Source organism: Robertmurraya sp. GLU-23 (assembly GCF_052983275.1).
This window is the reverse complement of sequence record NZ_JBRKCV010000002.1, coordinates 288,358-641,593: the sequence shown is the minus strand read 5'-3', so window position 1 is coordinate 641,593 and position 353,236 is coordinate 288,358. Positions and strand designations below refer to the sequence as shown.

334 protein-coding genes, 2 tRNA genes, 4 pseudogenes and 1 riboswitch (1 of these 341 cut by a window edge) are annotated in these 353,236 nt (G+C 37.6%); of the genes and pseudogenes, 55 read left to right on the top strand and 285 right to left on the bottom strand.

Annotation, left to right across the window (positions count from 1 at the left end):
* Nucleotides 1-320: 320 nt before the first annotated feature.
* On the top strand, nucleotides 321-1,742 hold the full coding sequence (locus ACVBAX_RS07500) for a sigma-54 interaction domain-containing protein (protein WP_447116481.1): 1,422 nt from the start codon (nucleotides 321-323) through the stop codon (nucleotides 1,740-1,742).
* Between the two features lie 113 nt (nucleotides 1,743-1,855).
* Here ACVBAX_RS07500 and ACVBAX_RS07495 read toward each other — a convergent pair whose 3' ends face one another.
* The 13 genes and pseudogenes from ACVBAX_RS07495 to ACVBAX_RS07435 all read right to left on the bottom strand — a co-directional run bounded on the left by ACVBAX_RS07495 (nucleotide 1,856) and on the right by ACVBAX_RS07435 (nucleotide 12,362).
* Nucleotides 1,856-2,542, bottom strand: coding sequence for a hypothetical protein (locus tag ACVBAX_RS07495; RefSeq protein ID WP_447116480.1), 687 nt, complete (start codon nucleotides 2,540-2,542; stop codon nucleotides 1,856-1,858).
* A 171-nt stretch (nucleotides 2,543-2,713) separates the two neighbouring features.
* Nucleotides 2,714-2,856: pseudogene (locus ACVBAX_RS07490) on the bottom strand (VOC family protein); the annotation flags it as partial.
* Nucleotides 2,857-2,869: 13 nt separating this feature from the next.
* Entirely contained in the window at nucleotides 2,870-4,090 is a 1,221-nt protein-coding gene (locus ACVBAX_RS07485; RefSeq protein ID WP_447116479.1) for an MFS transporter, read from the bottom strand.
* A gap of 24 nt (nucleotides 4,091-4,114) precedes the next feature.
* Nucleotides 4,115-5,134, bottom strand: coding sequence for an ROK family protein (locus tag ACVBAX_RS07480; RefSeq protein ID WP_447116478.1), 1,020 nt, complete (start codon nucleotides 5,132-5,134; stop codon nucleotides 4,115-4,117).
* A 155-nt stretch (nucleotides 5,135-5,289) separates the two neighbouring features.
* Nucleotides 5,290-5,367, bottom strand: a complete 78-nt coding sequence (locus tag ACVBAX_RS07475; RefSeq protein ID WP_447116504.1) for a YjcZ family sporulation protein — start codon at nucleotides 5,365-5,367, stop codon at nucleotides 5,290-5,292.
* A gap of 95 nt (nucleotides 5,368-5,462) precedes the next feature.
* Complete coding sequence (locus ACVBAX_RS07470; RefSeq protein ID WP_447116477.1) at nucleotides 5,463-5,903, bottom strand: SRPBCC family protein; 441 nt, start codon at nucleotides 5,901-5,903, stop codon at nucleotides 5,463-5,465.
* A 31-nt stretch (nucleotides 5,904-5,934) separates the two neighbouring features.
* A complete protein-coding gene (locus tag ACVBAX_RS07465) occupies nucleotides 5,935-6,732 on the bottom strand; it encodes an SRPBCC domain-containing protein (protein WP_447116476.1) in 798 nt (265 codons plus the stop codon).
* A gap of 370 nt (nucleotides 6,733-7,102) precedes the next feature.
* Nucleotides 7,103-7,666, bottom strand: coding sequence for a histidine phosphatase family protein (locus tag ACVBAX_RS07460; RefSeq protein ID WP_447116475.1), 564 nt, complete (start codon nucleotides 7,664-7,666; stop codon nucleotides 7,103-7,105).
* Nucleotides 7,667-7,769: 103 nt separating this feature from the next.
* Complete coding sequence (locus tag ACVBAX_RS07455; RefSeq protein WP_447116474.1) at nucleotides 7,770-8,600, bottom strand: pentapeptide repeat-containing protein; 831 nt, start codon at nucleotides 8,598-8,600, stop codon at nucleotides 7,770-7,772.
* Nucleotides 8,601-8,736: 136 nt separating this feature from the next.
* Nucleotides 8,737-9,030 (bottom strand): antibiotic biosynthesis monooxygenase family protein, encoded by a 294-nt coding sequence (locus tag ACVBAX_RS07450; protein WP_447116473.1) that lies wholly within the window; start codon nucleotides 9,028-9,030, stop codon nucleotides 8,737-8,739.
* A gap of 19 nt (nucleotides 9,031-9,049) precedes the next feature.
* A complete protein-coding gene (locus tag ACVBAX_RS07445; RefSeq protein WP_447116472.1) occupies nucleotides 9,050-9,502 on the bottom strand; it encodes a GNAT family N-acetyltransferase in 453 nt (150 codons plus the stop codon).
* Nucleotides 9,503-9,556: 54 nt separating this feature from the next.
* Nucleotides 9,557-10,837 carry a histidine--tRNA ligase gene (locus ACVBAX_RS07440; protein WP_447116471.1) on the bottom strand — a complete coding sequence of 427 codons (1,281 nt, stop codon included), beginning with the start codon at nucleotides 10,835-10,837 and terminating at the stop codon, nucleotides 9,557-9,559.
* 358 nt (nucleotides 10,838-11,195) lie between these two features.
* Entirely contained in the window at nucleotides 11,196-12,362 is a 1,167-nt protein-coding gene (locus ACVBAX_RS07435; RefSeq protein WP_447116470.1) for a TraB/GumN family protein, read from the bottom strand.
* A gap of 206 nt (nucleotides 12,363-12,568) precedes the next feature.
* Here ACVBAX_RS07435 and ACVBAX_RS07430 point away from each other — a divergent pair, with 206 nt between their 5' ends.
* Complete coding sequence (locus tag ACVBAX_RS07430) at nucleotides 12,569-14,170, top strand: ATP-binding protein (RefSeq protein ID WP_447116469.1); 1,602 nt, start codon at nucleotides 12,569-12,571, stop codon at nucleotides 14,168-14,170.
* An 87-nt stretch (nucleotides 14,171-14,257) separates the two neighbouring features.
* On the opposite strand, the gene ACVBAX_RS07425 is transcribed toward ACVBAX_RS07430, so the two are convergent.
* From ACVBAX_RS07425 to ACVBAX_RS07395, 7 genes are all read right to left on the bottom strand, one after another.
* Nucleotides 14,258-15,439 carry an acetyl-CoA C-acetyltransferase gene (locus ACVBAX_RS07425; RefSeq protein WP_447116468.1) on the bottom strand — a complete coding sequence of 394 codons (1,182 nt, stop codon included), beginning with the start codon at nucleotides 15,437-15,439 and terminating at the stop codon, nucleotides 14,258-14,260.
* Between the two features lie 287 nt (nucleotides 15,440-15,726).
* Complete coding sequence (locus ACVBAX_RS07420; RefSeq protein ID WP_447116503.1) at nucleotides 15,727-16,545, bottom strand: Cof-type HAD-IIB family hydrolase; 819 nt, start codon at nucleotides 16,543-16,545, stop codon at nucleotides 15,727-15,729.
* Between the two features lie 214 nt (nucleotides 16,546-16,759).
* Nucleotides 16,760-17,272, bottom strand: a complete 513-nt coding sequence (locus ACVBAX_RS07415) for a MarR family transcriptional regulator (protein ID WP_447116502.1) — start codon at nucleotides 17,270-17,272, stop codon at nucleotides 16,760-16,762.
* Between the two features lie 74 nt (nucleotides 17,273-17,346).
* Entirely contained in the window at nucleotides 17,347-17,673 is a 327-nt protein-coding gene (locus ACVBAX_RS07410) for an MGMT family protein (protein WP_447116467.1), read from the bottom strand.
* 337 nt (nucleotides 17,674-18,010) lie between these two features.
* Nucleotides 18,011-18,742, bottom strand: a complete 732-nt coding sequence (locus ACVBAX_RS07405) for a hypothetical protein (protein WP_447116466.1) — start codon at nucleotides 18,740-18,742, stop codon at nucleotides 18,011-18,013.
* Between the two features lie 219 nt (nucleotides 18,743-18,961).
* Nucleotides 18,962-19,279 carry a putative quinol monooxygenase gene (locus tag ACVBAX_RS07400; RefSeq protein WP_447116465.1) on the bottom strand — a complete coding sequence of 106 codons (318 nt, stop codon included), beginning with the start codon at nucleotides 19,277-19,279 and terminating at the stop codon, nucleotides 18,962-18,964.
* A 114-nt stretch (nucleotides 19,280-19,393) separates the two neighbouring features.
* Nucleotides 19,394-19,600: a hypothetical protein gene (locus ACVBAX_RS07395; RefSeq protein WP_119707862.1), complete on the bottom strand. Its 207-nt coding sequence runs from the start codon at nucleotides 19,598-19,600 to the stop codon at nucleotides 19,394-19,396.
* Nucleotides 19,601-19,706: 106 nt separating this feature from the next.
* Between ACVBAX_RS07395 and ACVBAX_RS07390 the strand changes: the two genes are divergently transcribed.
* Both ACVBAX_RS07390 and ACVBAX_RS07385 read left to right on the top strand, forming a co-directional pair.
* Nucleotides 19,707-19,898: a DUF5370 family protein gene (locus tag ACVBAX_RS07390; RefSeq protein ID WP_447116464.1), complete on the top strand. Its 192-nt coding sequence runs from the start codon at nucleotides 19,707-19,709 to the stop codon at nucleotides 19,896-19,898.
* 80 nt (nucleotides 19,899-19,978) lie between these two features.
* Complete coding sequence (locus tag ACVBAX_RS07385) at nucleotides 19,979-20,653, top strand: hypothetical protein (protein ID WP_447116463.1); 675 nt, start codon at nucleotides 19,979-19,981, stop codon at nucleotides 20,651-20,653.
* 65 nt (nucleotides 20,654-20,718) lie between these two features.
* Here the strand turns inward: ACVBAX_RS07385 and ACVBAX_RS07380 are convergent, their stop codons facing one another.
* The 5 genes and pseudogenes from ACVBAX_RS07380 to ACVBAX_RS07360 form a co-directional block, all read right to left on the bottom strand.
* Nucleotides 20,719-21,051 (bottom strand): PTS sugar transporter subunit IIB, encoded by a 333-nt coding sequence (locus tag ACVBAX_RS07380; protein ID WP_447116462.1) that lies wholly within the window; start codon nucleotides 21,049-21,051, stop codon nucleotides 20,719-20,721.
* 46 nt (nucleotides 21,052-21,097) lie between these two features.
* A complete protein-coding gene (locus tag ACVBAX_RS07375) occupies nucleotides 21,098-22,717 on the bottom strand; it encodes an ABC1 kinase family protein (protein WP_447116461.1) in 1,620 nt (539 codons plus the stop codon).
* Nucleotides 22,718-22,831: 114 nt separating this feature from the next.
* Nucleotides 22,832-24,052, bottom strand: coding sequence for a putative bifunctional diguanylate cyclase/phosphodiesterase (locus tag ACVBAX_RS07370; RefSeq protein WP_447116501.1), 1,221 nt, complete (start codon nucleotides 24,050-24,052; stop codon nucleotides 22,832-22,834).
* A 181-nt stretch (nucleotides 24,053-24,233) separates the two neighbouring features.
* Entirely contained in the window at nucleotides 24,234-24,710 is a 477-nt protein-coding gene (locus ACVBAX_RS07365; RefSeq protein ID WP_447116460.1) for a GNAT family N-acetyltransferase, read from the bottom strand.
* A pseudogene (locus ACVBAX_RS07360) lies at nucleotides 24,710-25,029 on the bottom strand (GNAT family N-acetyltransferase). Before ACVBAX_RS07360 ends, ACVBAX_RS07365 begins: the two are co-directional and overlap by 1 nt.
* A gap of 204 nt (nucleotides 25,030-25,233) precedes the next feature.
* Here ACVBAX_RS07360 and ACVBAX_RS07355 point away from each other — a divergent pair.
* A complete protein-coding gene (locus tag ACVBAX_RS07355) occupies nucleotides 25,234-25,770 on the top strand; it encodes a GNAT family N-acetyltransferase (protein ID WP_430775422.1) in 537 nt (178 codons plus the stop codon).
* Nucleotides 25,771-25,816: 46 nt separating this feature from the next.
* On the opposite strand, the gene ACVBAX_RS07350 is transcribed toward ACVBAX_RS07355, so the two are convergent.
* The 8 genes from ACVBAX_RS07350 to ACVBAX_RS07315 all read right to left on the bottom strand — a co-directional run bounded on the left by ACVBAX_RS07350 (nucleotide 25,817) and on the right by ACVBAX_RS07315 (nucleotide 33,012).
* Nucleotides 25,817-26,452 carry an FMN-dependent NADH-azoreductase gene (locus ACVBAX_RS07350; protein ID WP_430775513.1) on the bottom strand — a complete coding sequence of 212 codons (636 nt, stop codon included), beginning with the start codon at nucleotides 26,450-26,452 and terminating at the stop codon, nucleotides 25,817-25,819.
* A gap of 128 nt (nucleotides 26,453-26,580) precedes the next feature.
* Entirely contained in the window at nucleotides 26,581-26,721 is a 141-nt protein-coding gene (locus tag ACVBAX_RS07345; RefSeq protein WP_447116459.1) for a hypothetical protein, read from the bottom strand.
* Nucleotides 26,722-26,825: 104 nt separating this feature from the next.
* A complete protein-coding gene (locus ACVBAX_RS07340; protein ID WP_447116458.1) occupies nucleotides 26,826-28,298 on the bottom strand; it encodes a DUF4153 domain-containing protein in 1,473 nt (490 codons plus the stop codon).
* 65 nt (nucleotides 28,299-28,363) lie between these two features.
* Complete coding sequence (locus ACVBAX_RS07335; protein ID WP_430775418.1) at nucleotides 28,364-28,999, bottom strand: HAAS signaling domain-containing protein; 636 nt, start codon at nucleotides 28,997-28,999, stop codon at nucleotides 28,364-28,366.
* Nucleotides 28,980-29,327: a PadR family transcriptional regulator gene (locus ACVBAX_RS07330; protein ID WP_430775417.1), complete on the bottom strand. Its 348-nt coding sequence runs from the start codon at nucleotides 29,325-29,327 to the stop codon at nucleotides 28,980-28,982. The genes ACVBAX_RS07335 and ACVBAX_RS07330 overlap by 20 nt, the downstream gene beginning before the upstream one ends.
* Before the next feature lie 179 nt (nucleotides 29,328-29,506).
* Nucleotides 29,507-30,997 (bottom strand): glycoside hydrolase family 32 protein, encoded by a 1,491-nt coding sequence (locus ACVBAX_RS07325; protein ID WP_447116500.1) that lies wholly within the window; start codon nucleotides 30,995-30,997, stop codon nucleotides 29,507-29,509.
* Between the two features lie 260 nt (nucleotides 30,998-31,257).
* Entirely contained in the window at nucleotides 31,258-32,307 is a 1,050-nt protein-coding gene (locus ACVBAX_RS07320; protein ID WP_447116457.1) for an NAD(P)/FAD-dependent oxidoreductase, read from the bottom strand.
* Between the two features lie 141 nt (nucleotides 32,308-32,448).
* Nucleotides 32,449-33,012 (bottom strand): FAD-dependent oxidoreductase, encoded by a 564-nt coding sequence (locus ACVBAX_RS07315; RefSeq protein ID WP_430775414.1) that lies wholly within the window; start codon nucleotides 33,010-33,012, stop codon nucleotides 32,449-32,451.
* 361 nt (nucleotides 33,013-33,373) lie between these two features.
* On the opposite strand from ACVBAX_RS07315, the gene ACVBAX_RS07310 reads away from it, so the two are divergent.
* Nucleotides 33,374-33,964: a guanylate kinase gene (locus ACVBAX_RS07310; protein ID WP_447116456.1), complete on the top strand. Its 591-nt coding sequence runs from the start codon at nucleotides 33,374-33,376 to the stop codon at nucleotides 33,962-33,964.
* 53 nt (nucleotides 33,965-34,017) lie between these two features.
* Here ACVBAX_RS07310 and ACVBAX_RS07305 read toward each other — a convergent pair whose 3' ends face one another.
* The 7 genes from ACVBAX_RS07305 to ACVBAX_RS07275 all read right to left on the bottom strand — a co-directional run bounded on the left by ACVBAX_RS07305 (nucleotide 34,018) and on the right by ACVBAX_RS07275 (nucleotide 39,974).
* On the bottom strand, nucleotides 34,018-34,764 hold the full coding sequence (locus tag ACVBAX_RS07305) for a GTP pyrophosphokinase (RefSeq protein ID WP_447116455.1): 747 nt from the start codon (nucleotides 34,762-34,764) through the stop codon (nucleotides 34,018-34,020).
* 107 nt (nucleotides 34,765-34,871) lie between these two features.
* Nucleotides 34,872-35,507: a pyridoxamine 5'-phosphate oxidase family protein gene (locus ACVBAX_RS07300; protein WP_447116454.1), complete on the bottom strand. Its 636-nt coding sequence runs from the start codon at nucleotides 35,505-35,507 to the stop codon at nucleotides 34,872-34,874.
* Between the two features lie 97 nt (nucleotides 35,508-35,604).
* Nucleotides 35,605-36,159 (bottom strand): DUF2179 domain-containing protein, encoded by a 555-nt coding sequence (locus ACVBAX_RS07295; RefSeq protein WP_430775407.1) that lies wholly within the window; start codon nucleotides 36,157-36,159, stop codon nucleotides 35,605-35,607.
* Nucleotides 36,160-36,325: 166 nt separating this feature from the next.
* A complete protein-coding gene (locus tag ACVBAX_RS07290; RefSeq protein WP_447116453.1) occupies nucleotides 36,326-37,879 on the bottom strand; it encodes a sensor domain-containing diguanylate cyclase in 1,554 nt (517 codons plus the stop codon).
* 98 nt (nucleotides 37,880-37,977) lie between these two features.
* The gene (locus ACVBAX_RS07285) at nucleotides 37,978-38,505 is read right to left on the bottom strand and encodes a CBO0543 family protein (protein WP_447116452.1); all 528 of its coding nucleotides are present in this window, start codon (nucleotides 38,503-38,505) and stop codon (nucleotides 37,978-37,980) included.
* Between the two features lie 112 nt (nucleotides 38,506-38,617).
* On the bottom strand, nucleotides 38,618-39,478 hold the full coding sequence (locus tag ACVBAX_RS07280; protein ID WP_447116451.1) for a hypothetical protein: 861 nt from the start codon (nucleotides 39,476-39,478) through the stop codon (nucleotides 38,618-38,620).
* A gap of 100 nt (nucleotides 39,479-39,578) precedes the next feature.
* On the bottom strand, nucleotides 39,579-39,974 hold the full coding sequence (locus tag ACVBAX_RS07275) for a GNAT family N-acetyltransferase (RefSeq protein WP_447116499.1): 396 nt from the start codon (nucleotides 39,972-39,974) through the stop codon (nucleotides 39,579-39,581).
* A gap of 103 nt (nucleotides 39,975-40,077) precedes the next feature.
* Between ACVBAX_RS07275 and pdxR the strand changes: the two genes are divergently transcribed.
* Nucleotides 40,078-41,496 (top strand): MocR-like pyridoxine biosynthesis transcription factor PdxR, encoded by a 1,419-nt coding sequence (gene pdxR, locus ACVBAX_RS07270; protein ID WP_447116498.1) that lies wholly within the window; start codon nucleotides 40,078-40,080, stop codon nucleotides 41,494-41,496.
* Here pdxR and ACVBAX_RS07265 read toward each other — a convergent pair.
* Both ACVBAX_RS07265 and ACVBAX_RS07260 read right to left on the bottom strand, forming a co-directional pair.
* Nucleotides 41,488-42,108 carry an NUDIX hydrolase gene (locus tag ACVBAX_RS07265; protein ID WP_447116450.1) on the bottom strand — a complete coding sequence of 207 codons (621 nt, stop codon included), beginning with the start codon at nucleotides 42,106-42,108 and terminating at the stop codon, nucleotides 41,488-41,490. The genes pdxR and ACVBAX_RS07265 overlap by 9 nt on opposite strands.
* A gap of 75 nt (nucleotides 42,109-42,183) precedes the next feature.
* Nucleotides 42,184-43,332: an acyl-CoA dehydrogenase family protein gene (locus ACVBAX_RS07260; RefSeq protein ID WP_447116449.1), complete on the bottom strand. Its 1,149-nt coding sequence runs from the start codon at nucleotides 43,330-43,332 to the stop codon at nucleotides 42,184-42,186.
* A 140-nt stretch (nucleotides 43,333-43,472) separates the two neighbouring features.
* Between ACVBAX_RS07260 and ACVBAX_RS07255 the strand changes: the two genes are divergently transcribed.
* On the top strand, nucleotides 43,473-44,552 hold the full coding sequence (locus ACVBAX_RS07255; RefSeq protein ID WP_447116448.1) for a thermonuclease family protein: 1,080 nt from the start codon (nucleotides 43,473-43,475) through the stop codon (nucleotides 44,550-44,552).
* A 25-nt stretch (nucleotides 44,553-44,577) separates the two neighbouring features.
* Here ACVBAX_RS07255 and ACVBAX_RS07250 read toward each other — a convergent pair whose 3' ends face one another.
* The 7 genes from ACVBAX_RS07250 to ACVBAX_RS07220 all read right to left on the bottom strand — a co-directional run bounded on the left by ACVBAX_RS07250 (nucleotide 44,578) and on the right by ACVBAX_RS07220 (nucleotide 51,011).
* Entirely contained in the window at nucleotides 44,578-45,528 is a 951-nt protein-coding gene (locus ACVBAX_RS07250) for an ABC transporter permease (RefSeq protein ID WP_447116447.1), read from the bottom strand.
* The gene (locus ACVBAX_RS07245) at nucleotides 45,521-46,441 is read right to left on the bottom strand and encodes an ABC transporter ATP-binding protein (protein WP_447116446.1); all 921 of its coding nucleotides are present in this window, start codon (nucleotides 46,439-46,441) and stop codon (nucleotides 45,521-45,523) included. The genes ACVBAX_RS07250 and ACVBAX_RS07245 overlap by 8 nt, the downstream gene beginning before the upstream one ends.
* Nucleotides 46,442-46,617: 176 nt before the next feature.
* Entirely contained in the window at nucleotides 46,618-47,073 is a 456-nt protein-coding gene (locus ACVBAX_RS07240) for a DUF523 domain-containing protein (RefSeq protein ID WP_447116445.1), read from the bottom strand.
* 57 nt (nucleotides 47,074-47,130) lie between these two features.
* Entirely contained in the window at nucleotides 47,131-48,369 is a 1,239-nt protein-coding gene (locus tag ACVBAX_RS07235; RefSeq protein ID WP_447116444.1) for an ATP-binding protein, read from the bottom strand.
* Nucleotides 48,370-48,477: 108 nt separating this feature from the next.
* On the bottom strand, nucleotides 48,478-48,681 hold the full coding sequence (locus tag ACVBAX_RS07230) for a DNA-binding protein (RefSeq protein ID WP_447116443.1): 204 nt from the start codon (nucleotides 48,679-48,681) through the stop codon (nucleotides 48,478-48,480).
* Between the two features lie 173 nt (nucleotides 48,682-48,854).
* The gene (locus ACVBAX_RS07225) at nucleotides 48,855-49,724 is read right to left on the bottom strand and encodes a cation diffusion facilitator family transporter (protein ID WP_447116442.1); all 870 of its coding nucleotides are present in this window, start codon (nucleotides 49,722-49,724) and stop codon (nucleotides 48,855-48,857) included.
* Between the two features lie 204 nt (nucleotides 49,725-49,928).
* Complete coding sequence (locus ACVBAX_RS07220; protein ID WP_447116497.1) at nucleotides 49,929-51,011, bottom strand: GGDEF domain-containing protein; 1,083 nt, start codon at nucleotides 51,009-51,011, stop codon at nucleotides 49,929-49,931.
* A gap of 293 nt (nucleotides 51,012-51,304) precedes the next feature.
* Between ACVBAX_RS07220 and ACVBAX_RS07215 the strand changes: the two genes are divergently transcribed.
* Entirely contained in the window at nucleotides 51,305-51,445 is a 141-nt protein-coding gene (locus ACVBAX_RS07215) for a hypothetical protein (protein WP_447116441.1), read from the top strand.
* A gap of 134 nt (nucleotides 51,446-51,579) precedes the next feature.
* Here ACVBAX_RS07215 and ACVBAX_RS07210 read toward each other — a convergent pair whose 3' ends face one another.
* The gene (locus ACVBAX_RS07210; RefSeq protein WP_447116440.1) at nucleotides 51,580-52,542 is read right to left on the bottom strand and encodes a LacI family DNA-binding transcriptional regulator; all 963 of its coding nucleotides are present in this window, start codon (nucleotides 52,540-52,542) and stop codon (nucleotides 51,580-51,582) included.
* A 165-nt stretch (nucleotides 52,543-52,707) separates the two neighbouring features.
* Between ACVBAX_RS07210 and ACVBAX_RS07205 the strand changes: the two genes are divergently transcribed.
* Together ACVBAX_RS07205 and ACVBAX_RS07200 are read left to right on the top strand one after the other, a co-directional pair.
* Complete coding sequence (locus tag ACVBAX_RS07205) at nucleotides 52,708-52,863, top strand: hypothetical protein (RefSeq protein WP_447116439.1); 156 nt, start codon at nucleotides 52,708-52,710, stop codon at nucleotides 52,861-52,863.
* Nucleotides 52,860-53,237: a hypothetical protein gene (locus ACVBAX_RS07200; protein WP_447116438.1), complete on the top strand. Its 378-nt coding sequence runs from the start codon at nucleotides 52,860-52,862 to the stop codon at nucleotides 53,235-53,237. Before ACVBAX_RS07205 ends, ACVBAX_RS07200 begins: the two co-directional genes overlap by 4 nt.
* Before the next feature lie 48 nt (nucleotides 53,238-53,285).
* Here the strand turns inward: ACVBAX_RS07200 and ACVBAX_RS07195 are convergent, their stop codons facing one another.
* From ACVBAX_RS07195 to ACVBAX_RS07150, 10 genes are all read right to left on the bottom strand, one after another.
* Entirely contained in the window at nucleotides 53,286-54,884 is a 1,599-nt protein-coding gene (locus tag ACVBAX_RS07195) for an aspartate:alanine exchanger family transporter (RefSeq protein ID WP_447116437.1), read from the bottom strand.
* 404 nt (nucleotides 54,885-55,288) lie between these two features.
* On the bottom strand, nucleotides 55,289-55,735 hold the full coding sequence (locus ACVBAX_RS07190) for a DUF6376 family protein (RefSeq protein ID WP_447116436.1): 447 nt from the start codon (nucleotides 55,733-55,735) through the stop codon (nucleotides 55,289-55,291).
* Between the two features lie 253 nt (nucleotides 55,736-55,988).
* Nucleotides 55,989-57,047: an LLM class flavin-dependent oxidoreductase gene (locus ACVBAX_RS07185; protein ID WP_447116435.1), complete on the bottom strand. Its 1,059-nt coding sequence runs from the start codon at nucleotides 57,045-57,047 to the stop codon at nucleotides 55,989-55,991.
* A gap of 181 nt (nucleotides 57,048-57,228) precedes the next feature.
* Nucleotides 57,229-59,577, bottom strand: a complete 2,349-nt coding sequence (locus ACVBAX_RS07180; RefSeq protein WP_447116434.1) for a putative bifunctional diguanylate cyclase/phosphodiesterase — start codon at nucleotides 59,575-59,577, stop codon at nucleotides 57,229-57,231.
* A 12-nt stretch (nucleotides 59,578-59,589) separates the two neighbouring features.
* Nucleotides 59,590-60,156, bottom strand: coding sequence for a hypothetical protein (locus ACVBAX_RS07175; protein ID WP_447116433.1), 567 nt, complete (start codon nucleotides 60,154-60,156; stop codon nucleotides 59,590-59,592).
* Between the two features lie 616 nt (nucleotides 60,157-60,772).
* The gene (locus ACVBAX_RS07170) at nucleotides 60,773-61,444 is read right to left on the bottom strand and encodes a YdcF family protein (RefSeq protein WP_447116432.1); all 672 of its coding nucleotides are present in this window, start codon (nucleotides 61,442-61,444) and stop codon (nucleotides 60,773-60,775) included.
* 127 nt (nucleotides 61,445-61,571) lie between these two features.
* A complete protein-coding gene (locus ACVBAX_RS07165) occupies nucleotides 61,572-62,594 on the bottom strand; it encodes a zinc-binding alcohol dehydrogenase family protein (protein ID WP_447116431.1) in 1,023 nt (340 codons plus the stop codon).
* Nucleotides 62,595-62,693: 99 nt separating this feature from the next.
* Complete coding sequence (locus tag ACVBAX_RS07160; protein ID WP_447116430.1) at nucleotides 62,694-63,017, bottom strand: DUF3231 family protein; 324 nt, start codon at nucleotides 63,015-63,017, stop codon at nucleotides 62,694-62,696.
* A 50-nt stretch (nucleotides 63,018-63,067) separates the two neighbouring features.
* The gene (locus tag ACVBAX_RS07155) at nucleotides 63,068-63,703 is read right to left on the bottom strand and encodes a DUF3231 family protein (protein WP_447116429.1); all 636 of its coding nucleotides are present in this window, start codon (nucleotides 63,701-63,703) and stop codon (nucleotides 63,068-63,070) included.
* Nucleotides 63,704-63,756: 53 nt separating this feature from the next.
* Nucleotides 63,757-65,691 (bottom strand): endonuclease MutS2, encoded by a 1,935-nt coding sequence (locus ACVBAX_RS07150; RefSeq protein ID WP_447116428.1) that lies wholly within the window; start codon nucleotides 65,689-65,691, stop codon nucleotides 63,757-63,759.
* A 448-nt stretch (nucleotides 65,692-66,139) separates the two neighbouring features.
* Between ACVBAX_RS07150 and ACVBAX_RS07145 the strand changes: the two genes are divergently transcribed.
* Nucleotides 66,140-66,523, top strand: coding sequence for a GtrA family protein (locus ACVBAX_RS07145; protein ID WP_447116427.1), 384 nt, complete (start codon nucleotides 66,140-66,142; stop codon nucleotides 66,521-66,523).
* A gap of 67 nt (nucleotides 66,524-66,590) precedes the next feature.
* Here the strand turns inward: ACVBAX_RS07145 and ACVBAX_RS07140 are convergent.
* Nucleotides 66,591-66,746 (bottom strand): annotated as a pseudogene (locus ACVBAX_RS07140) (GNAT family N-acetyltransferase); the annotation flags it as partial.
* Nucleotides 66,747-66,860: 114 nt separating this feature from the next.
* Here ACVBAX_RS07140 and ACVBAX_RS07135 point away from each other — a divergent pair.
* Both ACVBAX_RS07135 and ACVBAX_RS07130 read left to right on the top strand, forming a co-directional pair.
* Nucleotides 66,861-67,325 carry a hypothetical protein gene (locus ACVBAX_RS07135; RefSeq protein WP_447116426.1) on the top strand — a complete coding sequence of 155 codons (465 nt, stop codon included), beginning with the start codon at nucleotides 66,861-66,863 and terminating at the stop codon, nucleotides 67,323-67,325.
* A gap of 112 nt (nucleotides 67,326-67,437) precedes the next feature.
* Nucleotides 67,438-68,259: a DUF2935 domain-containing protein gene (locus ACVBAX_RS07130; protein WP_447116425.1), complete on the top strand. Its 822-nt coding sequence runs from the start codon at nucleotides 67,438-67,440 to the stop codon at nucleotides 68,257-68,259.
* A 51-nt stretch (nucleotides 68,260-68,310) separates the two neighbouring features.
* Here ACVBAX_RS07130 and ACVBAX_RS07125 read toward each other — a convergent pair whose 3' ends face one another.
* The 5 genes from ACVBAX_RS07125 to ACVBAX_RS07105 all read right to left on the bottom strand — a co-directional run bounded on the left by ACVBAX_RS07125 (nucleotide 68,311) and on the right by ACVBAX_RS07105 (nucleotide 73,784).
* The gene (locus ACVBAX_RS07125) at nucleotides 68,311-69,147 is read right to left on the bottom strand and encodes a class I SAM-dependent methyltransferase (RefSeq protein WP_447116424.1); all 837 of its coding nucleotides are present in this window, start codon (nucleotides 69,145-69,147) and stop codon (nucleotides 68,311-68,313) included.
* Between the two features lie 215 nt (nucleotides 69,148-69,362).
* Nucleotides 69,363-70,271, bottom strand: coding sequence for a permease (locus tag ACVBAX_RS07120; protein WP_447116423.1), 909 nt, complete (start codon nucleotides 70,269-70,271; stop codon nucleotides 69,363-69,365).
* Nucleotides 70,272-70,301: 30 nt separating this feature from the next.
* The gene (locus tag ACVBAX_RS07115; RefSeq protein ID WP_447116422.1) at nucleotides 70,302-70,748 is read right to left on the bottom strand and encodes a MarR family winged helix-turn-helix transcriptional regulator; all 447 of its coding nucleotides are present in this window, start codon (nucleotides 70,746-70,748) and stop codon (nucleotides 70,302-70,304) included.
* A 125-nt stretch (nucleotides 70,749-70,873) separates the two neighbouring features.
* Complete coding sequence (locus ACVBAX_RS07110) at nucleotides 70,874-73,114, bottom strand: histidine kinase dimerization/phospho-acceptor domain-containing protein (protein ID WP_447116421.1); 2,241 nt, start codon at nucleotides 73,112-73,114, stop codon at nucleotides 70,874-70,876.
* Nucleotides 73,092-73,784 (bottom strand): response regulator transcription factor, encoded by a 693-nt coding sequence (locus ACVBAX_RS07105; protein ID WP_447116420.1) that lies wholly within the window; start codon nucleotides 73,782-73,784, stop codon nucleotides 73,092-73,094. Before ACVBAX_RS07105 ends, ACVBAX_RS07110 begins: the two co-directional genes overlap by 23 nt.
* A 225-nt stretch (nucleotides 73,785-74,009) precedes the next feature.
* On the opposite strand from ACVBAX_RS07105, the gene ACVBAX_RS07100 reads away from it, so the two are divergent.
* The 3 genes from ACVBAX_RS07100 (at nucleotide 74,010) to ACVBAX_RS07090 (ending at nucleotide 75,318) form a co-directional block, all read left to right on the top strand.
* Nucleotides 74,010-74,426, top strand: coding sequence for an SRPBCC family protein (locus ACVBAX_RS07100; protein WP_447116419.1), 417 nt, complete (start codon nucleotides 74,010-74,012; stop codon nucleotides 74,424-74,426).
* Nucleotides 74,426-74,749, top strand: a complete 324-nt coding sequence (locus ACVBAX_RS07095) for an ArsR/SmtB family transcription factor (protein WP_447116418.1) — start codon at nucleotides 74,426-74,428, stop codon at nucleotides 74,747-74,749. Before ACVBAX_RS07100 ends, ACVBAX_RS07095 begins: the two co-directional genes overlap by 1 nt.
* Nucleotides 74,750-74,913: 164 nt before the next feature.
* Entirely contained in the window at nucleotides 74,914-75,318 is a 405-nt protein-coding gene (locus tag ACVBAX_RS07090) for a hypothetical protein (RefSeq protein WP_447116417.1), read from the top strand.
* 42 nt (nucleotides 75,319-75,360) lie between these two features.
* On the opposite strand, the gene ACVBAX_RS07085 is transcribed toward ACVBAX_RS07090, so the two are convergent.
* From ACVBAX_RS07085 to ACVBAX_RS07075, 3 genes are read right to left on the bottom strand one after another with little or no spacing between them, the layout of a single operon-like run.
* The gene (locus ACVBAX_RS07085; RefSeq protein ID WP_447116416.1) at nucleotides 75,361-76,044 is read right to left on the bottom strand and encodes a glycosyltransferase; all 684 of its coding nucleotides are present in this window, start codon (nucleotides 76,042-76,044) and stop codon (nucleotides 75,361-75,363) included.
* 40 nt (nucleotides 76,045-76,084) lie between these two features.
* Nucleotides 76,085-76,888 (bottom strand): glycosyltransferase family 2 protein, encoded by an 804-nt coding sequence (locus tag ACVBAX_RS07080; RefSeq protein WP_447116415.1) that lies wholly within the window; start codon nucleotides 76,886-76,888, stop codon nucleotides 76,085-76,087.
* 49 nt (nucleotides 76,889-76,937) lie between these two features.
* On the bottom strand, nucleotides 76,938-77,726 hold the full coding sequence (locus ACVBAX_RS07075; protein ID WP_447116414.1) for a glycosyltransferase family 2 protein: 789 nt from the start codon (nucleotides 77,724-77,726) through the stop codon (nucleotides 76,938-76,940).
* A gap of 281 nt (nucleotides 77,727-78,007) precedes the next feature.
* Between ACVBAX_RS07075 and ACVBAX_RS07070 the strand changes: the two genes are divergently transcribed.
* The 7 genes from ACVBAX_RS07070 (at nucleotide 78,008) to ACVBAX_RS07040 (ending at nucleotide 85,133) form a co-directional block, all read left to right on the top strand.
* On the top strand, nucleotides 78,008-79,363 hold the full coding sequence (locus tag ACVBAX_RS07070; RefSeq protein WP_447116413.1) for a glycosyltransferase family 4 protein: 1,356 nt from the start codon (nucleotides 78,008-78,010) through the stop codon (nucleotides 79,361-79,363).
* 20 nt (nucleotides 79,364-79,383) lie between these two features.
* Entirely contained in the window at nucleotides 79,384-80,118 is a 735-nt protein-coding gene (locus ACVBAX_RS07065; RefSeq protein ID WP_447116412.1) for a GT-D fold domain-containing protein, read from the top strand.
* A gap of 87 nt (nucleotides 80,119-80,205) precedes the next feature.
* Nucleotides 80,206-80,979 carry a GT-D fold domain-containing glycosyltransferase gene (locus tag ACVBAX_RS07060; RefSeq protein WP_447116411.1) on the top strand — a complete coding sequence of 258 codons (774 nt, stop codon included), beginning with the start codon at nucleotides 80,206-80,208 and terminating at the stop codon, nucleotides 80,977-80,979.
* Between the two features lie 138 nt (nucleotides 80,980-81,117).
* Nucleotides 81,118-82,413 (top strand): nucleotide sugar dehydrogenase, encoded by a 1,296-nt coding sequence (locus ACVBAX_RS07055; protein WP_447116410.1) that lies wholly within the window; start codon nucleotides 81,118-81,120, stop codon nucleotides 82,411-82,413.
* The gene (locus tag ACVBAX_RS07050; RefSeq protein WP_447116409.1) at nucleotides 82,410-83,387 is read left to right on the top strand and encodes an NAD-dependent epimerase/dehydratase family protein; all 978 of its coding nucleotides are present in this window, start codon (nucleotides 82,410-82,412) and stop codon (nucleotides 83,385-83,387) included. The genes ACVBAX_RS07055 and ACVBAX_RS07050 overlap by 4 nt, the downstream gene beginning before the upstream one ends.
* Nucleotides 83,384-84,307 (top strand): NAD-dependent epimerase/dehydratase family protein, encoded by a 924-nt coding sequence (locus ACVBAX_RS07045; protein WP_447116408.1) that lies wholly within the window; start codon nucleotides 83,384-83,386, stop codon nucleotides 84,305-84,307. Before ACVBAX_RS07050 ends, ACVBAX_RS07045 begins: the two co-directional genes overlap by 4 nt.
* Nucleotides 84,308-84,359: 52 nt before the next feature.
* Complete coding sequence (locus tag ACVBAX_RS07040; protein WP_447116496.1) at nucleotides 84,360-85,133, top strand: glycosyltransferase family 2 protein; 774 nt, start codon at nucleotides 84,360-84,362, stop codon at nucleotides 85,131-85,133.
* A 23-nt stretch (nucleotides 85,134-85,156) separates the two neighbouring features.
* Here the strand turns inward: ACVBAX_RS07040 and ACVBAX_RS07035 are convergent, their stop codons facing one another.
* The 5 genes from ACVBAX_RS07035 to ACVBAX_RS07015 all read right to left on the bottom strand — a co-directional run bounded on the left by ACVBAX_RS07035 (nucleotide 85,157) and on the right by ACVBAX_RS07015 (nucleotide 89,181).
* Nucleotides 85,157-86,230: a glycosyltransferase family 61 protein gene (locus ACVBAX_RS07035; protein WP_447116407.1), complete on the bottom strand. Its 1,074-nt coding sequence runs from the start codon at nucleotides 86,228-86,230 to the stop codon at nucleotides 85,157-85,159.
* Nucleotides 86,231-86,303: 73 nt separating this feature from the next.
* The gene (locus tag ACVBAX_RS07030) at nucleotides 86,304-86,852 is read right to left on the bottom strand and encodes a topology modulation protein (RefSeq protein ID WP_447116406.1); all 549 of its coding nucleotides are present in this window, start codon (nucleotides 86,850-86,852) and stop codon (nucleotides 86,304-86,306) included.
* A 136-nt stretch (nucleotides 86,853-86,988) separates the two neighbouring features.
* A complete protein-coding gene (locus tag ACVBAX_RS07025; protein ID WP_447116405.1) occupies nucleotides 86,989-87,666 on the bottom strand; it encodes an NAD(P)H-dependent oxidoreductase in 678 nt (225 codons plus the stop codon).
* A 73-nt stretch (nucleotides 87,667-87,739) separates the two neighbouring features.
* Nucleotides 87,740-87,922 (bottom strand): YetF domain-containing protein, encoded by a 183-nt coding sequence (locus ACVBAX_RS07020; RefSeq protein ID WP_447116495.1) that lies wholly within the window; start codon nucleotides 87,920-87,922, stop codon nucleotides 87,740-87,742.
* 116 nt (nucleotides 87,923-88,038) lie between these two features.
* Complete coding sequence (locus tag ACVBAX_RS07015; protein WP_447116494.1) at nucleotides 88,039-89,181, bottom strand: MFS transporter; 1,143 nt, start codon at nucleotides 89,179-89,181, stop codon at nucleotides 88,039-88,041.
* Nucleotides 89,182-89,484: 303 nt separating this feature from the next.
* Between ACVBAX_RS07015 and ACVBAX_RS07010 the strand changes: the two genes are divergently transcribed.
* Nucleotides 89,485-90,240, top strand: a complete 756-nt coding sequence (locus ACVBAX_RS07010) for a MerR family transcriptional regulator (protein WP_430775347.1) — start codon at nucleotides 89,485-89,487, stop codon at nucleotides 90,238-90,240.
* Between the two features lie 43 nt (nucleotides 90,241-90,283).
* Here ACVBAX_RS07010 and ACVBAX_RS07005 read toward each other — a convergent pair whose 3' ends face one another.
* From ACVBAX_RS07005 to ACVBAX_RS06995, 3 genes are all read right to left on the bottom strand, one after another.
* Nucleotides 90,284-90,796: a GNAT family N-acetyltransferase gene (locus tag ACVBAX_RS07005; protein WP_447116404.1), complete on the bottom strand. Its 513-nt coding sequence runs from the start codon at nucleotides 90,794-90,796 to the stop codon at nucleotides 90,284-90,286.
* Nucleotides 90,797-90,874: 78 nt separating this feature from the next.
* Nucleotides 90,875-91,027 carry a hypothetical protein gene (locus ACVBAX_RS07000; RefSeq protein ID WP_447116505.1) on the bottom strand — a complete coding sequence of 51 codons (153 nt, stop codon included), beginning with the start codon at nucleotides 91,025-91,027 and terminating at the stop codon, nucleotides 90,875-90,877.
* 117 nt (nucleotides 91,028-91,144) lie between these two features.
* On the bottom strand, nucleotides 91,145-92,068 hold the full coding sequence (locus tag ACVBAX_RS06995) for a GNAT family N-acetyltransferase (RefSeq protein ID WP_447116403.1): 924 nt from the start codon (nucleotides 92,066-92,068) through the stop codon (nucleotides 91,145-91,147).
* Nucleotides 92,069-92,333: 265 nt separating this feature from the next.
* Here ACVBAX_RS06995 and ACVBAX_RS06990 point away from each other — a divergent pair, with 265 nt between their 5' ends.
* From ACVBAX_RS06990 to ACVBAX_RS06980, 3 genes are all read left to right on the top strand, one after another.
* Nucleotides 92,334-93,179: an ABC transporter ATP-binding protein gene (locus ACVBAX_RS06990; protein WP_447116402.1), complete on the top strand. Its 846-nt coding sequence runs from the start codon at nucleotides 92,334-92,336 to the stop codon at nucleotides 93,177-93,179.
* Between the two features lie 124 nt (nucleotides 93,180-93,303).
* On the top strand, nucleotides 93,304-94,311 hold the full coding sequence (locus ACVBAX_RS06985) for a FecCD family ABC transporter permease (RefSeq protein ID WP_447116401.1): 1,008 nt from the start codon (nucleotides 93,304-93,306) through the stop codon (nucleotides 94,309-94,311).
* On the top strand, nucleotides 94,308-95,315 hold the full coding sequence (locus ACVBAX_RS06980) for a FecCD family ABC transporter permease (protein WP_447116400.1): 1,008 nt from the start codon (nucleotides 94,308-94,310) through the stop codon (nucleotides 95,313-95,315). The genes ACVBAX_RS06985 and ACVBAX_RS06980 overlap by 4 nt, the downstream gene beginning before the upstream one ends.
* Nucleotides 95,316-95,358: 43 nt before the next feature.
* Here ACVBAX_RS06980 and ACVBAX_RS06975 read toward each other — a convergent pair whose 3' ends face one another.
* Together ACVBAX_RS06975 and ACVBAX_RS06970 are read right to left on the bottom strand one after the other, a co-directional pair.
* Entirely contained in the window at nucleotides 95,359-96,813 is a 1,455-nt protein-coding gene (locus ACVBAX_RS06975; RefSeq protein WP_447116399.1) for a PAS domain S-box protein, read from the bottom strand.
* A gap of 2 nt (nucleotides 96,814-96,815) precedes the next feature.
* The gene (locus tag ACVBAX_RS06970) at nucleotides 96,816-97,226 is read right to left on the bottom strand and encodes an ATP-binding protein (RefSeq protein ID WP_447116398.1); all 411 of its coding nucleotides are present in this window, start codon (nucleotides 97,224-97,226) and stop codon (nucleotides 96,816-96,818) included.
* A gap of 245 nt (nucleotides 97,227-97,471) precedes the next feature.
* On the opposite strand from ACVBAX_RS06970, the gene ACVBAX_RS06965 reads away from it, so the two are divergent.
* Together ACVBAX_RS06965 and ACVBAX_RS06960 are read left to right on the top strand one after the other, a co-directional pair.
* The gene (locus tag ACVBAX_RS06965; protein ID WP_447116397.1) at nucleotides 97,472-97,828 is read left to right on the top strand and encodes a hypothetical protein; all 357 of its coding nucleotides are present in this window, start codon (nucleotides 97,472-97,474) and stop codon (nucleotides 97,826-97,828) included.
* Between the two features lie 59 nt (nucleotides 97,829-97,887).
* Nucleotides 97,888-98,031: a hypothetical protein gene (locus ACVBAX_RS06960; protein WP_162927721.1), complete on the top strand. Its 144-nt coding sequence runs from the start codon at nucleotides 97,888-97,890 to the stop codon at nucleotides 98,029-98,031.
* A 53-nt stretch (nucleotides 98,032-98,084) separates the two neighbouring features.
* On the opposite strand, the gene ACVBAX_RS06955 is transcribed toward ACVBAX_RS06960, so the two are convergent.
* Together ACVBAX_RS06955 and ACVBAX_RS06950 are read right to left on the bottom strand one after the other, a co-directional pair.
* Nucleotides 98,085-98,534, bottom strand: a complete 450-nt coding sequence (locus ACVBAX_RS06955) for an NUDIX hydrolase (RefSeq protein ID WP_447116396.1) — start codon at nucleotides 98,532-98,534, stop codon at nucleotides 98,085-98,087.
* 9 nt (nucleotides 98,535-98,543) lie between these two features.
* Nucleotides 98,544-98,972, bottom strand: coding sequence for a DUF1801 domain-containing protein (locus tag ACVBAX_RS06950; RefSeq protein WP_447116395.1), 429 nt, complete (start codon nucleotides 98,970-98,972; stop codon nucleotides 98,544-98,546).
* Between the two features lie 134 nt (nucleotides 98,973-99,106).
* On the opposite strand from ACVBAX_RS06950, the gene ACVBAX_RS06945 reads away from it, so the two are divergent.
* Nucleotides 99,107-100,084, top strand: coding sequence for a DMT family transporter (locus ACVBAX_RS06945; protein ID WP_447116394.1), 978 nt, complete (start codon nucleotides 99,107-99,109; stop codon nucleotides 100,082-100,084).
* A 53-nt stretch (nucleotides 100,085-100,137) separates the two neighbouring features.
* Here the strand turns inward: ACVBAX_RS06945 and ACVBAX_RS06940 are convergent, their stop codons facing one another.
* The 3 genes from ACVBAX_RS06940 to ACVBAX_RS06930 form a co-directional block, all read right to left on the bottom strand.
* Nucleotides 100,138-100,614: a GNAT family N-acetyltransferase gene (locus ACVBAX_RS06940; RefSeq protein WP_447116393.1), complete on the bottom strand. Its 477-nt coding sequence runs from the start codon at nucleotides 100,612-100,614 to the stop codon at nucleotides 100,138-100,140.
* A complete protein-coding gene (locus tag ACVBAX_RS06935; protein WP_447116392.1) occupies nucleotides 100,614-101,177 on the bottom strand; it encodes a DNA topology modulation protein FlaR in 564 nt (187 codons plus the stop codon). Before ACVBAX_RS06935 ends, ACVBAX_RS06940 begins: the two co-directional genes overlap by 1 nt.
* A gap of 96 nt (nucleotides 101,178-101,273) precedes the next feature.
* Nucleotides 101,274-101,777, bottom strand: a complete 504-nt coding sequence (locus ACVBAX_RS06930; RefSeq protein WP_430775330.1) for a GNAT family N-acetyltransferase — start codon at nucleotides 101,775-101,777, stop codon at nucleotides 101,274-101,276.
* Between the two features lie 277 nt (nucleotides 101,778-102,054).
* Between ACVBAX_RS06930 and ACVBAX_RS06925 the strand changes: the two genes are divergently transcribed.
* A complete protein-coding gene (locus ACVBAX_RS06925) occupies nucleotides 102,055-102,669 on the top strand; it encodes an acetate uptake transporter (RefSeq protein ID WP_447116391.1) in 615 nt (204 codons plus the stop codon).
* A gap of 39 nt (nucleotides 102,670-102,708) precedes the next feature.
* On the opposite strand, the gene ACVBAX_RS06920 is transcribed toward ACVBAX_RS06925, so the two are convergent.
* Complete coding sequence (locus ACVBAX_RS06920) at nucleotides 102,709-103,206, bottom strand: hypothetical protein (RefSeq protein ID WP_447116390.1); 498 nt, start codon at nucleotides 103,204-103,206, stop codon at nucleotides 102,709-102,711.
* Complete coding sequence (locus ACVBAX_RS06915; RefSeq protein WP_447116389.1) at nucleotides 103,203-103,703, bottom strand: hypothetical protein; 501 nt, start codon at nucleotides 103,701-103,703, stop codon at nucleotides 103,203-103,205. The genes ACVBAX_RS06920 and ACVBAX_RS06915 overlap by 4 nt, the downstream gene beginning before the upstream one ends.
* 130 nt (nucleotides 103,704-103,833) lie before the next feature.
* Here ACVBAX_RS06915 and ACVBAX_RS06910 point away from each other — a divergent pair, with 130 nt between their 5' ends.
* Nucleotides 103,834-105,501, top strand: a complete 1,668-nt coding sequence (locus tag ACVBAX_RS06910) for a ribonuclease J (protein ID WP_447116388.1) — start codon at nucleotides 103,834-103,836, stop codon at nucleotides 105,499-105,501.
* Nucleotides 105,502-105,551: 50 nt separating this feature from the next.
* On the opposite strand, the gene ACVBAX_RS06905 is transcribed toward ACVBAX_RS06910, so the two are convergent.
* Nucleotides 105,552-105,899 (bottom strand): DUF805 domain-containing protein, encoded by a 348-nt coding sequence (locus tag ACVBAX_RS06905; RefSeq protein WP_447116387.1) that lies wholly within the window; start codon nucleotides 105,897-105,899, stop codon nucleotides 105,552-105,554.
* 169 nt (nucleotides 105,900-106,068) lie between these two features.
* Here ACVBAX_RS06905 and ACVBAX_RS06900 point away from each other — a divergent pair, with 169 nt between their 5' ends.
* Complete coding sequence (locus tag ACVBAX_RS06900; RefSeq protein WP_447116386.1) at nucleotides 106,069-106,386, top strand: hypothetical protein; 318 nt, start codon at nucleotides 106,069-106,071, stop codon at nucleotides 106,384-106,386.
* Nucleotides 106,387-106,443: 57 nt separating this feature from the next.
* On the opposite strand, the gene ACVBAX_RS06895 is transcribed toward ACVBAX_RS06900, so the two are convergent.
* Nucleotides 106,444-107,877, bottom strand: a complete 1,434-nt coding sequence (locus ACVBAX_RS06895) for a 6-phospho-beta-glucosidase (RefSeq protein ID WP_447116385.1) — start codon at nucleotides 107,875-107,877, stop codon at nucleotides 106,444-106,446.
* Nucleotides 107,878-108,105: 228 nt separating this feature from the next.
* On the opposite strand from ACVBAX_RS06895, the gene ACVBAX_RS06890 reads away from it, so the two are divergent.
* Nucleotides 108,106-108,984 (top strand): MurR/RpiR family transcriptional regulator, encoded by an 879-nt coding sequence (locus ACVBAX_RS06890; RefSeq protein WP_430775319.1) that lies wholly within the window; start codon nucleotides 108,106-108,108, stop codon nucleotides 108,982-108,984.
* A 43-nt stretch (nucleotides 108,985-109,027) separates the two neighbouring features.
* Here ACVBAX_RS06890 and ACVBAX_RS06885 read toward each other — a convergent pair whose 3' ends face one another.
* The 11 genes from ACVBAX_RS06885 to ACVBAX_RS06835 form a co-directional block, all read right to left on the bottom strand.
* Nucleotides 109,028-110,521 carry a UxaA family hydrolase gene (locus ACVBAX_RS06885; RefSeq protein WP_447116384.1) on the bottom strand — a complete coding sequence of 498 codons (1,494 nt, stop codon included), beginning with the start codon at nucleotides 110,519-110,521 and terminating at the stop codon, nucleotides 109,028-109,030.
* Between the two features lie 12 nt (nucleotides 110,522-110,533).
* Nucleotides 110,534-112,000 carry a tagaturonate reductase gene (locus ACVBAX_RS06880; RefSeq protein ID WP_447116383.1) on the bottom strand — a complete coding sequence of 489 codons (1,467 nt, stop codon included), beginning with the start codon at nucleotides 111,998-112,000 and terminating at the stop codon, nucleotides 110,534-110,536.
* A gap of 59 nt (nucleotides 112,001-112,059) precedes the next feature.
* A complete protein-coding gene (locus ACVBAX_RS06875) occupies nucleotides 112,060-113,058 on the bottom strand; it encodes a LacI family DNA-binding transcriptional regulator (RefSeq protein WP_447116382.1) in 999 nt (332 codons plus the stop codon).
* A 22-nt stretch (nucleotides 113,059-113,080) separates the two neighbouring features.
* The gene (gene uxaC / locus ACVBAX_RS06870; protein WP_447116381.1) at nucleotides 113,081-114,505 is read right to left on the bottom strand and encodes a glucuronate isomerase; all 1,425 of its coding nucleotides are present in this window, start codon (nucleotides 114,503-114,505) and stop codon (nucleotides 113,081-113,083) included.
* A 136-nt stretch (nucleotides 114,506-114,641) separates the two neighbouring features.
* On the bottom strand, nucleotides 114,642-115,811 hold the full coding sequence (ilvA, locus tag ACVBAX_RS06865; protein ID WP_447116493.1) for a threonine ammonia-lyase: 1,170 nt from the start codon (nucleotides 115,809-115,811) through the stop codon (nucleotides 114,642-114,644).
* A 640-nt stretch (nucleotides 115,812-116,451) separates the two neighbouring features.
* A complete protein-coding gene (locus ACVBAX_RS06860) occupies nucleotides 116,452-117,954 on the bottom strand; it encodes a malate:quinone oxidoreductase (protein ID WP_447116380.1) in 1,503 nt (500 codons plus the stop codon).
* A gap of 359 nt (nucleotides 117,955-118,313) precedes the next feature.
* The gene (locus ACVBAX_RS06855; RefSeq protein WP_447116379.1) at nucleotides 118,314-119,477 is read right to left on the bottom strand and encodes an FAD-dependent oxidoreductase; all 1,164 of its coding nucleotides are present in this window, start codon (nucleotides 119,475-119,477) and stop codon (nucleotides 118,314-118,316) included.
* A 45-nt stretch (nucleotides 119,478-119,522) separates the two neighbouring features.
* The gene (locus ACVBAX_RS06850) at nucleotides 119,523-120,287 is read right to left on the bottom strand and encodes a cyclase family protein (protein ID WP_447116378.1); all 765 of its coding nucleotides are present in this window, start codon (nucleotides 120,285-120,287) and stop codon (nucleotides 119,523-119,525) included.
* Nucleotides 120,288-120,306: 19 nt separating this feature from the next.
* Entirely contained in the window at nucleotides 120,307-121,215 is a 909-nt protein-coding gene (locus ACVBAX_RS06845) for a fumarylacetoacetate hydrolase family protein (protein ID WP_447116377.1), read from the bottom strand.
* 15 nt (nucleotides 121,216-121,230) lie between these two features.
* The gene (locus ACVBAX_RS06840; RefSeq protein WP_447116376.1) at nucleotides 121,231-122,337 is read right to left on the bottom strand and encodes an alpha/beta hydrolase family protein; all 1,107 of its coding nucleotides are present in this window, start codon (nucleotides 122,335-122,337) and stop codon (nucleotides 121,231-121,233) included.
* A 27-nt stretch (nucleotides 122,338-122,364) separates the two neighbouring features.
* Nucleotides 122,365-123,312: a VOC family protein gene (locus tag ACVBAX_RS06835; protein ID WP_447116375.1), complete on the bottom strand. Its 948-nt coding sequence runs from the start codon at nucleotides 123,310-123,312 to the stop codon at nucleotides 122,365-122,367.
* A gap of 312 nt (nucleotides 123,313-123,624) precedes the next feature.
* On the opposite strand from ACVBAX_RS06835, the gene ACVBAX_RS06830 reads away from it, so the two are divergent.
* Both ACVBAX_RS06830 and ACVBAX_RS06825 read left to right on the top strand, forming a co-directional pair.
* Complete coding sequence (locus tag ACVBAX_RS06830; RefSeq protein WP_447116374.1) at nucleotides 123,625-124,188, top strand: CBO0543 family protein; 564 nt, start codon at nucleotides 123,625-123,627, stop codon at nucleotides 124,186-124,188.
* 38 nt (nucleotides 124,189-124,226) lie between these two features.
* Entirely contained in the window at nucleotides 124,227-124,565 is a 339-nt protein-coding gene (locus ACVBAX_RS06825) for a DUF3889 domain-containing protein (RefSeq protein ID WP_447116373.1), read from the top strand.
* Nucleotides 124,566-124,639: 74 nt separating this feature from the next.
* On the opposite strand, the gene ACVBAX_RS06820 is transcribed toward ACVBAX_RS06825, so the two are convergent.
* From ACVBAX_RS06820 to ACVBAX_RS06800, 5 genes are all read right to left on the bottom strand, one after another.
* Entirely contained in the window at nucleotides 124,640-125,197 is a 558-nt protein-coding gene (locus ACVBAX_RS06820; protein WP_447116372.1) for a hypothetical protein, read from the bottom strand.
* Entirely contained in the window at nucleotides 125,194-125,829 is a 636-nt protein-coding gene (locus ACVBAX_RS06815; RefSeq protein WP_447116371.1) for an SCO family protein, read from the bottom strand. Before ACVBAX_RS06815 ends, ACVBAX_RS06820 begins: the two co-directional genes overlap by 4 nt.
* 75 nt (nucleotides 125,830-125,904) lie before the next feature.
* Nucleotides 125,905-127,599, bottom strand: coding sequence for a cbb3-type cytochrome c oxidase subunit I (locus ACVBAX_RS06810; protein WP_447116370.1), 1,695 nt, complete (start codon nucleotides 127,597-127,599; stop codon nucleotides 125,905-125,907).
* A 19-nt stretch (nucleotides 127,600-127,618) separates the two neighbouring features.
* The gene (locus ACVBAX_RS06805) at nucleotides 127,619-128,080 is read right to left on the bottom strand and encodes a cytochrome c oxidase subunit II (protein WP_447116369.1); all 462 of its coding nucleotides are present in this window, start codon (nucleotides 128,078-128,080) and stop codon (nucleotides 127,619-127,621) included.
* Nucleotides 128,081-128,092: 12 nt separating this feature from the next.
* Complete coding sequence (locus ACVBAX_RS06800) at nucleotides 128,093-128,233, bottom strand: hypothetical protein (RefSeq protein WP_447116368.1); 141 nt, start codon at nucleotides 128,231-128,233, stop codon at nucleotides 128,093-128,095.
* Nucleotides 128,234-128,446: 213 nt separating this feature from the next.
* Here ACVBAX_RS06800 and ACVBAX_RS06795 point away from each other — a divergent pair, with 213 nt between their 5' ends.
* A complete protein-coding gene (locus ACVBAX_RS06795) occupies nucleotides 128,447-128,932 on the top strand; it encodes a hypothetical protein (protein ID WP_447116367.1) in 486 nt (161 codons plus the stop codon).
* A gap of 96 nt (nucleotides 128,933-129,028) precedes the next feature.
* Here ACVBAX_RS06795 and ACVBAX_RS06790 read toward each other — a convergent pair whose 3' ends face one another.
* From ACVBAX_RS06790 to ACVBAX_RS06640, 31 genes are all read right to left on the bottom strand, one after another.
* On the bottom strand, nucleotides 129,029-129,826 hold the full coding sequence (locus ACVBAX_RS06790; RefSeq protein ID WP_447116366.1) for an ABC transporter ATP-binding protein: 798 nt from the start codon (nucleotides 129,824-129,826) through the stop codon (nucleotides 129,029-129,031).
* Nucleotides 129,827-129,943: 117 nt separating this feature from the next.
* Nucleotides 129,944-132,751 carry a M14 family metallopeptidase gene (locus tag ACVBAX_RS06785; RefSeq protein WP_447116365.1) on the bottom strand — a complete coding sequence of 936 codons (2,808 nt, stop codon included), beginning with the start codon at nucleotides 132,749-132,751 and terminating at the stop codon, nucleotides 129,944-129,946.
* Between the two features lie 216 nt (nucleotides 132,752-132,967).
* Complete coding sequence (locus ACVBAX_RS06780; RefSeq protein ID WP_447116364.1) at nucleotides 132,968-133,675, bottom strand: response regulator; 708 nt, start codon at nucleotides 133,673-133,675, stop codon at nucleotides 132,968-132,970.
* A complete protein-coding gene (locus ACVBAX_RS06775) occupies nucleotides 133,672-135,264 on the bottom strand; it encodes an ATP-binding protein (RefSeq protein WP_447116363.1) in 1,593 nt (530 codons plus the stop codon). The genes ACVBAX_RS06780 and ACVBAX_RS06775 overlap by 4 nt, the downstream gene beginning before the upstream one ends.
* Nucleotides 135,265-135,336: 72 nt before the next feature.
* Complete coding sequence (locus ACVBAX_RS06770) at nucleotides 135,337-136,863, bottom strand: tripartite tricarboxylate transporter permease (RefSeq protein WP_447116362.1); 1,527 nt, start codon at nucleotides 136,861-136,863, stop codon at nucleotides 135,337-135,339.
* Between the two features lie 33 nt (nucleotides 136,864-136,896).
* Nucleotides 136,897-137,349 carry a tripartite tricarboxylate transporter TctB family protein gene (locus ACVBAX_RS06765; RefSeq protein WP_447116361.1) on the bottom strand — a complete coding sequence of 151 codons (453 nt, stop codon included), beginning with the start codon at nucleotides 137,347-137,349 and terminating at the stop codon, nucleotides 136,897-136,899.
* Between the two features lie 57 nt (nucleotides 137,350-137,406).
* Complete coding sequence (locus ACVBAX_RS06760) at nucleotides 137,407-138,438, bottom strand: Bug family tripartite tricarboxylate transporter substrate binding protein (RefSeq protein ID WP_447116360.1); 1,032 nt, start codon at nucleotides 138,436-138,438, stop codon at nucleotides 137,407-137,409.
* Between the two features lie 166 nt (nucleotides 138,439-138,604).
* Complete coding sequence (locus tag ACVBAX_RS06755) at nucleotides 138,605-138,859, bottom strand: hypothetical protein (RefSeq protein WP_430775293.1); 255 nt, start codon at nucleotides 138,857-138,859, stop codon at nucleotides 138,605-138,607.
* Between the two features lie 27 nt (nucleotides 138,860-138,886).
* Entirely contained in the window at nucleotides 138,887-139,777 is an 891-nt protein-coding gene (locus ACVBAX_RS06750) for an acyl-ACP desaturase (RefSeq protein ID WP_447116359.1), read from the bottom strand.
* A 129-nt stretch (nucleotides 139,778-139,906) separates the two neighbouring features.
* Complete coding sequence (locus ACVBAX_RS06745) at nucleotides 139,907-140,920, bottom strand: SIS domain-containing protein (RefSeq protein WP_447116358.1); 1,014 nt, start codon at nucleotides 140,918-140,920, stop codon at nucleotides 139,907-139,909.
* 12 nt (nucleotides 140,921-140,932) lie between these two features.
* Entirely contained in the window at nucleotides 140,933-141,946 is a 1,014-nt protein-coding gene (locus ACVBAX_RS06740) for an SIS domain-containing protein (RefSeq protein ID WP_430775290.1), read from the bottom strand.
* A gap of 26 nt (nucleotides 141,947-141,972) precedes the next feature.
* Nucleotides 141,973-142,800 (bottom strand): sugar phosphate isomerase/epimerase family protein, encoded by an 828-nt coding sequence (locus tag ACVBAX_RS06735; RefSeq protein WP_447116357.1) that lies wholly within the window; start codon nucleotides 142,798-142,800, stop codon nucleotides 141,973-141,975.
* Between the two features lie 78 nt (nucleotides 142,801-142,878).
* A complete protein-coding gene (locus ACVBAX_RS06730) occupies nucleotides 142,879-143,709 on the bottom strand; it encodes a carbohydrate ABC transporter permease (protein WP_430775288.1) in 831 nt (276 codons plus the stop codon).
* A 4-nt stretch (nucleotides 143,710-143,713) separates the two neighbouring features.
* Nucleotides 143,714-144,604 (bottom strand): carbohydrate ABC transporter permease, encoded by an 891-nt coding sequence (locus ACVBAX_RS06725; RefSeq protein ID WP_447116356.1) that lies wholly within the window; start codon nucleotides 144,602-144,604, stop codon nucleotides 143,714-143,716.
* Between the two features lie 57 nt (nucleotides 144,605-144,661).
* Nucleotides 144,662-145,951 (bottom strand): ABC transporter substrate-binding protein, encoded by a 1,290-nt coding sequence (locus ACVBAX_RS06720; RefSeq protein ID WP_447116355.1) that lies wholly within the window; start codon nucleotides 145,949-145,951, stop codon nucleotides 144,662-144,664.
* Nucleotides 145,952-146,065: 114 nt separating this feature from the next.
* Entirely contained in the window at nucleotides 146,066-146,902 is an 837-nt protein-coding gene (locus ACVBAX_RS06715) for a fructoselysine 6-kinase (RefSeq protein ID WP_447116354.1), read from the bottom strand.
* 60 nt (nucleotides 146,903-146,962) lie between these two features.
* Nucleotides 146,963-147,691 (bottom strand): GntR family transcriptional regulator, encoded by a 729-nt coding sequence (locus tag ACVBAX_RS06710; RefSeq protein ID WP_447116353.1) that lies wholly within the window; start codon nucleotides 147,689-147,691, stop codon nucleotides 146,963-146,965.
* Nucleotides 147,692-148,053: 362 nt separating this feature from the next.
* Nucleotides 148,054-149,313: an MFS transporter gene (locus tag ACVBAX_RS06705; RefSeq protein WP_447116352.1), complete on the bottom strand. Its 1,260-nt coding sequence runs from the start codon at nucleotides 149,311-149,313 to the stop codon at nucleotides 148,054-148,056.
* A 69-nt stretch (nucleotides 149,314-149,382) separates the two neighbouring features.
* Nucleotides 149,383-150,600, bottom strand: coding sequence for a 4-hydroxybenzoate 3-monooxygenase (gene pobA / locus ACVBAX_RS06700; RefSeq protein ID WP_447116351.1), 1,218 nt, complete (start codon nucleotides 150,598-150,600; stop codon nucleotides 149,383-149,385).
* Nucleotides 150,601-150,654: 54 nt separating this feature from the next.
* A complete protein-coding gene (locus ACVBAX_RS06695; protein WP_447116350.1) occupies nucleotides 150,655-151,506 on the bottom strand; it encodes a DODA-type extradiol aromatic ring-opening family dioxygenase in 852 nt (283 codons plus the stop codon).
* A 22-nt stretch (nucleotides 151,507-151,528) separates the two neighbouring features.
* Entirely contained in the window at nucleotides 151,529-151,714 is a 186-nt protein-coding gene (locus tag ACVBAX_RS06690) for a 4-oxalocrotonate tautomerase (protein ID WP_119707733.1), read from the bottom strand.
* A gap of 28 nt (nucleotides 151,715-151,742) precedes the next feature.
* On the bottom strand, nucleotides 151,743-152,531 hold the full coding sequence (locus tag ACVBAX_RS06685) for a 2-keto-4-pentenoate hydratase (RefSeq protein WP_447116349.1): 789 nt from the start codon (nucleotides 152,529-152,531) through the stop codon (nucleotides 151,743-151,745).
* Nucleotides 152,532-152,543: 12 nt separating this feature from the next.
* Entirely contained in the window at nucleotides 152,544-153,569 is a 1,026-nt protein-coding gene (gene dmpG, locus ACVBAX_RS06680; protein WP_447116348.1) for a 4-hydroxy-2-oxovalerate aldolase, read from the bottom strand.
* Nucleotides 153,570-153,587: 18 nt separating this feature from the next.
* Nucleotides 153,588-154,472 (bottom strand): acetaldehyde dehydrogenase (acetylating), encoded by an 885-nt coding sequence (locus ACVBAX_RS06675; protein WP_447116347.1) that lies wholly within the window; start codon nucleotides 154,470-154,472, stop codon nucleotides 153,588-153,590.
* Between the two features lie 18 nt (nucleotides 154,473-154,490).
* Complete coding sequence (locus ACVBAX_RS06670; protein WP_447116346.1) at nucleotides 154,491-155,276, bottom strand: 2-keto-4-pentenoate hydratase; 786 nt, start codon at nucleotides 155,274-155,276, stop codon at nucleotides 154,491-154,493.
* Nucleotides 155,277-155,294: 18 nt separating this feature from the next.
* A complete protein-coding gene (locus tag ACVBAX_RS06665) occupies nucleotides 155,295-156,758 on the bottom strand; it encodes an aldehyde dehydrogenase (protein WP_430775275.1) in 1,464 nt (487 codons plus the stop codon).
* A gap of 169 nt (nucleotides 156,759-156,927) precedes the next feature.
* Entirely contained in the window at nucleotides 156,928-157,452 is a 525-nt protein-coding gene (locus ACVBAX_RS06660; RefSeq protein WP_447116345.1) for a 3-phenylpropionate/cinnamic acid dioxygenase subunit beta, read from the bottom strand.
* Complete coding sequence (locus ACVBAX_RS06655; RefSeq protein WP_430775274.1) at nucleotides 157,449-158,798, bottom strand: aromatic ring-hydroxylating oxygenase subunit alpha; 1,350 nt, start codon at nucleotides 158,796-158,798, stop codon at nucleotides 157,449-157,451. The genes ACVBAX_RS06660 and ACVBAX_RS06655 overlap by 4 nt, the downstream gene beginning before the upstream one ends.
* Nucleotides 158,799-158,824: 26 nt before the next feature.
* Nucleotides 158,825-160,129 carry a TRAP transporter large permease gene (locus ACVBAX_RS06650; protein ID WP_447116344.1) on the bottom strand — a complete coding sequence of 435 codons (1,305 nt, stop codon included), beginning with the start codon at nucleotides 160,127-160,129 and terminating at the stop codon, nucleotides 158,825-158,827.
* Nucleotides 160,126-160,689 carry a TRAP transporter small permease gene (locus ACVBAX_RS06645; protein ID WP_447116343.1) on the bottom strand — a complete coding sequence of 188 codons (564 nt, stop codon included), beginning with the start codon at nucleotides 160,687-160,689 and terminating at the stop codon, nucleotides 160,126-160,128. Before ACVBAX_RS06645 ends, ACVBAX_RS06650 begins: the two co-directional genes overlap by 4 nt.
* Nucleotides 160,690-160,716: 27 nt before the next feature.
* Nucleotides 160,717-161,775, bottom strand: a complete 1,059-nt coding sequence (locus tag ACVBAX_RS06640; RefSeq protein ID WP_430775271.1) for a TRAP transporter substrate-binding protein — start codon at nucleotides 161,773-161,775, stop codon at nucleotides 160,717-160,719.
* A gap of 299 nt (nucleotides 161,776-162,074) precedes the next feature.
* Here ACVBAX_RS06640 and ACVBAX_RS06635 point away from each other — a divergent pair, with 299 nt between their 5' ends.
* Nucleotides 162,075-162,848, top strand: a complete 774-nt coding sequence (locus ACVBAX_RS06635; protein ID WP_447116342.1) for an IclR family transcriptional regulator — start codon at nucleotides 162,075-162,077, stop codon at nucleotides 162,846-162,848.
* A 34-nt stretch (nucleotides 162,849-162,882) separates the two neighbouring features.
* Entirely contained in the window at nucleotides 162,883-163,815 is a 933-nt protein-coding gene (locus ACVBAX_RS06630; RefSeq protein ID WP_447116341.1) for an amidohydrolase family protein, read from the top strand.
* A 51-nt stretch (nucleotides 163,816-163,866) separates the two neighbouring features.
* Here the strand turns inward: ACVBAX_RS06630 and ACVBAX_RS06625 are convergent, their stop codons facing one another.
* From ACVBAX_RS06625 to ACVBAX_RS06600, 6 genes are all read right to left on the bottom strand, one after another.
* Nucleotides 163,867-164,313 carry a pyridoxamine 5'-phosphate oxidase gene (locus ACVBAX_RS06625; protein ID WP_447116340.1) on the bottom strand — a complete coding sequence of 149 codons (447 nt, stop codon included), beginning with the start codon at nucleotides 164,311-164,313 and terminating at the stop codon, nucleotides 163,867-163,869.
* Between the two features lie 16 nt (nucleotides 164,314-164,329).
* Nucleotides 164,330-165,514 carry an acyl-CoA dehydrogenase family protein gene (locus ACVBAX_RS06620; protein WP_447116339.1) on the bottom strand — a complete coding sequence of 395 codons (1,185 nt, stop codon included), beginning with the start codon at nucleotides 165,512-165,514 and terminating at the stop codon, nucleotides 164,330-164,332.
* Nucleotides 165,515-165,518: 4 nt separating this feature from the next.
* Nucleotides 165,519-166,493 (bottom strand): VOC family protein, encoded by a 975-nt coding sequence (locus ACVBAX_RS06615; RefSeq protein WP_447116338.1) that lies wholly within the window; start codon nucleotides 166,491-166,493, stop codon nucleotides 165,519-165,521.
* Nucleotides 166,490-167,428: a fumarylacetoacetate hydrolase family protein gene (locus tag ACVBAX_RS06610; protein WP_447116337.1), complete on the bottom strand. Its 939-nt coding sequence runs from the start codon at nucleotides 167,426-167,428 to the stop codon at nucleotides 166,490-166,492. Before ACVBAX_RS06610 ends, ACVBAX_RS06615 begins: the two co-directional genes overlap by 4 nt.
* Before the next feature lie 163 nt (nucleotides 167,429-167,591).
* Nucleotides 167,592-168,539 (bottom strand): alpha/beta hydrolase fold domain-containing protein, encoded by a 948-nt coding sequence (locus ACVBAX_RS06605; RefSeq protein WP_447116336.1) that lies wholly within the window; start codon nucleotides 168,537-168,539, stop codon nucleotides 167,592-167,594.
* Between the two features lie 2 nt (nucleotides 168,540-168,541).
* A complete protein-coding gene (locus ACVBAX_RS06600; protein ID WP_447116335.1) occupies nucleotides 168,542-169,588 on the bottom strand; it encodes a quercetin 2,3-dioxygenase in 1,047 nt (348 codons plus the stop codon).
* A gap of 236 nt (nucleotides 169,589-169,824) precedes the next feature.
* Here ACVBAX_RS06600 and ACVBAX_RS06595 point away from each other — a divergent pair, with 236 nt between their 5' ends.
* Nucleotides 169,825-170,715: a LysR family transcriptional regulator gene (locus tag ACVBAX_RS06595; RefSeq protein WP_447116334.1), complete on the top strand. Its 891-nt coding sequence runs from the start codon at nucleotides 169,825-169,827 to the stop codon at nucleotides 170,713-170,715.
* 46 nt (nucleotides 170,716-170,761) lie between these two features.
* Here ACVBAX_RS06595 and ACVBAX_RS06590 read toward each other — a convergent pair whose 3' ends face one another.
* Complete coding sequence (locus ACVBAX_RS06590; RefSeq protein ID WP_447116333.1) at nucleotides 170,762-171,190, bottom strand: Rrf2 family transcriptional regulator; 429 nt, start codon at nucleotides 171,188-171,190, stop codon at nucleotides 170,762-170,764.
* 194 nt (nucleotides 171,191-171,384) lie between these two features.
* Here ACVBAX_RS06590 and hmpA point away from each other — a divergent pair, with 194 nt between their 5' ends.
* Nucleotides 171,385-172,623: an NO-inducible flavohemoprotein gene (gene hmpA / locus ACVBAX_RS06585; RefSeq protein ID WP_447116332.1), complete on the top strand. Its 1,239-nt coding sequence runs from the start codon at nucleotides 171,385-171,387 to the stop codon at nucleotides 172,621-172,623.
* A 54-nt stretch (nucleotides 172,624-172,677) separates the two neighbouring features.
* On the opposite strand, the gene ACVBAX_RS06580 is transcribed toward hmpA, so the two are convergent.
* Nucleotides 172,678-173,745 (bottom strand): NAD(P)H-dependent flavin oxidoreductase, encoded by a 1,068-nt coding sequence (locus ACVBAX_RS06580; protein WP_447116331.1) that lies wholly within the window; start codon nucleotides 173,743-173,745, stop codon nucleotides 172,678-172,680.
* A 214-nt stretch (nucleotides 173,746-173,959) separates the two neighbouring features.
* Between ACVBAX_RS06580 and brnQ the strand changes: the two genes are divergently transcribed.
* The gene (brnQ, locus tag ACVBAX_RS06575; RefSeq protein ID WP_447116330.1) at nucleotides 173,960-175,297 is read left to right on the top strand and encodes a branched-chain amino acid transport system II carrier protein; all 1,338 of its coding nucleotides are present in this window, start codon (nucleotides 173,960-173,962) and stop codon (nucleotides 175,295-175,297) included.
* A gap of 97 nt (nucleotides 175,298-175,394) precedes the next feature.
* Here the strand turns inward: brnQ and ACVBAX_RS06570 are convergent, their stop codons facing one another.
* The 19 genes from ACVBAX_RS06570 to ACVBAX_RS06480 form a co-directional block, all read right to left on the bottom strand.
* The gene (locus tag ACVBAX_RS06570) at nucleotides 175,395-177,254 is read right to left on the bottom strand and encodes a sigma-54-dependent Fis family transcriptional regulator (RefSeq protein ID WP_447116329.1); all 1,860 of its coding nucleotides are present in this window, start codon (nucleotides 177,252-177,254) and stop codon (nucleotides 175,395-175,397) included.
* A gap of 167 nt (nucleotides 177,255-177,421) precedes the next feature.
* Nucleotides 177,422-178,480, bottom strand: a complete 1,059-nt coding sequence (locus tag ACVBAX_RS06565; RefSeq protein WP_447116328.1) for a 2,3-butanediol dehydrogenase — start codon at nucleotides 178,478-178,480, stop codon at nucleotides 177,422-177,424.
* Between the two features lie 19 nt (nucleotides 178,481-178,499).
* On the bottom strand, nucleotides 178,500-179,879 hold the full coding sequence (gene lpdA / locus ACVBAX_RS06560) for a dihydrolipoyl dehydrogenase (RefSeq protein WP_447116327.1): 1,380 nt from the start codon (nucleotides 179,877-179,879) through the stop codon (nucleotides 178,500-178,502).
* A 16-nt stretch (nucleotides 179,880-179,895) separates the two neighbouring features.
* A complete protein-coding gene (locus tag ACVBAX_RS06555; protein ID WP_447116326.1) occupies nucleotides 179,896-181,128 on the bottom strand; it encodes a dihydrolipoamide acetyltransferase family protein in 1,233 nt (410 codons plus the stop codon).
* Nucleotides 181,129-181,154: 26 nt separating this feature from the next.
* A complete protein-coding gene (locus tag ACVBAX_RS06550; protein ID WP_447116325.1) occupies nucleotides 181,155-182,183 on the bottom strand; it encodes an alpha-ketoacid dehydrogenase subunit beta in 1,029 nt (342 codons plus the stop codon).
* Nucleotides 182,184-182,216: 33 nt separating this feature from the next.
* Entirely contained in the window at nucleotides 182,217-183,209 is a 993-nt protein-coding gene (locus tag ACVBAX_RS06545; protein ID WP_447116324.1) for a thiamine pyrophosphate-dependent dehydrogenase E1 component subunit alpha, read from the bottom strand.
* Nucleotides 183,210-183,441: 232 nt separating this feature from the next.
* Entirely contained in the window at nucleotides 183,442-184,617 is a 1,176-nt protein-coding gene (locus tag ACVBAX_RS06540; RefSeq protein WP_447116323.1) for an acetyl-CoA C-acetyltransferase, read from the bottom strand.
* 43 nt (nucleotides 184,618-184,660) lie between these two features.
* Entirely contained in the window at nucleotides 184,661-186,364 is a 1,704-nt protein-coding gene (locus ACVBAX_RS06535) for an acyl-CoA dehydrogenase family protein (protein ID WP_447116322.1), read from the bottom strand.
* A 4-nt stretch (nucleotides 186,365-186,368) separates the two neighbouring features.
* On the bottom strand, nucleotides 186,369-186,788 hold the full coding sequence (locus ACVBAX_RS06530) for an acyl-CoA thioesterase (RefSeq protein ID WP_447116321.1): 420 nt from the start codon (nucleotides 186,786-186,788) through the stop codon (nucleotides 186,369-186,371).
* A gap of 14 nt (nucleotides 186,789-186,802) precedes the next feature.
* Nucleotides 186,803-188,371: a class I adenylate-forming enzyme family protein gene (locus ACVBAX_RS06525; protein WP_447116320.1), complete on the bottom strand. Its 1,569-nt coding sequence runs from the start codon at nucleotides 188,369-188,371 to the stop codon at nucleotides 186,803-186,805.
* A gap of 77 nt (nucleotides 188,372-188,448) precedes the next feature.
* Nucleotides 188,449-189,228: an enoyl-CoA hydratase-related protein gene (locus ACVBAX_RS06520; protein ID WP_160545488.1), complete on the bottom strand. Its 780-nt coding sequence runs from the start codon at nucleotides 189,226-189,228 to the stop codon at nucleotides 188,449-188,451.
* An 18-nt stretch (nucleotides 189,229-189,246) separates the two neighbouring features.
* A complete protein-coding gene (locus ACVBAX_RS06515; RefSeq protein ID WP_447116319.1) occupies nucleotides 189,247-190,101 on the bottom strand; it encodes a 3-hydroxyacyl-CoA dehydrogenase family protein in 855 nt (284 codons plus the stop codon).
* Between the two features lie 187 nt (nucleotides 190,102-190,288).
* Nucleotides 190,289-192,520, bottom strand: coding sequence for a helix-turn-helix domain-containing protein (locus tag ACVBAX_RS06510; RefSeq protein ID WP_447116318.1), 2,232 nt, complete (start codon nucleotides 192,518-192,520; stop codon nucleotides 190,289-190,291).
* A gap of 173 nt (nucleotides 192,521-192,693) precedes the next feature.
* Complete coding sequence (locus tag ACVBAX_RS06505) at nucleotides 192,694-193,422, bottom strand: ABC transporter ATP-binding protein (RefSeq protein WP_447116317.1); 729 nt, start codon at nucleotides 193,420-193,422, stop codon at nucleotides 192,694-192,696.
* The gene (locus ACVBAX_RS06500) at nucleotides 193,422-194,189 is read right to left on the bottom strand and encodes an ABC transporter ATP-binding protein (protein WP_447116316.1); all 768 of its coding nucleotides are present in this window, start codon (nucleotides 194,187-194,189) and stop codon (nucleotides 193,422-193,424) included. Before ACVBAX_RS06500 ends, ACVBAX_RS06505 begins: the two co-directional genes overlap by 1 nt.
* Nucleotides 194,190-194,195: 6 nt before the next feature.
* Nucleotides 194,196-195,233 (bottom strand): branched-chain amino acid ABC transporter permease, encoded by a 1,038-nt coding sequence (locus ACVBAX_RS06495; RefSeq protein WP_447116315.1) that lies wholly within the window; start codon nucleotides 195,231-195,233, stop codon nucleotides 194,196-194,198.
* 14 nt (nucleotides 195,234-195,247) lie between these two features.
* Entirely contained in the window at nucleotides 195,248-196,120 is an 873-nt protein-coding gene (locus ACVBAX_RS06490) for a branched-chain amino acid ABC transporter permease (RefSeq protein WP_447116314.1), read from the bottom strand.
* Between the two features lie 108 nt (nucleotides 196,121-196,228).
* Nucleotides 196,229-197,401, bottom strand: a complete 1,173-nt coding sequence (locus tag ACVBAX_RS06485; protein ID WP_447116313.1) for an ABC transporter substrate-binding protein — start codon at nucleotides 197,399-197,401, stop codon at nucleotides 196,229-196,231.
* A gap of 581 nt (nucleotides 197,402-197,982) precedes the next feature.
* Entirely contained in the window at nucleotides 197,983-198,324 is a 342-nt protein-coding gene (locus ACVBAX_RS06480) for a hypothetical protein (RefSeq protein WP_447116312.1), read from the bottom strand.
* Nucleotides 198,325-198,617: 293 nt separating this feature from the next.
* Here ACVBAX_RS06480 and sstT point away from each other — a divergent pair, with 293 nt between their 5' ends.
* Nucleotides 198,618-199,850, top strand: a complete 1,233-nt coding sequence (sstT, locus tag ACVBAX_RS06475) for a serine/threonine transporter SstT (RefSeq protein ID WP_447116311.1) — start codon at nucleotides 198,618-198,620, stop codon at nucleotides 199,848-199,850.
* Nucleotides 199,851-200,349: 499 nt separating this feature from the next.
* Here the strand turns inward: sstT and ACVBAX_RS06470 are convergent, their stop codons facing one another.
* The 3 genes from ACVBAX_RS06470 to ACVBAX_RS06460 form a co-directional block, all read right to left on the bottom strand.
* A complete protein-coding gene (locus tag ACVBAX_RS06470; protein WP_447116492.1) occupies nucleotides 200,350-201,327 on the bottom strand; it encodes an ABC transporter permease in 978 nt (325 codons plus the stop codon).
* Nucleotides 201,327-202,883, bottom strand: coding sequence for a sugar ABC transporter ATP-binding protein (locus tag ACVBAX_RS06465; RefSeq protein ID WP_447116310.1), 1,557 nt, complete (start codon nucleotides 202,881-202,883; stop codon nucleotides 201,327-201,329). The genes ACVBAX_RS06470 and ACVBAX_RS06465 overlap by 1 nt, the downstream gene beginning before the upstream one ends.
* 88 nt (nucleotides 202,884-202,971) lie before the next feature.
* Nucleotides 202,972-203,943, bottom strand: coding sequence for an ABC transporter substrate-binding protein (locus ACVBAX_RS06460; protein WP_447116309.1), 972 nt, complete (start codon nucleotides 203,941-203,943; stop codon nucleotides 202,972-202,974).
* 515 nt (nucleotides 203,944-204,458) lie between these two features.
* Nucleotides 204,459-204,536, top strand: a riboswitch (glycine riboswitch).
* A 92-nt stretch (nucleotides 204,537-204,628) separates the two neighbouring features.
* Between ACVBAX_RS06460 and ACVBAX_RS06455 the strand changes: the two genes are divergently transcribed.
* Both ACVBAX_RS06455 and ACVBAX_RS06450 read left to right on the top strand, forming a co-directional pair.
* Nucleotides 204,629-204,904 (top strand): ACT domain-containing protein, encoded by a 276-nt coding sequence (locus tag ACVBAX_RS06455; RefSeq protein ID WP_447116308.1) that lies wholly within the window; start codon nucleotides 204,629-204,631, stop codon nucleotides 204,902-204,904.
* 17 nt (nucleotides 204,905-204,921) lie between these two features.
* Nucleotides 204,922-206,283, top strand: coding sequence for a DUF711 family protein (locus tag ACVBAX_RS06450; protein WP_447116307.1), 1,362 nt, complete (start codon nucleotides 204,922-204,924; stop codon nucleotides 206,281-206,283).
* Nucleotides 206,284-206,339: 56 nt separating this feature from the next.
* Here ACVBAX_RS06450 and ACVBAX_RS06445 read toward each other — a convergent pair whose 3' ends face one another.
* The 31 genes from ACVBAX_RS06445 to ACVBAX_RS06295 all read right to left on the bottom strand — a co-directional run bounded on the left by ACVBAX_RS06445 (nucleotide 206,340) and on the right by ACVBAX_RS06295 (nucleotide 249,478).
* The gene (locus ACVBAX_RS06445) at nucleotides 206,340-207,212 is read right to left on the bottom strand and encodes a glycoside hydrolase family 43 protein (protein WP_447116306.1); all 873 of its coding nucleotides are present in this window, start codon (nucleotides 207,210-207,212) and stop codon (nucleotides 206,340-206,342) included.
* A gap of 37 nt (nucleotides 207,213-207,249) precedes the next feature.
* The gene (locus ACVBAX_RS06440; protein WP_447116305.1) at nucleotides 207,250-208,050 is read right to left on the bottom strand and encodes an alpha/beta hydrolase; all 801 of its coding nucleotides are present in this window, start codon (nucleotides 208,048-208,050) and stop codon (nucleotides 207,250-207,252) included.
* Between the two features lie 73 nt (nucleotides 208,051-208,123).
* Entirely contained in the window at nucleotides 208,124-208,762 is a 639-nt protein-coding gene (locus ACVBAX_RS06435) for a YesL family protein (protein ID WP_447116304.1), read from the bottom strand.
* A gap of 130 nt (nucleotides 208,763-208,892) precedes the next feature.
* A complete protein-coding gene (locus ACVBAX_RS06430; protein ID WP_119707679.1) occupies nucleotides 208,893-209,738 on the bottom strand; it encodes a carbohydrate ABC transporter permease in 846 nt (281 codons plus the stop codon).
* A 2-nt stretch (nucleotides 209,739-209,740) separates the two neighbouring features.
* Nucleotides 209,741-210,700, bottom strand: coding sequence for a carbohydrate ABC transporter permease (locus tag ACVBAX_RS06425; RefSeq protein ID WP_447116303.1), 960 nt, complete (start codon nucleotides 210,698-210,700; stop codon nucleotides 209,741-209,743).
* A 90-nt stretch (nucleotides 210,701-210,790) separates the two neighbouring features.
* Nucleotides 210,791-212,092, bottom strand: a complete 1,302-nt coding sequence (locus ACVBAX_RS06420; RefSeq protein ID WP_447116302.1) for an ABC transporter substrate-binding protein — start codon at nucleotides 212,090-212,092, stop codon at nucleotides 210,791-210,793.
* A gap of 193 nt (nucleotides 212,093-212,285) precedes the next feature.
* The gene (locus ACVBAX_RS06415; RefSeq protein ID WP_447116301.1) at nucleotides 212,286-213,581 is read right to left on the bottom strand and encodes an ABC transporter substrate-binding protein; all 1,296 of its coding nucleotides are present in this window, start codon (nucleotides 213,579-213,581) and stop codon (nucleotides 212,286-212,288) included.
* A gap of 25 nt (nucleotides 213,582-213,606) precedes the next feature.
* On the bottom strand, nucleotides 213,607-215,166 hold the full coding sequence (locus ACVBAX_RS06410) for a response regulator transcription factor (protein ID WP_447116300.1): 1,560 nt from the start codon (nucleotides 215,164-215,166) through the stop codon (nucleotides 213,607-213,609).
* Nucleotides 215,159-216,925, bottom strand: a complete 1,767-nt coding sequence (locus ACVBAX_RS06405) for a cache domain-containing sensor histidine kinase (protein WP_447116299.1) — start codon at nucleotides 216,923-216,925, stop codon at nucleotides 215,159-215,161. The genes ACVBAX_RS06410 and ACVBAX_RS06405 overlap by 8 nt, the downstream gene beginning before the upstream one ends.
* A gap of 244 nt (nucleotides 216,926-217,169) precedes the next feature.
* Complete coding sequence (locus tag ACVBAX_RS06400) at nucleotides 217,170-218,951, bottom strand: ABC transporter ATP-binding protein (protein ID WP_447116298.1); 1,782 nt, start codon at nucleotides 218,949-218,951, stop codon at nucleotides 217,170-217,172.
* Between the two features lies 1 nt (nucleotide 218,952).
* Nucleotides 218,953-220,704 carry an ABC transporter ATP-binding protein gene (locus ACVBAX_RS06395; protein ID WP_447116297.1) on the bottom strand — a complete coding sequence of 584 codons (1,752 nt, stop codon included), beginning with the start codon at nucleotides 220,702-220,704 and terminating at the stop codon, nucleotides 218,953-218,955.
* 101 nt (nucleotides 220,705-220,805) lie between these two features.
* Complete coding sequence (rhaM, locus tag ACVBAX_RS06390) at nucleotides 220,806-221,120, bottom strand: L-rhamnose mutarotase (RefSeq protein WP_447116296.1); 315 nt, start codon at nucleotides 221,118-221,120, stop codon at nucleotides 220,806-220,808.
* Between the two features lie 2 nt (nucleotides 221,121-221,122).
* Nucleotides 221,123-223,114, bottom strand: coding sequence for a beta-galactosidase (locus ACVBAX_RS06385; RefSeq protein WP_447116295.1), 1,992 nt, complete (start codon nucleotides 223,112-223,114; stop codon nucleotides 221,123-221,125).
* 35 nt (nucleotides 223,115-223,149) lie between these two features.
* On the bottom strand, nucleotides 223,150-223,839 hold the full coding sequence (locus tag ACVBAX_RS06380; protein WP_447116294.1) for a rhamnogalacturonan acetylesterase: 690 nt from the start codon (nucleotides 223,837-223,839) through the stop codon (nucleotides 223,150-223,152).
* Nucleotides 223,836-225,923: a glycosyl hydrolase 115 family protein gene (locus ACVBAX_RS06375; RefSeq protein WP_447116293.1), complete on the bottom strand. Its 2,088-nt coding sequence runs from the start codon at nucleotides 225,921-225,923 to the stop codon at nucleotides 223,836-223,838. Before ACVBAX_RS06375 ends, ACVBAX_RS06380 begins: the two co-directional genes overlap by 4 nt.
* Nucleotides 225,924-226,007: 84 nt before the next feature.
* Nucleotides 226,008-227,039 carry a glycoside hydrolase family 88/105 protein gene (locus tag ACVBAX_RS06370; protein WP_447116292.1) on the bottom strand — a complete coding sequence of 344 codons (1,032 nt, stop codon included), beginning with the start codon at nucleotides 227,037-227,039 and terminating at the stop codon, nucleotides 226,008-226,010.
* A gap of 24 nt (nucleotides 227,040-227,063) precedes the next feature.
* A complete protein-coding gene (locus tag ACVBAX_RS06365; protein WP_447116291.1) occupies nucleotides 227,064-228,374 on the bottom strand; it encodes a Gfo/Idh/MocA family protein in 1,311 nt (436 codons plus the stop codon).
* Between the two features lie 106 nt (nucleotides 228,375-228,480).
* The gene (locus ACVBAX_RS06360; protein WP_447116290.1) at nucleotides 228,481-229,317 is read right to left on the bottom strand and encodes a sugar phosphate isomerase/epimerase family protein; all 837 of its coding nucleotides are present in this window, start codon (nucleotides 229,315-229,317) and stop codon (nucleotides 228,481-228,483) included.
* Between the two features lie 37 nt (nucleotides 229,318-229,354).
* Nucleotides 229,355-230,440, bottom strand: a complete 1,086-nt coding sequence (bglB, locus tag ACVBAX_RS06355) for a beta-galactosidase BglB (RefSeq protein WP_447116289.1) — start codon at nucleotides 230,438-230,440, stop codon at nucleotides 229,355-229,357.
* A gap of 394 nt (nucleotides 230,441-230,834) precedes the next feature.
* The gene (locus tag ACVBAX_RS06350; protein WP_447116288.1) at nucleotides 230,835-235,298 is read right to left on the bottom strand and encodes a hypothetical protein; all 4,464 of its coding nucleotides are present in this window, start codon (nucleotides 235,296-235,298) and stop codon (nucleotides 230,835-230,837) included.
* On the bottom strand, nucleotides 235,276-236,022 hold the full coding sequence (locus tag ACVBAX_RS06345; RefSeq protein WP_447116287.1) for a DUF6063 family protein: 747 nt from the start codon (nucleotides 236,020-236,022) through the stop codon (nucleotides 235,276-235,278). Before ACVBAX_RS06345 ends, ACVBAX_RS06350 begins: the two co-directional genes overlap by 23 nt.
* Nucleotides 236,019-237,533: a hypothetical protein gene (locus tag ACVBAX_RS06340; RefSeq protein ID WP_447116286.1), complete on the bottom strand. Its 1,515-nt coding sequence runs from the start codon at nucleotides 237,531-237,533 to the stop codon at nucleotides 236,019-236,021. The genes ACVBAX_RS06345 and ACVBAX_RS06340 overlap by 4 nt, the downstream gene beginning before the upstream one ends.
* Nucleotides 237,524-238,597, bottom strand: coding sequence for a Wadjet anti-phage system protein JetD domain-containing protein (locus ACVBAX_RS06335; RefSeq protein WP_447116285.1), 1,074 nt, complete (start codon nucleotides 238,595-238,597; stop codon nucleotides 237,524-237,526). Before ACVBAX_RS06335 ends, ACVBAX_RS06340 begins: the two co-directional genes overlap by 10 nt.
* Before the next feature lie 485 nt (nucleotides 238,598-239,082).
* Complete coding sequence (gene istB, locus ACVBAX_RS06330; protein ID WP_098798734.1) at nucleotides 239,083-239,802, bottom strand: IS21-like element helper ATPase IstB; 720 nt, start codon at nucleotides 239,800-239,802, stop codon at nucleotides 239,083-239,085.
* Nucleotides 239,799-241,304 carry an IS21 family transposase gene (gene istA / locus ACVBAX_RS06325; protein ID WP_098798736.1) on the bottom strand — a complete coding sequence of 502 codons (1,506 nt, stop codon included), beginning with the start codon at nucleotides 241,302-241,304 and terminating at the stop codon, nucleotides 239,799-239,801. Before istA ends, istB begins: the two co-directional genes overlap by 4 nt.
* A 599-nt stretch (nucleotides 241,305-241,903) precedes the next feature.
* Nucleotides 241,904-242,000, bottom strand: a tRNA-Sec gene (locus ACVBAX_RS06320).
* Nucleotides 242,001-242,194: 194 nt separating this feature from the next.
* The gene (locus ACVBAX_RS06315) at nucleotides 242,195-245,305 is read right to left on the bottom strand and encodes an AAA family ATPase (protein ID WP_447116284.1); all 3,111 of its coding nucleotides are present in this window, start codon (nucleotides 245,303-245,305) and stop codon (nucleotides 242,195-242,197) included.
* Nucleotides 245,295-245,846, bottom strand: coding sequence for an ABC-three component system middle component 1 (locus ACVBAX_RS06310; protein WP_447116283.1), 552 nt, complete (start codon nucleotides 245,844-245,846; stop codon nucleotides 245,295-245,297). The genes ACVBAX_RS06315 and ACVBAX_RS06310 overlap by 11 nt, the downstream gene beginning before the upstream one ends.
* A complete protein-coding gene (locus ACVBAX_RS06305; protein WP_447116282.1) occupies nucleotides 245,836-247,167 on the bottom strand; it encodes an ABC-three component system protein in 1,332 nt (443 codons plus the stop codon). The genes ACVBAX_RS06310 and ACVBAX_RS06305 overlap by 11 nt, the downstream gene beginning before the upstream one ends.
* 2 nt (nucleotides 247,168-247,169) lie before the next feature.
* Nucleotides 247,170-248,231, bottom strand: coding sequence for a ComEC/Rec2 family competence protein (locus ACVBAX_RS06300; RefSeq protein ID WP_447116281.1), 1,062 nt, complete (start codon nucleotides 248,229-248,231; stop codon nucleotides 247,170-247,172).
* A gap of 683 nt (nucleotides 248,232-248,914) precedes the next feature.
* Nucleotides 248,915-249,478 (bottom strand): tyrosine-type recombinase/integrase, encoded by a 564-nt coding sequence (locus ACVBAX_RS06295; protein WP_447116280.1) that lies wholly within the window; start codon nucleotides 249,476-249,478, stop codon nucleotides 248,915-248,917.
* A 627-nt stretch (nucleotides 249,479-250,105) separates the two neighbouring features.
* On the opposite strand from ACVBAX_RS06295, the gene ACVBAX_RS06290 reads away from it, so the two are divergent.
* Together ACVBAX_RS06290 and ACVBAX_RS06285 are read left to right on the top strand one after the other, a co-directional pair.
* Nucleotides 250,106-250,990, top strand: a complete 885-nt coding sequence (locus tag ACVBAX_RS06290; protein WP_447116279.1) for a hypothetical protein — start codon at nucleotides 250,106-250,108, stop codon at nucleotides 250,988-250,990.
* A 454-nt stretch (nucleotides 250,991-251,444) separates the two neighbouring features.
* On the top strand, nucleotides 251,445-251,693 hold the full coding sequence (locus ACVBAX_RS06285; RefSeq protein WP_447116278.1) for a helix-turn-helix domain-containing protein: 249 nt from the start codon (nucleotides 251,445-251,447) through the stop codon (nucleotides 251,691-251,693).
* 326 nt (nucleotides 251,694-252,019) lie between these two features.
* Here ACVBAX_RS06285 and ACVBAX_RS06280 read toward each other — a convergent pair whose 3' ends face one another.
* Together ACVBAX_RS06280 and ACVBAX_RS06275 are read right to left on the bottom strand one after the other, a co-directional pair.
* Complete coding sequence (locus ACVBAX_RS06280; RefSeq protein ID WP_447116277.1) at nucleotides 252,020-252,781, bottom strand: hypothetical protein; 762 nt, start codon at nucleotides 252,779-252,781, stop codon at nucleotides 252,020-252,022.
* 361 nt (nucleotides 252,782-253,142) lie between these two features.
* A pseudogene (locus ACVBAX_RS06275) lies at nucleotides 253,143-253,572 on the bottom strand (recombinase family protein).
* A 619-nt stretch (nucleotides 253,573-254,191) separates the two neighbouring features.
* Between ACVBAX_RS06275 and ACVBAX_RS06270 the strand changes: the two are divergent.
* Nucleotides 254,192-255,406, top strand: a complete 1,215-nt coding sequence (locus tag ACVBAX_RS06270; RefSeq protein WP_447116276.1) for a hypothetical protein — start codon at nucleotides 254,192-254,194, stop codon at nucleotides 255,404-255,406.
* A gap of 170 nt (nucleotides 255,407-255,576) precedes the next feature.
* Complete coding sequence (locus ACVBAX_RS06265; RefSeq protein WP_447116275.1) at nucleotides 255,577-255,858, top strand: hypothetical protein; 282 nt, start codon at nucleotides 255,577-255,579, stop codon at nucleotides 255,856-255,858.
* 302 nt (nucleotides 255,859-256,160) lie between these two features.
* Here the strand turns inward: ACVBAX_RS06265 and ACVBAX_RS06260 are convergent, their stop codons facing one another.
* Both ACVBAX_RS06260 and ACVBAX_RS06255 read right to left on the bottom strand, forming a co-directional pair.
* Nucleotides 256,161-256,589, bottom strand: coding sequence for a hypothetical protein (locus ACVBAX_RS06260; RefSeq protein WP_447116274.1), 429 nt, complete (start codon nucleotides 256,587-256,589; stop codon nucleotides 256,161-256,163).
* Nucleotides 256,590-256,737: 148 nt separating this feature from the next.
* The gene (locus tag ACVBAX_RS06255) at nucleotides 256,738-257,460 is read right to left on the bottom strand and encodes a DUF4145 domain-containing protein (RefSeq protein ID WP_447116273.1); all 723 of its coding nucleotides are present in this window, start codon (nucleotides 257,458-257,460) and stop codon (nucleotides 256,738-256,740) included.
* Between the two features lie 252 nt (nucleotides 257,461-257,712).
* Here ACVBAX_RS06255 and ACVBAX_RS06250 point away from each other — a divergent pair, with 252 nt between their 5' ends.
* On the top strand, nucleotides 257,713-257,943 hold the full coding sequence (locus tag ACVBAX_RS06250) for a hypothetical protein (protein WP_447116272.1): 231 nt from the start codon (nucleotides 257,713-257,715) through the stop codon (nucleotides 257,941-257,943).
* A 637-nt stretch (nucleotides 257,944-258,580) separates the two neighbouring features.
* Here the strand turns inward: ACVBAX_RS06250 and ACVBAX_RS06245 are convergent.
* The 3 genes from ACVBAX_RS06245 to ACVBAX_RS06235 all read right to left on the bottom strand — a co-directional run bounded on the left by ACVBAX_RS06245 (nucleotide 258,581) and on the right by ACVBAX_RS06235 (nucleotide 260,718).
* Complete coding sequence (locus ACVBAX_RS06245) at nucleotides 258,581-259,552, bottom strand: tyrosine-type recombinase/integrase (protein WP_447116271.1); 972 nt, start codon at nucleotides 259,550-259,552, stop codon at nucleotides 258,581-258,583.
* 145 nt (nucleotides 259,553-259,697) lie between these two features.
* Nucleotides 259,698-259,794: transfer RNA gene (locus ACVBAX_RS06240), tRNA-Sec, on the bottom strand.
* 117 nt (nucleotides 259,795-259,911) lie between these two features.
* Nucleotides 259,912-260,718: a hypothetical protein gene (locus tag ACVBAX_RS06235; RefSeq protein ID WP_447116270.1), complete on the bottom strand. Its 807-nt coding sequence runs from the start codon at nucleotides 260,716-260,718 to the stop codon at nucleotides 259,912-259,914.
* A 109-nt stretch (nucleotides 260,719-260,827) separates the two neighbouring features.
* Here ACVBAX_RS06235 and ACVBAX_RS06230 point away from each other — a divergent pair, with 109 nt between their 5' ends.
* Complete coding sequence (locus ACVBAX_RS06230; protein ID WP_447116269.1) at nucleotides 260,828-261,253, top strand: DUF2621 domain-containing protein; 426 nt, start codon at nucleotides 260,828-260,830, stop codon at nucleotides 261,251-261,253.
* A gap of 76 nt (nucleotides 261,254-261,329) precedes the next feature.
* On the opposite strand, the gene ACVBAX_RS06225 is transcribed toward ACVBAX_RS06230, so the two are convergent.
* The 3 genes from ACVBAX_RS06225 to ACVBAX_RS06215 form a co-directional block, all read right to left on the bottom strand.
* Nucleotides 261,330-261,803 carry a CcdC family protein gene (locus ACVBAX_RS06225; RefSeq protein ID WP_447116268.1) on the bottom strand — a complete coding sequence of 158 codons (474 nt, stop codon included), beginning with the start codon at nucleotides 261,801-261,803 and terminating at the stop codon, nucleotides 261,330-261,332.
* Nucleotides 261,804-261,998: 195 nt separating this feature from the next.
* A complete protein-coding gene (locus ACVBAX_RS06220; RefSeq protein ID WP_447116267.1) occupies nucleotides 261,999-262,358 on the bottom strand; it encodes a response regulator in 360 nt (119 codons plus the stop codon).
* Nucleotides 262,359-262,531: 173 nt separating this feature from the next.
* A complete protein-coding gene (locus tag ACVBAX_RS06215) occupies nucleotides 262,532-263,239 on the bottom strand; it encodes a cytochrome c biogenesis CcdA family protein (RefSeq protein ID WP_447116266.1) in 708 nt (235 codons plus the stop codon).
* Between the two features lie 279 nt (nucleotides 263,240-263,518).
* Here ACVBAX_RS06215 and ACVBAX_RS06210 point away from each other — a divergent pair, with 279 nt between their 5' ends.
* Entirely contained in the window at nucleotides 263,519-263,689 is a 171-nt protein-coding gene (locus ACVBAX_RS06210) for an aspartyl-phosphate phosphatase Spo0E family protein (RefSeq protein WP_119707638.1), read from the top strand.
* A gap of 40 nt (nucleotides 263,690-263,729) precedes the next feature.
* On the opposite strand, the gene ACVBAX_RS06205 is transcribed toward ACVBAX_RS06210, so the two are convergent.
* The 9 genes from ACVBAX_RS06205 to yneA all read right to left on the bottom strand — a co-directional run bounded on the left by ACVBAX_RS06205 (nucleotide 263,730) and on the right by yneA (nucleotide 272,922).
* The gene (locus tag ACVBAX_RS06205) at nucleotides 263,730-265,520 is read right to left on the bottom strand and encodes an ABC transporter ATP-binding protein (RefSeq protein ID WP_447116265.1); all 1,791 of its coding nucleotides are present in this window, start codon (nucleotides 265,518-265,520) and stop codon (nucleotides 263,730-263,732) included.
* 3 nt (nucleotides 265,521-265,523) lie between these two features.
* Complete coding sequence (locus ACVBAX_RS06200; protein WP_447116264.1) at nucleotides 265,524-267,272, bottom strand: ABC transporter transmembrane domain-containing protein; 1,749 nt, start codon at nucleotides 267,270-267,272, stop codon at nucleotides 265,524-265,526.
* 491 nt (nucleotides 267,273-267,763) lie between these two features.
* On the bottom strand, nucleotides 267,764-267,931 hold the full coding sequence (locus tag ACVBAX_RS06195; protein WP_447116263.1) for a hypothetical protein: 168 nt from the start codon (nucleotides 267,929-267,931) through the stop codon (nucleotides 267,764-267,766).
* Between the two features lie 565 nt (nucleotides 267,932-268,496).
* Entirely contained in the window at nucleotides 268,497-268,712 is a 216-nt protein-coding gene (locus tag ACVBAX_RS06190; RefSeq protein WP_119707634.1) for a YneF family protein, read from the bottom strand.
* A gap of 87 nt (nucleotides 268,713-268,799) precedes the next feature.
* Nucleotides 268,800-269,237 carry a sporulation inhibitor of replication protein SirA gene (gene sirA / locus ACVBAX_RS06185; RefSeq protein WP_391558897.1) on the bottom strand — a complete coding sequence of 146 codons (438 nt, stop codon included), beginning with the start codon at nucleotides 269,235-269,237 and terminating at the stop codon, nucleotides 268,800-268,802.
* A 170-nt stretch (nucleotides 269,238-269,407) separates the two neighbouring features.
* Nucleotides 269,408-271,408 (bottom strand): transketolase, encoded by a 2,001-nt coding sequence (gene tkt / locus ACVBAX_RS06180; protein WP_447116262.1) that lies wholly within the window; start codon nucleotides 271,406-271,408, stop codon nucleotides 269,408-269,410.
* 162 nt (nucleotides 271,409-271,570) lie between these two features.
* Nucleotides 271,571-271,804, bottom strand: a complete 234-nt coding sequence (locus ACVBAX_RS06175; RefSeq protein WP_447116261.1) for a DUF896 domain-containing protein — start codon at nucleotides 271,802-271,804, stop codon at nucleotides 271,571-271,573.
* A gap of 114 nt (nucleotides 271,805-271,918) precedes the next feature.
* Nucleotides 271,919-272,599: a YneB family resolvase-like protein gene (locus ACVBAX_RS06170; protein ID WP_447116260.1), complete on the bottom strand. Its 681-nt coding sequence runs from the start codon at nucleotides 272,597-272,599 to the stop codon at nucleotides 271,919-271,921.
* Nucleotides 272,600-272,607: 8 nt separating this feature from the next.
* On the bottom strand, nucleotides 272,608-272,922 hold the full coding sequence (yneA, locus tag ACVBAX_RS06165; RefSeq protein WP_447116259.1) for a cell division suppressor protein YneA: 315 nt from the start codon (nucleotides 272,920-272,922) through the stop codon (nucleotides 272,608-272,610).
* Nucleotides 272,923-273,076: 154 nt separating this feature from the next.
* Here yneA and lexA point away from each other — a divergent pair, with 154 nt between their 5' ends.
* Entirely contained in the window at nucleotides 273,077-273,703 is a 627-nt protein-coding gene (gene lexA, locus ACVBAX_RS06160; RefSeq protein ID WP_119707628.1) for a transcriptional repressor LexA, read from the top strand.
* Nucleotides 273,704-273,745: 42 nt separating this feature from the next.
* Here lexA and ACVBAX_RS06155 read toward each other — a convergent pair whose 3' ends face one another.
* The 8 genes from ACVBAX_RS06155 to miaA form a co-directional block, all read right to left on the bottom strand.
* Nucleotides 273,746-274,300, bottom strand: a complete 555-nt coding sequence (locus ACVBAX_RS06155; protein WP_447116258.1) for a CBO0543 family protein — start codon at nucleotides 274,298-274,300, stop codon at nucleotides 273,746-273,748.
* 178 nt (nucleotides 274,301-274,478) lie between these two features.
* Nucleotides 274,479-275,813, bottom strand: a complete 1,335-nt coding sequence (gene glnA, locus ACVBAX_RS06150; RefSeq protein ID WP_119707627.1) for a type I glutamate--ammonia ligase — start codon at nucleotides 275,811-275,813, stop codon at nucleotides 274,479-274,481.
* 35 nt (nucleotides 275,814-275,848) lie between these two features.
* Nucleotides 275,849-276,256, bottom strand: a complete 408-nt coding sequence (locus ACVBAX_RS06145) for a MerR family transcriptional regulator (RefSeq protein ID WP_251515549.1) — start codon at nucleotides 276,254-276,256, stop codon at nucleotides 275,849-275,851.
* A 138-nt stretch (nucleotides 276,257-276,394) separates the two neighbouring features.
* Nucleotides 276,395-277,666, bottom strand: a complete 1,272-nt coding sequence (locus tag ACVBAX_RS06140) for a methionine gamma-lyase family protein (RefSeq protein WP_447116257.1) — start codon at nucleotides 277,664-277,666, stop codon at nucleotides 276,395-276,397.
* 13 nt (nucleotides 277,667-277,679) lie between these two features.
* Nucleotides 277,680-278,936 (bottom strand): GTPase HflX, encoded by a 1,257-nt coding sequence (gene hflX, locus ACVBAX_RS06135; protein WP_447116256.1) that lies wholly within the window; start codon nucleotides 278,934-278,936, stop codon nucleotides 277,680-277,682.
* A gap of 102 nt (nucleotides 278,937-279,038) precedes the next feature.
* Complete coding sequence (gene spoVK, locus ACVBAX_RS06130; RefSeq protein ID WP_447116255.1) at nucleotides 279,039-279,980, bottom strand: stage V sporulation protein K; 942 nt, start codon at nucleotides 279,978-279,980, stop codon at nucleotides 279,039-279,041.
* A gap of 206 nt (nucleotides 279,981-280,186) precedes the next feature.
* Nucleotides 280,187-280,426, bottom strand: coding sequence for an RNA chaperone Hfq (hfq, locus tag ACVBAX_RS06125; RefSeq protein WP_430773982.1), 240 nt, complete (start codon nucleotides 280,424-280,426; stop codon nucleotides 280,187-280,189).
* Nucleotides 280,427-280,448: 22 nt separating this feature from the next.
* Nucleotides 280,449-281,420: a tRNA (adenosine(37)-N6)-dimethylallyltransferase MiaA gene (gene miaA / locus ACVBAX_RS06120; protein WP_447116254.1), complete on the bottom strand. Its 972-nt coding sequence runs from the start codon at nucleotides 281,418-281,420 to the stop codon at nucleotides 280,449-280,451.
* Between the two features lie 259 nt (nucleotides 281,421-281,679).
* On the opposite strand from miaA, the gene mreBH reads away from it, so the two are divergent.
* Nucleotides 281,680-282,687: a rod-share determining protein MreBH gene (gene mreBH, locus ACVBAX_RS06115; RefSeq protein WP_447116253.1), complete on the top strand. Its 1,008-nt coding sequence runs from the start codon at nucleotides 281,680-281,682 to the stop codon at nucleotides 282,685-282,687.
* Nucleotides 282,688-282,748: 61 nt separating this feature from the next.
* Here mreBH and ACVBAX_RS06110 read toward each other — a convergent pair whose 3' ends face one another.
* The 62 genes from ACVBAX_RS06110 to ACVBAX_RS05805 form a co-directional block, all read right to left on the bottom strand.
* Nucleotides 282,749-283,162 (bottom strand): hypothetical protein, encoded by a 414-nt coding sequence (locus tag ACVBAX_RS06110; protein ID WP_447116252.1) that lies wholly within the window; start codon nucleotides 283,160-283,162, stop codon nucleotides 282,749-282,751.
* 114 nt (nucleotides 283,163-283,276) lie between these two features.
* Nucleotides 283,277-283,723: a hypothetical protein gene (locus ACVBAX_RS06105; protein WP_447116251.1), complete on the bottom strand. Its 447-nt coding sequence runs from the start codon at nucleotides 283,721-283,723 to the stop codon at nucleotides 283,277-283,279.
* 150 nt (nucleotides 283,724-283,873) lie between these two features.
* Nucleotides 283,874-285,730 (bottom strand): DNA mismatch repair endonuclease MutL, encoded by a 1,857-nt coding sequence (gene mutL, locus ACVBAX_RS06100; RefSeq protein ID WP_447116250.1) that lies wholly within the window; start codon nucleotides 285,728-285,730, stop codon nucleotides 283,874-283,876.
* Between the two features lie 21 nt (nucleotides 285,731-285,751).
* The gene (mutS, locus tag ACVBAX_RS06095) at nucleotides 285,752-288,346 is read right to left on the bottom strand and encodes a DNA mismatch repair protein MutS (protein ID WP_447116249.1); all 2,595 of its coding nucleotides are present in this window, start codon (nucleotides 288,344-288,346) and stop codon (nucleotides 285,752-285,754) included.
* A 137-nt stretch (nucleotides 288,347-288,483) separates the two neighbouring features.
* Entirely contained in the window at nucleotides 288,484-289,023 is a 540-nt protein-coding gene (locus tag ACVBAX_RS06090) for an outer spore coat protein CotE (protein ID WP_119707616.1), read from the bottom strand.
* A 225-nt stretch (nucleotides 289,024-289,248) separates the two neighbouring features.
* A complete protein-coding gene (locus ACVBAX_RS06085; RefSeq protein ID WP_430773975.1) occupies nucleotides 289,249-289,683 on the bottom strand; it encodes a RicAFT regulatory complex protein RicA family protein in 435 nt (144 codons plus the stop codon).
* A complete protein-coding gene (gene miaB, locus ACVBAX_RS06080) occupies nucleotides 289,684-291,231 on the bottom strand; it encodes a tRNA (N6-isopentenyl adenosine(37)-C2)-methylthiotransferase MiaB (RefSeq protein ID WP_447116248.1) in 1,548 nt (515 codons plus the stop codon). It lies immediately after the preceding gene.
* A 297-nt stretch (nucleotides 291,232-291,528) separates the two neighbouring features.
* Entirely contained in the window at nucleotides 291,529-292,395 is an 867-nt protein-coding gene (locus ACVBAX_RS06075) for a 2-oxoacid:ferredoxin oxidoreductase subunit beta (protein ID WP_430773973.1), read from the bottom strand.
* Between the two features lie 3 nt (nucleotides 292,396-292,398).
* Nucleotides 292,399-294,129 (bottom strand): 2-oxoacid:acceptor oxidoreductase subunit alpha, encoded by a 1,731-nt coding sequence (locus tag ACVBAX_RS06070; protein ID WP_447116247.1) that lies wholly within the window; start codon nucleotides 294,127-294,129, stop codon nucleotides 292,399-292,401.
* 304 nt (nucleotides 294,130-294,433) lie between these two features.
* Nucleotides 294,434-295,360, bottom strand: coding sequence for a dipeptidase (locus tag ACVBAX_RS06065; protein WP_447116246.1), 927 nt, complete (start codon nucleotides 295,358-295,360; stop codon nucleotides 294,434-294,436).
* A 101-nt stretch (nucleotides 295,361-295,461) separates the two neighbouring features.
* Nucleotides 295,462-295,722: a stage V sporulation protein SpoVS gene (gene spoVS, locus ACVBAX_RS06060; protein ID WP_029281188.1), complete on the bottom strand. Its 261-nt coding sequence runs from the start codon at nucleotides 295,720-295,722 to the stop codon at nucleotides 295,462-295,464.
* 231 nt (nucleotides 295,723-295,953) lie between these two features.
* On the bottom strand, nucleotides 295,954-296,751 hold the full coding sequence (locus tag ACVBAX_RS06055; protein WP_447116491.1) for a TIGR00282 family metallophosphoesterase: 798 nt from the start codon (nucleotides 296,749-296,751) through the stop codon (nucleotides 295,954-295,956).
* 83 nt (nucleotides 296,752-296,834) lie between these two features.
* Nucleotides 296,835-298,397: a ribonuclease Y gene (gene rny, locus ACVBAX_RS06050; RefSeq protein ID WP_119707609.1), complete on the bottom strand. Its 1,563-nt coding sequence runs from the start codon at nucleotides 298,395-298,397 to the stop codon at nucleotides 296,835-296,837.
* Between the two features lie 341 nt (nucleotides 298,398-298,738).
* A complete protein-coding gene (gene recA, locus ACVBAX_RS06045; protein ID WP_430773969.1) occupies nucleotides 298,739-299,788 on the bottom strand; it encodes a recombinase RecA in 1,050 nt (349 codons plus the stop codon).
* Nucleotides 299,789-300,060: 272 nt separating this feature from the next.
* Nucleotides 300,061-301,299: a competence/damage-inducible protein A gene (locus ACVBAX_RS06040; RefSeq protein ID WP_447116245.1), complete on the bottom strand. Its 1,239-nt coding sequence runs from the start codon at nucleotides 301,297-301,299 to the stop codon at nucleotides 300,061-300,063.
* A 23-nt stretch (nucleotides 301,300-301,322) separates the two neighbouring features.
* Nucleotides 301,323-301,901 carry a CDP-diacylglycerol--glycerol-3-phosphate 3-phosphatidyltransferase gene (gene pgsA, locus ACVBAX_RS06035; RefSeq protein ID WP_160545539.1) on the bottom strand — a complete coding sequence of 193 codons (579 nt, stop codon included), beginning with the start codon at nucleotides 301,899-301,901 and terminating at the stop codon, nucleotides 301,323-301,325.
* Between the two features lie 118 nt (nucleotides 301,902-302,019).
* A complete protein-coding gene (locus ACVBAX_RS06030) occupies nucleotides 302,020-302,940 on the bottom strand; it encodes a RodZ domain-containing protein (RefSeq protein ID WP_447116244.1) in 921 nt (306 codons plus the stop codon).
* A gap of 73 nt (nucleotides 302,941-303,013) precedes the next feature.
* On the bottom strand, nucleotides 303,014-303,802 hold the full coding sequence (locus tag ACVBAX_RS06025; RefSeq protein ID WP_119710531.1) for a DUF3388 domain-containing protein: 789 nt from the start codon (nucleotides 303,800-303,802) through the stop codon (nucleotides 303,014-303,016).
* A gap of 201 nt (nucleotides 303,803-304,003) precedes the next feature.
* A complete protein-coding gene (locus ACVBAX_RS06020; RefSeq protein WP_430773966.1) occupies nucleotides 304,004-304,261 on the bottom strand; it encodes a DUF3243 domain-containing protein in 258 nt (85 codons plus the stop codon).
* An 87-nt stretch (nucleotides 304,262-304,348) separates the two neighbouring features.
* On the bottom strand, nucleotides 304,349-305,071 hold the full coding sequence (gene ymfI, locus ACVBAX_RS06015) for an elongation factor P 5-aminopentanone reductase (protein ID WP_447116243.1): 723 nt from the start codon (nucleotides 305,069-305,071) through the stop codon (nucleotides 304,349-304,351).
* Nucleotides 305,072-305,124: 53 nt separating this feature from the next.
* Nucleotides 305,125-306,414: an EF-P 5-aminopentanol modification-associated protein YfmH gene (gene yfmH, locus ACVBAX_RS06010; protein WP_447116242.1), complete on the bottom strand. Its 1,290-nt coding sequence runs from the start codon at nucleotides 306,412-306,414 to the stop codon at nucleotides 305,125-305,127.
* Nucleotides 306,414-307,691: an EF-P 5-aminopentanol modification-associated protein YfmF gene (gene yfmF, locus ACVBAX_RS06005; protein WP_447116241.1), complete on the bottom strand. Its 1,278-nt coding sequence runs from the start codon at nucleotides 307,689-307,691 to the stop codon at nucleotides 306,414-306,416. The genes yfmH and yfmF overlap by 1 nt, the downstream gene beginning before the upstream one ends.
* 155 nt (nucleotides 307,692-307,846) lie before the next feature.
* Nucleotides 307,847-308,932, bottom strand: coding sequence for a GGDEF domain-containing protein (locus tag ACVBAX_RS06000; protein WP_447116240.1), 1,086 nt, complete (start codon nucleotides 308,930-308,932; stop codon nucleotides 307,847-307,849).
* Between the two features lie 143 nt (nucleotides 308,933-309,075).
* Nucleotides 309,076-310,035 (bottom strand): ABC transporter permease, encoded by a 960-nt coding sequence (locus ACVBAX_RS05995; RefSeq protein WP_447116239.1) that lies wholly within the window; start codon nucleotides 310,033-310,035, stop codon nucleotides 309,076-309,078.
* On the bottom strand, nucleotides 310,036-311,082 hold the full coding sequence (locus tag ACVBAX_RS05990) for an ABC transporter permease (protein ID WP_430774057.1): 1,047 nt from the start codon (nucleotides 311,080-311,082) through the stop codon (nucleotides 310,036-310,038).
* The gene (locus tag ACVBAX_RS05985) at nucleotides 311,075-312,610 is read right to left on the bottom strand and encodes an ABC transporter ATP-binding protein (protein ID WP_447116238.1); all 1,536 of its coding nucleotides are present in this window, start codon (nucleotides 312,608-312,610) and stop codon (nucleotides 311,075-311,077) included. The genes ACVBAX_RS05990 and ACVBAX_RS05985 overlap by 8 nt, the downstream gene beginning before the upstream one ends.
* 251 nt (nucleotides 312,611-312,861) lie before the next feature.
* Nucleotides 312,862-313,974 carry a BMP family lipoprotein gene (locus ACVBAX_RS05980; RefSeq protein WP_447116237.1) on the bottom strand — a complete coding sequence of 371 codons (1,113 nt, stop codon included), beginning with the start codon at nucleotides 313,972-313,974 and terminating at the stop codon, nucleotides 312,862-312,864.
* 89 nt (nucleotides 313,975-314,063) lie between these two features.
* Nucleotides 314,064-314,789, bottom strand: coding sequence for a GntR family transcriptional regulator (locus tag ACVBAX_RS05975; protein WP_251515624.1), 726 nt, complete (start codon nucleotides 314,787-314,789; stop codon nucleotides 314,064-314,066).
* 246 nt (nucleotides 314,790-315,035) lie between these two features.
* Nucleotides 315,036-317,375 (bottom strand): DNA translocase FtsK, encoded by a 2,340-nt coding sequence (locus tag ACVBAX_RS05970; protein WP_447116236.1) that lies wholly within the window; start codon nucleotides 317,373-317,375, stop codon nucleotides 315,036-315,038.
* A 151-nt stretch (nucleotides 317,376-317,526) separates the two neighbouring features.
* Nucleotides 317,527-317,739 carry a YlzJ-like family protein gene (locus ACVBAX_RS05965; protein WP_447116235.1) on the bottom strand — a complete coding sequence of 71 codons (213 nt, stop codon included), beginning with the start codon at nucleotides 317,737-317,739 and terminating at the stop codon, nucleotides 317,527-317,529.
* Nucleotides 317,736-318,491 (bottom strand): ClpP family protease, encoded by a 756-nt coding sequence (locus ACVBAX_RS05960; protein WP_447116234.1) that lies wholly within the window; start codon nucleotides 318,489-318,491, stop codon nucleotides 317,736-317,738. Before ACVBAX_RS05960 ends, ACVBAX_RS05965 begins: the two co-directional genes overlap by 4 nt.
* A gap of 563 nt (nucleotides 318,492-319,054) precedes the next feature.
* Nucleotides 319,055-320,722: a ribonuclease J gene (locus tag ACVBAX_RS05955; protein ID WP_447116233.1), complete on the bottom strand. Its 1,668-nt coding sequence runs from the start codon at nucleotides 320,720-320,722 to the stop codon at nucleotides 319,055-319,057.
* 212 nt (nucleotides 320,723-320,934) lie between these two features.
* On the bottom strand, nucleotides 320,935-321,801 hold the full coding sequence (gene dapA, locus ACVBAX_RS05950; protein ID WP_447116232.1) for a 4-hydroxy-tetrahydrodipicolinate synthase: 867 nt from the start codon (nucleotides 321,799-321,801) through the stop codon (nucleotides 320,935-320,937).
* Between the two features lie 40 nt (nucleotides 321,802-321,841).
* Entirely contained in the window at nucleotides 321,842-323,062 is a 1,221-nt protein-coding gene (gene dapG, locus ACVBAX_RS05945; protein WP_447116231.1) for an aspartate kinase, read from the bottom strand.
* Between the two features lie 32 nt (nucleotides 323,063-323,094).
* Nucleotides 323,095-324,147 (bottom strand): aspartate-semialdehyde dehydrogenase, encoded by a 1,053-nt coding sequence (gene asd, locus ACVBAX_RS05940; protein ID WP_447116230.1) that lies wholly within the window; start codon nucleotides 324,145-324,147, stop codon nucleotides 323,095-323,097.
* A gap of 264 nt (nucleotides 324,148-324,411) precedes the next feature.
* A complete protein-coding gene (gene dpaB / locus ACVBAX_RS05935; RefSeq protein WP_447116229.1) occupies nucleotides 324,412-325,011 on the bottom strand; it encodes a dipicolinate synthase subunit B in 600 nt (199 codons plus the stop codon).
* Between the two features lies 1 nt (nucleotide 325,012).
* Nucleotides 325,013-325,909 carry a dipicolinic acid synthetase subunit A gene (dpaA, locus tag ACVBAX_RS05930; RefSeq protein ID WP_447116228.1) on the bottom strand — a complete coding sequence of 299 codons (897 nt, stop codon included), beginning with the start codon at nucleotides 325,907-325,909 and terminating at the stop codon, nucleotides 325,013-325,015.
* Between the two features lie 143 nt (nucleotides 325,910-326,052).
* Complete coding sequence (locus tag ACVBAX_RS05925; protein ID WP_066053414.1) at nucleotides 326,053-326,292, bottom strand: YlmC/YmxH family sporulation protein; 240 nt, start codon at nucleotides 326,290-326,292, stop codon at nucleotides 326,053-326,055.
* Nucleotides 326,293-326,411: 119 nt separating this feature from the next.
* Nucleotides 326,412-327,647, bottom strand: coding sequence for a M16 family metallopeptidase (locus ACVBAX_RS05920; RefSeq protein WP_447116227.1), 1,236 nt, complete (start codon nucleotides 327,645-327,647; stop codon nucleotides 326,412-326,414).
* Between the two features lie 68 nt (nucleotides 327,648-327,715).
* Nucleotides 327,716-328,684 carry a polysaccharide deacetylase family protein gene (locus ACVBAX_RS05915; protein WP_447116226.1) on the bottom strand — a complete coding sequence of 323 codons (969 nt, stop codon included), beginning with the start codon at nucleotides 328,682-328,684 and terminating at the stop codon, nucleotides 327,716-327,718.
* Between the two features lie 155 nt (nucleotides 328,685-328,839).
* Nucleotides 328,840-330,966: a polyribonucleotide nucleotidyltransferase gene (pnp, locus tag ACVBAX_RS05910; RefSeq protein WP_447116225.1), complete on the bottom strand. Its 2,127-nt coding sequence runs from the start codon at nucleotides 330,964-330,966 to the stop codon at nucleotides 328,840-328,842.
* A gap of 201 nt (nucleotides 330,967-331,167) precedes the next feature.
* Nucleotides 331,168-331,437 carry a 30S ribosomal protein S15 gene (rpsO, locus tag ACVBAX_RS05905; protein ID WP_160545560.1) on the bottom strand — a complete coding sequence of 90 codons (270 nt, stop codon included), beginning with the start codon at nucleotides 331,435-331,437 and terminating at the stop codon, nucleotides 331,168-331,170.
* Between the two features lie 104 nt (nucleotides 331,438-331,541).
* Nucleotides 331,542-332,507: a bifunctional riboflavin kinase/FAD synthetase gene (ribF, locus tag ACVBAX_RS05900; RefSeq protein ID WP_447116224.1), complete on the bottom strand. Its 966-nt coding sequence runs from the start codon at nucleotides 332,505-332,507 to the stop codon at nucleotides 331,542-331,544.
* Nucleotides 332,508-332,532: 25 nt separating this feature from the next.
* On the bottom strand, nucleotides 332,533-333,450 hold the full coding sequence (truB, locus tag ACVBAX_RS05895; RefSeq protein WP_447116223.1) for a tRNA pseudouridine(55) synthase TruB: 918 nt from the start codon (nucleotides 333,448-333,450) through the stop codon (nucleotides 332,533-332,535).
* A 62-nt stretch (nucleotides 333,451-333,512) separates the two neighbouring features.
* On the bottom strand, nucleotides 333,513-333,884 hold the full coding sequence (rbfA, locus tag ACVBAX_RS05890) for a 30S ribosome-binding factor RbfA (protein WP_119707580.1): 372 nt from the start codon (nucleotides 333,882-333,884) through the stop codon (nucleotides 333,513-333,515).
* A 135-nt stretch (nucleotides 333,885-334,019) separates the two neighbouring features.
* Nucleotides 334,020-334,301, bottom strand: coding sequence for a DUF503 domain-containing protein (locus tag ACVBAX_RS05885; RefSeq protein WP_119707579.1), 282 nt, complete (start codon nucleotides 334,299-334,301; stop codon nucleotides 334,020-334,022).
* Nucleotides 334,298-336,508, bottom strand: a complete 2,211-nt coding sequence (infB, locus tag ACVBAX_RS05880) for a translation initiation factor IF-2 (RefSeq protein ID WP_447116222.1) — start codon at nucleotides 336,506-336,508, stop codon at nucleotides 334,298-334,300. The genes ACVBAX_RS05885 and infB overlap by 4 nt, the downstream gene beginning before the upstream one ends.
* A gap of 19 nt (nucleotides 336,509-336,527) precedes the next feature.
* Nucleotides 336,528-336,830 carry a YlxQ family RNA-binding protein gene (locus tag ACVBAX_RS05875; RefSeq protein WP_119707577.1) on the bottom strand — a complete coding sequence of 101 codons (303 nt, stop codon included), beginning with the start codon at nucleotides 336,828-336,830 and terminating at the stop codon, nucleotides 336,528-336,530.
* An 8-nt stretch (nucleotides 336,831-336,838) separates the two neighbouring features.
* Nucleotides 336,839-337,117 carry an RNase P modulator RnpM gene (rnpM, locus tag ACVBAX_RS05870; protein WP_430773941.1) on the bottom strand — a complete coding sequence of 93 codons (279 nt, stop codon included), beginning with the start codon at nucleotides 337,115-337,117 and terminating at the stop codon, nucleotides 336,839-336,841.
* Between the two features lie 11 nt (nucleotides 337,118-337,128).
* Nucleotides 337,129-338,271 (bottom strand): transcription termination factor NusA, encoded by a 1,143-nt coding sequence (gene nusA, locus ACVBAX_RS05865; protein WP_447116221.1) that lies wholly within the window; start codon nucleotides 338,269-338,271, stop codon nucleotides 337,129-337,131.
* Nucleotides 338,272-338,327: 56 nt separating this feature from the next.
* On the bottom strand, nucleotides 338,328-338,798 hold the full coding sequence (rimP, locus tag ACVBAX_RS05860; RefSeq protein ID WP_430773939.1) for a ribosome maturation factor RimP: 471 nt from the start codon (nucleotides 338,796-338,798) through the stop codon (nucleotides 338,328-338,330).
* Between the two features lie 194 nt (nucleotides 338,799-338,992).
* Nucleotides 338,993-343,309 (bottom strand): PolC-type DNA polymerase III, encoded by a 4,317-nt coding sequence (locus ACVBAX_RS05855; RefSeq protein WP_447116220.1) that lies wholly within the window; start codon nucleotides 343,307-343,309, stop codon nucleotides 338,993-338,995.
* A gap of 142 nt (nucleotides 343,310-343,451) precedes the next feature.
* Entirely contained in the window at nucleotides 343,452-345,149 is a 1,698-nt protein-coding gene (locus tag ACVBAX_RS05850; protein WP_447116219.1) for a proline--tRNA ligase, read from the bottom strand.
* Nucleotides 345,150-345,249: 100 nt separating this feature from the next.
* The gene (gene rseP / locus ACVBAX_RS05845) at nucleotides 345,250-346,509 is read right to left on the bottom strand and encodes an RIP metalloprotease RseP (RefSeq protein ID WP_430773936.1); all 1,260 of its coding nucleotides are present in this window, start codon (nucleotides 346,507-346,509) and stop codon (nucleotides 345,250-345,252) included.
* 16 nt (nucleotides 346,510-346,525) lie between these two features.
* Complete coding sequence (dxr, locus tag ACVBAX_RS05840; RefSeq protein WP_447116218.1) at nucleotides 346,526-347,668, bottom strand: 1-deoxy-D-xylulose-5-phosphate reductoisomerase; 1,143 nt, start codon at nucleotides 347,666-347,668, stop codon at nucleotides 346,526-346,528.
* Nucleotides 347,669-347,724: 56 nt separating this feature from the next.
* Entirely contained in the window at nucleotides 347,725-348,516 is a 792-nt protein-coding gene (locus tag ACVBAX_RS05835; protein ID WP_447116217.1) for a phosphatidate cytidylyltransferase, read from the bottom strand.
* Between the two features lie 21 nt (nucleotides 348,517-348,537).
* On the bottom strand, nucleotides 348,538-349,311 hold the full coding sequence (locus ACVBAX_RS05830) for an isoprenyl transferase (protein ID WP_447116216.1): 774 nt from the start codon (nucleotides 349,309-349,311) through the stop codon (nucleotides 348,538-348,540).
* A gap of 282 nt (nucleotides 349,312-349,593) precedes the next feature.
* Nucleotides 349,594-350,151: a ribosome recycling factor gene (frr, locus tag ACVBAX_RS05825; protein ID WP_447116215.1), complete on the bottom strand. Its 558-nt coding sequence runs from the start codon at nucleotides 350,149-350,151 to the stop codon at nucleotides 349,594-349,596.
* Complete coding sequence (pyrH, locus tag ACVBAX_RS05820; protein WP_251515674.1) at nucleotides 350,151-350,876, bottom strand: UMP kinase; 726 nt, start codon at nucleotides 350,874-350,876, stop codon at nucleotides 350,151-350,153. Before pyrH ends, frr begins: the two co-directional genes overlap by 1 nt.
* A gap of 80 nt (nucleotides 350,877-350,956) precedes the next feature.
* Complete coding sequence (gene tsf / locus ACVBAX_RS05815) at nucleotides 350,957-351,841, bottom strand: translation elongation factor Ts (protein ID WP_447116214.1); 885 nt, start codon at nucleotides 351,839-351,841, stop codon at nucleotides 350,957-350,959.
* Nucleotides 351,842-351,991: 150 nt separating this feature from the next.
* A complete protein-coding gene (gene rpsB, locus ACVBAX_RS05810) occupies nucleotides 351,992-352,690 on the bottom strand; it encodes a 30S ribosomal protein S2 (RefSeq protein WP_430773930.1) in 699 nt (232 codons plus the stop codon).
* A 146-nt stretch (nucleotides 352,691-352,836) separates the two neighbouring features.
* On the bottom strand, nucleotides 352,837-353,236 hold the 3' portion of the coding sequence (locus ACVBAX_RS05805; protein ID WP_447116213.1) for a DUF6115 domain-containing protein. It continues 215 nt past the right edge of the window; 400 of the gene's 615 nt are visible here — the last part of the coding sequence; its start codon lies beyond the right edge, outside the window; it ends in the stop codon at nucleotides 352,837-352,839.

Genomic DNA, 353,236 nt, shown 5'->3' with positions numbered 1-353,236 from the left:
GCCCTTGTTAAACAATCCTCAAACCATTGGCGTGTTTGTCAAGAGCGATTGCGGCGGATTTCCACTCAATAAATGGGAACGGAACTAACCCTTTAGGTAGTTTTCATAAAACTTTTGACACTACCGATTCTTCCACATGTTTAGTGCAAGTTTCGTGCCAACTCTTATTTTTGCGTCACATTAATGTTTCTCTTTAAAAAGGCGCAATATTTTTTTGCACTATTTTCGATTTTTTGTCACAAATTCAAAAAATATTTTGCGTTATGAAGTTTATTTTGATTAAATAGTTGGTAATGAGACTAAATCAAGGGAGAACGTTCATGGAGAATTCAAAGAAATCATTATCGTATCTTCAATATGTAAATAAATTATATGAGAGAATTTTAGACGAGGTAGAGGTTGGGGTTCATGCCGTGGATGAAACCGGAAAAACCATTATCTATAACAAAAAAATGATGCAGATGGAATCAATGGATTTACACGATGTAATTGATAAAAATCTACTAGATGTGTTTATGTTTAAAGACGATCAATCTAGTACTCTTGTACAAGCACTTCAAGAAGGCAAAGAGACCACGAATGTCAAACAAACGTACTTCAACAATAAAGGTCGAGAAATTACAACGATCAACAATACCTTCCCTATTTTTAAAGATGGTGAAATTCAAGGAGCCGTTGAAATTGCTAATGATGTCACCAAACTAGAACGCCTTATCAAAGGAAATATGAATACAAAAGGGACAACTCGGTTTACATTTGATCATATAATCGGCAATAGCCCTGCGATTAAAGAAGTAATTGAATTTGCAAAACGTGCTGCAAGAACCTCTTCGTATGTGTTAATTGTTGGTGAAACCGGAACGGGAAAGGAGCTGTTTGCGCAGAGTATTCATAATGCTAGCAGCCGGTTTTCGGCTCCTTTTATTTCACAAAACTGTGCAGCCCTACCAGATAATTTAATAGAAAGTCTTTTATTTGGAACAAAGCGTGGAGCATTTACAGGTGCTGTTGACTCACCAGGGTTATTTGAACAAGCAAATGGCGGAACATTATTACTGGATGAAATCAACTCCTTAAATCTAAATCTTCAAGCCAAATTATTAAGAGTTCTACAAGAAAAAATGATTCGTCGTGTAGGTGATACAAAGGATACAACAGTAGATGTAAGAGTCATTGCCAATATTAATGAGGACCCAATTGATGCGATTGCAAATGATCATTTACGAAAAGACTTGTATTATCGACTGGGAGTTGTCACTCTCTTTGTTCCACCGTTAAGGGATCGAAAGGAAGATATCCCCCAACTTGTTCAACATTTTATTGAAAAGTATAATGAACGTTTTCAAATGAATGTGAAAGGTTTATCTGAAGAAGTGACCAGATCCTTTATGGAATATGATTGGCTCGGAAATGTTCGAGAACTTGAACATATCATTGAGGCTGCCATGAACATTATTATGGATGAAGAAGAGATTCAATACTCTCATTTACCATTTCAATATCGAAGCAAAATGCAAATGAAAGAAAGGATGATCCCTTTATCAACAGTGGACCATTTTATTAAAGAGAGCTATGATGTAACCGTCCCGCTAAAGGATCAAATGGAGTTGTTTGAACGATCATATATTGAACATATCCTAAAGAAAAATGACTTTAACATTTCTAAGTCAGCCAACTTACTTGGACTCAGTCGACAAAGTCTACAGTACCGTATGAAAAAGTTAAATATAGAATCTAATTGATTAGTGAATCGGAATCTTGAGATGGTTCCGATTTTTTATATTTTAGAAATTTTATAGGACCATCAATTTTATACAATAAAAGGACTACTAATTAGTAGCCCTTCTCAATTTCATTATCCAGTGATTCTAGCACTCCAATTTCCTCCACCTTGGTCACATGTAACATTTCCGGTTGCTCTTCGTCCTTCGATTCTACCTGTGTAGGTACAGTTGTTTCCATCGCTGCTATTTCGACGTTCGATTCGAACCTGGTTTCCTTGTTGTTGCATTCGTAAGATAGCTGTAATTGGCGTTGCACCTTGTCTAGTCCATCTACCATCAAATACATTACTATTTCCTCGTCGTGTCCAAATTCCTCTCCAGCCACCTTCTTCTACTTCCCATCTTGTACCTAAATCTGGTTCTGCTGGTCCTCTTAAGATCGTACCGCTCCAAGACCCGCCACCTCTGTTACACACATTGCTACCTACTACTCTGTTTCCTTCAATTCTGCCTACGTACTGACAATTATTTCCATCACTACTATTTCTTCTTGCAATACAGACGAAATTGCCGTCCACAGTCATTCTCAATACTGCGGTAATTGGCGTTTGTCCAGCTCTCGTCCATCTGCCATCAAACACATTGCTGTTTCCTCGTCTTGTCCAAACGGCTCTCCAGCCACCTTCTTCCACTTCCCATCTTGTACCTAAATCGACTGGTTGTCTTACTGTAGAAACAGATGGATCTTCATAATAATAATACGGTTGGACGGGTTGATAATTGTAAGCATAGTAATATGGGTTGCCGTAGTTGTACATAGATACAACCTCCTACTCATGTTATCTATTTATTAATTGACCATTTCATCATATGCCTAATTGGAAAAAATGTTTATGGATTCCAAAAATGGTTAGATCCTGTTCTGATAAAAGAAAGCTAGATCACTAAAAATAAAAAAGCCACCCTGAAAGGTAGCCTTTACTTATGTTTTATACGGTTAGTTCAATAAGATTCCCTTCAGGGTCTTTTATAACACTTTCATAATAACCATCCCCCGTTAGACGAGGCCCATCAACAAGAACAAACCCATCTTTTTGCAATTTTCCGTAAGTTCATTAACTTTCTCTCTACTCCTCCCTTTTGGGTTACATAGCAGTTGATTCAGTATTTCTTTTCAATAAGATCTTCCTTTCGACTATGATTCTATTTAACCTTTCAGAAGCCAAAAACATCCCAATTGCAAAGAGTACGATCACATAGGGGAAAATACCAATCGTTGTTTGAGCAGCCACCAATCCTAGTAATGGTGGTAAAAAGGTACTTCCCGTATACGCAAGCGCCATTTGATAACCCATGATTGTCTGAGAATGTTCTTTTCCAAAGCGTGTTGGAGTTTCGTGTAACATGCATGGAAAAATGGGTGCCAAACCTAAGCCAATTAATATTAAACCTACAAGTGAAAAGATCGTAGGTAGAGGTAATAGCAAAAGGATCGTACCAGCAAGCGCTGTAAGCTGACCTGAGCGAATTAACGTTTTGTTATCCACCCTTAGCGTAATAAATCCGGTCAAGAACCTGCCTATCGTAATGCCTCCATAATACAAAGAAACCCACTGAGCAGCCACTCCAACTGACAAATCCTTTACGTTTACCAAATAACTACTTCCCCAAAGACCTATGCCCGCTTCAGCACCACAATAAAATAAAAAAGTAGCCATGGCTAACTTTACTCCCTTAATTTGAAGAGGCTTTTCATTTTTTGTAGACTGACTGTTAGAAGAATCTATTTCTGTGTTTAGTTTGTTGTTCGATTTACTAGCTACCTTTTCCCATAACGGCAAGGTTAAGAAAAGAATAATGACTAATCCAAATTGAAGACCAGCTATAGTAAAATATCCATTTCTCCACGATTGATCTCCCGTAAGAAACGAAGACATAATAATTGGCCCAAGCGTAGCCCCCACTCCCCAAAAACAGTGAAGCCAACTCATGTGGTGTGCCTTATAGTGGGCAGCCACATAATTGTTTAAAGCAGCATCCACGCAACCTGCTCCTAATCCAAGTGGGATTGCACAAATAAACAACCAAATGATTGAAGGTGCAAAATTAAATCCAAGTATGGCTACAGCCGTCAAGAGACAGCTGATAAAAGTCACCTTACCAGTACCGAACCTTTTAAGAACTTTCCCTGTAAATAGACTTGAAACAATCGTGGCACCTGCAATCATCATAAATAACCAGCCAGCCATTTCCATTGGTGCCTCGTATTCTGATCGCATTAATGGCCATGTAACCCCTAATAAAGAATCTGGTAAACCTAAGCTAATAAAAGCCAAATAAATGATCACTAAGAAAAAGGTTGCCATTAGCAGTACTCCTCTATTGTCTATTTATATATTTGTTTTCGTGATCATGAGCTCCAGCCCTAAATTCTGTAATCCTAACAAATAGTCTTGCTTCCAGTTACTTTCGGTTAGTTCAGGAAGATGCTCACTCGGAACATAGATCGAACTTTGTTTTTTTATCTGTTCAAGAACCTTTTCATTCACTTCACCATGACAAAAAATAACCATATGAGGGTTTATTATTGCAACAAATGTAGCTACTAATCTACTCACCGCATCCAATGTATGATCATCAAGAAATGCCGTTCGGTTTTCCAAGGCTTGAAAAAAGTTTTGTTCTTCGTACTGAGGAACAAAGGATACCTCACCTGAGAAAAAGGAACTTCCACGCACCACATCTCCATTAATTAAAACACCAGCACCTGGACCATTATGGCCAAAATACAAGTATACGAGAGACTGATTGTCCTTATTCCCGAGCGATTTAAAATAGCCAAGTACCGCTGCATTCATATCGTTTTCGATTACGACAGGGATAGAGAAAAGATTTTCATAATACCCTTTTAAATCAAAATTCTGCAAATGGTCATAATCAGGTATGTAAAATATACGACCATTATCGACAGACCCAGGTACGCCAATCGCAATGGAAGATATTCCTGGATACTCCGTAATGATCTCCTGAATACATTTTGTTAACAGACTTAAATCGTTATTCTTTAATACGCTTGATGTGTTCCCTTGCTTCTTTACCTCACCCAAACAATTAAAAACGGTATAGTGAGTTTCATTACTTTCTAAAAATATTGCCAAGCCCAGCATATACTCGGGATTGTATGAGTAGCGTTTAGCCCTTCTTCCTCCACTCGAATCATCAAGGCCAACGACCAACAGTTCTCCATCCTTTTCCATTTGCATGAGAAACTTGCTAATCGTAGGAAAACTAATTCCTAATTTATTACTTAATTCAACTTTTGTTGCACTCCCGAGTTCAAGTAAACCAGTTCGAATACCCTTTAAGATGACGTTTTTCATTGATTTCGGAGTTGCAATTAAATCACTCATCAATTCACCACCGTTTCAAGACACTTATTAAACATCTTTAATAAGTTACAAAAATACAATAGCACACTAAAATCGTGCATACAATAACAAAATTTTATGAAAGTCAAGAAGAGTCAACCAGTTAAGGCTGACTCTTCTACATATTCACTATGCCATTAGGCAAAAAATGCAGTACCAACAATAATTAACAAGATGAATAGTACAACGATTAACGCAAAACTATTGTTATACATTCATTAACACCTCCCTCAGCGTTACAATACTATCCTATGCTGATAGAAAGAAATCGGAAGGGCGAATGCCTACTCATCGATATTGGAAAACATTCCTATCTTTGGTCCTCCAGGATGGTTTTTATCTTTTTCAAATCCTTTATATTTGCTTTCTTCATCATTGTGGACATAAAAGGAGAGAAAAGTTTAGAGAAGCCAGTGGGAATTCCCCTATTTCGTAGAGTCATACGAGTAACATCCCTTTCAATTGACTCCCATGTATAGATGGTCTCCATTGGAAACGGACCTGATGAAGTCTTCATAACTAACTTCTCCCCTGGTTGGAATACAGTAATCTCGTATACATAAGCAAGTTCTCTTCCAAGAAAATTCGCCTTAAATGCAATTTGAGATCCTTTCTGTACAGTTTTTTCAGTTTTCCATTCCGCCGACTGTATATTCACATACCATTCTGGAGCATTTTCCGGATTGGATGCGTACGTTGATACTTTTTCTAACGGATGGTTTATGATGATTTCAGTAAACACGTCTACCATGATTATGTTCCTCCAGTTGAGATTGGATCATCTATTGCTCTTTATTATTTTCTTCAACATATTTTTTTAATAACGTGCCAAGAAGTTGTTTCCATCCATGAGTATGTGATTCCTCCCATTCTTCTTCAATAACGCCTGAAGCTGTATGGGATAATCGAAGAGTTGTAACACCATCTTTTTCATTCAATCGATAGGTATACGCACTATTAACTGCCCCTTGCATGCCTAAATGACCATGTAGTCGAATTTCCTCTGGAGCATTTACATAATACACATTTCCCCATACCGCTCCATCATTATCTCCCCATTTTTCAATAAATTGTCCTCCTGGTACTGCATCAAAAGAAAAGGTTGACCTCACACCTTTTGGAGCTAAGCGAAACTCCCACCAGTCTTCTGCCTTCTCTGTCAAAGCTTTAAAAACCTCTTCACGTGGTGCGTTAATGACTACTTCTTGCTCAATTCGAAATACTTTTGCTTGTTTTGAATGTTCCATTTCTAATTCCCCTCCTGTTTGTTCAGCTAATGATTTTAAATTCAGAAGTGATCGGGCATCCTTCTTCATATATTTCCCTACCCATCTTTCGTTCATTTCCTCCAAAGGTATGACATTTAAATAATTAAACCTGTATTTCCCCTCGCGTCGAACAATAACAAGATTGCCTTCTTGCAATGCTGATAAATGCTTCATAATCGCATATCTTGAGACTTCGGGAAAAAAATCATTTAGTTCTCCCGTCGTTTTGGGGGATTCCTTCAATATATCAAGAATGCGTCTTCGGGTCGGGTGGCCCAGTGCTTTAAAAAGAGCTGAAAGTTCATCTTCCATTCACAATGATCCTTTCCAGATTGGTGTTAAATATAACATGTTACCTTTTAGTCACTTATTATATGTGACTATATAGTAACATGTTGAATAAAAAAAAGGAAGAGCTTAATATCAATTCGGCTTATCCTTTATTTAATAATATTCCCCATGAAGGTAACCATTATATAAATATCCTTTTATCATATTTGTTATATTATGCAACGATCAATGATTGTACTAATTTGTTCTCTACTATGCAGACCACGCATCGTATTGATCAGCTCCCCATCCTTGAATACTAATAGAGTTGGCAAAATGGAGAGTCCTAAATCCAAATAAAACTTGATCGTATGGACTTGGTCAACCGTTTGATTAACTCCTCCAATAAAATTCATTTAGTATATGTAGTAATCTGCCAATGCTTCGCGCCAGGTCTTTTTGCACCTGTCCATCCCATTTGTAAAAGTTCTTTCGCTATTAGGATATTAAAAAACCCATGTCCGACCAATACCACAGATTGAGATTTTTCAGCCGAACGGATTAGTTCCTCTGCAGCTTGTTTGGCTCGATTTTTTGCATCCGCAAAGGATTCACATTTTCTAGAGTAACCCGCAACCCACAAACACCTCATCAAGACTGCCCATCCGCTTGGCTGCAATTTTATTTTCGAGAAAGGTTCTGGTAATGTAGGTAACTCTGTTTCTCTAAACATCGGATCGGAAACAATGTCCACTGTGGGAATTAGTAATTTTGCAGACTCCCTAGACCTATATAAATCACTTGTATAAACCATGGTGGCTGTTTCCAATTTCTTTTGCGTTTCCACTGGGTAAGTTTCTTCAGCATAAACCCCATGATCATCATATCTAGTTAACCAGTTTTCAAATTGTTCAGATGTAATCCAATCATTTTGTACCCATTTTGATCTTCCATGTCTAATTAATGAAATCTCCATAAATATATCTCCCAGATGAAAATAAATAAAAAGCAATGTACATGAAATCTACACTGCGACTCTGATATAAATCATTGTCCATTCCCCTATGGAAAATCTTAACCTATGTTAACCAATGTTGTGGTACTCTTAAGTGAGGTGGTAATTTAGTATGTTTGTCGCCTTCCGCGGCATTTACTTGTGCTTGTGTAAGAAAGATACTGCCTTGTAAATTTGCGCCATGTAAATTGGCATCTCTCAAATCGGAACCAATAAAGTCACAATAACGTAAATCACTTTCCCGAAGGTCCGCAGCAATTAGAAATGCGCCCCTCCAACACATACCTTTTAAGTTTGCACCTTTTAACTTGGCACCAATTAAATCCATGCCTTTGCCAACTTTTTTCAGATGATTTTTGTCTTTTTTCACCTTATGACGAACAAGCTCACTTGATTTTATAAGGTATTCATTTACGACCTGACGATGATTTGATACATTAAGATCCATTAATGAATTCGGATTAAGTTTCGTAAGGGCTTCCGTCTCCTCTAGCACCTTTTGTATCTCATTACGAATGGAACGAGTTTCTGCTAGAATAAGTGCTTCCTGTAAGTAATACAACATCTCGTGAAGCTGCTGCATGATTGGAAAAACATGAAACATTTCCTTTGCAGCATTCTTGTCTTCCCGCCAGTCTCTACCTTTATAAGTAAATTGAGAAACTTTTTGTCCAGCTCCAAAGCATTCATACACGGTACAGCCTTTATATCCCTTCGCCCGTAAACCCTCATGAATTCCGCAACGATAATCATCCTGAAGGTTTTTACATGGTACCCCTCCATCTTTATCCTCAGCAAAATCAGCTGATTTGATAAAAGGCAAAGCGACACAGCACAAGCCAAAACACTTTTCACAATCAGCTTTATAGTTTATAAAAGGGACTTTATTTGTCATAGTTTGAAACAACCTGTACACACCTCTTCCAAATATAAACAACTAACATATTTCTATACATCCCCCTTATCGTGTAACGGACATTTTCATGTTAAATAGGAAACTAAAGTGAGAAGTAAACTTGCACCTGAATTAGTTAATTTACAACCTTACTAAAATGCTCTACTGTCGGAAATGGGTCATAGAAATGGTGTAATAAAAGTTTCCACTCCTGGTATTCTGCTGACCCACGAAATCCAATTGTGTGATCCTCTAATGTGTCCCACTTCACAAGTAACAAATACTTTCCCTTCACTTCCAAACAGCGCTGTAACTCATGTGACTGATAGCCTCTCATACTAGAAATAATGCTGGATGCTTGTCGAAATGCGTCCTCGTATTCCTCTTCAAGCCCCTCTCTAACCTGAAGCATTACCGCTTCTAAAATCATAAAAACTCCCCCTGTCTTCTTACAAATCTCTTGCTAGTCGAATCATATCTCTACAATGGATACCATTTTCGTAGATTTCCTCTGGGTAATTCTTGCTAAAAAAGTCGATGTCTACACCCACAATTCGAAATCCACATTTTTGATAAAGTGCCAGCTGTCCAATACTTGAATTACCCGTACCTATTTCAATTCGGTGAAATCCATGATCTATAGCTATCTGGATAGCGTGCAAAACAAGCTTTTTGCCAAGCCCTTTCTCTTGTTCACTCTCTAAAACGGAAAGATTCACTAGCTCAACGGTTCCAGGTCTAGTAGTGAGTAGAACGTAAACACCAACTACTGTGTTTGAGTCTTCAGCTATATAGCAATCTCCCCTTCTGATATACTCTTCTACTATTTTTCGAGACGGATCAGCTTCAAGCAACAAATCAAATGGAACTGAGTCCCCTGTATTAATCTTTCGTATTTTCATATATAATTCTCACCTACTGTCATGGTACTTTCCATTATACACCATTTTTATTTGTTAAAATGGAAAGAATTCTGTTCTTTCCTGTCCCGATTTCATCTCTTTTATTTTTATTTGATTCAATTTTACTTCCTCTTCTCCTATGATAATGACATTTGGAAAACCTTCTTTGTTGGCTTTTTCCATCAACTTCCCAAGTTTCTTTTTTCCTAGTTCCATTTCTACGTTATAACCCCTTTCCCTAAGCCGCCTCGCCACTTTTAAAGTCTCTTTTTCCGTGTTAATCGGAATAATATAATAATCTATCCTAGATTCCTCCTGGTTCATCTTCTTGTTTGAGCTAATCGCCGTATAAATTACATCCAAACCAAAAGAAATTCCTACGGTTGAAAACTTCTGATCTGTGTCAATCAGTCCACCAATTGCGTTATCGTATCTTCCACCACTACCAATGCTAGATTTAATAGACTCATCTTTTAAAAAAATTTCGTAAATACTACCCGTATAGATTTCTAACCCTCTCGCTAAAAATGGATTAAAAGTACATTCTGTTTTCATACCAAGATCCTCCAAATAGCCTTCTAGCTCCATTAGTTCATCTAATCCCTTTTGGACAAGAGCGTTTTGATTGGTAAAAAACTCAAAATAACTATATTCTGTATTGTTATTTGAGTTTAGAAATTGTTTGATGTTATTAATAACTGTTGACTCTAACCCAAGCTCAGTTAGTGCATTAACAACTCCAACCGTCCCTATTTTTTCAAGCTTATCAAGGATTAACACTACTTTGTTCATTTTTTCGCGCGGAGTTTGAAAGACCTCTAATAACCCTGTTAAAAGTTTTCTATTGTTATATTGAATGGTTATTTCTAATTCAAGTTTTCTGAACACATCCAGTGCCATCATCATTAATTCCGCTTCAGCTATTTGTGAATCCACACCTACTATATCCACATCACACTGAGTAAACTCTCGAAACCTTCCTGTTTTTATAGGACCATCACGAAACACTTTACCAATTTCGTATCTTTTAAAGGGCATTCTAACGGTTGGGTTCATGGCTATGACTTTAGCAAACGGAATGGTCAAATCGTAGCGCAAGGCTAATTCTCTTTTTCCCCGATCAGAAAGTGTATACATTTCTTCAAGAATCTCAGCTCCACCCCCATATTTAGATGCGAGCAACTCTGTGTAGTTTAAGATTGGTGTCTCTAGAGGTTTACAACCATATTGAATAAAAACATCTTCCAATGTTCTTCTAACTCTTCTTCTCACCGCCTCGGCCTCCGGTAAAAAGTCCTGCGTTCCTCTTACATTTTGATAATCCATTTTCTTCATGTTCTGTCAGCCTCCTACTTTTAGTTAAATAAAAAAACCGCACTCGTTAAGTTAGAAACTTAAGCAAATACGGTTCATGAGAAATAGCCTTCCTATGTACGATTTTTTAATCGAATAGCAAGACTACTAATTATGATGATGAAATTGTGATGTATAGGTAGTTATGTACTGCATTTTTCGTCACCTCTAATTTCCATATAATGTATCATATTTGATTAGGGAAATCCAATAGGTTTTGAATATGAAATATGTTTATACATTCCACTAATTTCTGGATATCCAAGGAACCAAACCCTTCAATAGCTCCGCCCAAAATAATAAAAGATGAAGACCCTCTTTGGATCTTCATCTTCCTACATTATAAATTCTCGAAAAATACTCGTATGACGTCTGCTCCGCCAATCACAGTTCCTAGTGTACTTCCAAGATTTGATAATACTACAATTAGCAAGATTCGGCTAACTTTGTTTTTCCAGAATCCTTTTACACTAAACACATCTTCGGATAACGTTTCAAAATCCTTAACACTTGGGCGTCTGACATAAGCTTGGGCTAGTCCGGCAAACCAGCCTGATGCGAGAACTGGGTTTAAAGATGTAATCGGTGCTGCCAAAAACGCTGTTAACACCGTCAATGGATGCCCGAGTGCAATTGCTGCACCTAAAGCCGATAACCCACCATGCCACAAAATCCAACTGAATGTTTGGGATAACCCTGCTTGTGGGTTCGCAACAAACGTATACGCAATAATTGCTAAGATCATCACTGGGATACTCCAGCCAATGATTTTTGGCCATTTTGATTTAGGGGGGACCGATGTTAGCTTTGTTAAATCCTGTTCTTTTTTAATTTCTTCCTTGATTCCTGGAACATGTGCTGCACCCAGTACGGCAATAATTTTCTGCCCTGGAGCCTCTTTTATTTTTTGTGCAAGATATTGATCTCTTTCATCAATGAGAGGTTTCTTTAATCGTGGAAAAGTTTCCGTGAATTCATTAAGAATCGCTTGAAGAGTATCCTGACTTTTCATTTTTTCCAATTCTTCTTCCGTAATACTTTCCTTGCTAAAAATACCTGCGATCACTTGGCTTAGAAGAAGCGCTTTTCCTTTAAGGCCAATTCCACCCCAAATTCTCGCAAAGGTGATTTGAATATTCCGATCGGCGAGTACAAGTGTAGCACCTGTTTCTTTCGCTGATTCAATTCCTTGTATCATTTCCTGCCCTGCTTTTATGCCAAATTGATCGGCCATCCGATTTTGAAAGGAAGAAATGGCTAAATTCATTAATAATAAGGAAGCTTTCTTTTCCTTAATCACTTGTATGATATCCATTTCCTTCCACTTGTTTCCATCCGTAATCGATTGGTATCTTTGCTTATCCAACTCTACACAGACAGCATCAGGTTTCTCAGCTTCAATAACCTCCTTCACCTGCTCTGCACTATGCTTTGACACATGGGCGGTCCCAATAAGTATGTATTCTTTTCCGTCTAGATGAATTCTTGTAATGTTATCTTCTACCATAGATACCTTCCTTTAATAACCATCACGTGATTTGTCTACTAACCTAATAATGATGTCCATGTTTTTTGTCCATTATAACATGAAAGCACCACCAATTGTGCCTTTTACTCTAGCTATCTTTATCTACGAACGCTATCCATGGGACCAAAGATACATCATTCATGTTATAATACAATTTGCATTTATTATTTTTGAGGTGCTATACCATGAGCGAAAAGGAACCAAGTTATATCACACTTTCAAAGCGGAAGTGTAAAGAAACCGGGATGAATCCAAATGAGATCGTTCGTCCTAGAGTAAATTTATCTAAATTAGAAGTTCAAAAGAGACAAGGAGAATACAGAGAAATACTGTCTGTAGTTCGTTTTTTTTCAGAAAAACTAATACTTACATTAAAAGAAACGCCAATTTTCATCACTATTTCGGATTCAGAAGGTTACCTATTAGACCTGGCCGGTGACGAACTCATTAAGTCTACTATTGATCAATTCGGAATTAAATTGGGAAGTTTATTTAGACAAGAAGATACAGGTACGAGTGTAGTTAGTTTGGCATTAGAACATCAGCATCCCGTTCAGTTAGTAGGAACGGACCATTACCACACCTTTCTCCATGAAATGGCGTGTTATGGCGCTCCTTTTCATTACACGGATGAGAACCATCTATTAGGTAGCGTAAGTATCATGGTCCCTATTGCATTTCACAATCCCTTATTTATGCCAATGCTTACCCAATTAGTGGATTCCATTGAGCGAGAATTGCTTTTAAGAAAACAAAATCGTAAGCTTAATATCTTTAATCAAGTATTGCTAAATGGAGCTAGAAATGGAATCATTATCACCAATGCAGAAGGGATGATTTTAGAGTTTACTGACTTTGCTAAGGAGATCTTTCAACATCCATTTAGAAGTATTTATGAACTTCCAATTATAGGAGACTACTTTAATAATGTCCTTACAATGAAGGAAATTTATGATAGTAAAGAAGTCATTTTTTATAGTACTTTAGCAAACCCCATTATTTGTCTTTTTGATGCACAACCGATTTATGAAGGAGACAAGGTCATTGGTGCCTATGGACAATTACGAGATATGACAGATCGCTTTTTTATGGAGGAAAAGATAAAGACGACTGAAAAACAAGTACTTGCAGGACGAATTGCGGCTGGTATCGCGCATGAAATAAGGAATCCTCTAACAACTGTACGCGGGTATCTTCAATTTCTTGAAAAAGAGGTGGCGAGTGATACCGGTCAATTATTTTCCAATCTACTCATTCCGGAAATCGATCGAGCGAATAAAATTATTACAGATTTTCTAAGTATTGCAAAGCCTTCAGAAAGAGTGTTTGAACGCATGCAGGTTAAGCATTTCTTTACAAGCTACTTATGGAATTTTCTTAAAAGTGAAGCTTTGCTGCACAATGTAAATCTGGATTTTTATATCACACCACATACAGAGAATCTTTTCATGTTATGTAATCGCGAAGAGTTGCTTCAGGTATTTATTAATCTATTTCAAAATTCTATACAGGCAGAAGGCGACACTCCATTAGCCGTAAGAATCTGTACCGATATAAAAGATGAATATATCCAAATTATTTACAGTGATAATGGGAAAGGTATTCCAGCCTCCATTGTGGCGAATATTTTCGAACCGTTCTTTTCAACAAAGGATATCGGGACAGGATTAGGCCTATCAGTCTCGCTAAAAATAATTGAGAATCACAATGGTCAAATGTCTGCCAAAAGCAAGGAAAATTCAGGTACTACCTTTATAATAGAACTCCCTCTTCATAAGGAAACATAATAAAATAGTAGCTTCCACTATTCATGGAAGCTGCTGTTTATTTTATTATTACACGCTATAATTTTGAAGCCCTACTGCCTTCTTTCATTATCCATGCTCTATTACCATTGCAATCCCTTGGCCCCCACCAATACACAAGCTAACAACAGCAAACTGGCCATTTCTCCTTCTTAGTTCATAAGCGGCAGAAAGTAAAACTCTTGCTCCACTTGCTCCGACAGGATGACCTAGCGCAATCGCTCCTCCATTCACATTTGTTTTCTCTCGGTTTATTTGCAGTGCTTTTTCCACAGCTAAATACTGAGCCGCAAATGCTTCGTTCACTTCGATTAGATCCATGTCATCAATAGTAAGGTTGGCTCGTTGAAGTGCTTGGGTAATTGCGGGCACAGGACCAATGCCCATAATCGTTGGATCTACTCCTGCCACAGCCCAGGCTACTATTCTTGCAACAGGTTTTAGATGATTTTCTTGAATGAATTTTTTACTAGCAATAACAAGAGATACTGCACCGTCATTAATTCCTGAGGCATTTCCAGCTGTAACGGTTCCATCTATTTTAAAAGCAGATTTAAGAACTTGAAGTGCCTCTATATTTGCATCAGGCTTAATATGTTCATCTGTCTTAACAATCTGAATACCCTTTCTTGTTTTCACCTCAACAGGTACAATTTCTTCATCTAAGATTCCCTTACTGGCAGATTTGGCCGCTCGCTGATGTGATGCTACAGCAAATTGATCCTGCTCTTCTCTCGTAATCTGATAGATTTGGGCCAGCTTTTCAGCAGTCATCCCCATTCCACTTCCTGTATATTGGTCGGTCAATGTTTCTAGCAGCATGTCGTCAAATTGGAGATTCCCCATTTTAGATCCGCTAAACCGCTGTGAGAAATTAGAGTAGGGGGATTGCGACATATTTTCTGCTCCTCCTGCAAGAACGATGTTTGCATCACCTACTAAAATATGCTGTGCAGCCGTTACAACGGATTGAAGTCCCGAACCACATAATCGATTTAAGGTGAGAGCTGGAACCTCTTGTGGAATTCCACTGTACAATCCAATATGTCTTGATAAATAGGATGCATTTTTACCTGTATGAATCACATTTCCATAAATTACATGATCTATCTGAACTGGCTCCACCTTCGAACGGCGAAGTGCTTCAATGGCACTCGCTGTCCCTAGCTCCGTAGCACCCATTTGTGAAAACACACCACCAAATTTCGTAAAAGCCGTACGTGCACCATCCACGATATATACATCTGTCATATTTGTTTTTACCCTCCCTTATTTTCATGTTCCCTTTTTATTTGTACTAATGTCATTAATCCACAGTAAACGCTTACAACTTATATTCTTTTTTTACATTATCTTATTTCTTGCACCGGTGTAGTATTCTGAATATTCACTACATAATTACTGTACTAAAGGTCTATCTACTATATCAACCCAAACAATCACAAAAAAGAAACGGAAGTAGCTTCCACTACTTCCGATACACACTTTTTTCTTGAATCCGCATGAATAAAGCTACCAGTACGGTAGCTGACAATGTTTTATATTAATTGATATTTTTTAAAACTATTATAAATCCCGTCGTTATCATGCGTATCTGTGATATCATCGGCTGCTTCTTTTAATGCTTCTTTCGCATTACCCATTGCAATTCCAAATTTTACAAACTTCAGCATCTCTAAATCGTTCATCCCATCACCATACGCGTATGTGTGCTCACGGTCCACTTGTAAATGCTCAAGTAATTTCTCAATTGCGACCGCTTTATGAATTCCTGGTACAGATAATTCTCCACTATTCTCTCCAAATAGCGGAACTGTGCTTGGAATTACAGTGAATTTTGAAGAGAATTCCTGCTTGATTTTTTCAATGGAAACGTTAGAGCCTAAAAAAGAAATTTTATTAATATCATCACGAATTAAATCCTCTCCGTCGATTAAACAATCATGAAAAGGCTGAATTCCCTTTTTGACCTCTTCTTCAGCATGTGGATTTTCTGCTAAGAAATTATTAATAATCCCTTGTATATGCTTCTTACAATTCCTACTCGCAAATAAGCCTCCATTTGATTCAAGATAAAAATCTATTTGATGCTTATTAAAAAAATCAACCAAATGTATAACATCTTCCGTAGAAACTCGCTCATGAACCAAGACCTTTTCATCTACTTCAATGTAACCCCCAGCGGCACCAATTATCCCATCAAATCCAATTTCCATGATATCATGAAATAACTCTGCCTTTGAGCGGCCGGTACATATAAATACTTGATGTCCATTTTTTCTCGCCTGTTGGATAGCATTTTTTGCTGATACAGGAACTACTCCGTGTTCATTTACCAGTGTTCCATCAATATCCATGAAGATTACTTTTTTCAATTTGATCACCTTTACTTGTTTAATTGTATTTGGATGAATTTCCGTTTACCGACTTAACGGATCGCCCGTTCTTTGCTTGGCAAAGACAGCACAAGGAATGTATTTCATGTTATCTTTGTGTCGATTCACACCAACCACCGACTCTCTGTTACAGGGAGATAACTACTACTTGGTTTCCGTCATTACTTTTACGATATTAAAATTTATTTTCCTTTATAACTCTTCTCAATAGAGAAGAAATACTTTGTTGCTCAGCTTCAGATAAACTTGAGACTATATCTACTTCTCCAACATGAAATCGTGGATAAAGCTCTTCCATTACTTTTTTTCCCTTTTCTGTTAAAGCAACGTACGTAATTCTACGGTCTCTTTTATCAACTTTTCGGTAGCAGAGCTCTTTTCTTTCTAACGTATTCGTAATATTGCTTATCGTTGCCTTCGATACTCCAGCTGACTCAGCTAGTTTCTTTGTCTCAACAGATTCCCAAATCCACAAATCATAAAGAATCGAAAACGATGTCCACGATAATCCATATTCCGATAAGACTTCTCGTTCCATCTTATTTCTTAAGCCCTGTTCCATACGATATATATTAGTCACTACTGCAATTGCTTCTAAGTTTAGTGAATGAATGGGCAATTTTGTAAGGAGATTAATGGTATCAATCTCTTCTGGAAGTAAATTACCTTTTTCATTAAATGAGTGAATATTTCCCACCTCTTAATTTTCTTAATCGTTAGCTACGAAACGATATTATCAAAATAAGAGAGAATTAGCAACAACTAGTTGCTAATCTCTATCCCTTCTGGATGCCACTGATATTCATCTAAACAAACCATCCCCGTTTCGCTTACTTTCACTCCTTCGTTCTGCAAGGATAAGACTTGATCATGATAAGAAGAATCATCCTGAATAGAGATTTGCCCTTTAGCATTTATTACACGATGCCAAGGTAAACAATGCTTTTTACTCATCGAATGAAGAATGCGAACAACTTGGCGAGCAGCTCTTGGACTACCGGCAAGTCTGGCAATTTGACCATACGTCATTACTGTTCCTTCAGGGATATTTTTTATTATCATTACTACTTGCTTTGTAAAAGGCTGCATGTGATAGATCCTTTCTTTCCATCTATTCTCAAATAATAAAAGCTTAGGGCATAATTACTGAAGGATACCATTTTGAGGTGCTTTACTGAAAATACGTACCGAATAAGCGGAGATTTTTCCGTTAGTTGCAGAATGGAGCTCGTTTCGGGGGGAATAAGGGGAGAATTTCCGCTAATTCAAAGCAAAATCTCCCCTTTTCGAAATTTCCGAGCCAATAGGAGGAATTTCTCCGTCTATTGTAAGCTATTTTTGATTATAATTATTAATTAAGCGGAATTTCTCCGTCTATCAAGTCGAGTGCTTACCCTTCTCCCCCAACCGATAAGTGCGGACCCTGTTATTCTCTTATACCACCCTCATACAATACTTCAAAATAACGATTGACAGCATTCCCATAATCATTGGTAGCTGTTATTCTATAAAAATTATAGGCTGGACTATTCTCATTGAATACAAGGGTCTTTTCAAATGAACTAGTTAAGGTCTCCGTCACTTCCTCCCCAGATCCAGAAGCGCCGTATAATAAGAAATCAGCATCTGAACGACCTTTAAAGGTGATGGTATGATCCCCTTCAGGTAGATGTGTTACCAAATCAACAGGACTCTCGATTGTTAACTTAGGTAGAGTAGTATTTGGTGCTTCTTTGAACGAAAGACCTTTAAGCGTAAATTCGTAAGTAAGAAGTGAGAGGTCTTCCGGTAATTCGGCAGGATTGGAAGTGACAACAAACATATAGTCACCTGCTGGTAATACATCTCCATTACCATACATAGCTCCCCAAATTTGATCAGTAATGATAAAATCCGAACCAACTGTATTCGATCCCCAAATTACATTTATCGTGCCTTTTTTAGTCGTAGAAAAAAGATAATAATGTGTTTCAAGGTCTCGATATATATTTCCATTCCATTCAACACTTGTAATCTTCTTTTTTTCTTTTACTTCTTTTGCCTTTGCAGATAGATCCAATACCGGGACAGCTTTTGCAGGTAAGAAACTTGGTGTTAGAAAAAGCAACACCATAAAGAGTCCGATCCCAATAAGTAAAAATAATCTAGTTTTTAACATTCCGCCTTGCACCCTTTCCTAACAATAAATGGGTGGTTTATCCAATGCTACGTTGTTTGCTGTATCTGTTTTCACTATTAAAGTAGACGGGTTTTTTTTGTTAATGTTACATATTTTTTACAAAAACACAATATATAGATTTGTTTTTATATTACAATAAAAAAAGACCTTGCTAAATAGAAGATCTTTTGATTAAATATTTAGTTCTGAATGAGAATTTTACGACTTCATTTGAGAGGATTTTCCACCCATAGGCATTAATGTACTTATTCTTTCCATACCCGTAATAATTGGCTTCGCTTGTTTGATTAAGGATTGTGTTGATTCAAGCGCTAAAGAGGCTTGGTGAGCATCTTCATTTTTCCACTCTTCGTACACAAAAACTGAATTTGGCTCTGTATCAGATGTACTGACTAAGTAGACCTCACATTCGTCTAACTCATTCATTGACTGAGCTGCTTCTAGCAAAATTCTTACCATTGAGTCACGTTCCCCTTCTTTGACTGTAAACTTGCCAAACAAACCATACTTACTCATAAAACCAGCTCCTTTTTATGGAAATTCCATATAATACATTCTTGAAAGGCTTGTAATTGTCCTTCTTTATAGGAAAAAACACTTCTCCCTATTCGGAAGAAGTGTTTGTGTACATTACTTTTTCTCTTCAAAGTAGTCTCTAAATTCCTTCGTATCTGTTTGGTCTTTATTTTTATAATAAGGATTATCTACTGTAGAATCCTCTGGATCTAAATTTGTTTTAATGACTAACATGGGCGCTTCTGTATGTTTGGCGATTACACGATCATCCAATTGTTCAAAATCAGGTAGTTTATCGCTTCCAGGTTTTCTTGGTTCCACGTTCACACACCTCCTAATGATAGGATGCTTTAAAGAATCAGAACTATGTACGAAAATCTTTTATTAGGTAAATACTATTGTTAAAAGGCATAGGAGGGAATAAAGTTTGGGAGCTATTCAAAGAAATAGCTGGACATTTGAGACCGAATTTAGTGTGATTAAACAAAAGGGATCGATTCAAGTGTATCATCATGGTGATTTTAAAGAAGAAATTACCTTTGATTTTCACGGAAATTTTCCGAACCACAATGAAATAGAAAAGATCGTCGATATCTATTGTGAGAGTCACCAAATTTAATATTGGTTTTTTATGGTACGTACCTTAATGAAAAAGCAGGAAATAATATGAACGATAACCTTGAAAGGGAGGGATTTTCTATGTCTTTAGAGTGGTTTGACCGAGTTAGTGGTGAATTGCAAGATCATCTAGAGTCTATCTGTGATAAGTATGATCAAGTGGGGCATATGTCTGTTGATCGTGGGGCAAAACATCCACGAATGGAGTTTTACGTAGAAACAGAGGACGATGATCGCGAGTATTTTTGTACCCTTTATTTCGATCCACATAACGAAGAGTTCTATATTGATTCCATTGATGTAGAGCTGGGGCAAACGTCAAAAACAATCCTTGCTGATATTGAGGACATAATAGATGCGGTTCATGAAAGTTTGCATGACTTTATGAATGATGATGATTTCGATGATGAAGAATACTACGAAGTGGACGACGATGACGATGTTGAAGTTGATTATGTTCTCATGGACGATGAGGATGAAAGCGATGATATACTAAAACAGGTTGATGTCGAGTGGGAAACGCCAGAAGTGACGGCCTTTATGTACGAAGATGAAATTGAAGTTTCCTACCAATTCGGTATTGTCCAAGAAACAGGGGACGGTGTTCTTCGCAGAGTCAACCGAATTTGGACAGATGACGACGATTTAATTAAAGATGAAACCAATTTTATCTTCTCTAAAGAGGAAGCAAGTACGATTATCGCCATGATCGCGAGCCATATGGATTCTTTAAGCGACTTTAACTATGACCGGTAATCAGCAGCTAGATCACTCGATTTGAGTGATCTATTTTTTTAACTCAGCCGGTTCTTTACTTATAATTATTTTTTATTATTTATTAATTCATCTGCAAATGTTAAAACGGCTTCACCATTACAAGTTCCGTAATGCATGGGTTGAATCATATCTATCGGTAACTGCAATCCCTCTTTTTTTGCTAATTTTTGAAAGTCAGGAAGTAAATAACGTACCTGTGGAGCTACGAGTAACACATCTGCTTTTCGTAAATGTTCTAAATGTCGCTCAACTTCTCCTACACCAATTGCCCAAATATGATAGGCATCCTCTCCGTATTGCTTCGCTTCTTCCTGGATTTTTGTTACTAATAAACTTGAGGAGAATCCCCCTGCACAGCATAAAAGGATATGTTTCATTGTTAATAAGCCTCTTTTCTATTAATAATATTAATTGAGAAAATACTCATCCCCGCTTCCTCTCCGGCATGTATTTCATCCATTTTTTCTGCTTATAACTCGCCACCCAATAGCCTAGAAAGGAAACTGCCGATAAACCCACTCCTATTTTCCAAATGAAAGGGTGCATTACATACAACCCAAACCCTACACCCATTATTCCAACTAACAAAAGCTGAAACATTTGCTTTTTATGATTTTCTTGAGTAATAAATAGGAACTTTCGTCTTTGTTCTGTTTCCTTTAGTTGCTCGAGCTTTTGCGGTGCTTGAAGAAATTCATTGGCTGAATGAAGCACTTTAAAGATCGGTTGTGATTGAATCCACTGCCAGATAAAAGCCCATTTATTGCTTTGGTTCCTAAGCCATTCCATGAACACAGGTTTGCCAAGATCGAGTGGTTCTTCTTCTGGAGCCACGCTTCGTAGAATTCCCTCTATCGTCCCAACAGACCGTGCTAAAAACACGAATCTTGTTGGTACCTGTATAGGAAGGGCTTGAATCATGTCATTCATTTCAAATTTTAAAGCAAGCAGGTCCATATTTTTCAATTCGCCTTTTTGAAAAGACAAGAGCTCAGATAAAAGTCTCTCCATTGTTCGAGGATCCGCATCTGGAAGCAGGAACCCTAATTGCGCCAAACACTCTACTGCCTTTTTGTAATTCTTGGCTAAGAAAGCCTCAATAAGTGATTGAAAATAGGAGGCATCTTTTTTACTGATTTGTCCTACCATTCCAAAATCTAATAAAATAATTCTTCCTTCTTGACTAACCATGACATTTCCTGGATGGGGATCGGCATGAAAATAACCTGGTTCTAGCCATTGGGGCAGGAAGAGTTCAATAAGTTCTTGAGCGATATCTTTTCGACTGATTTCTACTTGTTCTAATCCTTCGACATCTGTTAGCTTTATTCCTTCTACCCATTCCATGACAAGCACCTTGTTCGTACAAAGCCCTGGAAAAGCATTAGGTATTTTAACAATATCACGACCCTTGAATCGACTATTAAATGATTGCAGGGCCTCCAACTCTTTTGCAAAGTCTAGTTCCCTTTCAATCACTTCTTTTAATTCCTTATATAACATCTGAAAATTAATAAATCCTTTTGGTACTGGGACAAAATGGTCAGCAAACCAAATGATGATTCCTAGTGTCCGAAAATCTATCTGAACAATAGATTGAATGTTTGGACGCTGAACTTTTACAGCTACTTTTGTTCCATTTTTTAATAACGCTTGGTACACTTCACCGATAGAGGCAGATGCGATCGCCTGTTTTTCTATATATTCTATATGCTGGTATATAGAGCCTCCCCATTCTTTTTCAAGAATGTGCTCTATTTCCTCCCATTTTGACGGCGGCACATGATCAGTCAGGTCCTCCATCTGTTTGATAAAAGCATGTGGAAGTAGATCTGAACGAATGCTTAATATTTGACCAATTTTAATCAATAACCCTTCTAATTCGAACAGAGTTTTCCGAAATCTCTCACCGATCTTCCCCCACAGCTTTTCCCACTCTGACTCAGGCTTTCTTCGTAACTTGTACCAGTAGATTTGCAGAAAAATAGTAAAGGCTAGATACAAGACCTTTGTCATACGAATGAACTTACTTTGAACTTTCATTCCGAATCCTCTCGTTTCCCTTTTACTTGTGGTACATGTAATACGGAACAACTGCTACGCTGGTTTCATTTTTTCTAATCAAAAAAACACGCGATTTTCCTTTTTAATCGCGTGTTAGTCTATATTTAAGTATTTATCAAGATAAGCGGTAAACTCAGAGTAAGGTAAAGGCTTTGCAAAATAATAACCCTGCACTTCATCACACTCAATTGTCTTTAGAAAATTCACTTGCTCTATCGTTTCTGCCCCCTCTGCCAGTACCTTTAGGTTCAGGTTATGACCCAGGGTAACGATCGATGTCATGAGGGTATCTTCTTCTTTCGGTATATTTAATAGAAATATCCGATCGATTTTTAGACGATGAATACTTAATTTCTTTAGATAACTTAGTGAGCTATATCCCGCTCCGAAATCATCTAAGCTAATATGAATCCCTAAATTTTTAATTTCTTCAAGTATCTGACTTGATTTTTCAAAATTAAACAGGCTTCCTTCCGTGATTTCTAAGTCTAATAACCTCGGTTCCAATCCCGTTTCTTTAAGTATTTCTTTAATATCCTGCAAAAGTCGAGGATGCTGAAGTTGTACCGAGGATAAGTTCACAGACACCCGTAAATCAAGGCCAAACAACTCATTTATCTCTACCGTTTGCGTACAAGCCTTTTTCAATACCCATAACCCAATTTGATTAATTAAATGTAATTCCTCCGCGAGCTGTATGAACTTCAATGGAGAAATAATCCCTTTCGTTGGGTGATTCCATCGAATGAGAGCTTCCATTCCAATAGGTTTCCCAGAAATTAAGGACAGCTGAGGTTGATAAAACACCTCGAATTGCTCTGCAATTACAGCGTGATGAAGCTCCAGCTCAATGTCTCTCTTTTCATTGGATTCTGTAAGAAGTTGGCTATTATATACCATGACTCTTTTGTCATCTTCAGGAGGAACATGTATTTTGGCTAAATTTGCATTTTTCACAAGTGCGTTCCAATCGGACCCATCATTTGGATAAAAGCAAATTCCAAACTTCGGAGAGATATAAAAATCTCTACTTCCCGCATGAACAGGGGTTAAAAATTGTTTGACCGTCGATTCTGCAAGACTTAGAATCTCCTCTTCAGAAACGTAGTCCTTTACAATAATTAAATGCTCCCTTTCACTCCATCTAACTAGCATCATATGGTCTTTTATACTAGCTTGGATTCTTCTTATTGAAGCTACATACACATTATCGCATTTTGAATTCCCAAGTAGATCATCTATGGCATCCAATCCTTCAAACCCGAAGAGTAACACTGCAACTGCTTTCTCTTCCCCCCACTCAACTAAAGGAATAATATTGTGGTATATGGATATTAAAGTCTAATTCTAGGGAGGTCATACTATTTTCCTACTTTCACTACCTTACTAATACTCTTAATATCGGTTGACCACCCAATTTATTAAGTAATAAAACAGAAAAATCCCCTCCATATAAAATAGAGCTACCCAATCAGCAGCTCTAGGTAAGGAAAACTTATATACGTAGAGTCATAACAAACTGTTCCCCAAGCGAACCAATCACTCTTCTTCCCGTATCTTGAAATCCTACTCGTACATACAGATTTTGCGCTGGGACATTTTGATGATTAACCCCTAGAACGATTTCGTCACAGCTTGGAAACTGATTTTGTATATATTTCTTGAGCAACAGTAATCCGAGTTTTGCATAACCCTTCCCCTGTTTTGAATAATCAATGGAGAATGCCGTTAAAAGCATAGCATTTGGGTTAGTGGAATATTCCTTCACACGTGAAGTCGAATGCAAAATAAAAAAACCAACAGGAACGTCATCTTCTACAATCACAATCGGAAATTGTCCCTCTTGCACTTCGAGCACATGTCTAGGCAAGGCAGTAAACTTCACTTGATCGCTAGGAAGTTCAAATGTAAGTAAACTCTCCTTATATTTTAGTTCGAATAGATCTAGACTAATATTTTTTGGTTGGCTCATTATTTTCTCCACTCTTCCTCAAGGATGGCATAGTAATACTCATCCCACCATCCATCATCAGTAGGAATACATTTTTTAAAATATCCTTCCCGTCTCATCCCGATTTTTTCCATTACACGGTAGGAACCAATATTTTCAGGCTGACATGTAGAACCTTCTCCCCCATATTTTTCACTATAAACTGCTTAGCATCTTCCTTAGTGAAAACCCCTTCTGGAATGTATCTCATCCCATCAGGATTTGATGTATATTCGTAAACTGCATGGTAGTCGTTTTTATCAAAACCTCTGATAATTAACCGTTCTGTTTCTATAAACATCGTTGCCACTCCTATAAAACAAAATGTGAATCTCCTAGACTAAACATTCGATATAGATGGAAATATTTCCTTCTTTCTAAAATATTAGATTGCTGAATGGAAAAAAGAACATTAAGATTAAGTTATCTAGATTTTAGGAGGCAAGATTTTATTGCGTAGCATGATGTGATTCCTTCATATAAATACAAAAAAAGGGAGAACAATATGACGAATTTATTTAAGGGGAAATTAATAAAACTTACTACTGTCCGAGCAGAGGACGCAGCCATTATGGCATCTTGGGAGGAAAACTCAGACTATTTACGTAATCTTGATACGGATATCGCCTACCCGCATTCGATTACGGAACTTGAAGAGGATAAAGAACGAAGCCATAATTCAGCGTATTTTCGTTTACGAACGATAGAGGATGACACTTTAATCGGTTTTGTTGTCATCCACTCTATTGAATGGAATAATCGGGTCGGTTCTTTAGCCATTGGAATAGGAGATACAAACTATCAAAATAAAGGCTATGGTAGTGAAGCATTACAATTAATTCTTCGTTATGCATTTCATGAGTTAAATCTACATCGAGTTGGTTTGGACGTCATTGGCTATAACAGTCGGGCGATCCGCGCATATGAAAAAGCAGGTTTTATTGAAGAAGGAAGACTTCGTTCCGCTATTTATCGTGACGGGCGTTATTCCGATCGTATTATGATGGGGATTTTAAGAACAGAATGGGAACAACAATTCTAAAGCAATAGATCAAAAGAGCCAACGAGTTTTTCGTTGGCTCTTTTGCTTAAAATGTATGGGCTAAATCCTTGGCTCTTGCAATTGCATTTTCTTTGATTTCTTGTGCTTTATCTGGCATAGCATTATGACCTTCAACAAATAATCCTTCAAACGAAGGTACTCCATAAAATTGCATTATAACACTTAAATAACGGTGTCCCATTTCGAGGTCTGCAGCAGGTCCCTCGGAGTAAATCCCACCACGCGCTTGAATATGTAGCGCTTTTTTATCTGTTAATAATCCTACTGGGCCTTCGGCAGTGTATCTAAATGTTTTCCCAGCAACAGAAACGGCATCAAGATACGCCTTCATCACAGGAGGAAATGAGAAATTCCAAAGCGGAGTAACAAATACATACTTGTCAAAAGAGATAAATTGATCACATAGTTCTCCAAGGCGCGCCACCTTCGCCTTTTCCTCTGAAGAAAGCTCGTCAAAACCTTTTCCTGACTGTAATTTCCCCCAGCCACTGAACACGTCTACATCAATTTGAGGTATATCCTCTTTGTAGAGATCTAAGTGTAAGACTTCATGATCTGAATTCTTTTGTTTGTACGAGTCAATAAATGCTTTTCCTACAGCCATACTATAAGACTGTGTGTCATCGTGTGGATGAGCAGTAATGTATAAAACTTTTGTCATATTCTCATCTTTCCCTTCTTTCATTGTTGTGCATTCTAGTTTGTGAGAAAATGACTTTTGTATGCATCTAACTGAAATTTTCCACATGAAAAAGGGAGCTCCTTTGAATGCCCCCTTTCCTTCCATTTTTAGTTCTCAGTTGTAAAAGGATTTCCACTAATGTTTGCTCTCATTTCATCAGTGAGCTTAAAAGGCTCTTGCTCTTTCACTTCCCCTTCTGCTGGGGCTCCATGCAAACTTCCATCATAGTGCATCGGTTTTCCATCCATATGTATTCACCTCCATCAAAAGATAGTATATACAATATCTTACTATTTATTTCGAATCGAAGACATATTATTTAAAATATTCTAACTTTTTTGTACTAATGTGATTATTTATTTTCCTCTAAAAAATTTAACTTTCCTAGCTCTTTATTTGTCTTCGTTCGCGTTAAGTTGTAGGACTGCCAAGAGGTATTTTTTAAATAAAACCGTTCTGCTTTCCTTTGCTTAAGCAACTCTTCTAATCCGGGTATATTGGCTCCACTTTGATAAAGATCAATAAGCCCAAGTGTTCCTGTGTCTGAAAGATTATTTAAATAATAAATGTCAATTTTCCCAGTTTTTTCGTACCTCTTAATATTTTGTTCGACAACAAATTGATCAATATTTTCAACATTGATACCAACATAATAGACGAGGGCCGCAATGAAGTAAAAATGAAACAAAGATAGTTTCTCAAGCCAAATTTTCACCAGTGTATAAGCAAATATTACCGTTAAAAAAATCATAAACGAATGAGCAAGTACTCTTGTAAAAGTAAAGCCATACGCCTCTTCGTACATCATCATACGCATAAACGCCGAGATCAGAAGAATAACACTTGAAAGAACTAAAACAGACAAAGCTATACGAATGAACTTCTTTAAGTTACCGTATACTGTTCGCGAGAGTTGAATAGAACCTGTTGTAACAGATAGGTTGATCATGGTTACAAAGAGCAATTCAAAAAAGCCGCGCCGTGCATATTCGGCATACGTATATCCTTCCTCCAATGAGCCACTAAAAAAATACGTAAATTGAACCGCCACAAAAGCGATATACACAAAATCTAACAAAAGTAATACGGTCAGTGTAACGACTCCGTCCATCGATAAGGGCTTTATTGGTCCTTCTTTTTGTATGATTTTATGGTTCTTAATAAATAGTGATTGCATAAACCCGAAGAAGCCAAATGTATAAATAAGTACAATGATGGTTCTAATAAGTAACTCCACATTAATGCTAAATATATACGGAATCTCCATAATCAATCGTTCAAACTGGGCATCTGCAGAGATCAGAAGATTTAAAACAATGAACAAAACGGGAACGGATAGGGTCATACCCAGTATTATTTTTTTCCATATTGCAAAATTCCTTTGGTTCCCTTTCTTTGATTGGTTTGTAATGTATTTGGTAAAGAACACATGATAGCGCAAGCCGTCAATTACACGTAGAAGCGTGTAAAAGAAGAAATAGAAATTATGCCAAACTCTATTTTTAGAGGATGTTACTAGCGACAACTGCAAGATCACAAGAGCTGGGATGACAACTATATTTAACGCATAAAAAAGCTGTGTGTCATAGAGATAGTATCCGGCAGTTAGTAACCAAATACAGATTAATACGAAATATCCAACCCTTTGGTGTGAAAACGGAAACTTACGAAATCTCCAGAAAAATACCGTGTAAAACAAAATGATAAAAACAAAATAGGATATACCAATTTGATCCTTAAAAAATGCCTCTTCCCCAACGATTCCTAAAATGAAACATAGAGCCAAAAAGATCCAATCGTTTTTCAACATTTTTTCATTCATCATAGTTCCTCCTTTTATATCGTTTTTCTATATACATAGTTTTACTATGTACTATGACAAAAAAAAGCTCAGATTGACGCTTTTTTCCCCCAGCGATAGCTGATGATGCAAACTGGATAAAGTAGAAGTGTTAAAAAAATACAGACACCGATAAAGGTTTCAGTTAATAGTGGATGAAACCATTCACGCGGAATAAGATGGAAGACTGTTAATACCATTAAAGTTACATTCGGTATTAAAGCTAAAATAAAGGTCTTTTTCATAACCCTTTTCCCTTTATGACCAAAGCCCCTCCCAATCTCATATCCTAGAAGTGCCCAAAAAAACATATAAATGAAAGCAATAATGATAGGAAAGGACGTAAGATTAGACCATAAATTTGTCAGCCACTCCCAGTCAAGAAGATTGTGAGCAAGTGTGAGTACGGCCCCACCAGTAAAGAAAAGAATATTCACAGCAATAAACAACCACTTCATATTGCTTGGTGAAAAGGAAAGCTCTTCTTTCCATATCGCAGCTATCTCTTCTGGTGTACCAAATCTTGAGTACACTTCTTCCCGAATTTCGTCATACTCCATTTTGTATAAACTTAATAAAAGCTCATCCAGATGCATTTCATATTCAGCTAGTATGGATTCCTTTTCTTTGTGGTTTCCGAGGCTTTCTTTCAGGCTTTCTAAAAATTCACTCTTCAGCCGTTCCATGTTTCTTTCTCCCCATCATCCTGTTCATTACCGAAACAAAATCATTCCACTCACGTGTTTTTTCCAGCAGCATCGCTTTTCCCGCTTCTGTAATTTTGTAATATTTACGAGCTGGACCTTTCTCCTGCTCTTTCCAGTAGCACTCAATATATTCCTGCTTTTCAAGCTTATGTAGTGCCGGATATAAAGTGCCCTCTTTCACCGAAAACTCATTTCCGCTTCTGTTTTCAAGTTCTTTTACAAGCTCGTAACCATACATATCCCGCTCTTCTAAAAGCTGAAGTAACAAAAGCGAAGTACTACCTTTAACCAATTCACGATTAAACATCTTCTCACCTACCTAGTTTTTTTAGGTATATAGAAATTCTACCTCTTAGTTTTCTTCCTGTAAAGGATTCTTGATAAAAAAAGAAATATTTTACAAGCATTATCAGTTTTAATCCCTTATACAACAAAACCCACACCTTTACTTCCTGAAAGGTCGTGGGTTTCGCAGGATAATATCATCTAGGCAAAAAGATCACTCATTGGGTGAATAGATTTTTTCAAGTCCCATTTTCTTATGTTAACAATGCTTATCTCTTCATCAGAGAAAAAGCTGATACCCGTAGAGTTTTCACCTGGATAAACTCTTGCTGACATAACTTTTTCTCCCTCGTTAATAAATACTTCTACCGAAGAGTGATCAACAAATATGCGGAGATGGAGAAGATTTTCTTTTAGTATTACTGGTGCTTTTCGTATTCCTTTTGGACCTTTTCCAGACCGCTCCCGGTCTAAGATCACCTTTCCTTCTAGTCGGTTATAAGAGATAACTGTTTCCTCATTCTCACTCACTCGAACCTTCACACCAAACTGTTCGACGGATTTTGCATCAATTGTTACCTCAAGCTCATAACTATCCCCCATAAGTTCAGGAACAACCTTCTCTTCTTTTACCGTCACATGTTCAAGCTGAACCATATTCCCACGAAGTTCCTGTAACTCGGGAACAGGTTTGCTGAAAATTTCTCCTTCTACCCATTCAAGCTGTCGAGGAATCGTCATAGCTCCTGCCCAATTGTATTCTTGCTCAGGCATGTGACTCTCCCACATCGCCATCCAGGCAATCATAATACGTCTTCCATTCGGATCTTCCATCGTTTGCGGAGCATAAAAATCAAACCCATAATCCAATAAATGAAAATCGCCATGTGAAAGTACACCTGTTTGATAATCTAATTCCCCTACTACATAGCCTGCTTGATGGAGATTAAGATACAAATCTCCTTTCGGCTTAACCCCTTGTGGTGACATCATGAGTACATCATGACCTTCCAAACGAAACACATCAGGGCACTCCCACATATACCCTAAATCCCCGTCACTTTTAGCCATAACACTTATGAATTCCCAATGTACTATATCACTAGAACGATACAGTAACACTTGTCCATGATGTTCCTTCGTTCTTGAACCTAACACACAATAATAGTCATTATCCTGTTTCCACACTTTTGGATCACGAATATGATAGGGATGAATATCACCTATAGGAGCTTCAGCTATAACTGGATTTTCTTTTAGCTTTGTAAAATGAACACCATCTTCACTTACCGCTAGGCATTGCACTTGTAATAAATCTTTATCATGGTCATCCCCTGTCCATGTATTCCCCGTATACATCACATACATGTTACCGTCTTTTTCAATGGCGCTTCCTGAAAAGCAACCATCCTGGTCATATTCTTCCGTTGGTGCAAGCGCGATCGGCAAATGTTCCCAGTGAACAAGATCTTTACTTTTTACATGCCCCCAATACATGGGACCCCATTCAGGTGAATACGGGTGATGTTGATAGAACAGATGATATTCTCCATTAAAAAAACTAAACCCATTTGGATCGTTCATCCAATAGGCAGGAGTGGTTACATGATAATTCAATCTCCAATGATTTTTGTTTACGGTTGGTTGTTCTTTTATAATTGAGTCTATTGCAGTATGTAATTTAGTCACCATCATACCTCCATAAGAAAACGCTTTAGCATTCTTAGACTTCATTGTATCCATCCAAAAGAATTTATGTCAACGTGATTTTTCACTAAAACACACCAGTTTTTTTACTAATAAAAAACTTAAACAGACATCCGATGCTAAACGAAACAATTGAGTTCGAACGTATATAAATACATATGTCTGAACCTTGAGATATTGCTTTTTCAGATCGATAGGGATAAAAAAAGAAGATTAACGATTGCGTTAACCTTCTTGACAGATATCTATTTTACCAATTGTTTCACTAACTCCCGATTGCGCTTCTTGAACACATCATTATGTGATGAAACCATTGCTGCTTGATGAGCATCTGGTTCAATAAATTTCTTTGCTTTATTCACAGCGTTGGCTGCGTCTTGGAAAGCTCCAGCAATTAAGTTCAATTTCCCATCGAACTTAAGAATATCACCGGCCGCAAATAATCCTGGAACCGAGGTTTCACTATAAGAGTTCCCCTCAATATAAAAATCCTCGAGCATATTGATATGTAAATCGCTGTTTTTCAAAAGACCTGCATCCTGTTCATATCCGTGATTAATTACTACCTCATCAACCGATAACAGAGTTGCCTCCCCAGTTACGTTATTAGTAATCTCTACCTTTTCAATCAATTCCTGATCATTAGTAGCTATTAACTTCGTAATGGACGAAGTACTTAAACAAGTCACTGAGCTATTTTGTAATTGTGACACTTGTGCTTCATGACCAGACATTTTGTCTTTTCGGTACGTAATGTAGACTTTTTTTGCAACAGGCTCAAGCTCATTTGCCCAATCCAACGCAGAATTTCCACCACCTGAAATGATTACGGTTTTATCCTTAAATTGCTTTAATGATTTCACGGTATAGTTCAGATTAGATACCTCAAACCGTTCGGCTCCTTCGATGTTCAGTTTTTGCGGCTTCAGAATTCCACTACCAACGGCAACAATCACTGTTTTTGAAAAATGATATTCACCTGAGGAACTTTCAAGAACAAAAATACCGTCTGCGTTTCGTGCGATAGAAACTACCTTTTCATTAAGTACCACTGTTGGGTTAAAGGTAAGTCCTTGTTCAACCAGTTGCTCGATAAGTTTTGCTCCAGGAACTGGTGTCATCCCTCCAACATCCCAAATCATTTTTTCTGGATACACATGAATCTTTCCACCTAATTGAGGCTGAAATTCAATTAATTTCGTCTTCATTTCTCTTAAGCCACTATAAAAAGTAGAGTACAGCCCTGCCGGCCCGCCTCCGATGATTGTTACATCAAAAAGATCTATTTTCTCCATTGTCACACTCTCCTATAACCAATTGTTATTGATTATCATTCTCATTAACTATAACTATACGATCTTTTTACCATTATGACAATCAAAATATTCAAAAAAAGGGCAGAAAGTGTTAATACACACTTTTCTGCCCTCTTTGTATTATGCTTTTAATACATCGTGATCCACATAGCGTTCTCCGTTGATTTCGCTAATCACATTAATGGCTACTCTTGCTCCGTCACCAGCTGTAATAATGGTATGAACACTTACTCCAGCAATCGTTCCTGCAGCCCAAACTCCTTCGATTTCAGTTTTACCATTCGCATCCACCGCCACATTTTTAGGAATTCTTGGCTCTGTTCCTGGTTTTGTTGTTAGTCCCATTTTTTCTGCCAAATCGGCTAATACCCCTGTCGCTAAAATGACATGCTTTGCTTCAAAAGTTTGTTCTTCTGTTTGAACAGTAAATCTATTTTCTCCTTTTTCAATATGGACTACAGGAAGATTAATAATTTCAGCTCCAAATTTTGCTGCTTGTTTCTTTCCTGTTTCCACTAAGTCTGGGCCAGTCATTTCAGACACACCATAATGATTTTCAACCCAAGCACGCTTCGTGATACTTTTATCATGGTCAAGTAATAATGTTTTTTTTCCAGCCTTTGCTGTAAATATGGCGGCACTCGCTCCTGCTGGACCTGCACCAATTATGGCAATATCATACATAAAAAAACCTCCGCAATTTTTGAAATTATAAGTTAATTTTATTAAATAATGGTATATGTGTCAAAGACTGTGCTCATCTCAATCAATACTGTTAATTTATCTTACAAAAAAACAGGTTAATTTCTTGCGTTTTTCTCTTAAATTTGGCATTCTTATATTAAGTTATCAGAATATTTTACATAATCATTATATATGATGATACCAAATGCCTCCTAGATTCGCCTTCTACTGTATCTCTGCAAATATTTGTTATCAGATTTATATGGCACTTTCTGCTATAATAGGATGATATAGATATTTATTTGTTTTCACCTTTCACTTTGTTTGAAACATTTTAAATATATTTTTCAGGAGGTAATCTATGTACGAAATAAAAGATAAACAAAAATTATTTATTTACACAGGTCCTGATGGGTCTGGAAGAAAAACGATTGCTAAAATGGTTGCTACTGCTTTTGACATGGAGACAGTTCTTTCTTATACCACTCGTTCAGCACGTCATTACGAACAAAATGGAGAAGATTATTATTTTATTGATGAAACTACATTCAAGAAAATGGAGGACAATGGAGAATTTCTTGAGAGTGTAGAAATTGATGGTTTCCATTACGGTATACGTGAAGAAGATATTGTTAAAGCCTTTGAATCCCATAATCTTGTATATTTGACACTCAATCCTGAAGGTACTGAAAAATTGAAGGAAATGTATGGGGACCGTGTTATGCGTTTCTTCATTTATGCCGATCGTGATACGGTAGTCTCCCGTCAAAAGGAACGTCAGGACAACGAGGAAGTTATTAACCGCCATATGTCTCATTATGACGAAACTATGGCATATAAAAATAGCTGTGAGCATGTATTTGAAAACTATGATTCACCACAAACGTCTTTCCGCATCAGTGAAGTAATTGAAGCATTCCTTGATAGAGACTTCTTTGTAACAGATTATTAAGATAAGGAAAGGACGATTGAAATATTTTCAATCGTCCTCTTTCATTGTCTCTGCTACTCTTTATCCTTAGACAAGCTCTCTAGAAGTGCCATCGGTATATTTAGTTTTTGTCCGCTAGCATTCAAAAGGTTCAGCTCATTTTCTATGTCATCTTCCTTATCCAGGTTACGTATTTCTTCATGTAAAACTTCCATTTTTTTGTCTAGCATCGCTACAGTGTCTGCAGCGTTTTTCAGTTCTTTCGATAAATAAGCGGGAACTTCGTTCTCAAATTTATAATAAATCTTATGTTCAAGACTTGCCCAGAAATCCATCCCAATGGTACGGATTTGTACTTCCACATAAACATTTTCAATTCCATTTGACATAAACACTGGGATTTTCACAATTAAATGCAAGCTTTGATAGCCATTTGGTTTCGGATGATTAATATAATCCTTCTTTTCTACTACTTCGATATCGCTTTGGTTCTCCAGCATTCTACTTATCTCAAAAATATCAGAAATAAAGGAGCAGGTAATCCGAATTCCCGCAATATCTTTAATGTTTTCCTTTATGCTTGGCAATGATAAATCTAGATTTTTTCTTTGTACTTTTTTAAGAATACTTTCTGGTGATTTGATTCTAGATTTTACATGTTCAATAGGGCTGTAATCATGAATATATTGAAATTCCTGCTTTAAAATATCAATTTTCGTATTTAACTCATCAATACCAAATTGATATAGCATCATAAATCTTGTTAGTTCGTTTTTAAACTTTTTTAATAGCTTTAAGTCTAGTGCTTGATTGGAACTCATCTGTACTATTTCACCCTTTAAAAAAGAAGTATTTAACCCGAGTTAAATGTACACCTCCTCAAAAACATTGTCAATTTAAAACATAAGGACGAATTTCAAACACACCATTAATAAAGTCTTTCCTTGTAGCTTTCTTTCAGTCCTTCTTCTACCGTCCTAGCAGTCGTATTCGGTAAATTCACATGTTCAGATATGATAGTAGCCACTGAAGGCAATAGTCCTCTCTCCGGCCATGAAGAAGGATCCCATAAACCTGATCGAATAAATGCTTTTGCACAATGAATAAAACACTCTTCCACATCAACAGCAATTCCTACTAACGGCGACTTCCCCTTTACCGCCATACACTCCAGTATTTCCGGATCTTTTATGAGGGTAGCCTGTCCGTTTACCCGCAAAGTTTCGCCCAGACCAGGAATGAAAAAGATCAAGCCGACTCGTGGGTTAGATAAAATATTCCGCATAGAGTCCATCCGCTTGTTCCCAGGCCTTTCAGGGATGACTAACTGGTTTTCATTTAACACGTGTACAAATCCAGGTAGATCTCCCCTCGGTGACACATCACAATACCCTTCCTTATCAGACGTGGATAATACTAGAAATGGTGACTTCGAAATAAAATTTCTACAATGGTTATCAATAATAGAAATGGTCTTGTTTTTGACGAGCTCACTTGGAAATCCCATCATCGATCGAAGTTCATCCTCTGTACGAATTGTATCTTTATAATTTATTTTTTTCACGTATTATCCCCCCTTTTATCTATAGTGTAATTGTATAATTTGCAATTGTAAAAAAATACCCTTACATTTGAAAATGCAAGGGTTTAACTATGAGTACCTAAGCGTGGTTTTCCTCTATCTGTTTTTTCATTTTCTTCCTTTTCTTCATTGCCTTTAGCAAGAAACCACCTTTAAATGTTTTCGGTTCATAGGCAATTATAAATGCATTCGGTTCATATTGCTGAATCATGTCGTATAAACCTTCTTCTTGGTTTCTCTTTGTTAATACCTCTAACTTATATCGAATGGCTTCGATTCCCTCACCTTCGTAAACAGTCACGCCATAACCATCTTTACGAAGCTGCTCAACCAGATTCATATTTTTATTGGTTAAAATCACTTGAATCGTTGTATATCCAATTGCTAATGCTTCTTCAATCATGGATCCAATGATGATACCTAATCCAAATCCAATGGCATACACAATCATCACAACTACATTTTGCTCCCCATTAAATACAATCGATAGTCCGAATATGTATATGAGTGCCTCAAGTAACCCTAGAAATGCTGCCTGCATTCTCAACCCTTTTACTAGGAAAATGGTTCTCAGTGTAAAGGTTGGAACGTAAATTAACTGAAGAACTAGTACAAGAATAATATCTTTAACCATACATATTCCTCCTTTCATTGTCACTCTGCACAGTCTAACGAAAAAATGGGTTTCTGTAAATCCCCAAATTTGTTTTCTGTAATCTCTACCTGTTCCCTAATAAAAGTAGGAAGCCTACAACAAGGAAGCTTGTCCCTTATATGAGACAAGCGTTACTTTTAATCATTTATTTTACTTCGTCCGCCGTCACTGTTTGATTTCTTCCATTTCCTTTTGCTCGATATAAAGCTTGGTCAATTAAATTAAATAACTCATTGTGATGGCTGGCAGTGTTTGGCATATTTCCGACACCAACCGAAATCGTGACTGCCTTACCAATGGGACTGCTTGTTTCTTCTGTTGTTTTCCTTATTCGTTCAGCAATTTGGTAAGCTTCTTCTATATTAGTATTCGGTAAGAGAATCAAAAACTCTTCTCCACCGTAACGGAAACTAATGTCACATTCTCTTGTTTGCTTCCGAATAAGTTCTGATAAGAATCTTAAAACATCATCCCCCATTAAATGCCCATAGGTATCATTGACCATTTTAAAATGATCAATATCGAACAGAATGATTGAATACTCCTTAAATTCATGAATACGCTTTTGTAGAGTGCGACGATTTAACAATCCAGTTAATGGATCAAGTGTAGCTTCATTTTCAAACATTTGAATTTGTGTTCGATAGTGGTCTACCATTAAAAACATCGTGTGCTTTAACTCATTCACTTCGAAATAGCCTTCAGGAATATCTGGCCTTGTAATCGTTGTTTTTTCCGCCACTTGATGAGCATACTGTGCTAACTCTCGAAGTGGATGTACAAATTTCCTCAATAGATAAATAGAAATGACCAAAACTAATATTACGAACGGAAGAGTAAACTTTCCAACCTGCTTTATTAACTCGATAGAAGGTTGAATATAAGAATTTTTAGGAGTCTGGCTCACAATTCCCCAATTACTTGTTTTTACATGTGCATAGCCTGCCAGCATTCTAATTCCTTTCGAGTTTGTTATTTCAATCTTACCAACTTTGCCCTCTACAACACGTCTAACGGCACCATTTTCTATAACATTATCACCAATCCGATTTCTCTCTGGATGATAGATGATATTTCCTTCTGAATCCACTACATACACATAAGAATCGACTGCATGTTTCGGATGAAGACTTAAAGTATCTTTGATGCTATTGTCTTCACTTAAGTAAATCGTTCCACCTAGAAATCCGAAGTACGCTCCTTTATCATCGAATACCGGTATAGAGATGAGAATTATTAGTTTTTTCGTCACCTCGCTGATATATGGCTGGGAGATCAGCGGCATTTTCTTGTTAATCGCATCGCTAACACCAATAGTATCAATCTTTACTCCTTCTAAATCAAGATGTGGAGCAGAGTGGACAATTTCTCCTTCTTTATCGACTAAAAAAACTGAATTAAAAAAGTTGGTTGAGGTTAGTACTTGATTTAACTCTCCATATAGTTGATCACCATCCTGAGTAAACGGGTAAATCGAACCGGCACTCACCTCAAGCGTTTGCAACATATTTCGAAAAAGTAAGTCTGTTGTGTCTGCCAGCTTTTCTGCGTACACCTGATTTTCACTTAAATAACCTTTTTCTCTATTTTCTTTACTAACGATGATACTCGAAATCATCACTCCAAGATACGTTCCGAGCATTGCAAAGGCTATTAATAATACTATGATTAATTGTAAAGTGATTTTTCTTTTATTCATCTGTTTCTCCGCATAGATGTAATATTTTCTGTGTCAGTTTCTATATCGGACAAAATTCGACAATTTTCATGTTTAACCTGTGAAATCTTAAGTATTTTTTACCGGAAAACCTTGGATGGTACATCAAAGATTTGCCACAATGAGAGGATGAATAATATAGAAATAGCCCATGCTAAAATTGGTCTACGATGATGGACCCATAATATAGTAAACATCATCATATTGAATGCAATAGACCACTTGATACTCCAACCATTAGAGTATTGAATGAGACCTGTTTTATAATCGATCCCTTCGTTGATCATGTACAAAGATGTCCATCCTAATATGTAAAGAATCTGTTTGCTACGTGAACCCGGGAATTTGGATAAATAGATGAGTGCTGTGGCTGGATATTTAATTATCATGATGGAAAATGAAATATGTGTATTCGTGAGTCCTGCTTGTTTGTCGATTTCAGGTGGATGGTACCGCCACATAGGATAGAGATCTGACAATAGGTACAAATAGAGAAAATCCCCTATGATAAAAAAAAGAATGGTTGGGTAGTATTTTTGCCAATTTTTCCAATCTCCCCATTTCCACATCGCAAAAATCCAAACGGACGCATAGAGTACATTTACCATGACCGAGCATCTCCTATTTGCATACATTTTTAGGAGGTTACCCCCATATTTCGAGTTTATCCATAATAAGGGATTTTCACACGGCAAATAGCACAGTTGCCTCACTGTGCTATTATTCGGATATAAATTCGGTGTGCTTCCCCAATATCTTACTGATCTTTTCTGCTAAAATTAAAACTGCTGCAGGGAATGTTATATAAAGATATGGGTCCCACCACGCAAAAATGTGTAGGATACCGGTAAACAACAAGACACGGGTAATAAAAAACAGGCTGATTATTAAAAAGAAAAATTTAAACCATCTATACCTTATCTTCCATTTTGCTAAGGCCGTAATAGTTAGACCTGAACATATATAGTAAATAGCTGCAAATGCATTAGTATCCTGAAACACATTTTCATACCAACCCAAATCATAATAACGATTGGATAAAAACATAAGGGGAAGCATGTGAATCGTTCCTAAAATCGGACTAACAATTAAAAACAATAATAAAAAGTGGCGAATTCCCTCATGTTTAACCAATAACCACCGGTACAATAATTTGATAAATGGAAAGTAAACTAATAATAACCCGAAAAAGGTATACTCATTTCTCCACCAATTATGTTTATAGATAGAAAGCTCTTCGAACAACCACTCAATACCTATGAGAAATAACGAAAAGAACAGTGACCATTTCCAATTCTTTCTGAAGGTTGCTAGAAAAACTGCGATAACGGGTAAGACAAATGCATTAGAAGCAATAGCTCCAAGATTACTATCATACGTCGGATTTCTAGGAATAAAACGTGGGTAATACTCGTAACTTTGCAGAAAGTTATAAATAACTCCCTCAATGATATAACCAAACCCAATAGCCGCTAACAATAATAAGAAAACTGGCTCATCCCTTTTTTTATAGTAAGTATACAAGAAAAGCAAGCTACTTGCGGCCACTAACGCAATATACCAGACGGAATGATAATTCATAAGTGACCACTCCTTCTCTATTCTCTTACTATATAGTATTCCAAATTTCGACAAAAATCTTCATGGAATCATACAAATTTCCCATTAAATTTGTTTTTTTCTATTTTCTTGGGATGATATAGCCGTTTTGGATTTTTTGAAATCCAATTTTCGAATAATAATCCATGGCTATCGGTGATGCTAAAAGGATTAAAGATATTTCTTCTCCTAACCGTTCGTGAACGCGTCTCACAAGTTCTTTTCCAATCCCTTGATTCTGGTAATCTCTATCAACGGCTAAATCTGATAAATAGCAGCAGTAACTAAAATCGGTAATGGCTCTTGCAATACCAACAAGCCTCCTTCCGTCCCATGCTGTCACAGTAATATCTGCTTGGTTGATCATTTTTTGTAGCCGAGGCAGATCCTCAATAGGTCTTTTTATGCCAGATTGGCTAAAAACCTCTGCCAGGTCCTCTGCAGTAATTTTTTTATTTTCTTCATAGTTTATTGTAATCATGTTTACATCCTCCTTTTTTATTATATTACTCATCAACTGACCACTCCTAAAGTGTCAGATATGTTATAATTAACCATGCCAGATTGAATAGAAAGAGGAGATAAATATTCTTGAAATTACAGTTCCTTTAGATCCAGATCATGCGGAGCCACTTTACTTACAGCTTTATTCTTTTTTTAAAAAAGAAATGGTTGAAGGGAGACTCACTCCAGACACAAAATTGCCTTCAAAAAGAAAACTCTCTATACATTTGGGAATCAGCCAAACAACCGTTGAGACAGCTTATCAACAGTTAATCGCGGAAGGGTATGTCAAAAGTGAACCGCGAAAGGGATTATTTGTCACTGAACTGGAAATGGATATGTTATCAATTGAAAAAGAACATGCCTCAGAGAGCGACAACCTTCGTAAGGTACCTCAAGCAAATCACATAAAAGTGGATTTTGGCCACGGAAACATTGCATTAAATGAGTTTCCGTTTACTACTTGGCGTAAATTGACTGTACAAAGCCTTTATGAAGATGAGAGCCATCTCTTATTAAGTGGCGATCGGCAAGGGGACTTCCCTCTCCGCATCGAAATCGCCAAGTATTTATACCAATCGCGTGGAGTCAGATGTGAACCTGAACAAATCATTATTGGTGCTGGCACACAATATATGGTTACCTTTTTAACGATGCTCATTGGACGAGAAAGAGTCTATGCAATGGAGAATCCGGGCTTTCACCGCTCACGGGAAGCATTTAAGGACCAAGGTGTCAAACTTCTCGGGATTAATTTAGATCAAAATGGTATTAAAATGGAAGATTTGAGAGACAGTGAGGCAACCGTAGCGTATGTGACCCCCTCGCATCAGTTTCCATTGGGAATGGTGATGCCAATCTCACGAAGAATGGAACTTTTAAAATGGGCCAAGGAAACGGAGAGTTATATTATTGAGGATGATTACGACGGGGAATTTCGTCATACAGGAAGACCTATTCCTTCGTTACAAGGTCTTGATCATCAGGGACGGGTTATCTATCTTGGTACCTTTTCAAAATCATTGATTCCTTCTTTAAGAATTAGCTTTATGGTACTTCCATCTACCCTTCTTTCAAGATATCAAAATCGTTTTTCCATTTATAAGCAGACCGTATCAAGACTGCATCAACAAACTTTGTATCTGTTTATGAAAGAAGGTCACTGGAGTCGTCATTTACAGAAAATGCGCACTACCTATAGAAGAAAACAAACCACCTTGCTCTATCTTATTACAGAGAAATTTGGAAAACACGTAACAGTGATTGGAGTTGATTCTGGATTACATATTTTACTCGAGATACATAACAACATGACCGAAAGCGAATTAATTAGCAATGCTGAAAAAGTCGGCGTTAGGGTGTATCCTACTTCTGTTTATTATGATAGCAATAGCCTGCCGCTTACGCCAAAGGTATTGGTCGGATATGGTGGAGTAACAGAAAGCGAAATTCATACCGGGATTAACCTACTACAAACAGCTTGGGAGCTATTTTAGCTCCTGCTGGATTTTGTTAATTATAGCCTGATAGAACGATTGATCATGAGGGACAAATTGTTGCTTGCCAACAGATTTTTCATAAAAATATTTCTCTCCATTTTCCACTTTAAAGCCCTGCATTGGAATGTGCTGGATTTCATCTCTCCAAAGAGCAGAAAAATCCGTAAACTTCATTCGGTATATACCTGCGACCTCTTCTTCTTGTAGAACAAACGAATCGAATGGGACATTTTTTCTATGTAAAAATACATGAGCCAACTCATTATCTAGTAAGGGCTCCATTTTAACAGAATACTTCAGGATTCCTAGTGACACCAACTCCTCCATATGGACAGTCAACCCTATTTCCTCTTTCACCTCTCGAATTCCATCTTCAACTGTTTCATTGGCAAGTAAATGGCCGGCGGCAGTAATATCTAAAAGGTGCGGATAATCTTTTTTCTTTGGACTTCGAAGCTGAAGAAATATATAATCCATCCCTTGTTCCTTCTCCATCAACCAATAATGAAACGTCTCGTGCCAATATCCTTTTTCATGTATTTCAGCCCGTGTGGCAACTCCAATTGGCTCATGGTCTTCATTAAAGATTCGTAACAATTCTGTCTCCATAACAACTCTCCTCTTGAGTGAAATCATATTTTCATATTATCACAAAAAAAGCTTAAGGATTTCCTCAAGCCTCTACTATAGCTTTAGCTGTTTGGCGATGATATTCTTCATAATCTCCGTGGAACCAGCGTAAATACTGGCAACAGGAATGTCACGATATCGCCTAGCAATCTCGTATTCTTCCATATATCCATATCCGCCGTGAAGCTGCAAACATTCAGCTGCCACGCGCTTGGCCATTTCACTAATCCACCACTTGGCCATCGACACTTCTTTAACAATCGAATCTCCATTCACATGGCGTTCGATCAGCTGATTCACATATACTCTTCCTAGATCAATTTCCGTGGCCATTTCTGCAATTTTGAACTGAGTATTCTGAAATTTACTTATCGATTGACCAAATACTTGGCGATTTTTTACATAGTTGATGGTTAATTCAAGCATTACTTCTGCTTCAATCTGGCATTGTAGAGCGACAACTAAGCGCTCCTGCTGGAGATTTTCCATTAAATAATAAAAGCCTTTTCCTTCCTCACCAAGTAAATTACTAACTGGGACTTTGGCATCCTCAAAAATTAGCTCACCAGTATCTCCACTATGGATACCAATTTTATCTAGTTTCTTACCTCTTTTAAAACCAGGTGTCCCCTCTTCCACGACAAGTAAGCTAATCCCTTTATGAGCAGGTGAAGCTTTCGGGTCTGTCTTACACACAATCACCACAAGGTCTGCTTCTGTTCCATTCGTAATAAATGTTTTTTCTCCATTAACGATGAAAAAGTCTCCGTCCCTTGTCGCCGTCGTTCGTATGGCAGCTAAATCTGAACCTGCACCTGGCTCTGTCATTGCAATGGCTGATATTATTCGTCCACTGATAAAGCCAGGTAACCATTTTTCCTTTTGCTCTTCCGTTCCTAATTGCTCAATGTAAGGGCTTACGATTTCAGAGTGTAAACATATACCGCTAGCAACTCCCTGTCCTACCTTTTCTAACTCTTCAATTAAGATCATTGCATATGAAAAATCCAAGCCTAAGCCACTATATTTCTCATCAATACACGGACACAAAAAACCATTTTCACCAAGCTTGAGCCAAAATTCCTTTGGTATGTGGCGTTTGTCCTCCCATAGTTTAAAATATGGATAGGCTTCCTTTTCAAGCATTTTGCGTAGAGCCTTTCTAAACATATCATGATCATTTGTTAAAAAAGAAGCTTTCATTGAAATGCAGCCCCCTTTCATTAATGAAACCTTGAAGTCAATTCATTCTTATTACCTCCGCTTCAGGTTTATTACTATTTCAGCATTTCTTTCATTATGATATATTAGCAGTTAGCAACTAGATTTAGGAGGAAACGTTATTGACTAGAAAGACCCCGATTATTACCATCATGATTACCCTTGTACTTATGTCCATCCTTCCTTTCCAAGCGTTGGCGCATAACGGGTCAAGAGATGAGCTTGGAGGACATTTCCGAAGAGCAGATTGCGTGTACTTATTACATGAGCCAACGGAGCTTGCTAAAAACGCTACAAATATGTCAGAGCTCATCACATTAATTAAAAAGTATAATAGTAACTCATGTGCGAATGGATTAACCGAAAGCAAAGTAGACCTTGAAGGATATGCTTTTGCAAAAAGTGATGTTGCTTCCACATCATCTTCAACAAATAATCCATTAGAATTAGGAAAGACATACGAGGCAACATTAGAAAAATGCACAGATGGGGACACCGCGATCTTTTTTATTAACGGATTGTCTTATAAAACCAGATTTTTATACATCGATACACCAGAAAGCACAAACCAACAGGAACCCTATGGAAATGAAGCAAGCGACTATTCGTGTTCCCTGTTACAAAATGGACAAATAACCATTGAAACCGACGGGCCTTCTCTTTTTGACAAATATGACCGTTTGTTAGCATGGGTGTTTGTTGATGAAAAACTTCATCAAGAGGAAATTACGAGAGCTGGCTTAGTCGAGGACTTTTACGATTATGGTACCTATAAGTACGAAACCCGCATTGAAGAAGCAATGTTAGAAGCCAAAGCCAATGGTATTGGATTGTACTCCGTAAATAAGGAATCAGAGAATATTCAAGAGAATACTTCTAAGGAAGTAGTGGCAACAACCAGTTCGGAAAAAAAGGAGGCTTCCACCGAGGAGAATTCGGAGCAAGCACAACCGCTTGGTAGAGAGCAAAGCAGTGGTTCCACAGGAATAGGGGTCTTTGCTTTAGCAACAGTATTTCTCTTTTTTATGTTTCCACGTTTCAGCAGGAAAAGAGGAATTGAACCCCTTCTTATTCATAAAATGTGGACAAAAAACCTTTGGGTCAATGCCTTGTTGCTATTCCCCATATATACTGCTTTATTTTTCTTAGTGCTAGTTATCCTAATCGTTGAAGTAATTCGATTTATTAAGATAAGAAAATGACCAACCAAAATGGTGGTCATTTTCTCTATGCAGCCACGTCTCTTTTCTTGAAAACGAAAAAGGCTAAACTATGGAAAAGGACAAAATAAACGACAAGCATAAGAACAGAAAAAGTTAATGTCATCCCATCTACTAATGGCGTTCCTTCAAAATACTGCATAAGATCTGTGTTCGCAAACAAAATATACTTTGCCCACTCAAACTTCATGGCAATTAAATTCGTAAATTGAGCCCCGGTAAACATAAGGAAGATCGATAATCCGATAGCAAGTGAGCTGTTTCTGAATACTGCAGAAATCATAAATGCCATGGTCGAAAGCATAATCATGCTAATTGAGTTTAATCCATAAAATTTAATCAGGTGAAAAATCATCGATTCTTCAGCTACTTTGCCATCAAAGTAATTTAAATAAGGTGTTTCCTGTTCTGGCATCCCAAATGCGATCCATCCGATTAGAGTGGAAAAGGCAAATAGTAAAGTCAGCATGAGTAGTGCAAAAGAAATTACAGTTGTATATTTAGCCAAAAGGATTTTTGCCCGGCTGGTTGGTCGAATTAGCAGCAATTTGATTGTACCCCAGTTAAATTCAGACGCCACGATTCCTGCTGCAACAATAATTGTAAATAATCCTGCTAGTTGGATTAAACTTGATGCATCTTGAACAAAGCTCCATATAGCATATTCCCCATCCGGAGCGAGATTATGATCCAAACGATATTCATTAATGGCAATAATTTTCTCCAAATATTTTCTTTGCCCTTGTGCGGCATTTTCTATCTGTGCTAGATTTTGCTTCTGTTCATCAATAGTTGTTTGGATTTCCTGCTGCCAGTTCGGATTTGGCTTCACATCTTGATTCTCATATTTAATGATTCCACCCATAAGGACAATGGTTACTAATAAAAGACCCATCATCACAAATGTTCCTGGACGTTTAAAAATTTTCATCCACTCATTTTGTAATAACTTAAGCATGTAGGGATACCTCTCTTTCTTCTGTTACTTCAAGGAAACGTTCCTCTAATGATTTAGTTACTTCCTTTATTCCAAATATGTCTATATTTTCTCTGGTTAAACTATTTACAACGGAAGGAATTTCCTCTTTCTTAATACTGCAGGTAAAACCTATCTCACCTCTTCGAACCGGAATACCCATTGTTTGAAAAGTGGCTAGAGCTTTTTCAATTGGAGCAACGTCAAATTGAATCTCCTGGTCAATACCCTTTTTAAAATCTTGAATGGTTTGTACGTCAACAAGCTTCCCCTTTTGAAGGATTGCAATTCGATCACACATCATCTCCATCTCAGAAAGCAAGTGACTAGAAACGATTACGGCTAATCCCCTTTCTCTTGTTAGCATTTTAAGATGGTCTCTCATTTCGCGAATTCCTGCAGGATCAAGTCCATTTGTTGGTTCATCAAGTATTAAAACTTCTGGTTCATGTAAAAGCGCCTGTGCAACTCCTAATCTTTGACGCATCCCAAGTGAATAATTCTTAACTTTGTCATGGATTCGATCGGATAAGTTAACGAGCTTAACAACCTCATCTATCTTCGCTTTATTAACTTGATTGGACAATCTTGCAAAATGGATAAGATTTTCATAGCCTGTTAAAAATTTGTACATCTCTGGATTCTCAACAATTGCACCTACTTGACTTACCGCTTGCTCAAAATTAGATTGAATGCTATGGCCTCCGATTTTTATATCACCTGAGGTCATCCCGATTAACCCAACCATCATACGGATTGTGGTCGTTTTACCCGCACCGTTTGGTCCAAGAAAACCAAACACCTCCCCTTTATTGACTTCAAAACTTAGAGAGTCAATAATTGTTTTCCCTTTAATAGTCTTCGTCACATTTTGTAACTGAACGATACCTGTCATCTACGTAACACCTTCCATCTCATATGATCTTCTTTTATCATACTTGGAAAAAGAAGGAGAGCACACGAGCCCCCGCAGTAGATTTAACTAAGACTTTAGACGTAATAAAGAGAAGATCTTGGTTTTTAACATTCAATATAAATAGCGCAGGGGGTAACCCTGCGCTTCTTCATCCTCTAATATTCTTTTAGAAATTGCCTCTCCGAAATGACTCGTACTCCGTTTCTGATCAACAAAGCTGCTGTTACACCGTGCCCTTCGACTTTTTCACCTGTAAAGGTACCATCATAGACTTTCCCGCTTCCACACGATGGACTGTTCTCCTTCAATACGACTATTGTTGCTTGGATTTTTCTGATAACATCAAGTGTTTCATTGGCCCCTCTTATAAAAGAGTCTGTCACGTCCGTTCCCTTGCAATCTATGACCTTAGCCTTTCCATCCAGCACATCTTCTCCAGTACCACCTACAATTTCAGCTGGCTCCCTAGGAGTTTCAAGTCCGCCTAGCAATTCAGGGCATGCAGTGATGGCTTTCTTTTCTCTTACTAGTTTATGTATTTTTTTATCTAAGGAGCTAAGCCCATTATATCGAACTGGCAATCCCGCTAAACACGCACTAACGACAATCATATTCCACCCCAAGACTTTATTTTTTTATATGACAGGTTATAACGTTATCTTGAACATTTAAAAGCTTGTGCCTGTTTCTTTTAATACATCACTTGCAGAAGGTAAGAAAATTTGAACTGTAGTCCCTTGATTTACTTCACTTTCAATTTGAAGTTGACCTTTGTGGTTCTCTATAATCTTATAACAAGTCATTAAACCTAGCCCTGTCCCCTTTTCCTTTGTTGTGTAAAAAGGTTCACCGAGCGTCGGAATTCGTTCTTTCGGTATACCCACCCCTTGATCAGCGATTTGAATGAGTACTCCTTTTGCTTTATCCTTTTTAACCTTTAACTCAATGGTTCCTCCATTAGGCATCGCCTCAGTAGCATTCTTAAGTATATTTAGAAATACTTGCTTTAACTGATTTTCATCACAATAAACATATGGGAGATTACTTTCATATTCCATACCTATTTGGATATTACTAAGGATTGTTTGAGTTTGAATTAATGTTACAACATCACTTAACAGCTTCCTGACGTCACGCTCCTGCATCGCTGTTGTGGTAGGTTTCGAGAGAAATAAAAACTCTCCTACAATACCATTGATCCGATCTAATTCAGATAGAACGATATCATAATACATATTTTGATTTTGATCCCCTTTAAACAGTTGAACGAACCCACGAATAGAAGTTAAAGGATTTCTAATTTCATGAGCAATTCCCGCTGCCATTTGTCCCAAAAGGGCAAGTTTTTCTGATTTTTGTAGTAATTGATCTGTCTGCTCATTCTTCTCCGTAATATCCTTACCTATAGAAAGAACAGCCTCTACACCTTCAAAAATAATTTTTAGTGACGAAACCTCAAAATCCATCGTCGTTCCATCTTGTCGTTTCAACTTGTATTCAATGCTTTTCAAAGGTTTATTTCCACTTGATGCAGCTTTTGTCCTCTTTTTCAGTTGATCTGCATACTTAGGAGTAACAAGTTCTAAAGTTGGTTTTCCAATTAACGCTTCCCGATTAGGAGCACGAAACATGGTGACCGCCAGATCATTTACGTAAATGACCTGCTGATCTTTATGTATAATAATCGTGCTCGGCAGAGAATCTAATAAATTCTTATAACTCTTCTCACTTAATCTAGCAATCTTTTCATAATACTTCGCCTTGTCGTACTGCCTTCCAAGGAACCATGCTAGTGCTCCATAGAAGAGGAGCTCACTGGTGAAGACGGTCTTTCCATGAGAGAAATTATGGTAAGTGGTAATTCCTAATGTGAATAATACAAATATGATTTGACCCCAGATTTTCATAAGCTAGCCTCTATAAATGGATTTTACTGTTATCATATCATAGAAATTATTTGGGAAAATTAAATTCCTTGAAAATATTTTAATGGTAATACACTCCATTATATATGTCTATTTTTCCCTAAACTTCCACCCTTTTTCTAATAGGACCAATCGAAGCTGTTCAATTGCTTTCGGGCCCATTCCATGTAGCTTAACAAGTTCTTCTTCTTCAACCTCAGTCAATTGTTCTAATCCGTAAAAACCTGCACCTTCTAATGCCCTAATAGCCGGTTTGGCAAGTTTAGGAAACTCAGTCTTTGTACCACTCATCATTTTGTCCTCCTATTTCTCTCATTTTTTGTCATCGGCTATACCACATTTCTTCACTTGCTTCCTGCTTATTTTGCCCTATTTTTATTTATAGTGGGAATCATATGTTCAAAAGACTTTTTATGTAAAAAAGAAGGGTGTTCCTAATTCACACATGGGACGCCCTTTTCCTTTACTTAGCTTGGCTCAACGTGAACGTGCACATTATAAACATCATATTCACTAATTAGTTTTTCTTCTACTTTACTTGAGATATCATGTGCTGTTCGAATACTTAAGTCTTCGTTTACTTCAATAATAATATCAACAACTGTGTTATTTCCATAATTTCTTGCGCGAATATCCTTAATGCTAGTTACACCTGTAGTTTTTAATATACTTTCCTTATATTCTTCAATTAACTGTTCATCAAATCCATCTGTTAATTGATGAGAGGAATCGTAAAAAATATCATAGGCAGTTTTACATATTAATATCCCGACAATAATTGCAGCTAGCGGATCAAGCCAAGGCAGATGAAATTGTGAACCTATAATCCCAACCGCTGCTCCAATACTCACCCACGCATCTGATAGATTATCCTTCGCTGCCGCTAATACAGATTGGCTTTTTACTTTTTTCGAAAGCGCTTTATTATACCGATAGACAAAATACATAACCACAGCACATAGAAGACCAGTCCACGCGGCTAGCATGTCTGGAACCACTTTTTCATCTGAGAAAATTGAAACAACGGCTTTATGTAATACACTTAAACCTACTGCCACCATAATAAAAGAAGCAACCAATGACGCAATATTTTCCGCCTTCCAATGGCCATAAGGATGATCTTCATCTGGTGGTTTTTGTGACATTCTTAATCCTATCCATACAGCGATTGAAGCGATGATATCAGTCAAATTATTAAACCCATCCGCCTTTAACGCCTCCGACTGGGCAGAAAATCCAATCAGTAATTTAATTATAGAAAGGCAAATATAAGCAGCAATACTGATCATTGCTCCACGCTCGCCTAGCCTTAACTGTTCATATCTTTCTTTGTCCATATTCACACCTCCGAGCCCAAAACCTCCTTTAATAGAATAACAATCGAAAGTTGGGTGGGTCTACAGCAACCTTTTTTCATCTCTTTATATAAATGTTGAATATCCAAAATTGTTTCTCATGGTAAAATTCCTGGTACTACATAAGAAGAAGTAAATTTTAACATAAAATAGGCCCGAGACAAACTTGTCCCGAGCTCAAATTATTTAATCTATTGAATTATGGCAACAAACTTTGTTCCGTCCAGTTTTTTTCGCTACATACAAAGCTTTATCTGCATCCTCTATAAGCATACTTGGGTTTTCTGTAGTATCTTTATAAGAGGCGACCCCAACGGATACCGTTACCTTTATCACTCCACCGCCTGATAAGGAAAACTCCGTATTTTCAACCGTTTTTCTGATATGCTCCGCAATATCCATTGCTCTTGCGACAGAAGTATCCGGTAGCAGGATGGTAAACTCCTCTCCTCCATTCCGGCTAACGATGTCAAAGTTTCTCGTACTTACGGTTAATAACGTTCCTAATCGCTTTAAAACCAGGTCCCCTTCCGAGTGACCATACGTATCATTAATTTTTTTAAAGAAATCAATATCGATATAAAGAAGAGACAAACTTTGAATACTTTTATTCAGTTCATTAAGCAGGGAATTAAATACTTCATCAAATTTCCTAACATTATTTAACCCCGTTAATCCATCTGTTGTAGACTCCGATTTATATTTTTCCAATAAAAACTGACTCTTCCTAATAAAATCTAGAATATAGAAGGAAAGGAAACCTGCTATATATGAAATGATCCAATAAAGAGGGATCAATTTGACTAGTAAAGAAAGGTCATTTACTAAATAAATGATCACAAAGGTAAAAATAATATTGGAAAACGTAAGCATCCATATTACCTTGTTTTTCTTGGATATCCTTTGTGAAGAGACCAAAATAGAAAATAAAGTAATAAGAACCATAAGAATGACAGATGCATACGCAGAGGTATTCACGCCAATAAAAAAACGACCTATAATGACTAATACCATTCCAATGAATGCCGGCAAATAACCACCAAAAAACGCGAGCAAAATAATTGGAATATGTCTTAGATCAACGATTGTTGTATCTATTCGAATGCCGTATTGCATGAGAATATTAGAAAACACCCCACCAACTACACCCAACAAAATTTTTCTCATAAAGGTAGAGTCTTTGGTTAGAGGGCTCGTCGAAAAGATATGTGAGTATAGGAATAGTAAAGAAACAACAATAGCTAAATTCGTAAACAAATCTTTAATCATCAACAATTTTATCACCATAAAGTAACATACCATATTTTTCAACAATGCAAAATAAGAAACACTACTTTTCTACCATAAAGATGAAAATCGCTTAAGGTGTCTGTCACCTTTCGTGGACAGTTCGGGGTGTTTTGTCCGTCTCAGGCAGACAGTGTTCCTTGTTTTATGAGCTACATCCAAAGTTTGGCTGTGTACCAGCAAGTTTGATTCCACTTTTGATTATAAAAATTATTTGTATATTGAATAGAATCCTTCGCCTTTTTGGATAGTAAAGAGGATGGAGGTGAAAAATCATGACTGAAAAAGATAACCCAAATGTTAAACTAGGTGGAAAGATTGCCAAAGAAAAGGGTAACGGCGGAGACCAAATTCATGGGCATGAAAAAGAAAACAAAAATGGAAAATTCAATACAAACCCTAAATCTGACTTGTAAAACAAACCCCACACCCTTCTGTATCTAGGTAGGTGTGGGGTGATTTCTCTTTTCAAACCATTTTTCTATACTTTGGAGCCAAAGCCACCAAACAATAACAAGCGCGCCCATTTCGATTCTCTAGTCTATATGAACTACACTGTTAATCGCTCGATTAACTTCACTTCAATCTCCTCCTGAAAGATCGTTGGGTAGTGCATCGCTTGAATAAATAATTTTCTTCCAACCTCAACTAGTGGAATTTCAAGTGTGGTGATATTCATAATTTTGGCAATTGGTTGATTATCAAAACCCATAATCGCTAACTCATTAGGAACAAGTATACCTAGTTCTCTCGCACATGTAATAATTCCTGCTGCTACTTGATCACTTGTTACTAATAAAGCAGTTGGGGGAGAGATCATTTCTTTTAAACGGGCGACGATCCCCTCCCCATCTTCAAAACGAAAGCTATCATAAAAAATATAATCCTGTAAAAATGGATGCCCATGTTCCACTAGAAAATTCTTATAAGCGGCCTCTCGCATTTCACTATTCGTTCCTGACTTTCTCCCTATGCAATAACCGATTCGATGATGTCCCTTTTTATGTAAGTAATCCAAAGCAATTAAAAAGCTTTTATAATGATCAATATAAGTAGAAGATACGATTTTGTCTTCCACTTCTTCACTTAAAATAATCGGCCCATATGTTTTATATTCAGCAATTACATCCCAGCTACTAATTCTTGAACAAATGATTAAGGCATCGATCTGTTTTTGCTTAAGCATATTTAATGCTTCTATTTCTCTATTCAACTCATAGTTTGTTTGAAAAAGAACAAGCTTGTAATTATTTTTAACGGCTTCGTTTGCTATTCCCTCTACTAAAAATCCGAAATAAGGAGAATTTGAGAAAGGAATAACCACCCCTATCAAATACGTCTTCCCTTTACTTAAGTGAACAGCATTGATATTACGCTGATAATCCACTTCCACCATCGCTTGTTGTACAGCTGCCTTTTTTTCTTCACTCACATATGGGTGATCATTTAGTACACGGGAGACAGTTGTAACAGAAACGCCAGCCATTTTTGCTATTTCTCGAATATTTGCCATACACTCACCCTTCAAAAAACTTTTTCTTGCTCTGAAACGCGTTTCACCATTTAAGCTAAAAATGTATTAAACAGGGAGAAATGGTTTTTCTATTTAATGGTATTTCTTACTAGTAATCTTATCATCTTTTACCTTTTCTCCATACACAAAAAAGGGGGAAGTACAATGTTTGGGCTAATTGCACTATGCTTCACCATTTATTTTTTCGCTTTTTTAACGATTAAGGCTGAAGGAACACCCATTCGTGTAGTGCCGATTCGTACATTCGATGATCATTTTATTGACTATAGCAGAAAACAGTTGGGGGATAGAGAAGAATGAGTGATTACAACAATAAATTATTCATATGTACAACCATTGACGCTACACCATTTTTCCCTAGTGAAACGATTTTTTCATTTAATCAATACGACCGTCTCATTCGTGCGAGTATTAAAGGGGAAAACATAAAAATAGGAGAGTTAGTCGGGTTAATTAATCATCAGGGTGTCTTAGAATATTCCCTTAATTATCAACTATTCGATCACCAATTCTATGGTGGCGTTGGTACACTCAAATCATCTGATAAAACGGGAACTAGTTATAAAGGAATTTATTCTGCTTCGAACGTACAAGAAACACTTGAGTGTTCATTTATACTAAAAAAAGTCTCACTTCAGAATCAGATAGCATGGAGAAAAAAGAAGTCATGTTAAAATAAAACAAAGCTTAGGTCTCATATCCTAAGCTTTGTTCCTGTTAAATTAAAGGAAGAAAATGAGTACTTGCGAAATAACTGCAACAAAGATAAGGGCAAAAGGATATGCAGCAGCATAAGCAATCGATGCATCATCTGAATTGATTTGTTGATTCACCGCCCCTAAACCAGGTGTACTTGTCATGCCCCCACATAATGCTCCAAGAGAATGGATAACACTCATCTTAAATAGCTTTCTTGATAAAAAGAAGCCAACCATCATCGGAATTACTGTGATTAATGCTCCACCAAACACCAGGCGGAACCCTTCTTCTTGAATTACCTCAACTAACCCTTGACCAGCTGTTGTTCCGGCACCAGCTAAAAATAAAACAAGTCCAATATCACGAATTACTTGATTAGAGGGTTGGAAAAAACGAGCTCGAATAGGGCCAATTTTCCCAAAATGACCAATAAATAATGCAATAAATAGTGGCCCCCCTGCAACACCTAGTGTGATGGTACCTAGCCCTGGAAGATGAATAGGAATCATTCCTACTGCAATTCCTATCAATAAAATTAAGCTTAGAGATAGAATATGGATGTTCGTTACTACTAAAGTCCTTCTAGTAAATAGCTTTTCCGCATCGTTTAAACGGTCTTCACTACTAACCAATGTTAAAATATCTCCTCTTTCGAGCGGCCATCTTGCACTTTGGTTATACTCGAATCCACCTCGTTCAATTCTTGTAACCGTTACTCCATATTTCCTTCTTAGCTCTAGTTCTTTTATATTTTTCCCAATAATCTCTTCCGAATCAACCGTTATTTTACGGATCTTTACATGGTCATGGTTCTTTAAATTCGTAGAAACCTCTTTTCCTACCTCTTTAATAATTCGATTTAAATCTTCCCTTAAGCCAACTGCCACCAATCGATCTCCATTCAAGATAACTGTATCATTTAAAGCAATAATATTTCTGTCTCCACGAATCACTCGACTGATAACTACAGAACCATATTGGTTAAAACGTAACTCTTTTAACGTTTTTTTATTTATATTTGGATCCATAACCTCTATAGTTGTCACTTCAGGAGACTCTTCATTTCTAACAGGACCACTCGATTCATTCAGGTCCTTTTCCATATCCACTTTTAGTATCTTAGGCAATAATTGTACAAAAAGCACCACTGCTAGTACACCAAAAGGGTAAGCAATCCCATATCCAACCGAAGCGAGCGGATCATTTGTAGCATGTAAAGCAGCCGCAAGACCAGGAGTACTCGTCAATGCTCCTGTCATAATTCCTATACTAAGTGCAGGAGATAAATCAAATACCTTTGCAACCACTACGGTTGTAATCGCTGCGACAAATACAATAATTAACCCAATAAACCCAAAAATCATTCCACTTGATTTCATCATCCTGAAAAAGCGTGGTCCAGCCTGGAGACCAATCGCCACAATAAATAAGCTTAATCCGAGATTCTGAACAGTATGGGGAATATCATAGCCCCAATGGCCAAAAAACATGGCAACAAGAAGAACACCTGAAGATCCTAAACTTAATCCTCTAATTTCCATTTGACCGAGAACGGATCCTAAAAATAAGATAACAAATAATAATAGCAATGGTTCTTTTAATAACGCCACAACCCAATCCACAACACATTCCTCCATGAGTGACAGCAACATTTTTCTCCATTATATTCTTTTCCAATTCAAAAAAAAGTGCTTACTTCATTAATTCACGAGATTGCCTTAATGAATACGCTTAAATTATTAAAGCAAACTAATAACGTGTTGAAAACAACACAATTCAATGTGGAGGGTGATACTTTGAATATGCTAATTCGCTCCTTTATGATCATGTTAAAGATATTATATAGGCTAGAAAAACTCAGCTTTATGTTAGTATCAGCCATAAGGATGCCTGCCTTTAGTAAAGCATAAGCAGTATCTATTATCCCATTGAGAAAAAAGGTAAGCGGACATCGCTTACCTTTTCTTTTACAATTCTTCTTGAGCCTTAATACCACGCCTCCTCATTCTTCAGTTGTTCGACTTTATTATTCACCAAGCTGCTGAATTTGGTTAGAAAGTTCCGTTAGTTCTTGTATGGTTTTAATTAATTCAGTATTTTCCAAAAAAGTAGGATCTAGTTCACCGTTTTCAATATTTGATAAAAATACATTTATCTCTTCCAATGCATTGTCGTTCTGCTCAATAACTTGTTGGTGAAGCTCCTCCGCAATGCTCGGAGCTTCGATTTTACTAAATGCTTCAATCTCTTGTTTCATCTCTAGTAACCTTGTTTCTAATTCTGCCAATGCTTGTGTATCTGAAATTGCTTGCTCAGCCATAGCTGGTACTTCGTTAGCAAAATCCGACGCTTCATTGACATATTCTGTTGCTTGTTTTACATAGTTAAGTGTTCCGTTCACTTCTTCTAATAACGAACAACCACTTAATGTTATAGCCGCCGTTAATGTTACTGCCATCCACTTTCTCTTCATTCTTCATTCCTCCATACTTCTTATATTGAAAAATAAAAAAGACCACTACCTCTGTGGTAATGATCTTACGAAAAGGGGCAGACCTTTACCAAAACTTTGGCAAAGGTCTCGCTAGCAACAAAGATTGCCCAACAAAGCCGGAAATTTCATCTCGTAGTGACGACTTTACTGTTATAGCTACTCCCCTTTGGTATTTAATTATCTTCCTAATTATCATACGCGTAAGCAAGCCAAGAAGTCAAATGATTGGGCATTACCCGTTACCCAAAGACGCTTCCCACTTTGCTACTTCTGCCTTTACAATAGGAGCCACTTCCTTGCCAAGTAATTCAATTGCCTTCATCACATCCACATGAGGCATAGACCCAACTGGTACGTGAAGCATAAAACGTGTAATCCCTACATTTTTTCGTAAATGAATGATTTTTTCTGCCACTGTCTTTGAATCTCCTACGTACAAAGCACCTTCAAAGCTACGTGCCGCATCAAAGCTAGCACGACCATAATGCCCCCAACCGCGCTCCCGCCCAAGTACATTCATGACCTGTTGGGTTGATGGGAAAAACTTATCTGCAGCTAGTTCCGTTTCTTCTGCAATAAATCCATGAGAGTGAGAAGCTACCGTTAGCTTTGATACATCATGACCAGCATGAGTAGCAGCCTTCTTATAAAGCTCTACAAGTGGAGCAAATTGTACGGGTCTTCCTCCAATAATCGCTAATACGAGTGGAAGGCCAAGAATTCCAGCACGGATGACCGATTCGGAATTCCCCCCACTTCCAATCCATACTGGAAGTGGATGTTGGACCGGACGTGGATACACTCCTTTTTGATGGATGGCCGGTCTATGTTTACCTGACCAAGAAACAACCTCAGACTCCCTAATCTTCAATAATAAATCCAACTTCTCTTCAAACAATTCATCATAATCCGCTAAATCGTACCCGAACAATGGAAATGACTCAATAAATGATCCTCGGCCTGCCATAATTTCAGCTCGACCATTTGAAATCGCATCAAGGGTTGCAAAATCTTGAAACACGCGTACGGGATCAACAGACGATAGAACGGTAACCGCACTCGTAAGACGAATATACTTTGTTTGTGAAGCTGCTGCTGCTAAAATGACCGCTGGAGAAGAAGCAGCAAAATCCTCTCTATGATGCTCCCCTACCCCAAACACATCTAAACCAACTTGATCAGCTAGAACGATTTCTTCTACCACTTCCCGGATCCGTTGTGCATGACTAGCTACCTCACCCGTCACTATATCCGGTGTTGTTTCTACAAATGTACTTACACCTATTTCCAAAGTGAATCCTCCTATATCTTATGTAGTTATATATGTATACATTAGACAACCTATACCACTTGGATATATAACATTATCTTAATCATTATAATTAAAAATTGCTACTTTCATCACTTCTCAAAAATAAGTTATTATGCACTACAAAAAAAAGCATTTCTTTATGAAGAAATGCTCCACTTTTTTATTTATTGGTAAGTTGCTGCTGCAAAAGCACCTCTGTATCTAGCTTGTTTAATGGAGGACTGAACAGATAACCTTGATATTCGTCGCATTTAATGGATTGTAAGAATAGCTTTTGACTATCGTCTTCTACTCCCTCAGCAATCACCTTGTAATTTAATCCTTTAGCCATCAAAACAATCAATTTAACAATGGCAACATTTTTCTCACTTGTATTCAGTGAAGAAATAAAAGATCGATCAATCTTCAAGTGGTCAATAGGATACTGGTTCAAGTATTGCAAGGAAGAATAGCCTGTACCAAAGTCATCCATAGCAATATGGAAGCCCATTTCCTTTAAAGAGTGAAGTTTAGAAAGTGTTTCTTCTATAGAACCCATAGCCACACTTTCCGTTATTTCAAGTTCAATATCCTCTGGATTTGCTTTAGTTTCGAATAAAGTCTCGGTTACCTTTTCAATAAAGTTATTTTGTTGAAATTGAATGGCTGATATATTAACAGCAATTCTAATCGGTAAAAGACCCTGTTTTTCCCATTTCACAGATTGCAAACAAGCTTCTTTCAATACCCATTCTCCTAAAGGAAGAATAAGTCCAGTTTCCTCTGCAAGAGGGATAAATTCGCAGGGTGGAACCACCCCTTGACCAGGTCTAATCCACCGCAACAGCGCCTCTACACCAACAATATTATTGTTTTCAAGAGAAACCTGAGGCTGGTAGTATAGCTCTAGTTCATTCCGCTCAATCCCTTTTCGTAACGCGTTTTCCATTGTTACTTGAGGCTCTATGTCCATTTCAGCATGATATATTTTGTAGTGGTTTTTTCCGGCTTCCTTTACTTTATACATTGCTGTGTCAGCCTTCATTAATAGGGACTCAAAATCGTTACCATGTTCTGGGTATATCGACACCCCTATACTAGGTGTTACATAGAGTTCTTCCCCTCTAATATCGTAAGTTTTACGAAGGACGGTAAGAATTTTTTCTGCAGTCTTCTCGATTTGTATTACATTCGTATTTTCGAGTAATATCCCGTATTCGTCTCCACCGATACGGCACACTAGCTCATTTGGTTTAAGGCACGAACATAATCTATCTCCAACCTCTTTTAATAATAAATCCCCGTATGAATGACCCAGACTATCGTTTATATGCTTAAAACGGTCTAAATCAAGTAATAAGAAAGCAACCTTCTTTTTACTCCGTACATTATGGTTACAAATTGCTCTTGAAAGCCGCTTTTCAATAAATCTTCTATTGGGTAAGCCCGTCACAACATCATGATAGGCTAAATACTCCATCTGATTAATCGTTTCAACTAAACGGTCGGTCCGCTCTTTCACCTTTTCCTCGAGTTGTTCATTTAAATCATTCAATTCAGAAACCAATTTATCATTTTCCAACAATGTAAATAGTTGTCTTAAAACCACTAATAAAATCGTTAAAAATAATCCAACAACAACTGGAGCAGTATGGTAAATTTGAGATATCACATACAATGATAGCAACACAACTCCCACATAAGGTAAGCTATGCTTAATGAAGAATTTGTTCCTGCTATCAGATTCGTATCTGTACTCGCGTTTCACATTGGATGGAGCATCATGATAAAGTCCAGCAAGAGCAAGAATAAATAATGATAGAATCCATAATGGCTCTGATATACTTCCAACCGTGTACAAATTTTTTACGGTTAGAAACGAAAAAATAGTATCAGCCATGATTTGCACTAATAAACCTACTACTAATAAATATAAAGTCTTTTTATTGAAAACGGAGTTTGAAGCGATAAAAAGACTGATGACTCCTCCTAAAACCCCAAGATCTAATATCGGGTACATGAGTTCAACGAGATGAAATGGATTTCCCTCCATTTTTAATAACGGTGCGATAATGAACACCCAATTAAATGTAGTTGCAACAGCCATGATGATCAACATATCAAAGGAAAATCGTATGGTAAGTAACTTACTTTTCACAACGTTCATCATGTATAAAAGGGCAATAAAATAAAACCCGTTCTGTCCAATCCAAAAGATTTTTGGCAACAGAAGAGTATCTCCATAAACACCTAAGATAAACTCGTAAAACACCCAAATAAGAATCCCTATAATATAACTTAAGATTCCTAGTCCTAAATACAGCCAAAACTTCTTGGCCTTTCCGTTGTCATTTTTATATGTTGCAAAAAGCCAGCCAAAAGATGTTAAGCAGGCAATGGTTTGGAATGTAACTCCACCCCAGTCCAAAAAAGCTTGCTTATGCTGAAAGAAGTAATTCCATAAGAAGTTCGTAAGGATAAAAAAAGCTATAAAAAGATAAGCAAACTTTTTGTTTTTCAGGGCGAACATTATTTTCTCCTTTTAAGTATAAATCGGTTTCCTTTCGAACGCTTGATTAGAAGGAATTATCCATGGATAGCCTTCCTTCTTTGTATACACTTCATGGGAGTGAATAATTGCTGGTACCACGTAATCACCTTTGTAATACATTTGGTCTCCAACAGGTTCGATCGGTATTTTGTATACATTTCTTAATGCTCTATAGAATACTCTCTCCAAAAGAACCACGCAATAGTTCATTTGGTAGAATTCTGTGTAATGAACAAACAGGGATAATAATCTTTCGAGATTTTTCCCCCTATATTCCTTTAGAATAGATACCTTATCTATTTCAATAACCTTCATGGGATTTGTTTCTAGCATCTGTATCTCGTGAAAGGGGAAAACAGTGTTAATGTAATTTTGCACCGTTGGGAAGTAAGATTTGAACTCAATTGTACCTATTTCTCGATTCTCTTGTTCAAGAATAATAAATCGATCTGTCTCATCAAAGGTTGGATCTAGCATATAACCCTTCTCGATCCAACACTCCATCCAGATTTCATTAAATGTATTAAGATCTGCCAATGTCTCAACTTTTTTATACATCTTATCCTCCACTAGTTCGAATAATTGTGTGGTCCAGAATTGTTGCTATGACATTTGAATTACTTTTAACCTATATTATACTACTACAATAGTATCATGAGGAAGTGGTAAAGTTGAGATTACTGTATTAATTATTGTTCCTAGAATTTGATAATATTTGCAATATTTTATTAGAATAACAATTATTAGGATAACTTGTTAGGTTTATAGCTAGAACAATGGAGTCACCTTTAAATTATGTTTTATTTAGAACATTTTTATTATTCTGTTTTAATTCAAGGAATAACTGCACTTTCCACTCATTTTCGGAAAATAGACAAAAAAATCAATTACCAACGTTTCATATAGTCAAAACTTGGTGATTGATTTTTTAGATTGCTACTTATTTTTTTTTGGGGATTTACTTTTCCTATTTCTTTTTTTTACCTTTCTTTTTTTTCTTTTTATCCTTTGTTTTTTCTGCTTTAGCAGCTTCTTTATACCTTTTGTTAAACTTCTCCATAAACAAAGACATTCTGTCACTCCTCCCTTCAAACTAATACACATAATATTGTATTTAAGGATGAAAAGATTGGTACAGGACATACATCCAATTCCATTAAAAATCAGATGAAACTCATAAAATGAAATCCTTAATCACACCAAAATACTCACGAATGTAATAATTGACTTTCACAAAAAATGGGGAATTTCCACCAAGCCCATAAGGAGTTAAACCGTATTCTTCTGCTAAAGCCTTTGCTCGAAACAAGTGATAATCACTCGTAATGATAAGAATCTTCGGTTTTTCCAAACCAAGTTGGGCCATCATCTCACTAGAAAACTTCAGATTTTCGTTCGTGTCAGTGGATAGACTTTCATAATACACTCGTCCCTTTTCAACGCCATTCTCCACCAAAAATGCCCCCATTGCCTCAGCTTCTGTAATTGTCTCCCCAGGACCTTGACCACCCGACACGATGACTGGGATCTCTCGATTATCTAACAAATATTCCAAGCCAGCATCCAATCTTCCTTGCAACGTTTTTGAAGGTTCTTCTCCTCGTAGACCAGCTCCGAGGATAACAACAAAATCTATTTCTTTGTTATTATATTTTTCCTTTGAATAAGCCTCTTTTAAAATTAGCCCCTCAACACTAATAAATGAGAGTAAAAATAACACATAACCCAAAAAAATTAATTTTCGAACAAAAACAAAAGAACGGGACAGTTGTTTATTTTTTAATAACCAACTAATAATGACAACAGCTAAAACATTTCCAATGATAAATAGAACACCAAAGCTCACTTTTCTAGCTCCTAATCTAACGATAAATTTTATAAAATATCTTCCCTGACCGTGGTATGATAATTTCAAACCTAATGGGATGGTTCAAATGGCAAAGCAACTATCTTCTTAAAGCAGCTGCTGTCTTTTATTCAAATGATTCTAATACAATTTTTCCGATTGTCCTTCCAGACTCCAGCATTTCATGAGCCTTTCGTAAGTTCTTAGCATGTATCGGTGATAGTGTTTTCTTAAGGGTTGTTTTTAAGCTTCCTTCATCAATCAATTCACTTACTTTATTTAGAATGTGATGCTGTGAAATCATATCCTCAGTTGCAAACATCGTCTTAGTAAACATAAATTCCCAAACAAAGGTGACGCTTTTACTTTTTAATGTATTTAATTCAATGGGGTATTTATTGTCAACGATGGAACAAATCTTCCCAAGTGGCTTAATAACCTCCCCCATCGCTTTCCAATGCTGGTCCGTATCGTTTAAGCATAAAATATAATCAACCTCTATTATTTGCAAATTTACCAATTGATCCTTTAGGGAACGGTAATGGTTAATGACAAAATCAGCACCACAATCCTTGGCCCACATCACTGTTTCTGCCCGAGAGGCCGTAGCAACCACTTGTAATCCTGCCCATTTTGCTAATTGAATGGCAATGGACCCTACTCCACCAGCACCACCTATCATCAGGACGGTTTTAGAACGATTTTCGTTTTTGTTTGTTGAATCAATTCCGAGACGTTCAAATAACGCTTCCCATGCGGTTAGAGCCGTTAAAGGCATTGCAGCAGATTCAGCAAAGTTAAGTGTTTTTGGCTTTTTCCCGACAATTCTTTCATCAACCAAATGATACTCGCTATACGTACCTGGCCTATTCAAACTTCCCGAATAAAAAACCTCTTCTCCAGGTTGAAACAATGTGCATTCTTCACCAACTTCAACCACCATTCCACATGCATCCCAACCAAGGATTTTCGGTTCTAATTCCACCACGTCCTTCGGCGAACGCACCTTGGTATCAACAGGATTAACAGCTATAGCCTTTATTTCTACAAGGAGATCCCTCCCTTTAGGTGAAGGTTTTTTTATATTAATATCTATAAGGCTTTCTTCATGCTCGATTGGTAAGTATTTATATAAACCTACTGCTTTCATTAAATATTACTCCTCCTGTTTTTAGATCTATATATTAATTCGATAAATGCTTCCCTTTTCCTCCCAAAAAGAAAAGAGCTGCTATAAAAGCAACTCCTTCTATTTTACGTTCTTTAATTTATTTCTGTCTGGAGCTCCTGGTGGTTGTTCGAGCCATCCATTGTCAATGAGTAACTGTGCACCATCCTCTGCAAGTAACCCTATTTCAGTTATCATTCTTACATAACTACCAGATAAATCTCTTCTTTGACTTATCGACAAGGCTTCCCCATAATACCCTATCGCCGCTGAAAGCAGCGTGGTTATATGATACATCATAAGCTTTTCTGAAAATGGTGCAACAGTTGTATCGGTGACTTCTTGTTCATATGATCTTGGCGCATGTAGATTATCGTCAGTTAGCATTTTAGATAAAATATCCATATGCCTCTTACAAAGTTTTTCGGCTCGCGTCATAAATTGTTCAACTTCTTTTACCTAGTTACCTGTCTGAAGCCCATTTCCAATACAACTTTTACTACATTCTTATGCATATTAATATACGTTCCACTGATTTCAATCGAATTAATAGGGCGACGATCTCCAAACCACCCGGTCAAAAAGCTTTGTTTTGTTACATAATCTACGGTATGCTTGTTTGTCATAGTAGGAGGTTTACTGATGATTCCCTTGTCTAAAACTACTTCCGTAGCTGAATCATATAATTCCGTAGTTTCAGCACTACACTGAATAAAATACCTCCTTACATCTTCTCTTACACTTGTTCCGATTGCACCTGCATATCTTGTCAAACCATGTATGGACATTGTATGAATGTATACGATCATAAACGTATCGGTGAACAAAGGTGGTGCGTCCACCAACACATCTTCATCTGTAAAACCTATCGGGATTGGAAGCTCTTCTATCGTAAAAAACTCTTTTATTTTCTCGAGATGAGTTTCTGATAAGCTAAGGGCATAACGAAGCACTTTTTCAATTGCTTCATCTTTTACATGATAAATAAAATGTCGAAGAACACATTTGGACAAACTGTCACTGATATACTGCATCCACAAGCTCCCCACCTCTGGAGCAGTTAATTTTACATTGTGATAGGTATGTTCCATGATTTCTCCCTTCCTGACTCTCTTTCTCTGTATTGTAACCAAATCAGGAATAATCATGTTTCACTTTCATGATTAATACTAAGTCCTTCCATATGTCTCTTTGATAACATTTTATCTACCTTTCGATTTTCCTTGGTTTCAAAAATAATATCGAAATCATAATCTGGTGGATACAACTCACTTGCCTCAATATGAAGGGTTAAACGCTTATGGTTATATGATCCCTTTTTCCCTTTTATTTGAACAATGTAGTTCCCTTTCTCGTCTGGTCCTTTGTACACTATTCCAAACACATCCTCAGGAGAGACGATGACATTATCACCTTGATTAAATTTTGGAACAGAGAGAGATGATATCTTCACTCCTTTTTCTCTAGTTTGATATTTATTGATGATGATTTGCTTTTCGAGTTCTCTTTTTTCCTGAAGTGAAACATGTGGTTCTGGATATACCTTTTCTTCTTTATAGGTAATTTGATGAGCTCGTTCAATGATTTTCGGGTGAATACCTAGCTTTAACGCAATCGCAAACGCTTGGCTTTCTCCACCCTTTCCTATAATTAAACGATAAGTTGGACGAAGAGTGTCCAAATCAAATTCCATTGATCCGTTAATGAATCCTTCCTGGTGATCCGCAAACTCTTTGATTTCACTGTAATGAGTGGTTGCTAATAATGTCGATCCCTTCTTATAAAGTTGCTCCAAGATTGCTGTTGCAAGCCCCATTCCTTCAGCAGGATCGGTTCCTGAACCTAATTCATCCAATAATACCAACGTACGATCATTGGCTTCTCTTAAAATGTCAATAATATTTACGATGCGTGAACTAAAGGTACTTAGGTTTTCTAAAATACTCTGTCCATCCCCTATATCCACTAAGATATTTTGAAAAATACTGACAGAACTACCTTCTGCAACCGGTAAGTGTAAACCCGCTTGGGCCATCAGTGTTAAAAGTCCAACCGTTTTAATAACGACGGTTTTTCCACCCGTATTAGGACCTGTAATGACTAGCGCATGTTCAGGTGAACCCAGCTTAAAGTATAGTGGTACAACATTCTTACCTAATAAAGGATGTCTTGCTTCAATTAATTCAATATAGTGTGATTCGTTTATGGATACACTTCTCCCATCGATTGCTCGACTAAACTTTGCCTTGGCAAACAGAAAATCATAGTGAACCATTGTTTCCACTGCCAAACGAATTTGCTGGTCTTTTTCTTCAACTAACCCGGTAAGATACATTAAAATCTTTTGAGTTTCTGCTTCTTCATCCATCCTTATCCAGGTAAGTTGATCTTGGAATGTGGTAATTTCTTCAGGTTCAATAAATAAGGTAGACCCTGAAGCAGAAGTATCTAGAACCGCCCCTTTTACTTTTTGACGATATTCCTTTTTCACTGGTATCACGTATCTTCCATCTCTTTGACTGATAACACTTTCCTGCAAATAGGTTTTTAGTTTGGATGATCGGACGATTTGTTGGAGTTTTTCTTTTAATCGCTCTTCTTGTATTGCCAATTGTTTTCTAATTTTAAGTAATTCCTTACTTGCGTAATCGTCCACAACGCCGTTTCGGATACAGCGATTAATTTCCTCAGCTAATCCAGGCAATTCATCAATGGAGTAAATATAGCTTGAGACTCGAGGCGCCATATACTCCTTATCTTTCATAAAGCGTCTCATTTTCCCACAGCAATCTAAAAAATCATGAAACTTCACTAATATATCAGGACGAAGGGCAACCCCTTTATTGATACTATTTAGTAAAGTATCAATTCCTTCTAGTCCGTGTACTGGTACACTTGAACTCTTTTTCATGATCTCTACAGCTTCAGTTACCTCATCCATCCATGATTGGATTTGTTTAATATGAAAGGAAGGTGCGAGTTGCAACACCTTTTCTTTTCCTTGGCTGGTTAACGCATAATGGGCAATTTCCTCTTTAATCACTTCAAATTGCAATGTTTCAAACGTATGATTGTTCAACTTTTTTTCCTCCTAAAAATAAAAATAGCCGCGTTGAACGAGTCAACGCGGCAAGAAAACAGAATCCTATTAAAAAGCATTCTGTTCAGACTATTTAACCAAAATAAAAAGCTGTTACACAGTGGTACACAGCTACACTCTCGGCTAAGGATAGTATGCTTGTTTTTGACCATTGTTCTTAACTACATTCGCGGTCATAGATAAATAAGCTTCCTAAAACCTTGAAATTTTCAAAGTTAGAAAACAAACCGGAATGCTCGTATCCAATTGATTGGATTAGTTAAGAACGACACCTAACATAGTACATACTCCCTTATCAAAATATATGGGTTACTTTTCCATTGTATAGTATATCCAATTACTATGTAAATGTTTATAGAAAAAATATTTTCATTACGCATCGTACATGTTATAAAAGAACTAACAGCCATTTAGAAAGGATGCCTATATGCTTGTTAGGAAACCCATTGTTCAAAAATTTATGATGTATAGCTTAGTTGGCTGCATCTGCACTTGTATCTATTTTCTTTCAATGTTTATATTGGTAGAGCGAATAGGTAATGAGCCTATAATCTCTTCCATTATTTCTTTTGTTATCATGACACTTTTTTCTTTCATTCTTAATATGAAGTTTACTTTTGGCGGTGAGTTTTCAAATCAGAAATTAATGCGTTTCTTCATTGTAGTCTCTATCGGATTCACATTAAATTTTGTCATCATGTATACACTCGTCCAGGTACTCTCCTTGCATTATTTAATCGGAGAAATAGCTACCACTCTGACGATTCCACTCGTAAACTTTTTCTTGAATCATTATTGGACTTTTAAATAGTTCTTCACTATCACAGTTATATCAATCCCCTGTCAGCACACATAACCGACAGGGGTTTATAATCCACTCAATCCAGTGGGTTTATAATCGCTAATACTTGATGGTCTTTCCATTTTCCGTTGATTCTTACATTTTTCCGAGCGATCCCTTCTTTTTCAAAGCCCACTTTTTCCAACACTCGGATGGAGGCGATATTATGCGGCATGACTCCCGCTTCTATGCGTCACTATACCATTTTTTGCATATTATTTTTCAAATTTTTTCTAAAAGAAATACATACGTTTCCATTTCTTGTGCCACACTAAATTATTATAAGTAAAGAAGGAAGCTGATGGCTTTGAAGAAATTTAATTTGTATATAGCTCTTCTTTTTATACTACCTTGGTTGTCAGTCCCTTTGATTGGCGGAAAGACAGTAAAAAGGTTTCTTCCGGGTGCCAGTTTTATCTCACTTTATCTCATAATCGAAGGAATGGTTGCACAGCGAAGAAAATGGTGGTGGTTTCCATCTAATCTCAAACCCAATGTACTTAATGAATTGCCACTCATTCTCGGACCATTTTTCGTTGGTTCCATTTGGATATTAAAATATACTTTCGGGAAATTCAAACTGTACTTAATTGTTAATATCATTGTTGATTCATTGTTTACTTATGGAATGATGCGAGGGTTTCGAAAAATGGGATATGTTACTCTTGTACGATTAAATAGACTACAACTATCCATTATTTTCTTACTTAAGACATTGGCAATGTACGGTTTTCAAGTCATATACGAAAAATATGTAACACGTTATAGATAGGTCCAACCCGGGTGTTTTCCCGGGTTATTTCATTTGGGTATTAATCGTTCTTACCCATTCTTGTTACTCATAAACTGTAATACTTGAGTTTATTTTTGCAGGGGGTATGAACATGAGCTATGAACCCATTTCAGTTTTTGACGAACACGCTTTTTGGCTTGAGGTATTAGAAGATCACGCCCACTTTATTCACGATTTCTTATCTCCTAGTGAAGTCGAGTATGTAACCACAGCAAAGCAATATATTCAATTATTTCGTGGCTTGCTTTCAAAACTATCTAGCCTCCCTGCGTCAGGATCAGTTTCATCCTCTGAAATGATCACATTCGCAAGAGAGATCTATCCGATTGCCAATGGATATTTTCATTTTGAGGGTCATCTTCAGCGCCTACGCATTGAAAATAAAGTGAACCTGAATTTAACTCCAACCTATTTAAATGGTACACTAGGCGAAAATCAAGAATATTTACGAATGCTAAGGTTTTATGTAAACGGGCAAACCCCTTCCATCCTTCCACTTGTCGACTTAATGGATTTATGGCTTGAAGACCAAGCGGGGCATGCGGCCTTACTTGCTCGAGCACTTGATGGAGTTGAACTGGCACTAGTTACACAAACAAGAGAATACATGCAAATATTCCAGTCGTTCATTGTGAAAAACGAGGCTATTAAAGGATATTTACGATTTACGCCAGAAGGCTTTCCGATACAACTCCAATTTGCAAGAGATGTCGTGATCGCTGTTATCGGATTTACCAGTTTAGTAGAAAAAATGGTCCAGTTATATAAGGGTGAGGAAGTATTAAATCAGTCCACTTTACGTTTTCTTGAACACCACTTTCCGGAAGCTTGTTATTTCTTAAAAAAGCTATCGTACTATGTACCTGATATTACTTATCCTACTTGCTCGCTATCAAAACCATCCTTTCGATAGTAAAAATGTCAGCTCCTATTCAACCAATTGAAAAGGAGCTGACTTTTAATTTTACTCTCCCACCAACGCAAACACATTCAATGGTTTGATTTTTCTCCCCTTTACAGCCTCCTCCAATAAAGAAATTTCTGTACGAAGTAGAGAATTCATTTTTCTTGGCATTTTCAAAGAATCGAATTCCATTTCAAAGGCATGTAAGGTTTGTTGAACCTCCCATTCAGCATCCTGGAGATTCGGGGAATAGATCGAGACCTCGTCCATCACATCCCAACCTCCCTCTTTAAAAGCATGTTCGATATCCTTTCGGGAAAGCAGTGTACGAATGTTACTTATGCTAACTTCTTTAAAACACTCGTACTGCGCCTGAATCAAAGCGGCTAAAAAATGTGGTACTTGTTCGGCTTGCTCCACTCTCGTATCCCATTCTGCAAAGCACAGCTTTTTCCCCCAAGGTCTAACCTTTTTCAATATATCAATCAATATATCAGGCGAGCTCATGTACCAGCTACAATGGGAAATAACAATAGCATCAAATTCTTCAACTTTAAAGTTTGCAGATAATATATTGAACTCAAAATCTACTTTTACTTGCTTGCCTAATTTTGATTTTTTTAAATACGCCATGGAGTCACCTAGCGTGATCGGTTCACCATAACTTGGTGAGGCTAGATCAACTCCATGAACCTGACCCTTCTCACCTACCATATACGCTAATACGGCCGTTGTGTCTCCTTGACCACAACCAATTTCAAGAACACGATCCCCTTCTTTAATCCTCCAAATTTCAGCTAATTTCAGACGATGTTCTGTTTGTATTTTTTGTATTTCCTTGTAAAGAGTGCTTGTTGCCATGCAAGAAACGATAAAGTCTATGGAATGTTCACTCATGTTATTTCCCTCCTTGATTAGTATTCTACCGATATTCTAGGTGCATAAAGATAAGTCCTTTATTTAATACCAAGAAAAAACCTCCTATAATCTAGGAGGCATAAAGTTCTTATTTTTCTCTTCACTTCTTTCTTTTTCTTCTTTACAACATGACTCAACTTGTTTGATCCTTTTTACCAAATAAGCTTTTTAATACGATCATCTTTATACTCACCCTAAATTAAATAAAATAAAAAACCAGATAAAGTGGACATCAACATTACGGATGCGATAAACGCCGCAACAAGCTTTTTTCGAAAAATACTATTCAGTAGGGTCAATTCTGGCAAGCTTGCACCAGCTGAGCTAATCATTAATGCCATGACAGGGCCAAGTGCCATCCCCTTCAATATCATGACTTGTGAAATAGGAATCATAGTAGAAAGTCGGATATATAAAGGAATTCCAATGATCGCAGCGATCGGTACTAACCACCAGTCGTCAGCCCCCATGTAAGCGGTGATCCATTCAGTCGGTACAAGCCCGTGAATAACTGCACCAAGAGCAGCACCAATTAGCAAGAATGGATAAACCGTCTTCATGAGCTGAAGGGTTTCTAATAGCGCCCCTTTCCAGTCTAGTTTTTTATTCGGATCTTTAAATCCAGTCATAATGACATTTTTCACCTGATTCTCAAAACCAAGTTTTTCTAGGCTGAAGCCAATCGCTACTGATAAAATGCTTGTTAACAATGTGTAAACAATGGCTACCTTCCAACCGAGTGTAGCTGTCATTAACGTCAAAATTGTTGGATCTAATACGGGAGATGCAAATAAAAAGATCATGACCGTACCAAAGCGCACCTTTTTATTTAATAAATTCACCACAACCGGAATGGTCGAGCAAGAGCAAAAAGGAGTGACGAAGGCAAACACAAGGGCAATCAATGCACTAACTAGCGGGTGGCTACGCTCCATCATTTTCTCCATTTTTTCATAAGGGATATAGCCTTGTAGGACGTTAATTAAAAAAGAAATCCCTACAAATAAAACGGTTAATTCTAGTGCAATACTTAAAAAACTCTTTACTAATTCTTCCACAATTCCCCACCTCGTTTTTATTTGTAAAATGCAACTATATTTCATTGAAAAATATAAGCAAGATTGTTGACCTGCTTATATGTATGGCTTACAACATACCGAGGATTTAGACATGGCCTCATTTAATAATTTAATGGATCGAATCACTGTGTCTTTTTCAAATTCATTCATATGAGAAAATATTTCTTGTAAGTATTCGTTCATTTCCGAATCAATTGAGGTAGAAACAAACTTTCCTTCTGTTGTTAGGGATAACACATATACTCTTTTGTCTTCAGGCAACTGTTGCTTTTTTACTAATCCCATCTTTGTTAAGTTCTGTACCTGCCGACTAAATGTTGTCACATCGATCCCTAGTGAGTCAGCGACTTGCTGAACACTCGGATTGTTTTGCTTGTCAATTTCGTGGATGATATGACTCTGGACTAGGGAAATTTCCATTCCTCCTACTAAGCAACAGTTTTTATTTAACATACCAAATCGTCTCGTTAACAACTGGAATAAATCACGTAAATTTTCCAATATTTTCACCTCTCTTTATTTATATCATATTATTTGTAAAATGCAAATATTTATTTTAAAAAGAACTTCTTAAACAGAAGTTCTTCCACCCTTATTATTCACACAAATAAATGGGCTGTTCTAGATCATAAAGACAATTTTTCTTTAGGCAGAGAAATAGTTACTTTAAATAAGTCTCCGTCCACGTCAATCGAAAGTCTTCCTCCATGAAGATCAACAATTGATTGGGCGATCGCTAATCCAAGGCCAGTTCCTTCTGTATGACGTGATGTATCACCTCGCTTAAAACGCTCAAAAAGTTCTTCACTATTATCACTCAGTTCATATTTAGATACATTTTTAAATGTAATGATCGCTTCATACCCCTTGGTATCCACGGATATATATGCACGTGATTGCTCTAATGAATATTTGAGAATATTTCCGATTAGGTTGTCAAACACTCTCCACAGCTTTTGACCATCAACATGTGCTAGCACTGGTGTAGGTGAATTTGTGATCCGAAATTGTAAGGTAGACCCTCTGATTTCTGTATCGTATTCAGCTAATGCTTGTTGAAGTAGCTGAACAATATCTACCTCTTCTTTTTGTAATTCCATGTTCCCACTCGCCATCTTAGAAACCTCAAACAAATCATCAATTAACACTTTCAATCGTTTTGATTTTTTATCAATAATATCAATATAAGATTTTTGTTCCTCCAAAGATACCTCGGTGTTTTTTAATAGCACAGTGTAATTAATGATAGAAGTTAAAGGCGTTCTCAAATCGTGACTAACATTTGTAATGAGTTCTGTCTTTAACCTCTCGCTTTTGGCTTGTTCATTTTGAGAGGTTTGTACCCCATTCTTTAATTGATTGATATTGCGTGCAAGGTCAGATAATACTGATTTGCCTGATGTTTTTAAATCTGCCCCTAACCTTCCCGCTGCTAATTCATTGGTTGTCTCTACAATCGAATTAAAGTAGGCGATTTTATTTATAATGCTCATAATGATTGGATATCCAATGGCAGCTAGCAGGACCAGATAAACTAGAAAAAACGCAGGATGTAATGTAATGATAATTACCGCTAACCCGAGTCCAAATAGAATGAACAAGATGAAAAAAATTTGAGTTGCAGTACTACGGTCATGAAAGGCTTCTTTAAGATTTCCAGCTGTGTCTTGATATACTCTTTGTAGAATCACATACCCTTTATATAAAAGTGATTTTTCCCACTCCATTTTCACCGTTTCCCAATTTTTCAATTCTACAGCTAAAAAAAGAGCTTGAATAAAAGCTAGTCCCGACAGGATTCCGCCAATGACTATGAATAAAACCATTTCAATGGCATCGTAGTAACTCCCATTTACTGCATATTGATATCCGTCTATTATGATAAAAAGATTTGCAAAAGAAGATGTAATCGCTATAAGAAAGAATAAGACTCTAACATCTATTGGTAGCTTATTATAAAATGGTTGAATTCTCTTGACTTCCTCACGTATGCCCTTTGATTTTTTCCCGATTAACAACGATAGCAAAAGAGACAATCCGCTTAAAGCAATATTAATATAGAATATTAGACGTTTTTGCTTAAAGTTTTCAGCAGCCACAACATATTTGTTTGATGCAGGCAAAGACTTTGCAAGGCCTATTTCCCCTTCATACATCGCAACTGTAGTTGGAGTAACAGAATCTAACAACTCTGTATACTCATAATCATAAACACCATAGTGAACAGCATAATCTCTTGTGACAGTCAGGTTTGTAACATAGCGAAAATCCTCACTATCCATTTCATTCCAATTAACATTCTCAAATACCTTTTTATTATCTGAACTTGTTAAAGAATAGGAAAACGATTGTTTATACTCCTCAAAATAAGGACGTTGTTTCTCCAACTCTTTATAAAGCACTTCTAACTTCTGTTCTTTTTCCTTTAATATTTTATCTTTTACGTATTCATCACTTTCAAAGTTTTTCGTAATATCGACTATTTTTGCATCTCTTTCTGCGATGAAATTTTGGAGTGCATCTTCGTCTTCCGTCTCTCTTGCCCCTTGAATTCTTTCTTCGTATTGGGCATTAATATTATCGATTTGTTCGGTTAGACTTCCATATCGATACTTATGTTCCTCAATTTCCTCTTCTGATACCGTGAGTGCATTCTTTGCTTCCTCAATCGGGATAGAGTAAAGGTCGAATAAGCCTAAATAACTCGCAAACTCATCAAAAGCTCCTCGGAATTCAGGAGAGTGATAATAGTCTTTGTACACATAATTGTTGCCATGAACCATTAATGTGAAAACTCCACTAACTCCATAACTAAATAGAGCGAAGCAAATAAAAAGAACGATTTTATTTTTCCATCTTGTACCCAATACCCCACACCACCTTCAAAAACCTTGGATTTTTCGGATCAATTTCGATCTTCTCTCTAATTTTTCTTATATGTACAGCCACCGTGTTTTCAGCGTTATATCCAGGCTCCTTCCAAACAAGCTCATAGATTTCATTGATTGAGAACACTCGTCCTGCATGAATCATGAGCAACTCTACAATTTTATATTCAATCGGTGTGAGTTTTACTTTTTCACCATTAACCGTCACTTCCTTTGAATCTTGATCCAGCATTAATCCATGTAAATCAATGTTTTTCTTCACACCTTCAAACGTACCTAATGATACGTACCTTCTAAGTTGCGATTTTACTCGAGCAACAAGCTCCATGGGATTAAATGGTTTCGTCACATAATCGTCTGCTCCCACTTGTAAGCCTAATATCTTATCTGTATCCTCGCTTTTGGCGCTTAACATTATGATGGGAATATTTTTTATTTCTCGTATTCTGTATGTAGCAGAGATTCCGTCTAGGTTGGGCATCATAATATCTAAAATAATGAGGTGAATTTCTTGTCTTTTCAAAATTTGTAGTGCTTCCATCCCATCACAAGCTTTAATAACTATTACCTCTTCATTCTTCAAATAAATTTCTATAGCATCACGTATTTCTTTCTCATCGTCCACCACAAGTACATTGTATGAATTCATTCTCCCCCTACTTTCTAGCAGCTTTCTTCTCTTTTTATAGTAAACAGTAAATCTTAACATTCGGCCATTAAAAATCTTAAGAATTTCTTAACTCTTTCTTTATTTTAAACGATTTGGAAATAATAAGGGTACTTAATAAAAGATAGTTGACATGCAACCAAAAGGTTTCGTATAATCACAATAAGAAACCTTTTGGTTACATATCATTTAAAAGGATGGGGAAAAATGAAAGTTCAAGATATTCGAAAAACAACAGTGTTTCAGGCACCAATTCAAAAAGTATGGAATGCAGTTGCAACTGCAGATGGAATTTCTTCTTGGTTTATGCCGAATGACTTTCAACAGGTAGTTGGGAGTGAGTTTACCATTCAGTCACCATTTGGTCCAAGTCCTTGCAAAGTGTTAGAACTAGAACCGCCACACCGCCTCGTTTTTTCTTGGGGGACAGATGGATGGGTGGTTACATTTGAGTTAAAAGAGTTGGACGAAAACACTGAGTTTACCCTTGTTCATTCTGGCTGGGGAGACACAGAGGAAGTTATTCCATTAGCTAATGAAACGCATCAAGTTATTCGTGATCGTATGAATGGCGGATGGGGACCTCTTGTTGATGTGAAACTGCGCGGGGTTGTTGAGGCGTAATGTCCGCTGTCAAAAATCACGATGTGTTTCAGGCAATTGCTGACCCTACAAGAAGAAAAATATTAATGCTTCTCGCCAAGCAAGATTTATCAGTAACTGCGATCAGCGAAGAATTTCCGATCACTCGAACAGCGGTATCTAAACATCTCCGAATATTATCCGAATCCAATCTTGTCGGTATGACCAAGACAGGACGAGAAAAAATTTACAAGCTTCACCCAGAAACCTTTACAGAAATCAAAGATTGGTTAAGCTATTTTGATCATTTTTGGGATAATAAGCTTTCAATGCTTAAATATCTTATTGAAGAACAGGAAAAGTAGCAAAAAAGAGTACATACACATGTACTCTTTTTTGTGTTCTAAGATTTGTTAAATGAATAATCATTCGATAGTTCCCAGGTTTAACCTATTTCTGGGGAGTAGCCCTGACATTTTTGATTTTGTATGAATATAGTACAAATATAATAGTGAGGAAGGTGAAAAATATGGGTTTCAAAAAGAAAAAACCTTATAAAGTTGATGTTGATTTTGATATGAAAAAATGTCATGAGGATCATAAAGATAAACCTTGTAAATTAGAAATCGAGGTTGAAGTGGAAGTTGATATAAAAGATCATAGCCATAAACATAAAGATAAATGTAAAGATAAACATGATTGCGACTGTAAAGACGATTGCTTATGTAATCTTTTAAAGAAGTTTGAAGGCCAAGAAGTTTCAATAAAAACAAAATCGGGGGATTTTATTGAAGGAATATTAAAAGAAGTAAAAGATTGCTGCGTAAAAATTATTGAGCCGGGTATGCTATCTCCAAAAGTTAATGAAAGACTAACTGTTATTCGTTGTAAAGACATTGAAAGCTTCACAGTTGAGTTGTTAACTGATAAATAAAAGCAAAAGTTAGGCTCATGTTAATGGGCCTAACTTTTGCTTTTATGAAGGACTAATTTGAGAGAGTACATTTTTAAAATAACTGCCTTTCGAAACTAGTCGACTTCTTTTTTTTAGCAAGTAATCTTTTACGTCTGAACTATGATAATGAGAATATGGGTAGCGAATGTATGCAAAATGATGTCTCGAAGTAGAATACATTGAAATATCATTTTTTAAACATTCTTGTTGGAAATTGGAATCTTCTCCTAGATTCAGGCTAGGAAATGTAACGTGTTTGAATACGTCTTTGTTAATTACAAGTGATGCTCCGGCTAAGAAATCCTTTGTGGAGTAATGTTTATGTGGATTGATAAAACGTTGTTCGTTATTACAATTATATAAGTATAAGCTCTTTTCTTGTTGAAAATAAATATAGAACGTAGACTTACCTACAACCATCGCTTTTGTGTTTTCGATTACATTCATAGCCTCATTAATATAATATGGACCATAAAAATCATCATCATCGAATTTGGCTATTGTTTTATACTTTGAACATTCAACACCATAATTCAAACAATCTCCTAAGCTAGTATATTGAGGTAGCTGAACAATCTTAATGTTTCTGTCTAAAACCGCTCGTCTTTTCCATTTATCAACATCCATACTATCTTTGTTTAATATAATAATTAATTCTTTTTCTTTGTAATCTTGTTTTTGATAATTTTTAAATACATTGTCCATACATTCATCTCTTACTGTACAAGTAATAATTGAAACCACTCTATTTTTCCCCGTTTTTATCTTTTAATCGCTCTACGACAATCCAACCATCGTCAATGGTTTTAAAAATAGGCTCATATCTATCTCCCCATCGTTTTAACGCCTGTCTAATTACCCATTTCATTTTATCTGCAACAATTTCAATATTTGTGGTGGACATTTCTGTATGCTGTCGATAGTAGTACAATGTTTTATCCATATAATGAAATCGATATTTTTCTATAAGATGTAACATGACTGGCAAATCCTCAATATATCTTCCCTCATAAGGATCATTCGTAGGCCATCCACCTATTTCTTTTACAGTAGAGGTTCGATAAAACCGTGGACAAATAAATGTATCTGGATATTCAAGTACAAAATGATATCTGTCTTTAATTGGTTGCCCCTTCTTTATAACCTCCTTTAAAATAGTACCTTTTTTATCTTGAAACACTGCCGTAATATTTCCATGTACCACTGCGAAAGTATCTGGTAAACTCCTTGCCTCATTCACGAAAATATTTAACGCGTCCGGATGCAGCCAATCATCACTATCTAATGTCATAACAAATGGTGTATCGACTAAATCCAACCCCTTATTTAAACTTTTTGATTGACCTTCGTTTTTATGAGATTTGATAAGAGTTATTCTCGAATCATTCAAAAAAGGAGCGACACTTTGAACAGATTGATCCGTTGAACCATCATCGATTAAAATCATTTTCCAATTTTGATAAGTTTGCTTACAAACACTTTCTAATGCATAACACAGATACTGTTCTCGATTATAGAATGGTACTAATACCGTGACTTCAGGTACCATCGGAAACACCTCCATGAGATGAATAAACATACTTTTAACATCCATTTTTTTAAATTAGATCAACAAGATAATTCCATCCATCTTCATCATAATAAAAGACAGGCTCGAGTTCATATCCCCACCTATCCAGCGCATCTCTTATTGCCCACTCACGAATTTCAGCAGTTCTTTTTCGTTGTTTATTTGACAAATTATTTTCATGCTCTCGACATTTATACAGACATTGATCGATCCAATGGAATCGGTACCGATCGATTAATCTTAACAACAAACGTAAATCATCAATTCCATGGCAGCCCTCATATGGATCATCAATTGGCCAACCACCTATTTCCTTTAACGCAGTTGTACGACAAAATCGGGGCCATACTACCTGATTAGCAAAAAGAAATTCAATTTTGTCAGAAAAGGCTTTCCCTTTCCTTTCAATAACCCTTTTAATTCGTCCTTGTCTATCTTCCACAACCATCTGTAAATTCCCGCTAACAACAGCCACTTCATTAGGCTGATTTTCAAACTCTTCTATTAATGTCTGAAGCGTGTTAGGAAATAACCAATCATCACTATCCAATTCTAGTATATATGGTGTATCAACAAGCGATAATGCTTTATTTAAGCTTTTTGATTTACCCAGATTTTTATGATTACTTATAATTTGAATTCTCGGATCACTTAAAAGATCTTTAATCGTTTCTATACTCTTATCCGTTGAACCATCATCAATCAAAATTAACTTCCAATCTTTATACGTTTGAGCAAACACAGTTTCTAATGTTTCCCTTAAATAATCCTGCCGATTATAAAAAGGAACTAAAATAGTGGCTTGACTATCGGTCATTCAAACCCCTCCTAAGGTAGTTACTCATATTTTATTGAAAACAAGATAAACTTGTGAGTGTTTAGAAGCAAGATTAAAAATAAAAAGTCTTAAAAACGAACGAATGTCTAGTTCCCTCCAATTTCAAACTACATAGAATAAAAAGACTACGCTTGAAAAAATATTAGATATCGGTAAAATCAACGGTTAATTGATTTCTAATATCAATTATCGACCCAGCTATTAGAGGCAACATTATTCGTAACAGTCTAAGAAAATAGTGAAAAGAAAGGTACTGACATATGAAAATATTATTGGCATACGGATCATATTTACCATTAACAGGAGGAGTATGGACCTATGTTAAGCAACTTGCAAATGGCTTAGAAGGTCAAGGTCATCATGTTGATATTTTAGCTCTCCATCCTGATGATAACTATTACTATCTTCTTAAAAAAGGAACATTCTTCAATAAGAATCAATTAGAAAGAACAATATATAAGAAACTAAAAGAATATTTCGAAAAAAACACCTTAGAGATAGATGATTGGATTATTAGAAAAGAAAGCAAGCGTCATAGTCTAGAGATAGCTGCTTTTCAGCTCGGTATAAGTTCTTATGATCTTATTCACGCACAAGATGTTGTGACAGCTCATGCCCTATCCCGTGTTAAAGCAATCAATACACCATTGGTTTGTACCATTCATTCGTCACTGACTCAAGAAATTTTTCTAGCTGAAATGAAAAAGAATCCTCAAATTACAAACAGTCAACGATGGAAATATATATCACAATTAGAATCGCTGGGCCCAAATGCATCTGATCATTCCATTCTCCCCTCACACTGGTTGAAGGATCAGATGACACATTTCTCCATACAGTCAGAGATGATGGTTATTCCATATGGCATCGATATTTTAGAATTCCAAAACCAGCAAACAATACTTACAGACATAAATGTTCCAAAGGATAAAAAAATAATCGCATGCTCAGCAAGGCTTATTTTTGAAAAGGGACAATATTCATTACTGCAGGCTTTGGAAAAACTAAAGAAAATTCGTAACGACTGGATTTGCTTATTTATTGGAGACTCATATAAATGGGATGACTTTGGGGACTTTCTTAAGACTGAAGTTAAAAGAAAAAACCTAACAAATAATGTGATCTTTTTAGGAAAAAGAGACGATGTTCCTGCGTTATTAACGAAAGTAGATGTTTTTGTACTCCCTAGTTTGCTTGAAAATTTGCCATTTGTAATTATTGAAGCACAGATTGCTGGGAAACCAATCGTTGCTTCAGACGCTGGTGGGATTCCTGAAATGATAGAACATGGAGAAACAGGTTTGCTTTACCCTCGAGATAACAGTGAAGAACTATGCAATCGTTTAGAAAAAATCCTTTCAGATGATAAATTACGAGATTATTTAGCCAATAATGCAAAAACCTACGGCTTAACTGCTTGGCATCATATGAAAATGCTCGATTCAACTCTTGAGGTTTATAACAAAGTAAGTACCTTCTATAACTCTCATAAATCCATAGAACAAATTCCATTAGTGAAAGATAACCTTGGAATATTAAAAAAATATTCACTAAACATGCCTAGAAATTACCAAATTCCTGATTCTGCCACTATAAACCCACTTTTCAATAAATAGATATCCTTTGGAGTGATTACATGGAATCAACTAAACATGAGTTTGAACAACGCTTTTTGAGTTTACAAGATGTGTTACAGATGATGAAAGATGCTATCCATAATAAGAAACCTTTTTCGTTAGCACGATTTGGTCATGCTGAAATTTATTATTCTTTATGGCCAACCTCAACTGCTTTCCAAGAAGGACTAGATTATTGCGCACAATACAATGGTGCAACTGCTGAACCAGAAAAGATTAAGGAGTTAGTGATTAGAGCACTTCTATCTACAAAAATTGTTGGACTTCTTTCAAAGGAAGAACATGAGTTCTTTCACAGTGAAACAATTAGGCTTTTAACATCATTAGATTACGAACCAAAGTACGTCTGTTCCCCCTTTATCACACATCCTATGTCAAAGGATATGGGTTTTTGGAACATATTACGTCCTTTAAAAGTTGTATTGGTTGGAAGAAGGTCTCTTGAAGCAAAGCCTCTGTTTGAAAAAATGGGAGTGAAAATTGTAGGTACGAAACAACTAGAAGGAATCAATCAGATAAGGTCACTACAAAACGAACTAGTCAATAAAAAGGACGAATGGGATGTTGCAATTTTAGCTGCTGGAGTACCTGCAACGATATTGACTAATCAGCTCGCCAAAGCTACAAATAATGTCGTTATTGATTTTGGTCATGCGCTAGATGTCATGATTGACGGAGAAGCTTTTGATTTTGATAAACTTGTTGAGGAATATCGGGATAACATGATTGAATAAAGACACTTTATTACGTTATTAAACTAACAAACATACAAAACATGTTTTTTAAGTTGATTCAAACAATTTTGAGAGAGGGAGGTAAAAATGGGCAATTCTATTCAACTAACCAGTAGTGAACTTTTGGATAAAATCATTGATGCCTTAAACAGGAATCAACCACTATCAGTTGTATCTGTAGGTTATACAGAATCATTTGTCATGGCACAATATGCGATTTTATCTGAAGAAGAAATTATGGATGATCCAGAAACAATTGCAGCCAATTCAAATTACAACTTAGACAGAGGACATTTTCACCGAGGACTAATTTTCCCTAATATACAAGCTCGTGATTTGACTGTCGAAGCCGTTAAAAAGGCTAACATTATTGGTTTAAACTTAAATATTCCTACAGCCGGAAACCTAACAAAAAGGGTTTTTGATTATTATAAGATTTCTCCTGACTATGTTTTTGAGGCATATATTAGACGTGTTATCATGTTCTCCCAACATAGTAAATTCCACCAAATGCTTGCGGGAAGGAAAATCTTAATCATCTGTAATTACGCTGATGAAGTTAAAAGATCACTTGAAAAAAACTTAATGAAAAAGTTAGGTTTCGATATTGTAGGAACCATAAAAATAAAACAATTTTCTGATATACCTGAAGTAAAAAAAGAAATTGATTCCTATGATTTTGATCTTTGCCTGCTTGCAGCTGGTACAAACGCACTTATTCTAAGTTCATATATCGCTACTGAAAGAGGAAAGGTTGCACTTGACCTTGGTCAAGGAATGGAGTCATTAATAACAGGTGAAATCGAAGGTGAATATTGGCTTGATGAAGAAATAGGGCTTAAGAAGTTAATGGATATGTAACTCATAATCAATCAAAATGATATAAATCTATAATTTTAAGCAATTTTAAAAGAAGATAAGATATGTGCCTAAAGCAGTAGCTTAACTTCAACATATGATACATCGTATGATTATAAGAATAGAAAGGACTGTGTATGTTTGCAAGATTTTGAAGTTAATCAACCTACTGTTACTATTATCGGACTTGGTTTTGTTGGCCTCCCATTAGCAATAAAATTAGTTGAAAAAAACCTGAATGTAATGGGAATCGATGTAGATAAAAGAAAAATATCCCAATTATTAAATGGCGAGAGCTATATACCTGATATATCTAGTTCTCAGCTTCAGGATGCATTAAAAAGTAATAAATTTTATGTATCAAGCGATTATAGCGATATTACCACTTCAAATGCAGTCATTATCTGTGTTCCTACACCTCTTACTGCCCATCAAACCCCTGATTTAAGTTATGTAACTGCCGCAGCTAACTCTATTACTCCATATTTACAAGAAGATCAACTTGTCGTTTTAGAAAGTTCTACTTACCCTGGGACAACACGAGAAGTAATTTTACCTATACTTGAGAAAAGCGGTAAAAAAGTAGGTAAAGATGTGTATTTAGGCTACTCGCCAGAGCGTATTGATCCAGGTAACAAAACCATGCCAATCGATGAGGTTCCTAAGATAGTTAGCGGTATTACAAGTGGTTGCTTAGAAAAAATGTTACACCTTTATAAATTGATTTATAGAAATGTAGTATCTGTTTCCTCTCCAGAAACAGCAGAAATAACAAAACTTTTAGAGAACACCTATCGATTTATCAATATCTCTTTTATCAATGAATTTGCAACCATCTGTGATAATCTCGGTGTAGATGTTTGGGAGGTAATTGATGCAGCAAAAACAAAGCCATATGGATTTACAGCCTTTTATCCTGGTCCTGGAATCGGTGGTCATTGTATTCCTGTTGATCCATTTTACCTACAATGGAAAATCTCTAATTATGAAATGTCGAGTTTATTTATAACTGCTGCTAGTACTGTTAACAAAACCATTCTGCAACATATTAAAGCAAAAATAAAAGAGAACCTTCAAAAGCCAATGAATGAATCTTCTATTTTACTATATGGGATGACTTATAAAAAAGATATTAGTGATATTCGAGATTCACAATCAGTTGAACTATTTAAGTGCCTTCTTGATACAAACAAAAGTGTACTTTATCACGACCCTTATGTTCCTACGTTAAAAATTGATGGTAAAACTTACAATAGCACTGCTTTAACACAAGAAACACTTGGACAAGTGGATTGTGTCGTTATCCTAACAGACCACTCAGAAATACCATTAGATACTATTCTTGAACACTCTTCCTTAGTTTTTGATACAAGAAATGTTGTCAAGGATCGAACAGGAAATGCAACAATTATTAAACTTGGTGGTGGTCGTCCATGAAAATTCTAGTTACTGGTGGTGCTGGTTTTATAGGTTCTCATCTTTGTGAACGGTTAACAAATATGGGTCATCATCTTACAGTGATTGATAACTTATCAAATGGGAGAAAGTCTTTCCTTGCAACCCTTCCACCTTCAAAGATCCAATTTATTGAAGGTTCTGTAATGGATCGTTCCCTATTAGAGAAGACACTGAAAGATTGTGATTTAGTCTTTCATCTTGCTGCAACACTTGGCGTAAAAAACACGGTTGAAGATCCATTAAAAATTATTCATGGAAATATCGATGGAACCCGAAATGTACTTGAACTAGCCTTTGAAAATAAAATAAAAGTCGTATTTGCTTCTACTTCTGAAGTGTATGGGAAAAATCCGAATTTACCGTTTACTGAGGATTCTGAACGAATACTTGGTTCAGCACAAACAAGTAGATGGTGTTATGCTACTGCAAAAGCACTAGACGAACATATGTGTTTTGCATATGGAATGAAAGGGTTACCTATATCGATCGTTAGATACTTTAATGCTTACGGACCAAGACAAACCTCTTCTCAATATGGAGGAGTAATCCCTAAATTCATTGTAGCTGCACTTAAAAATGAACCTATTACTGTTTTTGGTGACGGTAATCAAACAAGATGCTTCACCTTTATTAGTGATATGATCGATGGAACCGTTGAATGTATGTACCCAAAAGCAAATAACGAAGCCTTTAATATCGGAACGACTGAACAAATCACGATAAATTCATTAGCCCATATGATTAAGGACTTAACAAATTCAAACTCAGATATTATTCATATCCCATACGAACGTGCATATGGATTAGGATATGAAGATACACCCGATCGGTTACCCGATATAAGCAAAGCAGCTAGTACACTTGGTTTCAATCCAAAAGTTTCTTTAGAAAATGGACTTAAACAAACGATTTCCTATTATCAAACCGTATTGGGGATAAGTGATTCCGTATGAAAGTTCTTGTAACTGGTGGTTGTGGATTTATTGGGTCACATACCGTTGAGGAATTAATTAAAAAGAACTATGAGGTCATTGTTATTGACAATTTAAGTACTGGAAATAAAACGTGGCTTTCAAAAAACATTAAACTATATGAAACTGACATATTATCTACAAAGATACTAGAGATTTTCCAATGTGAACAACCCGATTTTGTGATTCATCTTGCAGCAAATGTAGATATAGCAACATCGATGGAGAATCCATTAATGGATGCTACCAACAACATCCTTTCTACGATTAAACTATTACAATGTTGTAAACAATTCGGAGTTAAAAAATTCATTTACGCTTCTTCTTGTGCAGTCTATGGGGAATCTGGAGATTGTAGCATTCACGAAGATTTCCCAATAAGGCCTTTATCATATTACGGCATTTCCAAATACACTCCTGAGTTATATATAAAGCAATTCTCAGACCATAATGACTTATCCTATACAATCTTACGATATGCAAATGTATATGGTCCTAGGCAAACTCCTAAGGGTGAAGGCGGAGTCATATCAATTTTTTACTCTAAGCTTTTTCAACATCAAAGACCTACGATTTATGGAGATGGAAATCAAACGAGAGACTTCATTTTTGTAAAAGATGTGGCAAATGCAAATGTTATAGCACTCACACGTGGAAATAATGAAATAATTAACATCAGCTGTAATAGTAAAACAAGTATCAATACCCTATATAAATACATTACAGAAATCATACCCATGGATATCGAGCCTCTATACTCTCCTGTACGATCGGGAGATATTCTTTATAGCCAACTAGATAATCAAAAAGCCATATCATTATTATCCTGGTTTCCCCAGACTAATTTAAAAGATGGATTAGAAATAACTTCTAGTTACTATAATAACTTGTTTACAGATTAAGGTGTCAGGCATAGCGCCTGACACCTAAAAGAAGGTGAAAGATTTGAGCAAAGTGACAGTAATAATTCCGTTTTTTAACCCCGGAAATTACTTAAAAGATGCAATAGAATCTATTCTTTTGCAAACTTTTGATAAATGGAACCTACTTTTAATCAATGATGCATCTACTGATAATAGTTTATCATTCATTCAATCCTATTTAGTTAACGAAAAAATAAACCTTTTACATAATCAAAAAAATCTCGGACAATCCAAATCACTAAATATTGGACTAAGCTTCGTAAATACTCCTTTTATTATTACGTTAGATGCAGATGATTGGTTTCCCCAAAATACTCTTGAAGTTTTAGTTGGTAAGATGGAAAACATCTCAAGTAAAGTAGCTGTCATGGGAGGTAATATTAATATAGTGACACAAAGGAGAAACCGTGTTAAAACTAGAATTATTAAAGGCAGGGATTTTTCAGATCAATATGATTTTCTCTTATCAAACCAATCTGTTTGGCCAAGATTTTATCGGACGACTGCACTAAAAGATGTTGGAGGATGGCCAGTAGATGATCCCTGGGACGGTCGTCATGCGGAAGATATCCGAATTCTCTCTCGTCTGCTAGAAAATAATTACCAAATTGGCTGGGTTAATGACACTTTATTGAATCATAGAAGACATCAACAGAACCAAACTAATAATCTATCTTTATACAGTGAGGTATATGAATGGATTGTTCGAGACAACTTAAATCGCTGGGGAAATAAATTTAAACCAGACTTTATTGAGTATGAAAACGGATGGAAGCATCTTAAACAATTAATTCCTATAAAATAAGGCCCCTTACTTTGAAAGGAGCCTTATTTTATAATTTGTTCAATTTTATCTGAAAACTTCTTAATATTTAAAAATATATTATCAAATCTAGGAGCCTCTAGTTTTTGTCTTTCCCCAATAATATGATAATAATCAGCTTTAACAAAATTACTTATGAGCCAATATAGTGGGTTTAGATATTCAGCTGGGAATATTTCAATTACCTTTGTTCCCTGTTCACAAAAAGCAAGGTTAGTTAGACCAGCACCGTGAGCTCCTATAATAATTTTCGCTGACGAAAACAAAGTTATTTGTTCCTGAACAGACAAATTCTCTAATAAAATTCTTTTGAAATTATACTTTTCTAAAACCTTCATTAAATCATTTTCATTTACAATGACTCTTCGTCCCATTCTACTTATATAGATTCTTTCATATTCCTCATTCTTTTTTTGATCTACACCGTTTAATAGTTTATCCCTTAAATAAGCACAAGACCAACTACTTGCGTAATCCGGTATCGAAGGTACAACTAATCTACTAGCTTGAATGTGAGTATCTTTCTTAACTTGGATTATTTTGTTCTTTGGTATATTTAATCGTTTCAGTGTTTCTATCTGAAATGGTAGAAGAGTATAATTTAAAATATATTTATCTATACTTATCCCTGATCTTTGAATTAATTGAATTCTAGGTAATACCTCAAACATCCAATGAAAATAGTTAAAACTATCAAGATGTGTTAAAACAGCACAGGTTTCATCTACCTTGATTGGACTAGGTAATCCATCTTCAAAAAAAATTGAATGTTCACTTGGTTCTGTAAACCACTCAAATGAAACATCCCATAATAACTTATTGTCGGGCGTTATAACAATTCCATTTTCTCCATAAACACGACCATTTGGCATTAACGACACAGATGCCCCACCTGACCAAACTGGTCTAATAGTTGGATTGGGCTGAAATACCAACTCATCAAATAGCTCAACTTCATATTCTAATTCTTTATATAAAGTGTTTACCCTTCCAAATATTTCTGTATAAGCTCGATACCATTCCTTAGTTGTCTTATAAAAACCGTTAGGTGCCGGAAATTTCCCGTTTAAATATTCCATCTAACCCCTTTTGTCCCCTTTATTAATAAAATCTAATAATTACTACATTCTATGCATGTCCCCTCTATTTGTGTCATAATTGGTCATTAGATAGTGAATCACCCTGAGGTGCTCCAGCTAATTGAAAATAGGAGCGAATTTCTTCCTTAGTTTTTAAAACAATTACTTTTTTCCCCATTGACTCGTACTGTTTCAGTCTCCCTTTCATCTTTTCCTTCCTAGCAAAATAGGTGGAAATAATAAATTTGATAAATTTCCAATCTAGTTTCTCTGTACAACCAATCGTCATATCAGGTCTCGTGTTACCGATGTTGGTAAGGAAGCGCTTTACCACACGGTAAAGACAAGTACGTAAGGGGAGTTCTAAATAAATTACTGTATCGAAGCTGGATTCTCTGATATGTATTGTTTTTGTGTAATTTCCTTCAATGATCCACTTTTCTTTCTCCACAAGCTTTCTTTGAGCTTCAGAAAATTCTTCATTTGATGCCTCGATCCAACCAGATTTCCAGAAGTAGGTATCTAGATGATACACGGGGATATGTAACATCTGCCCAAGCTTTCTAGCAAACGTCGATTTCCCAACACCAGCTGATACCCCAATCACCATAATTCGATTCATTCTTCTATTCACCTTCTCATATGTCATATTTTTCTATTTTCTCATAATAAACTGTTCTCCACTAATATAATCTTATTACAACATAAAAATGGAGAAAGAACACAAGAGTTCTTTCCCCACTTCAAAATTACACATCCTACTCAATCCACTGAACGATATCCTTCAAGTCTTTTCTAACTTTTGGTCGAGGTTCTTTCTCCCTGTATCCAAACGCTACCATAACAGAAACAGCCAAATGTCCATCCTCAAGTAAGTCTTCCTCTTCCAAAATCTTTTGTACCTGGTCAAAACTGAATCCTTCAATCGGACAAGAATCAATTCCAATTAAAGCTGCTGCTGCCATCATATTTGCTAATGCAATATACGTTTGCTTTCCGGCCCAGTCCAACATCGTTCGTTCATTATCCAATAAGTGAAGATCGTCTTCCTGAAAGGTCTTATACCTTTCTAATATTTTCCCAAAAAGCTCTTCAGGAAATTTTTTCACTTCTAACATTTGATGTCTAACATAGGCAGAATCATACTTCGTATCTTTTATGGTTCTTGCCAAAATTACAACAAAATGACTTGCTGTGGGGAGCTGTCCTTGTGCTCCCCATGACACTTCCCTTAATTTTTCTCTTAACTCGGCATTCTGAACAACTACAAATTTCCATGGCTCATATCCAACAGAACTTGGCGATAATCTCGCCGCTTCAAGAATGTACTGAAAGTCCTCATCGCTGATTTTTTTGGAAGTGTCGAAGGATTTTGTCGCATGTCTAAATCGAAAAGCCTTTAGAACTTCTTCTCTTTTGTTCGAATGATCAGTCATATGTATCGTCTCCTAAAAGTTTGTGATATATTGATCATAGTATATCTCTAACGTGATGGGAAGTAAAATGCTCCTAATGGTTTATGTAGTTTGGCTGATTTTGATTATGTAGAGATATATGTAGTGCAAGATTCTCATTTATGGAAGCGAGGAATACGTCACTTAACTTTACTTGCATTTTCGAGAGTTCCTCTTTTAGCCATATCTCATCTTTATTTAAGTGTTCAAGAGTCGTTGTATCAATTTTCCCTTCAATAATCTACCTCTTTCTAGGATAAGTTCCCCTTTAGCGTAACCATTAAAGGCCATTGCTATTTTAAACAAAAAGAAAAACCTGATTCCATTACTTTGGAAACAGGTTTTATGTAAAATTTATGTTAATTCAATTTGTTTTGTCTCTTTTCCTAAGAACGCTAATACTACTACACCCACTACAATACTAATACAGAATATCGTAAAAATAAAGCCGATAGTATAGCCTGCAGCAACAAGTGATCCAACTAATAATGGACCAAGGATTCCACCCACACGACCAATCGAAGCGGCCATCCCAGAGCCTGTCCCACGAATCACAGCTGGATACTGTTCTGGAGTGTAAGCATATAATGCTCCCCATGCACCAAGATTAAAGAACGATAATAGGATCCCTGCTGTCATTAAGACGGCAGTCGTTTCAGCATTTCCGAACACTAGCGCCGAAGCTGCTGTACCTAATAAATAAGTAACTAATACAAATTTACGACCTAGTTTTTCAATTAACCATGCAGCTGTATAGTAGCCTGGTAATTGGGCTAACGTCATGATTAGTACGTATTCAAAGCTTTTGATCATGCTGAAGCCCTTCATCACCATCACACTTGGTAACCATAAAAACATACCGTAATAAGAGAATACAACTGTAAACCAAACAACCCATAATACCAAGGTCGAACGTTTATAATCTTTTGACCATACGTCTTGGATATTTTGAATCACGGTTCTTTTTTCTACCTTCTTTTTTGAGAATGCTGGTGAATCCGGTAATTTTAGTCGCAAATAAAGAGCATAAAGCGCTGGAATTGCGCTAATAATCAAGGCAATTTTCCAACCGTAGGAAGGTATAACAAAATAAGAAATAAGTGCAGATAAAAGCCATCCAAATGCCCAAAAACTTTCAAGCAGGACAACGACACGTCCACGATCTTTAGCAGGTACACTTTCAGATACAAGTGTTGAGGCTACAGGCAATTCTCCCCCCAGCCCCATTCCTACAAAGAATCGTAAAACGAGAAATGCTGCTAAAGTGGTAGTAAAGGCTGAAGCTCCGCTCGCTAATGAGAATAATAGAAGTGTAATGATAAAAATATTCTTTCTTCCAATTCGATCAGCCCAAATACCAAATACAAGTGCCCCAACAGCCATCCCTATCGAGTTCACGCTTCCAATCCAACCCATTTGTTCAGGTGTTAATCCCCAATCAGCATTTAGAGCTGCGATAATGAAAGAAAGCATCCCGACATCCATCGCATCAAACATCCAACCAAGACCTGCGATGCCGAGTAATTTCTTTTGTGAAATTTTTTTATTTTCCAACTATGTAACCCTCCTCTTGTCTTGACATCTGTCATTACTAGATAACTATAGTCCTGGTAATAAAAAAAAACAAGTACATTTAATTACATATTGGATCATACTTTTATTATTTTTAACGATACTTACTTTTTTATACGGTTTTGATTGAAGGCTTAAGAATGCCCATTTTTTTGATTTTTTTTCATTTTCCTATATACATTAACGTTACGTAAAGGTTTATAGTGATTTTATCAGGAGGTGAAAAATATGGAGTACACGGTTCAAAAGCTCGGCCAATTGGCAGGAGTTAGTACGAGAACATTACGGTATTACGACCAAATTGGGCTTCTGCAGCCATGTAGAGTAAATTCGAATGGCTATCGAATTTATGGGCAATCAGAGGTGAATCGTCTTCAGCAAATTCTTTTTTATAAAGAGCTTGGAGTTAGCTTGGATACGATTAAAGAAATACTCTCCTCCTCTACGTTTGACGGAGAAGCGGCGCTAAGAGAACACCGTTTAAAACTAATAGAAAAACGGCAACAAATAGAAACATTAATTTGTAATGTAGAAAAGACCATTGCAGCATCTGAAGGGAGAATAACCATGACAAATAAAGAGAAATTTGAAGGATTTAAACAAAACTTACTTGCTGAAAATGAAAAGAAATACGGAAAAGAAATTCGTGATAAATACGGAAAAGAAACCGTTGAACAATCCAATGCCAAGCTCATGAACCTATCTGAGGAGGACTATCAAAAGGTGACAGCTTTAGAGCAACACATAAGAGACGTTTTGTCCCAAGCTTTGACAAGTGGTGATCCTTCAGGTCCGCTTGCGCAACAAGCAGCTGAGCTGCATAAGGAATGGCTTTGTTATTTTTGGCCCAAATACAGTAAAGAAGCACATGCTGGCCTTGCCCAAATGTACGTAGATGATGAAAGATTCACTGCCTACTACGATAAAGAACAACCTGGTACAGCTGAGTTTTTACGTGATGCGATTGCCATTTATACGAAATAAGAGGAGGAGTAAATTGCTCCTCCTTGTTTTTAAAAGCAGGGGCTTACCTCTCTATTATTAATTCAATCAACCAGCAATCACGATACTCTCCCTCATGAAATTCATGCTTCGGGAGTAATCTCACTTTTTCAAATCCACAATTCTCGTAACATCGTAATGCCCTTTCATTACTTGCCTGTGGATCCATTATGATTTTTGCAGTGCCCTTATGAGTAACTAAGTAATTAACCATAGTATGTATAAGAAGGGTTCCTATTCCTTTATTCCAGTAATCCGTCTCTCCAATAAATTGATCCATACCAAACGTCTTCTGTTTCTCGTCTTCCACTGTATAAGTTTGTATATATCCTATTGGCTTTTCTTCAAAAGAAAAAATATATCGGGATAATCCTTCCTCTTCTAGAAAAAAAGTCTCCATCACTTTCTCTACTGTAAAAGGTTGATCTCTACCTTCGTAGTATTCTAGTACAGTTGGGTTTGAAAGCCATTTTGATAGATGACCCACATCTTCTTTCCCGAGGGGACGAATTGTTAGTTTCCCATTTTTAATTTCCATCTTTTCTCCTCTCTCTACAATCCATATATTACCATTTAAAAAACCAAATCTGGCTTAATAGATTTGGTTTTTGTTTTCTTAGCTATTCTTTTTAGATACTTGGGCCGGTTTCGGCATATCGCCTTCTGTCATTCCTGTTAATGTCGTTCGATTCATATTACTAGTGTCTTTTCCGGCACTAGGTAATGTATTTGCCATTGGTAATTGCTCTAGTTCTTTTCCTCTTGGCAAGTTTACCACCTCCCTTATCATTTATTAACATGCACCCTTTCTCTTTGAATACACAGGAAAAGACATAATTTTTCTTGTGACATATCCATAAAAAAAACAACCTCCATCAGGCCGATTCTACAGGTCATATCCAAACTCAATAATGGTATAAAACATACGATATCCAAGGGATTGATATAATGAAATCGCATTTCGATTATCTCCAAATACTCCTAATGTTGCTTCTGTTTTCCCTTTTTCCTTTAAAAAAGTTAATGCTTCCGAAATTAATGCCTTCGCTATTCCCTTTCGTCTCCAATCAGGTAATACAAAGATATTTTCAGTGGCACTTCTCTCTTCTCCGAGTCCCCATGTCATAACACTGCCTACTACATTATTTCCGTCAAATGCGGTAAAAGTATCCCATTCTGCACCAGACTTTGTCCACCTTAAATGATTCAAGCTCCAACAAATCCCGTTTGGATCTCCAGCAGCCTCTGCACGCAAATATATTTCCTGTTCTTCTTGAGTCTCCATTTTCCAATTCATTATCTTAATATTTTCTGGTGGAGGAAATGGAGGAATAGGTTCCGTTAGATCTCTTTTCATCACTAAATGATTATGTTTCGCTATAAATCCTTTTGATAAATAAAAATCCATCTCCTCTAAATCATCAGCAGCAATCGTATGTCGAAGAGTGATTTTTTTATTGGGGTATTGGTTTCGAATCGTTTTAGCCCTGATCATTACAGCATCTGTTAAATCATCCACTGCTTCTTGTGGAACCTTAGTGTTCTCATTTATCGCTAAATCCATCTGTAGCTTAAATTCAAAGTCCGAAGGTTTGTTCGGATCTTCGATTAGACTCCAAGATTGGTCAGGAGCAATATGTGCAGAAGCGAGAACTTCTCCCGTTTCACTAACGGCACAGAATATATTATCTGAAGTATAATCCCCATTGTATCGATACGCTAACATGGAAATAAAATCAAACTTGGCAATTTGATTGGCATCCTGTTCCTCATAATTTCTAATTAAATATGGTTTCTTCTCTCTCTCCATACGTACATCCTTTCATTCCAATCTTTATCAAAAAATTATTCGCCATATTTAGAATAAATTCCTCTATTTGTCAATCTGTCACCAAGTGTCCACTCCACACGGACAGAAACCCCCATTCTGTCCACGAAGGGTGTCTGTCACCGCATTCGTCATCGCATTAGGTGAAAGATTTTATTGACAAGCGGATGAATGCGTTTTATATTTAATATATACGATACTGATAATCATTATCAATTAATAAATTATTTACATAAGGAGGTTTCCAATGGTTCGCTTATATACTGACCAACTATCCGTTGCTTATGGAGATCGAACGATAGTGAAAAACCTCAGCATCCATATACCAGATAATAAAATCACGACCATTCTTGGTTCAAATGGCTGTGGAAAATCAACGTTGCTTAAAGCCATTACACGAATAATTGCTCAACAAGCTGGGACAGTCCTATTAGATGGAGAGGATATTGCTAAGCAACATACAAAGGAACTAGCTAGAAAAATGGCCATACTCCCTCAGTCACCTGAAAGTGTTGGTGGACTTACAGTAGGAGAGCTTGTCAGTTATGGAAGGTTTCCATACCAAAAAGGGTTTGGACGCTTAACAAAACGAGATTTTGAAGTCATTGACTGGGCTCTTGAAGCAACAGGAACAATGGATTTTAAATTCCGGCCTGTTGATGCCCTTTCTGGTGGACAAAGACAAAGGGTATGGATCGCCATGGCACTTGCTCAGGAAACCGATATTATTTTCCTGGATGAACCTACCACGTATTTGGATATGGCTCATCAGCTTGAGGTTCTAGAGCTGTTGCAAGATTTAAATCAAAATGAGGGAAGAACGATTGTCATGGTTCTACATGACTTAAATCAAGCCGCTCGATTTGCCGATCATTTGATCGCCTTAAAAGCAGGGGAAATTGTAAAAGCTGGAACTTGCGAAGAAGTGATTCAACGTGAGGTGTTACAAGAAGTGTTTCAAATCGATGCAGAAATTGGCAGAGATCCGCGGACGAATAAGCCAATGTGTATTACCTATAACCTTCTTAAAGGGAATTCCATACAAGGAAAACATATGGTTTCCACTCTTACTCCTGTCAGTGTAAATTACTAACGCTACGCCTATTAAATAGAGTTCTTTACTAAGAGTTTTCTTGAAAAATAGTTTACTTACGTAGAGGAATTCATCAACGAATTCCTCTCTTTCTTTTGAAAATGTATTAAGTGAGGTGACTAGATTGCTACATAATAACAAACCTATACCGTTTTTTTTCAAATGCATCATTGCACTTCTTTTATTTATACTAACGTTTAGCATGGCCATGGTTTTCGGGGCTGCCGATACCACTTTCAAGGATGTTTGGCTGGCGTTATTATCCAATCAGACAAGTGAAAAAATATTAATCTTACAAGAAATTCGATTGCCAAGGGAAATTGCTGCGATTGTTGTTGGTGCAGCCCTGGCCGTATCTGGGGCAATCATGCAAGGAATGACACGAAATCCGCTTGCTGACCCAGGTTTATTAGGTCTTACTGCTGGTGCGAATGCAGGACTAGCAATTATCATTGCCCTGCTTCCATCAGCAAATTACTACGGAATCATGCTTGCTTGTTTTATTGGTGCGGCTATTGGAGCTCTGCTTGTCTTCGGCATAAGTGCAGTAAAAAAAGGGGGATTCTCTCCTTTCCGTATCGTGCTAGCAGGATCAGCAATATCTGCCTTTCTTTTTGCCATTTCAGAAGGTATTGCAATCTTCTTTAAAATCTCAAAGGATGTATCGATGTGGACAGCTGGAGGTGTGATTGGAACCACCTGGGGCCAACTTCAAATTGTAGTCCCATTCATTAGTATCGGAATCATTCTTTCCATTTTTCTATCAAGGCAACTAACCATTCTAAGTTTAAATGAAGAAGTGGCGGTAGGCTTGGGACAGAATACGACTCGTGTAAAAGGCTTTTTATTTGTGATTGTCATTGTTCTTGCAGGGTCGGCTGTAGCTTTAGCTGGGAATCTAGCTTTTGTTGGTTTACTGGTGCCCCATATCGTGCGGGCAATTGTCGGAACGGACTACCGCTTTATTCTTCCGATGTCGACCATTTTTGGTGGAACCTTTATGCTCCTCGCTGATACGATTGGGCGTACATTAAATTCACCTTACGAAACACCAGTTGCGGCCATCGTCGCCATGATAGGGCTCCCCTTCTTTTTATTTATCATTCGTAAAGGAGGGAAAGAATTCTCATGATTCTTCAAAGCCTTATAAAAAAACAAAGAGCCATAGTGGTTGCTCTGCTCGTACTTATCCTTGGAACTATGATCGTGAGTTTAAGTCTTGGTTATTCTTCTGTTAGCTATGACCGAATAATACCAACCTTATTAGGGAATGGATCCTTTAAAGAAGAATTTATTCTCTTTGACATCCGTCTGCCCCGCATTGTCATTACCTTGTTAGCAGGAATGGCTCTCGCATTATCCGGTGCCATTCTTCAAGGAATTACACGGAATGATTTAGCTGACCCAGGCATTATCGGAATTAATTCTGGCGCTGGTGTGGCAATAACAGTCTTTTTTCTATTTGCACCAATCGACGCAGCAACATTTGCTTACGCCATTCCGATCCTTGCATTTTTCGGAGCTATCCTTACATCAGCACTTATTTATATCTTTTCTTATAAAAAAAGTGTTGGCCTTCAGCCTGTACGATTGGTATTAGTTGGGGTCGGTTTCTCGATGGCACTTTCCGGTGCAATGATCGTTCTTATTTCATCTGCAGAACGAGCCAAGGTAGACTTTATTGCAAAGTGGTTGGCAGGAAATATATGGGGAACTGATTGGCCATTTGTATGGGCCATTCTTCCCTGGCTACTTGTGTTGATTCCCTTTACTTTATACAAGGCGAATCGATTAAATATTTTAGCCTTAGGTGAGTCCATTTCTATCGGAGTTGGGATTTCGATTGAGAAGGAAAGAATCACTTTATTAATTACAGCTGTTGCATTGGCAGCGTCTGCCGTTTCCGTAACAGGTGGAATAAGCTTCATTGGTTTAATGGCGCCACATATGGCGAAAGCGATGGTTGGACCGAGAAATCAATTGTTTATTCCTGTTGCACTTCTTGTAGGAGGATGGCTTTTATTATTTGCTGATACCATTGGGCGTAATATTATTGAACCTGAAGGGATTGCTGCTGGTATCATGGTGGCCCTTATTGGAGCACCTTATTTCTTATATCTTCTATTAAAAAAATAAAACAGTGACCCTCTTTTTTATGAAAGAGGGTCTTGTGCTTACTCTAAAATAATTTCATCTGAATAAAACATACATCATCTTGAAGTTGTTTTGTTTTCAATTCCTTGGACAAATGGTGAAAGAGATTTTTATCCTTTTCTTTTTTCTTCGTTAATTCCGCCAATGAGATATTCAAATACTCTAAGAGGCCGTCAGTGTAAAGAAACAACTCTGACATATCTTTATAATAGAGAGTTTCCGCTTGAAATTGATGATTTGGAAGAAAACCTACAGGTATTTCATTGGATGAGATTTCTCTTAGCCTCTCCCCTTCCTCAAGGATAAAAGATGGATGTCCCGAATTAATGTAATCTATGCTTTTGTTTTTCATATCAATCAAGAGCACAATACAAGTAAAATACATTCTTGTCATTCTCTCATTTTCGGCTTCCGAGAATAACTCAAGCATATGTTGATTAAGTCTATTTAAAATATAAGAAGGATGGCATGTATCATATTTTAAAATTGATGTAAGCTCTGCATTAATCGACATCGTTAGCAAAGAAGAAGCAATTCCGTGCCCCATCACATCCATAATCATAACAAAATACAGATCATCATCTATTTTCTGCCATTTATAAAAATCCCCACCCAGTTCATGAGACGGAAAATAAGAACCACAGATCGAAATTGATTGATCATCAATATCCTTGCTTAAGATTAATTGTTGAATGGCACGAGATAAAGAAAAATCTCTCATTAAATCAAGTTCTAAAAGCTTCTTCTTCGTTACATCCATTTGAATTCCAATAAAATGACTTACCTCTCCTTGTTCAGTAAGAACAGGATTTATACAGACCTCATTCCAGAAAGTAGATTCATCTTTCCGATAATTTAATATCTCTACCTTAACTTCTTCCTGATTCGCCACTTTTTCTCTAATGACCCTTTTTGTATCCTTACTGGTTAATGGGCCTTGTAGAAACCTACAATTTTTCCCCAAAATCTCATCTGAACTATATCCAGTTAGACTTTCGAATCCTTTATTGTGGTAAATAATAGGATTATCCTCTTGATGTGGATCAGTGATAGTAATTCCTATTCCGGTATGGTCAAGAACGTCTGCCAATAGCTTATTCATTTCTGTTAATTCACTTTTTTGTTGCTTTAATTTTTGTTCCTCTGTAATATCGCGTAAAACAATTTGTAAAAATCCTTCTTCTTTTATAAGAGTGTACTTTACATTAAATGTTAATGGGTACCCTGCTTTATGATATATTTTCACTTGAAATTCATCTGTTTTTTCTCCAGAAAATACGGAAGTGAAAATTGATAGCGTATATTCTAACGAGTTCGGGTCAAGTGAAATCACCTTTGAAAAATGCTTACCTAATATTTCTTCCCGCTTGTACCCAAGCACCTTCTCATAGGATGTATTCACATAGACACAAATACCTTCTGTATCTAATACTGAAATTAAATCTGGGGAACCTTCAATTAATGACTGATAAAAGTTCATATTCATTTTTCCAACTCGAATAGTAATGTTAGTTTTCTTCCACCTTCAGAGTAGGAGATATGCTTTGCACACTTTTTCATAATGGCAATACCTCTTCCCCTCGTGCTTAATAATGATTCTATAAAATATTGATCTGGATCTTTAACCGACATGATCTTTTCTTCGTGATTGAATCCATCTCCGTTATGTTCAACTTCTATAAGAATTTCACTATCTCTTATTTGTGTTGTAACCGTAATAACCAATGAAGAATTGCTTTTTATGCCGTGTTCAAACGCATTATTTACCGCTTCTCGAATAGAGTACATTACCAAATGTAATTTTTCCGCTGTGTAGTTTCCTATATAATCTTCCAATTCCTGTTCAAGTGCCTCGTATTCTTCATAAGTTGATATCTGTATTGTTTTTTGCATGTTCTTCTCTTTCACTTCCCTTAATACATACAATATAATACCTTCCCCTATTATGAACCAACTATAACCTTTGTTAGTCAATCATTCTGCAAATATAAAAAAGAGAACTTCTATAAAAAGTTCTCCCTATCCCAATTAACTATTCTGATGTAAAATAACTCAACTTACAAAGTCTAACAGCTTGGTCTATTTATAACAACTTTGCATATAGTTTAATAGATATTGTGTGAAGGAGTTATTCATTTATGAAAAAATATATGTATTTACTAAGCATAATTGCTCTCATAGCGCTTGTAGCTTATTTGGAATCACCAAACTCTACATTCACTCATCCAAATGAAGGAACAAATATGTATTCTTCGATTCCTTCTATTGAGGAAGCCGACATTTCTGAAACAACAGAAGCAAATTCTGATGTAGAGAACGAAGAGGAAGAGGCTGTTATCGCATCATTAGAACTAAAGCTAGAAAAAACTGAACTCGTGGATGGTTATATCATTGAAACTTACAGGGAATACGAGATCTATAATAATGAAGCTGGTGAAGTAATTAAATCTGTACCAACAGATCATTACGAGTACTTAAAGTACTTAGATGAATAACTTTAAAAGTCATGTATCTAAACATACCTAATCACCCACCCTACTAATGGGAGGTGAAGATGATGGCAGATGAAAGACCAATAGAATATAGTGGAAAAGTTCTTGACGAAAGAAACACATTAACAGGACCTGATAAGGGGAAAAACGGCTTTCCAAAAACACCAAAAAATGTTCCCATTCGCAATAATCAAAAACAAAGCTAATAATAAACAAAGCGGAGAAGACTGTTAAATGCAGTCTTTTTCTCTTACCTTCTCTAAATCCCTAATTTCACAAACGCCTGCTTCACTCCCCACACTTGATGCTCATGAAACAATAAGTTTTCAACTTCGGATATATGCACCCAAATAGGTTCTTCATCAATTTCAACAGGTTCTTGCGTCTTTTCACCAAGTGTAGCCATGTAAAAATGTGCATGATTCAAGGTTGGATTTTTCCCCATAGCCAGGTGGTATTTTTTCGCTTGACCAAGATACTCACCCATAAAAACCTGAAACCCAGTTTCTTCGAGCATTTCCCTTAATAAGCATTCCTCGTGATTTTCTTTTTCCTCCAAACCTCCACCAGGTAAAAAATACCCTCCTCGAGTCGTCCGAATCACCAATATTTGATCTCTTTTTTTATTGAAGATGATGCTATACACACCAATTCTCGTCGTATACTGAAGATTTTCATCCTTGTTCCCAAAGACCAAAGTTCCCTTCATAATCCTTCTCTACTCCTCGTTATTAGGGTATGTAGCTTGTAAAAAGTCAATCGACTGCACAATTAATTGTTTTAATACCTCAACATTCACATCATCAAGTTTATTGATATAGACACAACCCTTTCCTTGCGTATGTTTTCCAAAGCTTTCAAGAAGCTGTTGTCGATTGGAATCACCAGGTGCAAAATACAAGCTTATTTTTGCTTTTCTAGGAGAATAACCGACAAGTGGTGCTTCTCCCTCATGACCTGACTCATATTTGTAATGGTATTTCCCAAAACCAATAATACTTGGTCCCCACATCTTTGCTTCGTACCCGCTCGTAGTCGTAAAAATGTCTAACAATTTATAGGCATCCTCCTTTTTTCTTGGTTGTTCCACTTGTTCAATAAACTCAAGCACACTGCGGTCTGTTTCCTTTGTCTTTTGTTCGTACATCTTAAAAACCCCTTTCTTTAAAAAATTTACCATTATTTCTTAGGAAAAGCGAATTCTCCAAAAATTTGGAATCTTATGGTATTGTATAAGAATTATATATTATAATGTTGTTATGTTTGAGAGGATGTGCTCATATGAGAGAAATTACATTAGGAATTTTAGCTTCTTTGTTTTTTGCTGTTACCTTTATTTTGAATCGTTCAATGGAGCTATCAGGAGGCAGTTGGCTTTGGAGTTCCTCGTTACGTTACATTTTTATGGTACCCTTTTTATTTATGATCGTCATGTATAGAAAGAATCTAAAACATATGTGGATAGAAATGCGTTCCAATCCACTTCCTTGGCTTTTATGGAGCTTTGTAGGATTTGTTTTGTTTTATGCACCAATAACCTTTGCCGCTGCATTCGGACCAGGCTGGCTCGTCGCTGGTACTTGGCCACTTACCATTGTAGCAGGTGTACTTCTAGGGCCACTTTTTTATAAAACGGTGGAATCAAAAAATGGGCCGATCAAGGTTCGGCAGCAAATCCCGTTCCAAGCCTTATTCATTTCGTTTTTCATTCTAATAGGTGTTGTATTGATTCAATGGCAGCACGCTCAAAGTTTAACCTTCGAAATCGTGATAGCAAGCACTTTTCCTGTCCTTGTGGCGGCATTTTGCTACCCGCTTGGAAATAGAAAAATGATGGAGATTTGTGGGGGAAAATTGGATACTTTTCAACGAGTACTTGGTATGACCCTTGCTAGCCTCCCTTTTTGGCTACTACTCGCTGGAGTTGGATTTGTTCAGGTGGGTCCACCCTCGGCTGAGCAAATAACCCAGTCATTTATCGTCGCGATTTCCTCTGGGGTGATTGCCACAACATTATTCTTCATCGCTACAGATCGTGTTAGAGATAACCACGATAAACTAGCAGCCGTTGAAGCAACACAGTCGACTCAAGTCATTTTTGTCATTGTGGGAGAAGTCCTCCTTTTATCCACCCCATTACCGAGTACACTCGCTACAATAGGACTATTTATCGTTATGTTCGGCATGCTATTGCATAGTTTTTCATCGAAAATGGGGAAAAAACCAAGCATCAGTGTTAAAAAAGAGAAATTTTCTTAAAGAAACTCAATTTAACTTTTACTAACTCAACCAACTCTGCCAGGTAGAAAAAGCTACCTGGCAATCTTTTTTTCAAAACAAGTAAGTGACAATTGCTCATTCACTTGTACCAGCTTCTCAATAGTAAATCCCCTATTTAAATAAAAATCGACAGCTGGTTTATTTTCAGATCCAGTAGATACTATGAGTTTCTCAATGCCCTCCACTTGCTCTTCTATAAAGCGTAAAAGTTGATTGGCAATTCCTTTTCGAAAATGATTGGGGTTTACTGTCAGTCGGTGTATATCCAAAGTCTTTCCTTCCACTTTAAAGGATATAGAACCACAAAGCTCATTCCCTATAAAGTAACCAAAAAATTCCTCACCACAATTCTGAAGCGTTTCCACCGTATCCTTAAGCGGAGGAATGTCATAAAAATCGATCAACTTTGCCTCCACCATATAGGAGGGGGTTTGTAACTGGAGTATGATTTCAGCTACTTCTTTATCCGTTACATTCAAAGATCTTATTTGTGATACTCTTGATTCCACTATAGCTTCTCCTCTACACCTATTTTGACAATCCCGCCATACTTTTCCCCATCTTCCTTCTGTCTTAAATATGTTACTAGCTCGTTGTTGTCACGGATGATAATAACTTTATCATCGAATTCTTTTAACAGCTGTATAATCTCTCGTTTACTTACTTTTTCAAAATATGTATTCCAACGAAACATTCGCATAAACATTGAAAAAGTAGATTTGTAATTGCTTTTTTCTAAACCTAGTTGCTGGAAAAAATATCTCTTAATGATTCTGTATGTTCGCTTAGAAAAGCGTGTATCTAAAAATATAATTAGTTCAGCATTGACAAAGCTCTCTGTCACCCACTGATAATGAATACCTTCGTTGATCCACGCATCACTATTTACAATATTTCTCAAAAATGCATCTCTTTCCTTTTCTGATCTTCTAATATCACCTGTTTGAAACCTTTTCCATACAACATTATCTAATTCATAATGCGGAATGTTAAGATCATTTGAAAGTTTTTTAGCAAGAGTTGTTTTGCCACTCCCGACAGAACCGATTATATGTATTTTCTTAACCTGCATGTTGATCACTCCGCTATCCCTGTGTGAAAATTACTGACCCTAGTCACATTATACGATGAAAAGAAAATGGTTAATAGAAAAAGTTACCTCACATTCCTACTTGAAGTAGAGAGCCATCATATCTTCTCCGATATAAGTATTGTCTATTTTCATGGAGCGAGGATCACTTCCGATCAGTTCAAAACCAATAGATTCGTACAATTTTTTTGCAGCTGTATTATTAGATGAGACCGTTAAATATAGCTGCTCCACTCCACCGATTTCTTTTGCCTTCTTTATCGCTGCATTCATTAATCGTTTCCCTATCCCATGCCTTCTAACTTGAGGTGAGACATACATTGCAAAAATATCAGAGCGATGTTTGAGCTTCCTTTTGATTTCAGTAACAAGGGTAACTACACCAACAAGTTTGTCTTCTTCAAAAGCACCAAATGTATATGCGTTGACTGCACGAAGTCTAGAAGCATGAACTTCTATTGAATACTCCAATTCTTCTTCCACACTCGAACTAAACGCCTCTGGGTGATTTTGTAGTGCTTCTATTCTTTTTTCTTTGTATTCTACTGCATCATTTTCATTAAGTAAGCGAATCTTAATCATTTTTAATCTCCCTCACCTTTTTCTTATCACTCATATTATACATGGAAATAAATGTTTGCGATATGAGATATAAAGTTACTACCATTACTGGCTATAGAGAAGAAAAAAGGGCAAAAATAATGGTATGGTGGAGGAACGAAAAAAGGTTCCTCCACCATGTTTTCACTTGTAAGTCAAGATGAAAACTTCGCTTACATCTATTTTTTTTCATTGAAGTGTCTCATTAATTTTTGTATCTTATGTAAGTATGTTTGTAAATTAGGAGGAACATTTCAACATGAATCAAAATCAAACACAAAAAATCCAAGTTGTTACGGCTGATCCCTCGGCCCTAGGTTTATTTGGACTTGCTATGGTAACCTTGGTTGCATCATCACAAAAACTTGGCTGGACAGATGGAGTTTCCTTTGTTCTCCCTTGGGCCATTTTCCTTGGTGGTTTTGCACAACTATTCGCTGCGATCAATGATGCGAAACATAATAATACATTCGGCACAACCGCATTTGGTGCATTTGCCCTTTTCTGGTTCGGTGTAGGTGCTTCATGGTTAATCACCCTTGGTGTGTTTGGAGAAAATGCGGCACTTGCTGTTGATCCAAAGCAGTTAGGGATTGCGTTTATTGGCTATTTATTGTTTAGCTTATACATGACGATTGGTGCGATGGAAACACATAAAGTATTATTTATTATCTTTGTTCTTATTGATTTCTTATTTATCGGTCTTTCTTTATCCACTCTAGGTGTAGCACCTGAATTTTTCCATGAGGTAGCAGCGATCTCCGAATTGCTTATTGCTATTATGTCTTTTTACGGATCAGCCGCTGCTGTACTAAACAATCATTTTGGAAAAGTGTTCATTCCGGTCGGAAAACCATTTGGGATTTTCAAATAAATCGTGCGAAAGGGAAGCAGCATAACCACTGCTTCCCTTTTATTTTCTTTTAAATAGATAATGGTATAACCAGATTTGTGATGCTTGAACAAATAAGTAGATAGGATAGGAATAAGTGATTTTATATCCATTTTTGTAGTGGAAAATACCTGTAAGAATTCCTATGTATTCCACACCAATCCCAACAGCAGACCAGAAAAGAATATATAAGATCAGCCAATATTTTTTTACAGGTAATTGTAATTGTTCATATAAATAAATATATAGGTACCCCACCGGTGCATACATCGTATAGGAAAAGAGATCAAATAACTGGTATTTGGATTGATCTCCCACATCGTAAAAGTCAATCGGTTCAATTGCTATTGTATGATCAAATATAAGTCCAATGACTACCCCATATAACAGGTGCACAACTGTAACAGAAGATGAAAATTTTTTAGGAAGAATAAAAAAAAGGGTAAATCCTAAACTGATAATGATTAACACAGTCCACTCATTCCAATTAAATGCGTCATCATATATAATATTAGTCATGTTGTTTTTCCACCATCAAGTCTTGTCGTTATATGAGCAGTTAAAAGGGTTATTCCTATTAATGATCCTATACAAAGTATCTCATAGTAAATGGTCCAACCTGTGTATTGAATAATATTTAATGCTCGTAACACCTGCGAACCAGCCAATAGTAGGAAAAATGTAAGAATGGTTATTCCCCATTTCCCCCTCTTTTCCTTTCTTGTGTAATAGACATTAACAAAAATTAATAAAATTACACTCATCGTTATATCTCGATACACGACCAACGCTAACCAATGGCTATAAGAAATAATTGGCTTAATTAGACTAAACGTTGACATGTTTAACGTCAGCTTATTAATATCTACAATAGAAGTAACAATAAATACAATCACATTCGTCACTCTGTTTACTTTTTGTGGGAGTAGAGCAAAAAATAGAATCGTCAACCATGCACTAATGGTTATATAAACAAGACTCAGATAGACCCTCTCCTTTTGTCTGATACCTATCATTATTTTCCTCAAATATCACTCAGTTATGTAAGAGACACTCACTCGCGAACTTCTTCTTGAATGGTAATAATAACCCACCTATATATGGGAACACTATTCCTAAACTATATTGGTAAAAGGAGGTTTTCATATGAATCAAAATAAACTATCCATTTTTGCTCTTGGTGGAGTAAATGAAATTGGTAAGAATATGTATGTAGTTCAATATGGAGATGACATGATCGTCATTGATTGTGGAGGGAAATTCCCTGATGAAAGTTTATTAGGAATTGACTTAATCATCCCTGATACATCTTATTTAGAGGAAAACAAAGAAAAAATCCGCGCCCTAATTGTTACACACGGGCATGAAGATCATATTGGTGGAATTCCTTATTTTCTCAAAAAACTTAATGTTCCTATTTACGCAACACGTTTTACGTTAGGGTTAATTGAATTGAAGTTAGACGAACACCGTTTAACTGGTGATACCAAACTTGTCGAGGTCCACGCGGAATCAGAGCTTACTTTTGGAGAAGTCGGAGTTTCCTTTTTTAAAGTTAGTCATAGTATTCCCGATTGTCTTGGAATTGTTCTCCATACTCCTGAGGGAAATGTGGTACATACTGGTGACTTCAAATTCGATTTAACTCCTGCCAACCACCAGCATTCTGACATACACAAAATGGCCGAGATCGGTAAAAAAGGTGTACTCGTATTAATTTCCGAAAGTACTAATGCTGAGCGAAAAGGATTAACTCCTTCTGAAGAAATGGTAGGAAATCATATGGACGAGGCTTTTCTGCGTGCAGATGGAAAAATCTTCGTCTCTACCTTCGCCTCCAATGTAAATCGTGTTCAACAAGTGGTGGATGCAGCTATTAAAACGAATCGAAAACTCGCCTTAGTTGGACGCAGTATGATAAATGTCGTACAAGTAGCAATGGAACGGGGCTATGTTAATATTCCTGAAGGTATGATTATTGACGCAAGATCGGCAAACGAATTGGCTCCGGAAAAAGTAGCTGTTCTTTGTACCGGTAGCCAAGGTGAACCAATGGCTGCCCTCTCCCGATTATCTACTGGAAATTACAGAGATATGGTGATCTATCCTGGGGATACAGTTATATTAGCTGCTTCTCCCATTCCAGGTAACGAAAAGGATGTCTCGCGTATTATTGATAATCTGTTCCAACTCGGTGCTAAGGTGATTTATGGGTCTGGAAGCACAACCGGTATGCACGTTTCAGGACATGGTTATCAAGAGGACCTTAAACTCATGCTTACATTAATGAAGCCTACTTATTTTGTCCCTATCCATGGAGAATACCGAATGCTCCACCATCATCGATTATTAGCAGAGTCTGTTGGTGTAGAAAAAGGAAACACCTTTATTATTAAAAATGGTGATGTTGTTGATGTTGAAAATGGAATGGCTGTTCAAACTCGTAGCATCCCTAACGGGGACACATATGTCGATGGAGTCAGTGTGGGAGATGTAGGAGAAATTGTCCTAAGAGATCGAAGACAACTGTCTGAGGACGGAATGGTCGTTATTGTCATTACCCTAAGTAAAGCGGATCGAAAAATTATCCAAGGTCCGGATACGATCACAAGAGGTTTTGTATATGTGAAGGATTCCGAAGATTTAATTAGAGAAATTAATCGGTTGACAAAAAAGACGGTTAATGATTTACATGCAGAAAACGTTCGACAGTGGAATGTTATGAAACAAAATATCAAAAAATCAGTTGGTCATTACTTGTTTACTCAAACAAAGAGAAAACCGATGATTTTGCCGGTTATTATAGAAATTTAATATTAGAAAATAAAAACTAACCACCTATTTAATATAGGTGGTTACACTTGTTAGTAGCCCTTTGGATTGGGTCCATATTTATTTTCACCTGGTTGGCTGTCAAATACTGCAAATACTAGAATCACAATTAATCCGATTAGAGGGATAAAGGAGAGCAACATCCACCACCCTGTCCTTCCTATATCATGCAGGCGGCGTACACTAACCGCTAGTGAAGGTAGCAAAACAGCTAATCCGTATAACCCGGAAAGTATTCCTCCCATACCGAGCATCATTTCAATCATTGAGAACAACATGGTAAAGAGAAAATTAAACAGGAAAAACATCCAGTACTCCTTTCTCCTAGCTCTTCCTTGAAACCCAACGTAATTTTTTAAAACTTTCATATACCATTGCATTTTTTTGACCCTCCAAGAATGAAGTGTGCTGAACAGGTATAGATTATATTGCACAATCTTAATTAGAGTTATTCACCCTTGCATTTACAGGAATGTTAGACTATTCAAAAACCTTCTTCCATAAATCTGAATATATATATCCTAAGGGGAAATTCAGGGAGGGATAAAGGTGGATGTTCGGTATTTAAGCGCTTTAGGCTTTGGAATAGGTGGGTTAATTGTAGGACTGTCAGGTGACTATTTCATCTTTGCGATCTTTTTTATGGGGTTAATCGGTAGTGCTATGCTAAGCTTTCCCACACAGAGTTTCAAATTTACGATTCTTACTTCCTTATTAGGAGCCTTTGGTTTTGTTATAGGATTTACCAATATTTCGAGACCCATTTTCGAGAATATCCCAACTGCACTTATTACTCTTATCGCTGCTGCTGTCACTGGAATTCTGTTAGGTCACGCAGCATTGTTATCAAGAAGAATCAGAAAGTAAATTTCTATTTTAACTAAAAAAACTGACCTTGGCATAAACCAAAGTCAGTTTTCTCATTTATTTTAGCTCTTTACCGTTCGTTGCAATGACATTTTTATACCAGTCAAAAGATTTCTTCTTGGATCTTTCTAGAGTTCCGTTCCCTTCGTTGTCTTTGTCAACATAGATAAATCCGTAGCGCTTTTTCATTTCACCTGTTGTAAAAGATACACAATCAATACAACCCCATGGAGTGTAACCCATTAACTCAACTCCATCTAATTCGATGGCTTTCTCCATTTCTTCTATATGTGATCGTAGGTAGTCAATACGATAGTCATCATTTACACTTCCATCTTCTTCCTTCACATCAATAGCACCGAAGCCATTTTCAACGATAAATAATGGAAGTTCGTATCTTTCCCATAATTGATTTAGAGAATATCTTAAACCAACTGGGTCAATTTGCCATCCCCAATCAGATGCTTTAACAAATGGATTCTTCACACTTGAGCTAGAGCCGACTACATTAATTTCATCCACTTGATTGACTCCGCTTTTTACTGCGTCAGACATGTAGTAGCTAAATCCAATATAATCAACAGTACCTTCTGCTAGGATTTGGGCATCTTCAGGTTCCATCTTAATGCTGTACCCTTTTCTTTGCCACTCTTTTAATGCGTACGTACCGTAATGGCCTCTTGCATGAACATCGGCAAAGAACCAGCGATCATGCATGGATTCTACTTGAAGCATCATATCATCTGGGTGGCAAGAATATGGATAAATCGGTACCATAGCAATCATACAACCAATTTGAAAGTCTGGATTAATTTTGCGACCTTCTTTTACAACTAATGCACTAGCCACGAGCTCATGATGGACCGCTTGGTACATGACTTCTTCTCTACTCTCGCCTTCCTTAAATTGAAGACCGGAACATGTCCAAGCGAACAATGGATTTGCTGTATTTTTTTGGTTATTGATTTCGTTAAAGGTCATCCAGTACTTCACTTTGTTTTTGTAACGTTTCATCACTGTTTTCGAATAGTGTACAAAGAATTCAATCACTTTACGGTTACGCCAACCACCATATTCCTTCACTAGATGATAAGGCATTTCAAAGTGACTTAACGTAATGACAGGTTCAATGCCATGTTTTAATAACTCATCAAACATATCATCATAAAATTGTAAGCCTTCTTCGTTTGGCTCTACTTCGTCACCTTTAGGAAATATACGTGTCCAAGCAATACTTGTTCGGAAGCATTTGAAACCCATTTCTGCAAATAGAGCAATATCTTCTTTATAATTGCCGTGGAAATCAATGGCTTCATGGTTAGGATAAAACTTTCCTTCTAAAACTCCATCCGTAATTTGTCTAGGGACACCGTGTGCACCTGCAGTCATTACGTCAGCCACACTCGGACCTTTTCCACCTTTATTCCAGCCACCTTCTACTTGATGTGCAGCAACTGCCCCGCCCCATAAAAAGTTCTCTTGAAATGCCATGATCTGTTCCTCCGTTTACTATTAAAATCACTCCACTTATCATGCCCGAACCTAAACAGCCTATAAGCTTTATGTTTATTTCATTCACTAACTTATAGTGATATAGTATAGGAAGAATATTGATAGTGAAAGACTTTCCATGCAGATTAGAATGGCATTCTATTTTTATCTACCTTTTTTAATCAAATAATGAAATACCTTTTTAAAAAGGAGTAAAGTAATTACATTATGATCATCTCAAATAAGCTTGAATCAATGGACTCTTTATCAAAGTCCGAAGAAGTCCTGGCGACATATATATTAAAAGAAAAGGAAAATATCCAGCATTTGTCAACAAAGGATTTAGCTCAAGCTACCTTTACTTCCCCTTCCACTGTCGTTCGTTTGTCACAAAAATTAGGATTTAGCGGCTGGAATGAGTTAAAAGAGAAATATCTTGAGGAAATCCACTATTTAAACCAGCATTTTTCAAATATTGATCCAAATTTCCCTTTTGAACCAGAAGATAGCTTTATGAGCATCGCTTCAAAAATTGGTCATTTAGCAACCGAAACGATTGACGATACTTTGGCACTTTTAAAAAATGAGGAATTACGGAAAGCGACAGAGCTTCTAGCTAAAGCTGACATCATTAATATATATGGAATAAGCAATTCCCTGTTAGTGGCATATGACTTCAAGCACAAAATGCTTCGTATTAATCGTCATGTGGAATTAATGAATGTTCCTGAAGAGCAAATATTTGTAGCAAACAATTCTACCCCTAGAAACACAGCGATTTTAATCTCGTATTCTGGTGAATCGGACGAGGTTATTAAAATTGCAAAGGTATTGAAGGACAGAAAAACACCTATTATTTCATTAACGAGTCTTAGCGAAAACAGTCTAAAAAACTATTCAGATTGTACGTTATACATTTCTACCCGTGAAAAGCTGTATTCAAAAATTGGCTACTATTCAACCAATAACTCCATTCACTTGATTTTGGATATCCTTTATTCTTGTATTTTCAAAATGAACTATCACGAAAATCTAGAATACAAAACGAAAATTGCCAAGAATACAGAAGAAAGAGTGGTTAGCAGTATCGTTTTAGAAGAAAATTAAAAAGCCTGCTTTAGTGAACATCCATTAAAGCAGGCCCCTATATTTACAAAGTAACTCCACTTTTAAAAATGGAAATCTCCCTGAAATCATTCTTCTCGTTATTAACCCATTCCCCACTAGCCACTTCGATCATATAGCTAACAAAATCTTGTAGTACCTGTTCAGCTGCTAGGTCTTCCTCTAGAAGTATTCCTGCATTAAAGTCGATCCAGTGGGGTTTGGTTTCATAGATTTGAGAATTCGTAGATATTTTCATTGTTGGAACAAAGGTACCAAATGGAGTCCCTCTTCCAGTTGTAAATAAAACCATATGACAGCCTGCAGCAGCTAATGCTGTTGAAGCAATCAAATCATTTCCAGGTGCACTTAGAAGATTTAACCCATTAACTCTAAGTACCTCCCCATACTTCAATACATCAACAACTGTAGAGGTTCCTGCTTTCTGCGTACAACCAAGAGATTTATCCTCAAGTGTCGTGATGCCACCCGCCTTATTCCCTGGGGAAGGATTTTCATAAACCGGTTGATTATGGGCAAGAAAATATTCTTTAAAATCGTTGATTAAATGAACAACCTTATGAAAAACGTCTTCATTTACAGCTCGTTCCATTAATATTTTCTCTGCACCGAACATTTCTGGCACTTCGGTTAATACGGTTGTACCTCCTTGTGCGATAAGATAATCAGATAACCTTCCTAAAAGTGGGTTTGCGGTAATACCAGAGAATCCATCAGAACCTCCGCATTTTAAGCCAATTTTCAATTCTGATAGCGGTACATCAACTCTATGATCCTGTCTTGCAGCTTCATAGATTTCCATAACGAGCTTTAACCCTTCTTCAATTTCATCCGTCACAGCCTGTGAAACGAGAAATTTCACCCGATGTTCATTAATTTCTCCAAGTGATTTTTTAAATTTAGGAAGCTCATTATTTTCACAACCAAGCCCTAATACAAGGATTCCCCCTGCATTTGGATGATTAACTGCATTTAAAAGGATACGTTTAGTATTTTCGTGATCATCTCCAAGCTGTGAACATCCATAGCTATGCTTTAAAACTAGTACATGATCAAATGGATTTTCCGTACCAACTTGTTTTTCAAAACGCTTGATAATCTTTTCAGCAATTCCATTTACACATCCTACGGTCGGCACAATCCAAAGCTCATTACGAATCCCAACTGTTCCGTTCTCTCTTTTATACCCTTTAAAGGTACGGTTTTCGTTCCCATACGGATTTACCGTCTGATTCGGAACATACTCGTAGTCCTCTGTCCCTAATAAATTGGTTCGAGTATTATGGGTATGAACAAGTTCACCCTTGCAAATGGGTGACAGAGCATGACCGATTGGGTAACCATATTTAACGATATTCTCTTGTTCTTGGATATCTCTAAGAGCGATTTTATGTCCTCGATAAATCTCTTCTTTTACAGTAATTGATATCTCATCTACTAAAAGCTCTTCACCAGCTTTTATGTTTTGTAAAGCTAGTATGATATTGTCGTTCTCATGTATTTTCAACACTTTCTTCATTGATTCCCCTCCTCACTTACATACTTTTTCATTCAACACTCTTAACGTGTTCAGTACTCCGTTTTCTTCTATTTGCAAAAGGTGATTAGCTACCACCTGGGCAAGATTCGGAAATACAGCTAGATTCCTTCCCCATAATTGATCATTACACAACACTTCTTCTGTCAGTTGATGTAAGGTGACTATCTTCTCCTCATACCGTTTCCAGACCTCATAAAAAAATTGCAGTGTCTCTGACTGGTCGTGAAGGTCAATATTTTCCATTCCCCTTTTCCCTCGATAAAAGTAAATGAGCGTACTTAATGAAAACACCATCCTTTTTGGCAATTCATGTTGATGATTCATATAATCTAGTAATGTTGGAATATTTCTTGTATGAAACTTTGAAATGGAGTTTAAAGAAATACTCATCAGATAATGCTTAATATAGGGATTGGCAAATCGGCTGAGTACTTCCTCAGCATACAATGAAAGCTCTTTTTCCTCGCCTTCAAGAGTAGGGATAATTTCCTCGGTAATCATTTCTTTCAAAAATACACCAACCTCAGGATCATTGACAGCATCTTCAACCGTTTCGAGATGAGATAAATAAGCAACAGGTGTCATGGCCGTATGCGCACCGTTTAGTATTCTTACCTTTCTTGTGCGATATGGTGTCAAATCATCCACGACTATAGTATTCAAACCTGTATCCTTTACCGGCAGCTCATCATAAAGAGATTGCGGACCCTCAATGACCCAAAGATGATACTGCTCACCAACAACCATTAATTCATCAATAAACCCAAGTTCCTTTGTTTTCTCTTCAATGGTGTCACTTGGATATCCTGGTACAATTCGGTCAACAAGACTTGAGTAAAACGTATTTGCTTGGTGAATCCACTGAATAAACTCATCATTCAAATTCCAAAGCTTAGCATATTTCAAGACTAATTCTTTCAAAACCTTTCCATTATTTTCAATCAGTTCACAAGGGATAATGATGCATCCTCGGTTTACATCACCTGAAAACGCTTTGAAACGATAGTATAAAAACGACGTCAATTTCGCAGGAAGACTTTTCTGTGGTCGATCGTACAACCGATCTTCCGGCTGAAAAGCAACCCCAGCCTCGGTTGTGTTGCTCACAATAAATCGAAGCTCTTCGCTAGCTGCTAATTTGAGGTACTCATTATAATCAGTAAACAGATTAATCCCTCTACTGATGGAATCTATCACCTGAAATTCATTTACAGGACGTCCCTCTTTCATGCCCTGTAAATATAAAGTGTATACTCCATCCTGACGATTTAGTTTCTCAATTTTATCGAACCCTCTCGGTTGTATAACGACTGCACTTCCATTAAACTCACCCTTCTCGTTTAAAACTTGAATTTGCCAGTCTACGAATCCTCTTAGAAAATTTCCTTCACCAAATTGAAGAACTCTTTCTGGATATGATTTGGACTCAGGATAGCTGCTTCGATTTAACCTTTGCAATAAAACTCCCTCCTTTTATCAATGCACACGTTAACATTTTTTCTTAAAACTACCGGATGCTATAACAGCATCCTAACGGAGTCCCTAACAATTAGCTCTGTTTTCATAAAGGTTCTCTCAACTTCCTCCTCTTTTCTCCCAATAAGTGAAAGAAGTCTCTCAACACCAACCCTACTAATCTCTTCTACCGGCCGCTTCACTGTGGTCAACCGTGGCGTTGTATATTGAGAAAAACCACTATCATCAAAGCCTACAATGGATATGTTGTTCGGTACACTTAACCCTCGAGCAAAAACCGTATTCATAGCACCAATAGCCATATCGTCATTCGAACAAAACACAGCAGTGGGCGGAGATGTAAGGGAAAGCAATTGTTCCATCGCTTGAGATCCACTTTCCATATCATAATTCCCTGATATACTGTATTCCTTTTTAATCGGTATCCCAGCTTCCATTAACGCTTGAAGATAGCCTTCCTTCCGCATGTGTGAAGATTTAAAACTTGGTGTTCCCTCAATAATGGCAATGTCGTGATGGCCATTTGTGATTAAGTACTCCACAGCCATACGAGCTCCTTCTGTGTCATTACTTAACACATTGGGTATACTAGTCTCTTCTACTTCTCTGTTAAGAACCACTAAAGGAATTTTTTTTTGCAGCACATGATAGATAAAGGAATTGTCTGAAACACTCTGACTCATCAAAATAATGCCGTCAAATCTTTGTGAATTGATACTTGTATAGTCTTCGTAATCATCAATTCCTCGTATGAATAAATTGTACTCATTCGTTATCATACTGTTAACGCCCTTGATCGTATCAGCAAGAAAGCTAGACGACGTTCCGTTACTAATGCTTGTTAAAAACAGACCAATCGTATGTGATTTTTGCATGACTAAACTTTTCGCATTCACGTTGGGTGAGTAGTTGAGCTGGGAGGCAATTTCAAGTATCTTTCGTTTCGTTGGCTCTTTAATTAATGGACTATTATTCAATGCTCTCGAAACAGTTGTATGCGATACGTTCGCCAATCTAGCAATATCTTTAATCGTAATCATATTGACCTTCCTTTTTGTATCATTAAAAAGCTTTCACTTCTACCTCCTGAAAAGCAAAGTAAGCTTCTGCATTGTTGTAGCAGATTCCTTGCACAATTCCTCCTAATAATTCCATGTCACGGGGAATCTCTCCGTTTTCGACCCACTCACCAATTAAATTACAGACGAGTCTTCGGAAGTATTCATGCCTTGTATAGGATAGAAAACTTCTCGAATCTGTTAGCATCCCGATAAAACGACTAAATAACCCCATATTAGATAAAGCCTTCATTTGATCCAGCATACCATCCTTTGTATCATTGAACCACCACGCCGTCCCAAATTGAATTTTCCCAGGTATCTTTCCATCTTGAAAACTGTTTATGATACTTGCAATTACATGATTATCGCCAGGATTTAAAGAGTAAAGAATGGTTTTCGGTAGCTTATGATGACGATCTAATTCATCTAGGATTTTCACTAATGGCTTAGCAATTTGATCGTCGTTAATGGAATCATAACCTGTATCCGGTCCAAGCGAACCCATCATTCTCGTGTTATTATTACGGTTTGCATTGATATGAAACTGCATGGCCCAATCTAGGTCTGCATAAAGTTTCCCTAAAAACAGGAGCGTAAAGGTTTTGAATTTCTTTTCCTCTTCCAAAGAGATCTGACTTCCTGCTACTCTTTTGGCAAAAACCTGGGCGACCTCTTCAAAAGTAGCTTCCTCATATACCATAGAATCTAACGCATGGTCGGACACTCTACATCCCACTGTTTGAAACAACTGAACTCTAGACTCAAGTGCAGCTAGATAATCCTCATAGCTTTCAATATCAATACTAGAAACTTCAGAAAGCTTAGCCACCCAATCTAAAAAACCTTCTCGCTGAATTTCCAAGCCCTTGTCAGGACGGAATCCCGGAACGACACTCACAGGAAAATCCTTTTCTTCCTTTAACAAAACATGATATTCTAACGTATCGACTGGATCATCTGTCGTACAAATCACTCTTACCTTAGACTTAACGATTAACTCTCTAACACGATAATCTTCTTTGTTCAGCAATGTGTTTACTTTTTCCCATATAAAAGTTGCACTCTGCTCATTTAAAATGTCATAAATTCCGAAAAATCGTTGAAGCTCTAAATGAGTCCAATTATATAACGGATTCCCGATCGTCATGGGTACAGTTTTTGCCCACGCTAGAAATTTCTCATAGTCCGATTTATCACCGGTTATATACTCCTCAGCTATTCCATTGGCCCTCATTGCTCTCCACTTATAATGATCACCGTACAGCCAAGCTTCAGTAATATTTTTGAACTGCTTATTTTCATAGATTTCCTTTGGATTTAAGTGACAATGGTAGTCGATGATTGGCATCTCTTTGGCATAATCATGAAATAACGTAACAGCTGTATCATTTTTCAATAAAAAATTACTTCCCATAAACTTTTCCATAGGTTCACATCCTCTTTTTGTTAACGTTAACATTTTCTGGTGACCAATTCAATAACAAAATCAACACCATTGTTTACTTTCTTTAGAATCCAATAAAAAACCAACCAAATAATTGGCTGGTAACCTAAAAACATTCCTAAGATTCCATCGTTACTTGAATCTCTTTCTCTTTTAAAACACTAAACAGCTCTTTGATATGCTCATTATTTTTTGTTTCAACCGATAGATCGAGTTGTGCGTAGCCAGGATAGATATTCTTCCCCATATGATGGAGATGAACATCTTGAATATTGGCATCTAATTCCGTTATCGAGCTGACGACCCGTTGAAGCTCTCCAGGCTTATCCTTTAAAATGATAGATAGGTTCGCGTACCTTCCTGACTCAACAAGTCCACGTTCAATGATCCTAGATATAAAATGAACATTGACATTACCGCCACTTAAAACAGATGCCACCTTCTTATTTGTTATATTTATTTTTTTATACAATAATGCGGCAAGAGAACTAGCCCCTGACCCCTCAACAAGTAATTTATTTCTTTCTAAAAGCATGAGCATCGTCCGTGCAATTTCCATTTCATCTACACAGACAATATCGTCTACATATTTTTTCACAATTTCGAAATTGCTCTCTCCCGGTTTTTGTACAGCAATTCCATCTGCCATTGTTGGTGCAGATTTTACGGCAACGGGCTTCTGTTCCATTAATGATTGTTTCATACTAGGACATGCTATCGTTTGAACACCATATACAGCAATGTTTGGATTTTTTTCCTTCACAGCCATAGCGACACCAGCAATAAGCCCCCCACCGCCAACTGGACAAATAACCGCCTCTACTTCAGGAAGTTGATCAAGAATCTCTAATCCCACTGTTCCTTGACCTGTGATTATTGACTCATCATCAAAGGCGTGAATAAATGTCGCACCTCTTTTTTTGTTCAGCTCTAAAGCGTGAGCAAGGGCTTCATCAAACACATCTCCCTCTAATATTACCTCTGCTCCGTATTGCCTTGTTGCAAGAACTTTACTGAGCGGTGCCCCCTTTGGCATTACAATCGTACATCGAATCCCAAGCATTTGACTTGAATAGGCAACACCTTGAGCGTGGTTACCAGCAGAAGCTGCTACTACTCCTTTTTTTAATTCTTCTACAGATAAAGAGATTAGCTTATTGTAAGAGCCCCTCACCTTAAAGGATCCAGTCTTTTGAAGATTCTCTAACTTTAAGTACACTTCGTTTTGAGCAAGGTCACTAAACGTTTTGGAATAATCCAAAGGAGTTTCATGTACAACGCCTTTCATCTTCTCCCGGGCAATAATGATGTTATCTAGGTTCACTACAACTCCTCCTAGGTCCTATTATTTATTAGTAGGATGTGCATCATTATTGGAAATATGTAGTGACTACCAGCTCATTAAACTTCCTTCACATATTCTTATTAGAAAGTATTAGATTATATTATAATTAATTTATTTTTCACTAAAATTAGTCTATAATAAGGGTAGATCATCCAGATATTAAAAATAAGCATGTGCTTTGAACACACGCTTACCTTTAACAATGCATAATCGCAGAATGTGCGATTGGCGATCAAAATACGGTTCTTTACAAGGTAAAGCCCACCTGTTCCGGCCAAAGATACAGGGTGGGTTTTACTTTTTTATTTTATCAATTAAAAGTACGATTAGAGTTACCAATGCTAATACAAACATTGCTGAATCCAAATCCACGCTTGTCACCTCCCATAAGGAAGGCTCAACCGCCCCACCCTGCAACTATGCTATTGTCTTCTCTATTATACCATACCGAACATATGTTTTCTTTCTGTGTTGTAAAATTTTTGTAGGTCCATTTATTCAAATTAATAAAAGATATCTACCTTCCACTATTAAAAAAAGAACCCCCAATCAAGAATAGATTAGAGGTTCAGTATATTTTTTATTAACTAAAAACTGGTTCTTTCTCGGTTAGACCTAGAGTTTCTGCTGTTGAGTGATGAATTCTTCTTAATAGGTCTGGGTTTTCCATTAGTGACAGGCCATAAGAAGGGATCATTTCTTTAATTTTCGGTTCCCAGTCATTTATATGTTGTGGGAAGCACTTTTTGAGGATCTCTAGCATGACATGAACGGCCGTTGAGGCACCCGGAGAAGCTCCAAGTAATGCTGCAATGGAACCATCTTCTGCAGTAATCACTTCTGTACCAAATTGGAGTGTACCTTTGCCTCCATCTTCTGTGTCCTTTATCACTTGCACACGTTGGCCTGCTACTACTAAATCCCAATCTTCGCTCTTAGCATTCGGGATAAACTCACGTAACTCTTCCATACGTTGTTCCTTTGATAACATCACTTGTTGAATCAGGTACTTTGTCAAAGACATTTCTTTTGCCCCTGCAGCCAACATCGTTAAGAGATTATCCGGCTTTACAGAAGTTACTAAATCAAATACAGAACCTGTTTTTAAAAACTTAGGTGAGAAGCCAGCAAACGGACCAAATAATAGGGATTTTTTATTGTCAATAAATCTAGTATCTAAATGCGGTACAGACATTGGCGGAGCCCCAACCTTCGCTTTTCCATACACTTTTGCATGATGTTTCTCTACAACAGTTGGATTATTACAGACCATAAAAATTCCACTTACAGGAAAACCTCCAATATGTTTTCCTTCAGGAATGCCGGATTTCTGCAATAAATGGAGGCTTCCTCCTCCGCCTCCAATAAAGACGAATTTGGCTGTATGGTGTTCAATCGTGCCACTTTCGATATTCCGCACTTTCAATTGCCACAATCCATCGTTAGTACGTTTTATATCAAGCACACTATGGTTATGGTTTATTTGCACATCTTTGCTCTCTAAATGGGCAAACAGCAAGCGTGTTAACGCGCCAAAGTTGACATCCGTTCCAGAGTCGATTTTTGTAGCCGCTATAGGGTCATTGGTTGAGCGGGCTTGCATGATAAGAGGAATCCATTCCATTAGTTTTTTTGGATCCTCGGAAAACTCCATTCCTTGGAATAATGGATTATTTACCAGCGCATCAAATCGCTTCTTTAAAAACTCTATATTTTGTTCTCCTTGAACTAAACTCATATGAGGCAGTGGCATAATAAAATCCTGTGGATTATGTATCAGCCTGCTGTTTACAAGGTAGGACCAAAACTGCATAGAAATTTGAAACTGTTCATTAATTTTTATCGCTTTACTAATATCTATAGATCCATCCGGTTTTTCAACCGTATAGTTCAGCTCGCACAGTGCGGCATGTCCTGTACCCGCATTATTCCATTCATTCGAGCTTTCCTCTCCTGTTTTCGAGAGCTTTTCAAACACTGTAATTTTCCATTCTGGTACTAATTCTTTCAGAAGTGTTCCCAACGTAGCGCTCATGATTCCGGCACCAATTAAGAAAACGTCTGATGTAGTTTCTCTTTTTCTCATTTTTACCTTCCTTATCTATATCCTAAATTCGCAGAAAGGATGTGAGCGCTACTTATGAACACACCTATTCTGTCTAATTTCTAATCCTATTATAGTCTATTATAATGAATTATAGATTAAAATATCTAGTATTATCTGATAATTATAAATTATCCCAAGCAAAAAAATTGAGAATGCACTCCCCTAAAGCCTTTCATCCCGCAACAATTCAACTTGATTTAGCTTCTTTTAATATAGCTAATTCGCATACTTATACAGTAAAGAAATAGTTTACGTTTGAACATATCATTATTTTAGGATACTGGTAAAATCGACAACCACAAAAAAATAAGCCTTTGCACATAGCAAAGGCTTATTCGTTAACTAATTGGACGATTTACTTCTGTTAAGAATGGTTCATTCATCTTCATCAAGGTTTCGTTAACGAAGGCACCAATTCTTCCCCCGTCATTCATTTTTCCACTCCAGGTAAGTAATTCCCACTCCACCAATTGATTGGAATGATCAACAATTAATTTACATCTGTCATAACGTTTTTCCATAAAGACTCTTAAGGTCTCTTCAATATCTAAGTCATGCTTTAAAATATCTGCTAACACAATCACATCTTCAATCGCAATAGAAGCTCCCTGTCCAAGATGCGGAGCTGTCCCATGTGCGGCATCTCCAACAAGTACAACGTTTCCTTTATACCATGGCCCTTCAACAAAGTGACTAAAAATAGGACGGTAAACTACAAGTGATGGATCAACTATCATGTTTCTTGCTTCAGCTATAACCCCACCAAATTCATTAAGTCTTTCCTGAAGCAGTACATGTAATTGGTCGTTCGGAAATCTTGGATTATCGGGTTCATGAGTCGTGACTAGAAGATACATTTCATCATCAGACATGGGAACCAAACCTGCTTTAGCTTTTTGACCATAATAAAATAACCCTTTGTCTACTTCTTTAGGTCTAGGAAGTGTATATCTCCAAACTCCCTGACCACTGTATTGCTGAGTTATTTCTCCAAACAACAATTGCCGGACCTTCGAGTTACTTCCATCCGAACCTATTACCAGATCATAGGTTGCCGTTATTCCATTGCTCAATTCAACTGCAACACCTTCTGCCTGGTTGTCCAGATGACTAACCGTAGTTCCCATATAAATTTTTGTTCCAATTTCTTGAACAGCTTCAATCAACATATGATGTAATTTTTTTCTAGAAATCCCGTTAACTCCAGGATATCCCTCAATGGTTGGCGATGGTCCATAGAACATGAAGTGCCCTGAACCAGTATAGTAATCAAACCCAGAGTAAGACGTTCCTTGTTCCATGCAAGCTTCTGCTAATCCAATTTCATTCAGCGCCCTTAGAGCATTGGGCGGTTGAATAATTCCAACTCCGTATATATCCCACTCTAACTGTTTTTCAGCTATTTCAGCCTCAATACCAATTTTATGAAGCGCAATGGCAGCGGCTAACCCGCTTATTCCACCACCAACTATAAGTACTTTTTTTACATATTGATTTGTCATAGCTAAGGACCTCCTCAATATTTATTTAGTAACTTTTTTTCACCTTCATTTCGTTTCATCAATGATCGCTACCGCCCTAGTCCACCCAGCACTAGCTCCTTTAATTTTCACAGGGAAAACTGACACTTTAAAACCAAAGGATGGGAGCTGATCTAAATTTGCTAGTTTTTCAATTTGACAATATTCTTTTTCCTTACCTGCGAAATGGGCTGCCCATAACACCCCAGGGCGTGGGTTGTTCAGATAATCAGAAGCCTGAATGGATAAAGGAGTGTCCCAACCCCATCCGTCTGTCCCCATTACTTTTATGCCTTGTTCAATCAACCAAAGTGTGGCCTCAGCCGTTACCCCAACATGAATTTCGCTGTAGGAAGGTTCATATCTTTTTTTATCTGCATCACAACGAATCATTACAATATCATAAGCCTTTAACTGATAGTCTATTTCCTTAAGCTTTTCTTGTAAATCTGCAACCGTTACTGCATATCCAGCTGGTTTATCTGTGAAGTTAAGGACCACTCCATCATTAAAAAACCATTCAAGTGGCATTTCATCAATGGTACGGGCCGGTTTCCCTTCTGAAGTGGGCCAGTAATGCCAAGGGGCATCCACATGAGTACCAGCATGACTTGTTAGAGAAAGGAACTCCCCAGCCAATCCCATTCTCTCAGGAAAATCCTCTGGAGTAACACCCACTAGTTTGGCACCGAACTCTGCTCCTTCCTCATGTGTTTCGTATCGAATGGAAAAAGGAAGAGGATCCTTTAAATCCTCTTCAATTGATACACTCAGGTCCACTATTCTCCTCATAAGCTCCCCCTTACCATATTCAAATGATTTTATTTGTAAGAGAACCAAGGCCAGTAATTGCGAGTTCTACCTCATCGCCAGGTTCTAACCAGCGATGGACCTCTGTACCTAGCTCCAACAGGCATCCAAACCCAACTGTGCCTGAACCAATAATATCTCCAGGGTAAAGAGTCACATCCTCGGAAGCTCGCTCAATCATATCGCCAAAGCTATAATAAATATCTTTAAAATTTCCTTTAGAAAGAACTTCCCCATTCACCTTTGCCGTCATCTCTAAATCAAAACGTTGCCCCACTCGGTATGGTTCAAGTTCGTCTGTTGTTACAATGTAGGGACCAATGGATGTGGCAAAGTCCTTCCCTTTTGCAGGTCCTAATAACACTTTCATTTCTTTCATTTGAATATCTCTTGCAGACCAGTCATTTAAAATGGTATAGCCAAAAATATAATCTTCCGCCTCGCTCGCTTTTATATTTTTCCCTTCTTTACCAATCACACAAGCAAGCTCAAGTTCATAGTCGAGACGGACACATTTTGAAGGTCGTTTCACTTCTTCCTTTGGACCCTTCATTGCATTTGGATTAGAAAAGTAGAAGATCGGCATTTCATACCATTCCGTTGCCACCGTATTACCCGAACGCTTGGTTGCATTCTTCACATGTGTTTCAAAGGCAACAAAGTCTCGAAAACTAGTTGGATTTGGAAGTGGTGCTTTTAGCTGTATATTTTTCAGATTAATAGAAGGGAGATCTTTTGTCTCTAGTAATGATTGAACAACCGGCATATATTTGGAATGATTTTTAAGGAAATCCGCCATGGTTTCTGGAAGTTCACCATTAGAGGCAAGATGAAGATCAATCACAGAGTCATTCATCATAATGCCTGCCCTTTGTTGTTGTTCTGTATTGGTAAATGTGACAAATTTCATTCCTTTCCCTCCTAACTATTTTGCTAGTTGCTCCTTCAGCCAGTCATACATTTCGTACGTTTCTGTAACATTGTCCACCTGACAATGGGATGAGCCTGTACTACTTGCTGGAATGATTTTTAACCAGCGAGGGCATGTTAGATCATTAAATACATTATGAGCATTATCAACGGTATTTTGTCGATCATCCTCCCCGTGCACGATATATGTTGGCATCTGAATTTTCTCGGCTACTCCCCTTAGGTTGTAGTGTTGCAGCTTTGCTCTTGCGGCAGGCATATCTTCTACGCCAAATATGTGTTGTAGAATTTTCGCTAATGGGTGATGATCTGGTCGTTTTTCCCAGACATCATTATAGTCATACACCGCTCCCCAAATCGCGCATGCTTTAAATCTCGGTTCAAACGCTGCACATCTCGCGGCCATGTAACCTCCCATAGAGACCGCCATAATGCCAATTCGATTGGGGTCTACATCCAGGTTTTCCACGGCCCATTCATATGCTGCGGTTCCTGCAAGATTATAGTCATGTCGAGAATGAATATGGTGAAGACGAAGTGCTCCTCCTTGCCCAGGTCCATCTACTGCTAACAGGGAAATTCCTCTTTCATTCAAAAATTGAGCTGGTCCATAATAGAGCTCTTCAGCGGTTGAATCCAGCCCCCCGAACATAATCATTAATGGGCCTTTTTTCTGTCCAGGTGCTTCGAAAAAATATCCTGGAAGTACAGCATGTTCAAATGGAATATTAATCGCTTTTGGGGGATTTGGTAATAACTCCCCTCCTTTTCGGAATGAATCGACGGCTTTTAAATAGGTTGGAAGTTTTCTATTATCATCCGGCTGCAGAAAAAATTCAGAACAACGATAATAGTTTGCTGCACGCAAATAACCTGATCGAGCTGTTTCCTTATATCCTTTATCCATGGCGTCATTTGCTGTTGTTAATGACTTATTTCCCAGTCTCAACCATTCTTGATGGAAGCTTTCAAAATCTCCTACCTTCATTCGGCTAGCGGCTTCAAGTATTTCATTTACCTCTCCGCCACCAAAATAGGATTGGCTAATCATTCTTACCACTTGGTAAGACCACATATAATTATCAGGAAAAAAGTGCCACATTATTAAATCATCCCCTTACTTTAGCTATTACTTAATAATTTTCCCCGTTGCATCCCACGGCATTTCTCTTCCCCAAGCATCGTTTGGGTTCTCTGAAAGACTCCATCTATATGGACCAAAATCAGGCGCAAACACGAGATGTGCTCCTGCATATAATTCAAATCTGTTACCACCCGGCTCATCAACATAAAAGAAAAAACCTTCTGCAAGTGCATGTCGAGTTGGTCCACCCATCGCTAGTTTGTATCCGCTTTCAATAATATGATCTGCAGCTAATAATACCTCTTCTCTACTTTCTACCGCATAACAAACATGATTAAATCCACCTGGTTCTCCCGTATGAGATTTCAAGAATGCTATATCATGAGAAAGATTAGTAACAGAAAGCCATGCACCAATCTCTGGACTTGCAGGTTCATTTGCATCCAAGAAAATCCCTTCATTATAACGAAATCCAAGATTTTGATAAAATTCACGATCCTTTGTAACATCATTGCTATGCAAAGTGATATGATCGATACGACGTGGTGAAATTCCTCGACCGGGATTCTTTTGTGGGCGATTTTTCCACTTACTTTTTAATACCGTAGGTACTTCGTATATCTCCACATCCCAAAAAATCTCTTCTAAATGTCCATCTGGAGAAGTGAATTGGTAGGCTCGACCATGACCAAGATCTCCCTCAATCCACCCTTTTCCAAGTCCCATCTTCTCAATATGAGCCGCCGCTTCCTCAAGAGCGGCAGGACTATCAGCACGCCATCCGATATGTCCTAATCCAGGTTCTTCACCTGCTGTAATTTTTAAACTGTGGTGATAATGTTCTCCCCATGCCCGGAAATACACGGAGGATTCCGTCCGGTCAGATACCTCTAGACCAATAATATTTTTAAAGAAATCAGCTGACTCCTCTAGTTTCGGACTAATTAATTCAACATGAGCCAAATGTGAAAAATAATGTGGATTTTTGTACATAACTTCCCCTCCAAAAAAAGTAATAGTTTTTTCAATCCACTAAGTAGTGGGTTATTTATCCTTATTATAGAGGGGTTCATTTTTGAAAACGTTTACTTTTTTATCTTAATTTATATGATTTTTTGTCTTTTTCAAAAAATTCATATAAATAACTTTTTATACTATCACAATAGTTAGAGGTCAAGGATCATAATCAATTTAATGAGTTCGTCATAATAGGAAAGAATTAAATGGTCACGTAAATACCCCCTACATAATTTACTACAGAATGAAAAATAATATATTATTACTTCTTTCGGGAGATGTTAAGAAATGGAATTTAAGAATGGGCTCGTTCAATCAGAAAAAGCTTATAACGAGTTGACTGAGATCAGTTCTTTATTTGTAAAAATAGTATCGGAAGAATTTGTCACTACTTGGCAATGGTGGCTTGGTATCACCCTATTTATTATTCCATGGATTGCTTGGTTTGCTTTCAGGAAGAAAGATAGTACTGGCCGCCTGCTTTTAGGTGGTTTGATGACGATCATATTGTCACTAACAATTGATCTTGCTGCTTTATCTTTAGGCCTCTGGTCATATCCGATGGTCATCGTCCCATTAGCACCTTTTTTATTCTTACCCTACCACTTCTCTTTAGCGCCTGTTGGGGTTATGTTTGCACTACAAATAAAACCAAAAATGAATCCACTATTAAAGGGAGTTCTTTTCTCATCCCTTGCTGCTTTTGGAGGAATGAATTTCTTTGATGCAATTGATTTTTATAACCCTAAAAGTTGGTCGACTTTGTATGATTTTATTATTTTTATCACACTTTACTTTACGGCTTTTTGGCTTACAAAGATGGATAGCTATAATAAATTAGAAAATGAATGAAAATTTCAACATCTTGCATAACAAAGGAGGTTTTGGTCATGAAATTTATACTATCCGTTCATTTGCTATTTGGCTTATTCTGGTTTGGAGAATATCCACTCCTTGAAACTAATGATGTGACATTTGCAGAACAACAAGCTCCTCCTTATGCCAAATGGGGTCAGATAGCTATGAAGAAAACAAAAGAAAAATACCCCGAAGCTAATATTATTGATTATCTTCACATCGGCAGAGAAAAAGGTACAAAATACTCAACAGAAAAATTTAAACTTTGGTTAAAAACAGACAGTAAAGAATTCGGAGTGTTTGTTGATATCACTTTCGATAATAAAACCGAACAAATTAAAAATATTAAATATAGGGAAACAACTAGGTAATTTTACTATTTGAACGTATGTAACAGTAACTAAGCCCAACAAATCATTGTTGGGCATTTTAGTATTTTTGCGGTTTACTCATAGTCAGAAGGGTCAATCATAAACACATAAATTAGATAGAATAACAGGCAAAGAGCAGTGGTTATAAATCCCCATCCGAGGGTGAGTTGGTCAATTAATAGATAGTTGTTACACAATTGACTTGGCCACAAAATATAGAGGGCTCCCATCCCAAAGTATTTAATCATAAAAATGACTATTACCACATTCCTTCCAAAGGAGCTAATTTTGTTCCAGCTGTCTCTTAGTGGAATTCCTGCTAGAAATGGCAAACTAATAAATTTGAACACTTCAACACTTTGTACGGTTAGTGCTTCGTCCATCGTTCGAGGGATCGTCCAATAGATAATTATGATCAAAAATAAGGTGATTCCAGGGATGCCATTGCTATTCCATTTTTCAAAGAAAAGCGGAAATCTTTGTTGAAAGAGTTTACCCATTAAGAAGCCAGCTATAACAAGGAAAGGCATTTGCATGTGCATATGTGTAATCATTATGGATTCTACTAAGTTAGCTACCGGAGGAATCATGAGAAAACTATATAACAACAAGCCATATATGAAGGATGTCATTTCTTATTCTCCTTTTCACCTTCAATCAAGGTGGCAATTTGATCAGCAGCTTCCTCAATTTTTGTATAATCCATTACCTCACTTAATTTCCCTGTTTTATCTACTAAATAGAAGGCGGAATTATGTGTAAAGTTTCCGTTTCCGTCTGGTATAACAATGACACCAAATCGCTTCAGCAACAAATCTAATTCGTTCATATTCACGATTCTTGCCATTCTCCACGTGTCGCCATCACTACCAAAAGCCTTTCGATATGTTTCCAATCTATCTGGGTCATCTCTAGTGGGATCAAAACTAATACTCAGAAATAAGATGTCTTTTCCTATATATTGAGGAAGTCTCTCATAGAGTTCAGCCATATTTTTTTCTAACTGAGGACAAACAGTTCCACAGGAGGTATACAGAAAGGTAATTAATACATATTTATTTTCGAATTCGGAAAGGGAATACGTTCGCCCTTTGCTGTCTTCTAATGTTACTTGTGGAAAGAGAGGCTTTTCCTCCTTTAGCTTATTTAATCTGGCAGTTTCTGCAGTAAATGCTTTAAATCCATCTGTTCCGACGTAAAACAAAACCAATCCAAATAAAATTACCACGATATATGAAATAGTAGTATGTCGGTTTTTTAGCACGGAGATCACATCCATATCCTAAGCTGAGCTTAAATAGATAGCTCACACCTTCGAGCTATCTATTTATCAAAATTGTTACCATGTTTTAAATGGTGGAGATCCTGGTGGTGCATTAACGATCATATCTGTTAACGGCAATACATAGGCCATAGCAACAACGATTAGCATGATAATCACCCAAACACCCCAGCGCTCGGTTAAATATGGTGTTGGAGATTCTCCTGCTTCAACCTCGGCTATAGGGAACTCTGTTTCCCCTTTTGGAGCAAAGAACATCATATTAAATATGGCGTATACTTGAATGATGACAGCAATCAATAAAAACGTTGCCCCAATTCCAATCATCATCATATACGGGTCCCAAGCTTGGGCTGCAGCATGTTCACCATATGTGGTATATGATGTTCTTCGTGGAGATCCTAACAACCCAACAATATGCATAGATGTAGCCATGATAACCATTCCAATCGTCCAAATAATGGTTTGTACCACTCCAATTCTATTCATTTGTGGAGTCAAAACACGTTTTGAAACGAAAGGAACTAACCAATAGCTAATACCGAAAAATGTCATCACTACTGTCATTCCAAGAGTTAAATGAAAGTGACCTACGATCCACATCGTATTATGAACAACTTGATTTAATTGGTTCGTGCTTTGAACGATCCCTCCTGCTCCAGCAGGGGCGAACGCTGCCATGGCAATGAAAGGAGAAAGAAAGCGCACATCGCCCCAAGGCAGTTTCTTCAACCAACCTAATGCTCCCTTTCCGCCTATTCTTCTACCGGTCCGTTCGAAAACTCTAAACATCGCATACGCTGTCATTAAAGAAGGAAAACCAATAGCCAAACTCATAAATACGTGCATGAATTTAATCGGGAGCGAAATGCCTGGGTCTATAATTTGATGGTGAAATCCACCGGTGATATTCATAATAACCAAGGCAATTACTACTACTCGTGTTAAATAATCATTAAATCGGGTACCTCCGATAATCTTTGGAACAATGACATACCATGCAGAAACGGCTGTTAAATACCAAATATTTACCGCCGTATGGCCAAAAGCCCAGAACAGTGTACGTGCCACCATTACATTAATCGTATCCACCCATCCTAGTGACCATGGAATTATCATAAAAAGTACTTCGACCGCAACAAACGCCGTTGCACCAACTAATAAAACAAATACACCTGTAGCAAAGAAAGCAAGAATAGGAAGATGCTGTCCTTTATGAGACTTTCTCCAGTGGGAAACATTCACAAAAGCCCCTGCTGCTAGCATCCATACCCCAAGTACAATAAAAACGAGTCCAAAATAAAACATGGGGTGAGCGGCCATAGGTGGATAGAATGTATACATAACAGACGCTTCATTCATTAAAATAGGAATAACCACTAAGACAAAACCAAACATTTTCATCCAAAAACCAATCCAAGCCATTTTTCTCACTTTAGGAAGTAGTCCTCCTAATGTATGTGATAATCCTGCATAGAAATAGCCGATTGTAAAAAAGGCCGAAAGCACCACTACCAGTAGTAGACCATGTGCTGTTAGGATTTGATAATAATTTAGCCATACAGGTAGTTCCAACACACCTGCACGGTTCAGTCCTTGTAATAAACCGAGGAATCCGCCAAGTAGTAATGCGATAAAAGCAACCAACAGATATGATTTCGTGATTCTTGCATCCTCTAAATGAACTCCAAGCACTTGATTAGCTTTATTAAAAACCGCCACTTTTTCCTTTGATGGTATTACTGTTTCCAATGTACGTCCCTCCTTTTGATTATTTCACGTTAATGGTCAAGGTCATCATTTGATGGCCAGCCCCACAATATTCATTACATAACACTAAATACTCTCCTGGTTGATCAAAAGTCTGAGTAATTTTCTGTATATGCCCTGGCATAACCATGGCATTGATATTTGTGTTTGCTACCTCAAATCCATGTACGACATCCTTTGAAGTTAGAATAAAGTGAACCTTGGAACCTGCAGGAACTTCAATCGAATTCGGAGTAAAGCTAAATATTTGCAACGTCATGACCACTTCATATTCGTTCTCACCGATTTTCTTTATTCCTGGTTCATTAAAAGGTACTGTTTGATCTACCTTCTGGGGATCGATCGTTTCCTGATGGCTTGGTGGGCCCATCTCAAGTGCAAAGGTCTGGTAACCTGTGATTAACATAAATATCATAATCATGCCGAAACTTAGTGTCAGCCAAATTTTTTCATCCAGATGCATGTCTTTTCCCCCCTATACTCGACTCATATAAAGTCCAAATAAAATAAAATAAGAAACAAGTATTACACCTGCAACCATCCCTACTGAAATCCATGTTCCAACCTTTGATGTTGAGAAATTTTCCACTTGATTTCCAACCTTGTCCTTGCTCATATTGATTCCCCCTTAGTTTTCTTACTTCCATGATAATTTGAGAATGATAATCACTGTAGTGAACCAAATCACAGTTATGAAAAAATCTTTAACAACTTTTGTTCATGTAACTAAAAAAAGTCGCCTTCTTGGAAAGCAACCTTTCTTGGATTTCTAGTATATAAAAATTGCCATGAGAAAAAATAAGTCTAACTTTAATAAGGAGTATATAAAATGCAGAAAATCATCGAGAATTTAGATTTTGGCGCAAAGGGCTTATGGTTTCCGGTAATTATAAGCATTTTATTAACCGTAACAGCCCTTTTGGTACGTAAAAAAAATATTTCTTGGAGGGAAATCTATATTACTTTTGGAGTTGTAGGGTTTGCTACTTGGTTTAGCGACGGCATGATTGCTAGGGTCATTGATGTTTTTGATATTGGTCACCCAAAAAAGGCTGGCATTGGAGATATTCTCAGTTATACCTTTATACCAACCTCACTTTCCATTCTTTACTTAAATTACCTAACAAAGAAAAATAAGTGGAAATTGACAATTAGTTTTACTTTTCTATCACTTTTAATAGAATTTGGGATGATCCATTCTGGATATATGAAATACAAAGGATGGCATTGGTCTATTTCCATTTTCGTTTTCCTTCTAACTTTTGGTTTTCTATTACCCAAGCATATGTCGATAATTAGGAATGATGGCAAGTGATGTTTTTATCACTAACAAAGGGGACATTAATCTGTAAAATTTATATCTATGAAATTGATCCCCTTTTTCACTTGACTTTCTAAATCATAAGAAGGCTCAGGAGAAATTTTTACTTGCTGTACGTTTAGAAACCAATGGTCTACCGTTCTTCCAAATCACTTCTACATCCATAGTAAGGAAGTGAGACAATTTAGCGCTTGAAATCATTTCGTTTGTATCTCCTACCGAAAAAACATGTCCTTCTTTTAATAGCAATGTTTTATTAAAAATAGGCAAAATTTCTTCTACATGGTGAGTTACATAAACCATTGTTGGTGCATGTTCTCTTTTAGCAATTTCCTCAATTGTTTCTAAAAATTCTTCTCGCGCGATGAAGTCTAAGCCATTCGTAGGTTCATCCAGGATAAGTAGAGACGGATTTGTCATTAAAGAACGCGCGATAAGAACTCTTTGCTTTTCTCCTTGTGAGAGATTCTCATAGTTACGATTCACATAATGGATACAGCCAAGCTCATTTAATAAAGTGATGGCTTTTTCTCTAACTTCATCTGAGGGTGTTTCGTAAAGACCAATGGAAGCATAAGCACCACTTAATACGACCTCAAAGGCATTATCCCCAGGATGGAATTTTTGTTGTAAAGAAGAAGATACAAACCCAATATGCTTTCGGAGTTCACCCCCAATAGGATCTCTCCCGAACTTTCTTCCTAGCACGCTGACTTTCCCTTTTGTTGGATAATAATAGCCATTTACTATATTGAGCAAAGCGGTTTTTCCAGCACCATTTAAACCAAACAGAACCCAGTTGTCCCCTTTATGAATGCTCCAATTAATATGCTGTAATATCCACTTTTCCCCTTTTATTAACGAAACATCTTCCATATGTAATACCATCTTGTTTCTCCCTTCAATCCCTCAGGTTACCGTTATATTATCACATTATTGCAAATTTTTATTAATAAAAAACAGAAGGTTCTCAACCTGAGATTGAGAACCTTCCTGTTTGTTTTTCTACTCTCTATCTCTTCCTTTTTCAAAGAAGGACGGTTCAACTTGGTTGTTGTTCTTAATGACTTTATCCTTCACAGAGCCTTTGCCCTTCTTCACTACTTCAGATCCAACCGAAGCAAAAATGCTGTTAGCTAATAGACGATAGCTATACTGCGTATGTGCTCTAAATGCTAAGTCATTAGCAAATAAAGTAATGTTGGTGTCTTCAAGATTTTGAGTAAAGGCAAGTATTTGACCCTTTGCCTCTTCGTGTCCTGGCCACCAGCCAGCAACATAGAAGTCATCACTGCTACTTACGGTTGCAAGTACCTCTGCCTCCTTAGGAACGGATTTAATCCATGCGCCATTGGTTGTATACAGAAGCTCATCGGCCTGATAGCCAGAAGTTAGTAGATGATCATTTACTTTTGCTTTTAACAGCCCTTCGTGACCTACACTAGTGTAATCCCACTCATATCCTGGTAGCAAACCACTATTTTTCACAGCATTAAGCGCATAAACACCCATACCAACATATGATTTCCCTGAAAGACCACTAGCATTAAAGGTACCGTTATCACTTATAATTACATCTGCTTCCGCTTGGCTCACTAGTTCGAAACCTAATTCCTTCAACGAGAAAATTAATTGGGATGACCCCGTTACAGCCACTTTAGGAAGAGTTAATTTTTCTGTTTTTACATTTTGCGTCGTACCAACTGGTGAAGCTTCGTAATAAAAATCAGCATAACCAGCTAAATCTTTTGTATTTACAATGTAATCACCTTTATTCACCTTGCCCTTTGTTTCCACTGCTTTTTCAACGACTTTACCGTCTCTTAATAGCTCATTTACTAGTTTCACTGTGTCATTATTAGTGTTTGATAATACTTGTTTTGGTGTTTTACCAACCACTTTACCTGTAGGTAATGTAATATTTTCTACGTCTGTCGTTTTGTTTTCAAAAGCATTGGATACACGAACTTCATCAATATCAAACCCTCTTAAAGCAGGGAAGTTAACAACGATCGGATCGTACATGGCTCCCCAGTCCGATACATCGTCACCTTTGTAAAGCATCGCATTGGCCAATCCACGTTTAGCTTGGTCCATTGGAACTACATATGTTCCTTTTGGATAAGTGACACCATTTACTTCTGTATTTGTTGTCGTTTGTTCTACCTTTACACCGTTACGAAGTAAATACTCTATCATTTTCGTTGCTTCAAGAGTATTTTTTTGCCCCGCCACATCAGCTGTTATCACATAATATTCAGGGAAGAAGTTTTCATTGTCTCCTCTTACACGACCAATTGATTCTCCGTTAGCATTAACAAAGTATTCATCAACGGCACGATTATCTTCCCCATTTACACCACGCTTAAAAATTTCAAGCTGATTTTTGTAAAGTTCATCTTTGTTTTCAGTAACATAAAGTGTTGCACCAAGACCCGTACCATACATAGCATCATATCCATTTTGACTTAATGCTGGTGTTTCAATGGTATGGCCAAGTGACCCATGCAACATCGCATACATCGCTGTATAGGCGGGAGTCATATCATCCCAACCATCCCCATAATCTAAGGCTGGAATTTCATAAGAGTTATAAGCAGAATTACTAATCCCTGCTTTCCCCATCGCATGAGCTTGGTCAATCATATTGCTGTAAAGTAAATCATACTCAAAGTTCGGGTTATGCGGAGGAGTAGTTGGTTCAATTAAGAACCCATTTACATATCCATGCATATCAAGGAAGGAAAGTGGCGTCCACTTTGCAATCTCTTGAGTGACTTCCTGTGTTTCGATTTGAGTTTGATAGTGATTATCACGGTTCAAGTCAAATCCATTAGCATTTGCTCTTGTGTTAAGAACTCTACCATCAGGGTTATTCGTAAACATATAAAGGAAGATGACATCATCAAGAACTTCATCCACATTCAATGTCACAGGTTTTTCCTGATCGTCAACAACCGTATTAAAAGTGACTTCCTCTTCAAGGGCAAATTTCTTAAATAACTCAACTTGTGCATCCACACCCTCTACTTCATCAGGGTGAATATTGTTAATCCACACGGGAACTTGATAATCTCCCATTGTTCCATTTTCAAGCTTTGCTAATAAACTTTCAGGATTTTCTAATGCGGTAGGTAAAGTTTCGTTCAAATACTTATCAACTGCGGCTTGATCTCTTGCTAAAATAACAAAATGCAGGTCTCGACCTTGTACAGTTTTACCAAGACTTTGGTACTCAAGATAACGGTCATTTGCCGCATTTGCTTCCTCGAATACTTGATCAATGGTTGGCTTTAATTCTTCATAGAAATGAAATTGATCATACACATTAAGTTTGACCGTTTTGGCTGCCTTTGTTTGGCTTGCAGGATTTATTAACGCTAGCTCATAGTCTCCAATGTATTGTTGATATTGCGTTCGAATCGTACGGTTTGAGAGATTGTCTCTATTATATGGAAGACCAAACTCTAATGTTGCCTTGATGGTTGTTGTGCCATCAACAAAATGTGGCTCTTCGATCACCTTAATAAAAGGTTCACCATTATAATTTGTCCCACTTGTCCACTTTTTCCATTCGGAGAGGCTCTTTCCTCCAAATAGAAACTCTAGTTGACTCAAATCAACCTTATCCCCAAAATCCGCTTGAACTTCTACTGTTCTAGCCTCTGTTAATGAGAATAAAGACCTACTAGTCTCTAACTCTATCACATCATACGCTTCAACTGTTTCAGTAGCTAAAACAGGAAATGCTGCTTGTGTAAATAGGGATAGAACTAGTAAGAATCCTAGTAAAGCCGTAAATCGCTTCTTCATAAAATCATCCCTTCTATGTACATAATAGACTACCAAGTTAACGTAACAGAATATTCGGAAAACAAACAGGGAGTTTAGTTCGATATACGAAGGGAATTGTTCGACAAATTCCGGCATTTACCTTGGATATATTGCTAACTACTAGTTCATAATGCTCAAACTGCCCATAAAAAACCTCTTCCTATATTAGGAAGAGGTTCATAGGTTCATATCAACCTATCTATCTACAATATACACACGTTCAGGACGACCCACTGTCCCGTATGCTAAATCAGCTTCAATTTTTTCTACCGATACTAGATGCTCTAAATAACGGCGGGCTGTTGTTCTACTAACTCCAATTTCCTTTGCCACGCTCTCTGCCGTTAACCCCACTCCTACTTTTCCTAGTACTTCGAGCACTTTTTCAAGGGTTAATGGGTCAATTCCCTTTGGTAAATATGAGCGATCATTGTTACTAGGTACTTCTACTTCTTTACGTAAAAGACTGTCAACCTCTTGCTGTGTAATAAGCGTATTTTCTTTTCCTAATAATTGTAGTTTCTTATGGAAATCTTGATATCGTTGCAATGCTTGCTTAAAACGATCAAAGACAACAGGTTTAATCATATAATCGAACACACCGATACTGATTGCCTCTTGGACTTTATCTAACTCTTTTGTAGCTGTAATCATGATCACATCTGTATGCTTTTCAAGCTGTTTCGTTTCTTTCAGTAAGTCCAATCCATTCATATCCGGAAAATAAACATCTAATAGGAGCAAATCTGGCTTCAAGATATCAATCAATGTTCTCGCCTCTAGATAACTAGCCGCAATCCCAACAACTTGAAACCCTTGTATTTGCTCTATATACCGCTGTTGTATCTCAGCAATTCTGAGATCATCTTCGACAATTAACACTTCGATCTCACGGTTCTTCATTGTTTACTCCCCCTATTTTTCGGTATCGCTACAGTAAAAATCGTACCCTCCCCTGATCTTGTTGAAAAGGTAATAGTCCCACCAAGAGCTTCAATTTCCTTATGAACGAGACTTAGTCCAATACCCGCATTACTCTTTTTGTTCTTGGTTGAATACCCTTCGCGAAAAATCAAATCACTTTTGCTACTTTCGATACCATTTCCGTTATCTTCGACCTCAATAATTAGATCTTTCCCGAGATCGGTTAGAAATAGGTTTACCATTTTTTCTTCTTTTTCATTGTCCCTTACTGCTTCAAAAGCATTGTTGACTAAGTTCCCAATTATCGTGACTAGCGAGTCTCTATTCATCTCATCAGGAATATCTTTAAAACTACTCTCTCTATCTACAAGGAAATTCACTTTCCATTCACTCGCCAAGCTAGTCTTTCCTAGGACAAATCCAGCAATTATAGGATCAGGAATTTCTTTCATCAGAAATTGAATGAACCCTTGCGCAACATCCACTTCATGAGATATAAAATCAATTGCTTCTTTATATGACCCTAATTGAATTAAACCTAATAAAGTATAAAGACGGTTGGAGTACTCATGTGTTTGTGCTCGTAATCCCTCTGCATAAGCCTTTACATGGGATAATTCCTGTAGTAAATGTGCTAGCTCAGATTTATTCCTTAAACTTGCAACCGCTCCAATTACGTTCCCTTTCGTATTATGAATAGGAATTCGATTAGCCAAATAGACCGAACCAAAAATCATCATTTCTTGGTCATATTCCGCCATTCCTGTCCGAACCACACTTAGGAGTTTTGTGTTCTCTAACACCTCTTCAACTTTCTTACCCCGGAGTAGGACCTCATTGGGTACACGTAAAATTTTATGAGCGGTTTCATTTACAACTGTGATCCTACCATCTGTGTCTATTGCAATAATTCCTTCATGAATTGATTCTAAAATGGCATGTTTCTCCTGATACATCCAGGCAATTTCTTTTGGTTCTAATCCAAACATGGCTTTTTTAATATTTAAAGAGATTAAAAGAGCCGCTAGTAGGCCACCTATTAAAATCAGGAAAGTAACCACAAATATCTTTTTTTGTATTTTTGCCACCTTCATCTCTATATCCGTCTGGAGATACCCAACTGATACCACACCAATGACTTCTCCATTATGAAAAATAGGTGTTTTCCCCCTGAGTGAAGGTCCTAATGTCCCCGTTGACTCTGAGATAATCGATTCCCCTTTAAAAACTCGACTATTATCTCCCCCAACCATCTTCTGTCCTAATCGAATAGGATTCGGATGGGAATATCTAACCTCAGCTAAGTTCCCAATAACAATAAATTCTGCACCTACTTGATTTCGGATTTTTTCTGCAATGGGTTGAATAATAGCAGCCGGATCTTCTGTCTGAAAAGCTTCTTGTATTTCCGGTATATTTGCGACAGATTGGGCCACAGATAACGCTTTTAAACCAATTTCATTTTTCAAATTTGATTCCATGATTTGTTTAAAGGTGTACCCAAATAAGCCTCCAATCACAACTATGACAATAAAAATTCCAAGCATTAACTTTGTATGTAACCGCATCCAAACACCTCTCTTCTCATTATAGTAAAAAAACTCCTTATTAAAAGGAGTTTTCGAACTATTTCAAATAATTTATCCTTCTACATTAATAATGACTTCTTTCCCTCTTCTTTTCATTAGGAGAGGAATGATTAGCCAAAGGAGTGTAATGAGTAGAAAAGCTAGGGAAATTGGTCTTGTCAAAAACACACTGAAATCTCCGTTAGAAATGGTTAACGCTCTTCGTAGATTATTTTCAACCATTGGTCCTAACACCAACCCTAGTACTAGTGGTGCGATCGGATAATCGTTCTTGTTCAAAAAGTACCCAAGAATCCCACATCCTAATAACAGCAATAAATCGTATGTGGAAACTTGAACGGCATACACACCAAAAATGGAGATAGCGATAATAATTGGTATTAAGAATTGCTTTGGTGTTTGAATAATTTTTGCAAACACTTTTACCAATGGAAGATTTAAGATTAATAGCATGATATTCCCGATAAACATACTAGCAATTAGTCCCCAGGCTACCTGTGGGTGGTCTTCAAATAATAGCGGTCCAGGTTGGACGTTATACATCATCAGTGCTCCCATTAATATTGCAGTGGTACCTGAGCCAGGAATACCAAGCGTTAATAGCGGGATCATTGCACCACCCGATGCTGCATTATTTGCAGACTCCGGCGCTGCAACCCCTGCAATGGATCCCGTACCGAACTTTGAAGGGTTCTTAGAAATCTTTTTTTCCAGAATATAAGAAAAGAAGGAAGCGAGCGTCGCACCAGCTCCAGGTAATATTCCTACAAAAAAGCCGAGTATCGAACCTCTAGCAATCGGTCCAGCTGATTCCTTGAATTCAGCCTTGGAAGGAAGTAAATTATTGATTTTTGCAATATGAACCTCATCTTCTTCTTTTTCTAAGATCGTTTTAAAAACTTCTCCTAGAGCAAACAATCCAACAGCTATCGTTAAAAATTCAATACCTTGATAGAGCCACGGAACATCAAACGTAAATCTAGCAATACCTGAGACATTATCAATTCCGATCGTTCCAAGAAGTAACCCACAAATGGTCATTATCAATGCCTTTGTAACAGATTTTCCGGCTAAACCACTAACAGCACCTAGACCTAATAACATGAGAGAAAAATATTCAGCAGGTCCAAATTTCAGTGCAACAGCTGAGAGTGGTTTGGCCAATGCAATGAGGGCAACAAGCGTGATAATACCAGCAACAAATGAACCAATCGCCGCTATCGATAGTGCACTACCTGCTCTTCCGTTTTTTGCCATTTGATAACCATCTAATGTCGTAACAACTGATGATGATTCCCCTGGCGTATTTAGTAGAATTGAAGTGGTCGAACCACCATACATCGCTCCATAATATACCCCAGCTAGTAGAATAATTGCACTCGTAGCTGCTTGCTCTGGAGGAAGCCCACCTGTAATGGATGCGGTGACTGGGATTAGCAGTGCTACCCCACTCATTGGACCAATTCCAGGCAGCACACCAACAGCTGTTCCTATTAACACTCCGACAAAAGCAAACGCGATATTATACCAGATTAGTGCTGTTCCGAAACCTTGAAATAAATAGTCAAGTGTGTCCATGCTTCCCTTCTCCTCTCTATACCCCTTTCATAGCTAAAACCAAATTGGCCAGCCAGGAAGAGTTCCTTTTAACACTTGTACATATAAAAAATACACAATTCCTGAAAAACAAGCAGATATGATAAGAGACTTCACCCATTTTGTACGTTCCATTGTCTGAAAACAGACAAATAAAAAGATAAAGGTAGTAATGACGTATCCTATTGTTTCTAATGTCAAAATATAAAAAAGTGTTGCAACAAAGATGATAAGAAATGGCTTGTATTGCAACTTCTCCTTTTCACCCTGATGGTTCCTTGTCATAATCGTTTCGTAAAATAAACGAATACTTAAAAGGACAAGTAAGGCACCGAGTATGGAAGGGAAAATATCAGGGCCTACAGAACTTCCATATGAAGTGCTAGCGAGATTTCGACTGCCGATAATAAACAGAACTCCAATTACTAGAAACAAGACAGAAGCGATACGATCGAACTTAATATCCATTGGTACTCCCCTTTCAAAAAGCTTAAGGGAAGAAGGAAGCCTCCTCCCCTTTACTATCTATTTCTCCATACCTAACGCTGTTAATAATTGCTGAACCTGTGATTCCTGCTCCTCTAAGAACTTTGTGAAATCGGAGCTATTTTTGTATTCCATTTCCCAGCCTTGTGTTTCTACTTCATTCTTCCATTCTGGAGCATTCACAAGCTTTTCTAAGGATGACTCCCAATATTCTTTCGCTTCCTCTGACATCTTTTCAGGACCAAATACTCCACGCCAAATGGTAAACTCAGCTTCGACTCCTTGTTCAATCGCTGTAGGCACATCCTTGAAGTCACCACCAATACGCTCGGTTGAAGTGACAGCTAACACTCGTACATCTCCTGACTTTAAAAATTCTTTTACACTAGAAGCGTCCGTACCAATAACATCTGCATTTCCACCAAGCAATGCCGTGATCGCTTCTCCCCCACCATCATAGGACACGTACTTCACTTTTGTCGGATCCACACCATATTTATAAGCGGGGAGAATTGAAATTAAGTGATCCATAGATCCTGGGGCAGAACCGCCTGCAAATGTTAGTTTACTAGGATCCTTCTTTACTTCTTCCAAAACTGACTTTAAGTCGGTAAACTTTGAGTCTGCTTTTACAACAATCGCTCCATAATCCTTCGTTAACTGTGCGAGAGGAGTTGTATTTTTGTACCCGAATGGGCTATTTCCTTCTTTTTTCAGGTTATTAATGATAATCGGTGGGGAATTAACGAATAGCATGTCATTATTTTCTACTTGTTGGGTCGCATATTCTGCCATAAAAACAGCTCCGCCACCACCCGGTTTATTTTCAACCGTTAACGGTTGTTCCACAATCTTTGTCTCTGCTAACACCTTTGTCAACGAGCGGGCCGTTAAGTCCCAACCACCACCTGCTCCTGATGGTGCTACCACTGAAATAGCTTTTGTAGGGTACCCTGAGCTCTTTTCCTTCTTGTCAGATCCTGCTGTTTGTTCACCACTACTGCAGGCACCTAGGCTGAGCGCCAATACTCCTGCACAAAAACAAGCTGAGATTTTTTTAATAGAAAACATTTTGAATCCCCCTTTGTAAGCGTTTTCCTAATTTTACATAACTTTTGAACATTTTTTGAATTATACATTTAAACAACATTAAAAACTTATTAATCATTTTGTTCATATTGTTCACGAGGAAAAACAACAAAAAAACCAGTTTCGTCATAGAAACTGGTTACGTCTATTACACTTCTACAGTGAGAATTTCTTCTATTTCTTCTTGAATTTCTTTACTTACGGATAATAAACGTTTTTTTCTTATTTCTAGATCCGTGTCTTTATCAATAAATTGATTGGTATGTTTGTCAAAGCAAGGGAAGCAGATTGAATAGAAGGTTTTTTTCTCCTTCTTTAGAAACTCAAACTCCCAAGTTTCTAACTCCAAATAACTAACTCTGTTATTTGTTTCTTTTTTACAAATCTCGCATTGTGTTGTCATTATTTTATCCTTCCTTACCACTTGCTTTTATTTTTTCGCTAATTGACGTTCTTTAATTCTCTTTAAGCGCCCATGATATTTCATAATATTTGCTTGTGATTGTTTCGCTTCCTCAGTAGTAGGCTGAAGGTTTTCGATATCCCAATACGTTACGACCACGTCTAATACTTGATCAAAATACTGTAATGGACCGTAATTTGCTTCTAGCGCGATTGTTTTCATTCTCTCACTAAAATCTGGCATAACGGCACCTGGCATAGAGAAATTGATAATCACATCTTCGAAAAATACAATGAAATTAGGATCCAGTTCCAGATGTGCTTTCACCGTATCACGATAGAACGCATAATGAAGAGCTTCGTCTTTCGCTAGTCTTCTTAGCAAAGTTGCCAAATCTTTATCGTGAGGACTAGCAATTTTTGCGACATTATTATAAAAAACTAGAGTAGCTAACTCTTGCAAAGAAGTATAAGCCATCGTTGCTAATGGGTTAGTGAAATCAGGGAACCAACCACTTTCAACCATTCGCTTTCTTAGTTCATGTAATCGTTTCGGATCTACGTTACGCGTCACCAATAAATAGGTTTCAAGTAAACTAGAGTGTTGGTCTTCTTCTGCCGTCCATGTGCGAACAAAATCATTAATGACTTCCATAGAGTTTTTAAAAGTATAATCCAAATGAGATGTATACCAAGGCAAATTCACTTCTGTTAGTAATGCTGTCTCAATCGCTACAATAACAGCTTCAGGGAGAGTCACTTGACTTTTATCCCAAGGAACTCTCTTAAAGGACATCGCCTTGTCCCACGGTATAAATTCATGGTAACTCCAGTCAATATTAGCTGACCGTTCCTTATGTAATTGATATAATTCCTTAATTCTTGGCTCTAAACGTGTATCCAAATCTGAATTTAACATCGATTAACCCCTTACATTTTTTACTTTCTTGCTTTAGTAGATGATTTTAACAGAATTTTTCGATAAGATAAAGAAATATGAATAATAAAAAACTGTAAACACAAAGAATGTTTACAGTTTTTAGGATGATTAGAAAGGAACTTTTTTATAGTATCTTCTTGTCGTGAGAGGATGATTTCTGACTTCTTCTAAATGACAACTTATTCTTTCTAGTAGAGTTGCCAATACAATTGGCGATAAAAACGGTCTAAATTGCTCTGATATTCCTTTGAGTGGATAATCTTTTGTATCAAACACGGTTAATTCCTTTGAAAAGTGGTTCGCAAAGCGTTCCACTCTTTCCGTCAGAGAACGTACTCTTCCTTCTCCTTTTAACAATACTATACTTGTATCTTCTTCTACTAACTCAAGTGTTCCATGGAAGAAATCAGAGGCGTGAACAGGGCGAGTCTTAATCCACTGCATTTCTTCTAAAATACACATGGCATAATAGTAGGTTTGCCCCCAATCAATTCCCGCTCCAGAAAGGATATGATACGGAGTGTCTTTATGCTTTTGTGCAAACTCTTTTGCCCGATTTTCCGTAGCTTCCTTTACCTTCAATAAAGCTTCTGGTAACATTTTCAGCTCTTCCATCCATTGATGATATTCAGGGAACTCCTGTCTCTTATACATTAATCGAAAAGCGATGAGGAACGATTGAAGGTAGAATGATTCACAAGATGTGTCATCCTCTGCAAAATTGACAAAAGAATAATCCGTCGCTTTAGTAAGTGGTGTATTCGCATGACCTACCAAGCAAATAGTCGTGGCACCCTTTTCCTTACAAAAATTTGCCACTTCCACCGTTTCTCTCGTTGTTCCTGATAAAGACGGAAGAATAACCAAAGATTGTTCACCTAAATGCTGGTGATCCGTAACCATTAATTCAGACGATATTTCTGTAAAAGCCGGTAAGGTTGAGTGATTCTTCAAGATGTATTCTGCCGCATACATTAAGATAGCAGCTCCACCTGTACCAACAAAGAATACATTTTTTATACCTTTTGCGACTAACTCATCTATTACTTCGTCTAATTCGTCTTTTAACCCGATCGCCCCATTTTGAATACGTAAAAATCGCTCCCTGTCAAAGTTAAACATCGCTTCCACCCCTTAGTACTCCATTTTGCGGTAATATCTTCTAAGCTCTAGAGGATGATTTCTTTCTCTTTCGAGATACACACTAATCTGACCAGTTAATGCCCAGTTTACATTGACAGCAAAAAACTTTCGAAACTTTTCACTAATCCCTTCTAACGGATATTCCTTTGTATCAATGATAAATAATTCTTTTGTAATTTTTTCAGCAAATCTTTCTACTCGATCTACCAGAGGTCTTGTTTCATCTTCCCCCTTAAACAAAATGACACTTGTATCTTCCTCGACCAGCTCTAATGTCCCGTGGAAAAACTCTGCCGCATGAATCGATTTTGATTTAATCCACTGCATTTCTTCTAAGATACACATGGCATAGGAGTAAGTATTACCCCAAAGATTTCCTGCTCCAACTAACATATGGTATCCGGTATCTTTGTGCTTAATAGCAAATTGCTCTGCACGAGGGTCAAATGCTTCAACAGCATGAACGATTCCTTGTGGAAGAAGTGATAACTCTTGAGTAAATTGTTCATAATCAGGGAATTCACCATGATTATGAATGAAACGAGCTGTAAGTAGCTGGAGGTGAACAAAGAACGTATCAAATGAATGCTTTTCCCTGCCTGTCGAAATGCAATAATCCACAGCATCTGCTAGGGGGGTATCCGGAATGGCAACTAAACCAATGGTCGTCGCCCCTTTGGCTTTACAAAATTCTGCTGCAGCTACGGTTTCTTTCGTTGTACCGGTGACAGAAGCAAATATGCAAACAGAGTCCTTGGTTAAATGACGATTGTTCATGACTATTAATTCAGCTGCAATCTCCGCATGAACATCCAAACTCGAGTTCGATTTAAAAATATATTCATAAGGATACATCATCGCAACTGTTCCACCAGATCCAATCAAAAAGATATTTTTAAAGCCCTTATTTGAAATATCATCTACAATTCTTTCAATTTCACCTTTCTTTGCCATTCCTTCCTCTCCTACTAATTGTAAAAATAGATTTGAATCAAATTTTAACATGACAATCCCTCCACATTTTTTATGAATTAATTTATATAAGGAGCTAACGTTTCAAGAGATTTTTCGATTGCTTCGTTTGGATTCAGCAAATACTCAGTTGAAGTAAATTCGAGAGTAAGCGCACCTTTGTAATCATGCTGAACTAATGTTTGAATATAGCTTTCTAATGGAAGGTTTCCATCTCCCCAGGCTAAATGCCCGGTTGGTTTTCCATCGATAAAATGAATATGGGCAAGCTCCAACTGATCAAAATAGGTTGCTAAATTCTCCCCTTCAACGGACATAGGAATAGTATCCACCATCCCTTTTAAAAAAGGAGAAGAAATCTCATTAAGGCATTCTTTTAAATCCGGTAATGTGTTTACGATATTCGACTCCACTTTTTGTAATGGCTCTAACGCTAACACGATTCCTTCTTTTTCAGCATAGTTTGATAGAATGCCTAGAGAGGCTTTTGATCTTTTTAATGCCTCCTCACTGTTTTCATTTCGATATCCCCAACCAGCCGTAACTAAAACCATAGGAGCTTCTAATTCCACTGCCGAATCAATTGACTTTTGAAAATAACGGATACTTCTCTCTCTTATTTCTGTCTCTTTTGCAGCTAGATTGATTGGATACATACATTGTTCAGGAGTAAAACATACGACTGATAATTCCCGTTGATGAATTTCCCCTCTAATTCGACGAATATCCTGTATCGACAAATCCTCGACATACATATGCGGAGCGGCACCCCATACTTCAATTTGCTGGAATTCAAAATGCACCATAGCATCCAAAAAGTATTCAAAAGGGTAATGTAAATAATGGAAGTTCATACCAGTAATCTGTTTTCTGGAAATCTTCTTCATTTGCTCCCCCCTAGTGGTATATACCATTTATATTCGTCTATATTAGTAAAAAATACCAATATAGACACTTATATATTTTTATCCTTTCACCCCACCTGCCGATATCCCACGGACAAATTGTTTCTGAAAGATAATATAGGCGATAATCATTGGTAGTGCTGAAATAGCTAATCCAGCCAATTGAATTCCAAAGTTCGTGTTTAATTGACTTCTTAAATTCATCAATCCAACTGGAATGGTTCTAAGACTTGAATCCTCAATGAAAACCAAGGCAAACATGAACTCATTCCAAACATTCATAGCAGTTAAAAGTGCACAAGAAGCAATAATTGGTCTTCCCATTGGAATAACAATATTCCAGTACACTTTCCATCGATTACATCCATCAATAATAGCTGCCTCTTCAAGCTCTCTAGGAATCGATAAAAAATACGATCTCATTAAAAAAATGGCAAATGGCAGTTGGAAAGCCACATATGGAATAATTAACGCCCCATACGTATTGTAAAGTCCAACTCCTTGAAGCAGTTTGTATAGAGGAATCAAACTTACTTGAGGCGCAAGCATTAACCCACTCAAAATGATGATTAATAGTATATTCTGTCCTTTAAAGCGAAATCTACTTAACCCGTAAGCTGCCATTGATCCAAACAGTAATACGGTAACGACCGAAACCACGGTTATAAACACACTATTAAAAAAGTACTTACCGATTCCAGCATCCCATGCAGCCTTGTAATTCTCCCATATCCATTCTTCAGGAAGTGACCAGGTATTTAAAAAGAAATCACTATTTGTTTTTAACCCACTCAATGCTAGCCAAATAATCGGGAAGATAATTACTAAGGAAAACAAACTAAACCACACCAAGATAATCACTTGAAAGATTCTATTTTTTAGTATTGTCATCCGCTTATTCCACCTCCTGTCCCGATTTTCCCAACTTCATTTGGATGAGAGATAGGGTCAGGGTGATGATAAATATAATTGTCCCAATCGTGGATGCATAACCCATTTCATCGTTACGAAAAGCTGAACGGTACAACATCGTTCCTAGAACTTCTGTTGATCTTCCCGGTCCACCAAACGTCATCACATAGACCTCATCAAAAACCTTGAAAGCTCCAATTACAGTAATGACACTACCGACCAAAATCATTTCCTTTATTTGTGGTAGTGTTATATGAAAAAACGAGTTAATCTTTGAGGCACCATCAATCATCGCTGCCTCATAATATTCCGTCGGGATTTTCTGCATAGCAATAAGAAAAAGCATGGTCATATATCCTGTATATTGCCACTGTGACACGGCAACTACTGCATATATCGCTGTTTTACTATCTCCTAACCAGGAATGAGCCCACTCTGATTGTCCAATAGCGTTTAACACACCATTCACTAATCCGATTTCCGGATTATAAATCAGCTGCCACATTAAGCCTACTACCGCAATCGATATAACAGAGGGAATAAAGAATACGGTTCTAAAGAAGGGTTGAAACCTTCTAATCAGTTTATCTTCTAATATAGCTGCTATAATGATTCCCCCACCGACCTGGCAGATCAATGAAATAATCGCGTAAAGGGAATTATTTTTCAATGCGGTAAAAAACACAGGATCTTTAAAAAGCCTTACATAATACTCGAAGCCGACAAACGTTTTTCCTGCCTCAAAGGAATTCCACCTAAAAAAACTATTGTATAAATTAAGGACAATCGGTAGAAATACAATAAACAGGATTAGAAGGAGTGCTGGTAAAATAAAAAGGAATGCCGTTCGGCCGTTTCTATATGTTTCTTTCATCCTTCTCCCTCCTATGAGGGGGCAAGTAATAAAGAATGACTACCTGCCCTGTTCTATTTATTCCACTTCACTCTGCACTTGTTTAGCTACAGCTTGAACTTCTTTAATAATATCCTCTGGAGATTTGGAGCCGTCAAGAAGTAGTTGAATGTTTGATAGATACACGTCTGCGACTTTCGCATGAACATCTGTATCCAACCACTCGGCCATTCCTTCCGCTTGCTTCATGTAATTCACACCTTCAGCCACTTGCTTTAGAGCCGTGTCTGGGTTCGTAGCTCCTTCAATTGGACTCGGCCAACCAATATCCTCTACAAGTTTTAATGAGTTTTCTTTACTTGTTAAAAACTTTAAAAACTCTACTGCTTCTTTTGGATGTTTCGTTTTCGAAGAAACAATAAATCCATCTGGAGCACCAGTTATATAATTTTGACTTCCATCTCCATCAGCTATAGACGGCATCGGGAAGAATCCCCAGTTCCCTTTCAATGCGTTTTCAACATCTTGAAATTCTTCCAATTCCACGTAGAAAATAGCCCCTTTTCCTGCAAAGAACATTTGCTTCACCATATCATGGGAACTAGAGTTTACGTTATCCATAAAATAGCCTTTTTCGTTCAATTCTGCTAGCATTTCCATCGCTTTTACGTACCCAGGATCTGTGAACTCGCCTGAACGAGGATTATAATCGTTCATTCGAACTTCTTGATCTACCATTTTTTGGTTCAGTCCCGTTAAGTAATGAATAGCTGCCCAAGGGCTTTCATTCCCAAGCATCAGTGGTGTTTCGCCTTCCTCTTTTAAGGTACCGAGAACATCTAAAAATTCATCCCATGTTTTAGGTGCTTTCAGACCATGCTTATCAAAAATCTCCTTATTATAAACAAAGAACTTTCCATTGAATCTCAAAGGAATTCCGTAATTTTTCCCATCAGAAGAAAATGGCTGTAGGGAAGCCGGTATAAAACTGTCTTTCCAGGCTGTGTCTTCTTCTAAATAAGGGGTGAGATCTAAGGCGGCATCGGCACGAACAAATTTCCTAGCAAATTCACCTGACCAAGAGAACATAATATCTGGAACCTCACTTCCCCCAAGGATAACCCGTAGTTTATCTTTGATCGGTTCGTCAGCGATCGCTTCCATCTTAATTTTAATATCTGGATTTTGACTCTCGAATTCTTTTACTACTTCCTCAAAATAAGGGGCGTATTGTGGTTGAGGCCATTTATGCAAAAATTTTAAGACAATCTTATCCGATTCTTCTTCATTTGATGAGGTAGAACTGGAACAACCCGTAATGACCAATGCTAACATAAGCATAAATACAATTAATAATTTTGTTCTCATTCATTGACCCTCCTTATTGTTTTGAGCATAAAATCTTTAAGGTTTTAGTCTTCCAAAACCTCACCACCCCCATATCTTATCTATCTATGATTCTTAAATTCTTTTAGGAAGAATTTAGAATTCAATACCAAACCCAAAAGCTCCGTCTACTAAGCATGTTTGAGCAGCAAATTTCGCTCCTGCTTCAAGGCTTTGTTTGATCAACTGCTCCTCCTCCACCTGTATCTTTTTCCCTTTTAAGTACTCAAGGATAAAAGCCGTGAAAAAAGAATCTCCTGCGCCAAGAGTATCCACTGGTTTGACATAATGGGGCTTCTGTTCAAAAAAGTTTGTCCCGTTAAATACCATTGCTCCTCTCGAACCCATCGTCCCAATAGCCATCGAACTTCCTAAAGAACACACGAATGATAACAAGTCTTTTATTTCATCTGTTTGTAATTGACCACACGATAGAAGGCTAATATCTACATGAGGGCAAACTTCTTTTAAAACGCTTTCATTATAATCGGTTGAAAAATCGAAGGAAACGAGAATACCAGTTTCCTTTAACTTGTGTAGTTCTCCTTCCATTCCGCTATAAATACTACTATGTGCTAATTCAAATGTTTGGATATAATTCAAATCTTCTTGTGTGAGAATGATAGGATGAGTATTTTGTACACCTCCATCATTCCCACCGATAAATACTCTGTCCCCATCAACAAGATCAACGGCAGCAAATCCATTTTCCCCAGGATGCTGTCGACAATGAGAGATATCGATCTGCAAATGATTTAGCGTTTCAATAATATGATTTGCTGCTTTATCATCACCAAAAACACCTAGATAAGCTGTATCTACTCCTAGTTGCTTAGCATAGACGCTTAAGTTAAGTGCATTTCCTCCAGGATACATAATTTTCTTGTACATATACTTATCCACCACATTATCTCCAACCCCAATGACTCTCATCACTTTCCCCTCCTCTTGCCTCTATTGGTATATACCATTTTTGTTAATCTGAAATGACCGTCATTTCAGATGTAACTCAGAATAAAACCTAACAATATCACTTCTAGTAAGTGATGTTGAATATTCAATTGGATGGCCCTGATTATCGTAGGCAACCGCTTCACGTAATACACATGGACTCTCGGATCGAATTCTAAGTAATTTACTATCACTTTCTTCTGCTAGTTTCACCTTCATATACTCTTTGGCCTTTACTAACGTAATTCCATAATCATTTTCTAACATTTGATAAAGCGAATGATTATTTGTAATTCGGTGATCAATGTCTGGACAGTATTTATAAGGAATAAAGGATTCCTCAATAGAAATAGGGATTCCATTCACATTTCGCAAACGCTTAATGATAACAATTTCTTCACCAATTGGGATATGCAGCTTATTTCCAATACCTGGCTTTGCTGGACTCTTTTTAATAGAAAGCACTTGGGTACTTGGTGTTAATCCCTTGCCCAACATCGTCCTTGTAAAGCTATTAAAAGTAATAAAATCCATTTCAATTTTATAATTAGAAATAAAGGTTCCTGCACCAACTCTTCTTTCCACTACTCCTTCTCTTTCTAATATGGAAAGAGTATGTCTTGCTGTCATCCGGCTGATTCCATATTGTTCAGCTAATTCCCTCTCAGATGGGAGCTTATCTCCATGCTTTAATTTCCCACATTCAATATCATCAATGATTTTGTCTTTTAACTGTTGATAAAAAGGTGTTTCTTCTTCCCCTTTATACATTTCCTCACCTGCTTCAAATGGTTAAATACTTTGCTAGTTCTATTTACATTATATAGTAAAATTCAATTCACTGTCCTTTGCTTTCGAAAGCATATTTGGTATATACCATTTTTAGTAAGTAGGAAATTCAAAATTTGTAGAAGGAGTAATAAATAGGTGATTGATAGGATTTGATTGTAGGCTCTTTTGAAAGCGATTACAACTTTGTTAAATTTAGAATAGTTCAAATATTCAGTGTTGTCAATAAAACCATAGAATCTTTTTCAATTTTTCCATCAACAATTTCCAACATTTTTTTTAAGCTAACCCCAAATGAATAGACCGTGATTTATTGGATCACGATCTGTTATAATAGATTTTTATCAAATGTGTACGTTTACCTCGTTCATTTCCTTATTACCCGACACTTTAACAGGGGCTGTTTCCTTTAAGCCAAAAGATAATAGGAAGAATACAATGGCAGCTCCACTTGCCAGCCATAAAGGAGCGTACAAACTGTATTTGTCTGCTAAAACACCTGCAACGATCGGGCCTAAAGTGCCTCCAATAATCTCTCCAGTTAAAACAATAACTGCTATTGCAGTGGCCGCGAACGTTCTTGGTACTGACTCGGAGGGAATAATGGCTAGATAAAGCGGTTGACCTCCGAATCCGATAGCTAGTATGAAGACAGAAATAGCTAGTAAGGCAAAATTACTATGAAAATTAGCAATGGCTAACGGTAGGAAAATAGCTACAAATGTCACTGGGGTGATGACCGCTTTACGCCCAACCTTATCGGATAAATAAGGAATAAATAACTGCCAAAAGAACATAGCAATTCCTAAAATACCTAATACAATTCCGTATTGTGCTTCACTGTATCCAGAAACCCCTGATAAGAATAATGGCATAAAGCTAGTGAATACCAATAAATACATCATGTAAAAAATAGCTATTAGCATGCCTACCCATACGTTTCTTGTTTTAAAAACACTTTTATATTCGCTGAAAGTTGGTTTTTCCTGTTTTTCTCCACTTTTTCCAGTGGAATGTAGGAGTGGTTCTCTCATATAAAACATTAATATGATAGCAAGAATTACTCCAGGAATAGCAAGAGCAAAGAAGGAATAGCGCCAATTCGTCGCCGCTGCAATGGCCACGACCAGGACAGGCGCAATCGCATTTCCTAGTAGCGGCCCAGAGCTTTGAATAAAGCCCATGTTAAATCCTCTTCGTTTCGGAGTAGATTCTGCCATAATCGAAGACTGAACTAATGGAATAACCGGTCCCTCAGATGCTCCCATTAATAGTCTAACAAGGATAAGGGAGCCAAGCCCTCCAACAAGTCCAGAAGTAAAGGTTGCAGCAGAAAAGATGAGGATAAAAATAATTAAGGTTTTTTTCTTTTTTCCAAGAAAGTCAGATAAACTAGCAAATAATAAGGTTGATAATCCCCAGGCAATAGAGGTCGCTCCAACGATCAACCCCATTTGTGTGTTATTCAGTCCTAACTCTGGTGCGACAAAAGGGAATAAGTAGATAATGCTAAGCCGATCCATAAATACCAAGCCAAAAACCAAAAACAAAACGAATAATATACCATTTTCATATCGAAAAAATGATTGTTTCTGTTGACTCATAGCCTAACACTCCTTTTTATTATTCCATCCTCTAACTGTTTTCCCCTTCAAGCTTTTAAATGATCTTCATTAGCTTAGGATTTGCTGGTTAAACTCTAGTCCTTTAAACTCCATCGGCAAGCCAACATAATTTTCGGCCAAACTTCTTGCAGCCGCCTTGGATGAAGTAACATAGTCTAGCTCAGCGATTTGAATTCCATATTCGTACGGAGTTTGTTCAACATTTCTATGAAGCATGGTTGTCATCCACCAGGAGAATCGCTGGGCTTTCCATACTCTTTGCAAACAAATAGAAGAGTAACGTTCCAATGTATCTTCGTTTCCGGAATGATAAAACTCATTGATTCCTTTTGCTAATACTTGAATATCAGCCACAGCTAGATTCAGCCCCTTCGCACCAGTTGGCGGTACAATATGTGCGGAATCACCAGCTAGAAATAATCTTCCATACTGCATCGTTTCACAAACAAAGCTTCTCATTGCAACAATATTTTTCTGAATAATCGGTCCATCAATCATTTTCCATCCATCTGAAGTATCCACCCTTGCATGTAGCTCGGACCAAATTCTGTCATCTGACCAATTCGCAATATCATCTTTTGGATCAACTTGAAGGTAGTGGCGTTGAATCTTAGGGGTACGAGTACTTAATAGTGCAAAGCCTCGGTCGTGATGAACGTAGATAAGTTCTGGATGTACTGGTGGAGTTTCGGCAAGAATTCCTAGCCAACCAAAGGGGTAGATTTTTTGTTTTTCTACTCTTTCTTCTTTTGGTATCGCTTGGCGGCTTGGTCCATGAAACCCGTCACACCCCGCTATAAAATCGCATTCTATTTGTTCTACCTCAGTTCCACTCTCCTGTATGAAACTAATGGTTGGAGAGTTCGTCTCAACACCGTGGAGCTGAACATCTTTCACATTAAAATAGATCTTTCCACCAGCCTTTAGGCGAGCTTCAAGCAAGTCCTTAATCACCTCATGTTGAGGATAAAGCATAATTCTCTTTCCATCGGTCAATTCATTCATATCAATTCTATGTCTGCGGCCATTAAACTGAAGTTCAATTCCATGGTGAATATGCCCTTCTCTCATCATCCTACTTCCAATTCCTGTACTATTAAGCAAATCAACTGTACCTTGCTCGAGTACTCCTGCACGAATCGTACCCTCAATTTCTTCCTTCGATCGATTTTCAAGAATAATAGAGTCAATTCCTTGAAGATGCAGGAGATGGGACAGCATTAATCCAGCTGGCCCCGCTCCAATGATACCTACTTTCGTTCGCATAAAATCACCTTCCTTTTATTGTTAACGCTTACACAACTACTAATTAAAAGACATTTATTTCTTTACTGCTTTACTATCTTCCATTGCTTCCAAGCCTACGACCTTTTTGGAATCAAAGGTTAGTAATACGTTCCAACTTCCAGACGATTGCCCATCTGCTAAGTATGCAACCTCATCATCCTTTTGAAGCATGCTAAACAACATAGCTAGATGGCGTCCGCCAGACTCAACCCTAGCCATCCTTGCATATTCAGGTAACATTTCGTAAGCAGCTTGATAGTCTTTGTTCATTACGAACTCGATGAATTGCTTATCTAGAGAGTGCTCCGCAACGGTTGGCTTATTATGTCGGCCGCGCACTAAATTATGAGATAAAGCGCCACTCGATACAAAAACGACCTTTTTTTCGGTTGCATGCAAAACTTTTGCAATCTCTTGACCCCATTTATATGTTTCTTCGATACTAGCAGCAAGAGTAACTGATAGATTAATGATAGGAATATCTTCTTTCGGTACAAGATACCTTAGTGGGACAACTGTTCCGTAATCCCAAATATAATAGGGGTCATTTACTCCTTGTACTTGTAAACCAGCATTCACTCCAGCTTGCACAAGCTGGTTTGCCAAATCAGCATCTCCTGGATAATAATATGGAATATCCTTAATTAGATCGGGAGCTTCATAGGCTGTTAAAATCCCTTTATGCTCAGGTGTGCAATCTACATAATGGAAGAAAGTAGATGGCCAATGGCAGGATACTAACACAATGACATCAGGAGCAATTCTCTCAATATCTTTTGCCACCTCTTTTAATCCTTCTACCATATTTCTTTGAAAATCTGGGACTGCATCTTCATGACAGATACTTGGAACATGTGGAACTAAAGTACATAACTCAATTGTCATAATGAACCTCCTATTATAGTCTTTACGATTTTGACTTTGGCACTCCTGCTACTCCCCAATGAGTTTTCGGAATCTCAGTCACTAACACTCGAATACTCTCTTTTGGAGCGTCCAATGTTTCAGCAACCGTATTTGTAATATTCTGAATCACTTCTGCGATTTTCTCCTTTGGCCTGCCTTCCATCATTTGAACTTGAATGATTGGCATAAGATGCCTCCTCTCTCAACTTGTATAACTAATCTGTCACTACGAAAGATACTTCACCTAATCCATCGAACCGGCCGGTGACAACATCTCCTTTTTCTAGCAAAATGGCACTGGTAATCGCTCCAGATAAAATCACATCGCCCTTACGAACCTTCTCTCCTCTACGAGAAAGCATATTTGCTAGCATCGCAATCGCTTCCGCTGGGTGGCCAAGTACAGCCGCTCCTGCACCTAGTTCCTTTATTTCACCATTAATAGAAAGTGTCACTCCTACTAAATCAAGATCAAATTTGTCCGGCTTATGAAAAGATGTACCGAAAACAACTCTAGATGTGGAAGCATTATCAGCAATTACATCTGGTAAAGTAAATTGGAAATTGACATACCGACTGTCAATCAGTTCAAGAGCTGGAATAACATATTCTGTTTTTGACAACACATCTGCTGCTGTTACGTTTGGTCCTTCAATGTCCTCTCCAATTACAAAAGCAATTTCTGCTTCTACTTTTGGGTGAATCATGTCCTGTAGATGAACCTTTCCACCATTTTCAATCAACATATAATCAAACACATATCCATAGATGGGCTCATTTACATTCATTTGCTGCATCTTTGCTTTGCTAGTTAAACCCATTTTAGGTCCGACGATTCTTCTCCCTTCTTCTTGCTTAATTTTTACGAGCTCCTGTTGGACGAGATATCCTTCCTCCACAGAAAGATCCGGCTTGATATTCTCAGTTACTTTCACGACCTCCCGTTTCTCTATTTCTCCGGCAATCAAATATTTAGCAATCTCTTTATATTCCACTGTCGCCATTACATTTCCTCCTTATAATCCCGCCGTTTGCAGTTTTTTGGCAAGTTCAGCTGCAACATCAAGAATCATATCTTCCTGACCGCCAACCACTTTCATTTTTCCAAGCTCAACGAGAATATCACGCGAATCAATTCCAAATTTTCGTGCTGCAGCCTGAGCGTGTAATAGAAAGCTAGAATAGACGCCTGCATACCCTAGCACCAAACCGTCTTTTGTGATTTCTTGTGGTTTTTCTAAGATTGGAGCAACGATTTCCTCTGCTACATCCATCATTTTGTAAAGATCGACTCCTGTCTGAATACCTAAACGGTCAAGCACCGCTACGAGTACTTCGGTCTGAGTGTTTCCTGCACCAGCACCAAGACAGCGGATGCTTCCATCAATCCGTCTGGCTCCTTCTTCAATCGCGGTAATACTATTTGCCACTGCCAACGATAAGTTGTTATGGGCATGAAAGCCAATATCAATTGAAAGACTTTGTCTAAGTGCACGGATTTTCTCCTTTACTTCATGTGGCAAAAGAGCTCCCGCAGAATCAACCACATACACTGTATCCGCACCGTAGCTCTCCATTAGTTTTGCTTGCTCCACCAACTTTTCGGTAGGAGCCATATGAGACATCATTAAGAAGCCTACCGTTTCAAGGCCTAAGTCTTTTGCAAGAGAAATATGCTGAGGGGCGACGTCGGCCTCTGTCACATGTGTCGCCACTCTCACCATCTTGGCACCAAGCTGTGCTGCATGCTTTAATTCTTGCTTCGTTCCAATTCCAGGAATAAGAAGAACAGAGATTTTTGCCTGCTTTACTGTTGCAGCCGCTGCTTCAATTAATTCCATTTCATTCGTTCGAGAAAATCCATATTGCAATGAGGACCCACCTAATCCATCTCCATGTGATACTTCAATATAAGGAACATTTGCTTCATCTAACCCCTTTGCCACTTGAGTAACCTGCTCCACTGTGAATTGATGCCGTATCGCATGACTACCATCCCTTAAAGCAACCTCCGTCAGTATTACATCACGTTTTTCTTCCATTTTAGCTCCTCCTTTCTGTTATAAAATGGCTTGTGAAATTTTACGTTTTGCCCATTCTTCCGCCACTTTTACAGCTGCTGCCGTCATTATATCCAAATTTCCAGAATACTTCGGCAAATAATCACCTGCACCTTCTACCTCAATAAATACAGTCACATGGTTTCCATTGAAGATGGGTTCCTGTCTTAACTTATATCCAGGTACATATTCTTGCACTTGTTTTTCCATTTCTTTGATGGAACGAGTAATCCCCTCTTCATCCACCTGATTGCCTTTTACTAAAACATGGATGGTGTCTCTCATCATGATTGGAGGCTCGGCTGGATTCAGGATAATGATCGCTTTTCCCACTCTTGCACCACCAATTTTTTCAATTCCACGAGCGGTCGTTTCTGTGAACTCATCAATATTTGCCCTTGTTCCCGGACCCGCACTTTTACTAGATATGGTTGCAACAATTTCCGCATATTCCACTGGTTGGACAGAGTGTATCGCATGAACCATTGGAATCGTAGCCTGACCCCCACACGTAATCAGATTAATATTATCTGCGTCTACATGCTCTTTTATATTTACAGGCGGGACAACAAGTGGCCCAACCGCTGCTGGTGTTAAATCAAGAACCTGTTTGCCTGCCTCTCGCAAAAGCTTTGCATGCCGTATATGTGCTTTCGCTGACGTTGCATCAAATACGATATCAGCCAGTTCTGGGCGTTCTAAGAAACCATTTATACCACTATCTATCGTTTCATATCCAAGCTCTCTCGCTTTTTTTAACCCGTCAGAATCAGGATCAATTCCAATTACCGTCGTTAACTCTAGAACCTCTGACCGTCCAAGCTTCATCATAAGATCTGTACCGATATTTCCTGATCCAAGAATCGCCACTTTCACTTTGCCCATAACACCCATCCTTTCCTATTAAAAATGAACTTTTACTTCCCCAAGATGAGCAAATCTAGCAGAGAATGCATCTCCTGCTTTCGCATCCGCAGCTGCCGATAGTGCGCCAGATAAAATAATTTCTCCTGCTTTCAGAGGAATACCGAATTCAGATAATTTGTTTGCTAGCCAAGCAACACATGTAGCTGGGTTTCCAAGAGCAGCAGCTCCCACTCCGGTATTCACAATTTCATTGTTTTTCGAAAGCACCATACCAAGCAATTCGAGATTGATTTCGTCCACCTTGGCTTTTCTGTCTCCAAGTACGTAGAAACCGGAAGAGGCGTTATCTGCAATCGTATCAGGAAGCTTAATCTTCCAATCTTTCACTCTACTATCTACAATTTCGAGTGCAGGGACAATATAATCCGTTGCTTGTAAGACATCAAGTGTCGTAATATTTGGGCCTATTAAGTCCTTTTTTAGAACAAAAGCTAGTTCGGCTTCTACCTTTGGTTGCAAAACTTTCTCGATTGAAATCGTACCCCCATTTGTTACTTCCATACTGTCTAGCAAATGACCATAATCAGGTTCATCCACCCCGAGAAGCTTTTGCATAGCAAGAGAGGTGAGTCCGATTTTCTTCCCTATAATTTTCTTTCCTTGTTCCACTTTCATTTGAATGTTTTCTAGTTGAATATGATACGCTTCCGTTACAGAAAGACTTGGATCTAATGTCGTAAGGGGATTGGTCCCTACTCCTGTCTTTTCAGCATCAGATAAAAGGGCAGCGTATTCTCTTATTTTATTTGTTACAATTGACATTTCCTTCTCCCACCTTCCCTACAGTTTGATCGTAATATTGGACAATTCAGAGTAAAAATCAAGGCTATGCATTCCTCCGGTTCTACCAATCCCACTATTTTTCATTCCACCAAATGGAGTTCTTAGGTCTCTAAGGAACCATGTGTTCACCCAAATAATACCCGCTTCAATTTGGTGTGCTACTCGGTGTGCACGACGCAGGTCATTTGTCCAGATGGTTGCACTTAGCCCGTAATGTGTATCATTTGCCTGCATGATCACTTCTTCTTCCATATCAAATGGCATAACCGTTACAACCGGTCCAAATATCTCTTCACGAACACAACGAGAATTTCGATCTAGGCCAGTGATAATTGTTGGCTCAAGGAAATACCCTTTTTCCATTCCTTCTGGTCGCTTTCCACCTGTGAGAATATTCGCTCCATCATTACGAGCAATCTCGATATAGCTATTAACTCTCTCATAGTGTTCTTTACTAACTAAAGCACCCACATTGGTGGCTTCAGCTAAAGGGTCACCCACTCGTAATTCTCTTACTTTTTCAGCAAATTTATTAATAAATTCATTGTAAATTGGTCGTTCAACATAAATGCGAGATCCGCAAAGGCAAACTTCCCCTTGATTAATGAAGCTAGATTTTATCGTTGTTTCAATCACTTCATCAAGATCAGAATCAGCAAAAATAATATTTGGATTTTTCCCGCCTAACTCATATGAAAGTTTTTTCAAAGAGTCAGCTGCAGCTTTCATAATGCTAGCCCCAGTGCTTGGTTCTCCAATGAAAGAAATAGCATCAATATCTGGGTGTTCGGAGATTGCTCCACCAGCAGAATTTGGACCAAAACCGTGGACTAGATTCACGACTCCATCTGGAACGCCTGCCTCTTTACAAATCTCCATTAGTACCGTTGCTGTCATCGGAGTCCATTCTGCCGGTTTAATAACCGCCGTGTTCCCCATACCAAGGCAAGGAGCCAGCTTCCAGGTGAGAAGTAATAATGGGAGATTCCATGGCTTAATAATTCCTACAACCCCTACTGGTCGACGGTAAGCATAATGAATCGCTTGATCATCCTGTTGATACGCATCCGTTCCAACAGAAGTAATATAATCGGCGAAAAAGTGAAAATTATACGCTGCACGCGGAACATCGATTTTGTTTGCTAATGAAAATGGCTTCCCCGTGTCCAATGATTCAAGCATCGCCAATTCTTCTTGCCTTTCTAGAATCAAATCACCAATGCGGCGAAGGATTTTGGAGCGCTCAACCAGGGTCATCTTCTTCCATGGTCCATTTAATGCTCTTCTTGCTGCACGAACGGCAAAATCCACCTCCTCTTTTCCTCCTTCTGCCACTGTGCCTAATACCTCTTCTGTTGCAGGATTGATATTTTCAAAGGTTTTATGATTTTGTGATTCAACAAATTGACCGTTAATAAAATGTAAGCAATTGATCGCTTTTACTTTCGTTTCTACCTGCATGCTGTGTGTCCTCCTAATAATAAATTATTTTTATTAACTACATGGTACCGCTTACTCTCCGCACCAACAACGTTCTTGTTGCTCTATATGCAACAATCTATACTTTTTTGAAAATTTAATTAAAATGCCTCCTTTTTATCAGGAGGCAGTGTATTAGTTAATACTTTTTTTAAAGAAACATACTCATATTCATCGTAGTGATTACCGATTGGTCTGGAAAAATTGTACGTGAGGAGATTTTCCACACACCATTTACTTTTCGAATGATATCATTTCGCTCCCCAAACATTTGTTCAATATCGGTAGTAGAGGCTCTGCTTCTCATAAATAAGAAATAACTTCTTACCTTGAACTCATCTTCCTTTTCCGTTGCCTCTACAGTTACATTAGTAATAAAATGTCGCTGCCTAGTTGCCGGGTTTTCTACCCAAGCAGATTTCGTATACAAGCGGTTTACTCTAGTAGTTAGAGAGACCTTCGTTTCTTCAAAGAAAGCCATATCTTTAGAAATATCATCCACCCCTACACCTTCAATCGTTTCTCTCAATGGCATTCTGTATACGAGGTCATCGGTGAGTAATTCCAACCATTCCTTGTATTTACGATTGTCGAGGAAATACGCTTCTCTATTTAGTAATGTCGTGATCTCAAGATGGAGCTCGGGTGTCACCTTTCTCTGAATATCTAGATTCATTGCTTAACCTCCTCTTTAAAGAGCCCCTTGGAGATCATTTCGAGCCATTGTTCGTGCATCCGTCTTGATAAAGCGTCTATATAAGTCGTTGGATAAGCAGTCCCCGGTCCAGGGAAATTCTCGTCCGGTTCCACGTGCGAGTACCCCATTAAATAATTGCTCACACTATTGTAGTTCAGTTCTTTGTCTCTCATCATTAAGCCTTTACTTACTTCAACAATACGGGCCCATGTTTCGGTATCATCTTGTTCTAGTGTTCCACTAGGTCCAAAAGAACCTAGATACCCTCTATAGGCAGCCTCTTTATATTCCTCCGGTGCTGCCTTATCAATTAAAAACCAGCACCAAACCTCAACCTTATCTGGACCAAGTGGCCTCCACATTCGAAAGTTCAAGTAATTATGTAAGTGACCTTCCGTTCCGTGAATGGGACTTACAAATGATAGATTGGGATAAACTCCCCCTACGAAAACAGTGACTTTCGATTGAACCTCTAGCTGTTCAGGAGTTAAATGCTTCTCAAACAATGGCCACATAGATTCGGGCATTCCTTGGAATGGTACTCTTGCTTTTCCTGTCTTTGAGGTGATCACATTAATACCATGAGCATTTTTCATTACTACCTGATGTCCATAGCCGGCATACAGAGGATCTTCCGGACTTATTCCCATTTCAACCGTGGAGCGGTGAGTTGTTTGTACATGATACGGATCAGCAGCAAAGTTTTCAGCAGTCGCCTTCCAATTCGCTTTCGCTACCCAGCGCTGTGGGAGACCTCGCACTTCCATCCCACCACTTCTGCCAAGAAGAATATCTAAGTACCACTTCATCTCCCCTAGATAATCCTCTAAAGGTTCTGCATTTTTATCAAGATTTCCAAAGATCATTCCTTGATACATTTCAACTTGAGGGATCGGTCTTAACCCCCACTCTGATTTATCCATTTCTTCTCCATACACTTTGTTTCCGGCTACAATCCCCACTAATTCACCGTTCAAATTATAACTCCACCCATGGTAGGGACATGTGAAGGTTTTTTTATTTCCTCGATCAGCTGTACATAGCTGTGTTCCACGATGGGTACATGAATTTAAAAATGCTTTAATTTCACCTTCACGAGTTCTAACTAACAGTACCGGATCATTGACCATCCAGCGTGTCACATAACTCCCAGGATCTTTGATTTCCGTTTCGTGGCCAAGAAACTGCCAGGAATGTCCATAAATTTTTTCAATTTCAAGTTCAAAGATATCTGGATCCGTTAAGACCCATTGTGGAAGTAGTCCTTCCTCCATTTTTTCTTTTAATAAGTGAAATGCTCTTTCATCCAATGTTTTCTTGATCATATGGATTAACTCCTCCTTTAGGCTCTCTATTCAATCAAACCTGGTAAATAGGTGACGATTTCTGGGAAGATAATTAGAACAATGGTAAATGCAACCATGGTAACAATAGCTGGGATAACTCCTTTGAAAATTTGTTGAATGGGAACATCTTTTACCACACCACTAATAATGTAAACGCTTAATCCAAGAGGCGGTGTAAGAACTCCAATATTAAGCACCATCACCATAATGATTCCGAACCATAATCCATCAAATCCTAATTGAGTAATCAAAGGATAAACAATAGGAAGAGTGAGTACCATGATGGCAATTCCCTCTAAAAACATTCCTAAAATAAAGTAGACTACAAGAATCATTGCCATGATGAGATAAGGAGAAACGTCTAGTGATCCGACAGTCGTTGTTAAATACATCGGAATTTGGCTTAGCGCTAAGAATTTTCCGAATAATGATGCACCGATTAAAATTAAAAACAACATTACCGTCAATCGGATCGATTCATCTAAGGAAGAAATAAGCCCCTTAAAACTCAATCGCTTCGTTAATAGAGTAAGGAAGAAGGCACCAATGGCTCCAATGCCACCAGCCTCACTTGGCGTGAAAACCCCAAAGTAAATTCCCCCGATACTAATCGCAAATATTAAAAGAAAAGGCCAAACACTTTTTAAAGAAGAGAATTTTTCCTCGATGGTCGCCTTCTCCACTTTGGTAGGGGCAATGGAAGGGTCTAAGCGAACTTGGATGTTGATCATCAGCATAAAAAGAAGAGTCATGATGATTCCCGGTACCAAACCTCCAATTAATAGAGGACCGATTGGCTCTGACGTTAATGCCCCATATAAAATCAAGATAACACTGGGAGGTATTAATATTCCCAGAGTACCACCTGCTGCAACTGCTGCCGTAGAAAAGGTCGTCCGGTAATTGTATTCTTTCATTTCTGGAATGGTGATCTTTGCCAAAGTAGCCGTCGTTGCGTTGGAAGATCCAGATATGGCTGCAAAAATGGAAGCCGCACCGACCGTGGCAATGGCAAGACCACCCCGAAAATGGCCAATCCACTTATCAACCGCATTAAACAAATCCTTCCCAAGACCTGTGTTAGACATAAACATCCCCATTAATATAAACAGTGGAATAACACTTAACCCATAGTTATTAGAAGTACCAAAAGCAGAGGAGCCAAGCTGTGACAATCCGACCTGCCAGTCAGATAGCCAAGATACACCTAAAAACCCTACTAAAAATAAAGAAAGTCCTACAGAAACCCTTAATAAGATGAGAACCAAGAGTAACACAATCCCTAGTACCCCTATCATTTCTGGACTCATTTTTTCACCACCTTTAGAAAGGATTTTAACGAATCGACTAGATACGTTAATGTAAAGCAAATCGCACCGACTGTCGCAAATATTACGAACAAATAAAGAGGTAAACCAAGATCTCCACTTAATTCATTTCCGAAATAGATTCTCTTCGTATACTCAAATAATTGCCAAGAGGTTAGAGACATAAGAATAAATAAGATGAGGGAAGTAAAGGCATAAAGTGCGTGTTGAACCTTTGCTGGCATCATATTCGTTAAAAAGTCAATTTCAATATGATCTTTTTTCAGTTGTGCTGAACCAAGGCTAAAGAAGATGATCATGGCTAGCGCCAATCCTGTCAGTTCGTACGTACCTGTAATAGGCTTATTAAAAAAATATCGACCAAACACATCTGCTGTCGTAAGAAACATTAATAGAAACAAAATGACACTTGAAACCTTATGAAGAACATTATTTAAAGTAAGAACGACTTTCTCGAATGGATAAATAACTTTCTCTAAAAAGGAAAGTTCGTCAAGAGCCTTAGCTCTCAACGAAACCTCCTTTCTTACTTCTTGTTCCATTGCCAACACCTCCAAATTGGAAGACTATTATTCCTCAATAAGCTTTACTGTTTCATCGTATATCTTTTGTCCATCTACCCCTTTTGATTCCATATCAGATAACCATTTTCCCTTTACATCCTCAGAGTTATCTTTAAATTTTTGCAGTTCACTCTCTTCCAGATTAATAAATTCTACTCCTGCATCCTTCGCTTCTGTTTCCGCTAAGCCCTTTTGATAATCAAACGCTGCACCCGCCATTTTCGCCATTGGCTCACCTAGCAGTTCATCTTCAATGAGCTTTTGATCTTCTGGAGAAATTTTATTCCAGCTATCTTTGTTCATAGCAACGTAGAAAATACTAGTGTTGAAGTTTCCTAATGTAACGTAATCTACTAAATCAGTAAGATTAAAATCTTTAATAGCTGCTACAGGTAAGACGCCCCCATCTATGACTCCCTTTTGAAGTGCATCATAAATTTCTGGTGCCGGTAAGGAAACAGGGGTTGCTCCCCATGACTTAATCATTTCACCTGCTTCAACAGACGGCGTTCTAAGCTTTAAACCTTTCACGTCTTCAAAGCTTCTGACCGCTTTTCCTTTTGTGATAATTGCGTACGGATCAGCTGCGTGAACCCATAACAGCTTTAAATCGTCATATTCTTTTTGGATTTCAGGGAACGTATCATAAAGCTTTTGAGCAACAACACTTAACTCTTCTCCCGTCCCGTTTGCAAGGAATGGAAGCTGAAGAACAGAGTGGGTTGGAAACTTTCCTGCGTTATACCCATGTAACCCCCAACCCGCATCCATAATTCCGGTTGTAATATTGTCTAACGTATCCTTAGGGCCACCAAGTGCTCCCCCTGGATAGATTTGAAATTTTACTCGGCCATCGGTAAGCTTTTCTACTTCTTCACTGAACGGTTTCATTGCCTTCGAATCTTGAACATGGTCAGGAGAGTTCATATGCCCCATCTTAAAGGTAATTGATTTCGTATCCGATGCAGCTTGTTCTCCCCCAGAACTTTTCGAACAAGCTGACACAAATACTAGTAAAATCAAGGTTAACATTGTAAAACTAAGTTTCATCCCTCTTTTCAACATCTTATATCCCCCTCTTCATATAATTAAAACGCTTACATTTTGTTATTTAGAAAAATCTCTTCTTTTAAATTGGAAAGGATTCTCCTAAAAGTTATCAATCTTCACATTTTTAATCTTACTCACTACTTTTTACGCTATCAACATCAAAGTTTCTCTATACGCAACAAAACACAAAAAATTTATTTTATTTTAAACTTTATAAATATTCACTTTATTTATTTGGATTTATTTGCTATATTCTCCACTATAGAGAAACAATCTTTATTCTGTTTCTAATGATGAAAAAAGGAGGATACAAAATGGTTACGGAAAAACAAGAAGACCAGCATTTATCATCTGTAAAAAATGCTTTGAGAATATTAAGAAGCTTTACGATGGAAGAACCAGAAAAGAAGATTAGTGACTTATCTACTTCTCTAGGTATTAATAAAAGCACTGTTAGTAGGACTATGGCTACGTTAGCTTCCGAGGGTTTTGTTTATAAAAATCCAGAGTCAAGAAAGTATCGACTCGGTCTATCCATCCTCTCTTTAAGCGGAATCGTTAATAGTCATATGGACATCTACAAAGAATCACAGTCCGTATTAAACCGTCTGGTCGAAAGTATTGGTGAAACCGCCCATATTTCTGTACTTGATAATGATGAAGTCATTTATCTTCAAAAGGTCGATTGCCACCACCCTGTTCGTGTGTTAACGAATGTTGGAAAAAGAAATCCTCCTTATTGCACGAGCTCGGGTAAGGTGTTATTAGCCTATTCGGATGATCAACTGGTTGATAGAGTCATTGAAAAAGGCTTAACAAGATATACGAAAAACACCATTACCGACCCTAGTAAACTTCGAACCCATTTAAAACAAATAAAAGAAAACGGATACACTTTTAGCAGTGAAGAAATTCTCGAAGGGGTGAACTCGATCGCTGCACCTGTCTATGATTATCGAGGAAAAGTCATCGCTGCACTAGCAATTGTAGGACCAAAACAAAGGATACAAGCAAACAAAGTTCCAGGCTACTCAAAGAAAGTGATTCAAGCCGCTATGGAAATATCAAACCGTATGGGTTATTGGTAAAATTCTATTAAAATTATAAAGGAGAATTCGTAAAATGCATGATTTTCACACTCATTTTATCCCAACTGATGTTCTTACTTGGTTAAAGGAACATAAAGATCTCGTCAATGCCAAATGGATTAAAAAGGAAGAGAACAAAGATGATTTTTTAGTAGTCAATGAAAAATGGGGCTTTGAATTAAAACAATCCTTTAGCGACATAGACCTGTATCTTCACAAACAAAAAGAAGCTGGTGTTTCTTATTCCTTGATTTCACCGATTCCACAGCTTTTTATGTATGACTTCCCACAAAACATCACCGCTGACATTTCCCAAGTATACAATCAATCTTTGTCAAAACTCGTTACACAAACTGGAAGCATATCCGCTCTTGGCACCGTTCCTCTTAACCACCCTGAGCGTGCTGCACAAATTTTACATGACGCAATGAACCTGGGGCTTAAAGGAGCAATCATTGGACCTTCAGCAGCTGGTAAAATGCTTTCAGATGACTTTTTCATTCCATTTTTTGAGGAAGCAAACCGGTTGAAAGCCATTCTCTTCATCCATCCATTGCTAAGTGAAGATCCACGATTAAAAAATTGGATGATGCCGAATCTAATTGGTGTCCCATGGGAAACAACCGTATGTGCAACTGATATTCTATTAAGCGGTTTGATCGACAATTACCCTAACATTAAAATATTATTTGCTCATGGCGGTGGGTTCCTTCCTTATCAAATCGGTAGACTTGATAAAGGATATGAACAATGGGGAGCTGTTTCCTCCAACCTGCAAGGAAAGCCATCAGAGTACTTAAAACGCTTCTGGTATGATACAGTCTTATGGAATCCTGCAAGCATAGATTTTCTAGTGGAATCAGTAGGTGGAGATCGAGTCGTTCCAGGTTCTGATTTTCCCTTCGATCTTTGCGCTTGGCCGCCAAAGGTGTCAATTACAAAAGGAATACAATCTTTACTAGATTAAAAAAACCAAGCCAATCACTCAATAAGTGGTTGGCTTGGTTTTCGTTTTTCATTATTCACTTAGGAGCTCATAAACTTCTGTGTCCAATTTAATAGCTAAGTCTTTATTATACGTTTTCTCATAAGCAGGTTCTGTTGTGATCTTACCTCCGTAAAACATCACGTTCTCAACTGTTTCCACTTCAATGGTGACGACGTATAGTTTCATCGTGAGTTCTTTTATTTCAGAGACGGATGCTTTTCCCTGTACCGAATAACAGCTTCCAGCCCCAATCACCCCTAATACTACGTTAGGATTCTTTCGAATATTTTCTATACTTGATGCTTTATGGCCAAGCGCCACTTTTATCCTCGTTCCATCAGCTGAAGGATGGACCCACGAAACTACACTTAACTGTGGTAAATTAGTTTCCGCATTTATTGTAATCAAAGAAACCATGGTTTCTTCCTGCAAAGAAGAAATCAGATCAACTGTCAACTTGTCTGCACTTACTGTCATGTTCACTCCTCCGTTTCTAGTATTCTACACTCACAGGAAGTCCAAGCTCCAACTTCCCATAAAGCTCTCCTACCCAATCGAAATTAAATGCGGTATGTTGTGCTCCAGCGTGAATATCACGCCAAAATTGTTGTAATGGATGGCTTTCGGCAGATGCTGCTGCTCCACTGCTTGTATAAATGGTTTCCATTGCTTCGGTACAGAGTTCCGCACAATAGCAATAATTTCTTCTCAAACTAACTCGTTCCTTGTAATCAAGTACTCTTCCGGATTCTACTAATTCCAATGATTTATGAAGGAGGGCTTCTACCGCTTCCAGCTTAGCTGCTACCTTGGCAAGTCGGATTTGTTGATGTGTTAAGTTTGCGACAGGCTCTCCTTTACGGGATTTATTTTTTCCAATCACCATATCCCGCCAAATGTCATATGCACCCTTTGTTGCTCCTAAAATAACAGATAATAAAGTTACCGGCATAACCGCTGACAGTTGAATCCGGTAGAGTGGAGCCTTATTTTGTTCCATCCCAGGAGAAATGCCATGAAGATTCCACGGATTCAACTCCATCGTGCGGTATTCAGGGACAAACACATCCGTTAATTCTAGTAAGTTACTACCTGTGCCTCTCATTCCCACAACATGCCATACATCAATTACTCTCAATTCGCTTTTCGGTACAAGAAAATACAACATTTTTTTCTCTTTCTGGCTATCTTCTCGTGGAGCTGCCGCACTAATCATGACCCAATCACAGTGGTTAATACCTGAAGAAAATCCCCATTTCCCAGTTAGACGATATCCACCTTTTTCTTTTAGGATTTCAGAATTCGGACTTGGATTGATGGAGGTGGCTAGACAAGCATCTGGATTGTCCTTCCATACATCTTTCTGAGCGTCGTTCGGGAAAAAAGCAAGCATCCAGCTATGAAGCAACAATAAGGAATAGCACCAGCCTGCAGAGGCATCTCCTTTTGATACCTCAATTGCACTACAAGCTAATGTTTTCCAATCAAGTTCGTGTCCTCCCCATCGACTAGGCACCAGCGAGCGGACTAAACCTGATGCAATAAAATCGTAAATGTTTTCTTGTGGTTGATGTCTCAAGCTTTCCCCTTCACGTGAACGAGAACGGATCATGACAGATAATTCTTTCGCACGCTCAATAGCTTCCTCATGAGTTAACTTATTTAACATCTTGTTCATTCCCTCACCCTCCTGTACTTGATTTCTCAATATCTGGTGTACCATATGTGTGGAACGTAGCTGGGAGAGGCGATCCCCAAGCTAATCCTTTTTTTCGTTCTTCTGGAGTCCATGTGACTGTTTCCCAATCAGGTGTATAAATTAAAAATCCACCCGAGCATACTTCAATCCGATTGCCTCCTGGTTCATACACGTATACGAACATCGTTTGTCCTGCCACATGTTTGTTAGGAGGAGCTTCAATATAAATTCCATTATCTAAAAACACATCTGCCGCTCGAAGAACCATTTCTGGAGTCTCTACTTTAAAGGCGGCATGGTGAAAACGTCCCTGGGCACCGGTTTTATCTAATGAAATCGCCATATCATACGACTTATTAGTCACATGTAGCCAAGCCGTTGTTTGTTTCCCTGTTTCTGTTACCGCTTGCTCACTTAGTTTGAAACCGAGGTACTTACGATAAAACAAACTATCCGCCTCCACATCAGGACTAAACAAATTAATATGATCAAGCTGTGTAACTGCTGCACCCCTCGCAGAATATTTTTGCGGCATATTTTTTAACCCAGGCTTTAAATGATCCGGTGTCATGTACCTATCCGCTTCGTAAAAGACTTCTATTTTATGTCCAGCCGGATCCATAAAACGATAGGAAGGACCATGTCCATAATCTCCGTCAGTCCATCCGATACCGTACTTACTATCCTTTAGATGATTTGCACGTTGTTCAAGTGCTTGTGAAGAAATGGTTCTCATCGCCACATGACCAAGCCCAGCTTGCTTGGCTTCCGTTAGCTTCAGACTATACAGCTGCTGATCGCCCCAGCCGCGTAAATAGACGGATTGTCCCTCACTTTTAATGACGGTCATCCCAAGTAATTCCTGGTAAAATTCAAGACTTTCATTTGGCTTAGGTGATAGCAATTCTATATGAGCTAAATGAGCAATATCCCGAATCGGCTCTTGAAAATTTGTCATGAAACACTCACCTCCTTAATCGTCGTCAAGATTGCTCCAATCCCTGAAATTTCGACTTTTACAACATCTCCATCTTGAAGGAACTTATTTTGCGCCTCACCGACACCTCCTGGAGTTCCCGTACAAACAATATCACCTGGTTCTAACGTACAAATCCCAGATAAAAATTCAACTAGATGATTTACGTTAAACAACAGCTGCTCCGTATTCGATTGTTGTCTTACTTCACCATTTACGGTTAAAGAAATATCAAGTGCATGGGGATTTGCAATTTCATCCTTCGTTACTAAAACTGGTCCTAATGGAAGACTTTTATCAAGTGTTTTTCCTTGCAGCCATTGAATGGTTCTTTTTTGCATATCGCGAGCCGTGATATCATTAGCCACCGTGTAGCCGTACACATAATTTAAAGCATCTTCTGCCTTTATGTTCTTTCCTTTCTTCCCAATCACGAATGCCAATTCTGCCTCATAATCTAGCTTCTTCGTTAACTCAGAATTAAGTGGAAAGACGTCGTTAGGAGCTGCAATCGCTGTTGCAAACTTAGCAAAAATAACCGGGTGAGCTGGGAAATCTCGCTTCATTTCAATAATATGATTCTTGTAATTCAAACCAACACAGATAATCTTATTTGGCTTTAATACCGGTGGTCCAATTTCTACCATATCTTTTTTATAGATGGCCGATGTTTCTTCTGAATGTCCAATTGCATAATCAATGGCTTCTTTTGCCTTCTGTATAGCCACATCCCCATTTGCAATAAATTCCACAGGATTAATCGGTAGTAAAGCGTTCGCAATCTCTTTTGCCCTTTGTTGCCCTTGTTTCTTTAACTGCTCTATATACGCTTGGTGCGGATCGATAATCGTATTTTCATCTACTAAAACACCTAGTCTGAGTGAATCATTATTTACGGAATATGTTAGTAATTTCAAGAAAACTCCTCCTCGTTTTTCAATCTAGCCATTGTGTTAGCCTGTAATTAAAATGATAAGGCAGAATAAAACTTTTTTGAAATACATAGATGTTATTTGAGAAATCGCAATTTCAGATGATTGATGCGTAAAAAAAAAGATACACCGCTGAACGGAGTACCTTTTAGTCCATTTTCATTAAATGTTTTTCAAAAAACCTTTCAATCATTTCAAATATTTTAACGTGGGTGGTTTCTGTCAGTTCTTTCTCCCCTGCCCGAGTCGTACGAAGCCTAGCAGAATAAGGTTCATGTTTGTCCAAATCATTGTTGTTGAAAAAGGCATGGCCAAAACCATCTATTAAACATAGCGTGGCATCATTGCCTTTTTCTAAGAGAGCTTGATAAAGTAATTCACTTTGATGTGCCGGTACTGCCGTATCATTTGTTCCATGCATAATCAGAAAAGGGGGTTCTCCGCCTTTAATGTACGTGATGGGATTGGCTTCTCGCACTCGGTCAGGTACCAAATGAATAGGAGCTCCAAGTAATTGAGATTCTGGAGAATTCATATCAGAGTGATGTCGGGTAGGATGAAGACGGTCCGTTTCTGGATCATTGGAAGGCATCTCAGATGTATGATGGAGATCCATTTGCAAGAAATCTGTTGGACCATATCCATCCACAACTGCCTGGACATTACAGGAAAAATCAGCACATCCATGCTCCAACTCTTCAAGAACTCCAGATCCTGTTGTTCCGGCTAATGCAGCCAAATGTCCGCCAGCAGATGAACCCCATAATCCTATATTTTCACTATCTAAATGATATTTATCAGCAACCGAACGGAGCCATCGGATGGCCGCCTTCACATCATGAATTTGTGCTGGAAACAAGGCTTCCCCGCTCAAACGATACTCTATACTGGCCATCACAAAGCCTTTTTCGGCAAAAAATTGGCAACAATCTGGCCCAAGCTTCCGATCCCCAATTCTCCAACCTCCCCCATGTATCCATACAATAACGGGAAAAGGTTCCTCTGCATGTTGTGGCAAATATAAATCCAGCAGTAACGGTTTTCCTTTGGGGGAGGAAAACACAAGGTCTGGTACAACTCTAACTCGATAACTCATATTCAACTAACCTCTTCAATATCAGAGGGACGTGGAGGCTTTCCTAATAGGGTCAAATCAATTTCCTGAATTCGCTGAATGACTCGATCAAACCGATAAGGTGCAGGTTCGCTAGGAAAAATAGGATGTTCATATTCATCTCCTAGAATTCGAAAGAAATCCTCAAAATCTCCTGGTGTTAATACCCCTAGAAACTTCGTATAGTGGGCATCACAACGGAAACGATGAGGCGTTTTTGCTGGAACGTAAGCAAAATCTCCTGGCAAGAGATGCAATTCTTCTCCATCTACCCAGAGAGTCATTTCTCCTTGCAGACACATAAAGGTTTCATTTGTAAACTCATGTGCGTGTTCTCCAATCGGCAACCCCTTTGGTCCCTCAGATACTAAAGCAATAAAATGACCGTCAGTCGCCTCTTTCGTAGTAAGAAGGGAATGAACCGTATCTCCACTCAAAAGATGTACTCCTTCTCCAGATTCAAGAACGTATGGTTTAGGCTCCTTTGGTATCGCACAACCTTTCACCAACTGAGCAAGCTCGGATACTTGCTTTCGATCAATCAATTTTATATCAATATTACTAGGAATGTTTGCTAGACAGTCTAAATCTAGGGGGTTTTTACAAACCGGTGGACGTTCAAATTTATCATAAGGCTCACCAATAAGTGGATATAGCTCAGCCACAGTTCCGTTAATGGTAAAAGACCAAAAGCGTGTTCGATGACTTTGCATGCAATACGAATGAACCGTGCCTGCAGGGATGTGAACATAATCTCCTGCTGTTAGTAGGTACTTTTCTCCATTGATCTCTACCTCAAGTCTACCATCAAGGACGACAATTCCTTCCTGGGCTTGTTCGTGTATATGTGCTGGAAAATAGTCCCCTTTTCCGCCTGATAATTGAACGATTTCTAGCATATCACCAGTACTTTTTGTTGTAGCAACGACCGAAGCTACCTGTGTTCCGAATAAGTATCTTTCACCCTCACCATTTCGAACATAATATGGTTTGCCTTCATTAGGTAATTTTCCAACGACCTGTACGACCATTTCACCACACCCCTAGCATATATTTTATTATAAAGCGCTTTCACATTTAACCATAAAACGAAATCGAAAGAATTGGAAATATTAGAGTTTGATTTCTGTAATCACGATTTCTGATTACTCTTGCTATTTTATTGAGCTAGACATCTGTTTGATATATGGGAAACTTTCCTTCCCTATCCTTTTATTCTCTTATTCTATGATAAAATAATAGAAAAATCATGACAAGAGAGGGTCTTATGGATATCCGCCAATTGCGTTATTTTATCACTGTTGCCGAGCATTTAAATTTTACGAAAGCTGCCAATCAGCTGTATGTTGCTCAATCCGCGATTAGCCAGCAAATTGCTGATTTAGAGGATCAAGTGGGCGTAAAACTATTTATCAGAAACAAACGCTCCGTCAAGCTCACCCCTGCAGGCTCTGTTTTTCTCAAAGAAGCCATTGAGATAGTGGAAAAAACATCCGGGGCCATTGAAAAAGCAAAGCAAACGGATGAAGGTATCATCGGTAGTCTTTCTATTGGTTTTTTGGCGGTACATGTTCGAAGTTTCCTACCAGAAGTCATCAAACGATTTCGTGATTTATATCCAAAAGTTGAACTCCATTTAAATCACTTTCCTAGTAAAATGCTAAAAGATGAATTAGAACATGGGGAACTAGATTTCGCTCTAACCCTCCCCTCCGGTCTTCATCGAATAGAAGAAATTGAAATTGAAACGGTTGCCAAAGAACCGTATTGCATTGTTATGCACAAAAATCATCCACTAGTAAACAACAAAAAAATTACTTTATCAGATGTGGCACAGGAACCCTTCATCATACATAATCGTCACGATTCACCTGTCGGTTCGTACGATTTTATTGTCCAGCTATGCGAGCAACATGGCTTCACTCCCAAAATAGTCAGCCAGCCTCGCTTTGTTGATACGGTACCCATACTTGTGGAATCAGAAATGGGAATCTCCATTTTACCTAAAAGCTTTGAAACGATTTCTAGCTCCTCACTTCGTTTTGTGGAAATTGATCAATTTGATGACCAAGACTTTGAGCTTGTCATTGCTTGGAAAAAGAACAATTTGAATCCATCCTTATCGCTGTTTTTGAAGGTACTAAGATCGGTTTTTTAGATGAATGAAAATAGTAAAAGGTTGCCAGAGCAACCTTTTACTTATATTAAAATAGTGTCTTTAACTCTTCCTTATTTTGCAGCAAATCCTCTAACGTATATCCGTCTAAAACCTTTAGATAAGAGTGTAATGCCTCATTTAATACATGTTTTAATTTACAAGCTGGACTAATTCGACAAGTGTTTCTCTTCTCATCAAAACATTCAACCATATTAATAGGGCTCTCTGTCAGACGAACAATTGACCCAATATTTATTTGAACTGGCTCCTTTGCTAGCCGAATTCCTCCGTTTCGTCCCCTAACCGTTTCAATCAACCCAAGCTTCCCTAATTCATAAACCACTTTACTTAAATGGTTATTCGATATGTTATAAAAACTTGAAATTTCTTTAATATTTGATTTTTCACCGCTCGATTGCATTCCTAAATAGATCAGTACACGTAATGTATAGTCTGTATATGCGGTTAATTGCATGGTAATCACCCTTGTTCTCAATTGCATTTTAGTAATTTAAATATAACATAAATAACATTTTCTCATCATAAATGTGAACATTCTGTTAAACATGTATTCAAAATATTGCTTTAAGTAATCATCAATGTCTAAAATAAACATGTATTTAAAATATATCTTTATCACTGTGAGAATATTATTAAGGGGAGATTAACATGACAACAGCCACAAGTCCATTAGATTCGAAAACGATTGAAATTATTAAATCTACGGTTCCTGTCTTAGCACAACATGGGGAAGCCATTACCAAGAGATTCTACGAAATGATGTTTTCAAATCATCCAGAGTTGTTAAATATCTTCAACCATGCCAATCAAAAACAAGGCAGACAGCCTAAAGCACTCGCGAATACTGTCTATGCTGCCGCTGCATATATTGATAATTTAGAAGCCATTCTACCCGTTGTTAGACAAATTGCCCATAAACATAGAAGTTTACAAGTCAAAGCTGAGCATTATCCTATCGTCGGAAAACATTTATTATTGGCAATAAAAGATGTACTTGGCGATGCTGCGACCGATGACATTATTGACGCTTGGGGGAAAGCGTATGGTGTCATTGCTGATGTATTTATTCAAGTAGAGAATGAAATGTATGAGGAAACGGTTTCTCAATCTGGTGGCTGGAATGATTTCAGAGACTTCACTGTCGCTAAGAAAATAAAAGAAAGTGAAGCAATCACCTCTTTCTACTTACAGCCAAAGGATGGTAAGGGGATTCCTACTTTCACTCCTGGACAGTATATTAGCATTCGGGTACAAATTGCCGGCGAAGAGTACACACATATTCGTCAGTATAGCTTATCTGACAGTCCTGAAAAAGAGTACTACCGTATTAGTGTAAAAAAGGAAACCTCTTCTTCTGAACATATCCCAAACGGGAAAGTATCCACTTACTTACACGATACCATCCAAGAAGGAGATACTTTAGAAGTGACAGCTCCTGCTGGTGACTTTGTTTTAGATGTGGAATCTGCCGAACCTGTTGTATTCTTAAGCGGTGGTGTTGGTATTACACCGATGATTAGTATGCTAAATACCATTGCTTCTCAACAGCCAAATCGGAAAGTCACATTTATTCACGCTGCTATTAACGGAACAACTCACGCTATGCATGAACATGTTAAAGAACTTTCCAATCAATCGGAGAATATCGAGTATCATCTCTGCTATGAAAAGCCAACAGAAATAGATGCATTGAACAAAGAGTTTGATAAAGAAGGATATATTGACCTACCATGGATTGATTCTATCGTTAAAGATAAAAACTCTTCTTTCTACTTCTGTGGTCCGATTCCATTCATGAAATCTGTAAATAACGCATTAAAAGACCTAGGAATTCCTTCTGATAAGATTCATTTTGAATTCTTTGGTCCAGCTGATCAGTTAAATTAAGTAATAAGTTAAAAAAGCCATTCTAGCTGATATAGCTAAATGGCTTTTTTACACTCAAAATTCTTTCAACAACTGATCGACCTGAGAAACTATACCAGAGATAAGTTCATTAACAGATTGACGTTGACTCATCCTAACCCCTTGACCCGACCAAAGAGACATATACTCAGGATTATTTTGTCTTGCAGCTTCTTTTCTGATATGACTAGTTAAGTAATGTTGAAGAGGATAAGCTGGTAATAAGTTTTCTCTGCTCTTTAGCTCTTTCATAAACTGATTATTAATTCCTCTAGCCGGTTTTCCTGAAAACACGGTAGTTAACATTGTCTCGTCTTCGGTTGCTTGTAGAATAGCATTTTTGTGCTGTTCATGTGCTCCACTCTCTGTCGTAGTGAGAAAAGCTGTCCCCATTTGAACTCCCTCTGCTCCTAAAAACATAGAAGCTATCAAACCTCTCCCATCCATCACCCCGCCGGAGGCAATGACGGGAATGGTGACATGATCCACGACCTGAGGTACTAAAGCCATTAGGCCAACTAGGCTTTCTTGTGCATCTATTGCGAAAGTTCCCCGATGCCCCCCAGCTTCACTTCCTTGAACCACAACAGCATCCATCCCAACATTTTCATTGATAATAGCTTCATTCACAGTTGTGGCTGTTCCAATGACCATGATCTTATGTTTTTTTAATTCTTTTATTACTTCCTTTGATGGAATCCCAAATGTAAACGAGCACACACGCACATTTTCTTCAATGATAATTTTTAGTTTTTCATCAAATGTAGAACCATTTTCATATGTAGGTAATTCCCCTTTAATCCCTAATGTGTTTCTAAAAGGTTGTAAGAGTTCGTTTGCTTCATTAATCTCTTCATCTGAAATCTTTGGTGTTTCTTGTATAAATAAGTTAACTCCAAATGTTCTAGTAGTTAAAGCTTTTACTTCCCTTATCTGATGACGTAACTCATCAGGCTGCATATATCCAGCACCAATCATCCCTAAGGCACCGGCGTTTGACACCGAAGAGACAAGCCTAGAAGTTGTTACACCGCCTGCCATAGGTGCTTGAATGATCGGATAATCCAATCCTAGTAGTTTAGTTATTTTATTTTGGTACCACATCAATATCACCCTTTCAACCAATTTGACAATTTCATTTATTTTATATTTAAATTCGCTTATAATATCTCACTTTCCTTCTGTCTAGGATCGTTATTATCGAATAGTCAGATTGACAATAGAACGATAAATCTATATATTCGAATTTATTGTGACTACTAAAATATGTTCCTAATATAGTAGTTTAATCAAAAAAACATCTAGAAGGAGTATCAACATGCAACAGAAAATACCATTTTCCACTTACGCATTGATCGGCACAATGCTATTCGGTCTTTATTTTGGAGCAGGAAATTTAATTTTCCCAATCCAATTAGGACAACTTGCAGGAACTAACTTTTGGCCTGCATTGATTGGCTTTTTAGTAACAGCGATTGGCCTTCCCTTTTTAGGAATCCTAGCAATTGGCCTATCTGGCAGTACAGGCCTTCGTGATTTAGCAAGCCGCGTGCATCCACTTTTTGGTGTCGTATTTGCGATGGCCCTTTACTTAACAATTGGACCATTTTTTGCGATCCCACGTACGGCAACCGTACCATTCGTTGTTGGCTTTGAACCGTATATTAATCCAGACTCAGCAAGTTTATGGCTTGGACTGTTTAGCCTTGTATTTTTCGCCATTGTTTATTATTTCTCATTAAACCCAGCAAAGATTATGGACTACGTTGGAAAATATTTAACACCGGCCTTTTTACTATTTTTATTTATATTAATTGTGACTGCGATTTTGAAGCCGATGGGTGACTTTGGTGAACCAACAGGTGACTATAAAAACCTAGCCTTTATGACAGGCTTTAAAGAAGGCTATAACACAATGGATGCCCTTGCCTCCCTTGCTTTCGGAATCGTAGTCATCAACACGATTAAAAGCCAAGGCATCACTCAAACAAAAGCGATTGCCAAAGCAACTTGGCAATCTGGTGTGTTTGCAATGGGACTTATGACGCTTATTTACGGTCTTATTACGTACATGGGGGCATCGAGTATAACCGCAGTTGGAACCTTTACGAATGGCGGGGAGATATTTGCTGCCGTTTCTCAGCATTACTTCGGATCATTCGGTAATATTTTATTAGCGATTATTATTGTTCTCGCTTGTTTAAAAACGAGTATTGGACTTATTACGGCGTGTAGTGAATTTTTCCATAATGTATTTCCAAAAGTAAGTTACCGTTGGTTTGTACTTTTGTTATGTGTCGTTTCTTTTGCCATAGCGAATTTCGGTTTGAACAATATCATTTTGTTTGCTATCCCAGTATTAATGTTCTTATATCCGTTAGCGATTGTTCTTATCTTATTAGCTTTATTTTCACCCTTATTTAAAGGAAAACAAAGCGTATTCGCTGCATCGATGCTTCTCACGTTCTTTGTCAGTATCATTGATGGGTATAGTACTTTAGCAGCTTATTTACCTGAAACAACAGTAGGATTTTTTGAATCAATTAAAACTATTTATTTAGATTATTTACCACTTTATGAAATTGGACTTGGATGGATGCTTCCAGCTTTTATTGGCGTGATTATCGGGTTGATTTGGCCGAGTAAAGCGAAATAGTGAATAATAGAAAGGAGGAAGTTTCAACGAACTTCCTCCTTTCTATCTTCTAAAATGTCATAAAAACTACTACTTCTCCTCCAGCTTCACAGGAACATCACAAACTAAACCTCTGCAACCTCTTATAAAATGTACTTCTTGGGATATCAAGCAATTTAGCTGCTGCTGTGACATTCCCCTTTGTTTTTTTCAATGCATCCAGCATGAGATCTCGTTGAATTCTTTCACGTGGCTTTAATTGGTTTTGGGTTGATTCTATTTCATCCTTAGGCTCACTTGGCATTTGCTTAGTAGGCAGAATCTCCTTGCACAGAGCTTGAATTGATCCCTGCCATTCTGGAAGCATAATATGCAACCTCTCCAAAATATTGGTTAGTTCTCTTATATTTCCAGGCCAATCATACTCTATTAATTTATCCATTATACCCTCCGACTGACCGATGCTCCAGTCGTATTTTTGACAAATATAACTTACAAGATGAGGGATATCCTCTTTTCTATCTCGTAAAGCAGGAGCTTCAATTGGATACACATGCAATCGATAATAAAGGTCCTCTCTGAATTCCCCTTTCCCTACTAGCTCTGACAAATCACGGTGGGTTGCTGTAATGACACGTACATCTATAGGTACTTCCTTTATGCTTCCAATCGGAGTCACCTTTCTCTCCTGAAGCACTCGTAATAGAGCAACTTGCATCGTTTGTGGTATTTCTCCAATTTCATCTAAAAAAATGGTCCCTTTATTTGCCTGTTCAAACTTCCCTTTATACCCCTGTCGTCTCGCACCAGTAAAAGCTCCTTCTACATAACCGAATAACTCGCTTTCCATCAAATCTCTTGGTATGGCCCCACAATTTAAGGAAATAAACGGTCCGTTTTTACGAAGACTATTTTCATGTATAGCTCTAGCAATCAGTTCTTTTCCTGTCCCTGTTTCTCCTGTAATAAAAACAGAGGTATCAGATGGAGCTACGATTTTTATCTTTTGTAGCGTATTTTGAAAAACAAGACTGACCCCTGTTTCCCCTTTAAAAAGAAACGTATTTTCTGAATGAGAAAAAAACAGTCGGTTCTGTTCTTTAACGATTTCCGATAAAAAGAAGCATCTTCCATTGCTACGGTAGTCCTCCGTTAATAAAGAAGACATTTCCAAATCAATCTTATACTTGTTATGTAGTAACTCATGAAGGTGCATACCAATTACTTGGGGAAATTTTTCTCGGATGGGTTTACTTGCAGATAGAATTAGATTGTTATGATTACAGACTATGAAGAGGTGATTTTTATGTGTTTCTGCTAGAATCAGCGCTTGTTGGATAAGGGCTACTTCTTGTTGGTAAGACCTACTAGTGATTTCTTTTTCAATCGCATAGGAAATAGATGTTACCATTCCAATCATAAAAGGATGGGAAGACTCTACTGGGCAAGAAACATCAATCACTCCTAACAATCTTCCATCTTCTTTAACGATTGGAGTGGCCGAACAGCTCCACTGATGAGAAGCAACCGAATAATGCTCTGGCCCGTGAATGATTACTGGTTCTTTTGTTTGTAACGCTGTTCCAATAGCATTTGTACCTACCTCTGTCTCCGTCCACCGCACACCTTCAACAAAATTTATTTTTTTTGCATTCGTTAACGTTCTTTCATTTCCAGACAAGGAAAGAACATATCCATCAGGGTCAACCAATAAGGCCATCATGCCCGATTCTTTTATTGGTTGATCCATCTTCTTTAAAAAAGGGGTAGCCAATTCGATAAGAAGAGCATGTTCCTCCTTTTTTGCACTTAATTCCTCATGGGTGAGTACATAGTGCGCTTTATTTAGATAAGGGTTCACCTTTTCTGTCTTACACCTGTACCATGACTCTAGAATTCTTTTATTTAATCGAGCTGAATCGAGCACGCCTTCCTTAATAAAACGCTTCCAAGCATCAAAATAAAAGGTAGTATCCATGAAACCTCCTCTATCCATGATAAGTTTTTCCACGTTTTTACCTGTGTAGGAATATATCTCCAACTATCATTATAGTAAAGGGTGTATTCGCTTTCAATGAGTAATCAGTCGTATATAGAAAATTCAAAAAATAAAGCCTTTACGTTTATTACGCAAAGGCTTAGAAATTATTGAGATGGGTCTACTAAAATCTTAATCTGATTCTTACTCCTTGTTAATGCATCAAACCCTTCATCGACTATTTGATTTAGGGAGATTTTTTTGGTAATTAGTCTTTCAGCTTGAATTTGGCTGTTCGCTATCAATTGAATCACTTGGGGGAAAATATTACGATAAGCAATAATACTTGTCATCTTTCTCTCAGTTAAAATAAAATTATTCACCGGAATAGTAGCTGGTTTTTCCCAAATGCTAATGTTTACTACATTCCCTTCGGCTTTCGTCGCTTGGATAGCTGTGTTAATTGTTGCATCAATTCCAGCCACCTCAAAGGCAACATCCACCCCTAAGCCATTCGTATAGCTTTTTATTTCTTCCACGGCATCCACTTCCATTGGATCGATGACCATATGAGCCCCTACTTGTAACGCTATTTCACGACGTTCAGGAGAAACCTCAACCGCAATAATCTGACTTGCTCCTGCTGCTTTCGCTGCTTGAATAACTAATAAACCGATTGGTCCTGTACCGATAACTGCGACAGAGTCCCCAATTCTCATTTCACTCTGTCGAACAGCATGTACAGCTACAGCTGTCGGCTCGACAAGTGCAGCCTGTTCCCATGACATATGGTCAGGAATTTTATGAACCATCTTATCTGGGACGACACTGTATTCCGAAAAACCTCCAAGCCCACCCGAAAGACCTATAAACCCGAGCTGTTCGCATACGTTATAATGTCCCTTTAAGCATGAAGCGCACGTTCCACAGTTATAAATCGGTTCAATGCATACACGGTCCCCTATCTTGAATCTGCTAACTTCATTACCTACTTCAACTATTTCACCAGCATACTCATGTCCCATCACAATCGGAGCTTGATCATCCGAGAGGGGGTGCGGCTCTTCAACGGGTATAAAAATTGGCCCCGCTAGATATTCGTGTAAATCCGACCCACATATTCCACAATACGATACTTTTATTTTTACCTGATCTTTTTCTACAACAGGTTCAGGAATACTTTCCACTCGTATATCTTCTCTGTTATACCAGAGAGCAGCTCTCATTACCATTCCTCCTATTATTTTAAACATGTACCGCATGACCTATGGCATTTAACAACGCTTCATGGACCGCCTCTGAAAGCGTGGGATGTGCAGCAATGAAGCTTTCTAATAAATCCGTTGTCATTTCAGCATGAAGCATAACCGTCGCTTGACCAATGAGTTCTGTCGCATGCGCTCCCACAATGGTTACCCCAATGATTTCCCCGAACTCCGGTTCAATTAATACTTTTACTTTTCCAAGCTGCTTACCTGAAATGAGTGCCTTTCCATTCGCAGCAAAAGGAAACTCACCTATTCGGATGTCACCGTATTGTTCTCTTGCTTGCTTTTCCGTTAACCCTACACTAGCGATTTCTGGTGAAGTGTAAATACAGCGAGGGACAGCGCGATAATGGACTTGAGCTTCCTCTCCGCAAGCTTGTAATGCTGCTACCTTTCCTTCGTGGAAAGCGACATGTGCCAGTTGAATCCCACCAATCACGTCTCCACAGGCATAGATGTTTGAAATATTCGTTTCCATGCAATCATTCACGAAGATTCCTTTATTGGAAAAATCAAGCCCGATATGCTCTAGGCCTAGATTTTGTACTCTCGGTTTCCGACCTATTGAAACAAGCACAAGGTCTGCATGTAGCTCTTTAGACCCTTCTTCGTTTTCATAAACTACTTTCTTATTTTCTTTTTGTAAATCCTTAACCGCTGTTGATGTTTGAATGGTGACACCATCGTCTTCTAGCTGTTTATGTAAGATGGCCGCCACATCTTCATCCTCACCCGGTAATAGCTGGCAAGACATCTCGATTATAGTCACCTTCGTACCCAATCTACTATACACACTAGCAAACTCACAGCCTATCACTCCTCCACCAATAATCACCATAGATTCAGGAGTCTCCTTAATTGACAGAGCGTGACTACTATTCATGATCCACTGACCGTCAAAAGGAGCAAAAGGTAAAGCAACTGGTTCTGAACCTGTTGCAATGATGAGTTTGTCGGCAGAAACTTCTTTTTGTATCCCTTCCGATTCTACCCGAACCACTTGGCTGGTTAAACAGGTAGCTTTTCCATTGATCACTTTCACTTTGTTTTTTCTCATTAAATAATGAATCCCCTGAACAAGAGTGGAAACAATTTGTTTTTTCCGTTGCTGAATACTTTGCCAATCAACCTCTATTTCGTCCAGTGGGAGTCGTATGCCAAATTCAATTGCATGCTGGACCTGATTAAATACCTCTGCGCTTTCGAGAAGAGTCTTCGTTGGCATGCATCCTTCATTTAAACAAGTCCCCCCTAAGGGCCCTTGGTCAATAAGAGTTACTTCATGTCCCTGCTGGGCTGCCGTAATCGCAGCCACATAACCAGCAGGTCCACCCCCAATAATCATAATTCCATTCAAAAGAATCCCCTTCTTTCTAAAAAAGCATCGTGATAGGATCTTCTAAAAACTTTTTCACCGTTTGTAAAAAGGCAGCAGCCGGAACTCCATCGAGTACACGGTGATCGAACGTTAAGCTAAGTGGTAAGATACTTCTTTTCTCGATAGTCTCGCCAACAAATTCAGGGGTATCATACACAGCACCTACACCAAGGATTCCAGCTTCCGGTGGATTCAATACAGGCGTAAAATGAGCGACTCCATAAGCACCTAGATTACTAATAGTAAACGTGGAACCCTGCATTTCATCTTGACTAAGCTGCCCTTCTCTCGCCTTTTTGGCTAGTGCTTTAATACTTCTAGAAAGGTCAATAAGAGTTGATTGATCAGCATTTCGGATTACAGGAACGACTAATCCTCTTTCAAGGGCCACAGCCATTCCAAGATGAACCTGTTTGTATAAATGGATAGTGTTTTCAATATAAGCACTATTCATTTGCTCATGCTGTTTTAACGAAAGAACTACAGCTCTTGCGATAAAATCGGTAACGGTTAACTTATTGTCAAAATGAGTTTGAACAGTTTCCATTGTTTGCTTTTGCAAGGCAATTAAATTTGATACATCCACTTTCATGTTAATGGTCAGCTGAGCAGATGTTTGGAGACTGTCATACATTCTTTCCGCAATCACTTTTCGAATACCGGTAACAGGAATTTGTTGACTTTCTTCTAGCGATTCAACTGAAGTATGTGCAGGCTTAGTTACCTCGTCAACTTGTGGCGACCGTGCCTGTTTTAATGCTTCTTGTACATCTTCCTTGGTAATTCTGCCTCCTGGCCCTGTTCCTTGAATGCTTTCAATGTCTAATCCACCAGCCTCAGCCATTTTTCTAGCAACTGGAGATATTTTAATACGATCGCGAGCTGTTCTCGCTAGTTTTTTAGGCTCCGTTTGTTCCAGCTGCACAGAAGCAGAAGCTTCATTTTCACCTTCTGTTTCTAGTATTTTCGTGACAGAACCTATATTTTCTCCTGGATTTCCGATATAACAAATAACTGTACCTGGAGGAACTCCTTCACCTTCAGGAACCGCAATTTGCAATACGGTTCCTTCTGCTGGGGATTCAACATCAATTTCAATTTTTTCGGAGCTTACACTGGCAATCGGTTCACCTTTTCCGACCCTATCACCTACTGTTTTGTTCCATACGGAAACAGTCCCTTCTTTCATAGCCATTCCCAGTTTGGGCATTACTACTTCTACCGCCATGATTTCCTCTCCTTCCAGCTCTCTATCTATACTTCAATTGGTGTACCTAACAATTCAGACACCACTTTAACCACACGTTCTGGCTTCGGTAAATAAATGTCCTCTAATGGAGGCGAGAATGGTACTGGAGTATGTGGTGCAGTGATCCGCTTAATAGGTGCATCAAGGGTATCAAACCCTTTATCTGCCACAAGCGCTGCGATATCTGTTGCAATACTACATCTTGGATTTGCTTCATCAATAACGATAAGTCGATTCGTTTTTGCTACCGACGAAAGAATCGTTTCTTCGTCCAATGGTGAAAGACTTCGAGGATCTACGACTTCCACTTCGATTCCACTTGCTGCAAGTGTGGCTGCAGCTTCTAATGCGGTATGCACCTGCTTTCCGATTGCAACGATCGTCACATCAGAACCTTCGCGTTTGATATCTGCTTTTCCTAATGGAAGCGTATAATATCCTTCTGGAACATCACCTGTCATGTTATATAGTGTCTTATCTTCAAAAAAGATGACCGGGTCGTTATCTTCTATAGAAGCAAGCAATAACCCCTTCGCTTCATATGGAGTAGATGGAACAACCACTTTCACGCCTGGAATCGCAGTAAACAGCGCATACAAACTTTGAGAATGCTGGGCTGCAGCTCTAAAACCTGCTCCATGCATCGTCCGAATCGTAACGGGCACCTGTGCTTTCCCACCAAACATATAACGGAACTTTGCTCCCTGATTTAATACTTCATCTAAACAACTTCCGATAAAATCATTAAACATAAGCTCCGCAATTGGTCGGAGTCCTGTGGATGCTGCTGCCATTGCTGCCCCCATATAACCAGCTTCTGAAATTGGAGTATCTAAAATTCGATCACGACCAAATTCCTGTACAAGTCCTTTTGTTACTCCTAGTACACCGCCCCATGCATCCTCATCCTGCAGATGGTCAACTTGCGCTCCTCCAGCAACATCCTCCCCCATTAAAATGACATTTTCATCTTTTCTCATCGCTAGTTTCATAGCCTCATTGATTGCAGCTGACATACTCAATTTTCTTGTCATGATTGATTCCTCCTTTTATATGGATCATAGTTATTAATAAGACACATACACATCGGTTAATAAATCAGAGGCGTTAGGATATGGACTATCCTCACTAAACTTCACCGCTTGTTTTACAGCTTCTTCAACCGATTCTTCTAACTCAACTAATTCCTTTTCCGTTAAAATCTGTTCGCTTGCAATATGATTTCTAAAAAGTAAGATTGCGTCTTTTTCCGTTTTATGCTCTAGCCTTTCTTGTTCTGTTTTGTATTTTTGAGCATCCCCTTCGAAGTGACCGTAATTACGATACGTTACGCACTCAATAAGAGTAGGACCTTCCCCACGTCTTGCTCTTTGAACTGCTTCTTCAGCAGCTTGGTAAACGGCAAGAACATCCTTCCCATCGACTTTAATACCAGGAATGTTATAGGCACTCGCACGATCAACAATCGATTTACAGCTGGATGCATAGGAAAAAGGAGTGGCTTCTGCATAGCCATTATTTTCAGCAACAAACACAACAGGAAGCTTCCATATTGCAGCTAGATTAATGCCTTCATGGAAAGTCCCGTGGTTTTGAGCACCATCCCCAAAGAAGCAAACGCTTACATTATTAGTCTTTTTATACTTAGCCGTGAGAGCCGATCCACAAGCGAGTGGAAATCCGCCACCAACAATTCCATTAGCACCAAGCATCCCTTTATCAAGATCCGCAATATGCATAGAACCGCCCTTACCTCTACATAATCCTGTCACCTTTCCATAAATTTCAGCCATCATACCATTCAAATCGCAGCCTTTAGCAATACAATGTCCATGCCCACGATGAGTACTTGTAATGCTATCTTTATCATTTAAATGGGCACATACCCCTACAGCTACTGCTTCTTCTCCCGCATATAAGTGAACAAAACCTGGCAAGATCCCTTGTGCAAATAACTCATGAACACTGTCCTCAAAATTACGAATCTCTAACATCTTTTGATACATCCACTGTGCTTTTTCCTTAGTTAAAGCCACATCTTTGCTTTCCAATGCTCTCATTTATTCCAACCTCCTAGGAAAAATTCATTACACCATTTTTATTGCAAGAATTGTGCCAACATAAAAAGCAATACACTAGGGGTTTCAAAATGAAATCAAAGATAAAAAAGAGACAAAGTGAGACATATGTCTCGTTTTGTCTCTTTTTGATTCCTTTTTCTATGTATAAAAAAATCGCACTAGTGAAAGCTCACCGTGCGATTACATTTACTTCTTTTCAGATTAAATATTTTTATAACCTCTCCCAAATCGTGGCGATTCCTTGTCCCCCACCTATGCAAACAGCAGATGCACCATATTTTCCACCACGTCTTTGTAATTCATAAGCTAGAGCAAGAGTAATTCTCGTTCCACTAGCGGCAAGTGGGTGTCCTAGAGCAATCGCACCACCATTTACGTTTCCAATTTCAGGATCAAATCCCAGCTCTTTTTGACAAGCAAGATACTGTGCCGAGAATGCTTCATTGATTTCGATTAAGTCCAAATCCTTCAGTGTAAGGTTTGCTTTTTGCAATGCGCTTTGAATCGCTGGAACAGGTCCAATCCCCATATATTTTGGGTCAACACCGACCACTGCCCACGATACTAGTCTTGCGATTGGCTTTAATCCTTTTTCAGCGGCAAACCCACTAGAAGTGATAATAACTGATGCTGCCCCATCGACCATTCCACTTGCATTTCCCGGCGTAACAATTCCATTCTCTCTAAAACGAGGCTTTAACTTCGCAAGCTTCTCCAGGCTGGTTTTTCGGACATGTTCATCCTGATTAACGATTTTACTTGCTTTCCTTTCTTTTGCTTCAACTGGAACAATTTCCTCTGCCATATATCCCCTTTCGATTGCGGCTAGAGCCCGTTCATGACTGGTAAGTGCATGAATGTCAGCCTCTTCACGAGAAATGCCATATTTTTCGGCTAAATTTTCTGCTGTATCAGCCATCGTGCAGTCACCAACGGTATCGTATAATCCGTCCCATACCCAGTCTTCAATGGCAGGTCCACCAAGCGGACTACCCCACCTCATCCCTGGAATAACATGAGGAACATTACTCATACTTTCTGTTCCACCAGCAAGTACAGCCTTTGCTTCACTCGTCAAAATATACCTTGCTGCTGTGATAATTGCTTCAACACCGCTACCGCATAAGCGATTGATTGTTAAAGCTGGAACATCTACAGGTAGACCAGCCTTTAAACCAATATGACGAGCTAAAATATGTGCATCCTTACTTGATTGTTGAACATTTGCGAAGACGACGTGATTAATATCTTCAGGATTAATATTCGCTTTTAGAATCGCTCCTCGTGCAGCTTCCACCCCTAAATCGGTAGCTGATATCCCTCTAAAGGTACCTGAAATTTCTGTAAATGCCGTTCGTGCCCCATCCACCAAAACGATATTGCTCATGTTTCACCACTCCTTATAAAACGCTCAGATGAAAGCGATCAAATTAACAATAATAACGTTCTTTCTCTAATACAACATCAGCAATTCTTCGTTTGATTAACACATTATTTTCTGAACTGCTCATGATCAAACGACTAGCAAATCGAGAAAAGATTTCTTCATCACCAAAATGGTTAATCATGTTTAATGCCCTGAGTGCAATCTGTTGAGAAGCTTCATGAGTGTATACTTTAGTACAATCAAGCTTCTGTCTGTTCTTTTCCTCACCCAATCTCATGATTAATTTTTCAGTTCTTAAAATAGCGCTTTCAATAGCGTAAATAGTAATAACCATATCAGCAAGTAATGCGGCAATTTCTTGCTCTATTTGAAAATTACTAAGGCTATTCTTATTTATAGACTGAATAGCAGCATGAAATAGTTTTTTTATTAGTTGAAGAATCTGTCTTTCATGTTGAAGTAACCCATTTTTCCACTCTTCGCCTTCAGATAAATCTGCATGGTTTTTAAAGACAGTGGTGGCAATGAGTAGTCTATTAATTTCATTTGTTCCCTCAAAGATTCGATTAATTCTAGAGTCACGATACAGGGTTTCAATTTCATACTCTCTCATATAACCGTAACCACCGTGAATCTGAACCGCTTCATCAACAATTTCATCTAGTGCTTCTGTAGACATGACTTTATTAATGGAACACTCTACTGCATAAAGTGCAATTGTAGTAGCAAAATCAGCCCCAGTTTTTTTCATATAATCGAAGCCTTCTTCCATCATTCCCGCTGTTCTATAGATAGCACTTTCATTGACATACGTTTTAATTACCATATCAGCCACTTTATTCTTAATTAGATTAAACGCAGAAAGACACTGACCAAATTGCATTCGTTGGTTGGCATATTTTACTCCCAGTTCAATAGCTCGTTTAGCTGTACCGAGTGATGTTGCAGAAATCTTATGACGGCCGATGTTCAATACATTAAAAGCAATTTTATGTCCCCGGCCTACTTCTCCAATAACATTTTCAATAGGAACCCGTACATTTTCTAAAATAAGTGATCGAGTAGAAGACCCTTTAAGCCCCATCTTCTTTTCTTCTGCACTTGTAGACACACCTTTAAAGCTCTTTTCAACAATAAAGGCGGTAAACTGTGTCCCATCCACTTTCGCATACACGATAAAAATATCAGCGAACGCAGAATTTGTAATCCATTGTTTTTCCCCATTTAATACATAATAATTTCCACACTGAGATAAGATGGCTATTGTTTTTACACTCATTGCATCTGTTCCTGAAGATGGTTCTGTCAAAGCATATGCAGCAATTTTTTCCCCACTTAAAATTTCTGGAAGATACTTATCTTTTTGGGTATTCGTTCCAAAATAAGCAATAGGTAATGCTCCAATCCCTGTTTGACCTCCAAAAGTAATAGCAAACGAACGGGCAAGTGCCATCTTTTCAGAAATAATGGTTGCACTAACCTTCCCTAATCCAAGACCACCATCCTCCTCAGGGATATCTGCACGTATAAGACCTAGTTCACCAGTTTTTTTCATTAATAAGACGGTTTCCTCAAACTCCTGATTTTCAATTTTCCCCAACTTTGGATAAACCTCGTTCATGACAAATTTACTTGCCAAATCTGCTAGCATTTGATGTACATCATGAAAATCCTCTGGTGTAAGAATGTCCCCTAGTAATCTACCAGTATATAAAAATGGATGATTTTGTCTTTTTTCAATAAGCATTTAACTATCCCTCCATTGCTTTGACTTGAGATACCATCTTTTCACGAATATAGTCTGGGATAGTTTGGGCTTTTGGTTTACCAGCAAAAGAGGCCCATGCACGGACTCCATAACCTTCGGCAACGATTTGGCCTTCTTTTATAAAAACATGCTTAATTTTAAAGACTTTGTTATGCAACTCTTCTATGGAGCTTTGTACCACAATATGGTCTTCAAACACGAGGGGGCTATTGAAAGCACAATTCGCCTCTAACAGAGGTACCCCAATTTGCTGTTCTGCAAAAAGCTTTGAAGAAGGATAACCTATTTTTGTAAAAAAAGCATGTGTTGCTTCATCCATCCATTTAAAGAAATTTGGATAATAAACGATACCTGCCGCGTCCGTATCTCCCCAACGTACTTGAAAATGATATTCCGATTTCATTTTTCTTACCTCCTTTAACTTTGAATAGTAGGATTACTATTACTTATTTCTTCGCGAAGCCTTATTTTTTGAATTTTTCCACTTGCTGTTACCGGGAATTTACTTGTGAAAGTTACTTTTTGAGGGACCTTATATAAGGCAATATAGTTCTTTATATAATTGATGATTTCTTCCTCTGTACACTCTTCGCCACTTTTCAATTGAACAACCGCACACACTAATTCTCCTAGGGTCTCATCAGGCAAACCTACTACAGCAGACTCTACTATTTTTGGATGCCTTGCGAGTACAGACTCAATTTCTTGTGGGTAAATATTAAGTCCACCCCGAATAATCATTTCTTTTTTTCTACCGACAAATGTTAAATAGCCTTGATCATTAAGAGTGCCAAGGTCACCAGTATAGTACCAATTCTCATGATCGATCACTGCTGCTGTATGCTCTGGCATTTTATAATATCCCTTCATTGTGCCAAAACTCTTAATCGCGATTTCCCCTTTTTCTCCAGGCGCCAACGCGTTACGATTACTATCAACAATTTTTAACTCTACTCCAGGGATTGGCTTTCCTAAAGTTTCTGTAATATTCTTTTCGTTATCATCGTATGGAGTCATTGTAACGGTAACCGTCTCAGTAATTCCAAATGATTGGCAAAGGTTAATTCCCATACGATAACGAATTTCTTTCACCTTTGATGGCGGAATCGGGGATGCTCCTACAACACCAGTTCGTAGCGAAGACAAATTATAGTGATCGAAGTTTTCCACTTCTAGTAGTTTAATAAACATGGTAGGTACGCCATTTAAAATCGTTACTTTTTCCTGTTCAATTAAACGGAGCATTTCAGTTGGTTGGAACTTCTCCAATAACACGATACGAGAACCTGTGAAGGCAGCGCAAAACAAATTAACTGCCATACCAAATATATGAAATAAAGGAGCAGGAAGAATTAGTATATCTTTTTCGGAAAAAAAGAGTTCCACACCCATTGTATTAGCAGATTGTACAACACTACGATGAGTAACCATGACGCCTTTTGGAACACCCGTCGTACCAGAGGTATATAAAATGCAAAATACGTCCTGATCTACATCTATTGGTACTTCGTCCAGATAGACAGATTCCTCGTCCATGATTTCGTGAAAGGGTAAGAGTCCTTCCCAACAAAAACGGACGGTAATAACCTCTTCTACTAAAAACAGTACCTCTTTCAACCCAAAATTATGGTTAAATTCTTCAGAGACAATAATTACTTTTGGCTCAGAATTTTTTAGTATATGGTTCACTTCATGAGCTTTATATTTAGGATTAAACGGGACAAGGATAGCACCAATTTTTGCTACGGCAAAAAAAATAACAACTGTTTCGTACCAATTGGGTAACGATACTGCAACTCGGTCCCCTTTATTTATATCTCGTTTCGTTAAAGCCACTGCGAATTTATCAACATCACTTTTTAACTGTGAGTAAGTAACTGCTCTTTTCAAATCAAATAATGCTTCATTTTCACCATAATTTTTTGATGAAGAATCCAAAATTCCATATACCGTAAATAGATTTCGATCTTTTCCCACTCTTTTCATCACCCCTCGAAAAAGACATTTTTATTTAATGAAGTATCCATATTGTTTATGAATACTTCATTTGATAAAAACTTTCCTTACTTTCCTGCAAAAATTGGTTTCCTCTTTTCTATAAATGCTTGTAACCCTTCCTTTCGATCCTCCGTAGAGAAAGCGTTTGCAAAACAAGCACTTTCAATAATTAAGCCAGATTCTAGATCCGTGTTCCCTCCAGTATTAACGGCTAATTTTAACATTTGTAGAGCCACTGGTGGTTTTTGGGCTAACTTTAGAGCCCATTCCTGTGCTGTATCAAGTAAGTCTTCAAGTGGGACTACTTTGTTAACCATATTTAATTCTAAGGCACGGTAGGCATCAAACATCTCCCCAAAGTAAAGAAGTTCCTTCGCTACTCCTTGGCCAACCATTTTTTGCAAACGCTGTGTGCCGCCCCCGCCAGGTATTATACCAAGTCCTACTTCAGGGAATGCAAACTTAGCTTTACTTGAACTAATCCGTAAATCACAAGCAAGTGCTAGCTCTAATCCCCCACCAAGAGCTAGACCATTTATTGCTGCAATAACAGGCTTTGTTAAATTTTCAACTTTTGAAAAAACCGTTCTTGAAATTTTGTTCATCTTATTAATTCCAACAAGGCCAAGGTTAGCCATTTCATTGATATCAGCACCTGCAACAAATGCTTTTTCTCCACTTCCAGTAAGGATAATTGCCCGCACCTCATCATTTGCCTCAAGCTCACCAAATATAGTATTTAATTCTTGAAAAACTTTTGTATTCAAGGGATTTACAGGTGGGCGGTTAATTGTAACAACAGCCACATTTTTGTTAATCTCACATAGTAAAAATTCATAACTCATTCGCTTTTCCTCCGTTCATTATTCATAATCGTAAAATCCTGCACCTGTTTTCTTCCCATATCTACCTGCTCGAATAATTTCCTTTAAAAGAAGTGGCGGTGCATAAAAGTTGTTATTAAACTCTTTTTTAAAATACTCCATTACATGGTAACCAATATCTACTCCAGCAAAATCTTGAAGCTCAAATGGGCCCATTGGGTAATTTAATCCCAGTTTCACTGCTTTATCAATATCTTCATAAGAGGCCACTCCCTCTTGAACTAGTTTGATCGCTTCGATAAACTGTGGAAGCATAATACGATTAACAATAAATCCTGGTGAGTCTTTTTTTACTTCAACTGGTTCTTTTGCTAGCTTTATAGATAACGCTTTCAATTCTTCTACCGTTTCATCACTAGTCTTATATCCACGCACCACTTCTACTAGCTTCATGATTTGTGCAGGATTAAAAAAATGCATTCCTGCTACTCTTTCAGGACGAGTCGTTGCCGAAGCAATCTCAGTGATTGACATAGAGGATGTGTTTGTCGCGATAATGACGCCTTCACGGACAATTTGATCGAGACTTGAGAATACTTCCTTTTTTAATGTTAAATCCTCGATAACCGCTTCAATTACGATATCAACATCCCTCAAATCCTCTAATTGAGTGGTTGTTTGTATACGACTTAATGCTTCTTGTTTCTGTTCTTCTGTTAATTTTCCTCTTGAAACACTTTTATCCATAAACTTACTCATTCGATTTAAAGCGTTTTCTAAAAATCGCTCCTCAATATCTCTTAATACAACATTGAATCCATTAATTGCAGCTAGGTTTGCAATACCCGTCCCCATGGATCCAGCTCCTACAACACCGATTGTTTGAGTGGTCATTGTCGCAACTCCTTTTTTGAATTTTTAATAATTTCTGTAAATTCATTATAACTAATAATGATTGTTTCCTTGTACCTACACTATGTAGGAAAATACTTATGATTTTTCGTCTTATTATAGTAAAGGTAATTAGAAAAATGGCCATTAATCTTATTAAAGATTAATGGCCATTTTTAGATTGCTACTTTCATCTTAATAAGACGTTTCTCTCTATTTCTTGGCCGTACATATCATGAAGTTTTAAAGCTAGCATTAAATTAAATCTCACTTCTGCATCACTTAACTGAACATCTAATAGAGATTCTATTCTTTCAAGGCGATATAGCAAAGAACTTCTATGTATATAAAGCTCTTCAGCTGTATTTTTAACATTCCCATTATTTTGTAGAAACGTATGAAGAGTATTGCAAAGATCGGTATTTTTCCCTTCTGAATAAGATAGAAGCCGTCCAAGTTGATTACTTACAAACAGGGCAACTTCCATGGAGTAGTTCAAGTGATGAAGGATCGCATATGAACCAAGTTCATCAAATAGCATATAACCTTTTTGACGTAATCGGCTATTGACAATATTTAGTGCCTGAATGGCTTGCTGATAACTTAAAAAGTAGTCTTGTATGTTACTAGTCATTCCTCCAATCCCCATAAACACTTTGCACCTTATATTGGTTTCCCCCACCCACTTGTTGATCTTCGTATAAAGTAATTGCCAAAATTTTTTCGATTGTGTCCCTTCATTTTCACATGGAATTATTAACACATTTTTCTCCTCATGGGTTGCCGTTATGATGGCATAATCTTTTTCTAGTAAATGTGATTTAATATAATCCCATACAAGGTTCCTTTTTGACTGTTGTTCAAAAAGGTTGGATCCTTTTACTTCATCTTCATCCAAAATGATAGACAAAACGCATAGTTGATGGCTTTGAAATAGGTCCCATTGAAAAACATTTGCAAACTGTAAAATTCCCTCTTTATCTTCTATTTGTTTAGATAATAATTTACTAATAAAACTATCTTTTGTCTGTTCTTTTGCATCTAGTATGATTTTTTGCTTAATAAATTGGAGTGAATATATATTACGAGCAAGTTCAATTGTTAAACGATCAATCTCATCCATTTCTTGGCCCAATCTGCGTACGGCAAGATATCCTAGTAAACTTCCTCCCCCATGTACCATCAAGAACGAAAAAAAGGCGGAGGGATCACCTGAATCCTTAATTAAAAAGTAGTCTCGACTTTTTAATTTTCCCTTTTCTCTTTGTACAATTTCGGTAAGTTGATCGAGAAGCTGACCCTGATTGATTCTATTATTCATATGGACTGAAATTGGCTGCAAAAAACGGTCAAATAAAATAACTGGATTTTGAAATAGATTCGAAAGCATTGAGGTAATGCCATCAAAACCATCCACTTCTATTGTTTCTTTTACAAGCGCTTGTTGGAAATCTAAAAGAAATTGGAGGCGATTTTTATGCTCCTTCTCACTGTTAAATAGTCGTGCATTTTCTAACATGGTCGCTACATGATTAGACAATAGCTCTAATAGTCTCAAGTCATTTTCTGTAAATACATCTTCTTTATTGTTCTCGATATGCAATACTCCAATTGTACGTAATTCTATGATTAAAGGGATGGTTAGTTGAGTGCCTCCTGGCCTCTCGAGAAATGGAAAATATTTATTCAGCATATAATTATCTTTAATCATAATTGAATCAGGATGTTGTTTCTCTCCATAGGAAGGCGGTTGGAATATAAAACAATTTTCCTTTTCGTCATATAAATAAATACAAGCCAAATCAGCATTTGTTCCTTTTCCAGCTCTTAATGTTAACTCTTCAATGTGCTTTTCAATAGGAGCATTAAGAGAAAGGTTTTTGCCAATCCATTCAATCCCTTCGATCTTTTTTAACTGTGATTTCTTTTCCCTAGCCATTTCCATTGCCACAGCAATATCTTTACCGAATTCTTCAAAAGGTGCCTCCATTTCTAATAGTGGAACATAGTTTAAGAATCCAATGATACAAAAACCTAAATTGGAATCGCTTTCATATAAAGGAACAGTAAACCATGTTTTTATTTTTGCCTCTTTAAGTACTCTAGATAAATTACAGGTTTCAGGAGGATCAGCGTTTTCATTCGTTAGGCTTTGTCGGAGAAGTCTGCTGGAGCAATACTTTTGTTCAAGGGGAAAATAGTTGGTCAGTTCTGGTACGTTTCCACTCCAAGCTTTAGTCACAAAGTTTCCTGTTTGATTTAAGATAACTCCTACAAAATCACAATAAAGCTCACTTTGAAACGAAGCTGTCAAATATTGTAGTACTTCCTCTTCCGTATCAAACTTTACTAGTTGTCTGGCAGTCGATCGTAAATGATTTTCTAATTTTTTCATAAGGTGATCTTTTACTGTATTTGGCATAGCTCATTCCCCTCATTGTTGAATTTGATTTTTGAAAACAAAAAATATTCAAAATTTACTAACTAAAAATACTATACTCTTTTTTTAGTAAACAGTAAAATCCCATAGATTACTCTTTGGGATTAATAACTGAAACTTTTCTATCTATTTATTTATCTTCTATTTGTCGTTTTTTATGCTCCAGCTGACTTAATGCCAAGATAAGCTGAGATCACCTGAGGATTAGAGCTTATTTCGTCTCTTGTTCCATTTATAATCATTCTTCCCTGATCAATAACATAGGCTTCGTCACACACTTTAAGTGCAGCTTTCACATTTTGTTCTACTAATATGACCATTGTTCCTAAATCCTCTTTAATTATCATTAATGTATCAAGTATTTCATTTACTATTTTCGGGGCAAGACCCATGGAAGGTTCATCTAGAAGGATGATTTTAGGATTTGACATCAATCCCCTACCAATGGCTAACATTTGCTGTTCTCCACCACTTAAATTTCCACCAAGGTTTTTCAAATGTTTCTTTAAACCAGGGAACATATCAAGTATTTTCGTTAAATTTTCTTCTGCTAGCTTCTTCTCCTTATAATATTTTGAAAACATTCCAAGCAATAAATTTTCCTTTACAGTTAGGTTAGTAAAGATTTGTCTGCCTTCCGGAACGAGACTTAAGCCTTTTTCAACTACCTTATTAGCTGGATAGCCGCTAATAACTTCATTCTCAAGGATAATCGTTCCAGATGTTGGCCGATAAAGTCCAGCAAGCGTATTTAACAACGTACTTTTCCCAGCTCCGTTTGCACCGATGATAGAAACAATTTGTCCTTTTTCCACCTGAAAACAGATTTCATGAAGAATTTTTATTTTTCCAATATGGGTACTTACGCCATCAACCTTCAGCATTAGACAACCTCCTCTCCTAGATAGGCAGCTATTACCTTTGCATTTTGTTGTATTTCTTCAGGAGTTCCTTCCGCGATCTTCTTTCCAAAATCAAGGACGATTATACGATCAGCAAGCTCCATCACCGTCGCCATCTTATGTTCAACAAATAAAAAGGAACTACCTTCTGATTTCAACTTTTTAATATAACCTGCCATTCGACTGGTTTCGTAATCATTCAAACCTGCCATTGGTTCATCTAACATAATTAGTTCTGGTTTATAAACAATGGCTCTTGCAAACTCCAACTGCTTTTGAAGGCCATATGATAACTGGCCTGCCTGTTCGAACATTAATTCTTCTAGGCCAACTAAATGAATCGCATCTAACGCTAGGTCATAGGCAATTCTTTCATCCTTTAAAATCCTTGGGAGTCGGAAGGCAGCATTCACCACATTGGTTTTCAACTTGACATGAGCACCCATCATTACATTTTCAAGGACAGTCAAATTGTTAAATATTTGTAAATTCTGGAATGTCCTTGATATCCCTAAGTGAGCTAGTTGGGGAATCTTTTGTCCTGTCAATTTATTACCTTTGAAGTATACTTCTCCATTTGTCGGAGAAAGAAAACAAGAAATCATATTAAATAAAGTTGTTTTGCCTGCACCGTTTGGTCCAATGACTGCTACGATTTCTCCAGCCCCTACATCAAAACTGATATCAGAGACCGCTGTAACTCCACCAAATCGTTTTGTTAATCCTCTTACTTCAAGTAGTTTTGACATGACCTATTAAACTCCTTTTTGAGAAATCATATCTTTATGAGTCTTAACACTTACTTTCTTTTTGTGCTTAAACTTTTGAATCGGTTTTGAAATAACATGCATCAGCCCTTTTGGTAAAAACATCATAATCAAAATAATAATTAATCCGTAAACAACAATCTCTACTTCTCCACTAATACCAAAATAAGTGTGTCCTACAAAGCGAATGATCTCATTCAAAAACATAATAACTGTTGTTCCTAGAATCGCACCCCAAACGGAGCTTGCCCCTCCAACCATTACCATAATTAAAAACAGGATTGATTTTGTTATATAAAATGTAGGTGGGGCAACAAAGGTAATATAGTGAGCATACATACTTCCTGCTAGCGATGCAAAAGCAGCACTTAATGCAAAAATAGCAACTTTATAATTCTCCACTTTCACTCCAAGTGTCTCTGTTGCTATTTCACTATCGTGAATGCTTCTTAACACTCTCCCAACGTGAGAACGGACGATATTTAGTGATAATAATAGAACAAGAACAGCAGCCGTCCATACAAAGAAGTAGAAAAATAATTTATCTGTAAGCGGTAATCCAAATAAAGACAAGGAAGGTATCCCTATTAAGCCAGCGGCTCCACCTGTTAACTGATTAAGACCTAAAATTAAAATATAAAATATGATGTTAATTCCAAGTGTTGCAAGAGCTAAAAAATGTCCTTTCAATTTTAAAATAGGTATTCCAATTATATAAGCGATAAAAAAAGTAGTAACCATTCCTATAATAAGTGCTAACCAGGGTGAAAGCTCAAAACTAGTAGTTAACACACCCGACGTATAAGCTCCTATTCCAAAAAAGGCTGCATGGCCGAGGGATATTTGTCCTGCGTAACCAATTAACAGACATAAACCTAGAGAGACGATCGAATAAATTCCTATTAAGATTAAAATGGTAAAAATATACGGAGACTTTACTACGAGTGGTAAAATCAAAATAAGTCCCACTAAAAATAGGATAGGTTTCAATCGATTTCCATATAAGACTTTTTCTAGCTTCGACATCTATTTCCCCCCTACTAGACTCTCTCACCTGAAGCTCTTGCAAATATTCCATTCGGTTTAAAAAATAAAACAAGGATCAATACGAGAAATGTTATCGCATCACTATAAAACGTGGAGATAAAACCTCCAGAAAAGGTTTCCAACAAACCGACAATTAAAGCGCCTGCTACAGCACCTGGAATACTATGCATCCCACCAATGACCATCCCAACAAATCCTTTAACACCAATTAGAAATCCCATTTCATACGTTGCGTCAGTAATAGGGGTAATCAAAATACCAGCAATAGCCCCTAATGCGGCAGCCAAAGTGAAAGCCAAGGCTGACATGGTACTTGTATTTATCCCCATAAGTTTCGCGGCACGTGGATTCTTTTCACAAGCTCTTAATGCGGAACCGATATAAGTTTTTTCAAAGAATACGTATAGTACAGCTAACAGAATCAATAAAACGATGAAAATAAAAATACTTTGAGGGTTAATAACAGCACCCATAAAATGAATGGGTTCCATTTTAATTAAGGGAGCAAGTTGCTTCGGATTGGTCCCCCATATAATTAATCCCATTCCCTTTAAGAAGGTGGAAACTCCTATTGTAATAATGATTAAGATAATGACTGATGTATTTCTAGCATGTCGAATAGCCGTACGTTCCACTATTAACCCTATGGTAGCTGAGATAAGGATAGCTAAAATAATAGATGCATACATTGGTAGTCCAGCATTCGCAAAAGTAATACAAGTCAGCGCACCAATCATCGCAAATTCACCCTGGGCAAAGTTTAATATGCCGGTAATGTTATAGATAGTCACAAAACCGATGGCTAATAAAGCATAGATACTTCCAACTGTTAGCCCCGTTACGATATATTGCATGAGTAATTCCATGGTGGTACTCCTTTCTTAATACCAATGGCAGAGCCTATGTTTCTGCCATTGGTCTTTTTTATTCTTACCATTTAGATACTCTTTAAAAAAACACCGATGGAACTATTTCTACTCATAATACTTCCATTCATTATTCTCAATACCAAGAACTGAAAATCCATCTTCGTAAGGTCCTACATAATCGGATTGTAATTCAAATGAACCCGTTAACCCAGAATACTTATTGACTTCTTTCTTTAAGTAATTATGAATATCTTCAGAGGTGGTATTTCCTGCTTTAATCGCCTCAATTAATAGATGAAACCCATCCGCAGCATGTGCGGTAAAATTATCAGGATCACTATTAAACATTGTACGATAATCTTCACGGAACTTTTCTAATCTGTCTTTTTGCTCTCCATTTGGTAATTGGTCAACAACACTTAATTTACTACCAATTACGTAGATATTTTCATTATTATCTTTCACTTGGTCTAAGAATCCTTTATTTGCAGAGGCAGAAGATTGAATCATAGGGATATCAAATCCGAGAGCTTTAAAGTTACGAGCTACGATTCCAGCACCTGGTGTTCTTGACCAAACGATTACTGCCTCTGGATTCTCTTTCCGAATATTTGTTAATTGAACCGTCATATCCGTAGCAGTTGCATCAAATTCCTCATGTGCTACGATTTTTATGTCATTTTCTTTTGCTACCTTTTCAAAGGAAGGGAGACCTTCTACTCCAAACCCATCACGAGCATTAATCCAGGCTACTTTTGAAATATTATTTTCTTTTAAGAATTCAATTATTAAGTTAGCATTCGTTAAGTTACTTGGTGCCATTTGATAAATATCCTTCGCTTCAGGATTAACAGGAGCCACTGTCATTAGTGGTATTCCCTCGCTAGAAATTTTGGGTAAGATTGCCATTGAGGTACTAGCTTGAGTGGCACCAACAACCGCAACTACCCCTTCTGAAATTAATTTGTCTGCAGCAATCACAGCTTTTGTATCGTCCGTTTCATAGTCTTGCATAATAATTTCAATTTTCTTTCCATTGATAGATCCTGCTTCATCTAATTGTTTCTGGATGAGCTTCACATAATTCGCCTGAGTTTTTCCTAAAGTAGAAGCAGGACCGGTTTCGGCAAAAATAGCTCCAATTTTTATAACCTCTTTATCACCGTCACCATCATTTTTATCATTACTACTAGAAGTTTCCGTATTACAAGCTGACAAAGCTATCACTAAAATTAACATCAAACTAAACGAACAAATAGATTTCCAAAACTTTTTCATTTTTAGTCCCCCTTTTAACCATGTTTAATTGCAACATTCCGAATCTCCTAAACCTTGAGAGTAAAATTAGTTCGTAACAATTTGTGTCAATAAATAATAAAAATAAACCTTTCACCTCCACTAAAAAAACTCAAACAGTTAACTCCTACTTTTTGTATCCGCTTTCAAAACATAAGAGAAAAATTACCAGGAAGCTTTATAGAATGGAGTCAAAATAAGCGGAGAAGGAATATTCAAGAATGTTCAGAAATATCTGTAATTAGATTATAATTCATGGGTATTTTTAAAAATACCTACACTATAAACTAAAAAACAAGATCATTTTCGTCACTTTTACGGAGAAGCTATGATTTATCATCTTTTTAATAGTAGAATTGTAACACTCTCTAAATAATAATATGACTTAATGAACTTCGATCCAGTTTCTTCATAAAAAACAAGAAAGCAGGGGACTATACATTAGCCCCCTGCTCCTCACACATTCAAATATACAAAATAATGCCCCTGCCAAGGAATTTCATTTTAACACAAACTTCGGGTTAACCAAACACATTCTAATTTTTCTTATGTAATTGAATAGACTAATGAATTTGAAAAGAATGGCTAAGATTCTTAAGTGTATACAGTCTGGCGGTCAATATAAACAAATCATTGTAGTTAAGTTTTACATATTCATCAATAGTGGCGATTCCTTTTTGAAAACTATCAACTAAATAGTGTGTGTACTTTCCGTCCCATTCAAACTGGTTGATTCTATGAAGTTCATCCGCAATAATTTTAAATTTATATTCGTTAATAAATAGTTTTACTTGATACATTTTATCTGATTCTACCATAAAGCTGTTTTTATGTTTTTCAACAAACCAAATAAAACCCTTTATATTTTCCGCGAGTAGAAGTGCTTTTTGCATCTCATGGATCATACCCTTCATCTCCTTTGAAATACTATTAAGAAAAGTGTATGACTGAAGATGTTCCTATAACACTAAAAATCAAGATTATTATTTTGTGAGTAATATTTGTATAATTTTCTGAACATTTAAATATTTATAACTAAACACTATAAAGGTAAATTAAACAAAAATTCTAATATTTCAATATAATAATTTGTTTCACAATTTATAATATTCATGTTAAACTAACAGATATTAACGCAGCAAAGCAAAATAGCTTTGTTCTTAGTCTTCATAATAATATTATAAAATTGGAGGGTCAAATGAAAAATCTCTTTCTTAAGTGGAACGAAGTGAGCCTTGTTAAACGAATCCTTGTAGGTATGATTATCGGAATCATCCTTGCTTTAGCTATTCCGGATGCGACAAAATGGGTATCTATTTTCGGTTCATTATTCGTAGGGGCACTAAAGGCTGTTGCCCCAGTGTTAGTTTTATTCCTAGTTATGCATGCCATTTCTAAGCACAGAAGTGGTCAACAAACCAATATGAAATCTATTATCGGGTTGTATGCTGCCAGTACATTTTTAGCAGGACTTGTTGCAGTTGTGGCAAGCTTTATCTTCCCAGTAAGCTTAACACTTACATCAGGGGCTGAGGACCTTACACCTCCTGGTGGAATTGTAGAAGTTTTACAAACATTATTATTTAATATTGTTGATAACCCAGTAAATGCTTTAATAAATGCCAACTATATTGGTATTCTAACTTGGGCTATCCTTCTTGGTATTGCTTTACGTAGTGCTAATGACTCTACAAAAAACTTACTAGAGAGCTTTTCAAGTGCGATCTCTCAAATCGTTAAATGGGTAATTAACTTAGCACCGATTGGTATTATGGGTCTTGTGTATGATGCAATTGTAGCAAACGGACTATCTGCTCTTTTAGACTATGGAAAATTACTTCTAGTTTTAGTTGGTTGCATGTTCTTTGTGGCTCTTGTGGTGAATCCAATCATTGTTTATGTAAATGTTCGTACAAATCCATATCCATTAGTGTTTAAGTGCTTAAAAGAAAGTGGAATTACTGCCTTTTTCACTCGAAGCTCAGCGGCAAATATTCCTGTCAACATGACATTGTGTGAAAAACTAGATCTTGATAAGGACACGTATTCTGTCTCTATCCCACTAGGTGCAACAATTAATATGGCTGGTGCTGCGATTACGATTTCTGTTCTGACTCTTGCAGCTGTTCACACGCTTGGTATTCAAGTAGACATTGGTACTGCCATTATCCTTAGTGTATTATCTGCTGTTTCCGCTGCAGGTGCATCAGGTGTTGCTGGTGGTTCACTTCTACTTATTCCTTTAGCTTGTAGCTTATTTGGCGTTTCGAATGATGTGGCCATGCAGGTAGTTGCAGTTGGTTTCATCATCGGTGTGGTACAGGATTCTTGTGAAACGGCTCTTAACTCATCTTCTGACGTCCTTTATACAGCTACTGCTGAATATGCGAAGAAACGTAAAGAAGGGAAAGTTGTTAAGATTAGTGCGTAAATCAAATGTCACCAACCCCCATTCATCTTAGTGAATGGGGGTTGGTTTTTAACTGATTTACCTTTCCTTTATGATATTCAAATTTTTTTATTAGCTTACTTCTCAAGTCATCATCCAAACAGCTCTCCACTAATAAAAAATGATAATTCATTCGAAAGTTGTGCCAACTATACAGTATCTTAGATATTAACGTCATATATACCGCTCCTATCCTAGAATTACGTGTTGGACTTTACCCAAATCTAAAAAATTTCAAACACGACAATCATCACTTGGAAATGAATTTAATAATCCCAAAAATCCCTATCCATATAGGAAGACTAATCACCAAAGCCCAAGTAAATCCTTTTGCAAAATTCCCTTCATGTTCTTCCATTGTAATCACATCCACTTTTTTATTCTTTATGACCAAATTAGTGGATGATTAAACCAAAAATGCTACGTTCCTCATTAGAAACGTAGCATTTCCCCCTATCTACAACCATTTTTTCATCCATTCTTAATTTTTACTTCGCAGTCGATCAAGAAGAACAGCAATCACAATGACTATCCCTTTTACGACTTGTTGCCAGTAATAATCTACGTTAAGTAAGGTCATTCCATTTGTTAAGACAGCCACAATTAACACCCCAATGATGGTACCTTGTATTCTGCCGCGACCTCCTACAAAACTAGTACCACCTAGAACGACAGCTGCAATTGCATCCAGTTCAAACGCGATACCTACCATTGGCTGTCCTGAGAATAATCGTCCTGCCATCACCACTCCACTAATACCTGCCAGTAACCCACTGATCGAGTAGACATTTATTAATGTACGATTCACTTTAATTCCTGTTAAATGGGCAGCCTCTTCATTGCCACCAATCGCATAGACATGACGTCCAAACATCGTATATTTCAATACGACAAACATGATGAGATAAACAATGGCCATGATATAAATCGGAGTAGGTATTCCAAATATTTCACCAGCTCCAATAAACTTGAACTTCTCTGATGCTAAAACTACGGGATAACCACCTGTAATGACATACGCTAATCCTCTTAAATATGTCATACTACCAAGGGTGACGATAAACGCAGGTAGTTTGGGTACTGCTGTTAAATAACCGTTAATCGCCCCAGCCACATATCCAACACCAGCTCCAGCTAACATCGCTAAACCAACAGGTGCTCCAGCGTTTGAAAGTAAAACAGATATTACACCGCTTAAAGCGAGAGTCGATCCAACAGATAAATCTATCCCACCCGTTAAAATAACTACCGTCATTCCAGCAGCCAGGATTGCTGTAATCGAGCTTTGCTTCAATACGTTTAATATATTACTTGAATCTGTGAAATTTGGTGCGATCACACTCATAACTACGATTAATAAAGCAAGAATGATTAACATGCCCAGCTGATTAAATATTTGTTTGGAACGATCTTTGAATGTAACAACTGTTGGTCTAGTAGATTGTACATTTATATTCATCATTTAACCTCTCCTGTAGCATAAAACATTATTTTTTCCTGTGTTGCTTCCGCATGAGAAAGTTCAGCTCTTATTCTGCCTTCGTGCATTACTACGATCCGATCACTCACTCCAAGTATTTCGGGTAATTCAGAAGAGATCATCAATACAGCAAGTCCTTTTTCAGCTAGTTGATTAATAATTTTATGAATCTCTGTTTTCGCACCTATATCTACCCCACGTGTAGGCTCGTCGAGCAGTAGTACCTTGGGACCAATGGAAAGCCATTTTGCAATTACGACTTTCTGCTGATTTCCTCCGCTAAGGCCCATTACGTTTTGTTCTTTTGATGCCGTTCTGACTCCAAGTTCCTCAATATAACGATCCGCTTCACGGTTGATTTTCTTGTATTGTAAAAGCCCAAATTTACGGTACAGAGGATATTGTGCCATCATGATATTCTCTTTGACAGATAGATTGGGTAATAAACCCTGTTCTTTCCTGCTTTCAGGTACGTGGGCGATTCCTAGCTTTATTGCATCAATTGGATTCTTTATTTGAACCAAGTTACCTTCTATGATTATTTCGCCCTCAGACAATTCAGATAATCCAAAGATGGTTCTCACGAGCTCTGTTCTACCAGCTCCAACTAGTCCTGCTAAACCAACAATTTCCCCAGGATAAATTTTCATCGAGACATTTTTCACGATTTTTTTGTCGGAGACACCTTTCAACTCGAGTACTGGTTGTTGAATCTTCGCTCCTGTATCATTTTCACTTCTCTCTCTTACAAACAGCTCATTTAATTCTCTTCCTACCATAAGTTTTACTAGATGCGTAGGATTTGTTTCCGATATTGGACCGCTTGTGACCAAACGACCATCTCGAAGTACGGTAAAACGATTGGAAATTTTAAAAATTTCGTCCATTCGGTGAGAAATGTAAACGATCGCAACACCTTTTCTTTTTAATTCGTCTATGATTATAAAAAGCTTCTCTATTTCTTTATCTGTTAGAGAGGCGGTTGGTTCATCCATAATTAATATTTCTGAGTTAAGTGATAATGCACGAGCAATCTCCACCATTTGTTGTTGAGCGACACTTAATGAACTAACATCCGCTCGAGGATCCAATGAAGAGCCAATGGAAGTTAAAATTTTTTCAGCTTTTTCATAAATATCGTTCCAGCTAATTAAGCCCATTCTATTTTTCTTTAACCTGGTACCCATTAATATATTTTCTCCAATGGATAAGTTGGGCGATAAGCTTATCTCTTGATGAATAACACTAATGCCTTTGCTTCTAGCATCCATGGGATGATTCCACTGCACTTCTTCACCTTTGTAGACGATCGATCCGCCATCAGGCTGATACACACCTGCCATTATTTTCATTAAAGTAGATTTCCCTGCACCATTCTCACCCATTAATGCATGAACTTCCCCTTTAAAAAGTTCAATATCAACGTTTTGTAACACCTTCACACCAGAAAACTGCTTTGATACGTCCTTCATACTCATAATAGGTTGTTCATTTATAGATTGATGCTTCGTTTGTTTCTCTTTCGTTCCGTTCATTACTGCCCCTCCCTACATTACATTTGGTGTAAACATAGTGCTCGATATTAGAGCACTATGTTTATCTTTTCATTGCGAGGGGTACTGATTACCACCCACTATATGAATCAACATTTTCTTGAGTAATGAATTCAGTAGGGATAAGAACTTCTGAGTCTACTTTCTCTCCGTCTATTATTTTTAATGCTAAAGCTACACCATCAATCACCATTTGATTAGGGAACTGTGCTGAAGTACCTGCAAAGCTACCACCTTTATTCAGTGCATCAACTGCAGCAGGAGCACCATCAACACTTACGAGAAAGAACTCATCTTCTCTACCAGCTTGTTCTTGAGCAATTTGTACTCCGACAGCTTCTTCGTCATTAATGGTAAAAACGGCATCAATTTTCTTATTGGCAGATAATATTCCTTCCATTACAGTTAGCGCCTTCTCACGGTTACCTTCACCGTTCTGGTTAGCAACCACTTTAATGTCAGGATATTTGCTTATCACTTCATTAAAGCCCTTAATTCGATCTCTGACAGCTGATACAGGAGGTCCATCAATAATGACAATATTTCCTTTTTCATTCAATTGCTCTACTAGGTACTCGACAGCTAATCTCCCCGCTTGAACATTATCTGACATCACAACTGAGTCGATACCGCCTTCTGCAAAACCGTCAAGAGCGACAACTGGAATTCCAGCTGCTTTTGCTTGACTAACTGCACCTGCAATCCCAGCCGAATCAAATGGACTTAGCAAAATGAGATCCACTTTCTTTGTAATAAAGTCTTCAATTTGAGCCGTTTGCTTTGCCAGATCATGATCTGCACTCACTGTAATGACTTCAGCATCATACTTAGCAGCAACTTCTTCAGCCCCTTTGGACATGGCTACGAAGAATGGATTCCCTAAAGTTGGAACGGTCAACCCGATCTTAAGTTGTTTTTCTTTATCATCAGTATTATTTTCATCCGTAGCATTGGTAGAAGAGCTCTCTCCACTGCTACAAGCATTTAATAAAGTTAAGAGTAATACGAATAATATAATGTGAAATTTCTTCATAATTTTCATGGTATCAAAACCTCCAAATAATAATTTCCTAGAATAATAGTCATTTTTTAAAATACTTGAAAAAAAGTCTGTTTTGCCATACCATAAAAATGAGTTCTAAAATTCTATATAATTTTAGGCATACTCAAATAGAGGTATGATTTAGGGGTTTTTTCCATTTGGTCGTGGGTCCCCCTGAATCGTACTTTTTTCTTGCTTTTTTTTGTTACAGGAAAATAGAAATTCAGTATCTAGTAGATTTTCCTCTATTATGTATAAGCCTCACCTCCCAAAATAGAGCGCTTTCATAAATCGTTTACATTCATTCATAAACGTGGATGTTTTTGCTCGTTTATGCTCATTTTTGATTATATGTTCTTTTTTACCATTTTTCAATAACAATTTTCAGAAAAGTCAAAATCGACATGGTCTTTTTTTACTTTTCACAAATTTTAATTGACTGAATTATTATTTATTGATAATATCTAACTTAATTCAATACAGCCGCCATGATGGTAGTGGATCAAACTATTACCGGAGCAGCTTCTGGAGAGACCGTATGTATACGGCGCCGAAGGATTCACAATCTCAGGCAAAAGGACAGAAGAGAATGTTTGCATAATAATATTTTGCACACTCTTCTTACCCGAGATTGGAGATACTCCAATCTTTTTTTTTATTTCAAAAAAATAATGAGGTGGAACGAATGGAAAGAAGACGTGCAGTGGTAAGTGTGATTGGAAAGGACAAGGTTGGCATTATATCAAAAGTGACATCTATTCTCGCTGAAAATAATATGAATATTTTGGATATCAGCCAAACAATTTTACAAGATTTTTTTACCATGATGATGATTATTGACGTGACTGGAAATGAAAATTTGTCAAAACTCCGTGACCAACTGGATTTAGTTGGAGAGGAAATGGACTTAAAAATAAACATTCAGCTTGAAGAGATTTTTCAAGCAATGCATAGAATTTAGTTAGGTGGTGACTGTATATGACAATTGCAATGGATGAAATCCTTCAAACAATACGAATGGTTCAAATGGAAAACCTTGATATCCGAACAGTAACAATGGGAATCAGTCTCCGTGATTGTGCGGATTCCGATTTCCATAAAATGCAGCAAAATGTATTTCATAAAATAACTACTTATGCTAAGGATTTAACGAAAGTAGCAGAAGAAGCAGAAAAGGAATTTGGGGTTCCGATTATTAATAAGCGTATATCTATTACCCCGATTGCTGAAATCCTAGGAAGTGCAACCGTTGAACAAACCGTGGAGCTTGCAAAAACGCTTGACCTAGCCGCAAAGCAATTAGGTGTAGATTTTATCGGAGGATTCTCTGCACTTGTTCACAAAGGATTTTCTAAAGGTGATGAGACCCTACTTAAAGCCTTGCCAGAAGCCCTTAGTGTAACAGAGCGAGTTTGCTCCTCTGTTTCAGTGGCCACCACTCGCACAGGTATCAATATGGATGCGGTTAAGCAATTAGGATATGTTATCAAAGAAGCAGCCGAGCGGACAAAGGATCAAAATGGAATTGCTTGTGCTAAGCTCGTCGTATTTTGTAATCCGGTTGAAGATAATCCATTTATGGCAGGAGCTTTTCATGGAGCTGGAGAAGGCGAAGCTGTTATAAATGTTGGTGTTAGCGGCCCTGGTGTCGTATTAAACGCGTTAAAAAAACACCCTCAAGCTGACCTTGGAGAAGTATCTGATATTATCAAAAAAACAGCGTTCAAGATTACACGTGCAGGTGAGCTTATCGGTAGAGTGGTAGCCAAGCGGCTTGGCATTCCGTTTGGAATTATGGATCTCTCTTTGGCTCCTACCAACGCCATTAATGATAGTGTGGCAGAAATTTTAGAGGAAATTGGTCTTGAGCGCGTGGGTACTCATGGAACGATCGCAGCCTTGGCCCTTATGAATGATGCAGTGAAAAAAGGTGGAGCCATGGCCAGTTCATATGTTGGTGGATTAAGCGGTGCTTTTATCCCCGTCAGCGAAGATAATGGAATGATTCGTGGAATTATAGACGGTGCTTTAAGCTTATCAAAGCTTGAAGCAATGACATGCGTCTGTTCAGTTGGACTTGATATGATTGCCATAACTGGAGATGTTACCCCTGCTACCCTATCCGCAATGATTGCAGATGAAGCTGCCATCGGAATGATTAACAAAAAAACAACAGCAGTAAGGGTTATCCCTGTGCCTGGAAAACAAGAAGGGGAAATGGTTGAATTTGGAGGACTTCTTGGGAGAGCACCGGTTATGGGTGTAAATCCATTCAGCTCACAAAAAATGATCAATCGCGGCGGAAGAATTCCCGCACCCCTACAAGCACTGATTAATTAAATTTTTTAGAGTAAAGAAAAACTGTGTTAACCAAAATTGGTACACAGTTTTTTCTTTCACTTTTCTACAACTAGTTTTCCATCCTGCTCTGAAACAGATAAGAATACTGGTCGTTCATTTGGGGATCGATTGGGTGAATGAATGGCTAATTTTAATTCATCATTAAAAGTTTTAAATAGCATCGCATGACCGCCATCTTCGTCTAATAAAGCTTCCTTCTCCTGAACCCACGGCCCACGGATATCACCAGATTCTGATATAGCCATTCCAACCGCATACCCTTTAGGACTTCTACTTGACCATAGCATTTGTAACCGTCCTTTTTGATCTTGATACAGAAAAGGTCCGTCTGTGATATATTCCGTCTCCCCTCTCACCGGGACTGCCCAGTTTGCACTTGACGCTTTGAATAAAAAATATGGCTCGCCTACTGTCGATTGAAAATCAAGTGATAAGCGTTGGGCACAGATTTCTCCATCTTGAACCTGAATCCATTCGTGGCAAAAAATGATCCATGGTTTTTCGTTACTATCTATAAATAACGTCCCATCAAGACATTCCCAATGACTGGGAGTAATCGGATGTTCTGAAAGAGGTGAAAACGGACCTAATGGATGTTCTGAAGCTAGGATTTGAGTACCGCGACATTTTCCTTCCCCTTTAAAGCTAGCAAACATATAATACTGATCATGATAAAAATAAACCTCAGGTGCCCAGTATTGCTGATTAGCCCAAAAGTATGCGTCCGGTCGGAAAACGGGAAATGGACCTTCCCAGTTTACTAAGTCTCTGCTTTTATAGGCATCAAATCCTGTCGCCTGTCCTTCCCAAACATTTGCATCTGTTGTTCCATACAAATAATAGCTTTTTGAATCATGGTCGGTAAGGATAAAAGGATCACGAATCCTTATCTCATCTTTTGATAGCATATTTCCCTCCTATTTTTCTTGAAATCACAGTTAAGGTTTAGAATCCCCTTTTCCTTAACCATTTTTCACAAAGCTTTGGCCAAACTTTTACTTCTGGATGATCCTCCGCTAACCCTAATCCATGTGGACCACTTTCAAATACATGTAGTTCAAGAGGAACGGAATTTCTCCTTAACCCTTTTGCATAGAGGAAGCTGTTCTCCACGTCTACTGATGCATCATCAGCTGTATGCCAAAGGAATGCTGGCGGTGTATGTTCATTAATATGTAACTCATTCGATAACAGATAAATCAGTTTTTCACTTGGGTTTTCACCTAAAATATTTAGCTTACTTCCCGCATGAGTCGATTCTCCCATTGTGATCACCGGATAACAAAGAACCGTGGCATCAGGCCGACAGCTAATCCGTTCTATAGGGTCTTCGGCCACTGGATTTCCTAAGTCAAAATGTGTTCCTGCGGTGGATGCCAAATGTCCTCCGGCAGAAAATCCTAATATCCCTACCCGGTTTGGATCGATCCTCCAATTAGTAGAATGGTATCTTACCATTCGAATCGCCCTTTGAGCATCATGAAGTGGAAGTGGATGTTTATGAGGGGCGACACGATAATTAAGAACAATGGCAGAAATACCTATTGAATTGAGCCAATTAGCAACAGGATAAGCCTCATGGCTTGCTCGATGAGAGTAGCCTCCTCCCGGTGCTATAATCATGACTGGATGGGAGCCTTCCCCGTCTAATAAAAACAGTTCTATATTAGGAGAATCATCTCTATCATCATCTTTGATGTTTGTTGATTTCCATAGTAGTACTTGTTTTGAAACATCTTTCTCCATTACATTCCCTTCTCTCTGAATGGTTTAGGCAAGTCATTAAAAAACGGGTCTCAATAAACTGAGAGCCCGGATTTTACTGTCCTTGTAGTAGTAATTTTGATTTTTGTTCTATTTTCTCAAAGGCCATGGTTGCAGGTTTCATGATAAATAGAGCGAGCAGATTTCCGCTATAAAGGATACAGATTGGCGGTGCATAAGATAGCGCAAAACAAATACCAAAACTACCAATTAACATGTAAAAGGTTGAAATAGGATTCATAATCATCACAAAAAATGAATTCTTAATCACCTGACTAATTTTCATATCATAATGTACAAACATTGGAAAAATATAAAACACCATACAAACTAAGATAAAAGAAATTAATAAAAATGGAATATAAAGGATCGACACGAAGCTATTCGTTGCTTGAATTACAAAGTGAAAATCGATATACAAAATGACTCCGATCGTAAAAATAATCAATCCTAGAAGATTACTTTTTACGAACTCCTGTTTATATGCAGTCCAGAAGGTCCTAAATATAGATACATCTTCTTTTCCATACATCCACTTTCGAACAACCGAATACATAGCCACTGTTGCTGGAAAAAAACCAAAAAGGATAAGTCCTAATAAGGAAAATGAAATCCAAAGTATGTTTAAGAAAGCCAGTCTTGATATCCATTCCAATAGTTTATAAAAACCGCCCATAAAAGCAGAAGTTTCCATTAGTCATCCTCCTTTTTCCCACTAAAAACTATTCCGTATTCATACATTTCTTTGCCACTTCGGATTTGCTTACACTCCCTCTTATGAAGTGGCAAAGGAATAAGACAAATTCCAGAATTTGATGTACCTATTAGCCTTTAAGTCCACTCGTACTGATTCCTTCCACAACATGACGTTGAAAGAGAAAGAAAATAACAAATACAGGAATTAACGTGACAACCGACATCGCAAACATGGAGCCCCAGTTAGAAACTGTTTCATTACTCAGGAACATATTTAATGCCATGGAAACAGTATACTTTGACGGGCTATTTAAATATAACACTGGTCCTAATAAGGATTCCCAAGTCCAATAGAATGAGAAAATCGATGCCGTAGCTAATGCTGGTTTAATTAGTGGCAAAATAATCTTTGTAAATATTTTAAAGGTGCCGCATCCATCGATAATCGCTGCTTCATCTAACTCTCTCGGTATCGTCCTAATAAATTGTACTAGGAGGAAAATAAAGAACGGATGTCCAAAGTATGCTGGGATAGCGAGTGGCTTAATGGAGTTAAGCCAACCAAGCTTCGAGAAAATAATATATTGAGGAACCATTAACACATCGTGTGGAAGCATTAAGGTAACCATCATGATTCCAAACCAAAGTGCTTTTCCTTTAAACTGTAATCGTGCAAATCCAAAGGCAATAAAGGCAGAGGATATTACTTGTCCAATTAGTGTAATAACCACCAGAATGGCTGTATTTTTAATAAACACCCCAAAGGAATTGCCGCCAATCCCTTTCCACCCTTCTGCAAAGTTGGTCCAAATCCAAGGATCTGGGATGAGTGATTTCGCAGTAATAAAGATTGTATCACTAGGTTTAAAGGAACTCATGAGGAGCCAAATAACTGGATACAGCATTAATATAGCAAATCCGCCGACAAGTATGTGATAGATCCACCATCTTGGTGACTTTAACTTCGATGTCATGATTATCTGCCTCCTTCTGATTCATAGTGAACCCAGTATTTTGAAGTACTAAAGATGACAGCTGTTAATATACCCACAATAATGAGCATGACCCATGCCATTGCGGAAGCATAACCCATATTAAAGAACTCGAACCCTTGAATGAATAGATATAGAGAATACAGAAGTGTTCCGTCTAACGGTCCCCCGGTACCTTTTGAAATAATAAAGGCTGGAACAAACGTCATAAATGCAGCAATTGTCTGCATGACCGTATTGAATAAGATCACTGGGCTTAGCATTGGAAGAGTGATTTTAAAGAATTTCTGAGCTCCATTTGCTCCGTCCACGCTTGCTGCTTCATAATAACTCTTTGGAATACCTTTTAATCCCGCTAAGAAGATTAACATCGAAGAACCAAATTGCCATACAGATAAGAAGATAAGCATCCATAATGCCGCTGTAGGGTTACCAAACCATCTAACGGTTGGGATTCCAATTAATTCTAGTAAAATATTAACAATACCAATATCACCGAACACATTACGCCACATAATGGCAACAGCGACACTGCCTCCGATTAGAGACGGTAAATAGAACAATGAGCGATATAGTCCTACTGCTTTAGAAGCTGTGTTTAACATCATGGCAATTAACAATGCGAATGCGAGTCGTAAAGGAACCCCAGCAAACACATAAATAAGTGTCACTTTTAACGATTGCCAATAGCGGGGATCGCCTGTAAACATTTTTATGTAGTTTTCTAATCCTATCCATTTGGGTGGTGCAAATAGGTTATAGTTTGTAAATGATAAATATAAAGATGCAACGATTGGAATGAATGTAAAAGCAAGGAATCCAATAACAAAAGGGCTAATAAACGCATAACCTGTCAAGTTTTCCTTGATGATACGGCTTCTTTTGCTTATAGAACGGATTGGAAGATCTGCTTTTGCATTTCCCTTTATCACAGGTGTACTCATTGGTTCATCTCCTTAATTCTTTGACCTCGTTTCCATAAGATGAAAGGGCGATAGCTGATCGAAAAGGTGATCAGCTATCTTTGGAAATTATTATTTGTTTTGCGATAAGACGCTTTCAGCCTGCTGTCTAAACTGTTTTGCTGCATCTTCCACTTTAAGATTTCCATAAGCCATTTGTTCAGCTAAACTATCTAGAGTCTCGATAATTTCACCAGCACCTACTGGGTCTGGACCATCAAATGCAGAGCTGTTTCCTTCTGCCCACTCAACATAGTCAAATACTTGAACTTGAGCTGGAGAAAGTAGTGGCTTTAATGCTTCTTTAACAGTTGCAGAACCAGGAACACCACGGTCACCAAGATTTAATTTATTCGCTTCGATATCGTTGATCATGAAGTCAATAAACTTTGCAGCTTCTTCTTTATTTTTCGAATTATTTCCAACAGACCAGAACATACTTGGCTTTAAATATAAACCTTTATCGCTGTCAGGCCCTGGCATTGGAGCAATAGCAAGATCTCTATTCGCAACTTGCTGTAAACCTACGAATTGGTTAGACCATTGCCAAATACCAATCGCATTTTGTGTAACTACAGGATCATCTTCAATCCCTTTCAGTTGAGCCATAAAGTCTGGAGTTGGAACTGCTTTGTCCAGAATTAAATCGGATCTCATTTTAAAGAAATCGACGAACAATTGGTCATCTTTATATCCTAAAGAAGCGCCATCTTTACTGTATAAAGACTCACCCTTTGTTCTTAAATAGTAGTTAAAGAATACATCGGCTTTCATGCTTGTATCTACAAACAATCCTGCATCTTTCGCTTTTGCAGCGATATCCAGGTAATCATCCCAATTCCAATTTTCAGGGATTGAATCTACACCAGCTTTTTGAAGTCCCGCTGGGTCATAATGGAAACCAACCACGTTTACACCTGCGTTAACTCCATAAAGTTTATCGCCAATTTTCCCACCATCGATAACATTTTCAGCAATATCTGCTGTGTTAATTTCATTACCAACATAAGAAGTTAGATCAGCGATTTGACCGTTTTGAGCATATTGTGAGAAATAAGATAAATCCATTTGGATAATATCTGGAAGTTCATTCGCAGCAGCTTGTGGAGCTAACTTCTTCCAGTAATCGTCCCATGCAGCATATTCTGCTTCGATTTTTACATTTGGATTTTTTTCTTCATACATTTCAATTATTTTAAGTGTGTAATCATGACGCGGTTGTGAACCCCACCAGGCAATACGAAGAGTTACTTTTTCTTCTTTATTGTCTTCTTTTGGTTCTTCAGACTCATTACTACTAGGTGAACTACTGTTGCATGCTGCTAAGGAAAAAACTAAAACAAAAGTAAAGATTAACACTAAAAACTTTTTCATTCTTTTTCCCCCTTCTTTTCTCACACTTTTATGTAAGTGTTTACATTTTTATTATGCAACCAATTCCAACTATTCTGAATCCATTTTTCCGTCCTATTTGTTTAAAAATCAGACATTTATTTGAAAACAAAAAAGACTCCTTGAACAAGTAGTATTTCTTGTTCAATGGAGCCCTTACTGCAGGAAATAGGATCTAGTTTTTCTTCGAGAGAATATTATTCGCTTCTGTTCTAAACATTTTCGCTCCTTCACTTGGGGTAATCTTCTTAAAAAGAATTTGGTCAGATATATCCTGTAGTAAACTGACTACCTCGATAGCGCCTAACGGATCTGCTTTTTCCACTTTAGGATTATTATTTTTTACTTGATAAACATAATCAAACACTTTTTTTTGGTCTTCGGAAAGTATGGTTACTATTTTTTCGGCAACTGTTGAAGAAATAGGTACTCCTCTTTCCCCTTTTATGATTTGATTTGCTTCAATATTATTGATAAAAAAATTAATAAATAGCGCAGCTGCTTCCTTATTTTTGGAACTTTTAGAAATAGAAAAATGCATGCTCGGTCTTAATGTTAGTCCGTCACCTTGCCCTGGACCCGGAGGGGGAATAAGATCAAGTTCACGGTTGGCAGTCTCTAATAATCCGATATATTGATTGGAATAAGCCCAGGTCATAGGAGCTAATTTATTTACAAGTAACCCATTCTCAATTCCCTTAATTTGATCTTCTTCATCCGCTCTTGGAAAGGCACCTTTTTCTAGCAATCTTAATTGCATTTCAAAGTAATCGATAAACAACTGATCTTCCTCATAGCCTAATCCTGTGCCGCTATTATTATATAAATTCATTCCTTTTGTTCGTAAATAATACGAAAAAAACACGTCAACGGATTTCATACCATTGGTTCCATAAATACCCTTTGCATTATGTACCTTGGAAACAATTTCTTCATAGTCTGCCCATGTCCAGTTGGATTGTGGAAACGAATCAATGGCTGAAGAAAGTAAATCTCGGTCTACAATAATAGCAGGTACATTCATACCAAGTGGAAAACCGTACATGGATCCATTAACTTTTCCTCCTAAAAGAACATCTTCACTAATATCCTCTGTATTAATCACTCCTTCTTCGATAAAAGGAGTCATGTCCTCAAGAAAATTATTCTCACTATACGTTTTCAAATATAGGAGATCCATCTGCACTATATCTGGTAGCTGATTTGCAGCCGCCAGCGGAGCTAGTCTTTTCCAATAATCATCCCAATAAGCATACTCTGGTTCAATATTTATATGGGGGTATTTTTTTTCAAACAATTCAATTACTTCCATTGTATAATCGTGTCTTGGCTGCTCACCCCACCAGGCAATCCTGATAGTAACCCTCTCCTGTTCCTTACTTGCTGCCGAATGGAGCAGGTCGAGTTTTACACAACCACCAGCACAAAATACCATTACTAGGGATAAGGTTGAAAATAATAGTTTTTTCATCGTTATTTCCCCTTTTTTATATTTTTTACTGCCCTTGTAACGATTCTTTTTTATATTCTGATGGAGTGTATCCTGTATGTTTTTTAAAGACCTGACTAAAATATTGAGGGTTTTCCCCATACCCAATTTTTTCTGCTATTTCAAACACCTTTACATCGTTTTCTTTTTCAATAAGCTTAATAGCCATTTCAATTCTTTGTTTGGTTAGGTAATTAGAAAACTTTTCGCCAGTTTCTTTCTTAAATAACTTTCCTAGATAATCAGCATTCATATATAACATCTCATTCGCAACCCAATGCAAGGATAGATGTTGATTTCCCATATGTTTTTCAATAATATCAATTACTTTATTAATAATGGCAGAGTGTTTCTTCTTATTTTGGTTATAAAATAAAGAGGTTATTTCTTGGGCAACGCTTTCAAAAAAGGATTTCATCGTTTGTATCGTTTCCATTTCTATCAAAACGGTTAATTGACCTAAATAATTATTCATCTGTTCTGCTTCACACAAACGAATCATCGAATTAAAGAGTTGTATGACATAAGACTTGGTCGTATGAATATCCAGTTTTAAATAGATTAAATGATTAATAAAAGTGCTGATTTCGTTCTTAACATCCTCCCATGAACCCGATTTTACTAGGCGGCAAAATTTTTGATCATCAAAATAAAAATCTCCTTCCGCTAGATTGTATGGATTGGAGATATCCTTTGTAGTAATGATACCTCCTTCATTTAAATAAAACCGGTATGAAAGGCAATCCAGTGCTTCCTTGTATAATTTATTGGCGTGACAAATGCTTCCTTCGTCACTTATAGCAATCGTACAATCTATTTGGTAATATTGAAAAAATGTTTTTTTAATTCTTTCAATTTGGCTATGAAGACTAAGTGTGTCTTCATCATCTTCAATTAATAACAATACGGTTTCCCCAACTGTACAGCTGAGTATATAAGAGGCCAAAATATGTTCCGCTATATTTTTGATTGCAAACATATGCTCAAAATAGAATTCTCCCTCAAGTTGGAATAAAACGAGCCGGACTTTAGAAGAATGTAAATCTAATTGAAATAGTTTATGATAGTAATCTAAATCTTTGTTTTCATACTGATTCGTAACAATTTCCTTTAACATCTGTTCCTTTGCATAGGGCATAACACTTTCAAGGGTACCTTTCATCTGTTGAACAAATTGTTCCCGATTTTGTCTTTGTGTTAAATCCTCACAAAGCTCCGTTACAGCATCCATAATCGAGTGCTCATTACATGGTTTTAATAGATAGTGCTTCACTCCATATGCCATTGCCTGTTTTGCGTAATCAAATTCACTAAAGCCTGATAGGAGAATAAATCGTATGTGTGGAAACACGCTGTTAACTTTTTCAACAAGCTCTAACCCGTTCATTCCAGGCATTTTGATATCACTAATAACGATATCTGGTTGTTTTTGTTCAATTACACTGAATGCTTCGATGCCATTTCTTGCCGTTCCTATTAATGTGGTCCCTATCGATTCCCAGGCAATTACCTTTGCCATTCCGTCAGTAATGATTCTTTCGTCATCTACTAATAAAACCTTATACATAATTTCCCCCCTTATCAAACGGTAGTACGATGATTACTTTTGTACCTTCATTTGGCACACTTTCAATCCTAACTCCATAGTCTTCTCCAAAAGAAAGCTTTATTCTTTCATCTATATTTGATAACCCTAACCCTTGTCCTCTAGTTTTCACTTCTCCCCTTTTTAACTTTTCAATAAAGGCAGGCTCCATTCCTGGACCATTGTCCTCCACAATAAGTTGGAACGAGTCACGATCAACAATTGAATACACTTCAATTTTACAAGTATCAATCATTGGTTCTAAGGCATAGTGAATGGCATTTTCCACTAGGGGTTGTAATGTTAATTTGGGAATAGAATATCCATAAAGATCCGTATTCACATTCAATTGAAAATCCAATCGGTCTTCAAATCGATAACTCTGAATAATAATATAATTTTTAACGATATCAAGCTCTTCCTCTACCGTAATCAATGGTTTTTTTAAAGAGATAGAATTGCGCAATAAAAAACCGAGCGCTTCAACCATTTTCGAAATTTGAGTTTGTCCATTTCCCTTGGCTAACCAGTTGATTGATTCTAATGTATTGTATAAAAAATGGGGATTAATCTGAGCCTGTAATGCTTTAAACTCTGTTTCCTTGATCGTCAGCTGCTTAGAAAAAACCTCATGGATCAACTCATCAATTTGTTGGATCATCGTTTGAAAGTTTTGTTGCAATTTTCCTACTTCATCATCCTGAGTCGTGGAAAATTTAAGCGTTTCCTTTCTGGCCTCTTTAAAATCACCAACCTTTACGTGTTGCATGCCGGCTACAAGATTTTCTAAAGGAATCGTTATGTTCCTTGCAAATCGCATTCCTAATACCGTTACAACAGCGAACATCAAAATAAATATAATGATTAAAAAAGTTTTCACTAGATTAATATTGTTGAAAATTTGATTAAAGGGAATTGCGTTTACATAACCCCAATCAAAGTAATTCGACTTAATAGAAACAAGAAAGTAACTTCTTTTATCGATTTCTTTTATCTGATAGCCAGAGTCTAATGTTAGTAAGTGATCTTTTAGGAAATTGGTTTCCTTTGGAAAAATAATGTCATTATGATCAACAATAAAGAATTCTCCATCCATCCTTTTCGATCCCTCTAAAATATTTCCTACAAGCTTATCCATGTTGATATAAATGACGAGTGTACCTAAGGTGTCAAAACTTAGGTTTCGGTACTGTCTAATTTCCCGAGCAGTAGCGATGGTAAAATCATTTTCCTTTGGATTAAGCCATACATTGCTCCCATCCGCACTTATGGCCATCTCGGTAACATACTTTTTTTGCCTCTCTGACAATTTTAAGTTTTTGGGACCGACAGCGTACTCTTCGCCATTTGCGTCGACTAAATACACTGATTGGATGTAAGTTTCTTTATTAACATAGCTAAGAAGTTTATCACTCATTTGGTTACGCAATCGAAATTTTTCATATTCTGTACTGTCTTCCAAAATTAAAGACAAGTATTGTTGGATTTGTGGATCCGTTAAAATATTATAGGAAACATCCTCCATCCTCTTTAATTCATTCTCTATACTATTTGAAGATGTACTTAACACTTGTGAGGATTTACTATATATTTGTTCATCATACATTTTAAAGGCATAGCTTAATCCAAAGAATGTAAAAGAAAATGAAAGAACCATAATCCATGAAACGAGTACAAAAAGTTTGTATTTTATTTTTAGATTGTCATATCGCCTCTTTAATTGACGAAAAGCCTTTTTCATTAGAGTGATTCTCCATTTTCATATTATAGTAGGTAAAAAGGTACGTATGTAAGCGTCGTCATTTCAACACAAGGAAACCCCCATAAAAAATTTGTACGTACGTGTTAATTAAATTTTACCATTATCAAAGTATATTTCAAAGGAAATAATTAAAGAGTTGGATTTTTCTAAATAATCCAAACATGGTTGTAACATATTCAAACATATTAAATAGCCCCCAAGTACTCAGCTCGGGGGCGAACCATTAGCCAACAACTAATGAGGAATATTGTGCAGTATATAAACTCCAGTATAGTCCTTTTTGTTGAATTAATTCATCGTGTGTTCCTTCTTCACAAATTTTCCCTTTTTCAATAAAAAAGATTCGGGATGCATTTTGAATCGTAGATAGACGATGAGCAATGATAAAAGAAGTTCTTCCTGAAAGCAAAGCCTCAAGTCCCTTTTGCAGAGCAAGTTCTGTCTCGGTATCTATAGAAGATGTTGCTTCATCTAAAATAAGGATTTTCGGATCAGCGAGCAATGCTCTAGCAAAAGAAATCAGCTGCCGTTGTCCATTTGAAAGCTTTGTTCCTCTTTCATTTACCTCCGTATGATAGCCCTCTTTTAACTGACTAATAAATTCATGTGCCTGCACTGCCTTTGCAGCCTGCATGACCTCTTCATCAGAAGCTTCTAATCTACCATAACGGATATTGTCCATAATGGTTCCTGAAAAAATAAATGGGTCCTGTAGCATGACTCCCATCTGCTTCCGAAGGGACATAACACTAACAGACTTTATATCAACATCATCTATTTTTATGGATCCGCTATTAATATCATAAAAACGGCTAATCAAATTGACAATCGTTGTTTTTCCGGAGCCTGTTGGACCAACAATGGCTATGGTTTCTCCCGGGTTCACTTTGAAGTTGATACGATCAAGGTTTCTATCGTTCTCTTCATAACCAAAAATGACATTCTCAAATTCTACCTTACCTTTAATAGCACCTAATTCGGTTGCTTCGGGTTCACTCAAGATCGTCGGTTTTTCATCCATCATCTCAAAAATTCGTTCTAGGTAAGCAGATGCATTGATAATCGCATTGTAAAAGTTTCCGATATTAGTTAGCGGCGTCCAAAACATCCAAATATATCCTACAAATGCAACCAAGGCTCCTACTGTAATGCCGTTTCCAATCATACTGATTCCAATAACGTAAATCAAAGAAACGGTTAATACCGAAATATTTTCAATCGCGGGCCATAGTAGGAAATGAACCTTAATTGCTTTCATCCATGTTCCTCTATACCCATTGGAAACTCCATGAAAGATTTTCTTGTTTTCTTCCTCTTGGACAAAAGCTTGGGTTACTTTAATTCCATTAATGCTTTCATGGATATAAGCATTCATATTCGATTGCTTATTGCTTAAATTTTGCCATGCTTTCCTCTGAGCATTTTTTATTAAGAAAATAATTGCTGCAAGGATCGGAAAACCAGCCATCGCAGCTAGCGTTAACTTAACATCAATCGCAAGCATAAAGCCGATAATGACCAATAAGCTAAAGAGATCGGTAATTAAATTAATCAAACCGTTTGATAATAAATCACTTAACCCATTAACATAATTAACTACCCGGACCAATATTTTGCCATGTGGCCGGCTATCAAAAAATGAAAAAGAAAGCTTTTGTAAGTGAGTAAATAAATCTTTTCTAATTTGCTTTATCACGTCATGACCAATTCGAGACATCATTCGGATTCTGTATTTCATACAAATGCCAGTAATAATTAAGGCCCCAAAATAAATCCCTGCTAAGATCATTAACCCATTAATATCCTTACCTGGAATTTCCTTATCTATTGCCTGTTTGATTAGATATGGACCAATTAAATTCGCACCACTTGCCAGAAGCATGATGAGTACAGTTAATAGAATAGTTCTTTTATGAGGTTTCACATACACAAGTAATCTTTTTAGGTGAACAATACTAAAAGGTGTTTCCAGCTCTTCATCTACATTAAACTTATTACGTGCCACTTTATCTCACCTTCCCTGCACTTAGGTGAATATCAAAGTTCCCATACTGATTTTGAAAAACATGGTAATAGTAGCCTCTTTTTAACAATAATTCTTCATGATTTCCCTTTTCAATGATTTTGCCATTATTCATTACGAGAATGATATCTGCCTCTTTTACAGACGAAATTCGATGGGCAATAATAAAACAAGTTTTCCGTTGTTGAATAGCTTGAAGTGTGTGTTGAATTCTTTCCTCTGTTTCTATATCCACGCTTGAGGTGGTATCATCCAAAATGAGAATACTTGGGTCTTTCAAAAGGGCTCTTGCAAGTGCGATCCGCTGTTTCTGTCCTCCTGATAATCCTACTCCCCTTTCCCCAACAATCGTGTCATAGCCTTCTGGGATACTTGTAATAAAATCATGAGCTTCAGCTTTTCTAGCCGCCGCTTGAACATCCTCTAGTGTTGCATTGGGATTGCCATAGGCAATATTTCCTTCAATGGTATCAGAGAATAAAAATATATCCTGCATGACCATTCCCATGGATGACCTTAGTTGATGAATATCCCATTCCTTAACGTTCCTTCCGCCAACTTTAATGGCTCCGCTGGACGTATCATAAAATCTGCTAAGCAAATTCACTAATGTTGATTTTCCTGATCCAGTTGGGCCAATAATTCCCACAGTTTGCCCGGGATGAGCATCAAAGGTCACATCCTCTAGAACCATTCCGTCACCATAGCTAAAATAAACACGGTCAAACTCAACTGTAGCTGATTTCTCCTGCGTGGTACTTTTTTCCACACCATTCTTCATCTTTGATTTTGTTAGGAGCAATTCCTCCACTTTTTCAGCAGAGGCAATAAATCTTTGTGCATCATTCATCAACCAACCTGCCATCCGCAAGGGGTTGTTTAACGCCCAAATCAAAGAATTAAAAATGACGAGTTCTCCAATCGTGAGTGAATCATTTATGACCATAACCCCACCAACTAAGATCATTACTACTGTTAATACACCTGCAAGGGAATCAAGTACAGGTAAATATCTCTCCCATACTTTTGCAGACTTCAAATTTCGATCCATAAAAGCTTCGTTTTCGACTGAAAATTTTTCAATTTCATAGCTTTCTTTCGCAAACGCTTTAACCACCCGATTTCCACTGATATTCTCCTGAACGACTGAATTAAGCTTCGCAAACTGATTTCTAATATCCGTAAATGTTGGCTTAACGTCGCGCGATAATCGGAAGGCAAAAAATGCGATCACTGGTGCTATCGATAAAATGGCCAATGCCAATGGTGGGTGGATGGTAAACATAAAAACGATAGCAAATATAAAGATGGTTGCATTTTCAAAGATCATATAAATCGTCCAAGCGGTAAAATGGCGAATGGCCTCCATGTCACCTGTCATACGAGCCATAATATCTCCTGTTTTGGTACGATCATAGAAAGTAAAATCCAATTGAAGAAGGCGATCATAAAGATTTTCTCTCATTTTAAAAATGACATTTTGAGATATTTTTTCAAACATGATCTGATATCCATATCGAACGGAAGTCCTCACAATCGTCGTACCGACCATTAACGCTACCAAGGTCCATAGCATTTCTATATTTTTTCCATACATCACATCATCAACCATTTTCCCTGCTAAATAAGGATTCACCATATTAAGGGCAGACACAGCCAATGCTAATAATAAACCAATACATAACTTTCCTTTAAAATGACGGATATAGCTCCATGCCCAATGCAAGCTATGCATAAACTATCCCCCTGTTATTGTTATAAACTTCAATCCGTATGAATAGACTCAAACTAAAAATGAGAGACCATTAACTCTACGTAAATAGTCTCTCTTTTTTTCTAGTCTAAATAAAACACCTGCTTTAACTCTGTTGAAACGGGACTGTTATCCGGGTTCGTTTCCATAATGTCCATCATATACGCCCACCATTTTTGACAAATATCCGTTTTCGCCATCTGATTCCACTTTTCTTCACTCTCAATTTCTACATATGCGAAGAGACTATTAGTCTTCTCATCTAAAAAAATGGAATAGTGATGCGCTCCGTGACTCTTTAATTCAAGCTCCATTTCCGGCCATAATTCATCATGACGTTTTTTGTATTCATCATGGCAGCCAGGAAACACTTTCATAACAGATGCTTTACGAATCATCGTTACTCCTCCTTAAATTGGATCATCTTATATTCAAAGCTGCTGATCTCTAGTTTTCCGCACTCAACTGCACTATTCGTCTGCAAATCTACACCTGTTTTAGGAATTGTTACAGAACCCCCTTTCCCATCCATATTGATGATAAACCAAACGGTGTACCCATCTCCTTGTCTTGGGGCTACGATGGTACCTTGTGAAACATCGGTTCTCATCGTAAGATTTGCTTCCTGTGAATAATGATCGACTAATTTCTGCAACAGCAAGTCTCCTGCTTCTCCTAGTGGCAATGACCCAAGCATGACGATTTTTCCTGCTCCAAGTTGATGCTCCGTTAGAAAGGCTTTCCCTTTAGATAGCCCCTCCTCAATGATTCCAACGGCAGTTTTAGAATCTGCTTCGAACACGGAACTCCAATTCCCTAGTGGTGCAGCCATATCAAAAGCACGCCCGATGCTTCCAGTACCATCCATTGGGTAGGTGTAAAGCACTTCTGCACCAGCATATTTTTCCAATTCTCCTAAAGCTCTATCTGTATGAACCGTGTGATGTTCGGTGCGGCCACCTGTTAATGGTCCAACAATCCAAATCCCCCCCTTTTCTACAAACTCGATTGCCCGAGCGATATAATCGGAAGATAAATACGGAATAAAAGGGGTGAACAACAGTTTATAACCGTCTAGACTCGCTCCTTCAGGAATGACATCACGATGAATTCCCATGGATAAAATTCGTTTATAGAAATCTGTGATTAACGTACGGTGATTTAATTCTCGATGCGGCTCGGTCTTTAAGAAGGCCTTGCCCCGGTCAGAATACGTAATAGCCAATTCTGCTTGAGAAGGCTTAGTTGATAAAATAATTGGCTCAATTTCTTTACGCATTTCTTCTACTTCTAGCACATTTGAGAATCCAACGGTCGGTTTCCCCCATGCGCTGATTACAGACCCGTGCGGCTGTTCGCAACCTGCACGCTGCTGTCTCCATAACCAATAACAAAACGCTTCAGCACCTAATGCATAGGCAGCTGCTGCTTCTGCTTTTAGATAGCCATTTGGATGAGGATTGGCATGACTTTCTAACGACGCCGCGTAGGATGGGCTTGTTTCCATGACCCAGAAATTCTTTCCTTTTTTGAAGTTCCTCCACAAATCATGATTAATCAAATAATTTTCAAAGTGATCGATGGTGGCATAAGTGTCAAACGAAGCAAAATCTAAGTTTTCGTAAAGCCTTTCGTTGTCTACACTGAAAAAGACAGAGCTATTATGGGTAATAGGTGCATTAGAATACTCTCTAATGATCTCTGCCTGTTCATCGGAAAACTCAGCAATTTTCTCCATTGAAAAGATCTGGTACATCGTACTTAATGATGAGTTGTGTAAGAAAGGAGCAGGACCTGGCTGCGGCACTTGTTCAAAGCTATGGTAATATTCACTCCAAATCTTCGTGCCCCAAGCGTCATTTAGGTTTTCTATTGTTTCATAGCGGTACTTTAACCACAGATGCCATTGTTCCTTACACGTATGACACATGCATTCGCTCACATGACACTTAAACTCATTATCAATTTGCCATCCAATTACTCCAGGCAAGCTTCCGACTGCTTTTGCTAGATTTTCGGTAATCATAGCGGCTCTTTCTCGAAAATAAGGATGGTTGGTACAAGCATGCTGTCTCGAACCATGCCCCATCACCTTCCCGTCTCGATCCATATACATACGCTCTGGGTGATCATGGCTGAACCAAATGGGTGGAGTGGGTGTTGGTGTACACATGACAGACTCGATGCCATTTTCATAGAGTCTTTCAATGATTTTCACAAAAAAGCTTAGCTCAAACTTTCCTTCTACTGGCTCCATACTTGCCCAAGCAAACTCTCCCATTCTGACTACATTAATGCCTGCCTGTTTCATTAGCTTAATATCTTCATCGATCACCTTTTCATCCCAAAGCTCCGGGTAATAGGCTGCTCCATGATATAACTTCTTCCCCATATTTTTCACCTTCTCTTCTTTGTAAGTCTATCAATCTACTCTTTAATAAAAGACATGATCGGCAGTTTTAATTCCTTTATTCCTTCTATTACGAGCTTTCCGACTTCTTTTGCTCCTGACTCACAAAAGTGAGTGTTATCCTGAAGTCCATTCGGATAATTTGGGTGTTCATTTTCATGAAACCAGACAAACAATTTTTTCGAATCTTCCGGACCCCATGCTTGATAGAGCTTTTTTGTCTTTTCCCATAAATTAATCAATTGTACGTCGAGTGTTTCTGCTAATTGAATCATAGAGCTTGGATAGTCCCCGAGAGTATTTACTAACCGTCCCTGTTCATCAAAATTTCTTCGATGAACAGAAGTAACGAGAATCGGAATTGCACCTTTTTCTCGTGCACCATTTACATATTCCGTCAAGTTTAACGGATAGCTTGTAAAGGGCTCGGTACCAAAAGATTTCTGATCATTATGTCCGAATTGTATAAACAGGTAATCGTTCGGCTGAATGAACTCAAGTATGATATCTAAATACCCTTGCTCAATAAAGGTATTGGTACTTGCTCCACCCTTCGCAAAGTTAAGAACTTTAATATCCTCTGTAAAAAAAGACTGAAACACTTGGCCCCAGCCAGCCATTGGTGCCTCACTCCGAGGACAGCTTGCTACGGTCGAATCTCCAGCCAAAAAAAGCCTGATTCGATTAGTTGTTTCATCGCTTTTCACCTCTTATCCTCCTTACTGAAGAATTTCTCTTCTAGCCTTTTAGCTAATTCATCATCAGATAATGGATTTCGATGGGTATTTTCCAAATAAATATGCTTTTCTGTTTCTGGCATTAAATATTCCTTGTACCATAAAAAGAATTCCGGACTATCCCCATGCATTCGTACAAATTTTCTGGCTGCCTCTAGAGAGTAAATCGTACTTTCTATATTCGTTAACCAGTCCGCGCGATAAAAGTTTTCCCATTTTCCAACTTCGGCACGTTTGAGAGCATGTTGACCGTTTTTATAAGCCTTCATTGACTGATACAACTGAACAAATGAAAGCGGATATTCCTCCTTAACATAGGAAAGATAGGCATTGCATAAAGCGATAAAACCTTTACAGCCCGACAAATGAAGTTCAACATGTATGATAAATTGGTCATAGAAACGATTTCGGTCTTGCTCTGAAAGCTGATTGGATAAAACATTACATTGATCTAATAACTCTGCCCACCCATCAACTGCGCTTTCACATTTTTCTTTAAACCAGGAAACTTGGTCCTTAAAAGGAATCTCACCAGTTGCCCAGATCAGTCTCGGATGAGGAATATTCGTTTTTCCTCCTAGCCAATGCCCAATGATTTTTCTTGCTGGATGATGATAAAATTCCTCTCCTGCTTTGTCATCTGAATGAGGACCATAGGAAATCGTTTTTTCAAAGTAGCTTTTGTAAAGCTGTGAGATTTCTTTCGTATGTGATGTATACATACGGTTCATGAATGTTTGTATATGCTCTTCTAGTTTTACTTGGCCATAGGTCCATAGTTCTTTCACTACATCCAATGGGTATAGATGAGGACGAATATTGCCACTATTAACCAGAACATAGGAGTTAGTGCCCGCATGTAAAGCCTTTTCTACTTCTTCCTTAATGAGTTCAGGAGAAGAGGAAAACATGGTCAAATGATTAGATGCCTGAAGATCATGAAACGTAATATGATAGTAAATTCCATGCTCACCGAAATCATCCGCAGTCGGCAAAGCCGGTATTCGATAGTTTTCATTCCCTTGTCTTCTCGACACCATTTTTCCATAGCCGTTATCAGCCCAAATCTTAATAATTCCCTCCGGGACATCGATGTGTCCTTCTTTGTATAACTCTGCAATTTCACCGTATAAAGCCATAGAACAAACAGGCTCCTCTACAGACTCACATAACATGTCGTATTGTCGTTGCACCACTTTAGATATCATCTTACCCCGTTTTTCAGGTGTATCGAATTCCGGATCATACAGCCAAAATGGCGCATCCCCTTGACCCCGAAATGATAACACCCAAACAATTTTGTCCTCTTTCTGATTCTGTATCGCTTCTTCCCATAACGACTCAAATAACGCTGGATGTTCCTTATAGCTTGGTTTTTCACCAGGAAATGCTCTTAAAAACATTTCGGCTCCTAACGGCTCCGCGTGGTGATGGGTTACCCACAATCCCATTTCAGATGCTAATTTTGCTTGAATCCCATGCCTCGGAAGGTCGGTACCAGGGATAACCATATTTCCTCCGCATCTTAATAACGCTTCAAAAACGGGATACCATACCTCTTCCGTTGGTGGATATTCCTCCTTCCACCCGATCAGGCAAACTTCATCATTCACAAACCAGCCTCGGTACGTTACTGCTTTTTCTTCAGAATCAAAATCAGTCGTTGGAATATGTATGTTTGTTTTCGGTTTTATCGGAATATCCGCCCAATACCAAAAAGGATCAACCCCTAAGTATTGTTGGCTGTAATGCAGCAACCCGTAGATAATTCCTAAATCGTCATACCCGATAATATGACAAGACCATTTTCCGTCTTGTTCCAGAAACCGAAAACCAAAAGCTTCAGGTCTTTCAGGACATTCATCTGCTGTTTCAGCATATCTAATAACCATATCCACTTTTTCTGTGAAAGTTGTTTCAAGTGAAGGTGATTTTCCCAGTACCTTTTCATGATCCCGGCTAATCATCTCAACTGCATGCCTAACTGCTGTTGAGGCAGTTTCTGGGCTATAAATTACTGAATTTCTGTCAATCACCACATATGAAGGTCTCATTTCCTTCCTCCTTTATCACACAATCCTGAATCTATTGATTTAAAAGAACCTGTGGAAGCTTTCTACTACCACAGGTTTCAATGTTTACAAGTCTTTATTCTCTCTTTTTAAAAGTAGTGATAAAAAGGCTAACACAAGCCCTTGTCCCCAACCCTGGACTCGCTTATAAGGAACTTCTTTGTAACCGTTAGCATCGAACATAACAGCTGTTCCTGCCGATACTCCCATCACCGAACCGTCCTCTCTGATTTGACCAAGGATTGCCTCAACCGATTTTTGAATATATTTGTTGTATAGCTTCCCTCTTGTTAATAGTGCAGCAGCAATCCCAGCTGATCCAGATGTTTCAAGATAAGAGGTAGGATCGTCTACAATGGTATGCCAAAGTCCTGACTCTGATTGTAAGCGAACTAAAGAACTTAATTGGTCACGTAATGACCCCTGGATAATCATAAAAGACGGATGCTGAACCTCAATCAATTCAAGTGCTCGTGCCATTGTATAGGCTGCCCAACTATTCCCTCTTGCCCAAAAAATCGAGGACATATGATTTTGTGAAATATTGTCCCAGCCATGATAGTATAGGTTTGTCATGTCATCCTGGAGAAATGTTTCATGTCCATGGTATTGCTTTAAACCAAAGTTGAAATAATCCTCCCTATCTAACAGATGGCCAATTCTCAACAGGAAATACCCAGCCATAAACATCGTATCCACCCATGCTTGCTCCGGAAATTGATACTTACCTCCGTTAACGGTATGCTGCAGGACACCATCTGCAAAGCGCTCGGCATCATGGAGTAAATAGTCTGCCATTTGAGTGGCATATTCGATATACTTTTCTTCATTCGTTTCCTTGTGCAAGGTTAATAGAATATGACCAATGGAAGAAGCATTTACGGTCAGCCTTGGAAGACCATCTTCTAACTCGGCATCGACCCAATCCTTGATGTATTGCAAGTACTTCTCCTCACCGGTTACCTCGTATGCTTCTGCTACACCATATAAAGCGACTCCACCTGGCCAATCCCATCCGAAATCCATTTGAAAGGTCCTTTCGACAACGCGGTCGATGGCCTGAGAAACCTTGTTTTGCTCGAGAATTAATTGTGGCATTTTTATCCTCCTTTTGCTGGTTATCTACTTTGTTAAAGAAAAATCTGCGTTATTTCGTAATAAGTCTTCTATCTTATATGGCTTATTTTCTTTTACAGAACGCCATACCCCTTCACCAACAGCAATGGAATACGCTCCTGCTTCTGCACCTGCTAAAATCGGGTATGAGCGCGTTTGATCGACTCCTAAGAACAGATCCTCCAACAAAACTGGATCTCCTCCCCCATGGCCTCCTCCAGTTTGAAGAACATGAATCGTCTCCTTGGCCCCGCCAAATAACGGATAAAACTCAATCGTCTGTTCAGGGACCACAAACGGAATTCGGCTTGGCTCATGGTATTCAGTTGTTTCAATTCTTCCTTTCGTACCGTTTATCGCTAATCGATAGCCTTCATACGGAAGAGAGAAGTTTACGGAATAACTCAAAAACGCACCTTTGTCATACTTTACAGTCGCCACATAGGTATCTTCAATTTCAATAGAATGATCGAAAATACATGAATCCGGACGGTAATGCGTATAGTTTTGTGCTGACTTTTCAATGCTATCTGCTTTAATATGGTCATCTTTCGCATTCACATTATTTCTGCGGTCGGACCAGCGCATATAGTAATGACACAAATGTTTTTCATCGCATGTACTGCAATAACGGTTGTTTGTTGGACTTGGATTAAATTCTCCGTCTTTTCCAAAATAATGGAGGGCTCCATAGGCAAACACTTCTTCGGGTTTTTGATCAAGCCACCAATTGACAAGGTCAAAATGGTGAGTAGACTTATGAATTGATAATCCTCCTGAAAAATCCCGATTACGGTTCCATCTTTTGAAATAGCTGGCACCATGGTATGTATCTATATACCAATTCAGATCAACAGACGTGACTTTTCCGATTTTCCCTTCTAAAATCAACTCTTTAATTTTTCGATGGAACGGATTATATCGATAATTGAAGGCAACAATCACCTTACCTTTGCTCACCTTTTCCGCCTCTATGATTCTTCTAGCATCTTTTGCATTTGTAACCATTGGTTTTTCTGTAATAACGTCTAGGTTTCTCTCTAATCCTTGCAATATATAATTGATATGGGTATCATCTCTACTTGTGACAATCACCGTATCAGGATTTGTTTCGTCGATCATTTGTTGAAAATGATCGGGTTCATATGTGGGAATCGCTAGTAATTCCGGAAAGCGCTCTTTGCAAAGTTCGATTCTTCGATTATCGGAATCAAGTAATCCTACAATTTGATTATGTGAACCAAATTGTTGAAGGATGGAATAAACGAACATTCCTAATGCTCGATTACTTAATCCGCATACAACAATTTTCTTCATGGTTCTTCCCCCAATTAGTAACCAAAGTTTTTTAATAAAGAATATCTGGACTTAAATCTTACTCGAATGAACTTCCCTGTCCGAATCAGACCCGCTTTTCAAAATACTAAAACAATTCATATCTTTCCTTTAAAAAAGCCACACTTTCATTAATATAAGGCTCCTTCGTTTCTTCTAATAAAATATTCATATATGGTTTCTTTTCTTTAATCTGTTTTAAAATGAAATCATAGTTTAATAATCCCTTACCCACTGCAGTCGTTGTGAGTTGGTTATTTTTGATGATAAAATCCTTTGCATGCAGAACGACTACCCGATCACCGAATAACTCCATTGCTTCCTGAAAAATCTCATCCTGATTCTCATACGTATCAATCGTTAACAGATTTACTGGATCAAGAATAACTTGAAGATTATTCGAAGGGATGGTATCTAACAATCTCTTCATTACACTTGGCGAATAGATAGGATGATTCACACCTGCTTCAATACCTACAATCACACCAAATTTTTCAGCTTCTTGAACAAGTTCACGAACACTTTCAACTACTTCTAAAAAAGGTTCCTCTTTAAAATTATCCTCTGTATAGATGATGTCTGCGTTTACATTACCCGTTTCGGTTGCGACAATACTGCACCCAAAATCCCTTGCAAAGCGGATATGCTCTTTAAATCGTTCGATTCCTTTTCTCCTCTCCACAAGGTCTGGGTGGATCATATTAAAATAGCAACCTAATACAGCAATTTGGACATGTTGATTCGAAAATTCATTCCCAATATATCTGGCTAACCCAGGACTTAAACTACCTAATTCTGTATTAATAATATCGAATGATTTACTCAGCGCTAACTGTACAGAGGTAAGCCCCTTCCCAGCTATTTCTCTTACTAACTCTTCTAGCGGACGGTTTTCAATATCATGAGCTCTAATGCCAATATTCATTTCGTTCACCTCACCTTATTTAATAACCCTAACTCTTTTAGATTCTGTGATATAAGTATTCTACTAATGAAAGAATGGCCATTGATTGTCCATATGGCATGGCAGTGACTGGTATTTGCTTGTAAAACTCTTGTGTATCTCCCATTGCAGTTCCAGCTGAAACTTTCTCTAATTCTCCATTTTCATTAATATTTTCTATAACGGCTGAAATAGCCTTTAATCCCATATTCAAGTATCTTTTTGGAACATAGCGTTTACGAACGGATCTTAGCGTTCCATACGCAAAACCAGCGGTACAGGAGGCTTCTACATAGGAACTTGGATCTAGCAACAAGGTGTGCCATAAACCATTTTCATTTTGGCATAACTCAAGAGCGTCCAATTGTTGCTCCAGCGTATCCGTTAATATTTGACGAACGGCGTCTGTCTCATCTAAATCAACTAAATCTAGAAATTCCGGAATGGCAATCGTCACCCATGAATTTCCACGTCCCCATAACGCTTCAGCAAAATTGTGATTGCCTTCAAACGTCCAGCCATGGAACCATAAACCTGTCTTTTTATCAGACAAATATTTGATATGTATTAAAAATTGTTTTTTTGCCTCTTCCACATATTCGGGCTTGTTAAGCAATAAGCCGATCTTCGTTAGTGGCATAACACTCATCATTAGCGTGTCATCCCATAATTGCTGATAGTTTTCGGAACCGAAAACTACGTGCTGAATTCCCCCACCTTTTGTTCTTGGCATATCATGATATAACCAGTCCCCCCATGTTTCTAAATAAGGAAGGTATGTGGGATTACCTGTTTCTTCATATAAAAATGCAAGCGTTAACATTTGTACCATCGTGTTAACATTTTTCTCAACTGGATGCTCTTTGAACTGATCATCGAACCATTTGATAATAATTGATAAAATCTCTTCTTTTTTCGTTAATTTATAATATTTCATCATGCCATATAGGCCGACCCCTGCTGTCCATTCCCAATAATTAAAACTCTTGTTATCGATTTTTCTTCCATCTGCAAGTGGAATCGCATATTTCCCGTCTGGATCATTTAGGTTAATCAGGTTATCAATTAGCAGCTCTATTTTCTGTTCAATTTCATGTCTTTGCATGTTGATTACCTCCTTCGTATATAGTTGGTTAAAGGAAATGTGTAAAAGAATACATGGTATAAAGATTCAACTCTATTATATGGGTACGATTTAGTGGATAAAATTTAAAATTCAGTTTTTTTATAACAAAAAACAGTGTTTTCAAATGTTATAAATACAAAAAAAACCACCTTCGTATATAAGGTGGGTTAAAAAAAGGTTGATTTCCGCTCCAGGCGCTTGCTTTCCGGGGGGCTTTCGTCGAGCCTCCTCGTCGCTAGCTCCTGCGGGGTCTCGCCTGTAAAGCTAATCCCCCAGGAGTCAAGCACCTTCCGCTCCAATCAACTAGTATAATATTTAATCATTAAATCAAAGATCAATGAATTATGTCAAAAACTAAATAATCCTTTAAAACCTATTGAACAACTTCTTCTCCTTGAAATATCCGAAATGCTGGAACGATGGTGTCGGAGACTATTTCTTTTCCTTTTTCACGAATGAAGTCCAATTTATAGTAGGAGTCGAATCGTTGGCTGATTTCTGTTTTCACCAGTTCGGGCGGTGTGACGACGATGAATTGGAATTTTAACTTATCGGCAACTGCAAAGATCGGGTCAAGTACATGTGTGGATGCAGCTTGTCCGAACGGATTATCACAGACTAAAGGAACCCAGCTTTGATCGGTTTCGCTTTTAACTGATAATAACATCATCATCATAACCATACGGGCTGATAACTTTTGTCCACCACTGCCATCCGATTTTGTCTTAGAACCTTGATTAATGGTCTGCCAAGTGGAGTAATGCTCTCTTTGCGGTTTCCCATACATAAAGGCATTATCCGTTCTCATATTATAGACAAGTAGCTCAGGATATCGATTTCTTAGTGATACAAACAAAATTTGCTCGTCACTAATAAGCTGTTTAATTTCCTGATCTAATAATCGATTATGATCATCAATCATATCAAATTGCTTCGTAATTTTATTTATGGCCGATACAAAGTGCTGTTTTAGGAGCGGTTCGATATCTTCCGCCTTTTTAGGCAAGATGTCTTCTTTTAATTGGACGAGTGGGAAAGATCCTCGTTCATTTTTCAGCTTCATTTTCGCAATCATAGAACGAATGGCTTCTGAAATACTCATTACTTTCATACTAGCTCGACTAGCCCAGAAGTTTTGAGCCTTTTCTGCCCTCTCTTTGTCACGTTCTAATTGTTCTAAGCCACTTTGTGAGAACCGCTTCATATTTTTCACAATACTTTGAATATGCGAGTAATGCCTTGTATCCATATGGTCTAATGTAGTTAAAACTTCATTCTTAAAACGAATCTCCCAATCCTTTCCTTCAATTGCAAGCTTTAGGTTACGCAAGGATTGATCAATTTTCGCATGCTTTTCTTGTCCTTCTTCTAGAATCTCTTGATGTTCTTCACACCAGGATAAGATACACGCTTTCCCTTTAGTCTTAATTTTTTCTAGCTCATGATCGGTAAATGCTGCTGCCTCTTCCTTTAAGATCACTGATAGAGTTAACAAGTCTCCTTCATAACTTGCAATATTTGTTTCTGTTTCTTTCTGACGTTTTTCCGTCTTCTTTAATGAATCCTTCGTTATCTTCGTTTGGTCTTTAATTTCTACTTCCTTCACTTCTAAGTCAAGATCTGCCCATTCTTCAGGCTGTTTTTCATGCTTTACTATCTTTTTGCCTGTCTTTTCGCGTTGTTCGGTCGCATGCTGTAAGGACGTTTCTGCTACCGTTACAGCCGTTCCTTGTTCACGCTCTTCCTTTTCCGCAGCCTTTGCTTCCTTCTGTGCCGTTTGCATCATATTTTCTAATATGCTAATCGGTTCATCAGGTTCAGAGGCTTTTTCCCACTCCTCATTTGCTGCTTTGAGTTTTTTCTCTAATTTTGTTTGCTGCTTTTGTTCAGTTTCTTTCTTTGCTTGAATAACGAGTAATTCTCTAGCTTGTTCTTCTTTTGATTTTTGAAGCTGTTTCAACTCTTCAATTCTCCCATTTATCTCTTCTAATAAATGAGTGGATAGGCGCGGAACTTCTTCACTTTGGTCTACTTTTTCATCAGGAGGAAAAGCCGCTCCTTCAATAAAGAAGGCAATCTCCCTGATATTCTGTTCTGTTGTCAGCTTCCATTCTACATACGTATGATTCCACTTGGTTTGTAACTCCACAATCTGTTGGTGCTCTTTTCCTAATACTTGCTGTTGTAGGACCAAGGCTTCTTTTTGTTTCTCTTTTTCTTCTTTCACCCGTTTATTTTCTTGATGAAGGGTTTTTTCTTTTTCAAAATCCTCTAATGTTTCCACATCTTTTGTAAGTTTTTCTATTTTTCGCTTTGTATGTTCCAATTGCTCTTTTAACTGAAGCTGTAATTCCTTTTCCTTTTCTTGCTGTATGGTGATTTCCTGTAAATTTGCTTTCTTAGCAAGAAGAGCGTTCTGTTCCTGATTTAGGTTTTTTTCAATATCACTTGATAACTGACCTGATAGAAACCGATCGATTTCTTTTAACATACGACGTAAAGAGTTTTCTGTTTTTTCAATCTCAATAAGTGTATCTTTCTTTTCTTCTATTTGTTTAGCAATACTAATTTTCCAGTGGGTGAATTGATTTTTATCCGATAACAGCTCTTTCTCGGTTCCGTTAATGATGACAAAGGATGGTTGGTGATTGTCGCTGTTCATTTCCTCACGCATAAAAATCGGAACAGGACTTTTAAACATTCTTCCTGATAGAACCTGCTGATTAATTTTTTGCCATTGATGCTGGCTTACGACTAAACCATATGGAAGGAGCGGATACGATAAGCAATAGTTCGCCATATCTTTTGCACGTAATGATTGAAGAAACTGAGTACCATAAAACACATCAATACCTGTCTTCTCGTCGATCCATTCTTTTAATTCTTTCACATCTTTATTTGCAATCCAGAAACCCTCATCATTTAAGGAATGATCGAGCTGCGTTTCCCAAAGTTCTTTTTTAATTTGTTCTCCTTGTTGTCTGTTACACGCCAGAAGTTCTTCTATCTGTAACGCATACTTTGATAAAAGAGAGTGAGTAAACGGTGCAGTGACATCATCCAATAAACCATGAAGTTTATCCAATAATTTTGATTCTCTTTGCTCTTGTTGGTCTTTTGCTATCTTTAATTCCGCACACTTTTCTTCTGAAAACTGAATGGATTGGACAAGCGTACCATGGGAAGAGGCTAGTGAATTTTGCTTTTCACTAGATTCTTTATCTTTTGCTTGTATCTCTTCTAAGGTAGCCTTTTTGTCCTCAATTTGTTTAGAGAAAGATTCGACCAAGCCCTTTAAGTCATAGGTTAAGCGGTCGCCAAATTCTTTGATGAGTGCTGCATCTTTTGATTCAAAGGCATGTATTTGTGTATATAAAAAATCCATTTCCGTACTAATTTGAGCTATTTCTTTTGTCTTCTGCTTATCCTGTTGCGTGAGCTCCGTTTCTTTTTTCTTTAAGAACTTTTGATAGCCCAAGTACTGCCTAACACCTTCTTGTATAGTTAGATAGGAATGCTCCCATTGTTCTGCTACTTCTTTCTTGATTTCATCCATTCTTTGATTCACTTGCTCTAAGCCACTATTTTGCTCTAATATGGCAATTTGCTGTGACAGGGAGCGAATCGTTTGTTCGTTCTCACTCCACTCTTTCAATAATAACTGAAAGACGAGCTGTTCTTTTCGTTCCAGTTTCTCTTTCACTATTTCTTGAGAGGAGGTGTGTTTTTTTCTTTCTTCTACTAATTTCTTATCCCACGCCATGACCTCTCGATGAGCTTTTGCATACTCCAAATTATCTTTTTGATAGCGTAGGTCTTCTTGCTTGAGTGTTAACTTCTCTATGTCTTTTTCTAACGTAAGTAACATTTCCGTTTCTGTTGTCTTCAAATGTTCTAATGCACCTAGAAGTTGTCTTCCGACCTTGATACTTTCCTGAACAATTTCTTTATGTTCGACCCCTTTTGCTAAATGCTCTTCAAAGGGAACAATATCTTCTAAAAATTCTTTATGGGCTTGCTCTCTTTTTAAAAGAACAGGCAGATCCTTGGCAATACTAGCCTGACTCTTAAAAATCTCGACCAAATCATTCTTTTGGTGTTCCGTTCGATGTAAGACTTGACTAACGGTAGGAATAATTCGTTTTTGGAAAAGAGAATGATCATCTTCGGCTCCCTCAAAGTATTTTCCTACTCCGCCCTCGTCCTTATTGATATCCTTCATAATATCCCAATCTTTACGGTTAATGCCGTATGTATCAAGGATACGATTGTGCTTCTTCATATCCTTATAAACGTCATATCCATTCCATTTCAGATAATCCTTTAAGCTTTCACTGTCAGCAACCTCATCATTTTCATACAGTGGAATATGCTCAACGGCAGCCTCTTCTTTCCGTTCAAATTCTCTCGTGTAAAATGTAATATTGGGAAGAATCTTTGCTTCCTGTTCTAAAGATTTATTTTCGGCTCCGCCTTCTTCACTCATCGAGATCCTTTGTTCAGCAGAGAACATTCCTCCAGTAATTAGATGTCTCCGATCAGCACCGTCTAATTCCCATTGAATGAGAACATGAAAGGTATAAGGAATAAACTGCTCTTTATTATTAAAGAAAAATTGCTGATAATAACGATTATTTTGTTTTCCCCAAGACGTTCCAGGTTTGAGGATTTGAAAGACCGTTTGCAGAAACACACCTTTTCCGCCCCCGTTCATCATAGCGATCAGACCATTAGTTGACGTTTCTTCATTATGGAAGTTAAAGGTCGTATCTTTGTATTGCTTTTGCATGCCATCATACTTCAGGCCAACAATTCTAATTCGATGGATTTTCGGCATGCTCATTCTCCTCTGTTGTCATTAATTTCTTTAATACTTCATATCGGTCATAATCATGATACAAGTATTCAATTCTTTCAAAAAGCTCTTGTTTTGGAATCACCTTTGGAATATCATCCCTATCAAGTAGGACGATTAACCCTTCCGTCTCTAATAACCGCATAGAGCTGGCAATTAATCCGATTCTCGTTCTTCTATTGCCTTTTTTCATCCCATAATCCTCGGTATCGACCTCCATGTATTTCCATGTGGTCACCATTTCCTTCATATCCAGTCGTTCTTCCTCACCAAAGTTTGGTTTCTCTTTAAGAATCTTCTCCCAATTCATCATCAAATCATTAACATACCGTTCCAAGGCATAATAGCTAATGCCTTCCCGTTTCGTTCGAATTTTTGCCGCCTGATTGCGGTCTATACTTGCTAAGAAAGACATGATGATAACGCTAATTAGATGAAAATGTTTTTTCGTTTCGATTTGGCGGTGCTTCTCTTTCATATGAGTGAAATTCGTTGCGAATACCGAGCCCGTTGGCTGAACGACTAAATGAATGCGTTTGGGTGATTCAATGATATACGTGCCTGATTCGTCTGCTAATAATAAAACCGTCTGTCTGACTTCTGGATCAAAGAAAGTTTGGAAGTGTTCACTATTTTCGTCAATCACTTTATCTTTTAATAACGTAAAATAGACCGCTGACGCTTTTTTGATTGTTTCTGCATTCATCGTTTCTCCTCCTCTATACAAATTTTAAAAGGGGTAATTTTCGTTTGATACCATACAAAAGGTTCCGCTTGAGGATCAAACATAGTAAAGATCTTCAACCCTTCAAACACTTGAAACTGTGGATATTCATTCATTAATTTGTGCAGGAGGATTTCTCTCTCATCGCTCAGTGTTTCTTCCTTCCGGTGCAACACTTGAACTTTTAAAGGCTTTTTATCAAACATCATCCATAAATCAATCGTTTCAGATTCCTCGAACCACAAATCCTGTACTTCTAATGGCATGGTTGCAAGATCGGATAATGAAAACTCTTTATTTGTTTGTAAAAACTGAAAAACATAACTCCACGCCTTAATTACCGAATCCCAGTTCGTTACTCGCAGGCGAGTTTCGTTTTCTTCTGCTTCTTCTATCACTTCAATATCCGATAAGTGTTGCTCTTCGAATTCTTGTTCTCCCCAAATCCAATCAAGAGGCAATATAAACTCATTCCTCGGTGAAAATATGGGAGATAGAACGTTCTCTATAGCCTTAAAATCCTGAACGCCTTCTTTAAATAACCAATTTTCATACACATGCTCGCGAAAGGAAACCATGCTTTTTTCCCAGAACAATGAAGGGTTTTCAGCTTTTAATTTCAGTTCATACGATATATTTTGAATAACAAGCTTTGCAAAACGATCATGCAATTGCCTTGTATGACCTATTTTTTCTTGGAGAAGAATCAATTCCCTCTGAATAGAGTCATCTTCTTCATTTCTGCGCTTCGTTTTTTCGATCATACTAGTAATCGTTCGAAAGTGATTTTTTTCCTCTTCAAATTGCTTTTCTATTTCCACACGATTGTCTGCTCTTTGTCTTTCCTCTTCAACCAATAAAATTTTGGGATTGTTGATCATTTCCTTTTGGAAGGTGAATTCATTTGCCATTAAGCGGTTAACTCGTGAAATGAGGTGATCGAGGTTTCGAGTAGCTTTTCTAAAATTACCGTTTTTTATCAATTGCATACTATAGAGCTGTTCAATCGTTATCGAGAATTCCTCAGCCATTTCTCGGCTCATAAATATCATTTCTTGAGCGACATCGGTTAATTTATAAACGATCGAGCCGCCTATTTCGAGATTCGTATATAATTCATCCATTGTGACATATCGGAAAGTTTGCGTTTCCCAAGATTGCCTTATTTCGTCGTAATATAAGGCTTCAAATGGCCTACTATATTCTTCTTTCCCTTGATATAAAAGACCACTCGTGATTCGTTCAATCTGTTTATCGTCAGCTAAAAGTCTCATTTGTTTAATCGAATCTTCGACCATATACTTAATATCTGATTTGCTTCTATGATCATCATCATTTAATTCTCTATAAAAAATAGTGAGGAGCACTTGCATGAGGATGGTTTGGATATGAGGTTTTAATTCCCCCACTTCCATTCCTCTTCCAAGCTCAAACAGAGGATTTAATCGCTGCATTCGCTGGGCGAAGCCTTCCCATGATTCGTTCACATCCATCTCCTCCATGTTTCAATTGTTAATACTTCTTGCGGAATCCGCTTATTTTCCTGCCATAATTCTAGCAATAATGCTTGTTCTTCTTCGGTGAACCATTGGAAAAAGGAATCACGGTATTTTGCATTTTGCGTCTGACCAGATTTCTGGTCATTTCTTCGTTCTATACATTCAAGCATTTTACGATATATCTTTAAGGCAGGCTGAATACAGCACTCTGGATACTTTTCAATAAGTCGAACCAAGATTCCATATCCTGAAGCATCTAAATCTCCTATGTAATAAAACAGATAGGATTTGGGCGGAAACATTCGAAAGAAAAAGGAAAAACTACGTTCAATCTTTGTCCCTTCCCCATAAATAATGAGTTCTGGTTCATAATCCAGTAAATTATCCTCCAATAACTTAATGGAAGTATGAAAGAAAGATAGATTCTCAACAATTAGTACCCTCTGAACATCTTTTATTTCTTTTCCTTGTTTCATCCAAAATACAAAAGGCTCTCCATAGCTCACCATTTTTAATTGCTCTTCCAGTACTCCAATTCTACCTAAAAAACCTTTACCCTCAGGGAAACTCTCACTATCTAGTAAAAATTTTTCATAACCAAACAGCTCCAAGCTTCTTTCTTCAATTGAAACGATGTCTCGATCCTGATTACTTTGGAGAAATGTATACACATTCTGGATTCGGTTCCATTCCTCTACCGTTTGCCATTCAGGATGACGTTCATAAAATGAAAAATCAAACTGATCACTTAACTTCATCATCTCCAAACGATCCCACTTGGTAGACTGAACTTTTATATTCACCCAGTAATATAAGGGTAACGCCGGTGTTCTGCCATTGTTTTGATTATTTTGTATAGGAATTAATTGCCCTTCCGCCTGCAATGTTTCAATGGAATGATAAAACAACGAATAACCATCCATCTCAAAATAATCATCCATCAGCTTACGCAACTGAAGCTCTAAATCGTTAATATTAATCTTCTTTTTTTGTTTAGGGTGTTGAATATCTCCAATAAAACCTCTCACCCGTGTTTCAATGATATCTATCGTATTCACCCACTTGCTTTACTTCGTGTCAAACTCCTACTTCTATCCTATTTGGACGTCCTATTATTATAAACTAGTTGGTCGGTTGTTTGTAAGTGAATTGTTTGGGTAAAAAAAAGGAAACCTTTCTAGATTTCATTTCATAGCGAAAAAAAACGCACGAGTGGAACACACTGTGCGGTGAATAAATCTTCCTATTAATCTTTTTACACTACTTATTTTTATTATGCTAGTTATGCTCTAATGAGGTAAGAGTTGGAGGTATGACCTTGTTTATCCAAACTTGGAAGACAACGACCCAATTATAGTTGGACAATCACCCAAAAATATCCAGCCAAATATAATATCGTGAAAACTAAGATTGAAATAGGGAGTGATTGTTTTTGTATTATCGTCAACCATCTGAGGAATGTGTATGGAATTGTATTTGGCAACTAAAAAATGCATTAAACGGCAGTTAAAAATGTAGCCACTTGTCAACTTGTCTTAATTCACTAATTTTGTAAAATAGATTCTCTGTAACGATGACTATCACCATTGAACACTACAAGATGCGAGTGGTGAATGAGTCGGTCAATGACGGCCTCTGTCAATATAGGATCGCCAAAGACATGGTTCCATTGACCAAACTGAAGATTAGTTGTAATGATGATACTCTTTGCCTCATAACACATTGAAATTACTTGAAACAGTAATTCTCCTCCCTGTTTATGTAGAGGGATATAGCCCAACTCATCAAGTATCAAGCAATCTAGTTTTTCGATCTGCTTAAACAGTTTGCTTAACGTGCCCTTTTCATTGGCATCGAGAAGACGGTTGACCAGTCCTGCCACAGTGTAGAATTTGACTGATTTGCCATACTTCTGTATGGCATTTAAGCCGATCAGTGTTGCTAAATATGTTTTCCCTGCGCCCACTCCACCATAGAAAATGGCATTCTCTTGTTGATCCATAAATTCACCATTCAAGAGAGAATCTCTTGTTAGCCCGCCGGGCAATTGAACTTCTGTCCAATCAAATGGTTTTCCTTTCACTTTAGGAAGGGTAGCTTGAGTCAGTAATAAATTGGTTTTTCGTTCCTCTCTTTGTTGGATTTCCTCCTCAAAAAGCTTAAGTAAAAAGTCTTCATGAGTTGTTGCCTGTACCTCATGATAATGTTCTCTAATCCAACTGAGTTTTAATCGCTTCGCATAGGACTGAATCTGCTGGTTCAATGTCTTGTCACTCCTTTATGGAGCTGGTCATAACGATCAAGTCCTCTAGTCGCTTTAGGTAGTTCTGGTAACGCTATTGCTGGTCTTATCTCACTTCGCACTCCTCGACCGTTAATAAGCTGGTAGAATACCTGTTTAATAGCTTCGATAGAGGGGTGTCCATGCTCTGAAGCGATGACAAGAGCCTGTGTTATTAAGGTGAAATCGTAATCTTTTAATATGGTCGACAATAAACGTAATGCTTCAGGCTTTTCAGCCACCGTGCAGGACTGAAAATACATTTTCCATTCATCGGGTAGCTGTTCATAAAAGCTAGTATACTTAAGTGCCGTAGGGCGTTTGGCCATTAAGTTTAAATAAGGCTGCCATTTCATCGATTTGCGGTATTGTCCATACAATCGAGAATGACTTACTACCAATTGATGCTCATCATTTAATATCTCAACGGTGTTGTAGGATATCTTAACTAATACCTTGCTTTGTGCATACCTCGGTGAAGTGGAATACAGATTTAAATCTAATTTTATGTATCCATACTTATCGGCTTTCAATGTTTCATATCTAACACACTCGTATTCCTTGGAAGGTAGTTGTAGAAAGGCAGCCTTGTCCTCTTCAAACAGATTAGATATTAAACTTTCTTTTTGGTAATGCTTTCGATTTCTATCATTCTCAGCTTTTTCCCACAACTTCATATTCAACTCATCAAGCTCAATAATTGAAAGACTAGGGAGAAGGAAGTTATTCCTCACATACTTTACCATTGATTCTACGTGCCCCTTTTCATTCCCACTATTAGGATTACAAAACTCGCACTCAAACCCATAATGGAGAACGAAGTTTTCAAACTCATCCGTTAGTTGCCGTTCACCATTCGGCAGGATCTTCTTTACGGCAGGGGACAGGTTGTCAAACCGAATTGCTTTTGGCACTCCTCCCATATGATGAAAGACTCTCTTCATTCCCTCAAGGAAACACTCCTTGTTCTGAGAAGGAAATACCTGAAAATAAAAACCATTACTCGAAGGGAAAGACATCACTAGGTATGGCAAGACTAACTCTTCACCTGCGTATATAAACGGAGCTTCCCCGAAGTCCACCTGTGCTGTTCCTGGAATAGACTCTAATTGAAGTGCAGCTTGTTCTGACTCCTGTAATAACTCCTTTTTCTTGAAAGAAACATAATCCCGAACGGTACGATCAGAACCTTTGAATTCATGAAGCTCTTTTAACATTTCCCACATTCTCTTAGCTGTTCTTCGAAATTTCTTTTTCTTACGCAAGTCGTCCTTAATCCAATCATCTAGGATAGATTTTACTGGACCTAATACAGGAGCTTGTCTTGTTTGAACCTTCTTTATCTGTTCGTTAAAGTCTTCTAAATCTGCATACTTCTTAACCGTTCTAGGATCCTTTCCCGTTCTTTTTGCTACATCTGTATAAGTGCAATCTTTATTATTAACCTCATGTCTGATATACTTAATCTCGGCCACTGCCAACATCTCCTTAATACCTCCTGCGCTTGTTTGTCCCAACAGGAAGTGTATGTGTATTTTGGAATGTTGACAAGTGGTTTTTTTAATTTGTGCAGGCCCCTCGGGGCCTGCACAAATTAAATGCCGAACCTTACATTTTTATAATGCCATAAACATGGAATTGCATTTTAATGGGCGGGCAGAGATTTGAATGTGAAGAAATATGTCGTATGAATCCTTCGAGTGGTAATTATTACTCGTACAATACTTACTTAACGCCAACAACATACACACCTGCATCACCTTATAATACACAGCCATATCATTATGGGAGTTATCCATATTCTTTTTACTATGGTTTTTTACCTGAGGATGATCCATGTGTTCAAGAATGCAGAAGATTAAACATCCCTACTTTAAACTGTTGCTATCGTTGTGGATATTGCTAACCAAAAGAAGCCGATTTCTTATATCAAGACATCGGCTTCCTTATGACACACTAGTACAACCAGATGGTCACACTTTGACTATGAAATTTGCAAAAAAATACTAGTTAGATCTTAAGCTTATCCCGATACAATTCACAATCAAAAAACTGTTCAAACCGTTGATAACACTAAAATATATGGCGGGACTGCCTGGGAATCGAACCCAGCTATCCTGGCACGCAGGACACAAGCGGTTTTGAAGACCGTGGAGGACACCAGTACCCCAATCAGCCCCGATAAACACCATTAAATCAACGTTTTGCACAATACTCGTACGGTTTTCTATTGAATTCCTATACGGTTTTACTCTTAATTACCACGGTTCTAATTATGAATTATCTGAACCCTATTTTCAAGGTCAATATTTACGAAAAAAGAGAAAACCACTAATATGTGTTTTCCCCTTATTTCAGATCTCTACTAATTTGTTTACTTTATTTTACCGAATGACTCCAATTCAATAAACTTAGATTTAGTAAAGCTAGGATCCATTTTTCTCTTAATTAACTTATAAAAATTTTCATTATGGGTTGAAAGAATTACTTGTTTATCTAAATCATTGGTAATGGTTCTTAATAGATCTATAAAAGAGAGGATATTCAAGTTATCTAAATGTTGTATAGGATCATCCATAAAAATTGTATTTAACCCTTCTTCTTTCATAATAAGTCCCTTCGCTAGAAATATGCTTAAAGATAAAATATTTACTTGGGCTGCACTGAAGTATAATATTGGGGCTAGTTTTTCTTCTCTGCTTGAAGCATATATATTTAATTCCGGTTTTTCTTTAGTGAAATCTGTTTCAAACGCTATATTATTAAAATCAGGATGGGGGTCTATACGTTGATAGATACTATTAATTGAATCCAAATTAAATGTATTTCCAATTTTATTTTTAATATGATTCGTTATATACTCTTTAGCCCTTAAAAGTTCTTCACTTCCCCTGATTAAAACTGTTAGTTCTTCTTCTAGATCTCTTTTTTTTGATTCTTTATTTTTTAATGCAATATTATTTTCAATATACTTCGTAAACTCATTAAGTTCATTTAGAACTGATATCCCTTTATCAATGCGATTTATCTCAGAAACTAAATTTTCATGGCTAGTGTAAATCTCAACCTCTGCCTCTGTCACTACATCTTTTTCTAATAGAGTTTTAAACTTTAACTCATAACTATCAATATAATTTTTAAATTCTTGGTAACTTTTCTGTTTTTCCTCATATTGCGTCTTTTTTTCTTGCAGATTTATAGTTCCTAATTCTTTATTTAATATATTTATTTGATTTAAAATTATTCGCCTATTATTTAGCTGTACTAGTAAATCCTGTCTATTCATTTCATATACTTCTTGTATTTTATCTATATTACTTTCAACGTTTAAATCTTCAATAAGTTTATTAACTCTGTTTAAAATATTGTTTTCCTTTAGTTCACTAATTCTATTTTTATTAGATTGTATTTCTTGTTCTTTAAGTTTAACCGTCTTGGAAAAATCCGTATGATTATTAAATTTCTCGTTTACCTTCTTATTATATTCCTCAATAGAAACATTATAATTTATTAACTTTGAATTAAGAGTATATTTAAAATCATTAATGTAGATTTGATCGTTGTTTTTAACATCTAATCCTAAGTTCTCAAAGAAACTTATTAAATTCTCTTCTTCAAGGGATATTTTATTTAACTTAGAATTGATTTTGTCATTTATTATGTTATTAGAAATTATTTTTTCTTCATTATTCATTTCTGTTTCAAGTAGGTTATTTATCTCCTCTTCTACCTTTAATCTAAATGATTTTACAATTTTATTTAGATTATTATCTTCCTCTTTTATTACTTCCGTAAGTCCCTCTATTTCTTTCCTTATTCTGTTTAAACTATCAACCTCTAAGAAATTTTTATCCACATTTTTTATTAAAGTCTCAAAGTTTTCATATTCTTTTTTACATAAAGGACAAGAAACAGAACGGGAGTCCTCTATAAATTTTTTTCCAACTTTAAAAATAGTATTTAACTGTTCGTTTAGTTCTCCTAATTTAGTATATTCTAGTTCAAGTTGCTTTAATTCTTTTTCCCTTTTTACTTTAATTTCATAACTCTCTTTAATTTGGTTAATAATAGTTCCAAATTGTGTATATTCATTATTAATGTTAATTATGTTTTTCACATCATATGTACGAAGAGACTCAAACTTTAACTTATTTTTCATAATTTCTTGTTTGTTGTTCCATCGAATAGAAATTAAATCTTTAATTTGTATTGATCTTTTTGATAAATGAGATTTTCTATTTTGTAAGCTATTATAATATTCAAGGTTAATATCCAGTTTAGAATAATTTTTTTCAGTATCCTCTCTCATTTTCATTATAGTAGCTAACTCATTCTTAGTTTGAGTTAATTGTTGTTCTTCTAAGAGTCTAAGGGTATTAAATTTAGAAATCTCCTTAGTCAATACGCTATTTGACTCCTCCAATTTAGAAATTTTCTTCAGTATTTCTTGGAAATTATTAAATTGATCTAACAATTCTTTTAAGCTTTTATATTTTCTAATTAGGACATAGATCTGAGATACAATAACATTTAAATAATTAAGTCTTTCTTCTCTATTATTAAATTTTGTCAATGAAGTATTTATCTCTTCTATATCCTCTTTAATCTGAACAAGTTCATTTTTCTTATTGTTATACAATTCGAAGTTCTGAACTAAGTATTCAGATGTTAATAATTTATTTTCTACTTTAAGTCTTTTTGATTTCAGCCTGGAATTTGACAAGATTATTAAACTGATATATGCCTCTGCATTACTACTCTTACTGAACTCTGGTAAATCTAAATCTTCTAATTTGGTTTGATTAAACTTTTTTACTAGGTTGTTTATTTCAATAATAATATTTGATCTAAGTACTAAACTTTCTATCTCTTTGTTTATTTCCTGAAGCTGTTCTCTAATATTTTTTTGTTTTTTTTCAGATTCAATATTCATACCTAATATACTCTTAAATAATTCGGAATCGTTCGCATCGTCCCAAAAGTTTGTTAAAGTGTCATATCTGTCTTTAGGAGTAACCGAACGAAGGAAAGAATCTATCTTATCTTGTCCTAGGATTGACTGCGTTGAAAATTCGGAGAAATTAATATTACTAAAAATATCTGGATTTGAAATCAGGTCTCCCTCGGCATAATCAGTTTTCCTACCATTTTTTCCAATTACTTTAGTATTCTTCTCTAAAGTCTGTCCATTATCAGCAATCAATCGTACTGTTCCATATTCTTTACCACTTTTTCTATTTTTTAAAATTTCCCCCTTCTCACTTTCAGCAGTATTTTTAAGAATAGAATTATTGGATATTCTATTTATACTTCCCGTTAAAACCCATTCCACTCCATCAATAAACGAGGTCTTACCATAACCATTAGGTCCATAAATGACAATAAGGTTGGCAACTTCCCCTGATTTAGTTAGAAAGTTAAAAAGCTGCCTATCCTGGTAAATTCTAAAAGCTTCTAATTCTATCCCTTTTAATTTAAAATTCATTTTTTAACAACTCCAGATACTTAGTTAATAAAACTGCAGGCTTTTCTCTATGATTATTTTTAATTACTTTAAATAAAGTACCGTATTTTGTTTCTAATGACTTTGAAAGGGGTTCGTTTTTATAGCTTGTTCTAGAAGTATAGTTAATGTTTAAGTTGAATAGCTTCTCATTTATAATAGAATCAATTTTTCTTTTATCTACGGGACTTTTAACATCCTCAATGACTAATTTTCTTGAAGAATACTTATTTTGTTCGATTAAATAACGTGTCTGACTATCGACACTGCCTTCGACTAAGAACAATACGTAAATATTCCATATTTCAATATTTCTTTCTAAATCTGTTTGGAAGTAAATTGCTATGTCACCACAGATTTCTTTCCAAACATCTACTAATTTTTTCTGATCATCTAATATAATTGTAAATATATAAAGATTATATTTATCTTCAGTTTTGACTCGACATTCAACCAAATCAAATAAATTATTTCCACTATCCTTTTTTATATTATTAATTATTTCAGGTTTACTAACGAACATTATTAAACACCTCTTTAATACTATTCTTTATTTTCTCCTCTAATTCTGATAGTGTTTGAATGTCATCATGTTTAGCAAACGAGTCTGTAAACAGATCAATATGAATAAACTGAACATCTTTCTGATGGTCCGGATCGTCAATATCTATACCTTTTTCAATTAGTTGTACGCGATATATGTCACTCAATATACGTTTTGTCCTATCCTTATTGAAACTTTTAGATCCTGGGCTACCTTCTTTAGTATTGATAACAATTAAATCATTTTTCTCAAGATCTTCGTAACAGCCAACATGCAAATCCATAATACAAGGTGATATTGTTTTATGAGAAGTAAAATACAGTTTAATATTATGGTTATAATCATTAGCATTTCTCATTAAATTAAAATTCTCTTTATCTGGGAGTTGGGACGTTTCCATATAATAGTATGTCAATAGAGAAACCCAACCTTCCCATAATTTTGGATTCAGTAATTCTCCTTCAATAAAACTATTGTATGGTAAATACAATCTTTCTCTTTGGAATGCAGCAATGTCGTTAGGTTTTAGATCTAATAATGCTTTAGCGTTCTTTTTTAAAACCGCTTTAATATAGACTTCATTACTATCAAATGCAGTATTTATATATTTTTCAAAATTTAATATTTCTTCCGGTATTAATAAAGCTAAACCTTTTTTATATAAAATCTGGTTTATAGCTGTAACGTTAAAGCCCCAAAGTCCTTGGAAAGCACCATCTTTTTCCTTCAATTCTGTAAAGATGCCTATCAAATATAAACTATTATTTAACTCTAAATATATACCTGATCCCGAATAGCCCCCCATGGTCTTCCTTGTATTATTGGTGATGTTTGAAATAGGGACTTCTGGCCTGAATTCAATAATGTATTTATCTGGATAATTAAATGAACTTTTACATTCTAAGTAATTACCTAATTTAGCAGTAGCGTCATCAGATTCTAAAATTTTCGGAAAACCATAAAGTCCAAGAGAACAATTATCTTTAGGATTAGTTGTTAACGTTTTAGGTACATCTTCAATATAATGTACTTTAATAACTGCAAGGTCTATATCTTCATCGTCATGTAAATAATAATCTAGGACTGTTAATTCAATCCCTCTAATTTCTGAAAATATTTTTATATCTTTAATCTCGAAAAATTGAGGTGTATCATCAGTCCCTTCTAAGCAGTGTTTGGCAGTTATTACATATGTATATTCATTAGTAAATGGTTGAAACAGGCACCCTGATCCCCCGGAATCAATACATTTTATACTTACAGCTAATTCTCGGTATTTAGATTTATAGTCAATAGCCACGTTTAACACCCCGTTGTATAATCGTTCGTGTTATCTAAGTAAATACAGGTTATGTTTTCGTCTGTACACTCTTGAGGAGTAAAAATTCTATCCATAGAACTATAATTAAAATAAAATGTCACCGGTTTTTTCATTTTTCTCACTATCCTAGCTAAACTTTGCTTATTTGGTAAGCCATGTTTACTTCCATCTGAACTAATAATAAATTTCTCACATTCAATTAGTTTAAGTAACTCGTCGCTTGTATTTTTTTTACTAGCATGATGAGAAATTTTCATTATGTTAACTTTTAACTTGTTCTCCTCCGAATAGCCTAAATTTTTCAGGCTTGAAACTATAGTTGATGGATGAGAATCGCCTAACATTAATAGCTTGTAGTCTTGGTACTCCAGAACAAAAGCAATGCTACTTTTATTAAATAAGGATGTATCCTCTTGAAATTCTTCTGAATAAAGTTCATCGATTGTTTTATCGTAATCGTTACTTGACGCCATCTTCCTCTTTTTTTTATTTTTCTTTTTCATTTTTTCAATTTCGGAATCCCATTTTCTATTTAACTCATTAAGAGTATCATTATCTGGAGACAATATTATAAGGTTAACAGTATCCAGATTGTATTTCTGTCCAGAATAGATAAGGTTTTTATCCCATATATTTGTTTTTTCAAGTAAACCCTCAAAGGTTAACCCTTGTCTAACACTCATCTCTTTTGATTGGGGTTCCGGGATAATTGATAAATCTCGATTAACTTCTCCACCTAGTTTACTTGAGATTAAAGTTCCAGAATTAAACCAGACTTTGTTTATAATTGAATTATTTATTTCTTTATCTTGGAACAGCTTTATTATTCCTCCAATATGATCATCATCGATATGGGTTACGACTAACAAATCGATACATAGATTGTGTTTTTCCAACCATTCAAATTGATCTTTTAACTTACTATGGCACAATTCTCCCTTCCCACCATCTATTAAAATATGTTTTATACCTATATCGTCCTTTATTCCTATTAAAAAACAATCTCCGTTTGCCGCAGGAAAAACTTTTATTGAGATACACATACACTAAGCCCTCTCTTGAAATGTCGAAATTTGGTAATAATATTATTATAAACGCTTATAAAGTAAAATTTAAGACTTAAAACATAAAAAAATGTCGATTAATAAAGTGAATTTGACCTTATTCGAAGATCAATTACACCATTTTTATCTATTATTTTACTAAAATTAGAAAAAGATATGTTCTTTTTATGGGACCAAATAAAATCTACATTCTACGATCTCGGTGCACTTATAGTATGTAAATTTCACTATCTTCCTATAAAGCTTGATGGTCGAGTATCTCGTGGTAAATGTTAACTTATCAAAACAATAACCGAATTTTAAAAAATATTATAAAAATTTTTAACGGGCCATTTGCCGGGATCCTAGGCCCCCTGGCCCCCGGTATGCCGGGATGGTTCCTGGCCACGATCGCCTGAACTGCTACGTTCGTCTTGGTGTTCCTGGGTGTGCTAAGTACCCGCCTGGTTTGGCCGGGTGCTAGCTGCTGGGGTACTTATCCTGGGCCTGGGTACTGTGTGCTTGTGCTGCCTGGGCTTGGCTTAGGCTTCGGGTCCTGGGCTGGCTTTGGGGCTTTTATATTGAGGCTGCTATGGGGTTTGTTTTTCGGCTGGGCCTAAAACGGGCAAAATCGGCCCTGTTACGGGCCTTTCACTCAGTATTCCTATGGAGAATGTGCTGTTCTAAAGTACAAAGTTGCTTAGATTGTTTTCAATCTCTTCCGCCGTGATTCCGATATAGCGTAGCGTAATTTCAGGATGGGCATGATTAAGGATTATTTGCAGCTGGGCAACGTCCTTAAATTGTTTATAGTGCCAATAGCCAAACGTTTTCCGCATCGTATGAGTTCCGATCCCCTCTGTGATCTCCGCCATTTCTGCCGCCTTATTAAGCTGCCGATATGCCTGAACCACAGTTATCGGCTTGTCTCCCTTCCTTGACGGGAATAGCCACTCAGAATCATCTAGGGTCTTTATGTATTCCTGAATCTCTCTGTATATGTTGTCTAGCTGAATGGACCTAGCCTTTTTTGTCTTTCCTTCCAAAATCATGATCCTCTTCTTTCTCTTCAGATCTTTAACTTTTAACTTCAGTAGATCGCTAATCCTTAAACCGGTATTAATGCCGGTCAAGAAAAGGATATAATCCCGATTGCTGCAGAATCGCTTAAGGGCCCATTTCATATTTTCAATTTGTTCCTTCGATCGGATCGGCTGCACGTCAATAATGTGTTCTTTTTTCGCCATCGCTGAACCCCCCTTTAAAATCAACGTTTTGAATGTAAACTTTTATTTAAAAGTATACTTATAACTCTTACTAGAGATTTTATTTCTAAGGATAAATTTTATATATATATTGAAGTCTAATATAGGGGGGAGAAACAAATGAAGAAGGAATTTATAGTAAAAGCACTAAAAAGGGCCGGCATAGCTGTCCTTCTCTTCGTTGCTGAAGAAATAAACAGACACTTCAAAGACTAAGCTTTACATGGGCTATGGTCCTTTTAAGTAATAATACGAAATTTCTTTTGATCCTTTTGGTGGTTGTGGCACCTTATTCTCTTCAATAAAGATTTTTATAGTTTCACTTAAATTGAGTAGTTTTGAATCGATAAAGAAAAAGAGAACCTGCCCACATGACATTACCCTGGCATTTCTACCCTAATAATACATTGGTGTAATAGGATTTTAGTTTATTTTCTGGAGACTGACATCCGGTGCAGCAGTTTTTGGATTTACTGCTGGATACTACCCTAAATCATTAAAATTAAAGATAGTAATCTAAACTCATCCTTTATCTATTTTTATTTCCTGCACTGTATTATTTTGTTAAAATTAACCCATCCAATTAACAACCAAAAGCAGGTGATGAAAATGCCAGGTAATAGAAGAAGAACAAATGGAGAAGAAACTTGGTACAGGCTTTTAGAATGGACTAAAGGACAAGCAGCAGCTGAAAGGCTATCTAGTCTATTAATAAATTCAGACGGCTATGAATCAATTGATCCTTCCCACCCTTTAGGTGGACGGGATGGTATTAAGGATATTAAATGTATAAAAAATAATATTGATTGGGTAGCAGGTTGTTATTTCCCTAGAGGTCAAAAATCTTTTAGATCAATTAAAGATAAGTTTTTAAGTGATCTTGAAGGTGTTACTTTGAATAACGTGGATGGATTAATCTTTATCACAAACCAGGAATTAACACTTTCAGAAAGATCTGAATTAAAAAATTCAACTGACCATCTTGTTGATATTTTCCATTTAGAAAGAAACGTTGGTATCCTGAACAGCCCAAATAACTATGGAGTTAGACTTGAATTTCTTGATATTGAAATTTCCGTAGAAGAACAACTTGCATTTTTTGCTGAACGTGATCGTAGATATGAATTACTATCACATAAGTTAGAAAGTCTAGAAAAATTCCTCTCAAAGAAAAACGTTTCAACTGATATCGAAGATGAAGAATTCCATTATGAAATGAGAACGGAAGACATAATATCAGAAGTAATTGGGGAATTACTTGATAAGATTTGGCATGAAAGGCACCTTGTTTTGAAATATAAGGTTGAACAGGGATTAGAAGAAGTTACTCCGGATATTTGGACTGGTGCCTTAAAAGCAGCAGAAAAGATCAGGGAAAAGTACGGTAAGGAAAATTTAGGACCTTATGATGATTTTGAGTGGGGAATGTTAAACGGAAAGCTTTCTGCACTACGTTGGATCTTCGGGGATGAATGGGATATGCTAGACACTTAATCAACAAAAACTTATAAAGCTTTAATACTAGGGATCTTTCTATTAAAGGAAGGTTTCTTTTTTTGTTTCAATCTTGATAAACAGATTCTACCGGCGACTAAGAACCAGTCTGACATTCGAGGTACAGACTTTTTGTGATTGGCGGCCAGACCTTCTATATTTCTCAATTAATTATCTTTTTCTAATATAACCTCTTTACCATAGTGTCTATTAATATTCCTAGTAAAAAAAGCGAAGCTTAATAGTTAATGGATTTAGTTAAATTGGTTATTGTTATATGGTTATTGTTAAGTATAAGTTTTGACAGTACCCCTTTTAAGAATATGACAGTACCTCAAATTAAATTATGTCACTAGGTTGTTAAAAATTTTTAAACACGATTTAGAATAGTCTCTAGGGGGAGTGTCTGCTTTTAAATCTCACGCCGTTATTAATTTGAAAGGCGGTGAAAATAATGGACAAATATAAAGATCTAGGAATCTTTTTAAAAGTGCATTTATCATTCTTTAAAAGCGGATTAGCTGCAATATTTTCAGGAACCGGCATAAAGATCTTTCTTTGTATCTGTACCTTTATGGATGAGAATGGAGAGTGTTATCCTTCAATCAGTCAGATCGCAGAACTGTGCGGTGTACCAAAAAGGACCGTTAGCCGATCAATAAAAGAAATATTAGCAATTAGAGTAGCGGGAAAGCCGATTTAAACTAGGAAATTCGTTAAAGATGGAGGCCAGATCATAAAATCAGAATTCAAGGTTTATCCTATTTCTCAAATTTCAATCTTTAAAGGTGAAATCGAACCGATTCCTCCTGGATCTAAGATAGAAATACTAAAATAAACTTTCGCAAAATAGACATTTGTTCGAAGTACATTCGCAACCTTAAGTGTATATATTTGACAAAAATCCGAAAGAAAAATAGGTTTTTCTCTCCCTTTCTTCCTATCTCTTTTACTCCTCGGGCCTTACTAAACCATCTTGGTAAGGTTACACTTTTATTATCGAAGAGTCGTGCCACTGGCTGACTCTTCTTATCTATTCTTTAACCAACGAATAAACCCAGTTACAACTTCTTGTGGTCGTGCTAAACATTTTTCATCAAGAACAGGATAACTATCTGCGTTATGCTGTTTAAACCATTCTGAGCGTTCCGTATCGTACTCCACATTGTGATATTTTTTAGATTGGATTTCTAGGATCCCCCATTTTCCCCTATAACAACAAAGGAAGTCGGGTTCTTTATTTTGAGATTCAGAGTTGTTTTTCATAATACCATAAGGTAAAGGAAAAAAAAGAATATCCTCCTTAAGCAACTCTTCATAAATCACTACCTCAGCTTTCGACCTAAAACGTAAAGAATTTTGCCATTTTCCATGAGGAACTAGCTTCATCCCTATTTCACTAGACTCAAACACTGCTTGATTATAAATATTGTCTCTCCAACCTTGGGGTGCATTTGGTATATTAGTTTCTAACCAAACATTAAAATCGTGGCCATAAACGCCATTTGAAACTTCAGAAATCATGTCTTTGTAACTCCATACATGTATATATGTAGAAAAATCAACATTAAACGCAACATTTATTATATTACTAATAGTTAAATCTCTTGTAATACTAACACAATCTAAATTAATCCATTTAATAAAGTCCACAAGAATTTTATCTGCATCTGAACATTTTTTATCCAATACTACTGCTAATGTATACAGATAATTTTCCTTTAGTCTGTTAACTTCTTTATTGTCTGAATTAGATTGTGCATCAAAAAAATCCTGAAAATACTCCCCCACATTATCTCCCTTTCAAAACATTTATAATTCTATTTATTTATAAAATACTACCTTTAAAAATATAACAATTTCCCTCAAAACTTCCAACTGAAAAATTCATTTTGAAAATTAGGAAAGAGGTCTTTTACCGAAGCATTTTAGAGGGACTCCTCCGATGGGGTTATGGGCTTGCCGTTCTTAAGGATGATTACTACCCTGGTTGTCCTCGAGATCCAATGCCTGGCTGCTTCTGGCGTTAGTGTTTTGTACCTCTAGGTCGGGTTTGCTGTTTGCTATTCTTACACCTTATTTGAAATTGTTCTTTGGAAATTTGAACATATTCACACCTACCTTTACCATCAACGTTATTTTTTATTTAAAATTATTGTTTGATTTTTCTTTCGTCCCTTATCAAAGTACTCTTAGAGATGCCTGTCAGTTCCCCAACTTCTTTATATGAAAGTGGTTCTAGTAACCTCAAAGCGTGTTCTTTCTGGTTCTTAGTGAATTTATTCGGCCGTCCTACACTTATTTGTCGTCTCGTTTGCTTAGTGATTACCTTCCTGAGTGCGTTCCACAATCATATCCCGTTCCGTTCAAACTCTGCAAAAGCACACTGTTGACCTGGGGAACGATCTAATTTCTTTACAACCACTGTATCTCCTCTATTAATAGCTGCAATAACGGCCTATCCGCTTTGGTATCAGTAATCTTCTCCGAAAAAACCTTGTCACTGCCTTCCTTTTCTAAAGCTTTAATTGTGTTTCAAGATCCTGTGTTAGCGTACTTACTCTAGCATATCCATATTTCATTTTTATGGGCCCTTTTCTGCTTATATTTATGACACTAAGTATAGAAACCTATCTATACCTTGATTTTAAAGGACCTTGTATTAGTGTCAATTCCTTAAAAGTTATGGCACTTTTAAATTTTAAAATTACTTCATTAAGAGAGACATGTCATAAACTGACATTAGCTTCATCCAAGTTTGTTGCTGTAATGGGCTTTATAACAAAACTATATTTCCTTGCATGACATTTACAAGGGCTTTTTCAAGAAAATAGTACTTTATGCCTTTATTTTTTTAGTTGAATTTCCTTATGTGAATTTCCGCTTCGCGGGTTCCTCCCTTCGCTATCGCTTCGGAAGTCACATCTAATAGAAGAAGCTTTTTTTGGTTCGGAAGTATTCTAGAAGATGTTAGGCATTTATGCCTTACATCTTCTAGAATACTTCATGGGATTATAAAGGGTGATAACCCTTATACGGTAATTCAAAAAAGTACCTTTTATATTTACCTCTTTAACGGATAGCCATTTTAATGCTGATATATCAGCAGTTCTAATAAATTTAAGAACTTTTATATTCTCTTACTTTTTTATGTCTGAAATGATTCCTTCCCCCGTTTTTAAAGTGGAGGGGAAAATTAATATGTTTAATATAACTATAGTAGATTCAATAATGGGGTCAGGTAAAACTTCCTGGGCAATTCAATATATGAAAAATACTTCAAATTCAACCAGCTTTATTTTTGTTACACCATTCCTAACTGAATTCGATAGGATAAAGAATAGCGTCCCGAATTGTAAAATTTTTGATCCAGAAAACAAAGGCAATGGTAAATTAGCTAATTTTAAGGATCTAGTCCGAGGTGGATTTAATATTGCTACTACCCATAGGCTTTTTGAAATGGCCGATTTAGAACTAATTGAACTTATCGCGAACAAGGATTATGTTCTTATTCAGGATGAAGTTATTGAAGTAGTTAGTCCTTACGAACTAAAAAAGCATGACTTTGATCTTTTATATAACAGTCAGATGATCTCTGTAGATCCTAATACAGGTGCAGTCATTTGGAACGAAAAAAGTCCCTATCAGGATACAAAGTATAATGATTTGAAGAGGTTGTCGGATACCAAAAACTTAATTTACTTCGAGAATTCCATTTTGTTTTGGACTTTTCCTATTACAGCTTTTATGGCTTTTAAAGAAATCTATATTCTTACCTACCTATTTAATGGTTCTGATCAAAAACATTACTTTGATATGAACCATGTTTCTTATAACTATAAAGCTATCACTCTTCTTGAAAATGGACTATACCAATTAATCGATTACGAAAAGAAAGTACCGTATAAAAAGGAGAAAATTAAATCCTTAATCAACATCTATCACGGCAAATTAAATGATATTGGTAAGGAAGATTATACCTTGTCAAAGAGATGGTATGAAAAAGACAGTAACAGAATAAATGTTGAAAAAATGCAAAGAAACCTAATAACATATTTTAAAAATAACGTTAAAACTTCTTCCCAAGTTAATATGTGGACCTGTTTTAAAGACCATAAAACTAAATTAAAAGGAAAGGGATACTCGAAAGCATTTGTCCCGCTTAACTCCAGGGCGACAAATGAATACCAGGACAGGCGGTCCCTAGCATATGTTATCAATAGATATATGCAACCTTATAAATTGAAATTCTTTCGATCAAAGGGGTTACAAGTTGAGGAAGACTTAATGGCACTTTCGGAATTAATTCAGTGGATCTGGAGAAGCAGAATTCGAAAAGGAGAATCTATTAATCTATATATACCTTCAAAAAGAATGAGAAGTTTATTAGAGAATTATCTTAACAGCGATTTGTAGTTTTTAATCTATATACCTGAATGTAGAACTAGTTGATATCCAAACGTCCTTATATAGGGGAGAAGACTGTATGAACATAAGTGTTTAGTTTATCAAACTTTAAGGTCGATCCGTTCCTTCTCCTTACGCGGATTGGCTTTTATATTATTGAGAGATCGGAGAATTTGTATATGAGAGTCTATGATCAAAAACAGTTATTGGACCTATTAGATACTAAAACTATTAATATACTTCAAAGCATTTACCAAATTCGTTTAAAGCATATGGCGATCCATCTGAATTGTACGATACAAAATGTTAAATACCACCTTGACCAAGGAAACTTTAAGGATCGGCAGAAAAAAGCTATTTATCAACTATTTCTGGATCAAGGTATGGATCAAACAGAACTAATTTTAATAAATTCTATTTCAAATAAAAAGAGTAAAAGCTACGATGTCCATAAAGAATAACGATAAAAAGGTAGACAAATACCCGAGTTTATAGGCTTTTTAGTAGACAAAAAATGATTAGTGAGGAACGAATGAAAGATATAGCTATTAAGACAGAAATGGGCATTTCATACTTTTAGCGTACATTGAAGCCTATTTCAACACATTCATTAAATATAGGATTTCCTAATTATGTAGAAACGGCATTTTCGATAAATCTTATAAAATTAAACAGCCCATAAACGTCTAAAATAAAACAGGGCTGCTTTTTTTATTCTCTGGGATGGTAGCATTTAATAACAGTATTTTTAAAATATCACCTATCAAACTATAAAATAACTCTTATCATGTTTAAGTAATTCAACCTTCGCTTTATTATATCTTGCAAAAATATTTATACCATCCCATCCATCAGGCATATTATCCTTTTCCAGACGGCCATTTTCTTCTTCATGTATCGTAGCAGTCCAATAATACTTTAATAAAAGATTATAAATAAAGTCAGGCGATATTTCCCCTCTCTCTGCTGCACTCTCACACTCGACTTTAATATATCTTGATTTCGGAACAATATGTTCGAAGACTAATTCTTTTTCACCCCATTTTCTCATTTTAAGTAATTCTAACGCTTTCGCACTAACAAAATCGGTAGAATATCGCCAATCCTTATATCTATATGGCAAATACTCTTTTGTAGTAGTAATGTGAATGTTTGCTAAGAATTTATTTCTTGCTTCACCCATTCCCTTCATATAAATCTCATTTCCGAAGGGAAGACACTTAAGGAAGTAAAAATAATTATCTGCAAAAATCCTTATAAGTTGTTCTCTGCTTGGAATCAAAATTCTCACCTACAAATCTCTAAATAATTTCCTAGGTTCACTCAGCAAACTATTTTATTTACTTATTTCTCCTTATATCAAGACTCTCTCTTTTTTCTTGCGGAACAAGGGCATATATTTCTTCCATCTCTTTCACATCCGTTATAAGCTTTTCAACTACAAAGTTTATTACTTTAAATAAAGCCATTGCCGCTTTTGGATCTTCATCTAGATTAATACCTGTTGGATGGACCCCTGCGTTTCCTATTAGTCGTAAAGAATCTAAAGCTTTCCTTACAGTCCCGGAAGCCGATATTACATCTTTTTCAATAAGACTCTTTATCATATTGTCAATACTTCCTGGCTTGGCCCCAACGTGAATTAAAAGCTTTTCCAAAGCGAGTCTCAATAAAGCAGCAGCCGATTTAGCAGATAAGTTTACAATTGAACTTGCTTCATTATATAAGGCCTGAATTTCAGCTGGCATATCAAAATTAGGCAGTTCAACAAGTGTAGAATTCGGATAGATTAGCTTATTTTCCACCCATAAGGAAACACCATTGCAATGAAAACAACGACTTAATGAAGTAATATATTTATGTTTAACATTGGCTGTAGTATGTATATCAATTCCCTGCTTTACAAAATTCTTTATTTCTTCTTCTAATTTCGTAATAAATAACGAATTATTTAAACTTTCTTCACATATAACATGCCATCTTTGATGACTATAAACCCCGCATTTAGGACAATTAAAGGCTTCAAGTCCTAACTCCGGTGAAACGTATTTTTCTTTTACCATCTTCCAATCCACCTCTCCTTTGTATAAGAAAATTATACCAATTTCTTATGTGAATAGTATAGATAACGAATCTATCTCTCTCTGACTATTGTTTATCTAAGTAAACCCTTCGGAATAACGAAAATAAATTTACTTTCATTAAAGTCGTTCGTAGCCACACAGGGATAAGCAGGTTTATGAAAGCTTGTCTGATTTAATTCTTCATTCCGTTATTAATATGAAAGGTAGTTTTTTATGAGAGGAGGTTCACTAATGTTAAGTAGATTGGAAAAGGAAACTATAATTATTTTTAACGAAGAAGATGAAGTTGCAACTGTATCAACCCTTTCTAAAAAGGTAGCAAACAGATTTAAAAAGGCAGGATACTCTCATACCATGTTGGATACCGATAGTTACCTCTTTGAAATACCCAAAAGAAATATTAAGATTTTGGAAGACAACAATAAGCGGAAATCTTTTTATCCTTCGGGTAAAAACCAATAATACAAAATTGAGGCTGCTTACCCACCTGTGTCAGCAGGGTAAACAGCCCTTTTCTATCACTCTAATACTATGAATACCATATTAGGAGATCGTTAAATGACCCGCCTCTCCCAAGTTGGAAACTATACCTTAGAGGATTCATTAACTCTATCCATGCTTTCAATAATAAACTTACCTACTGGACTTAATCCATATTCCTTTTCAAGATATTGCCCAATTTTATCGTGGATCAGGCTACAAACCTCACCATATTTTTTTTACTATCCACATAATCTTTATGTTTAACTACATACATCCACATTCTCCCATAATCTTTTAACCGTTTAAACTCGTATTTTCTCTCATAGCCTTTAACAGGGATATTAATTATGTAGATGCATACTAGCTTATTTAGATATACGTGGTCCAAAACTCAATTTCAAATCGCTTTCTAAGACGTTAGGCAGTATTTTTGTTTCATCGTGTTCCCTAAGTTGAACACCATTAATAGTTTGAAACATTTAATCCCTCCTAACAATATGATATAACCCAGGATAATTTTAGCACCTAATAAAATATAAATTTCTGACAAAAATTACGTTTTTGTGTCGAAAATCACTAAAAAAAAGCCGTCCCTAGGTAGGACGGTTAATTATTATTATTTACCGAATATACTATTTAGTGGTGAAAAAGTGTTGTGCTGCCTTCTAACATCAAAATCTGTCATTTGTATATATTTCCGGACCATATTCATGTGACTATGACCTAAAATTTTCTGTAATGAAAAAGGGTCTCCACCATTCATAATATAAAGTAAAGCACCTGTATGTCTAAAGGTATGAGGACTAACTCGCTTATTTATTATTCCTGCCTGCCTACCATAGTCTCTTAAAATTATCCGGATAGTACTCGGATTGATTTGACGCCCATCATACGTAAGAAACAAGTATTCTGTTTCAAAGTCTTCTGTTTCCTTCATATACTCATTAAGTAATTTAATAGTTTTTGTAGACAGAGGAACATTCCTAGATTTCCTTGTCTTCGTTTCTTCTGCTTCCAACTTTATAAACCCAGCTTTTAAATCGACATTACAACGTTTGATCGCTACTAACTCGGAAATTCTTACTAAGGTATCTAACATTACTAGAATGATTATTTTATCTCTAAAACCGGTATATAGATCGTCATCAATCACAGATAATAGTTGTTTTATTTCAGTGGCTGTCAGAGACTCTAAGGTATCCTCCGGTGTTTTTACCGGCTTAAAATTTTCATGTAACGGTGTATCGATGAACCCCTCATAGTAACAGAAACGGATAAAAGCACGCATTGTTCTTATTCTGACATTTGCGGTTACAGGAGATAGTTCTAATTCATGTAACATATAGCCAATAAAGCCGCGGAAAAGATCTATAGTAATTTCCTCGGCAGAATGATCCTCTCCTATATACTTCTTAAAATACTCAAAGTTACTATAGTAGTCCCTAATAGTCCTGGATGAAAGTGCCTCAGTTTTCTTCATTGACATAAACCGATCGAACATCTCATACAGAGTAAGTTCATCGGTCACCTTTCTCGTACTTCTAGTGCCTTGCCCACGTTTATACTTACGAATTGTTTTCTGTTGCATAAAAATAGCCCCCTATGAATTTTAATAGGCGACTAAGAGTAAATGTCCCGTACGGTTTCACGAATCGGACTCCATCGGTCTTGCTGATTTTTACCGAAAAGACCGTGCAGGTCATTATATGTAGAAAACGTTGAAAATCTTGATTTGGCGGGACTGCCTGGGAATCGAACCCAGCTATCCTGGCACGCAGGACACAAGCGGTTTTGAAGACCGTGGAGGACACCAGTACCCCAATCAGCCCCGTAAGAAGAACCGTGTTCTTAAATGTTGGTTTTTAGACAACATTTTACGACACGGTTACTATTATGGAGCACTTAAGTCTATTTTTCAAGTGTTTATCCCAATATACCACTTGAAAACTACTTTACTGTTAAGCCTAATTCTAGAGCAAGTCGATCATGAATATTATCCCAATTAGCATTCGTGTTATTTATGATCACTGATCTTACCGGTACACCACGGAGAAACTCCTTCTCAGACTGCTTTCTCTCCCGCAAGAAATGAAGCACTCCACTTACCCCTGACAGTCCCCTTTCTTTCCCATACTCCTGACCCGTGTAATACCAGGTAATAAAGTCAAACCAATCCACAGAACGTTTCTGCCTGATTTTCTCTAAGTTCTCTGCTATGTTATCCTGTTCAAAATAAACGATTACTGGATCTAGTTCCAAAATGAGATTGGTTATCTTATGTAAGAAATTGAAAATAATCTCTTTTGAGCAGTTATGTTTTGCTAGTAAGAATGTAAACGGATTTTGTAAATAACAGCACTCTAGTATGTACTCATGGACTCCTGATTTTGCTTGTTCAACAAACTCCTTCCATTTTTCCAAAGCAACTTCTACATAATCTTCTACTGGAAGTTCATACACATCGAAAGCTTTTAATCTCTCAAATAACTCTTTATCATTTTCATATAAACTTGCGTAAGATATGTAATATCTCTCTCCTTTTCGAGTCGCCATACTCCGAACCGAAGGACACTCTTGTCCAATCACATTCAATTGCTCCTCAGTTAGACAAGCGACAGACTCATAATCGGCTGGATGCTGTGGATCTCCCTCTAAAAATAATCTTGCACTTCCTCCTAATCTAGTTGCTAACCATTTGGCACTGGTCGTTTTTCCTGAACCTGGGACTCCTTCGAATATATATAATTTCGTCATACAGTTCTCCTTCTCCCCTTTTTTTAATCGCTTTCAAAACGTTCGTCTTGTCTCCCTGCTAGAAGTTTGGCTATAATAATAGTATTAATAATGTTTTGTAGGTGAGTTTATGTTAAGTGGTTGGTTTTCACTATTTATTATTTTTTGGGTGTTAATACTAGTCGGTTCGTTTGCAATCGGTGGATTTTTTATGTTTCGTAAGTTTTTAAAAAGAATGCCTCTTGAAGATGGAAAGTCTGTCCTCGATTGGGAGGAGCACTTTGTGAATGAGACTCGCGATCTTTGGCAACAGCCTGAAAAGGATCTTCTTGAAGACCTTGTAAGCCCTGTACCAGAACTTTTTCGCGATGTGGCTCGTCAAAAAATCGCTGGGAAAATCGGTGAGCTAGCCGTGGAAGAAAAGCGTCCTTCAATCACTGAAGAGCTCGTGATTCGAGGATATATTTTAGCAACACCAAAACGCGACCATAAATTTTTGAAAAAGAAGCTTGCAGAAAATAAAATCGATATGGCGCCATATCAGCACTTATTTTAAAGGACCGCTTTTTACATAAAGCGGTCTTTTTGTTTGTTAAAAACGCCAAATCCATCATGACTTGACGTTCGTAATCTTATGATTTTGTCAATTTTTCCTGGAATCTTCTAAATTGAAGATACATAGCAATTCTCCACGGAAGGATCATGGAAAAAGCTAAAATAAAGAACATTCCACTTAGTTCCCCATAATCAATTGTAGAGCTTAATAGTAACTTTAGAATGATACGTAACACGAGAAGTCCGAACAAAATAAATACAAATGCACGTGAGCGTTGTAAGTATATTTCATTATCACGTATTTCAAACTTTGAAGTTTTTATTAACAAAATAGAAAAGACTAACCCAACCGCCATCGCTTCAAACAATTCTAGATAGGTCACTCGAAACATCGGGACCACAAACATAAGTGCCCCTGTACTCATAAATAATGGAGGTAGTATGATCTTTTTTACCGTTGCTGGCTTTTTGGCCGCCTTCATACGGACGAACATGGCCAGCATTGCCATACCAATTGCCCCTATTGATGACACAACAACCATGTTGTTCATATTCTTTCATCCCAATCTAAAAATATTTTCCCTATTATTATAACGTATACGCTAGAAACAAAAGAATGTTTTTAGGCTCTTTTCTAAGACATTTTTCTATCTACACATGTTTTCATAACAATAAACTGTGCAAAAACAGCCTATACTGAAAATAAAGAATGCTGACTATCAACGACTAGTCAGCATCTATTATATTTAGCTTAAAACACGATTTACAGCTTCAATTACCCTTCCTTCATCAAAGGGCTTTACAATGAAATCCTTAGCTCCTGCTTCAATGGCTTCTACAACCATTCGCTGTTGGCCCATTGCGGAACACATAATGACCTTTGCTTGAGGGTTAGTTATTCTAATTTCTTTCATGGCCTCTAGGCCACTCATCTCAGGCATTGTAATGTCCATCGTAACCAAGTCTGGTTGTAGCTCATGATAAAGAGCGATCGCTTCTCTGCCATTTTCGGCCTCTCCCACGATCTCGTGGTTATTTCGAATTAGAATGTCTGAAAGGGTCATTCTCATAAATTTTGCATCATCTACGATTAATATTTTTGCCATCGCTGGTACCCCCTCAACACTTCAACAGAATCTTATCTCTAAATCAAACACATATTTAAATATATCGAAATTTACAATCTATGACAAAAAGAATATTTCGACTATTATCGACAGAATCCTCACAACGCATTTAAGACTATTTTCCTATTTATTATAACAGAAAGAATTCTAAATCAAAAGCCTGTAAACCCACCAAACATATTGGTAAAAATGATAATTATTTTTGTCATCCAATCAAAAAATAAGACAATTCCCATTACTATCATAATATAGCCACCAATTTTCATTATTAAAACGTTATGACGCTTGATCCATTGTAATTTTCCAATAAAGAAAGATAGGATGAAAAATGGAATCCCAAATCCAAGAATATAAGCAATCATGTATACCATACCTGACCCGGGGTTAGTCGCTGCCAGGGCAATTACAGACATTAAGATAGGACCAGTACAAGGTGTCCAACCAGCCGCAAAAGCAATTCCTATTAAAACCGACCCAAAATATCCTGAGGGACGGTGTTTAAATTCATATCTCTTTTCCCTCATCAACGATTCTGGTTTCAAAATACCAACGATCACGAAGCCGAAAAAGACGATCACAATAGCGCCTAATTGACGAATAAGGTCCTGATAGCCAGCAAAAATCTCACCTATAAAGGAGCTTCCAAAGCCGATGGCAATAAAAATCATTGAAAATCCAACTAAGAAAAACAATGTATGTAATAAGCTGCGTCTTTGTAGCATGGCATTATCCGTCTTCAACTCTCCCACTGACATACCAGTAATATACGAAAGGAAAGCAGGGTATAAAGGAAGACAACAAGGAGATATAAAGCTCAAAAAGCCGGCTCCAAGTGCAATAAATACGTTTACATCGGTCAAATGTAACCACTCCTAAAAATAATCATTCTTGTTTATTCTATCAAAAGATAAATAGAAAAGATAACAATTAATAATTGAACATTCTGTGACAACAAACAAAAAATAGGCAAGCTCCTTACTCCGTATATCTGTATGTAAGAACCCTGAAAAAATGTTAATGACCAAACAAAATTGTCTATTTCTAGATTTTTTCTTTTGAAATTCTCCTATTTCTTGGGTATACTATGTATATAGTTTCACGAAAGACTTTGGATATTATTTGGAAGGGACTAAACAGAATTGTCAAAACAGGAATTTTTAGCACTCATTGAAAAGAAACGAGCGGAGCTAATCGAGATCGCTATGATCAGTGGACTGAATTCTTCTACTGCCCTTCATTACAGTCAGGAATTGGACAATCTATTAAATGAATATAACCGTATCTTTTTAAAAAAGGTTCCCACCTATTAAAAAACAGCTTGAGATCAAAGCACCTCAAGCTGTTTATTTTTTAGCTGACAACGTCCTCCATTTTATCGGCTAAATTATTTTGCAGAAGATACATCTTATAGTACAACCCTCTAAGTGACAGTAATTCCTGATGACTACCCCTCTCGACGATTTCCCCTTGATGCAACACTAATATGAGTTCGGCATCTTGAATGGTTGATAAACGATGGGCAATGGCAATCGTTGTTCGACCTTTTCGCATACGTGCAAGAGCTTCTTGAATTGCTTCTTCTGTCTCTGTATCAATATTGGCGGTTGCTTCGTCCAAAATTAATATTTTTGGATTAGCTGCTACCGTCCGAGCAAAGGCAATAAGTTGGCGTTGTCCACTGGATATCGTAGATCCCCTTTCCACCATTTGATGCTCGTATCCTCCTTCGAGCTTTTCAATAAATGGATGTGCCTGAACAAACTTCGCAGCTGATTCTACCTCTTCTATGCTCATCTTCTCATTATGCAAGCGAATATTATCTGCTACGGTTCCAAAAAACAAGAAAGGATCTTGAAGAACCAGCCCCATCTTTTTCCGAAGTTCTTTTTCGGGATATTCTTTAATGGAATGCCCATCCACTAAAATATCTCCTCTTTCGAATTCATAAAATCTCATCATTAAATTAATAATTGAGCTCTTACCACTGCCGGTATGGCCAACTAGAGCAACCGTCTCACCCGGTTTTGCAGTGAAGGAAATATTTTTTAGCACATCTCTTTTTCCATCGTATGAAAAACTAACACCACGAAACTCTACTTCACCCGCTTCAATCTTATTAGTTGTCTCCTTTTGTAAAGGCGATAACTCCTGTTCATCAAGAACGTTGAATACCCTTGAAGCAGCGACAATTGCCTGCTGATATAAAGAAAGACGCATCATCATATTGTTTACTGGCTCAAAGAATCGATCTAGATAGTTAACAAATGCATACAACACTCCTATTTGGATGGGACTATCAAATGATGAAATACCAAAATAACTCAGAACAATAATCAAGGCACCCACATATACAAGATCAATTGCAGGCCGTAAAAGTAAGCCATCTACTTTGATATTCCTCATGCCTGCAGCAAAATGCTTATCATTCGTCACTCCAAATTCTTCTCGCATTCTTTTTTCCTGACGAAAAACTTGAATGATTCCCATGCCTTGAATCGATTCACTTAGCTTTGCGTTTAACTGACTTAGGCGCTCCCTCATATCATGGTAAAACTTCGAGCTTAGTTTTCGGTACAAGCTCATAATGAAAAAAATCACTGGTAGAATGACTAAACAAAACATTGCTAGTTTAACATCCAATATAAACATCGCAATAAAAATACCTGTAATGAGGAACCCGCTTTGAATAAACGTCACTAGCACCGTCACAAACATATCTTTAATTGCTTCGGTATCATTTGTCACTCTAGATACAATGCTTCCAGCAGGAGTTTTATCAAAGAATTTCAGTCCAAGCGATTGTACCTTTGAGAAGATATCAATCCGAATCTCCTGAATAATCTTCAAGGCAATCTCTTGGAATTTTAAGAGCTGAAAATAGGAAATAATGACGTTTAAAATTTGGATACCTAAATACGCGGCACCTAGCATAAATAATGGTTCAAACAAAAGGTTTCTAGGCTTTAAATAGTCGTCAATAAATACTTTTACTAAAATAGGGCCAAGTATATCGCCAATGGTAGTAAGTAATAGGAGACAAAATGCCAACACGATCGTTTTTGTGTGTGGCTTAGCGTAGGCGAGGAGCCGAACTAATACTTTCCACTGCTGCTTCCCTTCTGATAACTGCTGATTTTCCATCTTTTATCCTCCATGCTCCACAAGATCTTCCAATTGCTGCCTTAGGTACATTTCCTTATACCATCCTTCTTGACCCATTAATGTATCATGTGTACCCGATTGTGCAATCTGTCCATTTTCAACGACCAAAATAAGATCGGAATGCTGAATGGCACTTAGTCGATGAGATGTAATGATGGTTGTCTTTCCCTCACGGTTCTCTTTTAGCGATGTCAAAATCGCCTCTTCAGTTTTAGCATCGACCGCTGAAAGAGAGTCATCTAGTATGAGAACTTCTGGATTTAATAATAGAGCACGAGCAATGGAAATACGCTGCTTTTGCCCACCAGATAACGACACCCCCCTTTCACCGACGAGAGTATCATAACCGTCGGTGAACTGGGTAATATCATCATGAATATTAGCTATTTTCGCTGCCTCCTGTATCTCTTCCTTTTCGCATAGAGGCTTAGCGAAAGAGATGTTTTCACCGATCGTAGCAGAAAATAAGAAATGATCTTGTGGAACATAGCCGACCGCTTCTCTTAATTTGTCAATTTTATATTGAGTAATTTGCTTTCCACCAAATGTAATTTGACCATTGGTGACATCATATTCTCTAATCAATAGCTTTAGTAACGTCGTCTTCCCCGCACCAGTCTTTCCTACAATACCGAGTGTTTGTCCCCTTTTTAGTTCAAAATGAATTTCTTGTAGGATGGGCTCTGCTTCGTTCGGATAGGTGAATTCCTGGATATGATAAGTAACATCCCCGCTCGGAGTCACGTTTATCGCTGATTCTTCATCCACAATATCTGCTTTTTCATTTAATAAGGCAATAACGCGATCATAAGAGGCTCTCCCTCTTTCAACAATATTAAACAACCAACCAAAGGCAAGCATTGGCCAAATTAATAAGCCTAAATATGTTGTAAAAGAAACCAACTGTCCGATCGTTAACTCCCCATTAATGACATATCTAGCACCAAATGTGAGTGAAAGAAAAAATGAAATTCCTACAATAATGGAAATCGTTGGATCAAATAAGGAGTCCACCCGAGCAACAGAAATATTCTTATCCACAACATCATGGGATTGCTTTCGAAAATCTTCAATATCTTCTTTTTCCTGTCCGAAGGTTTTTATCACTTTGATTCCTGTGATACTTTCCTGTGTTTTATCGTTTAACGATGAAAAAGCTTCCTGTGCGAGGTGAAAACGCTTGTGAAGTAATGTTCCGTACCAACTAGTTAAAATTGCCATAATAGGCATCGGAATCAAGCTAATTAACGTAAGTTTCCAGCTAATAGTAAAAGCCATCGCTAAAATGACAAATCCACCTGTAGAGAGAGAATCAACAAAAGTAAGTACCCCCACACCAGCCGTCTGCTGTATCGCTTGGATGTCATTGGTCGCATGGGCCATTAAATCTCCCGTTCTTCTTCTTTGGTAAAAGGATTGTGACATTGAAGTAAAGTGATGAAACAACCGATTTCTCAACTGCATAGAGAGCTTAACCGCTGACCCAAAGATCATGATTCTCCAATAATACCTGAGTATGTACATCATTAGAGCTGCTCCTACTAACAGGAGCAAATATGTGCCTAACAGCTTCATCGTTAAAGACCCTTGCTCAATATGATCGACTACAAGCCCAATCACTTTTGGAGGAACAAGCTGCAAAAATGCTACAATTAACAACAGAAGAACCCCAGTGATATACGCTTTTTTCTCCTGCTTGAAAAACCACATCAAATCAATAAAAACTTTCATTCTCCACAGCCCCCCAACCCTAAAAAACAATTCCTGTAACTAGAATAGTTTACCAAATGTTGCGAAAATTAGGAAGATACTTGCAGTGTTTTGGTATTGTTCCTTTAGTTTAATGAATGGGTGAAGTATTGTTATTTCAACTTCATAATTTAGTTCCTTCGTTCCACTAATTCCTGGAAATCATAGGTCTTAAAATCAAATTTAGTTCCCTCTTTCCACTAATTCCTGGAAATCACAGGCCTTAAAATCAAATTTAGTTCCCTCTTTCCACTAATTCCTGGAAATCACAGGCCTTAAAATCAAATTTAGTTCCCTCATTCCACTAATTCCTGGAAATCAAAGGCTTTAAAATCAAATTTAGTTCCCTCATTCCACTAATTCCTGGAAATCACAGGCCTTAAAATCAAATTTAGTTCCCTCAATCCACTAAATACTGGTAACCATAGGCGCTAAATTAGTCCTTCACAATAAAAAACGCCATGATGGCGTTTTCATTTTGTACTATTGTTGTTTTTATCATCGTCACCTTTACCTGGATGAACGGCCTGATAAATAGCATTTGAAAATTGGTCGACTTCTTCCATTGTTCCACCATGCTTCTGGTTATCTGTACCTAGCTTACTTTTATCTCCTTTTACTGGGTTATGAATACGTACCATATTCCCACACCTCCTCCTCTATAGGATGGACATTTCCTATCCTACTTATCAAAAATTAGTCTGGTGATGAACGAAATCACTTTGTCCTGTATAATAGATGAGATAAATATTTACAGGGTGAGTGTGATTAGGTGGTTAATGCAATTGGATACGTCACGTTTTTAACATACGATTTAAATCATCGTTTTTCTATTCGAAAGAACCATAATGTCATTAAAATACATAGCTATAAAGAAATAACTGATCAAAAAAACAGACCAGCTTATGAGATTACCTGTAAATATAGTGTTTACTTACCTGTTCATTATGAATGTAAATCATTAGAAGATTATACAGGTAGAGTCTATCCTTTCTTAGAGCAATTTCTTAGGAACATTATTAGGACTGAAGTCCACAGCTTAACTTATAAAGAACCTCCGATAAGGAGAAGACGAAAAAAACAGGAAAGAGATTCAGCAGAATAAAAAAAACACCTTTTCTGTTTTTTGAGCAGAAAAGGTGGTCTTTATTCGGGATTGAGTCAATCAAACCATAAGCCTATGTACAAGGGCTTGTCCGTGACAAATTACTTGCCCGTTTGCTTGTTCATTGCTGACATCATTTGATTGATTTTCTTCTGAGATGGTTTCATTCCCATTTGCATCATCATCATTTTTAGCATTTGTTCATTAATTGGTGGGTTTTTCTTTAAGTAGCTCATCATGTAACGGCGAGCAATGAAAAAACCTAGTGCAACACCTGCTGCTAAAGCAAGTACGCCTACTAGAATATGCGTCCACATACTAAACTTCCTCCTTCATGTTGTCTATCATACAGTGTACTAAACCAAATGCTATTATACAATATTTGCTGTGCAATTTCTCCTATTTTAAATCAACTTTCTTTCCTTAATTGGTCTAAGCCACCCGTAACGTTCATGTACAAGGTCAATTGCCAAAAAGGAACTCTCACTTTTACGTAGAACTTCGAAGAAAAGTGTCTCTGCATCATAGCTACCAAATGCATGGAGAGTAATATGCTTTTCAAATATCTCTAGCTTCGCAGAGCTTACGTTTCCATTTTGAATATAGTATATCCCCTGTTTGTGTTCAAAATCCTGATTTTTCCCTAGTTGTTGAAGAATATATTGTTGAAGGCGAAGTGTGGATAGTGGCTTCGTAATAAATTGAATTTGTTTTTTTAATATATTTTTTAGTTCACCGAAGGATTCGTTATACTCAGCAAACAGATCAAAGAACATCTTTTCCCTACCAAAATAATGAGAGGCAAATTCATCATCGATTAAATACAACTGATATGTTCTCACCAAGTTTCCTCCTCGTCTGACCAAATGTTATTTCTCTCTATTATAAAGAAGTAGAAATAGAACGTTTGTCTTTCGTCGTCAAAAACTTCCACTATTTTTGTCGGAAAAAGTCGTAGGTCTTGATACAAAATAAAAAGGCTGTTCTATTTATTAGAACAGCCTTTTAAAACTTATAATAGAGCCTTCACTCTAGCAACTACATTTTCTACTGTAAATCCGTATTCTGCCATGATTTTTTCACCAGGAGCAGAAGCACCGAATGTATCAATTCCTAATACTTCCCCTTCATCTCCTGCATAACGATGCCATCCTAGAGATGATCCCATTTCGATAGCTAAGCGCTTTTTAACAGTTGGAGGAATCACACTTTGCTTATATTCACGAGATTGCTTTTCAAAGCGATCCCATGAAGGCATACTTACTACTGAAGCTGAAATTCCTTCTGCATCAAGTGCTTTTTGCGCTTCAACAGCTAAACCTACTTCTGACCCAGCAGCAAGTAATAATACATCTGCTTGTTCTTTAGATGCTGGAGAAATGACATAAGCACCTTTCTTAACGCCTTCGTACGCATTTTTATCCGTGTCTTTAATGGTTGGTAAGTCTTGTCTTGTTAAAACTAAAGCTGTTGGAAGATCAGTTGATTCAAGCGCAAGCTTCCAAGCTGCTGCAGTTTCATTACCATCTGCCGGACGTATAACACCTAAGTTTGGCATTGCACGTAATGCAGCAAGCTGTTCTACTGGCTCATGCGTAGGTCCATCTTCCCCTACTGCAATTGAGTCATGAGTAAACACATACGTTACAGGAAGCCCCATTAATGCAGCTAATCTGATTGCTGGACGTAAATAGTCAGAGAATACAAAGAATGTTCCTCCAAATACCTTTACTCCACCATGTAGAGCCATACCATTTAACGCAGCACCCATCGCAAATTCACGAACTCCAAACCAAATGTTCTTACCTTCAAACGATTCAGGAGTAAAATCGCCTACTCCTTTAATCATTGTTTTATTAGAACCAGCTAGGTCAGCTGAGCCCCCGATAAACGAAGGAGTGTTCTTAGCGATAGCATTTAGTGCTTCACCTGATGATGCACGGCTAGCAAGTGCTTTTCCTTCAGGATAAACAGGAAGGTCCTTGTCCCAACCTTCTGGAAGCTCACCGTTAATAGCAGATGTTAACTGTTGAGCAAGCTCAGGATACTCATTTTTATAAGAATCGAAAAGGTCGTTCCACTCATTTTCTTTCTTTGCACCAGTTTCCACAATGTATTTGTTGAATGTGTCGTATACATCTGAAGGAACATGGAAATCTTCTTCAAATGTCCATTGGTAAGCTTCTTTTGTTAACTTTAATTCGTTAGCTCCAAGTGGGGCACCATGAACATCTGATTTACCTGATTTGTTTGGAGAACCGTATCCGATTACTGTTTTTACTTCAATTAGTGTAGGACGATTTTGATCACCTTGAGCTTCTTCAATTGCTTTTGCAATTTCCTCAAGATTATTTCCATCCTCTACACGAAGATATTGCCAACCATATGACTCAAAGCGTTTTGCAACACTTTCAGAGAATGAACGATCTAAGTCACCATCAAGAGAGATATCATTTGAATCGTATAATACAACTAAGCGACCAAGTTTTAAGTGTCCTGCTAGTGAAGCAGCTTCAGCAGAAACACCTTCCATCAAGTCACCGTCACCACAAATACTATATGTATAATGATCTACTACATTGTAGTTGCCTTTATTATAAGTGGCTGCTAAATGTCTTTCAGCCATTGCCATACCTACTGCCATTGCAATCCCCTGTCCTAGTGGGCCAGTCGTTGCATCTACACCTGGGGTATGTCCAAATTCAGGGTGACCAGGAGTTTTACTTCCCCATTGACGGAAACTCTTAAGATCATCCATTGTTACGCCATAACCTGATAAGTGAAGAAGACTATACAGCAATGCAGAACCATGCCCTGCAGATAAAACAAAACGATCACGGTTAAACCACTCTGGGTTTTTAGGGTTATGATTCATAAAACGTGACCACAGAGTGTAAGCCATTGGAGCAGCCCCCATCGGCATACCTGGATGGCCGGAATTAGCTTTTTCAATTGCATCAATTGATAAAGTACGTATTGCGTTAATTGCTAGTACATCTTTTTGTTCAAACATTTTTTCAACCCTTCCTATTCTTTATCTCAATAATCCCACTTTTTAATATTATATCTGCTCTATTATTTATACAACAGATTGCCTTAATAAATTTAGAAAAAAAACATATATTTTTTAATTTTCAGTGTTTTCTATCATTTTTTGGTAAATAAATTTAGTGGATTAATGTAGTTTTTTACTATTTTTCAATCTCTTGAGCTTTTCAGGTGTAACATCATCACCCAAAGGATCAACAATTTTTACACCTTGGAGCGTTCCTAGCATAGATGATCGAAATGTTTGTAAATATTCACTACGAAGCTTTGACTGCTCCTTTGCTTCCGTCTCAGTTAATCCATCAGCTTTTGCTTTTTTTGCTAGTTCATTGATTCTAGCCATTTTTCCCTTCGGTAGCATCTCTTTGCTCCTTCTCTTTTAGTTTTACTAATAGAAATCATGTTACTAAAAGTTATAGTCTTTGACAAGGAAGAAGCGTAAAGAGGTACGAATAACAAAAAATGCCAACGATTTTTATGACTTGTTGGCATTTAGTGAGATATTTTTTTGATGTTTTAGCTCTTCTATGTATTCAAGATATCTCCGATTTACTGTAGCTTTTGAAATATCATAACCAAACCCTCTTAAAGTAGCAGCGATTTCAGAGAATGTTAAATCATTGTTTCGTAACCGTACAATCTCTGTTATCGGTACTTCAATACGTTCTCTCCCGGCATGAACACCTTTGTTTTTCAGATTTTTCTCTGGTCTGTAACCGTTTTGAACAGCTCTGTTCATTCCTCTTTTAATTTTACTATTATGAAGCTTTCGCTGATATTCTTCTACCATACTTACAATTTGCAAAACCATAGAATCCGATTCGGACAATTGTAACTCACCATTATGTGATACACTGAAAAGTTTGATGTTATCCTTAAGTATACAATGAAGCAAAGCAATTTTGGCATTTCCTCTACCAAGTCTCGTTTCATCCTGAATTAGGACAGCTTCTACTTTCTCTTCCTTTAATCGTGACAGCAGGAGCAAAATACCTTCTCTGTCAAAGTCATATCCACTCGCCTGTTCTTTTATCACTTCAACAACTTCCATTCCGTGTTGTTGTGATAGCTTCAATAGTTCTTCTTCCTGCCTTTTTAGAGAAGAGTACTGTGATTCTTTTTCAGTACTAACTCTACAATAGATAATTGCCTTCATAATCCCTCCTATTTCGATGCTAGCTGAGTAACAGTGGAATCGTTTAATTCAACAGGGATATAGATCTTATCTCCTACTAATAATACATTTCCATTAATATCATTGATTTCTTCCACCCAGGAAACAAACTCTGTTTCAGATAATGCATGTTTATCTGCATAGTCCTTACAAAGATCCCAAAGTGTTTCCCCTTCATTAATTGTTACAGCCATATATTTTTCCTCAACTGATTCATCATTAGAAATTACTAAAATAATAGACGATAGGATAGATAAGACAACTAGAATAATAGCATATGAGTATTTGTTCCATAAATTTTTCATGTAAAACACCTCTATTAGAATGTATGTTCGTATTTATATTTATATTATAGACCGAACATCTGTTTTGTGTCAACGATTATTCGAACTTATGTTTGTATGCACTGGTAGAACATGCTATAATAAAGTCAAGATTAACCAATGAGGGGCGGTAAGTATGACAAAACTATCAAAACGTCAGGTAGATATACTAGAATATATAAAAGAAGAAGTTAAACAAAAGGGCTATCCGCCTTCCGTTCGTGAAATTGGCGAAGCTGTTGGTTTAGCGTCAAGTTCAACCGTACACGGCCACTTAGCTAGACTTGAAAGTAAAGGGTATATCCGCAGAGACCCTACAAAGCCACGAGCAATTGAAATTCTGGATCTTGATGAGGTAGTAAGTAATATACCAAAATATAATATTGTTAACGTTCCTGTAGTCGGAAAAGTAACTGCGGGTATACCTATAACTGCAATCGAGAATGTGGAAGAGTATTTTCCTCTCCCAGAACGTCTTGCCCCTGCGGATGAACAAGTATTTATGCTTGAGGTTATGGGAGACAGTATGATTGAGGCTGGTATCCTTGATGGTGATTACGTGATTGTGAAGCAGCAGCAAACAGCGAATAACGGTGATATCGTTGTTGCCATGACTGAGGAAGATGAAGCAACAGTGAAGAGGTTCTTCAAAGAAAAGGATTATGTTCGTTTGCAGCCAGAGAACTCATCCCTAGCACCAATTATCCTACGAAATGTGTCTATTCTTGGAAAAGTTATTGGAGTATATCGTCATATTCATTAATTAGTGAAAGCAAGCATCGAATGATGCTTGCTTTTCTTATTATCACAATGGCTCAAAGCTCTTTCTTCGACTAAACCAATGAGCCACAAGATACAAGAACAATATGATAAAGAATGAATAGGTATAAGCCCAATCTATTTTCTTATACATATCCATCATCGCCATCATCGGCATCCCAATGTATGCACTAATACCAGCCACAATGATTCCCTTTATAAATGGATTAACGTTCGGTTTGTATTGAAGGAAAAACATAATAAGGACCGGCATAAGAGAATAACGAAGCGAATAACTTATTGTCGGAATTGGAATGGCTTTTACTGGATAAACCCACCTTCCATGTTCCACTCCTAACGCATCAATCGTTGTAGATAGTATCATTACGATAAATACTGAAAAAAGCAATCGTGCTGAGCTCTCCCTTTTACGGAATATTGCCCAGAGTGCCCATGGAACAATGATCATTAACACCGCAACCCACCATTGCCAAGTGAAAAAAAAGGCATTTATGGTCGCATCTATAATAAGATGATTTCCCTCTTTAATTAAGTCGGTTCCTTTTTCGACTCGCTTTAGACCATCTTGAAACGTCATCATTTTTCCCCCGCAACATAACTTCAAATAACTGTAATTGGTTGTATTATTTAGTAAAATTGAGATTTTTATTCACGAGCCTTAAATCGTTTCAAGTTAGTTTTATAACCGTCCTCCACCATTAACAACATACAAAAAACCCTCAAACACATTAAAGTGTTTGAGGGTTTCTATGAACGGATTAATACATTGACATGTATTGTTCTCTTTCCCATGGATGTACTTGCGTACGGAACATATCCCACTCGATCTCTTTTGCTTCTACGAAGTGTTCGAAGATATGCTCTCCAAGAGCATAAACCATTGTTTCGTCTGACTTTAAGTTATCTAAAGCAGCAGCAAGTGTAGCTGGTAGATCTTCGATACCTACAGCTTGACGCTCTTCTTTGTTCATAACGTAGATGTTGCGGTCAACTGGAGCTGGTGGTGTTAAAGAGTTCTTCACTCCGTCAAGTCCTGCAGCAAGTAATACAGCCATTGCTAAGTAAGGGTTAGCAGCTGGGTCAACGCTACGTACTTCTACACGAGTGGAAATTCCACGAGAAGCAGGGATACGGATTAGCGGTGAACGGTTTCTAGCAGACCATGCAACATAGCAAGGTGCTTCGTAACCAGGTACTAAACGCTTATAAGAGTTTACAGTTGGGTTTGTTACAGCTGTAAAGTTTGGAGCATGCTTAATGATACCAGCGATGAACTGACGAGCAGTATCACTTAGTTCTAAGTTTCCAGTTGGATCGAAGAATGCATTCTTGCCTTCTTTGAATAAAGAAACGTTACAGTGCATTCCAGAACCATTTACTCCGAATAATGGCTTCGGCATGAATGTAGCATGTAGACCGTGCTTACGTGCAATTGTTTTAACAACAAGCTTGAACGTTTGGATTTGGTCACAAGCACTTAATGCATCAGCATATTTGAAGTCGATTTCGTGTTGTCCTGGAGCTACCTCATGGTGAGACGCTTCAATTTCAAAGCCCATTTCTTCTAGCTCTAACACGATATCACGACGGCAGTTTTCACCAAGGTCTGTTGGAGCAAGGTCAAAGTATCCACCGTTGTCGTTTAATTCAAGTGTAGGCTCTCCAGCTTGGTCAAGCTTGAATAAGAAGAATTCTGGCTCAGGTCCAAGATTGAAATCTGAGAATCCTAAGTCTTGCATTTCTTTAATAATTCTTCTTAAGTTGTTACGTGGGTCACCAGCGAATGGAGTTCCATCTGGATTGTAGATGTCACAGATTAAACGTGCCACTTTACCTTTTTCAGCTGTCCAAGGGAAAACTACCCATGTGTCTAAGTCTGGATATAAGTACATGTCTGACTCTTCGATACGAACGAAACCTTCGATAGAAGAACCGTCAAACATCATTTTGTTGTCTAAAGCTTTTTCAAGCTGACTGATAGGAATCTCAACGTTTTTGATTGTTCCTAAGATGTCAGTGAATTGCAGACGAATAAACTTAACATTTTGTTCTTCTGCCATTCTTGTAATATCATCTCTTGTAAACTTAGCCATTTTGTTTCCTCCCTTGAATAGTAAATCTCTTTTTATTAATGGAAAAAGCGTGACATATCACCTTGACGCAACGACGAGCGATTAAAACGGCCAGCATGCATAAGCTCTGAGCGCAACATTTTACGTAACTCATCATCGGACAGATCACGTCTTGCTTTTTCTGCTTCCTTCACTATTTCTTCTGATAGCACCTGTTGCTCTTTCACAGAAAAAATTTGCTTAATTCCTGCAAGATTTACACCTTGCTCGATCAAATCTTTTATTTCTAAAAGCTGATCAATGTCATTCAAAGAAAACATTCTTCTGTTTCCCTCAGTTCTTGCCGGAGAGATCAATTGGTGCTCTTCATAATATCGAATTTGTCTTGCAGATAGTTCTGTAAGCTGCATCACAATTCCAATTGGAAATAATGGCATGGAACGACGGATATCACTTCCGCTCATTTGCTGTCCCTCCATTTCTCTCTTTCATATTTTTATTATATGAAATGTCAGTTTTTCTGTCAACATAATGTTAGTTTATATAACATGGAATTTTTGTAGAAAAAGAGAAATATTAAAGCTCTCTATAAAATCTACGACTTAATTGAAATCAATTAGTTGTTTTTCAGCTAATCGGTTTAACGCGATCAGTATGGCCATTTTCACATGTGAATAGGTTAGTCCTCCCTGTATATAAGCAACATACGGTGGTCGTATTGGTCCATCGGCGCTTAATTCAATACTTGCACCTTGTATAAATGTTCCCGCAGCCATGATCACATCATCTTCATAACCAGGCATATAAGCTGGGTATGCTGTTACATGTGAATTAATAGGAGAAGCAAATTGAATGGCTTGGCAAAAGGCAATCATTTTCTCTTTGTCATCAAATTGAACCGATTGAATCAAATCTGTCCGTTCTGCATCCCAGGCTGGATTTGTGTTCATCCCTAATCTGTCAAGCATAGCTGAGGTAAAAACAGCACCCTTTAATGCTTGTCCAACCACATGCGGTGCCAAAAAGAAGCCTTGATACATTTCTTGAAGGCTATAAAGAGAGGCACCCGCTTCAGCTCCGATACCCGGTGAGGTCATCCTATAGGAACATGCTTCAACATATTTTTCTTTTCCAACGATATAACCCCCAGTTTTGGCAAGCCCACCACCTGGGTTCTTAATTAAGGATCCTGCCATCAAGTCAGCTCCAACATGGCAAGGCTCTAATAACTCTACAAACTCACCATAACAATTATCAACAAATACGACAACATCTTCTTTTATATTTTTAACAAATTTAATCATGTCTTCAATTTGATCGATGGTAAAAGATGGTCGGTTTGCATAGCCTTTGGAACGTTGAATACCGATCATTTTTGTATTCGGCTTGATCATTGTTTTTACATGTTCGTAATTGACCTGTCCATCCTCTTTTAAATCTACAGTTTGATAAGATATTCCAAATTCCTTTAAGGAACCTACACCATTCCCACGAATCCCTACAATTTCCTCCAAAGTGTCATACGGTTTTCCTGTTATGTAAAGCAGCTCATCTCCTGGTCGTAATACACCAAATAAAGCGATTGAAATTGCATGAGTTCCGGAGATGATTTGTGGACGCACTAGACCTGCTTCTCCACCTAACACATCGGCATAAATTTTCTCTAATGTATCCCTACCAATATCATCATATCCATATCCTGTGGAAGGGATAAAGTGTGAATCACTTACTTGATGGCGCTGATAGCTTTCTAAAACGCGAAACTGATTCGCTTCCACCGTCTCTTCAATTTGTTTATGCTTCGTAAAAATTTGCTCTTCGACCTGCCGAACGATCGGCTTTAATGCTTCCCCAAATGTGAAATGCTGATACATGTTGTTCTCCTAACTAAATACTGTATTGATTAATTTGTCCTAATATTTGGTGATCATTGAGTACATATCCTTTGCACAGATACATATCTTTTTCTTCCTCGAATGCTAACTCCCTTAAAATGGTGTCATTTTTTAATTGGGCTAACAGTTTTCCTTCTGTGGAAGGAACCTCAACTTGGTAAAATTTCATTTCTGAAATAATCACCTGTTCTATTTTTTGCTTTAATAAAAAGCGATCTTCCTCGCTAAATGCTGAAATCTGCAGTGTTTCTGTTTTAGCGGTTGGAACGAAGTCAGGATTTTTCAAGTCTCTCTTATTATAAACGGTTAACTGAGGAATTTGTTGTATATCCAGATCCTCCAATAACTTATGTACTGTTTGTTCATGCTGATATGAATCCGCACTCGACATATCAACAACGTGTAAAAGAAGATCAGCTTCTCTTACTTCTTCTAATGTTGATCGAAAGGCAGCAATCAAGGTCGTTGGAAGGTCTTGAATAAATCCAACCGTATCTGTTAGTAACGTACTAAATCCACTTGGAAGAATCATTTTTCTCGTCATCGGGTCAAGTGTAGCAAACAATTGATTTTCCTCAAACGAATCCGCTTCTGTTAAACGATTGAATAATGTCGATTTACCTGCATTCGTATACCCGACTAACGCCACTTGAAAGGCTTTATTCTTTTTCCGACGTTCACGATATCGATCACGATGCTGCACGATCACTTTGAGTTGTGCTTTAATATCGTCAATTCGTCTTCGTATATGTCTTCGATCGGTCTCGAGCTGGGTTTCCCCCGGACCTCTCGTCCCAATTCCTGCACCAAGTCGTGAAAGTTGCGTACCTTGCCCACCCAACCGCGGAAGAAGATATTGAAGCTGAGCCAATTCCACTTGAAGCTTCCCTTCTTTAGAACGTGCACGTTGGGCAAAAATATCTAAAATTAACTGAGTTCGGTCAATTATTCTTGCTGAGATGTCTTTAGATAAATTTCGTACCTGACTTGGCGAAAGCTCATCATTGAATATGATGATATTCGCTTCCGTTTCCTCCTCTAATGCTCTCAACTCTTCAACTTTTCCTTTACCTATGTATGTAGATGGATGGATTCTGTCTCTTTTTTGAGATAATGTTGCTTGTACAGTGCCTTTTGCGGTTTCCGTTAAAGAAGCTAGCTCCTCCATAGAATAGTGAAATCTTTCATCATCCTCTACGGTTTGACAACCTACGAGAATCACCTTTTCATACTCATGCTTTTGCTCCAAGAAATCACCTCATCGTCCTTTTTTATATCATACCAAATATTCGTTTTTAATACTAATTCACTTCAAATCAAACAAGGCAGGCTACTGTTAGCCTGCCCCATTTTACTCATCTTCTTCAAAGATAAGATCATTGCTTCGTATTGTCATTAAATCATGCCGATCGAAGTTACTTAACATTAACAATCTCATCGCCTGAGCTCGAATCGATTTTTCAAGAACGTTTCTAACGTATCTCCCGTTCGAAAACCCAGCTGGGCTAAACGCAGATTTCACCCAAATGAGATGATCGCGAAGCTTTTTTTCTGCTTCATGGCTTAATGTATATTCCTTTTCCTTCAGCATTCTCTGCCCTATTTCCATAAGTTGCTCAATGCTGTAATCTGGAAAATCAATGACAAGAGGAAACCGAGAATGTAATCCTGGATTGAGCGTGAGAAAATCATCCATTTCTCTCGAATAACCAGCCAATATTAGGATGAATTCATGTTGTTTATCTTCCATATGTTTGACGAGTGTGTCAATGGCTTCTTTACCAAAGTCCTTCTCCCCGCCTCTTCCAAGGGAATAGGCTTCATCAACAAATAGAATCCCCCCGAGTGCCTTCTTTACGAGATCTCTTGTTTTTTGGGCAGTATGTCCGATGTATTCACCGACTAGATCGGCCCGTTCCGCTTCAATTAGATGACCTTTGGAAAGGACATTCATACGTAAAAATAACTTTCCAATCAACCTAGCAACAGTAGTTTTTCCTGTTCCAGGATTTCCTTTAAACATCATATGGAGCGCTTGTTTTCCCGCTTTTAATCCAGCTTCTTCCCTTTTCTTGTTTACATATATCCATGCGTAAATTTCCTTAATCATTCGTTTCATTTCTTCCATTCCAACAAGCGCACCAAGTTCTTCCTCTATCTCCTTTAATGCTGCATGCTCTGGGGGAATGGCCTTTGGAGCCACATATGGTTCGGCAACAGTGGGTTTACGTTTTTGAGAATTTAAGACAATGCTGATTTGTCCATTGTTTTTCATTCGAATTGGTTGGTCCAAAGCTTTCACCTCACATTATAAAACAGTATACGCGCTTGGTGCATGAATTGTGACAATAGCCTATTTTTTTAGTTATATTCACCTTCTGGTAGTAGCGCATGCTTTTCCCATTATTTAAGCGATTACTCTATATGTATTCAGAAAAATTCATTTTAGAAATCAAAGACCCGCTTCCATGAAGAAAGCGGGTCATGAATGAAGTTCCATTATTGCTGCTGTGGACCTTCTAAATCAATTTGTACATTGCGCAGTGGAGAAAAAGTAGAAATGGCATGCTTATATACAAGCTGTTGCTTCCCTTCCGATTCAAACAGAACCGTAAAGTTGTCAAAGCCTTTGATTTGTCCTCTTAATTGGAAGCCATTCAACAAAAACACTGTTACACTTGTACTGTCTTTACGAAGTTGATTTAAAAATTGATCCTGGATATTAATGGCTTGCTTCATAATAAATCCTCCTCTTTTATCTCTATTCATATGTATTCGATTTTATTTTTAGCTTTCCTTCAATATACGTAGAAATTTCAGTAATTTTTTTTTGAATCTGTTCCTCATTTGTCACATCTGTCATATCAAACCAAGTAACATCCATTTTATTTCGGAACCATGTAAGCTGTCGTTTCGCGTATCGACGGGAGTTCTGCTTTAATTGCTCAATCGTTGTTTCAAGCGATTGCTCGTTTGAAAAATAACGAAACCACTCCTTATAACCAATAGCTTGTAAAGCCTGTGTATGCATAAGCCCACGGTCATATAGCTTTTTCACTTCTTTTTCTAGACCTTCTGTTATCATTTCTTCTACTCTTGCATTAATACGTTCATACAAGCGGTCACGTTCCATTGTTAAGCCAATGATAGAAACTTCATACAATGGTTCAATCACCTGCTCCGATTGTATTTCCGTTAACGTTTGTCCAGTTGTCAAATAAACTTCTAATGCACGGATGACGCGCCGAACATTATTCGGATGTATACGATCCGCACTTATCGGATCAACTTGAGACAACTCTTTATGAAGAACTTCCACCCCATCTGTCTTCACTCGGTCTTCTAGCTGTTGTCTCAGATCATCATTATTTGGAGCATCAGAAAATTGGTAATCATAAATGGCTGATTGAATATAAAGCCCCGTGCCACCAACTATCATTGGTAGCTTTCCTCTATTGGTGATTTCCGTAATTTTCATGCGTACAAGCTCCTGAAACTCAGCTACTGAAAACGTCTCATCTGGATTCTTAATATCAATGAGATGGTGAGTAATTCCTTCCATTTCTTCTTGCTTAATCTTGGCTGTTCCGATATCCATTTCTTTATATATTTGCATCGAGTCACCACTAATGATTTCACCATTCAATCTCTTCGCTAACTCAATGCTCGTCCTCGTTTTCCCAACGGCTGTTGGTCCAATTAAGACTACGACTTTTTCCTTCTTCTGTATCATGCTGACACTGCCTTTACAAATTACTTTAGATGCATTGTAGTATAACATGGAACACCATTAACATAAAACCAGAAGCAGGTAAGCCTCTATGCATTATAACCAGATTTTTAGCCGTTATACCTTTGTCATACACTTCCATTTCTTTCTTTTTACATTACAATTATATAACGATTCGATAACAATCGACAGAGAACCCCCAAATTCGTGCTACTTTATATGAAGAGTGTAAAGAGACTTAAAATGAATTGGTGGGATAGATATGTTTGGAACGTTAGAGATTGGAATTGATCTAGGTACAGCAAACGTACTTGTATATAGCAAAAATAAAGGGATTGTCTATAATGAGCCATCTGTTGTTGCACTAGATACTACAACGAATAAAGTTGTAGCGGTGGGACTAGAAGCAAAAGCAATGATCGGAAAGACGCCTGGTAAAATTACAGCGATTCGTCCTCTAAAAAACGGAGTTATTGCCGATTATGATATCACTTCGGAATTATTAAAGTACATTATTACAAAAGCTTCAACCAGAATGGGGTTGACGATTCGAAAACCTAATGTGGTCATTTGTACACCAGCTGGCTCTACCAGTGTGGATAAAAGGGCCATTCAGGATGCCGCAAAAAACGCAGGTGCCAAAAAAGTCTTTCTTATTGAAGAACCAGTGGCCGCTGCAATTGGAGCTGGACTTCCTGTGGACGAACCTGTAGCCAATGTGGTAGTAGATATTGGCGGAGGTTCTACTGAAGTAGCGATTATATCATTCGGAGGCGTCGTTGCCTGCCACTCTATTCGCATTGGCGGCGATCATTTGGATGATGATATTATTCAGTATGTAAGAAAAGAGTACAATGTTCTGATTGGAGAGCGCACTGCAGAGCAAATTAAGATGGAAATCGGTTATGCTCTTGTGGACCATGAAAAAGAAGTGCTAGAAGTTCGTGGAAGAGACCTGCTAACTGGGTTACCAAAAACTATCGAACTACATTCCTACGAAGTTCGTGATGCTATCAAAGAATCACTTCTTCATATACTAGAAGCTGTTCGTGCTACGTTAGAAGACAGCCCAGCCGAATTAAGTGGTGATATTGTAGACCGCGGAGTCATTTTAACAGGTGGAGGCTCTCTATTAAAAGGCATGGAGCAGTGGCTAAGCGAGCAAATCTTCGTTCCTGTACATTTAGCTAACGAACCGTTAGAATCAGTAGCCATTGGTACGGGTAGGGCACTTGATTATCTTCATAAATTACCTTCTGTGGCAAGGTAACTTTCACATAAGCTTCGAAAAAGTCCCACGGTTGTTTGTACCGTTGGGACTTTTTCCGATTTTAATAGTACCATCGACCTTTATTATCAAAGAGAGCTCCACCGAGCAACCCCGCACCAAATCCTAATAAACCAGCACCGAGCGGACTAATCCCTCCACCATATCCCACTCCAGGGCCAGGACCACCACCATAACCTAAGCCGTATCCGCCTCCAAACCCAGTAGTAAATCCAGGTCCTCCGTAGGGAGAAGGATATCCATAACCTGAATGACCGAAGTTTGGTGCTCCATATCCAATAAATGGACTATAATTGGCGCCACCTATACCTACCTTGCTCGGCACTTGGTCTTCAAATCCATAGTATTTTGCATCAGGATATCCAAAACTATCAAATTGGGAAAACGGATTGTAGTTTGGATATCCATTAACATTCCCCATACCGAAAGGGAAAGGTCTTCTCATTTCTCGTTTCAATTGGCATTCCCCTTTTTCTTCTAAATTGTATACATGATACTATATGTACTTATCCCAAAAACGGGTATATATCACGGATAAATAGGCATAAAAAAAGCCCCTAAGAACAGGGCTCTACTCAATATGCTTTTTTCTCATTCTGTTAAAATATATAAATATCGGAAGAGGAATGACAATAAAGCCTAAGCTTTTAATTATTTGGTTTTTAGCATTTTCTCTAATTCTCGATTTTTCATCTTCCACCACTTGTTCATAATCTGCGCGCAGCTCTTCCTCGCTAATTTGAGTGTTTCCTCCTACCTTCTCGCTCTCTCGCATCATCTCGTAGTCAGAAAAACTTTGGTAATATCCTGCCGGGCTCACTAAGTCAGCAGTAGCCATAAATATGGAAATTCCTCCACCGATGACCATCATTAAGGTTGCAAATAAAACTAAATATGTGTATAAGTGCCGTATCATGGTTTCTTCCTCCTCCTTGTTTTTGTTTTTCGCAATATAAGTAATGGCAAAAATAACGATGACAGCTGGAAGAATAGTCGTTAGCAATCCAAAAACAAACATTCATCCTCCCCCTTTCTACCTTCAATATATAGGATAATCGATGCGCAAGCTATACAATTTGTTCGACACTTTTCTTATTTTTTCCCTTTTTGTGTAAAATTACTCCGAAACCAAAAAAAAGAAAAAACTGGATTCTATTGAACCCAGTTCTTACATTACACGTTTAAACATTTTTTCCATTTCATAGGTAGAATAATGAATAATAATTGGTCTACCATGTGGACAGGTAAACGGATCTGAAGTAGACCTCAGCTCATCTAACAGCGCCTGGATTTCATCCTGCCGCAAATGATGATTTGCTTTTATGGAGGCCTTACAGCTCATCATGATAGCCGCTTCTTCACGTAATTTATGAATATCTACCTTTTTCATGTGTAGTAACTGCTCAATCATTTCTTCCATAAGCTCTTTCTCTTCCCCTTTTGGGAGCCACTGTGGATGTGAGCGAAGTATAAAGCTGTTATGACCAAATGACTCTAAGAACACACCTACCCTTTCTAACTCGTGTTGATGTTCCAAAATTTTTAGCGCTTCATCAGTTGAATACTCTAGTGTAATCGGAACGAGTAACTCTTGAAGCTCACTTTGAACATCTCCCACCTTTTCACGGAAATACTCATATTTGATTCTTTCCTGTGCCGCATGCTGATCAATTATATAAAGCCCTTTTTCATTTTGAGCAAGAATATACGTTCCATGCATTTGGCCGATTGGATAAAACGGAGGAATTCTCATTTTGGATACTTGTAGATGATCCCTTTCAACTACGATTTCCTCTTCAATCTCAAGCTCACCAACTGTTTCCATCTTAACAGGAGTAAGGGGTGCTTCTTTTACCATGGAAACAGGTCTCTGAATCACTTCTTCTTTTTCCGTTGTAAAAGGTTCTCTAAAAATGGACTCTGTAAAAACCCTTCTTTCAACAGGAATCTCTTTTTCTACCACATGATCCAGCTCGAAAAAGGTTTGTTCAGATTGTGGCTTTTCTTTTTTCTCCGGTTGAATAAATCCTGATGGAATCAGCTCTTGGCTTTTAAATACTTTTTTAATCGCATCTGTAACTAGCTGGTTTAATTCTTGCTCCTTACTTAAACGTACCTCCATCTTAGACGGATGCACATTTACATCTACTAAAATAGGATCCATTTCGACTGACAATAAGACAATCGGATAACGGCCTATTGGTAATAACGTATGATAACCTTCCTGCACCGCTTTTACGAGAGGATAGTTTTTTATAAATCGCCCATTAATCATGGTAGAAATATAGTTCCTAGACGCTCTCGTAATCTCAGGAAGAGCAATCCAACCATTTACCTTATAATCTAGTGAAGTAGCTGATATAGGAACCATTTTCTTCACGATGTTTACTCCATAAATGGCCGCTAACACTTGACGTACATCACCGTTTCCTGTGGTGTGAAGGAGCTTTCGATCATTATGAATCAGACGAAACGAAACTTCAGGATGACTTAGTGCAAGACGGTTCATAATATCCGTAATATTCCCTAGCTCTGTGTGAACAGTCTTCAAATATTTTAAACGGGCCGGCGTGTTGAAGAATAGATCTGTAACAACAATGTCGGTTCCTTTTCTGGCAGCCGCTGCTTCATGAACCTGCAACACTCCACCCTCAAACACGACTCTTGAACCAACCTCACCCGTTGATGTTTTCATTTCAAAACGACTTACCGAAGCGATACTGGGCAACGCTTCTCCTCGAAACCCAAGTGTTCTAATTCGAAACAAATCATCATCGTTTTTTATTTTACTAGTGGCGTGACGCTGAAATGCCATTAGTACATCTTCCTCCGAAATACCGTCACCGTTGTCGAGTATTCGGATTTTACCTAATCCCGCTTCCTCAACCTCTACTTCAATCACCGTACTACCTGCATCAATTGCATTTTCAACAAGTTCTTTTACAACGGATGCCGGTCGTTCAACCACTTCTCCGGCAGCAATTTTATTCGATAGTCTATCATCTAATTGAATGATTTTCCCCATCGTCTCACCTCCCTGAGATGTTTAGCTCTTTGCCTGCTTATGAAGATCAAATAGAATATTAAAAGCCTGCATAGGGGTCATTTCTAATATATTTAGCGATTTTAAAGACTCAAGTGTCTTCTTTTCTTTCGTAGATAGGTTTGCTTTCGCTTCAACCTTTGGTTCATCAAAAAATGACAGTTGAGCATCTTCAGACACCTTATTCGGCACTACTTTCTGTGTTTCTTTGGCAGTTGTGTGATCACCTGACTCTAGTGCTTTTAAAATTTCATTCGCACGAGCAATCAGTTCCATTGGAAGCTCCGCTAGCTCTGCCACATGAATTCCATAACTCTTATCTGCTGCTCCCTCTTTGATTTTATGAAGGAACACCACTTTTCCATTTTGCTCAATCGCGCTTACGTGGACGTTCTTTAACATCGTTAGCTGCTCTTCAAGAACGGTTAATTCATGGTAATGAGTCGAGAATAATGTTTTCGCCTCAATCCGTTCATGAATATACTCAATGATTGACTGCGCTAACGCCATTCCGTCGTAGGTCGAGGTTCCTCGGCCGATTTCATCAAATAGAATTAAACTATTTTTGGTGGCATTCACGATGGCGTTTTTTGCTTCAAGCATTTCCACCATAAACGTACTTTGTCCAGAAATTAAATCATCTGCTGCACCAATTCTCGTAAACACTTGATCAAAGATTGGAAGTTTTGCCTCATCAGCAGGAACATAACAGCCAATCTGAGCAAGAATTGAAGTTAGCGCAATTTGCCTCATGTACGTACTTTTCCCTGACATATTGGGTCCCGTAATTAATAAAACCTCTCGCTCTCCCCCCATATGGCAGTCGTTTGGTACATATTCCTGAGCATTCATAACCTTTTCAACGACCGGATGACGACCATTTTTAATCACTAATTGTCTGTCAGTAGTAAAACTTGGCTTTTTGTAATGACGCGCTTCACTAATTTCTGCAAAGCATTGTAAAACGTCTAGCTCACTTACCACTTTAGCCAATCTTTGAATATGTGGAATATATTCCTTTACGTACTCTCGAATGGTTGTAAACAACTCATACTCAAGCTCTGTACTTTTTTCTTCCGCTTCTAAAATCAATGTCTCTTTTTCTTTTAAATCCGGAGTAATAAAGCGTTCAGCATTTGCGAGTGTCTGCTTCCTTTCGTACTGACCTTCTTTTAATAAGGAAAGATTTGCACGGGTTACTTCAATATAATAACCAAACACACGGTTATATCCGATTTTAAGCGATTTGATTCCCGTTTTTTCACGCTCTTCTTTTTCAAGCTCGGCAATCCACTGCTTTCCATTACGACTCGCATAACGGTAACGATCAAGTTCTTCGTTGTACCCGTCGGAAATAATATTTCCCTCTTTAATCGAAAGCGGTGGATTCTCAACAATCGCTCTTTCTAATAAATCGGTTATTTCTTCGCATGGTTCAAGCTTGTCTGCTAAACGTTTTGTTGCTCCATTTGGTAAATTCTCCACCATACTTTTTAATAACGGGATTTGTAAGAGTGATTTTTTTAACTGAATTAAATCTCTCGCATTTACATTACCAAAAGCAATCCGTCCTGCCAAACGCTCTAGATCATACACTTCCGTTAGTTTTTCACGGATTTCTTGGCGTTCAAAGTAATAGCTAAAGAGCGTATCAACAACGGAATGGCGAAGCTCGATATGTTCCTGATTGATAAGTGGACGATCGACCCATGACTTGAGCATTCTGCTTCCCATCGCCGTTTTTGTTTCATCCAGTAGCCATAGAAGAGAGCCTTTTTTGCCTTTCGAGCGAATCGTTTCTGTTAACTCGAGATTACGTTTTGAGTAATAATCTATTTTCATATATTGATCTACTGTATAAAACCGAACAGCCTGCAGATGATCAAGCGATCTTTTTTGTGTTCGATATAAGTAATTAAATAATCTAGCGGCTGTCTGCTTGAGTTCATCATTCGTTAAGTGTGACAAAAGTGCTTCGAACGAAGAATAACTCTGAATATCTTCTTCCGTTGACATAGTCACTTGTCCTCGCTCACGAATTTTTTTCTGCAGCTCGTCCGATTGAAAAGCAGAAATGACCACCTCACGAGCACCAGAAGTAGCAAGTTCATTTAGAACCTCATCCATGCTCTTTGTGATCGTTACTTGAGATTCTCCTGTAGTCAGATCACTTACGGCAAATCCAAACTGTTGATCAGAGAACTTAGAGATGGACGCTAAATAATTGTTTTCTCTTTCATTTAGTCCTCTTCCTTCCATCATCGTTCCAGGTGTGATTAACTGAACTACCTCTCTACGAACTACACCTTTTGCCTGCTTCGGATCTTCCGTTTGTTCACAAATAGCGACTTTAAAGCCTTTTTCAATTAACTGTTCAATATATTGAGGAGCAGCATGGTAAGGAACTCCACACATAGGGATGCGGTCTTCTGAACCACCATCTCTGCTAGTTAGTGTAATTTCTAATACTTGCGAAGCCTTCACGGCATCATCAAAAAACATCTCGTAAAAATCCCCAAGACGAAAAAATAAAAAGGCATCCTGATACTCTGCCTTTACCTTTAAATATTGCTGTATCATCGGCGTATATGTAGCCATACAATCCTCCAAAACCCTAATTCTTTCTTTCACTTTGATCATTATTATAACATAAAGAATGAAGAGAAAGTTTTTTTGGATGCTGTAAATATAAGCCACAAAGAAAAACTAGGAAGTGAAACCTTCCTAGTTCGCCATTACTCTTCTTCGTCACAGATTAGGAAATCTGGATTCAAATCTTCAAATTCTTCGTCTTCAACATCTAATCCCCAGTCGTCGTCGCAGTCACAATTATCGTAAACTGCTACACAAACCACTGTTTCCCCAATTACTTCTACAAGAAACTCTCTTTCTACATGAACGATAATTGCATTACCGTTCGGTGAGATAACAGCTTCTATGCAGTTTGGTTGCTGAACGACACGAGCAATAACATCGTTGTCATCATGGCAATCTGGATCGCGGTACTTTAACTTAATGACGTCACAATAGTCAACTCGTGCAGTTACTACTTCAGTTCTTGTATTATCATTAAAGGAGTACCAAACGTTAATGTCATAGTAGCCGTGAATCTCGACTTTTTTTCCAACCTTTTTAGCTTCGTACGTATGATTGATAATCCAGCAACCAAGGATGCTAGTCGGTTGGTGATCCGGGCGAATCGTATCGTTAGACTGTGTAAACTTACGTCCTTTCGCTACGACCGCTTTTGTAATAATCTCTCTGTAATCTGCCATTGCGAGCGAACCCTCCTCATTCATTTTCACTTCATCCTATGCGGGACATTAGACTAGTGTGATAATATTTTTCATGTTTGTATTTCCTTCGGCATTCGGTGGCGGATATAGTGCATTCTATGCGAATACCTAGAAAAGGTGAGAAATTATATGGGAGAGGGGGATGATTTTAAGGGATACAAAAAGACCCTCGTCATCCAACGAAGGTCTTCCCATTTTCACACCTTAGTGATGTGAACAGCTCTGATTCTTTTTGTTAACTTCTGCACCTGTTTCTCCACTTAGGACATTTCCGCCCGTTGATAAGATAACGTCATCTGTTACTTTGTTGGAGATGGTATTAGCCACTAATTGCAGTAGTTCATTTACGTCTACTTGTGATTGCTTAAATTCCTGGACGACAGGGATCGAATCCAATTCTTCTTCAATAGAAGCAATCTTATCTTCTGTTTTCTTAAGAGCTTCTGCTTTTCCATAGTGCTGTAAATTAACGGCTTGCTTTTGCAACCCTTTAATTTGCGAAATAAGAGAGCTTACTTTTTCATTGCTATGAATTTGCGCTTCCGCTTTCTTGAAAAAATCTACTTCTTCTGTGCTCGCGATCATGGTTGCTAGTTCTTTTGCACGTGCAATAATATCATCTTTTGTGTACTTTGCCATTTATTTCACCTCTACACTTTGAGTTTCTTCCACCATTTCCCCGTTTAATGACCATGTTTTTGCTTCTGTAATTTTCACTTTAACAAGCTTACCAATTGCTGTTTTTGGCCCCACAAAGTTTACTAGCTTGCTTTTGCGAGTGTATCCAGCAAGTACATCCGGGTTGTTTTTACTTTCACCTTCAACTAATACTTCCACGACTTCCCCTTGATACTTCTTCATCGCTTCTGCAGACATTTCATTTACCAATGCGTTTAATCTCTGTAAACGTTCCTTCTTTACTTCCATTGGGACGTTATCTTGCATTTTTGCCGCTGGCGTTCCTTCACGTGGAGAGTAGATGAATGTATAAGCAGATTCGTATCCAACTTCACGGTATAAAGAAAGCGTTTCTTCGAATTGTTCTTCTGTTTCATTGGGATATCCTACAATGATATCTGTAGTGAAAGACGCATTAGGAATAGCTGCCTTAATTTTGCGAACAAGCTCTAGGTATTGTTCTCTTGTATACTTACGAGCCATGATTTTTAGTACTTCTGTAGAACCAGACTGAACTGGAAGGTGAATATGCTCAACTAAATTTCCACCCTTAGCAAGTACCTCAATTAAGTGATCGTCAAAATCACGCGGGTGACTCGTTGTAAAACGGATACGCGAAATATCAATCTTACGTATCTCATCCATTAAGTCACCTAAACCATACTTCATGTCTTCAAAATCTTTTCCATAAGCATTTACGTTTTGTCCTAGAAGGGTAATTTCCTGATATCCTTGCGCTGCTAGTTGGCGAACTTCTTGAATGATATCGTCAGGACGACGGCTACGCTCTTTTCCGCGAGTAAATGGAACGATACAATACGTACAGAACTTATCGCAGCCGTACATAATGTTTACCCATGCTTTAATATTTCCACGGCGGATCTTCGGAAGGTTCTCAATAACATCCCCTTCTTTAGACCATACTTCCACAACCATTTCCTTAGACATGTATGCCTCGTGTAGGATATTTGGTAATCGGTGAATATTATGCGTTCCAAAGATCATATCCACTTGGTGGTATGTTTTTAAGATTTTATTAACAACCGATTCCTCTTGAGACATACAGCCACAAACTCCAATTAATACATCTGGATTTTGCTGCTTTAAATGTTTAAGATGACCAAGCTCACCAAACACTTTGTTTTCTGCATTCTCACGGATCGCACAAGTATTTAATAAAATTACATTTGCATCATCAACAGAGTCTGTTAGCTCATAGCCTAGCCCCATGAAAATACCAGCCATTACTTCTGTATCATGCTCATTCATTTGACAGCCGTACGTACGAATATAAAACTTACGACCTTGTCCCATGCCTTTAAATTCTTCAGGAAGTGAGAAATCCTTATGATACTTTACTTCTTCTTTTCCACGTTTTTTCGCGTCTTTTAGCGATGGTGGAGTGTATACTGTCTCAAAATACTTACTGTAATCCTTATCGGATTTTTTGTCCGAAGAATTACCTTCCTGCACTGCTTGTTGGCTTTCTAATCGTTGTTTTTCGTTCATAAATGTTTCTCCTTTCACTGCAATAATCAAACATTTTAAAAATACAACCAAACGAAAATATTATTTTTATATAGTTAGTTCGTTGATAGTAGAATGAATCACATTAGTTAAGTATAAAGGGTGGAAGATCTGAACACAATATAAAAAACTTAACCAATCGTTAGCGGTTTCATTCATTACAACAAATAATTTTACCCCTGATCACGTACATTGAAAGTGATTGTTATCACAAATCACTAGAATTATACCGCATAGAGAAACCCCGAGATGTTCTCGGGGTTTCTTGTTCATTCCAGCTTACATAAACTCGGAAACTAATTTATTAAAATGAGCCTCATCTAATTGAAGATCATGCTGAGATAACGGTGTTTCGGAGTAACCGTTAATTAGTTCCTGGTAAGATTTACGCTCTGTATCTTGATAAATCAAGCCTGTTACTAATCCATTATTCTTCATTAGAGTTTGCATCGCCATTTCACGGTTAGATGAATCATAACCTTCCACATCAGCTAGCTTTGTTAGGTTTTCCTTAAACCAGTCGTATGTGTTGATTTTATTGTAAGTCACACATGGACTAAACACGTTAATTAAAGAGAAACCTTTATGCTTAATACCAGCTTCAATAAGCGCCGTTAAATCTTTTAAGTCTGTAGAAAAGCTTTGTGCCACGAATGTTGCACCAGCAGTTAATGCCATTTCCATTGGAGAAATCGGCTGTTCAATGGATCCTTGTGGCGTAGACTTCGTTTTAAAGCCTGCTGCCGATCTTGGCGATGTTTGACCCTTTGTTAAACCGTAAATTTGGTTATCCATTACGATGTATGTGATATCGATGTTTCGGCGGATAGAGTGAATCGTATGACCCATACCAATCGCGAAACCATCTCCGTCTCCCCCAGATGCAATAACCGTCAAATCACGATTCGCCATTTTTACCCCTTGGGCAATCGGTAAAGAACGACCGTGAATGGAATGGAATCCGTAAGAGTTTATATATCCTGAAATACGTCCAGAGCAACCGATACCAGAAATAACCGCTAAGTTATCTGGCTCTAACCCTACATTCGCAGCAGCACGTTGAATTGCCGCTTGAACAGAGAAATCGCCGCAGCCTGGACACCAGTTAGGCTTCACGTTGTTTCGAAAATCTTTAAACGTCGCCATAATTTAGAACAACTCCTTGATTTTTGAATGGATTTCATGTGGTAGGAATGGATTTCCATCATACTTTAAATGCTTTACTACTTTCTCAGCATGTCCTACATTCATCTTCAGAATGTTTGCTAACTGTCCAGTTGCATTGTTTTCAACAACTACAACCTTTTTAGCTGCTTTGACTAGTGGAAGCATTTCGTCAGTAGGGAACGGATGAATCAAACGTACATGCGCATGATTCACTTTCACTCCATCCTTCTCAAGGCGTGTCATAGCTTCTTCAATCGCTCCTCTAGTTGAGTTAAAACCAACAACTAGTACATCCGCATCCTCATGTGGAGCTTGAACGTGAATTGGCGTATTAAATTTGATGTTCTCAACTTTACGGAAACGCTTATCCATTTGTGTATTACGGTTTAATGCTGATTCTGACGGTTTACCTGTTTCATCATGTTCTACACCTGTTACGTGGTGAATTCCACCCTTTACCCCAGGAATAACACGAGGAGAAATACCATCTTCAGTCACTTCGTAACGCTTAAAATAATCTTTAGAATCTGATTCTGGAAGTTCAGTAACAAGTTTTCCGCGTCGAATTTCTACCTTACTAAAGTCTAAAGGCTCAACTGTTTGCTTTCCTAAAGAAAGTTGAAGGTCAGATAAGACGATAACAGGCACTTGGTATTCTTCAGCAAGGTTAAATGCCTCAGCTGTATCGTAGAACGCTTCTTGTACAGTACTTGGGGCCATTACGATCTTTGGAATTTCTCCATGCGTACCATAGATCATGGCCATTAAATCGGATTGTTCTTGCTTTGTTGGTAGACCCGTAGATGGACCTCCACGCTGTGTATCAACAATTACAATTGGTGTTTCAGTAATACCAGAAAGACCAATCGCTTCCATCTTCAATGATAATCCCGGACCAGCTGAAGCAGTAATCGCACGAACACCTGCATAGTTTGCACCTATTGCCATAGTACACGCCGCAATTTCATCTTCTGTTTGGATAACTGTTCCACCAAGTGCAGGTAATTTTTTAATTAAATACTCCATGATTTCAGAAGCAGGAGTAATTGGATATGCTGCCATAAAGCGACATCCGCCTGCTAATGCACCTAGTGCAATCGCATCGTTACCAATCATGAACAAACGTTGTTGCCCATCCGCTTTTGCTAATTGCATCATAGCGGCGTCTTGAATTTGTTCCTTCATTGCTGTATAACCAGCTTGAATCGCTTCCATGTTCTTATCAACCACGGACTGTCCTTTACGTCCAAAAATCTCTTGAACTACAGATTCAAAAACGTTAATATCTAAATCTAGTACTGCACAAGTAGCCCCAACAGCCACCATGTTTTTCATTAATGATGTGCCTAATTCAGTTGCAATATCTGTAAATGGAACCGCATACAAAGTTGCATTTGTATCCGTTGGTTTCACAGGATTAAACTTTGCATCTGCTATCATCACACCATTGTCATGAAGTTCTTTGTAATTTAAGTCAAGCGTTTCCTGATCAAATGCCACTAAGATGTCTAAGTCGTCTGAAATAGAGCGAACCTGTGACGTACTTACACGGATTTTGTTATTAGTGTGTCCACCTTTAATACGAGATGAAAAGTGGCGGTACCCATATAAATAGTAACCTAATCGATTCAAAGCAATAGAGAAAATTTCCCCAGTACTTTCAATCCCTTCCCCTTGCTGCCCGCCAACTTTCCAAGAAAGTTGATTGATCATGTCTTACACCCCTTTGGATACGTTAAGAAATATGTAAAAACGTTTACTTTACCAATAGTGTAGCACTTTTCCGATTGTAACACGAAGATTTTGACTCTGGTTTTCATAGAGTAAAAATGTGAGAAATGGAAGGGTACTAAACGCTTTCAATTCTAGACCTATGTGAAAAAAAAAGCAACCCTTTACGCCCAAATAATGGCGAAAATATGAATATTTTTTTATTTTTGCGAAAATAATAGTTTTATCTGTCTTTTTTTAACCCGCTCAGTCTAAATAGAAATGAAAACGCTTTATTCCCACTTCTTTATTTCGGAAATCTTTTCGCCATATTTCCGAACAAAAACTTCTCAACCTGTATACTGGAATAATATTTTCCTAGTTCATTTACAAGATTGCTATAATTTTCTACATGTTCAAGCCCTGTTACACAATGTTCAGTTCCATCAAAATCAGAACCAAATCCAATAAAATCCTCTCCTCCTAGAGAGCAAATATAGTCAAGATGACGCAGTACATCAGTAATCGATGCTGTCGTTTTCCCAGACAGAAACTGAGTAACAAAGGTTAATCCGATGACTGTTTCTCTTTCTATTAATGCCGAAATCTGTTCATCCCGTAAATTTCTCGGATGCGGACATAGTGAAAACGCATTAGAGTGGGAAGCGAAAGGATAATCTGCTAACTCCAGCACATCCCAAAACCCTCTTTCAGAAAGATGTGATACATCACACCATACCCTCTCTTTGTTAAGGGTTGATACAACTCTTTTTCCGAATCTAGATAGACCCGCGCCCCGTTCTTCAAGCGCCCCATCAGCGACAGCATTAGCAAAATTCCATGTCAAACCAACTGAAGTAACTCCGAGACGAAGCAGTGTTTTTAGCTTTAATATATCCGAACCGATACTATCACACCCCTCCAGTGTAAGAATCGCTCCGTATTCTCCATCTTTAAGATTATCTAAATCACTCTGACTTGTAATCAGCTTAATTTCTTTATATGGTTTAAGAATTTTTTCATAGAATAGGTCTATCATATGCAAAGCTGCATGGAAGGAAAGATCAGGGTGAATATTCTCAGGTACGTAGATGGCAAAGCATTGTACTTTTACACCGCTTTTCTTCATGCCTGCGAGCGTAACCTGAAGCTCCTTTGGATCTAGAAAGCTTGTAAGCTTTGGATTCATAAACATTTTGTATAGTACATCACAATGCGCATCAAAAATTTTCATGGTTCCAATCCCTTCCTTAGTCGTTTATTTTAGCATAGACTCATAATGACAAAAAAAGAACCTGTTTGCAATAAGAATGCAAACAGGAAAAAGATACTCCCTCATCTTGGCTCAATGATTAATTTGATTGCCGTGCGCTCTTCCCCATCAATTAATATGTCTGTAAATGCTGGGATACAAATCAAATCGACTCCGCTAGGTGCTACAAATCCTCGTGCAATGGCTACTGCCTTTACCGCTTGATTTAATGCACCCGCACCTATGGCCTGAATTTCCGCAGCGCCTCTTTCGCGCAGAACTCCTGCGAGCGCACCAGCTACAGAATTGGGATTAGATTTTGCTGAAACTTTTAATATTTCCATTCCTAGCTCCTCCTTGTTTAATCCCCCCTGATGTTCTTGTTATTGAACAACTCAGGTATATATGATTCCATTGCTACTATATTCGCAAAAGCTTTAACATATTCCGGCTTGGACAAAAAAGTAAGATTAAAAGAATATTGTATATGCATTTACTTGTGGTAATAGATATACAAAAAAACACCTGCGTCTATTTTGCAGGTGCTTTAGCTATATGTTTATTTTTCTAAGCGTTTAAGAGAAAAATGGATGATCGTCATTGATCAGAATTCGATCGATTTTTTTTGCTTTACCCGACTTTTTATCCAGTTCAATATGTACGGCACCAAGCTGTGTTTTATCTGTTTCTGGAACTTCAAACCGTGCTGGTAAGTTGGATAAGAATCGCCTAATTACGATTTCTCTGTCCATTCCTAATATCCCATCATAAGGACCAGTCATTCCAACATCCGAAATATAGGCGGTTCCTTGCGGCAACACTCGATTATCAGCCGTTTGTACATGTGTATGTGTACCAACTACTGCTGACACTCTTCCATCTAAATACCAACCCATAGCGAGCTTCTCACTAGTTGCCTCAGCATGGAAATCAACAAAGATAATTGGTGTTCGTTTACTAGCTTCTTCGATCAGTTCATCCGCTTTTCGAAACGGACAATTATTGGGTTGCATAAAGGTACGCCCTTGCAGACTGATGATTGCTATTTCATCTTGATTCATTTTCAAATACACAATTCCCCTACCAGGGTTATCTTCAGGAAAGTTTGCTGGTCTAACCATATATTTCGCATCATCGATGAATTCGAAAATATCACGGTTATCCCATGTATGGTTTCCTAACGTAACGGCTTGCGCACCAACCTCTAAAAAACCTCTATAGATTTTTTCCGTTATCCCTTTTCCACCTGCAGCATTTTCACCATTAATTATGGTAATGTGCGGACGATATTTTTCCTTTAATCTCGGGACGTATTCCTTCACCATATCTCTTCCTGGTGAACCAACGACATCCCCAACAAATAATATGTTCATCAATTAAACCCTTCTTTTTCGTAATTTCTTTCCATTGTATCATATGTATTGGGACAAAATAAAAGCGGTGCAAAAGCACCGCTTTATTTTGCGTATTCAACTGCTCTCGTTTCCCTAATTACCGTTACCTTAATATGGCCTGGATAATCAAGTTCCTCTTCGATTTTTTTACGAATATCGCGAGCTAAACGATGAGCCTCTAAGTCGTCAATTTGCTCTGGCTTCACTAGGATACGAACTTCACGTCCAGCCTGAATAGCAAAAGACTTTTCCACTCCATCATACGATTCTGATATTTCCTCAAGCTTTTCTAAGCGTCGGATATAGTTTTCAAGCGTCTCACGTCTTGCACCAGGTCTTGCTGCGGATAGCGCATCTGCCGCTGCAACAAGAACAGCAATAACGGATGTAGGCTCGGAATCGCCATGGTGAGAAGCAATCGAGTTAATTACAACCGGATGCTCCTTATATTTAGTAGCAAGTTCGACACCGATTTCTACGTGACTTCCTTCTACTTCATGGTCAATTGCCTTACCAATATCGTGTAGTAATCCTGCACGACGAGCAAGTGTTTCATCCTCTCCAAGTTCCGCAGCTAGCAATCCAGCTAATTGGGAAACTTCAGTAGAGTGTTTCAACACATTTTGACCATAACTAGTACGGAATTTCAATCGGCCGAGAATCTTAATTAAATCTGGGTGCAATCCATGTACTCCAACCTCAAAAGTTGTTTGCTCACCAATTTCACGAATATGTTCATCCACTTCACGGCGTGCCTTATCAACCATTTCTTCGATTCGAGCAGGATGGATACGACCATCTTGAACTAACTTTTCAAGCGCTAAGCGGGCTGTTTCTCTTCGAATCGGATCAAACCCAGATAAAATAACTGCTTCTGGAGTGTCATCAATAATGAGATCAATTCCAGTAAGAGTTTCAAGTGTACGGATGTTTCGTCCTTCACGACCAATGATTCGACCTTTCATCTCATCATTTGGAAGAGTGACTACCGAAACGGTCGTTTCTGCTACGTGATCAGCCGCACAACGTTGAATAGCTAATGACAAAATTTCCTTTGCTTTTTTGTCCGCTTCCTCTTTTGCTCTATTTTCACTCTCTTTTATCATTAAAGCGATGTCATGGGATAACTCCTGTTCCATACGCTCTAAAATGATGGATTTCGCCTCATCACGAGTTAAGCCCGAGATGCGTTCAAGCTCTGCCTGTTGCATTTTTACGATCTCGTCCACTTTGCTTTCCATCTCTTCAATATGCTGTTGTTTTTTGTTAAGAGAATCGTCCCTCTTCTCTAAAAGTGCTTCACGTTTGTCTAACGATTCGTCTTTTCGATCAAGATTTTCCTCTTTTTGAAGTAAGCGATTTTCCTGCTTTTGCAGCTCGCTTCTTCGATCACGAACTTCACGTTCTGCTTCTGTACGAAGCTTATGAATCTCATCCTTTGCCTCAAGCAGCGACTCCTTTTTTAAAGCTTCTGCTTCACGTTTTGCATCTTCTAGAATTTGCTCTGCAGCACCTCTAGCTCCAGCAATTTTTGCTTCAGAAAAAGATTTACGAACAAAATAGCCAACAACTGCACCGACGGGTAAAGCAAGCAAAATGGAGATGATCATTGTAAAAAGATCCATCATTTCACCTCCTCTTGCTATTAACTTGTGTTACGTTTTCTAAAATGTCGGCATGTACATTGTTTTGTCAATATACAGCACAAAGGCTTTTACACGTCTTCATTCATCATTAAAAAACATAAAATATACATATTAATTGTAAATGTGTGAATTTTTATTGTCAAGGGTTTGTCCGGCTTGGTTGTAATATTTCGTTTATATTGGTAGATAATGGTGAACTTTGTCAAATCCACTGTTGGTTAAGCTTTCATATATCGAGTTTACTTTTCAATTTTCGTACCATCTTTGCGGACTTATGCTATAAAAAACAGCAGACCAAATAGTCTGCTGTAAAGTCTGTATTAATCAACTAGGTTAAATTCTTCTTGATCTTCTTCAGAATCTTCCGGAAGAGTCTTCACACCGTCTAAACCATAGTGTTCACGGATCTTATTTTGGATTTCAACTAATAACTCTTTATTTTCCTTCAAGAACAGCTTCGCATTCTCACGCCCTTGACCAAGACGCTCATCATTATAAGAATACCAAGATCCACTCTTTTGTACGATATCAAGTTCCGATCCCATATCAAGAGCTTCTCCCTCTTTCGAAATTCCTTCTCCATACATAATATCTACTTCTGCCGTACGGAATGGAGGAGCTACTTTATTCTTTACGACTTTAATTTTCGTTTTGTTACCAACCATATCATTGCCTTGCTTTAACGTTTCTGCACGGCGAACCTCTAAACGAACAGATGAATAGAATTTAAGCGCACGTCCACCAGGAGTTGTCTCAGGGTTACCAAACATAACTCCGACCTTTTCACGAATCTGGTTAATAAAGATAGCAATTGTTTTAGACTTATTGATCGCACCAGAAAGCTTACGAAGAGCTTGTGACATTAGACGAGCTTGTAGACCAACGTGAGAGTCTCCCATTTCTCCTTCAATCTCTGCCTTTGGAACAAGGGCAGCTACTGAGTCGATGACTAAAATATCAACTGCTCCACTTCGTACCAATGCTTCAGCAATTTCAAGGGCTTGTTCACCAGTGTCAGGCTGTGACAATAGTAATTCATCAATATTCACACCAAGCTTCTGTGCATAATCAGGGTCGAGCGCATGCTCAGCATCAATAAATGCTGCTTGTCCACCTGCAGCTTGTACCTCAGCGATTGCATGAAGGGCAACCGTTGTTTTACCCGAGCTTTCAGGACCATAGATTTCTATGATACGACCCTTTGGATATCCACCTATTCCCAATGCTGTATCAAGTGCTAGTGAGCCACTTTTAGAAGTGGAAATTTGTCGATCTGTTTGCTCTCCTAACTTCATGATAGAGCCTTTACCAAATTGCTTTTCTATTTGTTTTAATGCCATTTCAAGGGCTGCTTGACGATCATTTGCCACTACTATTTCCTCCTTATTTAAAACGAATATATCTATCTATTATTCGTTGCATGTTCATTTCACTATCTTTACTATACTCGTTTTAATTCTGTTTGTCGAGCAAAAAATCGAACATTCATTCGTTTTTTTTTACTACCAAATATAGTTGTATAATTCTATTTTCTCCCTAGCAAAATTGTTTTTTCGCCTATGTTCAAAACTGAAAAATCTCATTTTAAATCAAATTCTTAATTTGGTAAAGAGAAAAAAACAGAGCAAAATGATTTGCTCTGTTAATCTTTCAAGCTATTGATTAGTGAGAAACAGCCATACTTCACACTTCTCACTCGATTTCCTTCTCTTGTTCCTGCAAAAGCAAATTTTTCAACTATTACTGGAGATCCTTTTTTCGAAATTCCAATATACACCGTTCCTACCGGTTTTTCCTCAACAACACCTGGGCCTGCCACACCAGTAAAGCTTATTCCAATATCAGCATTAAGTAAGGAAGCCACATTTTCAGCTAACTCCCTTGCACATTCTTCACTAACTGCTCCATACTTTTCGAGCGTTTCCTGTTTAACACCAAGGACCTTTTCCTTAACCTCATTCGTATAACAGACGACTCCGCCTTTTACTACCGCACTAGAACCTGGAATAGCTGTCAGCTCCTGCTGAAACATCCCTCCGGTTAAGCTCTCTGCACAGGCAATCGTTAAATCGTTCTTTTGAAGCAGTGTAAATAACTCATTCATTAACGAGGTTTCATCATATCCGTAAAAGAATTCACCAACACGTGTTCGGATCCTCTCTTCCATTTCATTGATGAGCTCATTTGCAACGTCGGTTTGTTGGTGCTTAGCCGTGAGACGCAGTGTGACTTCTCCATCGCTAGCAAGTGGCGCAATCGTAGGATTCGTTTGTGCATCAATCAAATCCTCTATTTTAGTTTCTAATGCAGCCTCTCCTATCCCAAAGAAACGCAACACTCGTGATACGATCGTCTCAGAAGCGTCTGGCTCCTTTTGTAATAGTGGCAGCGCATAATTTAGAAACATTGGTTCCATTTCTTTAGGTGGGCCTGGTAAAAGCATATAACGGTGAGTTTCAGTAGTTAAAAGCATACCAGGGGCCATCCCGTTATCATTTGGCAAAACAGTAGAGTCAGATAGGACCAATGCTTGCTTCTTATTATTCTCTGTCATAACACGGTTTGTACGTTCAAAGTATTGAGAGATAGAATCAAGAGCAGCTTGATCAAACTCCAACTCCTTACCAAGGTGTTTGGCAATTGTTTCTTTTGTCAAATCATCCTTTGTCGGTCCCAAACCACCAGTAAAAATAACTAAGTTTGATCGGCCTTCTGCAACAGCAATCGCTTGCTGTAAACGGGTCGGATTATCACCAACTACCGTATGATAAAACACGTTGGTTCCAATGCTAGCTAGTTGTTTGGAAATGAAACGAGCGTTTGTATTTACAATTTGGCCAAGCAGTAGCTCTGAGCCAACTGCAATGATTTCAGCATTCATGAAAACAATCACCTAGCCTCTGTTTATTTAGAATTAATAAATACCTGCTTATTTTTCGCAAAGTAATCCCAACCAGACCAAATCGTGAAGAACGTTGCAACCCATAAAGCAATGTCAGCAAATGGAAGGGAAACAAGCTCAAAAATCGTGTTATGTAATAACAACGCTGAAATGGCAACGATTTGTGTCCAAGTCTTAATTTTACCAAGCATATTTGCGGCAACTACCTCTCCTCCTCCAGCTAGGATAGCTCGAAGACCCGTTACAGCAAACTCTCGGCAAATAATGATGATAACTAACCACGAAGCAGCAAGTCCAAATTCAACTAGAACAATTAATGCTGCTGACACGAGCAACTTATCTGCTAATGGATCAAGAAACTTCCCAAGATTGGTTACAAGATTATATTTTCTGGCATAATAGCCATCAACCCAATCGGTAGCAGATGCAAAAATAAAGATTAAAGCGGCAATAAAGTGAGCAACCGGAAGCTCCGCGCCAATGAACTGCATATCCCCCCAATGAAAAGGATCATATACAATTACTAAAAATAGTGGAATTAATAAAATTCGTGAGACTGTAATTTTATTAGGTAAATTCATTTTAAAGACCTCCATTTTAACCTATAAAGCCAATTCCTTATTATTACTTTCTTCTTTCAATAAAACAAGCATACAACAAAATAGAAAAGAAAGCGAAAAAATAGTCACCATACGATGACTATTCGTTCACTGTTGGTACATAACGAATTGTGATATCTTGTCTAACTTGATCATCCGGAGATGTAGCATACTCTAGCTTTTGATCATTCACATATATTTCAGTGGCTGTAGAATTCCCAATTACCAGAACAGCTTCTTGCTCTTTTGAATAATCAATTACTTTATTATCCTCAGCACCTGTTTTTAAGATCCCTTGCCAAAAAGAATGTCCTTTTCCATTTAGCATATTCACCCAGGTTTCACCGGTAGACACAAGCTTTACTTCAAATTTTTCAGCATTCTTTAATTCATATACTGTTTCTTTCCCTTTTGATTCAGTAACTGTAACTTCTTGTGTAGGAGAGGTTTCCTCTTCCGTCGTTTCTTCCTCAGTTACTCCATTGGCACCAGATGTTTGATTTTCATCATTTTCAGAGGCTTCCGATTCATTTTCCTCTTCTGCTTCCTTCTCAGATAAATTATCTTCGTACTGTATTTGCTCACTATCAGTTGTTGCTGGCTCTTCTGCCGACTCACCATTTTCTTTAATATTAACTACTAAAAAGTAGGCTAGAGCCACCGCACCGATAACGAAAACACCAATCAGCAACCTTGGTAGAACCGCAAATATCTTCGAATTTCCAGGTGCAACATCCTTCCTAGTTTGCACCCTTGAAAGCTTTTCTGGAAAATCTTCACCATGGGTAGATGGGATATCAGACTTATATTCAGCAAATATCTCTTCTGGATCGAGCTGGACTGCCTCTGCATATTGCTTAATAAAAGCACGAACATAAAATGGACCAGGGATAATACTATAGTTCCCCTCTTCTAATGCTTGCAAATACCGTTTTTGAATTTTAGTTGTTGTCTGTAAATCATCCAAGCTCAAGCCGAGTGAAAGCCGAGCTTCTCTTAGTTTGTTACTTAGTTCTGTCAACTTCTAACACCTTCCAATGCTATTAAAGGCGTTTTCGTAAGTGATTTTTATGTATAAACGAAAACGGCACTTTTTAAAAATCAAATCCCCCAAAATCAGAATCTGAAAACATCGTATTTCTTACAATATCATACTTAATTTCCTCTTCTGGATCGTTTCTAAGTTCGATAATATAATCAAAGTCATCGAGTGTGTACTCTGTATTTTGGACAAATACATCCGGATGCTCAACAACTTTTACAGCTGGTAGTCGCATAATTTCTCGAACTAATTGCCAATGTCGTTCGTTTGCTCTTCTTGTAGAAACGATGCCATCAATAATGAATAGATTGTTCTCGTTATATTCGTCCTCAATGAGTTGATTACGAATGGTTTGCTTTAAAAGTGTAGAGGAAACAAACAGCCATCTTTTGTTCGCACAGACGCTTGAAGCAACAATAGATTCTGTCTTTCCAACACGCGGCATTCCACGTATTCCGATGAGTTTATGACCTTCCTGCTTAAATAACTCTGCCATAAAATCTACTAAAAGACCGAGTTCATCTCGTACAAATCGAAAGGTCTTTTTGTCATCAGCATCTCTCTGTATGTATCTACCGTGCCTCACAGCTAATCGGTCTCTTAGCTTTGGCTCTCTAAGCTTGATTATCTTAATCGTATCCATTGTTTTTAAAATAGATTCAAGTCGCTCAATTTGTTCATAATCCTGTGCTAGAATGAGCAATCCGCGTCTTCCTTCATCCACCCCATTAATGGTTACAATATTTATGGAGAGCATCCCTAATAATGAGGAAATATCCCCTAGCAATCCAGGACGATTTTTCTGAATTTCATACTCCAAATACCATTCTGTTTTGTTCATCTTTTCCATAGAATACCTCCGAGGGAAGCGCCATATTTGACCATTTATGGTGTAAATTAATCATCTTCTATCATATATGATTTTCTATTAAGATGAAAGGAAAAACAAGAACAAGTCGTAATTTGGAGAAATATTTGTATGATATGAAAAAAAAGAGAGGATGTTTGCCTCTCTTTTTGATTTACCTATTTAAGCAACCTTTTAGCGTGATCCGTCATTTTGAACCAGTTTCACCATCATATTAGCAATGGCATGCTGTTCTTCAGGTGTAGCAACAGACCAAAGGTCAGATAAAATGCGCTCTTGTTCGTTTTTTGGATCTATTTGTTTGGCTAAATAGTCTCCGATTTGGTAAGCAAGATCACCAATTACTTGTTTGTTCATCCCTTCATTTTGAGCTTGATGCAGGCGATCACCTAAAAAGTCTTTCCATTGCTCCCAATTATCAAGTACAGACATTGTATAACCTCCTTTTTTTTACTACGAACTTATTTTGCTTTGAAAAGGAGGGAATTATTCATTTAGATAACGTGAACGTTTCGTGAATTATGTATACCATCCACCATTAACTGCAAGTGTATGACCTGTGATATACCTAGAACCAGAAGAGAGAAGAAAGGATACTGAGTCAGCCACATCCTCACCCGAACCTAGTCTTCCAATTGGAATTTCATCCTTAAGCATCTGCAAGTCGTCAGCAGTGAAATTTTCTAACATCGGCGTTTGAATGGCACCAGGTGCGACCGCGTTAACTGTAATTCCACTTAATGCAACTTCTTTACTTAAAGCTTTTACAAACGCGATTTGTGCGCCTTTTGCAGCAGAATATGCTACTTCACAGGCAGCACCCGTCTGCCCCCAGATGGAGGAAATCACGACAATTTGTCCATTGCGATCAGCCATCAACTTCGGAAGCAAACGCTTGGTCAATAAAATCGGAGCCATAACTTGAAGTTTCATCATTTGCTCAAGGTCGTCATCCTTCAAGTCCACCAACAACCCATAATGACTTTGACCACAATTATGAATGATGGCATTTAAAGCAAAGATATTTTCGCAAAGCTTTTCAATCCCATTTTTTTTAGTCAAATCCGCTTGTATCGGAATGTAATCATTTTCAAAAACAGACAGTTCACGTAGTAAACGTTCCATTCCTTCTATATTCTTATGATAATGTAGATATAAAGAAAACCCATCCTTTGCAAGCCTCTTGGCTATGCATGAGCCGATCCCCCCGCTTGCTCCAGTAATTAACGCATATTTTTTCACTAGCTTCTCCTCACTTCAACAAAAAGGCGCCGATTAACGACGCCTCACTTTAATTAGCTTTTTGGCACTACTTGGCAAATGGCCATTCGATTTTCGGAAATTAAGTTATCAGCTACTTGGTGTATATCCTCAATTTTAATTGCTTCTAATACAGGTACAACGTCAAACAAATTCATATCGTTAAATGCATATCGTGTAAATTGATTGGCAATGTACTCTGGTGAATTAACAGCTCGAAGAAACGAACCAATTTTTTTCTTCTTTGTACGCTCTAAGCTCTCTACCGTGATTTTACTTGAACTTTTTTCTTCTTCTAACATTCTTTGTATTTCAGTTGCTAGTTGATCTGGATTATTTGTGTCCCCGCCGATCATGGCAAATCCAAACCCTTCCTCTTGCGTATAATCAAAAGAGAAGGATTCATCAATAAGTCCACTGCTGTACAGCTTATCATAATTTTCACTACTTCTTCCAAACAATAATTCCAACAAAACATTTGTTGTTAGTTCCTGTTTAAGCATTTCCTCGCCTTGTTTTTCCGTGTTAGTAGCTTTTATACTAACTAAGCACTTAGAAGAATGCACATTCATAGGCAGGACTAATTTCTTTTCGGATACATCTTCCTTTTCACTATCAAATTTACGTTCAATTTCTACTTGTGAAGGGAACGTCTTCTTCGCTTGATTATCTTTAATCTGCTGCATGATTTCCTCAACCTGAACAGGACCAACGATAAACAACAGCATATTGCTTGGGTGATAGAAGGTATGATAGCACTCATACAACATATCCTTTGTGATTTCAGCTATTGATTCTTTTGTCCCAGCGATGTCAATCTTCACTGGGTGGTTTTCAAATAGGTTTTGAATCGCTCCAAAATATAAGCGCCAGTCTGGGTTATCATCATACATATCAATTTCTTGACCAATAATACCTTTTTCTTTTTCAACCGTTTTTTCAGAGAAATAAGGATACTGGACAAAATCGATTAATGTTTCTAGATTTTTCTCCACGTCTGACGTACTAGAAAAAAGATAGGCTGTTCTTGTAAAAGATGTAAATGCATTCGCAGAAGCTCCTTGACGACTAAATTGCTGGAACACGTCGCCATCTTCTTTTTCAAAAAGCTTGTGCTCTAAAAAATGGGCAATCCCATCTGGAACCTTTACAAGCTCTTTTTTCCCTGCAGGTACAAAATGGTTATCAATGGAACCATATTTGGTTGTAAAAGTCGCATAGGTTTTGTTAAACCCTTTTTTCGGAAGAATGTATACCTCTAAACCATTTTCTAGCTTCTCGTGGTAAAGTTCCTCTTGAAGCTGGTCAAATGAGATCTTTTCCATTACTTCGTCGCCCCCGTTCCCGTTAAGAAATAAATCGTATCGAGTTGGATTTTATTTGCAACCTTTACGACCTCTTCCTTCGTCACCGTCTCGATTCTCTGTAACCATTCGTCTAGCTTAATTTGTTGTCCTGCCACTACATTATGATAAAGTATTTCAACAATACCACGTGCTGTATCTAGCGTTTCAAGTAGTTGATTTTTAATCACTGCCTTTGTTTGAATCAAATCGTCATCTGAAAAATCACCATTTTTCATGGCTTGCATTTGTTCTTTAATAATTGTGACTGCTTTTTCAAAGTTGCTATTATCAATTCCGGACATTACCATCAGTAACCCTTTATGACTTTCTACCCTACTAGCAGCATAGTAAGCAAGACTCGCTTTTTCACGAACATTAATAAATAACTTGGAATGCGAAAACCCGCCGTACACACCATTAAATACTTGAAGGGCAAAGTAATCTGGATCTCCATATGTTACATTGGTTCGATACCCGATATTTAATTTCCCTTGCTTAACATCTTGTTCTTCCTTAATGACATTTCCCTCTACCTGCGCGGGTTGTTTTTTCGCGACAGCTTGGGGAGTTCTTGATGAAAAGGTGAATTTTTCATTCACCATTTGTTCTACTTCTTGTTCTTCTATATCACCGATAATATATAAACTAAGCTCATCTTCAGCTAATGCTTTTTTGTAATAATCATAAAGATCTTTACCGCTAATAGAATCCACTTCAGATTCTTTTCCGTGAACATGCAGAGAGTAGGGTTCCTCCTTACACATTTCTTCAATTAACCTATTGTTGGAATACTTCATTTTATCATCATAGATGGATTGAATTCTTTGCTTTAAGCTGCGTTTTTCCTTCTCCAAAGTTTCCTTATGAAATTCACCGTCTACTACATTTGGATTGGTTAAAACTTCTACAAGAAAATCAATTGCCGTTTTTAAAAGTGGAGTTGGATCAGAAAGGAAGCGCTCATTCGCTACTTCCATCGCAAAACTAATTGTATGATATTCACCTTTTTTTCCTAAATCAATATAAAAAGTCGCTCCATACAATTCATCTAAATACCCTCGAAGCTGTCCAGTAGTAGGAAATTTCTTCGAATTACTTTGAAGTACATTAGGTAGTAATGCACGTTTCGTTACGTTCTCTTTTTGTAAAGGTGCCTTCATCTTAAAAATAATGGTATTTGTCTTGAACTTATCTGTTTTCACCATATGTAATTTGATACCGCTCATTTCTTTAATCGTTTCGGAAACCACTGCCATATTTCCATCCTCCTTTACATCATGTGCTCGTAAATAGCTTTCCCATCTTGTGATACGCAATGTATTTAGATATACTATACCCTTTTGGACAAAGTGTTATCAACTTTTGGTATTGAAGGAAAACATATGTAAAAAAACCTCCAGTAATTGGAGGTTTAAATAAGTGAAGAAATTTGGCGAGGCGGATAGGCGTTTCTATAGACAAATCCCGTATCAAATATTGCTTGGTTCTTCCCTTTTCTCTTGGCATCATACAAGAGGCAATCTGCCACTGCTAGTAAATCTTCATCGTTATTGTGATGCTCAGAATATGCAACACCAAAGCTCATAGTTACGTTGCTCATACAGCTATTAAATGTTAAGGTATTCATTTTGCCATAGATATCTTTAAAAAACGCATTCATATCATGATCACTAAGATTTGGTAGAATAATAGCGAATTCCTCTCCGCCATAGCGGAAGGCCTCTCCACCAGCTTGATTTGAACACTCTTTGAAAAGTTTTCCGATTTCTGCTAAAACTTCATCTCCAGCTATATGGCCGTATCGGTCATTGATTCTTTTAAAATGATCAATATCTGACATCAATAATATAAATGGTTCCTTTTCTTTTATCTGATTTTTCATTTCTTCCTGAAAACTACGATGATTATATAAACCCGTTAAGTAATCGGTAATCATTAACTCGTAATATATTTCCTTTTGTTTCAAATGTTTTCTTTCACGTAAAACTAACATTGATCCAAATAAACCAACAATCCAAATAAATGCGATATTAAGTGCAAAAATGGTCAAAATAAGCGGCGTTATATTTTGTTCAGTTAACAAAATAATCGTATATCCTATGGTTGAACTAGCTGATGAAATAAACGCTCCTTTTGTGTACCAATAGATGGTCGCGTGCATGATGATTAAATAAAATATAGGAAATAATGGACTCGTTACTCCACCAGATAAGGCTAGGAGCCAAATCACAGCTACGTAGTCAAAGATAATACCTGCTTTTGTTATTAAATGAAAATATGGGTTCTGAGGTTTAAGTTTCAAAAATACTATTTGAGTACAAATCATATAGATGATCCCAACTGTCAGTAAGATCGGGAATGTACGATGGTCGAGCTCAAGCAATTCTGAAAAGAATGGCGAATAAAATAATATTACAGCTACAACTAAAAAAATCCAACGTAAGTAAGAAAAAATCTTTTCCGTCTCATAATCGTCTAAGTATAATGACAACCTCATAATCAAACCTCTTCTATCGAATGGATTACCCCTATTTTACCATATTCTTGTAGACTGAACATTAAAATTATACAAATGTTCGAAAATTTAACAAAAGTTAGTAGAATAGCAAAGACAAAAAAAATCTCCGTAAGAACGGAGATTTATCTATTTCCTTTAATATATGGTGTTCCGAGTGCTTTTGGTCCTTCTGCTCTTCCGATGAATCCTGTTAACGCTAGGATCGTTAAGATGTATGGTGCAATTAACAAGTATACATTCGGGATATTTTCTAATAATGGCAAGCTAGAGCCAATGATACTTAAGCTTTGTGCGAATCCGAAGAATAACGCTGCTCCCATCGCTCCAAGTGGATGCCATTTTCCAAAAATTAATGCCGCAAGTGCCATGAACCCTTGTCCGGATATCGTCGCGTGACTGAAATCAGATGAAATGGACTGAGCATATACTCCTCCACCAATCCCTCCAAGTGCTCCAGAGATGATAACACCAATATATCTCATTCTTGTCACGTTAATCCCCATCGTATCTGCTGCCATTGGATGCTCACCTACTGCGCGAAGGCGAAGACCGAACGGTGTTTTAAACATTACAAACCATGCGATAAACGCAACGATAATCGCCACAAATGAGGTGTAATACGTATTGGAAAAAAATATTTTTCCTAAAACAGGGATATCGCTTAAGACAGGAATATCTATTTTACTAAAGCCCTTTTGGATGATGTCTGTTTGACCTTTTCCGTAAAAAAGCTTAACAAGGAAAAGTGCTACACCAACTGCCAAAAGGTTAATGGCCACCCCAGAAACGGTCTGGTCAGCTCGGAATGTGATCGATGCAACAGCATGTAAAACGGATAATAGTGCGCCTACAACCATCGCCACTAATAACGAAATCCAAGGAGTTAAGTTTCCGAGTGTCTGGTCAAAGGCAAGATTAAATACGATAGCTGTAAATGCACCGATTACCATTAAACCTTCTAGTCCAATGTTAACGATACCTGAACGCTCTGAAAAGTTACCGCCTAAAGCAGTGAAAATAAGTGGAGCTGCCCAAAGTAAAGTAGAAGGTACTACGATATATAAAATATCCATGAATCCCACTTACTTCACCCCCTTTTTACTAATACGATCAATAAACAGACGAATCATATAACTTGCTGCAACAAAGAACACGATTAATGCAATAATAATATCAACAAGTTCATTTGGAACTCCTGCCTCAAGTGGCATATTTAAAGCCCCAACTTTTAATGCTCCGAAAAGTAATGCTGCTAAAATAACGCCGATAGGTCCATTTCCACCAAGTAGTGCAACTGCAATTCCATCGAATCCAACTCCCGTGAAACCACCTTTAATGGATGCATAACCAAATGTTCCTAAACCTTCCATAGCTCCGGCTAGTCCAGCAAAAGCACCTGAGATAACCATAGAAAGAATAATATTTTTATCAACATTCATACCAGCGTAGTGAGAAGCATGCTGGTTGAAACCAACTGAACGTAATTCATATCCACGAGTTGTCTTTTCAAGTAGGAACCACATAATAAATACACCTATTAATGCAATTACAATTCCCCAATGCAAACGTGAAAAGTCGGTTAACCCTTCTAAGAAAGAAGAACGTAATGTTGCTGTTTCCTTAATCATTTCCGTACGATCGCTTTTTTCAGATAGAACCGTACGGATAATATAGTTTGTCACATGAAGTGCTGTATAATTTAACATGATCGTAACGATTACTTCGTGTACACGGAATTTTGCTTTTAGTAGGCCCGGAATAAATGCCCATAACGCACCTGCAACTCCTGCTGCAATAACTGCAACGAGTGTATGAATAACGGCAGGAAGTTCAAACGCAACCCCCACCCAAACAGCTGCCAACCAACCTACGATTAACTGGCCCTCAACTCCAATATTGAATAGACCTGTTCGGAAGGCAAATGCGACGGATAACCCAGCTAAAATAAGCGGTGTAACCTGGCGGATTACTTCCCCAGTGTAATAAATCTCACCAAATGCACCATTCCAAAGGGCCGTAAAGGCAGCTACTGCATCGTAGCCTGTCACAATCATAATAATGGTTCCTACTAACATCCCTAATATGACAGCCATGATAGGAACAATAATGTTTTTCACACGATTAGACATTTGTTTGTTCACCTACTTCCTTCTGTTTGGAACCAGCCATTAATAATCCAAGTTCTTGTTCTGATGTTTCCTTTGGATTTACAATGGCAACAATTTCCCCTTCGTAAATAACCGCGATTCGGTCACTAACATTAAGAATTTCATCAAGTTCAAAGGATAGTAATAATACAGCTTTTCCATTATCTCGCTGTTCAATTAGTCTCTTATGAATAAACTCAATTGCCCCAACGTCAAGTCCACGTGTTGGCTGAGCCGCGATGAGCAAGTCCGGATTTCGATCCACTTCACGCCCGATGATCGCCTTTTGTTGGTTCCCCCCAGATAAAGCTCTTGCAAGCGTAAATTCACTTGGTGTACGAACATCAAACTCTTGAATAAGTGATTTTGCTTTTTGATAGATTTTGTTAAAGTTTAAAACACCAGCTTTTGAAAATGGTGATTTATAGTATGTTTGCAACACCATATTTTCACCAATTGGAAAATCTAAAACAAGTCCGTGCTTATGACGGTCCTGAGGTATATGCCCAGTGCCAGCCTCCGTTATTTTACGAGGTGAAAGATTTCGGATCTCTTTCCCGTTCAGCTGAATTGATCCACTTTCTGATTTTCGCAATCCAGAAATCGCTTCGATTAACTCCGTTTGACCATTTCCATCAACACCGGCAATACCAAGGATTTCTCCTGCCTTAACATCAAGATTTAGGTTATTTACTGCTATTAGTCCTCTAGAGTCTTTCACAACTAAACCATTTATCTCAAGAACTTTTTGCGCAGGCTTTGCATCTGCCTTCTCTGTTTTAAAGGTAACTTCACGTCCAACCATCAAGCTTGCAAGTTCATTTGGATTCGTTTCACTAACATTTACTGTACCAATCCCAACACCCTTACGGATAACGGTACAACGGTCACATACTTCCATGATTTCTTTAAGCTTATGAGTAATTAGAATGATTGACTTGCCCTCTTTAATAAGCGTTTTCATAATTTGTATAAGTTCTTTGATTTCTTGTGGAGTCAAAACAGCAGTTGGCTCATCAAATATCAAAATTTCGGCGCCTCTATAGAGCGTTTTCAAGATTTCTACTCTTTGTTGCATTCCAACAGAAATATCAGAGATTTTTGCTTGGGGATCAACGGCTAGTCCATAGCGCTCGGAGATATCTCTTACTTCCTGCTCAGCCTTTTTCAAATCAATTTTTAAACCTGATTTCGTTTCCTTACCAAGGATAATGTTTTCTGTTACCGTAAACTTGTCTACTAACATAAAATGCTGATGAACCATTCCAATTCCTAAATCATTAGCAATATTCGGGTTCGTAATTTTCACCTCTTTGCCTCGAACACGTATCTCCCCTTGTTCTGGCTGATATAAACCAAACAGCACATTCATTAATGTTGATTTTCCTGCACCATTCTCACCAAGCAATGCATGAATTTCCCCTTGTTTTAGTTGCAAGGTAATATTATCGTTTGCGACGATTCCAGGGAATTCTTTACGGATACCTAGCATTTCAATAACATATTCCATTTCTCTTCTCACTCCTTGCTCATAGTTTAAGCAAATTATTCGTAAAAGTAAGAGGTCAGACCTTTAGCAATTTTTAAAAAACTTGGTATCCCAAGCATGTAGTATGACCTATTATTTTTGGGTAAATTCCCCTAATAATAAAAATGCAAATGAAACGTAGAAACATTTCTACCCTTCAGTTCCATTTCTAGTTTTATCCTTAAAAAAGGAATAAGAGGTAGGAAAGATCCTCTTATTCCTTTGTCCAAACATTATTGTACAGAGAAAGACTTTAACTCTTCTAAAGTAGATGGGATCACAAGATCACCGTTCTTAATCTTCTCAGAGAAATCAGCAACTGCTGTTTCAATGTCAGCTTTAGCTGCTACTTCTTCGTTAATTGGAGCTAGACCAACACCATCTTCAGCTAATCCGTAAGTGATTGTTTCGCCACCTGGGAAGTCTCCATCTTTAGCTTTTAAAGAAAGGTCTTTAACTGCGTTGTCAACACGCTTAAGTGCAGAAGTAATGATTACGTTATGCTCTTTTCCATCGATTTCAACTACACCCTCAGCTGTTTGGTCAGAGTCAACACCGATTGCCCAAACTTGTCTTTCAGGTTCTTTCTTCTTAAGGTCACGAGCTTCTTTGAAAAGACCGTTACCCGTTCCACCAGCTGCATGGAAGATTACGTCAATACCTTTAGAATACATACTAGAAGCAATTGTTTGACCAACTTCCGCTTTATCAAATGCACCAGCATATTGTACGTCAACTGTGATATCAGGATTTACAGCCGCAACACCAGCTTTAAATCCAGTTTCGAAACGCTCGATAACAGGAATTTCCATTCCACCAAGGAATCCGATTTTATTAGAAGTAGTTGCTTTTGCAGCAGCAACACCAGCTAAGAAAGCTGCTTCTTGTTCTTTAAACATAATGCTTACAACATTTGGTTCCTCAACAAGAGCATCAACGATTGCGAAGTTGCTTTCTGTTTGTTGTGCAGCGATTTCTTTAATTGCACCTTCCATAAGGAAACCAATACCGAATACTAGATCAAAATCTTGACGAGCAAGAGTGTTTAAGTTTGTAGAATAGTCAGCATCTGACTGTGATTGCAGGTAGTCAAAACCATCTTTACCTTTTTCAAGGCCTACTTCTTTACCATATGCTTGAAGACCTTCCCATGCAGATTGGTTGAATGACTTATCATCCACTCCACCTACGTCAGTAACCATCGCTACTGTGAATGCGTCTTCTGTTGTTTCTTTGTTGCCACCTTCAGCTGCATTGTTTTCTTCTTCTGCTTTTCCACATGCACCTAAAATTGTTCCAGCAGCAAGAACCAATGATAGAGCTAAACCGAATTTACGCTTTTTCATGGTTTGAAACCCCCTATGAATTTTTGTTGGATTTAGCAAGAACGCTTAGCAATCCGATGAAACATTAGCATCATTCTCTTTAAAGAACATTATATTCTTTTTCTAAGCACATGAAAACTAAATTTATCGGCTCTAAAGTAGTTTACCGAAAAAAGGATTGGTTCATCCATTTCGTCAAAATGCATTTGCTTTAAAACAAGCAAAGCAGTTTCAGGGTCACATTCTAAGATGGGAGAAACTTTTTCATGATAACCAATCGGTTCGATCTGGGCCACTGCGTATGTAATATTTCGTTTTGCTTCCTCTTCTAGTATGTTGAAGATAGATTCTTCTCCATGTGAAAAGGTCTCAGGCAGAATTTTGTTGGGAACTTTGTCGATACAATATACAACAGGTTCTCCATTGGCTGTTCGAACTCTCTCCATTACCACAATTTCGTCATCTACAGAACATGAGAATCGACGGATGTCCTCTTCGGTAGCCCCTTGAGTTGATGAGCTCAAGAAAATGGTACCTGGTTTCATACCTGCTTGAACAATCATGTTCGTTACACTATTTAGTTGTTCAATTCCCGACGTAAATAGAGGTTTAGCATGGACAAATGTCCCTACTCCATGACGGCGAATGATGACGTTTTCCTCTTCAAGAATTCTCAGAGCTTCTCGAAGCGTCGCCCTGCTTACACCGAGCTGCTTAGCAAGGTCAAATTCAGACGGGAGCTTTTCTTTCTCTTTGTATATCCCCGACTCAATATCCTTTTTTAGCCGATCGATGACCTGTAAATACAAATGTCGGTTATCTGACTTAATAGACATGCAAGCATCCTCCAACCATTTCTAAAAGACATCAGACCTCTGATGTTCAATCATTCCTACTAATCGAAAATACTATAACACTTTTTTAGGTATAAATAAATAGAGTTTATAAATTTTGTCGAAAAAACGTGTTAACTTATTTTACACGTTTCCCTTACAGTACTCTACGATAAATTATGTCACACTAAACAAAGTGAAAACGTTTCCAATATGTTCTAATTAGAAAGGCGATATGAATCGCCCTTCCTAGTCTATATTTCCTGCTGAAGAATCGTCAGCAGACTTCGTCATTAACACCGTACGCGGTTTACTTCCTTCGTATGGTCCTACAACTCCTCTAAGCTCCATCTCATCAATTAGACGTGCTGCACGAGAATAACCAATCCGAAATCTTCGTTGTAGCATCGAGACGGAGGCTGTTTGCATTTCTAGAATGAGATCAACAGCGTCGCCATATAAATCATCATCCACTTCAGAGGTAGGCTCAGGGATATCATCTGGAATCATTTCTTGTTGATATTGTGCCTTTTGTTGACCAATAACAAAATCGACTATCTCTTCTACTTCTTCGTCCGATAAAAAAGCACCCTGTACACGAATAGGCTTTGAAGCACCTACTGGCATAAAGAGCATATCGCCACGACCAAGCAGTTTTTCAGCTCCTCCGGAATCCAAGATTGTCCGAGAGTCGATTTGAGAGGAAACGGCAAAAGCAATTCTTGATGGAATATTAGCTTTTATAACTCCTGTAATAACATCTACAGACGGACGTTGTGTAGCAATAATTAAGTGAATGCCCGCCGCACGAGCCATTTGAGCTAATCTTGTAATAGCATCTTCCACATCTGATGAGGCCACCATCATTAAATCAGCAAGCTCGTCCACAATAACAACAATATACGGCAGAAGTGGTTGCTTCGTATCTTCCTCCATATTGATTCGGCGAATGTAATCATTATATCCTTCAATATTACGTGTTCCTGTATGAGAAAAGAGCTCATATCTTCTTTCCATCTCACTAACTACTTTTTTTAATGCCTGAGATGCCTTCTTTGGATCGGTTACAACAGGTGCTAATAGATGTGGGACTCCATTATAAACATTCAGCTCAACCATCTTCGGATCTATCATCATTAATTTTACTTCATGAGGCTTGGCTCTCATTAAGATACTAGTAATAATCCCATTAATACATACACTTTTACCACTTCCTGTAGCCCCAGCAACAAGCAAGTGAGGCATTTTGTTTAACTCAGCTAATACTGCTTCGCCCGTAATATCACGACCAAGTCCAATCATAAGCTTTGATTCTGGTCGATCGTTCTTCTTAGACTCCAATACTTCACGCAGAGATACCATAGCAACCTCGGAGTTAGGTACTTCAATCCCAATCGCTGATTTACCCGGGATCGGTGCTTCCATTCGGATATCCTTAGCCGCTAAGGCAAGTGCTAAATCATCACTTAAATTAACAATTTTACTAACTTTCACACCAACGTCAGGATGAACTTCATACTTTGTAACAGCTGGACCTAAATGAACTTGTGTTACTTTTGCTTTTACTCCAAAGCTTAAGAACGTTCTTTCAAGCTTTGCTGCATTTGCATGTATTAGCTCATATTCGCCACTTTGATCGGTATGACGAGGTGCTTTTAACAACTGAATTGATGGAAGCTCATAATCTTTATTTTCAACTTCCGTAAATGTAATTGGCGGTACACTATCGTCTTCGGTTTGTGACTGTACCTTCCCTTTTTTTGCCGGTTGTTCTACGGGCGGCTCAGAATAGGCTCTCTCTGTGAAGCTAGAAATAATAGGTTCAATGACTCTTTCTTCTTCTGGCGGTGTCATTGCACTAGAGATAGGAATGACTCTCTCTTCTTGTTCCTTCTTTTCTATATTTTTTCGATTTTCTTCCTTCTTTTTCTTAGTCTTTTCTCTACGTTCTTTTCTCCAAGTTTTCATATCATCTCCAAAAACATGAAGCTGATTCTTTAAAAACTGACCAAATGCAATGATGGCTTTTCCTAGGGGCTCACCTAATGTTCTACCTGTGAGCAAAATGAATCCAATAATAAAGAACAGAGCAGCAATAATTTTTGTTCCTGCCTCCGCAAACAAATAATAGGACATGGCAAATAAAAGTGCACCAATCATTCCCCCGCCTAAATCGGTTGTACTCGTTTCCCCTCTAACTTCCATCCAATAAAGCTCGAAAGTATTTTTTATTACACTTGGGCTATCTGTTCTCCCATCATTTGCAAGAAGCTCAAACAATGTAACATGGCTCAGAAGTAATAGAGCAGAAACAATAAAATACATTCCTATCCATTTACTTTGGAAAAAGGATGGAATTTCACGTTTCCACATAAAATACGCACCGATAACAGCCAAACTAATTAAATTCACCATATACCACTCACCTGAAAAGAAACGAAAAAACATAACCACTGCTTGTCCAACCGCACCAAGTCTGGCAATGGAAATAGTCGCTAACGCAATTAGTATAAGTCCAATAAGTTCGAATTTTACCGTTCGCTTAAAACCATCCTTACTTCTTGTTTGTCTTCTTTTTTTCTTAGCCATTTTATCACCTTACTGTTGAATTATTACTACTATCTTAGTCGTTTGTTTTATGTGTTAAACCCTTTATTAAAGACAAGAAAAGCAGCCTCAGTTGGCTGCCTACCTGATACAACTTTATTATAGCATAATAAATCCATCCTGAAGACACACATTACAAGAAAGATATTTTTGATCCTGGTGTACATCTCCCATCTAAGTAATGAGCAGGGTCGCTACTCATGACACGAACCACTCGATAAGCGCCTTCTGGGTCAGATTCAACCAATAAGGGAATTCCATCAAGATGGTACATTTTCTGGTTGGTAACCTCCTGACTGTCATTCGGAAAAATCATTTCTGGTGGGGTGAGTGTATAAAGGATCATTGAACCATCCCCTCTGTTCCTTCATTGTTAATCGCAATCAGTTCATTTAACTTCTTCATTGCTTGACCAATCCCGCCAACTTCATCAATTAATCCGTATTTTACAGCATCCGTACCCACGACATTTGTTCCGATGTCTCTTGTGAGGTTTCCTTTTTCAAACATTAATTCTTTAAACTTCTCTTCTGTAATCTTAGAGTGCTTTGTCACAAAAGTCACCACTCGATCCTGCATCTTATCTAAATACTCAAACGTTTGAGGCACACCGATAAATAAACCGGTCAAACGGATCGGATGTATCGTCATTGTTGCTGTTTCTGCAATATATGAGTAATCACAAGATACCGCGATTGGTACTCCAATTGAGTGGCCACCCCCTAATACAATGGACACAGTTGGCTTAGACAGAGAGGCCAGCATCTCAGAAATTGCTAACCCTGCTTCTACATCCCCACCTACGGTATTTAGGACAACAAGCAGACCCTCAATCTTAGGGTTTTGCTCAATGGCTACGAGTTGTGGAATGAGATGCTCGTATTTTGTCGTTTTGTTTTGCGGAGGGAGGGTCATATGTCCTTCAATCTGTCCGACAATTGTTAAGCAGTGTATTTTTGAATCCTGTGCTAACTGTGGGACATTCGTTTGTCCTAGCTGTTGAATTTTTTCGATTAAACTCGATGGTTTTTCTTCCTTTGGGGTTTCTTGTTCGTTCCCCCCTCCATCATCCGGTTTATTATATTTAATTGGTTCCATACCAAATCTCCCTTCAGACATGATAATGTTAGTATGAAACCCATTATGGTTTTTCATGCGAGAAATGGAAATTTGAAAAAAGCTCACAAATTTTTCTAAAGAGTTCCGTTTTGAAGAGCTTTATGCATCAAAATAAGGTTTTTTTGGATTTTTGAGATAAAACTCACTCCTTTATAAATAAGGTGTTTTGCCCTTAATCGATTAAAAGTATGATAAGCGGAGAATTTCCGGTTAGATACAAAATGAAGCCTCGTTTGACTGGTATAAGGGGAGTTTTTCCGCTTATGCAGAGTAAAATCGCCTATTTTCGAATTTTCCGAGCCAATAGACGGAATCCCTCCGCCTATTTAATCCTTTTTTATTAAAAATTACTAATTAAACGGAATTTCTCCGTCTATTTATCAGCTCGGGTACTTAACTTGATCCCCAGCCTAAGTCCGGATCCTCTTGAATCTAGATGCAGAAAATAAATATAGAAAAGACGTATGTCCAAATCATACGTCTTTTCTTGTTTATTTTAATTAGATAGTACTCGAAAACAGAACTCTTTAGAATTTTTCATCTTATATTTCCATAATTATTGGGAGAATCATAGGTCGACGTTTTGTTTTATCATATAAAAATTGATTTAGTTCATCTCTCATGCTTTGCTTCATTGTTCCCCAATCAAATGATTCTCTTGTTGTGTTTCTTTCTACAATACTTCTAACAAGCTGTGTGGATTCATCCATAAGCTTTTCTGACTCTCTCACATAAACAAAGCCACGTGATATGATTTCTGGACCTGCAGTAATTTTCTTTTCTGCTCTGCTTAATGTGACAACAACAATTAAAATTCCATCCTGAGATAATAATCGTCGATCCCTCAGGACGATGTTACCGACGTCTCCTACACCGCTGCCATCGATAAGTACATTGCCAGCAGGTACTTTTCCAGCAGGTTTAAATCGCTCATTTTTTATTTCTAATACTTCTCCTCTTTCAGGAATGAAAATACGATCCGTTGTAATCCCACATTGGGCAGCCACTTTGCTGTGCGCCTTCAGCATTCGATATTCCCCATGAACAGGAATAAACAGCTTAGGGTTCATTAAGTTGATCATAAACTTCAACTCTTCCTGGCTACCATGACTAGAGGTATTCACGATTCTCTTTCCAGAGATCACATGTGCTCCTGCACGATACAACATATCAATGGTTTTATAAATAAACACTTCACTCCCTCTGAGAGGAGAGGCAGCAATAAGAACCGTATCGCCTTTTTTGATGTTAACTTGTCGGTGAATTTGTTTTGCCATTTTTTGAAGTGCTTCAATTGGTTCACCTTGTGTTCCAGTTGTTAACACCACAATTTCATCATCAGGATAATTATCAATTTCTTCAATTGGAATAATTAGCTCGTCGTGAACTTGCAAGTAATGTAAATCCAAGGCAATGTGAAAAATTTTCTCTAGACTTTTTCCTACTACAGCTATCTTTCTTCTGCTTTCATATGCAGCATCAAACACATGCTGAATTCGATTAATGTCAGATGCAAATGATGCAGCGATAATTCTACCTTTAGCATTATAAAAAGCATCAGACATTTCCCTTACAACGATTGATTCAGATGGTGTATAGCCTGGCTTTTCGGCTTCCGTGCTATCAGAGAGTAAGCATAGAACCCCTTCTTCCCCAATTTGCGCCATCTTTCCAATTTCAGGTTTATAAAGTTCTGTAGCAGCCTGGTCAAATTTAAAATCTCCTGTATATACAATTGCACCTTCAGATGTATGAAGACAGATACCAACAGAATCAGGAATGCTATGGTTTGTTTTGAAGAAAGACACTTCACACGTATCAAAATTCACAATTGAATCTGAAGTGATGATTCGGAAATCCGTTTTCCCTCTGTATTCCTGCTCGTCCAACTTTGCTTTTGCCAGTGCAAGTGTCAACTTCGTTCCATATACAGGAACATGTAATTCTCTTAATGTATAAGATAATGCCCCAATATGGTCCTCATGTCCATGCGTTAGAAAAATAGCTTTTACTCGATCCTTGTTTTGAATTAAATATGAAATGTCTGGAATAACAATATCAATTCCTAGCATTTCATTTTCAGGAAACATTAACCCAGCATCTAAAACAAATAAATCACCGTCCACGTCAATAACATACATGTTTTTCCCGAATTCCCCGACTCCCCCCAGAGCCACAAGCTTAATACTTTCATTCTTTCTCTTATTCAAAGTAGAATCCTCCTATGCTGTCAATTCATCCGACCCAAGATCAGTTATGATTATTATACTTGAATGATGAAATCCTTTACAACCAAAATTAAACTTGTTTGATTAGGAAGTGGATAAATCTGTATTTAGATCCTCCACTTCGACAAATACGGTCAAATTCCCACATAATAAAAGGCCAACCCACAACGAGGTTGACCTAATTAGTATTTATATTAGCTAAATAACGTGATAATCTGCGCTCTCTCTTGTTCATTCAATGGGACTAAAGGAAGTCTTACAGACCCCACATCAAGACCTTTAATTTGGAGAGCTGTTTTTACAGGAGTTGGGCTCGGTGCTTTAAATAATCCTTCCATTAATGGCAGAAGCTGTTGATGCTTCTTTGCAGCCTCTTGAATATCTCCATTGATAAAGGCTGACACCATTTCTTGCATCTCATTCCCGATCACATGTGATGCTACTGACACAATCCCTACCCCACCAATAGATAACACCGGAATCGTTAACCCATCATCACCACTGTATAACAAGAAGTCATCATCTGTACCAGCAATAATTGCCGTCATAGCATTTAAATTACCACTAGCCTCTTTAACCGCTACAATATTAGGGATTTTAGATAAGCGAATGATTGTTTCTGGTAAGATATTGACAACAGATCTACCCGGGATATTATACACCATAACAGGAAGAGTGGTTGCTTCAGCAGCTGCCTTAAAATGCTGATACAATCCTTCTTGATTTGGTTTATTGTAATAAGGAGCAACAATCATCACAGCGTCTACGCCAATTTCCTCTGCTTTTTTTGTTAGCTCAATGGTCGCATATGTGTTATTGCTTCCTGTTCCTGCAATAACAGGAACACGCTTATCTACAACCTTTACCACATGTTGAAATAAAGCGACTTTTTCTTCCTTCGATAACGTTGGAGACTCACCAGTTGTTCCAGCAATAACTAGTGAATCCGAACCGTTTTCAATCAGGTGATTGATTAATAATGTTGTTTTTGCAAAATCAATATGCCCTTTGCTATCAAAAGGCGTAACCATCGCCGTAGAGACTCGACCAAATAAAACCATATTGCCACTCCTTTAAATCTAATCCACTTAGAAAAAATCTTTAGTTCTCTTTATCAAGGTTAAAGGCATCATGCAACGAATTAACGGCTGTAACCAAATCATCTTCCTTAACAAGAACCCATATCGTTGTATGACTATCAGCCGATTGAAGGATACGAATTCCATTTTCAGAAAGAGCTGATACAATTTTTGAAGTAACTCCCGGAACACCTGCGATTCCTGCACCCACAACAGATACCTTGGCACAATTTTTCTCAAACTCAGGCTCATGACCTAAATCACGCAGAACGGTAAGTGCCTTATCCGTCATTTCACTGGATACGGTGTAAACCACCCCATTAGGTGAAATGTTAATAAAATCAACACTAATCTTCTCATTGGCCATTGATTTGAATACTTCAGCCTGAAGGTTATATTGACCTTTTTTAGCCAGTACTTTAATTTGAGTGACAGGTGACAGATGTGCAATTCCCGTTACTGTCCGTTCCTTAATATCACTTCCGCGATGATTATTCGAAGTAGAAGTAACTAGGGTTCCTTCACCATCCGAATACGTAGAACGAATACGAATCGGCACCTTCGCTTGCATAGCAATTTCAACCGCTCTTGGGTGAATAACTTTCGCACCTTGGTATGCCAGATTACACACTTCTGTATACGTAACAACCCCAAGTGGTCTAGCATTTTCAGCAATTCTAGGGTCTGCTGTCATAATTCCTTCGACATCTGTAAATATGTCGATAACCTCTGCTTTTAAAGCTGCCCCAAGTGCTGCAGCTGACGTGTCACTTCCTCCACGTCCTATCGTAGTAATGTCACCATTTTGAGCGGCACCTTGAAAGCCTGCAACAACCACTACATCGTGTTGTTCGAGCTCTTCAATCACTCGCTCACAATTCATCTTAATAATCTTCGCATTTGTATGGTCATCAGTAGTTAGAAAACCTGCTTGCGCACCAGTTAACGATGTTGCGTTAACGCCTGCTTCAAGTAGTAAGTTAGAGAATACCACACTCGAAATGGCTTCCCCACAAGACAGTAACAAGTCCTGTTCACGTTTAGAAATTAGACTTTGTGCACCGCCGATAAGGGAAAGCAGAGTGTCTGTTGCATATGGATCCCCTTTTCTACCCATAGCGGATACAACGACCACCACTTTATACCCTTCAGCTAATGCATTTTTAATATGTCCAATTGCAAGATTTCGACTTTTTTCATCTTTTACTGAAGTGCCACCGAATTTTTGAACAATCATTCTCATTGTTACACCTCTAGTTTTACAGCTTTAAATTTCTATTTTACAATACCTAACTTCACTAAACTTTCTGCGATTTGAACAGAGTTCCACGCAGCTCCTTTAAGTAGATTATCTGAAACAACCCACATATGGAAACCTTTTTCATTGTCCAAATCTTTACGAATACGACCAACAAATACATCATTTTTACCAACACAATTTGCAGGCATTGGGTAAAGTTGATTTTCCGGGTCATCTTGAAGAACGACTCCTGGTGCATTCTCTAGTAAGTTCTTCACATCCTGTGCAGATACACCCGCCTGCTCTACTTCAACAAACAGTGACTCAGAGTGTCCTGTCGCAACTGGTAGACGAACGCAAGTAGCTGCTACTTGGATTTCTGGTAAGTGCATAATTTTCTTTGTTTCATTGATCATTTTCATTTCTTCATACGTAAATCCGTTTTCTTGGAACTTATCAATTTGTGGAATTGCATTAAAAGCAATTTGATAATGTTTTTTATCAGATTTTACTGGCAAAATTTTTGGCTCATAACTCTCATTAGCTACGATTGCTTTAGTTTGCTCGTACAACTCTTCCACCGCAGCCGCACCAGATCCAGAAACCGCTTGATACGTTGAAACGATAATTTTATTTAAACCATATTGCTTACGAATTGGTTCTAATGCTACAACCATTTGGATCGTAGAGCAATTCGGATTAGCAATAATTCCTTTATGTTCATGTAAGTCCATTTCATTTACTTCAGGTACAACTAGTGGTACATTTTCATCCATGCGGAATGCACTTGTGTTATCCACAACAATAGCACCATGCTTAACTGCTTCTGGTGCTAGTTCAAGTGATACGCTTCCACCTGCACTAAATAACGCAATATCGACCCCTTCAAAGCTCTCTGGCTTTGCTACTTGAACCGTATGTTCTACCCCTTTAAAAAGGACTTTACTACCAGCTGAACGTGGTGATGATAATAACGTTAATTTTGAGATTGGGAATTCTCTATTTTCAAGAGTTTGAATCATTTGTTGACCTACTGCTCCTGTTGCTCCCACAACAGCTACATGAAATCCTTTTTCTGATAATGCCATTTCATTATTCCCCTTCCAATATCTCTAATGATCGATATGAATTCTAGTAAAACATTTATCGCATTATTAAAAACATCAACATGTAATAAATGTCCTTTGTACCGCCATTCTGTTCCATGGCTATATAATAACATCTATTTTAACATATTCATGCATTAATGAAGTACATTTTTTATTTAAGCCGTGCGTAGGAACCTATTTTTCCTAGTAACACGGCTTTTAGACTATTGCTAGAGTTGGATGAGGGCATATTACCTCTATTGCCTATTGTGCATCTTTATACCTTTCGACGAGTACTGGTTGAATTTGTCGGCCAGAAAGAGCAGCTTCCACTGTATCTGCTAGCATGGTCATACGAGCGACTAATGAATTTGGTTTTTTAACTGGGTCATCTTGGCCGTACGGAATAAAAAATATATTCTTTGTCGCCATCAATCTCATCAAATTGACTCCATTTAATCCAAGAGCATCATTTGTGGAAATCCCTAATACTACCGGTTTTCCATTTCGCAACGTCGCTTTTGCAGCCATTAACACAGGAGAATCAGTCATCGCATTTGCAAATTTACTCATTGAATTTCCAGTTAATGGAGCGATGACCATGCAATCTAATGGAATCTTTGGTCCTAGTGGCTCGGCACCAACAATCGAATCAATCGCTTTATTTCCAGTTAACTTTTCAATTCTTTCAATCCAATCCTCACCTTTTCCAAAGCGAGTCGTTGTATTTTTCACGGTGTTCGTTACCACGGGTAATACTTCTGCACCAGAATTGATAAGATTCTCGATTTCTGGATATACTGCATCATACGTACAGTGAGAACCCGTTAAACCGAAGCCGATTTTTTTTCCTTTTAAGCTCATGTTACTTCCCCTTTCTTGATTGCATATCATCTAACAGCAGTTGAGAAAGAACGTTTGCTAAAATTTGACCTGCTGTTTTTGGAGCAACGATGCCTGGAAGCCCTGGGGCCAAAAGAGCTTTTATTCCTCTTTTTTCAGCATATCGAAAATCGGTTCCACCAGGCTTTGATGCTAAATCAATGATCAGTGTATGAGTAGGCATTCTTGAGATAACGGAAGCGGTGACGATTAAATCAGGAATCGTATTGATGCAAATATCAACATCCTTCACCTGTTGAGATAATTCGTCAAGGTGAAATGGTGTTAAAGCCATTTCAGTAATACGAGCAATATGCTCTCCTTTTCTCGCTCCCACTTTCACTTTTGCACCTAAAGCAGAGAATGTGCGTGCCACACTCATCCCTACTCTCCCTAAGCCAAGCACCATAATCGTTGATCCATGTATAGTAAAGTCGGTGTGCTGAATTGCCATCATAATCGTACCTTCGACTGTTGGTATGGAATTATAGATAGCAACATCGTCCCGTTCGAACAATTTCACGAGTCTTCGTTTGGAGTCACCCGTAATTTTATTCATGTATGCATTTGAAATTCCGGAATAAATCGTACAGTGTTCTGGTGTTTGTTGTAAATGCTCTGCAGTTAAAACTACTTTTTCATTCGAGAAGATCGTCTCTACTTGACCTTCCATATTCGTTCCAGCTACCGGCAAAATGATCGCATCTATATCTGAAAATACTACTTCATCCAATTTCTCCTTTACTGCACCAGTAAAGGCATGGTCGAGTTGCTCAAAGCCAATCAAAGAGAGCTTCGCATCGAGCTCTGTTAGCTTCCGGACGATTTCGAGCTGTCTTGCGTCTCCGCCTATGACTGCTATTTGCATCCCTGTTAGCATGAAACACTCACCTTCTTTTTAAATGATCCAAATCCAAATCTTACTGCATTACTCCAACATACTATGTATTTACTCCGTAATCGGTGAGTTTTCCTAGGAAAAAAGCCTAAATAAAAAAAGAACTGATGCCTACGCACAGTTCTTTACTCTTCTTGAATATCAATGATAATCATATCCGTTCCAATAGTTTTTATATGCTTCCATGGAACTCTAACCTCTCCTCCTTGCCTTTTAAAACCAAACCATTTCACCGAGGGAATTAGAAGAGCCTGTATTTGGCCATTACTTTCATTTATCTCTAAATCCGTCTGACCAAGTATGCCAAGCCTTTCTGCTTTTTTGACATCTACAATTTCCTTTCCGCTCAATTCACTTAGTCTCAATTTCATCTCTCCCCCTTTTGTCCTCTCTATATCCTAGTATGGGTAAGCTAAATATATACGTAGGATTTAAAAAGAAAATAGCAAAAAAGCCTGAGCAGAAAAATCTCAGGCTTTAAAAACTAAATATTTCTTGGAAGTACTCCGTCTGGACTAATTAAGGACGCAGAATACTTGTCATTAAAGATTTTATTAGCCATAGCATCTACACCATCTTTTGAAACGGCATCTATTTGCTCAACAATTTCATCAAGGGTGCGATGTCTTCCTAATAGAAGCTCATTTTTCCCGTTACGGCTCATACGACTATTGGTGCTTTCAAGGCTAAGCATTAAGCTACCCTTTAGCTGCTCCTTACTATTTCGAAGTTCTTTATCTGTAATACCTTCAGCCTTTAGTTTTGACAAGGTTTCTTGAATCGTATCAAATAATACGTCCAACTGTTTTGCACCTGTACCACCATAAATCGTAATTACACCAGAATCTTGGAACGAAGAATGATAAGAGTATACAGAATATGCAAGGCCACGCTGTTCACGAACTTCTTGGAACAATCTACTACTCATACTTCCACCTAAGATATTATTTAGAGTGATCAAGTTATAGATTTCCTCATCTCCAACCTGTAACCCTTCATATCCAATACATAAATGGGCTTGTTCCGTTTCTTTCTTTCTTGAAAGTCGGTTTGTATGAAACTGAGGTTTTTCGAATTGATTGTTCGATTTTCCTGCTTCGTATGACCCGAACAACTTCTCCACTTCTTGAATAAAGGCTTCAGAAATATTTCCTGCAACTGAAATCACCACATTTTCAGGAGTGTATGTATCATGCATATATTGATTTAGCGTGTCTCCTGTAAAGGTTGCTAACGTATCCTCTGTTCCAAGTATCGGAAACCCAAGAGAATGGTTTTCATAAATCGCTTTACTTAAAAGATCGTGCACGATGTCATCCGGTGTGTCATCATACATTTTAATTTCTTCATATACCACATTCTTTTCTTTATCTAATTCCTCAGCAACGAATGTCGAGTGGAAAAACATATCAGATAATACATCAAGAGCGAAGCTAGCATGGGTATCAAGAACCTTCGCATAATAGCAAGTATATTCCTTGGATGTAAAGGCGTTCACTTGTCCACCGATGCTATCAAAACTCTCTGCAATTTCCCTAGCAGTTCTTGTTTTTGTACCTTTAAAGAACATATGCTCAAGAAAATGCGAAATTCCGTTATTTTCAGGTGTTTCATTTCGAGAGCCAGTTCCGATCCAAACTCCGATCGCGACGGAACGAACTGTAGGGATATTTTCTAGAACAATTCTAACCCCATTTTGGCATGTATATCTCTTTATCACGTGAACTCCTCCTGTTCTACAGCGTATTGCTACGATAATTATACGGTTTCTGTTGTGACTATCAATTATTATTGCTCATTTAAAACAGATTTCTTCATGATACGTTCTTCACTCAATAACTCAGACACCGTATTAATTTCATATTTTTCGAGCTTAATTTGTTTAATAAGCTCATCAAGAGCTTTTGCCGTTGAATCGGTTGGATGCATCAGAATCATAGCTCCTTTATGCACTTTTCCCATCACACGGTTGATAAGTTGCTCTGGTGTTGGCTTTTGCCAATCAATTGTATCAACACTCCACATGACTGTTCCAAGCTTATACTCTGATGCGATTTTCACTACTTCCTCACGGAAGCTTCCGCTTGGCGGAGCGAGCCAAACAACTTCCTCTCCCGTTGTAGCTTTAATCACTTCGTTTGTTTTTACAATTTCTTCTCGAATTTTAGCTGAAGAAATTTGCTTCATATCTGGATGAGTATAAGAATGGTTCCCAACTTCATGACCGGCCTCAACAATCATTTTTGCAAGTTCTGGGTTTTCTTTTACCCATCTTCCTTCAAGAAAAAAGCTTGCATGAACATTATTCTTTTTTAACGTTTCCAAAATTGGTCCAAGGTACTCATTTCCCCATGCGACATTTATAATAAATGAAACCATCGGCTTATCAGGGTGGCCTTTATAAATGGCGGTAGGGGGCAAATCCTTTAAATGAACTGCTGGTGTTGTCTGTATGTATACGAGTTTGGCCGCATCGAATTTCCCGTCCTTTTTCATCTTAGCATAACTAGCAGAAATGTCGACTTTTAAGCCATTATATCCAGGGATGGCCTTCCAAACAGGGTCAATCTTTGCATCTTGAGCTGGTTTTTCGTATTCTTTTGCTATTTCTTCAATCTCCAAATACAATGCGTTTTTTTGACCCGAAGCAGGAATATTAATCACCTTTAATCCAAGGACGTATCGATCTGTAAGTGGATTGTTAACTAACATAATAGAGAGCATACCAATTATAGAAATAGTAATTAGTTTCTTCATTCTTTCTCTCCTCCTTCACTTGTACATTATGTAAAGAAAGGACAAGGTAGAACATGCAAAAGACAATTCTTTCTATGCGCTAGAAACTTACCGAATGTAAGCGATACCATTATGTTGTATGGAAAAAGCCAGGAGGAAGACCTGGCTTTTCATTGTCATTCTTTATTTTGGGCTTGTTCTTTTTGTTCACGTTGCTCTTTAAGAACGACTTTACGTGACAAGTTTACACGCCCTTGCTTATCAATTTCCATAACTCTCACTAAGATTTCATCACCAATAGCTAACACATCTTCTACTTTGCCTACTCTTTCTTCAGCAAGTTCAGAAATGTGAACTAACCCATCTTTTCCGCTAAATAGCTCAACAAACGCTCCGAATTTCTCAATTCGTTTTACTTTCCCTAAATACATTTGTCCAACTTCAACTTCACGAACGATGTCTTCAATGATTTTCTTAGCTTTTTGGTTCATTTCTTCATTAGTAGATGAGATGAAGACTGTACCATCCTGCTCGATATCAATTTTCACACCAGTTTCTTCTATAATCTTATTGATTTGCTTTCCACTTGGTCCAATTACATCACGAATCTTATCAGGGTTGATATAGATTGTAATAATCTTTGGTGCATACATAGAAAGCTGCTCTTTCGGAGTTGAAATCGTCGAAAGCATGGAATCAAGAATTTGCATACGGCCTTTCTTTGCTTGCTGTAATGCTTCTTCAAGAATTTGTCTTGATAGACCTTCGATTTTTATATCCATTTGTAATGCTGTTACACCTTTTGACGTTCCAGCCACTTTAAAGTCCATATCGCCCAAATGGTCTTCCATGCCTTGGATATCAGTAAGGATCGTGTAATGCTCACCAGATTTCACAAGACCCATCGCAATACCAGCTACAGGAGCTTTAATTGGAACTCCAGCATCCATCATTGCCAAGGTACTCGCACAAATACTTGCTTGAGAGGTAGAACCGTTTGATTCTAATACTTCTGATACAAGACGAATCGTGTATGGGAAATCCTTTTCAGAAGGAATAATTGGTTCTAGTGCACGCTCACCTAACGCACCATGGCCAATTTCACGACGACCAGGCCCACGCATAGGTCCAGTTTCTCCAACAGAGAAATTCGGGAAGTTATAGTGGTGCATGAAACGCTTTTCTTCTTCAATTCCTAGTCCGTCTAGGATTTGTACATCTCCTAAAGCGCCAAGTGTACAAATACTCAATGCTTGAGTTTGTCCACGCGTGAATAGACCAGAGCCATGTGTACGAGGAAGCAAAGCAACCTCTGATGATAGTGGACGAATTTCCTCTGGATTACGGCCATCAGGTCTAACCTTTTCTTCTGTAATTAAACGGCGAACTTCGCCTTTAACCATCTTATCTAAAATTTGTTTTACTTGTTTTAAGTCATCGTCTGCTGCTTCTTCTTCCTCATATCTTGCAATAACCGTATCCTTTACGGCACGGATAGCATCTTCACGAGCATGCTTTTCTTGAACTTGAATGGCTTTAATCATGTCTGCTTCACATATTTCACGAATTTCCGCTTCAAGTTCAGCATCAAGTTGATATAAGACAACTTCTGTTTTTTCTTTACCAATTTCAGAAGCAATTTCTTCTTGGAATGCAATTAATCTTTTTATTTCTTCATGTCCAAACATAATCGCTTCAAGCATCGTTTCTTCTGGTACTTCTTCTGCACCAGCTTCAACCATGTTAATGGCATCTTTTGTTCCAGCAACAACTAAGTGCATATCGCTCTTTTCTGTTTCTGCAACAGAAGGATTGATAACAAATTGACCATCAATACGACCAACTGTTACACCTGCTATTGGACCTTCAAAAGGAATATCTGATACAGAAAGTGCCAGTGATGAACCAAACATAGCTGCCATTTCAGATGAGCAGTCTTGATCCACACTCATTACCATACTAACTACTTGAACTTCATTACGGAATCCATCAGCAAACAATGGACGAATCGGTCTGTCAATTAAGCGGCTAGCTAGTATTGCTTTTTCACTTGGACGTCCTTCACGTTTAATAAATCCACCTGGAATTTTCCCTACCGCGTAAAGACGCTCCTCATAGTTTACTGTTAATGGAAAGAAATCAAGTTTCTTCGGTTCCTTTGATGCTGTAGCCGTACTAAGTACTGCTGTATCGCCATAGCGAACGAGCACAGCACCGTTTGCTTGTTTAGCAAGCTGTCCAATTTCGACGGAAAGCTTACGACCAGCCCAATCTATTGAATAGATTTTCTTGTCTTGTCCCATTTTTTACCCCTCTCTACCAATTCTCTTTGGTATGTTAACGTGTATTTACATGTATATAAATTGTTCTATCCCGTAATGGAGAACAAATATAAGAATATAGGCGAATATTCTATAGTATGTACATAATTATTAATCCTTAAAAAGCTCTTTGATAGAAATTTATTGCTAACAAAAAAGCGGGAAAGAATCCCGCTTTAAAGATTAGCGACGTAAGCCAAGCTTCGTGATTAATTCACGGTAACGAGTAACATCCTTGTTACGAAGGTATGTTAATAAGTTACGACGTCTACCTACCATTTTTAAAAGACCGCGACGTGAGTGGTGGTCCTTCTTATGAGTACGTAAGTGGTCATTTAAGTTGTTGATTTCCTCAGTAAGGACAGCGATTTGAACTTCTGGAGATCCAGTGTCGCTTTCATGAGTTTTGTACTCATTAATAAGTTCATTTTTACGTTCTTTAGTGATTGCCATCCGTTTCACCTCCTATAATTTCAATCCCCTGTTACTGAGCCAGCGTCGGTGACTCGACTAGCCAAGCAAAGGTTCATTTCGTACGTTTCTTAGAATACACTTTTTTATGACAAATTGCAAGGCTTAGTCTTTGAATTTTCAAAGTAAAGCAGTGAATTTTGTTTATCTTGCTCGATTTGCGCCACAAGTTCATCAATTCCAGAAAATTTTTGTTCCGAACGAAGATATTTATGCCATTCTATCGTTACATACTCTCCATATATTTGATCATCAAAGTCAAATATATGAACCTCGACACTTGGCCTATTCGATTTTTCCTTATTAAAAGTGGGTTTAAACCCGATGTTACACACACCTTCGTGCCATTTTCCCTTTACATGCATTCGGACAGCGTGAACACCTAGTGGCGGCATAATATATTCCTCATTTAAGTCAATATTTGCTGTCGGGAATCCAATCGTTCTTCCTCTTTTGTCACCGTGAACAACGATTCCTGTTGTCGTATAGTAACGACCTAGTAGCTCCGTGAGAGTGTCAAGTTGACCATTTTTTATTTTATTTCTGATTAAAGTTGAACTGATTTTTTCATCATGGCTTTCGAGTTTAGGTACAACCGTAAAGGTGAATGCTTGTCTTGAATGAAACGGTAGAGTTTCCATTGTCCCTTTACCAAGCTTTCCATAAGAATAATCAAAACCAGCAACAACGTGAACAGCGCCTAGTTCAATTAAATATTGGTCGACAAACTCCTGTGGTAGTAGGTTAGCAAATTCGTTTGTAAAATTGACAACAAATAAGTAATCAATCTGTTGTTCAGAAATAATTTTGATCTTTTCTTCTAACGGTGTAATATACTCAACCTTATCTACCTTTTTAAGGACAACTGATGGATGAGGTGTAAATGTCATTACTGCACTTTTTATTCCCTTTTCCTTGGCTTTTTTCAAAGCCGTATCAATAACTCTCTTATGTCCTAAATGTACCCCATCAAAATAACCAAGAGCAACGACCATTGGCTGAAACATATCTTTTGAGAATTGATGAGGATGTGTAATATTTAAAACTTCCACAAGCTTTCTCCCTTTCTTTACCAACCTAATTCTCTATATGTAGTACCTTTGTTGGTTTCATTAGATTAGGCTTATGAGGATGGTGCATGTATATAGCTAGGGCCTTATGATCCATCGTTTCAAGAACTATGGGTTGTTTAATATCTTGTAATAATTCAGGTATTTCGAGAACAGCTCCATTTTTCACTTTCTCAACTAATTTATCATTTATTTGATATTTCGGCAAATGAATAAGCGCTCTTTCAATGGGATATAAAGCATTAATAATTGTTCCGTTATTCACCAATTCCTCTACTTCTGAAAGTGTCTTACAGTCGTTGAGAGAAAATGATGCTGACTCGGTGCGTCTTAACTCAGACATATGGGCAGGGAAACCAAGTCGTTCGCCGATCATAACAGCTAATGTCCTAATATATGTCCCCTTGCTACATGCAACCTGAAATCGAAAAGAAATAGTCTCTCCTTCAAACACTTCACGGTCATCTAAAAGCTCAATCGAATAGATTGTCACCTTTCTTGTAGGGCGTTCCACTTCAATTCCTTTTCTTGCATACTCATACAAACGTTTTCCATTTACCTTGACCGCCGAGTACATAGGTGGGGTTTGAGAAATCTCACCTGTTAGTTCCAATAACACAGCTTTCACTTGTTCGCGAGTAATCAAAGTATCGATGACTTTCCTCTCAACCACTTCACCCGTCGCATCCTCGGTTGTTGTAGCAAAGCCAAGCGTTACTTCCCCCTCGTATACTTTTCCTGCATCTGTTATGTATTCAGCAACCTTTGTTGCTCTTCCAAGGCAAATTGGTAACACTCCATCAACCTCAGGGTCTAGTGTACCCGTATGTCCTATCCGCTTCATTCGCAGTATTTTTCTAAGCTTAAAGACACAATCATGAGATGTCATACCTTTAGGTTTAAATAATGGCAAAATCCCTTCCATTTCTGTTCCTCCTGGTCTTTCAATTAGAAAAAAAGGATAGACATGATGTCTATCCTCTTTGATCAATCTTCTCGTTCGGTCCGTTCTTCCTTCGTCTCTTCCTTAATTTGATACAGAAGATTCTCAATTCGATTTCCATAGTCAATCGATTCATCGAATTCAAATGTAATTTCAGGAGTTTTTCTAAGACGAATTCTCTGTCCGATTTCCGAACGGATAAATCCTTTTGCTTTAGCTAACCCCTTCAGTGTATTCTCTCTTTGAAGGTCATCACCTAACACAGAAATAAACACCTTTGCTTGTTGAAGATCACCTGTTACTTGTACATCTGTAACAGTCACAAAGCCAATACGTGGGTCCTTTATTTTACGTCCAATAATTTCCCCAAGTTCCTTCTTCATCTGTTCTCCAACTCGATTAGATCTAAGGCTCATGGTAGTCACCTCTTTGTCATCCTTAGAAAACAATGCTTTTAAAATAACACTGTCTATAGGGAACGATTTATCTATTTGTTTTACGCATGATTCACATGCATATGAGGAGGAGTGAAATCCTCCTCGTTTATGTTATTATATCCATTCCAAGTCCGTTATTGTGCGTTCGATTTCTGGAAATGAATCAATTAACTTTAATGCATGCTGCAATTCTCTTTCAACGGCTACTTTTGAGGATGCTACTGATACAATAGCAATTTTGGTACGCTGCCATGTATCTTGATAATCAACCTCTGCTACAGACAGATTATATCGTTGTCTCAGTCTTGTAATAATACGTTGAAGAACAGCTCTTTTGTCTTTTAAAGAATGGGCATCATAAATGAGGCATTCACAGGCGGCTAAGCCAATGATCATTTACGTTCCACTTCTTGCATAACGAAGGCTTCGATTACGTCCCCTTCTTTTACATCATTGTAGTTTTTGATGGTAATTCCGCACTCATACCCTTGAGATACTTCCTTCGCATCATCCTTGAAACGCTTAAGTGCGTCGATTTCACCTTCAAATACAACGATTCCATCACGAATAACACGAATTCCACTGCCACGAGCGATTTTTCCATCCGTAACATAAGATCCTGCAATCGTACCAACCTTCGATACTTTGAATGTTTGACGAACTTCTGCTTGCCCGGTGATCTTCTCTTCGAATTCAGGATCAAGCATCCCTTTCATCGCTGCTTCAATTTCTTCAATTACTTTATAAATGATACGGTGCAAGCGAACATCTACTTCTTCCGCTTCTGCCGCGCGCTTCGCATTATTATCTGGACGAACGTTAAATCCAATAACAATCGCATTTGATGCAGCTGCTAAAGTAATATCTGATTCATTGATGGCACCAACACCTGTGTGTATGATCTTTACATTTATACCCTCAACTTCAATCTTTTGAAGAGCAGCAGCAAGTGCTTCAACCGAACCTTGAACGTCAGCTTTAACAATAAGGTTAATATCCTTCATTTCGCCTTGCTTCATATGTTCAAATAAGTTGTCTAGACTTACTCGCGTTTTCTCAGAACGTGACGCTTGAATCGCAAGTTGTGAACGTGCTTCACCGACTTGACGAGCTGTCTTCTCATCTTCAAATACAACAAAGCGATCTCCTGCAAGAGGTACATCATTTAAACCTGTAATTTCCACAGGAGTAGATGGGCCAGCTTCTTTCACACGACGACCAAGGTCATTAACCATTGCACGAACACGTCCAAAAGTTGTACCTACCACAATCGGATCTCCAATTCGTAATGTACCGTTTTGAACTAGAAGTGTAGCAACTGAACCTCTACCTTTATCTAGCTGGGCTTCAATAACTGTACCGATTGCCTTACGATCTGGATTTGCTTTATATTCTTCTACTTCACCAACAAGAAGGATCATTTCTAATAAATTGTCGATTCCTTCTCCTTTTAAAGCTGATAGTGGAACGAAAATCGTGTCTCCACCCCATGCTTCAGGAACTAAACCATATTCTGTTAACTCCTGCATAACACGATCAGGGTTTGCACTCTCTTTATCCATTTTGTTCACAGCAACAATAATCGGAACCTCTGCGGCTTTTGCGTGGTTTATTGCTTCAATTGTTTGTGGCATAACCCCGTCATCTGCTGCAACTACTAAAATCGTAATATCCGTAATCTTTGCTCCACGCGCACGCATCGTTGTGAAAGCAGCGTGACCTGGCGTATCAAGGAACGTAATTTTCTTTCCGTTTTCTTCTACTTGGTAAGCACCGATATGCTGAGTGATACCACCCGCTTCGCCAGCAGTTACCTTAGTGTTACGGATTGAATCAAGTAAAGTTGTTTTTCCGTGGTCAACGTGACCCATAATGGTTACAACAGAAGGTCTTTCCACTAATTCTGCGTCATTATCCTCTGTGAAGTATACTTCAAGATCAGTAACATCGATCTTGATTTCTTCTTCAACTTCCACACCATATTCAGCTGCAATTAGTTCAATTGCATCCTTGTCAAGTGATTGGTTAATGGTAGCCATTACACCTAATAAGAACAATTTCTTAATGATTTCAGATGGTTCACGGTGAAGCTTTTTAGCTAATTCAGCCACTGTAAGTGATTCTGTAAAGGTGATTTTTGCAGGTAATTCTTTCTTTTTAGGAGGCTGTGGTGGCTGTGACTGGTGCTGAACACGACCTTTTTGTTGGTTTTTACCCTTTTTCCCATTAAAAGCTTTTGTTTCTTTTGATTGGTTATCTTGGGCGCCTTTTTTCCCTTGAATTGCCTTTGGAGCTGTTTTGACTTTTACTTTTGTAGGAGCTACATTTCGGTCGTCGTCCTCATCAAAAGCACTAGCCTTTGTTTTTGATTGTACTTGAGCGGAAGCAGGCTTTTGTTGTTGTTCTTGAGACTGCTTAGGAGCTTCCTTCTTTTCTCCTTTACCACCCTTAGCATATTGTTCATCTAGCTTTTTAACTGTATCATCTTCAATCATTGTCATATGGTTAGAAACCTCGATATTCATATCTTTTAATTTTGTAATGAGTTCTTTACTAGAAACATTATGTTTTTTTGCATATTCATACACTCGCATTTTACTCATGTTTACACCCCCGCTAGAATTAATCGAGCAACGTTTTTAGCTTCTTGGCAAATCCTTCATCTAGAACGGCCACGACTACACGGGCTTCTTTTCCGATCGCTTGACCGAGTAAAAAGCGGTTCTCAACTATTTTACAAGGAATGTTATAGGATTTGCATTTATCTGTCACTTTTTTCTGTGTGTTTTGGGATGCATCTGCTGAAAGCAAAACTAATTTTGCTTTATTGCTGCGAACCTCCTTAATGGAAAGTTCCTCCCCAGAAATCACTTTACGCGCTCGATTGGCTAAGCCAAGCAATGACATCCATTGATTTTGCTTCATTCGGATTGTCAATTCTCCTTCTCAACAAGCTCCAATAATTCTTCGTACACAGAATCGGTTACTTGAACTTGCAATTGATTCGATAATATATTTTTTTTCTTCGCTAAAAGAATAGCTTCTTTTTCTTTCGTAAGGTAGGCACCTCGACCCGACTTTTTACCGGTTAAGTCGATGGAGACCTCGCCTTCCTTCGAGCGAACGATGCGAACAAGTTCTTTCTTCGGTCGCATTTCTCCGGTAGCAACACATTTTCTTAATGGAATTTTCCTATTCGTGTTCACCATCATCCACCCCTTTCTTACTCCTGCTCTTCTACGTACTCTAAATGCAAATCTGTATCTGCGAGAGCGTCTTCCTCTTCATCATCGAACGATAGAATTCCTTCTTCACGAGGGAAGATACCAGCTTCTCTTGCATCTGTTTCTGATTTAATATCAATTTTCCAACCGGTCAACTTTGCCGCTAGTCGTGCATTTTGGCCTCTTTTACCAATCGCAAGTGACAGTTGATAATCTGGGACAACTACTGTTGTTGCCTTGTCTTGTTCATTGACGATTACATCAAGTACCTTAGATGGGCTGAGCGCATTTGCTACAAATACAAAAGGATCATCCGACCATTTAACAATATCGATCTTTTCTCCCTTTAACTCATTAACAATTGCTTGAACTCGAGCACCTTTTGGTCCTACGCATGCACCTACTGGATCAACTTCTGGATTATCAGAATGAACAGAGATTTTTGAGCGGTCACCTGCTTCACGAGAAACAGATTTAATTTCAACTGTCCCATCATAAATTTCTGGAACTTCAATCTCAAATAATCTCTTTAAAAGACCTGGATGGGTTCTTGAAACAAAAATTTGCGGGCCTTTAGTAGTTTTTTCTACTTTCGTAATAAACACCTTGATACGATCATGTGGCTTATAACGTTCGTTGGGCATTTGTTCGTTGGCTGGGAGAATTGCTTCAATTTTCCCTAAGCTCACATAGATAAACTTTGAGTCCAAACGTTGGACGATACCCGTCATAATATCTTCTTCGCGGTCGATAAATTCAGAGTAAATAATTCCTCTTTCTGCTTCACGCACACGTTGAGTAACCACTTGCTTTGCTGTTTGTGCAGCAATACGTCCAAAATCCTTTGGTGTTACCTCAAGCTCTACCACATCTTCAATCACGTAATTTGGATTGATTCGTCTAGCTTCTTCTAAAGAAATTTCAAGTCTTGGGTCGAATACTTCATCAACGACTTCTTTACGAGCAAAAACACGCATCGTTCCAACACCTAAATTTAGATCAATTCGAACATTTTGTGCTTGATTAAAATTTCTACGATAGGCAGAGATAAGCGCCGCTTCAATCGCCTCAATAATTACATCACGTGAAATTCCTTTTTCCTTTTCAAGCAAAATAAGAGCATCTAATAGTTCACTGCTCATGAAAATGGTCCCCCTTTAACACTCTAAATGTCTCTCATGTAAATTTGTTATATGAATTATGAGAAAGTAACCGCTAGGCGAGCACTTGCTACCTTTTCAAAAGGTATTTCAATCGTTTTCTTTCTCGTCTTAATCTTTAATTCGACTGTTACGGTATCTCCCGTAAAGTTAGTTAACACACCTTCAAATGTCTTTTCACCATCGATAGGCTCGTACGTCTTAATATGTACATTTTTCCCAACCGCTTTTTCATAGTCCTTCTGTTTCTTCAATGGACGCTCTGCACCAGGAGAAGAAACTTCAAGGAAATAGTTATAAGGAATAGGATCAAGTTCATCAAGCTTTTCGCTTAATTTTTCACTTACCATTCCACACTCTTCAATGTCAATGCCTTGTTCTTTATCAATAAATATGCGAAGAAACCAGCTTTTTCCTTCCTTTACATATTCAATATCAACTAATTCAAGGTTGAGGTCATTAACAATTGGTTCTACGATTTGTTCAACTACTTCAATTACCTTGCTCATTTTATTCCTCCTAACCAACCTAAAGTAGCTAATCTCCTAAAATAGAGTCCATACAACACGAAAGAGCGGGGAAGGCCCCACTCTTGTAAACGAGAGTTATTCTTAGTATTTCCAATAAAACTATACCATAACCATACCGTTTATGCAAATGCAATACCGGTTTTGGTAGGATTACCACTTCGTTCATTCCATTTCTAAAATAAAGAAAGTTGGTTTTGATCAGGCAATGCTTCAAGACATCCGTGGTTATCGAGATACTCAATAATAGTCTTTGAAACCTTCCCTCTTTGCTGCAGATCTTCTTTAGATAAGAATTCTCCATCTTCACGAGCTTTTACGATGTTAAGTGCAGCATTCGTACCTAGCCCTGGGATGGAATTAAATGGAGGAATCAGCTTATTTCCTTCAATGATGAATTCTGTTGCGCTTGAACGGTACAAATCTACCTTTGCAAAAGAAAACCCTCGCTCGTTCATCTCTAATGCCAATTCAAGGACGGTTAAGGTATTTTTTTCCTTGGTTGATGCATCTAATCCTTTTGCATTGATTTCTTCAATTACTGCTCGGATTGCTGAAGAACCTTTCACCATCGCATCAATATCAAAATCCTCCGCTCTAACGGTAAAATAAGCTGCGTAATAAAGGATTGGATGATGCACTTTGAAGTAAGCAATCCTTACGGCCATTAGAACGTATGCAGCGGCGTGGGCCTTCGGGAACATGTATTTGATCTTTTTACAAGAATCAATATACCATTCTGGCACTTCATTCTTTCGCATCTCTTCTTCCATATCATCACTTAAGCCTTTTCCTTTACGAACGGACTCCATAATCTTAAAAGCAAAGGATGGCTCTAATCCTTGATAGATTAGATAAACCATGATGTCGTCACGACAGCCGATAACTTCACTCAGGTTACAGATACTGTTGTGGATCAGCTCTTGCGCATTTCCTAACCATACGTCCGTCCCGTGGGAAAGTCCTGAAATTTGGACCAACTCTGAAAAAGTGTTCGGCTTGGTATCCTCAAGCATTTGTCTTACGAAACGCGTTCCGAACTCTGGTATACCAAGCGTTCCCGTTTTACACATTATCTGTTCTTCTGTGACTCCCAGCGCTTCCGTTCCACTGAATATCTTCATTACTTCAGGATCATCGGTAGGAATGGTCTTCGGATCAATTCCACTTAAGTCCTGAAGCATACGTATCACGGTAGGATCATCGTGCCCTAGAATATCGAGCTTTAATAAGTTATCGTGAATCGAGTGGAAGTCGAAATGGGTTGTTTTCCATTCAGAGGTCTTATCATCCGCTGGAAATTGAATTGGCGAGAAATCATAAATTTCCATATAATCTGGCACAACGATAATTCCGCCGGGATGCTGACCAGTTGTTCTTTTTACACCAGTACACCCCATGGCTAATCTCTCAATTTCGGCTCCACGAATTTGAAGATTATTATCTTGCTGATAGGCCTTCACATAACCGAACGCTGTCTTATCAGCTACCGTACCAATCGTACCAGCACGATATACATAATCCTCACCAAACAAAACCTTCGTATAGTTATGTGCACGTGGTTGGTATTCTCCCGAGAAGTTCAAATCGATATCGGGAACTTTATCACCTTTAAAACCTAGGAAAGTTTCGAACGGGATATCGTGTCCATCTTTTTTGTACTTGCTACCGCAATTTGGACAGTCCTTATCTGGCAAGTCAAAGCCTGAACCAACGGAACCGTCATTAAAAAATTCCGAATGTTTACATGTAGGACAAACATAATGGGGCGGTAATGGGTTCACTTCTGTTATCTCAGTCATCGTGGCGACAAGAGACGACCCAACCGATCCACGCGAACCTACTAGGTACCCATCATCAAGCGATTTTTTCACAAGTTTATGTGAAATCAAATAGATAACGGCAAACCCGTGACCGATAATACTCTTCAGTTCTTTTTCAAGTCTTGCTTCCACAATTTCTGGAAGTTCATCACCGTAAATGCTTCTTGCCATATCGTAGCTCATTTTACGCATTTCTTCATCGGCGCCTTCAATTTTAGGAGTATATAAGTCGTCCTTAATCGGCTTGATCGTATCTATCATATCAGCAATTTTGTTGGTATTCGTAATAACAATCTCACGCGCTTTTTCTTTTCCTAAGAATGAAAATGCATCTAGCATTTCATTCGTCGTTCGGAAATGGACATCAGGAAGATTGTGACGGTTAAGCGGATTTGCTCCCCCTTGTGAGTTCACTAATATTTTTCGATATATTTTATCATTTGGGTTTAGGTAATGTACGTTTCCAGTAGCAACAACAGGGATCTCTAGCTTTTCACCAAGTTTGACGATATTAGCTATAATATCCTCTAATGATTTTTCATCATTAACTAGCTCTAACTCCAATAAATGAGCATATACTGCTTTTGGATGTACCTCGATGTAATCGTAGAAACGCGCTGGCTCTTCAACTTCTTCAGGAGCCTTTTGCATCATACCCTCGAATACTTCACCTTTGTCACAGCCTGAACCAATCAAAATTCCTTCGCGATGCTTCTGTAATACAGAGCGTGGAATTCTCGGCACTCGATAAAAATAGTTTAAATGGGAAATAGAAATAAGCTTAAATAAGTTCTTTAACCCTACATCATTTTGTGCTAAAAGCGTACAATGATACGGTCGTGCTCGTTGATAGGCATTTCCTTGACCCATATTGTTATTCAGTTGGTTATGATACTGTATTCCTTTTTCCATTATATCCTTCAGCATCGTTAAAAGCAGATAACCAGTTGCTTCTGTGTCGTATATCGCACGGTGATGCTGCGTTAACTCGATATTAAATTTCTTAGCTAACGTATTTAAACGGTGATTCTTCATGTCAGGATATAAGAAACGAGCAAGCTCTAATGTATCTATGACCGGGTTTTCAGCTCGCCCAAGACCATACTTCTTGTAACCAACATTCAAAAATCCCATATCAAAAGATGCATTGTGGGCAACAAGTATGTCATCGCCTGTCCACTCTTTAAATTTACCAAGAACCTCTTCTACCTCTGGAGCATCCTTTAGCATATCATCGGTAATTCCCGTTAAATTCATAATTGTTGCAGACAATGGATGGTGCGGGTTAGCGAATGCTTCAAATCGGTCGATAATTTCTCCATTTTTTATCTTAACCGCTGCAAGTTCAATTATTGTATTGTATACGGCTGATAAACCAGTTGTTTCAACGTCAAATACTACATACGTGTCTTCTGCCAGCAGTCTCTCCGCTTCGTTATACGCAATCGGAACACCATCATTTACTAGATTTACTTCCACTCCGTAAAGAATCTTAATATCGTTCTTTTTCCCTGCTCCAAACGCTTCCGGAAAGGATTGTGCTACCGCATGGTCTGTTATGGCAATGGCTTTATGTCCCCATTTTTTTGCTTGCGAGACTAATGCACTAACTGGTGAAACAGCATCCATCTGACTCATTGGTGTGTGAAGATGAAGCTCAACACGCTTTTCGGAAGAAGTGTCCTGACGCTCAATTGGCTTAATTTCATTAATATCGTTTCCAATCATAACTAGATCACGTACAAATGTATCGTTTTGAATACTTCCTCTTACTTTTACCCACATGCCCTTTTTTACGTTTTGGAATAGAGCGGCGTCCTCTTTATCACGAGAAAACATTTTTACCATGATTGAGCTTGTATAATCAGTAACTTTAAAGGTTAGTAGAGTTCTCCCACTGCGTAACTCTCTTGTTTCAGCGGCAAAAATATACCCTTCCACAACGACTCTACGTTCTTCATCAATAATATCTTGGATTTTTCTAAAATCAGCATCATCTTTGATCGTCAATCCAATGGTTAATGGACCGGTATATTCACCTGTACCGCCGGCAGCTTCTTTCTCTGCTTCTTGCTTATCCATCTCAATCGCTGCCTGCATACCTCGCTCTTTGTCTTCCCTCATTTTTGCCTCGACAAATTGTTCATATTGTTCAGTAGAGGCTTCTGTGTTAATCTCGGTATCAATCACTACTTGAGGAAATCCGAAAAAGCTGTAAGCATCAGAAATAAAGCTTGCATATTTCCTTTTTATGGCTAACCCTTCGAGATCATTGCCAACAAAGATCGTGATTTTTGAACCTTGGACTTTTGGTTTTTGTTCATTTAGTAGCTTAATTAATGGTGGTGATATGCCATCAATTTGCTGTATACAACTGTTCCAATATTCTAGTATCAAACCCTCAGTCACTTGCTGATCTCTTACCTGAATGTTGTAGGAGATTGACGCAATATGTGAGAAGGTTGTTTGTAATTTATTTGTGAACGTTTGATAGACGTTAATAGGTAAGATCTTCTCAAACGAAAAATAAAAACTCCAATGTCTTTTAGATTTTTCAATTAATACTTTGTCAATCATTGCATCTTGAAAATACGGTATGATTCTGTCATCCGTTAGTTGTAGCTGCTGGAGCAATAGTTGGAATCGTTCCTTACCAGATGATCCGTTCATCAACTCTCTCCTCTCCATTTTATCTCTAGTCAAACTAGTAGTTATTATATCATAAAGAAATTATTGAAAGCCCTTTTAACAGATAACCAATCAATGGGAAAAAAATCGGACCCGTGTTGAGCGGATCCGAATAATTAATCATTTATTTTAATAAGCCAGCAATTGTTTGTAGTAGGTCGTCTTTGTGAACTTCTAGCATTTCACCAGTTTTGCGAACTTTTAGTTCTACAATTCCTTCAGCTGCTTTTTTACCAACGGTTACACGTACAGGTAAACCAATTAAGTCTGAATCAGCGAACTTAACTCCTGGTCTTTCAGCACGGTCGTCCATAAGAACTTCGAAGCCTTGAGCTTTTAATTGTTCATATAAATCTGAAGCTAGTTTGGCTTGAGCTTCATCTTTCAAGTTGATTGGAATCAAATGTACTTTAAAAGGTGCAATTTGAGCTGGCCATACAAGACCATTATCATCATTAAATTGCTCAGCCACAGCAGCTAACGTTCTAGATACACCAATACCATAGCAACCCATAATCATTGGCTGTGATTTTCCATTTTCATCTAAATAGGTAGCATTCATCGCTTCACTATAGCGAGTTCCAAGCTTAAACACATGCCCTACTTCAATTCCCTTTGCAAAAACAATTTTGCCTTGACCGTCTGGAGATAGGTCCCCTTCTTGAATAAAGCGAATATCAGCATACTTTGTTACCGAAAAATCTTTTTCGGCATTAACGTTGATGAAGTGATGGTTTTCTTCGTTTGCTCCGCATACTCCGTTAACAATTGCTTGAACGGCTGGGTCAGCAACGATCTCTACCTTATTTACCCCAACTGGTCCTAATGAACCAATAGAACAACCAAGGATTTCTTTCGTTTCTTCTGGAGTTGCTAGTTCAACGACACTTGCAGCATACAAATTCTTTAACTTAATATCGTTTACTTCATGGTCGCCACGAACAAGCACAAGTACATATTGGTCATCTACTTTAAACAGAAGTGATTTAATGCATTTGGATGAATCAACATTTAAAAATCCAACCACTTCTTCAATTGACTTCTTATTTTCGGTCAGAACCTTTTCCATCTCTTTTTGTGACTCATCTGATTTTTCATACGTATTGACTACTGGGGCCATTTCAATATTAGCCGCATAGTTTGAAGTGTCAGAGTACGCAATGGTATCTTCCCCAACATCAGATAGCACCATAAACTCATGCGTATCCTTTCCACCCATTGCTCCTGAATCCGCAATAACTGCACGGAAGTCTAAACCACAACGACTAAAAATATTAGAGTATGCAGTAAATAAACGATCATATACTTCATCAAGACTTTCTTGAGAAGAGTGGAATGAGTATGCATCCTTCATGATAAACTCTCTTCCACGAAGTAAACCAAAACGTGGTCTTTTCTCATCTCTAAACTTCGTTTGAATTTGGTATAGAGTTAACGGCAATCGCTTATAAGATTTTACTTCGTCTCTTACTAAGCTAGTAATCACTTCCTCATGAGTTGCCCCAAGAGCAAACTCTCTTGTATGGCGGTCATGCATTCTCATCAATTCAGGTCCATAGGTGTACCAGCGACCTGATTCCTGCCAAAGCTCTGCTTGTTGCAACGCAGGCATCAGCAGTTCAACAGCACCTGCGTTGTCCATCTCTTCACGAACAATCGTCTCGATTTTTTTTAGCACTCGCTGAGCCATTGGTAAATAACTATAAATTCCACTAGCATTTTGTCTAACAAAACCAGCTCTTAATAGTAGCTGATGACTTTTAATTTCGGCATCTGCTGGAACTTCCCTTAATGTTGGGATTAGCGTCATACTCTGTTTCATCTACTAGCACCTCTTCGACCAATTCATTTTAATAAATTTATATTTCGAGGCTGCCCCTTGAAGTGTCTGACACCTCTTTATGGGACAGCCTCTTGTCAGTTTAAAGGAATATCCTTTGTATATCATTCCAAGTAACTACTAGCATTAGGAGCATCAAAAGAGCAAATCCAATGAAATGAACCATGCCTTCTTTTTGACGATCAATCGGCTTTCCTCTCAATGCTTCTACTGCAAAGAACATCAATCTTCCACCGTCTAAAGCAGGAATTGGAAGCAAGTTCATAATGCCAAGATTAATACTTAAGATTCCCGCCCACTTCATTAGGTACATAACTCCGGATTTAGCAACAGTGGCAGTTGATTCATATATACCAACTGGACCAGACAGGGCATCAATTGAAAATTGTCCAACGATTAATTTTCCAAGCATAGAGAAAATTTCAACTGTCCAATAGTATACTTCTTTAAACCCGTACGTAACAGACTTCACAGGAGATTTTTCCATTGGGTTATATACACCAATGATTCCGATTTCTGTTCCATCCATGTCTTGCGCTTTTGGTGTAACTGGAATGTCAAGCTCTTCGCCGTTTCTAGAAACCAAAAACTCTAATTCATTTTCAGGGTTTTGACGAATAATTTCTACAACATCTTCCCAAGTAGAAATTTCACCGCCATCGATACTTTGAACAACATCCCCTTCTTGTAACCCGGATTGCATTGCCATTCCATCTGGAGTTAACTTTCCTAAGATGGGCTCATTTGTCGGTACTCCTTGCCATAAAGCAATAACAACAAAAATAAGAAAGGCTAATACAAAATTCATCATCGGTCCAGCGAAAATGGCCATTGTTCTTTGACCCAATGTTTTAGAAACAAATTGGCGATCGTATGGAGCGATCAATGTTTCTGCACCATTTTCAACTAAATATGCATTTCGACTAATAGAGAAGGTCTTTAAAACATCTTCTTCTCCCTCTTCATAGCCTTTTATTTGTAATTTTTGTTCAATATCAGCATATTCCACTTCAATGATCCTAGCATCCGGATACTTTTCTTTGTTGTTTAGTATGATCTTCTCGATCACTTCATTCTTGTCCAGTATTAGTCCTACACGATAGCCTGGTTTAATTTCAGCCATCTCGGGATCTTCTCCAGCCATGCGAACATATCCGCCAATCGGCAATAATCGAATCGTATAGAGTGTCTCTCCTTTTTTATAAGAAAAGACTTTCGGACCCATACCAATTGCAAATTCACGACAAAGAATACCTGCTCGTTTTGCAAAGATAAAATGCCCTAATTCATGGAAAAATACGAGCGCCCCAAAAATAATGATAAAGGCTATGACTGTGTTCAAATTATAACCACCTTTTTTATAGAAGTGAATTCACATACTTGCGTGTCTCGTCGTCAACCGCTTTAATTTCTGCTAAACTTGGCTCCATTATTGATTGATGGTTCGTTAACGCATTTTCAATTAAATCCTCAATTTGCAAAAAGGTGATCTTTCCTTTTAGAAACGCCTCAACAGCTATTTCATTTGCCGCATTAAGAACGGTCGGAAGTGTCCCTCCAGCAATTCCTGCATTATAGGCAAATTTTAGGCAACGAAATCTATCTAAGTCCATATCTGCAAAATGGAGTTGACCGACTTTCGCTAAGTTTAATGTTTGAGCTGTTTTTAATGGTAACCGATCAGGATATGTTAAAGCATATTGAATAGGTACTCTCATATCTGGAGTCCCTAGCTGCGCCATGACACTACTATCATGAAACTCAATCATAGAGTGAATGATACTCTCCTTATGTAACACAACGTCAATCTTTTCATAGGGAATATCAAACAACCAATGCGCTTCAATAACTTCTAACCCTTTGTTCATCATAGTAGCAGAGTCAATCGTGATTTTGGCTCCCATGGACCAGTTCGGATGATTAAGCGCATCTTGTACTGTTACATGTTCTAACTCACTTCTACTAAGGTCACGGAAGCTGCCACCCGATGCAGTTAAAATCAACTTCTCAATATTCTTTTCAAACTCTCCTTGGAGCGCTTGAAAAATAGCCGAATGCTCACTATCTACTGGCAATATCGGAACTTGATTTCGACGAACAGCATTCATTACGATATGACCAGCTGTGACTAGTGTCTCCTTATTGGCTAAAGCAATTGCTTTTCCTGCTTCAATCGCATGCAATGTAGGTTCTAGACCCACACTACCCATTACTGCATTTACCAAAATGGTAGATTTCTTATATACCGCTACTTCACTTAACCCTTCGAGCCCATAGGTAAAGCTTATTTTCGGAAATTCCAGCTTCAAACTCTTAGCGTCTTCTTTATTTAATACGCATACTAATTCAGGATGAAATTCAGCTATTAGCTTTCTTGCCAAATCAATATTTCTACCTACTGACATGGCTGCCAATTCGAATTCTGTAGGGTGCTCTTTTATTATATCAAGAGTTTGTGTTCCGATAGAACCAGTTGCACCTAATAAACTTATGTATTTCATTTTTCCAACTCCGATTCAAAAGCGAGAACCTTGCTAAAAGATTCCCGGATAGGGTATTACGGTAGCAAAATAAAATATAAGACCGGCCAAACGAACAGCAAGCTATCAAATCGATCTAGGATGCCACCATGCCCAGGCATGATATTGCCTGAATCTTTAACGTTATAATGTCGTTTCAATGCGGATTCGACAAGATCGCCAACCTGTCCAAAAACAGATAAGAAAACTGTCACAATAAGGAGCCTTATTGTGGATACTGTTTCAAGAGAGAACAAGGCAAAGAAGATAGATACAATAACCGCACATATGATGCCACCGATAAATCCTTCAACCGTTTTATTTGGGCTTATGTCAGGCCATAACTTATTTTTACCCATCGCTCGCCCGATAAAATATGCACCAGAATCTGTTGCCCAAACGATAAATAAGGAATAAAAAATAAACATCAGCCCTGCTGTTTCTCTAATTTCAATAAAATAGAAAAATCCCATTCCTATATATAAGGTTGCCATTATCGAAAAGGAAACATCATCGAAAGTAAAGCGATTTTTTGTGACAACTGTGTAAGTTAACAGCAGTAAAACCGCTAAAAGGGCAAATTCAACCTTCGTATAGTGCATTGGTCCAAATATATTTTGCAACTGCTTCGGTATTAGAAAGATCCATAGAACAAGCATTGAAATGAGCCCCGGAATAGAGGCTAATTGGATATTTCTCATTTTTAGCAATTCATACAGTGCAACAGTTGCTAAAACATATACTAATAGAACAAAGGGGAATTTACCCAAAATTACCAAAGGGATAAATATCGCCCCAAATATAATTGCCGAAATAATTCTTTGTTTCATCTTATTGTGTCAACACCTTTATTATACTCCCCCAAACCGTCTTTGACGGTTTTGGAATACTTCGATTGCTTCGACTAAGTGTTCTTCTGAGAAATCTGGCCATAGCACTTCTGTAAACCAAAATTCTGTATATGCTAGTTGCCAGAGCATAAAGTTACTTAACCGTATTTCACCACTCGTACGAATGAGTAAATCCGGGTCACTTAATTCACTCGTCATTAAGTAGTTAGAAAATACTTCTTCATTTATATTATTCTCTGTCAGTATACCACTTTTGTGGTCTTTTAAGACGTTCTTTACTGCTTCTAAGATTTCTGCTCTACTTCCATAGTTAAGAGCAAAATTTAGAACTAACCCATCATTATCCTTCGTCTCTTCAATCGCACTATTAATTGCATTTAGCGTATGAGCAGGAAGGCTTTCCTTATATCCAATCATACGTACTTGGACATTTTCCTCTATCAATTCTGGAAGAAATGTTCCTAAAAACTCCTCAGGTAATTTCATCAAATAGTCAACTTCCATTTTCGGTCGCTTCCAATTTTCTGTTGAAAAAGCATATAAAGTTAACGTGGACACTCCTAATTCATTTGCAAGCTTCGTTATCTTACGGACAACCTTCATCCCTTCATGATGACCTGCGACTCTAGGAAGCGCCCGTTTTTTTGCCCAACGTCCATTTCCATCCATAATAATAGCAATATGAGCGGGTACGGATTGATTTTTTATTGTTGTTATCCGACGCTCGAGTTCAGAAGAGGGTTTACTCTTCCAAAGCTTTATTTTCTCTAACATAAGACGGCTCCTCCAAAATGTAATCATGTGGCTAAAAGACTACATTTAGTTGTAATAATGCTTCTTCTCTAGTCACAATGTATATTTATTTGTTTTAATGATTGTACACTGTACAGCTAGAAAAGAGCGTAATGAAAAAAGCAGGTACATAATTTTGCCTGCTTTTATCATACCAAAAAAGAGAAGAGATATCTCTAAAAAACTAAAGCACCACTTGGAAAAGAAATCAAATTTATTAGAACAGAAATACCCCCTATAAATAGAGGGTATTCTCTCGGTTCATTAAACCTCTAAAATTTCCTTCTCTTTGTCTTTTGTTAGCTGGTCAACCTTTATAATATACTCGTCCGTTAATTTTTGAATGTCATCAGAATAACCACGTTGGTCATCTTCAGTAATTTCACCATTCTTTTCAAGCTTTTTTAAGTCGTCATTTCCATCACGACGAATATTTCTGATGGCAACTTTCGCATCTTCAGATTCTTTCTTTACCACTTTCACCAATTCCTTACGACGCTCTTCTGTTAACTGAGGTATCGCAAGACGAATGATGCTTCCATCATTTGAAGGAGTAATACCGATATCTGATTTTAAGATGGCTTTTTCAATATCACTTAAAATTGATTTATCATAAGGTTGAATCACAAGCATACGCGCTTCTGGCACAGAAACACCTGCAAGTTGGTTAATTGGCGTTGGCGCTCCGTAATAGTCGACCGTAATTCGATCGAGCATAGATGCATTCGCACGTCCTGCACGAATTGCAGCAAGTTCACGAGTGTAAGCACCAATTGCTTTATTCATACGTTCTTTCGCATTTGCAACGATTTGTTTCGGCATTATTTTTTCCCCCTCACAATAGTCCCAATGGATTCGCCCATTACAGCACGCTTGATATTTCCTTGCTCCATAATAGAGAAAACAAGAAGTGGTATATCATTGTCCATACATAAAGAAGAAGCAGTTGAATCCATGACAGCTAATCCTTCCTTAAGTACATCTAAATAAGAAAGCTCATCATACTTCTTCGCTGTTTTATCAATACGTGGGTCAGCAGAATATACTCCATCCACATTATTCTTCGCCATTAAGATGACTTCTGCCTCAATTTCCGCAGCACGTAATGCAGCTGTTGTGTCGGTTGAGAAATAAGGATTTCCAGTACCTGCTGCAAAAATAACCACTCGCTTCTTCTCAAGATGACGAATTGCTCGTCTGCGAATATAAGGTTCTGCTACTTGTCTCATCTCGATAGAAGTTTGTACACGCGTTTCCACACCTGATTGTTCAAGACTATCTTGAAGGGCCAATGAGTTCATGACCGTTGCTAGCATCCCCATATAGTCTGCATTCGCACGGTCCATTCCCATCTCTTCACCAATTTTTCCTCGCCAGATATTTCCGCCACCAACAACAACGGCTACTTCAACATCTAAATCCGCAATTTCCTTTACTTGATCGGCAACAGATTTAATCACTTTGGGATTAATTCCAAAGCCTTGCTCTCCAGCAAGTGCTTCACCACTTAGTTTTAGTACGACGCGTTTATATTTCGGACTGGTCATAGAAACCTCCATATGTATATTGCTACTTTTAAGCTTTCTTTAAAAATAGGGAACACAGGTGTGTTCCCTAGGAATTACAATTAGTTACCTTTAACTTGGTTCATTACTTCTTCAGCGAAGTTATCTGCACGCTTTTCGATACCTTCTCCTACTTCGTAACGTACGAATTCGCGAATCTTTCCACCTTTTGATTCTACGAATGCTTTTACTTTTTGATCTGGATCCTTAACGAATGCTTGGTCGTTCACACAAACGTCTTGGAAGTATTTGCTTAGGCGGCCTTCAACCATTTTAGCTACGATGTTTTCTGGCTTGCCTTCGTTAAGTGCCTGTTGAGTAAGAACTTGACGCTCACGCTCAATTTCTTCAGCAGAAACTTCGTCACGAGATACATACTTAGGGTTTAATGCCGCGATGTGCATTGAAACATCCTTAGCAGCAGCGTCGTCAGCTGTTCCTTCTAATACTGTCAACACCCCAATACGTCCACCCATGTGTAGGTAAGCACCGAATGCATCGTTGTCGCCTTTAGTCTTGATTTCAAAACGACGAAGAGAAATTTTCTCACCGATTTTCGCGATAGCTGCATTTACGTGAGACTCAACAGTTACACCGTTAGCCATTGTTTGTGCACTTACTTCTTCAACTGAAGCTGGCTTGTTAGCTAGAACGTGCTCGGCAAGTTCCTTAACTAGCACTTGGAAACCTTCGTTCTTAGCAACGAAATCTGTTTCAGAGTTAACTTCTAGAATAACTGCTTCGTTTCCTTGAGTAAGGATATAAGTAGTTCCTTCTGCTGCTACACGGTCTGCCTTCTTCGCAGCGCTTGCCATACCTTTTTCACGTAAGAAGTCGATTGCTTTTTCCATATCACCTTCAGTTGCTTGAAGTGCTTTTTTACAATCTAACATACCTGCGCCTGTTCTTTCACGTAATTCTTTTACCATTTGAGCCGTTACTGCCATGTGAGTTTCCTCCTTAAAAGCTATGTATTTTAGTGTTAACTAGCTATGAATAAGCTAGTCAAGATTCGTGTTCATTCTTTAAAAAAAGGTGATAAAGGGGGTCCCTCTTATCACCTTTTAGTAACTAGTGTTTCCTCAGGTCAAAACGTATTACGCTGTAACTTCTTCGCCTTGCTTCGCTTCTAAAATAGCATCTGCCATTTTACCAGTTAATAGCTTAACAGCACGGATAGCGTCGTCGTTTGCAGGGATAACTACATCGATTTCGTCTGGATCACAGTTTGTATCAACGATACCAACGATAGGGATGTTTAATTTATGTGCTTCAGCAACTGCAATACGCTCTTTACGAGGGTCGATAATGAATAAAGCATCAGGAAGTTGCTTCATATCTTTAATTCCGCCTAAGAACTTTTCTAAGCGCTCTTGCTCTTTCTTCAGTTGAACAACTTCTTTCTTAGGAAGTACATCAAATGTACCATCTTCAGCCATTCTTTCGATATCTTTAAGGCGTGCAATACGCTTTTGGATTGTTTCGAAGTTTGTTAAAGTACCACCTAACCAACGTTGGTTAACGTAGTACTGACCTGAACGGATTGCTTCTTCTTTTACAGAGTCTTGAGCTTGCTTCTTTGTACCAACGAAAAGAACTGTACCACCGTTACCAGCTAGCTCTTTTACCCAGTTATAAGCTTCTTCAACCTTCTTAACTGTTTTTTGAAGATCGATGATGTAGATGCCGTTACGCTCAGTGAAGATATATTTCTTCATCTTAGGGTTCCAGCGGCGAGTTTGGTGTCCGAAGTGTACACCAGCTTCAAGTAATTGCTTCATTGAAATTACTGACATGTTTGTTTCCTCCTAATGGTTTTTACTTTCCTCCGCCCATTTCAACTTCAGACAAAACTGTCGAAACAGCACCCTTTGTCCAAATCCACGAGCGTGTGTATTAACACCAAGTGTTAATATAGCATAATCAAATGTTACAATCAAGTTTATTCTTGATTATTTTGACGAAATTTGAGTAAAAGTTCTATCTCTGTCTGACCTTTATGTAGCTTTTTAGCAATTTCTTCATATGTCAGACCTTGTTCTTGCAAATGTAGCACTTCTTCCAACATGCTCTTTTCTTTTGGTTCATTCACTTCTTGTAGAGTTTCCTCTACTTCCTTTTCCACTTTAAGGTCCATAAGAGTCTCTTCCTCAGTAAAGCCTGGGAGAAGCACCTCAACGTCTTCATCTGTTAATGGTTGTACTGCACCTGTCTTGTAAGCTTTAACAGCGTGGCTCTTTGAACTTTTAATTGGAAAAAGGACCTTATCTTCCTCTATAGGCGGAAGGATTGGTTGTTTGCTGACTTCTCTCTTCTTATTTTTTTCCTTCTTGTTGGATTGA

Bases quoted from the DNA above. Each gene is read 5' to 3' on its own strand.
- ACVBAX_RS07500 (WP_447116481.1), top strand. From the start codon at position 321: ATGGAGAATTCAAAGAAATCATTATCGTATCTTCAATATGTAAATAAA.
- ACVBAX_RS07495 (WP_447116480.1), bottom strand. From the start codon at position 2,542: ATGTACAACTACGGCAACCCATATTACTATGCTTACAATTATCAACCC.
- ACVBAX_RS07485 (WP_447116479.1), bottom strand. From the start codon at position 4,090: ATGGCAACCTTTTTCTTAGTGATCATTTATTTGGCTTTTATTAGCTTA.
- ACVBAX_RS07480 (WP_447116478.1), bottom strand. From the start codon at position 5,134: ATGAGTGATTTAATTGCAACTCCGAAATCAATGAAAAACGTCATCTTA.
- ACVBAX_RS07475 (WP_447116504.1), bottom strand. From the start codon at position 5,367: ATGTATAACAATAGTTTTGCGTTAATCGTTGTACTATTCATCTTGTTA.
- ACVBAX_RS07470 (WP_447116477.1), bottom strand. From the start codon at position 5,903: ATGGTAGACGTGTTTACTGAAATCATCATAAACCATCCGTTAGAAAAA.
- ACVBAX_RS07465 (WP_447116476.1), bottom strand. From the start codon at position 6,732: ATGGAAGATGAACTTTCAGCTCTTTTTAAAGCACTGGGCCACCCGACC.
- ACVBAX_RS07460 (WP_447116475.1), bottom strand. From the start codon at position 7,666: ATGGAGATTTCATTAATTAGACATGGAAGATCAAAATGGGTACAAAAT.
- ACVBAX_RS07455 (WP_447116474.1), bottom strand. From the start codon at position 8,600: ATGACAAATAAAGTCCCTTTTATAAACTATAAAGCTGATTGTGAAAAG.
- ACVBAX_RS07450 (WP_447116473.1), bottom strand. From the start codon at position 9,030: ATGATTTTAGAAGCGGTAATGCTTCAGGTTAGAGAGGGGCTTGAAGAG.
- ACVBAX_RS07445 (WP_447116472.1), bottom strand. From the start codon at position 9,502: ATGAAAATACGAAAGATTAATACAGGGGACTCAGTTCCATTTGATTTG.
- ACVBAX_RS07440 (WP_447116471.1), bottom strand. From the start codon at position 10,837: ATGAAGAAAATGGATTATCAAAATGTAAGAGGAACGCAGGACTTTTTA.
- ACVBAX_RS07435 (WP_447116470.1), bottom strand. From the start codon at position 12,362: ATGGTAGAAGATAACATTACAAGAATTCATCTAGACGGAAAAGAATAC.
- ACVBAX_RS07430 (WP_447116469.1), top strand. From the start codon at position 12,569: ATGAGCGAAAAGGAACCAAGTTATATCACACTTTCAAAGCGGAAGTGT.
- ACVBAX_RS07425 (WP_447116468.1), bottom strand. From the start codon at position 15,439: ATGACAGATGTATATATCGTGGATGGTGCACGTACGGCTTTTACGAAA.
- ACVBAX_RS07420 (WP_447116503.1), bottom strand. From the start codon at position 16,545: ATGGATATTGATGGAACACTGGTAAATGAACACGGAGTAGTTCCTGTA.
- ACVBAX_RS07410 (WP_447116467.1), bottom strand. From the start codon at position 17,673: ATGCAGCCTTTTACAAAGCAAGTAGTAATGATAATAAAAAATATCCCT.
- ACVBAX_RS07405 (WP_447116466.1), bottom strand. From the start codon at position 18,742: ATGTTAAAAACTAGATTATTTTTACTTATTGGGATCGGACTCTTTATG.
- ACVBAX_RS07400 (WP_447116465.1), bottom strand. From the start codon at position 19,279: ATGAGTAAGTATGGTTTGTTTGGCAAGTTTACAGTCAAAGAAGGGGAA.
- ACVBAX_RS07385 (WP_447116463.1), top strand. From the start codon at position 19,979: ATGTCTTTAGAGTGGTTTGACCGAGTTAGTGGTGAATTGCAAGATCAT.
- ACVBAX_RS07380 (WP_447116462.1), bottom strand. From the start codon at position 21,051: ATGAAACATATCCTTTTATGCTGTGCAGGGGGATTCTCCTCAAGTTTA.
- ACVBAX_RS07375 (WP_447116461.1), bottom strand. From the start codon at position 22,717: ATGAAAGTTCAAAGTAAGTTCATTCGTATGACAAAGGTCTTGTATCTA.
- ACVBAX_RS07365 (WP_447116460.1), bottom strand. From the start codon at position 24,710: ATGAGCCAACCAAAAAATATTAGTCTAGATCTATTCGAACTAAAATAT.
- ACVBAX_RS07355 (WP_430775422.1), top strand. From the start codon at position 25,234: ATGACGAATTTATTTAAGGGGAAATTAATAAAACTTACTACTGTCCGA.
- ACVBAX_RS07350 (WP_430775513.1), bottom strand. From the start codon at position 26,452: ATGACAAAAGTTTTATACATTACTGCTCATCCACACGATGACACACAG.
- ACVBAX_RS07345 (WP_447116459.1), bottom strand. From the start codon at position 26,721: ATGGATGGAAAACCGATGCACTATGATGGAAGTTTGCATGGAGCCCCA.
- ACVBAX_RS07340 (WP_447116458.1), bottom strand. From the start codon at position 28,298: ATGATGAATGAAAAAATGTTGAAAAACGATTGGATCTTTTTGGCTCTA.
- ACVBAX_RS07335 (WP_430775418.1), bottom strand. From the start codon at position 28,999: ATGGAACGGCTGAAGAGTGAATTTTTAGAAAGCCTGAAAGAAAGCCTC.
- ACVBAX_RS07330 (WP_430775417.1), bottom strand. From the start codon at position 29,327: ATGTTTAATCGTGAATTGGTTAAAGGTAGTACTTCGCTTTTGTTACTT.
- ACVBAX_RS07325 (WP_447116500.1), bottom strand. From the start codon at position 30,997: ATGGTGACTAAATTACATACTGCAATAGACTCAATTATAAAAGAACAA.
- ACVBAX_RS07320 (WP_447116457.1), bottom strand. From the start codon at position 32,307: ATGGAGAAAATAGATCTTTTTGATGTAACAATCATCGGAGGCGGGCCG.
- ACVBAX_RS07315 (WP_430775414.1), bottom strand. From the start codon at position 33,012: ATGTATGATATTGCCATAATTGGTGCAGGTCCAGCAGGAGCGAGTGCC.
- ACVBAX_RS07310 (WP_447116456.1), top strand. From the start codon at position 33,374: ATGTACGAAATAAAAGATAAACAAAAATTATTTATTTACACAGGTCCT.
- ACVBAX_RS07305 (WP_447116455.1), bottom strand. From the start codon at position 34,764: ATGAGTTCCAATCAAGCACTAGACTTAAAGCTATTAAAAAAGTTTAAA.
- ACVBAX_RS07295 (WP_430775407.1), bottom strand. From the start codon at position 36,159: ATGGTTAAAGATATTATTCTTGTACTAGTTCTTCAGTTAATTTACGTT.
- ACVBAX_RS07290 (WP_447116453.1), bottom strand. From the start codon at position 37,879: ATGAATAAAAGAAAAATCACTTTACAATTAATCATAGTATTATTAATA.
- ACVBAX_RS07285 (WP_447116452.1), bottom strand. From the start codon at position 38,505: ATGGTAAATGTACTCTATGCGTCCGTTTGGATTTTTGCGATGTGGAAA.
- ACVBAX_RS07280 (WP_447116451.1), bottom strand. From the start codon at position 39,478: ATGAATTATCATTCCGTCTGGTATATTGCGTTAGTGGCCGCAAGTAGC.
- ACVBAX_RS07265 (WP_447116450.1), bottom strand. From the start codon at position 42,108: ATGGAGACAGAATTGTTACGAATCTTTAATGAAGACCATGAGCCAATT.
- ACVBAX_RS07260 (WP_447116449.1), bottom strand. From the start codon at position 43,332: ATGAAAGCTTCTTTTTTAACAAATGATCATGATATGTTTAGAAAGGCT.
- ACVBAX_RS07250 (WP_447116447.1), bottom strand. From the start codon at position 45,528: ATGCTTAAGTTATTACAAAATGAGTGGATGAAAATTTTTAAACGTCCA.
- ACVBAX_RS07245 (WP_447116446.1), bottom strand. From the start codon at position 46,441: ATGACAGGTATCGTTCAGTTACAAAATGTGACGAAGACTATTAAAGGG.
- ACVBAX_RS07240 (WP_447116445.1), bottom strand. From the start codon at position 47,073: ATGATTGTCGTTAGTGCGTGTTTAGCGGGATTGCCAGTTCGATATAAT.
- ACVBAX_RS07235 (WP_447116444.1), bottom strand. From the start codon at position 48,369: ATGAAAATCTGGGGTCAAATCATATTTGTATTATTCACATTAGGAATT.
- ACVBAX_RS07230 (WP_447116443.1), bottom strand. From the start codon at position 48,681: ATGATGAGTGGTACAAAGACTGAGTTTCCTAAACTTGCCAAACCGGCT.
- ACVBAX_RS07225 (WP_447116442.1), bottom strand. From the start codon at position 49,724: ATGGACAAAGAAAGATATGAACAGTTAAGGCTAGGCGAGCGTGGAGCA.
- ACVBAX_RS07220 (WP_447116497.1), bottom strand. From the start codon at position 51,011: ATGATTAAAGATTTGTTTACGAATTTAGCTATTGTTGTTTCTTTACTA.
- ACVBAX_RS07215 (WP_447116441.1), top strand. From the start codon at position 51,305: ATGACTGAAAAAGATAACCCAAATGTTAAACTAGGTGGAAAGATTGCC.
- ACVBAX_RS07210 (WP_447116440.1), bottom strand. From the start codon at position 52,542: ATGGCAAATATTCGAGAAATAGCAAAAATGGCTGGCGTTTCTGTTACA.
- ACVBAX_RS07205 (WP_447116439.1), top strand. From the start codon at position 52,708: ATGTTTGGGCTAATTGCACTATGCTTCACCATTTATTTTTTCGCTTTT.
- ACVBAX_RS07200 (WP_447116438.1), top strand. From the start codon at position 52,860: ATGAGTGATTACAACAATAAATTATTCATATGTACAACCATTGACGCT.
- ACVBAX_RS07190 (WP_447116436.1), bottom strand. From the start codon at position 55,735: ATGAAGAGAAAGTGGATGGCAGTAACATTAACGGCGGCTATAACATTA.
- ACVBAX_RS07180 (WP_447116434.1), bottom strand. From the start codon at position 59,577: ATGTTCGCCCTGAAAAACAAAAAGTTTGCTTATCTTTTTATAGCTTTT.
- ACVBAX_RS07175 (WP_447116433.1), bottom strand. From the start codon at position 60,156: ATGTATAAAAAAGTTGAGACATTGGCAGATCTTAATACATTTAATGAA.
- ACVBAX_RS07165 (WP_447116431.1), bottom strand. From the start codon at position 62,594: ATGAAAGCAGTAGGTTTATATAAATACTTACCAATCGAGCATGAAGAA.
- ACVBAX_RS07160 (WP_447116430.1), bottom strand. From the start codon at position 63,017: ATGGATATTTTATCTAAAATGCTAACTGACGATAATCTACATGCGCCA.
- ACVBAX_RS07155 (WP_447116429.1), bottom strand. From the start codon at position 63,703: ATGGAACATACCTATCACAATGTAAAATTAACTGCTCCAGAGGTGGGG.
- ACVBAX_RS07145 (WP_447116427.1), top strand. From the start codon at position 66,140: ATGCTTGTTAGGAAACCCATTGTTCAAAAATTTATGATGTATAGCTTA.
- ACVBAX_RS07130 (WP_447116425.1), top strand. From the start codon at position 67,438: ATGAGCTATGAACCCATTTCAGTTTTTGACGAACACGCTTTTTGGCTT.
- ACVBAX_RS07125 (WP_447116424.1), bottom strand. From the start codon at position 69,147: ATGAGTGAACATTCCATAGACTTTATCGTTTCTTGCATGGCAACAAGC.
- ACVBAX_RS07120 (WP_447116423.1), bottom strand. From the start codon at position 70,271: ATGAAATATAGTTGCATTTTACAAATAAAAACGAGGTGGGGAATTGTG.
- ACVBAX_RS07105 (WP_447116420.1), bottom strand. From the start codon at position 73,784: ATGAATTCATACAATGTACTTGTGGTGGACGATGAGAAAGAAATACGT.
- ACVBAX_RS07100 (WP_447116419.1), top strand. From the start codon at position 74,010: ATGAAAGTTCAAGATATTCGAAAAACAACAGTGTTTCAGGCACCAATT.
- ACVBAX_RS07095 (WP_447116418.1), top strand. From the start codon at position 74,426: ATGTCCGCTGTCAAAAATCACGATGTGTTTCAGGCAATTGCTGACCCT.
- ACVBAX_RS07090 (WP_447116417.1), top strand. From the start codon at position 74,914: ATGGGTTTCAAAAAGAAAAAACCTTATAAAGTTGATGTTGATTTTGAT.
- ACVBAX_RS07085 (WP_447116416.1), bottom strand. From the start codon at position 76,044: ATGGACAATGTATTTAAAAATTATCAAAAACAAGATTACAAAGAAAAA.
- ACVBAX_RS07080 (WP_447116415.1), bottom strand. From the start codon at position 76,888: ATGGTACCTGAAGTCACGGTATTAGTACCATTCTATAATCGAGAACAG.
- ACVBAX_RS07075 (WP_447116414.1), bottom strand. From the start codon at position 77,726: ATGACCGATAGTCAAGCCACTATTTTAGTTCCTTTTTATAATCGGCAG.
- ACVBAX_RS07070 (WP_447116413.1), top strand. From the start codon at position 78,008: ATGAAAATATTATTGGCATACGGATCATATTTACCATTAACAGGAGGA.
- ACVBAX_RS07065 (WP_447116412.1), top strand. From the start codon at position 79,384: ATGGAATCAACTAAACATGAGTTTGAACAACGCTTTTTGAGTTTACAA.
- ACVBAX_RS07060 (WP_447116411.1), top strand. From the start codon at position 80,206: ATGGGCAATTCTATTCAACTAACCAGTAGTGAACTTTTGGATAAAATC.
- ACVBAX_RS07050 (WP_447116409.1), top strand. From the start codon at position 82,410: ATGAAAATTCTAGTTACTGGTGGTGCTGGTTTTATAGGTTCTCATCTT.
- ACVBAX_RS07045 (WP_447116408.1), top strand. From the start codon at position 83,384: ATGAAAGTTCTTGTAACTGGTGGTTGTGGATTTATTGGGTCACATACC.
- ACVBAX_RS07035 (WP_447116407.1), bottom strand. From the start codon at position 86,230: ATGGAATATTTAAACGGGAAATTTCCGGCACCTAACGGTTTTTATAAG.
- ACVBAX_RS07030 (WP_447116406.1), bottom strand. From the start codon at position 86,852: ATGAATCGAATTATGGTGATTGGGGTATCAGCTGGTGTTGGGAAATCG.
- ACVBAX_RS07025 (WP_447116405.1), bottom strand. From the start codon at position 87,666: ATGACTGATCATTCGAACAAAAGAGAAGAAGTTCTAAAGGCTTTTCGA.
- ACVBAX_RS07015 (WP_447116494.1), bottom strand. From the start codon at position 89,181: ATGTTTGATGCGATGGATGTCGGGATGCTTTCTTTCATTATCGCAGCT.
- ACVBAX_RS07010 (WP_430775347.1), top strand. From the start codon at position 89,485: ATGGAGTACACGGTTCAAAAGCTCGGCCAATTGGCAGGAGTTAGTACG.
- ACVBAX_RS07005 (WP_447116404.1), bottom strand. From the start codon at position 90,796: ATGGAAATTAAAAATGGGAAACTAACAATTCGTCCCCTCGGGAAAGAA.
- ACVBAX_RS06995 (WP_447116403.1), bottom strand. From the start codon at position 92,068: ATGGAGAGAGAGAAGAAACCATATTTAATTAGAAATTATGAGGAACAG.
- ACVBAX_RS06990 (WP_447116402.1), top strand. From the start codon at position 92,334: ATGGTTCGCTTATATACTGACCAACTATCCGTTGCTTATGGAGATCGA.
- ACVBAX_RS06980 (WP_447116400.1), top strand. From the start codon at position 94,308: ATGATTCTTCAAAGCCTTATAAAAAAACAAAGAGCCATAGTGGTTGCT.
- ACVBAX_RS06975 (WP_447116399.1), bottom strand. From the start codon at position 96,813: ATGAACTTTTATCAGTCATTAATTGAAGGTTCCCCAGATTTAATTTCA.
- ACVBAX_RS06970 (WP_447116398.1), bottom strand. From the start codon at position 97,226: ATGCAAAAAACAATACAGATATCAACTTATGAAGAATACGAGGCACTT.
- ACVBAX_RS06965 (WP_447116397.1), top strand. From the start codon at position 97,472: ATGAAAAAATATATGTATTTACTAAGCATAATTGCTCTCATAGCGCTT.
- ACVBAX_RS06960 (WP_162927721.1), top strand. From the start codon at position 97,888: ATGATGGCAGATGAAAGACCAATAGAATATAGTGGAAAAGTTCTTGAC.
- ACVBAX_RS06955 (WP_447116396.1), bottom strand. From the start codon at position 98,534: ATGAAGGGAACTTTGGTCTTTGGGAACAAGGATGAAAATCTTCAGTAT.
- ACVBAX_RS06950 (WP_447116395.1), bottom strand. From the start codon at position 98,972: ATGTACGAACAAAAGACAAAGGAAACAGACCGCAGTGTGCTTGAGTTT.
- ACVBAX_RS06945 (WP_447116394.1), top strand. From the start codon at position 99,107: ATGAGAGAAATTACATTAGGAATTTTAGCTTCTTTGTTTTTTGCTGTT.
- ACVBAX_RS06935 (WP_447116392.1), bottom strand. From the start codon at position 101,177: ATGCAGGTTAAGAAAATACATATAATCGGTTCTGTCGGGAGTGGCAAA.
- ACVBAX_RS06930 (WP_430775330.1), bottom strand. From the start codon at position 101,777: ATGATTAAGATTCGCTTACTTAATGAAAATGATGCAGTAGAATACAAA.
- ACVBAX_RS06925 (WP_447116391.1), top strand. From the start codon at position 102,055: ATGAATCAAAATCAAACACAAAAAATCCAAGTTGTTACGGCTGATCCC.
- ACVBAX_RS06920 (WP_447116390.1), bottom strand. From the start codon at position 103,206: ATGACTAATATTATATATGATGACGCATTTAATTGGAATGAGTGGACT.
- ACVBAX_RS06915 (WP_447116389.1), bottom strand. From the start codon at position 103,703: ATGATAGGTATCAGACAAAAGGAGAGGGTCTATCTGAGTCTTGTTTAT.
- ACVBAX_RS06910 (WP_447116388.1), top strand. From the start codon at position 103,834: ATGAATCAAAATAAACTATCCATTTTTGCTCTTGGTGGAGTAAATGAA.
- ACVBAX_RS06905 (WP_447116387.1), bottom strand. From the start codon at position 105,899: ATGCAATGGTATATGAAAGTTTTAAAAAATTACGTTGGGTTTCAAGGA.
- ACVBAX_RS06895 (WP_447116385.1), bottom strand. From the start codon at position 107,877: ATGGCATTTCAAGAGAACTTTTTATGGGGCGGGGCAGTTGCTGCACAT.
- ACVBAX_RS06890 (WP_430775319.1), top strand. From the start codon at position 108,106: ATGATCATCTCAAATAAGCTTGAATCAATGGACTCTTTATCAAAGTCC.
- ACVBAX_RS06885 (WP_447116384.1), bottom strand. From the start codon at position 110,521: ATGAAGAAAGTGTTGAAAATACATGAGAACGACAATATCATACTAGCT.
- ACVBAX_RS06875 (WP_447116382.1), bottom strand. From the start codon at position 113,058: ATGATTACGATTAAAGATATTGCTAGATTGGCGAACGTATCGCATACA.
- uxaC (WP_447116381.1), bottom strand. From the start codon at position 114,505: ATGGAAAAGTTTATGGGAAGTAATTTTTTATTGAAAAATGATACAGCT.
- ilvA (WP_447116493.1), bottom strand. From the start codon at position 115,811: ATGAAAGGCGTTGTACATGAAACTCCTTTGGATTATTCCAAAACGTTT.
- ACVBAX_RS06860 (WP_447116380.1), bottom strand. From the start codon at position 117,954: ATGAGAAAAAGAGAAACTACATCAGACGTTTTCTTAATTGGTGCCGGA.
- ACVBAX_RS06855 (WP_447116379.1), bottom strand. From the start codon at position 119,477: ATGACAAATCAATATGTAAAAAAAGTACTTATAGTTGGTGGTGGAATA.
- ACVBAX_RS06850 (WP_447116378.1), bottom strand. From the start codon at position 120,287: ATGAGGAGAATAGTGGACCTGAGTGTATCAATTGAAGAGGATTTAAAG.
- ACVBAX_RS06845 (WP_447116377.1), bottom strand. From the start codon at position 121,215: ATGAAATTTGTCACATTTACCAATACAGAACAACAACAAAGGGCAGGC.
- ACVBAX_RS06840 (WP_447116376.1), bottom strand. From the start codon at position 122,337: ATGTGGCACTTTTTTCCTGATAATTATATGTGGTCTTACCAAGTGGTA.
- ACVBAX_RS06835 (WP_447116375.1), bottom strand. From the start codon at position 123,312: ATGTACAAAAATCCACATTATTTTTCACATTTGGCTCATGTTGAATTA.
- ACVBAX_RS06830 (WP_447116374.1), top strand. From the start codon at position 123,625: ATGGAATTTAAGAATGGGCTCGTTCAATCAGAAAAAGCTTATAACGAG.
- ACVBAX_RS06825 (WP_447116373.1), top strand. From the start codon at position 124,227: ATGAAATTTATACTATCCGTTCATTTGCTATTTGGCTTATTCTGGTTT.
- ACVBAX_RS06820 (WP_447116372.1), bottom strand. From the start codon at position 125,197: ATGACATCCTTCATATATGGCTTGTTGTTATATAGTTTTCTCATGATT.
- ACVBAX_RS06805 (WP_447116369.1), bottom strand. From the start codon at position 128,080: ATGCATCTGGATGAAAAAATTTGGCTGACACTAAGTTTCGGCATGATT.
- ACVBAX_RS06800 (WP_447116368.1), bottom strand. From the start codon at position 128,233: ATGAGCAAGGACAAGGTTGGAAATCAAGTGGAAAATTTCTCAACATCA.
- ACVBAX_RS06795 (WP_447116367.1), top strand. From the start codon at position 128,447: ATGCAGAAAATCATCGAGAATTTAGATTTTGGCGCAAAGGGCTTATGG.
- ACVBAX_RS06790 (WP_447116366.1), bottom strand. From the start codon at position 129,826: ATGGTATTACATATGGAAGATGTTTCGTTAATAAAAGGGGAAAAGTGG.
- ACVBAX_RS06785 (WP_447116365.1), bottom strand. From the start codon at position 132,751: ATGAAGAAGCGATTTACGGCTTTACTAGGATTCTTACTAGTTCTATCC.
- ACVBAX_RS06780 (WP_447116364.1), bottom strand. From the start codon at position 133,675: ATGAAGAACCGTGAGATCGAAGTGTTAATTGTCGAAGATGATCTCAGA.
- ACVBAX_RS06775 (WP_447116363.1), bottom strand. From the start codon at position 135,264: ATGCGGTTACATACAAAGTTAATGCTTGGAATTTTTATTGTCATAGTT.
- ACVBAX_RS06770 (WP_447116362.1), bottom strand. From the start codon at position 136,863: ATGGACACACTTGACTATTTATTTCAAGGTTTCGGAACAGCACTAATC.
- ACVBAX_RS06765 (WP_447116361.1), bottom strand. From the start codon at position 137,349: ATGGATATTAAGTTCGATCGTATCGCTTCTGTCTTGTTTCTAGTAATT.
- ACVBAX_RS06760 (WP_447116360.1), bottom strand. From the start codon at position 138,438: ATGTTTTCTATTAAAAAAATCTCAGCTTGTTTTTGTGCAGGAGTATTG.
- ACVBAX_RS06755 (WP_430775293.1), bottom strand. From the start codon at position 138,859: ATGACAACACAATGCGAGATTTGTAAAAAAGAAACAAATAACAGAGTT.
- ACVBAX_RS06750 (WP_447116359.1), bottom strand. From the start codon at position 139,777: ATGTTAAATTCAGATTTGGATACACGTTTAGAGCCAAGAATTAAGGAA.
- ACVBAX_RS06745 (WP_447116358.1), bottom strand. From the start codon at position 140,920: ATGTTTAACTTTGACAGGGAGCGATTTTTACGTATTCAAAATGGGGCG.
- ACVBAX_RS06740 (WP_430775290.1), bottom strand. From the start codon at position 141,946: ATGTTAAAATTTGATTCAAATCTATTTTTACAATTAGTAGGAGAGGAA.
- ACVBAX_RS06735 (WP_447116357.1), bottom strand. From the start codon at position 142,800: ATGAAGAAGATTTCCAGAAAACAGATTACTGGTATGAACTTCCATTAT.
- ACVBAX_RS06730 (WP_430775288.1), bottom strand. From the start codon at position 143,709: ATGACAATACTAAAAAATAGAATCTTTCAAGTGATTATCTTGGTGTGG.
- ACVBAX_RS06725 (WP_447116356.1), bottom strand. From the start codon at position 144,604: ATGAAAGAAACATATAGAAACGGCCGAACGGCATTCCTTTTTATTTTA.
- ACVBAX_RS06720 (WP_447116355.1), bottom strand. From the start codon at position 145,951: ATGAGAACAAAATTATTAATTGTATTTATGCTTATGTTAGCATTGGTC.
- ACVBAX_RS06715 (WP_447116354.1), bottom strand. From the start codon at position 146,902: ATGAGAGTCATTGGGGTTGGAGATAATGTGGTGGATAAGTATATGTAC.
- ACVBAX_RS06710 (WP_447116353.1), bottom strand. From the start codon at position 147,691: ATGTATAAAGGGGAAGAAGAAACACCTTTTTATCAACAGTTAAAAGAC.
- ACVBAX_RS06705 (WP_447116352.1), bottom strand. From the start codon at position 149,313: ATGAGTCAACAGAAACAATCATTTTTTCGATATGAAAATGGTATATTA.
- pobA (WP_447116351.1), bottom strand. From the start codon at position 150,600: ATGCGAACGAAAGTAGGTATCATTGGAGCGGGGCCAGCTGGATTAATG.
- ACVBAX_RS06695 (WP_447116350.1), bottom strand. From the start codon at position 151,506: ATGACAATTGAGTTATGTACTTTAGTTCCACATGTTCCAAGTATCTGT.
- ACVBAX_RS06690 (WP_119707733.1), bottom strand. From the start codon at position 151,714: ATGCCAATCATTCAAGTTCAAATGATGGAAGGCAGGCCAAAGGAGAAA.
- ACVBAX_RS06685 (WP_447116349.1), bottom strand. From the start codon at position 152,531: ATGGCGACAGTGGAATATAAAGAGATTGCTAAATATTTGATTGCCGGA.
- dmpG (WP_447116348.1), bottom strand. From the start codon at position 153,569: ATGGAAGAAAAACGTGATGTAATACTGACGGAGGTTGCTTTAAGGGAT.
- ACVBAX_RS06675 (WP_447116347.1), bottom strand. From the start codon at position 154,472: ATGGGCAAAGTGAAAGTGGCGATTCTTGGATCAGGAAATATCGGTACA.
- ACVBAX_RS06670 (WP_447116346.1), bottom strand. From the start codon at position 155,276: ATGTCAATTGTAACAAATAAAATAAGAGAATACGCTGCCCTTTTATCT.
- ACVBAX_RS06665 (WP_430775275.1), bottom strand. From the start codon at position 156,758: ATGCAGGTAGAAACGAAAGTAAAAGCGATCAATTGCTTACATTTTATT.
- ACVBAX_RS06660 (WP_447116345.1), bottom strand. From the start codon at position 157,452: ATGAATCTAGATATTCAGAGAAAGGTGACACCCGAGCTCCATCTTGAG.
- ACVBAX_RS06655 (WP_430775274.1), bottom strand. From the start codon at position 158,798: ATGATCAAGAAAACATTGGATGAAAGAGCATTTCACTTATTAAAAGAA.
- ACVBAX_RS06650 (WP_447116344.1), bottom strand. From the start codon at position 160,129: ATGAGTCCAGAAATGATAGGGGTACTAGGGATTGTGTTACTCTTGGTT.
- ACVBAX_RS06645 (WP_447116343.1), bottom strand. From the start codon at position 160,689: ATGGAACAAGAAGTAAGAAAGGAGGTTTCGTTGAGAGCTAAGGCTCTT.
- ACVBAX_RS06640 (WP_430775271.1), bottom strand. From the start codon at position 161,775: ATGTTGAAAAGAGGGATGAAACTTAGTTTTACAATGTTAACCTTGATT.
- ACVBAX_RS06635 (WP_447116342.1), top strand. From the start codon at position 162,075: ATGGTTACGGAAAAACAAGAAGACCAGCATTTATCATCTGTAAAAAAT.
- ACVBAX_RS06630 (WP_447116341.1), top strand. From the start codon at position 162,883: ATGCATGATTTTCACACTCATTTTATCCCAACTGATGTTCTTACTTGG.
- ACVBAX_RS06625 (WP_447116340.1), bottom strand. From the start codon at position 164,313: ATGACAGTAAGTGCAGACAAGTTGACAGTTGATCTGATTTCTTCTTTG.
- ACVBAX_RS06620 (WP_447116339.1), bottom strand. From the start codon at position 165,514: ATGAACAAGATGTTAAATAAGTTAACTCATGAGGAAGCTATTGAGCGT.
- ACVBAX_RS06615 (WP_447116338.1), bottom strand. From the start codon at position 166,493: ATGACAAATTTTCAAGAGCCGATTCGGGATATTGCTCATTTAGCTCAT.
- ACVBAX_RS06605 (WP_447116336.1), bottom strand. From the start codon at position 168,539: ATGAGTTATCGAGTTAGAGTTGTACCAGACCTTGTGTTTTCCTCCCCC.
- ACVBAX_RS06600 (WP_447116335.1), bottom strand. From the start codon at position 169,588: ATGGTCGTACAGGTCGTTGGAAAATTACCTAATGAAGGCAAACCATAT.
- ACVBAX_RS06595 (WP_447116334.1), top strand. From the start codon at position 169,825: ATGGATATCCGCCAATTGCGTTATTTTATCACTGTTGCCGAGCATTTA.
- ACVBAX_RS06590 (WP_447116333.1), bottom strand. From the start codon at position 171,190: ATGCAATTAACCGCATATACAGACTATACATTACGTGTACTGATCTAT.
- hmpA (WP_447116332.1), top strand. From the start codon at position 171,385: ATGACAACAGCCACAAGTCCATTAGATTCGAAAACGATTGAAATTATT.
- ACVBAX_RS06580 (WP_447116331.1), bottom strand. From the start codon at position 173,745: ATGTGGTACCAAAATAAAATAACTAAACTACTAGGATTGGATTATCCG.
- brnQ (WP_447116330.1), top strand. From the start codon at position 173,960: ATGCAACAGAAAATACCATTTTCCACTTACGCATTGATCGGCACAATG.
- ACVBAX_RS06570 (WP_447116329.1), bottom strand. From the start codon at position 177,254: ATGGATACTACCTTTTATTTTGATGCTTGGAAGCGTTTTATTAAGGAA.
- ACVBAX_RS06565 (WP_447116328.1), bottom strand. From the start codon at position 178,480: ATGAGAGCTGCTCTCTGGTATAACAGAGAAGATATACGAGTGGAAAGT.
- ACVBAX_RS06555 (WP_447116326.1), bottom strand. From the start codon at position 181,128: ATGGCGGTAGAAGTAGTAATGCCCAAACTGGGAATGGCTATGAAAGAA.
- ACVBAX_RS06550 (WP_447116325.1), bottom strand. From the start codon at position 182,183: ATGACAAGAAAATTGAGTATGTCAGCTGCAATCAATGAGGCTATGAAA.
- ACVBAX_RS06545 (WP_447116324.1), bottom strand. From the start codon at position 183,209: ATGAGAGCATTGGAAAGCAAAGATGTGGCTTTAACTAAGGAAAAAGCA.
- ACVBAX_RS06540 (WP_447116323.1), bottom strand. From the start codon at position 184,617: ATGAGCAATATCGTTTTGGTGGATGGGGCACGAACGGCATTTACAGAA.
- ACVBAX_RS06535 (WP_447116322.1), bottom strand. From the start codon at position 186,364: ATGCTTATTGAAAAAAGACAAAATCATCCATTTTTATATACTGGTAGA.
- ACVBAX_RS06530 (WP_447116321.1), bottom strand. From the start codon at position 186,788: ATGAAATCGGAATATCATTTTCAAGTACGTTGGGGAGATACGGACGCG.
- ACVBAX_RS06525 (WP_447116320.1), bottom strand. From the start codon at position 188,371: ATGAAAAGAGTGGGAAAAGATCGAAATCTATTTACGGTATATGGAATT.
- ACVBAX_RS06520 (WP_160545488.1), bottom strand. From the start codon at position 189,228: ATGAGTTATGAATTTTTACTATGTGAGATTAACAAAAATGTGGCTGTT.
- ACVBAX_RS06515 (WP_447116319.1), bottom strand. From the start codon at position 190,101: ATGACCACTCAAACAATCGGTGTTGTAGGAGCTGGATCCATGGGGACG.
- ACVBAX_RS06510 (WP_447116318.1), bottom strand. From the start codon at position 192,520: ATGCCAAATACAGTAAAAGATCACCTTATGAAAAAATTAGAAAATCAT.
- ACVBAX_RS06505 (WP_447116317.1), bottom strand. From the start codon at position 193,422: ATGCTGAAGGTTGATGGCGTAAGTACCCATATTGGAAAAATAAAAATT.
- ACVBAX_RS06500 (WP_447116316.1), bottom strand. From the start codon at position 194,189: ATGTCAAAACTACTTGAAGTAAGAGGATTAACAAAACGATTTGGTGGA.
- ACVBAX_RS06495 (WP_447116315.1), bottom strand. From the start codon at position 195,233: ATGTCGAAGCTAGAAAAAGTCTTATATGGAAATCGATTGAAACCTATC.
- ACVBAX_RS06490 (WP_447116314.1), bottom strand. From the start codon at position 196,120: ATGGAATTACTCATGCAATATATCGTAACGGGGCTAACAGTTGGAAGT.
- ACVBAX_RS06485 (WP_447116313.1), bottom strand. From the start codon at position 197,401: ATGAAAAAGTTTTGGAAATCTATTTGTTCGTTTAGTTTGATGTTAATT.
- ACVBAX_RS06480 (WP_447116312.1), bottom strand. From the start codon at position 198,324: ATGATCCATGAGATGCAAAAAGCACTTCTACTCGCGGAAAATATAAAG.
- sstT (WP_447116311.1), top strand. From the start codon at position 198,618: ATGAAAAATCTCTTTCTTAAGTGGAACGAAGTGAGCCTTGTTAAACGA.
- ACVBAX_RS06470 (WP_447116492.1), bottom strand. From the start codon at position 201,327: ATGAATATAAATGTACAATCTACTAGACCAACAGTTGTTACATTCAAA.
- ACVBAX_RS06465 (WP_447116310.1), bottom strand. From the start codon at position 202,883: ATGAACGGAACGAAAGAGAAACAAACGAAGCATCAATCTATAAATGAA.
- ACVBAX_RS06460 (WP_447116309.1), bottom strand. From the start codon at position 203,943: ATGAAAATTATGAAGAAATTTCACATTATATTATTCGTATTACTCTTA.
- ACVBAX_RS06455 (WP_447116308.1), top strand. From the start codon at position 204,629: ATGGAAAGAAGACGTGCAGTGGTAAGTGTGATTGGAAAGGACAAGGTT.
- ACVBAX_RS06450 (WP_447116307.1), top strand. From the start codon at position 204,922: ATGACAATTGCAATGGATGAAATCCTTCAAACAATACGAATGGTTCAA.
- ACVBAX_RS06445 (WP_447116306.1), bottom strand. From the start codon at position 207,212: ATGCTATCAAAAGATGAGATAAGGATTCGTGATCCTTTTATCCTTACC.
- ACVBAX_RS06440 (WP_447116305.1), bottom strand. From the start codon at position 208,050: ATGGAGAAAGATGTTTCAAAACAAGTACTACTATGGAAATCAACAAAC.
- ACVBAX_RS06435 (WP_447116304.1), bottom strand. From the start codon at position 208,762: ATGGAAACTTCTGCTTTTATGGGCGGTTTTTATAAACTATTGGAATGG.
- ACVBAX_RS06430 (WP_119707679.1), bottom strand. From the start codon at position 209,738: ATGACATCGAAGTTAAAGTCACCAAGATGGTGGATCTATCACATACTT.
- ACVBAX_RS06425 (WP_447116303.1), bottom strand. From the start codon at position 210,700: ATGAGTACACCTGTGATAAAGGGAAATGCAAAAGCAGATCTTCCAATC.
- ACVBAX_RS06420 (WP_447116302.1), bottom strand. From the start codon at position 212,092: ATGAAAAAGTTTTTAGTGTTAATCTTTACTTTTGTTTTAGTTTTTTCC.
- ACVBAX_RS06415 (WP_447116301.1), bottom strand. From the start codon at position 213,581: ATGAAAAAACTATTATTTTCAACCTTATCCCTAGTAATGGTATTTTGT.
- ACVBAX_RS06410 (WP_447116300.1), bottom strand. From the start codon at position 215,166: ATGTATAAGGTTTTATTAGTAGATGACGAAAGAATCATTACTGACGGA.
- ACVBAX_RS06405 (WP_447116299.1), bottom strand. From the start codon at position 216,925: ATGAAAAAGGCTTTTCGTCAATTAAAGAGGCGATATGACAATCTAAAA.
- ACVBAX_RS06395 (WP_447116297.1), bottom strand. From the start codon at position 220,704: ATGCATAGCTTGCATTGGGCATGGAGCTATATCCGTCATTTTAAAGGA.
- rhaM (WP_447116296.1), bottom strand. From the start codon at position 221,120: ATGATTCGTAAAGCATCTGTTATGAAAGTGTTTCCTGGCTGCCATGAT.
- ACVBAX_RS06385 (WP_447116295.1), bottom strand. From the start codon at position 223,114: ATGGGGAAGAAGTTATATCATGGAGCAGCCTATTACCCGGAGCTTTGG.
- ACVBAX_RS06375 (WP_447116293.1), bottom strand. From the start codon at position 225,923: ATGAGACCTTCATATGTGGTGATTGACAGAAATTCAGTAATTTATAGC.
- ACVBAX_RS06370 (WP_447116292.1), bottom strand. From the start codon at position 227,039: ATGCCACAATTAATTCTCGAGCAAAACAAGGTTTCTCAGGCCATCGAC.
- ACVBAX_RS06365 (WP_447116291.1), bottom strand. From the start codon at position 228,374: ATGAAGAAAATTGTTGTATGCGGATTAAGTAATCGAGCATTAGGAATG.
- ACVBAX_RS06360 (WP_447116290.1), bottom strand. From the start codon at position 229,317: ATGAATATTGGCATTAGAGCTCATGATATTGAAAACCGTCCGCTAGAA.
- bglB (WP_447116289.1), bottom strand. From the start codon at position 230,440: ATGCAAAGACATGAAATTGAACAGAAAATAGAGCTGCTAATTGATAAC.
- ACVBAX_RS06350 (WP_447116288.1), bottom strand. From the start codon at position 235,298: ATGCCGAAAATCCATCGAATTAGAATTGTTGGCCTGAAGTATGATGGC.
- ACVBAX_RS06345 (WP_447116287.1), bottom strand. From the start codon at position 236,022: ATGAATGCAGAAACAATCAAAAAAGCGTCAGCGGTCTATTTTACGTTA.
- ACVBAX_RS06340 (WP_447116286.1), bottom strand. From the start codon at position 237,533: ATGGATGTGAACGAATCATGGGAAGGCTTCGCCCAGCGAATGCAGCGA.
- istA (WP_098798736.1), bottom strand. From the start codon at position 241,304: ATGTTGGCAGTGGCCGAGATTAAGTATATCAGACATGAGGTTAATAAT.
- ACVBAX_RS06315 (WP_447116284.1), bottom strand. From the start codon at position 245,305: ATGAATTTTAAATTAAAAGGGATAGAATTAGAAGCTTTTAGAATTTAC.
- ACVBAX_RS06310 (WP_447116283.1), bottom strand. From the start codon at position 245,846: ATGTTCGTTAGTAAACCTGAAATAATTAATAATATAAAAAAGGATAGT.
- ACVBAX_RS06300 (WP_447116281.1), bottom strand. From the start codon at position 248,231: ATGTGTATCTCAATAAAAGTTTTTCCTGCGGCAAACGGAGATTGTTTT.
- ACVBAX_RS06295 (WP_447116280.1), bottom strand. From the start codon at position 249,478: ATGGCGAAAAAAGAACACATTATTGACGTGCAGCCGATCCGATCGAAG.
- ACVBAX_RS06290 (WP_447116279.1), top strand. From the start codon at position 250,106: ATGCCAGGTAATAGAAGAAGAACAAATGGAGAAGAAACTTGGTACAGG.
- ACVBAX_RS06285 (WP_447116278.1), top strand. From the start codon at position 251,445: ATGGACAAATATAAAGATCTAGGAATCTTTTTAAAAGTGCATTTATCA.
- ACVBAX_RS06270 (WP_447116276.1), top strand. From the start codon at position 254,192: ATGTTTAATATAACTATAGTAGATTCAATAATGGGGTCAGGTAAAACT.
- ACVBAX_RS06265 (WP_447116275.1), top strand. From the start codon at position 255,577: ATGAGAGTCTATGATCAAAAACAGTTATTGGACCTATTAGATACTAAA.
- ACVBAX_RS06260 (WP_447116274.1), bottom strand. From the start codon at position 256,589: ATGAAGGGAATGGGTGAAGCAAGAAATAAATTCTTAGCAAACATTCAC.
- ACVBAX_RS06255 (WP_447116273.1), bottom strand. From the start codon at position 257,460: ATGGTAAAAGAAAAATACGTTTCACCGGAGTTAGGACTTGAAGCCTTT.
- ACVBAX_RS06250 (WP_447116272.1), top strand. From the start codon at position 257,713: ATGTTAAGTAGATTGGAAAAGGAAACTATAATTATTTTTAACGAAGAA.
- ACVBAX_RS06245 (WP_447116271.1), bottom strand. From the start codon at position 259,552: ATGCAACAGAAAACAATTCGTAAGTATAAACGTGGGCAAGGCACTAGA.
- ACVBAX_RS06235 (WP_447116270.1), bottom strand. From the start codon at position 260,718: ATGACGAAATTATATATATTCGAAGGAGTCCCAGGTTCAGGAAAAACG.
- ACVBAX_RS06230 (WP_447116269.1), top strand. From the start codon at position 260,828: ATGTTAAGTGGTTGGTTTTCACTATTTATTATTTTTTGGGTGTTAATA.
- ACVBAX_RS06225 (WP_447116268.1), bottom strand. From the start codon at position 261,803: ATGAACAACATGGTTGTTGTGTCATCAATAGGGGCAATTGGTATGGCA.
- ACVBAX_RS06220 (WP_447116267.1), bottom strand. From the start codon at position 262,358: ATGGCAAAAATATTAATCGTAGATGATGCAAAATTTATGAGAATGACC.
- ACVBAX_RS06205 (WP_447116265.1), bottom strand. From the start codon at position 265,520: ATGGAAAATCAGCAGTTATCAGAAGGGAAGCAGCAGTGGAAAGTATTA.
- ACVBAX_RS06200 (WP_447116264.1), bottom strand. From the start codon at position 267,272: ATGAAAGTTTTTATTGATTTGATGTGGTTTTTCAAGCAGGAGAAAAAA.
- ACVBAX_RS06195 (WP_447116263.1), bottom strand. From the start codon at position 267,931: ATGGTACGTATTCATAACCCAGTAAAAGGAGATAAAAGTAAGCTAGGT.
- ACVBAX_RS06190 (WP_119707634.1), bottom strand. From the start codon at position 268,712: ATGTGGACGCATATTCTAGTAGGCGTACTTGCTTTAGCAGCAGGTGTT.
- tkt (WP_447116262.1), bottom strand. From the start codon at position 271,408: ATGTTTGAACAAAAAGATGTACTAGCAATTAACGCAATACGTACTTTA.
- ACVBAX_RS06175 (WP_447116261.1), bottom strand. From the start codon at position 271,804: ATGCTACCGAAGGGAAAAATGGCTAGAATCAATGAACTAGCAAAAAAA.
- ACVBAX_RS06170 (WP_447116260.1), bottom strand. From the start codon at position 272,599: ATGAAGGCAATTATCTATTGTAGAGTTAGTACTGAAAAAGAATCACAG.
- yneA (WP_447116259.1), bottom strand. From the start codon at position 272,922: ATGAAAAATTTATGGAACAAATACTCATATGCTATTATTCTAGTTGTC.
- lexA (WP_119707628.1), top strand. From the start codon at position 273,077: ATGACAAAACTATCAAAACGTCAGGTAGATATACTAGAATATATAAAA.
- ACVBAX_RS06155 (WP_447116258.1), bottom strand. From the start codon at position 274,300: ATGATGACGTTTCAAGATGGTCTAAAGCGAGTCGAAAAAGGAACCGAC.
- glnA (WP_119707627.1), bottom strand. From the start codon at position 275,813: ATGGCTAAGTTTACAAGAGATGATATTACAAGAATGGCAGAAGAACAA.
- ACVBAX_RS06145 (WP_251515549.1), bottom strand. From the start codon at position 276,256: ATGAGCGGAAGTGATATCCGTCGTTCCATGCCATTATTTCCAATTGGA.
- ACVBAX_RS06140 (WP_447116257.1), bottom strand. From the start codon at position 277,666: ATGTATCAGCATTTCACATTTGGGGAAGCATTAAAGCCGATCGTTCGG.
- hfq (WP_430773982.1), bottom strand. From the start codon at position 280,426: ATGAAGCAAGCCATTAATATCCAGGATCAATTTTTAAATCAACTTCGT.
- miaA (WP_447116254.1), bottom strand. From the start codon at position 281,420: ATGATACAGAAGAAGGAAAAAGTCGTAGTCTTAATTGGACCAACAGCC.
- mreBH (WP_447116253.1), top strand. From the start codon at position 281,680: ATGTTTGGAACGTTAGAGATTGGAATTGATCTAGGTACAGCAAACGTA.
- ACVBAX_RS06105 (WP_447116251.1), bottom strand. From the start codon at position 283,723: ATGTTTGTTTTTGGATTGCTAACGACTATTCTTCCAGCTGTCATCGTT.
- mutL (WP_447116250.1), bottom strand. From the start codon at position 285,730: ATGGGGAAAATCATTCAATTAGATGATAGACTATCGAATAAAATTGCT.
- mutS (WP_447116249.1), bottom strand. From the start codon at position 288,346: ATGGCTACATATACGCCGATGATACAGCAATATTTAAAGGTAAAGGCA.
- ACVBAX_RS06090 (WP_119707616.1), bottom strand. From the start codon at position 289,023: ATGGCAGATTACAGAGAGATTATTACAAAAGCGGTCGTAGCGAAAGGA.
- ACVBAX_RS06085 (WP_430773975.1), bottom strand. From the start codon at position 289,683: ATGGCAAAGTACACAAAAGATGATATTATTGCACGTGCAAAAGAACTA.
- miaB (WP_447116248.1), bottom strand. From the start codon at position 291,231: ATGAACGAAAAACAACGATTAGAAAGCCAACAAGCAGTGCAGGAAGGT.
- ACVBAX_RS06075 (WP_430773973.1), bottom strand. From the start codon at position 292,395: ATGGCGACGTTTAAAGATTTTCGAAACAACGTGAAGCCTAACTGGTGT.
- ACVBAX_RS06070 (WP_447116247.1), bottom strand. From the start codon at position 294,129: ATGATCAATCAACTTTCTTGGAAAGTTGGCGGGCAGCAAGGGGAAGGG.
- ACVBAX_RS06065 (WP_447116246.1), bottom strand. From the start codon at position 295,360: ATGAAAATTTTTGATGCGCATTGTGATGTACTATACAAAATGTTTATG.
- spoVS (WP_029281188.1), bottom strand. From the start codon at position 295,722: ATGGAAATATTAAAAGTTTCAGCAAAATCTAATCCCAATTCTGTAGCT.
- ACVBAX_RS06055 (WP_447116491.1), bottom strand. From the start codon at position 296,751: ATGAACATATTATTTGTTGGGGATGTCGTTGGTTCACCAGGAAGAGAT.
- rny (WP_119707609.1), bottom strand. From the start codon at position 298,397: ATGGATCTTTTTACAATGATCATCTCCATTTTGCTTGCTTTACCCGTC.
- ACVBAX_RS06040 (WP_447116245.1), bottom strand. From the start codon at position 301,299: ATGAATGCTGAAATCATTGCAGTTGGCTCAGAGCTACTGCTTGGCCAA.
- pgsA (WP_160545539.1), bottom strand. From the start codon at position 301,901: ATGAATTTACCTAATAAAATTACAGTCTCACGAATTTTATTAATTCCA.
- ACVBAX_RS06025 (WP_119710531.1), bottom strand. From the start codon at position 303,802: ATGAACAAAACAGAATGGTATTTGGAGTATGAAATTCAGAAAAATCGT.
- ACVBAX_RS06020 (WP_430773966.1), bottom strand. From the start codon at position 304,261: ATGTCTGTACTTGATAATTGGGAGCAATGGAAAGACTTTTTAGGTGAT.
- yfmH (WP_447116242.1), bottom strand. From the start codon at position 306,414: ATGGAAAAGATCTCATTTGACCAGCTTCAAGAGGAACTTTACCACGAG.
- yfmF (WP_447116241.1), bottom strand. From the start codon at position 307,691: ATGGCAGTGGTTTCCGAAACGATTAAAGAAATGAGCGGTATCAAATTA.
- ACVBAX_RS06000 (WP_447116240.1), bottom strand. From the start codon at position 308,932: ATGAGGTTGTCATTATACTTAGACGATTATGAGACGGAAAAGATTTTT.
- ACVBAX_RS05990 (WP_430774057.1), bottom strand. From the start codon at position 311,082: ATGTCTAATCGTGTGAAAAACATTATTGTTCCTATCATGGCTGTCATA.
- ACVBAX_RS05985 (WP_447116238.1), bottom strand. From the start codon at position 312,610: ATGGAATATGTTATTGAAATGCTAGGTATCCGTAAAGAATTCCCTGGA.
- ACVBAX_RS05980 (WP_447116237.1), bottom strand. From the start codon at position 313,974: ATGAAAAAGCGTAAATTCGGTTTAGCTCTATCATTGGTTCTTGCTGCT.
- ACVBAX_RS05975 (WP_251515624.1), bottom strand. From the start codon at position 314,789: ATGTCTATTAAGTCAGATAACCGACATTTGTATTTACAGGTCATCGAT.
- ACVBAX_RS05970 (WP_447116236.1), bottom strand. From the start codon at position 317,375: ATGGCTAAGAAAAAAAGAAGACAAACAAGAAGTAAGGATGGTTTTAAG.
- ACVBAX_RS05965 (WP_447116235.1), bottom strand. From the start codon at position 317,739: ATGATCCTTTATACACTCACCCCACCAGAAATGATTTTTCCGAATGAC.
- ACVBAX_RS05960 (WP_447116234.1), bottom strand. From the start codon at position 318,491: ATGGAACCAATTAAATATAATAAACCGGATGATGGAGGGGGGAACGAA.
- dapA (WP_447116232.1), bottom strand. From the start codon at position 321,801: ATGGTTTTATTTGGTCGAGTCTCTACGGCGATGGTTACGCCTTTTGAT.
- dapG (WP_447116231.1), bottom strand. From the start codon at position 323,062: ATGAGAATGATTGTTCAAAAATTCGGTGGCACTTCAGTAAAAGATGAA.
- asd (WP_447116230.1), bottom strand. From the start codon at position 324,147: ATGGCATTATCAGAAAAAGGATTTCATGTAGCTGTTGTGGGAGCAACA.
- dpaB (WP_447116229.1), bottom strand. From the start codon at position 325,011: ATGAGCTTAAAAGGAAAAAAAATCGGCTTCGGTTTAACGGGTTCTCAC.
- dpaA (WP_447116228.1), bottom strand. From the start codon at position 325,909: ATGCTAACAGGGATGCAAATAGCAGTCATAGGCGGAGACGCAAGACAG.
- ACVBAX_RS05915 (WP_447116226.1), bottom strand. From the start codon at position 328,684: ATGAAGAAACTAATTACTATTTCTATAATTGGTATGCTCTCTATTATG.
- pnp (WP_447116225.1), bottom strand. From the start codon at position 330,966: ATGGGACAAGACAAGAAAATCTATTCAATAGATTGGGCTGGTCGTAAG.
- rpsO (WP_160545560.1), bottom strand. From the start codon at position 331,437: ATGGCAATCACTAAAGAACGTAAAAATGAACTTATTAATGAGTACAAA.
- truB (WP_447116223.1), bottom strand. From the start codon at position 333,450: ATGGAAGGGATTTTGCCATTATTTAAACCTAAAGGTATGACATCTCAT.
- rbfA (WP_119707580.1), bottom strand. From the start codon at position 333,884: ATGAGCCTTAGATCTAATCGAGTTGGAGAACAGATGAAGAAGGAACTT.
- ACVBAX_RS05885 (WP_119707579.1), bottom strand. From the start codon at position 334,301: ATGATCATTGGCTTAGCCGCCTGTGAATGCCTCATTTATGATGCCCAT.
- infB (WP_447116222.1), bottom strand. From the start codon at position 336,508: ATGAGTAAAATGCGAGTGTATGAATATGCAAAAAAACATAATGTTTCT.
- ACVBAX_RS05875 (WP_119707577.1), bottom strand. From the start codon at position 336,830: ATGAAGCAAAATCAATGGATGTCATTGCTTGGCTTAGCCAATCGAGCG.
- rnpM (WP_430773941.1), bottom strand. From the start codon at position 337,117: ATGATGGTGAACACGAATAGGAAAATTCCATTAAGAAAATGTGTTGCT.
- nusA (WP_447116221.1), bottom strand. From the start codon at position 338,271: ATGAGCAGTGAACTATTAGATGCTCTTATTTTGCTTGAAAAGGAAAAA.
- rimP (WP_430773939.1), bottom strand. From the start codon at position 338,798: ATGAGCAAGGTAATTGAAGTAGTTGAACAAATCGTAGAACCAATTGTT.
- ACVBAX_RS05855 (WP_447116220.1), bottom strand. From the start codon at position 343,309: ATGAACGGATCATCTGGTAAGGAACGATTCCAACTATTGCTCCAGCAG.
- ACVBAX_RS05850 (WP_447116219.1), bottom strand. From the start codon at position 345,149: ATGAAACAGAGTATGACGCTAATCCCAACATTAAGGGAAGTTCCAGCA.
- dxr (WP_447116218.1), bottom strand. From the start codon at position 347,668: ATGAAATACATAAGTTTATTAGGTGCAACTGGTTCTATCGGAACACAA.
- ACVBAX_RS05835 (WP_447116217.1), bottom strand. From the start codon at position 348,516: ATGAAACAAAGAATTATTTCGGCAATTATATTTGGGGCGATATTTATC.
- ACVBAX_RS05830 (WP_447116216.1), bottom strand. From the start codon at position 349,311: ATGTTAGAGAAAATAAAGCTTTGGAAGAGTAAACCCTCTTCTGAACTC.
- frr (WP_447116215.1), bottom strand. From the start codon at position 350,151: ATGCCGAAACAAATCGTTGCAAATGCGAAAGAACGTATGAATAAAGCA.
- pyrH (WP_251515674.1), bottom strand. From the start codon at position 350,876: ATGACCAGTCCGAAATATAAACGCGTCGTACTAAAACTAAGTGGTGAA.
- tsf (WP_447116214.1), bottom strand. From the start codon at position 351,841: ATGGCAGTAACGGCTCAAATGGTAAAAGAATTACGTGAAAGAACAGGC.
- rpsB (WP_430773930.1), bottom strand. From the start codon at position 352,690: ATGTCAGTAATTTCAATGAAGCAATTACTTGAAGCTGGTGTACACTTC.